452 protein-coding genes, 30 tRNA genes, 3 rRNA genes, 1 other RNA gene, 1 pseudogene and 5 other annotated features (2 of these 492 only partly in view) are annotated in these 461,373 nt (G+C 30.8%); of the genes and pseudogenes, 107 read left to right on the top strand and 380 right to left on the bottom strand.

The genetic code is table 11. The annotated features are described in order from the left end of the window. The 11 genes from dprA to holA form a co-directional block, all read left to right on the top strand. Positions 1–93 carry the 3' portion of a DNA-processing protein DprA gene (gene dprA / locus FMG_RS04290; RefSeq protein WP_002839049.1) on the top strand. Its footprint begins 978 nt before the window's first position, so the window shows 93 of its 1,071 coding nt (coding positions 979–1,071); its start codon lies beyond the left edge, outside the window; the stop codon is at positions 91–93. A gap of 49 nt (positions 94–142) precedes the next feature. Continuing rightward, the gene (gene tkt / locus FMG_RS04285; protein WP_012290632.1) at positions 143–2,110 is read left to right on the top strand and encodes a transketolase; all 1,968 of its coding nucleotides are present in this window, start codon (positions 143–145) and stop codon (positions 2,108–2,110) included. A gap of 142 nt (positions 2,111–2,252) precedes the next feature. Next, complete coding sequence (locus FMG_RS04280) at positions 2,253–2,720, top strand: tRNA (cytidine(34)-2'-O)-methyltransferase (RefSeq protein WP_002838118.1); 468 nt, start codon at positions 2,253–2,255, stop codon at positions 2,718–2,720. A gap of 8 nt (positions 2,721–2,728) precedes the next feature. Further along, positions 2,729–4,327, top strand: coding sequence for a Na/Pi cotransporter family protein (locus FMG_RS04275; RefSeq protein ID WP_002839156.1), 1,599 nt, complete (start codon positions 2,729–2,731; stop codon positions 4,325–4,327). A gap of 73 nt (positions 4,328–4,400) precedes the next feature. Then, entirely contained in the window at positions 4,401–5,402 is a 1,002-nt protein-coding gene (gap, locus tag FMG_RS04270; protein WP_002838322.1) for a type I glyceraldehyde-3-phosphate dehydrogenase, read from the top strand. Between the two features lie 65 nt (positions 5,403–5,467). Then, positions 5,468–6,655: a phosphoglycerate kinase gene (locus FMG_RS04265; RefSeq protein ID WP_012290631.1), complete on the top strand. Its 1,188-nt coding sequence runs from the start codon at positions 5,468–5,470 to the stop codon at positions 6,653–6,655. A gap of 4 nt (positions 6,656–6,659) precedes the next feature. Continuing rightward, the gene (tpiA, locus tag FMG_RS04260; protein WP_012290630.1) at positions 6,660–7,415 is read left to right on the top strand and encodes a triose-phosphate isomerase; all 756 of its coding nucleotides are present in this window, start codon (positions 6,660–6,662) and stop codon (positions 7,413–7,415) included. Next, the gene (gpmI, locus tag FMG_RS04255; RefSeq protein WP_002839064.1) at positions 7,405–8,955 is read left to right on the top strand and encodes a 2,3-bisphosphoglycerate-independent phosphoglycerate mutase; all 1,551 of its coding nucleotides are present in this window, start codon (positions 7,405–7,407) and stop codon (positions 8,953–8,955) included. The genes tpiA and gpmI overlap by 11 nt, the downstream gene beginning before the upstream one ends. Beyond that, positions 8,955–10,241 carry a phosphopyruvate hydratase gene (gene eno, locus FMG_RS04250; RefSeq protein WP_002839066.1) on the top strand — a complete coding sequence of 429 codons (1,287 nt, stop codon included), beginning with the start codon at positions 8,955–8,957 and terminating at the stop codon, positions 10,239–10,241. Before gpmI ends, eno begins: the two co-directional genes overlap by 1 nt. 52 nt (positions 10,242–10,293) lie before the next feature. Then, on the top strand, positions 10,294–12,600 hold the full coding sequence (locus FMG_RS04245; RefSeq protein WP_012290629.1) for a DNA internalization-related competence protein ComEC/Rec2: 2,307 nt from the start codon (positions 10,294–10,296) through the stop codon (positions 12,598–12,600). Continuing rightward, positions 12,566–13,564 carry a DNA polymerase III subunit delta gene (holA, locus tag FMG_RS04240; protein ID WP_012290628.1) on the top strand — a complete coding sequence of 333 codons (999 nt, stop codon included), beginning with the start codon at positions 12,566–12,568 and terminating at the stop codon, positions 13,562–13,564. The genes FMG_RS04245 and holA overlap by 35 nt, the downstream gene beginning before the upstream one ends. A gap of 53 nt (positions 13,565–13,617) precedes the next feature. Here holA and rpsT read toward each other — a convergent pair whose 3' ends face one another. Beyond that, positions 13,618–13,881, bottom strand: coding sequence for a 30S ribosomal protein S20 (gene rpsT, locus FMG_RS04235; RefSeq protein WP_002838176.1), 264 nt, complete (start codon positions 13,879–13,881; stop codon positions 13,618–13,620). A 122-nt stretch (positions 13,882–14,003) separates the two neighbouring features. On the opposite strand from rpsT, the gene lepB (FMG_RS04230) reads away from it, so the two are divergent. From lepB (FMG_RS04230) to FMG_RS04050, 38 genes and pseudogenes are all read left to right on the top strand, one after another. After that, a complete protein-coding gene (gene lepB / locus FMG_RS04230) occupies positions 14,004–14,528 on the top strand; it encodes a signal peptidase I (RefSeq protein ID WP_012290627.1) in 525 nt (174 codons plus the stop codon). Between the two features lie 9 nt (positions 14,529–14,537). After that, on the top strand, positions 14,538–16,349 hold the full coding sequence (gene lepA, locus FMG_RS04225; protein WP_012290626.1) for a translation elongation factor 4: 1,812 nt from the start codon (positions 14,538–14,540) through the stop codon (positions 16,347–16,349). A gap of 47 nt (positions 16,350–16,396) precedes the next feature. Next, a complete protein-coding gene (gene hemW / locus FMG_RS04220) occupies positions 16,397–17,500 on the top strand; it encodes a radical SAM family heme chaperone HemW (RefSeq protein ID WP_012290625.1) in 1,104 nt (367 codons plus the stop codon). 81 nt (positions 17,501–17,581) lie between these two features. Further along, positions 17,582–18,628, top strand: coding sequence for a heat-inducible transcriptional repressor HrcA (gene hrcA / locus FMG_RS04215; RefSeq protein ID WP_002839138.1), 1,047 nt, complete (start codon positions 17,582–17,584; stop codon positions 18,626–18,628). Then, positions 18,618–19,178, top strand: a complete 561-nt coding sequence (locus FMG_RS04210; RefSeq protein WP_012290624.1) for a nucleotide exchange factor GrpE — start codon at positions 18,618–18,620, stop codon at positions 19,176–19,178. The genes hrcA and FMG_RS04210 overlap by 11 nt, the downstream gene beginning before the upstream one ends. A gap of 41 nt (positions 19,179–19,219) precedes the next feature. After that, complete coding sequence (gene dnaK, locus FMG_RS04205) at positions 19,220–21,046, top strand: molecular chaperone DnaK (protein ID WP_012290623.1); 1,827 nt, start codon at positions 19,220–19,222, stop codon at positions 21,044–21,046. 98 nt (positions 21,047–21,144) lie between these two features. Further along, the gene (dnaJ, locus tag FMG_RS04200; protein ID WP_012290622.1) at positions 21,145–22,263 is read left to right on the top strand and encodes a molecular chaperone DnaJ; all 1,119 of its coding nucleotides are present in this window, start codon (positions 21,145–21,147) and stop codon (positions 22,261–22,263) included. Next, positions 22,263–23,186 carry a 50S ribosomal protein L11 methyltransferase gene (prmA, locus tag FMG_RS04195; RefSeq protein WP_012290621.1) on the top strand — a complete coding sequence of 308 codons (924 nt, stop codon included), beginning with the start codon at positions 22,263–22,265 and terminating at the stop codon, positions 23,184–23,186. Before dnaJ ends, prmA begins: the two co-directional genes overlap by 1 nt. Continuing rightward, positions 23,179–23,904 carry an RsmE family RNA methyltransferase gene (locus FMG_RS04190; protein ID WP_012290620.1) on the top strand — a complete coding sequence of 242 codons (726 nt, stop codon included), beginning with the start codon at positions 23,179–23,181 and terminating at the stop codon, positions 23,902–23,904. Before prmA ends, FMG_RS04190 begins: the two co-directional genes overlap by 8 nt. Beyond that, positions 23,904–25,196 carry a tRNA (N(6)-L-threonylcarbamoyladenosine(37)-C(2))-methylthiotransferase MtaB gene (mtaB, locus tag FMG_RS04185; RefSeq protein WP_012290619.1) on the top strand — a complete coding sequence of 431 codons (1,293 nt, stop codon included), beginning with the start codon at positions 23,904–23,906 and terminating at the stop codon, positions 25,194–25,196. Before FMG_RS04190 ends, mtaB begins: the two co-directional genes overlap by 1 nt. Positions 25,197–25,242: 46 nt before the next feature. After that, a complete protein-coding gene (locus FMG_RS04180; protein WP_002838150.1) occupies positions 25,243–25,578 on the top strand; it encodes a histidine triad nucleotide-binding protein in 336 nt (111 codons plus the stop codon). 94 nt (positions 25,579–25,672) lie between these two features. Continuing rightward, on the top strand, positions 25,673–25,852 hold the full coding sequence (gene rpsU, locus FMG_RS04175; RefSeq protein WP_002836438.1) for a 30S ribosomal protein S21: 180 nt from the start codon (positions 25,673–25,675) through the stop codon (positions 25,850–25,852). A gap of 105 nt (positions 25,853–25,957) precedes the next feature. Continuing rightward, complete coding sequence (locus FMG_RS04170; protein WP_002839037.1) at positions 25,958–26,575, top strand: NfeD family protein; 618 nt, start codon at positions 25,958–25,960, stop codon at positions 26,573–26,575. 1 nt (position 26,576) lies between these two features. After that, positions 26,577–27,560, top strand: a complete 984-nt coding sequence (gene floA, locus FMG_RS04165; RefSeq protein WP_002836436.1) for a flotillin-like protein FloA — start codon at positions 26,577–26,579, stop codon at positions 27,558–27,560. Then, positions 27,560–27,973, top strand: a complete 414-nt coding sequence (locus FMG_RS04160) for a hypothetical protein (protein ID WP_012290618.1) — start codon at positions 27,560–27,562, stop codon at positions 27,971–27,973. Before floA ends, FMG_RS04160 begins: the two co-directional genes overlap by 1 nt. 106 nt (positions 27,974–28,079) lie before the next feature. After that, positions 28,080–28,544, top strand: a complete 465-nt coding sequence (gene rimP / locus FMG_RS04155; RefSeq protein WP_002839170.1) for a ribosome maturation factor RimP — start codon at positions 28,080–28,082, stop codon at positions 28,542–28,544. Positions 28,545–28,553: 9 nt separating this feature from the next. Then, positions 28,554–29,822, top strand: coding sequence for a transcription termination factor NusA (gene nusA, locus FMG_RS04150; RefSeq protein ID WP_012290617.1), 1,269 nt, complete (start codon positions 28,554–28,556; stop codon positions 29,820–29,822). A gap of 26 nt (positions 29,823–29,848) precedes the next feature. Beyond that, positions 29,849–30,112, top strand: coding sequence for an RNase P modulator RnpM (gene rnpM / locus FMG_RS04145; protein WP_002838279.1), 264 nt, complete (start codon positions 29,849–29,851; stop codon positions 30,110–30,112). Positions 30,113–30,130: 18 nt separating this feature from the next. Next, positions 30,131–30,259, top strand: a pseudogene (locus FMG_RS09955) (translation initiation factor IF-2 N-terminal domain-containing protein); the annotation flags it as partial. Further along, a complete protein-coding gene (gene infB, locus FMG_RS04140; RefSeq protein ID WP_410402969.1) occupies positions 30,233–32,422 on the top strand; it encodes a translation initiation factor IF-2 in 2,190 nt (729 codons plus the stop codon). The pseudogene FMG_RS09955 and the gene infB, both read left to right, overlap by 27 nt. Before the next feature lie 7 nt (positions 32,423–32,429). Then, on the top strand, positions 32,430–32,795 hold the full coding sequence (gene rbfA / locus FMG_RS04135; protein WP_002838269.1) for a 30S ribosome-binding factor RbfA: 366 nt from the start codon (positions 32,430–32,432) through the stop codon (positions 32,793–32,795). After that, the gene (locus FMG_RS04130; RefSeq protein ID WP_012290615.1) at positions 32,785–33,753 is read left to right on the top strand and encodes a DHH family phosphoesterase; all 969 of its coding nucleotides are present in this window, start codon (positions 32,785–32,787) and stop codon (positions 33,751–33,753) included. Before rbfA ends, FMG_RS04130 begins: the two co-directional genes overlap by 11 nt. After that, complete coding sequence (gene truB, locus FMG_RS04125) at positions 33,737–34,600, top strand: tRNA pseudouridine(55) synthase TruB (RefSeq protein WP_012290614.1); 864 nt, start codon at positions 33,737–33,739, stop codon at positions 34,598–34,600. Before FMG_RS04130 ends, truB begins: the two co-directional genes overlap by 17 nt. Next, complete coding sequence (locus FMG_RS04120; RefSeq protein WP_012290613.1) at positions 34,591–35,517, top strand: bifunctional riboflavin kinase/FAD synthetase; 927 nt, start codon at positions 34,591–34,593, stop codon at positions 35,515–35,517. Before truB ends, FMG_RS04120 begins: the two co-directional genes overlap by 10 nt. Before the next feature lie 81 nt (positions 35,518–35,598). Next, positions 35,599–35,865 (top strand): 30S ribosomal protein S15, encoded by a 267-nt coding sequence (rpsO, locus tag FMG_RS04115; RefSeq protein ID WP_002838220.1) that lies wholly within the window; start codon positions 35,599–35,601, stop codon positions 35,863–35,865. 46 nt (positions 35,866–35,911) lie between these two features. Continuing rightward, complete coding sequence (locus FMG_RS04110) at positions 35,912–38,056, top strand: polyribonucleotide nucleotidyltransferase (RefSeq protein WP_012290612.1); 2,145 nt, start codon at positions 35,912–35,914, stop codon at positions 38,054–38,056. Between the two features lie 51 nt (positions 38,057–38,107). Continuing rightward, positions 38,108–38,539 (top strand): dUTP diphosphatase, encoded by a 432-nt coding sequence (dut, locus tag FMG_RS04105; protein ID WP_012290611.1) that lies wholly within the window; start codon positions 38,108–38,110, stop codon positions 38,537–38,539. Positions 38,540–38,541: 2 nt separating this feature from the next. Next, positions 38,542–40,764, top strand: a complete 2,223-nt coding sequence (locus FMG_RS04100; protein WP_012290610.1) for a DNA translocase FtsK — start codon at positions 38,542–38,544, stop codon at positions 40,762–40,764. A 1-nt stretch (position 40,765) separates the two neighbouring features. After that, on the top strand, positions 40,766–41,302 hold the full coding sequence (gene pgsA, locus FMG_RS04095; RefSeq protein WP_002838234.1) for a CDP-diacylglycerol--glycerol-3-phosphate 3-phosphatidyltransferase: 537 nt from the start codon (positions 40,766–40,768) through the stop codon (positions 41,300–41,302). 69 nt (positions 41,303–41,371) lie between these two features. Continuing rightward, the gene (recA, locus tag FMG_RS04090) at positions 41,372–42,457 is read left to right on the top strand and encodes a recombinase RecA (RefSeq protein WP_012290609.1); all 1,086 of its coding nucleotides are present in this window, start codon (positions 41,372–41,374) and stop codon (positions 42,455–42,457) included. A gap of 36 nt (positions 42,458–42,493) precedes the next feature. Further along, positions 42,494–43,444 (top strand): metallophosphoesterase family protein, encoded by a 951-nt coding sequence (locus FMG_RS04085; RefSeq protein WP_041250647.1) that lies wholly within the window; start codon positions 42,494–42,496, stop codon positions 43,442–43,444. After that, positions 43,444–45,027: an AAA family ATPase gene (locus FMG_RS04080; RefSeq protein ID WP_012290607.1), complete on the top strand. Its 1,584-nt coding sequence runs from the start codon at positions 43,444–43,446 to the stop codon at positions 45,025–45,027. The genes FMG_RS04085 and FMG_RS04080 overlap by 1 nt, the downstream gene beginning before the upstream one ends. Continuing rightward, positions 45,027–45,266, top strand: a complete 240-nt coding sequence (locus tag FMG_RS04075; protein WP_012290606.1) for a hypothetical protein — start codon at positions 45,027–45,029, stop codon at positions 45,264–45,266. The genes FMG_RS04080 and FMG_RS04075 overlap by 1 nt, the downstream gene beginning before the upstream one ends. A gap of 10 nt (positions 45,267–45,276) precedes the next feature. After that, positions 45,277–45,915, top strand: coding sequence for a chromosome partitioning protein ParA (locus FMG_RS04070; protein WP_231840049.1), 639 nt, complete (start codon positions 45,277–45,279; stop codon positions 45,913–45,915). Between the two features lie 118 nt (positions 45,916–46,033). Beyond that, complete coding sequence (gene rny / locus FMG_RS04065) at positions 46,034–47,575, top strand: ribonuclease Y (protein WP_012290605.1); 1,542 nt, start codon at positions 46,034–46,036, stop codon at positions 47,573–47,575. A 68-nt stretch (positions 47,576–47,643) separates the two neighbouring features. Then, positions 47,644–48,471: a PHP domain-containing protein gene (locus FMG_RS04060; protein ID WP_012290604.1), complete on the top strand. Its 828-nt coding sequence runs from the start codon at positions 47,644–47,646 to the stop codon at positions 48,469–48,471. Then, the gene (locus FMG_RS04055) at positions 48,452–49,627 is read left to right on the top strand and encodes a pyridoxal phosphate-dependent aminotransferase (protein ID WP_012290603.1); all 1,176 of its coding nucleotides are present in this window, start codon (positions 48,452–48,454) and stop codon (positions 49,625–49,627) included. Before FMG_RS04060 ends, FMG_RS04055 begins: the two co-directional genes overlap by 20 nt. A 102-nt stretch (positions 49,628–49,729) precedes the next feature. Next, positions 49,730–50,710 carry a tyrosine recombinase XerC gene (locus FMG_RS04050; protein WP_002838431.1) on the top strand — a complete coding sequence of 327 codons (981 nt, stop codon included), beginning with the start codon at positions 49,730–49,732 and terminating at the stop codon, positions 50,708–50,710. Between the two features lie 77 nt (positions 50,711–50,787). Here the strand turns inward: FMG_RS04050 and FMG_RS04045 are convergent, their stop codons facing one another. Further along, positions 50,788–51,099: a LysM peptidoglycan-binding domain-containing protein gene (locus tag FMG_RS04045; RefSeq protein WP_002838135.1), complete on the bottom strand. Its 312-nt coding sequence runs from the start codon at positions 51,097–51,099 to the stop codon at positions 50,788–50,790. A 174-nt stretch (positions 51,100–51,273) separates the two neighbouring features. On the opposite strand from FMG_RS04045, the gene lexA reads away from it, so the two are divergent. After that, a complete protein-coding gene (gene lexA / locus FMG_RS04040) occupies positions 51,274–51,900 on the top strand; it encodes a transcriptional repressor LexA (protein WP_002838320.1) in 627 nt (208 codons plus the stop codon). Positions 51,901–51,948: 48 nt separating this feature from the next. On the opposite strand, the gene FMG_RS04035 is transcribed toward lexA, so the two are convergent. The 29 genes from FMG_RS04035 to FMG_RS03895 all read right to left on the bottom strand — a co-directional run bounded on the left by FMG_RS04035 (position 51,949) and on the right by FMG_RS03895 (position 83,980). Then, the gene (locus tag FMG_RS04035; RefSeq protein ID WP_002838127.1) at positions 51,949–53,223 is read right to left on the bottom strand and encodes an aminotransferase class I/II-fold pyridoxal phosphate-dependent enzyme; all 1,275 of its coding nucleotides are present in this window, start codon (positions 53,221–53,223) and stop codon (positions 51,949–51,951) included. Continuing rightward, positions 53,210–54,154, bottom strand: a complete 945-nt coding sequence (gene miaA / locus FMG_RS04030) for a tRNA (adenosine(37)-N6)-dimethylallyltransferase MiaA (RefSeq protein WP_002838371.1) — start codon at positions 54,152–54,154, stop codon at positions 53,210–53,212. The genes FMG_RS04035 and miaA overlap by 14 nt, the downstream gene beginning before the upstream one ends. Next, on the bottom strand, positions 54,151–56,034 hold the full coding sequence (gene mutL, locus FMG_RS04025) for a DNA mismatch repair endonuclease MutL (RefSeq protein WP_012290602.1): 1,884 nt from the start codon (positions 56,032–56,034) through the stop codon (positions 54,151–54,153). Before mutL ends, miaA begins: the two co-directional genes overlap by 4 nt. 1 nt (position 56,035) lies before the next feature. Further along, the gene (mutS, locus tag FMG_RS04020) at positions 56,036–58,606 is read right to left on the bottom strand and encodes a DNA mismatch repair protein MutS (protein ID WP_012290601.1); all 2,571 of its coding nucleotides are present in this window, start codon (positions 58,604–58,606) and stop codon (positions 56,036–56,038) included. Between the two features lies 1 nt (position 58,607). Beyond that, complete coding sequence (miaB, locus tag FMG_RS04015; RefSeq protein ID WP_002838381.1) at positions 58,608–59,993, bottom strand: tRNA (N6-isopentenyl adenosine(37)-C2)-methylthiotransferase MiaB; 1,386 nt, start codon at positions 59,991–59,993, stop codon at positions 58,608–58,610. A 56-nt stretch (positions 59,994–60,049) separates the two neighbouring features. Beyond that, positions 60,050–60,724 carry a PP2C family protein-serine/threonine phosphatase gene (locus tag FMG_RS04010; RefSeq protein WP_012290600.1) on the bottom strand — a complete coding sequence of 225 codons (675 nt, stop codon included), beginning with the start codon at positions 60,722–60,724 and terminating at the stop codon, positions 60,050–60,052. A gap of 1 nt (position 60,725) precedes the next feature. Beyond that, positions 60,726–62,159: a PASTA domain-containing protein gene (locus FMG_RS04005; RefSeq protein ID WP_012290599.1), complete on the bottom strand. Its 1,434-nt coding sequence runs from the start codon at positions 62,157–62,159 to the stop codon at positions 60,726–60,728. A gap of 83 nt (positions 62,160–62,242) precedes the next feature. Further along, positions 62,243–63,040 (bottom strand): pyruvate, water dikinase regulatory protein, encoded by a 798-nt coding sequence (locus FMG_RS04000; RefSeq protein ID WP_002838113.1) that lies wholly within the window; start codon positions 63,038–63,040, stop codon positions 62,243–62,245. Between the two features lie 10 nt (positions 63,041–63,050). After that, positions 63,051–64,739 (bottom strand): glycine--tRNA ligase subunit beta, encoded by a 1,689-nt coding sequence (locus FMG_RS03995; protein WP_012290598.1) that lies wholly within the window; start codon positions 64,737–64,739, stop codon positions 63,051–63,053. A gap of 9 nt (positions 64,740–64,748) precedes the next feature. Further along, positions 64,749–65,453 (bottom strand): DNA repair protein RecO, encoded by a 705-nt coding sequence (gene recO, locus FMG_RS03990; protein WP_002838372.1) that lies wholly within the window; start codon positions 65,451–65,453, stop codon positions 64,749–64,751. Then, positions 65,453–66,337 (bottom strand): GTPase Era, encoded by an 885-nt coding sequence (gene era / locus FMG_RS03985; RefSeq protein ID WP_012290597.1) that lies wholly within the window; start codon positions 66,335–66,337, stop codon positions 65,453–65,455. The genes recO and era overlap by 1 nt, the downstream gene beginning before the upstream one ends. Continuing rightward, positions 66,330–66,725 carry a cytidine deaminase gene (gene cdd, locus FMG_RS03980; protein ID WP_012290596.1) on the bottom strand — a complete coding sequence of 132 codons (396 nt, stop codon included), beginning with the start codon at positions 66,723–66,725 and terminating at the stop codon, positions 66,330–66,332. The genes era and cdd overlap by 8 nt, the downstream gene beginning before the upstream one ends. 7 nt (positions 66,726–66,732) lie before the next feature. Then, entirely contained in the window at positions 66,733–67,476 is a 744-nt protein-coding gene (locus FMG_RS03975) for a diacylglycerol kinase (RefSeq protein ID WP_002841737.1), read from the bottom strand. Continuing rightward, positions 67,460–67,921 (bottom strand): rRNA maturation RNase YbeY, encoded by a 462-nt coding sequence (ybeY, locus tag FMG_RS03970; RefSeq protein WP_012290595.1) that lies wholly within the window; start codon positions 67,919–67,921, stop codon positions 67,460–67,462. The genes FMG_RS03975 and ybeY overlap by 17 nt, the downstream gene beginning before the upstream one ends. Further along, complete coding sequence (locus FMG_RS03965; protein ID WP_002838164.1) at positions 67,902–68,885, bottom strand: PhoH family protein; 984 nt, start codon at positions 68,883–68,885, stop codon at positions 67,902–67,904. Before FMG_RS03965 ends, ybeY begins: the two co-directional genes overlap by 20 nt. A 32-nt stretch (positions 68,886–68,917) precedes the next feature. Continuing rightward, entirely contained in the window at positions 68,918–73,183 is a 4,266-nt protein-coding gene (locus tag FMG_RS03960; protein WP_012290594.1) for a PolC-type DNA polymerase III, read from the bottom strand. Further along, entirely contained in the window at positions 73,184–74,233 is a 1,050-nt protein-coding gene (ispG, locus tag FMG_RS03955; RefSeq protein WP_012290593.1) for a flavodoxin-dependent (E)-4-hydroxy-3-methylbut-2-enyl-diphosphate synthase, read from the bottom strand. Positions 74,234–74,283: 50 nt separating this feature from the next. Continuing rightward, complete coding sequence (gene rseP, locus FMG_RS03950) at positions 74,284–75,288, bottom strand: RIP metalloprotease RseP (RefSeq protein WP_012290592.1); 1,005 nt, start codon at positions 75,286–75,288, stop codon at positions 74,284–74,286. A gap of 12 nt (positions 75,289–75,300) precedes the next feature. Further along, positions 75,301–76,080, bottom strand: a complete 780-nt coding sequence (locus FMG_RS03945) for a phosphatidate cytidylyltransferase (protein WP_012290591.1) — start codon at positions 76,078–76,080, stop codon at positions 75,301–75,303. Beyond that, entirely contained in the window at positions 76,077–76,781 is a 705-nt protein-coding gene (locus FMG_RS03940) for an isoprenyl transferase (protein ID WP_012290590.1), read from the bottom strand. The genes FMG_RS03945 and FMG_RS03940 overlap by 4 nt, the downstream gene beginning before the upstream one ends. 127 nt (positions 76,782–76,908) lie before the next feature. Next, positions 76,909–77,481 (bottom strand): orotate phosphoribosyltransferase, encoded by a 573-nt coding sequence (pyrE, locus tag FMG_RS03935; protein ID WP_012290589.1) that lies wholly within the window; start codon positions 77,479–77,481, stop codon positions 76,909–76,911. A 10-nt stretch (positions 77,482–77,491) separates the two neighbouring features. Next, positions 77,492–78,388 (bottom strand): dihydroorotate dehydrogenase, encoded by an 897-nt coding sequence (locus tag FMG_RS03930; protein ID WP_012290588.1) that lies wholly within the window; start codon positions 78,386–78,388, stop codon positions 77,492–77,494. Continuing rightward, positions 78,381–79,097 carry a dihydroorotate dehydrogenase electron transfer subunit gene (locus tag FMG_RS03925; protein WP_012290587.1) on the bottom strand — a complete coding sequence of 239 codons (717 nt, stop codon included), beginning with the start codon at positions 79,095–79,097 and terminating at the stop codon, positions 78,381–78,383. The genes FMG_RS03930 and FMG_RS03925 overlap by 8 nt, the downstream gene beginning before the upstream one ends. After that, positions 79,090–79,941 (bottom strand): orotidine-5'-phosphate decarboxylase, encoded by an 852-nt coding sequence (gene pyrF / locus FMG_RS03920; RefSeq protein ID WP_012290586.1) that lies wholly within the window; start codon positions 79,939–79,941, stop codon positions 79,090–79,092. Before pyrF ends, FMG_RS03925 begins: the two co-directional genes overlap by 8 nt. Next, positions 79,928–81,124 (bottom strand): dihydroorotase, encoded by a 1,197-nt coding sequence (locus tag FMG_RS03915; RefSeq protein WP_012290585.1) that lies wholly within the window; start codon positions 81,122–81,124, stop codon positions 79,928–79,930. The genes pyrF and FMG_RS03915 overlap by 14 nt, the downstream gene beginning before the upstream one ends. Beyond that, positions 81,124–81,552 (bottom strand): aspartate carbamoyltransferase regulatory subunit, encoded by a 429-nt coding sequence (locus FMG_RS03910; RefSeq protein ID WP_012290584.1) that lies wholly within the window; start codon positions 81,550–81,552, stop codon positions 81,124–81,126. The genes FMG_RS03915 and FMG_RS03910 overlap by 1 nt, the downstream gene beginning before the upstream one ends. Beyond that, positions 81,552–82,472 carry an aspartate carbamoyltransferase gene (pyrB, locus tag FMG_RS03905; protein WP_002841720.1) on the bottom strand — a complete coding sequence of 307 codons (921 nt, stop codon included), beginning with the start codon at positions 82,470–82,472 and terminating at the stop codon, positions 81,552–81,554. The genes FMG_RS03910 and pyrB overlap by 1 nt, the downstream gene beginning before the upstream one ends. Before the next feature lie 67 nt (positions 82,473–82,539). Further along, positions 82,540–83,166 (bottom strand): endonuclease III, encoded by a 627-nt coding sequence (gene nth / locus FMG_RS03900; RefSeq protein ID WP_002838210.1) that lies wholly within the window; start codon positions 83,164–83,166, stop codon positions 82,540–82,542. Continuing rightward, a complete protein-coding gene (locus FMG_RS03895) occupies positions 83,147–83,980 on the bottom strand; it encodes a deoxyribonuclease IV (protein ID WP_002841740.1) in 834 nt (277 codons plus the stop codon). Before FMG_RS03895 ends, nth begins: the two co-directional genes overlap by 20 nt. 74 nt (positions 83,981–84,054) lie before the next feature. Between FMG_RS03895 and rodA the strand changes: the two genes are divergently transcribed. After that, positions 84,055–85,158: a rod shape-determining protein RodA gene (gene rodA / locus FMG_RS03890; RefSeq protein ID WP_012290583.1), complete on the top strand. Its 1,104-nt coding sequence runs from the start codon at positions 84,055–84,057 to the stop codon at positions 85,156–85,158. A gap of 8 nt (positions 85,159–85,166) precedes the next feature. Further along, positions 85,167–85,637, top strand: a complete 471-nt coding sequence (locus FMG_RS03885; RefSeq protein WP_002841719.1) for an S-ribosylhomocysteine lyase — start codon at positions 85,167–85,169, stop codon at positions 85,635–85,637. A gap of 21 nt (positions 85,638–85,658) precedes the next feature. Here the strand turns inward: FMG_RS03885 and FMG_RS03880 are convergent, their stop codons facing one another. The 16 genes from FMG_RS03880 to FMG_RS03805 all read right to left on the bottom strand — a co-directional run bounded on the left by FMG_RS03880 (position 85,659) and on the right by FMG_RS03805 (position 101,370). Next, positions 85,659–86,291, bottom strand: a complete 633-nt coding sequence (locus FMG_RS03880; RefSeq protein ID WP_012290582.1) for a thymidine kinase — start codon at positions 86,289–86,291, stop codon at positions 85,659–85,661. Position 86,292: 1 nt separating this feature from the next. After that, a complete protein-coding gene (locus FMG_RS03875; protein ID WP_012290581.1) occupies positions 86,293–86,877 on the bottom strand; it encodes a peptidylprolyl isomerase in 585 nt (194 codons plus the stop codon). 40 nt (positions 86,878–86,917) lie between these two features. Next, complete coding sequence (locus tag FMG_RS03870) at positions 86,918–87,616, bottom strand: response regulator transcription factor (RefSeq protein WP_002838404.1); 699 nt, start codon at positions 87,614–87,616, stop codon at positions 86,918–86,920. A gap of 7 nt (positions 87,617–87,623) precedes the next feature. Next, positions 87,624–88,688 (bottom strand): selenide, water dikinase SelD, encoded by a 1,065-nt coding sequence (selD, locus tag FMG_RS03865; RefSeq protein WP_012290580.1) that lies wholly within the window; start codon positions 88,686–88,688, stop codon positions 87,624–87,626. A gap of 13 nt (positions 88,689–88,701) precedes the next feature. Beyond that, positions 88,702–89,340, bottom strand: coding sequence for a helix-hairpin-helix domain-containing protein (locus FMG_RS03860; protein ID WP_012290579.1), 639 nt, complete (start codon positions 89,338–89,340; stop codon positions 88,702–88,704). 98 nt (positions 89,341–89,438) lie between these two features. Beyond that, entirely contained in the window at positions 89,439–91,208 is a 1,770-nt protein-coding gene (locus FMG_RS03855; RefSeq protein ID WP_012290578.1) for a C40 family peptidase, read from the bottom strand. Positions 91,209–91,414: 206 nt separating this feature from the next. Then, positions 91,415–91,972, bottom strand: a complete 558-nt coding sequence (frr, locus tag FMG_RS03850; protein WP_002838260.1) for a ribosome recycling factor — start codon at positions 91,970–91,972, stop codon at positions 91,415–91,417. After that, positions 91,965–92,684 carry a UMP kinase gene (pyrH, locus tag FMG_RS03845; protein WP_002838447.1) on the bottom strand — a complete coding sequence of 240 codons (720 nt, stop codon included), beginning with the start codon at positions 92,682–92,684 and terminating at the stop codon, positions 91,965–91,967. Before pyrH ends, frr begins: the two co-directional genes overlap by 8 nt. 121 nt (positions 92,685–92,805) lie before the next feature. Then, positions 92,806–93,480, bottom strand: a complete 675-nt coding sequence (tsf, locus tag FMG_RS03840) for a translation elongation factor Ts (RefSeq protein ID WP_002838199.1) — start codon at positions 93,478–93,480, stop codon at positions 92,806–92,808. A gap of 78 nt (positions 93,481–93,558) precedes the next feature. Next, positions 93,559–94,368 carry a 30S ribosomal protein S2 gene (rpsB, locus tag FMG_RS03835; protein ID WP_002838265.1) on the bottom strand — a complete coding sequence of 270 codons (810 nt, stop codon included), beginning with the start codon at positions 94,366–94,368 and terminating at the stop codon, positions 93,559–93,561. Positions 94,369–94,483: 115 nt separating this feature from the next. Next, positions 94,484–96,550: a type I DNA topoisomerase gene (gene topA, locus FMG_RS03830; protein WP_012290577.1), complete on the bottom strand. Its 2,067-nt coding sequence runs from the start codon at positions 96,548–96,550 to the stop codon at positions 94,484–94,486. Between the two features lie 19 nt (positions 96,551–96,569). Next, entirely contained in the window at positions 96,570–97,112 is a 543-nt protein-coding gene (locus FMG_RS03825) for a class IV adenylate cyclase (RefSeq protein WP_012290576.1), read from the bottom strand. 1 nt (position 97,113) lies between these two features. Next, the gene (locus FMG_RS03820; RefSeq protein WP_012290575.1) at positions 97,114–97,794 is read right to left on the bottom strand and encodes a metallophosphoesterase; all 681 of its coding nucleotides are present in this window, start codon (positions 97,792–97,794) and stop codon (positions 97,114–97,116) included. Positions 97,795–97,796: 2 nt separating this feature from the next. After that, positions 97,797–100,049, bottom strand: a complete 2,253-nt coding sequence (locus FMG_RS03815; protein WP_012290574.1) for an ATP-binding protein — start codon at positions 100,047–100,049, stop codon at positions 97,797–97,799. Continuing rightward, positions 100,046–101,122, bottom strand: coding sequence for a metallophosphoesterase family protein (locus FMG_RS03810; protein WP_012290573.1), 1,077 nt, complete (start codon positions 101,120–101,122; stop codon positions 100,046–100,048). The genes FMG_RS03815 and FMG_RS03810 overlap by 4 nt, the downstream gene beginning before the upstream one ends. An 8-nt stretch (positions 101,123–101,130) precedes the next feature. Then, entirely contained in the window at positions 101,131–101,370 is a 240-nt protein-coding gene (locus FMG_RS03805; RefSeq protein ID WP_002838212.1) for a YdbC family protein, read from the bottom strand. Between the two features lie 188 nt (positions 101,371–101,558). Between FMG_RS03805 and FMG_RS03800 the strand changes: the two genes are divergently transcribed. Next, positions 101,559–102,176 carry a regulatory protein RecX gene (locus FMG_RS03800; protein WP_012290572.1) on the top strand — a complete coding sequence of 206 codons (618 nt, stop codon included), beginning with the start codon at positions 101,559–101,561 and terminating at the stop codon, positions 102,174–102,176. Next, entirely contained in the window at positions 102,176–102,451 is a 276-nt protein-coding gene (locus FMG_RS03795) for a GIY-YIG nuclease family protein (RefSeq protein ID WP_002839054.1), read from the top strand. Before FMG_RS03800 ends, FMG_RS03795 begins: the two co-directional genes overlap by 1 nt. Positions 102,452–102,482: 31 nt before the next feature. On the opposite strand, the gene rplT is transcribed toward FMG_RS03795, so the two are convergent. The 15 genes from rplT to FMG_RS03720 form a co-directional block, all read right to left on the bottom strand. Next, entirely contained in the window at positions 102,483–102,836 is a 354-nt protein-coding gene (rplT, locus tag FMG_RS03790; RefSeq protein ID WP_002838114.1) for a 50S ribosomal protein L20, read from the bottom strand. Positions 102,837–102,854: 18 nt separating this feature from the next. Next, entirely contained in the window at positions 102,855–103,046 is a 192-nt protein-coding gene (gene rpmI / locus FMG_RS03785; RefSeq protein ID WP_002838103.1) for a 50S ribosomal protein L35, read from the bottom strand. A gap of 13 nt (positions 103,047–103,059) precedes the next feature. Continuing rightward, positions 103,060–103,566, bottom strand: coding sequence for a translation initiation factor IF-3 (gene infC / locus FMG_RS03780; protein WP_002838237.1), 507 nt, complete (start codon positions 103,564–103,566; stop codon positions 103,060–103,062). A gap of 23 nt (positions 103,567–103,589) precedes the next feature. Continuing rightward, positions 103,590–103,701 (bottom strand) — a sequence feature (ribosomal protein L20 leader region). Positions 103,702–103,737: 36 nt separating this feature from the next. After that, on the bottom strand, positions 103,738–106,140 hold the full coding sequence (locus FMG_RS03775) for a phosphatidylglycerol lysyltransferase domain-containing protein (RefSeq protein ID WP_012290571.1): 2,403 nt from the start codon (positions 106,138–106,140) through the stop codon (positions 103,738–103,740). 9 nt (positions 106,141–106,149) lie between these two features. Continuing rightward, positions 106,150–107,889, bottom strand: a complete 1,740-nt coding sequence (locus FMG_RS03770; RefSeq protein WP_012290570.1) for an ABC transporter ATP-binding protein — start codon at positions 107,887–107,889, stop codon at positions 106,150–106,152. Further along, positions 107,879–109,606 carry an ABC transporter ATP-binding protein gene (locus FMG_RS03765; protein WP_012290569.1) on the bottom strand — a complete coding sequence of 576 codons (1,728 nt, stop codon included), beginning with the start codon at positions 109,604–109,606 and terminating at the stop codon, positions 107,879–107,881. Before FMG_RS03765 ends, FMG_RS03770 begins: the two co-directional genes overlap by 11 nt. Before the next feature lie 75 nt (positions 109,607–109,681). Continuing rightward, a complete protein-coding gene (thrS, locus tag FMG_RS03760) occupies positions 109,682–111,586 on the bottom strand; it encodes a threonine--tRNA ligase (RefSeq protein WP_012290568.1) in 1,905 nt (634 codons plus the stop codon). A gap of 195 nt (positions 111,587–111,781) precedes the next feature. Further along, on the bottom strand, positions 111,782–113,077 hold the full coding sequence (gene hisS, locus FMG_RS03755) for a histidine--tRNA ligase (RefSeq protein ID WP_012290567.1): 1,296 nt from the start codon (positions 113,075–113,077) through the stop codon (positions 111,782–111,784). Positions 113,078–113,090: 13 nt separating this feature from the next. After that, positions 113,091–114,221 (bottom strand): DUF6873 family GME fold protein, encoded by a 1,131-nt coding sequence (locus FMG_RS03750; RefSeq protein WP_012290566.1) that lies wholly within the window; start codon positions 114,219–114,221, stop codon positions 113,091–113,093. 51 nt (positions 114,222–114,272) lie between these two features. Beyond that, positions 114,273–114,346 (bottom strand) — tRNA-Cys (locus FMG_RS03745). A gap of 3 nt (positions 114,347–114,349) precedes the next feature. Continuing rightward, a tRNA-Gly gene (locus FMG_RS03740) sits at positions 114,350–114,424 on the bottom strand. An 8-nt stretch (positions 114,425–114,432) separates the two neighbouring features. Further along, a tRNA-Phe gene (locus FMG_RS03735) sits at positions 114,433–114,508 on the bottom strand. A gap of 89 nt (positions 114,509–114,597) precedes the next feature. Then, positions 114,598–115,323 (bottom strand): hypothetical protein, encoded by a 726-nt coding sequence (locus FMG_RS03730; protein ID WP_002838325.1) that lies wholly within the window; start codon positions 115,321–115,323, stop codon positions 114,598–114,600. Between the two features lie 20 nt (positions 115,324–115,343). Beyond that, on the bottom strand, positions 115,344–115,985 hold the full coding sequence (locus FMG_RS03725; protein WP_002839352.1) for a zinc dependent phospholipase C family protein: 642 nt from the start codon (positions 115,983–115,985) through the stop codon (positions 115,344–115,346). A 58-nt stretch (positions 115,986–116,043) separates the two neighbouring features. Next, the gene (locus tag FMG_RS03720) at positions 116,044–116,484 is read right to left on the bottom strand and encodes a hypothetical protein (protein ID WP_002838155.1); all 441 of its coding nucleotides are present in this window, start codon (positions 116,482–116,484) and stop codon (positions 116,044–116,046) included. 86 nt (positions 116,485–116,570) lie between these two features. Between FMG_RS03720 and FMG_RS03715 the strand changes: the two genes are divergently transcribed. After that, positions 116,571–117,716 carry a tRNA(Met) cytidine acetate ligase gene (locus FMG_RS03715; protein ID WP_012290565.1) on the top strand — a complete coding sequence of 382 codons (1,146 nt, stop codon included), beginning with the start codon at positions 116,571–116,573 and terminating at the stop codon, positions 117,714–117,716. 37 nt (positions 117,717–117,753) lie between these two features. On the opposite strand, the gene map is transcribed toward FMG_RS03715, so the two are convergent. The 4 genes from map to secG form a co-directional block, all read right to left on the bottom strand. After that, positions 117,754–118,509, bottom strand: coding sequence for a type I methionyl aminopeptidase (gene map, locus FMG_RS03710; RefSeq protein WP_002838358.1), 756 nt, complete (start codon positions 118,507–118,509; stop codon positions 117,754–117,756). Beyond that, positions 118,506–119,849 (bottom strand): hemolysin family protein, encoded by a 1,344-nt coding sequence (locus tag FMG_RS03705; RefSeq protein WP_002838458.1) that lies wholly within the window; start codon positions 119,847–119,849, stop codon positions 118,506–118,508. The genes map and FMG_RS03705 overlap by 4 nt, the downstream gene beginning before the upstream one ends. A 123-nt stretch (positions 119,850–119,972) precedes the next feature. Further along, the gene (locus tag FMG_RS03700; protein WP_012290564.1) at positions 119,973–121,985 is read right to left on the bottom strand and encodes a sodium-translocating pyrophosphatase; all 2,013 of its coding nucleotides are present in this window, start codon (positions 121,983–121,985) and stop codon (positions 119,973–119,975) included. A gap of 24 nt (positions 121,986–122,009) precedes the next feature. Next, on the bottom strand, positions 122,010–122,234 hold the full coding sequence (gene secG, locus FMG_RS03695) for a preprotein translocase subunit SecG (protein WP_002838357.1): 225 nt from the start codon (positions 122,232–122,234) through the stop codon (positions 122,010–122,012). A gap of 205 nt (positions 122,235–122,439) precedes the next feature. Between secG and FMG_RS03690 the strand changes: the two genes are divergently transcribed. Together FMG_RS03690 and FMG_RS03685 are read left to right on the top strand one after the other, a co-directional pair. Further along, complete coding sequence (locus tag FMG_RS03690; protein ID WP_002841693.1) at positions 122,440–122,985, top strand: DUF3793 family protein; 546 nt, start codon at positions 122,440–122,442, stop codon at positions 122,983–122,985. Between the two features lie 3 nt (positions 122,986–122,988). Continuing rightward, positions 122,989–123,408, top strand: coding sequence for a flavodoxin (locus FMG_RS03685; RefSeq protein WP_012290563.1), 420 nt, complete (start codon positions 122,989–122,991; stop codon positions 123,406–123,408). 40 nt (positions 123,409–123,448) lie between these two features. On the opposite strand, the gene FMG_RS03680 is transcribed toward FMG_RS03685, so the two are convergent. The 6 genes from FMG_RS03680 to FMG_RS03655 all read right to left on the bottom strand — a co-directional run bounded on the left by FMG_RS03680 (position 123,449) and on the right by FMG_RS03655 (position 129,170). Beyond that, a complete protein-coding gene (locus tag FMG_RS03680) occupies positions 123,449–123,922 on the bottom strand; it encodes a hypothetical protein (protein ID WP_002838280.1) in 474 nt (157 codons plus the stop codon). A 76-nt stretch (positions 123,923–123,998) separates the two neighbouring features. Next, positions 123,999–124,487: a pantetheine-phosphate adenylyltransferase gene (gene coaD, locus FMG_RS03675; RefSeq protein WP_002841696.1), complete on the bottom strand. Its 489-nt coding sequence runs from the start codon at positions 124,485–124,487 to the stop codon at positions 123,999–124,001. Then, positions 124,480–125,040, bottom strand: a complete 561-nt coding sequence (rsmD, locus tag FMG_RS03670) for a 16S rRNA (guanine(966)-N(2))-methyltransferase RsmD (protein WP_012290562.1) — start codon at positions 125,038–125,040, stop codon at positions 124,480–124,482. The genes coaD and rsmD overlap by 8 nt, the downstream gene beginning before the upstream one ends. Positions 125,041–125,048: 8 nt before the next feature. Beyond that, complete coding sequence (gene recG, locus FMG_RS03665) at positions 125,049–127,085, bottom strand: ATP-dependent DNA helicase RecG (RefSeq protein ID WP_012290561.1); 2,037 nt, start codon at positions 127,083–127,085, stop codon at positions 125,049–125,051. 88 nt (positions 127,086–127,173) lie between these two features. Beyond that, the gene (locus FMG_RS03660) at positions 127,174–128,799 is read right to left on the bottom strand and encodes a DAK2 domain-containing protein (RefSeq protein ID WP_012290560.1); all 1,626 of its coding nucleotides are present in this window, start codon (positions 128,797–128,799) and stop codon (positions 127,174–127,176) included. Between the two features lie 8 nt (positions 128,800–128,807). Continuing rightward, positions 128,808–129,170: an Asp23/Gls24 family envelope stress response protein gene (locus FMG_RS03655; protein ID WP_002838226.1), complete on the bottom strand. Its 363-nt coding sequence runs from the start codon at positions 129,168–129,170 to the stop codon at positions 128,808–128,810. Between the two features lie 179 nt (positions 129,171–129,349). Between FMG_RS03655 and rpmB the strand changes: the two genes are divergently transcribed. Then, positions 129,350–129,565 carry a 50S ribosomal protein L28 gene (gene rpmB / locus FMG_RS03650; RefSeq protein WP_002836298.1) on the top strand — a complete coding sequence of 72 codons (216 nt, stop codon included), beginning with the start codon at positions 129,350–129,352 and terminating at the stop codon, positions 129,563–129,565. Between the two features lie 28 nt (positions 129,566–129,593). Here the strand turns inward: rpmB and FMG_RS03645 are convergent, their stop codons facing one another. The 24 genes from FMG_RS03645 to FMG_RS03530 form a co-directional block, all read right to left on the bottom strand. Then, positions 129,594–130,226 carry a thiamine diphosphokinase gene (locus FMG_RS03645; protein WP_002838197.1) on the bottom strand — a complete coding sequence of 211 codons (633 nt, stop codon included), beginning with the start codon at positions 130,224–130,226 and terminating at the stop codon, positions 129,594–129,596. After that, complete coding sequence (thiT, locus tag FMG_RS03640) at positions 130,223–130,762, bottom strand: energy-coupled thiamine transporter ThiT (protein WP_012290559.1); 540 nt, start codon at positions 130,760–130,762, stop codon at positions 130,223–130,225. Before thiT ends, FMG_RS03645 begins: the two co-directional genes overlap by 4 nt. 10 nt (positions 130,763–130,772) lie before the next feature. Further along, a complete protein-coding gene (rpe, locus tag FMG_RS03635; RefSeq protein WP_012290558.1) occupies positions 130,773–131,429 on the bottom strand; it encodes a ribulose-phosphate 3-epimerase in 657 nt (218 codons plus the stop codon). Next, positions 131,429–132,307 (bottom strand): ribosome small subunit-dependent GTPase A, encoded by an 879-nt coding sequence (rsgA, locus tag FMG_RS03630; RefSeq protein ID WP_012290557.1) that lies wholly within the window; start codon positions 132,305–132,307, stop codon positions 131,429–131,431. Before rsgA ends, rpe begins: the two co-directional genes overlap by 1 nt. Then, positions 132,297–134,180, bottom strand: coding sequence for a Stk1 family PASTA domain-containing Ser/Thr kinase (gene pknB / locus FMG_RS03625; protein ID WP_012290556.1), 1,884 nt, complete (start codon positions 134,178–134,180; stop codon positions 132,297–132,299). Before pknB ends, rsgA begins: the two co-directional genes overlap by 11 nt. Continuing rightward, positions 134,170–134,907, bottom strand: a complete 738-nt coding sequence (locus FMG_RS03620; protein WP_012290555.1) for a Stp1/IreP family PP2C-type Ser/Thr phosphatase — start codon at positions 134,905–134,907, stop codon at positions 134,170–134,172. The genes pknB and FMG_RS03620 overlap by 11 nt, the downstream gene beginning before the upstream one ends. After that, positions 134,904–135,953, bottom strand: a complete 1,050-nt coding sequence (gene rlmN, locus FMG_RS03615; protein WP_012290554.1) for a 23S rRNA (adenine(2503)-C(2))-methyltransferase RlmN — start codon at positions 135,951–135,953, stop codon at positions 134,904–134,906. The genes FMG_RS03620 and rlmN overlap by 4 nt, the downstream gene beginning before the upstream one ends. Positions 135,954–136,002: 49 nt before the next feature. Continuing rightward, positions 136,003–137,274, bottom strand: coding sequence for a 16S rRNA (cytosine(967)-C(5))-methyltransferase RsmB (gene rsmB / locus FMG_RS03610; protein ID WP_012290553.1), 1,272 nt, complete (start codon positions 137,272–137,274; stop codon positions 136,003–136,005). 113 nt (positions 137,275–137,387) lie between these two features. Further along, positions 137,388–138,071, bottom strand: coding sequence for a zinc metallopeptidase (locus tag FMG_RS03605; protein ID WP_002838286.1), 684 nt, complete (start codon positions 138,069–138,071; stop codon positions 137,388–137,390). A 9-nt stretch (positions 138,072–138,080) separates the two neighbouring features. Further along, positions 138,081–139,013, bottom strand: coding sequence for a methionyl-tRNA formyltransferase (fmt, locus tag FMG_RS03600; RefSeq protein WP_012290552.1), 933 nt, complete (start codon positions 139,011–139,013; stop codon positions 138,081–138,083). Beyond that, on the bottom strand, positions 139,003–139,491 hold the full coding sequence (gene def, locus FMG_RS03595; RefSeq protein WP_012290551.1) for a peptide deformylase: 489 nt from the start codon (positions 139,489–139,491) through the stop codon (positions 139,003–139,005). The genes fmt and def overlap by 11 nt, the downstream gene beginning before the upstream one ends. A gap of 9 nt (positions 139,492–139,500) precedes the next feature. Further along, positions 139,501–141,870 carry a primosomal protein N' gene (priA, locus tag FMG_RS03590; RefSeq protein ID WP_012290550.1) on the bottom strand — a complete coding sequence of 790 codons (2,370 nt, stop codon included), beginning with the start codon at positions 141,868–141,870 and terminating at the stop codon, positions 139,501–139,503. 6 nt (positions 141,871–141,876) lie between these two features. Continuing rightward, positions 141,877–143,043: a bifunctional phosphopantothenoylcysteine decarboxylase/phosphopantothenate--cysteine ligase CoaBC gene (gene coaBC, locus FMG_RS03585; RefSeq protein WP_012290549.1), complete on the bottom strand. Its 1,167-nt coding sequence runs from the start codon at positions 143,041–143,043 to the stop codon at positions 141,877–141,879. After that, the gene (locus FMG_RS03580) at positions 143,036–143,233 is read right to left on the bottom strand and encodes a DNA-directed RNA polymerase subunit omega (RefSeq protein WP_002838258.1); all 198 of its coding nucleotides are present in this window, start codon (positions 143,231–143,233) and stop codon (positions 143,036–143,038) included. Before FMG_RS03580 ends, coaBC begins: the two co-directional genes overlap by 8 nt. Then, the gene (gmk, locus tag FMG_RS03575; protein ID WP_002839418.1) at positions 143,226–143,813 is read right to left on the bottom strand and encodes a guanylate kinase; all 588 of its coding nucleotides are present in this window, start codon (positions 143,811–143,813) and stop codon (positions 143,226–143,228) included. The genes FMG_RS03580 and gmk overlap by 8 nt, the downstream gene beginning before the upstream one ends. A 1-nt stretch (position 143,814) precedes the next feature. Next, positions 143,815–144,066 carry a DUF370 domain-containing protein gene (locus FMG_RS03570; RefSeq protein ID WP_002838275.1) on the bottom strand — a complete coding sequence of 84 codons (252 nt, stop codon included), beginning with the start codon at positions 144,064–144,066 and terminating at the stop codon, positions 143,815–143,817. 7 nt (positions 144,067–144,073) lie between these two features. Then, complete coding sequence (locus tag FMG_RS03565; RefSeq protein WP_012290548.1) at positions 144,074–144,949, bottom strand: YicC/YloC family endoribonuclease; 876 nt, start codon at positions 144,947–144,949, stop codon at positions 144,074–144,076. A 69-nt stretch (positions 144,950–145,018) separates the two neighbouring features. Then, entirely contained in the window at positions 145,019–146,755 is a 1,737-nt protein-coding gene (locus FMG_RS03560) for an Rqc2 family fibronectin-binding protein (RefSeq protein ID WP_012290547.1), read from the bottom strand. An 8-nt stretch (positions 146,756–146,763) separates the two neighbouring features. After that, positions 146,764–147,213 carry an SsrA-binding protein SmpB gene (gene smpB / locus FMG_RS03555; protein WP_002838120.1) on the bottom strand — a complete coding sequence of 150 codons (450 nt, stop codon included), beginning with the start codon at positions 147,211–147,213 and terminating at the stop codon, positions 146,764–146,766. A 12-nt stretch (positions 147,214–147,225) separates the two neighbouring features. After that, positions 147,226–149,331, bottom strand: coding sequence for a ribonuclease R (gene rnr, locus FMG_RS03550; protein ID WP_012290546.1), 2,106 nt, complete (start codon positions 149,329–149,331; stop codon positions 147,226–147,228). A 76-nt stretch (positions 149,332–149,407) separates the two neighbouring features. Next, on the bottom strand, positions 149,408–150,022 hold the full coding sequence (locus FMG_RS03545; protein WP_012290545.1) for an ATP-binding cassette domain-containing protein: 615 nt from the start codon (positions 150,020–150,022) through the stop codon (positions 149,408–149,410). Then, the gene (modB, locus tag FMG_RS03540) at positions 150,009–150,692 is read right to left on the bottom strand and encodes a molybdate ABC transporter permease subunit (RefSeq protein ID WP_041250597.1); all 684 of its coding nucleotides are present in this window, start codon (positions 150,690–150,692) and stop codon (positions 150,009–150,011) included. The genes FMG_RS03545 and modB overlap by 14 nt, the downstream gene beginning before the upstream one ends. After that, the gene (modA, locus tag FMG_RS03535) at positions 150,685–151,491 is read right to left on the bottom strand and encodes a molybdate ABC transporter substrate-binding protein (RefSeq protein WP_012290543.1); all 807 of its coding nucleotides are present in this window, start codon (positions 151,489–151,491) and stop codon (positions 150,685–150,687) included. Before modA ends, modB begins: the two co-directional genes overlap by 8 nt. Positions 151,492–151,558: 67 nt before the next feature. Then, positions 151,559–152,353, bottom strand: coding sequence for a nitroreductase family protein (locus FMG_RS03530; protein WP_227930522.1), 795 nt, complete (start codon positions 152,351–152,353; stop codon positions 151,559–151,561). Between the two features lie 101 nt (positions 152,354–152,454). On the opposite strand from FMG_RS03530, the gene FMG_RS03525 reads away from it, so the two are divergent. Then, positions 152,455–154,296, top strand: a complete 1,842-nt coding sequence (locus FMG_RS03525; RefSeq protein ID WP_012290541.1) for an ATP-dependent helicase — start codon at positions 152,455–152,457, stop codon at positions 154,294–154,296. A gap of 27 nt (positions 154,297–154,323) precedes the next feature. Here the strand turns inward: FMG_RS03525 and FMG_RS03520 are convergent, their stop codons facing one another. Both FMG_RS03520 and FMG_RS03515 read right to left on the bottom strand, forming a co-directional pair. Beyond that, positions 154,324–154,887: a redoxin domain-containing protein gene (locus FMG_RS03520; RefSeq protein WP_002842295.1), complete on the bottom strand. Its 564-nt coding sequence runs from the start codon at positions 154,885–154,887 to the stop codon at positions 154,324–154,326. 131 nt (positions 154,888–155,018) lie between these two features. Continuing rightward, positions 155,019–155,975, bottom strand: coding sequence for a DUF1002 domain-containing protein (locus FMG_RS03515; protein WP_012290540.1), 957 nt, complete (start codon positions 155,973–155,975; stop codon positions 155,019–155,021). 176 nt (positions 155,976–156,151) lie between these two features. Here FMG_RS03515 and FMG_RS03510 point away from each other — a divergent pair. Continuing rightward, positions 156,152–156,238, top strand: a tRNA-Leu gene (locus FMG_RS03510). A gap of 423 nt (positions 156,239–156,661) precedes the next feature. Here FMG_RS03510 and FMG_RS03505 read toward each other — a convergent pair. The 4 genes from FMG_RS03505 to FMG_RS03490 all read right to left on the bottom strand — a co-directional run bounded on the left by FMG_RS03505 (position 156,662) and on the right by FMG_RS03490 (position 158,333). Beyond that, positions 156,662–156,745 (bottom strand) — tRNA-Leu (locus FMG_RS03505). Positions 156,746–156,748: 3 nt separating this feature from the next. After that, a tRNA-His gene (locus FMG_RS03500) sits at positions 156,749–156,825 on the bottom strand. 125 nt (positions 156,826–156,950) lie between these two features. Next, positions 156,951–157,640 (bottom strand): thermonuclease family protein, encoded by a 690-nt coding sequence (locus FMG_RS03495; protein WP_012290539.1) that lies wholly within the window; start codon positions 157,638–157,640, stop codon positions 156,951–156,953. Between the two features lie 18 nt (positions 157,641–157,658). Further along, on the bottom strand, positions 157,659–158,333 hold the full coding sequence (locus FMG_RS03490) for a glucosaminidase domain-containing protein (protein WP_012290538.1): 675 nt from the start codon (positions 158,331–158,333) through the stop codon (positions 157,659–157,661). A 116-nt stretch (positions 158,334–158,449) separates the two neighbouring features. Between FMG_RS03490 and FMG_RS03485 the strand changes: the two genes are divergently transcribed. Together FMG_RS03485 and FMG_RS03480 are read left to right on the top strand one after the other, a co-directional pair. Continuing rightward, positions 158,450–158,525 (top strand) — tRNA-Thr (locus tag FMG_RS03485). 30 nt (positions 158,526–158,555) lie between these two features. Continuing rightward, positions 158,556–159,443: a DegV family protein gene (locus tag FMG_RS03480; RefSeq protein WP_012290537.1), complete on the top strand. Its 888-nt coding sequence runs from the start codon at positions 158,556–158,558 to the stop codon at positions 159,441–159,443. A 15-nt stretch (positions 159,444–159,458) separates the two neighbouring features. Here the strand turns inward: FMG_RS03480 and FMG_RS03475 are convergent, their stop codons facing one another. From FMG_RS03475 to mraZ, 33 genes are all read right to left on the bottom strand, one after another. Then, a complete protein-coding gene (locus tag FMG_RS03475; RefSeq protein ID WP_012290536.1) occupies positions 159,459–160,382 on the bottom strand; it encodes an RluA family pseudouridine synthase in 924 nt (307 codons plus the stop codon). Beyond that, positions 160,379–161,056 (bottom strand): uracil-DNA glycosylase, encoded by a 678-nt coding sequence (locus tag FMG_RS03470; RefSeq protein ID WP_012290535.1) that lies wholly within the window; start codon positions 161,054–161,056, stop codon positions 160,379–160,381. The genes FMG_RS03475 and FMG_RS03470 overlap by 4 nt, the downstream gene beginning before the upstream one ends. Beyond that, on the bottom strand, positions 161,056–161,502 hold the full coding sequence (gene lspA, locus FMG_RS03465) for a signal peptidase II (protein ID WP_012290534.1): 447 nt from the start codon (positions 161,500–161,502) through the stop codon (positions 161,056–161,058). Before lspA ends, FMG_RS03470 begins: the two co-directional genes overlap by 1 nt. A gap of 8 nt (positions 161,503–161,510) precedes the next feature. Next, complete coding sequence (locus FMG_RS03460) at positions 161,511–162,287, bottom strand: YlmH/Sll1252 family protein (protein WP_012290533.1); 777 nt, start codon at positions 162,285–162,287, stop codon at positions 161,511–161,513. A gap of 1 nt (position 162,288) precedes the next feature. Continuing rightward, the gene (locus FMG_RS03455; protein ID WP_035112577.1) at positions 162,289–162,561 is read right to left on the bottom strand and encodes a YggT family protein; all 273 of its coding nucleotides are present in this window, start codon (positions 162,559–162,561) and stop codon (positions 162,289–162,291) included. Continuing rightward, complete coding sequence (locus tag FMG_RS03450) at positions 162,558–163,043, bottom strand: cell division protein SepF (protein WP_002838352.1); 486 nt, start codon at positions 163,041–163,043, stop codon at positions 162,558–162,560. Before FMG_RS03450 ends, FMG_RS03455 begins: the two co-directional genes overlap by 4 nt. A 9-nt stretch (positions 163,044–163,052) precedes the next feature. After that, positions 163,053–163,733 (bottom strand): YggS family pyridoxal phosphate-dependent enzyme, encoded by a 681-nt coding sequence (locus FMG_RS03445; RefSeq protein WP_012290532.1) that lies wholly within the window; start codon positions 163,731–163,733, stop codon positions 163,053–163,055. Next, the gene (locus FMG_RS03440) at positions 163,733–164,890 is read right to left on the bottom strand and encodes an HlyD family efflux transporter periplasmic adaptor subunit (protein WP_012290531.1); all 1,158 of its coding nucleotides are present in this window, start codon (positions 164,888–164,890) and stop codon (positions 163,733–163,735) included. Before FMG_RS03440 ends, FMG_RS03445 begins: the two co-directional genes overlap by 1 nt. A gap of 37 nt (positions 164,891–164,927) precedes the next feature. Further along, on the bottom strand, positions 164,928–166,154 hold the full coding sequence (locus FMG_RS03435; protein ID WP_012290530.1) for a peptidase U32 family protein: 1,227 nt from the start codon (positions 166,152–166,154) through the stop codon (positions 164,928–164,930). A 46-nt stretch (positions 166,155–166,200) separates the two neighbouring features. After that, a complete protein-coding gene (locus FMG_RS03430) occupies positions 166,201–166,845 on the bottom strand; it encodes an O-methyltransferase (RefSeq protein ID WP_012290529.1) in 645 nt (214 codons plus the stop codon). Beyond that, a complete protein-coding gene (locus tag FMG_RS03425; protein WP_002838362.1) occupies positions 166,838–167,176 on the bottom strand; it encodes a YlbF family regulator in 339 nt (112 codons plus the stop codon). Before FMG_RS03425 ends, FMG_RS03430 begins: the two co-directional genes overlap by 8 nt. Position 167,177: 1 nt before the next feature. After that, a complete protein-coding gene (locus FMG_RS03420) occupies positions 167,178–168,845 on the bottom strand; it encodes a ribonuclease J (protein ID WP_012290528.1) in 1,668 nt (555 codons plus the stop codon). After that, on the bottom strand, positions 168,846–169,298 hold the full coding sequence (locus FMG_RS03415; RefSeq protein ID WP_002838348.1) for a Fur family transcriptional regulator: 453 nt from the start codon (positions 169,296–169,298) through the stop codon (positions 168,846–168,848). Next, the gene (locus FMG_RS03410; protein WP_002838342.1) at positions 169,298–169,540 is read right to left on the bottom strand and encodes a DUF1292 domain-containing protein; all 243 of its coding nucleotides are present in this window, start codon (positions 169,538–169,540) and stop codon (positions 169,298–169,300) included. The genes FMG_RS03415 and FMG_RS03410 overlap by 1 nt, the downstream gene beginning before the upstream one ends. Before the next feature lie 2 nt (positions 169,541–169,542). Then, positions 169,543–169,956: a Holliday junction resolvase RuvX gene (gene ruvX, locus FMG_RS03405; RefSeq protein WP_002836239.1), complete on the bottom strand. Its 414-nt coding sequence runs from the start codon at positions 169,954–169,956 to the stop codon at positions 169,543–169,545. Between the two features lie 52 nt (positions 169,957–170,008). Continuing rightward, on the bottom strand, positions 170,009–170,275 hold the full coding sequence (locus tag FMG_RS03400) for an IreB family regulatory phosphoprotein (protein WP_002838215.1): 267 nt from the start codon (positions 170,273–170,275) through the stop codon (positions 170,009–170,011). 12 nt (positions 170,276–170,287) lie between these two features. Continuing rightward, positions 170,288–172,909, bottom strand: coding sequence for an alanine--tRNA ligase (alaS, locus tag FMG_RS03395; protein WP_012290527.1), 2,622 nt, complete (start codon positions 172,907–172,909; stop codon positions 170,288–170,290). Between the two features lie 10 nt (positions 172,910–172,919). Continuing rightward, the gene (locus FMG_RS03390) at positions 172,920–174,107 is read right to left on the bottom strand and encodes an AI-2E family transporter (protein ID WP_002839421.1); all 1,188 of its coding nucleotides are present in this window, start codon (positions 174,105–174,107) and stop codon (positions 172,920–172,922) included. 2 nt (positions 174,108–174,109) lie between these two features. Beyond that, entirely contained in the window at positions 174,110–174,517 is a 408-nt protein-coding gene (locus tag FMG_RS03385) for an RrF2 family transcriptional regulator (protein WP_002839398.1), read from the bottom strand. A 106-nt stretch (positions 174,518–174,623) separates the two neighbouring features. Next, positions 174,624–177,032 carry a leucine--tRNA ligase gene (gene leuS, locus FMG_RS03380; protein WP_012290526.1) on the bottom strand — a complete coding sequence of 803 codons (2,409 nt, stop codon included), beginning with the start codon at positions 177,030–177,032 and terminating at the stop codon, positions 174,624–174,626. A gap of 37 nt (positions 177,033–177,069) precedes the next feature. Further along, positions 177,070–177,249: a binding site (T-box leader), on the bottom strand. A gap of 48 nt (positions 177,250–177,297) precedes the next feature. Next, positions 177,298–178,683 carry an asparagine--tRNA ligase gene (gene asnS, locus FMG_RS03375; protein WP_012290525.1) on the bottom strand — a complete coding sequence of 462 codons (1,386 nt, stop codon included), beginning with the start codon at positions 178,681–178,683 and terminating at the stop codon, positions 177,298–177,300. Continuing rightward, positions 178,680–179,975, bottom strand: a complete 1,296-nt coding sequence (locus FMG_RS03370) for a replication-associated recombination protein A (protein ID WP_012290524.1) — start codon at positions 179,973–179,975, stop codon at positions 178,680–178,682. Before FMG_RS03370 ends, asnS begins: the two co-directional genes overlap by 4 nt. 93 nt (positions 179,976–180,068) lie before the next feature. Beyond that, entirely contained in the window at positions 180,069–180,521 is a 453-nt protein-coding gene (nrdR, locus tag FMG_RS03365) for a transcriptional regulator NrdR (protein ID WP_002836229.1), read from the bottom strand. After that, positions 180,521–181,603 carry a cell division protein FtsZ gene (gene ftsZ / locus FMG_RS03360; RefSeq protein ID WP_002839252.1) on the bottom strand — a complete coding sequence of 361 codons (1,083 nt, stop codon included), beginning with the start codon at positions 181,601–181,603 and terminating at the stop codon, positions 180,521–180,523. Before ftsZ ends, nrdR begins: the two co-directional genes overlap by 1 nt. Before the next feature lie 333 nt (positions 181,604–181,936). Further along, a complete protein-coding gene (locus FMG_RS03355) occupies positions 181,937–182,659 on the bottom strand; it encodes a cell division protein FtsQ/DivIB (RefSeq protein ID WP_012290523.1) in 723 nt (240 codons plus the stop codon). Continuing rightward, positions 182,646–183,758 (bottom strand): undecaprenyldiphospho-muramoylpentapeptide beta-N-acetylglucosaminyltransferase, encoded by a 1,113-nt coding sequence (gene murG / locus FMG_RS03350; protein WP_012290522.1) that lies wholly within the window; start codon positions 183,756–183,758, stop codon positions 182,646–182,648. Before murG ends, FMG_RS03355 begins: the two co-directional genes overlap by 14 nt. Then, on the bottom strand, positions 183,755–184,864 hold the full coding sequence (locus FMG_RS03345) for an FtsW/RodA/SpoVE family cell cycle protein (RefSeq protein ID WP_012290521.1): 1,110 nt from the start codon (positions 184,862–184,864) through the stop codon (positions 183,755–183,757). The genes murG and FMG_RS03345 overlap by 4 nt, the downstream gene beginning before the upstream one ends. A 4-nt stretch (positions 184,865–184,868) precedes the next feature. Next, positions 184,869–186,194 (bottom strand): UDP-N-acetylmuramoyl-L-alanine--D-glutamate ligase, encoded by a 1,326-nt coding sequence (murD, locus tag FMG_RS03340; protein ID WP_012290520.1) that lies wholly within the window; start codon positions 186,192–186,194, stop codon positions 184,869–184,871. A 7-nt stretch (positions 186,195–186,201) separates the two neighbouring features. Next, the gene (gene mraY, locus FMG_RS03335; RefSeq protein WP_012290519.1) at positions 186,202–187,164 is read right to left on the bottom strand and encodes a phospho-N-acetylmuramoyl-pentapeptide-transferase; all 963 of its coding nucleotides are present in this window, start codon (positions 187,162–187,164) and stop codon (positions 186,202–186,204) included. A 95-nt stretch (positions 187,165–187,259) separates the two neighbouring features. Next, positions 187,260–189,479: a penicillin-binding transpeptidase domain-containing protein gene (locus FMG_RS03330; RefSeq protein WP_012290518.1), complete on the bottom strand. Its 2,220-nt coding sequence runs from the start codon at positions 189,477–189,479 to the stop codon at positions 187,260–187,262. Beyond that, entirely contained in the window at positions 189,479–189,868 is a 390-nt protein-coding gene (locus FMG_RS03325; RefSeq protein ID WP_012290517.1) for a hypothetical protein, read from the bottom strand. Before FMG_RS03325 ends, FMG_RS03330 begins: the two co-directional genes overlap by 1 nt. A gap of 35 nt (positions 189,869–189,903) precedes the next feature. Next, positions 189,904–190,842 (bottom strand): 16S rRNA (cytosine(1402)-N(4))-methyltransferase RsmH, encoded by a 939-nt coding sequence (gene rsmH, locus FMG_RS03320; protein ID WP_012290516.1) that lies wholly within the window; start codon positions 190,840–190,842, stop codon positions 189,904–189,906. Positions 190,843–190,849: 7 nt separating this feature from the next. Next, positions 190,850–191,281 (bottom strand): division/cell wall cluster transcriptional repressor MraZ, encoded by a 432-nt coding sequence (gene mraZ / locus FMG_RS03315; protein WP_012290515.1) that lies wholly within the window; start codon positions 191,279–191,281, stop codon positions 190,850–190,852. A gap of 167 nt (positions 191,282–191,448) precedes the next feature. Between mraZ and FMG_RS03310 the strand changes: the two genes are divergently transcribed. Beyond that, positions 191,449–192,120, top strand: a complete 672-nt coding sequence (locus FMG_RS03310) for a class A sortase (protein ID WP_002838359.1) — start codon at positions 191,449–191,451, stop codon at positions 192,118–192,120. Positions 192,121–192,217: 97 nt separating this feature from the next. On the opposite strand, the gene FMG_RS03305 is transcribed toward FMG_RS03310, so the two are convergent. The 11 genes from FMG_RS03305 to FMG_RS03255 form a co-directional block, all read right to left on the bottom strand. After that, a complete protein-coding gene (locus tag FMG_RS03305; protein ID WP_012290514.1) occupies positions 192,218–192,943 on the bottom strand; it encodes an HAD family hydrolase in 726 nt (241 codons plus the stop codon). Continuing rightward, a complete protein-coding gene (locus tag FMG_RS03300; RefSeq protein WP_041250596.1) occupies positions 192,943–193,323 on the bottom strand; it encodes a hypothetical protein in 381 nt (126 codons plus the stop codon). The genes FMG_RS03305 and FMG_RS03300 overlap by 1 nt, the downstream gene beginning before the upstream one ends. A 93-nt stretch (positions 193,324–193,416) precedes the next feature. Further along, positions 193,417–193,492: transfer RNA gene (locus tag FMG_RS03295), tRNA-Lys, on the bottom strand. Between the two features lie 18 nt (positions 193,493–193,510). Beyond that, positions 193,511–193,586 (bottom strand) — tRNA-Lys (locus FMG_RS03290). 150 nt (positions 193,587–193,736) lie between these two features. Next, on the bottom strand, positions 193,737–195,206 hold the full coding sequence (locus tag FMG_RS03285; RefSeq protein WP_041250595.1) for a hypothetical protein: 1,470 nt from the start codon (positions 195,204–195,206) through the stop codon (positions 193,737–193,739). Continuing rightward, entirely contained in the window at positions 195,190–196,596 is a 1,407-nt protein-coding gene (locus tag FMG_RS03280) for a sensor histidine kinase (protein WP_012290512.1), read from the bottom strand. The genes FMG_RS03285 and FMG_RS03280 overlap by 17 nt, the downstream gene beginning before the upstream one ends. After that, on the bottom strand, positions 196,596–197,285 hold the full coding sequence (locus FMG_RS03275) for a response regulator transcription factor (protein ID WP_002838205.1): 690 nt from the start codon (positions 197,283–197,285) through the stop codon (positions 196,596–196,598). The genes FMG_RS03280 and FMG_RS03275 overlap by 1 nt, the downstream gene beginning before the upstream one ends. A 36-nt stretch (positions 197,286–197,321) precedes the next feature. Continuing rightward, entirely contained in the window at positions 197,322–200,225 is a 2,904-nt protein-coding gene (locus FMG_RS03270; RefSeq protein WP_012290511.1) for a UvrD-helicase domain-containing protein, read from the bottom strand. Next, on the bottom strand, positions 200,218–202,896 hold the full coding sequence (locus FMG_RS03265) for a PD-(D/E)XK nuclease family protein (protein WP_041250594.1): 2,679 nt from the start codon (positions 202,894–202,896) through the stop codon (positions 200,218–200,220). Before FMG_RS03265 ends, FMG_RS03270 begins: the two co-directional genes overlap by 8 nt. Continuing rightward, entirely contained in the window at positions 202,886–204,508 is a 1,623-nt protein-coding gene (locus FMG_RS03260) for a nucleoside kinase (protein ID WP_012290509.1), read from the bottom strand. The genes FMG_RS03265 and FMG_RS03260 overlap by 11 nt, the downstream gene beginning before the upstream one ends. After that, on the bottom strand, positions 204,501–205,466 hold the full coding sequence (locus FMG_RS03255; RefSeq protein WP_012290508.1) for an RluA family pseudouridine synthase: 966 nt from the start codon (positions 205,464–205,466) through the stop codon (positions 204,501–204,503). The genes FMG_RS03260 and FMG_RS03255 overlap by 8 nt, the downstream gene beginning before the upstream one ends. 60 nt (positions 205,467–205,526) lie before the next feature. Here FMG_RS03255 and FMG_RS03250 point away from each other — a divergent pair, with 60 nt between their 5' ends. Continuing rightward, on the top strand, positions 205,527–205,916 hold the full coding sequence (locus tag FMG_RS03250; RefSeq protein WP_002838396.1) for an endolytic transglycosylase MltG: 390 nt from the start codon (positions 205,527–205,529) through the stop codon (positions 205,914–205,916). Here the strand turns inward: FMG_RS03250 and FMG_RS03245 are convergent, their stop codons facing one another. After that, positions 205,917–206,447 carry a DUF6648 family protein gene (locus tag FMG_RS03245; protein ID WP_012290506.1) on the bottom strand — a complete coding sequence of 177 codons (531 nt, stop codon included), beginning with the start codon at positions 206,445–206,447 and terminating at the stop codon, positions 205,917–205,919. It lies immediately after the preceding gene. A gap of 101 nt (positions 206,448–206,548) precedes the next feature. Next, complete coding sequence (locus tag FMG_RS03240; protein ID WP_012290505.1) at positions 206,549–207,547, bottom strand: asparaginase; 999 nt, start codon at positions 207,545–207,547, stop codon at positions 206,549–206,551. 142 nt (positions 207,548–207,689) lie between these two features. On the opposite strand from FMG_RS03240, the gene FMG_RS03235 reads away from it, so the two are divergent. From FMG_RS03235 to FMG_RS03200, 8 genes are all read left to right on the top strand, one after another. Continuing rightward, entirely contained in the window at positions 207,690–208,625 is a 936-nt protein-coding gene (locus tag FMG_RS03235) for a substrate-binding domain-containing protein (RefSeq protein ID WP_012290504.1), read from the top strand. 206 nt (positions 208,626–208,831) lie between these two features. Continuing rightward, positions 208,832–209,701 carry a phosphate ABC transporter permease subunit PstC gene (gene pstC, locus FMG_RS03230; RefSeq protein ID WP_012290503.1) on the top strand — a complete coding sequence of 290 codons (870 nt, stop codon included), beginning with the start codon at positions 208,832–208,834 and terminating at the stop codon, positions 209,699–209,701. Beyond that, the gene (pstA, locus tag FMG_RS03225) at positions 209,691–210,566 is read left to right on the top strand and encodes a phosphate ABC transporter permease PstA (protein ID WP_012290502.1); all 876 of its coding nucleotides are present in this window, start codon (positions 209,691–209,693) and stop codon (positions 210,564–210,566) included. The genes pstC and pstA overlap by 11 nt, the downstream gene beginning before the upstream one ends. Further along, positions 210,566–211,318 carry a phosphate ABC transporter ATP-binding protein PstB gene (gene pstB / locus FMG_RS03220; RefSeq protein ID WP_012290501.1) on the top strand — a complete coding sequence of 251 codons (753 nt, stop codon included), beginning with the start codon at positions 210,566–210,568 and terminating at the stop codon, positions 211,316–211,318. Before pstA ends, pstB begins: the two co-directional genes overlap by 1 nt. A gap of 14 nt (positions 211,319–211,332) precedes the next feature. After that, the gene (gene phoU, locus FMG_RS03215) at positions 211,333–211,989 is read left to right on the top strand and encodes a phosphate signaling complex protein PhoU (protein ID WP_012290500.1); all 657 of its coding nucleotides are present in this window, start codon (positions 211,333–211,335) and stop codon (positions 211,987–211,989) included. Next, a complete protein-coding gene (locus FMG_RS03210; RefSeq protein WP_002838158.1) occupies positions 211,986–212,654 on the top strand; it encodes a response regulator transcription factor in 669 nt (222 codons plus the stop codon). The genes phoU and FMG_RS03210 overlap by 4 nt, the downstream gene beginning before the upstream one ends. Next, positions 212,654–214,357, top strand: coding sequence for a sensor histidine kinase (locus tag FMG_RS03205; protein WP_012290498.1), 1,704 nt, complete (start codon positions 212,654–212,656; stop codon positions 214,355–214,357). Before FMG_RS03210 ends, FMG_RS03205 begins: the two co-directional genes overlap by 1 nt. A gap of 84 nt (positions 214,358–214,441) precedes the next feature. Continuing rightward, positions 214,442–215,296, top strand: coding sequence for a DegV family protein (locus FMG_RS03200; protein ID WP_012290497.1), 855 nt, complete (start codon positions 214,442–214,444; stop codon positions 215,294–215,296). Positions 215,297–215,329: 33 nt separating this feature from the next. Here the strand turns inward: FMG_RS03200 and FMG_RS03195 are convergent, their stop codons facing one another. The 9 genes from FMG_RS03195 to FMG_RS03155 all read right to left on the bottom strand — a co-directional run bounded on the left by FMG_RS03195 (position 215,330) and on the right by FMG_RS03155 (position 222,981). Next, on the bottom strand, positions 215,330–215,785 hold the full coding sequence (locus FMG_RS03195; protein WP_002838256.1) for an Asp23/Gls24 family envelope stress response protein: 456 nt from the start codon (positions 215,783–215,785) through the stop codon (positions 215,330–215,332). 26 nt (positions 215,786–215,811) lie between these two features. After that, a complete protein-coding gene (locus tag FMG_RS03190) occupies positions 215,812–216,111 on the bottom strand; it encodes a DUF2273 domain-containing protein (RefSeq protein ID WP_012290496.1) in 300 nt (99 codons plus the stop codon). A gap of 9 nt (positions 216,112–216,120) precedes the next feature. Then, positions 216,121–216,666, bottom strand: a complete 546-nt coding sequence (amaP, locus tag FMG_RS03185) for an alkaline shock response membrane anchor protein AmaP (RefSeq protein ID WP_012290495.1) — start codon at positions 216,664–216,666, stop codon at positions 216,121–216,123. A gap of 323 nt (positions 216,667–216,989) precedes the next feature. Continuing rightward, complete coding sequence (locus tag FMG_RS03180) at positions 216,990–218,009, bottom strand: Gfo/Idh/MocA family protein (RefSeq protein WP_012290494.1); 1,020 nt, start codon at positions 218,007–218,009, stop codon at positions 216,990–216,992. Positions 218,010–218,017: 8 nt separating this feature from the next. Beyond that, complete coding sequence (locus tag FMG_RS03175) at positions 218,018–219,349, bottom strand: nucleotide sugar dehydrogenase (protein WP_012290493.1); 1,332 nt, start codon at positions 219,347–219,349, stop codon at positions 218,018–218,020. Continuing rightward, the gene (locus tag FMG_RS03170; RefSeq protein ID WP_002838142.1) at positions 219,342–219,920 is read right to left on the bottom strand and encodes an acyltransferase; all 579 of its coding nucleotides are present in this window, start codon (positions 219,918–219,920) and stop codon (positions 219,342–219,344) included. Before FMG_RS03170 ends, FMG_RS03175 begins: the two co-directional genes overlap by 8 nt. Then, positions 219,920–221,107 (bottom strand): DegT/DnrJ/EryC1/StrS family aminotransferase, encoded by a 1,188-nt coding sequence (locus FMG_RS03165; protein ID WP_002841508.1) that lies wholly within the window; start codon positions 221,105–221,107, stop codon positions 219,920–219,922. The genes FMG_RS03170 and FMG_RS03165 overlap by 1 nt, the downstream gene beginning before the upstream one ends. A 46-nt stretch (positions 221,108–221,153) precedes the next feature. Next, on the bottom strand, positions 221,154–221,786 hold the full coding sequence (locus FMG_RS03160; RefSeq protein WP_012290492.1) for a sugar transferase: 633 nt from the start codon (positions 221,784–221,786) through the stop codon (positions 221,154–221,156). 1 nt (position 221,787) lies between these two features. Next, entirely contained in the window at positions 221,788–222,981 is a 1,194-nt protein-coding gene (locus FMG_RS03155) for a DegT/DnrJ/EryC1/StrS family aminotransferase (protein WP_012290491.1), read from the bottom strand. Positions 222,982–223,146: 165 nt separating this feature from the next. Here FMG_RS03155 and FMG_RS03150 point away from each other — a divergent pair, with 165 nt between their 5' ends. Continuing rightward, positions 223,147–223,566 (top strand): Fur family transcriptional regulator, encoded by a 420-nt coding sequence (locus tag FMG_RS03150; RefSeq protein ID WP_012290490.1) that lies wholly within the window; start codon positions 223,147–223,149, stop codon positions 223,564–223,566. A gap of 25 nt (positions 223,567–223,591) precedes the next feature. Here the strand turns inward: FMG_RS03150 and FMG_RS03145 are convergent, their stop codons facing one another. The 21 genes from FMG_RS03145 to FMG_RS03045 form a co-directional block, all read right to left on the bottom strand. Beyond that, a complete protein-coding gene (locus FMG_RS03145) occupies positions 223,592–224,362 on the bottom strand; it encodes an XdhC family protein (RefSeq protein ID WP_012290489.1) in 771 nt (256 codons plus the stop codon). Then, on the bottom strand, positions 224,352–225,164 hold the full coding sequence (gene yqeB / locus FMG_RS03140) for a selenium-dependent molybdenum cofactor biosynthesis protein YqeB (RefSeq protein ID WP_012290488.1): 813 nt from the start codon (positions 225,162–225,164) through the stop codon (positions 224,352–224,354). Before yqeB ends, FMG_RS03145 begins: the two co-directional genes overlap by 11 nt. Beyond that, positions 225,142–225,735, bottom strand: a complete 594-nt coding sequence (locus FMG_RS03135; protein ID WP_227930524.1) for an NTP transferase domain-containing protein — start codon at positions 225,733–225,735, stop codon at positions 225,142–225,144. The genes yqeB and FMG_RS03135 overlap by 23 nt, the downstream gene beginning before the upstream one ends. A gap of 80 nt (positions 225,736–225,815) precedes the next feature. Then, on the bottom strand, positions 225,816–226,619 hold the full coding sequence (locus FMG_RS03130) for a bifunctional 5,10-methylenetetrahydrofolate dehydrogenase/5,10-methenyltetrahydrofolate cyclohydrolase (protein ID WP_002839362.1): 804 nt from the start codon (positions 226,617–226,619) through the stop codon (positions 225,816–225,818). Further along, positions 226,616–227,080, bottom strand: coding sequence for a metallophosphoesterase family protein (locus FMG_RS03125; protein ID WP_012290487.1), 465 nt, complete (start codon positions 227,078–227,080; stop codon positions 226,616–226,618). The genes FMG_RS03130 and FMG_RS03125 overlap by 4 nt, the downstream gene beginning before the upstream one ends. Continuing rightward, a complete protein-coding gene (rdgB, locus tag FMG_RS03120; RefSeq protein WP_012290486.1) occupies positions 227,061–227,663 on the bottom strand; it encodes an RdgB/HAM1 family non-canonical purine NTP pyrophosphatase in 603 nt (200 codons plus the stop codon). The genes FMG_RS03125 and rdgB overlap by 20 nt, the downstream gene beginning before the upstream one ends. Then, the gene (gene gatB, locus FMG_RS03115) at positions 227,663–229,084 is read right to left on the bottom strand and encodes an Asp-tRNA(Asn)/Glu-tRNA(Gln) amidotransferase subunit GatB (protein ID WP_002838180.1); all 1,422 of its coding nucleotides are present in this window, start codon (positions 229,082–229,084) and stop codon (positions 227,663–227,665) included. Before gatB ends, rdgB begins: the two co-directional genes overlap by 1 nt. A 1-nt stretch (position 229,085) precedes the next feature. Beyond that, positions 229,086–230,477, bottom strand: coding sequence for an Asp-tRNA(Asn)/Glu-tRNA(Gln) amidotransferase subunit GatA (gatA, locus tag FMG_RS03110; protein ID WP_002839402.1), 1,392 nt, complete (start codon positions 230,475–230,477; stop codon positions 229,086–229,088). After that, positions 230,477–230,758: an Asp-tRNA(Asn)/Glu-tRNA(Gln) amidotransferase subunit GatC gene (gene gatC, locus FMG_RS03105; RefSeq protein WP_002839337.1), complete on the bottom strand. Its 282-nt coding sequence runs from the start codon at positions 230,756–230,758 to the stop codon at positions 230,477–230,479. Before gatC ends, gatA begins: the two co-directional genes overlap by 1 nt. A gap of 50 nt (positions 230,759–230,808) precedes the next feature. After that, a complete protein-coding gene (ligA, locus tag FMG_RS03100; protein ID WP_012290485.1) occupies positions 230,809–232,797 on the bottom strand; it encodes an NAD-dependent DNA ligase LigA in 1,989 nt (662 codons plus the stop codon). Then, positions 232,797–234,971, bottom strand: a complete 2,175-nt coding sequence (locus FMG_RS03095) for an ATP-dependent helicase (protein ID WP_041250593.1) — start codon at positions 234,969–234,971, stop codon at positions 232,797–232,799. The genes ligA and FMG_RS03095 overlap by 1 nt, the downstream gene beginning before the upstream one ends. 128 nt (positions 234,972–235,099) lie before the next feature. After that, positions 235,100–235,933, bottom strand: coding sequence for an undecaprenyl-diphosphate phosphatase (locus FMG_RS03090; protein WP_002841520.1), 834 nt, complete (start codon positions 235,931–235,933; stop codon positions 235,100–235,102). A 103-nt stretch (positions 235,934–236,036) separates the two neighbouring features. Continuing rightward, positions 236,037–237,062, bottom strand: coding sequence for an ABC transporter substrate-binding protein (locus FMG_RS03085; protein ID WP_012290483.1), 1,026 nt, complete (start codon positions 237,060–237,062; stop codon positions 236,037–236,039). Position 237,063: 1 nt separating this feature from the next. Beyond that, entirely contained in the window at positions 237,064–237,837 is a 774-nt protein-coding gene (locus FMG_RS03080) for an ABC transporter permease (RefSeq protein ID WP_002838250.1), read from the bottom strand. A 1-nt stretch (position 237,838) separates the two neighbouring features. Then, entirely contained in the window at positions 237,839–238,648 is an 810-nt protein-coding gene (locus tag FMG_RS03075) for an ABC transporter permease (RefSeq protein WP_012290482.1), read from the bottom strand. Then, a complete protein-coding gene (gene potA, locus FMG_RS03070; protein WP_002838108.1) occupies positions 238,638–239,684 on the bottom strand; it encodes a spermidine/putrescine ABC transporter ATP-binding protein in 1,047 nt (348 codons plus the stop codon). The genes FMG_RS03075 and potA overlap by 11 nt, the downstream gene beginning before the upstream one ends. Positions 239,685–239,696: 12 nt before the next feature. After that, positions 239,697–240,236, bottom strand: coding sequence for a helix-turn-helix domain-containing protein (locus tag FMG_RS03065; RefSeq protein WP_012290481.1), 540 nt, complete (start codon positions 240,234–240,236; stop codon positions 239,697–239,699). A 142-nt stretch (positions 240,237–240,378) separates the two neighbouring features. Beyond that, the gene (locus FMG_RS03060; protein ID WP_012290480.1) at positions 240,379–241,218 is read right to left on the bottom strand and encodes a TPM domain-containing protein; all 840 of its coding nucleotides are present in this window, start codon (positions 241,216–241,218) and stop codon (positions 240,379–240,381) included. A gap of 12 nt (positions 241,219–241,230) precedes the next feature. Next, on the bottom strand, positions 241,231–241,785 hold the full coding sequence (locus FMG_RS03055) for a LemA family protein (protein WP_012290479.1): 555 nt from the start codon (positions 241,783–241,785) through the stop codon (positions 241,231–241,233). Positions 241,786–241,793: 8 nt separating this feature from the next. After that, positions 241,794–242,969 (bottom strand): tRNA uracil 4-sulfurtransferase ThiI, encoded by a 1,176-nt coding sequence (gene thiI / locus FMG_RS03050; RefSeq protein ID WP_002839266.1) that lies wholly within the window; start codon positions 242,967–242,969, stop codon positions 241,794–241,796. Further along, positions 242,970–244,097 (bottom strand): cysteine desulfurase family protein, encoded by a 1,128-nt coding sequence (locus FMG_RS03045; RefSeq protein WP_012290478.1) that lies wholly within the window; start codon positions 244,095–244,097, stop codon positions 242,970–242,972. A 92-nt stretch (positions 244,098–244,189) separates the two neighbouring features. Here FMG_RS03045 and FMG_RS03040 point away from each other — a divergent pair, with 92 nt between their 5' ends. The 3 genes from FMG_RS03040 (at position 244,190) to FMG_RS03030 (ending at position 246,129) form a co-directional block, all read left to right on the top strand. Then, entirely contained in the window at positions 244,190–245,035 is an 846-nt protein-coding gene (locus FMG_RS03040) for a ribonuclease H-like domain-containing protein (protein ID WP_012290477.1), read from the top strand. Further along, a complete protein-coding gene (locus FMG_RS03035) occupies positions 245,028–245,639 on the top strand; it encodes a YczE/YyaS/YitT family protein (RefSeq protein ID WP_002838162.1) in 612 nt (203 codons plus the stop codon). Before FMG_RS03040 ends, FMG_RS03035 begins: the two co-directional genes overlap by 8 nt. Positions 245,640–245,724: 85 nt before the next feature. Then, positions 245,725–246,129: a prepilin-type N-terminal cleavage/methylation domain-containing protein gene (locus tag FMG_RS03030; protein ID WP_002839264.1), complete on the top strand. Its 405-nt coding sequence runs from the start codon at positions 245,725–245,727 to the stop codon at positions 246,127–246,129. Positions 246,130–246,215: 86 nt separating this feature from the next. On the opposite strand, the gene FMG_RS03025 is transcribed toward FMG_RS03030, so the two are convergent. The 28 genes from FMG_RS03025 to mgtE all read right to left on the bottom strand — a co-directional run bounded on the left by FMG_RS03025 (position 246,216) and on the right by mgtE (position 258,754). Continuing rightward, positions 246,216–246,291: transfer RNA gene (locus FMG_RS03025), tRNA-Arg, on the bottom strand. 135 nt (positions 246,292–246,426) lie between these two features. Continuing rightward, positions 246,427–246,501 (bottom strand) — tRNA-Trp (locus tag FMG_RS03020). Then, positions 246,502–246,577 (bottom strand) — tRNA-Phe (locus tag FMG_RS03015). Positions 246,578–246,646: 69 nt separating this feature from the next. Further along, positions 246,647–246,723: transfer RNA gene (locus FMG_RS03010), tRNA-Ile, on the bottom strand. Positions 246,724–246,743: 20 nt separating this feature from the next. After that, a tRNA-Ser gene (locus tag FMG_RS03005) sits at positions 246,744–246,834 on the bottom strand. Between the two features lie 19 nt (positions 246,835–246,853). Then, positions 246,854–246,942: transfer RNA gene (locus FMG_RS03000), tRNA-Ser, on the bottom strand. Positions 246,943–246,947: 5 nt separating this feature from the next. Continuing rightward, positions 246,948–247,023, bottom strand: a tRNA-Lys gene (locus FMG_RS02995). A gap of 4 nt (positions 247,024–247,027) precedes the next feature. Then, a tRNA-Gln gene (locus tag FMG_RS02990) sits at positions 247,028–247,104 on the bottom strand. Between the two features lie 7 nt (positions 247,105–247,111). After that, positions 247,112–247,188 (bottom strand) — tRNA-Arg (locus FMG_RS02985). A 5-nt stretch (positions 247,189–247,193) separates the two neighbouring features. Then, a tRNA-Gly gene (locus FMG_RS02980) sits at positions 247,194–247,267 on the bottom strand. Positions 247,268–247,302: 35 nt separating this feature from the next. Continuing rightward, positions 247,303–247,387 (bottom strand) — tRNA-Tyr (locus tag FMG_RS02975). A gap of 23 nt (positions 247,388–247,410) precedes the next feature. Continuing rightward, a tRNA-Thr gene (locus FMG_RS02970) sits at positions 247,411–247,486 on the bottom strand. A 5-nt stretch (positions 247,487–247,491) separates the two neighbouring features. Beyond that, positions 247,492–247,568 (bottom strand) — tRNA-Asp (locus FMG_RS02965). Between the two features lie 41 nt (positions 247,569–247,609). After that, a tRNA-Val gene (locus tag FMG_RS02960) sits at positions 247,610–247,685 on the bottom strand. A 7-nt stretch (positions 247,686–247,692) separates the two neighbouring features. After that, a tRNA-Glu gene (locus tag FMG_RS02955) sits at positions 247,693–247,767 on the bottom strand. 129 nt (positions 247,768–247,896) lie between these two features. Next, a tRNA-Met gene (locus FMG_RS02950) sits at positions 247,897–247,973 on the bottom strand. Positions 247,974–247,977: 4 nt separating this feature from the next. Then, positions 247,978–248,066: transfer RNA gene (locus tag FMG_RS02945), tRNA-Leu, on the bottom strand. Between the two features lie 3 nt (positions 248,067–248,069). Further along, positions 248,070–248,144: transfer RNA gene (locus FMG_RS02940), tRNA-Asn, on the bottom strand. A 193-nt stretch (positions 248,145–248,337) separates the two neighbouring features. Then, positions 248,338–248,454, bottom strand: a 5S ribosomal RNA gene (gene rrf, locus FMG_RS02935). Between the two features lie 41 nt (positions 248,455–248,495). Next, positions 248,496–251,497, bottom strand: a 23S ribosomal RNA gene (locus FMG_RS02930). 137 nt (positions 251,498–251,634) lie between these two features. Continuing rightward, positions 251,635–251,710 (bottom strand) — tRNA-Ala (locus FMG_RS02925). A gap of 45 nt (positions 251,711–251,755) precedes the next feature. Beyond that, a 16S ribosomal RNA gene (locus tag FMG_RS02920) occupies positions 251,756–253,277 on the bottom strand. Together the 16S, 23S and 5S rRNA genes with 19 tRNA genes alongside form the textbook arrangement of a ribosomal RNA operon. Before the next feature lie 432 nt (positions 253,278–253,709). Then, on the bottom strand, positions 253,710–255,095 hold the full coding sequence (locus FMG_RS02915; protein WP_041250592.1) for an aminopeptidase: 1,386 nt from the start codon (positions 255,093–255,095) through the stop codon (positions 253,710–253,712). A 4-nt stretch (positions 255,096–255,099) separates the two neighbouring features. Beyond that, complete coding sequence (murI, locus tag FMG_RS02910) at positions 255,100–255,885, bottom strand: glutamate racemase (protein WP_012290475.1); 786 nt, start codon at positions 255,883–255,885, stop codon at positions 255,100–255,102. Further along, the gene (gene ispE, locus FMG_RS02905; RefSeq protein WP_041250591.1) at positions 255,860–256,693 is read right to left on the bottom strand and encodes a 4-(cytidine 5'-diphospho)-2-C-methyl-D-erythritol kinase; all 834 of its coding nucleotides are present in this window, start codon (positions 256,691–256,693) and stop codon (positions 255,860–255,862) included. The genes murI and ispE overlap by 26 nt, the downstream gene beginning before the upstream one ends. Further along, on the bottom strand, positions 256,683–256,949 hold the full coding sequence (locus tag FMG_RS02900; RefSeq protein WP_012290473.1) for a glutaredoxin domain-containing protein: 267 nt from the start codon (positions 256,947–256,949) through the stop codon (positions 256,683–256,685). Before FMG_RS02900 ends, ispE begins: the two co-directional genes overlap by 11 nt. Before the next feature lie 76 nt (positions 256,950–257,025). Further along, the gene (locus FMG_RS02895) at positions 257,026–257,265 is read right to left on the bottom strand and encodes a Veg family protein (RefSeq protein WP_002838626.1); all 240 of its coding nucleotides are present in this window, start codon (positions 257,263–257,265) and stop codon (positions 257,026–257,028) included. 121 nt (positions 257,266–257,386) lie between these two features. Then, complete coding sequence (gene mgtE, locus FMG_RS02890) at positions 257,387–258,754, bottom strand: magnesium transporter (RefSeq protein WP_012290472.1); 1,368 nt, start codon at positions 258,752–258,754, stop codon at positions 257,387–257,389. 121 nt (positions 258,755–258,875) lie between these two features. Here mgtE and FMG_RS02885 point away from each other — a divergent pair, with 121 nt between their 5' ends. After that, a complete protein-coding gene (locus FMG_RS02885) occupies positions 258,876–259,064 on the top strand; it encodes a DUF1858 domain-containing protein (RefSeq protein WP_002838641.1) in 189 nt (62 codons plus the stop codon). 74 nt (positions 259,065–259,138) lie between these two features. On the opposite strand, the gene FMG_RS02880 is transcribed toward FMG_RS02885, so the two are convergent. The 31 genes from FMG_RS02880 to FMG_RS02730 form a co-directional block, all read right to left on the bottom strand. Then, complete coding sequence (locus FMG_RS02880; RefSeq protein WP_002838618.1) at positions 259,139–259,369, bottom strand: glutaredoxin family protein; 231 nt, start codon at positions 259,367–259,369, stop codon at positions 259,139–259,141. 52 nt (positions 259,370–259,421) lie between these two features. Next, positions 259,422–260,273 carry a 16S rRNA (adenine(1518)-N(6)/adenine(1519)-N(6))-dimethyltransferase RsmA gene (gene rsmA / locus FMG_RS02875; RefSeq protein ID WP_012290471.1) on the bottom strand — a complete coding sequence of 284 codons (852 nt, stop codon included), beginning with the start codon at positions 260,271–260,273 and terminating at the stop codon, positions 259,422–259,424. After that, positions 260,270–260,794: a ribonuclease M5 gene (gene rnmV / locus FMG_RS02870; RefSeq protein WP_002838656.1), complete on the bottom strand. Its 525-nt coding sequence runs from the start codon at positions 260,792–260,794 to the stop codon at positions 260,270–260,272. Before rnmV ends, rsmA begins: the two co-directional genes overlap by 4 nt. A 3-nt stretch (positions 260,795–260,797) precedes the next feature. Then, the gene (locus FMG_RS02865; protein ID WP_012290470.1) at positions 260,798–261,565 is read right to left on the bottom strand and encodes a TatD family hydrolase; all 768 of its coding nucleotides are present in this window, start codon (positions 261,563–261,565) and stop codon (positions 260,798–260,800) included. Continuing rightward, positions 261,565–263,565, bottom strand: coding sequence for a methionine--tRNA ligase (metG, locus tag FMG_RS02860; RefSeq protein WP_012290469.1), 2,001 nt, complete (start codon positions 263,563–263,565; stop codon positions 261,565–261,567). Before metG ends, FMG_RS02865 begins: the two co-directional genes overlap by 1 nt. Positions 263,566–263,627: 62 nt before the next feature. Further along, positions 263,628–263,865: a binding site (T-box leader), on the bottom strand. Positions 263,866–263,957: 92 nt separating this feature from the next. Further along, positions 263,958–264,329, bottom strand: coding sequence for a 50S ribosomal protein L7/L12 (gene rplL, locus FMG_RS02855; protein WP_012290468.1), 372 nt, complete (start codon positions 264,327–264,329; stop codon positions 263,958–263,960). Positions 264,330–264,358: 29 nt separating this feature from the next. Then, positions 264,359–264,901 carry a 50S ribosomal protein L10 gene (gene rplJ / locus FMG_RS02850; RefSeq protein WP_002838611.1) on the bottom strand — a complete coding sequence of 181 codons (543 nt, stop codon included), beginning with the start codon at positions 264,899–264,901 and terminating at the stop codon, positions 264,359–264,361. Positions 264,902–264,921: 20 nt separating this feature from the next. Further along, positions 264,922–265,045 (bottom strand) — a sequence feature (ribosomal protein L10 leader region). Between the two features lie 43 nt (positions 265,046–265,088). Further along, positions 265,089–266,234 (bottom strand): AI-2E family transporter, encoded by a 1,146-nt coding sequence (locus tag FMG_RS02845; protein ID WP_012290467.1) that lies wholly within the window; start codon positions 266,232–266,234, stop codon positions 265,089–265,091. Between the two features lie 57 nt (positions 266,235–266,291). After that, the gene (gene rplA / locus FMG_RS02840) at positions 266,292–266,993 is read right to left on the bottom strand and encodes a 50S ribosomal protein L1 (protein WP_002838605.1); all 702 of its coding nucleotides are present in this window, start codon (positions 266,991–266,993) and stop codon (positions 266,292–266,294) included. A 38-nt stretch (positions 266,994–267,031) separates the two neighbouring features. Beyond that, the gene (gene rplK, locus FMG_RS02835) at positions 267,032–267,457 is read right to left on the bottom strand and encodes a 50S ribosomal protein L11 (protein WP_002835316.1); all 426 of its coding nucleotides are present in this window, start codon (positions 267,455–267,457) and stop codon (positions 267,032–267,034) included. 88 nt (positions 267,458–267,545) lie between these two features. Beyond that, positions 267,546–268,127, bottom strand: a complete 582-nt coding sequence (gene nusG / locus FMG_RS02830; RefSeq protein WP_002838609.1) for a transcription termination/antitermination protein NusG — start codon at positions 268,125–268,127, stop codon at positions 267,546–267,548. A 23-nt stretch (positions 268,128–268,150) separates the two neighbouring features. Then, entirely contained in the window at positions 268,151–268,369 is a 219-nt protein-coding gene (secE, locus tag FMG_RS02825) for a preprotein translocase subunit SecE (RefSeq protein WP_002838623.1), read from the bottom strand. A gap of 9 nt (positions 268,370–268,378) precedes the next feature. Then, positions 268,379–268,528 (bottom strand): 50S ribosomal protein L33, encoded by a 150-nt coding sequence (rpmG, locus tag FMG_RS02820; protein ID WP_002835319.1) that lies wholly within the window; start codon positions 268,526–268,528, stop codon positions 268,379–268,381. 76 nt (positions 268,529–268,604) lie between these two features. Further along, the gene (gene efp / locus FMG_RS02815; RefSeq protein WP_002838657.1) at positions 268,605–269,162 is read right to left on the bottom strand and encodes an elongation factor P; all 558 of its coding nucleotides are present in this window, start codon (positions 269,160–269,162) and stop codon (positions 268,605–268,607) included. Positions 269,163–269,219: 57 nt separating this feature from the next. Further along, positions 269,220–269,708 carry a MogA/MoaB family molybdenum cofactor biosynthesis protein gene (locus FMG_RS02810; protein WP_002841630.1) on the bottom strand — a complete coding sequence of 163 codons (489 nt, stop codon included), beginning with the start codon at positions 269,706–269,708 and terminating at the stop codon, positions 269,220–269,222. A 72-nt stretch (positions 269,709–269,780) separates the two neighbouring features. Next, positions 269,781–270,128, bottom strand: coding sequence for a YraN family protein (locus FMG_RS02805; RefSeq protein ID WP_012290466.1), 348 nt, complete (start codon positions 270,126–270,128; stop codon positions 269,781–269,783). After that, positions 270,103–270,726, bottom strand: coding sequence for a ribonuclease HII (locus tag FMG_RS02800; protein WP_012290465.1), 624 nt, complete (start codon positions 270,724–270,726; stop codon positions 270,103–270,105). The genes FMG_RS02805 and FMG_RS02800 overlap by 26 nt, the downstream gene beginning before the upstream one ends. Continuing rightward, entirely contained in the window at positions 270,713–271,570 is an 858-nt protein-coding gene (ylqF, locus tag FMG_RS02795; RefSeq protein ID WP_012290464.1) for a ribosome biogenesis GTPase YlqF, read from the bottom strand. Before ylqF ends, FMG_RS02800 begins: the two co-directional genes overlap by 14 nt. Before the next feature lie 51 nt (positions 271,571–271,621). After that, on the bottom strand, positions 271,622–271,969 hold the full coding sequence (gene rplS, locus FMG_RS02790; RefSeq protein ID WP_002835325.1) for a 50S ribosomal protein L19: 348 nt from the start codon (positions 271,967–271,969) through the stop codon (positions 271,622–271,624). After that, the gene (gene trmD / locus FMG_RS02785) at positions 271,969–272,670 is read right to left on the bottom strand and encodes a tRNA (guanosine(37)-N1)-methyltransferase TrmD (RefSeq protein ID WP_012290463.1); all 702 of its coding nucleotides are present in this window, start codon (positions 272,668–272,670) and stop codon (positions 271,969–271,971) included. Before trmD ends, rplS begins: the two co-directional genes overlap by 1 nt. Continuing rightward, positions 272,670–273,158 (bottom strand): ribosome maturation factor RimM, encoded by a 489-nt coding sequence (gene rimM, locus FMG_RS02780; RefSeq protein WP_002838613.1) that lies wholly within the window; start codon positions 273,156–273,158, stop codon positions 272,670–272,672. The genes trmD and rimM overlap by 1 nt, the downstream gene beginning before the upstream one ends. Beyond that, entirely contained in the window at positions 273,158–273,388 is a 231-nt protein-coding gene (locus FMG_RS02775; RefSeq protein ID WP_002835328.1) for a KH domain-containing protein, read from the bottom strand. Before FMG_RS02775 ends, rimM begins: the two co-directional genes overlap by 1 nt. A gap of 21 nt (positions 273,389–273,409) precedes the next feature. Continuing rightward, positions 273,410–273,661 (bottom strand): 30S ribosomal protein S16, encoded by a 252-nt coding sequence (gene rpsP, locus FMG_RS02770; protein WP_002835329.1) that lies wholly within the window; start codon positions 273,659–273,661, stop codon positions 273,410–273,412. A 19-nt stretch (positions 273,662–273,680) separates the two neighbouring features. Further along, entirely contained in the window at positions 273,681–275,021 is a 1,341-nt protein-coding gene (gene ffh / locus FMG_RS02765) for a signal recognition particle protein (RefSeq protein WP_002838602.1), read from the bottom strand. Continuing rightward, entirely contained in the window at positions 275,011–275,376 is a 366-nt protein-coding gene (gene ylxM / locus FMG_RS02760; RefSeq protein WP_002835331.1) for a YlxM family DNA-binding protein, read from the bottom strand. Before ylxM ends, ffh begins: the two co-directional genes overlap by 11 nt. A 118-nt stretch (positions 275,377–275,494) precedes the next feature. Continuing rightward, positions 275,495–276,454: an NAD(P)H-dependent glycerol-3-phosphate dehydrogenase gene (locus tag FMG_RS02755; protein ID WP_041250589.1), complete on the bottom strand. Its 960-nt coding sequence runs from the start codon at positions 276,452–276,454 to the stop codon at positions 275,495–275,497. A gap of 11 nt (positions 276,455–276,465) precedes the next feature. Next, a complete protein-coding gene (locus FMG_RS02750) occupies positions 276,466–276,837 on the bottom strand; it encodes a hypothetical protein (protein WP_041250588.1) in 372 nt (123 codons plus the stop codon). 117 nt (positions 276,838–276,954) lie between these two features. Continuing rightward, positions 276,955–278,427 (bottom strand): aspartate ammonia-lyase, encoded by a 1,473-nt coding sequence (locus FMG_RS02745; protein ID WP_041250587.1) that lies wholly within the window; start codon positions 278,425–278,427, stop codon positions 276,955–276,957. Positions 278,428–278,589: 162 nt separating this feature from the next. Next, complete coding sequence (locus FMG_RS02740; protein WP_002838629.1) at positions 278,590–279,882, bottom strand: NAD(P)H-dependent oxidoreductase; 1,293 nt, start codon at positions 279,880–279,882, stop codon at positions 278,590–278,592. After that, the gene (locus FMG_RS02735; RefSeq protein ID WP_012290458.1) at positions 279,883–281,106 is read right to left on the bottom strand and encodes an NAD(P)/FAD-dependent oxidoreductase; all 1,224 of its coding nucleotides are present in this window, start codon (positions 281,104–281,106) and stop codon (positions 279,883–279,885) included. A gap of 288 nt (positions 281,107–281,394) precedes the next feature. After that, positions 281,395–281,631 (bottom strand): glutaredoxin family protein, encoded by a 237-nt coding sequence (locus FMG_RS02730; protein ID WP_002838591.1) that lies wholly within the window; start codon positions 281,629–281,631, stop codon positions 281,395–281,397. A gap of 83 nt (positions 281,632–281,714) precedes the next feature. Between FMG_RS02730 and FMG_RS02725 the strand changes: the two genes are divergently transcribed. After that, entirely contained in the window at positions 281,715–282,035 is a 321-nt protein-coding gene (locus tag FMG_RS02725; protein WP_012290457.1) for a hypothetical protein, read from the top strand. 45 nt (positions 282,036–282,080) lie between these two features. Here the strand turns inward: FMG_RS02725 and FMG_RS02720 are convergent, their stop codons facing one another. The 5 genes from FMG_RS02720 to dnaX all read right to left on the bottom strand — a co-directional run bounded on the left by FMG_RS02720 (position 282,081) and on the right by dnaX (position 285,735). Next, a complete protein-coding gene (locus tag FMG_RS02720) occupies positions 282,081–282,383 on the bottom strand; it encodes an AzlD domain-containing protein (RefSeq protein WP_002838595.1) in 303 nt (100 codons plus the stop codon). Then, positions 282,376–283,068 carry an AzlC family ABC transporter permease gene (locus FMG_RS02715; protein ID WP_012290456.1) on the bottom strand — a complete coding sequence of 231 codons (693 nt, stop codon included), beginning with the start codon at positions 283,066–283,068 and terminating at the stop codon, positions 282,376–282,378. The genes FMG_RS02720 and FMG_RS02715 overlap by 8 nt, the downstream gene beginning before the upstream one ends. A 78-nt stretch (positions 283,069–283,146) precedes the next feature. Continuing rightward, on the bottom strand, positions 283,147–283,755 hold the full coding sequence (recR, locus tag FMG_RS02710; RefSeq protein ID WP_002835347.1) for a recombination mediator RecR: 609 nt from the start codon (positions 283,753–283,755) through the stop codon (positions 283,147–283,149). A 16-nt stretch (positions 283,756–283,771) separates the two neighbouring features. After that, entirely contained in the window at positions 283,772–284,113 is a 342-nt protein-coding gene (locus FMG_RS02705) for a YbaB/EbfC family nucleoid-associated protein (RefSeq protein WP_002838638.1), read from the bottom strand. An 8-nt stretch (positions 284,114–284,121) separates the two neighbouring features. Further along, entirely contained in the window at positions 284,122–285,735 is a 1,614-nt protein-coding gene (gene dnaX / locus FMG_RS02700) for a DNA polymerase III subunit gamma/tau (protein ID WP_012290455.1), read from the bottom strand. Positions 285,736–285,890: 155 nt separating this feature from the next. Between dnaX and FMG_RS02695 the strand changes: the two genes are divergently transcribed. After that, the gene (locus FMG_RS02695; protein WP_002838593.1) at positions 285,891–286,667 is read left to right on the top strand and encodes a ZIP family metal transporter; all 777 of its coding nucleotides are present in this window, start codon (positions 285,891–285,893) and stop codon (positions 286,665–286,667) included. Between the two features lie 42 nt (positions 286,668–286,709). Here FMG_RS02695 and nox read toward each other — a convergent pair whose 3' ends face one another. After that, positions 286,710–288,047 carry a H2O-forming NADH oxidase gene (nox, locus tag FMG_RS02690; protein ID WP_012290454.1) on the bottom strand — a complete coding sequence of 446 codons (1,338 nt, stop codon included), beginning with the start codon at positions 288,045–288,047 and terminating at the stop codon, positions 286,710–286,712. 179 nt (positions 288,048–288,226) lie between these two features. On the opposite strand from nox, the gene FMG_RS02685 reads away from it, so the two are divergent. Then, a complete protein-coding gene (locus FMG_RS02685; RefSeq protein ID WP_012290453.1) occupies positions 288,227–290,179 on the top strand; it encodes a fructose-1,6-bisphosphatase in 1,953 nt (650 codons plus the stop codon). A gap of 47 nt (positions 290,180–290,226) precedes the next feature. Here the strand turns inward: FMG_RS02685 and lepB (FMG_RS02680) are convergent, their stop codons facing one another. From lepB (FMG_RS02680) to glmU, 32 genes are all read right to left on the bottom strand, one after another. Then, positions 290,227–290,754 (bottom strand): signal peptidase I, encoded by a 528-nt coding sequence (gene lepB / locus FMG_RS02680; protein WP_002838654.1) that lies wholly within the window; start codon positions 290,752–290,754, stop codon positions 290,227–290,229. A gap of 103 nt (positions 290,755–290,857) precedes the next feature. Continuing rightward, positions 290,858–292,144, bottom strand: coding sequence for a dicarboxylate/amino acid:cation symporter (locus FMG_RS02675; protein ID WP_012290452.1), 1,287 nt, complete (start codon positions 292,142–292,144; stop codon positions 290,858–290,860). Positions 292,145–292,459: 315 nt separating this feature from the next. Beyond that, a complete protein-coding gene (locus tag FMG_RS02670) occupies positions 292,460–294,733 on the bottom strand; it encodes a xanthine dehydrogenase family protein molybdopterin-binding subunit (protein ID WP_012290451.1) in 2,274 nt (757 codons plus the stop codon). Next, entirely contained in the window at positions 294,720–295,181 is a 462-nt protein-coding gene (locus tag FMG_RS02665; RefSeq protein WP_002835357.1) for a (2Fe-2S)-binding protein, read from the bottom strand. The genes FMG_RS02670 and FMG_RS02665 overlap by 14 nt, the downstream gene beginning before the upstream one ends. Continuing rightward, positions 295,178–295,951: an FAD binding domain-containing protein gene (locus tag FMG_RS02660; RefSeq protein ID WP_012290450.1), complete on the bottom strand. Its 774-nt coding sequence runs from the start codon at positions 295,949–295,951 to the stop codon at positions 295,178–295,180. Before FMG_RS02660 ends, FMG_RS02665 begins: the two co-directional genes overlap by 4 nt. 75 nt (positions 295,952–296,026) lie before the next feature. Then, positions 296,027–297,247, bottom strand: a complete 1,221-nt coding sequence (locus FMG_RS02655) for a glycosyltransferase family 4 protein (RefSeq protein ID WP_012290449.1) — start codon at positions 297,245–297,247, stop codon at positions 296,027–296,029. Between the two features lie 11 nt (positions 297,248–297,258). Then, complete coding sequence (gene wecB, locus FMG_RS02650; protein ID WP_012290448.1) at positions 297,259–298,341, bottom strand: non-hydrolyzing UDP-N-acetylglucosamine 2-epimerase; 1,083 nt, start codon at positions 298,339–298,341, stop codon at positions 297,259–297,261. Between the two features lie 194 nt (positions 298,342–298,535). Next, a complete protein-coding gene (locus FMG_RS02645; protein ID WP_012290447.1) occupies positions 298,536–299,996 on the bottom strand; it encodes an APC family permease in 1,461 nt (486 codons plus the stop codon). 95 nt (positions 299,997–300,091) lie between these two features. Continuing rightward, complete coding sequence (gene pepT / locus FMG_RS02640) at positions 300,092–301,303, bottom strand: peptidase T (RefSeq protein WP_002838643.1); 1,212 nt, start codon at positions 301,301–301,303, stop codon at positions 300,092–300,094. A 9-nt stretch (positions 301,304–301,312) separates the two neighbouring features. Continuing rightward, complete coding sequence (locus FMG_RS02635) at positions 301,313–302,485, bottom strand: NAD(P)-dependent malic enzyme (protein ID WP_012290446.1); 1,173 nt, start codon at positions 302,483–302,485, stop codon at positions 301,313–301,315. Between the two features lie 129 nt (positions 302,486–302,614). After that, the gene (locus tag FMG_RS02630) at positions 302,615–303,901 is read right to left on the bottom strand and encodes a 2-hydroxycarboxylate transporter family protein (protein ID WP_012290445.1); all 1,287 of its coding nucleotides are present in this window, start codon (positions 303,899–303,901) and stop codon (positions 302,615–302,617) included. A gap of 65 nt (positions 303,902–303,966) precedes the next feature. Continuing rightward, complete coding sequence (locus FMG_RS02625; RefSeq protein WP_012290444.1) at positions 303,967–304,884, bottom strand: AEC family transporter; 918 nt, start codon at positions 304,882–304,884, stop codon at positions 303,967–303,969. A gap of 84 nt (positions 304,885–304,968) precedes the next feature. Then, positions 304,969–305,787, bottom strand: a complete 819-nt coding sequence (locus FMG_RS02620) for an ABC transporter ATP-binding protein (RefSeq protein WP_012290443.1) — start codon at positions 305,785–305,787, stop codon at positions 304,969–304,971. Beyond that, entirely contained in the window at positions 305,780–308,119 is a 2,340-nt protein-coding gene (locus FMG_RS02615; RefSeq protein ID WP_012290442.1) for an ABC transporter permease, read from the bottom strand. Before FMG_RS02615 ends, FMG_RS02620 begins: the two co-directional genes overlap by 8 nt. Before the next feature lie 30 nt (positions 308,120–308,149). Continuing rightward, on the bottom strand, positions 308,150–308,443 hold the full coding sequence (locus FMG_RS02610; protein ID WP_041250586.1) for a hypothetical protein: 294 nt from the start codon (positions 308,441–308,443) through the stop codon (positions 308,150–308,152). A 168-nt stretch (positions 308,444–308,611) separates the two neighbouring features. Further along, a complete protein-coding gene (gene tuf / locus FMG_RS02605) occupies positions 308,612–309,805 on the bottom strand; it encodes an elongation factor Tu (RefSeq protein ID WP_002840644.1) in 1,194 nt (397 codons plus the stop codon). Between the two features lie 13 nt (positions 309,806–309,818). Beyond that, positions 309,819–311,906 carry an elongation factor G gene (gene fusA, locus FMG_RS02600; protein WP_012290440.1) on the bottom strand — a complete coding sequence of 696 codons (2,088 nt, stop codon included), beginning with the start codon at positions 311,904–311,906 and terminating at the stop codon, positions 309,819–309,821. A gap of 28 nt (positions 311,907–311,934) precedes the next feature. Continuing rightward, positions 311,935–312,405, bottom strand: a complete 471-nt coding sequence (gene rpsG, locus FMG_RS02595; RefSeq protein ID WP_002835373.1) for a 30S ribosomal protein S7 — start codon at positions 312,403–312,405, stop codon at positions 311,935–311,937. Positions 312,406–312,514: 109 nt separating this feature from the next. Next, complete coding sequence (gene rpsL, locus FMG_RS02590; RefSeq protein WP_002835374.1) at positions 312,515–312,928, bottom strand: 30S ribosomal protein S12; 414 nt, start codon at positions 312,926–312,928, stop codon at positions 312,515–312,517. 131 nt (positions 312,929–313,059) lie between these two features. Beyond that, a complete protein-coding gene (locus tag FMG_RS02585) occupies positions 313,060–313,908 on the bottom strand; it encodes an ABC transporter ATP-binding protein (protein ID WP_012290439.1) in 849 nt (282 codons plus the stop codon). Continuing rightward, positions 313,908–316,352, bottom strand: a complete 2,445-nt coding sequence (locus FMG_RS02580) for an ABC transporter permease (protein WP_012290438.1) — start codon at positions 316,350–316,352, stop codon at positions 313,908–313,910. The genes FMG_RS02585 and FMG_RS02580 overlap by 1 nt, the downstream gene beginning before the upstream one ends. Before the next feature lie 10 nt (positions 316,353–316,362). Continuing rightward, a complete protein-coding gene (locus tag FMG_RS02575; RefSeq protein WP_002838585.1) occupies positions 316,363–316,647 on the bottom strand; it encodes a hypothetical protein in 285 nt (94 codons plus the stop codon). A 103-nt stretch (positions 316,648–316,750) separates the two neighbouring features. Further along, a complete protein-coding gene (locus FMG_RS02570; RefSeq protein WP_012290437.1) occupies positions 316,751–317,554 on the bottom strand; it encodes a metallophosphoesterase in 804 nt (267 codons plus the stop codon). Between the two features lie 45 nt (positions 317,555–317,599). Next, positions 317,600–317,675: transfer RNA gene (locus FMG_RS02565), tRNA-Lys, on the bottom strand. A gap of 100 nt (positions 317,676–317,775) precedes the next feature. Further along, a complete protein-coding gene (locus FMG_RS02560) occupies positions 317,776–318,975 on the bottom strand; it encodes a diphosphate--fructose-6-phosphate 1-phosphotransferase (RefSeq protein ID WP_080503390.1) in 1,200 nt (399 codons plus the stop codon). Positions 318,976–319,001: 26 nt separating this feature from the next. After that, positions 319,002–319,883 carry a YitT family protein gene (locus FMG_RS02555; protein WP_012290435.1) on the bottom strand — a complete coding sequence of 294 codons (882 nt, stop codon included), beginning with the start codon at positions 319,881–319,883 and terminating at the stop codon, positions 319,002–319,004. Continuing rightward, complete coding sequence (locus FMG_RS02550) at positions 319,883–320,377, bottom strand: hypothetical protein (protein ID WP_012290434.1); 495 nt, start codon at positions 320,375–320,377, stop codon at positions 319,883–319,885. The genes FMG_RS02555 and FMG_RS02550 overlap by 1 nt, the downstream gene beginning before the upstream one ends. Before the next feature lie 69 nt (positions 320,378–320,446). Then, the gene (locus FMG_RS02545; protein WP_002838549.1) at positions 320,447–320,737 is read right to left on the bottom strand and encodes an HU family DNA-binding protein; all 291 of its coding nucleotides are present in this window, start codon (positions 320,735–320,737) and stop codon (positions 320,447–320,449) included. A 113-nt stretch (positions 320,738–320,850) separates the two neighbouring features. After that, the gene (locus FMG_RS02540) at positions 320,851–321,816 is read right to left on the bottom strand and encodes a peptidylprolyl isomerase (RefSeq protein WP_002838566.1); all 966 of its coding nucleotides are present in this window, start codon (positions 321,814–321,816) and stop codon (positions 320,851–320,853) included. Positions 321,817–321,827: 11 nt separating this feature from the next. Beyond that, positions 321,828–325,334 (bottom strand): transcription-repair coupling factor, encoded by a 3,507-nt coding sequence (gene mfd / locus FMG_RS02535; protein ID WP_012290433.1) that lies wholly within the window; start codon positions 325,332–325,334, stop codon positions 321,828–321,830. Beyond that, on the bottom strand, positions 325,331–325,900 hold the full coding sequence (pth, locus tag FMG_RS02530; RefSeq protein ID WP_012290432.1) for an aminoacyl-tRNA hydrolase: 570 nt from the start codon (positions 325,898–325,900) through the stop codon (positions 325,331–325,333). Before pth ends, mfd begins: the two co-directional genes overlap by 4 nt. A gap of 15 nt (positions 325,901–325,915) precedes the next feature. Beyond that, positions 325,916–327,280 carry a bifunctional UDP-N-acetylglucosamine diphosphorylase/glucosamine-1-phosphate N-acetyltransferase GlmU gene (gene glmU / locus FMG_RS02525; protein ID WP_012290431.1) on the bottom strand — a complete coding sequence of 455 codons (1,365 nt, stop codon included), beginning with the start codon at positions 327,278–327,280 and terminating at the stop codon, positions 325,916–325,918. Positions 327,281–327,410: 130 nt separating this feature from the next. Between glmU and FMG_RS02520 the strand changes: the two genes are divergently transcribed. Both FMG_RS02520 and FMG_RS02515 read left to right on the top strand, forming a co-directional pair. Further along, positions 327,411–328,532, top strand: coding sequence for an FAD:protein FMN transferase (locus tag FMG_RS02520; RefSeq protein WP_012290430.1), 1,122 nt, complete (start codon positions 327,411–327,413; stop codon positions 328,530–328,532). A gap of 80 nt (positions 328,533–328,612) precedes the next feature. Next, positions 328,613–329,122 (top strand): hypothetical protein, encoded by a 510-nt coding sequence (locus tag FMG_RS02515; protein WP_002838567.1) that lies wholly within the window; start codon positions 328,613–328,615, stop codon positions 329,120–329,122. Between the two features lie 49 nt (positions 329,123–329,171). Here FMG_RS02515 and FMG_RS02510 read toward each other — a convergent pair whose 3' ends face one another. Then, on the bottom strand, positions 329,172–330,071 hold the full coding sequence (locus FMG_RS02510; protein ID WP_012290429.1) for a LysR family transcriptional regulator: 900 nt from the start codon (positions 330,069–330,071) through the stop codon (positions 329,172–329,174). A gap of 128 nt (positions 330,072–330,199) precedes the next feature. On the opposite strand from FMG_RS02510, the gene FMG_RS02505 reads away from it, so the two are divergent. Further along, positions 330,200–331,651: a DASS family sodium-coupled anion symporter gene (locus FMG_RS02505; RefSeq protein WP_012290428.1), complete on the top strand. Its 1,452-nt coding sequence runs from the start codon at positions 330,200–330,202 to the stop codon at positions 331,649–331,651. A gap of 19 nt (positions 331,652–331,670) precedes the next feature. After that, entirely contained in the window at positions 331,671–332,906 is a 1,236-nt protein-coding gene (locus tag FMG_RS02500; RefSeq protein WP_012290427.1) for a 2,3-bisphosphoglycerate-independent phosphoglycerate mutase, read from the top strand. A 119-nt stretch (positions 332,907–333,025) separates the two neighbouring features. Here FMG_RS02500 and sufU read toward each other — a convergent pair whose 3' ends face one another. The 19 genes from sufU to FMG_RS02405 all read right to left on the bottom strand — a co-directional run bounded on the left by sufU (position 333,026) and on the right by FMG_RS02405 (position 354,134). Next, positions 333,026–333,481 carry a Fe-S cluster assembly sulfur transfer protein SufU gene (gene sufU / locus FMG_RS02495; protein WP_012290426.1) on the bottom strand — a complete coding sequence of 152 codons (456 nt, stop codon included), beginning with the start codon at positions 333,479–333,481 and terminating at the stop codon, positions 333,026–333,028. After that, positions 333,468–334,718: a SufS family cysteine desulfurase gene (locus tag FMG_RS02490; RefSeq protein ID WP_012290425.1), complete on the bottom strand. Its 1,251-nt coding sequence runs from the start codon at positions 334,716–334,718 to the stop codon at positions 333,468–333,470. Before FMG_RS02490 ends, sufU begins: the two co-directional genes overlap by 14 nt. Next, positions 334,708–335,757, bottom strand: coding sequence for a SufB/SufD family protein (locus FMG_RS02485; RefSeq protein ID WP_012290424.1), 1,050 nt, complete (start codon positions 335,755–335,757; stop codon positions 334,708–334,710). The genes FMG_RS02490 and FMG_RS02485 overlap by 11 nt, the downstream gene beginning before the upstream one ends. A 9-nt stretch (positions 335,758–335,766) precedes the next feature. Then, positions 335,767–337,179 (bottom strand): Fe-S cluster assembly protein SufB, encoded by a 1,413-nt coding sequence (gene sufB, locus FMG_RS02480; RefSeq protein WP_002838586.1) that lies wholly within the window; start codon positions 337,177–337,179, stop codon positions 335,767–335,769. Continuing rightward, entirely contained in the window at positions 337,179–337,928 is a 750-nt protein-coding gene (sufC, locus tag FMG_RS02475; protein ID WP_002838564.1) for a Fe-S cluster assembly ATPase SufC, read from the bottom strand. Before sufC ends, sufB begins: the two co-directional genes overlap by 1 nt. Positions 337,929–338,043: 115 nt before the next feature. After that, positions 338,044–338,319 (bottom strand): hypothetical protein, encoded by a 276-nt coding sequence (locus tag FMG_RS02470; RefSeq protein ID WP_002838556.1) that lies wholly within the window; start codon positions 338,317–338,319, stop codon positions 338,044–338,046. Positions 338,320–338,517: 198 nt separating this feature from the next. Then, positions 338,518–339,720: a S1C family serine protease gene (locus FMG_RS02465; protein ID WP_012290423.1), complete on the bottom strand. Its 1,203-nt coding sequence runs from the start codon at positions 339,718–339,720 to the stop codon at positions 338,518–338,520. A gap of 169 nt (positions 339,721–339,889) precedes the next feature. Beyond that, positions 339,890–341,299 carry a dihydrolipoyl dehydrogenase gene (gene lpdA, locus FMG_RS02460; protein WP_012290422.1) on the bottom strand — a complete coding sequence of 470 codons (1,410 nt, stop codon included), beginning with the start codon at positions 341,297–341,299 and terminating at the stop codon, positions 339,890–339,892. Next, entirely contained in the window at positions 341,299–342,753 is a 1,455-nt protein-coding gene (gene gcvPB / locus FMG_RS02455; RefSeq protein ID WP_002838552.1) for an aminomethyl-transferring glycine dehydrogenase subunit GcvPB, read from the bottom strand. Before gcvPB ends, lpdA begins: the two co-directional genes overlap by 1 nt. Before the next feature lies 1 nt (position 342,754). Continuing rightward, positions 342,755–344,101 carry an aminomethyl-transferring glycine dehydrogenase subunit GcvPA gene (gcvPA, locus tag FMG_RS02450; RefSeq protein WP_012290421.1) on the bottom strand — a complete coding sequence of 449 codons (1,347 nt, stop codon included), beginning with the start codon at positions 344,099–344,101 and terminating at the stop codon, positions 342,755–342,757. Beyond that, positions 344,101–344,481 carry a glycine cleavage system protein GcvH gene (gene gcvH, locus FMG_RS02445; RefSeq protein WP_012290420.1) on the bottom strand — a complete coding sequence of 127 codons (381 nt, stop codon included), beginning with the start codon at positions 344,479–344,481 and terminating at the stop codon, positions 344,101–344,103. Before gcvH ends, gcvPA begins: the two co-directional genes overlap by 1 nt. A 12-nt stretch (positions 344,482–344,493) precedes the next feature. Then, the gene (gene gcvT, locus FMG_RS02440) at positions 344,494–345,594 is read right to left on the bottom strand and encodes a glycine cleavage system aminomethyltransferase GcvT (protein ID WP_012290419.1); all 1,101 of its coding nucleotides are present in this window, start codon (positions 345,592–345,594) and stop codon (positions 344,494–344,496) included. A gap of 154 nt (positions 345,595–345,748) precedes the next feature. Next, positions 345,749–347,407 carry a formate--tetrahydrofolate ligase gene (locus FMG_RS02435; RefSeq protein WP_002838563.1) on the bottom strand — a complete coding sequence of 553 codons (1,659 nt, stop codon included), beginning with the start codon at positions 347,405–347,407 and terminating at the stop codon, positions 345,749–345,751. A 191-nt stretch (positions 347,408–347,598) separates the two neighbouring features. Next, a complete protein-coding gene (locus FMG_RS02430; protein ID WP_012290417.1) occupies positions 347,599–348,792 on the bottom strand; it encodes an FprA family A-type flavoprotein in 1,194 nt (397 codons plus the stop codon). A gap of 22 nt (positions 348,793–348,814) precedes the next feature. Then, positions 348,815–349,642 (bottom strand): tRNA 2-thiocytidine(32) synthetase TtcA, encoded by an 828-nt coding sequence (locus FMG_RS02425; RefSeq protein ID WP_002838555.1) that lies wholly within the window; start codon positions 349,640–349,642, stop codon positions 348,815–348,817. Next, positions 349,617–350,450, bottom strand: coding sequence for an MBL fold metallo-hydrolase (locus FMG_RS02420; protein ID WP_012290416.1), 834 nt, complete (start codon positions 350,448–350,450; stop codon positions 349,617–349,619). The genes FMG_RS02425 and FMG_RS02420 overlap by 26 nt, the downstream gene beginning before the upstream one ends. A 99-nt stretch (positions 350,451–350,549) precedes the next feature. Further along, on the bottom strand, positions 350,550–351,776 hold the full coding sequence (locus tag FMG_RS02415; RefSeq protein ID WP_012290415.1) for an O-antigen ligase family protein: 1,227 nt from the start codon (positions 351,774–351,776) through the stop codon (positions 350,550–350,552). 184 nt (positions 351,777–351,960) lie between these two features. Then, positions 351,961–352,950, bottom strand: a complete 990-nt coding sequence (gene argF, locus FMG_RS02410) for an ornithine carbamoyltransferase (RefSeq protein ID WP_002838550.1) — start codon at positions 352,948–352,950, stop codon at positions 351,961–351,963. Positions 352,951–352,952: 2 nt separating this feature from the next. Continuing rightward, a complete protein-coding gene (locus tag FMG_RS02405) occupies positions 352,953–354,134 on the bottom strand; it encodes an arginine deiminase (RefSeq protein ID WP_012290414.1) in 1,182 nt (393 codons plus the stop codon). A 139-nt stretch (positions 354,135–354,273) separates the two neighbouring features. On the opposite strand from FMG_RS02405, the gene FMG_RS02400 reads away from it, so the two are divergent. Then, entirely contained in the window at positions 354,274–354,777 is a 504-nt protein-coding gene (locus FMG_RS02400; RefSeq protein WP_012290413.1) for a GNAT family N-acetyltransferase, read from the top strand. Between the two features lie 69 nt (positions 354,778–354,846). Here the strand turns inward: FMG_RS02400 and FMG_RS02395 are convergent, their stop codons facing one another. The 9 genes from FMG_RS02395 to FMG_RS02355 all read right to left on the bottom strand — a co-directional run bounded on the left by FMG_RS02395 (position 354,847) and on the right by FMG_RS02355 (position 361,515). Then, positions 354,847–355,320, bottom strand: a complete 474-nt coding sequence (locus FMG_RS02395) for a hypothetical protein (RefSeq protein WP_012290412.1) — start codon at positions 355,318–355,320, stop codon at positions 354,847–354,849. Positions 355,321–355,442: 122 nt separating this feature from the next. Beyond that, on the bottom strand, positions 355,443–356,432 hold the full coding sequence (locus FMG_RS02390) for a bifunctional glycosyltransferase family 2/GtrA family protein (RefSeq protein ID WP_012290411.1): 990 nt from the start codon (positions 356,430–356,432) through the stop codon (positions 355,443–355,445). 17 nt (positions 356,433–356,449) lie between these two features. Then, entirely contained in the window at positions 356,450–356,677 is a 228-nt protein-coding gene (locus FMG_RS02385; protein WP_002838581.1) for a DUF951 domain-containing protein, read from the bottom strand. Further along, on the bottom strand, positions 356,667–357,506 hold the full coding sequence (locus tag FMG_RS02380; protein WP_012290410.1) for a mechanosensitive ion channel family protein: 840 nt from the start codon (positions 357,504–357,506) through the stop codon (positions 356,667–356,669). Before FMG_RS02380 ends, FMG_RS02385 begins: the two co-directional genes overlap by 11 nt. A gap of 3 nt (positions 357,507–357,509) precedes the next feature. Beyond that, positions 357,510–357,764: a DUF3343 domain-containing protein gene (locus FMG_RS02375; RefSeq protein ID WP_012290409.1), complete on the bottom strand. Its 255-nt coding sequence runs from the start codon at positions 357,762–357,764 to the stop codon at positions 357,510–357,512. After that, a complete protein-coding gene (yedF, locus tag FMG_RS02370; RefSeq protein ID WP_002838545.1) occupies positions 357,764–358,345 on the bottom strand; it encodes a sulfurtransferase-like selenium metabolism protein YedF in 582 nt (193 codons plus the stop codon). The genes FMG_RS02375 and yedF overlap by 1 nt, the downstream gene beginning before the upstream one ends. Positions 358,346–358,347: 2 nt before the next feature. Beyond that, a complete protein-coding gene (locus tag FMG_RS02365; protein WP_012290408.1) occupies positions 358,348–359,310 on the bottom strand; it encodes a hypothetical protein in 963 nt (320 codons plus the stop codon). After that, positions 359,303–360,841, bottom strand: coding sequence for a ClC family H(+)/Cl(-) exchange transporter (locus FMG_RS02360; protein ID WP_012290407.1), 1,539 nt, complete (start codon positions 360,839–360,841; stop codon positions 359,303–359,305). The genes FMG_RS02365 and FMG_RS02360 overlap by 8 nt, the downstream gene beginning before the upstream one ends. Continuing rightward, positions 360,841–361,515 (bottom strand): hypothetical protein, encoded by a 675-nt coding sequence (locus FMG_RS02355; RefSeq protein WP_012290406.1) that lies wholly within the window; start codon positions 361,513–361,515, stop codon positions 360,841–360,843. Before FMG_RS02355 ends, FMG_RS02360 begins: the two co-directional genes overlap by 1 nt. Positions 361,516–361,638: 123 nt before the next feature. On the opposite strand from FMG_RS02355, the gene FMG_RS02350 reads away from it, so the two are divergent. Both FMG_RS02350 and ftsH read left to right on the top strand, forming a co-directional pair. Continuing rightward, entirely contained in the window at positions 361,639–362,076 is a 438-nt protein-coding gene (locus FMG_RS02350; protein ID WP_012290405.1) for a MarR family winged helix-turn-helix transcriptional regulator, read from the top strand. A gap of 9 nt (positions 362,077–362,085) precedes the next feature. After that, entirely contained in the window at positions 362,086–363,972 is a 1,887-nt protein-coding gene (gene ftsH / locus FMG_RS02345) for an ATP-dependent zinc metalloprotease FtsH (protein ID WP_002838569.1), read from the top strand. Between the two features lie 63 nt (positions 363,973–364,035). Here the strand turns inward: ftsH and FMG_RS02340 are convergent, their stop codons facing one another. Genes FMG_RS02340 through FMG_RS02330 form a run of 3 tightly spaced genes read right to left on the bottom strand, consistent with a single transcriptional unit; the run spans position 364,036 to position 367,953 of the window. Further along, on the bottom strand, positions 364,036–364,818 hold the full coding sequence (locus FMG_RS02340) for an Mrp/NBP35 family ATP-binding protein (RefSeq protein WP_002838559.1): 783 nt from the start codon (positions 364,816–364,818) through the stop codon (positions 364,036–364,038). Between the two features lie 47 nt (positions 364,819–364,865). Then, a complete protein-coding gene (locus FMG_RS02335) occupies positions 364,866–367,052 on the bottom strand; it encodes an RNA degradosome polyphosphate kinase (protein ID WP_012290404.1) in 2,187 nt (728 codons plus the stop codon). Position 367,053: 1 nt separating this feature from the next. Beyond that, positions 367,054–367,953, bottom strand: coding sequence for an ethanolamine ammonia-lyase reactivating factor EutA (locus tag FMG_RS02330; protein WP_012290403.1), 900 nt, complete (start codon positions 367,951–367,953; stop codon positions 367,054–367,056). A 188-nt stretch (positions 367,954–368,141) separates the two neighbouring features. Here FMG_RS02330 and FMG_RS02325 point away from each other — a divergent pair, with 188 nt between their 5' ends. The 3 genes from FMG_RS02325 to ffs all read left to right on the top strand — a co-directional run bounded on the left by FMG_RS02325 (position 368,142) and on the right by ffs (position 368,917). Continuing rightward, positions 368,142–368,393 carry a GlsB/YeaQ/YmgE family stress response membrane protein gene (locus FMG_RS02325; RefSeq protein WP_002837517.1) on the top strand — a complete coding sequence of 84 codons (252 nt, stop codon included), beginning with the start codon at positions 368,142–368,144 and terminating at the stop codon, positions 368,391–368,393. Between the two features lie 170 nt (positions 368,394–368,563). Next, a tRNA-Ser gene (locus FMG_RS02320) sits at positions 368,564–368,654 on the top strand. Then, positions 368,654–368,917, top strand: an RNA gene (ffs, locus tag FMG_RS09535) — signal recognition particle sRNA large type. Before FMG_RS02320 ends, ffs begins: the two co-directional genes overlap by 1 nt. Positions 368,918–369,159: 242 nt before the next feature. On the opposite strand, the gene FMG_RS02315 is transcribed toward ffs, so the two are convergent. Beyond that, complete coding sequence (locus tag FMG_RS02315) at positions 369,160–370,551, bottom strand: alanine/glycine:cation symporter family protein (protein ID WP_012290402.1); 1,392 nt, start codon at positions 370,549–370,551, stop codon at positions 369,160–369,162. A gap of 441 nt (positions 370,552–370,992) precedes the next feature. Between FMG_RS02315 and trxB the strand changes: the two genes are divergently transcribed. Together trxB and grdA (FMG_RS02300) are read left to right on the top strand one after the other, a co-directional pair. Beyond that, positions 370,993–371,925, top strand: a complete 933-nt coding sequence (trxB, locus tag FMG_RS02310) for a thioredoxin-disulfide reductase (protein ID WP_002837510.1) — start codon at positions 370,993–370,995, stop codon at positions 371,923–371,925. Positions 371,926–372,099: 174 nt separating this feature from the next. After that, positions 372,100–372,576, top strand: coding sequence for a glycine/sarcosine/betaine reductase complex selenoprotein A (gene grdA / locus FMG_RS02300; protein WP_080503389.1), 477 nt, complete (start codon positions 372,100–372,102; stop codon positions 372,574–372,576). 192 nt (positions 372,577–372,768) lie between these two features. Here grdA (FMG_RS02300) and FMG_RS02295 read toward each other — a convergent pair whose 3' ends face one another. Together FMG_RS02295 and selA are read right to left on the bottom strand one after the other, a co-directional pair. Beyond that, complete coding sequence (locus FMG_RS02295) at positions 372,769–373,902, bottom strand: YkvI family membrane protein (protein WP_012290399.1); 1,134 nt, start codon at positions 373,900–373,902, stop codon at positions 372,769–372,771. Between the two features lie 280 nt (positions 373,903–374,182). After that, positions 374,183–375,589, bottom strand: a complete 1,407-nt coding sequence (gene selA / locus FMG_RS02290; protein WP_002841452.1) for an L-seryl-tRNA(Sec) selenium transferase — start codon at positions 375,587–375,589, stop codon at positions 374,183–374,185. A 333-nt stretch (positions 375,590–375,922) separates the two neighbouring features. Between selA and FMG_RS02285 the strand changes: the two genes are divergently transcribed. The 7 genes from FMG_RS02285 to grdD all read left to right on the top strand — a co-directional run bounded on the left by FMG_RS02285 (position 375,923) and on the right by grdD (position 382,648). Beyond that, a complete protein-coding gene (locus FMG_RS02285; RefSeq protein ID WP_002841250.1) occupies positions 375,923–376,297 on the top strand; it encodes a GrdX family protein in 375 nt (124 codons plus the stop codon). Between the two features lie 21 nt (positions 376,298–376,318). Further along, positions 376,319–376,639, top strand: coding sequence for a thioredoxin TrxA (gene trxA, locus FMG_RS02280; RefSeq protein ID WP_002835444.1), 321 nt, complete (start codon positions 376,319–376,321; stop codon positions 376,637–376,639). A gap of 107 nt (positions 376,640–376,746) precedes the next feature. Next, the gene (locus FMG_RS02275) at positions 376,747–378,039 is read left to right on the top strand and encodes a glycine/sarcosine/betaine reductase component B subunit (protein ID WP_004269617.1); all 1,293 of its coding nucleotides are present in this window, start codon (positions 376,747–376,749) and stop codon (positions 378,037–378,039) included. Positions 378,040–378,099: 60 nt separating this feature from the next. After that, positions 378,100–378,576, top strand: coding sequence for a glycine/sarcosine/betaine reductase complex selenoprotein A (grdA, locus tag FMG_RS02265; protein WP_080503388.1), 477 nt, complete (start codon positions 378,100–378,102; stop codon positions 378,574–378,576). A gap of 18 nt (positions 378,577–378,594) precedes the next feature. Beyond that, the gene (gene grdB, locus FMG_RS02260) at positions 378,595–379,905 is read left to right on the top strand and encodes a glycine reductase complex selenoprotein B (RefSeq protein ID WP_080503387.1); all 1,311 of its coding nucleotides are present in this window, start codon (positions 378,595–378,597) and stop codon (positions 379,903–379,905) included. Between the two features lie 39 nt (positions 379,906–379,944). Then, positions 379,945–381,492 carry a glycine/sarcosine/betaine reductase complex component C subunit beta gene (gene grdC, locus FMG_RS02250; protein WP_012290397.1) on the top strand — a complete coding sequence of 516 codons (1,548 nt, stop codon included), beginning with the start codon at positions 379,945–379,947 and terminating at the stop codon, positions 381,490–381,492. A gap of 10 nt (positions 381,493–381,502) precedes the next feature. Next, complete coding sequence (gene grdD / locus FMG_RS02245; RefSeq protein WP_002837514.1) at positions 381,503–382,648, top strand: glycine/sarcosine/betaine reductase complex component C subunit alpha; 1,146 nt, start codon at positions 381,503–381,505, stop codon at positions 382,646–382,648. Positions 382,649–382,775: 127 nt separating this feature from the next. On the opposite strand, the gene FMG_RS02240 is transcribed toward grdD, so the two are convergent. Both FMG_RS02240 and FMG_RS02235 read right to left on the bottom strand, forming a co-directional pair. Then, complete coding sequence (locus tag FMG_RS02240) at positions 382,776–383,648, bottom strand: YitT family protein (RefSeq protein ID WP_002841345.1); 873 nt, start codon at positions 383,646–383,648, stop codon at positions 382,776–382,778. A 101-nt stretch (positions 383,649–383,749) separates the two neighbouring features. Further along, complete coding sequence (locus FMG_RS02235) at positions 383,750–384,535, bottom strand: PfkB family carbohydrate kinase (protein WP_012290396.1); 786 nt, start codon at positions 384,533–384,535, stop codon at positions 383,750–383,752. A gap of 145 nt (positions 384,536–384,680) precedes the next feature. Here FMG_RS02235 and murC point away from each other — a divergent pair, with 145 nt between their 5' ends. Together murC and FMG_RS02225 are read left to right on the top strand one after the other, a co-directional pair. Next, complete coding sequence (gene murC / locus FMG_RS02230) at positions 384,681–386,066, top strand: UDP-N-acetylmuramate--L-alanine ligase (RefSeq protein ID WP_012290395.1); 1,386 nt, start codon at positions 384,681–384,683, stop codon at positions 386,064–386,066. A gap of 1 nt (position 386,067) precedes the next feature. After that, positions 386,068–387,006, top strand: a complete 939-nt coding sequence (locus FMG_RS02225) for a linear amide C-N hydrolase (RefSeq protein ID WP_012290394.1) — start codon at positions 386,068–386,070, stop codon at positions 387,004–387,006. A 101-nt stretch (positions 387,007–387,107) separates the two neighbouring features. Here FMG_RS02225 and FMG_RS02220 read toward each other — a convergent pair whose 3' ends face one another. From FMG_RS02220 to FMG_RS02120, 21 genes are all read right to left on the bottom strand, one after another. Continuing rightward, entirely contained in the window at positions 387,108–388,388 is a 1,281-nt protein-coding gene (locus FMG_RS02220) for a dicarboxylate/amino acid:cation symporter (RefSeq protein WP_012290393.1), read from the bottom strand. A gap of 335 nt (positions 388,389–388,723) precedes the next feature. After that, a complete protein-coding gene (locus tag FMG_RS02215) occupies positions 388,724–390,091 on the bottom strand; it encodes an MATE family efflux transporter (RefSeq protein WP_002837516.1) in 1,368 nt (455 codons plus the stop codon). A 19-nt stretch (positions 390,092–390,110) separates the two neighbouring features. Then, positions 390,111–390,956 (bottom strand): DegV family protein, encoded by an 846-nt coding sequence (locus FMG_RS02210; RefSeq protein WP_012290392.1) that lies wholly within the window; start codon positions 390,954–390,956, stop codon positions 390,111–390,113. Between the two features lie 12 nt (positions 390,957–390,968). Then, positions 390,969–391,730 (bottom strand): FAD-dependent thymidylate synthase, encoded by a 762-nt coding sequence (thyX, locus tag FMG_RS02205; protein WP_012290391.1) that lies wholly within the window; start codon positions 391,728–391,730, stop codon positions 390,969–390,971. Continuing rightward, on the bottom strand, positions 391,730–393,118 hold the full coding sequence (gene cysS, locus FMG_RS02200) for a cysteine--tRNA ligase (RefSeq protein ID WP_012290390.1): 1,389 nt from the start codon (positions 393,116–393,118) through the stop codon (positions 391,730–391,732). The genes thyX and cysS overlap by 1 nt, the downstream gene beginning before the upstream one ends. Positions 393,119–393,126: 8 nt before the next feature. Continuing rightward, positions 393,127–394,596: a glutamate--tRNA ligase gene (gltX, locus tag FMG_RS02195; RefSeq protein WP_012290389.1), complete on the bottom strand. Its 1,470-nt coding sequence runs from the start codon at positions 394,594–394,596 to the stop codon at positions 393,127–393,129. Between the two features lie 85 nt (positions 394,597–394,681). Then, positions 394,682–396,079, bottom strand: a complete 1,398-nt coding sequence (locus FMG_RS02190) for an MATE family efflux transporter (protein ID WP_012290388.1) — start codon at positions 396,077–396,079, stop codon at positions 394,682–394,684. Position 396,080: 1 nt separating this feature from the next. After that, complete coding sequence (locus FMG_RS02185; RefSeq protein ID WP_002840574.1) at positions 396,081–396,626, bottom strand: GNAT family N-acetyltransferase; 546 nt, start codon at positions 396,624–396,626, stop codon at positions 396,081–396,083. Between the two features lie 132 nt (positions 396,627–396,758). After that, entirely contained in the window at positions 396,759–398,420 is a 1,662-nt protein-coding gene (hcp, locus tag FMG_RS02180) for a hydroxylamine reductase (RefSeq protein WP_012290387.1), read from the bottom strand. Positions 398,421–398,508: 88 nt separating this feature from the next. Continuing rightward, positions 398,509–399,162: a Crp/Fnr family transcriptional regulator gene (locus FMG_RS02175; protein ID WP_012290386.1), complete on the bottom strand. Its 654-nt coding sequence runs from the start codon at positions 399,160–399,162 to the stop codon at positions 398,509–398,511. Between the two features lie 83 nt (positions 399,163–399,245). After that, complete coding sequence (locus tag FMG_RS02170) at positions 399,246–400,265, bottom strand: YveK family protein (protein ID WP_002838803.1); 1,020 nt, start codon at positions 400,263–400,265, stop codon at positions 399,246–399,248. 2 nt (positions 400,266–400,267) lie between these two features. Then, a complete protein-coding gene (locus FMG_RS02165; RefSeq protein ID WP_002841428.1) occupies positions 400,268–401,560 on the bottom strand; it encodes a hypothetical protein in 1,293 nt (430 codons plus the stop codon). A 59-nt stretch (positions 401,561–401,619) separates the two neighbouring features. Beyond that, positions 401,620–402,561 carry a 2-hydroxyacid dehydrogenase family protein gene (locus FMG_RS02160; protein ID WP_012290385.1) on the bottom strand — a complete coding sequence of 314 codons (942 nt, stop codon included), beginning with the start codon at positions 402,559–402,561 and terminating at the stop codon, positions 401,620–401,622. Beyond that, on the bottom strand, positions 402,561–403,352 hold the full coding sequence (locus tag FMG_RS02155; protein ID WP_002838788.1) for a PHP domain-containing protein: 792 nt from the start codon (positions 403,350–403,352) through the stop codon (positions 402,561–402,563). The genes FMG_RS02160 and FMG_RS02155 overlap by 1 nt, the downstream gene beginning before the upstream one ends. Before the next feature lie 48 nt (positions 403,353–403,400). Continuing rightward, on the bottom strand, positions 403,401–404,042 hold the full coding sequence (deoC, locus tag FMG_RS02150) for a deoxyribose-phosphate aldolase (protein WP_012290384.1): 642 nt from the start codon (positions 404,040–404,042) through the stop codon (positions 403,401–403,403). Position 404,043: 1 nt separating this feature from the next. Beyond that, a complete protein-coding gene (gene deoD, locus FMG_RS02145) occupies positions 404,044–404,748 on the bottom strand; it encodes a purine-nucleoside phosphorylase (RefSeq protein WP_012290383.1) in 705 nt (234 codons plus the stop codon). A gap of 9 nt (positions 404,749–404,757) precedes the next feature. Continuing rightward, positions 404,758–405,021, bottom strand: coding sequence for a hypothetical protein (locus tag FMG_RS02140; protein ID WP_012290382.1), 264 nt, complete (start codon positions 405,019–405,021; stop codon positions 404,758–404,760). 69 nt (positions 405,022–405,090) lie between these two features. After that, entirely contained in the window at positions 405,091–405,630 is a 540-nt protein-coding gene (hpf, locus tag FMG_RS02135) for a ribosome hibernation-promoting factor, HPF/YfiA family (RefSeq protein WP_012290381.1), read from the bottom strand. 150 nt (positions 405,631–405,780) lie between these two features. Next, positions 405,781–406,044 (bottom strand): metal-sensing transcriptional repressor, encoded by a 264-nt coding sequence (locus FMG_RS02130; protein WP_012290380.1) that lies wholly within the window; start codon positions 406,042–406,044, stop codon positions 405,781–405,783. Continuing rightward, positions 406,044–406,244 (bottom strand): heavy-metal-associated domain-containing protein, encoded by a 201-nt coding sequence (locus FMG_RS02125; RefSeq protein WP_012290379.1) that lies wholly within the window; start codon positions 406,242–406,244, stop codon positions 406,044–406,046. The genes FMG_RS02130 and FMG_RS02125 overlap by 1 nt, the downstream gene beginning before the upstream one ends. Next, entirely contained in the window at positions 406,244–408,586 is a 2,343-nt protein-coding gene (locus FMG_RS02120; protein ID WP_012290378.1) for a heavy metal translocating P-type ATPase, read from the bottom strand. Before FMG_RS02120 ends, FMG_RS02125 begins: the two co-directional genes overlap by 1 nt. Positions 408,587–408,701: 115 nt before the next feature. On the opposite strand from FMG_RS02120, the gene FMG_RS02115 reads away from it, so the two are divergent. Continuing rightward, the gene (locus FMG_RS02115) at positions 408,702–410,150 is read left to right on the top strand and encodes a nicotinate phosphoribosyltransferase (protein WP_002838859.1); all 1,449 of its coding nucleotides are present in this window, start codon (positions 408,702–408,704) and stop codon (positions 410,148–410,150) included. Positions 410,151–410,229: 79 nt separating this feature from the next. On the opposite strand, the gene FMG_RS02110 is transcribed toward FMG_RS02115, so the two are convergent. Beyond that, a complete protein-coding gene (locus FMG_RS02110) occupies positions 410,230–410,748 on the bottom strand; it encodes an adenine phosphoribosyltransferase (RefSeq protein WP_012290377.1) in 519 nt (172 codons plus the stop codon). Between the two features lie 184 nt (positions 410,749–410,932). Here FMG_RS02110 and FMG_RS02105 point away from each other — a divergent pair, with 184 nt between their 5' ends. Then, positions 410,933–412,177 (top strand): hemolysin family protein, encoded by a 1,245-nt coding sequence (locus tag FMG_RS02105; RefSeq protein ID WP_002840601.1) that lies wholly within the window; start codon positions 410,933–410,935, stop codon positions 412,175–412,177. A 113-nt stretch (positions 412,178–412,290) separates the two neighbouring features. Here FMG_RS02105 and FMG_RS02100 read toward each other — a convergent pair whose 3' ends face one another. After that, positions 412,291–412,899, bottom strand: coding sequence for a viroplasmin family protein (locus FMG_RS02100; protein WP_002841207.1), 609 nt, complete (start codon positions 412,897–412,899; stop codon positions 412,291–412,293). Further along, on the bottom strand, positions 412,892–414,337 hold the full coding sequence (locus FMG_RS02095; protein WP_012290376.1) for an alpha-amylase: 1,446 nt from the start codon (positions 414,335–414,337) through the stop codon (positions 412,892–412,894). The genes FMG_RS02100 and FMG_RS02095 overlap by 8 nt, the downstream gene beginning before the upstream one ends. A gap of 89 nt (positions 414,338–414,426) precedes the next feature. On the opposite strand from FMG_RS02095, the gene rlmB reads away from it, so the two are divergent. Next, a complete protein-coding gene (rlmB, locus tag FMG_RS02090) occupies positions 414,427–415,161 on the top strand; it encodes a 23S rRNA (guanosine(2251)-2'-O)-methyltransferase RlmB (RefSeq protein WP_002838832.1) in 735 nt (244 codons plus the stop codon). After that, complete coding sequence (locus tag FMG_RS02085) at positions 415,151–415,684, top strand: NYN domain-containing protein (protein ID WP_012290375.1); 534 nt, start codon at positions 415,151–415,153, stop codon at positions 415,682–415,684. Before rlmB ends, FMG_RS02085 begins: the two co-directional genes overlap by 11 nt. A gap of 137 nt (positions 415,685–415,821) precedes the next feature. On the opposite strand, the gene udp is transcribed toward FMG_RS02085, so the two are convergent. The 8 genes from udp to hprK form a co-directional block, all read right to left on the bottom strand. Further along, on the bottom strand, positions 415,822–416,595 hold the full coding sequence (gene udp, locus FMG_RS02080) for a uridine phosphorylase (protein ID WP_002840613.1): 774 nt from the start codon (positions 416,593–416,595) through the stop codon (positions 415,822–415,824). Positions 416,596–416,652: 57 nt separating this feature from the next. After that, positions 416,653–417,168: a tryptophan transporter gene (locus FMG_RS02075; RefSeq protein WP_012290374.1), complete on the bottom strand. Its 516-nt coding sequence runs from the start codon at positions 417,166–417,168 to the stop codon at positions 416,653–416,655. Positions 417,169–417,559: 391 nt separating this feature from the next. Then, a complete protein-coding gene (locus FMG_RS02070; RefSeq protein ID WP_002841342.1) occupies positions 417,560–418,012 on the bottom strand; it encodes an OsmC family protein in 453 nt (150 codons plus the stop codon). Then, on the bottom strand, positions 418,005–419,180 hold the full coding sequence (locus FMG_RS02065) for a cobalamin-independent methionine synthase II family protein (RefSeq protein WP_012290373.1): 1,176 nt from the start codon (positions 419,178–419,180) through the stop codon (positions 418,005–418,007). The genes FMG_RS02070 and FMG_RS02065 overlap by 8 nt, the downstream gene beginning before the upstream one ends. Then, complete coding sequence (locus tag FMG_RS02060) at positions 419,170–419,997, bottom strand: phosphate/phosphite/phosphonate ABC transporter substrate-binding protein (RefSeq protein WP_002841387.1); 828 nt, start codon at positions 419,995–419,997, stop codon at positions 419,170–419,172. The genes FMG_RS02065 and FMG_RS02060 overlap by 11 nt, the downstream gene beginning before the upstream one ends. 144 nt (positions 419,998–420,141) lie before the next feature. Further along, on the bottom strand, positions 420,142–421,269 hold the full coding sequence (locus tag FMG_RS02055; RefSeq protein WP_002838798.1) for an acyl-CoA dehydrogenase family protein: 1,128 nt from the start codon (positions 421,267–421,269) through the stop codon (positions 420,142–420,144). Positions 421,270–421,564: 295 nt separating this feature from the next. Further along, positions 421,565–425,245: a pyruvate:ferredoxin (flavodoxin) oxidoreductase gene (nifJ, locus tag FMG_RS02050; RefSeq protein ID WP_002840540.1), complete on the bottom strand. Its 3,681-nt coding sequence runs from the start codon at positions 425,243–425,245 to the stop codon at positions 421,565–421,567. Between the two features lie 135 nt (positions 425,246–425,380). Beyond that, on the bottom strand, positions 425,381–426,340 hold the full coding sequence (hprK, locus tag FMG_RS02045) for an HPr(Ser) kinase/phosphatase (protein WP_002838834.1): 960 nt from the start codon (positions 426,338–426,340) through the stop codon (positions 425,381–425,383). A gap of 221 nt (positions 426,341–426,561) precedes the next feature. On the opposite strand from hprK, the gene FMG_RS02040 reads away from it, so the two are divergent. Both FMG_RS02040 and FMG_RS02035 read left to right on the top strand, forming a co-directional pair. Continuing rightward, positions 426,562–428,277: a cell wall-binding repeat-containing protein gene (locus FMG_RS02040; protein WP_012290372.1), complete on the top strand. Its 1,716-nt coding sequence runs from the start codon at positions 426,562–426,564 to the stop codon at positions 428,275–428,277. Between the two features lie 433 nt (positions 428,278–428,710). Next, positions 428,711–430,366 carry a cell wall-binding repeat-containing protein gene (locus FMG_RS02035; RefSeq protein ID WP_012290371.1) on the top strand — a complete coding sequence of 552 codons (1,656 nt, stop codon included), beginning with the start codon at positions 428,711–428,713 and terminating at the stop codon, positions 430,364–430,366. Positions 430,367–430,459: 93 nt separating this feature from the next. Here FMG_RS02035 and FMG_RS02030 read toward each other — a convergent pair whose 3' ends face one another. From FMG_RS02030 to FMG_RS01855, 36 genes are all read right to left on the bottom strand, one after another. Beyond that, positions 430,460–431,794, bottom strand: a complete 1,335-nt coding sequence (locus FMG_RS02030) for a PH domain-containing protein (RefSeq protein ID WP_012290370.1) — start codon at positions 431,792–431,794, stop codon at positions 430,460–430,462. After that, complete coding sequence (locus FMG_RS02025) at positions 431,791–432,141, bottom strand: GntR family transcriptional regulator (RefSeq protein ID WP_012290369.1); 351 nt, start codon at positions 432,139–432,141, stop codon at positions 431,791–431,793. Before FMG_RS02025 ends, FMG_RS02030 begins: the two co-directional genes overlap by 4 nt. 120 nt (positions 432,142–432,261) lie before the next feature. Continuing rightward, on the bottom strand, positions 432,262–432,672 hold the full coding sequence (locus FMG_RS02020; protein ID WP_002838829.1) for a DUF5301 domain-containing protein: 411 nt from the start codon (positions 432,670–432,672) through the stop codon (positions 432,262–432,264). Positions 432,673–432,674: 2 nt separating this feature from the next. Beyond that, on the bottom strand, positions 432,675–433,319 hold the full coding sequence (gene thiE, locus FMG_RS02015; RefSeq protein WP_012290368.1) for a thiamine phosphate synthase: 645 nt from the start codon (positions 433,317–433,319) through the stop codon (positions 432,675–432,677). Next, entirely contained in the window at positions 433,297–434,103 is an 807-nt protein-coding gene (gene thiM / locus FMG_RS02010; protein WP_012290367.1) for a hydroxyethylthiazole kinase, read from the bottom strand. The genes thiE and thiM overlap by 23 nt, the downstream gene beginning before the upstream one ends. Beyond that, positions 434,096–434,605, bottom strand: a complete 510-nt coding sequence (gene thiW / locus FMG_RS02005) for an energy coupling factor transporter S component ThiW (protein ID WP_041250583.1) — start codon at positions 434,603–434,605, stop codon at positions 434,096–434,098. Before thiW ends, thiM begins: the two co-directional genes overlap by 8 nt. Before the next feature lie 72 nt (positions 434,606–434,677). Then, positions 434,678–436,504 carry an excinuclease ABC subunit UvrC gene (gene uvrC / locus FMG_RS02000; protein ID WP_012290365.1) on the bottom strand — a complete coding sequence of 609 codons (1,827 nt, stop codon included), beginning with the start codon at positions 436,502–436,504 and terminating at the stop codon, positions 434,678–434,680. Positions 436,505–436,506: 2 nt separating this feature from the next. Beyond that, positions 436,507–438,276, bottom strand: a complete 1,770-nt coding sequence (locus FMG_RS01995) for an aminopeptidase P family protein (protein ID WP_002838805.1) — start codon at positions 438,274–438,276, stop codon at positions 436,507–436,509. A gap of 157 nt (positions 438,277–438,433) precedes the next feature. Beyond that, the gene (gene ychF, locus FMG_RS01990; RefSeq protein WP_002840521.1) at positions 438,434–439,531 is read right to left on the bottom strand and encodes a redox-regulated ATPase YchF; all 1,098 of its coding nucleotides are present in this window, start codon (positions 439,529–439,531) and stop codon (positions 438,434–438,436) included. Positions 439,532–439,626: 95 nt separating this feature from the next. Further along, on the bottom strand, positions 439,627–441,969 hold the full coding sequence (locus FMG_RS01985) for a cell wall-binding repeat-containing protein (RefSeq protein WP_012290364.1): 2,343 nt from the start codon (positions 441,967–441,969) through the stop codon (positions 439,627–439,629). Between the two features lie 183 nt (positions 441,970–442,152). Beyond that, positions 442,153–442,521: a RidA family protein gene (locus tag FMG_RS01980; protein ID WP_002838830.1), complete on the bottom strand. Its 369-nt coding sequence runs from the start codon at positions 442,519–442,521 to the stop codon at positions 442,153–442,155. A 9-nt stretch (positions 442,522–442,530) separates the two neighbouring features. Then, positions 442,531–442,833: a ribosome silencing factor gene (rsfS, locus tag FMG_RS01975; protein ID WP_002835520.1), complete on the bottom strand. Its 303-nt coding sequence runs from the start codon at positions 442,831–442,833 to the stop codon at positions 442,531–442,533. Next, positions 442,834–443,409, bottom strand: a complete 576-nt coding sequence (gene yqeK, locus FMG_RS01970) for a bis(5'-nucleosyl)-tetraphosphatase (symmetrical) YqeK (RefSeq protein WP_012290363.1) — start codon at positions 443,407–443,409, stop codon at positions 442,834–442,836. Continuing rightward, on the bottom strand, positions 443,399–443,998 hold the full coding sequence (gene nadD, locus FMG_RS01965; RefSeq protein WP_012290362.1) for a nicotinate-nucleotide adenylyltransferase: 600 nt from the start codon (positions 443,996–443,998) through the stop codon (positions 443,399–443,401). The genes yqeK and nadD overlap by 11 nt, the downstream gene beginning before the upstream one ends. Beyond that, positions 443,991–444,281, bottom strand: a complete 291-nt coding sequence (locus FMG_RS01960) for a YhbY family RNA-binding protein (protein WP_002835523.1) — start codon at positions 444,279–444,281, stop codon at positions 443,991–443,993. Before FMG_RS01960 ends, nadD begins: the two co-directional genes overlap by 8 nt. Before the next feature lie 8 nt (positions 444,282–444,289). Beyond that, positions 444,290–445,555 carry a GTPase ObgE gene (gene obgE / locus FMG_RS01955; protein ID WP_002840549.1) on the bottom strand — a complete coding sequence of 422 codons (1,266 nt, stop codon included), beginning with the start codon at positions 445,553–445,555 and terminating at the stop codon, positions 444,290–444,292. Between the two features lie 126 nt (positions 445,556–445,681). Next, complete coding sequence (rpmA, locus tag FMG_RS01950) at positions 445,682–445,966, bottom strand: 50S ribosomal protein L27 (protein ID WP_035109683.1); 285 nt, start codon at positions 445,964–445,966, stop codon at positions 445,682–445,684. Positions 445,967–445,968: 2 nt separating this feature from the next. Then, complete coding sequence (locus FMG_RS01945; protein WP_041250582.1) at positions 445,969–446,310, bottom strand: ribosomal-processing cysteine protease Prp; 342 nt, start codon at positions 446,308–446,310, stop codon at positions 445,969–445,971. Continuing rightward, the gene (rplU, locus tag FMG_RS01940; RefSeq protein ID WP_002838776.1) at positions 446,310–446,618 is read right to left on the bottom strand and encodes a 50S ribosomal protein L21; all 309 of its coding nucleotides are present in this window, start codon (positions 446,616–446,618) and stop codon (positions 446,310–446,312) included. The genes FMG_RS01945 and rplU overlap by 1 nt, the downstream gene beginning before the upstream one ends. Positions 446,619–446,630: 12 nt before the next feature. Continuing rightward, positions 446,631–446,703, bottom strand: a sequence feature (ribosomal protein L21 leader region). A gap of 20 nt (positions 446,704–446,723) precedes the next feature. Beyond that, on the bottom strand, positions 446,724–447,728 hold the full coding sequence (locus FMG_RS01935; RefSeq protein WP_012290360.1) for a ribonuclease E/G: 1,005 nt from the start codon (positions 447,726–447,728) through the stop codon (positions 446,724–446,726). Then, positions 447,725–448,321: a hypothetical protein gene (locus tag FMG_RS01930; RefSeq protein ID WP_041250645.1), complete on the bottom strand. Its 597-nt coding sequence runs from the start codon at positions 448,319–448,321 to the stop codon at positions 447,725–447,727. The genes FMG_RS01935 and FMG_RS01930 overlap by 4 nt, the downstream gene beginning before the upstream one ends. Beyond that, the gene (locus FMG_RS01925) at positions 448,302–451,628 is read right to left on the bottom strand and encodes a penicillin-binding transpeptidase domain-containing protein (RefSeq protein WP_012290358.1); all 3,327 of its coding nucleotides are present in this window, start codon (positions 451,626–451,628) and stop codon (positions 448,302–448,304) included. The genes FMG_RS01930 and FMG_RS01925 overlap by 20 nt, the downstream gene beginning before the upstream one ends. 8 nt (positions 451,629–451,636) lie before the next feature. Continuing rightward, the gene (mreD, locus tag FMG_RS01920) at positions 451,637–452,128 is read right to left on the bottom strand and encodes a rod shape-determining protein MreD (RefSeq protein ID WP_002840546.1); all 492 of its coding nucleotides are present in this window, start codon (positions 452,126–452,128) and stop codon (positions 451,637–451,639) included. Continuing rightward, positions 452,129–452,983: a rod shape-determining protein MreC gene (gene mreC, locus FMG_RS01915; protein ID WP_012290357.1), complete on the bottom strand. Its 855-nt coding sequence runs from the start codon at positions 452,981–452,983 to the stop codon at positions 452,129–452,131. Beyond that, entirely contained in the window at positions 452,984–453,979 is a 996-nt protein-coding gene (locus FMG_RS01910; protein WP_012290356.1) for a rod shape-determining protein, read from the bottom strand. It lies immediately after the preceding gene. Further along, on the bottom strand, positions 453,980–454,651 hold the full coding sequence (gene radC / locus FMG_RS01905) for a RadC family protein (RefSeq protein WP_012290355.1): 672 nt from the start codon (positions 454,649–454,651) through the stop codon (positions 453,980–453,982). A 2-nt stretch (positions 454,652–454,653) separates the two neighbouring features. Next, positions 454,654–455,166, bottom strand: a complete 513-nt coding sequence (locus FMG_RS01900) for a Gx transporter family protein (protein WP_002838819.1) — start codon at positions 455,164–455,166, stop codon at positions 454,654–454,656. Further along, entirely contained in the window at positions 455,166–455,543 is a 378-nt protein-coding gene (locus FMG_RS01895) for a NusG domain II-containing protein (RefSeq protein WP_002841378.1), read from the bottom strand. The genes FMG_RS01900 and FMG_RS01895 overlap by 1 nt, the downstream gene beginning before the upstream one ends. Positions 455,544–455,702: 159 nt before the next feature. After that, positions 455,703–456,344, bottom strand: a complete 642-nt coding sequence (gene pcp / locus FMG_RS01890) for a pyroglutamyl-peptidase I (RefSeq protein ID WP_012290353.1) — start codon at positions 456,342–456,344, stop codon at positions 455,703–455,705. A gap of 11 nt (positions 456,345–456,355) precedes the next feature. Then, positions 456,356–457,342 (bottom strand): DUF979 domain-containing protein, encoded by a 987-nt coding sequence (locus FMG_RS01885; protein WP_012290352.1) that lies wholly within the window; start codon positions 457,340–457,342, stop codon positions 456,356–456,358. Further along, positions 457,335–458,009 carry a DUF969 domain-containing protein gene (locus FMG_RS01880; protein ID WP_041250581.1) on the bottom strand — a complete coding sequence of 225 codons (675 nt, stop codon included), beginning with the start codon at positions 458,007–458,009 and terminating at the stop codon, positions 457,335–457,337. The genes FMG_RS01885 and FMG_RS01880 overlap by 8 nt, the downstream gene beginning before the upstream one ends. A 185-nt stretch (positions 458,010–458,194) precedes the next feature. Further along, positions 458,195–459,046 carry an RnfABCDGE type electron transport complex subunit B gene (locus tag FMG_RS01875; RefSeq protein ID WP_002838775.1) on the bottom strand — a complete coding sequence of 284 codons (852 nt, stop codon included), beginning with the start codon at positions 459,044–459,046 and terminating at the stop codon, positions 458,195–458,197. A 10-nt stretch (positions 459,047–459,056) separates the two neighbouring features. Further along, positions 459,057–459,638: an electron transport complex protein RnfA gene (locus FMG_RS01870; RefSeq protein ID WP_002840564.1), complete on the bottom strand. Its 582-nt coding sequence runs from the start codon at positions 459,636–459,638 to the stop codon at positions 459,057–459,059. Beyond that, positions 459,638–460,267 (bottom strand): electron transport complex subunit RsxE, encoded by a 630-nt coding sequence (gene rsxE, locus FMG_RS01865; protein ID WP_012290350.1) that lies wholly within the window; start codon positions 460,265–460,267, stop codon positions 459,638–459,640. The genes FMG_RS01870 and rsxE overlap by 1 nt, the downstream gene beginning before the upstream one ends. Before the next feature lie 10 nt (positions 460,268–460,277). After that, a complete protein-coding gene (locus FMG_RS01860) occupies positions 460,278–460,850 on the bottom strand; it encodes an FMN-binding protein (protein ID WP_012290349.1) in 573 nt (190 codons plus the stop codon). Further along, a protein-coding gene (locus tag FMG_RS01855) for an RnfABCDGE type electron transport complex subunit D (protein WP_012290348.1) crosses the window boundary here: on the bottom strand, positions 460,847–461,373 show its 3' portion. The gene runs 445 nt beyond the window's last position; 527 of the gene's 972 nt are visible here — the last part of the coding sequence; the start codon falls outside the window, past its right edge; it ends in the stop codon at positions 460,847–460,849. Before FMG_RS01855 ends, FMG_RS01860 begins: the two co-directional genes overlap by 4 nt.

Here is a 461,373-nt window from a genome sequence, read left to right as displayed (position 1 = left end):
AATGAAAATATCTCTGATGTATTGATGAGTTTAACTAAAATGGAATTATTGGGAATTGTCGTTGACATTGGAAGTAAATATTCATTAAAGTAGTATGAATAATATGATATAATAACATTGGAATTTTAAAGAGGAGAATGATATGGACAAAAAACAATTAGCTATTAATACTATTAGATTATTATCTGTAGAAATGATTCAAAAAGCAAATTCAGGACACCCTGGACTTCCTTTAGGTGCAAGCCCGATGACATTTACATTATTTAATGATATAATGCATTTTTCGCCAAAACACAGTGACTGGATAAATAGAGACAGGTTTATTTTATCGGCTGGTCATGGTTCTGCTATGTTATATTCGCTTTTACATTTATTTGGATTTGGAATAACATTAGATGATTTAAAAGAATTTAGACAATATAACAGCTTGACACCAGGACATCCTGAATATTTGCATACAAAGGGAATTGATGCTACAACTGGCCCTTTAGGACAAGGATTGAGCATGGCTGTTGGTATGGCAATTGCTCAAGAATATTTGGCAAGCCAATTTAATACTGAAGATCACAAAATTTTTGATAATTATACTTATACAATTGTTGGTGATGGTTGTCTTCAAGAAGGCATAACAAATGAAGCTAGTTCTATAGCTGGATCATTAAAGTTATCAAAATTGATTTGTTTATATGATTCTAACAATATAACAATTGAAGGAGATACTAAAAATATTTTTTCAGAAAATGTCAGAGCTAGATATGAAGCATTAGGCTGGGATACTTACTTTGTAGAATATGGTAATGACATAGAAAAAATAAGAGAAACAATCAAACATGCAAAAACAACTGATAAACCATCATTTATTGAAATTAAAACAAAAATTGGTTATGGAAGTGTTGTTGAAGGATCTGCAAAGGCACACGGAGCTCCAATTGGCAAAGAAAACATTCCAAGTCTGAAAGAAAAATTAGGATTAGACTTTACCGAAGAGTTCTATATTCCACAAGAAGTTAAAGATCTTTTTGAACAATCTGTTATTGAAAAAGAAAAATATTATTCTGAATGGGAAAATATGTTTGAAGACTATAAACAAACTCATAGAGATCTTTACGATAAATTAATGAAATTTTTATCAAAAGAAATTGATGAAGAATATTTAACATCAGAAGAGTTTACTAGTTTTGAAAAAGATGATGCTACAAGATCATACTCACATATATTATTAAATAGACTAAAAGATAAGCAATTAAATATTGTTGGTGGTTCAGCTGACCTAGCACCATCCAATAAAACATTTATGGATGGATTGGATGTATTTACACAAACAATTAGATCTGGTCGAAATATACAATTTGGTGTTAGGGAACATGCGATGGCCGCTATAAGCAATGGTATAAGTTTGTATGGTGGATTAATTCCATATTGTGCTACATTCATGATTTTCTCAGATTATTTAAAACCAGCTATGAGATTGTCGGCTTTAATGAAGAGACAAGTTATATATATATTAACACACGATTCGATTGGTGTTGGAGAAGATGGGCCAACACATGAACCTATAGAACAATTAGCAATGTTAAGAACTATTCCAAATTTAAATACACTTAGACCTGCAGACGGATTCGAAACAGCAATGGCATATAAAATAGCATTAGAAAACAAAGAAACTCCATCAGCTTTGGTATTATCAAGACAAACATTAGTTAATTTAAAAGAAACTAATGAAGGTGCTTTAAAAGGAGGATACGTTCTTAAAAAACAAGAAGCTCCAGACTTAGTTATAATTGCTACAGGTTCCGAGGTAAAACTTGCTTTAGATGCCAGCGAAATTCTTGAAAAAGAAGGTATTAAAGCTCAAGTTGTTTCTATGATGTGTCAAGAAATTTTTGATAAACAAGATCAAAAATACAAAGATTCTGTTATTCCTAAAAATATAGAAAAACGAGTAAGTATTGAGTGCTTATCAACTTATGGATGGCAAAAATATACTGGACTAAATGGTTTGAATATCGGAATCGACGAATTCGGTATGAGTGCTCCAGGAAATAAAATAATGGAACATTTTGGTTTTACAACTGAAAAAATAGTTAAAAGAATAAAAAAATATTTATAATTAAAAGACCGTCTACTTTTTTGTGTAGATGGTCTTTTATTTTAAAATTTTATTCATTATTAAAATTGAAATACTATTTCTTTTATGGTATATTTTTTATGGGATTGTTAGAGAATAGTTATGAGATTGTTAAGAGGTGGATATGTTAAATATTGTTCTATTAGAGCCAGAAAAGCCATCAAATACTGGAAATATTGGAAGAACTTGTGTTCTTACCAATACGAGGTTACATTTAGTTAGACCTTTTAGTTTTAGATTGGATGATAAATTATTAAAAAGGTCTGGAATGGATTATTGGGATAAAGTTGATTTAGTTATTCATGATGATATTGATGAATTTTTGGAATACATAAAAGGAAATGATAGAGTTTTTTATGTTGAAACTTTTGCAACCCATTATTATCATGAAGTGGAGTATAAAGATGGAGATTATTTGGTGTTTGGAAAAGAATCTTCAGGAATAGACAAAGATTTGGTAAGTAAACATAAAGAGCATTCCATAAAAATCCCTATGAATATGGAAATAGACAGATCTTTGAATTTAGCAAATTCTTGCAATATAGTATTGTTTGAAGCATTGAGACAAATTAATTTTCCGGGATTGAAATAGGAGGTTTTATGGAAATTATAACTCCGGTTTTAGGTGGTTTAGCATTATTCTTGTTCGGCATGACAATAATGGGAGAGGGCCTTCAAAAATCGTCAGGTAATAAATTAAAAATGATAGTAGGATCATTAACTAGAAACAAATATATAGGGGTACTTTTAGGTATTATTGTTACTATGGTTATACAATCATCATCCGCAGCAACAGTAATGGTAGTAGGTTTTGTAAACGCTGGTATTATGCCCTTAAATCAAGCTGTAGGTGTAATTATCGGTGCTAATGTCGGTACAACTATTACTGCTCAAATCATCGCATTTGATATTGCAAAATATGCCCCATTAATTGTTGCATTTGGAGTACTTTTATATATGAGTGCGAAAGATGACAGGAAAAAGAACTTAGGTGAGGTTTTTGTTGGTTTAGGTTTAATTTTCATCGGAATGAATACAATGGGCGATGGGTTAAATCCTCTATCAAAAGAATTATGGTTTAAAAATGCACTACTTAAACTTAATTCTCCAATAATTGGTGTTTTTGTTGGATTCTTTTTAACTACAGCTGTACAATCATCTTCAGCATCCATAGGTTTAATACAAGCGTTAGGGAAGCAAGGACTATTATCAATCAATCAAGCAGCGCCTTTATTACTGGGTGGAAATATTGGTACAACAACAACGGCACTATTGTCTTCAATAGGCGCAGGGAAAAATGCAAAAAGAGCGGCGATTATTCACTTATTATTCAATCTAATAGGTACAGTTGTCGTATTAGTATTTTTGAATAAAATAATTCAAAATATTGTTTATATGCTTACTCCACTTAATGTATCTAGACAAATAGCAAACTATCATACACTCTTTAATATTGTAAACGTAGCATTGCAACTTCCAGTATCAAGCTTTTTAGTAAAAGCGGCAATGAAAATTGTTCCTGGTGAAGAGCATGCTAAAGATTTACAATATTTAGATGATAGAATTTTAGAAACTCCATCTATTGCGGTTGAACAAGCAAGACTTGAGGTAAATAGAATGAGCGATATAGTTTATCAAAACTTCAAGAATGTAGATGAATACTTCATGACCGGTAATAAAAAGTTGAAAACAAAAATATTAGAAGAAGAAAAAAGAATTAATAATTTAGAAAAACATATTGTGGAATATTTAGTGAAATTGTCTAATAAATCTATTTCTGATCAAGAGCATACACAAATATTCATAATGCAAGACATGCTAAACGACCTTGAAAGGATAGGAGACCATGTTGAGAACATATGTGGAATAGTTACTCTTATTTTCGATGAAGACAAAGAATTTAGCAAGATAGCTATAGATGAGTATAAAGATTTATATACTAATGTTGAAAATGCTATAATTGATTCAACTATGGCATTCAAAAACAACGATCAATCGCTTGCTTCTAAAGTTGCAAATATAGAAAATAATGTGGACTTTTTAGAGAAAAAATATAGACATAATCATATTAAAAGAATTAATAATAATGAATGTGATCCAACAGTTGGTGTAAATTTCCTAGATATTTTATCAAACTTAGAAAGAATATCTGACCACTGTACGAATATATCAAATTATACACTTCATATTGAAGTATAATATATTGATTTAAAAAAACGAAAAACGGGTATATAATAAAAGTATGTAACAAGAAATATTCAAGGAGGAATAAATGAAAGTAGCAATTAGTGGATTTGGAAGAATAGGTAGAGATGTGACTAGGATTTTGATGCAAAAAAATGATCCTGATCTCGAATTAGTAGCATTAAACATTACAAGTGACTTAAAAACAAATGCTCACCTTTTAAAATTTGATTCAATTTATCGTACTTTTGAAAAAGAAGTTGAAGTAATTGCAGATGACAAAATTAAAATAGGTGGAAAAGAGATTAAGGTAGTTAATAGTAGAAATCCAGAAGAATTGCCATGGAAAGAATTGGGTGTTGATTTAGTTATCGATTCTACAGGTGCATTTAAAGATAAGGAAGGCTTATCAAAACATCTTAAAGCTGGTGCTAAAAAAGTATTATTGACTGCTCCAGGAAAATCTGATGTAAAAATGATTGTTGTTGGTGTTAATGATAAAGAATACAATCCTGAAACTGATGACATTGTTTCAAATGCATCATGCACAACTAATTGCTTGGCTCCTGTTGCTAAAGTATTAGATGATGAATTTGGAATTGAAAAAGGATTAATGACAACAATCCATGCATATACAAACGATCAAAATATTCAAGATGCTCACCATAAAGATTTAAGACGTGCGAGGGCAGCTGCATTGAGTATGATTCCAACTACAACAGGTGCTGCGAAAGCAGTTGGTAAAGTTCTTCCTCAATTAGAAGGTAAAATGACTGGACTAGCAGTTCGTGTACCAACTCCTACTGGATCTATTACAGATTTAACTGTTCTTTTAGGTAAGGAAGTTACAAAAGAAGAAATTAATAATGCAATGAAAAAAGCTAGTGAAGGTGAATTGAAAGGAATCTTAGGATATTCTGAAGATCAATTAGTATCTTCTGATATTATCGGAGATGAAAGAAGTTCAATATTTGATGCTGATATGACATACGCATTAGGTAATATGGTAAAAATTGCTTCTTGGTATGATAACGAATGGGGTTATAGTTCAAGAGTATTTGATTTAGCAAAAATAATAGCTACAAGATAATAAAACAATTAAGAGTCGATGGTAAAATATTTTACAATCGACTCTTTTCAAAGAAAGGTTAATCTATGAATAAAAAAACACTAAAAGATTTAAATGTTGAAAATAAAAGGGTACTTGTAAGAGTAGATTTTAATGTCCCTATTAAAGAAGGTATAATTACTGATACAAATAGAATAGAAGCCTCATTAACTACAATAAAGTATTTAATTGATAACAATGCAAAAGTTATTTTAATGAGTCATCTAGGCAGACCAAAAGGAGAACCTAAACCTGAGTTCTCATTGAAACCAGTCGCACAAAAGCTTTCAGAAATGATTGGACAAGACGTAAAGTTTATAGATAGTGACAAAGTCGTTGACGATTCTGTTATTGAAGAAAGTAAAAAATTGCAACCTAAAGAAATTATGCTAATTCAAAATACAAGGTTTAGAAAAGAAGAAGAAAAGAATGATCAAACATTTTCTAAAGAATTATCACAATTAGCTGATTTATATGTCAATGATGCTTTTGGAACTAGTCATAGGGCTCACGCTTCAAATGTTGGTGTTTCGAAATTTTTACCAAGTGCTGTAGGATTTTTAGTTCAAAAAGAAATAGAAATAATGGGTAAAGCTCTAGAAAATCCTGAAAGACCATTTACAGCAATATTGGGTGGCGCAAAGGTTTCTGATAAAATAGGTGTTATAGAAAATCTATTAGATAAAGTTGATACAATATTAATAGGTGGTGCTATGGCATTTACTTTTATTAAGTCACAAGGCAAAAATGTGGGAAAATCATTGATTGAAGAAGATAAATTAGATCTAGCAAAATCTCTTTTAGAAAAAGCTCAAGAAAAAGGTGTTAAAATCTTCTTGCCTGTTGACTTTGTAGTAGCTAAAGAAATGACTGAAGAATCAGATTCTAAAGTAATCAATATTGATGATTTTACAGATGATATAGCTGGATTTGATATAGGTACTAAAACAATAAAGATATTTGATGAAGAAATACAAAAGTCAAAAACCATTGTATGGAATGGACCTATGGGAGTATTTGAAATTGAACAATTTAGTAAAGGTACTTTTGAAATTGCAAATTCTTTAGTGAAATCAAAAGCTATAACTATCGTTGGCGGTGGAGATAGCGCATCAGCAATTGCAAAATCTGGAAATAAAGATAAAGTAACACATGTTTCAACTGGTGGAGGTGCTTCTTTAGAATTCCTAGAAGGCAAAGTTTTACCAGGTATAGATTGTATTGATGAGAGATAATATTATGAGAAAACCTTTAATTGCAGGAAATTGGAAAATGAACAAGACTGACGGAGAAACTAAGCAGTTTATAAATGATTTAAAATGTTTAGATATTTCTGATAATGTTGAAGCTTGTATTATATCTCCATTCACGTCTTTAAAAACACTTACTGAAGATTTAAGAAATTCAAATATTTCTACAGGCGCACAAAATATGTATTATGAAGAATGTGGTGCTTTTACTGGAGAAGTTTCTCCAAATATGCTTAAAGATTTGGGCATTGACTATGTTATAATTGGTCATTCTGAAAGAAGAACCATATTTAAAGAAGATGACGAATTATTAAATAAAAAAATAGCATCTGCATTAAAACACGATATTAAACCAATACTTTGTTGCGGAGAAAATTTAGAACAAAGAGAATCCAATAGACACGAAGAGGTAGTTGAATCACAAATCAGATTAGACTTGAAAGGGATAAATGAGAAGGACATAATGTCCAAATTAGTCATTGCTTATGAACCTATATGGGCTATTGGAACTGGAAAGACAGCTTCTAGTGATGATGCTCAATCTATGTGTAAATTTATCAGGAATTTATTGTCGAAAATGTATAGCAAAGATTTAGCAGATTCAGTTAGGATACAATATGGTGGAAGTGTAAAACCTGAAAATATATTGGACATAATGTCAAAAGAGGACATTGATGGAGCTTTAGTAGGGGGTGCAAGTTTAGAAGCTGAAAGTTTTTCTAAACTTATTAATTATGGAAAATAAAAAAAACAAATTAATACTAATAATTTTAGATGGCTGGGGACTAGGTAAGGATTATCCTGGAAATGTTATAAAACTAGCTGATACTCCAACTTTCGATAAACTCATGAGTGAATACCCGAATTCACAATTGATTGCATCTGGAAATGAGGTAGGACTACCAGCCGGTCAAATGGGTAATTCTGAAGTAGGACACATGAATATAGGTTCTGGTAGAATTATCTTTCAAGATTTGAGTAAAATTTCCAATGAAATAGAATCTGGAAAATTTTATGAGAATGAAATCTTAAAAAATATTATTTTAAAAACGAAAGAAAACAGAAAAAGACTTCATTTATTAGGGTTACTTTCTTTTGGTGGAGTCCATTCACATTATGATCATCTTGTAGCAATTTTGAAATTATGCAAGAAATTAGACTTTAAAGATGTTGTAATACATTGCTTTACTGATGGAAGAGATGTATCTCCAACTTCAGCAAAAAATGATATAAAAAAATTACAAGATGATATTAAAGTAATTGGTGTTGGAACAATTGCATCTGTTTGTGGTCGATATTATGCGATGGATAGAGATAAAAGATGGGATAGAGTTGAGAAAGCATATAATTGTATTACCAATTGTGAAGGAAATAAGACCAATGATCCGATACAATATCTACAAAAAAGTTATGATAGAAATATCACCGATGAATTTATCGAACCATGTGCGATAGTAGATGAAAATAATCAAGGAATAAAAGTTGAAAATGGAGATTCATTTGTATTCTTTAATTTCAGACCAGACAGGGCTAGACAACTTACTAGAGCGTTTGTTGATGATGATTTTGATGGTTTTGCTAGAAAAAAATTCAAAGACATTTCGTTTGTTACAATGACAGAGTACGATAAAACTATAAAAAATGTACAAATTGCATATCCAAAACAAGGATACAATAATGTATTAGGTCAAATTGTTTCCGAAAAAGGATTAAAACAATTAAGAATTGCAGAAACAGAAAAATATGCACATGTAACTTTTTTCTTTAATGGTGGTATAGAAAAAGAGTTTAAAAACGAAGATAGAATTTTAGTTCCATCTCCAAAAGTATCCACTTACGATCTTAAGCCAGAAATGAGTGCTATCGAAGTTAAAAATCACGTTGTTGATGTTATTAATAAGGATATATATGACTTAATTATATTAAATTTTGCTAATTCTGATATGGTTGGTCACACAGGTGTTATTTCTGCAGATAAGATAGCCGTCGAAACTGTTGATAAATGTTTGGATGAAATATTAACAGCCATAGATAAAAATGGAAAATATCATGCTTTAATAACTGCAGATCATGGGAATAGTGAATATTTAATTGATGAAATGACTGGTGGACCATTTACGGCACATACAACTAATCCAGTGCCATTCATAGAATATCCTGAAAAAGATATCAAATTAAATAATGGAATTTTAGCAGATATAGCACCAACAATTTTAGAATTGATGAATATAGAAAAACCTGCAGAAATGACAGGTAAATCTTTAATTAAAAAGGAGAGTAAATAATGAGTTCAATAATTGATGTTTACGCAAGAGAAGTATTAGATTCAAGGGGAAATCCAACAGTTGAAGTGGAAGTTTACACTGAAGCTGGGGCGATGGGTTCAGCAATAGTTCCTTCAGGTGCCTCTACAGGAGTACATGAAGCAGTAGAGCTAAGAGATAATGATGAAAAAAGATTTTTAGGAAAAGGCGTAGAAACGGCAGTTGATAATGTTAACTTAGAAATAGCTGACGAATTGGTAGGATGGGACGTGTTCGATCAAGTTGGAATAGATAATTATCTTATAGAATTAGATGGAACAGAAAACAAATCTAGACTTGGTGCTAATGCTATTTTAGGGGTATCTCTAGCCGTAGCAAAAGCAGCTGCCGATGAAAATGGTCAAAGATTATTTGAATATATAGGAGGAGTTAATGGAAAAACTTTACCTGTTCCTATGATGAATATCTTAAACGGCGGACAACACGCTGATAATAATGTTGATATTCAAGAATTTATGATTATGCCAGTAGGCGGAGAAAATTTCAAAGAATCTTTAAGAATTGGTACAGAAGTATTTCATAATCTAAAAAATGTATTAAAGTCTAGAAAACTAAATACAGCTGTTGGGGATGAAGGTGGATTTGCACCAAATCTTGAGTCTAATGAAGAAGCATTACAAACTATAGTTGAAGCTATAAAAAAAGCTGGATATGAACCAGGAAAAGATGTAATGATTGCTATAGATGCAGCTGCTAGTGAATTCTACGAAGATGGTAAATACAACATGGCTGGAGACAACGCAGTTAGAACAAGTGACGAAATGATAGAATATTACAAAAACTTAGTTGAGAAATATCCAATAATTTCTATAGAAGATGGATTAGCTGAAGATGATTGGGATGGTTGGAAAAAATTGACTCAAGAATTAGGTTCTAAAATTCAATTAGTCGGCGATGATTTATTTGTAACAAATGTTAAGAGATTGCAAAAAGGTATTGAAATGGGAGTTTGTAATTCTATTTTAATTAAATTAAATCAAATAGGAACTTTGACTGAAACTCTTGATGCAATTGAACTTGCAAAAAGACATGGATATACAGCTGTAATATCTCACAGATCTGGGGAAACTGAAGATACAACTATAGCTGATGTTGCGGTTGCAACAAATGCTGGACAAATTAAAACTGGTTCAACTTCAAGAACTGATAGAATCTGCAAATATAATCAATTATTAAGAATTGAAGATATGCTAGAATCTACTGCAGTTTATGATGGGATAAAAACTTTTTATAATTTAAGCAAATAAACATATCAGGAATCACAGCTAATTGCTGTGATTCCTATTAATTAGGTGTAAAATGCTAATCACTACAATCATTTTGATACAGATAATTTCAGCAACAATTTTATACATATATTTTAATCCTATATTTATTGCAATTGATGTAGTGGTAACAGGTATAGTTTTATTTAAAGATAAAAAGAAACTTATTATATCTTTATTAGTACTTTTTTTGACTATAATTCATTTGAATACAATTGATGCTAAATACAATTCAATCAAAGATAATGAATTTTTAGATGTTAATGCCGTAGTAATTAATAAAAATAGGTCTAATAAAAAGTATATTGTAAAGCTAACTAATAATAACAATATAAAATTTTTAGTAACTACTAAAAAAGATTTAGAAATTGGTGATAAAGTAAATATCAGATCAAAAGTTAATAAAGCTTACACAAATGGTAATCCATATATGTTTAACTATAAAAATTATTTGCTAAAAAATAACATATATGGAGATATATACTGTAGAACTAATCCAGAAATAATTGGGAAATCTAAATCACCTCTATTAAAAATTAGAAAATTAGTTTTAAATCACATAGTTTTTAAATTAGATTCCAACTTTAACGGCGAAGAATCTTCAGTGTTAAAATCTGTATTTACAGGTTCTAACTTTTTGAGCGATGACTATACAAATGCTGTTAACGCACTAGGAATTAGTCATGTATTTGCGATAAGCGGACTGCATATTATAATTTTATATACCATTTTTAATAAATTATTTGGAATATTTAAGATTAATAGAAAACTTATTTCTTGGATTTCACTAATATTAATTGCAATTTACGAATATGCAGTAGGTTTACCTTCATCTATTGTTAGAGCTTTTATAATGTTAGTGATAGTAGAATTATCTAATCAAATGCAAATAGATTGGTTTGATTTAAATAATTTAACAATCGCAGCTATTATTATTTTGCTGATAAACCCTTATAATTTGTTAGACGTTGGATTCATTTTTTCTTTTTTAGCAACATTTACCATAATTTATTTGTATCCTAGATTCAAAAAATATAATAAAAAATTATATAATTATTTTTTATTATCTGGAATGGTTTATTTAATATTATTACCGATACAATTAAGATTTTTTAATGAATACACCTTAGGATTTATTATCGGAAATACCATTATATTGCCGATTTTTACAGTGGTAATCCAATTAACTGCAATTGTACTTTTGATACCTAATAGTATCAATTATATATTTGTTCAACTTATAAAATTGTGTTTAAAAACTATAAGCTATATTTTTGCTACAATTGATTTTTTAGGTATACATAGTACTAATTTCATGAGTTTTTCTATTTTAATGATAATTTTATATTATATAATATTATTTACAACATATAATAGGCACTATATCAAAACTTTAAATGATTTTAATAAAAAGACTCTAACAAATATGTTATTCCTTAGTTTAATATTACCTTTAATTTTAAATATTATAAATCCAATTACAAAGATAAATTTTGTTGATATTGGCCAAGGTGATTGTTTACTTGTTAGACAATATATTAAAAGCTTTATGATAGATACGGGAGGATCTTATAAGTCAGAAGATAAGTCTGGAGAGAATCTTATGGAATATCTTCATAAAATAGGTTTAAATAACCTTGAGTATGTGTTTTTAACACATTTTGATGAGGATCATAGTAAAAATCTAATAAATATTAACAAATCATATAATCCAATAGTTTTATCCAGAATTAATGGAGACAAAATATTAAAAAAGAAATACAATCAGGGCAATGTTTATGTAAGCTTACGAAACAAACAAAATATAAGAATTGGTAATGTTGATATTAAGATTATAGATAAACCGATTAGTAACGAAGAAAACGACAAATCTATTGTTTACAAATTATATATTAATAATATTTCATTACTTATTACGGGTGATATTTCTGGTGAGTATGAAAGAAATATTTTAAAAGATGATATTAAATCTGATATATTAAAAGTTTCTCATCACGGAAGTAAAAGTAGTTCAGATTCTCATTTTTTAAAAACAGTTAGACCGAAATTGGCTGTTATTTCTGTAGGATTAAGGAATGAATATGGACACCCACATCATCAAACATTAGATAGATTAAATAAACTTAATATCCCTATAAAAAGAACTGATTTAGATGGAAATATCGAGGTTGTTTCTAGCAAATTTTTTAATTCTATTAGAGCCAATAGAGATAAATATTCGATTATTCATTTTCTAGTAGAAGAACAGAATTCGATTATTACGACAGTTGTTATATTGCTTTACTTTAAAAATAGAGGAGTGAAAAATGGATTTTTCATTGGCGAAACAAAAATTAGATAATAATTTACTATCCAATTTAGTACTGATACACGGAGAAGAAAAATTTTATATAGAAAAATATCTATCATTAATTAAAGAACACTACAATGCTCAAAGTTTTGATGAATACGACTTATCAGATTTTGAAAAAATATATAGCTCATCCGAGACTATTCCTATGTTCAGTGATAAAAGGCTTATTTTAATAGATGATGTAGACTTAAGCAAAACAGGAATTTCTAAAAATAAAGATAACATTGACAAGCTGATGCTTTATATTAAAAATATTCCAGAATATACTTTGATAATCATAACATCATACGGCAATGTATTTAAGTCGAAATTATTGAAAGAAATAGCACATTATGGTGCTGATATTGAATTCAATAAGTTAAACAGAAATCAATTCAAAGCATATATAATTAATTATCTAAAAGGTAAGAAGCTTAATAATAATATTGTTAATATTTTCATTGAGTATTCTCTATATCTTATTAAAAATTCTGAAAAGACATTAATTGATGTTAATAATGAACTTGATAAATTTAAAAACTTAGAAAAAGAAGAAATAACAGAACAAGATTTGAATTCTTTAATAAATCAGTATGATAAAAATATATTTGATTTAACGGATTCAATAGCACAGAAAAATTTATCTGAGACAATATACTATTTAGATTTACTGATAAATGATACATCAGATAGTTTTAAAACACTTCATATGATTATTAGACTGTTTAGAAATTTATTATATTTAAAAGAATTGTTGCGTTTAAAAGTATCTCCAAATGAAATTACAAAAAAGTTAAAAATTTCATCATATGAGCTAAACAAAATTCAAAATTTTGTTAAAATTTGGAGATATGATCAATTAAGATTTGCTATTCATAAAATGTACGAAATAGAAATAACTTTAAAATCTAATATTTTAAACTCAAAGTATTATATTGAAAATAGTATATGCGATATTTTAGCAAAAAAATAAAGGTTGAATTTAATTCAACCTTTAAATAATGTAATGGATCCTTTACATTATTATTATGCTAATTTGTTCAATTCTTTAGCCATTCTGCTAATTTTTTTAGCTGCACTGTTTTTAGAAATTGTGTTTTTGCTTGCGGCTTGATCAATCTTTTTAGTTGCTAAGTTAAATAATTTAGTAGCATCTTCTTTATCGTTTTTTTCAATCGCTGCTTCAAATTTCTTAATAAAAGTTTTGATAGCTGATTTTTTAGATTTATTTCTAGCTGTTTCAAGTTTAGTTACATCAATTCTTTTAATTGCTGATTTAATATTTGCCATAATATCCCTCCTTTATTTTTGAACAGTGTTATTATTATACACTATAGATTTAATTATTTCAAGTAATCTAGAACATTATTCGCAAATTATGTTATAATAGGTTGGTAAAGAATGGTGATAATATGAAGAAATTTATGAATAGCAAGTTATCAAATATACTTTTTACAATATTTATAGCATTTATTGTTGTATTTATAATCAAAACTTATATATTAGAAACGCAATTTTTAAAAACATCTAACATGAGTCCAACACTGAATTCAGGAGATTTTTTACTAATTAATAAATTGAATAAGGTAACTGGATACATAAAAAATACTGATATAGTTGAGTATTATGATGAAAAAAATTCAAAAATTTGTATCGCAAGAGTTATTGCTAAACCAAAAGATTCCGTTGAAATTATAAATGATGATATATTTATTAATGGAAAGAAAATATATGAACCATATATTTTATTACAACAATCGAAGAAGTTGAATAATAATAAATGGGTTTTAGATGATGACGAGTATTTTGTCATAAATGATGATAGAGAGCATGGTAGTTATAATGATAGCAGGTATATTGGGCCTATAAAAAAAGATTACATACTTGGTGTTGTTTTCTTTAGACTATATCCTGTTGATAAAATTGGTTCGATTTAGGAGATTTAAATGAAATATGATAAAAAATACGTAAGAAATTTTTCAATAATTGCACATATAGATCATGGAAAGTCAACCTTAGCTGATAGATTAATTGAAGAAACTGGTATGCTTACTCATAGAGAAATGAGTGAACAGGTTTTAGATTCCATGGATTTAGAGCGTGAGAGAGGAATAACAATCAAATTAAAAGCCATAAAATTGTTTTACAAAGCAAAAGATAATAACGTATATATACTTAATTTGATAGATACTCCTGGTCACGTAGACTTTACTTATGAAGTTAGCAGATCATTAAAAGCATGTGAGGGAGCTGTATTAATTGTTGATGCAACTCAAGGTGTAGAAGCACAAACACTTGGAAATGTATACTTAGCAATTGACCAAGATTTAGAAATTTTACCAGTGATTAACAAGATTGATTTACCGAGTGCTGACATTAATTTTGCAAAGAAAGAGATAGAAGATATTATTGGATTAGATGCTGAAAATGTTCCTGCAGTATCCGCTAAAGAAGGAATAAATATTGTAGATGTATTAGAAGATATTGTAAAAAATGTTCCAGCTCCAATCGGCGATGAAAATAAACCTTTAAAAGCATTAATATTTGACTCTTATTATGATTTTTACAAAGGTGTTGTTGTTTATGTAAGAGTTTTTGATGGATGCATAAAACCTGGATCAGAAATATTAATGATGTCTACAAACAAGACATTTGAAGTTACTGAATGTGGATATACTTCTTCTGGAATGATAAGCACTGATGAAATCAGTGCTGGAGATGTTGGATATGTTGTTTGCAGCATTAAGAATGTAAAGGATGCAAGAGTGGGCGACACTATTACTGATAAAAACAATCCTGTTGATAAACCTTTGGAAGGATATAAGCAAGTGACGCCAATGGTGTATTGTGGTATTTATCCAGCTGAAGGAGAAGATTTTAATTCTGTAAGAGATGCTTTAGAAAAGTTACAAGTTAATGATGCGGCTTTAACATTTGAAAACGAAACGTCAATAGCATTAGGTTTTGGATTGAGATGTGGATTTTTAGGACTATTACACATGGAAATCATTCAAGAAAGATTAGATAGAGAATTTGACCTTGATATCATTGCTACTGCGCCAAGCGTAATCTATAAAGTTCATAAAAAAGATGGCACTGAAATAGAGATCCAAAATCCTACGAATTTCCCAAAAGAGACTGAAATAGATTATGTTGAAGAACCTGTTGTTCATGCAGAAATTATGACACCTACTGATTATGTAGGAGTAATCATGGAACTTTGTCAAGGCAAAAGAGGTACTTTCATAGATATGACATATCTTGACGAAAAGAGAGTAACTATAAAGTATAAATTACCACTAAATGAAGTGATTTATGATTTCTATGACGCATTAAAATCAAAAACTAGAGGCTACGCATCATTAGATTATGAATTAATTGGATATGAAAAATCAAATTTAATAAAACTTGAAATAATGATTAATTCAGAAAAAGTCGACGCTTTAACAATTATTGTACATGAAGACTTGGCTTATGAAAGAGCTAGAAAAATAGTAACAAAACTGAAAGATGAAATACCTAGACATCAATTTGTAATTCCTGTACAAGCAGCTATAGGAAACAAGATAATAGCAAGAGAAACTATTAAAGCATACAGAAAAGATGTACTTGCTAAATGTTACGGCGGAGATATAACTAGAAAACGTAAACTTTTAGAAAAACAAAAAGAAGGTAAGAAGAGAATGAGGTCTGTAGGTAGTGTAGATGTTCCTCAAGAAGCTTTCTTATCAGTATTAAAATACGATGAAGTAAATTAAAATTATTAAGCCAAGCGAAAGTTTGGCTTATTTTTGTAGGAGGAATTATGAAAGGAATTTATATTCACATACCTTTTTGCGACTATAAATGTAATTACTGTGATTTTTCAACCATGACAAAACAATATAATAGAGTTGATGAATACTTTAGATTACTACAGAAAGAAATAACTATTTACAAAAATCCAAATGAGAAGATAGATACCATTTATATAGGTGGAGGAACTCCCAATCTTGTAGATTCAAAATATATTAAAGAAATATACAATCTATTAAATAAGAGTTTTGATTTACAAATAAAGGAATTTACTATTGAATGTAATCCTGAATTTGTCACAAAAGAAAAAATAGAATCATATAAAAGTATTGGTGTAGATAGAATATCTTTGGGTGTTCAATCATTCAATGATGAATATAACAGATTTTTAGGAAGAGGACATAAAGTAACAGATGTTTTAAAATCTTTTGAGATAATTAAACAATATATTGATAATATTTCAATTGATTTAATATTCGGATTTCCAAATCAAACTTTAGAATCTTTGGACAATGATCTTAATTATATAAGAAAACTTGCTCCAAATCACGTATCCTGGTATAACATGATTCTAGAACCAGGAACTAAATTTTATAAAGATTATGAAGATATCAATAGAAATAACGATATCGAATATGAAATGTATGTAAAAATTTGTAAAGGGTTAGAAGATTATAATCACTATGAAATTTCAAATTTTGCAAAAGACGATTTTGAATCCAAACATAATAAAATTTACTGGAAAGATGAAAATTATTATGGGTTTGGATTATCTTCATCTGGATATATTAACCAGAAAAGATATACCAATGAGTTTTTCTATCCTAACTATAAGAGAAAAATAATAAATGAACAAAAGCCAATAAATTTTTCAGAGAATATTGATTTAGAAAAGAGAGAATTTGAATTTATAATAACTAATATGAGATTAAAAGAAGGATTAGATTTAAAAGAATACAATCAAAAGTTTGGCATAGATTTATATAAAAATAACAAAAACATGATAGATAAGTGGATTAAAGAAAGATTATTAACATTAGAAAATAATCATTTAAGCTTTACAGATCAGGGATTTTTCATATCTAATACTTTTTTTATAGATATTTTAGTTTAACACTTGACACAGTAGTGATCGTGATGTATAATTTTATTATCACTCAAGGTAATAGGTTGCTAACAAAAAAGAGGTGAGATTTTGAATGAACATTTAACGCAAAGAAAATTTAATATCTTACTAGCTACTATAGATAATTATATAAAGACAGCTCAACCAATCGGATCACGTGTTTTATCGAAAAATTATAATATAGGATTTAGTCCAGCAACAATTAGAAACGAAATGAGCGATTTAGGTGATTTAGGATATTTAGTACAATCCCATATTTCATCGGGAAGAATCCCATCGCAAAAAGCTTTCAGATTGTATGTAGATTATATCCTGGATAAACTGTATAAAAGTGACGAATCTAGTTCTTCATTAATGTCTATAAGGAAGCCATATGAAAGAATTGTTGAACCAGAAAAATTAATTAAATCTTCTTCACAATTCATATCTGAGATAACCCAGTATCCGGTGATTTCTATGTTAAAAAAATCAGATAAGATGCGTCTATCTCACATAGAGTTGCTTCCAATCAGTGAATATAATTATGTATTATTAACTTTATATGATTCTGGTGATTTAAATCATACTGTAATTTCATCAGAGCAAATCATTGAACAAAACGAATTAATTAAGATAAATTTTCTATTGAAAAAACTTTTTTTAGGGAAAAACCTAAATGAAGTTTATGATAATTTAGAAGAATTTTCTTCGAAATACAAATATAATGATCTTTTTAAAGGAGCGATTACCGAAATTATTGAAAATGAAAAAGATAAGTTATCCTCTATGTATGTATCAGTTGAAGGCTTATCAAATATTTTCAAATACAGTGAATACAATGACTTAAGCAAAGTTCAAAGCATAATAGAGTACCTTGAAGACAAAGATAAAATTGTAAGTATTCTAAATTCTTCAGATAATTTCTTAGATATTAAAGTTGGGGATGAGAATAATGAACAACCTCTTGTTGAAAATACAATTATTAAAAGTTCTTATTTCTTCAATAAAAACAATATCGGTGTTATAGCTATCGTAGCTCCCATGAGAATGAATTATGAACTTTCAATAGAAGCTATGTTCAAATTATCGAGAAGAATTAACGGATTAATTATTAGGGGGGATTATTATGAAAGATAATGAAGAAAATATGAAAACAAGTCATTCTTCAGATAATACATTAAATGATGATTATGACTTAGGGATAAAAGATACCAATCAAAACGACAATGATTCTATAGAAGAAGAAATAAATGTTGATAAAGATGAGGTAGTAAATACTGAAATAGAAGATTTAAAAGATTCTTTAAAAAGATTACAAGCAGATTTTATAAATTATAAAAATAGAACAAATAGAGAGAAACAGCAGTCTATTGAATTGGCTAATGAGTCTTTAATTTTGAAAATTTTACCTATAATAGATGATTTAGACAGAGCTATTAATAGTAAAGAAGAAAAAGATGAGTTTTCTAGTGGAATAGAGTTAATTAGAGATAACTTACTTCTATCATTAAAGGAATTTGGCTTAGAAGAAGTAGATTGTTCAGATAAATTTGATCCAAATTATCATCATGCAGTTATTACTGAAGATAGTGATAAAGGATCAGATAAGATACTAGAAGTATTCCAAAAAGGATATATTTTAAATAACAAATGCATTAGGCCTGCAATGGTCAAAGTTAGTAAATAAGAATTTTTAATATAGATAAAAATCTAAAGGGGGATTTTATAATGAGTAAAGTAATAGGTATTGATTTAGGTACAACAAATTCAGCAGTAGCAGTTATGGAAGGTGGAGAATCAGTTATAGTTCCTAACTCCGAAGGTAATAGAACTACTCCATCAATTGTAGCGTTCACTAAAGATGGTGAAAGATTAGTCGGAGAAACAGCAAAAAGACAAGCAATTACAAACCCAGATAGAACAATCACTTCAATTAAAAGAGAGATGGGTACTGAATACAAAGTTAATATTGATGGAAAAGATTATACACCAGAAGAAATTTCGGCGATGATTTTACAAAAATTAAAAGCTGATACTGAAAGCTATTTAGGGGAAGAAGTTACAGAAGCTGTAATTACAGTTCCTGCATACTTTACAGACTCTCAAAGACAAGCAACTAAAAACGCTGGTAAGATTGCTGGATTAAACGTAAAAAGAATTATCAACGAACCAACAGCAGCTGCATTAGCTTATGGTATTGATAAAGAAACTGATCAACACAAAGTTATGGTTTATGACTTAGGTGGCGGTACATTTGATGTTTCAATTCTTGAAGTTGGAGATGGAGTATTTGAAGTATTAGCTACACGTGGTAACAACAGACTAGGTGGGGATGATTTTGATGAAAAATTATTGAACTACTTAGCAGATGAATTCATGAAACAAAATGGTGTAGATTTAAGAAAAGATCCTACTTCAAAACAAAGACTTAAAGATGCAGCAGAAAATGCAAAGAAAGAATTATCTACAAGAGTTTCTACAAATGTAAACTTACCATTTATTTCTGCAGTAAACGGAACTCCTGTTCACTTAAATATGGATATTACAAGATCTAAATTTGATGAGTTAACATCTGATTTAGTTGAAGAATCTTTAAAACCAGTAAGACAAGCATTAGAAGATGCTGGATTAAGTCACAATGATATAGAAAAAGTATTACTAGTTGGTGGTTCTACAAGAATACCAGCAGTTCAAGAAGCTGTTAAGAAATTAATTGGAAAAAATCCACAAAAAGACATCAATCCAGATGAATGTGTAGCAATTGGTGCAGCTTTACAAGGTGGTGTATTGACAGGTGAAGTAAAAGACTTATTATTACTTGATGTTACACCTTTGTCATTAGGTATTGAAACACTAGGTGGCGTTTGCACTAAGCTAATTGAAAGAAACACTACTATTCCAACAAAAAAATCACAAGTATTTACAACTGCTGCTGACGGTCAAACATCTGTAGAAATCAAAGTTCTTCAAGGTGAAAGAGAAATGGCAGCTGACAATACTTTGTTAGGACAATTTAACTTAACTGAAATTCCTGCAGCACCAAGAGGAGTGCCACAAATCGAAGTAACATTTGATATTGACGCAAATGGTATTGTTAATGTTAGTGCTAAGGACTTGGGATCTGGAAAACAACAAGCTATGACAATCACATCTTCAACAAAAATGAGCGATGATGAAATAAAGAGAAAAGTTGACGAAGCAAGCAAATACGCTGAAGAAGATAAGAACAAAAAAGAAACTATAGAAACTAAAAATAGCGCGGAATCTGTAATCTATCAAGTTGAAAAAACAATTAAGGATTTGGGTGACAAAGTTTCAGAAACTGAAAAATCTGATATTAATTCAAAGATAGAAGCTTTAAAATCAATCTTAGATTCTGGAGATAACAAAGATATTAAAGCTAAAACTGATGAATTAACTCAAGAAATGTACAAATTAAGTTCTAAACTATATGAAAATAATGCTCAACAACCAGGAGCCTCACAAGAAGCAAAAAAAGATGACGATGTAGTAGATGCTGATTATGAAGTAGTTGATGACGACGAAAATAAATAATGATTAAAAAATCTAAAAAAAGGGGTAAAATTCTTACCCCTTGATTTTTTTGTATCTTTTAGTAAAATAGAAAAGTCAGTATATTAGGATGGTGAATAATGAAAAATTTGTACGAAATACTTGAGGTTAATGAAAATGCAACTCAAGAAGAAATAAAAAAATCATATAGAAGATTAGCTAAGAAATATCATCCAGATATAAATAGTGGTGATTCAGAAGCTGAAAATAAATTTAAAGAAATTAATGGTGCCTATGAGGTTCTAGGTGATAAAGAAAAACGAAAGAAATATGATATGTACGGTGATAGAATGTTTGATCAAGGTACAGGAGGGGGATTCTCGGATTTCGGCGATATATTTGGTGATTTTTTTGGCGATATATTTGGAGGATTTAGTTCAAGATCATATTCAAAAAATCCTAACGCTCCTAGAAAAGGTTCAAATATTCAGGTTGAATTAGAAATAGATTTTGAAGACTCTATTAATGGAACGAAAAAAGAGATTTCTTACAAGAAAAAAGTGAAATGCCATGTATGCAACGGCGATGGCGCGAAACCTGGAACAGAAAAACGACAATGCGAGAAATGTCATGGTACTGGAATTATAAATGATACTAAAAGAACACCTTTTGGAATTTTTACACAACAATCTGAATGTGATAAATGTCATGGAGAAGGTTATGTAATTGATGAAAAATGTGAAAATTGTAAAGGTAAAGGTTATGAAATCGAAAGAAAAACAATCAACATTACTATACCAAAAGGAATAAATAATGGTGCTATCATGAGCGTTAAGGGAGAAGGTAATGATGGCGAAAACAATGGCAGTCCAGGTGACTTATATGTTATCATAAAAATTAGAGAACATGAATTTTTTAAAAGAATAAATAACGATATTGTTTTTGATATGCCAATCACTTATGCACAAGCCGTTCTTGGTTCAAAAATCGAAGTTCCAACTTTAGACGGTATAGAAGAATTTGAACTTCCTGAAGGAACTCAACCAAATACAACTTTTAAACTTAAATCAAAAGGAGTTCCATATCTAAATTCTAATTCTAGAGGGGATATATTATTCACTGTGAAAATTATTGTTCCTAAAAAGATAAATAAAGAACAAAAGGAAAAATTGATTAAATTTTCAGAAAGTATGAATCAAGAATTAAATGTAAATGAAAAGAAATCAATATTTGATAGAATAAAGGATATGTTTGAATAATGGAAAAATGGTTAAGTTTTGATATAAAATGTCCAAAAGGATACGATGAAATTATTAGTTCGATATTATATGATTTAGGAATTGAAAATTTACAAATAGACGATTATCAAGATGTTTTAGATTTCAAGAAAAATCAGCCATACTGGGTTGTTATAGATGATGAAGATTTTGTAGAACATGATAATGTAATCATTAAAGCTTTTTATGAAGACGATAAAGTAAATTATGATGAAATTGAAGCTCAAATAAAAGAATTTTCAACTAATAATAATATAGATATTCAAATTTCTAAGAATAAAGAAATTGAAGATATGGACTGGGCTAATGAATGGAAAAAATATTACGAACCATTTTATATCGGTAATATTCTTATCAAACCAAGCTGGATTGATATAGATGAATCAGATCACACAGTTGTAGAAATTAATCCAGGAATGGCTTTTGGAACAGGACTTCATGAAACAACAAATTTATGTATTGAACAACTCCAAGAACTAAACTTAATAGATAAGATCGTTTTAGATATCGGTTGTGGTTCGGGTATACTTTCTGTAGTTTCTTCAAAATTAGGTGCAAAAGAAGTTTTTGCTACAGATATTGATCCGTTGGCCATAGAAGCTACATTAGAAAATGCTAATCTGAATAAAATATCTAATATAAATGCTGTACAAGGCTCTTTACTAGATAATGTAGATAAAAAATATGATGTTGTAGTTGCTAATATCTTACTAAATGTATTAGATATCTTAATTCCAGATTTGCCAAAAGCGTTAAAAAAAGATGGAGTATTTATTTGTTCAGGATTAATAAATTCACAAAAAGATAATATTGTAAATACTTTAGAGAAAAACAATCTTGAAATTGTAGAAGTATCTGAAAAAGGTGAGTGGATTAGTATAATAAGTAGGTTCAAAAATGTATAGGACTTTTCGAAATCAAGAGGATAAGATAGATGATAAAATTCTAATAAAAGGTGAGGATTATAACCATATTAAAAATTCTTTGAGACTTTCAAAAGGTTCTTTAATTCATCAAGTCATTGGTGATACAATTTTTGTTACAGAAATTGAAGAAATAACATCAAATGAAATAATATGTAAAATAATAGATGAAGATAGCATACAGTATGAATCACCATTAAATATTACTTTGTATCAATGTATTCTTAAATCAGATAAGAATGAGTATATTATACAAAAAGCCACTGAATTGGGTGTAAATAAAATTATATTTGTGGAAACAGAACGAACTGTTGTAAAATTAGATGATAAAAAGTGGAACAAAAAAAAAGATAGATTCGAAAAAATTGCACTAGAATCATCGAAACAGTCGAAGAGAACAGTTATTCCTGAAATAGAAGGACTAATCAAAATCAATGAAATAAAGAATACAAGCAATTGTTTAAATTTGGTGTTTTATGAAAACGAAAAAGAAAGTTTTAAATCTTTTTTGTCCAATTCAAAAAATAAAGATATTAATATTTTCATTGGACCAGAGGGTGGATTATCTGAAGATAATATACAAGATTTAAGTTCGAAAGGATTTAAATCAGTTTCATTAGGAAACAGAATATTACGTGCAGATACAGCTCCAATTTGTGCTTTGAGTATTATCCAATATGAATTAGGAGATATAGAATAATGAAAAAAGTAAAATTTTCAACCTTAGGCTGCAAAGTTAATCAATACGAAACAGAAGCAATGGCTGAATTATTTGTTAAGAAAGGTTATGAAATAACGGACGATTATAATTGTGATGTTTTCGTATTAAACACTTGTACTGTTACCAATTTATCAGATAGAAAAAGCAGGCAACAAATATCTAAAATTAGATCAGAGAACAGTAATGCAGTTATTGCTGTTGTAGGATGTTATTCTCAAGTTAGCCCTGATGAAATAGAAAATATCCAAGGCGTAAACGTAATACTTGGAACAAAATATAGAAAAGAAATTGTAGAATTGTGTGAATTGGCAAAATCATCTAATAAAATTATAAATAAGGTCGAAAATATTGGTAAGAATAGAGAATTTGAAGAATTAACTATAAATACTGAACATTCTATGACAAGAGCTTACATTAAAATTCAAGAAGGATGTAGTCAATTTTGTTCGTATTGCATAATTCCTTACGCTAGAGGTCCTATACGTTCGAGAAATATTAGGGATATAGTTTTAGAAGCAAAAAGGTTAGCGGATAACGGCTTTAAAGAGATTGTGCTTACAGGCATACATGTAGCTTCCTATGGAAAAGACTTTGACAATAAAGATATTGGTTTAATTGATGTAATAGAAGATATATCAAATATTGATAAACTTAAAAGAATAAGATTAAGTTCGTTAGAGCCAAGAATTGTAGACAAAAAATTTCTAGATAGATTAAGTCAAGTAGAGCAATTTTGTGATCATTTTCATTTATCTTTACAAAGTGGTTCTGATTCAATTCTTCAATCAATGAATAGAAAATACGATACACATTTGTATGAAAGAACTATAAATTTAATACGAGAATATTATCCAAATGCTGCAATTACAACTGATATAATTGTTGGTTTCCCAGGAGAAACTGATGAAGATTTTGAGCAAACATTGAATTTTGTTGATAAGATTAAATTTTCAAAAATTCATGTGTTTAAATACTCCAATAGAAAAGGTACAGTAGCAAGCAAGATGAAAAATCAAATACCTGGTCTTGTAAAAAAAGAGAGAAGCCAAAGATTGATAGAAAAATCAAAATACTATACAGATAAGTTTTTAGATAATATGTTAAATCAGCCAATAAAAGTTTTATTTGAATCAAAAAATGATAATGGATTTATAAAGGGATATACTACTAATTATATAAGGGTAAAAAGACAATATAATCCAAACCTCTCTAACAAAATAATAGATGTTGTTTGCGATAGAAGAGAAAATGAAGAACTGGTCTGTAAATAATTGAAAGTTTAATTATTTTTTGTTATAATAACAACGGAGGCGAGTCATGGACTGTGTATTTTGTAAAATAGTTAATGGAGAAATACCTTCTAAGAAAATATATGAGGATGATTTAGTATATGCTTTTCACGATATCAATCCTGTAACTCCAGTACATTTTTTAGTTATACCTAAAAAACATATTTCTGGAGCTAATGAAATTGATGAATCAAATTCACATATTGTTGCTCATGTATTTGAAGTAATTGCAAAACTAGCAAAAGAGTTCGATATTGATAAGTCAGGCTATAGAATAGTCAATAACTGTGGAGAAGATGGTGGCCAAACTGTACATCATATGCACTTCCACGTATTAGGTAAGAAAAAACTTAACTGGCCTTAAAAATATTGTTATTTTATAAGAATTGTGTTATACTATTTTGGTATAAATTCTGCTCTTTTGTGAGCATTCTTGCAATAAAGAGGGGAGGGAAACCATGTCAGAAATTAAAGTAGGAGAAAACGAATCATTAGATAATGCTATAAAGAGATTTAAAAGACAATGTGCTAGATCTGGAGTTTTATCTGAATATAGAAAAAGAGAACATTATGAAAAGCCTAGCGTAAAGAAAAAGAAAAAATCTGAAGCAGCTAAAAGAAAAAAAAGAAATTTCTAATGAAATTGATATTTAATGAAAGATTCCTTAAAGGAATCTTTTTTTATTGCTTTATTTAGTGTATAATTGTGATATAAAGATATTTAGGAGGTGTTATCGTTTTCTATGAGCATATTTTCTTATCATATATTGAGTATGATTTTTCTATCAGTAACATTTGTATCTATTACTGTGCTTATGTTATCAAATAAAAAGTTCAAATATGGCTTATTAACTGCTGTTTTCTCAGTGCTATTTATTTTGTCTTATTATAATCATGGTGATATTGATATAATTGGTATATTAGTATTTTTAATAGGACTTTTATTCGTTGGATTAGAACTAATAGTTCCAGGCGGTTTTATAGCTGGAATCATTGGTGTTCTATCAATGATTGTCGGAATAAGTATGATAATTAATAATCTTTATCTTGCTTTTTTGACTGTAGTTATTGCCATAACAATTGATGTTTTGTTCATTTTGGTATTTTTGAGTAAAGAATTTGACTCTAGTAAATTTAATAAATTTGTTTTAAAGGAAACTAATTCAAAATCATTTACACAAACATCAAAAAAATATTTAAACAAAAAAGGAACTACTATAACACCTTTAAGACCAAGCGGAAAGGTTGAAATAGACGGAAATTATATTGATGCTATTACAAGAGGAGATTTTATTCCAAAAGGTTGCGAAGTTGTTGTTAGTGAAATAAAAGATTTTAAAATTATAGTAAGGAGAGTGTAAAATGCCATTTGAAATTCCATTTTTAGTACCTATATTAATAGTCATATTACTATTAGTATTCTTTTCGTTAGTACCAGTAGGTTTATGGGTCACAGCTCAGTTCTCAGGAGTACACGTAAAAATTTCACAATTAATTGGTATGAGATTACGTAGAGTAATCCCTAAAAACATTATTAATCCACTTATTAAAGCGACAAAAGCAGGTTTAAATTTAACTACTAATCAACTAGAGGCGCATTACCTAGCTGGTGGAAATGTAAATACTCTAGTAAATGCTTTAATCGCGGCCCAAAGAGCAGATATCGAGTTAGAATTTGAGAGAGCAGCAGCTATTGATTTGGCTGGTAGAAATGTTCTAGAAGCTGTTCAAGTTTCTGTTAATCCTAAAGTTATTGAAACTCCAAATATTGCTGCAGTTGCAATGAATGGTATCGAAGTTATAGTCAAAGCCAAAGTAACCGTTAGAGCAAACATAGAAAGATTAATCGGTGGTGCTGGAGAAGAAACTATTATAGCTAGAGTTGGAGAAGGTATTGTAACTACAGTGGGTTCATCAGAATCTCACACATCTGTTTTAGAAAATCCAGATTCAATTTCAAAAACTGTATTAAATAAAGGGTTGGATTCAGGAACAGCTTTTGAAATATTATCAATTGATATAGCAGATGTTGATGTTGGAAGAAACATTGGAGCTAAGCTTCAAACTGATCAAGCTGAAGCTGATAAAAGAATAGCTCAAGCAAAAGCGGAAGAAAGAAGAGCTATGGCCGTTGCAAAAGAACAAGAAATGATAGCTGAAGTTCGTTCAATGAGAGCTAAAGTTGTTGAAAGCGAATCAAAAGTTCCATTAGCCATTGCCAAAGCTTTAGAATCTGGTAACCTAGGAGTATTGGATTATTATAATATGAAAAATATTATAAGTGATACTGAAATGAGACAAGCAATTTCTGGGAATAGTGAAAAAATAAAAGAGGATGATAAATAATGTTTTCTTTTATTTCTCTTTTGATTACCTTAATAGTTATAAAGTTTTTTGCTAATTATTTTATACACATGAATAATTCAAAAAGTTATCATAAAAACTTTCGCAATAAAAATTATCGTAAGAAAAAGACATTAGAAGATTTAAGAAAAGATAAATCAAATACAAAATTGTCTTATGATAAAACTGACAATTCGCTATCTAATCAAGTTAATATCAATAGTTTAGATAAAACAAAAATTAAAAAGGAAAACAAAAAATTACTTGATAAAGATATTGATGAAAAAAGAAACGACGAATTGGAATTGATAGGAGTTGAAATTAATGATGAATTTAAACATAATGATGAATTAAAAAAAGCTATTATCATGAAAGAAATTATTGACAGACCTTTGTGTTTGAGAAACAGAAGATAGTTTGATTATTTAGTTTAATTATGATACAATATGAATAGAATAAATTGTGGCTAAGAGTGGGAAATCCCACTCTTATTTATTTAAGTAATTGACAAAAAGGAGTTATATGAATAAGAAATACCTTAGAGACCTCATGAATAACGATCTTAGTCCTTTAATAAAAGATACTGGTATCGAATTTTATGATGTAGAATACTCAAATAATAACGGTAAAAATATTTTAACTTTCTATATCGAAAAAGATGATGGCCTAATATCGATTGATGATTGTGAGTTAATAAATAATAAAATATCTGACAAATTAGATGAAATAGATCCTATTTCAGATCCATATTATTTAGAAATAGCATCAGTAGATATTACCACACCATTTACTAGAGATAAGGATTTTAAAAAGAATTTAGGAAATGTTGTAATAGTAAACTTATATCAAAAATTAGATAGTAAAAAAGAGTTCAAAGGTATTTTAACAGATTTCAACGATACGGAAATATCTTTGGAATTAGAAAAAAAAGAAATTAAAATTGAAAGGAGTAATATATCATCGATTAAACTTTCTTTATTCGATTGATAGTAATATATGAACAATGATTTTATAAAAGCTCTTGATGAATTAGAAAAATCAAAAAAAATACCAAGGGAAGTTGTTTTCGATGCTTTGGAAAAAGCGTTGATTAAAAGTTATGAGAAAAATTTTGATTATCAAGACCATGAAAACGAAGAAAGTTCTGTAGAAGTTAATATCAATAGAGACAATGGTAAAGTTAATTTATATGCAATCAAAACTGTTGTTGAAAGCGTAGAAGACAAAAATACGGAAATAAGTTTAGAAGAAGCAAAAGCTATTAAGCACAAATATGATTTAGGCGACAAGATAAAAATAGAAATAACACCTAAGAATTTTGGAAGAATAGCTGCTCAAACTGCTAGAAATATTGTTATTCAAAAACTAAAAGATGCAGAACGCGATAATATTTATAACGAATTTATTGACAGAGAAAAAGAGATAATTACAGGAACCGTTCAACGTGTAGAAAGAGGAATTGTCTATATAGATTTAGGTAGAGTAGAAGGAATAATACCTGTTTCAGAGCAAATAAAAACTGAAGAATACATTCCAAACAAACGATTAAAACTTTTTATTAAAGAGGTCAAAAACACTACAAAAGGAGCTCAAATAATCTTATCTAGAACAGATAATTCTTTAATTAAAAGATTATTTGAATTAGAGGTACCGGAAATAAACGATGGAACTGTTGAAATTTTCAGCGTTGCAAGGGAACCTGGTTCAAGAACTAAAATTGCAGTTTTCAGTAACGATGAAAATGTTGATCCTGTTGGTTCATGTGTAGGGTTCAGTGGAACTAGAGTTAAATCTATTGTAGATGAATTGAATGGTGAAAAATTAGATATTGTCATTTGGTCAAAAGATATTAAGACATTTATATCAAATAGTTTAAGTCCATCAGAAGTGATAGCAACATTTATTGATGAAGCGCAAAAAATCTGTCGTGTAATTGTTTCGGAAGATCAATTGTCCTTAGCTATAGGAAAAGAGGGTCAAAACGCAAGACTTGCAGCCAAATTAACAAATTGGAAAATAGATATCAAAGGGCTTAACCAATATTTAGAAGCTTATGATGATGGTATCTTATCTGTTGAATTTGATGGTGAAGCTGATTTCTTAGAAGCTAACGGCATTGAAGTAAGAGCAGAAGATAAAGATAAGATTTTTGAAAAAATAAAATATCATGAATCAGATGATAAAGAGGAAAAGATGGACGACATCAAAGATGATAATTCTTTAGTGTCTGATAACAACGAAATTGCAGAAGATTCTGAAAATTAAATGATATTTAAGTTTTGGAGTATTAAATGAAAACTAAAAAAATTCCTTTAAGAAAATGTGTAGTTTGTGGCGAAAATAAGCCAAAGGAAGAACTAATCAGAGTTGTTTTTAATAAAGATGACGGAGTTTCCGTGGATCTGACAAATAAGAAAAATGGAAGAGGAGCTTATTTATGTAAGAATTTAAACTGTATAAATAAAGCTAAGAAAAACAGAAGACTAAGTCAAGTTTTAAAAACAGATGTGGACGCACTTATATATGAGGAGTTAAGTAACCATGTAGAAGATTAATCAAAAGGAGGTCTTTGTATGGAAAAAATTAGAGTATATGAATTGGCAAAACAATTGAACGTTTCAACAAAAGACTTAATGAGCAAATTAAAAGATAATAAAATCGAAGTTAAAAGTCATATGTCAACATTAGATAAAGACCAAATAGCAAAAGTTAAATCTTTTTATGAAAAGCAAAAAAAAGTTCAAACTAGTCAAAATAATAGTAAATCTAATGATGAAAATAAAAAAATTACTAATAAAAATACTGAAAAAACAACAGAAAAAATTTCAACAGTTGACTCAAATAAACAAAATAATTCTAACAAAAGATTTAAACCAAAGCACCCAAGAAACAATGACGAAGAGTCTGTTTCTCATTTCGACAAGATCAAGCATAAAAATAAGTCTGAAATGAATGAAAAACGCGATTTAAATGATAAGAAAAAGAATAAGAATTTTAAAAATACTAAAAATAAAAATTCAAACAATAATAAAAATAGCAAAAATAACAAGAATAATAAGAATAACGACCATAATAGAAAAGATGAAGCTATAAAACATGAGACAAAAGAACCTAAAAAATTTATTATTCAACCTACTATAACAGTAAAAGATTTATCTGAAAAAATAAGTGTATCTATTAGTGAGTTAATAATGAAACTAATGGAATTAGGCATTATGGCAAATCAAAATCAAGAAATTGATTTTGATACTGCAAGTTTAGTAGCAGGTGAGTTTGATGTTATCGTTGAACAAGATGAAGTCGAAGATTTCGATGATGATGATGTTTTTAATCTAGATTTTGAAGACAAGAAAGAAGATTTAAAGGAAAGACCACCTGTTATCACCGTAATGGGACACGTTGACCATGGTAAAACTTCTATACTTGATAGAATTAGAAATTCAAGAGTTGCTGGCAGAGAAGCCGGTGGAATTACGCAACATATAGGTGCATATACTATTAGAGTTAATGACAAGAAAATAGTATTTTTAGATACGCCTGGCCACGAAGCTTTCACGGCAATGAGAAGTAGAGGAGCTCAAGTAACAGACGTTTCAATATTAGTAGTTGCTGCAGATGACGGTGTAATGCCTCAAACAATCGAAGCCATCAATCACTCAAAGGCAGCTGGAGTTCCAATAATTGTAGCTATTAATAAAATAGATAAAGAAAACGCGAATATAGAGAGAGTAAAAACAGAATTAGCTGAAAATGGATTGGTTCCAGAAGACTGGGGTGGAGATACAGTTTTAGTTCCAGTTTCTGCTAGAACTGGTGAAGGTATTGACGATTTATTAGAAATGATTTTGATGGTTGCAGAAATGGAAGAACTAAAAGCTAATCCTAATAGACTTGCTGTAGGAACAGTAATAGAGGCTCAACTTGATAAAGGAAGAGGTCCAACTGCAACAATTTTAGTCCAAAAAGGTACTTTGAAACATTCTGATATGGTATTTAGTGGACAAGCTAGTGGTCGTATCAGAGCTATGTTTAATGATCAAGGTAAGCAAGTAAAAAAAGCTGGTCCATCTACTCCTGTTTTAATTTTAGGTTTAAACGAAGTTCCAGAAGCTGGCGACATGATATATGCTGTAAAAGATGAAAAAGAAGCCAGAAATTATGCACAAAAAATTAAAGATCATAACCGCGAAGAACAAATCAAATCTTCTTCAACAATGAACTTAGATGAATTATTCGGAAAAATCTCCGATGGAGAAACTAAAGATTTAAATATTATAATAAAAACTGATGTTAAAGGTACAATTGATGCCATAAAACAATCGTTAATAAAATTAAGTAACGAAGAAGTCAAGGTTAATATCATTCATGGTGCAGTAGGTGGTATAACTGAATCTGACGTTAACTTAGCATCTGCTTCAAGTGCTATAATCATTGGATTTAACGTAAGACCAACTCAAGTTGCAATGGATATGGCTAAAAATGAATCTATAGAAATAAGAACTTATAGAGTTATATATGATGCAATAGAAGATGTTAAGAATGCTATCACTGGTATGTTAAAACCTCAATATCAAGAAGAAGTTTTAGGTAGAGCCACTGTTAGAGATACTTTCAAAGTTCCTGGGGTAGGCACGGTTGCCGGTGTGTATGTTAATACTGGAAAGGTAACTAGAAATGCTACTGTTCGTCTTTTAAGAGATGAAATTTTAATTTTCGAAGGTCCGGTGTCTTCATTGAAGAGATATAAAGATGATGTTAAAGAATTAACTCAAGGTTATGAAGGCGGAATGGGCTTGGAAAATTATAATGATATTAAACCAGGAGATGTACTGGAAGCATATGTACTAAACGAGGTACAAAGATAGGAGAAATATGAATATTAAAAGAGTAAGAAGAATTTCATCAGAAATCAAAAAAGTTATTTCAAGTTCTATAATTAATTCACTAAAAGATCCTAGAATCGATAAACTAAATGTTTCGGTTACAGAAGTAAAAGTAACAAATGATTTGAGTTTTGCTACAGTATATATAGCTGTAATAGGCGATGATGAAAAGAAAAAACAAACTCTTGAAGGACTAAATAAAGCAAAAGGATTTTTAAAAAAACAAATTGGTGAAAATGTAGATTTGAGACATGTACCACAATTAATTTTTAAAATTGATGAAACAAGCGAACAAAGTATGCATATTGAAAACCTAATAAAATCAATTCATGAGGAAAACCATAATGAAAATTAAAGATGAAATCATGAAATTTAAAGAGCAATTGAATAAAGCAAATTCAATTGCTCTAATTTCACACTTAGATCCAGATGGAGATAATCTAGGTTCTTTAACAGGTTTATCGAAAAGTCTGCTAAATTTTGGTAAAGAAGTTTATCCTATTGAGTTCGATAAAATTCCTGAAAATTTAAAATTTCTTCCCAATTTGAATTTGCTATCAGATAATATAGATATTAATATTGATATGATAATTTGCCTAGATTGCGCTAACTATGAAAGATTAGGTAATATTGATAAATTATTTAATAAAGCCAAATACAGAATAAATATTGATCATCATCAAAGTAATGAATATTATGGTGATATCAATATAGTAAAAAAAGGATATAGTTCAACTTGTGAATTAGTATTTGATATAATAAACGAATTAAATCTACCTATTGATGAAGAAATATCTATGTCACTATTAACTGGTATCTCAACTGACACTGGAAGATTTTTATATTCTGCTACTACCGCTGAAACATTAGCTAAAGCTTCTAAGTTAGTTGAATATGGTGCAAATATGATGAAAATTAATGAATTAATTTATCAGTCAAAAAAATTTGAAGCACAACTCTTAGAAAATGAAATCTTATCTAAGACTGAAATCTATAATGATTGTGTTGCAATTGGGTTTGTAAATACATCTCAATTAAATAAGTATAATGTTGAAATTTCTGATATTGATAGTGTAATAAATACTTTCAGAGATACAGACAAAATTAAAATTTCTGTATTAATTAAGCAACAAACTGAAAAAGAATACAAAGTAAGTTTCAGGAGCAAGGGAAATATTGATGTTGGAGTAATTGCAAAAAATCTTGGCGGAGGCGGTCATAAAAATGCTGCAGCGACAAGAATTTTTGAAGATTTTGAAACAGTATTAAATAAAATTAAAGAAGAAATTGATATATATGGATTGTGTAATTAATGTTTTTAAGGAAAAAGGCTACACATCTCAAGATGTAGTTTCTATCTGCAAGGGAATATTAAAAACCAAAAAGATTGGACACGCTGGGACACTAGACCCTGATGCAACCGGTGTTTTGTTGCTAGGCGTTGGAAAAGGAACTAAAATAACAGAATATCTAATGGAACACGGAAAAACATATATATTTGAAATGTGTTTTGGAACAAGTACAGATACTCTTGATCTGTCTGGTAATGTCACAGGTTTTTCAGAAAAAACATACGATAAAGAAAAACTAAAGAAAATTCTAGACGATTTAAATGGTAAAACCATTGAACAAGTACCTCCAATGTATTCAGCAGTTAAAGTAAACGGAAAAAAACTTTACGAATATGCAAGAGAAAATAAGGAAATTAAGAGAAAATCAAGAAAAATCACCATCTTTAACATAGAACCTTTATATATTTTAGAAAATTCGTGTATAATTAAAGTTCGATGTTCCAAAGGGACTTACATTAGAGTTTTAATAGAAGATATTGCAAAAAAACTAGATAAATTGGCTTATATGAAATCTCTTATCAGAGTAAATTCTGGTGGTTTCGATATAAAAGATTCAGTAAAAATAGATTCACTTAGAAAATGTAACATTGAAGATGTATCATTTTCTGTTTACGAAAGTTTGACAGAAATGAAATCTATTGAACTCGATGAAAGTTTATATAAAAAAATTACCAATGGTGTTAAAATAAATATCGTTCACGATAACATTGATAATATCAAAGTAATTTGTAAAGATAGGTTTATTGGTATTGGTAGTATTGAAGATCATATTTTAAAAATGAATAAGGTATTTGATATATGCAAATAATTGATTTAGACAAAGATAACGTAAAAATTAATATAGATGCTATTACTCTGGGAAATTTTGATGGATTACATTTAGCACATCAAAAACTTATAAATAAATGTGTTAGTTTAGGTAAATCAGGGGTTATTATATTCAAGTCCCATACTTCAGAAGTTTTAGAAGATGACAAGTTTAAAAACATATTAACGATGGAAGATAAAATCTATCTAGTAAAAAGAATGAATGTAGACTATTGTTTAATCAAATCATTTGATAGAGATTTCTTATCCTTAAATCCTAAAGAGTTTTTAAATTATGTAAAAGAGCATACCAATTTCAAAAATTTAGTTGTTGGCAATGATTTTAAATTTGGTATTAATGCATCTGGTGATGTATCTACTTTGAAAAATTTTCAAGCAGTTTTTAATTATAAACTTTATATTATAGATGATCAATTTATTAATGGTGTACCTATTAGATCAACTACAATACGAAAATTTTTGATGAGTGGAGACGTTGAGGATGCTAATTCATTACTTTACAGACCCTTTAGCATTAAGGGGGTTGTTGTCGATGGGAAACATAGAGGAAGAAATTTAGGTTATCCTACTGCTAATTTGGAATGTAAACAATATATTATACCAGCAGCAGGAGTTTATTATACTAACGTTATTTATGATAACAAATTATACAAAGGCATAACTTCAGTAGGAGAAAACCTAACATACGATGAGCATGATGTCAAAATTGAAACTCATATATTAGATTTTAAAGGTGATTTGTATGGGAAAAATTTGACATTAGTATTTATAAATAAAATAAGAAACAATATTAAATTTAATTCTGAGATTGAACTTATCAATAAATTAAAAAGTGATTACAACTTTGCAAAAAATCAAGATTTGGATTTACAATTACAAGATTATATGATAATATAAATAAGTACTACTGTTACATTGATATTCGAAACCTCGACGATATCACTGTAATGGTGAATAATAAATTTTATGGAGGAAATTATGTACAACAAAGAAATTAAAGAAGAAATAATCAAAGAATACCAAACTAAAGAAGGAGATACTGGTTCTCCAGAAGTTCAAGTAGCTTTATTAACTTACAGAATAAACTACTTAACTGAACATTTAAAGTCTCATAAGAATGATCACCATTCAAGAAGAGGTCTTTTCAAAATGATCGGTAAAAGAAGAAATCTTCTTAACTATCTTAGCAATAAAGACATTGAAAGATACCGTGATTTAATTAAAAGATTAAACATTAGAAGATAATTGAAAGAGCGGGTTTTTCCGCTCTTTTTATTTATAAGGAGAATATATGATAAAAAAATACGAATATGATTTATGCGGTAAAAAAATAGAAGTTACGATTGGAAAAGTTGCCGAACAAGCAAACGGGGCGTGTTTGATTCAATCTGGTGAAACTGTACTTCTAGTTACTGCTGTAGGATCAAAAGAACCACGTGAGGGAGTTGATTTTTTCCCATTAACATGTGATTTTGAAGAAAAACTTTATTCTGTTGGAAAAATTCCAGGAGGGTTTATAAAACGTGAAGGTAGACCTAGTGAAAAAGCTACATTAACTGCTAGATTAATAGATAGACCTTTAAGACCATTATTCCCAGAAGGATATCATAACGATGTGCAAGTTATAGCTACTGCACTTTCTGTAGATCAAGATAATACTCCAGATATTTTAGCTATGATAGGTTCATCTATTGCATTGAGTATTTCAGACATTCCTTTCTTAGGACCTACTGGTTCTGTAGCTGTAGGAATGATCGATGGCGAATTTATTATAAATCCTACAAAAGAACAAAGAGAAAAGTCAGATCTTGAATTGACTGTTGCTGGTACAAAAGATGCTATTATGATGGTTGAAGCTGGCTGCAATAATATTACAGAACAACAAGTATTGAAGGCTATACTTAGAGCGCATGAAGAAATCAAAAAAATATGCGAATTCATTGAATCAATTCAAAAAGAATGTGGAAAGCCAAAGCAAGAATTCATTCAACCTGAAAAAAATATTGAATTAGATGAAGAAGTTAAATCATTTTGCATTGAAGATTTAAAGAAAATTACAGTTAATGAAGATAAATTAGATAGAGAAGATCACATTAATACTCTTAAAAGAAGTGTAGTAGATTATTTTGTTGAAAAATATGATGAAAGTATAGCTTCAAAAGTTTCTACTATATATGATGATTTAGAAAAATCAGAAGTGAGACGATTAATATTAGAAGATTATATCAGACCTGATAATAGAAAACTTGATCAAATTAGAGAAATAACTTGTGATGTAGATATATTGCCTAGACCACATGGTTCAGGTTTGTTTAAAAGAGGTCAAACTCAAGTTTTATCTGTTACAACTTTGGGAACTCCATCTGATGCACAAGTGCTAGATGGATTAATTGAGCAAGAAGATAAAAGATATATGCATCAATATAATTTCCCACCTTACTCTGTAGGTGATGCTAGACCTTTAAGAAGTCCTGGAAGACGCGAAATTGGGCACGGAGCTTTAGCTGAAAGAGCTCTTTTACCAGTAATTCCATCAGAAGAAGAATTCCCTTACACAATAAGAGTAGTTTCTGAAGTTTTAAGTTCTAACGGTTCTAGTTCTCAAGCATCTGTTTGTGGATCAACATTAAGTTTACTAGATGCCGGTGTTCCAATCAAAGAACCTGTTGCGGGTATTGCTATGGGATTAATTAAAGAAGATGATAACGTAGTAATTCTTTCTGATATTCAAGGTTTAGAAGATCATTTGGGAGATATGGATTTTAAAGTTGCAGGTACAAAAGATGGAATAACTGCATTACAAATGGATATTAAGATTACCGGAATTTCTGAAGAAATATTAACTGAAGCACTAGAAAGAGCTAGAGTTGGTAGACTTCATATTTTATCATTAATGAACGAGTGTATAAGTGAACCTAATAAAGAAATTTCAAAGTACGCTCCTAGAATTATGGTAATTAATATAGCTCCTGAAAAAGTAAGAGAAGTTATCGGACCAGGCGGAAAAGTAATCAACAAAATTATTGATGAGACCGGTGTTAAAATAGATACTGAAGATGACGGTAAAATTACAGTAGCTGGTGAAAATACCGAAAGCGCACAAAGAGCTATAGATATGATTAAAGAAATAGTTAGAGAACCTGAAATTGGTGAAAAATATTTAGGAAGAGTTACTAAGATTATGAATTTTGGTGCTTTTGTTGAAATATTACCTGGAAAAGAAGGTCTTCTTCATATATCTAATATAGCACACGAAAGAACTAATAAAGTTGAAGATGTTTTAAAAGAAAACGATGAAATTATGGTAAAACTTATGGATATAGATGATCAAGGTAAGATGACATTATCCAGAAAAGCTCTTTTACCAAAACCGGAAAGAAAAGAAAAAAAGAATTTTGATAAAAAATCTGAAGATCAAAACTCAGAAGATAAATAATTAATAGTTGAGTAATTATATTACTCAACTATATTTTTGAAAGGGGACATTATGAAAGTTAAAATAATTAATAAATCTAATAACCCTCTACCAAAATATTCAACAATTGGGTCTAGTGGTATGGATTTGAGAGCTTATACAGAAAATGATATTACTTTAAAACCACTTGAAAGAACACTAATACCTACCGGAATTTATATTTCCATTCCAGAAGGTTATGAAATTCAAATCAGACCAAGAAGTGGTTTAAGTATTAAGCATGGAATAACTCTGATAAATTGTGTAGGCACAATAGACAGTGATTATAGAGGAGAAATAAAAATCCCTGTAGTAAATTTGTCGAATGAAGAATATACAATTTCCACTGGGGATAGAATTTGTCAAATGATACTTCAAAAATACGAAAATATTGAATTTGCGGAAGTTGAAGTATTAGATGAAACAGATAGAAATGATGGCGGATTTGGCCATACAGGCTACTAATTATGGCTAGAAATACTAAATCACCAAATAAAACTCAAGCAAAATCCAAAAGCAAAAAAAACTCCAATTCTTCTACAAAATTAATAATTATATTAGTGTTAATCATTTCACTAATATTTATGGCTAGTAGTAGAGTTGGAGTCTTAGGAATAATTGTAAAAAACATTTATTTTAATACTTTTGGACTATTTTCATACGTTTTTATATCACTTGGTATACTTTTTACAATATCTACAATATCTGGGATAAAAAATGGGGATAAAATAAAAAAAATTACTTTTATATTGGCTGTTTCATCAATTTTCATAATGAGTCTTATTAATTTATCAAATTATCCAAACCTTAATATTAATCAAAGGATTGATTTAAATTTAACGTTGGCAAATAACTACAGTGGTATTGGAGTAATTGGAGCTATCATTGCATCATTATTAAACATAGCTATAGGGTACATCGGTTTATATGTTGCACTTGTGCTTTGTTTTTTATTTTTAATAGCGGTAATAATGAATTTAACCTTAAAAGAATTATTTCAAAAATTCTTCGCTTTTGTTAAAAAATCCATTTTAGATATAATAAATAAAATGGATCAGTCCAAGAGAAATAATAACATCAAAAAATCACGCGTAACTAAGCAAAACAAAATTACAAAAGAAATAAATCCTAAAAGTCCTATTAAAGAAAAGTCTAACTTTAAGAAAACTATAGATTTTGAATCTCCAAAACCTAAATTAAATGATTATAAATCTAATGAAAAAGATTCTGGAGAACAATTATCTGTTATAGATTTTGGCGAATTATCCGGTCAAAGTAATTATACTTTTCCCCCATTAGAACTTTTAAAAAATGCTGAATACTTTGAGGATAATGATGATTCAGTATTAGAAAAAGCGAAAATGATTGAAGACACACTAAAAAACTTTTCAATAGATGCAACTGTTGTTCAAATTGATAGGGGTCCTACTGTTACTTGCTATGAATTAGAACCTAAACCAGGAGTAAAAGTTTCAAGGATAGTTAATCTTGCGGATGATTTATCACTTTCACTCGCAACAAGCGGAATCAGAATACAAGCTCCAATTCCTGGTAAATCCGTAGTAGGTATTGAAGTGGAGAATGACGTCAAAAACTCTGTAATGTTAAAAGAGATTCTAATGTCTGATAATTTTGTAAAAGAAAAATCATTGATGCCAATAGCTTTAGGGAAAGATATCTCAGGAAAATGTATTGTAACCTCTGTAGATAAAATGCCACATTTACTTATTGCAGGAGCTACAGGTAGTGGTAAATCTGTTTGCATCAATACAATAATAATGAGTATTTTGTTTAAGTCAAATCCAAATGACGTAAAACTTATATTGATTGATCCTAAGGTTGTGGAATTAAGCATTTACAATAATATTCCTCATCTAGCTATTCCGGTTGTTACTGATCCTAAAAAGGCAAGTGCTGCTTTGAATTGGGCTGTTAGAGAAATGGAAAGAAGATACCAAATATTTTCAGAAAATCACGTTCGAGATATCAAAGCTTATAATAAGAAGAATAAGAATGATGAACTTGAAAAGCTACCATATATCGTCATTATAATAGACGAATTAAGTGATTTAATGATGGTTTCAGCAAATGATGTTGAAGATGCTATTTGCAGACTAGCTCAAATGGCAAGAGCTTGTGGTATTCATCTGATAATTGCAACTCAAAGACCAACCGTGGATGTAATTACAGGCACAATAAAGGCAAATGTACCATCAAGAATTTCTTTTGCTGTTAGTAGCCAAATTGATTCTAGAACTATTTTAGATCAATCTGGTGCAGAAAAACTTATCGGAAGAGGCGATATGTTGTTCTTCCCTTCGTCAATGTCAAAACCAAGCAGAGTTCAAGGAGCTTTTATTTCTGATGAAGAAGTCGATAATGTGGTTAAATTTTTAATAAATAAGAACGAAACCAATTACAAAGAAGAGATTATAGAAGATATTGATAAATCAGAAACAATAGATATTGATGATGACGATACAGACATTTTATTTACAGATGCAGTAGAAATTATTTTAAATGAAGAATCTGCTTCAATTTCTCTATTACAACGAAAATTAAAAATAGGGTATGCCAGAGCAGGTAGAATCATAGATCAAATGGAAGAAAAAGGTATTGTTGGCCCTAGTGAAGGAAGCAAGCCTAGAAAAATTTTAATACCAAAAGATTATTTAGAAAGACGTGATTAATATGAATATTGCAAATAAATTCACAACATTAAGAGTAATTCTTATACCATTTTTTGTAGCATCATTACTTGTATTTAAGACAGACAATTATATACCTGCGTTAATTTTTGTAATCTCTGCAATAACAGATTTTATTGATGGTCAGCTAGCAAGAAGAAAAAATTTAGTTACTACATTTGGGAAGTTTATGGATCCATTGGCTGATAAAATGTTGAGCTGTAGCGCATTGATTGTTCTAGTACAACTAGGAAAAGTTCCTGCATGGAGTGTTGTTATTGTAGTATTAAGGGAACTTACTATAAGCGGATTTAGAATATTAGCCGCATCTAACGGTGTTACATTAGCTGCAAGTTATTGGGGAAAATCTAAAACTATGACACAGTTTATTGCTATAGTTTTGATTTTAATTAATACAAGTAATAAATTAGGATTTGCTCTAGATATGTACCTATATTATATTTCAATCATATTAACTGTAATCAGCTTGTGTGATTATATTTTTAAAAATGTTAATGTTTTAGATTTAAAAAATATATAAATATTTTCTAATTTGTGGTATAATAAATACAAGAACTTATGTTCTGTTTAAAATTTTTAGGAGGTAGTCATGGACTTTTCTAATGGTACAGAAAAGGATCAAGCTTTGAGAGAAGCATTTGCAAGTATTGAAAAACAATTTGGAAAAGGCTCTATTATGAAACTCGGAGATCATGTTCAAAAAGATATCGAGGCTATTCCTACTGGAGCTATAAACTTGGATGTTGCTTTAGGAATAGGGGGACTTCCAAGAGGTAGAGTAATTGAAATATATGGACCTGAATCTTCTGGTAAAACAACTTTAGCGCTACATGTAGTCGCTGAAGCTCAAAAGATGGGTGGTACAGCAGCATTTATAGATGCTGAACATGCATTAGATGCAATTTATGCTAAAAACCTAGGTGTAGATACTGATAATCTTATCATTTCACAACCAGATACAGGTGAACAAGCTTTAGGAATATGTGATTCTCTTGTAAGAAGTTCTGCAGTAGATATTATAATCATTGACTCTGTTGCTGCATTAGTTCCAAGAGCTGAAATAGAAGGTAACATGGGAGATAGCCATGTTGGTTTGCAAGCAAGACTAATGTCTCAAGCTTTACGTAAATTAACAGGTGTTATTTCGAAAAGTAATTGTACCGTTATATTTATAAACCAACTTAGAGAAAAAGTTGGAATAATGTTTGGTAATCCTGAAGTTACTACAGGTGGTAGAGCATTAAAATTCTATTCTTCAGTTAGAATTGAAATTAGAAGAGGAGAAGCTATTAGAAAAGGTGACGATATAGTTGGAAATCGTACTAAAGTAAAAATCGTCAAAAACAAAGTTGCACCTCCTTTTAAACAAGTAGAATTTGACATAATGTACGGTGAAGGAATTTCCAAAATTGGTACAATTTTAGATTTAGCTACCGACTGTAAAGTAATAAAAAAAGCTGGTGCTTGGTATAGCTATGAAGAAGAAAAATTAGGTCAAGGCCGCGAAAACTCTAAGGTATTTTTAGAAGAAAATCCTAAAATACTCGAAGAAATAATCGATAAAACTTACGAATTTTACGGATTAAAATCAAAAGATTCTTCAGATGATACTGAAACAGAAATAATTGATCAAATTGATGATGAATTAAAAAATGAAATAAGCGAGGATGAATAAGACTAGGGCAAGTAATACTTGCCCATTATTTCTATTATGAAGATATTATTTTTTACTGATACACATATAAAATCCAAAAATCCAAGAGCTAGAATTGATGATTACGAAGATTCTATCTATAAAAAAATTGAAGAAATTAGAGAAATATCAATTAATGAAAATGTTGATGTTATACTTCACGGTGGAGATTTGTTTGATAAAGCTGATGTCGGAATCAAAACAGCATCAAGATTCGGAAAATTGTTTCAAAGATTCCCTAAGAAAATTTTTATAATTAGCGGAAATCATGATATATATGGTTATAATCCAAACTCCATAGATAGAGCTATGATGGGGCTTTTTAATTCGTTAGATGTACTAGAGCTAATCGAAGAAGGTAAGCCTGTAATTATTGAAAAAGATGGTTTAAGAGTTCAAATATCTGGACAACCATATACGCACGATATTGATTCATCAGATAAATCACATTATTATCCGAAAAGATTGGATGATGTAGACTATCACATACTAATGATTCACAGCTTTTTATTATATAAGAAATTTATTGAACAAATTGAGTATACTTTAATTGATCAGATTATGGATACAGATTGTGATATAGTTTTAAGCGGCCATTATCATACTGGATTTAAAACTGTTAAAGTTAACGAAAAATATTTTTCTAATCCTGGAAGCATCGCAAGAATGACTAATACGGAATCAGAAAGAAAGAGAATCCCAAAAGTTTTATTAATTGAACTCACAAAAGAAGAAATCAATATTAGTGATATTTATTTAAAGAGTGCTAAAAAAAGTGAAGAAATTTTTTCCGAAAAACAAGTAAATCCTTATTCAATAAAAAGCAAAAGTTTGCTAGACATAAAAGAAAAACTATCAAAATTATCAAGTAATCCAATTATAGATATTAATAATAATTTGAAAAATATAGGAAAAGAAATGAAAATCGATGAAGATATTATCAATGAAGCAATAAGGAGAATAGAATAATGTATATTACAGATATATATTTAACTAATTTTCAATCTTACGAACAAGGCCATTTTGAACTTTCAGAAAAAGTTAATTTAATCACAGGAGCTTCTGATAGTGGTAAAACTGCCTTAATTAGAGCACTATCATGGGTTTTATTCAACGATTATACAACTGATTTATTAATAAGAAATGGATATAATAATGTTGAAGTCAAAATTGTATTTAACAACGGTAATTTTATTCTGAGAGGAAGAAAAGGCAATACTAATTATTATCATATAAAAAATAATGCAGATAATGAAGATATTAAGGAGTACGTGAATTTTGGTAGAGAAATACCAACAGAAATTCAAAATGATTTTCTTTTCAAAAAAGTCAATCTACTAAACGAACAATACAATATATTGATCGCATCACAATTGGAAAATTCATTTCTACTTTCAGAAACTGATTCTACAAAAGCCAATGCCATAGGTAAGTTGGTAAATGTTGATATATTAGACAATGCATCAAGAAATGTTTCCAGAGAAATAAAAACTACTAAAAATGAATTAAACTTTAAAAAAAGTTTTATTAAAGAAAAAGAAAAATCTTTAAATAATTATAATCATTTAAATGAAGATAAAATTAAAATCGACAAGTTAAAAAGTTTATATAATAATTTAGAAATTAATTCTAAAAATCTAAATTTATTGAAAACATTATCAGATCAAGTTTCTGAATTAGACTCTAGAATTAAAAATGGATATAAATACTTAGATAACTACAAAGGATTAGACCTTTGTTTCAAAACTTTGCATAATACTCAAAATAATATTTTATTTTTATCAAAGCTTACTGAAATAAATGATAATTATCAACAAATATTAAAAGGAATTGAATTTAATAATATTAGCTTAAAGAATTTAAAAAATACTGATTTAATATCGGAAATTATTGACAACATTGATAAAAATCTGACTTTAGTGAGGTTTATGAACCCATTATATAATAGAATAACTTACGTGAATAATAGTTATTACAATTTTAAAATTAAATTAGATAAATTAAAAACCGTTGCTATATCAGATGAAATTTTATTTAATACTCAAAAGTATATTCAAGCGTTAACCAATTTATCAAATTTAAATAAAAATTATTATGAAATAAATCAAGAGATACTTAATAACAAAAAAATATTAAATCATCTTTATATATCTAAAATATCAAAAATAACAGATAGAATTGAGGAAAATAAACAAAAGTATATTCAGCTAAACAATCTTAACATTTCATATCAAAATGTAAATAGGTTGATTTCCGACAAAAATTTTAACTTAAATAAACTGAAGTCTATAAATTGTTTGCCGAACATGATATTTAATATTAATAAGTCATATGAATTGCTAACAAAACTTGAAATTATAAAGAATACGTTGGATAAACAACAAGAGATTAGTCAACAGAAATCCAGAGAATTGAATCAAAGTAATATATTAATAGATGAGTTAATAAAGGAATACAAGGATAATTTATATAAAGAAAAAACATGTCCATTTTGTCTAAGCGAGATAGATGATAACCATGTAGATCAAATAATAAAGGAGTTGAGAAAATAATGAATATTAATGAACGTTTTAATAGTATAAAAGAAAGACTTGATAAAGCTAAAGAAGATAAAAATCGTGCCGAAATTGCGTTAGAAAATTTAGAGAAGCAAAAAGAAGATATACTTAATCAGTTGAAAGAATTAAAAATAGATCCAGAAAATTTAGAATCAGAGATTATAAAATTAAAAAATCAAATTGAGCAAGACCTACAAAAAGCAGAGGAGCTTCTTCCTGATGCAAAAAATTGATTTAATTGATATGCAATCCAAAATAACTTCAATGGAAATTAATTATAGAAGTGAATTAGCAGTAAAGAAATCAATAGAAAAAGAAATTGAATCTACTAAAGAAAGTATTGATGCACTTGAAAAACAAATCGAAAAACTCGAAATTATAAAGATGCTTTATGATAAGACTTCAGAATATTCAAGAGAACAAGCCAAAATTCAAATAGAAAACCTTGTTAGTAGATGTTTAAGTTATATTTTTGAAAAAGAAATGAATTTTAAAATAGAGATTAAAATTAAAAATAACAATCCATCAGCAAAATTCTTCATAGAAGAAGAACTTGATATCGATGGAGAGATTAAATCTTTCACTTACGATATAGTTGATGCTAGGGGTGGTGGGGTAGTAGACATTGTATCTCTAGCTCTAAGAATTTCCTTTATAATGCTGTATGAAAATAGTTTAGCTAATATTATTGTTCTTGATGAGCCTTGTAAGCATGTTAGTGAAGACTATATACACAATGTAGCAAATTTTATTAACGAAATAAGCGAAGAATATAATAAACAAATCATAATGATTTCTCATAATGCACATTTATCGGCAATAGGAGATATTAACTACAGAATTACTAATAGAAATAACACTTCTGAAATAAATGTTATATAATTTTCTATTATATATCTAAATATTGACAATCAACTGTATTTGTACTACACTTAAAGAGTAAATTTATCCAAAAGATTTATTTAATGAATATTGAAAATTGAATAAAGGGGGTGTATTTATGAGCACCACAACGTCTTTAATAATTGCTATTCTTGCTGGAATTTTAGGTATTGTAATAGGTTTCTTTTTTAGAAAAAGCTTAGCTGAGAAAAAAATCAGAAGCGCTGAGGATTATGCTGTTAAAATAATTGAAGATGCAAACAAAGATGCTGAAACTAAAAAGAAAGAATTATTAGTAGAAGCAAAAGATGAAATCTTTAAGATGAAAAGTGATTTGGATCGTGAAAATAAATCTCGATTAAAAGAAATCAGTCGTCAAGAAGATAGACTTAATTCTAAAGAAGAGAATTTAGAAAGAAAAAATGCATCATTAGAAAAGAAACATAAAAAGCTAGATTCTGAATTGAAGAAAGCTGACGATATGCAACTTAAAATCCAATCTTTGATAGATGAAAAAGAATTAGAATTGGAAAAAGTTGCTGGATTAACAAGTGACGAAGCTAAAAACATCGTTCTTGAAAGAGTTAAAACTGAAACAATACGTGAGCAAGCTGCTATTATTAAAGAAATCGAATCCAAAACTAAGGAAGAATCTGAAAAATTTGCAAGAGAAATCATTAGTACATCAATTCAAAGGTATGCTGCAGATCAAGTTGCAGAATCTACCGTATCAGTCGTTAATTTACCTAATGACGACATGAAAGGCAGAATAATTGGTCGTGAAGGAAGAAACATAAGAGCTTTTGAAACTTTAACAGGCGTAGATTTGATTATTGATGATACTCCAGAAGCTGTTGTATTATCAGCTTTTGATCCTGTAAGACGTGAAATCGCAAGAATTGCTTTGGAAAAACTTATAGTTGATGGAAGAATCCATCCTACTAGAATTGAAGAAATGGTTGAAAAAGCCAGAAAAGATGTAGATAATACTATAAGAGAAAAAGGTGAAGAAGCTTGTGATGAAACAAATGTACACGGTTTACATCCAGAATTGATTAAAATTCTCGGTAAACTACATTACAGAACAAGTTATGGTCAAAATGTTCTTAAACATTCTATTGAAGTTTCCAATATCGCTGGAATGCTTGCAAGTGAATTAGGAGTAAATGTGAAATTAGCTAAAAGAGGTGGACTACTACACGATTTAGGAAAAGCAATTGACCACGAAATCGAGGGACCTCACGTTGAACTAGGCGTTAACGCTGCTAAAAGATTTAAAGAGCCAAAAGATGTTATCAATTGTATTGAAGCTCATCACGGTGATGTTGAACCAACATGTATTGAATCTATATTAGTACAATCTGCTGATGCAATATCCGCAGCAAGACCTGGAGCTAGACGTGAATCTATGGAAAACTATATCCAAAGATTAGAAAATCTAGAGCAAATAGCTAATTCATTTGATGGTATTGAAAGTTCTTATGCTATACAAGCTGGTAGAGAAATTAGAATCATGGTAAAACCTGATGTTATTGATGAAAGCTCTATGGTTATATTAGCAAAAGATGTAGCTCATAAAATTGAAAGTGAATTAGAATATCCTGGACAAATTAAAGTAAATGTCATAAGAGAAAATAGGGTATCTGATTACGCAAAATAAGAATTAACTTAGAAGGTCAACATTTGTTGACCTTCTTCTAATATGAAAAACTTTAAAAGGATTTAAAAATGATTGATATGCACGTACATTCCACAGAAAGTGATGGGAGATTAAGCATTGAAGAAATTCAATATAATGCAAATAAAAATTCTATTGATAAAATTGCTATTACTGATCATGATATACTAATGCCATCTAATACCCAATTCTGTAATGCTAACATCATAAAAGCTGTAGAATTTGGAATAACTTATAAAAATAAAGAAGTACACATTTTAGGATACTATGTAGATAGGTCCAATGAAAAATTACAAAAAATATCTGAATTAGCTATAAATGATAGAGCAAAAAGACTTGATATTTTTGAAAAAAATTTTGCGAAAATTGGAATAAAAATTGACAAGGATAAAGTCCTGAATTATAGTAAAGACAGAGTTTTTTCTAGAAGTAATTTAGCTCAATATTTAGTAGATATTAATATTTGTAAAAATAAAAATGAAGCTTTTAACGAATATTTATCTCCAAAAGGTAAATGCTATGTCAAAAAAAGCTTCACATCACTACAAAACATTATTAATTCTATAAAATCAGCTAACGGTGTATGTATTTTAGCACATCCCGTAACATTGAATGATGATAATATAGTAAATGAAATCATAGAAATGGGTATTGATGGAATTGAAGTAATTAATTCTAAACATTCATTTACTGATATTAAAAAATACTTGAATATAGCATTAAAAAACAAGTTACTATACACGGCGGGAAGTGACTGTCACGGAAAGCAATTTGATAAAGAATATTTAATGGGAAATTTCGCCTTAAATTATTCAACTTTTGAATCTATAAAAAAACTACATGAATTAAGGAGCGATTATGCTATCAAAAAAAATTAACAGTATAAATCCATCTTTAACACTTGAATTGAGTGCTAAAATTAATAAATTAAAAAATGAAGGAGTTAAAGTTTATAACTTTACTGTTGGCGAACCAGACTTTAAAACTCCAAGATATATAATTGATAAAACTATAAATTATTTAGATAATGGAGTAGTTAGATATACTGATACTAGTGGAATATCAGATTTGCGAGAAGAAATAAGTTCAAAACTTAACAATATTAATCATATTAAATGCGATAAAGATTCTATAGTAGTATCTACTGGCGCTAAACAAGCAATTGTCAATAGTTTATTTGCATTAACAAACCCTAATGATGAAGTTCTTATACCGTCACCATATTGGTTAAGTTATCCAGAAATGTGTAAACTTACTGATTGTAAACCTGTAGTTTTACCATATAATGATAACTTTAAAGTGGATGTAGATATATTAAATCAATATAAAACCGAGAATACTAAATGCCTTATATTAAATAACCCTTCTAATCCAACAGGAGTAATATACTCAAAAGATGAATTGTTTAATATTGGCAACTGGGCAGTTGAAAATAATGTTTATATAATATCAGATGAAATTTATGAAAGATTATCATACGATACAGAATTTATAAGCATGGCTTCATTGTCGGAAAATATTAATGATATAACAATAACAATTAATGGTTTTTCTAAGTCTTATGCAATGACTGGATTTAGATTAGGATATTCTTGTAGCCGTAAAGACGTTTCTACGCTCATAAAAAGACTTCAAGGACATATTACATCCAATGCTAATACATTAAGTCAAATCGCCGGTTTAACGGCGTTAAAAGATGAAACTGATGAAGTTAATGAAATGATAATTGAATTTAAGTCCAGAAGAGACTATATAGTATCTAAATTAGACGAACTTAGCTTAGAATATATTTATCCAAATGGAGCATTCTATGTATTTATTAAGATGGATCAATTTTATAATAGCACAATTAAAAATTCTTTAGAATTTTGTAATAAATTGCTTTCAGAATATAATATTGCATTCGTACCAGGTATTGTTTTTGGTGATGATAAATATATTAGAATGAGTTATGCGACAAGTATTGAGGATATAAAACAAGGTATGAAAAACTTAAACAAATTCATAGCAGATAACAAAAAATATAGCAAATAAAATTTGCTATATTTTTTTGACAATGGAGGAGTATTTTGATAAAATTATAATGTCACAAAATAATAATTTTGTGACATTAAGCTTATAGAATTTGGAGGTACTATGAATAGCTATCCTATGATACTTATGGACTTTTTAGACTACTTAGAAACTATAAAAGGTCGTTCGTCAAACACCGTTAAAGAATATGCTTACGATATTAATTTAATGATAAAATACATTATAGCACGTAAGCAAAATATAAAATTAAAATCATTTGATGATATTGTTAAAATTGATTCTTCTGATGTAGATTTAAATTTTTTCAAAAATATTGATGTCATTGATCTGCACTCTTTCATGGGATTTTTAGATCACAATAGATCCAATGGATCATCTACACGTAGCCGTAAAACTTCTAGTATCAGAACGTTTTATAAGTATCTTATAAATATTAGAAAACTTGATATAATAAACCCTGCAGAACTTTTAGATTCACCCAAAAAAAACATTAGACAACCAGTATATCTTACGCTTGATGAATCATTAGATTTACTTAAGGTTATCCTTCGCGAAAAAGATGAAGAAATTAAATCCCGTGATTACTGTATTACAGTATTATTTTTAAATTGTGGTATGAGACTATCTGAGCTTAGCAGCATAAATATTGATCATATAAAAACAAATACTTTGAGAGTTATCGGAAAAGGAAACAAAGAAAGAACTGTTTATCTAAATGATATGTGTTTAGATGCTATCGATAATTATCTTAAAATAAGACCAGAAATAGATAATGACGCTTTATTTATTAGCAAAAAAAGAAATCGCATGAGTAATCGTGCAATACAATACAGAATTGAACATTATTTAAAAATAGGTGGATTTGACACTAGTATATACAGTGTTCATAAATTACGCCACACAGCAGCTACTTTAATGTATCAATATGGTAATGTTGATATAAAAGTATTGCAAGAAATTTTAGGTCATGAGTCAGTGTCTACAACTCAAATATATACTCATGTCGATAATAACAGTTTAAGAAATGCAGTAAATAAAAACCCACTTAATAGCTTAAATAACGATTTAAAAAACACTAAATAGAAAAAAATAAAAAGATCAAGACATGTGCTTGATCTTCATTACTGTTATTAGATAGTATTAGGAGTATAACAGTATCATTATTTATTTATTAAAGGTATGTTCAAATGTTCGCCTACTTTAATTGAACTGCCTTCTATAAATCTATTGTAGTGTTTTATTACAGATATAAATTGTCTTGTACTCATGCTATCAGGTTTGAATTTTGTAGAAATTTTCCACAATGAATCCGATGGCTCTACAATATAATATTCAGTGTTATATTCTAAATTCTCATAATTACCATAACTCATATTAGTAGTTACTACTAATATCATCAAGCATAGTGCTACAAAACAAATTGATATGAATCTAAAAAATTTAAACTTATTTGTTATTCTATATTTTTTCATATTTCCTCCCTACCAGAAATCAGTTTCTGTACATATGTTCTATATGTTTATTCTACAACATATGTTCTTGTGTGTCAATAAAAGATTTTATGTTCTATTAAAAAAAGAAACAAATGTTTCATTTTTTGAAGAAATATGATATAATCAAGAAAAGAATAGAAAAGGAGTATATTAATGTACGATGATTTAACCTCAAAACAAATTGAAATATTAAAATTTATAAAAAGATATATAGATTACAAAGGATATCCCCCTGCTATTCGAGAAATTGGCGATAGTTTAAATATAAATTCAACATCTACCGTCCACAATAATATTTTGAAATTAGAGATGAAGGGTTATTTAAGAAGAGATCCTCTAAAAAATAGAGCATTAGAAATCATAGATAGTGTTTATGAAGAACAAGAAAATGAAATCAAAAAAGAAACTATAGATGTTCCTATCGTTGGGAAAGTTCAAGCTGGAATGCCGATTTTAGCTATAGAAAATGTAGAGGACACATTTCCTCTTCCTATTGAATATACATCACAAGGAATAGTATTCATTCTAAAAGTTCAAGGGGAATCTATGATTGAAGACGGAATATTAAACGGAGATAAGATAATTGTTCGCAAACAAAATACTGCAAACAATGGAGATATCGTTGTTGCGTTAATGGATGAATCAGCAACTGTAAAAAGATTTTATAGACATTCTGATCATATTGAACTAAGACCTTCTAATTCAACGATGTATCCTATTATTGTAAAAGATGTTGAGATTTTAGGAAAAGTTATCGGCCTTTACAGAACAATTTATTAAAAAAACAAGCCTTCTAATTATTGTTATAAATAGAAGGCTTTTATTATTTTATATTAAGTTTTTATTTTTTAAATTCATAACAACTTTCATGCAAGCAAGTAATGCTTGTTTATAGGTTAAAGATCCTTGAAAATAAGCTACATATGGTTCTCTTAAAGGTCCATCTGCTGAAATCTCTATACTAGAACCATCTATAAAGCTTCCTGATGCCATTATTACTTTATCATCGTAACCTGGCATATCCCAAGGATAAGGAACTACATGTGAATCTACAACAGATGACTCTTGAATGGATCTACAAAACTCAACAACTCTTTCTTCGTTTTTAAGAATAATCGCACAAATTATATCACTTCTTTTATCTTCTACATCAGGAATTGTTTTAAATCCCAATTTTTTGAAAACATGAGAAAATAATAATGCCGACTTCATTGCTTCAATAGTAATTTTAGGAGCTAAAAATAAGCCTTGTAATGTGTTTCGAGTCGTACCAAAAGTTATTCCTACTTCCTTTCCTATTCCTGGTGCTGTTAAAGTATTCGCTACCCTATCGATAATAGACTTTTTACCAGCAATATATCCTCCTGAAAGAGCTATTCCACCACCTGGATTTTTTATCAAAGATCCAGCAATAACATCACATCCTACCTCAATAGGTTCTTTATATTCAGTGAATTCTCCATAACAATTATCAACCATGATTATAATTTCAGGAAATTTCTCTTTGATAAATTGAGCTGCTCGTTCGATTTGTTCAATATTTATAGCATTTCGTAAACTATAACCTGTTGATCTTTGTATGGCTATCATTTTTACAGTAGAGTCTATCTTTGATTCCACAGCTTTCAAATTTATTTCATTATCTACCAAATCTACATAATCAAAATCAATTCCAAATTCTTTCAAATTACACGGAGAATTGCCTTCGATTCCTATAACTTCTTGTAATGTATCGTAAGGTAATCCTGTGATATATAATAATTTATCTCCAGGTAATAATGCACCTTTCATCAATAGACTAAGTGCATGAGTTCCAGAAGCAATAGACGGTCTAACTAAACAATCCTCAGCTTTGAAAATATCTCTAAATATCGCTTCACATTTATCTCTACCAACATCACCATATCCATAACCCGTTGTTGATGCAAAATCAGTAGCTTGTAACTTATTATCTTGGAAAGCCTTCAAAACTTTAAGTTGATTAACAAATTCCAAGTTTTCTAATTCTTTAAATTTTTCGGATAGTAGATAATCACTTTCCATAACTGTATCAAAACTATAATCATCTATACCGTACCATTCTTTTATTTTATCTCTTATCATATAACCATTCTTTCACATTTTTCAAACAAATTTGTTCGATGTCTTCAAATTCTCTAAAGTCTTTCAAATTCATCCAATGAATTCTTTTATCTTGTCTAAACCACGTTAACTGTCTCTTAGCATATTTTCTACTATTTTTTTTCATTAGACTAATCATATCTTTAAAAGATATCTTATTATTTAAATACATAAAAGCTTCTCTATAGCCTATAGCTTGAATTGATTGAGAGTTTTCATCCGTCATTTCATAAATGTATTTGCATTCAGCCATAAAACCTTCATCAATCATCTCATCAACTCTTTTGTTAATCCTTTCGTAAAGGACCTGTCTGTCATCATTTAATCCAATTATATAAAAATCATAATCATCGTTATAATGGTCAAATTTATCGTTAATTTCACTAAACTTATGCCCAGTTAGTTTACATACTTCGATTGCTCTAATAACACGTCTCACGTTGTTCATGTGAATCTTATCAGCGGACTTTGGATCTATATCTTCTAATATTTCATGAAGTTTCTCATTTCCATATTGTAAAGAAATATTTTCCAATTCTTCTCTTAATTTGTCATCAGATTTAACAGCATTAAACTCTAACTTATGAGTTATCGAGTTTATATATAAGCCTGTGCCTCCAACAATAATTGGGATTTTGTTTTTTGATGAAATTTCTTCAATTTTTTCTATGCATAGATTTTTAAATTGTTCAACATTAAAATTTTCATATGGTTCAACTATATCTATTAAATGATGTTTAATTACTCTCTGATATTTTGGTTCTACTTTTGCAGTTCCAATATCCATATACTTATATATTTGCATTGAATCTGCAGAAATAATCTCACTACTTAATCTTTTTGCTAAAAAAATACTCAACCTGGTCTTCCCCACTCCAGTAGGTCCAACTATTACAATACATTTTTTCCTCATTTTATCCTCATAAACATTTTTTCTAGATCTTTTTCATTCATTTCAATAAAAGTTGGCCTTCCATGAGGACATGTTAATGGATATTCACATTTAAACAAATCTTCTAAAAGTTTAATTATTTCGAAGTTACTTAAAGTGTCACCTGCTTTTACACTCATTTTGCAAGATCTTTTTATAACTTTAGATTCAATTACGTCAAAAGGATCATTTGAATTCTTAGCAATAGTATCCAAGATATCGGTAAATAAAAACTCGGCATTTGAGTTTCCGAATAGATAAGGGACAGCACGAACCACTACTGAATCATCAGAAAAAACATCACTTTCATATCCCAATTCTTCAAATATGCTCTTATTATTGGTATATATTTCCATGAGTTCATCAGTTAATGAAATGTTAATTGGAAATGCTAAATTTTGTGACACTACTTCCTTATCTAACATTTGTTTTGTTAACTTTTCATAATTAATTCTCTCATGACAGGCATGTTGATCAAATAAATAAATTTTACTGTCATATTCATCCTTAGCTAAAATATATGTTTTGAATAAAACTGTAAGTATATCAAATTTTTCATATTTTGCTAAATAAGATTCAACTTTAATTTGTTCGTTTTCGTCAAGAAAGAAGTTATCTTGTTTCGCTACATCTTTCTCTTTAAAAAAATATTTATTAGTTTCTGGCTTTTTATTAAATGCTTCTGACTCATCTTTATATCTTATATTTCTTAAATTGCTTAATTTTGAATTATCGTTGAAAAGATTATAAGAATAAGTTGGCTCTGATACCTTATCATATTTATAGTTAGTTAAGTTAGAATCAGATTCAAAATAATTTCTTCTTAAATCTTTGTACTTATCATCATCAGGAATTGATTGACTAATATTTGTAATTTTAACGTTATTTTCTAATAAAAATCTAACCCTTTTATTGAGTTGTTCCAATATTTCATCCAAAATAGATATTTTCACTTTTTGTTTATTCGGATGGACATTAACATCTACAAGCTTAGGATTTATTTCAAAAAAAAGCCAAAATAGTGTAAATCTCCCGTTAGGAATTACAGATTTATAGTTAGATTCAACAGTATTTCTGATATCTTCCGATTTAATAAATCTACCATTTAAGAAAATATATTGCATCTGCCTATTAGCTCTATACAAATTATTATTTGAAATATATCCGTGAATTTTGTAATCGTGTGAACTTATATCAATATCTATTAAGTTATTGGACATTGAAGTGCCAAATAAATTAATAATATTCTCCTTAATTGAAGAATTCTTCTTAGTCTCAAATAATGTTTTGTTATCTTTAATGTATTTGATAGAAACATCTGTGTTGCAAATAGCAAATTTATACATTGTTGTTGTTATTAGATTTGCTTCTGTCTGATCTGACTTCATAAACTTTTTTCTTACAGGTACATTATAAAACAAATCTTTTATTACTATTTTAGTTCCTACATTCATGGCAACATCTGATTCATTTATAACTTTTGAATTTCTAAACTCAACTTTTTTACCGATTTTTTCTGATTTTGTTCTAGTACTTACAATAAGTTTACTCACAGCTAGAATACTAGCCAAAGCTTCTCCTCTAAAACCCAATGTCCTTATATCATATAAATCATCAAATTTTTCAAGTTTACTAGTTGAATGTCTTTTAAACGCTAATTCTATTTCATTTTTTTCAATTCCCAACCCATTATCGCTAACTGAAATATAATCTTTTCCGCCATTTTTAATTTCTACAATAATGGTATCACTGCCAGCATCTATTGAATTTTCAACTAATTCTTTAATAACAGAAACAGGCCTTTCAATAACTTCACCTGCTGCAATTTTTTGTATTGTATCTTCTGATAATAACTTAATCATTTTAATCACCTAATTTTGAAGCTTTAATAACTAGCTCATTTAATAGTTGTAGAGACTGTATTGGAGTAATCTCATTTACATTAATATTTTTAATTTCATCCTTAAAGTCTTTCAATTCATGAATATTCTTATCATCTTCCATTTCATTTTGAACTGCAAAATCAGCAATTGGTAAATCAATTTTAGTATCTTCTTTGTCTATTTCTTTTAAGATTGATTTTGCACGTTTTATCAGAGTCTTTGGCATTCCAGCTAATTCAGCTACTTCAATACCATAACTTTTATCAGTTGAACCTCTAGTAATTTTTCTCAAGAAAATAATAGAATCATTAGTTTCTTTAATATCCACTTTCATATTAATAAGATTATCTAATTTTTTCTCTAATTCTGTTAGTTCATGGTAATGAGTAGCAAATAATGTTTTTGCTTTTATATCCTTTGAAATATATTCAACTATAGCCCATGCCAAGCTTAATCCATCATATGTTGATGTACCTCGACCTATTTCATCTAAAACTAATAAACTATTTGAAGTTGCATATTTAATAATATTGCTCATTTCTTTCATTTCAACCATGAAAGTAGATTCACCTTTAAATAGGTTATCACTAGAACCAATTCTTGTAAAAATCTTGTCCACAATAGAAATATTTGCCTTGGTAGCAGGTACGAATGATCCTATTTGATTTAATATGCAAATTAAGGCGACCTGTCTAAGATACGTTGATTTCCCACTCATATTAGGCCCTGTAATTAGCTGTATATCATTTTTCCCAGATCCTATTAGTATATCATTAGTTATAAATTCAGATTGACCTACGCTTAGCTCTACAATTGGATGTCTAGATTCTAAAACATCAATTAACCCGTAAGTATTAATATCAGGCTTAATATAATTATTCAAGTACGCACATTTAGCTAGCGAATTTGAAACATCAATAATTGCAATCAAATCTGCAGATTTTTTTATTCTCGATAAATTTTCTAAAATTATTTTTCTAATGTCCTCAAATATCTTATATTCTAGTTCAAAAATCTCATCCTCAGAATCTAATATTTTTGATTCTATAGCTTCTAATTGTTTTGTCTTAAACCTTGATGAATTAGTCAACGTTTGTCTTTTTTCGTAATCTTCTCCAACCTTATTTAAGTTAGATTTAGTAACATCGATAAAATATCCAAGTTTTTTATTAAAAACAATTTTTAGATTCTTTATCCCTAACCTGTCTTTTTCAGACATTTCGTATTCTACTAATTCATTTTTTCCATTCACCCTGTTATAACGCAATTGATCTAATTCATTAGAAAAATTAGGTTTTATTAGATTTCCTTCTGTCAAAATTACCGGAGGATCGTCCACTATTGATTTGTCAATCAAATCGTATATGTCACGTAAATCATCTAATTTTTCTCCTATTAATTGTACGTTTTTCTTGTTACAATTTAAAAGATTTTTCAGATATGGAATCTTTTCAATAGAGACCTTTAAAGCAATTAAATCCTTGGCATTGGCACTTTTATATGATAATTTCGCTATAAGTCTATCCAAATCGTATATACCATCTAGGCAATTCTCTAAATTAACTAATAACTCATAATCTTCAAAAATTTCTTCAACTCTATTTTGTCTAATCAAAATTTCTTCTTTATCCATCAATGGTCTTTCTAAATAACTATGCAATAGTCTAGATCCCATTGATGTTTTTGTATGATTCAATACTCCAAACAAACTACCATTTTTAGAATTAGTGTATAAGTTTTTTTGAATTTCTAAATTAATAACGCTATTAGAATCAATTTCCATAAATTCATTTATATAATATTTTCTAGAACTATTGATATGAACTAAATCATCCTGATATCTGAACACATATTTTAATAAATTAGCAACACAAATATTAGTTGTTTCGCTGTTGGTATTATCGTATGTTATCTTGCTATTAATGAAATCTATAGAATCAGTGCCATTATTAACAGTAGTCAATACAATTGAGAACTTACTTGCAATTGTTTCTAATGAATTAGTTGAAAACTCATGATCATTAAATATGATTTCTTTTGGAGTAATTTTTGAAATCTCATTTTCAATTATTTTATAAATATCATCAGATGTGGTATTAGTATATGAAACATCTCCCGTTGAAATATCTATATACGAAATAGCTACCTCATTTGATTTTTTTGAAATACTCATCAAATAATTAAAGTTTCCAGTATCAGAATTTTCATTTTCTATTACTGTAGCTGGAGTATAAATCTTAATTATTCCTCTTTTTACTAGACCTTTAACTAATTTGGGATCTTCTAATTGCTCACATATAGCAACCTTATATCCTTTTGAGACTAATTTGTTAATATATACATCACTCACATGATAAGGAATACCACACATTGGACATTTTTTATTTTCTCCACAATCCCTTTGTGTCAAAACAATTTCAAGCTCTTTGGATGCGATCAAAGCATCATCAAAGAACATTTCATAAAAATCTCCTAATCTAAAAAATAATATACAATCTTTGTTTTGTTCTTTTATTTCTTTATATTGTTTAATCATAGGAGTATAAGCCATTTTAATCCACCATTTCCCCAGTTAATGCAAAAGAATTGAAATCTACAATTTTCGTATTTACTAATTTACCAATATAAGATTTATCACATTTAACATTTACCAATTTGAATGTTCTAGTTCTGCCAGTCATGACTTCTGGATTATTCTTACTTTCTCCTTCAATTAATACTTCTTGTATAGTTCCAAGATAAGATTTGTTTTTCTCGTAAAAAATCGGATAAGCAACATCTAAAAGTCTTTCTAGTCTATCTTGTTTTACATCTTCATCAACTTGATCTTCAAACAAATCTGCCTTTGTTCCAGGTCTTCTATTATATTTAAATGTAAAAGCTTGTTCATAACCAACTTTTCTAACTACATCTAAAGTGTCTTGGAAATCTTCTTCAGTTTCTCCTGGAAATCCTACTATAATATCCGTTGAAAAAGTAATTCCTTTTACACTTTTCTTTAATTTCTCTACCTTTTCTAAGTAAGATTCTTTTGTATATCTTCTGTGCATTCTTTCTAAAACCGAATTTGATCCTGCTTGAAATGGTAAATGAATGTTTTCGCAAACTTTATCTAATTTACCCATTGCTTCAATTAATTCATCAGAAATATCTTTTGGATGACTTGTTAAAAATCTTAATCTCTCAAGTCCTTCAACATCATTAACCTTCGTTAATAACTCTGTAAAAGTAACAGGATTTTCAAGTGTTTTACCGTATGAATTTACATTCTGTCCTAGTAGAGTTATATCTTTATATCCTTGATCTACCATTCTTTTCACTTCAGATAATATACTTTCAACAGATCTACTTTGCTCCCTACCTCTTGCGTATGGAACTATGCAATAAGTACAAAAATTATTGCATCCAGTCATTATATTTACATATCCAACATATTCATTATCTCTTTTAATAGTGATGTCTTCATCAATATCATCTTTTCTTTCAATATCTACAACTAATTTTCCACTGCTTAGATGTCTATCTATAAGATAAGGTAATGAATTTATGTTATTTACTCCAAATACTATATCCACTTGTGGATACTTTTCTCTAATGATATCGCGCGCAGGACCAGTTTGCATCATACAGCCACATACAGCTATAAGCATATCTGGATTCTCTCTTTTTAAATTTTTTAATGCTCCAAGTTGTCCATAAACCTTCATCTCTGCATTTTCTCTTACTAAGCAAGTATTGAAAATTATGAAATCTGCATCTAATTTTTCATCAGATTTTTCAAATCCCATATTTTCTAATAATGTTTTTATTTTTTCAGAATCATGTTCATTCATTTGACAACCATGAGTAATTATCGAATAGGTTGGAGCGTGTTCGTGTCTATTTATAAATAAATTAACATAAGAATTTGTGGCTAATTTATCGTTATTTTCTTCCATTTATATCTCCTTTATAAAATATAAGCCATCGATACTCGATAGCTTATAAATAAATTCTATATTTTAATCAATGTAATTGTAATGTTATCATCAGATTTATTAATTACATCCTCTAATAATTTATTGCATTTTTCTTTTACGCTTAAGTTTGATTTCAAAATAAATTGAATATTGCTTTTATCAATAAATTTATAAAAACCATCAGTAGCCATTAGTATTTGATCATCAGAGCTTAGTTCCTTAATAATATAATCGGGTTTATCCATACTCCTAAAACCAAGCCCTCTGGTTATGGCATTTTTAAGATTTTCATTGTTTTTTACAACATGATCTTTTGAAATTTGATAAAAACCATATTCATTTTGTAAATAAGCTCTACTATCTCCAATATTAAATAGATACATTGTGTTTTCTCTAATAATAGTGGCTAAGAATGTTGTTCCTATATTGTTTGGGCAATTGTTTGAATTTGAAAAATCTAAAATTTTATAACCTGCATGATGAATTGAGCCATAAATCAAATCCTTCATGCTAAGTTCTTCTTCGAAGTGATTTTTAAAACAAATTAAAAACTCTTCTACTGCGATTTCAGATGCTTTTTCACCATATTCACATCCACCCATGCCATCTGCAATTAAAAATATTTGAGTATCTTTAAATGCTTCGTTTTTATAGTAATCTTCGTTTTTATCTCTAAAATCACCCTTATATGAAATCGAAAAATACTCCATATTATTCCCCGCTGTTACTATTGTCGTTTTTTCTAGTATTTTCATTATTAGATTCTTGATTATTATTTGAATTAGAATCATTATTATCTACACTAGAATTATCATTTTCATCTTCATTAGGTCTTTCATTTTCCTCTGGTGGAGTATATTCATCATCGACAGTTTCTTTCCTTTTTATTTTACCAGAACTTACAGTTATCGTAACAAAATCTCCATTCTGGATTTTTCTGCCTGCTTCAATACTTTGGTCAATAATAAGACCTTCATCATATACGGTACTTTTTTTGTATCTAACTTTCTTAACATTTAAACCTAAATTAGATAGTTCTTTCTTCGCTTTTTTCAAATTTAAACCTATTAGGTTAATCATTGTGTTTTCTTTTTCTAACCCAAGTTCTACTTTTATTTTTTTCTTAAATAACAGTTTTTCTCCTACTTTAGGACTTTGTCCTATGACAACATATTTATTATAGTTTGACTTATCAACACTAACTGACTTATCTACTACCAATTCTATGTTATTTGCAGTAGCTTGATCAACAGCTAGCATTAAATTTTTTCCAACATAATCAGGTGCTTTCGGTCTCGAATTATAATAAAAAATAATTGCTGCTGCAGCAAAAAAAGCTAATAATACAGATGTAAAATAAACTAAAAAATATTTGAGATAATTATGCGATTTCTTTTTATTCTTTATTTCTTCTTCGAATATATTTTCATCTATTTTATATGACATATTTTTCTCGTGTTCATTTTTCAAGTCTAGTTTTATAGTATTATCAATTGACTCATTATTTGAACTTGGCATTTTATTATAATTAATTTCATTTAAATCTTTCATTATACTTTGTGTATCATTAAAAGTGTAATTTCTTAGTTTTTGATAAAAATTATTTAGGTTACTATTAACAATATCAATATTAGATTCTTCTAAAATCTCTAATAGTAGTGTTATGTTAAATCTTAATTGGGCTGTACTATCACCAAAGTGTTCTCCATTAAAGTTTTTGAAAATATCAATCTTGAAATTATCATTCTCATCTACAATCATATTATAAATTCTTAAATTTCCTAAAAATATGCCATTATTTTCAGAGTAAATAAGCGAAAGTAATATTTTTTTTAAAACATCTAATAGAAATGATTCCGATACTCTTTTTCTTTCGAATAGAATATCTAGGGATATCCCATCAAAAATTTCGTAAGTTAAGTAGCACTTATTACTAGAATTTATTAAATCATACATTTCAAGAATATTTGGGTGATGTAGATTTGATAAGTATTTTAAATCATTTGTTAAATTTTCAAAATAGTTTTTGTCGTGATATTCTTTTAAACAAAGATATCTATTTAATTTTTTATCATATGCTTTAAATGTCGTAGAAAATTCGTCTTCATTTATTTTTCTTTGAATTTCGTATCTATTATTCTCCACATTAGCCTCCAGTATTCTCCTAATATTTTATCATAATTTAATATCTAAAACAAAAAAGCTCTCAAAAAATGAGAACTTAAATTTTACTTATATTTATCAATATACGAAATTATTTCATTAGATGTTTCATCGATTGTTTTATCTGTCACATTAATTATTTTACATCCTATTTTGTTCATAATTTTTTTTGCATATTCAAGCTCTTTTTCAATCCTGAAATCATCTGAATAACCTAATTGTAAACCAATTTTGGCCATTCTATCTTCCCTAATGTTATTAAGCTTGTCAGAATCAATTATTAAACCAATAATCTTTTTATTATCTACTTTATATAATTCTGAAGGAACTTCAACTTCCGGTAAAATAGGAATATTACAAACTTTATAGTTTTTAAATGCTAAATTTAAACTTAAAGGTGTCTTTGAGGTTCTTGAAACCCCAATTAATATAATATCTGCTTTTAATATACCAAATTTATCCTTACAATCATCATATTTTACTGCAAATTCTAATGCTTCCATTTTCTCAAGGTATTCTTGGTCAACTTTTCTATTTAATCCAACATCAAATCTAGGTTGTTGCCCGAAAAATTTACTTGAAATTAGCATAGGATATGATAAAACGTCTACTAGATAAATTGATTCATTCATTTCTGTTTTTTCAATCAAGTAATCTAATAATTCTCGATCTACAATCGTAGAAAATATTAATATATCTCCTTTAATATCATCTAGTATTTCATCAATTTGTTCTTTTTTATTAATTTTTGAGAATTTTTTTATATCAACATCTGTAATATCAAAATGAACTTTCACAGCATCCAAAACTTGATTTGCTGTCTCTCCTGTAGAATCAGAAATAACTAATATAGTTTTATTCATAACATTCTCCTTAATTTAATTTATTAAATACACCTTTAAAAATTAATTTATAAAAAGCCAAATCTTCATCAGAGCATTTTGATAATCTTTCAAACATATCACACAAATTATTGCTATCTAATTCCATCGGTGTATACTTACACTCATTACAATTTACCTCTAGCATTTTTTGAATCTGTAACATTAATTTACCATTATATTTTGAATTTATTTCATGTAAGTTTGTCAATAAACGATTTAATTTAAAAATATTTAAATTAGCATAATTAATCACATCAATTTCATCAAAATCATACCCTGATTTTATGCATTCGTCTCTGTAAACATCAAGAATAATTTCTTTTATACTTTTCTCAAAATATTCATAATCTACTATACCTTTATCTTGTAAAAATACATATAAAATTTTAGTAATAAAATCACTTAAATTAAAATCCAATTCTGATTTGAGAATAATAGATATCACCGATGTAATAGTTTTTCTTAGCTTGTAATTATATTTAAAATTTTCGTCACTGCTTGATATTATGTAAGACATAACATATTCCATTTTATCAGAAATTGCTACAATTCTAGCCGCTGTTGAATTTGGAATACTTTCAGATATAAATCTTGGTTTAATATGCTCATAAACACCATCATAAACAATATTTTCTTCTCCATCAGACTTAGCATACAATCTACCAATTAATCCATGTAAGTAAGGACACTTTTTAACAATTTCTGTTGCTTTATCTGCTTTACACAGAAATGAAATTCTGTTTACAGAATTAACTGTTTCTTCGCTAACCGAAAGCATCTTACATAATTCAGGAGATATTTTTATTAGTCTTTGTGTTTTATCATAAAAGTTACCATAATTATTAATATAAGTAACGTTTTTTAAATCTTCTACAAAATCTTCAAGTTTTTTATCTGACTTTTTAGTTATCAAATTATTTATTTCTTCCAATTTATTATTAATTTCAGCACACAAAACTCGAGAGTCTTCGGAATTTTTATTTTTAGCATAGACAAAAAAGTTAGAACTATTTCCATTTTCAAATTCCATTGGTAATACCTTAAAATTTTCCATTAAAACTGTATATAGTATTGATTTATCAATGCATAGATATTTTTCGTCGAATGAACCTTCTACACTTACAGGATAATCAAACTTATTAGCATATTCATTCATTATGCTCTTATTATTAATTATTGAGCATCCGTTAGCTCTTGCAAGTTTATTAGCACTTTTTTCAAAAGATTCTAGTCTCTGGTCTTTTTTCAATATAATTTCATTTTTCAATAACGCAGAGGAAAAATCGTTAAAAGTAGAAGAATTAACTAATTCGTTATTCTTATTTTCATCAACATCATTAAAATTTATTGTTTTATGCTGTTCTTCATTAAAAATTTTTATTTGCAAAATAGACTCTTTAAATGATAAACTCTCGTGATTATATTTATATTTAAAATTTATAGAATCAATTGCATTAATTATTATGGTTTCGTAATCTTCTAGCGTGTATTTGGTATTTTCTATGCTAGTAACATAAATAAAAAAATGATCTTTTATTGTATCCAAATCTATATTTGAATATAGTAATTGAAGTTTTTTAAATTCTTTTCTTATTTTTTCGTAAAGTGATCTATTTATAAATCCAATAAAGTCATTAGGTATATTCTTAGTCACTATATCAATTAATAAGTTGTGCATTATTTCTCCTTACAAATATTCAAGGTAACCTAATGACCCTAAATATTCTATTCCAAAATTGTTCATCGTGTATTTTAGCAAAATCTTTAAAATTTCATTCTCATTTATTGATTCATACTTTTTATTAATTATATCATCATATCTATTTTTCATTAAGTATATCATATACTTTGCATGCAAATTATCAATTTGATAGTATTCTCCATCAGAATCTACAAATCCACCATCTAAATAAAACCTATTGTGACTATTTTGATAAAACATACTAGGTTGATATCCAAGATATGATACAAGTTTCAAAATAAACGCATTTATTAAAGCGTATTGATCTTCAGAATATTTGGATAAGAATATTACTGTTTTTAAAATCAAGGCATATACTTTTTCATTGCAAACTTCATTATAAAAAATCGACTTAATTAAATCGACAATTACTAAGCTAAATAATTCTGATCTGTAATTAGTTCTAATATTGAAGTTAGAATTAATCAAATCATAATCTACCAAGTAGTAGAATTGATTTCCTTTTTTTAAAGTAAAATCATTCACTGATAAAACGTTAAATTCAATAATTGACTTCATAGAATTAATATTATTGATAAAAATACCAATAATACCTTCTTCTTTACTAAAAACATTTAATATTATAGAGTTTTCTCCATAAACAATATGTTCTAGTACAATCGCTTGTGTCTTGATGTAGTCTTTATCCATTAGTTGTATCCCAAATACCTTAATCTAGAATCTTTATTTCTCCACTCTTCATCTATTTTAACCCAAAGTTTAAGATTTACTTTAGTATCTAATAATTGCTCTATATCTATTCTGGCATCAGTTCCTATTTTTTTAATCATTGATCCTTTTTTCCCAATTACCATACCTTTATGACTTTTTTTCTCAACGATAATTGTAGCGTCTATATCTATTAACTTCTTATCTTGTCTCTCTTTGAATTTTTCAATAGTTATAGCTATTCCGTGTGGTAATTCATCAGATAAATTGATAAGTGCCTTTTCCCTGATTAGTTCTTGTACAATCTGCCTAATAGGTTGATCAGTTACACTATCTTTATCATAATACATAGGTCCATCTGGTAATGTATTACGAAGAGAGGTTAAATATCCTTCAATATTATCCCCATTCAAAGCACTAATAGGAATTATTTGTTCGAATATTCCAACTTTAGTATACATTTCTACTAGTTCATTAACTTTATCACTTGCTATTTTATCAATTTTATTGATTAATAAAATAATTTTTGTATTAACTAATCTTAGTTTTTCTATAATTTCTGAATCCAGCTTTCCTATTTCTTCTGTGGTATCAACAATATATGTTATAACATCAACCTCATTCAATGTTGACATTGATACTTTAAGCATATAATCTCCAAGTTTATTTTTTGGTGTTTGTATTCCTGGTGTATCTAGAAATATTGCTTGCATATTTTCATCTGTATATATAAGTTGAATTTTATTTCTGGTAGTTTGTGGTTTGTCTGAAATAATCGTTAGCTTTTCTCCTAAAACTCTATTTAAAAGAGTTGATTTCCCTACATTACTTCTTCCTATTACTGAAACAAATCCTGATTTAAACATTTACATCATCTCCACTAAATCCATGAGGTAGTAACTCTTCAATATTATAAATTTTGTAATCTTTATCATTTCTAGCTACTATTATCCTAGTATCTTCATTAGAAAATTCTTTAATCACCTGTCTACAAACTCCACAAGGATACGTAAAATCTGAATCTCCAATTATTAAAATTGTATCTATTAATTTACATCCTTCAGAAACCATCTTTGAAATAGCAGTTCTTTCAGCACAAATAGTGGGACTGAATGATGCATTTTCGATATTACAACCCCCAAAATAGTTTCCGTCTGTGTCTTTTACACAGCATCCTACATTATAGTTAGAATATGGTGTGTATGCGTTTTGTTTATATTGCAAAGCAATTTTGTACATTTTATTAATTTCCATAATACTCCTAAATAATCACTTTAAATAATAATATAGCTACTAAAGTCCCAATAATACCACCAACTATAACTTGACTTAACGTATGGATCTTGCCTTCTACCCTACTTTCTGCAACTAAAAAAGCTATAAAATATGATAGTATCGTCACGAGTGTATTATTTGCTAGAAGAGCAATAATAGTAGCACTACAAAAAGAAACTGATGAATGGCCACTTACGCTACCACCTTGTAAATATGTCCATTTATTCTGATATATAAAACTTTTTAAAACTAAAGTTATAACAACTACCAAAATCAAAGCTATAAATGTCAAATGGGTAGGTGAGTTTTGTAATTTGATTACTGCTGTGTGACTTAGAGGCACAATTCTATCATAAAACATAAAATAACCTACAAAAATAGAATTAAAAGCAGCTAGTAGCACTGCCCCAGCTCCTACATCTTTTGCTATCTTTGCTTTATCGTCGTATTTATCGTAAATTAAATCAACTATAGTTTCAATTGCAGTGTTAATCATTTCTGCCATGAGTATGAAAGTTATAGTTATACACAAGCATGCCATTTCAACTCTAGATAAGTCGAACATCAATGATGCTATCATGACCAAAACAGTCATCAGTATATCAGTTCTAAAGTTTCTTTCATTTTTCAAGCAATGTATAATTCCATCCATTGCGTATTGAAAGCTAGTAATAAAAGATGTATTTTTTGAAATGTTTTTATCTTTTGATTTGCTATTTAAATTCTTCATCTTTATAAATACCTATTTCTTTCAATGCTGATTTTTCCTTGTTTCGCATAATAATTCTATCGCTTTCATCAATATGATCATAACCTAACAAATGAAACATTGAATGAACTACTAAGTACACAATTTCTCTTTTAATAGAATGATTGTATTCTTTTGCTTGTTCAATAGCTCTTTTGCAGCATATAATTATATCTCCCAAAAGATTTGTTTGAATTGCAAAATCATCATCTAAAGGAAAACTTAACACATCTGTTACACTGTCTTTATCTCGATAATCACTATTTAATTTCCTAATTTCTGATTCACTAACAAAAGATAAAGATATTTCATAATTATCGTCATTTAATTCTTGAAGCAAGCATATTCTTATTGATTTTTCAATATCTGATGTCAATTCATCATCAATTTGAAAATCTTCTTGTCTATTACTTATCTGTATTATCATAATTCGACCTATTATTTTCTAAATTTTCATAAGCTCCAATAATTTTTTGTACTAGCGGATGACGTACAACATCTGTTTTTTCAAACTCTAAAAAGCTTATTCCTTTTATATTTCTAAGGATATTAGTGGCTACTAGCAGTCCTGATTTTTTTCCTCTTGGTAAGTCCACTTGGGTAATGTCTCCAGTAACAATGGCTTTTGATCCGTATCCTATTCTGGTCAGAAACATCTTCATTTGTTCATTGGTTGTATTTTGAGCTTCATCTAAAATAATGTATGCATTATCCAATGTTCTTCCTCTCATATATGCCAATGGCGCTACTTCGATTAATCCTCTATCTTTGAATTTTTCAAAATTCTCATAACCTAAGATATCAAACATAGCATCATAAATTGGTCTTAAATAAGGATCAATTTTTTCTTGAAGATCTCCAGGTAAAAATCCTAAACTTTCTCCAGCTTCAACAGCTGGTCTAGTTAAAATTATTCTATCTACCTCGTTGTTTCTAAAAGCATTTATAGCCATCGCCATTGCCAAGTAAGTTTTTCCGGTACCTGCTGGTCCAATTCCGAAAACAATATCATTTTTATTAATCATTTCAACATAATTTCTTTGATTAACTGTTTTGGGTTTAAGAGGTTTGCCTTTTGAATTGTAGCAGATTACATAGTCTTTAATTTTTGAAATGTTATCTTGTTTTATTTTTTCCAAATTAGAAAGCAAATAATCTAAATCTTGATCTGTCACTTCGTTTCCAGATAAAGTATGTGTATCAAGTGATTCAATTAATTTGCCAACACTTTCAATATTTATATCAGAACCACTAATCAAAATACCCTCTTCAGATATCTTAAGTTTAACATCACAAGTTTCTTCAATTTTTTTTGAGTTTTTTTCTAATTGTCCAAAAATAAAAGTTATTAATTTTTCGTTATTTGTTTTGTAAATTAAATTTTTATCCATAATCACTCCATTTATCTAATTATAACATATCACTAAAAATCAAATAAACTTATTTGGTTTTCATTTTGTAAACCATCTAATACACCGTGATTTTCTAGTATTTCTAGTGCTGTTTTGTTAACTTTTGTTCTAACGGCAAAATCTTGTTTAGAAATAAAATCACCTTTTTGGATTTCTTCAAAGATAGCAATAGAGTTTGCGTCGCTTACACCTTCTAAGGCATTAAAAGGAGGTTGAATGAATCCTTTTTCCAAAACTTTAAATCGCGCTTTATCTGATTTATATAAATCCACTCTTGATTGTTTTATCCCTCTACAATACATTTCTTCTGCAACTTCTAATACAGAATATTTGTTGCTATCTTTTGCTGTCATCTTAGAATTTGATTCTTTGTACTTATCTTTCAAGTATTGCATTTCTTCTCTAATTGCACTCAATCCTCTTACAATTACATCGCCTGGATAATCTTGCAATTTTATTGTAAAAAATGTTGAATAAAATGCTTCCGGATAGTGTACTTTAAAATAAGCGATTCTATAGCTCATCATTACATACGCTACTGCGTGAGCCTTAGGGAAAAGATATTCTATCGTTTTACAAGATTCAATGTACCAATCTGGCACACCATTTTGAATCATATAGTTTAGTGTATCGTCATCCAGAACTCTATTTTTTCTAACTGTTTCCATTATTTTAAATGATTTTTTCTTTTCCAATCCCTTATTTATGAGATAAATCATAATATCGTCTCTAGTACATATAGTATCTTTTAATTCAACAACACCATCTCGTATTAAATCTTGTGCATTATTTAACCATACATTTGTACCGTGAGATAATCCAGAAATTCTAACTAATTCCGAAAAAGTTTTTGGTGTAGTATCTCTAAGCATTCCTCTTACGAAATTTGTACCAAATTCTGGTATTCCTAATGTCCCTATATCCAATCCATCAATTAATTCTTCAAAGTGTAAAGCATCTATCGAAGAGAAAATACTCATTGTTTCTTTATCATCCATAGGAATAGTTAATGGATCAACTCCTGTCATATCTGATAACATTTTTATAATAGTTGGAACATCGTGTCCCAGCAAGTCAAGTTTTAAAATTCTACCACTAATTGATTTGTAATTAAAGTGAGTAGTGATTATATCACTGTTAACATCGTCTGCAGGGTGTTGAACTGGACAGAAATCCTCGATATCTTTATCTCTTGGAACTATCATTACGCCACCTGGATGTTGCCCCGATGTTCTTTTAACTCCCAAGATTCCTCTTTGTAAATATTTTATCTCTGAATTATTAACATATTCGTTTTTATCTTCAAAATATTTTTTAATGTATCCATAGGCAGTTTTATCTGAAATTGTACCGATAGTTCCCGCCCTAAACACCTTACCTTCCCCGAACAATTCTTCAGTGTATTTGTGTACTGTAGGTTGATATTCTCCAGCAAAGTTTAAATCAATATCCGGCTCTTTGTCACCATCGAAGCCCAAGAAAACTTCAAATGGTATGTTATGGCCTTCTTTTTTTAATGGTTTCCCGCATACTGGACAAATTTTGTCATCAAGATCCACTCCTGATCCAATATTCTCATCATGAATAAACTCAGAATGTTTACAGTTCTCACAAATATAATGAGGAATTAAAGGATTAACCTCTGTAATATCAGCCATTGTAGCAACAAAGCTTGATCCTACAGACCCTCTAGATCCTACTAGATATCCATCTTCATTACTTTTCTTTACTAATTTTTGAGCGATAATATATAATACAGCATAACCATTTGAAATAATTGATGATAATTCTCGTTCTAATCTACTTTCAACAATTTCAGGTAAATCATCACCATATATACTTCTGGCTTTTTTATAAGTCATTTCTCTTAATTCAGTATCAGAGCCTTCAATAACCGGTGGAAAAGTTCCATCTGGTATTGGCTTTATTTCCTCAAGCATCTCTGAAATTTTTATCGTATTATCTATTACTATTTCTTCAGCCACATTTTTTTCTAAAAAACCGAATTCATTCATCATTTCATCAGTTGTTCTGAAAAATAATGTAGGAAATTTTTCTCCGTAAATTTTTCTAGGTTGACCTTCCAATATTATATTTCTAAATATATAGTCCTCTTTTTCAAAATATTTGGCATAAGAGTCAGCCACAAGAAGTTTATTATGTTTTAATGATAAATCGTATAATTTTCTAGTTAATTCTTCACAACTTCGTAAATTAAAACTCATACTTTTAGATTTTACACCATCATAATAAAGAGGTGGTTGGACTTCCAAAAAATCATATCTTGAAATTATTTCATCTATTTTTTCATCAGATTCAAAACTAAGAATTGCTTTTATTAATTCTCCATTTTCATTTCCAGATCCGATTACTAGACCTTCCCTTCGTTTATTCAATTCAGATTTTGGTATTCCACCTTCTCTTGAAAAGTATTTTAAATTAGAAGCAGTCACTAATTTATATAAATTCTTCAATCCTATTAAATTTTTGGCATATATTGTAGCAGTATGAGATTCTCTTTTAGAAATACTCCAATCAGAGTCCATTTGATTTATATTAATATCAAATTTAAAACCTCTTTGTTCAAGGTTATTAACCATGCAGATGAATACCTCACCTGTTGCTCTAGCATCATCACAAGCTCTATGATGATTGAACAAATTTACGTTGTATTTTTTTGTCAATGTATCTAGCTTATGGTTTTTAAGATGAGGCTCCAACGCCCTAGCAAATGCAAGAGTATCTATATATGTTCTTACAGGATTTATCCCTAAATCAATACAGTTTTTCTTGATAAATCCCATATCGAAATCTGCGTTATGAGCTATTAAAGTGCAGTCTCCGACAAATTTCAAAAACTCAGGTAATACTGCATCTATTTTCGGCATATCTTTTACCATCTCATTTGTTATAGACGTTAGTTCTGTTATTTTTTCTGGTATTGGAATTTCTGGGTTGATTAATTGATTGAATTCATCAACAATTTTATTGTCTACTATTTTTACAGCTCCAATTTCAGTAATTTTTTCTGTTGCATTAGATAATCCTGTTGTTTCAATATCAAAAACCACAAACTCTCGCAAATTCATAGAGTCATAAGGATTAGTTATAATTCTAAAATCATCTTCTAATATTTTAGCTTCCATTCCAAAAAGTGGTTTTAGTCCATTATTGCTGCAAGCATCATACAATTGAGGATAACCTTGAACTACAGATTTATCAGTTAATCCAAGCGCACTATGTCCCCATTTTTTTAGAGTTTTACAGCATTCATCCAAGTCTATGAAACCATCTAGTTGGCTCATCTGAGAATACATATGAAGTTCTACACGCTTTTTATAGTACTCATCTTTTCTTGATTCCGGTTTTTCAATTTCTTGCATTTGTTTTATTGAAAAAGACTTTCCAGAAGTAAATCGATCAAATTCCAATCTTCCGGTTAGTAATAAATAAACTCCTGATTTCAATTTGTCGCCAAAAGCTTCATATTCATTCTTCTTCAAGAACTTCTTTGCTAGAACAGCTCCACTGTCATCTCTTAAGTCCAAAGAAACAATAAAACTTTTACCATCTTTTATGCTTCTTACATCTACATCAATAATTTCAGCTTTGATGCAAGTATCATCTTCATTTTCTATAATTTCTTTAATTTTAATTGGAGTCTTTTCTATGTCCTTTCCACACTTTATTCCCGTTTTTTTAACCTCTTCTTTTTCTTGCTTAGGAGTATCTTTTATTGATTCGGCTATTTTTTCTCTAATTGAATTATCATACTCTTTGAGATTTTTTATATAATCATCATTATCCCTTAACTCAACTATTTTAGATTTTATTGAATAACTTAGATTATATGCTTTTTTTATTAATGATGATAATTCGATATCTTTTTGATCTGAAATGAATTTATCCCTTATTTGCTCAAAATTAAAAACAATTGATATTTCAGAACCGCTTATATTTAAACTTTCAAAATCAACACATGATGAATATTCACAAAAATCAGGTGATTTTAATATTTTAATCAAAATGTCTTTTGAGAAATTCGTTTTTGAATTTTCATATTCTATAAATTCAATATTAATTTTTGCAATAAAATCCAATAAATCTTTTTGAATAAATTCCGACAAATTATCTTTATTCTCATCTTTATGAACATTTATCAAACAATCTAACTCATCATTATCCTTATTGTAAGTTAATTTATCGATGTAGATTGGATATCTTGAATCATATTTTAGACCTATTTTCTTCAACACATCGTTTAGTAATAAATGCATTTATAACCTCTCAATTTCTTCAATTAATACGTCTAATAATTCTTCTTCCTTAACTTTTCGTATTATTTCACCTTTTTTGAAGATTAATCCTACTCCATTTCCCCCAGCTATACCAAGATCAGCTTCCTTTGCTTCGCCAGGTCCATTTACAACACAACCCATAATAGCAACCTTGATATGTTTGTCTATTTTATCCAATTTTTTTTCAGCCTCATTGACAATACTAATTAAATCAATCTTGGTTCTAGCGCATGTTGGACATGAGATTATTTCAATCCCTTCATTTAATAATCCCAAACTCATTAATATTTGCCTTCCTACAATAATCTCTTCTTTAGGATCACCAGTTAACGATACTCTGATAGTATCTCCAATACCTTTTGATAAAATGCTACCTATCCCTACACTCGATTTTATAATTCCTTTAGTAGAAGGACCTGCTTCTGTTATTCCAACATGAAGTGGATAATTACAAAGTTGCGACATTTTTTCATAGGCTTTTATTGACATATTAACATTAGAAGATTTTAATGATAATTTGATATCGTTAAATCCCATATCCTCAATCATTCTTATTTGATCAAGACAACTGTAGCATATTGAATCAACATTTACTCCATGATACTTGTCAATGAATTTTTGATTAACAGATCCACTGTTAACTCCTATTCTCATTGAAATTTTATGGTGTTTACAACAATCTACAACTTCTCTTACCCTGTCTATTCCTCCAATATTGCCTGGATTAATTCTTATGCAGTCACATCCATTTTCAATTGCAGCTATTGCTAATTTGTGATGAAATTGAATGTCTGCAACAAGCGGAATATTTGTCATGCTTTTTATAACTGGTATTGCTTTTGCATCTTCCAAATCATTTATTGCACTTCTAGAGATATCACAACCTACTGATTCGAATTCTTTGATTTGTTTTACAGTGCTCTCTATGTCTTTTGTGTCAGTATTAGTCATAGATTGAACTGTAACTCTTGCTCCATTTCCCACGGCAACATTTCCTACATAAATTCTTTTTGTATCTTCTCTTTTCATTACTTCACCTTTCAAATTTAAAAAGGCCTATACAGGCCTGATTAAAACATCTAAAATAATTTGATAACATCTTTAATTGTAACTATAGCTATTAGTCCTAAAAGCAGGATTAATCCTACCATATGAATATAGCCCTCTTTTTCTTGAGAAATTTTCTTGCCAAATATCATCTCAATCAATATGAAAATTGCTCTTCCACCATCTAATGCCGGTATAGGCAATAAATTAAATACACCTAAGTTAATATTAATATATGCCAATAAGAAAATTAAATTAGCAACACCTGTCTTTGCAGCATTTCCAATCTCCTTGACAACACCAACTGGTCCGCTCACTCCTCCTAGACCTAACTTTCCAGTTATAAGCATTCCTAAGAACTTGTATAACATTCCTGTTAAGTTAAGGAAAGTTGCTATTCCTTTTTTAAATCCTTTTATTATATTAAAATTTTTAATATTATATTCTTCTTGAAAGTTTACTCCAATTTTTCTATTATTATTTTCTAATCTTGGGGTAACTTTAATATTCTTTGATTTTTCGTTTCGTAGCAGCACAATGTCCAAATCTCCTTTGGATTTTTTTATGCTTTCTAACACTTGTTCTCCGTCTTCTAACATTTGTCCATTTATAGATACAATCTTATCTCCTTCTTGTATTCCCGAAGAGTATGCAGGTGAATTTTCCAATACACCAGATACCTCAGTACTAACTCTACTTACAGACATTAGTAAAATTAACAAAATAAATGCTAGAATGAAATTCATTATAGCACCTGCTAAAATTACTTTAAGTCTTACAAATGGTGACTGATTGTTTAAAGAATTTGGACTGTCATTTTCCTCGTCTTCACCTTCTAGTTGGCAATACCCACCTACAGGTAACAATCTTAAAGAATAAAGAGTTCCGTTTGATTCTTTCTGGAAAAGTTTTGGTCCCATACCAATTGAAAATTCCAAAACCGAAACTCCATTCATTTTAGCTACAATAAAATGTCCAAATTCATGTATTAAAATTACAAGTAAAAATATTATAATTGATGAAATTATTGTAATCACATTTCCTCCTAATTAAAGCCCTAAACAGTATAAGATTGATAAATAAGGCAAAACAAAAATAAAACTATCAAACCTATCCATTACTCCGCCGTGTCCAATAAAAATATTTCCAAAATCTTTTACATTTGCTTTTCTTTTTATTTTTGATGCACTAATATCGCCAATTTGAGATATGATTGATCCGAAGAAAGCTATGATAACTATCTTAACAATATTTAATTCACCATAAAAAGCCGAAAAAATAGCTGCAATTATCATACTACCTATTATTCCACCTATAGCTCCTTCAATAGTTTTTTTAGGACTAATTTTTGTTAATTTATGCTTTCCAAATAGCATTCCTGTGCAATATGCTGCAGTATCTGTTCCCCAAGAACATATATAAATAAGCCAGATATATTCAGTTCCTGAAATAAAATACATTAATGAAAAAGTAATCGTAATGTATATATGCATAAAATAATTATTCAATACTTCTTTGATAGGCTTGTCAAAAATAGTGTATAAAGTAAACTCTATCAAACTAAAACTGCACAATAATGCTATTGCAAATAGTTCTTGTTTTAAATAAATACTTAAATTAAAACTTACATTAAATAATAGATTAATTATCAAATTGTTAATATTAATATTATTAGAATTGTTCTTGTTTATAACATTTTCAAGTTCATATATTGCTACATTACTAAGGAATAAGTTCATAATTAATAGATAAACACCACCCTTAGAAATGCAAAGAATAGACAGCAATAATATAACTATTCCTGTAAGAGTTCTTTTTACAAATTTCATTTTAATCCACCAAATCTTCTATTCCTATTTTGATACCAATAAATTGCATCTACTAATGAGTCCAATTTGAAATCAGGCCAATAAGTGTCAGAAAAATAAAGTTCTGCATAAGACATTTGGTAAAGCAAGAAATTGCTTAGCCTTTTTTCACCACCTGGTCTTATTAGTAAATCAACGTCAGGTTGATTTCTAGTATATAATAGATTTGAGAACTCATTCTCAGTCAAGATTTGACCATTTTCAATTGCATTATTTACAGCTAGTAAAATCTCTTGTCTCGATCCATAATTAATCGCAATGTTGAGAATTAATTTATTATTATCTTTTGTTGAATCTAATGCATATTCTATCTTTTGAATTACTTTTTTTGGAAGTACACTAATATCACCCAAGATATTAATTTTAACTCCCTGAGTTACTAATTTATTTAGTTGGTCATCTATATACTTTATTAGAATTTGCATCAAAAAATCTATTTCTTTTTGTGGCCTTTTCCAATTTTCTGTTGAAAAAGCGTACAAGGACAAATATTTTATCCCAATATTTAATGAGTTTTCGACAACATCAACAACTCTTTTCATACCTTCATTGTGTCCAAATACTCTTGGTTTATTTCTATTCGTAGCCCATCTACCATTTCCATCCATTATTATGGCAATATGCTTAGGCAATCTATCTTGATCTAAATTTGATAAATCCATTTTAAATTCCTTTTAGTTTATTCTTATTTATTGTATCATATTTTAATATTTTTCAACACAAAAAATAAGCCTTCATTTTTGTGTTTTTCTAGAAGAAATCCTCAAATTAGGCTTATTTTTATAATAACTATTTAGTTTTAATTTCTCTCGAACCTGGTTTAACCAAATCTATTCCTTTCTTACATAATGGACATTCTTCAGGTTTAAAAATTTCTATGTCTATTTTTGTTGCACTATACAATGGTAAATCAATATCCAGATTTACACTTCTATCTACTAGGCAACAAATTCCTACTACTTCCGCTCCCAAATCTTCCAAAACTTTTTTAGTTTCATATGAAGATTTTGCAGTTGTTACAACATCTTCTGAAATAATAACTTTCTCGCCTTTTCTTACTTCAAAACCTCTTCTTAAACACATTTCTCCATCTTTTCTTTCAGTAAATATAGCTGGTTTATGTAGTTGTCTACCTAACTCATAAGCTACAATTATTCCACCCATAGCAGGTCCGACAACAGTATCAAATTCAACATCTTTAAGCTTATCAGCAATAACTTTTATTACTTCCTCAGCTTTGTCTGGATATTGTAATAACTTTGCACATTGGCAGTATTTATCACTGTGATTTCCAGATGATAATAAGAAATGACCTTCTAATAATGCATTACTTTCTTTTAATAATTCAACAACTCTATCCATAATTTTCCCCCTAAATAATATTCCTTATTTCTTCTATAGATTTAAAACCATTTTCTTTTAAATAGTTTTCCATACCATTTGCTATCTCAACCATAACATTTGGATTAACAAAGTTTGCTGTACCAACTTGAACTAAATGACATCCGACCATTATAAATTCTAAAGCATCTTTGTAATTTTGTATTCCACCCATACCACAAACTGGAATTTTAACATTTTTGCAAACATCTCTACACATTCTTAACGCTATTGGCTTTATACAAGGACCTGAAAGACCGGCAGTTATATTATCAAATACAGCTTTCCTTTTATTAATATCTATTGCTAGTGCATTAAAAGTATTAACAAGGCTGATAGCATCCGCTCCAGAATCTTCACAAGTCTTTGCCATTTCTACAATATCATTAGCATTAGGAGATAATTTTACCATTAAAATTTTGTCTGTATGTTTTCTTACTTCTGAAACGACATTTTGTGCTATATCGCATTTTATTCCAAAAGCCATTCCACCCTCTTTAACATTTGGACAAGAAATATTTAACTCAATTATTTTTATGTCAGTGCTTGATATAAGTTCAACAGCTTCAATATAACTTTTTATATCGGAACCACCAATGTTTGCAATAGTAACAGTATCCAAGGATAACATATAGTCCAGGTCTCTATTAATAAATTCTTGAACCGATGGATTTTGTAGTCCTATGCTATTCATAATTCCAGAAGGTGTTTCATAAATTCTTAAACCAGTATTCCCATCTTTAGCTTGAATGGTTAATCCTTTTGTGGAGATACCTCCTAATTTATTTAAATCTGTAAAATTTTCATATTCTCTTCCAAATCCAAAAGTACCAGAAGCTCCAACAACAGGATTTTTGAATTCTACTCCACAGAAATTCGTTTTAAGCATCAAATATCACCTCATTTTTTTCAAAAACAGGGCCATCTTTGCAAACTCTTTTAAGACCACTTGTTGTATGAACAGTACACCCTAAACACGCCCCTATCCCACATGCCATGTGTGCTTCTAAAGAATAAAATTCTATAGCATTCAGATTTCTTTTTTTCAATGAATTCATCATAGGGTTTGGACCGCAAGCATAAATATAATCGTATTCATTTTTAACATATTCAGTTATATATCCTTTGAGCCCAATAGATCCATCCTCCGTGGATATAATTGTACTATTTTTATTCAAAATCTCATCTTCCATGTATGAAGTGTCTCTGTATCCTACGTATAAATCAATGTTTTTTAGTTTTCTTGATAAATATTTCATTGGAGCAATTCCTATTCCACCCGCAACTATAGCACATTTAGCTTCTGGATGTAATTCGAATCCATTTCCTAAAGGCCCAAGAATTTTTATACTTTCTCCTACTCTCATTGATGAGATTATAGATGTACCTCTACCTACTACTGCGTATAAAAATGTTATACTTTCTTCATCTAAATCACAAATACTTAAAGGTCTGGGAAGAAGCGGCGATTCATCCCATGCTCTCAACATATAAAATTGTCCAGGATTTCCTTCGAATTTTCCTTTTAAAACTAATTTGAAAATCCCATCGCTTATTTCTTCATTAAGTAATATTTCAGAATCGATATATTTATTCACAGTAAATATCCTTTCTCATATCTTCTACAGCTTTTCTAGCATATTTACCTATATTTTCTTCTCCATCATCAAATTTTCTGTAATTCAATATTATACCTCTTGATGAATTAACAATTCCCTTTTTAAAATTGTCAAGATAAACTCTGATATCTTCAGGTTTTGCCCCTTGTGCGCCATAACCAGGAATTAAAAACATTATATTTGGATATCTTTCTCTTATTTTGTTTGCATTTTCACTTTGAGTTCCACCTACTACAAATCCTAAACAACTTAGATTACATTCTCCAAGATAATCCTTAGCAATTTTGTTTAAATTATCACCTATTTCATAATATAATGGTTGGCCTTTATAATCCTTATATTGAATGTCTTTTGAACCAGGATTTGATGTTCTCATTAGTACGAATATCCCTTTTTCTTTAGATTCAAGATATGGTAAGTAATGTTCTAATGTATCATATCCCATAAATGGATTAACTGTTATAAAATCAGCTTCAAAATCTCCTTCGAAATGTGCTTTCGCATATTCTTTAGCAGTATTTGCTATATCTCCTCTTTTTACATCGGCTATTGAAATCAAATCATTATCTTTAAGATATTTAAGAGTGTTTTTATATGCTATCAATCCTTCTATGCCATGTGCTTCGTAGTAAGCGATTTGAACTTTGAAACATGCTACTAAGTCTTTTGTATTATCTATTATTTCTTTATTAAATTCAAATAAATATTCGCTAACTTTTTTACCTTTTTTTATTTTCTCTGGTACATAATCTGTACTAGTATCTAAGCCTACACATACTATAGATCTTTCGTTTATTCTTTTAGAAAGCTTATCTATTATCATTTTTAACTCCTTTCTCAAATTTTACATCACCGTTAACAATAGTCATTTCAATACTACCTTTAAACTTTTCACCAATAAATGGAGAGTTATTTGATTTAGAATTAAATTTCTCAACTTTAATTTCTTTTTCAATATCAATAACAACTAAATCTGCATCATAGGTTGGGTTAATAACTCCCTTTCTTTCCCCTAATATTTTGGCTGGATTGTAACTCATTAATTCAGAAATTTTATTTAATGAAATATTATTATTTTCGTGTAAAACTTTGTATGCGATATTAAATGCTGTTTCTAGCCCAATCATTCCACATGCACCGTTATCTTTATCTTCTTTAGTATGTGGAGCATGATCTGTTGCAATTGCATCTACCGTATTATTTTTTATCATTTCTACGATACAATCAATATCTTCTTGAGTTCTTATAGAAGGATTTACTCTAAATTCACTATCTTTCATGTAAATGTGATGAGGAGTAACTTCACAAGTGATTGGCGCTTTTTTACCTTTGTAAAATTTTATTGCTTCTAGAGAATCTATAGTGCTAACATGGCAAAAATGAACTCTACATCCAGTTTTCAAACTCAAGTAACAATCTCTAATTGTTTCTAAATCTTCTGCATATCTCGTAGATATTTTAGTTAGATTATGATCTTCAGCGTGAATCATTATACCCTTATTTATTTTTTCTATTTCTGTAAAAATATTAAAAGCTAGTAAAGAGTCTGTTATTCCTTTCCCATCTTCGCTGAAGAATTTAATTTTATTATCTGCTTTTTTAAAATTAATCATCTCTTTTGATTGTAAGTCTTTTGTTGTTGCCATGCATTGATATATATTTATTAAATCAATTTCTTTTGATTTATCTATAATTTGATTGTAGATTTCGTTATTATCTACAACTGGTTTTGTATTTCCCATTAAATTACAACTAGTGTAGCCTCCAGCAAGGGCTGATAGACTACCAGTATATAAATCTTCTTTATTTTCTTGACCAGGATATCTGAAATGAGTATGCAAATCTATAAAACCTGGCATTACTATTTTATTGTTAACATCAATGACTTCATCGTATTCTTCTAATATTTGTCCTATAGCTTTTATTTTAGCGTTTTCTATTAAAATATCAGCAAAAATATCTTTATCTCTATCTATGATATGACAATTTTTAAGCAGTAATTTCATTATTCCTCCACATTATATAGATGATCACAATAATCACATTTATATGTTCTAGTGTCCTTATCTACTAGGCTAAATTTTTGTACAATACTACGTTCAGATTGAGTTATACATCTAGGATTTTTACATTTAATAAAACCTTCAAAATGTTCTGGTAAATTTAAGTTGATTTTTTCTTTTATTTTTTCATTTTCAATTACATTAACAGTCATATTATCATCAAATACACCAAGTATATCGAAGTCTATATCAATAACATTTTCGATTTTTATCATGTCTTTTCTTCCTAGTTTACCTGATTGCGCATTCATAATTAATGCTACTGTATAATCCGCTTTATCTAACTTTAAAAGTTGAAATATTTTATATCCCATTCCACATTTAATATGATCAATTACAATACCTTTTTCAATACTATTAATGTTTAACATTATCTCACCCCTAATAATTTTAATATTAATGCCATTCTAACAATTACGCCGTATCTAACTTGTTTGAAATAAACGGCCCTTGGATCGCTATCAACTTCAGTAGCTATTTCATTCACTCTTGGCAACGGATGAAGTACAGCTAAGTCTTCAGTTGCTAATTTCATTTTATCATTATCTAAAATATATGAATCTTTTAATCTAACATAATCTGCTTCATTAAAGAATCTTTCTTTTTGAACTCTTGTCATATATAAAACATCAAGCTCTCCGATTACGTCTTCCATTTTTTCAACCTCTTTGAATTCTATATTTTTAGATTTTAAAAACATTTTAATATAATCTGGTACTTGAAGTTCTTCTGGTGAAATTAATATGAATTTGTTGTTTTCATATCTTGACATAGCTTTTATTAAAGAATGCACTGTTCTACCAAATTTCAAATCCCCACACAATCCTATAGTCATATTGTCTAATTTTTTCTTTGTCATCCAAATTGTTAGCAAGTCTGTCAATGTTTGAGTGGGATGTTGATGTCCGCCATCTCCTGCATTTATCAATGGAACTTCTGCATATGAACTAGCTAATACTGCTGAACCTTCTTTTGGGTTTCTCATTGCTATTATATCTGTATAATTCGATACAGTTCTTATTGTATCAGCCAAAGATTCACCCTTTGATGTAGATGAACTTGCGCTTTCGGAAAATCCTATGCAATCACCGCCTAATCTATGTATTGCTGACTCAAAACTTAATCTAGTTCTTGTTGAAGGCTCAAAAAAAAGAGTCCCTAAGATTTTTCCATTACATAAATTAGAAAAATCAGAAGGACTCTTTATAATTTCTTCTGCTAAATTTAATATTTCGTTTATCTCTTCTACATTAAAATCATCCGCGTTAATTAAATTTCTATTTTTTAACATAACTATCTCCTTTGATTAATTTTTACTATAATAACATCAAAAAAGATTTATGTCAATAGTTTTTTTATTATGAGTTGTAAAATTTACATCTGTCATTCAATATACATTCTTCGCACTTAGGATTTCTAGCCTTACATATATTTCTTCCATGCCAAATAAATAAGTGATGACTTTTTGACCATCTTTCTTTTGGTATTACCCTCATTAACGCCTTTTCAGTACTTAATACATCTTTTTCATTAACTATTCCTATTCTATTAGTTACTCTAAAAACATGAGTATCTACTGCGATTGCAGGAGTATCAAAAGCATTGCTAACAACTACATTTGCAGTTTTTCTTCCAACTCCAGGTAGTTTCATTAATTCTTCAATATTATCAGGAACTTTTGAATCATAATCATGATATAAAACATTACATGTGTTTATTATATTTTTTGATTTTGTTTTGTAGAGTCCGCAGCTTTTGATATATTTGGTTAATCCATCTATTCCTAAATCTAATATTGATTTAGGAGTATTGTGTTCTTTGAATAAAACTGCTGTAACTTTATTTACTCTAACATCTGTACATTGTGCTGATAAAATAGTCGCAATCAATAATTCAAAAGGTGTTGTAAAATCAAGCCCTGCTTTTGCATCAGGATATAAACTATCTAAATCATCTAAAATTTTGTTAATTTTGTCGTAACTCATTAAAATTTCTCCTTATTTCTTCAATTTCTATTTTATATCCATCTAAGTCATTAGGCGTTTCCAAAATAATTGGCCTGTCTTTCAGTCTTTCGTTAAAAATTACATTAAATAAATCTTGTTCTCCAATTAATCCTTTCCCAAACTTCTCGTGTCTATCTTTATTTGCTCCAAAAGGCATCATAGAATCATTACAATGAATTACTTTTATCTTGTCAATTCCAATTTTCTTATCAAATTCGTCAAGATAATCATCAAAATTATCTAATCTAATTCCAGAACTAAATAAATGGCAAGTATCTATACAAACATATAAAGGAATGCTGGCGTTATTTATAATATATGCTATTTGGTCTATATCACATCCAAGCTCACTACCTTTACCACTCATAGTTTCGATACATATCATTTGACCATTAGAAACATCAACTTTGTTTATACCTTCAACGATTAATTTTAGACCTTCTTCTATCCCTTGATTTTTATGGCTTCCTGGATGAAGAACATAATGATTTATACGCATGTCCTGAATTTTTTTCATATCTTCATTGATAAGTTTGACTGCCAATTTTCTTAAATCTTCTCTATCACTACATAAATTCATGGTATATGCTCCATGACATACAATTTTGTTTATATTATGGATCTTCCTTAGTTCTAAGAATTTATCAATTTCTTTTTTAGGAATTAACCTTGACTTAGATCCTCTTGGGTTTCGAGGAAAAAATTGAAAAGTATCTGCATTTATTTCTAGACATTGTTCTATTGTTTTGTGAAGTCCTTTCGAAGTAGATAAATGACAACCTATTCTGTTCATAATAACCTCCAAGTCATTATTATATCACACCTGGCTATTTAAGTATGTTATAATACTACATGAGGAAGTGAGACATGTTTAATATTAACAAAAAAAATGTATCAAAAATAGATAAAACTCTAATCATTAGTGTTGTAATTCTTGTAATTTACGGGCTTATAGTTTTATACAGTGCTGGTTCAAGTTTATCCAATCACTATTTCAGAAAGCAGATTATTGCCACAATTATTGGAATAATTATCGTTTTATTTATAATTTCACTTGATAATCACATAATAAAAAAACTTAACATTCCAATGTACATAATTTGTAATGTTCTACTTGTTTTAGTTTTATTTTTTGGTGTCGGTGACGAGTGGGGTGCTAGAAGTTGGTTTAAATTCGGACCAATAAATTTTCAACCTTCTGAAATAATGAAGATAGTTCTTATTATTTCGCTTGCAAATATAATAGAATCCAATAAAAATAGCTTAAATAATCCAAAAACTTTATTAAAAATACTCATTTTTGCTTTCATTCCAGTAGCTTTAATTTTAAAACAACCAGACGCAGGAACAGCTATGGTATATACATTTATAATAATTGTAATGTTATTCACAGCTGGAATTGACTGGAAGTATTTGATAGGTGCAATCATATTAGGTATAGTTAGTTTACCTTTTTTATATTTGAGACTTGATCAATTTCAAAGAGATAGAATACTAAATTTTCTTCATCCTGAAAGAGATTTATCAAACACAGGATGGCAAGCTCTTCAAGGTAAAATTGCTATTGGTTCAGGGAAATTTACAGGTGAAGGCTTTTTAAAAGGAGTACAAAGTCAGTATAATTTTATTCCTGAGAAACAAACAGATTTTATTTTTGCAGTATTAGTTGAAGAATTTGGATTCTTAGGTGGATTTATTCTAATTTTATTATACGCTTTAATGCTTTACAGATGTGTGGTTATCGCTCAAAATTCGGATAATTTATACTCGCAATTATTAACAATTGGATTTGCGGCGATGTTCTTATTCCACATATTCGAAAATATAGGAATGACTGTCGGCGTAATGCCTATTACAGGTATTCCTTTACCATTCTTTAGTTATGGTGGAACATTTCAAATTATTAACTTAATTTCAATTGGTTTGATAATATCGTCATCAATTCAAAAAGATCCATTAAATTTCATTTAGGAGGAAGTATGAATAAAATAGAAAGTTTTAAAATTAATCACTTAAAATTAATGCCAGGCATTTATGTATCACGAAAAGACTATTTAGGTAATGAAGTACTAACTACTTTTGATTTAAGAATAACAGCGCCTAATAGAGAACCCGTTATGAACACAGCAGAAGTTCACGCAATAGAACATTTAGGAGCTACTTTTTTAAGAAACAAACTAGAAAATGAAGTAATTTATTTTGGACCGATGGGATGTAGAACAGGTTTTTATTTAATATTAGTTGGAGATAAAAAATCTGAAGATATCGTAGATTTAATTAAAGAGCTTTTTGAATTTATATCTAATTACGAAGGTGAAATACCTGGTCAATCAGCTAAAGACTGTGGGAATTATTCAGATATGAATTTAAGTATGGCGAAATTCTACTCTAATAAATATTTAAATGTTATAAATAACATAAAAAAAGAAAATTTAATATATCCAGAATAGAAAAAACACAATTTAGTTTATCTAAATTGTGTTTTTCTTTGCTCTATTTTTATCTAAATACGTTGTTTGAAGTTCAGTAAATCTCTTCTCATTCATTTTTTCAATATAATGTTTTCTACATAACGGCATATATGCTTCATTAGCTCCCAACTGTATTCTGTTTTTATCGTCTGATATACGATAACTTACCCATGCGTCGTTTCCACATACAGCACACACCGCATGATGCTTTTCTACGTAATCACATATTGGTAATAATTCCTTGACAAGTTGAAATGGCTTGGCTTTATAGTCCATGTCAAGACCAGCAGCTATTATTGTAAATCCTTTCTCTAAAAGATAATTAATTTGTTTTACAAAATGATCAGCTTTAGAATTTATAAATTGTATCTCATCTATTGCAATTACATTAACATCATGAGTTTTTGTATACTCGACTATATCATCAATATTATCAACATTTATTGCTTCTATTTCGTTTTTATCATGAGTTACTACTTTTTCCTTGGAATATCTAGAATCCATCCTCGGTTTAAATACAACAACATTATATTTAGCAATCTTAAATCTATTTACTTCTTTCCACAAACTAGATGTTTTCCCAGAAAACATAGATCCGGTATGCACTATTAATTTACCTTTATATTGATGCATACTAACTCCTTGAAATTTCTATTGATTTAATCATAATATCTTCTAAAGGTTTATCTGAAAAATCAGTATCTACTTTTGCGATTTTATCGACAACTTCCATTCCTTCAAAAACTTGCCCAAATACAGAATGCTTTCCATCTAACCAAAAACAACCGCCATTATTTTTATAAAAATCTTTTTGTTCTTCGTTCAAATCACATTCATCAAGATATTTAATATAATCTTTTCTAATTGAATTATTTTGAACTATGAAGAATTGAGATCCATTTGTATTTGGCCCAGAATTAGCCATTGATAATGCTCCTCTTATATTTTTTAAATTTTCAGAAAATTCATCTTCAAATGGCTTTTTCCAAATGCTTTCTCCGCCGTATCCACTTCCTTGTGGATCTCCTCCTTGAATCATAAAATCTTTAATAACTCTATGAAAAATTGTTCCATCATAATATCCTTCTTTTGCATGAGTCACAAAGTTTTCTACACAATTTGGAGCATCATTTTCAAACAAGCAAATTTTTATTTCTCCTAAATTTGTAGTTATATTTGCAATTAATTGATCTTTTTTAGGTATATCTGTTTGATACATATTTCCTCCATAAATAATTAAACTGCTTTATAAAAGCAGTTTAAAGTTTTGTATTTGAAGAGAAGTAATATCCTTCTCCCCATTTTGTTCTTATTATTATTGATTCGTTGTCTTTGATTTTCTCTCTTAATCTTTTAATATGAACATCTACAGTTCGAATATGAGATTGTGCGTCTTCCCATAATTTCGCTGCTAATTCCTTCCTTGAGAGAACTTTATCTTTATTAGAAACAAGTGCATATAGTAATTCGAATTCTCTTCCAGTTAACTCGACATCTTGACCATATCTCTTTACACTTCGTGATATCAGATTGAACTCGAATCCACCTATTTGCATTATATTTGAATTTTTGTTTTCACTATCAAAATCTGATTTTGTTCTTCTAAGAACAGCTCTAATTCTAGCCTTAAGCTCCAGCATATTAAATGGATAAACTACATAATCATCCGCTCCATATTCAAGAGCCAAAATTTTTTTCATATCATCGGATTCATCACTAACAAAAATTGTAGGAATAGAATATAATTTACTAATTTCCTTTTTGAAATCTAAACCTGTCCCATCCGAAAAATTCATATCACACAGCAAAAAATCGTAGTAACCTTTTTTTAGTTTTTCAAGTGCGTCTTGAATTGTTGAACATTCAGATACTTCATAATTTTCATCATTTGAAAAATTAAGAATAATCTCATCTTTATAGACGCTTGAAGGAAAAACTAATAGAATTCTAAGTTTCATAAATCAATTAGATAACTTCTATAAAGTGATCTGCCTTTTCTTTTACTTTTCCGATAATATTTCCAACTTGTCCAGATTCATGAAGCTTCTTAACAAGTTTATTAGCGTCATCTTCTGATAAAGCAATTAATAATCCACCTGAAGTTTGAGGATCAAAAACTACATCATCTACAAAGCTACTTACATTTTTGCTAATTTTTACATCATTTCTAATAAAGTTTCTATTATCATACGCTCCTTTTGGAACTAAACCCAAATTAACGAATTCTTCCACACCTTCAAAGATAGGTAAGTTTTTAGAATCAATTTCTATAGTCAAGTCTGAACCTTTTGCCATTTCTAGAGCATGGCCACATAATCCAAATCCTGTTACGTCAGTAGCAGCGTGAACATCTAATCCGTCACAAGCTTCTTTGGCATATTTATTTAAAGTAGACATAGATTTGATAACTTCGTCAAATAATTTTTGATTATCCATTCCGCCTTTAATAGCTGTATTTACAATCCCTACTCCTAGCTTTTTAGTTAAAACAATAACGTCTCCTACCTTAGCAGTGGAATTTGCCCAGATTTTATCTGGATGATTGATTCCAGTTACAGATAGACCATATTTAGGTTCATCATCTTGTATAGTGTGTCCACCTACTAAAAGGCATCCAGCTTCTTTAGCTTTATCAGCTCCACCTTTTAATATTTCTACTAAAATATCTTGATTCATACAATCTGAAAAACAAACAATATTTAAGGCTAACAAAGGATCAGATCCCATAGCATATAAATCACTTAAAGAGTTTGCTGCAGCTACTTGACCAAATGTGTATGGATCATTAACAACTGGTGTAAAGAAATCTAAAGATTGAATTAAACATAAATCATCTCTTACTTTATATACTGCACAGTCATCACTTGTATCTAACCCAACAACTAGATTTTCATCATTAATTTTTTCAAGATGGCTTAGCACTTCAGCCAACTTGCCCGGTCCGATTTTTGCTGCACATCCCGCCGTTTGAGTAAACTCAGTTAATTTTACATCTTCTGGTTTAATTGTTTTGTACTTTTTGTCTAACATTTTTTTATCTCCTTTAATCTATAGTTATTAAACTTTTTAATGATTCAAAAGTTTTTTCACCTATACCATCGACATTTTTTAGTTCTTCAATTTTTTTAAATTGATTCTTCTCTCTAAATTCTATTATTTTCTTTGCTTTAGAAGGTCCAATTCCTGGTAATGTTTGTAGTTTATTGCTATCTGCAGTGTTGATATTTACAAGATTGGTAGAGTTATTATCCTTTAACGTAACTATCTGGGAGTTTTCGGTATTATGGTTTTGTAGCTTTGAAATTTCATTTTTTGATGGAATAAAAATTTTCATTTCATCTTTTAGCTTCATTGCCAAATTAACACTCTTAGTATCAGCATCTTTTGTAAATCCACCAGCTAAATCAATAATATCTTTAATTCTATCATCTTTTTTAAAAGAGTAAACTCCTGGCTTATTAACACAACCATCTATCTGGCACATTTTCGAAGAATTATCTTCATTTTCTTTATTCTCAACTTCTGATTGATTATTTATATTATCATTTTGTTTTGTATCAACAATAGATTGAATCTGATTACTATTTAAACTATCAGAACTTGATTTATAGTAACCAAAACCAGCTAAAGCAATAATTGCTATACCTATGATAATCTTATCCTTAGAAAAATTGAAGTTCATAACACGCCTCTTTTATCCATATATATAATAATATCACAAGCTTAAGCAATTCGTCCAATAAAAAAAGCTATTAGTATTAATACTAATAGCCTATATTTTTAATTAAGAATTCTTCTAGCTGTTACGAATGTATCCGAATAATAATTCGAATCAATATCTGAAATAATTACACCTGTACTTGGAGTTGAGGCATGAATCATTTTTCCATTTCCTACGTAAATACCAACATGTGATATACTTCCAGAACCATTTGTGCTAAAGAACAATAAATCTCCTTGCTTTAAATTATTTTTACTTACAGGATATCCATTATTTGACTGCGCTGCTGAGTTTCTATAAAGCGATATACCACATACTTTATTATATAAATAGCTTGTTAATCCTGAACAATCAAATCCTACGCCTGGTTGAGCTGAACCCCATACATATTTTTCTCCCAAATAATTATATGCAGCTTGTGCCACAGCACTTCCAGAACCACCTTCGTTAGATCTTACAACTTTAGCTTTAGATTCTTTTTTATATGAATCTGTCGATTCTGCATTACTTGATTGGTTTAAATCAACCTTATCATCTTGTACATAATTTACGGAAATATATCTTCCTTCTGAAATCTTAATCCAATATTTTCCTTTGATTCCGCTAACCTTAGTGCCTTTTTCTAATACTGAAACAACATTAGAATCCATGCTATCATTATCTCTAACATTTACAGATTCTTTTACGTATCCTGTATAGTTTGTTCCTTCAAAGCTTGTAGATTTTGAGCTTTTTATTTGCTCATTACTTTTAATTTCTGAAGTTTGAATTTTATCGAATGCTTTTTCTTTTATTTCTTTATTTTGCAAATATTTTAAACTAATGAAACCATTTTTCCCATTTGCAGAAGTTTTAAACCATCCATCTTCAAGTTTACCTTGTACTTTAGTGTTCTTTTCTAAAACACCTAGTTTATCAGAACTGATTGATTTATCGCTTCTTAGATAAACTGGAGATTTAACCCACATTTCTACTAATTTTTCAGAGGATTTAGATTTTCCTTCAGATTTTTCAGTTTTAGTTTGTGGACTTTTTTTAGAAACTTCCTTTTTGCTTTCTGAAATTACTTTTTTATTTGATTTTTCATTAGCTAAGAAGCTCTTACTTACGTATGCTTCTTTGTTCTTATAGTTAATCTTTGCCCAAGCATTATCGCTATTATCTTTAACAACAACTTTAGTATCTTTTGGCAAAACACCTATTGCTTCAGAATCTTTATCCGCTTTTTCTCTTACAAACAAATCTCCAGTTGTTGATTTTGTTATGTTTGAATAAATTTTTTCTTCTTCATTTTCAGAATTTCTTGAAAGAGTTAATGAAGCAACTTCAGATTTTTCTTTCTTTAATTCTGATTTTTTTGAATTTTCAGCTACAGAAGTTTTCCCAATAACTTCTTTTGCATGTTTTTCTTCTTTATTATTTGAATCCTTTTTTGTATCTACTTTTTCACTCTTATTTTTATATGTAGAAACGTTATTACTGAAAGCAATCAATTCTTGCTTATTTGTTTTTTCTTGTTTTGTTTCAGAATTAATTTCTTCTTTAGATTTATCATCTTGTTTTTTAGATATTGTTTTTGTGGAATCATTTAATACGTTTCTTACTTGTGAATTTCTTATTTCATTAAGTGCTTTTTCTTTTTCTTCAGCTCTTTGATTCAATGTCGAGTCGTTTTTTACTGCAACTGAATATTTTGAATCAAGTGATTGATTTGATTCAATACTATTGTCTCCTATTAAAGTTGTAGAACTTAAATAAGGCGATACAAAAGTTCCTACAGCTATAACTGAAGCCAATCCTATAGATAAGCCAAGTCCTTTTTTATTCATATTAACTTCCTCCTAATACATCCTAAGATTATATTAAAAGAATAAAAAACATATGTCAAGTAAATTCAACAAAAAAGTTACAAATAAGTTTCAAAAAAGTAATAATTGTAACATTTTTGTCATAATTGGAGATTTTACAATTTGATTTATTTACCAAAAAAAAATCTATTCTCATTAGAATAGATTTTTTAATCAATATTAATTTATTAAATTTCCATTAATTCTGTTTCTTTATCAGTAACAATATTGTCAATTTCTTTTGTTAATTTATCTGTTAAAGATTGGATATCATCTAATAGTACGTGTAATTCATCTTCAGAAATTTCTGCATTCTTTTCCATTTTTTTTGCATCGTCTACAAAATCTCTTCTTATAGATCTAATAGTAACTTTTGATTTTTCACCATATTCTTTAACTACCTTAGTCAATTCTTTTCTTCTGTCTTCAGTTAATTGTGGAAATGGTAATCTTATAATAGTTCCATCATTAGAAGGAGTAATTCCCAAATTTGAAGCTTGAATTTGTTTTTCGATTTCTTTCATTATAGATTTATCCCATGGTTGAATTGTAAGTAGTCTAGCTTCAGGTGCAGAAATAGTAGCTACTTGTTTTAAAGGTGTTGAAGTGCCATAATATTCTACCATAATGTTATCCAATATACTTGGATTAGCTCGTCCAGCTCTTACTGTTTTTAACTCTTCTTTTAGTGCGTGTAATGTTTTGTCAGCTTTTGTTTCCATATCTTTTAAAATTTGTTTACTCATTTTTATCCCCCTCAACAATTGTTCCTATATTCTCTCCATGAGAAACTCTAATTATATTTTTAGGATCATCTATTCCAAATACCACTAAACCCATATTATTTTCCATGCAAAGTGATGTAGCAGTTGCATCCATTATACCTAAACCTTTGTTCAAAATATCAATATAAGTTAATTTATCATATTTAATGGCATTTTTGTTTTTATTTGGATCAGAATCGTATATACCGTCAGTTCCTCTTTTGCCTGCTAAGATAACATCTGCATTAATTTCTACTGCACGTAAAGCCGCTGTTGTATCAGTTGAAAAATAAGGCAATCCAGTTCCTGCTGCAAATATTACAATTCTACCTTTTTCGATATGTCTTATAGCCCTTCTTCTAATATAAGGTTCTGCAACTTGTTTCATATCTATCGCAGTTTGAACCCTAGTTTGAATACCTTTTGCCTCTAATGATGCTTGTAATCTTAAAGCATTTATAGTTGTACCCAACATTCCCATTGAATCAGATGTGGCTCTATCTATTTTAGAAGATCTACCTCGCCAGAAATTACCACCACCAACAACTATAGCTATTTCTAACCCTTCATCATGAACAACTTTTATGGCATCACAAATGCTTTCTATAATATCGTCATCTAGTCCATGTCCTTGATCTCCACTTAAAGCTTCACCGCTTAATTTTAATAGAACTCTTTTATATTTTAAACTCAAAATTTCCTCCTAATTAATAATAAGGTTTTCTTTAATTAATCATACCAAATTAAGATTTTAAAATCAATATGATAATATGTAAAATAAAAAAGCTGCAATATAAATATTGCAGCAATAATTTTTATTGACCCATTTGTTTTTTTACTTCTTCAGCAAAATCTTCGTTTTTCTTTTCTAGACCTTCACCAACTTCAAATCTAGCAAATCTACGAATTTTAATGTTTTCACCAATTTTTGCAATTAAATCTGTTAGTAATTGTTCTACAGTTTTATTAGGATCTTTAATGAATGGTTGTTCTAACAAACAAATTTGTGAATAGAATTTATTAATTCTTCCTTCTACTTTCTTTTCAGCAATCATTTTTGCTTTATCTTCAGGAATATTTTTTCCATCATTTTCATTTAATGCTTGATGAATTAAAACTTCTTTTTCTTTTTCAACTTCTTCAGCTGGAACTTCTTCACGACTTACATATTTTGGATTAGATGCTACAACTTGCATTGCTATATCTTTTGCAAAATTTTTGAATTCTTCATTCTTAGCAACGAAATCTGTTTCACTGTTAATTTCAACTAAAGAAGCTATCTTTCCTCCGTGAATATAAGTTTCAACAATACCTTCAGATGCTAGTCTTCCAGCTTTCTTTTCTGCTCCTGCAAGTCCTTTTTCTCTTAAAAGCTCAACTGCTTTTTCAATATTTCCATCTGCTTCAGAAAGAACTTTCTTGCAATCCATCATTCCTGCACCAGTTTTTTCTCTTAATTCCTTAACCATACTAGCAGTAATTTGTGCCATTTTATTACCTCCAATTAAATTAAAAAGCGACTGTCAAACAATTATTTAATTTTAAGTTTAACTGTCGCTTATATATTATTATTCTTCGTCTGATTCTTCTTCAGAATTTTCTACAAATTCTTTTAAATCTTCTTCTGATACTAATTCTTCATCTGTTTCTTCAGTATCATTTTCAGTTTCAGAATAAACATCTTCTGAATCTTCACGACCTTGATTTGCTTCTATAACAGCATCTGCAATTGTAGATGTTAATAATTTTACAGCTCTAATTGCATCGTCATTACCAGGAATAGCAATATCCAATTCATCTGGATCACAGTTTGTATCTACAATACCTACTACTGGTATTCCTAATATTTTTGCTTCGTGAACAGCAATGTATTCTTTTTTAGGATCAACTACGAAAAGTACACTTGGCATTTTGTTCATTTTTCTGATACCGCCAAGATTTTTTTCAAGTTTTTCTCTTTCTCTTTCTAATTGGCTAACTTCTTTTTTAGGTAAAAGATCGAAAGTTCCATCTTCTTCCATTTCATATAATTTGTGAAGTCTATTAATTCTTGTTTTGATAGTTTTGTAGTTTGTTAACATACCACCTAACCATCTTTGGCTTACAAAGTGTTGTCCACATCTTTTTGCTTCTGTTTCAATTGCTTCTTGAGCTTGTTTTTTTGTTCCAACAAAAAGCACTTCTCCACCATCTGCAACGATGTCTCTTACATAATTGTAAGCATCGTCAATTTGTTTTACAGTTTTTTGAAGATCTATTATATAGATTCCATTTCTTTCTGTAAATATAAATTTTGACATTTTTGGGTTCCATCTTCTTGTTTGATGTCCAAAGTGAACCCCAGCTTCTAACAATGATTTCATTGATACTACTGACATTTTTCTACCTCCGTTTTTTTTCCTCCAGACGACTCACCTACAAATACGACATTTAAGCAACTGTATTTGTATCATCGGCTGTGTGTTTTACTTAGAAAGTATATCATAAATAATTTTATTTTTCAAGCTTTTTATAATTACATTTTTCGTTAGAGCAAAGTACGGATTCACCACGTCTATTTTTTCTATGAACTAATAAGCTTCCACATTCAGGACATTTTTCTCCAGTAGGTTTATCCCATAAAGCAAAGTCACAATTTGGATAATTTTCGCATCCATAAAAAACCTTACCTCTTTTAGACACTTTTTCAATAATTCTATGTCCACATTTTGGACATTTTACCTTTGTATCTTTTACTATCGTTTCTGTGTACTTACACTCAGGAAATGCACTGCATCCGATAAATTTTCCGTTTCTTCCATGCTTTATTACCAAATCATTGCCACATTCTGGGCATTTTCTTCCAATTGGTTCATCTTTAACTTTAAATTTATCTTGTGCATTTTTTGCATTAACTAAATCTTCATTAAATCCATTATAAAAATCTCTAATTACTTTTTTCCATTCAACGTCGTTTTCGGCAATATTATCTAATTCATTCTCCATCTCTGCAGTAAATTTTTCATTGATAATTGAATCAAAGTATTTAACTACAAATTCACAAACTTTTTCACCAATTTCAGTTGTATAGAATTTTTTTTCTTTAAGTTCAACGTAATTTCTGGACAAAATACTGCTAATAATAGACGCATAAGTGCTTGGTCTACCAATACCATCTTCTTCTAGCGTTTTTACCAAACTTGCTTCTGTATATCTAGGTTTTGGTTTAGTAAAGTGCTGTTTAGGTTCGATTTCATTTGAAGATATAGCTTCTCTATCTTTTAATTCTGGTAATTCACTATCTTTAGTGTTTAATGAATAAACTCTTGTAAATCCATCAAAAATAACAACATTGCCATTAGATCTAAAGGTGTATCCATTATTATCAAAATCAATTGATGTAGATAAATATCTTGCATCTTTCATCTGACTAGCAACAGTTCTTTCCCAAATCAACTTATATAGTTTGTATTGATCTTCGGTCAAATATTTTTTAATTTCATTCGGTCTTCTTTTTACAGACGATGGTCTAATTCCTTCGTGTGCATCTTGTGATCCTTTTTTCTTTTTGGAATAATCATATCCTCTTGTTGCATATTGTTTTCCATAAAGCTCATTAATAATATCTAAACAATCATTAACACAAACCTGAGAAATCCTTGTTGAATCAGTTCTCATATAAGTAATCAAACCTACTGACCCTTCGCTTCCCAAACTAATTCCTTCATATAGCTGTTGAGCAATTCTCATCGTTTTTGACGTTTGAAAATATAACTTTTTATATGCCTCTTGTTGAAGTGTCGATGTTGTAAATGGAGCGTATGGTTTTCTTGCTTTTTTTTGTTGCTTTATTGAGTCTACAACGAATTTATCAGATAAATCATTTAAAATTTTATCAGCTTCATCTTTGTTTTTTATATTTATTTTATTAGATTTATCGCTTTTTGAATAATATAGTTCAGAATCAAAATCTAATTTATCTTTTGATAAGTTTGCATGAATTGACCAGTATTCTTCTGGCTCAAACTCTCTTATTTCTTTTTCTCTTTCACAAATTAGTCTTAATGCTACAGACTGTACTCTACCAGCACTTAGTCCTGATTTAACTTTCTTCCATAATAATGGAGAAATGCTATAACCTACAATACGATCCAAAACTCTTCTTGCTTGTTGAGCATCTACCAATTTTAAATCAATAGCTTCCGGCTTTTTGATTGCTTCTTTTACGGAGTCTTTTGTTATCTCTTGAAATTTTACTCTATTTTCTTCCTTCGGATTTATTCCTAATAAATAGCACAAATGCCAAGAAATGGCTTCTCCTTCTCTATCAGGGTCAGTTGCCAAGAATATTTTTTGAGAATTCTTATAATCTTTTTTTAAAGCATTAATAACATTAGCTTTACCACGAACATTGATATATCGTGGTTCAAAATCATTCTCTATATCTATCCCCAGTTTGCTTTTCGGTAAATCTCTTAAATGACCTATAGTAGCTACAACTTTATATCCAGAGCCTAACATTTTTTGAATTGTTTTTGCTTTGGTTGGAGATTCCACTACTACTAGCTTTTTGTTTGCCATTAAAAGTCTATCCTTTCTATTAATTTTCTTGTAATTTTAATCTTAATTCACTTATAGATTCTGTAGAAATTTGATCTTTTCTTATTCCCAATTTATTTATAATCTGAGTCAAATGTTCTTCATTTTTAACTTCAATTTCTAAATATGGGTATGGATAAAAATCTTTATCCCAACGATCAAAGTCTAATCTTGCACCCATAAACTCAAAAGATTTTCTTTCTTTTTTAGATGAAGATTGCTTATCTAATTTAACAAATCTTAATATTTGTTTCAAGTTTTCTTCGTTATCAAATTCTATAGTATATTCATCATAATGTCTAACATTTGTATCATTAATCCTTTTTTTATAAGTCAGATACTTCTTAGTTTTGTTATTGAAAATATCTTCTGTAATTCTAATTCTAAGATAATCACTATTATTAATTAAATCAAAATCATTAGATTCGATTAAAATATTATCTTGTATTTCGTGAGCTATCATTTTAGCTCCCATTTCAATAGCTTTATCCATTAAAGCATTAAAATCATCAGTAAACACCTTACATTCTAATTCTTTTTCCATATTATTCCTTAATTTTCTTAACTTTAAAATCTATATAATCTGATGATACACAATGTACATTTATTCCATCAATTTTCCCTTGTACGACATTTAGATGACCGTAACCGTGTAAATGTCCATATATTAAATCTGTAACATTATAATTTTTTAAACAATTAAACAACTCATTGGGCTGTTTGTTAATATCAAAAGGTGGATAATGAAGCATCATAATAATATCATTGTCATTTCTAACACTTTCCAAACTCATATTAACTCTTAATATTTCTCTTTGAAAAATTTTTTCATCTTTTTCTGTAGCTTCTTTACTTGTCGGATCAAGCCATCCACGCGAGCCACATATATTAATATCTCCTAAATCAAGTGAATCATTTTGAATAAAACTAATAGATTCTAAATCTAATTTTCTTAGTTTACTTATACCTGACCACCAATAATCATGGTTACCTCTAGTTAATATTTTTCTGCCAGGGCTCTTATCAATTCTTTTTAAATCTACAAGTGCATCATCTAATTGCATAGCCCAGGAAATATCCCCAGGTATAAGAATAATATCTTGATCATTCAGTTTTCCTAGATTATGAAATATCTTTTCTTCATAATTATCCCAATTATCACCAAACACATCCATCGATTTTTCTTTTGTATAATCCAGATGTAAATCACCTATTGCATATATCATAATTACTTTAACTCAATTTTCTTATATATTATGTCTAGTTCATTCAACAATTGCTCATCTCTGTTTTGGCAAGAAAAAAGTATTATTTGATTATTATTTGAAATTTTAAATAACAAATCAAGACATTTCTTATATCTTACATCATCTAATTGAACAAAACAATCATCTAATATCATCAAATAATCAAGACCCATTAATTCTTCGAGTACACTTATTCTGATAAAAACAGAAAGCAAGTCAAATGTTCCGGAGCTTAAATGTTTTTGTTCGTAAAACTTTACTCCATCATAAATACTAACATCTAAATTTTCATCAACTCTGAATCTGTCCTTGTCTTTAGTTGAATATGCCATCATTTCTGAGACTTTCTTGTTAATTCTTGGAATAAAATTTTTGTGTAGTTTATTTATACTTTTATTAATTAAATCCATAGCTAATTCTATAGATATAATTTCATTTTCATATTTTTGAATATTCTCATTGATATCTGATAATTTTTCTTCTTTTTCTAGTAATAGATTTACTGATTTTTCAAGGATTTTAGTCCTTTCATATAATTTCGCATTTTTCTCGATAGATTCATCAATTTCTTTATTAAGTACATTGATATCTTTTATATCATTATCATCTAGTTTTATTGAATCCGAATCCACATTATCCAATAAAATACTAAAATCATACTCAGATGATATCTTTTGAAGTTGATCATCTTTATCTGAAATTCTATGAATCAATTGATCGTACTCTATCCTTTTTCTTCTATAATCTTCAACATCGATATTCTTCAAGTTTTTTGATGAAGATAAAATACTGTTAATTTTAGACTTAGAGTTTTCATCTTCATTAATAATAGAATCTAGTCTTAAGTCAATACCTTTAATTTGCTCTTCCAAAGTGTTCAAATAATCAATACTTTTATCCATATTTGAATCGTATCTAAAATCATTAATTACTTCATTGTGGCTTTTATATCTCATATTTGTAATTTGATTAATTTTTTGCACAATTTTATTTAATTGACGAGTAAAAGATAATTTCCTAAGTTTACTCAAAAAAATAACCACAATATAATACAGAACAAATAAAATAGGAGCAATAACAAATTCTTTTGTTTTTCCCATCATATAAATCATTGCAGAAGCAATAATTGTAAATATAAGTCCAATAACAATTAATTTAATGTTTAATTTAGCAATTCCATTTAACTTTCCATTTAAATTATTAATTTCTTCAATATACTTACTAATTGTTTCATAGTTACTTAATTTTGCTTTTAATTGGTAGTAATCCTTATTTAATAATTTTTTCTTCTTCGATAACTCATTAAATTTAATTCTGTTTTCATTTAATATTTTATTCTCATGTTCCAAACTATTAACATCATTTTCATTAATATCATTGATGTATTTTATCTTTGATATTGTATCTAGTAAGCTTGCTTTTTCTTTTAAAATCTGCATTTTATAATTTTTTGCATCTTCTATTTTTTCAATATCATTTTTCTTATGCAAACTAACTAATTTTTCTTTATTTAAAATCAGACTTTCATGTTTAAATTTGTACTCATTTAATTTGTTTAAACTATCTTCGTACTCTTTTTTATCATTGTTAATATTTTTGATTTCATCCTCTAAATCAAACTTTTTTTGATACAAACTACCCAAGGGTTTGGATTTAGATTGTTTTGTTCCTATACTCGACTTCATCTTCTCTAAATTATCGAGAGCTTTTTTAAACGAAACTGAATCATTATTACTATCTGATGAATTCAATAGCATATCTACAATAGAATTCACATTCTTATTTTCTGAATCTAGTTCTTTTAAGTTAGAAAAAACAGTTGATGTAAAAATATCCGAAGGCATTTTGAAAAAATATTCACCAGGAAAAGACAAATTATCTCTGTTAAACCCATCTAAATCAGTTTCATTGTTACCTGTAGTTTCGTTAAAAATATTAAAATATTTTTCTTTGAAATTTCGATATATTACATATCTTTTATCATCTTTCTCCACTAAAATACTGCCCTCATAGTTTTCGTTATTCCAAGGGCGGTATTTCTCGTAATCTTCAGTATAAACAGTTCTCTTTAAATAAGGTTTAACAAATCCATAAAATACACCTTCAATAAATTTGGATATAGTGGTTTTCCCTGATTCATTTAACCCGTAAATTAGATTAAATTTGTCTCCAAATTCTATTGTGTAATTATTAAATCTGCCAAACGATATCAAATCTAATCTAATAATTTTCATAAATTATTCTCCATCAAAGAATGAATTCCTAAATCAATTGCTCTTTTAACTATAGGATCATTTGAATCCAAGTTCTTTGTCTCTTCAATAAAGTAACCCAGCACATTATTTCTATTGAATTCATAAATTTTATCCAAATTTATATTTGATTCTGTATTATCAACAATTACTACATATTCACAATATTTTTTTAAACTTTCTTGTAACGAATCTATATCCAGATCAAATCCATCTTCTAATTGTCCTTTTAGATTAATTCTAATATAATTTTTCTTATCTTCGAGCAAACATTTAGATAACGCACCAACTAAATCATAATAACTAAATTTATCTGATATATTATATTCAAACTCATTAAAATTTGATTCAGAACAATCTAAAAAATCCATGTCTAGTTTATTATCAACTATACTACCTATAACCGCTCCATGCCTTCCCTGTTCTTTAAAACTCAACGGTTCTATCGAGCCTGGATACACAAATTTATCATTAAAAATCGTAGGTTTATGTATATGCCCTAACGCTACATAATCAAAGCCCAAATTATTTACTTTTTCTTGATCAAAAAACATATAACTATTATTATCATTCAATAAATCAGAATGTATCATTAAAACATTAGTTTTTAATTTGTCTAGTTTTAGATCATTAAAAATATCCATGAAATCGTAATTATTTTTATTGTAGGTTATGCCATAAACATCAGTATCATCAAATTCTATTTTTTCAAGACAATCCTTTTTAAAAACATTTATATTATCGCTAATATTTACCATATCCCATAAATTATCATTGTATATAGGGTCGTGATTTCCACCAATAATACAAATTTGTGAATTTGTCCTGGAAAATAAATCAATTAAACGATTCATATCACTTATGCTAAAATTCTCTAAATTATACAAATCTCCAGACAAAAAAATATAATCAACATTTTTATCAATGCTATATTTGATTAATTTTTCAACCGATGTCCAAATTCTTTGTCTCCTTATTTTAGACATAGATTGAGGAATTGAAGATTTTTCAAATTTCATGCCTAAGTGAAAATCAGCTGCATGTATAAACTTCAAAATAAATCCTACTTTTCAGAATCTAATTGCTTTAATTCATCTTCAATTAATGCATGTAATACTCTTAATTCATCTTCCGTAAATGTAAGACCCTTACTCATTCTTGTATGATCAGGATTCCATTCTCTAATATCATATTTTGCGTCGTAATCCGACCACTTAACAATATTTAATTCCTTATTCCAATTGTTAGCTTTTGTGGATAAAACTCCAATTCTTTCTACTATTTCAAATTTTAAATCAGCCATAATTACCTCCATTTTTATAAATATATTATAGCATTATTTTAAAATATGCAAATATATGTTTTTGTGTTAGAATATCATAGAGGTGAATTTCATGAAAAAACAAAAATTAGCTCAAATTGTAGCTATTATTCTAGTAGCGATGATGGTTGCTCCATTCATACTCAATGTAATAATGAACATGAGATAAAATGATAATTCAAAAAATTGAGTTCAACGATAAAAAAGATAAGTTTGTAATTGAGACTGATACAAAAGAAAGTTTTTTATTAAGTTATAATGACTTTGAAAAATTTAAAATTCATAACGAAATGATAATAGATGATGAATTGTATGCTCACCTATTGAACATATCAAAATTTGGAGAAGCTTTTGATATCAGCCTTAATTTTTTATCATATAAATTACGAACTGAAAAAGAAATAATTACAAAATTAAAATCCAAGAAATTTAGCACAGAAATTATTGATGACGTAATTACTAAATTAAAAAATCTAGATTTACTGGACGATTATAACTATGCAAAAATATTTATTAACGATAAAATTAATCTTACAAATTACAGTAAAAGACGAATAATCAACGATTTATATCAAAAAGGTATAGATAAGAAAATTTATGAAGATTATTTAGAAGAAGTTTTTGGGTACAATATGGAATTAGACAAAGCTACTCTAATAGTTGAAACTAAAATTAACATTTGGAAAGAAAAATATGAAGGCTACGAGCTAAAGAATAAAATTTTTACCTTCTTACTCCAAAAAGGTTTCAGTTATGATGTTGCAAAACAAATTAGTGGTATGTATTAATGTATTATTTATATATTTTAGAATGTGCGGATAAAAGTTTATACACAGGTATTACAAATGATTTTTCAAAAAGAATTAAAATGCATAATAATGGCAAAGCTAGTAAATATACAAGAGCAAGGCTTCCTGTAAACTATGTTTTTATGAAAAAAATCGATAATAAAAGTGATGCATTAAAATTAGAAATAAAAACAAAAAAACTAACTCGTGACGATAAGTTAAAACTAATTAATTCAAATGAAAATGAAATTAATGAGATATTAAAAAAAGCTTAAGTATGATATAAATCAACTTAAGCTTTTTATTTTATAAATTATTTTTTGCTAATTCTACTAATTTAGCAAATTCTTTTTCATCCCTAACAGCCATGTCTGCAAGAACTTTTCTGTTCAAATCAACACCTGCTACTTTTAAGCCATGCATAAACTTGCTGTAGCTTAAATCGTGCATTCTTGTAGCCGCGTTAATTCTAGCAATCCATAATTTTCTGAAATCTCTTTTTCTTCTTTTTCTTCCAACATATGAATAAGCTAATGATTTCATAACAGCTTGGTTAGCAGTTTTGAATAATGTATGTTTTGAGCCGTAATATCCTTTAGCTTGTTTTAATACTTTTTTATGTCTTTTTCTGTTATTTGTACCACGTTTAATTCTAGCCATTTATATTTCCCCCTCTAACTAAGGAATCATTTTATCGATTCTTTTCATATCTGCTTCGCTAACTGTTGTGCCTTTTCTTAAGTTTCTAATTCTCTTTGCAGATTTCTTACCTGTTAAGTGACTTGCATAAGCTTTAAATCTTCTTAACTTACCTGTACCAGTTCTTCTAAATCTTTTAGCAGAACCTCTATGTGTCTTCATTTTTGGCATATTATTTCCCCCTCTAATTATCTTTATCAGTCAAAGGACCCATAAACATTATCATCATTCTACCTTCCATAGAAGGTTTCTTTTCTATTTGTCCTACATCTTTTGTTAATTCATAAAATTTATCAAGAACTTCTTTACCCAAATCTTTATGACCAAGTTCTCTACCTCTAAATCTAACAGAAACTTTAACTCTGTTTTCATTACTTAAAAACTTTGATGCTTGGTTAGCTTTAACTTCTAAGTCGTGCTTTTCAATATTTGGTGAAAGTCTTATTTCTTTTACGTTTATTACTTTTTGATTTTTCTTTGCTTCTTTTTCCTTCTTTAATGCATCGTATTTATATTTTCCATAATCTAATATTTTGCATACAGGTGGCTTAGCATTTGGTGCTACATTAACCAAATCAAGATGTTTATCTTCAGCCATTTTTAAAGCTTCTTTTATAGGAATTACACCTATTTGTTCACCTTCGTCATCGATTAATCTAACTTTAGAAGATCTTATCTCCTCATTAATCATTAAGTCTTTTATATTATTCACCTCCAAAAAAATAATGGCGGGTAAAGATACCCGCCAAAAATTAATAATCAAATTAAATTTTAACCTTATGAATTCGAAATTATAAGGTGAGAGCGGATACCTCTACTTATCAACAACAAATATTGTATACCATGATGAGCACTTTGTCAACTATTTTTTCTTAGAATTTACAACATTAATTAAAATATATGGTAAATTAAAGTCTGAAGTATATGCTATATACTTATTTGACCAATCAGGCTTAAATTTATCTTTATAGTTTCTTAAGCCTTTAAAATTATATATCTTGTTTTGAGTATTGTAAACAATATTTAAAATCTTTTCTTTTTTCTTTGAATAAATCTTATCTCCAACTTTAGATAAAGGTGCCATACCTAGATAAAATTTTTCAAAATTATTATCTTGACCCCACAAAATCAACTTGATAAATATGAAATCCATCAAACCATCTTCATTTGATCTATCATATCTCATTAAATCTATTGATAATGTTTTGTTATCGTAAAAAGGTTGAAGATTTGCAAAAGCAAGTAACTCATTGCCTTTATATATACATGCAATTTTTGTTCTTTTTAGATAGTCTTCATCAAAAAATCCTAAACTAAAACCCATTTCATTTTTATTTCCAAGCCATTTATCTGAAACAACCTTCATTTGCGATAAAAGATTATCTGTTGCCTCTTCAACTTTAAACTCATAATTTCCTTTATCAAAATTATTGATAACATGTCTCCATGTTCTATTTTTCTTTCCAACTAAAGAAAATTCATTTAAGTTTAATGTTGCATCTTGACCAACTTTTACAAATCGAAATCCTTGATCGCAATATAATTCTAGATTTTCTCCATTTATTTCATAAAAACATACATTCATGTGATATTCGTTACAATAAATTATAAAATCATTAATAGCTTCAACAAAGTTTTCTTTCTTTCCAATTGGGTCTCCCAATACTATAACGCTGTTTTGCACTGGGCGATACATTATCATTACAGTATTTGTCTTGTCAAAATACACATTTTTATCATTCAGATAAACAAGATGACTAAACTCATTTCCTCCATATTCGCCTAAGAATTTACCGATTTTAGAGAAATCTTCATCTGTCAATTTACTAAATGTTATCTTTTTTGTTCTTGTATATTGAGCGAGATAAGACAATATCAATACAAATAAAACATATAATAATATGAATTTTTTATTCTCAACTAAATAATGTAAAGAATACTTTCTATGTGAACTCAAAAAGTTTACTTTGCGAACACTATTGCTAATGAATATGAAAAATACTGTGACAGCCGATAATTTTATTATTGTATTTGCAAAATACTTTGTTCTGAATTTTATTGCTTTTTCAGTGAATCCATCTTTCATTATATACATTACAATGCCCAATATTAATGTAATAATTGATTCTTCTATGTCTAGTCCTTTTAGTAAAGTTGAAAAAACTGAAATAATTAATACAGTTTCAGCTATATAAAAAGATTTTTTCACCGATTTTTTTATCCCTTGTGAAAGCAAAATTAATAATCCACCGGATGTTAGAGTTATAAATCTTGCCAAAACCAATACATCTTTCTTGACGAATCTCCTTAAAAATTTAATTCTTAATAAAATTGATGGGGTCGCAACGCTTAAACATAATATTATACCAACTATAAGTGTGAAAATTGATAAAATATTGAACGCAAATTGCTTTTTGTGTTGATCAGTATTGTAGTTATCATATATTCTTCGCAAAATCATAATTAATGAAATTATCCAAGGTATAACACTACTTACCATTCTATACATTAAAATAGCAATAATCGCAGCACGAGGTTCTATCAATTTGCTTAATAAATGAATTTGTAATAAATCTGATACTACCAGTCCATCTTGCATCAAACTAATTTGACCGAAAACATTTGAAACGCAATAAATCAGCACTAAATTTGAAAAATTTACGTCAGTAAATTGTTTTATCACAAATACAAAAAACATAATATTGCAAATTGTAACTATCAACTCATATAATGTCGATAAAATTTTTCTCTTAAAACCTATATCCTCAATGCTAATATACTCTAGAAAATATAGTGATTTGTTTTTAAAATAGATTACACATACAGCAATAACTATTACAAATAAATAGATTAGAAACAAAGTCCATTCAGGCTTAATGTAAAATATAGTAAATAAACTTATAAGTGATAATGATATAAAATTAGAAATACTCTTGTTTATTTTTTTATTTTGGTAGGTGTCTGCTTCTTTAAATACTGATTCCACCTCATTAATCCATATAAATTTTCTAAGTGATTCTAGAGCCCAGTAATTTTTTAAATTTTTAATGTTAAATTTCTCATCAACTACAAAATAAGAAATAGATGAAACAAAAAATACAAGTATTCCAAGTACTAGATTTTCAATTTTTTGTTCCATGCTCAAGAAAATTTTATATTTAAAGATATGACTTGGCAAAATAAAGTTATTTCTAACTATATACAACACTATAATAGTAAATATGATTGTGTAAAATGTCCTAATGTATTTTAGTTTTTTATCCATTAATCCCCCTTAATTTGCTGATTGTTCATCGTACATTTGTTTATAAAATCCGTCTTTTTCTAATAACTCGTCATGAGTTCCGCTTTCAATTATTTTACCATTTGATAATGCAAAAATCTTATCTACATTTCTAATTGTAGATAATCTGTGAGCAACTATCAATGTAGTTCTCGAATATTTTAACTTTTCTAGTGGTTGTTGAATAATTTGCTCTGTTTCTGTGTCAATATTTGATGTAGCTTCATCAAGAATTAATACTCTAGGATTTCTAATATAAGCTCTTGCAAAAGATATCAATTGTCTTTCCCCTTGCGAAAGATTTGAGCCTTTTTCTTTTATTTGCTCATTTAATCCTTTTTTTAATAAAGTATAGCATCCCAATTCTTCGAGAGCATTGATTACTTCTTCATCGCTATAATCTTTATCTAAGGTTATATTTTCTTTTAATGTTGTTTCAAAAAGAAATGGATCTTGTAATACAACAGCAAAGTCTTCTCTTAAAACATCTTCATTTAAATCATTGATATTTACGCCATCAACTAATATTTCGCCACTTTTCACATCGTAAAATTTTAATATTAAATTCAATATAGTAGATTTTCCACTACCTGTAGTTCCTACAAAAGCAGCGCTGGTTGATTTTGGAATTTTGAATGAAACATTTTTTAATACGTCGTTTTTATCGTAGGCAAAATACACGTTTTTAAATTCAATATTTCCTTCTAGTTTATCAATTACTCCATCTGATTTTTCAATTGTATCTAATTTCATTATATCAAATATATGACTTGCAGATGCATAAGCTTGTTCCATATCTCCAAATCTTGTAACAATTACGCTAACATTAGAAAATATCTTTGAAGTATAATCAATAATAATATACAATCCGCCAACCGTCACAGGATAGTTCTTCGTAATCTGGCCATATCCAAAATAGAATAAAATTATAACCGTTGATAATAAACCAATTATGTCAATCGCCCTGTATCCACCATAACTTCTTAATTTTGTAAGAGCCAAATTATTACTGAAAATTTCTTTGTTAATTTTGTCGAATTTATCCTTTATAGTTTTCTTAACATTTAATGCTTGAATTATTTCCATATTATTAATATTTTCATTAATATTAGCATTAATCTTACTTACCAAATGTCGAATCCTTTTGTTATGTTTTGCTGATTTGTACCTATAATCATAGAATATTAAGAATACTAAAGGAAATAAAATCAAAAGCATAAGAGAAACTTTAATATTTGTTACAACCATCATAATATATATAGCAATTATCATTATTGCTGCTGTTGCAATGTCAGCTAATATTAATTGAAACATAATTTTCAATCTCATAGTGTCATTAGTAATTCTTGAAACAATACTTCCAGCCGCAAGATTATCAAAGTATTCAATTGGCAGTTCATTAATATGTTTGTAAATATCATTTTGCACAAAATAAGTCACATTATTTGCTGCCAATTCAAAATAAATCATGCTTAAGTTGCTAAAAATTCCACAAGCAACATAAATCACCAAATAAATAGCCAAGTATTTTATTATTGTTAAAAAATTTCCTACTATATTATTCTTAGCCACAAACTCATTTAATACATATCCTATTACAATTGGTCCTAAAATTTCCATCGAAGTTCTTAGAAAAGAAAATACAAATCCGATCAACAATTCTTTGGATTGCTTCATGGAATACATTTTTAGTTTTTCTGATACAAATTTATTTCTTAATTTACTCTTCATATCTTTCCCTCACTAATTGGATATTATATTGAGTATAATACCATTGTTTGTTTTCCATAAGTTCAGAATGTGTACCCATTTCACTTATATGACCATCTTTTAATACTATTATTAAATCAAAATCATCAATTTGATTTAATCTATGAGTTGATAAGATGACTGTTTTTTTTAACTTTTTTAATTCCCTAAGAATATTTTTCTCAGTTTGCGTATCCAACGCACTTAAGCAGTCGTCCAAAACAACCAAATTAGAATCTTTTAATAAAGCTCTAGCTATGGAAATTCTTTGCTTTTGACCACCGGATAATGAAAGTCCATTTTCACCACACAATGTGTCGAAACCATCGGGAAAATTCACAATATCTTTATAAATATCAGCACTTTTAGATGCATTAACAACTTCTTCGTCTGAAGCATCTATCTTCGAAAGTTTTATATTGTTTTTAATTGTATCTGAAAAAATCATACTCTTTTGAGAAACATAAGCGATATTATCCCTTGCAGATTTTAGATTTATTAAATTAGTGTTTTTCCCATTGATTTTAAACTCATCTTGTCTAGGGTACAAGAATAAAAATTGCTTAAGAATAGTAGATTTCCCTGATCCTGTTTTCCCTACAATAGCCACTCTCATATTCTTTTTTATTTCAAATGAAATATCCTTAAGTGCATTTTCCTCAGAGTATGGATATTTAAAACTATAATTTTCAAATTTTACGCTTTCTATTTCACTAACTTTTTTATAATCTTCATTTAAATCCAAGTCATCCTTATAGTCTAGTATATTATCGATTCTATCCATTGACGCATCAGCTTGTTGATATACATTTATGAAATTACCTAACGCATACATTGGCCATATTAGCATGTTTAAATAATAAGTAAAAGAAACCAATTGTCCAACTGAAATTACGTTTTTACTTATCAAATAGCTTCCGTAGCCAATTGCTATAACAAAAGTTATTGCTGGAATTATTCTTTGAAACGGAGCCATCATTGCTCTATATTTGACAACATCCATATTTTTTTGAACTAACATTTTTGATCGATTTTTAAACGAAAAATATCTGGCATCTTTTATTCCAAAAACCCTTATAATTCTTATTCCTTCAACATCTTCCAGTACGCTATTGTTTAACTTATCAAATGTAGATTGTACTATCGAATATTTTTCATGAATTTTCCTACCAATTTTTAAACACAAAAACGCTAATATGGGAAGTGGTATTATAGAAACAAGTGTTAGACGGACGTCAACAACGACCATCATTATAATTATAATAAATAAAGGAAACACAGTAGAATCAAAGAAAGTAAGCGTTCCGAATCCCATCAAATCACTTAAACTATTAACATCTCCTGTAGCCCTATTCATTAATTCTCCAGTTTTAAAAGTTTGAAAGTATTTCATAGATTCGTTTAAATACTTATCCATTAATCTATTTCTTGTTACATAGTCTATTTCATTTGATGCTCTGAAAGTATAATAGCACCAACCCATCGCAAAAAAATATTTTATTCCTATTATTAAAACATCTATTAAAAGTATAATTAAAAAAGGCTTTAATTTTATAGAATCGTTCAATACTCTATCTGTTAACTTACCAGTAATATACGGAGGAATTAATCCTACTAGGTCGCTTAATAAAAGAAATGTAACGGCAAGAATTAATTTGTTTTTATAATATTTTAGAAACCAATAAAATTTCTTGTACATTTTGTCTCCTTCTATTAAAAATTTGCTCTGAAAAACTCAGAGCAAATTTTTTATTTGAAAATAAATTTTTAAATATTATTTTCTATTTTGATATTCATCTACTAATTCATTAATAAATTCATCAGTGTTTTTAGATCCTACATCGCCAATATCTCTTTTTCTTACTGATACTTCATTATTATCAATTTCATTTTGTCCAATTATTAATGAATAATTTACTTTCTTCAATTGAGATTCTCTAATTTTAAGTCCGATTTTTTCACTTCTATCATCGACTTTTACTCTCAATCCACGGGCTTTCATTTTTTGTTGTAATTCATAAGCATAATCATTAAATTTATCACTAATAGGAAGTATTTCTACTTGAACTGGTGACAACCATAGTGGGAATTTTCCTGCATAATGTTCAATCAATATTCCCATAAATCTTTCTTCACTACCTAAAATAGCTCTATGAATCATTGCTGGTCGTTTTTTAGATCCGTCACTTGCAATGTATGTCATATCAAATCTTTCTGGCATTTGGAAATCTAATTGAATAGTTCCACATTGCCAAGTTCTACCAATTGCATCTTCCAAATGGAAATCTATTTTAGGTCCGTAGAAAGCACCGTCTCCTTCATTAATCTTGTATGGGAGACCTTTATGTTCTAATGCATTCTTAAGAGAACTTATTGCCAAGTCCCAATCTTCGTCTGAGCCCATTGAATCTTCAGGACGTGTTGATAATTCAACTTCATATTTAAAACCAAATTTAGAATAAATGTAATCACAGAAATCAATTGTCTTACTAACTTCTTCTTCTATTTGTTCAGGTAAGCAGAATACGTGAGCATCATCTTGCACGAAAGTTCTTACTCTAAATAGACCGTGTAATGCACCTGATAACTCATGACGGTGAACTTGACCTAATTCTGCTACTTTAATTGGAAGCTCTCTATAGCTGTGCAATTCATCTTTATAAACTAAAATTGATCCTGGGCAGTTCATTGGTTTGATTGCATAATCTTCACCATCTATTTTAGTAAAATACATATTTTCTTTGTAATGGTCCCAGTGTCCTGATTGATGCCATAAATGTTCATTTAATATTAAAGGAGTTTTAATTTGGCCATATCCTCTTTCTAAAAGTTGTTCTTTTAGGAATTTTTCTAATTCGTTTAAAACAACCATCCCATTTGGATGGAAGAATGGAAAACCTGGTCCTTCTTCTTGAATTGAGAATAATCCCATTTCTTTACCAATTTTTCTATGGTCTCTTTTCTTAGCTTCTTCCATTCTATCCAAATATTCATCTAATAGTTTTTTCTTAGGGAATGAAATACCGTAAATTCTTTGAAGCATCTTATTATTTTCGTCGCCTCTCCAGTATGCACCTGCGATTGATAATAATTTAAATGCTTTAATATTTTTTACATCCAATAAATGAGGTCCTCTACATAAATCCACAAAGTCTCCCATTTCATATAAAGTAATTGTAGCATCCTCATCAAAATTTTCTATTAAATCTACTTTATAGTCTTGTCCTTCATTTTTGAATCTTTCCAATGCTTCTTTTCTAGAAATTTCAACTCTTACTAGTTTAGGATTTTCTTTAACTATTTTTTTCATTTCAGCTTCGATTTTTTCTAAATCTTCTGGTACAAATTTATGATCTGTATCTAAATCATAATAGAATCCAGAATCAATTGAAGGACCAATTGCAAATTTTGTACCCGGATACAATCTTTGAATAGCATAGGCCATTAAGTGTGATGAAGTATGCCAGAAAACTTGTTTTCCTTCATCATCATCAAATTTTACGAATTGAACTTCACAATCAGAATCAATAGTTTCCATTAATCCCATTATTTTACCATCTACAACTGCTCCAACGCAGTCTCTTGCTAATCCTTCAGATATTGATTTGCAAACATCTAATAAACTTATTTCTCCATCAAATTCTTTTGCGGATCCATCTTTTAATTTTACTTCAAACATAAATACCTCCTAATAAAAAAGAGACCCTCATCCCCTGATAGGGACAAGTGTCTCGTGGTTCCACCCTAATTTTTTCTCATTTAAATAATCGGCTCCAAATTAGTATTCAGCATACTGATCTCTTAAATAGAATTTCAGCCTAAGTTCTACTCTCTCTGAAAGTTCTTATATGCCTACTGGGATTTTTCATAGCCTTTATTTTAACTTTTCTATAATTTCGTTAAGTTCTAATAATTCTTGATTACCATTTTCCATGTTTCGTAAAGTGAATTTATTTTGCTCAACTTCATCCTGTCCTATTATTATAACATATTTTACAGATAATTTGTCAGCATAATTAAATTTCTTTTTTAATTTATCATCTTCAAGATAACTCATGCATTTTACAGAAGAGTTTCTCAAATCATTCATAAGTTTTACTGCGTTTTTTTCGTAACCTTTCATAGGGATTATAATGCAATCAAAATTAGTTTGTTTTCCTTTTACTAAATTTAATTCTTGAAGTTGATAAAATAATCGAGTCAATCCAATACTCATGCCCACTCCCGGCAACTTACTCTTAGTAAAATTATTAGCTAAACTATCATATCTTCCGCCAGAACATATAGATCCTATCTCACGGTAATCTTTAAAAAATGTTTCAAATACAGAACCCGTATAGTAATCAAGTCCTCTTGTTATAGATAAATTTATTTTAATATTTTCTGGATTTACACCCAATGATAAAATATCTTGATACACAAATTTTAATTCATTAACTCCACATGTAAATAACTCGTTATCGATATTTAATGATTCAAGTTTTTCAATTATTTCTTGGTTAGTTCCATCGATTTCTAAAAATTTTAATAAAGTATCAATTTTTGATGCATCCAAATTTATTTTAGATAGTTCTTCTTTTACATTATCTATTCCGATTTTATCTAGCTTGTCGATTACTCGCAAACATGATTCAAAATCATCGATGCCTAGGTATGAAAAATATCCATTTAATATTTTTCTATTATTAAATTGAAATTCAAACTCTGGAACATCAATAGATTTTAAAGCTTCATACATGCATTTTACTATTTCTGCATCATTATATAAGCTTAATTTTTCATTTCCAATTATGTCTATATCACATTGATAAAATTCTTTGTAGCGACCCTTTTGATTTCTCTCTCCCCTGTAAACTTTTGCTATTTGATATCTTCTGAATGGGAACGCTAAATCTTGCATGTACATTGAAACATATTTTGCAAGTGGCACAGTTAAGTCAAATCTTAATCCTTGATTTTTTTTGCTATTGTCAATTCTGAAAACTTGCTTACTAGTTTCTCCTCCACCTTTAGATAGTAAAACGTCAAGTTTTTCTATAGCTGGTGTATCAATAGAGAAAAATGCATTTTTAATAAAAACATCTTCTATTTTTCTTTTAATTGTATCAAATACCAATTGGTCTTCAGGAAGAAGTTCCATCATTCCAGGTAATGTAGATGGTTGAATCATAATTAACCTCCTATTAATTAAAGATTATAGATCCACGATCTATAAAATCATCATCTTTTGGATAATAATATTTTATCTTTTCTTTATTTAAAATATCAATAAGTTTTTCTTTATATTTGTACTTTTCAAGATTACCATAAAATACAAGCCCCAAATCAGAACTATATCCACAAGTTCCACCAATAAATCCTGTATCATAACCTTCTAGTTTTATTTCACCAGAATCTATCAAAAAAGCCTCAATATGTTCCTTCTGAACACTATTAAATATAGATTTATCACTTGTAATCACAAAATGATTAGTAACTATAGTTGAACATTTGGAATATCCCTGATTTACCATTATTATTTTCTCGTCTTTAAGAAGTTTCAAGATAACAGGATCAATAGATTTTTTATTACATATCAAATGATTCTTAATCGAAAAGTTATTCAACAAGCAATCTTTTGGATATTTATCTGATATATCAAATTCTGTTACGTATAATGTTATATAATTTGGAAGATATGCCCTGTAATGATTATATGACTCTTGGGAACAAACAAATGTATTATCGTTTATTTTTCTAATTTGCATATCGACATGGTCACATACTTTTTTATCCAATTTATTGCTATTAAAACTGTAAATAATATCGTAACTACTCTCTTGCAAAAACTTTATTAATCCATCCTTAGATTTAAAACTAACTATTGCAAATTTCTTACGAAATTCTTCAAATATATCATTTCTTATTTCCAATCTATTTTGATTGTCCAAATGTTCTTTAATAATTTCATCAAAAATAAATCCTTTAAACTTAAATTTAATTATATCAAATAAATTTGAAACTGCATAATCCATTAAAAATCTAAAAACCTTAAAAAGTATTGAGTTATTAATCTTATCAAAATAAATCTCATTAATAATTAATTCATTATCTTCAAAATCTAGCACTATATATCCTATCAATTTATCCTCTTCGTAAATCACGAAATGATTTTTTTCTAGTATTTGTTTTTTCATAGATTTAAGTATAGTAGATCTATTCTTAGCTATATTTGAATCAAATTTATTTTGACATAAGATATTGTTTCTAAGTTTATATACAAAATCAGATAACTCTTCGATGTGTTCATCTTTCAATAAATCAATAAAAATCATAATAACTCCTTAGCATATAAAAAAAAGGAAAGTCTATAATAAACTTTCCTTTGGAGGCGACACCCAGATTTGAACTGGGGGTGAAGGTGTTGCAGACCTCTGCCTTACCACTTGGCTATGTCGCCATATGGAGCGGAAGACGAGACTCGAACTCGCGACCCTCGCCTTGGCAAGGCGATGCTCTACCACTGAGCCACTTCCGCACACATTTTGGTGCCCAGAGCCGGAATCGAACCAGCGACACAAGGATTTTCAGTCCTTTGCTCTACCGACTGAGCTATCTGGGCTTAATGTATCAAACATTACTTAATAAGTATAAACTATTAAATTTGTTTTGTCAAATTTTTTTACAACAATTTAAACCTAACTTTACAAATTACTTATACCTTTGCAATACTCTGTCATTCAACCCATACCACAATGCATCTTCTATTGAATTATTTAAAACATTTTTCAAAGTTTTAACAATTTTTTTGTACAAATTTTCTAATTGCCACATATTCAAAAATTTTTCTTCAGAAATCACAATACTGTCGTTAATAGATTTCATAACCAATTGTTTATCCATTTTGCTATTAATGCTAAATATTTTGTCTTTTAAAATATTTTCGCAATAATTATCTATTATTGAATCCTGTACTCTAAAAGCATTTGATTTGTTTTTAATAGAGCAAATCATTTTGCTTTTTAAAAATTTAGCACTTCTACTTTCAGTATTGTGAAGAAGAATATCTGATTTTTTTATTGTTGATGCCGGAATATGCCTTAATACATAAAACTCTAGTTCGTCGCTTATATATTTATTATTGAAACCTTCAGTGTATGCTTGAAGATAATAAGTAAACTCAATTTTATTAATATCTTCTGAGATTAAGTCAAAAACGGCTTTAATAATATTATCTTTATCATTTCTATAGGAAAGATGGTTATTTAAAACATTGTTTATCTTATTAATAGCATTATATTTAACATAACACGGTTGTATTTTGTTTTCTTGTTGAACAATATCAAGCATTAAGTATAAAGCTAATAAATCGTCTTCAAAAAGAAATTTTTTTTCAAGCTTTTTCTTTAAATTGTTCATGTTGTAAGCTTTATACATAACTGTACTCCTAATTATATTTAAAAAACAAAGGACTTTTGATAGTATCTTTCTGTAGAGAATATTTCAATGGTTTCAAAAATAAAACAGAAGATAGAATAATTCAAACCATACGCAAAGTCCAAATCCCTAGTTTTACCTTCTGACATGCTATATTCATCGACTATATCTTCAATATAATTTTTAACCAATGTTTTTAACATCACGCATTCATCGTTATCTATGTTTATTCGACTAGTTTTTATTGCTTTTTTGTTAAATACATGATTTTGAGATATCTTATTCAAAACTCTTTCGTAATTCATGTGATCTTTTAGATGCTGATTACATCTCCATCTTTTTGCGTGTGGAAGGCACACATAATCACTTAGATAATGACTTATTACTCCAAGTTTTGTACTTAAAATCTTATTTTGCAATGAGTTTAATCTTGTTAAATCTGTAAATTGAAAAAGATAAATTATAGTGATAATTTCTTTAACAATATAATTTATACTTTCTTCTTTATAATGGCGTATTAGCTTATATTTTGGTAAAATATCTGGACTAACAGCTCCCCATTCTAACTTTTTTATATTTAAATTGATTCCATAGGAATCCTTAATGTCTTGATTTATTTCTCTAACAATTCTCTTATGAGTTTCCGGAAAAATATTAATCACTACCTTTCGTCATTGGACATATTATTATTTTAGAGTAATTTAAGTTAAAAGTCAATTCTTAACTTTTGCACATAAACACAAGAAAATCGCTAATTCTCAATGATTTCTCGTCTATAACTTCATTTATCAGATTAACAAATTCACTAGAATATTTTTCAGTTAAAAAAGAATAATCTATGTTAAGAGAATGTATTTCAAATTTTTTCATTTCGCAAAAAACGTTATAAATTAAGTTTTTGAAAATATTTTTGTTGTAATCTTTTAAATTTTCTGGCAAATTTGCCAATATAACATAATCCGATATTAAATTGAAAGCAGGAATAATTTTGCATTCACCTTTTTCTATCCCACTTATTTTTGTAAGAGGCTCCAAAATTCTTTCTCCAGCTTTTTCAACTAATTTTTTTGAATTCTCTTCTAGAAGTGAGTTTTCTATAAAATATAAAATTGCATCACTTTGTAGCTCAAAAATATTGCCTTTAACAAATCTTATATCCATAAAATCTACCCCTTTTTATTTACTATATTACCAATATCAATTATAATACAACATAAGAAAAAAGTATATGAAAGGATTAGAAAATTATGAATATTGCTATAGTATGTGAATACAATCCGTTTCATTTTGGTCATTTACATCAAATAAAAAAAATCAAGAAAGTTTTTCCAAAAGCTAACATAATTACAATTATGAGCGGTAATGTAGTACAACGTGGAGAGTTTTCTGTTTTAGACAAACTTTATAAAACTAAAATTGCTTTGGAATATGGAATAGACTGTGTGATTGAAATTCCTTCTGTATTCTCATTACAATCAGCACAAAATTTTGGATATTATGCTATTAAAATCATTGATGCTATTGGATGCGACTACGTATCCTTTGGAATTGAATCAGAAATCGAAGATCTTATTTCTTTTAAAAATTTTCTTCTAGAAAACAATGATAACATTGAGCAATTTATTTGTGATAATAAAAATCTTTCATATAACAAAAGTATAATGGAATTTTCAAAACAAAACTATATGGATTATTCCGATGAAATATTCAGATCAAACAATATTCTTGCATTGGAGTATATAAAATCATTAGATAAAATAAACTCTAATTGTAAAATACTTCCAATTAAAAGGATTAACAGCGATTATAATTCAAATTCTATTGAAAATATATCTTATAGCGCATCTTCTATTAGAAGTAATATAGAATTATTAGATCAATACGAAAGCAAAATTCCAACTTTAACGTATGAATTTCTAAAAAACAGTTATATTGAAGTTAATAAAAAGCTATTGGATATATTATCATATAAGTTGCTAATAGAAAAATATAAATTAGATAATATTACAGGATATGAGAAAGGTTTAGAAAATCTTTTAACAAAAGGCCTCGACAAAAATTATCATGCCTTATTTAAAAATATTAAAAATAGAAAGTATTCGCAAAATCGTCTTAAGAGATTGATTTTAAATTATATTTTAGAAGTTGATAAAAAATTTGTCGATGATATCTTGAAAAAAGACATCGAGGCAATCCGTTTATTAGGATTTAATAAAAAATTCGATTTATCTATGATTAATAAAAATTGTAAAATTTGTTCATTGATCAGAGATTTTTCAAAATTATCAGAGGATTACCAAAAGTTATTTGAATTTGATATAAAAGTCAGTAGACTAATTTACTCGACAAGAAAAGTTAATGATTTTTATGATTTTCCAGTAATAAAAAAATAGAGAATATTCGGGTAACCCCAAAATATTCTCTATTTTTTTATTGTCCTTGTTGTTTTGTCAAAATTCTTGGACCATCCTTAGTGATTGCTAGTGTATGCTCATATTGACATGATTTTTTACCATCAATAGTTCTTGCTGTCCATCCATTTTTATCAATTTTCAACTTATGAGTTCCCATATTTATCATTGGTTCGATAGTTAATACCATTCCCTCTTGTAATCTAAGACCTCTGTGTTCTTTTCCGTAATGAAGAACCATTGGATCTTCATGCATGCCTCTACCAATTCCATGTCCTGTAAATTCACGTACTACTGAATAACCATTTGCTTCAGCAATAGATTGAATTCTTGCTCCGATATCACCTAATCTATTGCCAATAACGGCTAATTTAATTCCTTCGTACATGCACTCTCTTGTAACTTCCATTAGCTTTTTAGTTTCTTCATCAACTTCACCAACGGCATAGCTCCAACATGAATCGCTCATCCAGCCATTCAATTCAACCACTGTATCTACTTTTAGCAAATCTCCAGATTTTAAAACATAATCAGATGGATATCCATGACATATTTCGTCATTGACACAGCAGCATGTAGCATATGGGAACCCTTCATAACCAATTTGAGCAGGAATTGCTCCTTTGCTCCTAATAAATTTTTCGCAAAAATCATTGACTTGCATTGTAGTTAATCCCGGTTTAACATATTCTCTTAACGCTTCGTGCATACCCGAAATTACATTTCCAGAAATGTCCATTTTTTCTATTTCGTCTTTATTTTTTATAATAATCATTTACTCACCTGTTCAAAAAAGTTCTTAGGTAATGTAATTTTTACCTTTTTAATCCTTTTATCTTCTACAAAAATTATATTGTACAAAACTCCATCAATATCAATTTTCCTTTTAAACCCATCTTCAGGTATATATCCTAATCGATTTATTAGCATACCGCCTAATGTATCGTAATCGTCAGAGAGTTCATCAATTTCAAGTCCTATATTAGAATTAATTTCCTTTATAGAAGTACTTCCTTTCACGATATAATTGAATTTATCTACTTGAACAATATCTGGTGCCTCATGATCATATTCATCCTCAATATTTCCAACTATCTCTTCAATCAAATCTTCCATTGATACAATTCCTGAAAATCCACCATACTCATCAATTAGTATTGCCATATGAATTCTCTTCTTTTTCATATCTGAAAATAAATCATTGATATTTTTAGTTTCAGATATGAAATACGCAGGTTTCAAAATTTTTCTTAAATCTACATTATTAAATCCAAGTTTGTAAGCTTCGCTCATATAGTCTTTAATATAAATAATGCCTAGAATATTGTCAATATCACCTTCATAAATTGGAATTCTTGAAAATTTAAGTTCCATTAATTTATCCAAGTAATCTTCGATACAATCTTCAAGATCGATAGCAAAAACTTCTGTCCTTGCTGTCATAATTTCTTCAGCAGTTTTTTCATTAAAGTTTATAACAGCATCAATCATGTCTTTTTCATTTGAATTTATAATACCTTGTTCTTTTCCCACTTCTACCATTGACTTTATTTCTTCAACAGTTATCTTGCTTTCAACATTCAAGGTTTTAATTCCAATTATACTTAATATAAGCTTTGTTGCCCTTGAAAGTAAGAAAACAAATGGTTTCAAGATAAAATAAACAAATTTTACAGCACTGATTGAAAATAGTGCAAAAGAATCCGCAACACTTAAAGCAATCCTTTTCGGAATCAATTGTCCAAACAAAATATACAAAAATGACAAAACTAAAAGTACTATACAAACCGATAACCAATAAGTCAAGGAGCTATTTAGTCCTAAAAATACTAATTTTTTACTCAAACTCCCACTTAAACTAGAGGAACATATTGCAGCAGCAACAAATCCAATGTAAGTTAAAATAACCTGAATAGTAGATAAAAATTTTGTGTGTTTTTCAAATTGTTCTAAAACTAATTTTGCTTTATCATTACCATCTTCACTCATAGCTCTAAGCTTATTTTTGTCACAAGATACTATAGCTATTTCACTTGCTGAAAAAAAAGCATTAATTATTATGAGTACCAATAAAATTACCAATTCTATAAAAAGATTGGGCCCGACTTCGTCCATTTAATCCTCCTAAAATTATACATACTAATATTATACAATAATTTAGAATTAAAATAAAACAAAATTAAACGGAATGTATCTGTAAAGTACAGATTTCATTCCGTTTAAAAAATTTTTTATTATTTAGAATAAATTTAATATTATTCCACCATGTTGAGCAATTAATGGTGCAAATACTAATGAAACTACTGTCATCAATTTAATTAGGATATTTAATGATGGGCCTGATGTGTCTTTGAATGGGTCCCCTACAGTATCTCCTACAACAGCTGCTTTATGAGCATCTGATCCTTTTCCACCATGTTGACCTGATTCAATATACTTCTTAGCATTATCCCATGCTCCACCACTGTTTGACATAAATATCGCCATTAAAACGCCTGTTACAAGTGAACCTGCTAAAAGTCCTCCTAGAGCTTCTGCACCTAATAAAAATCCCATTATTACAGGACATATTACAGCTAATAATCCAGGTACTATCATTTGTCTTAATGCAGCTCCAGTAGAAATATCAACACATTTTTTGTAATCTGGTTGTTGAGTTCCTTCCATTATTCCAGGGAACTCTTTAAATTGTCTTCTAACTTCTACAATCATATCATTTGCAGCAGTTCCTACAGCATCCATAGTTAACGCTGAGAATAAGAATGGTAACATACCACCAATGAACATACCAGCTACTACTTCAGGGCTTGTTACATTGATTTGTTTTAATCCTACAACTGCAGTGTATGATGCAAATAGTGCCAAAGCTGTTAATGCAGCACTACCAATTGCAAATCCTTTACCAATGGCTGCAGTTGTATTACCAACTGAGTCTAATTTATCTGTAATATTTCTAACATCTTCTGGTAATTCACACATTTCTGCAATACCACCAGCGTTATCGGCTATTGGACCGTAAGCATCTACAGCAATTGTCATACCACAAGTTGACAACATACCAATAGCTGCTACTGCAATACCGTATAAACCTTCTGTAGGATTAGTTGCACCATTTGATGCAAAGAATGAAACAATTATACCAATAGCTATAACAATAATAGGGCCAGTTGTTGATTTCATACCTGTAGCTAATCCTGAAATAATGTTAGTAGATGAACCTGTTTCAGATTCTTCAGCTATTTTTTGAACTGGTTTTTTGTCTTCAGATGTGTAATATTCTGTAAATTGAGAAATTATCAATCCAACTAAAATACCTGCTAAAACAGAGAAGAACGCATTATTGTTACCAAGAATAGTTCTTGATAAGAAGAATGATCCTGCGATTGCTAAAATAGAACTAATAATAGTACCAGTATTTAAAGATTTTTGAGGATCTTTTCCTCCCCTTACTGTAAATACACCTATAATAGAAGCAATGACTCCTATAGCTGCTATTGCAATTGCAAAAGACACACCTGCTTCTTTGTAAGCTAATAAACCTAATGTAATCCCTGATAAAATACTACCAGCGTAAGATTCAAACAAGTCAGCTCCCATACCTGCAACGTCCCCTACGTTATCACCAACGTTATCTGCGATTACTGCAGGGTTTCTAGGGTCATCTTCAGGAATACCTGCTTCTACTTTACCAACCAAGTCTGCACCAACATCGGCAGCTTTAGTGTAAATACCGCCACCAACTCTGGCAAACAACGCTATAGAAGAAGCACCAAAACTAAATCCAGTAACTATTTCTGCGTCTTGGAAAATAATATAAGAAAGAGTTATACCTAAAATTCCTAATCCAACAACGCACATTCCCATTACTGCTCCACCTGAAAATGCAACGTTTAATGCTCCGTTCATTCCTTCTTCTTTTGCTGAGTTAGCTGTCCTAACGTTTGCCTTTGTAGCAGCTTGCATTCCAATATATCCAGCAAGTACACTAAATATTGCACCAGCTAAGAAGCAAATTGCTGTCTTATAATCAATTGCAACACCTAAAATTACGCATACTACAACAACAAAAATAATAAGTGCTTTGTATTGACGAGAAAGATAAGCCATAGCTCCATCATGAATAAATCCAGATATCTCCTTCATTCTTTCATTACCAGCACCTTTTTTACTTATGCTACTAAACTTTATTGCAGCAAATAATAAAGCGATAATACCTGCTGCAATAGCTAAATAGTAATACATATTGTCCATGATTTACTCCTTTCAACTATTAAATTATTTTATATATGCTAACGCCAAAGCTGAAACTAAGAATATAACTGATGATACAACTACGACTCTGTTGATATAATTATCCTTAGTTAATCTTCCACCGTGTCCTCCGACATTAGTTTCGCCTGTTAACGCTGCCATCCCTTCTGATTTAGTTTCTTGACTCATTACCGCAAATATAATTACGATACTAGCAAGAACTAAAATTACTGAAAAAACAGTCTTCATTTATCCACCTCATTTCAATTAAGTTGATATATAAAATATAACATACACATTCGATATTATCAAGATATTTCATATACCATTAATGCACAAAAATATTATACCACAAATTTCTTACAATTTAATTGATAATCAATATTGATTTCTGTGAAATCATGTGCTATAATTTTTATGATATCAATTATCAATACTTATTATAGAGGTGGTTATGTTACAAGACATATTATTAGAACATTGTTATCCCACACTTAGTAATCTCAAATTTGCAAATATGATAAACGTCGATTATACAGAAAACATATTTGAAGACATATTAAAATTAAATGAAAAATTATCTGAATATAATTTTAGTTTAATTATTTTAAAGCAAACTGAAAAAAAGTTATTGCTGTACTTAATAAATTACAATTTAATAGAAAACTATAATGATAAGAGGCTAAAAAAAGCTTTAGAAAGTTATGGTTATCCTGTGGATAATTTTAATAGCAGCATAAATTTTTTAAAGAAAAGATTGCTTGAAAATGAATTCCCTCATGAAATCGGATTTTTCTTAGGGTATCCATATGAAGATGTGCTTGGATTTATAAATTACAATGGAAAAAATGAATGTATATCTGGAAAATGGAAAGTATATTCTGATGTTGAGAGAGCAAAAAATATTTTTAAAAAATATGACTACGCTAAGCAAATAACAAAAAGACTATCATTACAAGGAAATAACTTGTTTGATATAATAAATTATTTTAAGGAGTAAATTATGAATTTATTAATTTTGTACTGGTCACAAACTGGTAACACTGAAAAAATGGCTCAAATAATTAAAGATGAGTGTGAGTCAAAGGGTTCTAAAGTTGAAATGGTTTTTAGTGATGATTATCAAAACTGCAATATCGATAATTTCGATGTAATTGCTTTCGGATGCCCTGCTATGGGAGACGAAGAGTTAGAGGATACATCATTTGAACCAATGTTTTCAGATTTAGAAAATAAATTAAATGATAAAAAAATCGCCTTATTCGGATCATACGAATGGAACAACGGCGAATGGATGGGATTTTGGAAAGAAAGATGTGATAAAAACAATTTAAATGTTATTGACACTGTAATTTGTTACGATGCACCAGATGAAAACTCTACTAATGACATCAAAACGTTCGCAGATAATTTATTAAAATAATACTTAAAAAAGCTTGGTAGTATAACTACCAAGCTTTTTATTAGCCTTTTAATTCGTTTCTATTTTCTTGTAATTCATCCAATAAATTGTGTAATTTATCTTGTGTTGTTTCTAACATTTCATCGATATATTGAATAGATTGACTCTTCAATAGTCTAGCATTGTTTTCGGCTTGAGAAGTAATTTCTTCCGCGTTTTTTTGAGCTGCAATAGTAACATCGTGTTCATTTACCATTGTTTCAAATCTGTTACGAGCTTCTTGGTCAATTTTTTCAGCTTCTTTATAAGCTTGAGTTCTAATATTTTCAGACTCTCTGTTAGCTTCATCAATAATTCTATTCTTTTCAGCATTAGTCCATTGAGCTTGTTTGATTTCTTCTGGTAGATTTTCTCTCATGTCTTTTAAAACTGATAAAAGTTCTTCTCTTTCTACCATAACCTTTTTAGAAAATGGAACTGTTGATGCTTCATCAAGTATGTCTTCCATTTCTTCTATTAATTTAATAATATCCATGTAACCCTCCCGCATTGAGCTAATTATTCTTATAATTATTATAATAAAAATATCAAATTAATTCAAGATAAAGCGTTTATTTATCGTTAAATCTTTGCTTTATATCCTCAACGATATTTTCTGGAACAAGTTCTGAGATATCAGCGCCATATGAAGCTATCTCCCTTACTATAGAAGACGAAAGAAATGCATACTTTCCATCTGCAACTAGAAATAATGTTTCTAATTCATCATTTAACTTTTTATTAGCCAATGACATTTGCATTTCTGACTCAAAATCACTTACAGCACGTAGTCCCCTTATAATTGTACTACATCCTATTTGTTTTGCAAAATCTACAGTCAATCCTTCAAATTGATGGATCTTTACATTAGATAAATGTTTACAAGCTTTTTCAATCATTTCAACTCTCTGTTCTAGCGTAAATGTACTTTTCTTTTGAATATTTTTTACAACAGCTACATTTACTTCTTCAAAAATCTTTGCGCTTCTTTCAATGATATCCATGTGCCCATTTGTTATCGGATCAAAACTACCTGGATATAAAACTTTTGTTTTATTCATTATCTTTCCTCAAAAAATAAATATTTTTCTTTTTTCCATATTGTTTTTGCTTTTCCAAATTCAAAGAACCAAAATATTCATCTGGCAACTCTTTTTCTGATTCTAATATCACAAGACAATCATCATTCAAAATATCATTATCTAAGAGCATTTGAATTGATTCTTTGTAATAATTTAGTCTTTCGTATGGAGGATCTATAAAAACATAGTCGAATTTTATTCCTTGCCTCTTGATATTCAATATATTTTTCTTAAAATCTCCCTTAAATACTTTTGTAAATTCTTGTGATTTCGTATGTTCAATATTTTCATTGATGCATCTTATATTATCACTAGAAGCTTCACTAAATACTACCAAATCACAACCTCTACTTAAGAATTCTATCCCAACTGCTCCACTTCCAGCAAATAAATCCAATGCTTTAGAATTTGGTTTTACCTGAAATATCACGCTAAATATAGCTTCTTTTATTTTGCCTTCAGTTGGTCTTGTAAATCTATCTAAATCAGTATTTAAGTTCATACCTCTCATTTTTCCTGAAATAACTTTCATTTCTCACCTCAATTAAAAATAACATTTTCTAATAATTTATCTTTAAATTTGTTTATTTCTTCATTTAAATAACTATATTCTTTATTTTTTAACAAATCATTAGTGTAGATATAATCAGTTATCACCGCTGCTTTTTCTATCAAATCATAATCTTTTTCAAGATCTGCGATATTTAAAAGCGGTATTCCTGATTGTCTAGTTCCTAATAAATCACCACTACCTCTCATCATCAAATCTTTTTGTGATAGTTCAAATCCGCTATTTGTCTTGACCATAATATTCATTCTTTCCATTTGCTCATCAGAATGTGCTTTATTGATAAGTATACAATATGATTGATCTGATGATCTACCTACTCTTCCCCTAAGTTGATGAAGTTGTGAAAGTCCAAATCTTTCAGCGTTATAAATAACTATTACATTTGCTTTTCTAACATTAACTCCAACCTCAATAACAGTTGTAGATACAAGTATTTTTGTTTTACCGTCTACAAAATCTTTCATAGTTTCTTCTTTTTCCGAGGATTTCATTTTTCCATGTAACATTCCAACATTTATATCTGAAAAATATTCACCAGTAAGCCTATTGTAAAGTTCCGTTACATTTTCTAATTCTAAAGATTCAGATTCTTCTATCAATGGACAAACGATATATGCCTGAAACCCATTATCAACTTGTTTTCTTATAAAATCCGCTATCCTTTTTTCGTAGCTAAAGCCAACAGAATATGTTTCTATTATTTTTCTTCCTTTAGGCATTTCATTTATTGTTGATATATCTAAATCTCCGTAATAAGAAAGTGCTAAAGTTCTAGGAATTGGAGTAGCTGTCATTACAAGAACATCTGGATTTTGACCTTTGTCAGAAATTTTTTTTCTTTGACCCACTCCAAATCTATGTTGTTCATCAGTAATTACAAGTCCAAGTCTTTTAAATTCAACAAAATCTTGTATTATTGCATGGGTTCCTACTATAACATCGAAATATCCTGATTTTATTCCTTTTAGAACCAAATCTTTTTCTGATTTTGTTAAGTCAGATTTCAATAAGCAAACTTTTATTCCAAATTTTGAAAAATCTTCTGACAAGCTTTCATAATGTTGTGTCGCTAATATATCTGTAGGAGCCATAAAGGCAGATTGGTAACCACTAGAATGTGATTTAAAAATCGCTGCCTCCGCTACTATTGTCTTGCCACTTCCAACATCACCTTGAACCAGTCTATTCATTCTCTTTTCAGATGTCATGTCCATTTCGATATCTTTTATTGCTTCAAGTTGTCCTTTTGTAAGTTCAAATTTTAAAGAATTTATGAAAATATTTATACTTTCATCTGATTGAAGTTTTATATAATTTTGTTGGTTGAGTGATGTTTTCATCGATTTCATTGCAAGTTGCATTATAATAACTTCTTCAAGAACAAGAGCAGTTCTAGCTCTTTTAAATTGCATGTAATCAACTGGTTTATGAATGTTTTTTATCGCATTTCTTTTATTTTCAATATCATAGTTTTTAATCATACTATACGGAATAACATTTTTTATTTCATCAATACAATGTTTAATAGCAAAATCAACAAACTTAATCATATCGTTATTTGTTATGCCTTTTTTAACTTTGTAAATTGGATAAATTATGCCCAATTTCCCGCCAAAAGTTTTACTTAATATTGGTGAAGATATTTTAAATTGGTTTTGGACTCTTTGTATCTTTCCATATAGATAATAAGTTGTATTTGGCAAAATTTGATTTCTAATAAAAGGTTGATTAAACCATGACACGCTAATTTTTGAAGTATCATCAAATGCTATAGCAGTTGTTAAGTTTAGATTTCTTCTTAAATATTTAGTTATAGGTTTAGAAATAAACTTTACCTTTATAACACAATTTTCTTCATCTCTCGTATCAATAATGTTTTTAATAATAGATCTGTTTTCGTATCTGTAAGGAAAATAATTCAACAAATCATTAATATTGATAATACCCATAGAGTTTAATACTTCTAATTTTTTCTTTCCTATTCCTTTTATTTCTGATAATTGCATAATTCACCACACAAAAAAATCCTTACATTAGTAATACAAATAATAGACCGATAAAATCGATCTATTATTTGTTATTCTTTGTAAGGAGTTATTCTATTGAAAATACATAATAATATAACGGTTGAGATCCCTCAACAACCTCTATATCAATATCTTTATATTCTTCTTCCAAACTATCCCTTAATTTATTGGCCATCATTTCATCACAACCTTCGCCGTAATATATAGTGACTAATGAATCATCTTTTTGAATTAGTTGTCTTAATAAATCCATTGAAACTTTGTTAATATCATTACCGACAGCCCTAATATTCTTTTGATCAAGACCGATAATATCGTCTTTTTTCACTTTTATATCAGACATATTTAAATCTTTCACAGCAAAAGTAACTTCTCCCGTTTTTACAGTAGATATTACATCGTTAAAACTGTCAAAGTTTTCTTGTGCACTAGCTTCTTCGTTGAAAGCCAAAAGCGCAGAAATAGATTGTGGTACGGCTTTTGTTTCTACCACATATACTTGCTTATCAACTATTTGTTTAGCTTGATTTGCTGATAATATAATATTTTTATTATTTGGGAACACATAAACTGTCTTTGCATTAACTTTTTCTATAGAATTAACTATATCTTCAGTTGATGGATTCATTGTTTGGCCACCAGTTATTACTTCATCGACATTTAGCATCTCAAAAACTTTGCTGAAGCCTTTCCCACTGCTAACAACCACAAATCCAAAATCTTTTTCTGGTTCTGAAGGTTTACTAGAAGCTTGATTAATTTCTTCTTCAGTAGAATACAAGTTTTGATGTTGTAATCTCATGTTATCAATTTTAATATCTTTTAATGCGCCTAATTCTAAGGCTATTTCTAAAACTTTACCAGGATTGTTAGTGTGTATATGAGTCTTGATTACTCCATCACCTTTTACAACTAATAAACAATCTCCAAGGTTTTCAAGTTTTGATCTATATGAATTTTCGTCAGCATCAGTCATTATGAAAAATTCAGTACAATATCCAAATTTTATTTCTTCATCAGATACAACATTCGTGTTTTCATTGATAGTTCTAGAAGATTCATCTATTACAGTTTCTGAAATTAATTTTTCATTATCGTAATTTAAAACGCCTTCTAAAAATAGCATTAATCCTTGTCCACCTGCATCAACTACATCGGCTTCTTTTAAAACAGGTAACATTTCTTTTGTTTTAAGAAGCGCCTTGTTACCTTCAGAAATAATATCTGTCAAAAATTCTTTGATATCTTCGTAATTTTGGTAGTTATCTTCAGCAAATTCTCCCATGCATCTAGAAACTGTAAGAATAGTTCCTTCTGTTGGTTTCATTACAGCTTTGTAGGCAGTTTTATAACTTTCAACAAATCCATCTCTTAATGCTAATATATTAAATTCTGTATAATCTTTAAAACCATTATAAAAACCCCTCATAATTTGAGAAGTAATTACTCCCGAATTTCCTCTAGCTCCCATAAGTGAACCATCGCTCATAGCTTTCGCTAAACTTGCAATGCTCAAATCAGTTACGCCATTGACCTTGGAAATAGCAGATTTAATTGTCAATGTCATATTGGTACCAGTATCTCCATCAGGAACCGGAAAAACATTTAAGCTATTAACTATTTCCCTTTTATTTTCTAAGTTCTTAAATCCCGCTAGAAGGCAATTCTTGAACAGTGTTGCGTCATTCTTCATTGTGCCCCCTATTTTCCTTCGTTTATTCTCATATCTTGAACAAGAACATTAACACATTCAACTTCAAGACCTGTTTTGTTTTCTACACTATATTTAACTGTATCAATAATATTTTGGCAAACCACAGCAATTTTAGTACCATATTCCAAAACAACAGTCAAATCTATTACAATTTTATTATTTTTTGTATATACTTTTACGCCTTTACTCATATTATCTTTATTGAGTAACATTAAAAAACCATCTGACAAATTTTTATAAGCTAGTCCAACAATCCCATAACAAGTCATCGCTGTTTCACTAGCAATAGTTCTAACGATATTATCTGATATTAATATTGAACCATATTCGTTATCAATTTTAGTAGTCATATTACCTCCTATTTGTGATACCTAATTAATTATATTATACTCTTTTTATGTCAAAGATTCTAATTTACATATTAATACTATATTATTATAACATATTTTAGCTTTAAAAGCTTGAAATTCTGTTTTAAAATATGCTATAATATCAAGAGACATTTGAAAAAGAACCAGGAGGTGTAATTATGTCCAAAAAATGTGAAATTTGTGGTAAATCAAGAACTTTCGGAAATAATAGATCATTTTCTTTAAGATCTTCAAATAGAAGCTGGGCACCTAACATCAGAAAAGTTAGAGCTTTAGTTGATGGCAAACCAAAAAGAATCAATGTGTGCACAAGATGCTTAAGATCAGGTTTAGTTGAAAGACCTCAATTTATCAAAACAACAGAAGAAGAATAAAACAAAGAGTCGAAATTTCGACTCTTTTTTAATCTCTAGAATCAATCAAAAGACCATATCCTTCAATTAATTCTATATATGCTTTTTTATCTTTTATTTTATTGCTAATAGTTAATGTTGAACAATAATCCACATCCAAGTTTTCACTATCGTATTCAAAACCTTTTAATCTAATTCTCATGCCATTATTCGATAATACTACAATAGAGATATAATCATATCTCATAACGCATTCAGTGCTTTCGCCTAAGAATTTAATAATGTTATTATTTCCAACAAATACAAGTTCAATTCCAATATCAAAGCATTTTTTTGAGTAGATTAAATTCGACATTGTATGATCTAATCTTGTTCCTGTTGCACCAAAGGCATATATTGTTTTACAATTTTTTTCTATTAATATATTTATTGCGGCTTCAAAATCAGTAAAATCTTTTTTTCGCTTATATTTTTCATAAATCTTGTTATTTACTTCTAGAAATTTTTTATCCTCGATTTTTATAGAATCAAAATCTCCTATAGCGAAATCAAAATCTTTGTCATAGTCTGTAAAATATTTTGTACCACCATCTACTGCTATTTTAAAATCTGATTTTTCGTAATATTCTTCAAAAAGAATCCTATCAGACAATTCACCGGCGCAACAAATCAACCCAATCATTTCTTACTTACCTTTGATACAGGTTTAATTAAAATTAAAATTACAACTATAGCTATAATTCCATTTGGAACGATATAAGTAATATTATACAAGAAAGATCCCAGTAAAGCCGGTATATCTTTTGGTAATGTGTCTTTAAAGAATACATAACCGCTTAATATAGCAGCTACACCTCTCATTAATACCGCGAATACACACGCTAAAATCATTTTAATATTAATTTTGCCACTTAAAGTTTCCTCATTACATCCCAATCCTGATAAACCTAGAGCCATATAAGCTATTGGATAGTCTAGTAGGTATTGTATTGGATGGATAACGTAAGGATCTATAAGGCTATCTAAAATCCCATACATTAGTCCTATTAAAATACCAGGTTTGAGTCCCCATCTTAGCCCAAATAATAAGATTGGAACGTATCCTGCCAATGAAACAGATCCTCCTCTTGGCATTTTAAAAATTACTATACTGTTCAATACCGCTGTAAGAGCTAAAGTAATAGCTCCTTCAACCATAAACTTCAAATTTTTGTTCATAACATTCTCCCTATCTTTTTAATTTTTGATTATAAATATCTAATTGTGATTCAATATTATGATTGAAAACATCTGATCCACTTACGATTAAATCAGCTCCTGACTCCAAAACTTTATCAATATTCGAAGTTTTAACTCCTCCATCAACTTCTAATATAATATCTTTTTTTGAAGCTTTTATCATATTTCTTGCGTCTATTAATTTCAAATATTGACTTTCTATGAACGATTGTCCCCCAAAACCTGGATTTACGCTCATTACAAGTATAATATCTAAATCATCAATAATATATTTACAAGATTCTAACCCTGTAGAAGGATTTAATGCTAACCCACACTTTTTACCTGCTTTATGAACAGTTTGAATTATTCTATGAGGATGAAAAGTTGCTTCTGGGTGAAAAGTAATTATATCAGCTCCTGCATCCAATATATCATTTATAACATTCTCTGGTTTATTAACCATAAGGTGACAATCAAAGATAAATTCTGGATATTTTTCTCTGATTTGTTTTATAATTGCTGGTCCAAAAGAAATATTTGGTACAAAATTTCCATCCATAACATCTAAATGTAAATATCTTATTCCTTTATTTTTTAATATATCTAAGTTCTTTTCTAATTCAAAAAAATTACACGCCAACAAAGACGGACTCAAACTAGCCATTAATACCTCCTAATTTTCTCGTATTCTTCTACAATTTTTAAATAGTTATCATATCTACTTTTAGATATTTCTCCAGATTCTAAAAGTTTTTTTATTTCGCATTTCGGTTCATTGATGTGTTCACAATTATTAAATTTACATTTTGAACTGTTCTTTCTAAATTCTAAGAAATTATTCTTGATTTCTGATTTATCTTTTAAAAAAGATAAATCAAAAGAACTAAATCCTGGAGTATCCAAAACATAAGTATTTTCATCAACCATTTTAATTTCGATATGTCTAGTTGTTTGTTTTCCTCTCTGAGTTTTTTCGCTTATTTTTCCAGAAACAAAATTTTCATTTGGAAACAATTTTTTTAAAGTACTAGATTTTCCTGCTCCACTCGGTCCTATAACACAGCTGATATGATTTTTAAATTCTTTTAATAATTCTTCATTTACATGTGAAGATTCATTTGAATTAAATATAACCTTGTATCCGATGTTTCTGTATATGTCTGCAAATATCTTTTTTTCATCATCAGATACCAAATCAGATTTATTGAATACAATCACACAATCAATATTGTTTTTCTCAATCATCAACAAATATTTATCCAATAACATCAAATTAATATTTGGTGATTTTATACTACTCAATACGAAACATTTGTCTACATTACTCACTTCTGGTCGATGTAAAAGTACAGATCTTGGATGTATTTTTAAAATAAATCCAAGACCATTTTCTACATGTATATCTACCTTATCTCCTACAACAGGGGTAATTTTTTTATTTCTAAAATTCCCTTTGGCTTTTGAAGGATATACATTATTTCCAATGCTTACGTAGAACAATTCTCTTTGAATTTTAGTAATAATCCCTGTTTTATCCGACATTAATCAATTCTCCATTAATATAAACTTTAATGTCGTTTTTAGGTTTTACTTTAAGTTTTATTCTAATATCTCCTTCAGAAGCTTTATGGTTTTCTTCATATATGATATTATCTTCTGTTTCGTCTTTTATAGTGACAGTGTAAATTCCTCTATCTACTGGTTTACTTATTCTAAATAATCTTTCAACCATCTCAGAATCTTTTTTACCTTTACTGATTATAACATCAATAGAACTATCTTTTTTCAGTTTTTTTCCTGCATCGTATTGTTGCCAAATTACTTGGTTAGTATCATAGGAATTACTATATTTTTTTTCAATATTACCTATATTTAGTCCAATTGATTTTAGTTTATTAATGGCTTGACTAATATCACTGCCCATCAAGTCAACCATTTCTACTAGTTCTTCTTTTTTCCCTAAAGAAATTACCAAATCAATTTTAGAATCCTTGCCTATGCTAGTTCCTGCTTCTGGATGTTGTTTCATAATTTTTCCAACTTCAAAATTATCGCTGTTTTCTTTAGTAATTTCTCCGATTTCTAAGCCTAATTTGTTGAGCTGAATTTTAGCATTTTCTATTGTCATATTTGATAAATTAGGCACAGAAACCTGTTCTTCACCTTTGCTCACGACTAATTTTATAATAGTTCCTTTTTTTACTTCCGAACTAGATTCTGGAGTTTGTTCTATTACTTTTCCTGGCTCAACACTATTTTCGGTTTTGTACTCTGAAACTACAGCAATCAAATTGCTAGCTTTAGCTTTATTCAATGCATCATTTTCAGTTAACCCAGTCAACGCTGGAACTATGACTAAGTCTTGTTTATTCTTGTTTATATACTTTTTACCTAATAACACCGCAACAAATACCAAAAAAGCTAGAATGATTGGTAATATAATCCACAAAATCTTTTTAGATTTATTTTTATTGTCTTTTGTAGAAGACTGTATAGGAGTTTTATAAATCGCTTCTTTTACTTCAGGTTGTTCGTCATTTTCTTTAATTATTGGATTTTTTGTAGTTTTTTGATACAAATCAGATGAGTAGTTTTGATAATTCTTCAACATCTCTTTTAATTCTGTAGCAGATTTAAATCTGTCGTTAGGATCTTTTGCCATAGCTTTAACTATGATATCATTAAGTCCTTGTGGCAAATCGTGACGCAGATTTATAGGTGGTACCAATGGGTCTTGAATATGTTTTAACGCAATGCCAACTGCATTTGGTGCATCAAACGGAACTTCTCCTGTAGCCATTTGGTACAATACTACACCTAATGAATATATATCACTTTTTTCATCAATAAATTTACCCTTTGCTTGTTCTGGTGATATATAATGAACAGTTCCTAAAACTGTTGAAGTATATGTTAATGTTGCTGATGAAGAAATTCTTGCAATTCCAAAATCTGTAGCTTTTAGATTATTAGATTTATCAATAAGCATATTATGCGGTTTTATATCTCGATGGATTATCCCATTTTTATGAGCGCATTCTAATGCGCTTGCTATTTGAACTCCATAATTTACGATATCTTCAATTGGTAAAACTTGTTTTTCGTCGATTATATCTTTTAAAGTTTTACCATCCACATATTCCATTACAATGTAATTATATTTGCGACCATCTACATAAGAGCTTCCAACGTCAAACACACTTACAATATTTGCATGAGTCAATGATGCAGCAGATTGAGCTTCCATGGCAAATTTTCTAAGAAAATCTTGGTCTTCCATGTATTCATTTTTTAAAACTTTTACAGCGACATATCGATTTAAAACAGTATCCAAAGCTTTGTACACTTTGGCCATACCTCCAACGCCGACTTCTTCTATTATCTCGTATCTATCGCCTAAAATTTTACCTATCATAATTTTCCCCTTCAAATAAATAAAGCGTAATAGTTACATTATCTATTCCTTCGATATCATTTGCTTCATCAATCAAATTTTTAATAATTTGATCTAAATCCGATTCTTCTTTGATAATATCAACTATGTCTTCATTTTCTAATTGTGAAGTTAATCCATCTGTACACATTAATATCAAATCTCCATTAACAAGTTTAATATTAAATATATCTACATCTACATTATCTTGAATTCCCAATGATCTTGTAATAACATTTTTTTGCGCGAAATCAACAGCTTCTTCTTCTGTGATAGTTCCAGATGATAACAAGTCATTTACAAGAGAATGATCGACAGTTATTTGCTTTAATTCTTCATCTCTATACAAGTATAATCTACTATCACCTACATTTGCTACAATAGCATTATCATCATGAATTAAGCATGCAACTATCGTAGTTCCCATGTTTCTATGTTCCGAATTATTTTCACTATCGTTGAATACTTCATCGTTAGCTAATTCAATAGCCTCAGTTAATATTCTCTCATAATCTTTCTCATTTTCATTTTCTTTTACAAAATTTACAACTGTTTCGACTGCCTTCTTACTTGCAACTTCACCAGCTTTATGTCCGCCCATTCCATCACATACAACAAGTAAGCTAAAATCATCAGTCATATAATTCATATGATAATCTTCATTTAGCTTTCTTACCAAGCCGATGTCTGTGTTTGAAGCATATTTCATTTCACACCTCTTTTTGTCATATTGTTAATTCTTAATTGTCCACAGGCCCCATCTATATCAATGCCTTGTTTTCTTCTTATCGTTGTATTCACATTATTTTTGTTCATATATTCCATAAATTCTGTCATTTTATATCTATCTGGAGATTTTTGATTAAATTCTTCAATAGGATTTAATGTTATCAAGTTCAATAAGCAATTTCTGTTTTTCAATAAACTAACTAACTTATCCATGTATTTTTTTGAATCATTAACATTTTCAATGACAGTGTATTCAAAACCAATACGTCGTTTAGTTTTCTTGAAATAGTAATCACATGCATCTAGAATCTCTTCAATTGAGTATTTGTTTCCTATTGGCATAAGTTTATTTCTCTCATTATCGAATGGATTATGAAGTGAAATAGTTATATTTATACCTATATCATCGTTTGCAAGTCTAATAATTTTATCAACCAATCCGCAAGTAGATAATGTTATATTTCTAATTGACATATCTTGACCATCTTTGTCAGTAATCAAATCAATAAATCTAGAAACATTGTCGTAATTATCTAGTGGTTCGCCTATTCCCATCAATACTATATTATTAATTCTTATATCCAAATCATTTTCCACCAAATAAATTTGAGCGCACATCTCATAAGGTTGTAAATTTCTTACAAAACTCTTCTTTGTTGACGCACAAAATTTGCAACCCATCTTGCAACCAATTTGTGTTGACAAGCATATTGAAGTGTGAGTCTTATACTGCATAAATACAGTTTCTACGATATTACCATCACTCATCTCAATAAGATATTTTTTTGTGTTGTCTAGTTTGGAATCAATCCTTTTTATGATAGAACAATTTTTTATATCGTTGTACTGATTTAATTTTCCCCTTAAACTATTAGAGAAATTAGTCATTTCGTCCGGATTGAATATTCTATTTTTATGAATAGCTTGAAAATACTGCAACGCTCTGAATGGTTTTTCTCCATTGTTAACAAAAAATTCCTTCAGTTCATCAACAGTCATATTTTCTAAGATGATTTTATTTTGCATATTATTCACCAAATTAAATTATATCAAAAATACCAAGTTTTGTAATCTATTAGTCCTTTACAAACTTTGAAATGAAGAAGCCTTGCGTTCCTTTTTGAAAAGGCATTAGTTTTATAAATTCATTTTTATCTCCATAAAATTCAATGTCTTTTCTTTTTAAATGTAATCTATTTTCTATAAATTCAACATTTTCTTCGTTTTCTTCTTTTAAAAGTGAACAAGTAGAATAAACTAAAATGCCACCTTTTTTTAGATATTTCTCACAATTTTCAAGTATTTGTCGTTGTGTATTTACTAGATTTTCAACATCTTTTTTTGTTCTGAATAACTTTATTTCAGGATTTTTATTTATAACGCCAGTAGCAGAACATGGTGCATCCACTAAAATTCTGTCAAATTTATTTATCAAATCTTTTTGTAAAGTAGTCGCATCAAAGTTCATATATTGAACATTTTTCACTGCACATTTTTCTACATTCTCCTTAATCCTAGCAATTTTATTCTGATTAATATCATTGCAATAAATAATCGACTGATTGTTTGTTATTTCTTGAATATTACATGATTTTGACCCAGGAGCAGCACAAATGTCAAGTATTATAGAGTTTTCCAACGGTTCTAATATTTCTGCACACAAACTACATGAACCATCTTGTATAAGAAATTTACCTTCTTTAAATTCTTTCGTATCTATTATAGATTCTGGATTTTCTACAATGAAACTGTCTTTTAAAAACGGATGATCATTTAATGCAAATCCTTGATTTTCTAGGTTTATTTTTAAATTGTTTTCTTTTAATTTATTTTGTTTGATTACAAAATCAGATTTATAAAAGAATGATTTAAGAAGCTTTCTAACAGTTTTTTTCGAATAAGACTTATTTAACATTTTAAGCAAATCCTTATTTATAGAAAATTTTATATCATCTTCTAAATCTTCAGAATCCACATTAATTCTACAAACTTCTCTTAAAACAGCATTAACATAATCTTTGTATCTTGTTATGCTGCCAGCCAATTCTACAGCCTCGTCAACCACTGCATAATCAGCTGTTTTCATAAATAGTATTTCTGTAGTTGCCATTCTTAATATTTCCAGAACGATCTTATCAAGTCTATTTATTTCCAAATCGCTACACTTAGATATTACATAATCTACGAAAAATCTATTTTCTATTTCAGTAAAAACACATTTCTTAATATATGCGATATCTCTTTTATCCAAATCACCATAATCATAAGTTTTTAATATTTCAGAAGAATATCCTGATTTATTATTTATGGAATTTGTAATATTAATTATTTCATTTCTAATATTCATAATCTCTCATTTCTTTTAACTATTTTCATTACATAATATATTTTACACTAAAACTACAAAAATAAAAAAATTGAACCTAGAATAATTATTCTTAGGTTCAATCTACATTTGTGTTAATCTCTATCTTTTGATATCAATATTAGCCTTACCAATTGTAATAATGATACCAAAGCACTTGCAATATAAGTCAATGCCGCAGCCTTTAAAACTTGTTTTGCTGGTTCTATTTCATCATCAGCCAATAATCCGTTTGATAATGCTCTTATGGCTCTTTTACTTGCATCAAATTCAACTGGTAAAGTTACTAATTGAAATAAAACAGTTGCAGAAAACAAAATAATTCCAAATTCTACTAATGGTCTCATGCTAAATAAAAATCCTAGTAAAATTAAAATCCACACTGATTTCGAAGCAAAATTCACAACTGGAAACAATGATTCTCTAAATCTTAAGAAACCATAATTTTCCTTATCTTGAATTGCATGACCAACTTCATGACTTGCTACAGAAACTGCTGAAATCGACTGGCTATTATAAACTTCATCTGATAAAGCTAATACTTTATTTGATGAATCATAATAATCGGTTAGGCTACCTTGAACATTTACGATTTCTATTTCAGATAAACCTTCGTAATCAAGTAAAACTCTAGCCATTTCTTTTCCAGTTAAACCTTTTGAGTTAGTAATCTTTTGATACTTATCAAAAGTATGACTAACCTTGTATTGTGAGTAAAACGCCAATATCAAAGCTGGAATTAAAAGCAGCATAGTCCTATCATAATAAAAATTAAACAATGATTCCTCCTACAAAATTATTCCCTCTTCAAATGAATTTCCATTTAAATATTCGCTTATATTTAGAGGTTTTTTATTAGGAAGTTGTAATCTTGTGATAATGATAAATCCATCTTCGCAAGCAACTTTTATACCATTTTTATCTACCTTTACAACTTCACCATTCTTATTATCATTATATTGTTTTATTATGTTGATATTGTGAACTTTTATTATTTTATCTTCTAATTTGAAAAACAACCCCGGCCAAGGAGTTAATCCTCTAAATTTATTGTAAATAACATCTGATTTCTCATTAAAATTAATTTGGCCCATAGATTTATGAATTTTTCCTACTATGGAGGCCTCATTTTCATTTTGTTCTTTTCTTGAATCAAAATATTTTTGGTAATCATCAATTACTTTATTAATTAAATCAGCACCCATTATCATTAATTTATCGTGTAATTCTTCAAGCATAATTTCATTGTCAAGCTTAATTTTATCTACTGCTAATACATCTCCCGTATCAAGGCCTTGTTCAACTAACATTATACTTACTCCAGACTCCTTATCGCCATTTAATAGTGAATAATTAATTGGAGAAGCTCCTCTGTATTTTGGTAAAATTGATGCGTGAACATTCAAAATCTTGTTTTTAAATCTATCAAGAATTCTTTTTTTGATTAATTGACCATAAGCTACTACCACAATAAAATCAGGATTAAGTTTATCTAGTAAATCGAAAACTTCTTCATCATTGATATTTTTTGGAGTGATAACATCAATCCCCAATTCCATAGCTCTTTTTTTTACAGCTGTAGGTGAAAATTTGTTTCTATTTCGTTTTTTATCTTCTTGTGATATTACTAATTGAATTTCGTTATTTGGATTATCATATAATCTTTGCAAACTCTCAACTGCAAAATCAGGCGAACCTGTAAATACAATTTTATTTTTCATTATTCAATCTCTCAACTTCTTCTTCAGAAAGATTCAATACTTTATCAGTGTACAATACGCCATCCAAGTGATCTAATTCATGACAAAAACAATGTGCTTTGTAATCAGTACCCATTACTCTTTGAGTGTTTCCATTTAAATCAGTGTATTCTACAACAACTGTCTTCGGTCTTTCCACGTATCCATTTTTCCCAGGAACAGATAGACAACCTTCAATATTAATTTGTTTCTCTTCTGATTTTTCTATTATTTTAGGATTTATCAAAACCATTTTCCCGTCTTCATCTTGCATGTCTATTACTACTATTCTCTTAAGCATTCCAACTTGAACACAAGCCAATCCTATTCCTTTATTTTCATACATCGTTTCAAACATATCTTCTACGATTTGTTTGATTCTATCATCTATTTTTTCAACCTCTCTTGATTTTTTTCTCAAGATTGGATCATTTTCTAATCTAATTTGTCTTAATGCCATTTTATCTCCTTAAAAATAACTTTGAGGATCTAATGTTATTTTAAGCGTTATTCCCTCTAAGTTAATATTGTATTCATTGTTTATTAAAACTTTTTTTATTATTTCTATTATTTTATCATCTCCATTAGGGAATTTATAGTACAAATCAAACCTGTACATATTATTTATCCTTTCTATTGGAGAAGGATGAGGACCATTAATCAATGTTGTAGATAATTTATATCTTCTAATCAATGCAGCAACATAATTTGAAACCTCATTGATTTTTTTCATCGCAACATTTCGATTTCTGCTGGAGATATTGATATTTAATATCCTGTAAAAAGGAGGATAATTAAATGATTTTCGAAGTTTTATCTCCTTTTCATAAAACATTTTGTAATCATGAAGCGCTGCTGATGTGATAGCAAAATTATCAGGTTTATAAGTTTGTATAATTACATCTCCTTCATATTCTGCTCTTCCAGCTCTTCCGGCTACTTGAGTTATCAATTGAAATGTTTTTTCGTTTGATTTGTAATCTCCTAAGTTCAAACTAATATCTGCAGCCATTACACCGACTAGTGTTACATTTGGAAAATCAAATCCTTTTGACAACATTTGTGTCCCAATTAATATGTCTATTTCTTGATTATTCATCATATCGTAGATTTTTTCGTAATCTTTTTTCGTGTTTGTAGTGTCCCTATCCATTCGTACAATTCGTGCATCTGGAAATAGCTCTCTAGTTTCTTCTTCTAGTTTTTGCGTTCCTGCTCCAAACTCTTTAATAAATTTCGAACCACAATTAGGACATACTTTTGGTTTTAATGCAGTTCTTCCACACATGTGACAAATCAGTCTGTTTTTTGTTTTGTGATATGTCATGGATACATCGCAGCTATCACATTTTAATACATATCCACATCTTCTACACGAAATAAAAGAAGTGTGGCCTCTTTTGTTTAAAAACAAAATAGTTTGTTTTTTGTTGTTTAAATTTTCTTGAATTTTGTTGAGAAGAACTTTACTAAACATTCTCATGTTTCCAGTCTCTAATTCTTTTCTCATGTCTACAATCGTGCAATCCACAGGAGTTGTATTGTTTGCTCTTTTGTTCATTTCTATAAGGTTGTACTGACCTTTTAAAGCATTATTGTATTCTTCAACTCCAGGAGTTGCCGACCCCAATAAAAGCTTTGCGTTATTATATTCTGCTCTAAATCTAGAAATATCGATAGCATTATATTTAGGATTTTTTTCACTTACATAACTTGTTTCATGCTCTTCATCAATTATTATCAAACCTAAATTTTTAAAAGGGGAAAATACTGCGCTTCTAGCTCCAACCACTATCTTGTATTCTCCATTATACATTTTTCTAAATTGTTCAAATTTTTCGTTAATATTTAGTTTAGAATGAATAATAGCAACTTTCCCAGGAAATCTTCCCTCAAATCTTTCAATTGTCTGAGGTGTCAAAGAAATTTCTGGAACCAAAACTATGCTATCTTTTCCTTCGTTTAACATTTTCTCAACCAAATGCAAATAAACTTCAGTTTTTCCACTACCAGTGACACCATGTAACAAATTAAATTGATTTTCTAAAATCGAATTGTAGGCATTTTCTTGCTGCGAATTTAGGCTTATTTTATGATAAGATTTGGTGTCATCCACAACAATTCTGTCAACTTCTTTGAAATAAATTTTAACAACTTTCTTTTCCTCAAGTGCTTTTACTACACTTGAAGTCGTATTTGTTTTAGCTAAAAGTTCGCTATACAGTATATTGCTTTCCTTTTTAAGCATATCAACTATTTTTTGTTGTGCGTTTGCTCTTTTTGAAATAACTGGATTATTGTCTATAAGTTTTACGTATTTTAATAATTTAGGAGAAATTTTTTGATCGTACACTAAATCCATTTTCAATAAACCAAATTTAACATACTCCATTAGTTTTTTGTGACTAATATCTGAAATTTCCTTAATTTCCGAATATTCTTTCTTTGTTTTAAGAATATTGTACAAATCTTCATCAACATTATTCAGTTTATCATTTGCAACGAAATACTCTTTTAATTCTTCAAAGTTACCAGGTGGTAATATAGTTTGAAAAGCCGAACTATAATCGCTCAAATATTTATCGATCATAAAAAAAGCTATGTCAATGGATTCTTGTGTGACAATAGGATTCAAATCTACTACTGATATTATTTCTTTGTAATCAATATCTTGATTAGGGTTTTCATTAACTCTAACCACTAATGCCAATTTGTTAATATTTGATTTACCAAAAGGAACTATTACTCTCATTCCAACTTCAACTTCTTCATTCGAATGATAAGAGTACAGCCTGTTAGTCATCTTCGATTTATTTCTAAAAATAACATCAATATACATGTTTACCTACTTTATCAAATCCAATATCCTATCTGCGATATTTAATTTTGTATCTCTTTCAATATCTAATATATTGTCCTTGCTAATTACAGATACTTTATTGTATTCTGAATTAAATCCAATGTCTTTTTTTGACACATCGTTTAATACTATATAATCTAGATTTTTTTTATCTAATTTTTTCCTAGCATTTTCCAATAAATTATTTGTTTCTGCAGCAAATCCTATGAAGATTTGATTTTCTTTTTTAATTAATGATTTCAAAATATCTGGATTTTCTTCTAATTCTAATGAATCGATGCCGTCTTGTTTTTTTATTTTTAATTCTTTTCTATTTTTTACTTTAAAATCACTTACCGCTGCCGCCATAATTAAGCAATCGTAGTTTTCAATGCAGCTTTCGATTTTTTCTTTCATTTCAATAGCAGAATCAACTTTAATATTTTCAACACCGTATGGACTTTCTGCTGTTGTTTTCCCAGAAATAATTGTTACATCTGCACCTCTCATAAAAGCTTTCTTAGCAATCGAATATCCCATTTTACCACTGGAATCATTCGTTATATAACGTACAGGATCAATTCTTTCAACTGTAGCCCCGGCTGTAATCAAAATTTTCTTACCTTTTAAATCTTTTTTACAAAAGTACTTTTCAACTTCTTCGACAATTTCCCAAGGTTCTTTTAGTCTTCCGTCTCCTTTTGTGTTACAAGCTAGCATTCCGTTATTTGAATCTATAATTAAGTGTTCCTTTTCTTTCAAATCTTTGATATTCTTTTGTGTTGCAGGATTGTTTAACATATTAGTATTCATGCTTACACAAAACATTATAGGTTTAGTATAAGCTAGTGCTGTAGAAGATAATAAATCATCTGCTATACCATAATTTATTTTAGCCATAGTATTTGCACTAGCTGGTGCAATCATAAACAAATCCGCCCAATTTGCAAGCTCTATATGTTCAACAACCTTGTGAGAATTATTGTGAAACATTTTGTTTTTAACATCGCATTTTCCAATCGTTTCAAAAGTCATTGGACTTACAAATTCGCAAGCAGAATCCGTCATAATGATTTTAATATTATAGTCAAGTTTTTTTAATCTACTTACAACATCCACAACTTTGTAAATAGCAATTCCTCCAGTAACTCCTAAAAGAATGTTTTTATTCATTTGATTTATCTTCCCAAACCTTCTTTTCCATAACTTCTTCCAAAGCTGTAGTAACTGGTTGGGCTTTTGCTTTTTTTAATTTAGTTTCTTTTCCGTCTATTAGCATTCTTGCTCTTTTACTTACCATTACACAAAGTGCATATCTACTATTATTTATTTCTGATAATTTTTTAAATGATGGATTAATCATATTTTTCTCCTTTTACAACTCTAAATTTTTCTGCATCAATTATAGTTTCAATATTTTTTACAGTTTCATCAACATCTTCATTAATAACTGCATAATCATATTCATCAATAAAACTCAATTCTTTTTTAGCGTTTTGCATTCTAATATTAATTGTTTCCTCATCTTCAGTGTTTCTTCCTTCAATTCTTCTTCTAAGTTCAATTAAATCTGGTGGAAGAATGAATACAAAAACAGCTTCTGGATAGTTTTCTTTTACTTTTAATGCTCCTTGAACATCAATTTCTAAAATAACTATCTCTCCTTTATTGATTTGGTCGAAGACAAATGATTTTGGAGTTCCATAATAATTATTGTGTACATTAGCATATTCAATGAAATCTCCTTGATCAATTTTTTTCTTAAACTCATCTAAACTCAAAAAATAATAATTTTCTCCGTCTACTTCATAAGGTCTCTTTTTTCTTGTCGTAGCGGATACAGAATATACAATATCTTTTTTCTGTGATATTAATTTTTCACAAACAGTTCCTTTGCCAACTCCCGATGGACCAGAAACAACTAATAAAAATCCGTCTCTCATTTTAATCTTCCTTATTATTTGATTTATCCAATCTCATTTGTAAAGTCTCTGGTTGAAGACAACTCAACACAACGTGACTTGAATCCATAATTATTACACTTCTAGTTTTTCTACCAAAAGTAACATCGATGAGATTGTTGTCTTCCTTCGCTTTTTGAACAATTCTTTTAATTGGATTTGTTTCAGGGCTAACAATTGCAATAATCCTGTTGCTATTAACTAAATTTGAAAATCCTATTCCTAAACTTTCCATTTTCCCTCTATTCAATGTTTTGCACTTGTTCTCTTAATTTTTCAATCAAACTTTTTACTTCAATAACGCATACTGAAATATTTTCATCATTTGATTTTGAAGAAATTGTATTGATTTCACGATTCATCTCTTGAATTATGAAGTCTAATTTTCTACCTATGCAATCTTTCATATCCATTGCTGATTTAAACTGTACAATATGAGAATCAAATCTTTTTAATTCTTCATTGATATCAACTTTATCTGCCATTAAAGCGACTTCCAAATACATTCTGTCTTTATCAATTTTTTCTTCATCCAATAATTCAGAAATTTTATTAAATAAATTCTCTCTGTATTCTTTTACACTATTTTCAGTCAAACTTGATATTTTGGATATTTCTTCCTCTATTTTTGAGAGATTTGTAGATAAATCTTCTCTCAAATTATCTCCTTCAGTAGATCTCATTGAATATATTTTATTCACAGCTTCATTTAAAACTTTCAAAATATTATCGTGCAAAAATTCATTATCCAAATCTTTGTAAGTAAATGACATTACATCATCATATTTCAATAAATCTCTGACATTAATGTCTGATTTCATATCTAGATTTTCGTTTAATGAATCAAGCTTTTCTTTAATTTTTTGTGCTAATTCATAGTTAATATCTACACTATCAACAGCTAGTTGATATTTTTTTATTTTGATATAGACATCCACTCTTCCACGTTTCAACTTGTTTTTTATTAGTGATTTCATGTCTTCCAACATAAAATTCAAATAACTCGGCATTGAAAAATTGAAATCTAAATACCTATTATTTACAGATTTGATTTCAATATCTATGCTGCAATCTTCTAATTCCAAACTAGAAGATCCAAATCCTGTCATAGACTTCATTCTATCGCCTCCCTTGATATTGTTAGTGTATATTAATCTCCAAGAATTTACAATAATTTATTACATTATTTAAACAATTTCTTTTATATTGTCAATATTAAAAGAGCTCATATCCACATTGACAGTGTTAAAGTTATTGTAAAACACCATTCCTGGTTTTGCACCTTTAGCTTTTTTTACATTTTTCTTTTCAGTATAATCTACTTCAACATATTTTTCTTTGCTCATTGAGGAAAAATACGCTGCTAAGAAGCAAGCAACATCATAATCTTTCTGAATCAAATTTTCATTTCTCATAATCACATGTGAACCTGGCATATCCTTTACGTGAACGAAAATATCCTCTCTATTTGCTTGTTTCAAAGTTAGATTATCATTTTGGTAATTATTTTTTCCTACAAAAATATCAACATTATTTTCTGTTACAAAATGTCTTGGTTTTGAAGGTTTTACCTTTGCAGTCTTTCTCTTAGATTTTTTTATCAAACCTATTTTTACCATCTCATCTTTAATCTCTGATAATTCTTGATATTCTGTAATTCTCTCCAGAGTTTCTAAAAGTTGAAGCAAATATTCATTTTCTTGTTTTATCAGTGGAAGCTCTTGTGTAATCATTTTTTCTCTGGTTTTTAATTTGCTAAATTTCTTATAATAAATTTGTGCATTTTCATTGCCTGATTTTATAGGATTTAATGGAATCTCTATAGGATTCATATCATCATAGAAGTTATCTACAGTTATTTTATCCATTCCCTTATTTATCAAATGCATATTTGAACTTATAAGATCAGCGTATACTTTATAGATATCTCTTTTCTTCGCTTCTTGTAAATCAACTGTTAAATTACTCAATTTATTGGAGTTTCTTTGAATTTTGTTAGAAACTATTTTTTTTAGATGAGAAGATTTTTGTGTAATAGAATCATTTGAACTGTGCTTTTTATAATAATAATCCAACATTTCGTGAATATCATGAAAATTTTTCTTTTGATATCCATATTTTTCTAATTTAATTACATGAAAATCCTTTAATTTTTCATCTTCATCAATAACTATAGAATACTCGTAATTGCAATTTCTAATATTTTCTCTAATGTCAATAAATGCTTGATTAAATCTTGATTTTTCATCATCATTCAAATCTTCAACTCTTATGTTATAATCCAAATCTGCTCTTAGGCATATTTCTCTTGAAATAGTTGGAGAAAAGCCTGTGTAATTTTTATAAAAAACTTGTTGGAGTTTAGTAGTCCCTTCAGCAATATCAGTAGGAAGATCATCCGATTTTAGAATATTAATCTTATCATCTTCCAAATATGAATACTTAGTTTTTGGAAGTATTTGTCTTATACTTTTTGTATCGAAACTAATTCTCTTAATTGCGTCTACAATCATTTGACTTTCTTTTTCAATTAAAATGATATTGGAATGCTTCCCCATAAGTTCTACAACTAATGTGTAGTTCATGTCATAACCCATTTCGTCCCTGGAGTTGATATCAATACTTACAACTCTGTCCATAGATTCTTGATAAATATCAGTTATAACTGCTCCTTGTAAATATTTTCGCATCAACATACAGAAATTGTACGCTTCAATTGGATTTTTCTTATTTTCATTTGTAAAATGCATCCTCGGTAAAGACGAGGATGCAGAAATAAGAAGTTTATAATTTTGTTTGTTATTATAGATGATTAAATCCAATTCGTTTTTATCTGGTTGATTAACCTTGCTGATTTTCCCATTGATTAATTTTTCTTTTATATCATCTACTATCGCTTTTGTTACAATTCCGTCAAAGCTCATTATTACTCCTATCTTCTCATTGCTCTTTGCATATTTCTCAAATCATCACGTTTTTTTAAAGTTTCTCTCTTATCGTACAAATTTTTACCTTTCGCAAGAGCTATCTCTACTTTTACGAGTCCATTTTTTGCATAAACCCTTAGTGGTATCAAAGTGTAACCTTGTTCTTTTGTTTTCCCGATTAATTTTCTGATTTCAGACTTATGCATTAAAAGTTTTCTTTTTCTTAAACTATCCACATTAAAAATATTTCCTTCTGTGTACGGACTCACATTCATTGAATAAACAAAAACTTCTGAGTTTTCTATCATACAATAACTTTCCTTAATAGAAACCTTACCTTTTTTGATAGATTTTACTTCAGTTCCCTTTAATTCAATTCCACATTCGTACACTTCTTCAATAAAATACTCGTGGCGTGCTTTTTTATTGTTAGCTAATAATTTTATTTCACTCATTATATTCCTTTTCTAATTTACAAATTCAAAATCTATTTGACGCTTGTCTTTATCGCTATTTATAACTTTAACTCTAACTTTTTGTCCAATATGATATGATTTTTTTGTTCTTTCTCCATAAACCGTGTAGTTTTTTTCGTCAAATACATAATAATCATCTATCATAGATTGAAATTGTACTAAACCTTCAATAGTATTGTCAAGTTGTACGAAGATTCCAAATTTCGTAAGTGAACTAATAATTCCCTCAAATTCCTCATCTATGTGTTGCTGCATATATTCTGCTGATTTCATATCAATAGCTTCTCTTTCAGCTTCTTCTGCTCTTCTTTCAGTTGCTGAACATTGCTTCGCGATGTCTTTGATGTATTTCATGAACTCTTTTTCATTATTAGTATCTGGTTTATGGTTTATAAAATTCTTTACAATTCTGTGAATAAATAAATCCGGGTATCTTCTAATTGGAGATGTGAAATGCGTATAGAACATAGATGCTAATCCGAAATGAATGCTAGGATTTTCGCTATATTCAGCCTTTTGCATAGATCTTAACAAAAGTGAAGCAAGCAGAGGTTTTTCAGGCTTACCATCTAGTTCATTCAAAATTCTTTGGTAATCTTTAGAGTACAAATTCTTACCTTTTAAGTGATATCCAAAGTTTGACAAAATTCTTTTAAAAGTATTAACTTTTTCTTCGTCAGGTTCTTCATGAACTCTGTATAAAAACGGTCTATCCAAATATCCAAAATGGCTTGCTACAGTTTCATTGGTAATCAACATGAATTCTTCAATCAACTTATTTCCAATTCTTCTCTCATCCTTTGTAACATCTATTACTTTAGAATTTTCATCTAAAATAATTTTAGTTTCTGGAAAGTCGAAGTCAATGCTACCTCTCTTTTTTCTTCTAGCACTTAGAATTTCATACAATTCTTTCATTAATAGTAAATTGTCCGTGAGTTTTTCATCTTCATAAGGATTATCTATGTCTTCCAAAAAGTCTGACACATTTTTGTAGATTAATCTATAGTCAGAATTAATCACCGACTCGTAAAATTTATAGTCAAGAGTTTTCCCAGTTGGCGAAATTTCCATTTTAATTGTTAAGCAAAGTCTGTCTTCATTTGGATTTAGTGAACAAATTCCATTAGATAGTTCCACAGGCAACATTGGAATTACCCTGTCTAACATATATACACTTGTTCCTCTTCTAAAAGCTTCCTTGTCTAGTGCAGTGTTCTTTTTCACATAATGGCTGACATCAGCTATATGAACATATAGTACAAAGTTTTCTCCTTTTTTTGTGATACTTATTGCGTCATCAAAATCTTTTGCATCAGATCCATCTATTGAAACAGTAAGCAAATCTCTAAAATCCATTCTAGATTTTTTTTCTGATTCATCAACATGCTGTTCTATCTCTTTTGCTTGTTGTTTTACTTTCTTTGGAAATTCATAAGGTAATTTAAAAGTCTTTGCTATAGAATAAATATCAATTCCTGGGTCGTCCTTGCCACCTAAAACCTCAACTATCACTCCTTCTGGATTTTTGTGATTTTTGGATGGAGTTTTGATTAATTTTACCACTACTTTATCGTTATTTTTTGCTCCATTTTTGTTACCAGATTGGACAAAAACATCGAATCCGTATTTTTTATCATCCAAAATTACAAATCCATAACCTTTTGCCTCATCAAAAGTTCCAACAAGTTTTTTCGTTTCTCTGGATAAAATTTGTAAAACTTTACCTTCAGGACTACGGTTAGGCTTTTTTTCTACTGTTATTGTAACTAAAACCTTGTCTTTGTGAATTGCACCATTTAAATCTTTTTTTGCTATAAAAATATCGTCAACATTTTCATCATCAGGAATAAAATAGCAAAAATCACTTCCAGATCCTTGAATAGTTCCTGGATATGCTTTTTGCTCTGTAATTGGAATTATATTAGAATTTTTATCAAGTAAAATTTTTTTATCTTTTTGTAGTTCATTAATAATCTTATGAAAAATTTTTTTATCTTTTTTTTCAATATTTAATCGTGAAGATAATTCATCAAAAGTTAAAGGGATATAATCATTAGAATTTACGATATTAAGTACCTTTTGCTTTATTTTCATTAAATACCTCCTGTTTGTTTCCTATCTATATTATACCCTAAATGACAAAAAACTACCTAATTATTGTATTTAATGCTTATTTTATAATTCTTCCCTTATCAATAAAAATTAATTTATCAGCTAAAATTTCTGCTTCGTGTCTATTATGTGTAACCATAATAATTGGAACATCTAATGATTTTTTGATTTCAATTAGTTCTTCATAAAATTTGTTTTTAAATTTTTCATCAATTGAACTGAATGGCTCATCCATTAAAAGTAAACGCGGTTTATTTGCTAATGCTCTTACTATTGAAACTTTTTGTTTTTCTCCACCAGATAAAGTATTAGGAAAATTATCTAAAAGATATTCAATTCTAAGTTTTTCTATAAGCGAATTTGTGTAATCTTTATCTGGATTCATAAAGAAAATATTGTCTTTTACACTCATATTCGGAAATAGTGCGTAGTCTTGAAAAACATATCCAATATTTCTTAGTTGTGGTTTCAAATTTATTTTATCTGAAAACAAAATATTATCATCTAAAATAATATCTCCTTTTTCTGGCGTTAAAATTCCAGCAATTGAATTTAGTATAGATGTTTTTCCACTTCCCGATTCTCCCATTATGCACAAAATTTCATTTTCCACAGTAAAATCTACATTAAGTACAAAATGATTCAATTTTTTTTCGATATTACAATTCAGCATTTCTATTCCTTCTCTTTTCTATCCATCTATTTAGGAAATATATCAACAAAAATGAGAATGTAACAACTACAATCATTAAAGTATTCGCCATTGTTTTATCTCCTCTTTCCACAGCATAATACATAGCCAATGGAATTGTTTGAGTTTTCCTTGGAATATTTCCAGCAACCATCATAGTCGCCCCAAATTCTCCTAAGCTTCTAGCAAAAGCTAAAACTAATCCACTAATTATTCCAGTGTATGCTAATGGAATTGCAATCCTGAAAAATATTTTCCACTCACTTGCGCCCATTGTTCTCGCTGCATTCAAAATTTTCTTGTCTATACTTTGAAATGCAGACTTACAATTTTGATACATTAATGGAAACGATACTATTACAGATGCTATAACACAAGCTTTCCATGTAAAAATAATACTCCACTCAAAATTATCATAAAAGAATTTCCCAATTAAACCGTTATTTCCTATTATAATTAAAAGTATGTATCCTAATATTGATGGCGGTAAAACAAGAGGCAATGTAATTATTGCCTCTAGTATACTGCCATTTTTCTTGTTGAATTTTACCATCATCCAAGCTATAAATATTGATAGGACAGATGTAATAATAGTTGAAATTACAGATACCTTTAATGAAATTATAATAGGCATCATAATATCATTATTCATGGCTAGATTCAAAACCCGCTTCTTTAAAATACTTTTCAGATAATTCATTTTGTAAGAATTCATATAATTTGTTTTGCATTTCAGTATTCTTAGAGTAAGTTGTCTTGGTTATTGGATAAATAATAGGTTTGTGTGAGCTATCATCAACATTAAAAACCACTTCAACCTTTTCATCAGTTACAGCATCAGAAGAATATACAAAACCAACTTCAGCTTCTTTGCTATCAACAAATCTCAAAGTATCTTTGACATTTTTACCATATACAAACTTTTCTTGAAGTTTATCCAATAAATTATAATGAGTTAAACTATCTTTTGTATATTGTCCTACCGGAACAGTTTCCAATTCAGCTACAGCAATTTTGCCTTTAATATTTTCCAAATCTTCAATTTTAGAAATTTTAATATCTGTTTCTTTGTTTTTAACAATAACTAATTTGTTTTTTAATAAACTTTTTGAATCTTTTGCAAGTTCTTTTTCTTCAAGAGCTTTTACTTGTTTTTGTCCTGCTGAAACAAAAACATCACAAGGAGCTTTTTGTTCGATTTGTTTTTGTAATTTTCCTGAACTTGCTAAGTTAACATCTACTTTAACATTATTTTCTTTTTCAAATTCAGGAATAATTTTCGCTAACGATTCTTCTAAAGAAGCTGCTGCAAACAAGCTTATGCTTTGAGTTTCTGCTTTTTGTTCAGTTTTTTGTTCTTCTTTCTTTTCAGTATTTTGTTTTTCATTTTTAGCACAACTAGCCAAAATTAAACACCCCACTATCATTAATAATAAGTACTTTTTCTTCATTTCATTATCCTCCTTAAAATATAACGCTATGTATTAAAAAAGCCTAGTTAAAGGCTTTTTATAAAAATTAGAAATTAACTGATGCGATATATTTGTAATTATCCTTATCACTTAAGTTGTCTTTTACAACCCAATTAGCATCAATACTATTATAATTAGCTAATTCTGTATAATAGTACATTACTATTCCTGCATCTATTAGATTTTCGATTCCTTTGTAATCTTTAATATACAAATCCAAATCATCATCATTTAGAACGAATCTCCAAGGTTGTTCATTTTTAGTTGATGGAGCAAATCTCAAATAACTAAATAATTCATCTAAACCGTAATTTTGTAATTTATCTATATCTATCGGAGTAGACAATGATTTGTCACACACAAATTCTTCAACGCCAATTCTAGAGCTAAATTTTTTCTTACCAAATCCAAATTCACTTGGAGCATATCCCATAGCAAGCAAGAAATCTACGTTACAATTTTCTCCAAAAGCCCTTTTTTTAGATTCTTCAGATGCGTTAGATATAGTTACCCAACAACTTCCTACATTTAATGCATCTAGTTTAGTGATTAAGTTTTCAAAATAAAATGCACCAAATATCATTGATTGTTCGTTGTTTTTGTCCGCTTCCATAGCAATATAATGGTTAGCTTTAATCATAGCTCCTCCATATCCACCTTCACCATCAAGTGCATTGTAAACTACAGAACCATCTTTATATAATTTAAAACTAACATCGTGTTTTTTTGCTGAATTGTTTATATCAAAAATTATAGATTCAACTTTTTGTAAATCTGAATCACTAAGATTTTTTGATTTAAAATCTCTTACTGATTTTCTATTTTCTAAAAATTCGTTCATTGACATTTTTATCTACTCCTTAACATAAATCTTCTAATTAAATAATACTACAAATCACAAATAATCACAAACATTTTGATATAATAATTAATGGTGATAATATGAAATTTACTGAAAATCAACAAAAAGCAATATCTCATTATGAATCCCCTGCTTTAGTACTAGCAGTCCCAGGAGCCGGCAAAACTACGGTACTTCTAAATAGAATAAAATACTTGGAGAAAGTTCACAACGTTGATCCAAAAAGTATTTTATCAATAACATTCAGCAAATCTCAAGCAATGGATATGAAAGAAAGATTTTCTGAAAAATTCCCAGAAACAGATTCTGCGTATTTTTCTACGATACATTCTTTTTGCTATTATATTATAAAACTATACTATAAAATGAATAATAGAATTTTCAAAATACTTGAATCAAATAATGATACCAATAAATATTTGGTCATCAGAAATATCATGCGAAAAATCAATAAAACAAATTCTAAAGATGAAGATGTTGAAAAATTTTTACAATACTATGGATATTGTAAAAATATGATGATAATAAAAGATTTTCCAAAATTCGACATTGAAAACTTCGAGCAAATTTATCAAGAATATGAAAGCTTTAAGAAAAAAAATTTCTTTATAGATTTTGATGATATGCTTACAAAGTCATTTGAAATTCTTAATGAGGATGAATATATACTAAAAAGAATTAAACGCAAGTACAAGTTTTTTCAAGTAGACGAAGGTCAGGACACCTCAAAAATTCAATTTGAGTTAATCAAAAAAATCGCATATCCGGAAAATAATTTGTTCATTGTAGCAGATGACGATCAATCAATTTATTCTTTTAGAGGAGCAGATCCTAGTTATTTATTGGATTTTAATAAAATTTTTTCCAATGCAAGTATTTATTATATTGATCAAAATTTTAGATGCAGCGACAAAATAGTAAACGCAAGTAACTTGTTTATTAAGCAAAATAAAAACCGATATAATAAGGATGTTACTTCAACAAAAGCATCAAACAAGAAAATAATAATAAAATTTCCTCAAAACTTTTTATCGTTGTATTCTTATCTGAAAAACAATATTAATCCCGATAAAAAAACCGCTATTTTATACCGTAAAAATATTTCTTCTATAGCGCTAACGAAATATTTACATGATCAGGATATTGATTTTCACTCCAGATATCAAAAAGATGATTTTTATAATCATTTTGTACTAAATGATATTCTAAAAATGATTGCTTTTTCGGAAAATAAAACCTCTGTCGGCCTTTTTAGAGACATATACTACAAACTAAACAGCTACATCAAAAAAACATCAATAAATCAACTGGAAACCTACGATGAATCAATGCCTGTTTTAGATCGTCTTTTGGATGATTCAACTTTAAGTAGGTATTATGTAGACAGATTTATGGACTTAAAATCATTTTTTTCCGGAATAAAAAGAGCAAAAGGTTCCAAGAAAATTGATATTATAATGAATGACATTGATTACAAAACATATATTGAAGATAGTGTTTTGCTACAAAACCAAAAAATATCATTGGACCATTTAGTCGAAATATATAAGTACCTGTTTAAAGATTGTGAGTGTTACGAAGATTTTATAAACGAAATTGAAAGCTTAAAGAAAATTCAAAAAGAATCAATAAAACATACCAGTAATTTAAATTTGCTAACTGTACATTCTGCAAAAGGATTGGAATTCGATGAAGTATTCATCATAGATTTAATAGATGGTGAGTTTCCTACAAACATCGATTCGAATAAAAAAAATTATGAAAATATATTTGAAGAAGAACGACGAATGTTTTATGTAGCTATGACTAGAGCTAAAGACAAATTAACTCTGTTGTCTCCTAAAACTAGAAATTCTGTTGAAGTTGATTCATCTCAATTCTTAAAAGATATTATAGAAATTGAAAATAATTTAAAAAACTAGCTGTAATTTTACAGCTAGTTTTGTTATTTATAAGTTACCTACTAGGTCAATTCCTGGTTTTAAAGTGTCTTGACCAGGTGCCCAGTTAGCTGGACAAACTTGATCACCGTATTTATCAACATATTGTGCAGCTTGTAGTTTTCTTAATAATTCATGTGCATTTCTACCAATTCCATCAGCAGATACTTCGTATAATACAACATCTAAATCAGGATTGATTAAGAAAGCACCTCTTTGACTTTGACCGTCAGCTTCTTTTAAAACTCCAAATTGTTTTGATAAAGCAAATGCTCTATCTGATAACATTGGATATTGGATTTTTTTAATCTTTTCAGATTTATCATGCCATGCCTTGTGAACAAATTCTGAATCTGTAGAGATAGAATAAATTTCACAGTTTAATTCTTTAAATTCTGAGTATAAGTTTTGTAAGTCTTCTAATTCAGTAGGACAAACAAATGTAAAATCTCCTGGATAGAAGAACAACAATGACCAGTGACCTTTTAAATCTTCACTAGAAACTTCTGTAAGTTCTTCATTGTGATAAGCAGGAACTTTAAATTCTTCAACGTGTTTTTTAATTAATGACATAAATAATCATCCTTTCTTATTTGATTTATAATTTAATTATACCACATTTTGTAATGATTACAAGTTTCGTTTAATAGTTTGTAATATATTTTCGAGCAATTAAAAAAGGGACTCGAAAGTCCCATAAAAATTTAATTTTCTGATCCAAAAGAATCCGCTATTGATTTGATTATTGAGGAAAAAAAGTTAATTATTTTATCAATAATTCCTGCATCTTCTGCCTTTTTATAAATATCTTTGGCTCCTTCTATAACTTTATCAGAAATATTAGACAATTCATCCTTGATGTCTTTTGAATTAATAGATTTTACATTAGAATATTTTTCAAATAGATTTATTAATTCTTGTTTTTGATCTTCTGTAATTACATTTTCAAGGTTATTTTCTTTTATTGCATCATTTACAATCTTTTTTATTTCATCAAGACTTGGTGCTTGGCCATTATTATTAATATTTATATTTGCAATATTATCTTTTATTACAACAATGACATCATTTAATTTGTCTCTATCGAATTCACCTTTATCTTTATTTTCTTTGTTAATATCACTAACAACTTCCAATTCTTTTTGGGCTACTTTTATTCTCTCCTTATCGAGCTTTTCTCCGTTTGATTCAAAAGCTTTATATACTCCTGTTAGGGCCGATTCTCCAGTTACCGGTCTAATAGCAGCTACCATTATTGTGCAGTCTTTTACACCTGCTGTTATAGCGGCATTTTCATATTGCTTTTCAGTAATCAACGTAATATTTTTCGGTGTCGTAATATTAACTTTTATGCCTTTATTTTTGTTTTCTTTCTTAACCAAAACGCTAGAAATCATACTGCCCGGATTAGAATCATCCCCACCAATATACTTCAACAAATCATTATAAGTAACCATGACTGGCTTAATATTACTGTCGTCTTCAATATCTAAAAGTCCTTTTGTTTTTCTAATTTGAGATTTATCCAAGCTTCCACCATAAACAAAAGTTGGCTTGCCCCACTTCTCATCAATAACATTAGTATCAATCTTGCCAGCGAAACTAATAGTAGATGATAATGAAATTAAAATAGCTAATAAAAAAACTGTAATTTTTTTCATAGATTATTATCCTCCGTTCACATTGATTATAGCACAAAAATAATCACTCAAAGTCTACAAAATTATTAAGAAAAACTAAATTATTAAGCTGAATTTCAAAGTCTAATATTTAAACTTCAAATTTTCACAAAATTTCCTTTACATTGTTTTTACTTTATGCTATAATTATAAAGTCAGCCGGAGTGATGGAATTGGCAGACGTACTGGACTCAAAATCCAGCGGTGGCAACACCGTGCGGGTTCAAGTCCCGCCTCCGGCACCATATACAAGATAGCTTTTTAAGCTATCTTTTTTTCTTGTAAACTTAAAATAACCCAGGAGTAAAATTTTTTTACCTGGGTTTTTTTATTCAAAGCATTAACTCATAGTTTGCCTTCCCAAAAGCTAAAATAGTCTATAAAGTTACTCTTGTTGTTTCATCTAAAATCAAATTTAAGCGTAGTTAGACTAAATACACAAACAAAAAACGACTCAATTTCAATGAACAATCATTTGAAATTGAGTCGTTATAACTTGGTGCAGAAAACAAAACTGCGGACATATTTGAAAATTATATGATATCATAAAAATTGTTACGTTAATTATTACGTTTTATAGTAACAATTAGACACACATAGAAATGTATAAAAATAAAAACGGCTTGTTTTCAATGTTTAATAACATCTAGAAACAAGCCGTATACTTTTGGTGCAGGAAAGAGGACTTGAACCCCCACGTCAAAGACACTAGATCCTAAGTCTAGCGCGTCTGCCAATTCCGCCATTCCTGCTTATGGGGTGGATGAAGAGATTCGAACTCTCGATCTTCAGTGCCACAAACTGACGCCCTAACCAACTAGGCTACATCCACCATAGCCTCAATTGACTACTTTATAAGTGTACCATAATAAACTATGATTGTCAAGCATTTGTAAAATTTATTTCAAGTCAACTTGACTTTAATATTATAGCATCGTAATTTTAGTTTTGCAAGTATTATTTTGAAGATTTTGAAAATCCTTCTTCTTGCGCTTCTTTTTCTGTTACAAAATATTTTTCGCCTTTTTTGAAGTTAATTTTTACATCTTTATAACTTTTTTGATTTGGCAAGTGGTATATTTTTAATCCTTTACTGTTTATATTTCCTTTTATCATTCCCCTACCTTTAGAATCTATATATTTTTTATATACATTTGTATCATTAACATAGAAATCTTTCCAGAATCCCTTCTTATTATCTTTTGCGTATTGTTCTGCTTTTTTTAGTCTTTCATAATATTTTTGATTAGTTGTTTTTGTGTATAATTTTGCCATACCTTCTTTGAGTAGTTTTTCATTGATAAATTCATCATCTAAAAACAAATAACCCAGTTTTCTGTCATATACATCATTTTTTTCATCATCGTATTCCAATCGCACTCTTTTGTTTTCGAGCAATCTTTTTGTATAATCACTTGCAACCTTACCTTCTTTGACGTTTCGACTTTTATCTTTGGCTACACTTTCCGGTGTATCAATTCCAATGAGTCTCACTCTAGTTTTATTGCCGTCTATGTTTAATATAACAGTGTCTCCATCTACAACTCTAACTACTTCGTACAAATTATTTTCAGCTTCAACTTGACCAAATTTGTCACAGCCAGTTAATGATATTAATATTAATATTCCCAGTAAAAATTTCTTCATGCTTGCTCTCTATTTTAATTATTTATAGCTCGATAAGATCTTTTGTGCTATTAGTATCATGTGATTGTTTACTTTTTCTCCCCAATTCTTATCACTTGCATAGTTTTTATTCATAGCATAAGAATTATATCCTTTAAAATACTTCCCATTATCACTAAGATACAATATTTTAATTTTTTTACCAATATCTTGAATTCCCTCATCAAGTGAATCGTATTGACTTGCTCCATTATATGGATTTGAATCTATAGCATTGAATCCAAACAAATTATTTTTATCCTTTGCTATTCTGCTCTGTCCAAAATCAGATTCATGATTTGCTATAGCTAGTAAATACAAAGCGTTCACTCCATATTTCTTTTCAACTTTAATGAAGGAATGTGCATTACCCTCTAAATCAGTACCTTCTAATGCAACCTCTAACATTCTTTCAGATATTTTAGATTTATGAGTTGGATAAAAAATATTATCTTCTGTAATCTTCAAAGCCCCAACTTTCTTGAATTCAACCAAGTCCTTTTCTAATTTATTTAATGTTTTCAACTCATTATCTTCTAATTCACTTTTATGATGAGTGATTTTTCGAGAAAAAGAAAAGTAATTTTCAGAATAGTTTATTATTAAACAGGAGCAAAAAACTATCATTAGCAAGAATATTCCAACTCTTTTTTTTATTAATTTCTTGTTTTTCATTATTCCTCCTAGGATATGAATAGTATTTTATCATAATTTTTTATTATTTCCCATTGATTTTCATTATTGTAATAATCTTGAAATATTGTACTCTTAAGCTTATAATAAATGTATATGCTGTTGTGGCTCAGTTGGTAGAGCAATTGATTCGTAATCAATAGGTCGGAGGTTCGATCCCTCTCAACAGCACCATTTAAAAACAATACTTATCTGGAGGTAAGAATGTCTATAAAAATAATTACGGACTCTGGTAGTCAACTAACAGGTTCGAATGAAAACGAAAATTTAATTTTACTGAATATGCCAGTTATTAGCTCTGATCAAGAATACATAGAAGGTCAAACAATTAATTCTTCAGATATGTTTTCTAGAATGAAAAATGGAGAAGTTTTTAAAACTAGTCAAGTTCCATATAAAACATACTATGAAACATTTAAAAGAGAATTGGAGGCTGGAAATGAGGTTATATGCATTACATTATCAAGCGGATTAACTAGCACATTTCAAACTGCTACTATGGCAATGAATGATGTTTTAGAAGAAAACAATGATTATAAGATAATCGTTAAGGATTCTGTGAGTGCTTGCTCAGGAGAAACTTCTGTTGTTAATAAAGCACTTAAACTTGTAGAATTAAATTATTCATTTAAAGAAGTAAACGAAAAATTAGATGAAATAATCTGCGCACAAGAGCATATTTTTACTGTTACTAACTTAGAGTATTTGTACAGAGGTGGAAGATTATCTAAGACTCAAAAGGTAATGGGATCATTATTGAACATAAGACCAATTATGAGTGTGGATAAAAATGATGGTAGCTTATATGTTGTAGAAAAAGCGCGCGGTGAAAAACAAACTTTTGCTAAAATCAAAAATTTAATGGCTGAAAAATGTAACAATAATGTTAATTTAAATCAAACTCTTTATGTTTGCTATGGCGAAAATGAAGACGAAGCAGATCTTCTAATTGAAAAAATTAAAGAAGATTATGACTTCAAAAAAATTGTAAAATGTCCTTTAGGTTGTGTAATAGGAGCTCACACTGGGCCAAATATGTTAAGTATATATTTCAGTAACAAAGATTTGGGAGACGAACTATCAGAAGTATAAAAATAACCTTCTAAGTTATAACTTAGAAGGTATTTTTGTGTAATCTAGTTTTGTTTTTTCGATAGCTGTCATAAAATCTGGTTTTAATTTCCCTATCACATTTATTTTTTCATGAGTTTGAGGATGAATAAATTGAAGGTTATATGCGTGAAGAACTTGACTGTCGAAAAGTATTTTTTCCTTTTTCAATCCATATAATTTGTCACCTAAAATTGGATGATGAATATAATTCATGTGAACTCTAATTTGATGAGTTCTACCAGTTTTGATTTGGACTTTTACAAGAGAATAATCATCATTATAATCAAGTCTTTCATATTGAGAAATAGATAATTTCCCTTCGTCAGAAACCATCATTTTCTTTCTATCTTTTGGATTTCTAGTCATATATTCTTTAATAGTTCCAGATTCATCGATTTTTCCGTGAACAATACACAAATATGTTTTTATAATTTCGTGATTTTTGATAATCTCTTTTAATTTTAGATGGGTATCATTGTCTTTTGCAATTATTATTAGCCCTGTTGTGTCTTTATCTAATCTGTGAACTATTCCCCTTCTATAATCTCCATCTACATCACTCAAGTTTTTAAAATTATACATTAAATAATTTACTAAAGTATCAGAATATATAGTTTCTGTAGGATGTACAATGACATCTTTATCTTTGTTGATAATAGCTAGATAATCGTCTTCATATACTACATCCAAATCGTGTTTTTGTGCTCTTATAGTTTTATCTTCTTTTTCATAGTCGAATTTGATTTTATCATTTGAATTTAACTTGTAGTTTTTTTTCTGAGGTTTATAATTAACCAAAACTTTTTTATCCTCAATAAATTTCTGAATTTCACTTCTTGATAATTCAACTTCATTAGCCAAAAAAACATCCAATCTTGTATTTTGATTAGAATCGTCAATTAAAAATTCGTAAATCATATATTTTCTATCTTCCAATCAATAGGTTCTAGACCATTATCTATCAAATAATCGTTAGTTTTTATAAAATGATTGCAACCGAAAAATCCCCTATTAGCTGAAAATGGAGAAGGGTGTGGCGATTCTAATATGAGAGCATTCTTACTTTTTATTAAGTCTTTTTTCATTCTAGCGTTGTTGCCCCACAATATAAATACTATTGGTCTATTTGAATTTCCTAATAATTCTATAATTTTATCCGTTAAAATTTGCCATCCAATTTTTGAATGAGAATTTGGTTTGTTTTCTATTACCGTAAGTGAAGTATTTAATAATAAAACTCCTTGTTTTGCCCATTTCATCAAATATCCATTATTTGGAATAGGATATCCAAATTCATTTTGCAATTCTTTGTAAATATTAATCAATGAAGGAGGCGTTTTAACATCTGGTTTAACAGAAAAACTAAGTCCATGAGCTTGATTAGGATTATGATATGGGTCTTGTCCTAAAATCACAACCTTACAATCTTCAAAAGCAACTAATTTCAATGCTTCAAAAATAAAATTCATATCTGGATATACTTTGTAATTTTTATAATCATGAATTAAAACTTGTCTGATTTTTTTATAATAATCTTTGTTCCATTCATCCTTTAGCAATTCATCCCAACTATTTCCTATATTAACACTCATTATTTATGTCCTTTTAAGCTAAATATAACAAGTAAAATACACGATACAACAACAGCTATATCCGCCACGTTAAACACAGGAAAATCGTAATTAAATGGAAGTCTTACAGAAATAAAATCAATGACATAACCTCTGAAAATTCTGTCAATCAGATTTCCTAATGCTCCTCCTAAAAGTAGCCCATATATTACTTTTTCAAAATTCATCAAGCTTTTGTAATTCTTAAAAATATACAATATTACAAATCCAATTATTAGTAATGTTATTATAAGTAAGAATATTTTCTTGTTTTCAAGAATTCCAAATGCCGCTCCTCTATTTTCAAGGTAAGTAAGCTTTAAAAATTTATCAAAAATTACAATATCTCCTTCTTTGAGAGAAATTGCCATGTATTTTGTTAAATGATCTAAGCCAATTACCAAAATCATCATTAAAATAGTTACCATTTTTACTCCTAAATGTATTTAATATATTTTATTCTCAATTTGTCTTTTTTTGTGTTTCCCAAGTATTCTATAAGTCTGTACCTACCATAACCTCTAATTGATACAAGAGAATTTTCTTCGACTGATTTGCTAGTATTAGATACTACTTCATAATTAAGCTTAATTTTCTTATTTTTTATCAAAATCTGAGCATCTTTTCTGGAAATATTTGCCATCTCAGAAACCAAACAGTCCAATCTTTCTGAGTTTATAATGCCTGTGAATGGTTTGTACTTTTCTTCATCTTTTTCTATGTTTTTTTCAACAATCGATGTCGAAATATTAAACTTTTTAATTTTTGTCAAATTTAAATTCAAAAATTTGATCATCGTATTTGTAGCACAAATATAAAATCTTTTATTATGTGTAAAAATATCTCCGATTTTTTCACGATTAATTCCTAAATTCAACACAGCTCCTAAAATGTCTCTATGAGAAATTTCCTGATCGGTTTGTATTTCCAATAGACCAATATAATCGAACATATTAATGTATTCTTCTGAGTAGCAATATCTATCCCACATTATAATAATGCTATTTTCACAGTTTTTCGGACAATTCGTAGCCATATATCCTACATCAGTCTCTGTATTTAAAATCGAAATAGCATACTCTATTTCTTTAGGATTCATAAAATCTGTTGAATATATAGTTTTTGTCTTTTTAACTGAAATAAGACTATCAATAAATCTATCGATAGTCTTTTTAATTTCTATATCTTGAATGTAATTTAATTCGTAACTCATTTTAAATCAATCCTATTATTAATGATCCAATAATTTGAAGAAATATCAATGTTACTAATGGAGACCAATCTATAATTCCTCTATCAAGTCCAAACATGCCCAGCAATATTTTTGCAGGATACATTATATAATCAGTAATCAAATAAATCGAGTCGACCAAAGCATTATCCCTTGATATATGAACAAATGACAATATAACTCTAATAAATATCGACCATTCAATCAACTTCAAAATAGTTAAGAAAAAATTAACTATACTAAATCCATTTATCATAATTGGAAAAATCCATTATTTTTTGTTATCTGATCCTTAATTTTGCCGTCAATTTCAACTCCTTTTGGTACCAACACAAAAATATCTTTAGTTACTTTTTGCATTTTGCCATCAAGTGAATAAATAGCTCCACTAACAAAGTCAAATATTCTTTGCTTTACATCTTTTTCAAGCATTTCAATATTTAATACGGCAACTTCATTTTTTAATATTACATCAATTACTTTTGGTGCATCATCAAAACTAATTGGTTCATGAATGTTTATTTTAACTCTATTCAAAGGTTTAGATTCCACAGGTTTAGTTGCAGAATTATTCATGCTTACTATATTTGATTTTGTTTCATAATTTTGTTTTTGTTCATAATCTTTTGATTCAGATTCTACATGATCTGATTCATCATAGTAGTATTGGTCATCGTAATATTCGTCGTAATCGTCTTCTACTCCTACTAATTTTTTAAATGAATTCATAAATGACATAATGTCCTCCTAATTGTAATTTCTTTTACCAAAAATAAAGCTTCCCACTCTTACCATATTTGATCCTTCTTCAAGTGCCACTTTGTAGTCGTGGCTCATTCCCATAGATAAGTATTTCATTTCTATATTTTTGTATTCTGTATTTTTTATTTTATCATAAATTTCTCTCATTTTCTTAAAAACCCATCTTATTTCTTCTGGATCTTCAGCAAACGGAGCAATGCTCATCAAACCTTTTACTTTGACAAACTTTCTTTTTTCAATTTCTTCTATAAAAGAATCCAAATCATCAAGATATAAACCAGATTTTTGCTCTTCCTCTGCAACATTTAATTGAATCAAACAATCTTGTGGTTTATTAATAGCACTTGCTCTCTTCTCAATTTCTTTTAAAACACTCATTCTATCTAATGAATGAATCAAACAAGCTTTTCCTACAACATCTTTAACTTTATTAGATTGCAAATGACCAATCATATGATAATTTACAGAATCTTTTAATTCATCATATTTCCAACTCATTTCTTGGGGCTTATTTTCTCCAATATCTGTTACTCCGCAATCAATTGCTTCTTTAATTCTATCAATATCAACAGTTTTTGTAACCGCAATAAGTTTTGGAGTTTCTCCATGAGATGCAAATTTTTTCAAATTTTCATTAACTTCATTTAGATTATCTTTTATACTCATTATTTTAAAAGTTCCCCCTCTTTAACAAACCTTGGATTTTTTACGATATAATCGTAAAGTTCCAGAGTTTTTACTTTTCTGTTATTAACATCGATTTGTCCATCAGTACCAGTTGAAACATATGCAAATTTGTCGTCAGTTTTTAAAACTTTTACAGCTACAAATTTAATAATTCCTGTTTCTTTTTTAATGAACACACCTTGTGTAGAATCCTTCGTAATAATTGATTTTTTTGGTATTTTGAATACTTTTGTTTTTTTATCAATTACAGTTATAGGTACGAATCTTTTATTCATCAAATTATTAATACCATCATTCATGTCGCAAACTATAGTTATAATATTCCCATTTACCTTTATGTCTTTTATATGAGCCGAATAATCATTTTTGTCAACATGGATTTCAATTTCATCGTTATTTTTCAAATTTCTATTCAATTTTGAACTTTCAACATCGAATACTAATGATAAATTCATGCTATCAACTACAGATAAACCTTTAGTGTTATAGTTTTCTCCAATATCTCTCAAATAATAATCACTACCGAATATACTAGAGGAGTTATATCCTACAAAGTTTTCATAGTTGTCTACATTGTTTTTCAACACTCCACTAACCGTAGTCTTAACGGTAGTTGATTTTGAGTTTAGAACTTGTTTTAGTATTTTTAATTCTTTTTTTGAATGAAAATACTCTTCTTCTGTGATGTTTTTCTTCTTATCATACTCAGATAAAAACTTTTCATCGAATTTTCTATTTCTTATAGAGTTTGATAATGATTTTATATCGGTATCTTTAATATCAAAATTACTTGTTGTTTTATCGCTGTGATTTGTTTCCAAATCATTCAATTTGTCATCTATATACTTTGTACTCATTTGTGAGTTTATTTCTTTTGGTATGTTTATAACATTTGATCCTACAGGATATTTTACATTTTCAGCTGCTTTAGTATCCACATCATTTAAATAAATGTACTCATCTTTTAGAACAAGAGCATTTGCATTTATTTCGTTTTTTATTTTGGAAATATCATTCACAAGATAAAGGTTTCTTTTAAAGAAAAAACCTAATAAATTGTGAACAATAAAAATTAATACTAAAACAGAAATGATAATTATAAAAATTTCTTTTTTGTTAAGTTTTTTCGTTTTCATAATCTGATTATATCATAGTATAAATTACATTCCAAAATTAATTATCGCTCTTTTTTCTCATCATCGAATTTGGTTGAAGTTTTTGATCAATCTTAATTTTAAAAATTTGTTGAGCTTTATTAGCTACTTCAATTTCATTCATCTTCTCATCATACATTTTTTCGATTTTTGTAGTAATAAATCCATCTTCTGGCCCAAAAATTTCTACTTCGTCACCTTTGAAAACTCTGTTTCTTTGTTCAAAAGTAGCAATTTTACTTTCTTCATCATAATCCAATAATAAACCTACAAAATCGTATTTTCTAATGTAAGATGATGATTCGTACAATTGATCATTTTCATCAGGTTTTTTTTCAAAAAATCCTGTAGTAAAATCTCTGTAAGAAACTTTTTTAATTTCTTCTAAAAGTCTCTTTGCTGTTGGTTCATCAAATTCATTATTGTAGTATTTGTCGATAGCAATTCTGTAGCTTCTAACAACCGTTGCTACATAATATTGACTCTTAACTCTACCTTCTATTTTTAAACTATCAATTCCTGCTGCAATTAATTTATCTAAGTGTTCTATCATACACAAATCTTTTGAATTGAAAATAAAAGTTCCCTTCTCATCCTCTTCAATTGGAAAATACTCTCCTGGTCTTTTTTCTTCAACAAGTCTGTACTTCCATCTACATGCTTGCGCACAGTCTCCCCTGTTCGCGTCTCTTCCAGTCATGTAGTTACTCAATAAACATCTTCCTGAATAAGACATACACATAGCTCCATGTACGAAACATTCCAATTCGGAATCAGGAATATTTTTCTTGATATCTTGAATTTCTTTCAATGACAATTCACGAGCCAATACAATTCTCTTTATGCCTTGATCCATCCAATATTTTACTGTTCTAAAATTTGTTACAGAAGCTTGTGTCGACATGTGGACTTCAACATCTTTATTAATACTTCTTATAATAGAATAAATACCTGGATCAGAAACAATAAGAGCATCTACATTTATATCTATCAAGTTTTGAATGTAGTCTTCAATTCCTTCCAAATCATCATTGTGGGCTAATATATTCATTGTTATATATATTTTCTTGCCTCTACTATGAGCGTAATCTACAGCTTCTTTCATATCCTCTATTGTGAAGTTCTTAGATGCAGTTCTCAATCCATAGTCTGGACCTGCCATGTACACTGCATCTGCACCATAATCAATGGCTGTTTTTAATTTATCTAAATCACCGGCAGGTGCTAATAATTCAACTTTTTTCATTTAATCTCCTCAAAAATAGTCGGAAATCACAGACTTCCGACTATCGCTATTTTAATTTAGTTATGCTCATTCCATCATCGATTGGAATGATAGTTGTATCGTATTTTGAACTATCCGAAATAATTTCTAAAAATTCTCTTAATCTCTTAACTATAGTTATCTTTCTGTGTCTATGTTCATAGAATTCTTTTTCGCATACCATTCCTCTAAACAAAACATTGTCACATACAATAACAGAATTTTTGTTAGCTAATCGTACAGCTTCTTCAAAATATTTTATATATTGTCCTTTAGCAGCATCGATAAATATCAAGTCAAATTTTGTGTCCATGTTTTTCATAACTTCATATCCATCACCAAAGACTAATTGAATATCGTCATATCCATACTTTTTGAAGTTTTCTCTTGCAAAGTTTGCATTTTTTTCGTAATTTTCGACTGTAATAATCTTTGCATCGGGACAAGTTTTTTTCATAATAATCGAACTGTAACCAATAGCTGTGCCTATTTCTAAAATAGACTTTGGTTGTTCCATTAGTAATATTATCTTCAGCAATTGTCTAACCTCTGGTTCAACAATTGGTATATGATTTTCCTTTGCAAATATTTCTAACTCTAGGATAGTTTCATCGTTACTTTTTGATAATTGTCTTAAATAATCTTGTAGGTGTTCATTTACAATACTATTCATCTTCTAATTTTATGCCACTTTCTAATGCATCGTAAACATCTTTTAAAATCATAGAAAATCTTGCATCTGCTTGTAGATAAGCTGCAATATCATGATTTGTCATAATGATATTTTGTAAATTTTGAAGTTTTTTTACATCTTCAGGATCTTCTTTTCCTGTTTGTTGAATTTTTAATTGATATTCAAAAAGATGTTTTTTGAAATCATCTATCATATTTTTATTATTTTCATTCTTTTTATAAACATCTTTGTGAAGTTTTTTAAGTTCTTGAAACTCTGATGAATTATTCAACATTTGAGCTAATTCTTCAGCTTTTTTCTTATATTCCATATTATACCTCCATTATTACTGGCAATATCATTGGATTTCTCTTGATTTCTTGGTACAAGAATTTCTTTAATGTTTCTCTAATATTGTGTTTAAGAGTTGACCAATCGTAGATATTTTTCGTGTAACATTCGTCTAAAACATTTTGAACAACAGATTTGCACTCTTCCATTAAATCATTATTTTCTTTAACATATACAAATCCTCTTGAAATGATGTCAGGACCAGCTATAACTTCTTTGTTTCTAGCATCCAAAGTAATTACAACAACAATTAATCCGTCTTCTGATAAATGTCTTCTGTCTCTTAATACAACATTTCCAACATCACCTACTCCAAGTCCATCTACTAAAATGTTACTTGCAAATTTAGTGTCGACAAGATTAATGCTTTTTCTTGTAAATTCAATTGTATTACCATTGTCTGCAATCACAATATCTTTTTCTTTCATTCCCATATCAAGTGCTAAATTTGCATGACACTTTAAGTGTCTCATTTCTCCATGAAGTGGAACAAAAAATTTAGGTCTAACTAATGAATGCATCAATTTCAGTTCTTCTTGACAAGCGTGTCCACTTACGTGTACATCAGCCAAGGAAGAATAAATAACTTTAACTCCCATTTCCATCAATTTATTGATAACTGAACTAACTTGATTATCATTTCCTGGAATTGGTGTAGCAGACAAAATAACTGTATCAGTAGGATCTAAATGAACTTTTCTGTGTGTACCATTAGCCATTCTCGTCATTGCACTCATTGGTTCACCTTGAGAACCAGTTGTTAAAAGAACTATTTCGTTTGGTTTATGCTTATTGATATCATTTATATCAATAATAGTTTTGTCGCCAACTTTAATGTATCCTAACTCACGCGCAACGTTAACAGTGTTAATCATAGACCTTCCTGAAAGAGCTACTTTTTTATTGAAATGCTCAGCAGCTGAAATAACTTGTTGAATTCTGTGAACATTAGATGCAAAGGTCGCTACAATTATTCTAGCAGGTGCATCGTCAAACAAATTTATAAAAGTTTTACCAACACTTTTTTCACTTAAAGTATAACCTTGTCTTTCAACATTTGTACTATCAGCGAATAGTGCTAGAACTCCCTTATTACCTATGGAAGCTATTCTTCCAAAATCCATTCTATTGTTATCAATTGGAGTGTAGTCTATTTTAAAATCACCAGTAAAGAACAAAACTCCTACAGGAGTTGTTATAGCTAAACTTGCAGAATCTGGAATTGAGTGACATACTTTTACAAACTCTACGCTAAAAGCACCAAGTTTAATTGGTTTTCTGTAATCAACTGTATGAAGTGACTTCAAACTTAACTTGTGCTCCAATATTTTATTTTCTAACAGTCCCATTGTAAGTTTTGTTCCATAAACAGGGGCATCTAATTTTTTTAATACATAAGGAATTGCTCCAATATGGTCTTCGTGACCGTGAGTTATAACTATTCCTCTGATCTTTTCCTTATTTTTTTCTAGATAAGAAATATCAGGGATTACTATATCTACCCCCAACATTTCTTCATCAGGAAATGTCATTCCACAATCAACGACAATAATATCATCTTTGTATTCTACTACTGTCATATTTTTCCCTATTTCATTAAGTCCTCCTAGTGGAATAACTTTTAATTTATCAATATTCTTTTTTGCCATTTATTTCTCCTCATTTTTAAGTTTCTCTTGGCAATCAGAACATATCCCATAAAACTTTACATCGTGATTTTGTATATCGAAGTTGTAATCTTTTCTAATTTGCTTTTCGATGCCTTCTAATAAATCATACTTAACTTCATCAACTTTACCACAATTAGTGCATATAATATGGTGATGATGGTGATCTTCATCTTCATCCACTAATTCATATCTGTATCTTTTATCATCAAAATCTAACTTATATACCAAGTTAAGTTCTTCAAAAATTAATAAAGTTCTATAAACCGTAGCTATACCAATTTCCGGATCTTTTTTGCTTACTATTTCGTTTAATTCTTCCGGAGATAGGTGTGAATCCATATTTTCTAACAATGCTTCAAAAATTACTTCTCTTTGTTTAGTTACTTTGTATCCTGCATTGATTAGTTTAGTTTTTAATGTTTCAATGTTCATTATTGCTCCTTTTGTGAATTCATTAGATCTTCATATACTTCGATAGCATCGTTTAATTCATTTTCGTTTTCTAATCCAATAAATTCAATTTGTTCATCGTTTTCTATATATTTCAAAATAACATTCTCTCCATTTGATACATCTTCTAATACGCAATAATTATCATCATCCATACCAAATGTATTAATTATTTTAAATTCTTTTTCATTATTATTTTCATCGTATAATTTTATTGTTTCCATAATTATCTTCCCATATCTAAATAAGTTTGCAGAATATATGTCGCTGCAACACTATCTATTACATCTTTTCTTTTTTTTCTTGATACATTTTGTTCTATCAAAACTCTCGTAGCACTGACAGTTGTCAATCTCTCATCAACATATTCAATATCCAAATCCGTATGTTTTCTTAGTTCTTTTACAAATGTTTTAACTTTTTTAGCTTGAGGGCCAATTGTATTATTCATGTTTTTAGGTAGACCTACTATAATTTTACTGACCTCTTTCTCTTTAATTATATCATTAATGATTTCTATATCTTCAATTTTACTTTTTCTCTTGATCGTCATTAATGATTGGGCAGTCAATAAAAACGGATCACTTATAGCGACACCTATAGTCCTATCTCCCACATCAAGTCCAATATATCTTTCCATAAATTTTTACATATTTTGAGAGCTGTTAAAAGTAACAGCTCTACATTATCCTTTATTTATCTATTTCATTCAAGTAAACTTCTAACATTTCTCCCAATAAATCATCGCGATCTATTTGCCTTATCAAATTTCTTGCATTATTAAAGCTTGTAATGTAAGTAGGATCTCCTGATAATATATATCCAATAATTTGATTTTTAGGATCATATCCCTTTTCTTCTAAAGCTTGGTAAACTTTTTTCAAAGTCTCCTTTATTGATTTCTTTTCAAGTTTCGATGCTTCAAATCTAACCGTATGGTTTAAATCCTTACCTTCCATTTTTTGCCTCCTTTAAGCATTAAGTTTTGATTTCACTGTTTCAATTCCTTTTTGTAATGCTTCATCAACTTTGGAACTATCTTTTGCACCAGCTTGTGCAAAGTCTTTACGTCCACCGCCGTTACCACCACATACTTTGGCAACTTCTCTTACAATATCTCCTGCAAATACACCTTTTTTAACTGAAGAATCCGTAACTAAAGCTATAAATGATACTTTTGATTCATCTGAATTAGCTAATATTACAACTCCATCTTCTAATTTTGATTTAATATTTTCTCCAAAATCTCTAAATGAATTATTGTCCAAACCACTTAATTCAAATGTGCAAACTTTTGTACCATTAACCTCTACAGCATCATTAATAACTGAATCAACATTTGAAGATAAATCCTTATTTGTTATATCTTTAAGTTTCTTCTTCAATCCCTTAATTTCCTCAGTATTCATTTCAATTCTTCTAGTGATTTCGTCTTCGTTAGATGCTTTTAGTGAATGCTTAACATTATCAATCAACCTATCTCTTTCTTTGAGATATTTGTATACTGCACGGCCAGTTATGGCTTCGATTCTTCTTACACCTGCAGCAACACTTGATTCGGAAATTATCTTCAACATTTGAATGTCACTTGTTGTTTTAACGTGAGTTCCACCGCATAATTCTATAGAATAATCTCCCATTTGAACAACTCTTACAACATCTTGATATTTATCTTCGAAAAGTCCTCTAGCTCCTATTGATTGTGATTCTTCCAATGACATTTCATCAATTTTTACTGGAATTCCCAAAGCTATTTTATCATTAACAATTTGTTCAACTTTTTCTAATTGTTCTTTTGAAACCGCTTCAAAATGTGTGATATCAAATCTTAATCTTTCTCCATCAACGTAAGATCCAGCTTGATTAACATGATCTCCTACAACATCTTTTAAAGCTTGATGCAATAAGTGTGTTGCAGAGTGGTTTTTCATAATATCTCTTCTGTTAAGTTCATCTACTTCTATTGTAACTTTGTCACCTACGTGTAAACTTCCTTCAGTAACTTTAACGTAGTGCAAGAATACTTTCTTTCCTGTTTTCTTAGTGTCGTACACTTCAGCTTTGAAATTGTCATTATAGATAATTCCTTTGTCACCTACTTGTCCACCACCTTCTCCATAGAAAGTTGTACAATCTAATACTATTATACCCATTTGTCCGGCTTTTAAATTATTTTCATCTTCACCGTAAATTTCTATAACTTTACTTTCATCTTTTAATGAATTATATCCGTCAAATTTTGTTTCTGGAAGTTCTTCGCCATATTTTTTGTCAGAAGACCAACCCATATTAGATTCATTTCTTGATCCCCTAGCTCTTTCTTTTTGTTCTTCCATTAATTTTTTAAATTGAACTTCATCTACAGTCTTATTAACTTCACCGACTAATTCCTTAGTTAAATCTATTGGGAATCCGTAAGTGTCATATAACTTGAATGCATTTTCACCACTAAATACATCTGAATCTGTTTCTTTCAACATAGAATCTAAAATATTCAATCCCAAATCCAAAGTTTCTTGGAATTTCTTTTCTTCGGCATTAGCTATTTTAACAATTCTATCTCTATCTTCTTTTAATTCAGGATATCCTGATTCATAAACTTTAATACATGAATCGATAACTTTTTCTATGAAGCTATCGTTTATTCCCAATAATTTTCCATGTCTACAAGCTCTTCTTATAAGTCTTCTTAGTACATATCCTCTTTGTTCATTACTTGGGATTACTCCATCATAGATTAAGAATGTCATAGCACGTACGTGGTCTGCAATAATTCTAATGGAAACATCGTTCTTGTGATTTTCTTTATATTTTACACCTGAAATTTCTTCAATAGTTTTGATTATATCTTTTACAAGTCCAATTTCAAAAATGTTGTCAGCATTTTCCAAAACCATTGTAATTCTTTCAAGACCCATTCCAGTATCTATATTTGGATGAGCAATTCTTTCGTATTTTCCATCTGCTGTTTTGTTAAATTGTGTGAAAACCAAATTCCATACTTCCAAGAATCTTTCGCCTTCATCACCTGGTTTTGCATCTTCTCTAGGATCAAATTCAAATCCTCTGTCTACGTGAATTTCAGAGCATGGTCCACAAGGTCCTTGATCTAACTCCCAGAAGTTATCAGCTTTTCCTAATTTAACAACTCTTTCTGGACTAATCCCAACTTCATTAACCCATATATTATAAGCTTCTTCATCTTCTTCATAGACACTTACCCACAAAATATCTTTTGGAACTTCTAATTCATTTGTCAAGAAATCCCATGCCCATGTAATTGCTTCTCTTTTGAAATAATCTCCAAAAGAAAAATTACCAAGCATTTCGAAAAAAGTACCATGTCTTTGTGTTTTTCCTACTTCATCTATATCTGCTGTTCTAATACATCTTTGTGAAGATGTTGCTCTGTCTTTTTTAAGTTTTTTCTCACCTGTAAAGTATTTTTTCAATGGTGCCATACCAGCATTTATAAGCAAAAGACTCTTATCATCTTGTGGAATAAGAGGAAATGATTTAATAACAAGATGTCCTCTTTCACCAAAATAATCTAAGAATTTTTTTCTAATTTCATTTAAACCGTAATTTTTCATTATAACCTCACTAATTTTTAAAAAACATTTTAATTTTATCTTTAAAATGTAAATATAATATTTTAATTGTAGCAACGAATGGAACTGATAAAATCATACCTACAACTCCAAACATTCCACCACCTATTATCAAACTAACAATTACTAACAATGGATTAATACCAATTTTTGAACCCAACAATTTAGGTGCAAGTATGTTGTTTTCAACCCATTGTATAGATACGAATACAATTACAACAACCACAGCTTTTATTGGGCTGTCTAAAAAAGCCAATATAAAAGCTGGTGTTACCGCTATAAAAGGGCCAATATAAGGAATAATATCTCCTACCATAGTAAGTATTCCTATGATAATCGCAAAATCAACTCTCATTATAATTAAAGCAATAGCTGTAAGCACTCCTACAAATATCGCCATTATTAATCTACCACGAATGAATTCGCTGTAAGCTTTATCCATATCATTGCAAACGCTCAAAAACTTGTCTTTATTTTTATTTGGTATAAATCCCATTATAAAATCAATGCATTTTTCTTTATCCAATAACATATAAAAACTAACAACAGGAATTAAAATAATTCTAAGTAAATTAGTAAAAATACTTCCTGTAATATTTCCTGTTTGTGATAACATGTCCAATATCGAAGTTTGAATTGTCCCAAGTTTTTGATTAACTGTTTGCATCGCATTGGACATTATTTTGCTTACATTAGGATACTCTTTGAATATTTTTCTATTAAAATCATTTACTTTTATAGAAATATCGGCCATAAAACCAGGTAAACTAATTATCATTTTTTTGATTTGTTGAATAGTTTGAGGAACAACAATCATTCCTAATAATATTATCAAAAATATTACTATGACATATATTATTAAAATTGCAAACGACCTTCTGATTCCTTTATTTTCAAAGTACTTAACCAAAGGATTGATAATGTATGAAAGTATTATTCCTATCAATAAAGTATTGATAGTGTGATAAATTACAGGATACTTTGAAAATAAAGCCAATAATCCCAATAGAATAAGTATCAATATAGTAGTTTTTTTTATTTTATGGAAATTAAATACAATTTTGTATTTCTCATCTACCTTACTATTTCCCACAGTAATCAAAAAATACGTTCCAAATACCATGAAAATAATAGTTATAAATACTAATGCATTGTGTAGAAATTCAGAATTAATAATCATATCTATTTCTCTTTGCTAATCAGGTCTTGTAAACTTACGTTTTTAATACTATTAATCATATCGTCATGCATTTGAGTCCAAATAAGTCTAGATGGACAAGTATCTTCTCTTGAACATAGTCCAGGAACTACAGAGCATTCTGTCACTCCAAAGAACTCTTCCAAGCACTCCAAGATTTCGGCAACCGAAATTTCTTTTGGTGATTTTTTTAATAAATAACCACCTTGTACACCTCTAACAGAAATTACTAAATCTTGTTTTTTTAATTCTCGAATAAGTTGTTCTAAATAATTATTACTAAGTCCTGTAGCTTTTGATATTTCATTCAAACTAACTGGATTATCTCCATATTTTTTGCCTAAATATATCATTGCCGCAAGCCCATATCTTCCTCTAGTAGATAATCTCATAAGCCCTCCTATTTATGATAAATTTTATCATAGTAAAATAGTTGTGTAAATATCCTATGTCAATAATAATAGTAGATTAAGATAACTCAATCTACTATTACCAAAATTATTTTACAATTATATTAAAAATTCTTCCTTTAACATAAATTTTCTTAACTACATTTTTGTTTTCAAGATATTTTGCAACAACATCATCCTTAACAGCTTTTTCATAAACTTCATCTTCTGAAGCTTCTCTATTTATTTCTACTGTTGCTCTTAATTTACCATTCACTTGGATAGGAAGTTCTATGACATCTAGGATAGTCTTTGATTCATCATATTCAGGCCAGCTAGATTCATGAACATATCCTTCATATCCCATTCTTTGCCAAATTTCTTCTGTAATATGTGGACACACTGGATTTAATAATATCAAGAAAATTTTAAATTGTTCCTTGGAGATTTTGTCTAAGTTGTTGAATTCATTCAATAATGTCATAAGTTGTGCAATCGCTGTATTGAATTTCAAATTTTCATAATCTTCACTAACTTTTTTAATAGTTTGGTGAATCAGAGTTTCCATTTTTTCAAAATTAGAATCGCCGTCAACTAAATCTTGTGTTCTCCAAACTTTATCCAAGAATTTTCTACAACCTTTAACTCCATTTTCTGACCATGGAGCTGATTTTTCAAAATCTCCAATAAACATTTCATAACATCTCAAAGTATCTGCACCGAAATCTCTAACTATATCATCTGGATTTACGACATTACCACGAGACTTACTCATTTTTTCATTATTGTCCCCTAAAATCATTCCATGGCTAGTTCTCTTCATGTATGGTTCTTTTGTAGGAACTACTCCGATATCATACAAGAATTTATGCCAAAATCTAGAATACAATAAGTGAAGTGTAGTGTGTTCCATTCCACCGTTGTACCAATCTACAGGTGTATAATAGTCTAAGTTTTCTTTGCTAGCTATAGCTTCATCATTGTGTGGATCAGTATATCTTAAATAATACCAAGAAGATCCAGCCCATTGTGGCATTGTATCAGTTTCTCTAACCGCATCTCTGCCACATTTTGGACATTTTGTGTGAACAAAATCATCTATTTTTGATAGTGGAGATTCTCCATTATCTGTTGGTTCATAATTATCTACCTTTGGTAATACCAATGGCAAATCTTTCTCATCCAATGGAACCCATCCACAATGCTCACAGTAAACCAATGGAATTGGCTCTCCCCAATACCTTTGTCTTGAAAATACCCAGTCTCTTAATTTGTAATTTGTTTTCTTATGACCTATTTCTTTTTCTTCAATGTATTCATACATTTTTTCTTTTGCTTCATCTACAGTCAAGCCATTTAAAAATCCTGAATTAATAAGATTTCCTTCATTTGTTTCCGTGAATGCGCAATTTTGTATGTCAGATCCTTCAATTACAGGAATCATTTCAATGTTGAATTTTTTAGCAAATTCGTAGTCCCTATCATCATGGGCAGGAACTGCCATGATAGCACCTGTTCCGTAAGTCATCAATACATAATCTGAAACATAAACAGGGATTTCTTTGTTTGTCAAAGGATTAATAGCTGTTAATCCATCAATTTTATATCCTGTTTTTTCTTTAGATAAATCTGTTCTTTCTAATTCTGATTTTTTAGCAACTTCTGACCTATAGCTTCTAATTTCATCAATGTTTTTAATTCTATCACTATATTTTTCAATCAAAGGATGATCAACTGAAATAACCATGTAAGTAGCACCAAATATAGTATCTGCTCTTGTTGTAAATACAGTGATTTTTTCATCAACTTCTTTTACCGCAAAATTAATTTCTGCTCCATATGATCTTCCAATCCAATTGATTTGTTGAGATTTAATTCTATCAAAATAATCAACATCTTTTAAATCATCAATAAGTCTGTCAGCGTACTCAGTAATTTTAAGCATCCATTGGTTCTTAACTTTTCTGACAACTTGACCACCACATCTTTCGCAGTGACCATTGATTACTTCTTCATTTGCAAGTCCAGTTTTACATGATGGACACCAATTAATAGGCATTTCTTTTTTATAAGCAAGTCCTTTTTTGAACATTTGAATGAAAATCCATTGAGTCCATTTATAATAATCTGGATCTGTTGTGTTTATTTCTCTATCCCAATCAAAAGAAAATCCGATTGATTGCATTTGTCTTTTGAAGTTTTTTATATTATTTTCAGTAACAACTTCAGGTCTTATTTTATTCTTAATAGCAAAATTTTCTGTTGGAAGTCCAAAAGCATCCCAACCCATAGGATATAAAACATTGTATCCTTGCATTCTTCTTTTTCTTGAAACAATATCTAGTGCAGTGTATGGTCTTGGATGACCTACGTGTAATCCTTGTCCAGATGGATAAGGAAACTCTACTAATGCGTAAAATCTTTTTTTAGATTTATCATCAGAAGTTTTAAAAGTTTTGTTTTCTTCCCAATATTTTTGCCACTTTTTCTCAATTGAATTCGGATTATATTTATCCATTTTTACCTCCAAATAATAAAAAATTCGCCTCTTGCATAGAAGAGACGAAATAAAATTCCGCGGTACCACTCTTATTGGTTAATCCCACTCAAATCTTTAACGCAGATATACGAATATTCTTTTAATAAACAAGTTCAATAACCTTAAATATTGATTCGCACCGCCCATCAACTCTCTGAAATTTTTTAATTATTTACTACTTTTATTCAAATATTATTATAAAAACTTATTACTATGATACCACATCAAAGAATTAAATACAATATTAATATTCACAATGTCCAACAGTTCTTGGGAACGGAATGACATCTCTTATATTTGACATTCCTGTCATGTACATTACCATTCTTTCAAATCCAAGTCCAAATCCGCCGTGTTTAACCCCACCGTATTTTCTTAAATCAAGATACCATTTATATTCTTCTTTGTTGAAACCTAGCTCATCCATTTTTTGATCCAATAATTCAAATCTTTCTTCTCTTTGGCTTCCACCAATTAACTCACCAATTCCTGGAACTAAAAGGTCAGTTGCAGCAACTGTTTTTTTGTCGTCATTAAGTCTCATGTAAAAAGCTTTGATTTCTTTTGGATAATCAGTAACAAACACTGGACCGTCAACAACTTTTTCACTCAAATATTTTTCGTGTTCTGTTTGTAGATCCATTCCCCATTTAACAGGGTATTCAAACTTTTCTCCTGATTTTTTTAGAATATCAATAGCTTCAGTATAAGTTAATTTTTTGAATGATTTGTTTGCAACTTTTGTCAATCTTTCAATCAAGTTCTTGTCTACAAAACTATTAAAGAATTTAATTTCCTCTTCACAATTTTCCATAACATCTTTTATGATATATCTAACCATATCTTCGGCTAAGCTACACACATCATCCAAATCTGCGAAACATATTTCAGGTTCCATCATCCAAAATTCTGCCGCATGTCTAGGAGTATTAGAATGTTCACTTCTAAAAGTTGGTCCAAATGTATATACATTTCTGAAAGCTAGTGCGTAAGCTTCTGCTTGCAATTGACCACTTACAGTTAAGTTAGTAGATTTTGAGAAGAAATCTTGTGTGAAATCAACATTTCCGTCATCATCTTTTGGAAGATTATCCAAATCCAATGTTGTAACTCTGAACATTTCTCCAGCACCTTCAGCATCACTGCCTGTTATAATTGGAGTATGAACATAAACGAATCCTCTTTCATTAAAGAATTTATGAATAGCAAATGCTAATCTGCTTCTAACTCTAAATACAGCATTAAATGTATTTGTTCTTGGTCTTAAGTGTAAAATTGTTCTCAAAAATTCAAATGTATGTCTTTTCTTTTGTAGTGGATAATCATCAGTAGATTCTCCTTCTACAATAACTTTTGACGCTTGAATTTCAAATGGTTGCTTAGAATTTGGAGTCAAAACTAATTTACCTACAACAATAATTGCAGAGCTTAGTTTTAACTTTTCAGCCCTTTCAAAATCCTCATTATCTTTTCCTACAACAATTTGAACAGGATTGAAGAAAGTTCCGTCATTTAGTTCAATAAAACCAACATTTTTACTAAATCTTGAGTTTTTAATCCAACCTCCAACTTCAACTTCTTTGTCAGAATACTTTTCGTAATCTTTAATCAAATCTTTAATTAATATCATTCTTTACTCCTTATTTTTTTATATATTTTGCTTTCAAATCCAATATCTTTTGGATCGTAATATTTTTGATTTTTCAATTCGTCAGGTAAGTATTGTTGATACGAATCGTCACTGTGTGGATATTTGTATCCTAGACCTCTATTCAACGATTTTGCTCCATAATAGTGAGCGTCTTTTAAATGACTAGGAACATCGTAAATCTTGTTTTGGCGAATATCTTCCAATGCCTTATCGATCGCTATATATGATGTATTAGATTTTTCACTTGATGCAAGATAGATTACACCATTCGATAAATTTATCCTACATTCTGGTAGCCCTATTAAATTAACTGCGTTAAATACATTAATAGCCACAGTCAAAGCCTCAGGATTTGCGAGTCCAATATCTTCTGATGCAAAAATCACCATTCTTCTGGCAATAAATTTAGGATCTTCACCGCTTTCAATCATTCTTGCTAAGTAATATAAAGCTGCGTCAATATCAGAACCTCTCATAGATTTAATAAATGCAGATATAACATTATAGTGATCTTCTTCTTTATCGTATTTCAAAACAGGTTTAAATACAGAATTTTTAATTGCATCTTCATCTATAATTAAGCAACCATTAACTTGATCTGTGCTCTCGACTGCAATCTCTAGAGCATTCAATGCACTTCTCGCATCCCCATTTGCAGAATTTACGAGAACATCAATTGCTTTTTCATCTATTTGAATGTTCATTTCTTTTAATTTTTTATCTTCTGTAAGTGCGTTTTCTATAATATTTCTAATATCATTATCAGTCAACGGTTTCAATTCGATAATTTGACATCTAGATAAAAGAGCTTTGTTCACTTCAAAGAATGGATTTTCTGTTGTGGCACCTATCAAAGTAATTGTTCCATCTTCAACATATCCTAACAATGCGTCTTGTTGCGATTTGTTAAATCTATGAATTTCATCAATAAACAAAACAGTTTTTTTGTTATACATGCTCAAATTAGTCTTAGCAGTTGAAATAACTTCTCTAATGTCTTTAACTCCATTTGAAATCGCAGATAATCTTTCGAATAAAGAATTAGTTTGATTCGAAATAATTTCTGCCAAGGTTGTTTTTCCAGTTCCAGGTGGTCCGTAAAAAATCATAGAAGGAATTTTATCAGCCTTTATCAATCTATTCAAAAGCTTTCCTTCGCCAACCACGTGAGATTGTCCAAAATATTTATCCAAACTTTTTGGTCTAAGTCTATTTGCTAACGGTGAACTATTTTCTTTTTGTAATTGTAAATTATATTCAAATAAATCCAAAATATTTCCCCTTTAACATTTATTTTATTTATATCTTACCATAAAAATTAAATATCGTTAAATAAAAATTAAAGGTCGGATATTTACCCGACCTTATTCATTATCTAATTTTGATATTTCCTCGTTAAAAGATTTAACATCTGTAAATTCTCTATACACAGAAGCAAAACGAATATATGCAACCTTGTCAATTTTCTTAAGCTTTTTCATTATTAATTCACCTATTTCAGATGAATCTACCTCCCTTTTATTGCTATGTGTTAATTCAACTTCTATCTCTTTAGTAGCCTCAAGCAACACTGAATCTGGAACAGGTCTTTTTTCACAAGACTTTTTCATTCCACGATACACTTTATCTCTATCAAAAGCTTCTCTGTTTTTATCTTTTTTTACCACTGTAAGATTATTAAAGTCATATCTTTCATAAGTAGTAAATCTTTTGTGGCAAGAAATACATTCTCTTCTTCGTCTAACAATTTTGTCGTCTTCAGATGCTCTAGTATCTACAACTTTTGTATCAGATGCATTACAGAACGGACATTTCATTAGAATCCTCTTCTCTTCAAGAATGAAGGTATTTCTATATCATCATGATCTTTTTCAGAAGTTTCTTCTGATTTTTGAGAAACTGGATCAGACTTTTTATTTGATTTTAATTTGTTAGCCATTGGGTTATCAGAATCAAATCCTGTTGCAATTACAGTAATTTTGATATCGTCACCTAAAGACTCATCAATACCAGCACCAAATATAATATTAGCGTCTGGATCTACTTCTTCTCTGATTAATTCTGCAGCTTCATTAACTTCGAATAATCCTAATTCTTTTCCTGTAACATTAATCAAAACAGCTTTTGCTCCTCCGATTGATGTTTCTAATAATGGAGATTTTACTGCAAGTTTTGCAGCTTCCATAGCTCTGTTGTCTCCATTCGCTTTACCAATACCCATGTGAGCAATTCCTTGGTTTAGCATAATGGATCTAACATCAGCAAAGTCCAAGTTAATTAAGTTAGGTACAGCAATTAAATCAGAGATACCTTGAATACCATCCATCAAAACTTCATCAGCCATCATAAAAGCTTCTGACATTGTTGTTCTCTTGTCTGAAATTTGTAATAATTTATCATTAGGAATTATTACCAATGTATCAACTTTTCCCTTTAAAGCTTCGATACCTTGTTCAGCCTGCATTTGTCTTTTTCTTCCTTCAAAAGTAAATGGTTTTGTTACAACGCCAACTGTAAGAATTCCTTTTTCTTTTGCAATTTGTGCAACTACAGGTGCAGCACCAGTACCAGTTCCGCCACCCATACCAGCAGTTACAAATACCATGTCTGTTTTATCAAGTGCTTCTTCGATTTCGTTTCTACTTTCTTCAGCAGCTTTCATACCAACTGCAGGATTAGCTCCGGCTCCCAAACCCTTAGTAATCTTGCTTCCGATTTGTAATTTAGTATTAATATCTAAATTATTTAAAATTTGTTTGTCAGTATTTACCGCTACGAATTCAACGCCTTGTAAACCTTCTTCTTTCATTCTCTTGACAGCGTTATTTCCACCGCCACCAACACCAATTACTTTGATTTTTGCTAAATCATTATCTTCTAGTTCCATATCAAAAGTCATAACATCCTCCTAATTCGTAATTAAAATTTATTTCAATCTCTATGATTTAATTATACTACAAGTTCAACGTTTTTTTGTTAAAAACCTGCTTTTGTCTCACACTGTAGCGTTGTTGTATCTATAGTATAATTTTTCTAAAATTTCTTTTTTGTTGTTTGTATCTAGCATTTCTATTTTGTATTATTATTGCTTTGTATCCTTTTGGCGACGCTTGTAATAATTTGATAATGTTTCCAGTTTTGTATCATGTTTTTCTTTAATGTATTATAAATACACCTTATTTTCAATGTGTATCTTGCTTTATTTCTTTACGATGATTTACAGAAACTGTATTTACTCACTTTGTTCTGCATTTTCTTTTATCAAAAATGGTTTTTTAGGATCTTTAGTATCTACTATTTTTGTGTTTATACTTTTAGTACTAATTTCATTCAAAATTTTTGAAATATTATTAGATTTCTTTTCTGAATCATTTAAATCTCCAAAAAACACGCTTATTTCATTTTTTGTAAGCAAAGTTATATCACTTGCATTGTAAACATTAATTTCAGTTAATTGATTTAAAACTTTATGAGAAAAAAGATTCTTCAAAAATTCGTAAAACTTTTCATCTGATTCTAAATTATTTATTTTCGACAAATTTTCATTTGCTCCAACTATCTTAACAATCTTAGAATAATCAATTCTATCTTTGTTCTTTACCACATTAAAATCAGAATCTACAAAAAACTTATCCTTTCCAATTTCAAAATAACAAATATCTTTCGTTTCTTCTACTGTTACTTCTATGGTATTCGGATAAATTTTCTTGATATTCGCACTTCTAATATAAATATCTTTACTAATTTTAGTTTGTAATTTATTCTTGTTAAATCTAAAAATATTTTCTCCTAATGAGTAATTAGCATAATTTTTTATTTCAGATAATTTTACTATTTTATTGTTTTTAACCTTTATTGTTTTTATTGAAAAATAGTCAATTGTAGCACATAAATACACTATCAGCGCAATCAATAGTGATATTGCGACAATAATAACCGTTCTAAGCTTTTTCATCTTGTTCTACCAATCTGTAAAGTTCATCTACGATATCTTTACAAGCAGTTGGATATGACATTTTCTTAGAGTTTTCTGAAAGTTCATTTAATAAATTATCATCACTTAATATTTCGTTAATTTGATCAAACAATGTATCAGAGTTCAAATCTTTTTCTAATATTACTTTACTTGCTCCATTTTTTTCAAAAGCTCTGGCGTTATGCTCTTGATGATTTTCAGTTGTATATGCTTTTGGAACGAGTATAGATGCTTTTCCCAGGAAAGATAATTCAGCTAATGTTATAGCTCCACTACTTGTCACTATTAAATCAGATACTGCATAAGCTTTATCTATATCATCGATATATGGGTAAACGTGTAAATTTTTAATTTCTTTCCCTGATTGTTGTATAAATTCATCGTAGTTCAACTTACCTGTAGCTAAAACTATTTCGAATTTATCTTGATTAGATATTTTTTCAATCATATTCAATGTTGCTTTGTTTAATATTTCAGAACCATTTGAACCGCCAAAAATAAATACAACCTTTTTATTTTCTGAAATATCGTATTGTTCGAGCGCAGATTTTTTGTTTTTTTCAATATCAGTAAATCTATTTCTAATTGGATTTCCTGTTACGACAGCTTTATCTTGATTTTTGAAATATTTAATCGATTCTTTAAATGTCACAAAATATTTATCAACATATCTAGATAGAATTCTATTCGTTATTCCCGGAAAACTATTTTGCTCATGAAAAGCTACCTTTGCTTTAGTTTTAGTGGCTTTGTATAATATAGGTCCACTCACATATCCACCAGTTCCTATGACAAGATCTGGTTTGAATTCTTTGAGGATTTTATTTGCTTCTCTTAATCCTTGAAATAATTCTTTCAAAGCTTTAAAAGAATTCGCATTTATTTTTCTAGGAATTCCTCTCACATGTATAGTTTTAAAATCTATTCCTAGTTTTGGTACAATGCTACTTTCCAATCCCTTTTCGGTGCCTACATATAGGATTTTATTATCCTTATCTCTTTTCTTTAATTCTTCTATTAATGAAATTGCTGGATATATATGTCCACCAGTTCCACCGCCAGATACTATGATATTCATTTTCTCTCCTCTTCATTGTTCCTGTCTACATTTAAGATTATTCCAACCAAACCCAACATAATCATCAAAGACGTTCCACCATAAGAAATAAATGGTAAGGTCAATCCTGTTGGAGGAATTAATCCTGTAACTACTGTCATGTTAACATAAGCTTGTATTCCGATTACAAAAAGTATTCCAGAAACCAATAACTTTGAATAAATATATTTTGTTTTCATTGCAATTCTAATTCCACAAACTAAGAATGCAAAATAAGCTATAATTAAAATCAGCGCTCCTAGAAACCCAAATTCTTCACAAATAATTGCGAAGATAAAGTCGTTATGAGCTTGCGATAGATACAAAAATTTTTGTTTACTCATGCCCAATCCGCTACCGAGAAAACTGCCATTAGACACAGCTGCTAATGATTGTGATAATTGCCATCCTTCATCTTCTAAATTGCCCAATGGATCAACAAAAGCTATAATTCTGTCAATTCTACTATAACCTATTTTTACTTTGAAAATAGCTATATATCCGAAAACCAGTGTTGTTAATAAAGTGGACACAATGTATCTAACATTCAAACCACTCACCATAAATACGCAAAATACACTTCCTATGATTACAATTGCCGTTGATAAGTCAGGTTGCATAAATACAATTCCACCTGATACTGCAACTAAGAAAATCATTCTTAAAAAACCTTCATTAAAGGTTTTAATTTTATTTATTTTTTGAGATACTATTGCTGCGGCAAGGTTAATTGATGCAAATTTAAGAATATCCGATGGCATGAAACTAAATGATTTAATCTTAATCCATCGTTTTGCGTAGTTTATTTCTTTACCTAAAGGTGTAAATACTAATGCACACAAAATGAGAGCGATTAAAAAAATCCACAATGCATTTTTTTTGTAATTCTCATTGTCATAAACACCAGTAAACTGCATGAAAACAAATCCAAGAAGAGCAAAAATACCCTGTCTTAGCCCATAGTAGTACCATGCTCTGTGTTCACTTACAGCTGTTGGCCAGCTTGAACTTAGTACCATAATTATTCCAAAAATTGTCAGGAAAACTGTTATATACAATAAAGCCTTCCCATCTTTTGAAAGTTTCATGCCTCTATCCTCGCAAATTATTTACTAAATCTTTAAATTCGTTTCCTCTTTCTTCATAGTTATTATACATTCCCCAACTTGCACTAGCTGGAGAAAGTAGAACGACATCTCCACTTTCAGCTATTTTGTTAGCTTGAGTTACTGCTTGTTTCATATCATCTACCAAATAGATATGCTTAAATCCATATTCTTTAGCTTTTTGTTCGAACAAATCTCTAGTTTGTCCCATTAAAATCAAAGCTTTAAATTTATCTTTACCAGCTATGAAAAAATTATCCAGGCTAACTTTTTTGTCATATCCACCGGCCAGTATAATAACATTTTTATCAAAAGATTCTATTGCCTTAACACTTGCATCTACATTTGTTCCCTTAGAATCGTTGTAGTATTTTACTCCAGACAAATCTCTTACAAATTCCAATCTGTGTTCTACTCCAGAAAAGCTCATTAAAGTTTCTCTAATACTATCATCATTTATTCCTATCAATTTTGCTAAAGTAACGCAGAATAAAACATTTTGATAATTATGATAGCCTATTAATTTAACATCTTTTAAATCAATGATTTTATCGCAATCTGAATCAGAAAAATATATAGAATTATCTTTTATGAATGAGCCTCTTTTAACATTTTTTGATGTAGAAATATCGTATACATTTGCTTTTGTAAATTTTTTGCATTCTTCATAGTATTCGTCATCTGCATTAAGTACAGTGTAGCAATTTTCGTCTTGATTTTTTAGTACATTCTTTTTTGCATTTACATAATTTTGCATACTCCCATGCCAATCAATATGATCTGGAGTAATATTGATTATGCATGAATATTGTGGTTTGAAATTTTTTGTGCTTTCTAGTTGGAAGCTCGAGCATTCAATAACAAAATATGTGTCCTTATCGCTGTTGTAGATTTCCCACAACATACCTACTCCTATATTACCTATTGAAATTGCTTTTCTACCTGAATCATTCAACATTTTTGTCATCAATGAAGTTGTTGTTGTTTTGCCATTTGTACCAGTAATAGCTACAATTTTAATATCTCCAAAAATTCTTTGTGCCAATTCCAAATCGCTAACAACTTCGATATTTAATTCATTAGCCTTTAATATTACAGGATTATCCATTCTAATGCCAGGACTTTTTAAAATAATATCGTACTTATCAATAGTATCTATAGATTCTATTTGAACGTCTAATTCATTTAATATTTTTGTTTTTTCTTCGTCAATATTATCATCGATTGCTCCTAAATTATATCCTTTTAATTTTAATGTTTTTAGAGCTGATATTCCGGTTCTTGCTAATCCAAATACTAATATTTTCTTCATATTTCACCTACAATATATCTAATAATGTAATTAAACTTGTAATTACTGATACAACCATAAAAGTTGATACTATTTTTTGTTCTTTATATCCCTTTAATTCATAATGATGATGTATTGGACTCATCAAAAATACTCTTTTTTTGTTTCGTAATTTGTAGCTTGTCATTTGAATAATTACTGACAATACTTCAATCATGTAAACAAATCCTAAAATAATTAAATACAAACTCAATCCGTACATAGCCATAATCATTACTAATGCTCCGCCAATAGCCATTGATCCAGTATCTCCCATAAATACTTTTGCTGGGTTTGAATTGTACACTAAAAATCCCAACAGACTTCCTGCAAATATAATACTGAATATGCTGGCCGTAGAATTCAAGTTGTACATTATAATACTTGTAGATATGAATACTGGAATTGAAACAGAAGTTGCAAGTCCATCTAATCCATCAGTAAGATTAGTAGCATTAGATGTTCCCATCATCACGAAAATCAAGAATGGGTAAGTTATTAAACCAAAATCTACTGTTTTATGGAAAAATGGAATAACTTGTTTTGTAAAGTTAGGATTTACTTGTTTAATTAAGAAGCAAGCAATAACAGAAAACAAAAGTTGCAATACAAGTTTTTGTTTTTCGTTTAATCCCAATGAACGCTTCATTACTAATTTCATAAAGTCATCTATAAAACCAATTGCTCCAAAAGCAATCATTCCATAAATCGCCAATAAAACTTCGCTATTAAACAATCTGAATACAATCACAGTAATCAATGTAGATATTATAAATATAATACCTCCCATAGTCGGTGTACCGGCTTTTGAATAATGTGATTTGGGCCCATCATCTCTGATTTCTTGACCAATATGTTTTTTTCTCAAAATCTTGATTATAAACTTTCCCAATATCAATGAAATTATAATCGCTAATAACATCGACATTAAAATTTCGCTTTTAAAATTCATATTTATCTCCTTAAATTATGAACACAAATTATGTCCAATTTTATACCTCATAAGTAATTATTATACCACACGAGAATTTTATTATTCAGTGTTTTTTATTGTTCAGTATAAATTTTAATATAAGATTTTGGATCAATCAATTTGTTTTCTTCAGGATCAGTTTTGACTACTTTCCCTTTTTTACCATTTTTAATTTCAATATTATTAATTCCGTATTTTTTTAATGTATCCACCGCATCTTCAACTGTGAATCCTACTATCTCTGGAATTCTAATTAATGAGTCTTCAACACTTCCTGTTGTGAGCTCAATAATATCTCCCTTATTCACTTTAGAATAAGCTTCTGTTTCTTGTGATGTTACAATTGAATTCAAATTTGAATCTGAATTTGTAACTTTAGATTTTAACCCTAATGAATTTAACTTATCAACAGCTAACTTTAATGTAAGTCCCTCTAATTCAGGAACAGTAATTTTATCTGAATCGTCAGAATCTAATCTAGTCTTGTTCATTCTTTTGTATTCAATTATCTTAGAAAAAATCTTGCCTGCGGAAGGCGCGCATACTGCACTTCCTCCATTTTTTCTTTGAGGCTCGTCTACTACAACCAAAACTGTGTATTCTGGATGATCTGTTGGAAAAGAACCGAAAAAAGATGCAGTAGTTTTACTATCAGTGTATTTACCATCTTCAATTTTTATACTCGTTCCAGTTTTACCACCAATTCCAAATCCTTGTATTGCAGCCTTTTTACCACTTCCATCATCGACAACTCCTTGCAACATTTTGTTAATTTGCTTAGAAGTTTGTGCTGAAATTATTTGTCTTTTGACTTTTGATTGAACTTTTTCTACCTTTTTTGTATCTTTTGATATAAATTCCTTCGCTACATGAGGTTCTATTAACATACCACCATTTACAATCGAATTTAGAGCGGTCAACATTTGAATGGGTGTCGCTGATATTCCATGGCCGTAAGAAAGTGTAGCAAGTCTAGCGGCATCAATATCTTTTACACTTTTTGGAGCTATCCCCAATTCTTCTGCCGGCAAATCAATATCTGTTTTTTGATTAAATCCAAACCCATTTACGTATTTTTGCATATTTGCTTTCCCTAAATCTCTACCGATGTGTACATAAGCAATATTGCAAGAGTTATTGAAGGCTTCCTGGAATGTTTCGTCTCCATGTGGATTCCAGTATCTTTCACACCTTATAACAACACCGGGAATATCTCTAATAAACCCATTACAAAAATAATGTGAATGTTGTGTTGCTGTGTGCTCTTCAGTTGCAGCTGCACTTGTTATTGTTTTAAATACGCTTCCTGGCTCATAAGTCCATGAAGTTGCCTTATTTTCCCACATATTAAAATAAAATTTACTGATTTTATCTTCGTCATTTTCTTTTTTCAAATCATTTAATTCATCTAATTGTTCTTTTAAAAGCGGTTTTTTAGGGTCATTTGGATTAAAATTAGGATAAGATCCCATTCCCAAAACGTCCCCATTATTTGGATTCATAACAATAATTGTTGCGGATTTTGGTTTGAAATTATTCTCGATATCCTTCAAACTATCTTCTACAAAACCTTGGATAGTAATATCTATGGTTGTTTTTAAATCATATCCATTTTCTGGATTTATAATGACAGAGCTGTCATCTGATAAATCTATCGATCGATTTACAGAGCTATTTAGAATTCTTTTACCAGGTTTGCCTTTTAATTTAGAATTATAAAAGCTTTCCAAGCCTACTACTCCATCATTATTCACATTAGTAAATCCTAAAACCTGAGATAACATTTCTTTATTTGGATAATATCTCTTTTTTTCAGATACAACACTGATGAATTTCTGGTTACTAATAGGCAATTTTTTTATATTATCTATTTCCGATTTAGATAACGAAGGCTTAACCAAAACAGTTTTCTTTTTTTCTAGAATTTTTCTTAACTCTTCTGGTTTCATACTTAAACTTTTGCTTAATGAATCTACTAAATTAGATTTTGCTTGATCATTTAAATAAGTAGCATTCACATACAAATTATTTGATACGACATTATCAGCCAACGTTTCACCATTTGTATCCAATATTTTTCCTCTTTCAGCGTCAATATTAATAGTATTGGTACTTTGTTTTGCAGATAATTTTCGATATTTATCTCCAGCCGGAGTTAATTGTAAATAAATCAACTTCCCTACTATTAGTAGAACAATAAATGTCAATATACAAAATAAAACTACAATACGAGAATTGTAGTTTTTATTGAAATTTTTATTAATTTTTCCTTTGCTTAAATTGCGCCTTCTCATTATTTTTCCTCTAATTTTAAGTACATAATTTGAGCATTTTCAGGAAATTGCATACCCAAATTATTTTTTGCTATTTCTTCAATGTTTTTATTAGTTAATTTGCTTTCTATACTAGATTTTATCACATCTCGATTACCTTCTATTAGCATTACCTGATTTTTTACTTCTTTTAATTCACTAGACATGCTTTGAATCTTAGAATAACGATTCATAACCAAAATGGATAAACAAATAACCACACAAATCATTACTTTATTAAATGTAGAAAAAAGATTTGTTTTTCTGCTTGGTCTATTTAATTTTTTTGTTTGTTCAATTTTCTTTATTTCTAATTCTTTTTTTTCTACGTATTGTGGAAATACTTCGATTTTTCTTTGTGCGTTACCCATTTTTGTCTCCATTTATCAGTCAAATAATCTACAAATTAAATAATCTTTTCAGCTACTCTTAATTTTGCGCTTCTAGCCCTAGAATTTTGTTCCAATTCTTCTTTTGAAGGCTCTATCGGCTTTCTAGTAATAATCTTAATTTCTGGTTTATGATTACAAACACAAACTGGAATTTCGGGAGGACATATACAACCTTTTTGTCTTTGTCTGAAAATATCTTTGCAAATTTTATCCTCCAAAGAATGAAACGTTATTATGCAAATTCTGCCTTCAGGATTCAATAAATCTATAGAATCTCCTACAGCCTGTTCCAAAACATCTAATTCTTTGTTAACTTCAATTCTAATTGCTTGAAAAGTTTTCTTAGCGCTGTGGCCTTTTTGATTCATTCTAACCTTTTTAGGAATCGCTTTTTCAATTACCTCAACTAATTCGAAAGTAGTATTAATTGGTTTAGTTTCTCTAGCATTACATATAAATTCAGCAATTCTTTTGGCCCATTTTTCATCTGAATATTTGAAAATAACATTTTCCAAGTCTTCTTTTGAATAAGTGTTCACAATATCTTTTGCACTTATTGGATTGGATTGATCCATTCTCATATCCAAATCAGCATCATGCATATAAGAAAACCCTCTACTATCTTCATCAATTTGATACGAGCTAACACCTATATCCATTAGGATTCCATCGACTTTTTCAATGCCTAAGTTATGTAAATCATTTTTTATATTCTTGAAATTATCCTTTATGAAGATAATCTTATCTCCAAATTCTTCTAGTCGTTGTTTCGCAACTTTTAATGCGTCTTCGTCTTGATCAAAGCAAATCAACTTTCCATTACCAATTCTTTTTGCAATTTCTCTGGAATGTCCAGCTCCTCCAACAGTGCAATCCACGTAAATCTTGCCGTCTCTGATATTCAAATTTTCGATGCATTCATTTAATAAAATTGGCACATGCTTGAATTCCATAATTCACCTACAAATCAAGATCATTTAAACCATCTGCTAAATCGTCATAGTTTAGTGAAGAATCATTAGAGTATTGTTCCCATTTCTCTTTATCCCATATTTCTATACGATTGGATACCCCAATAATTGCAACTTCTTTTTTTATATCTGCATAGCTTCTCAAGGATTGAGGAATTAAAAACCTTCCTTGCTTATCAATTTCTTGGTTACTAGCACCTGAAAAAAACACCCTTGAAAACGCTCTTGCTTGTCTTCTAGTCAATGACAACTTATTAAGCTTTTCGGTCATTTGGATAAAAGCGGATACAGGATATACAAAAAGACATTCGTCCATTCCTTTTGTAATGTAGAATTCTTCTCCTATTTCATCTCTAAATTTTGAAGGCATAATAACGCGACCTTTTGAGTCTATATTATGAAAATATTCATTGATAAACATTTTTCCCTCCACTTTGTTCCACTTTCATTCCACTACATTAATAATATCTTTTATATATGATGATATCAATGTTTTTATCTGTTCCGAATATTTGTTCTTTATGATATTTACTAAAATTTAATTATATGTTAAAATACTCTACGTAATAAATTTTAAAGAGGATGAATATGAGAAAAAAATTTGGAATATTTTTAATGACAATAGGTATTTTACTTTTCGCTTTATATTTCGCAGCCAGATTAATACCTACTTATTACAGTGAAAATGATATAAGTAATGATATATCATCCACAGAAATGGAACAGAACAACAAAAAGGAATTCAAAAACGACTTTGATGCTGTAAACTCTATTAGCACAACAACGTCATTGTTTAATTTTACAGCTATAAGTGGAGAAAATGTTATTGGACAAATAATTATCCCTGACTATAATTTGAGTCTTCCTATACATCGTGGTGTAACTGATGAACATTTATTAAGTGGTGCAGCCACAATGAAAGAAAACCAAAAAATGGGAGAAAAGAATTACACACTTACTGGTCACTATATGAAGAGAAATGGCTCTTTATTTAGTAAAGTGTATGATTTGACAAAGGGTACTAAAGTTTACATTACAGATAAGAAAAACATATATGAATATGAAATTGTAGATAGAAAAGTTACTGATTCTTATGCTTTTTATATGTTAGATGACGATAGAATTGAAAAATATGATAACAAACCAATTATTTCTTTGATGACATGCGATATGCCAAATGACCCTGACAACAGAGTATTTCAAATCGGAAAGCTCGTTAGATCATTTAAATACGACAAAAATTATTTCAAACAAAATTAGAACAAAAATTTAGACCGCAGAAAATCTTAAAATTCTTCTGCGGTTTTTCCATATAAAGAACTCTCCTCATTATTGTGAGGAGAGTCTATTATGCTGTTTAAATATCTAAAATTTTACCATTTTTAGGAAAATCATAAATTACATCTTTTCGTTCAATGATAATTTTTGTTTTTTCATTTATTTTCTCATTAGCTCTTATTAGTTCAAATAGTTCTTTGGTTGGATTAATCGCCGTAGGTTTTCCCATCATATTAATCATAGAAAAATCTCCGGAAGTATCACCGTAACAATATGAGTTATCCACATCAATATCATAAGATTCAACAATTTTATCGATAACTGCCTTTTTGCTATTTTTATCCCACATTGGAACAACTTCTCCTGTATACATCCCCGATTTTTTTAGATACAAAGATGCCCTGTATTCTGTTACTCCGTAACTTTCAGCCATTTCTTTAACCAAAAAATCTGGACTCCCAGAAATAAAAAATATCAAATGATTATTTTCCTTGTGAAATTCTATCATCTTACGAGTATATCTGTACACTTTTTCTTTAACCTGGCTGATTACTTGATTAGATATAAATTCGTTAAACTCACTACTAAATCCCTTTAAGTTGTATTTGTACACATCAACTAGTTCGTTCAAATAATCATCATAGTCTATTTTTCTTTTTTCGTATTTTTGGTAGGCCGGATACACTTTTTCGTAGTATAATTTTTGATCAATTATTTCAAAATTGACTAATTTTTTGAAATGCTCAATCATTAGAGAATCTCTCGCAATCGTTCCGTCAATATCAAAAAATGCGCCAATTTTCATTATTTTGTACCTCTAGATTCTTCAACTAATCTGTCGAACTTATCAATTATATTACGAAACTCCAAGCTTTTTTTCTTATGAGTAATTGGATTCATTACATCTAAAATCAAAGAATACGCTAAACAAATAACGGCAGACGAAAATGTAAAAGTAAACATCATTAATAGTGTAAGCCCTATCTTGCTTAAAATAGATAGCATGGACATAACAAAAAGTATTGCTGATATAACAAAAATTACAGCAGTAAAAACATATTTCTTTTGTTTGTTTTGTAATTTATTATGTAAGAAATGTACAATAAGCAACAAAATTGCTACGCATATAAAAAATAGGAAGCTAACTGCTTTGTATTTCCATATTACAGATAAAATTGATTTCATGTCTATCCTCCTTTTTTTATTATATCATATATATTGAATTTTTATATTGCTTAATTCTTTCAAATAAAAAAATCCGAGTGAACTCGGATTAGATGGTGCGCCTTCAGGGACTCGAACCCTGGGCCCACTGATTAAGAGTCAGTTGCTCTACCAACTGAGCTAAAGGCGCATATTAAGTTATAAAAAATGGTGCGCCTTCAGGGACTCGAACCCTGGGCCCACTGATTAAGAGTCAGTTGCTCTACCAACTGAGCTAAAGGCGCACATCTTTACCACAACAATATTATTATACACTATTTTAAGAATTTGTAAAGAGTTTTAAATAATTTTAATGTTATGATTAAAGCTATAAATAAAAGTAAGTAGATAATTTTCAAAATTATCTACTTCTAATTTTAAGTTTAATAAATTTATTACCTTTGATTAATTATGAATGAAGATGGGATTTTTTCATTGTTTTTAAATTCTTTTTTCCACATTTCAGCATAGTTACCTATCGCCCATTCACTCATTATAATGGAATCATCTTTTGTTATAGGAATACTCCCTATCAATTTATTGTCGTTAGAGTAATCATAAATTAAAATTTCATCAGTTGTTTGTACAACTAATATTCTTTTATCTGGAGATGAATATGCATCTAAAGCACTGCTTTTTAAATTTTTAATTGATTGCCAGTTCATCGATAATTCATCTGTTGATATATTCAAATGTGAAACTATATTTAAGTTTATATTTTTTAATTTAATTTCGTTATTATCTTTTAAAGTGTATTGAGTTTGATAACTCCACTTACCAGAATTTCTTGTTATTCCTATGTTTTTGTAATCTTCATTCTTATCTTCAGTAGTTACCTCTATATTAGGGTCAGCAGATTCCTCAGCTATAGAACTTTTTAAAACATTGACAGCTTCTTTGCCCCCGATTTGGTCAATATTAAGTTCATTATTATTACTCATTTTATCTATATCAAAAATAGAATAATTTTCAAATTGATCTTTTATTTTCAAAATAGAAATATACTCTGGGCCAAGATACGTTATTTCTGAAGGCGAATCAAATTCTAATTTTCTATTGTCCTTTATATTTTCACCTGAATAAACTGGTTTTGCTATAAATTGTTCTACATAATTATTATCGAATTCGTTCTTTTTATATTCCATTATCCAAAATCCGTTTTTCCTTGGGAAAAACAATGCTGATGTTTGATAAATTTGAGCGCTATTTTTCTTGTCAATATCTAATAAAATAGTCCTGTATGAAATATCACTTTTACCATTTCGTACAACTTTATTTTTAATACCAATTAACATGGCAATATTTTCTTTGTCTTTTAAATTATTTCCTTTGTTTTCATAATACTTGCTTTCATATGTTGATTGGTAGTTTTCAATAAATGTTCGACTAACTTTATTCTCCGTCTTTTTCATGTAATAAAGCACGCCATTATATGGAAGAATTAGATTGTTTTTATCCATTACAACTACATCTTGGTAAAACTTGCTGCCATCAGAAATGGTAATTACCATTTTCTTATCTTTAGAAAAATTTTTACTCAAATTTTCATCGCTTGTCTTCTTGTTAATATAATTTTGTAAGCTTACAAATTTTGACGAGAACTTAGGGTTGATTGTAAATCTTTTCCCAAAAACAACTATTGATTCATCGACATAAAATTTCCCTATTTCATCTGATATTTTTGATTTAGAATCTGCGAAGCTTTCTTTCTTGTCTATTTGCCATACTCCTGCTGCGACCAATAAATTATTATCAGGAACTTTTACATTTTCGACTGCTGATTGTTCTTTATTTCTAAACATTATAAAAACAATCAATAATATCAAAACAATCGTACCTATCAATATACTAGTTGTCTTTTTCATTTTCATCATCTCCTAATGGCAATGTGAATGAAACAGTAGTTCCTTCATCTATCTTAGATTTAATCATCAACTCTCCTTTGTGAAGTTTTACTATTTCTTCACAAATAGAAAGCCCCAAACCAACATGTGAGTTTGAATTGGAACCTTTGTAGAATTTACCAGTTACTAATTCGATTTCTTCAAACGAAATTCCAATTCCAGTATCAATTATGGATACTTCTGCAAATTTTTCAGTTTTTTCAATATTAATAATTATTGTTCCTTTATCCGGTGTGAATTTTATAGCATTGTCCAAAATATTTATAAAAACTTGTTTGATTCTATCTTCATCAAAAGTTGCAATTAGTTCTGGGCTTTCGTAATTCAGTATCAAATCAATGCCTTTGGAACGAACTTTAGGAAGTAATTGATTTTTGATATGCTCAGCTAATTCTATTAGATTTTGTTTTCTTTTTACAATAGAAATTCTTCCGGAAGTAAATCTTGAAAAATCAAGCAATTCTTCAACCATAGTTGTCAGTCTATCACATTCACTATCTATAATATCAATTCCCATTGTAGTTGTTTCTAAATCCGAAGGATCGTATTTTAACGTTTGTGCCCATCCTTTGATAGAAGTTAATGGAGTTCTCAATTCATGTGAGACACTGGAAATAAACTCATTTTTTAATTGTTCTTTTTTGTTGATATTATCCGTTAACAAATTCAAAGTCATTCCTAATCTTCCAATTTCATCGGTATTATTTTCTTTTGCTCGTACTTCCATGTTACCCTTTGCCATTTTTTCAGCAGTTTTTGCCAAACTATTAATTGGCTTTACAATACTTTTTGTTAGAATTTTGCTCAATAAAATACTAAATAGTATTACTAAAAATCCAAACAGTGCAAACGAAACTGACTTCACTCTTATTGCTCTGTCAACGTCTTTTAAACTTGAAATGTATCTTAAAACTCCGACTTGTTTTCCACGAGATTCTAATGGAACGGATACTGAAATTATATTTGAATCAGAATAACTGACCTTTCCAGTATAGCTACCACTTTGGCCATTTACCGCGTTTACTACATCAGATGTTTCTATTTTTTTTCCTAGATTGGGACTTGCAATGGAATCAAATACAACAATTTGGTTATTGTCCAAAATTTGAACTTGACAATCTGTTTGTCGATAAAATTGGTTTTTATCTTCTGCGATTACTTCATCTAATTCATAATCAGCCATGTAGGAACTGTACAAATTTGTAGAATATCTTATTTCGTTGTTCAGAACACCTTCCATTGTGGAATAATAGTAAAACTTTGTAGCATAAATCGAAAATATAACAAGTATTATCGCAGTAATACTTGTTAAAAATACAAAGGAATACATTATTTTATTTTTAATACTCATTATTTTTTATTTTCCCATCTGTAACCAACTCCCCAAACCGTAACAATATATTTTGGATGAGTTGAATCCTCTTCAATTTTACTTCTCAATCTTCTCATGTTAACATCTACTATTTTTGCATCGCCAATAAAATCTTCACCCCATGCTTTATCCATCAATTCATCTCTAGTAATTGCCTTTCCAGGGTTTTGCATTAAAAGTTTTATGATGCTAAGTTCTGTTGGAGTTAATGTAATTTCTTTGCCATTTTTATAAAAAGTTCTCGAATACATATCAAGCTTGAATGTTTCATCTTCAATAATTTGACTATTATTTTGTTTTTGAGGACTTCTTCTTAAAACAGATTTTATTCTAAGTATCAACTCGCGAGGATTGAAAGGCTTTGTCAAATAATCGTCTGCGCCTCTCTCAAGTCCTTCGATTTTATCGTTATCTTGAGTTTTTGCAGTTAACATTATGATAACTATATTCGGAAATTTATTCCTTAGGATTTTGCATACTTCAAACCCGTCAATTCCAGGAAGCATTATATCCAATACTGCAACATCTGGTTTGTTTAGTTCTGCAAGTTCTACTCCTTTTTCTCCAGAATCCGCTTCCAAAATTTCAAATCCTTCTCTTGCTAAATTTATTTTTGTAAATTGTCTAATATTATCTTCATCTTCTACTAAAAGAACTTTAATACTCATATCACACCTCATGTATTATTATAACCCATAATTTAGCTAATTCAATTGATTTAAATAATTGTTAAGAAAATCTTCAACCTCTTGTTCACAATTTTTGTCGTAATGTTTCTCTATTACATATCCTTTTCTCAAATTTACAAGAATCATTTTAATATTTTTATTGTATTTTTTGTTCAAAACGTAAGAATAAAACTTCAATTGCATGTGGTATTTTTCGTACAAGTATTCTTGTGATTGTGAACTTATTTTATAATCATAAACTTTTATTTCACTATCATCAAATTCTACTCTGTCCATAAATCCAGAAATCATAAGATTTTCGTACAATAAATTAAAATCCATTTCATTTTTATAATCGGAAAAATCTTTTATAAATTTGTTAAAATTTTCAGTTGCAACATCGAAAATTTTCTTTTCATCATTATTTAAGAAATCTACTTCTGTGATATGTGGAATATTGCTTCCGTCAGATAATTTTGCATACATATGAACCAAATTACCGAGCAATATATAATTTATTGTAGTTTTTTGAAGATTACCTTCAAAAATTTCTTCGTCAGAATTTAATATACTAGTAATACCAATAGGAATAAACTTTTCAATTTCAACTTTTTTCGGTTCTGTTCTTTTGAAATTAATTTCTTTTGTTTCTAATAAAAAAGGTATATCTCTCATATCCAAAAACTTGATGCTACCTCTTTGTTGCAAATCTTCAATATATGGACTAATTTGCTTAAAATGTCCTGATTTTTTCGAATTTGAAAACGACAATTCTTTTTTAGCACGAGTGAATGCTGTATAATACACGTTATCAACTTCGTAGTCTTCCTCTTCTTCTATTAATTTCTTAACTTTAGACATTCTAAATTTTGAAAAAGGAAAATCCAATACGAATTGCATCTGAATGTTTTCGTTGTCTATAAATAATAGAAATTTATCTTTGTTATTCGAAGGTTTTGACAAATTATCCACTATAACTTTTTCAAATCCCAAACCTTTTGATTTATGAATAGTCATAAGTTTGACCAAATCGCTGTGTTCGTCTTCATAAGACATTTGATATAAATTACTGTTATTTTCAAAATACTCTACAAAATCTTCTACACTGTAGTTGTTGGAATCAAATTGCTTTGCAATTTCCAAAAATTTAATAACATTTGCTTTTGCTTGAAGATTATCAAATAATCTAAAATAATCAATCTTCTCAATATAATTGGATATTGAATCATATATCGTATATTTTGTAAGATTTTCAGTGAAATCCTCAACTTCTTCATCAATTTTTTTCATAGTTGATTGATAGTTTTCAGTTTGGTTTAATATTTCATTGTAATCCACATCATAAACATTAGACAGAATTCCTACTTTACTTATTTCATCACCGTACCTTGCATATTTTATGAACTGAATCAGATTTAATATTTCTCTGCACTCTTCTAATCCTTGTTTGTCGAAAATATAATACGGAATATTTCTGTTATTCAAACTTTTTTCGTATTCAGAGAAATCATTCTTGGTTCTAGCTAAGATTGCAGTGTCTTTGAAATTATCTTTATTGATGTAAGAAACCAGAACATCTGTTGAATCATCTTTTGTTTTTGCATCCTTATTGTTGAGCTTAAACTCATCTCTACCGATAACATCTCCCACCTCATTAACTGCAATTAAGCTATCATATCTATCCTTCATTTTATTGGAATAAATATAATTAATCGGTTCCATAATATTTGGATGAGTTCTATGATTTTCATGGAAAGTTATATCTTTTCCGCCGCTTTTTTTGATGTCCTCTCTAGTTTTTTCGAATACTTTTATGTTAGCTCCTCTGAAGCTATATATAGCTTGTTTAGGATCACCTACTACGAAAAGATTATTTCTATCTAAAGTCTCGTTATCGCTGCACAACATATAAAAAATATCTCGTTGAAGATTTGATGTGTCTTGATATTCATCTATCATAAAATATTTGTATTTTTGTTTACAAGATTTAAGAATATTTCCATTTTCCAAAGCTTTTTTGCACATCATTTCAATATCATTAAAATCTAGAAAGCTTTTTTCATTCTTTTTTATTGAATACTCCCTATTAATATCTATTAAAATATCAAAAAAGCCTTCATACAAATCTACATATTGTTTTTCTTTATTAGAAAGTATAGCATCAACTTTCTTGTTAATTTCATCTATAATTTCTTGAACATTTTCTTTCTTGCTCTCTCCCAAATTATCATAACTTTCTAACAAAAATTGAGTAAATTCTTGAATTTCCAGGTTTTGTTTATCATCATGCAAAAATTTGTAAAGTCTGCTATTTTTTGTAAGTCCTTTGATACTACCTGATTCTTCTTTTAAATCGAAAAGATAATTTTTGATTCCGATTATATCTTCATCATCAACATTTCTTAAATTAGTTAATAGAAGAAGTGTTTCTCTTTTGATTAGCTTAAAATCAATGTTGTTGGTTCTTAATTTATTGAATGAATCTCTGATAATTTTAAGTGTATCTGAATATGAAATATCTAACTTTCTACCAAGCTTTTTGATAAAATCAATTCTATTTTCTAGGATTTTGTCAAAAATTTCATTGAGCAGTTTGTTAGCTTGATCATCTTCTATGATTTGAAAACTAGGATCTATAGATAAATAGTACGAATTATCTGATACTATTTTTTTGCAAAAAGATGAAATCGTAGATACGTTTATATCGTCAATCAATCTAGGATTATTTAGCTTTTGAATGATTCTATCCTTCATTTCATCAGCAGCTTTGTTGGTGAAAGTTATGCACACGATACTTTTGATATCAATTCCTTTCTCGTACATATATCTAAATCTTTCAGATACTACTTCTGTTTTACCAGTTCCTGCGCCTGCATTTACACACACATTTTGATTTATAGTAGAATAAGCTAATTTTTGATTTTCGCTAAATTTAATCATTGCTAGCTTCTCCTTCTGTGTTCTTTAACTTGCAAATTTTATTATAATCGCAATATTTACAAGAATTATCATCACTCGCTTTTATAAATAATCTCTTATTTCTAATGTTTTCTCTGAACTCATTTACTTTTTGAATCATTATTTCATCTAACTGATCCTTTGAAATATTTTGAAGAAATTCATATTCGTCATTATCTTTAATGCTTTTGTATTTGCAGCTTACAACATCTCCATAGGAAGAATAAATCGCAAATTGAAATCCTTTGTTCTTATCCAAATCTTTTGCTTTTCTGAAACTATTCTTTGATAATTTGTAATCTATTAATCGAATCTTACCTGAATCTGTTTTATCGACTCTGTCTATTCTTCCAGTAAATTTCGTACTTTCATCCAAACTAATGATAAAATCTTCCTCTAATTTGAATGGATAGAACTTCTCTGGTTCGTTTTTCATATTGTAAATATCAGTTCGCACAAAATCTTTGAGTTTATTTAAGTATTTTTCGTAATCGAATTCATTTTCCTTGATATCTGTGTTTAAGCCGAACTTTTCAAATGAATTTTTAAGTAAACCATCTAAACTGGATATATCTAATTCACACTTCCCATCAATAGCATCTTTTATTTGAGAAATATTAATTCCATAAAATTCTTCTAATGTGTTGTGCAAAATAGTTCCAATATCCAATAGTCTTGATTTTATTTGTGGTCTTAGTTTCAAATAATATCTAAAATAAAATTTCATTGGACATTCAAAGTATGTTTCAAGTTTAGTTGATGATAATTCTTTGCTCAAAATATATTGAGTAGTCTTATCGTCTACTTCAAAATCAGAAATATCCTTTGATGATATTCTACTTTCAATTCTATTCAAATGTTGTTTTAGAGAGTATTTTTCATAAACTGATATACTGTGTAATTTTTTGGTATCGACTTTTTTGATGTTTTGTGAATTAATTTTAGCGATTTTTTGATTTTGTTTTATGTTTTTATCTAAAATCAACCTTGATTTTACATTGCTTTCAGTATTATACGATAGATAAATTTTGCTATCCGCTCTGCTAACAGCATCAATAAATCTGTCAATATTTCGTCTTCTATTATCTGCATCAGACAAAATATCAATTCCATTTTTTTGTAGAAAAACTATGTTGTCCTCGTTGTTAAAGAAATCATAATTCATCTTCCCTGGAATTACATCATCATTCATATTTACGACGTATAAAACATCGTAGTTTGAAAGCCTAATATCTGTCAAGCTGTATATTCTAATTCCATCAACTAAATAATCTGTAGAATCCACTTTCAAAATTTTTATCAAATCTATCAAATAAGAGTTAATGTTTTTCGATTTTTTAACAAGTTCATCATGTGTTTTGTCCAAATCTTCAAGGATTATTAAAAGTTTTTCAGCAAACAATTTAAATCCTACATCCTCGCTCTCTTTTTGTTGAACAAGCTCAATAAGATTAGACAAAATCATATTGTCCGTTTCTATAAAAGAATGGTAATATGATTTAATTTTTTCTAGAATTTTTAAATTAGTTCCGTAATTTACATTTAATTTTAAAATTTTTTCTAAATCTTCCCATTTGTCAAAATCAAAATCCGACAATATGTTTCTGAAATTAATTTTATCTTTCAAATCAAATTCAAGAAAGCAACTATCTAGTAAAGAAAAAATATACTGCTTGAAAGATCTATTTTTATCTAATAAATTAATAATATCAGAAAAAATTTTGTAGTCTCGGTATGAAATATAATCGTCTCCAAAAACTGGAATATCGTGTAGTTTTAAAGTGTTCAGTATTTCTCTTTTTGATGAATCCTTTTCTAAAAGAATTGCCATTTTATTATAGTCATAGATATATGAATCATTTGCAATCTCATCGATTAGTCTGTCTTTTTCTAATATTTCGTTGGTTAATTTAACAACCTTTTTTTCTATAAATTTGTTCGGGTTTGATTTTTCATCGTTTTGAACAACTTCAAATCCAATATCTTGCAATTGATTTGCCAATTTGCTTTTGTATTCATTATAATAATCGACAAAAACATAGACATTGATATCGTAATTTTCCAACTGTTTTATAACTTCCAATTCGATTGGACGAAACTCACTGAATCCATGAATGTAAATATCCTTGTTTTTTTGTATGTTGAAATTATGTGTTTCATAAGCATCAAATTTATCCAGAAGATTATATTGACTCATAATTTTTTGGTATCTCTGGTATACTTTGCTCAAAATATTCAAGCTAATATTGTGTGTTGAAATTTCTCCAAGATCACCTATGCTTTTATTTGAATACTTGCATGCAGAAATAAATCTTTTGGATGAATTTATCATTCCATTCGAATTGAAGAATTTATTATCTTCAAACTCACCCTCATCAATGAGTTCTTGAATAGCTATTCTCAAAATAAGGTCTGTCAAATAAGTTGAAATATCTGAAGCATTCACTAAATCGTCAATAGTCCATATCTTCACATCACATAACACTGATTGTTCTTTCAAAAACTTGTTTCGAATATTTTTGATTAACTTTCTATTTGGCAAAATCAAAATAAAATCAGTATTTCCATTCGTAATCTGATTTTTTAAATAAGATATATTATCGTCAAAAAGTTTTGAAGAATTTGAATTAGTGTATACAATTCTATTGTTCATCATAATCTCCTATAAATTCTTGCAAAATCGAGTTTTTAGGAACTATTGAATCGTCTTTGATTTCTATAAAATAATTCAAAATCGACTTTAACCTTTCAATTTCTGTAAAGTTTGGACCATTCTTGTCATAATTATCTACTAATTTCAAAACGTATTTTTTCAAAATATTAATTTCATAAATTAATGATGAGTCTATTATGCTGTCTGCTTCATTTTGATAAGGAAAAACATTGATATATTCAGCGGCATGAACTCTTGGCCATTCAGATAATGTATCATCGACACTTTTATCTCTTTGAACAAAATCTCTTACCATTCTTCTCATAAGTCTCATATCTGTAGTTGAAATTCTATTGTGACAGTCAATACTAAGTTGTGTCAATGCTGACACATAAATTTTGTACTTATCTTTTTCTGGAACTAGACTTGTAAGTTTTGGATTTAGTCCATGAATTCCTTCGACAATTATAATTCCATTATTATCTAGTTTCGTGTAAGTGTCGCCATATTCTCTTTCGCCCGTAATGAAATTATAAATTGGCAGGTTTACATAATCTCCTTCTAATAATCTCATTAAATCTGTGTTAAATGTTTTTAAGTCAAGTGCATTAATAGATTCATAATCTTTATTTCCATCTTCATCCAAAGGCGTGTCTACTCTATTCACAAAATAATTATCCATAGAAATAGGTATAGGCTTTTTACCTCTAACGGCTAATTGCACAGAAAGTCTTTCTGCCATAGTGGTTTTCCCAGATGAAGAAGGACCAGATATTTGTACTAATCTTGCATTATTGTAAATTATCTTATCTGCTATATAAGAAATTTGGTTTTCAAAATAAGCTTCATTAACACTAACTAAAAAATCCATATTCCCATCTTGAATTTTTTCATTCAAGCTTCCCACATATCCTATATCCAACATATCTGTCCATTTTTTTGATTTGGAAAATATTTTTGATAGTGCTTTTTGTTCTTTGAAATCAGTAAATTCACCAGTTTTGCTGACACTTAATGCAATTCCCGGAAAATAATTTATAAGTTTGTAGTGTTTCAAAAACCTAGTGTATGGAGCAACAAATCCTTCTATTCCAAAGTAATGATCCAGACATTTGTACAGATAAACCTCTTCTTTATCTAGACTTTTTAGTAGTCTTGATTTTTGAATGTAGCCTTCCTTTTCGAAAATATCAAAAGCTTCTTTTCTAGAAACTTTGACTCTTTCAATTCTCAGATTTTGATTAATCAAATCGTCCATTAATTTTCGAATTTCTTCCAAATCTTTAAAATGAATTTCGTTGTTATTTTCAAATTCAAGATACATGTAGTCACCAATTGTGTATTCAACTTCCAATTGGTCTTTTGGAAATTTTAATTTAAATGCCAATAGCAACAATAAAATACCAGTTTGCATCAATGTGTCTTGTGAGTAAACACTTTTTTCATTTACAAACTCAATTGTATCTCCATTCTCAACATAACTCATAATATCGACAAGTTTATTGTTTTTTAATGCGACAATGCTATCTTCGAATCCATATTTAATAGCATAATCATAAATCGTTTTATCTTCATAGTCGTATATTTTATTGTTGTTAATTATCTTAATCATATTTGCTCTCCAAATCGTTCAATATCTTTTCAAATAAATCATCTCTTTTGCTTTCAAAAACCATAGATTCGTATTTTTGATATTTTCCCATTTTTTCTGGAAATACTAGCTTGTATGAGTGCAATAATTGAAAATTCAAATCGTATTTATTCTTGAAATATTTATTAACTTCTCTGTTTCCATATTTAATATCACCTATAATTGGATGATTTATATGAGATAAATGAGCTCTAATCTGATGAGTTCTTCCAGTCAACAAGTCAACATTTACTAGAGAATATTTTCCGAAATTCTTCACATTCCATACTTTAGTCATGCTTTTTTTACCACTAGAATTTATTACAGATTTGTTTTTATCATTATCTTTTTCCAATGCCAAATCAATTGTTTGATCTTTGAGATTGCCAACTACAATAGTTTCGTAAATCTTGGTAATTTCGTGTTTTTTAAATAAATCATTGAAATATTTCAAGCTATCGTATGTTTTTGCACCAACGACAATACCAGATGTGTTTCGATCTAATCTATTAACTAAAGCTGGTGTAAATGTAGAGTTTTGTGTTGGTTTAAACTGGTTTGTTTTAATCAAATAACTTACCATCATGTCTACTATATTTTTCCCATAATCTTGTGGGTTTGCTGCGTGAGATAATACTCCAGTTTTTTTATTTATCAATATCAAATCATCATCTTCATAAATTATATCCAAATTAAAATCATCAGCAGTGTATATTTTATTATCTTGATATTTTTCAATTACTTCATCGTACAAATAAATATTTACTACATCATCAATTTTTAAATCATAATCAGGTTCTGTCCTTTTTTTATTTACTTTTATTTTTTTAGTTCTAATAAGTTTTTGGATATGATTTTTGCTCATTTTTGGCATCAATTTCATAAGAAACCTATCTACTCTTTGATTGCTATTTGAATTATCTATATTAATATGTCTCATTATTACTCCTATTTGAAAAATTGTTAAAAAATCATTATAATTTAATAAGGAAGGTGAAAAATGAAAAATTTTATTGATATAATAGTAGACTTTATTTATAAATTTGCAAAGCTTTTGTTATTATTACTCATCCTAGTATTCACAACATTTTATGTTTACAAAACAATTGAATCAATGTTTTCTAAAAACTACACAAGTTCTCAAACTTATTCAAAGGATTTAAAAATCCAACAAGTTACTGACGAAGTAAAAGACATTGAAATCACAATTCCACCTGAAGCAAAAGACTTGGATGTATCCAAGATTTTAATCAGTGGAAACATAATAAAAAATGAACAAGAATTCTTGGACTACTTAAAACAAAATAATGTTACAGCTTTTAAAGATGGCAATTACAAATTAAATAAAAATATGACTACAGAAGAAATAGTAAATCAAATAAAGAAATAATTAATATCCCTTATTGACATAATCATCGATAAGGGATTTTTTCTTTATTGGTTCAAAAACATTATTTGCTATCAAATGTTGTTTAATATTTTCATTTATTGTGTGAAAAATCATCTTCTCATAATCTTTAAGTACAATTTCAAAAAGATTATCCCTAATTCTGTAAGACAAAATGTCTATGTAGTATGCTTCCACATTTTTGTATTCTATCAATTCTAGTATTTTTAAAATAGTATTATCTTTTTCTAAATAATAGTTCCTGCATTTATTTAATGATGCAAGATATTTTTTATGTTTCTTGTTCTTATACTTGTTAGCTATTGTATTGTATTCTTTTGCTTTTAAATTATAATATTGATAGTTAAAAATACCCTCATTTACTGTTCTAATTTCAGTAAATGGTCTTAAATTAAAACTATTAATCAATACGTTGTTCCTTGAAATAAATTCTTGCTTTGTTATTTTCTCCTCATCTAACAGATCAATCAATTCATTTCTTTTTTTTACATAAAAATCTACATTTCTTTTCATAATTTTCCTCTAACTAAATTATAATTCATATCTCAAACTTTTCAAAATTTGCAAATAAAAAACGATAAAATATTTAAAAAAATACTTTATCGTTAATCTTATTATTCTATTATCGAAATATCGTGATTTATTATTGAATAAAATTCATCTTGAATCTTTTGAATATCTCTATTGTGCTTTCCCATAACATACATCATTTTGCATACTACTGATTCCAATGTCATATCTTTTGATTCTAAAACATCAAGCTTTTCTCTAATTCTCATTCCGACTTGATATACTCCAATATCTGATCCTTCTTGTGGAACTTGTGTAGTCATTACAATTATCTTATTAGTAGAGTATCGATCCATTAATCTTAGAAATTCTTCAGATATTCCTGCAGGCATTCCACCCACTCCATAACTTTCTACGATAATACAGTCATATTTTTCAAAAATATCTTCTAGTATATCTGACCTCATCGATGGAATTAATTTCAACAAATACACGCTGTCATCTAAATGATCGTAAAATTCTACTTCATTATCTGATTTGTCATCAATATATCTTAAAACTTTTCCATCATGGATTATTGCAATTAGTGGATAATTTATAGAATCAAAAGCATCGAAACTTTTTGTTCTAACTTTTCTGGCTCTATTCCCGCAAATAACTTTCCCATTAAACACGATATTAACACCGTGTGATTTTTCTTTGCTTGCAAATATCAATGCATCTATTAAATTATTCTTCGCATCAGTAATATCATTTGAAATAGATTTTTGGGCACCTGTAATTACAATTGGCTTAGGACTTTTTTGAATTAAATATCCCAAAGCGGATGCTGTATATGCCAACGTATCAGTTCCATGTGTTATTACGAATCCATCATATTTATCGTAATTTTCTTTTATAGTTTGTTTGATATGTAACCAATGTTTCGGTCTAATGTCTGTTGAATCAATACTAAATAAACTAATAGTATCCAATTCGAAATCAAATTTTTTAAATTTTACATATTCTAAAATATCTTTAGCCTGAAGACCTGGAGCTAATCCTTTATCTGTAGCAACAGAAGCTATGGTTCCTCCCGTTGTAATCAATAGTAATTTTTTCATACATTCCCCCTAAAAATAGTATAACACTTTATTTTTAAAAAATGTTAACAAATAACTTTACATACAATTTACAATAACATTATATGAACTTTAAACATAACATGTATTCTATTAGTGAATTAAATATGAAAGGATGATTTATTTGAAAATCAAAAAATTTATGTTAGTTGCTATGATGCTTGTATTTGGAGTATTCATGGTAGCATGTGCAAAACAAGACGATGGAAAAACATCAGACAACTCAAGCAAAACAGAAACTACTTCTACAGATTCTAAATCAAACGAAAGTGCTGGAGGAGAAATCCACGTAGTATCAAGAGAAAATGGTTCAGGTACTAGAGGAGCATTTACAGAAATCACAAAAATCTTAGAAAAAGGTGCTGACGGAAAAGAACAAGACAAAACAGCAGCATCTGCAATCGTACAAAACAGTACAAACGCAGTTATGATGACTGTTGGTCAAGATAAAGACGCTATTGGATATATTTCATTGGGATCTTTAAATGACAAAGTTAACGCTGTTAAAATTAACGGTGTTGAAGCAACTTCAGAAAATGTTCAAAAAGGAGACTACAAAATCTCAAGACCATTTAATATTGCTTACAAAGGAGAATTAAAACCACTTCCAAAAGATTTCTTAGATTATATTCTTTCAAAAGAAGGACAAGAAATTGTTAAAAAAGAAGGATATGAACAACTTCCTCAAGAAGCTAAACCTTATAACAAAAATTCTCAAAAAGGTAAAATTGTTCTTGCAGGTTCAACTTCGGTTTCTCCATTAATGGAAAAAATCGCAGAAAGTTACAAAGCAATGTATCCAGAAGTAGAAATCGAAATCCAATCAACAGGATCTTCAGCTGGTATGAACTCAGCTATCGAAGGAGTTTGTGATATTGGAATGGCTTCAAGAGAATTAAAAGACAAAGAAAAAGAACAATTAAAATCACAACCTATCGCTATTGATGGTATAGCAGTTATAGTAAACAAGGAAAATACTAACGCAACAGATTTAACTCTAGAACAAGTAAAAGATATTTTCACAGGTAAAGTTAAATCTTGGTCAGAAATTTCTAAATAATTCCTCTCAAAAGGCAGATCTCTTATGAGGTCTGTTTTTTATTTTAAAAAATTTTATTTTACATTTGTAAAATCTAATATTTCCCTATTTCAATAGATTTTCACGATACTAATTAAAAAACTTTACATTTAATTAACATTTTTATCGCATTAATTTTACAAGCTCTTGATAATATTAAGGTGATAAAAATGTAGAAAGGATTTAATATGAAAAAGAAATATTTATCTGAATCAATAATGAAATACGTATTTTTAGTATCAGCATTGACTTCTATCTTTGCGATAGTTTTGATATGTTTTTTCATTTTTGGTGAATCAATGCCTTTTATAAAAAAAGTTGGCTTAACTAATTTTATATTTGGTAAAGATTGGGCTCCGGTCGATGTCCCTGCTCAATTTGGTATACTTCCAATGATTATCGGTAGTATTTATGTAACTATTGGCTCCATAATTATAGGAGTACCTATCGGAATTTTCACAGCAATTTATCTTGCAAAGTTCTGTCCAAAAAAATTATATAATTTTTTGAGACCTTGTATTGATTTAATGGCTGGTATTCCATCCATAGTTTACGGTTTCTTTGCTTTGGTAGTTATCGTTCCTATGATTAGAAAAGCTTTTGGAGGAACTGGTATGAACATAGTCACAGCTTCTATTCTGCTAGGCATTATGATTTTACCTACTATAATCACTTTATCTGAAAGTGCAATAAATACTGTTGTAGATTCTTATTATGAAGGAAGTGTTGCACTTGGAGCTAGTCACGAATTAGCTGTAATGGGAGTTGTAGTTCCTGCTGCAAAGTCTGGTATATTATCATCAATAATTCTCGGAATTGGACGTGCTATCGGAGAAACAATGGCAGTGTATTTAGTTGCAGGAAATCAACCTGTAATAGCAAAAAGTATTTTTTCAGGAACGCGTACTATGACAACTAACATCGTATTGGACATGGCTTATGCGTCTGGTGCTCATAGAGATGCTTTGATTGCAACTGCAATGGTATTATTCGTATTTATACTTTTAATAAATCTAATATTTAATTTGATTAAGAGAGGTGTAAATAATGGAAAATAATTCTATTGATGTATCAACAAATAGTTTAAAAAATTTAAGAAAAAATAAAACTAAAAGTAGAATCATTAAAGGTTTTATTTATTTGATGGCTTTTATTACTTTAGCTGTATTATTTTATTTAATTATTTACATGCTAGTTAATGGTATTCCCCATTTAAAACCCAATATGTTTTCAAATCACTATACTTCCAAAAACGTATCAATGATGCCTTCAATTAAAACTACTATCATGTTAGTTTTATTTACATTATTAATTGCAAGCCCTATCGGAATATTTACAGCAATTTATTTGTCTGAATACTCTAAGAAGAATTCTAAAGTAGTTACTCTTATCAGACTTGCAACAGAAACATTATCTGGTATTCCATCAATAGTTTATGGTTTATTTGGTATGTTATTATTCGTAATGAGATTAAAATTTAGATATTCTTTAATATCAGGTGTTCTTACAATGTTCATAATGGTGCTACCATTAATAATTAGAGCCAGTGAACAAGCCTTGTTATCAATCGATGATGAATTAAGAGCTGGTAGTTATGCATTAGGAGCTGGAAAGTTGTATACTATAAGAAAGGTATTACTTCCTGTCGCAATGCCTGGAATCATGGCTGGAATTATTCTTTCAATAGGAAGAGTTGTAGGAGAAACCGCTGCATTGATGTTTACATTAGGAACAGATCCTCGTGTGCCATCAAGTTTGATGCAATCTGGAAGAAGTCTAGCATTACACATGTACGTATTATCTTCTGAAGGTTTTCATGTAGAAGAATCTTATGCAACTGGCGTTGTATTGGTAATTTTAGTTTTAATAATAAATATAATTTCCAATTTAATAGGAAAAAAATTAACGAAAGGAAGTAAATAATGTCTAAGATAAGTATAAAAGATGTTGATTTATATTATGATGATTTTCAAGCTCTAAAGAAAATCAACATGGAAATGAAATCTAATGAAATTACTGCTTTTATCGGACCTTCTGGTTGTGGTAAATCTACAATGCTTAAGTGTCTAAATAGAATGAATGATCTTATTGATGGATGTCGAATCGAAGGTTTAATAACTTTAGATGGTAAAGACATTTACGATAAAAATTACGACGTAAACTTATTAAGGAAAAGAGTCGGTATGGTTTTTCAAAAACCTAATCCATTCCCTATGTCCATCTATGATAATATCGCTTATGGTCCAAGATTACATGGAGAAAAAAATAAAGCTAAGTTAGATGAAATTGTAGAAAAATCTTTAAAAGGTGCAGCAATTTGGGATGAAGTAAAAGATAATTTAAAAAAGAATGCACTTTCAATTTCAGGAGGTCAACAACAAAGAATCTGTATTGCAAGAGCCTTGGCTGTTGAACCTGAAGTGTTATTAATGGATGAACCTACATCTGCTCTTGACCCTATCTCTACAAACAAAATTGAGGATTTGTGCCAAGATTTAAAATCAAAATACACAATAGTAATGGTAACTCACAACATGCAACAAGCTGCTCGTATTTCTGACAAGACAGCATTTTTCTTGACAGGTGAAGTTATAGAATTTAATAATACTGATATACTGTTCTCAAAACCTGAGGATAAGAGAACAGAAGATTATATTACTGGTAGATTCGGTTAAAAAGAGGTGATATTATGAGAAAATATTTTACACATCAATTAGAAGAATTAAAACATAATTTAATTTTTCTTGGAGCAAATGTCGAAAGACAGATCGAACAAAGCACTTATGCATTGGAAACTCAAGATTTGGAAATAGCACAAAAAGTTTATGATTCTCAAGAAACTATTTATGAAATGTCAAAAGAAGTAGAAGATACTTGTTTGAGACTTCTTACTACACAATCTCCTGTCGCAAAAGACTTGAGATTTATTTCATCAGCACTTAGAATTCTTTCTTGTATGAGTAAAATCGGAAACCATGCACAAGAAATTTCGGAACTTGTTATGTTGATTGGTAAATCACAGCTTCCAAAAGATTTGACGATGATAAGATCCATGGGCAAAAGCGCTCAAAAAATGCTTGTAGAAAGTGTCAACGCTTTTACTGATGATGATGTCGAATTGGCAAATTCTGTAATCAAAAAAGACGATGAAGTTGATGAACTTTTTGCACACTTCATGGAAGAATCAATAGAATTGATTAAATCTGGTTGTGAAAATCCTGAACAAATTATCGATTTAATTCAAGTTGCAAAATACATTGAAAGAATTGGTGATAATGCAGAAAGAATTGCAACTTGGGTAATATTCTCAGTTACTGGCGAAAGATACGAGGAAAATGCACAATGATTTGCTGTGTGGAAGATGACAAAAGCATAAGAGAATTAATTATCTACGCACTTAATAATGAAGGCTACGATGCAATGGGATTTGGAGACTATGGAGAATTCAAATCCACATTGTATTCTTCTAGTATAGATTTAATTATTCTAGATATTATGCTTCCGGGAAAAAGCGGGCTTGAAATTTTAAAAGAAATCAGAAATAATGAAAAAACAAAAAACATCCCAGTAATGATGCTTACTGCCAAGACTACAGAATACGATAAAATAGTGGGTCTTGATAGTGGCGCTGATGATTATATGATCAAACCTTTTAGTATTATGGAACTACTAGCAAGAGTCAGAGCACTACTAAGAAGATCCTCACTAAGTAAAACAAAATCTAAAATTATCTATAAGAATATTGAATTAGATTATGATAAAAGAACTGTTAGTGTTGATGGAGAAAATGTAGAATTAACTTACAAGGAATTTGAATTACTGTACTATCTCCTATCAAATGTCGGCAAAGTTTTGACTAGAGAAAATATCATGACCAAAATCTGGGGATTCGATTTTGAAGGAGAATCACGTACAGTTGATGTTCATATAGCAACTTTAAGGCAAAAACTTAAAAACGCTTCTAGCATAATCAAAACGATAAGAAATCTAGGATATAAAGCTGGTGAATGATGAAAAGAAAAATTTACACTAGAATTTCTCTTGTAATTATAATAGCCCTGGCTGTTGGATTGGGTTTACAGAATTTTATATTTTACAATTACAACAAATCAAAAGAAGAGACAACCCTACTTCGACAAGTCCAATATTTAGATTCTATCAGCGATAATAGTCGTGATAATACCATTACCAATATTAAGAAATTTAAAATAATTAATCCTTCAAATAGATTTACACTTATAGATAAAAATGGAAATGTAGTTTATGATACTGACACAAATGTAAATTCTTTGGATAATCACAATAACAGAGAAGAAGTCAAAGATGCAAGAGAATCCAAAATCGGTTCAATAACTCGTAAGTCTGATAGTTTTGGTAAAAATATGTATTACGTAGCTATTCTACAAGAAAATTCTGATGTCCTTAGAGTTAGTTGTGAATCGGCAAGTTTTTTGAAAACTATTTTGGATTTATTGCCGTATACCCTATTGATATTAGCATTATCATTAATATTATTAATCGATATTAATAGAAGACAAGTAAGACAAATCTTAGATCCTATAGAAACTATTGCCAATGAATTAGATGATAACATCGTTAATGACAAAGAATCAAAATTATTAGAACAACCAGTTTACGATGAACTTATACCATTTATCAATATTATTAGGCGAAAAAACGAAACTATAAAAAAATATGTGGATGAATTACAAGAAAGATCTACTACAATAAAAACTATTACGGATAATATGAGAGAAGGCCTTATCTTGCTTGATAAAAATATGAATGTTTTGTCAGTAAATAAATCTGCTGAGTTTTTGTTTGGAGCATCTGATTCGAGATACGAAGGTAGACCATTTATTTCGTTAAATAGAGACTTAAAAATCCATTCTGCTATTAAAGATGTAATATCTACAAAAACAGCACACCATATTAATATAGAAATGCAGGGAATTCTATTGTCTATGTATATTGCGCCAGTATTAGATGAAGAAAATATCAATGGCGTTCTACTATTTTTGGTAGATGAAAGTGATAAAATCAAAGCCGAAAAAAGAAGAAGAGAATTTTCGGCAAATGTTAGTCATGAATTAAAATCTCCACTTACCTCAATAAATGGATATGCCGAAATGATTGAAAACAACATGGTAAGTCCTGAAAATGTAAGCAAATTTGCATCAATTATTCACCAAGAAGGGTTGAGATTATTGGAATTAATTGATAATATAATTAAACTTTCCAAATTAGACGAATCTGGTGATAATATTGAGAAAATTCTTTTCAACCCTGAAAAGATAATCGATGAAATAATTAAGTCCAATCAAAACAAGTTGGATAGTAAACAAATCGAAATCATTACAGATTTACAAGAAAATTGTTTAATATACGGTAATGAAAATCTAATCAAAGAAATGATTGAAAACTTGGTTACAAACGCAATCAAATACAATAAGATTTCCGGTAAAATCAAGATTTCGATATTCAAAGATAATGATAAAACTAAAATAATCTGTGAAGATACAGGTATTGGCATTGCCGAAAAATATCAAAAAAGAGTATTTGAAAGATTCTTCGTCGTTGATAAATCACGCTCTTCACAAGAATCTACAGGCCTTGGACTTTCAATAATTAAACATATCGTGGATATTCATGATGGAACTATAGAGCTTGAATCTAAATTAGATGTTGGAACAAAAATCACGATAACGATTTAAATACGGCAACTGCTTGTCGTATTTTTTTCGTTAAAATGGTATAATGTTTATATTATCGTATTAAAATTTAGAAAGGAATAAAATATGCAAAAAATTGCTATTCTAACTGACACTACATCCGATGTTGATCCATCAATTATCAAAGAATACAACATTGTTGAAGTCCCTCTTCAAATCATTTACAATTCGGAAGTTACGTATAAAGATAAATATGAAAAAAATATTGACGACGTTATAAACGACATTAATAGTAACACTATTAGCAGTTCGCTTCCCTTAACAAGTGATTTGATTGAAAAAATAGAATACATCATATCAGAAGGATACACACATATAATAGCTACATGCATGAGCTGCGGAATTAGCGGTACCTATAATCTATTTCGACAAATATTAAACTTATACTCTGATAAAATTACATATCATTTGATAGACTGTAGATCATGTTCAATGGGAATGGGTTTTCTAATTGAAAAAGCTGTAAAAATGAAGGAAAATGGCATAAGTTACGAAGAAATAGTAAAAGAATTAGAAAAACTAAAAACAAAAGAAGATTTCTTTTTTACTGTAGACAAATTGGATTATCTTTACACAAGTGGTCGTATTAAACGCTCAAGTAAAGTTGTTGGAAATCTATTAAACATAAAACCAATTATAACTTGCATCAAAAAAACTGGAAATTTGGAAGTTATAGATGCAGTAAGAGGCAGAAAAAAAGTCAACCAACAAATTCTTAATTATATAATTGACTTCGCAGCTAACGATCAAATAGACAATATCTATATAATGCATTCAAACCTACAAGAAAATGCAGATGAATTAGAAAAAGTAATACAAGATTATTATCCTAATGTTAAAATTTATAAAAGATCTATATCAAGTCTTTTTGTAATACATACAGGTCCTCATATCTATGGAGCTGTTGTAACATTAAAATAAGGGAAGGTGCGCTGCCTTCCCTTTTTATTTAGTTTATTTTAATCCGCTCTTATTTTCTTCTTCTTTTTTATTCTTCAAATTGAATTCTTTTCTTGTCATAACATCAACTACTTTGCAATTAACTTCAACAACATCTAATCCAGTCATTTTATTTACGCTTTGTTTTACAACTTCTTGTAATTGATGGAATACTTTAACTGCTGATACTCCATATTCTAATATTACTGAAACATCAATTGCAGCTTCCTTTTCTCCAACTTCTGCTTCTATACCTTTTGTAGCATCATATCCACCGAAAGTTTCTTGAATCCCTGAGAAAAATCCACCTTCCATATCTAAAACGCCAGGTACTTCTCTAACAGCTATTGCAGCTATTTTTTGAACTACTGAGTTATCAAAAGTTAATTTTGATTCGTGTTTTTGTTCTTGTTCCTTTTCAGCTTTCTTTTCATTTACCTTGTTTACTTCATTGTATTTTTTTTCTTCCATGTTTCTAATCTCCTTTTTTTATTATATTATTTCCTAAATAAATTCATCAAAAATCTGATAAATTTAGGATTACCTTCTTTATACAATCCATAACCATAACCTATACCAAAAAGTAGTAGTATTAATATTGTTGCCCAAAAACCAAGCTTCAAAAATAAAAGTGCAATTATTACACCTAAAATTCCATATTTAGTTGGTTTTCTTAATCCTGATAAATTTTTTATTAATCTTTCATCAAACTTATCTTTTGAATATTCTCTTACAAATACTATCCTCTTTTCTTCATCAGGGGATTCAAAATTATCCAACATATTATTATTGTTCATATTCTCCCCCTATACTACTCTTTTATTTGTAGATTTTGTCAAATCCAAGAACTTAACTGTTATATCTTTTACTTTATAACCTGATAGGTTTTCTAAATTTAACCTAATGTCCTCTTTTATATTTTCGCCAAGACCAGCGATATTTGACATATCCCTTACTCCAACTTCTACATCACAATTCATATATGGTTCACTAGAATTGTTTACTCTTACATTAACATTAGAAGTTCTAATGTCTTCATATTTATCCACAGTACGTTTAACAGTATTTTCTAGGGCATCTGTAGATATCATAACTTCTCCATCTTTGTCTTTTGAAATCAAGAAATCACTTAAATCATCAGAGAGAATTGCTTTAAACATTATGAAAATTGCCCCAATTAAGACTAATGCTCCTATAATAGCAAATATATAAAAGCATACCTCATTCATCATGAACTCTCTGAGATTATAACTAACTTGTCCAAAATTGAATACTGTGAAAAACATTACTAAAGAAAACAAAATTAGTAATATTGAAAACAATATATGGACAAATTTTTTAAATCCACTCATAAAACCTCCTTGTACATTATTGATATTATAATATTCAAATTTATATATATAAATTGTTAGTATAGTGCATTTTTTCAACCCTTAATATTTATATACCCTATTTATAAATTTTTAAACATTTTTTATATTAAAAAATTAGACAAACACTTGAATGGTTGATATATGATATGTAAAATTATTGATAAAAGCATGTTAGTTTAGTATAAATTTACAATATATATTACTCACTTAAATAATAGAGCTTAAAAATTTTCGTTAAATTAAAACAAGCTCTTGATTAAAATCAAGAGCTTGTTTGCTTTTAAAATATTAAATTTGTTATATTAGTCAATCCAGCCGTAAGCTTTCATTAATACTTCAACTGGTTTTCTTCCTTCATGACCATTAATTAAAGGTTGAGTATCTGTATTTATTGCGTGAATAAAATCTTTGTATAATGGAGTGTGTCCATTTCCGTACACATTGTCGATTGATTTATCATCTTTTAATTCTCCAGTCTCAGATTCGTCTTCAAATACCCAAGTTTTGATTTCATTGACAGCTAATCCACCGATAACAGCAGTTCCTGTTGAACCAAACACAGAAATAGTTTCTTCAAGATTTTTAGGATAAACATCGGCACTACCTTCTAATAATCCAATTCTACCGCTCTTAAATCTCATCAAAATTACGCCGTAATCTTCCATTTCTATGTCTCTTAAGAAAGTTTCAGTCTCAGCTTTTACGCTTACTAATTCATCGTCCATCATCCACAACAATAAGTCTAGTGCGTGTATGCATTGATTCATCAATGTACCACCGTCTAGCGCCTTTGTTCCTCTCCATGGTGCTAAGTTATAGTAGTTTTGATTTCTGTTCCATAAAACTCTTGCTGTGATGTTTGTCATCTTTCCAAATTTATTAGCATCAATTGTCTTTTTCAATTTTTGAATTGGAGGATTAAATCTGTTTTGGTGACACACCCCAACTTTTAATCCTTTTTCATCAGCTAATTTATTAATTTTGTCAATTTCTTCCAAGCTCATAGCCATTGGTTTTTCAATCAAAACGTGTTTTGATTTTTCTAAGCAGTGAAGAGCTATTTTACCATGATATCCACTTTCTGTTGAAATAGAACACATATCGATGTCGACTTCCTCTAACATTTTTTTGTAATCTGTGTATACTTTTACATCTCTGTCAGGAAATCTTTCCAAATATTCATCTCTTTTTTCTATGGCTCTTTCTTCAATAATATCGCATACTGCAACTAATTCTATTTCTGAATCGTTGTTTGCAATTCCTTCTACGTGTTTATAAGAAATTCTACCGCAACCAATGATTGCACATTTAATTTTTTGCATATTACCTCTTATAATAATTCTATTTTATCTCTATTGTTTTCTACGTCTCTTGTAGCGTATTTTGTATCAAATACAAATGGTGCATTGTCTACAACCATTTGGTAATCAACATTTGTGTGATCTGCAGTTATTACAACTAAATCATAACCCTTAACTACTTCTGGATTAATTTCTTTTAATGAGTATGTCTTAGATCCATCTGGGTTGAAATAAGAAGGATTGAATCCATCATAATAATCTACGATTGCTCCTTCTTCTCTGAATTTATCCATTACGACAAATGCAGGAGAATCTCTCAAATCGTCGATATCTTTTTTATAAGCAATACCTAAAATTAAAACTTTTGAACCATTCAATGGTTTTTTGAATTTTCTAGACAAAATCTTCATTGATCTATCTACTACCCATTCAGGCATGCTATCATTTACAGTACCACTTGCTTCTATGATTGGCATGTGTACATCATATTCTCTTGCTTTCCAAGTCAAATAGAATGGATCTAATGGTATACAGTGTCCACCTACACCAGGACCTGGATAGAATGCTTGATATCCGTATGGTTTTGTCTTAGCAGCGTCAACTACTTCCCACATATTGATATCCATTTTATTAGCTAATTTGGCAAATTCATTTACCAATCCTATGTTTACATTTCTGTATGTGTTTTCAAGAATTTTTTCCATTTCAGCAACTCTTGGTGAAGATACAGTCATAACTTCTCCTTCAAGTACATTTCTGTACAATGCTGCTGCAACTTCTGTAGATTCTGAACCAATTCCTCCAACAACTTTAGGAGTGTTTTTAGTTTTATATTGTTTGTTACCTGGATCTACTCTTTCAGGAGAGAATGCTAAGTAAAAATCTTCTTCACATTTTAATCCTGAACCATTTTCCAAAATAGGTCTCATTAATTCTTCAGTAGTTCCTGGATAAGTAGTGGATTCTAATACAACAATAGATCCTTTTTTCAAATGCTTAGAAACATCTGTAGTTGATTTTTCTACGTAAGAAATGTCTGGTTGTTGGTAAATATCCAATGGTGTTGGTACGGCAATAGCTATGAAATCACAGCTTGCAACTGATTTGAAATCACTAGTAGCTCTTAATTTTCCAGATTCAACAATAGCTTTTAATTCTGAATCTACAACATCGCCAATGTAATTAACTCCATCATTAACCATTTGAACTTTTTCTGGTTGTACATCGAATCCAATAACAGTGTAGCCCGCTTTTGCTTTTTCTACTGCTAATGGCAATCCTACATAACCTAATCCTACAACCCCTACAACTAGAGATTTATCTTCGATTTTTCCCAATAATTCTTCTTTTAAATTATTCATTTGATACCTCACTCAATTTATAATCATTTAATAAATATTTCTTGTCACATTTTTCACATATATAATCTGTGAGGGAAACTCTTTTTAGATTTTCTCCACATGAACATGCAAATCCATGATGCCTTGCTGGATTGCCTACTACAACCTCATAATCTCCGACATCTTTTGTAACAACTGCTCCTGCTCCAATTATAGCATATTTGCCAATTGTGTTTCCACATACAATTGTAGCGTTAGCGCCAATAGAAGCGCCTTCTTTTATAGTTGTTTTTCGATACTCATCCTTTTTCTCAATAAAAGCTCTTGGGTTAATTACATTTGTAAATACACATGAAGGTCCCAAAAATACTCCATCTTCACATACAACTCCAGTGTAAACACTGACATTGTTTTGAACTTTACAATTATTTCCAAGTGTAACATCAGGAGAAATCACAACATTTTGACCAATATTACAGTTTTCTCCAATAGTACATCCTGACATGACATGACTAAAATGCCAAATTTTAGTACCTTTACCAATCTTTGTCTCTTCATCTATATAGCAAGACTCATGAGCAAAAAAATCCATTATACTATCTCCTTTATAGAATTAATAATATATTCTCTTTCCTCATCGTTCATTTCAGGGAACAATGGAATTGCAAAAGTTCTTTCTGAAAGATATTCCGCATTAGGGAAATCTCCCTTTTTATATCCTAAATCATTAAAAGCTTTTTGTAAATGCATTGGAACCTTGTAATAAGTTCCCGTAGCGATTCCCTTTTCTTTTAATTTTGATTCTATTTCTTCTCTGTTTTCAGATTGTAAAATGAATAAATGGAAAACATGCTTTCCGCCTTCAGTCTCAGTTGGCATCACCAAAGAAGTATTTTTCAAAGCATCAATGTATTTGTGTGAAATACTTCTTCTATTTTCAGTGTATTCATCTAAATGTTTTAATTTAATTCTCAAAATAGCTGCTTGAATTTCGTCTAATCTAGAATTGTGACCAATTAAGTAATTGTAGTATTTCAATGGATTGTAAACAGTATTATCACCTGAATTTTGTTCTACAACTTCAACTTCTTCGTCATTTAATATAGCGTAAGCCTTCATTCCATTTTCGCCACTGCCATGAACCTTCAAAGCTCTTATAATAGTTGCCAAATCATCATCATTAGTTGTGATCATTCCACCATCACCAAAGCATCCCAAATTCTTTGTTGGGAAGAATGAAAAGCATGCCACATCTCCTAAATTACCAACATTTTTTCCCTTATATTGTGAATTAATTGCTTGCGCAGCATCTTCAATTACGTACAAATTATGTCTTTTTGCAATATCATTTATTTGATCCATTTTGCATGCATTTCCAAATAAATGAACACAGATAATTGCTTTTGTTTTATCTGTTATCTTTTCTTCTATTTGAGAAGGATCTATATTGTAAGTGTCTAATTCAACATCACAAAAAACAGGTGTAGCTCCTACAAATCTTATTGCTTCAGCTGTTGCAAAGAAAGTGTAGTCAGTAGTTATAACTTCGTCTCCTTCTTTTATTCCCAAAGATTTCAAAGCTATAATCAATGCGTCCGTTCCGTTTCCAACTGTAATCGCATGTTTTACGCCAATTTTTTCTGCAATTTCTTTTTCAAATTGTTTAACATTTTCACCCATTATATATTGTGCATTTTTGAAACATTCTAAAACACTTGCATTTACTTCTTCTTCAATGTTTTTATATTGTCTTTTCAAATTCAACAATGGTATATTCATTAAAATCCCCCATTTAATCTTCTCTTATTTCATACAAGTTAATAATTTATAAAATCTTCAATGTTTGAAGAATTATTTTTATATCATTAATTAAATTAATATTTTCAATGTATTGTTTGTTTAATTCGATTTTATTAGGCATAATTTCTTCAACGTATGTCTTTTCAGGATTGTCAGATTTGTCCAAAATTTCAGATTCATCTCTGTATTTTATACTAGCTAGGTCTGTTATTCCTGGCCTGATTTTCAAAATATCTCTGTCCGAATCGGAATACAAGTCGACGTATTTTCTCACTTCTGGTCTCGGACCAACAAAGCTCATATCACCGATTAATACATTGAATAATTGTGGAAACTCATCTAATTTAGTTTTTCTCAAAAACTTTCCTACTTTAGTTATTCTAGGATCGTCTCCAACCGTTATTGCCATTCCCAATTTTGGTGCATCCACAACCATCGTTCTAAATTTCAAAATCGTAAAGTCTTTATTATTTTTCTTAACTCTTTTTTGTTTGAAAAAAACAGGCCCTTTAGAATCTAGTTTGATAGCTATGGAAATTATAATCATTGGGATTGCCATAACCAATATTCCAAATAAAGATGCCAAAATATCAAATAATCTTTTGATGAAAAGATTAAATTTGCTATTTTTAAGGATTTCATCTACTCGATTGTCCATATTATTTACCACTAACTATATCCTTGTAAGTTTCGATAACATATGCTACTTCATCATCTGATAATAATGTGTGAAGTGGTAATGTTATTTCATTTTTGTATTGTTCAAAAGTATTAGGATAATCTTTTATATCAAATCCCAAATTCTTGTATCCTGTCATCATTGCAATTGGTTTGTAGTGAACATTCGTAGCAATACCTTTTTCTGCCATCTTGACAATTATATCGTTACGAGTTGCTTCATCAATACCTTCGACTCTTGTTAAATACAAATGACCGTTACTTGTATAATCTTTTCCAAAATGATTCAAATAACTAATAGAAGTATTATCAAAGCCATCGTTATACATTTTGATTATTTCTTTTCTTCTAGCTAATAAATCATCATATCTTTCTAATTGTGCAAGCCCAATTGCTGCTAATATATCAGGCATATTGTATTTGTAATAAAGACCTTTAATGTCATATTCCCATGCACCTAATTTTGTTTTGGCTAATGCATCTTTGTTTTGTCCATGTAGTGAGTATAATTGTAAATCATTGTAAATCTTATCTACATCGCCAATATTTATCGATAGCATTCCACCTTCAGCTGTAGTAAAGTTTTTAACAGCATGGAATGAAAAAGATGCAATATCTTGGAATGATCCAATTTTTTTGCCTTTATAAGTTGAGCCTAACGCATGAGCGCTATCTGAAATCAAAGCTACTCTTCCCAATGATTCTTGAATTTCGTTTGAAGGTCTGAATATAGATTTCTTAGCTTCAATAATTTCGTAAATTTTATCGTAATCAACAGGAACTCCTGCGATATCAACTGGAATAATAGCCTTAGTATTTTCATTTATGGAATCATATAATTTATCATAATCCATAAAGTAGGAATCTTTCTGAACGTCTACCAATTTAATCGTAGCATCCAAATGATCAATAACTGAACAACTTGCAGTATAAGTGTAAGCCGAAGTAATACATTCATCCTTCTTGCCATTTACACCCAAAATTCGAAGCGCACATTCCAATGCAGCCGTTGCTGAATTAAAGCAACAAGTTTTTTTTGATTGTGTATATTCTTGTAATTTTTTTTCTAATAGTTTAGTTTTTGGTCCAGTTGTAATCCAACCAGATTTTAATGCGTCTACCACTTCTTCAATTTCTTTATCAGAAATATCAGGTGGTGAAAATAAAATGTTCATAAACAACTCTCCTTATTTCACTAACTATATATTATACCACTAATTTGCTAATTTTTAGATATAAATGACGAAAAAGTTGACAAATTGTAGTATTCTTTTTATTTCTAATTTTAAACACTTTTAAAATATTTCATAATAAATGATATAATAATTATAGGTGATAATATGAAAAACGAAGTCTTATTAAAAAATGGTTTAAAAATCACAAAAGCAAGAAAACTTATAATATCGATTTTAGAAAAAGAAGAAGATCCAATTTCTGCAGAAGATTTGTATGAAATTTTTAAGAAAAAAGAAAATTCTAATTTATCTACAATCTACAGAAATTTAAAAATTTTAAAAAGCAAAGAAATAGTTGAAGTCGTTTGTGAAATTGATGGTATTTCTTATTACAGATTAAAGGGCAAGAAACATAAACACAGCATAATCTGCGAATCTTGCGGCAAAATCATTCCAATAGATCACTGTCCAGTCGAAAAAATTGAAATGGATTTGGAGGATAAAACAGGATTCAAAATAGATTCTCACAACCTTGAATTCAGAGGAATTTGTCCAGATTGTCAAAAGAAAAATGAAACCAAGTAAAAAAGCATGACTTAAAAGTCATGCTTTATTTATTGTTTTTAACTTTAAGAATTTGAGACATTATTGAAATAGCAATCTCTTCCACGGATCCATCGTCAATATCAAGACCTACCGGAACATTTATGCTGTCGACTAATTTCTTGTCCACATTTCTATCTATCAAATTTTGTTTTAATGTATTCGCTTTTTTTCTTGAACCAAGCATCCCGAAATATTTATGTGGTTTATTCAAAATATTAAAAGCAACTTCTTCGTCGTGCTTATGATCTCTTGTGGCGGCTATAATAAAAGTATCAGGTGTAAATCTCAAATCATCAATAGAATCTTCAATTTCTTTATTGATAAATTTCTTTATATTAGAAAAATCTTCATTGTAAATAAATTCATCTCTATCATCTACAACTACTACTTCAAAATTTGTTAAAGTTGCAATTCTCGCTAGTTTTTGAGAACAATGTCCCGCTCCAAAAATAATCAATGTAGGTTTAGGAAAAAACACTTTACCAAATCCACTAGCTCTTCCACCACAACTCATACTAACCTTCTCGCCTTCATTAAGTACATAATCAAACTCAAAGTCATTATCTTTTTTTAAATTTTCAATAGAATCTTTGATTACTTGGTATTCAATAGCTCCTCCGCCAACAGTTCCAAAAGTTTTTCCGTCTTCACGAACAGCCATAATATTTCCTTGTTTTCCTGGAACTGAGCCTTTATTTTTAAATAAAGTCACCATCATACACTTATATCCATCTTCCAAAGACTTATACATTTCTAACAAAACATCATTTTGCATCCTTTTCTCTCCTGTTTTCTAACATCATTATCGCTTCTAAAACAGCTCCACCAATCGCTCTAGCTTTATCACTAATTGTAAAGCAATTCTTCACTTCTTCATATCGTGGATCAATATCGATTATTTTAAGCCCTTTTGTAACATCAAAATTATCTCGTATCATACCTCGTATAACGCCATCTAAAGTCGCTCTTATATCATTTTTTTCAACTTTTGCTATGATTTCTCCTTTTCTAACAATATCTGAAATCTTTTTGATACTAGTAAATTTTCCTTCAAAATCAGAGTATATTACTCTTTTAGTTGAAAAGCCTTCTATAACACCTGGAATTTTTGTGTTTTTCTTGGCAAATCCTTGTTCTATAATTCTTGCCAAATCATGACCTCTCATTGTTTCAATCACAATATCACAATCAACGCCAGCTTCAAAACCAGGGCCCAAAGCTATAGTAATATCTGCCATTTCTTTTTTCAATCCAGTATTTTTCTTCGCTAATATCGCATCCACTACGACATCAAATCTCTTCTTATTTAAAATCGTAAGTTTTGGATCCACTATAACAACTGGATTGTAAAGTTCTAAGTATTTATCAATTTCATCCAAGTTTTCGCACAAAATAGCTTCTATATCTTCAACAGTTGCTTTTTTATCGTAAATTGCCTCTGAAAGTGATACTTTCCTTCTGATACTACTTGGATTTGAAACTTCTGTCACAACGCATTTGAACCCAGCATGAACAAGTTTTTGAATTGTACCTGTAGCTATATCACCTGCGCCTCTAATCAAACAAATTTTCTGCATTTAATATCCTTTCGTAATCATCATTTGTATCTATATCCATGAGTTCTCTTTCATATAAAGCGTCTACATATTTTACATGATTTAAATTATTATTTTTGACTATTGAACCTTTCTCGTCGTTTTTTAGTGATGATAATTCATTGAAAAATTTATTTGAAAAAATAACAGGATTTCCAATTCTATTTGCAAACCTTAGTTGAGAAATTTTACCTTTTTCAAATGAAGTTATTAATTTTTCTATTGAAAAATCTGTTAAAAATGGCTGATCAGAAACAAGAAAACAGATACCATCCATCTCATTAAAATATTTGACTCCCAATTTGATTGATTCACTTTGTCCGATTTCATTGTTTGGATTGTTAATCGCTTTAATACCTATATTTTTACAATATTCTATTATCGTAGAATTATTTGTTATTACAATTCTATCGTAAAAGTTTGATTTTACCACCAAATCAATAATATATTCAAAAATAAATTTGTCATTATATTTTAGCATTAATTTGTCTGTTTTCATTCTCTTGGACAAACCACTCGCCATTATTACTGCGCCTATTTTCAAAATTATCACCTAATATATTATACACTTTTAATTTATTGCAATCAAAAACCCCTTTATCGATTATGATAAAGAGGTCTTATTAATTAAAACTATTGTCTATTCAAAGCGCCTTCAACCATTTGCAACAACAATACTCTTGTTGTGATTTTACCAACGCTATTTGCCAATACTTTTACGTCAACTTCTGGATTAACATCGCCTGATAATTTGCCATTTTCATCCAAGCTAACTCCAACATCTACTACATATGAATCCTTAGTAAAGTAAGAATCGTCAAACATTTTAGCTTTTCCAACTGCAGTAACAACCAAATCAGCATTTTTAGTAAATGATTTGATATCTTCTGTTCTAGAGTGGCACATTGTAACAGTCTTGTTTTCTTTTATAAGCATATTGAAAAGTGGCTTACCTAAAACTAATGATCTGTTTACGATTACCACATTTTTAACGTCAAAGTTATAGTATTTTACGATTTCTACAACAGCTCTTGCTGTAGCTGGATAATATGCGTCTTCTTCTGCTGCCAAAACTTTTCCTAAGTTAACCATTCCCATTGCATCAATGTCTTTTTCTGGTGCAATTATATATTGAATTTCTTTTTCCAAGTTTTTATCTTTTAATGGTCTAAACATCAATATACCATCGTGTGTTTCATTTAGTTCTTTGATAGTTTGGATTAATTTTTCATTTTCTCCTTCTTCTAAAACTATTTGATCACAAGTAATATTCAACTTAGCACAGTTGTTTTTTACAGCTTTTTCGTAAGAAATATCTCCTGCGTTTTCGCCGACTCTTACAGTTGCAACTTTAACTTCTCTGCCTAATTTTTCAACACCATCGATAATTCTTTTACCTAAATCTTCTCTAAGTTCTTTAATGTCTAATACGTTCATAAAAGTATCCTTTCTATTTTTTCATTATTTGTATCGTATATTACAAATCCAGCTTGTCCATCTCTTGGATAAGTTACAGAGCCTGGATTAATAACCCAAACGCCATCAATTTTTTCATTAAAATACCTGTGCGTATGTCCATACAAACACATTTGACAATTTAATGATTTACTTTTTTCAACTAATCTTTTCACTCCAGAAGATACATTGTATTTGTGGCCATGTGTTATGAAAATATTTTTATCAGAAATCCTGATAACCTTATCATATTCACCGCCAACGACATAAAAATCGTTATTTCCTTTTACATAAATGACTTCTTTTTTTAATAAATCTTCAAGTAAAATTGCATCATCGCACACATCTCCTAAGTGAACGATGATGTCAATTTCTTTATCAAATAAATAGTCATAAACTTTTGCTATTTTATTATGTGTATCACTAATTATTGCTACTTTCATTTAAACCTTTCAAGATGATTTTGGCATTTTCTAAAGCTCTTTTTCTGTGACTAATCTTGTTTTTCTCACAATCTTCCATTTGTGCAAAACTTTTATCGTAGCCATCTGGCATGAATATACTATCATATCCGAAACCATGTTCTCCACATTCTTCAAGTAAAATCTTGCCATCCACTCTGCCTTTTGCTTGATGAATTTCATTATTTAAATCTATGATTGTAATCACAGTTTCAAAATAAGCACTTCTATCTTCTTTATCTTTCAATTCAGATAAAAGTTTTTTACGATTTTTACTATCGTCACATTCATCTCCTGCAAATCTCGCAGAGTATACTCCAGGTCTTCCATCCAAAGAATTTACGAAAAGCCCAGTGTCATCACTCATTACAATATCATCTGTGTATTTTTTTAGAAATTTAGCTTTGATAAGCGAATTTTCTTCTAAAGTTTCTGCATCTTCCACTGCATCTTCATTTATACCCAATTCAGATTTAGAATACACATCATATGTTAAATCAGAAAGTATTTCTTTTATTTCAGAAACTTTTCCTTTGTTTCCTGTAGATAAATATATTTTCTTCATTAGATTTTCTCTTTTATTAATTCGTTGAATTTTTGTGGATTTCCTTTACCTTTTGACTTTTTCATGCATTGTCCAACTAAGAATCCTATTGCACGATCTTTACCATTTCTGATACTTTCGATAGATTCTGGATTTTCAGCTACAACTTCATCTACAATTTGTTGTAAAAGATTATCGTCATCAACTTGTAATAATCCTTTTTCTTTGACGTAAACTTCTGGATCAAAGTTTTCGTTGAACATTTCTCTCAAAACTTTCTTTGCAGTTTGATTATTTATCTTTTTAGCTGAAGAAAGTTTAATCAATTTTGCCAAATTTTCAGCAGACATATTCATTTCTTCAATTTCAATTTCATTTTCGTTTACTTGACGAAGAACATCTCCCAATAACCAATTTGAAGATTGAACAGGATCATTTGAAATTTCAACAACTTTTTCGTAGTAGTCTGCTAAGTATCCATTTCTTGTTAAAATATCAGCGTCGTATTCATCAATCTTGTATTCGTTCATGAATCTTTCTTTACGCATTTCTGGAAGTTCTGGTAAATTCTTTTTGATTTCTTCGATATAAGATTGTTCTACATAAGTTTTAGGAATATCGCCTTCAACTGAAAATCTATAATCATTTCCTTCTTCTTTGTGTCTCATAACTATTGTAGTTTGAGTATCTTCATCCCATCTTCTAGTTTCTTTTTCGCCAATTTTGTTTTCCTTAGCTAGTTGCATATGTCTTTCTTGTTCGTAAATTAAAGCTTTTGAAACTGATTTGAATGAGTTTAAGTTTTTGATTTCAGAAATTTTAGTTTTAAAATCAGAATCTTCATCGTAAACATTGATGTTAACATCACATCTTAATGATCCTTCACTCATCTTAACATCTGATATTTCCAAATATTTAATTCTTTCTCTTAAAGTTTCTAAGAATTCTCTCGCTTCATCAGGATTGCTCATGTCTGGTTCACTAACTATTTCAATTAGTGGAACTCCCGCCCTGTTATAATCCATTAGAGTATTTCCACTTTCGTTGTGGATTGATTTACCAGTATCTTCTTCTATGTGGATTCTTCTAATTCTAACTTTTTTATTTTTAGTTGAGGTTTTTAATTCGATATATCCATTTGTACAAAGTGGTTGATCTTCTTGTGTGATTTGATATCCTTTAACTAAATCTGGATAGAAGTATTTTTTCCTGTCCATCTTAAATTCATTAGCAATGTCACAATCAAAAGCAAGTCCAGCCATTATAGCATATCTTAAAGCTTGTTTGTTCATGTGAGGAAGTGCTCCTGGATGACCTAAACAAATTGGGCAGACATTTGTATTTGGGATTTGTCCAAACTCATTCTTACAACCACAAAACATTTTAGTTTTAGTTGATAGTTCTACGTGAATTTCCAATCCTATAAGTGTTTTTAAGTTCATGCTATCTCCTTTCAAACGCTAAAGCTGCATTCAATAAATTTTCTTCGTCGTGACTATTTGCAATTAGTTGCAAACTAGTAGATATTCCTGATTTGTAAGGAATTGAAATAGCACACAATCCACTCAAGTTTACAATTACATTAAAAATACCAGAATCATACACAGCCAATGGATCGTCTTTTCTGCTGTCTAATTCATAAGGTAAGCTTGTCATTGTAGGTGTGGCGATTAAATCAAATTCTTTAAAGATATTTTTGAATTCTTGTGAAAGCAGATTTCTAACTTTTAAACCTTGTTTGTAAACTTTTTGGTCGTTGGAACTTGCTAGATAAAAAGTTCCCATAGCAATTCTTCTCTTAACTTCTTCTCCAAATCCTTCACTTCTAACTTTAACAAATAAATCTCTCGTATTTTCATAATCATCTGTCAAATATCCATATCTAATTCCATCAAATCTTGACATATTAGATGATACTTCACTCGTTACGATTACGTTGTATAAAGCATTTGCGTATTTTAAATATTCGAAGTCGATTTCAACTAAATCTGCTCCCATATTTTTTAGAATTTCTAATATTTCTTTGTATTCTTTGATAACTGTCTCATCATTGCTATATTTTTTCAAATCAACAACGGCAATTTTTTTGCCTTTGAAGTCATAATCTTTCTTTTTAACATTTACTTCAGATTGTATTGTGGTCATATCATTGTCATCGTGGCCTGCAATTACATTGTAAGTATCCATTATGTCTTCAACAGAATTTGATAATATACCAACTTCATCCAATGTATTTGCCATTGATTGAACACCGAATCTTGAAATTGAACCATACGTTGGCATAAAACCAACAACATTACAACAAGATGCCGGTTGTCTACTAGATCCACCTGTATCAGTTCCTAAACTTACAACAGCCATTTCAGCTTTGATACTGGCAGCTGAACCTGATGAAGAACCACCTGGGATTAATTTTGTGTCTACTGGATTTTTTGTAGGGCCAAAATAACTTGTTTCTGAAGAAGATCCCATCGCAAATTCATCCATATTAACTTTTCCAACTATAACGCAGTCTTCTTCTTTTAATTTTTTGATTACAGTGGCATCATAAATTGAAACATAATCCTCTAACATTTTTGATCCACAAGTCATCTTCAAATCTTTTACATTGATGTTGTCCTTAACACTAACTGCAACGCCGAACATTTTTCCCAAATTTTCGTTGTTTTTTGCTTTTTCAATTAGTTTTTCAATTTGTTCATCGACGAATGATTTGTCGTAAGTTATGAACACATTCAAATCTTTTTTTGATTCTATTAATTTATCCAAATCATTGTAGTAGTCCCTTAAACTTTCAGGATTTTCTACAAATTTGTTTCTAAGATTTTCTATCATTATTCCACCACTTTCTTCAATTTAAAATAACCATACTCACGAGATTTTGCATTCTTCAACGCAACATCTCTTGGAATTGATTCTTTTGGTGTATCTTCTCTAAGTATGCTGTGATATTGTGGCAAGAATTCTAGGTATTCTACTCCTTCAGTATCACATTCCATAATCATACTTGCAAAATCCAATACAGTATTGTATTTTTCATATAAATCATCCACATTTTCAGTTAACTCAAGGTTAGCCAAATCATAGATTTTTACTACTTCATCGCGATTAATCATACTAACTCCTTTTTAATTCATGATTAAATTTTATCATAAATAAATTAAATTTATAAGTTGTCCAAGAACGAATTTAATTCATCTTCTGTCATTAATTTTACACCTAAATCCTTCGCTTTTGTAAGTTTGGATCCTGCTTTTTCACCATATACAACGTAATCAGTGTTTTTGGATACAGATGATGAAACTTTTGCTCCCAAATTTGATAACTTATCTGTAAGTTCTTTTCTAGAATAATTTACTAAGCTTCCCGTCAACACAAAAGTTAAATTATCCAATTTCTTTTCAATATTTTCAGGATTTTTGATTTTAATTCCTTTTGATAGAAGTGAATCGATAGAATTAGAAATAGTTTCGTCATGGAAAAATTCTACGATTTCTTCTGCTATAACATTTCCTATATCTTCGATTTGAATTAATTCTTCAAACTTCGCCTCTCTTAAATTATCAAAGCTTTTATATTTTTGTGCCAATTCAAAGCTTGTTTTCTCTCCAATTTCAGGAATTCCAAGTGCAAAAATAAAATTAGCTAAATCCACATTTTTACTTTTTTCAATTGCATTTATAAGATTTTGGCTCTTCTTTTCTTTAAAACCATCTAATTGCATCAACTGTTCTTTTTTTACATCGTAGATTTCTTCAATTGATTTTATATTAAGTTTTTCTAGCAAAACTTCCAATGTTTTTTCACTCAATCCATCTATATTCATCGCATTTCTGCTTGCAAAATGAACCATTCTCTTAACCAATTGCGGAGTACAACTCATAGAATTTGGGCAGAAGATATGAACTCCATCTCTGAATAATTCACTGTGGCAATACGGACAGTAATGCGGAATTTCAATTTCTTCCGTATCTTCTTGGTCAGGGTTTACAACTCCCATTATTTCTGGAATTACATCGTTTGACCTTCTAACAAAAACTTCTGAATTTAATCTCACTTGTTTTCTTTCAATATCGTCAATATTATTCAGAGTAGCCCTTTTTACAGTTACATTTCCAATCTCTACAGGCTCCAGCAAAGCTGTCGGAGTCACTTTTCCAGTTCTTCCAACATTCCATTCTACTTCTTTTACAATTGTTGTAAATCTTTCAGGTTCAAATTTGTAAGCTATTGCCCATCTTGGAAATTTATTAGTGTATCCTAATTTTTCTCTTGTTTTAAAATCATTAACTTTAATTACCACACCATCTGTCAACACGTCAATTTCATTTCTCAATTCAAAAATCTCGTCAATAAATTTTGAAACTTCTTCAAATGATGTAGCGTGTTTTTCGTATGGATACAATTTAAAATAATTATCTCCCAAAAACTTAATCATTTCTTCTTGAGTTTCAAGCTCGTTATCTTGTAAATAATTTACATTATAGAAATAAGCATCCAAATTTCTCTCTCTAGTAACAGCTGGATCTAAGTTTCTAAGGGCTCCCGCTGCAGCATTTCTTGCATTTTTTAGTTTTGGTTCATGAGTTTTATTGTAGTTTTCTAATGAAGAAAGTGGCATGACTCCTTCACCTTGAATTTCCATTAATCTTGTATCTTTTATTTTCAATGGAATTGAATTAATAGTTTTTACTTGACTTGTAATAACTTCTCCAATAGTACCGTTTCCTCTTGTTGTAGCCATAACCAAATATCCACCATCATAAGTTAAGTTCACTGTCAATCCGTCAAACTTAAATTCTACATAAAATTCAACTTTCGGTAATTTGTTTACGTGATTTTCATTGTAATTTTGTACAAACTCAATGGTTTTATCTACCCAATTTCTAACTTCTTCTTTGCTTTGCGCTTTTCCTAAACTGTACAAAGTATTCAAATGCTCATGCTTTTCAAACCCTGATAAAACTTCTCCACCTATTCTATTTGTAGGAGAATTTGGTAGAACAATTCCAGTTTCTTTTTCTAGATTTACAAGCTCATCATACAAAACATCGTACTCTGAATCCGCAATCAATGGATCATCCAAAGTGTAATAATGGTAAGCGTATTTATTTAGTATGTCTACTAAATATTTTATTCTATCTTGTTTTTCCATTATTCAACCCTTGTTAGTGGTGCCAATGAAGAATTTAGTTTCTTCAACCCTTTCTTGTCAAAATTAATTGTCAATTCATCTCCATTTTCTTTTTCTACAATTCCAACGATTACACCAGTTCCAAACTTTTTATGTGAAACTTTGTCTCCAGCTCTATATTTTTCGTTATTTTTAGTAACATTATTTTGTTTTTTAGTGATTGAAGCAGATGCTTCTGTTCTGTAATCATCAACTACTTTTGTGTTGAACGATTCTCTAAAACTAACCTCTTTATTAGGAGATTCGTCCTTGTATTTATTTTCCATTTCCTCTATAAACCTCGATTCAGCTTTTGTTTGAAATTCATTAAATCTTCTTCTCGATTGCACACTTGTTATGTACAATTTCTTTCTTGCTCTAGTGATTGCAACGTAGCACAATCTTCTTTCTTCTTCTACATCTTCATCAACTCTAGATGGAATAGTCCCTTCCTCAAGTCCTGTAAAAAATACAACATCAAACTCCAAGCCTTTTGCAGCGTGGATTGTCATCATTGATACACCTTTTGTATTATCATCAGTTTTATCCAAATCAGTCATTAATGAAGAAGTTTCCAAATATTCTCTCAAGTTTTTATCTGGATTATCTTGAACAAATTGATATAGTGATGAAACATATTCATCAATATTTTCCAACCTCGTTTTATCATCTCTATTAGTTGATTTTTCTAGATTAGCTCTGTATCCTGTTTTATCCAAAATATATTCCATAAGTTCTGCAACATTCATTTGATCTTTTGGAAAGCTTTTGATTAAATAATAAAACTCTTGAAGCTTTTTCGCTGTAGCATTTGAAAAATCAGGAAGATCTGTATCTATGATGTATTGCATCATGCTAATTGATCTGTTTTGAGAACATTGCAACAACTTATCCATTGTTGTTTTACCAATCCCTCTTTTTGGTTCATTGATAATTCTATTTAATGCCATGTTATCGTTCAAATTTTCAACGATTCTAAGATAACTAACGCAGTCTTTGATTTCTTTTCTATCGTAGAATTTCAATCCACCTACAACTCTATTTGGAATTCCAAGTCTATTTAATCTTTCTTCGAAAAGTCTAGATTGTGCATTGGTTCTGTACAAAATTGCCATTTCTTCGTATGGATTTTCTCGGTATCTTTCTTGTTCAATCCATTGAACAACTTGGTCTGCCTCATCTATATCGGAATACATTCTCCTATAAATTGGCATATCCCCTTCGTTTTTTGCAGTCCACAGATTTTTATCTTTTCTAAGTGAATTGTTTTTAATCACAGTGTTTGCCAAGTCCAAAATAGGTTGTGTTGAACGATAATTTTGTTCCAACAAAATAACCTTAGCATTCTTAAAATCTTTTTCAAAATTTTGAATGTTTTGAATGTTTGCTCCTCTCCAACCGTAAATTGATTGGTCAGAATCTCCCACGCAACAAATATTATCGTTTTTTGAAACCAAATTCTTGATTAGCTTGTATTGTGTATCGTTAGTGTCTTGGTATTCATCGACAAATACATACTTAAATCTGTCAGAATATTTTTCTCTCAAGTCTGGATTTTCCTCGAACAATAAATTTGTTTTCACGATCAAATCATCAAAGTCCAACGAATTGTACCTTTTTAATTTGTGCTCGTATTTTTGAAATAATTCCATCGTAAAAGTGCTTAAACTTATATCAAAATCTTCTTTGTCAATATTTTTTTCCGTAGCACCTGCGTTTTTCAATCTAGAAATTGTATTGATTTCGTTTTTGATTTCTACATTTTTAGGATCAACACCCATATCCTTCAAACATTCTTTTACAAGAGATATTTGATCTGCTCTGTCGTAAACGGTGAAGTTTCTTTCGAATCCAATTCTTTCTATTTCTACTCTCAAAATTCTAGAACAAATAGCATGGAAAGTTCCTATCCACATACTATCGACGTTTTCTTGCAGAATATTTTCGACCCTTTCTTTCATTTCTTTGGCAGCTTTGTTTGTAAAAGTAATTGCCAAAATTTCGTATTTTGAACACAATCCTTTCTCCAAACAATAAGCTATTTTAGTGGTCAACACTTTTGTTTTACCACTTCCAGCTCCTGCCAATATCAACATAGGACCATCTGTATTTTCGACGGCTTCTCTCTGTCTATCATTTAAATTATCTAAATTCATCATAACTCCTTATGTATCAATAAAAAAATAAGTCGCTACAACTTATTTTTTAAATATATATTCGTATATGTTTTCTAATGTTCTTCTTGGATTAATTACAATCACTCCACGACTCTATTATATCACAACTATCTGATTAGTCCGAAATAAATTAGAACCAAAACACCAAGAGCTATTCTGTAATAACCAAACACTTTGAAATCATTGTTTTTGATGTAATTCATTAAGAATTTAATTGTAATTACAGATACAACAAAGCTTACTGCAGTTCCTAATAATAACACGAATGCTTCCATTGCAGTAAAACTAAATCCAAATTTTACAAGTTTTAGTAAGCTTGCACCAAACATTGTTGGAATTGCCAAGAAAAATGTAAATTCAGCTGCAATAGTCCTGGATAATCCTATAGCAATACCTCCCAAAATCGTAGCTCCTGAACGTGATGTTCCTGGAAATACTGCTGCTATCACTTGAAATAGTCCTACGATAAAAGCTTGCTTGTAAGTAATTTTATCGATACTATCGACAAGTTTTTTGTGTGATTCTTTGTTTCTGTTTTCAATAATAATAAAAAGAATACCGAAAATTATTAATGCTAATGAAATTACAAAATAATTATAAAAATGTTCTTCAATATAATCATCGAATTTAATTCCTATAATAGCTGCTGGAATACACGCTACAATTATTTTTGCCCACATTATCATTTTACTTTTACTAATTGATATCAAATGACTTTGACCTTTTTTAAATGGCCACACTTTGTTCCAATAAATTACAACAACCGCCAAGATTGCCCCCAATTGAATTACAACCGTAAACATAGATTTGAAAGCATCTGACATGTTCAATTTGATAAATTCGTCCAGTAATAAAATATGACCAGTTGAGCTAACTGGCAACCACTCTGTTACTCCTTCAATAATTCCCAAAAGAATAACTTTTAATATTTCTATAAACATATTTCCTCCAATTTCTTAACTAATCATATTATATGAAAATTTCGTCTATTATTCAATCTCAAACTAAAAAAGTACAAAAGAAAATCTCTTGCACTTTTTCAAATTAATTTGCTTTTATATCAGCCCATATATCATCGTATTTTTCTACAAAATCTGATGGATCCTTGAATATTTCCATGTTTTTATGCTTTGATAAATCAGGATAAGCTGTTTTATCTTCTTGGATTTCTTTATCCAAAAGTTTTCTTGCTTGAGTAGATGGAAGAGAATAACCAATGTATTCTGCATTTAATTTTGCATTTTCAGGATTTGTCATAAAATTGATAAATTTTTCGGCGTTTTCCTTATTTTTTGCGTTTTTCAAAATAGCCAATGTATCAAACCACAAATTTGATCCTTCTTTTGGAATTACATATTCCAAATTTTCATTTTCCCCTTTAGAAACAATTGCATCCCCTGAATACATTACTGCGAGATCTGCTTCTTCATTGACCATTTGAGTTTTAGTTTCATCTACAAGATAAGCAAGTACCAAATCTTTTTGTTTTATTAATGACTGTTTTGCTTTCTCTAACTCAGCCTCATTTCTTGAATTCATCGAATATCCTAATCTTTTCAATGCTACTCCTAGAGTATCTCTTGTGGAGTTCATCATTATGATGTTGTCCTTGTACTTTTCATCCCACAAAATATTCCAGCTGTCGACTTTTTCTTTTACTTTGTTTTTATTGTAAAGAATTCCAACAGTTCCCCACATATATGGAACTGTATATTCATTTTTAGGATCATAATCTAAATTTTTAAATCTTTGATCGATGTATTTGAAGTTTGGAATTTTACTATAATCAATTTTTTCAAGCATCCCTTGCTTAATCATTTTTTCAGCCATGTAATCAGAAGGAACAACAACATCGTAATTGCTGCCTCCTTCTTTTACTTTCATATACATATCTTCGTTTTGCTCAAAAGTATCATAGATTACTTTAATTCCCGTTTCTTTTTCAAACTTATCTAGTAAAGCTGGTTCAATGTACTCTCCCCAATTGTACACATACAAGACATTCGATTCATCCTTGGAGCAAGAAGTCAAAACCAATATAGTTAATAAAAATAATAAAATTTTCTTCATATTATAACTCCTCCAATAGATTTGTTCTCTTGTGAAGAATCAACAATAGAATAACCATTACCAAAAACATAATTGTGCTTAAAGCATTAATTGCTGGATTAACACCTTTTTTCGCCATAGAGTACACTGTAACTGAAAGATTTGATACGCCGTGACCTGTCGTGAAGAAACTGATTACAAAATCATCTATGCTAAGTGTAAATGCCAACAAACTTCCCGAAAAAACTCCTGTTTTAATTTCTGGCAATACAACTTTTCTCAAAGTGTAGAATGGAGTTGCTCCCATATCCATCGCAGCCTCTGGCAAAAATTTATTCATTTGTGCTAATTTCGGCAACACAGCAAGTATTACATAAGGTGTTGTAAATGTTATATGTGACAACAACATTGTAAAAAATCCAAATGGAAAATTCATCAAGTTAAATATTACCATTAGGCCAACCGCTGTCACGATATCAGGATTTAAAACCGGAAGATAATTCATATTTAAAAGCAAAGATTTTTTGTATCCTCTTAAATAATAAATTCCTATTGCAGCTATCGTTCCCAAAATTGTAGCGATTATTGTTGCTAGTATGGCAATCAAAATAGTCGTTTTAAATGATGACAAGATTTCTTCATTGTGCAATAATTCCTTGTACCATTTGAAAGTAAATCCAACCCAGCTTCCTTTCAAACGAGAATCGTTAAATGAAAATACCATCAAAACAGCAATTGGTCCGTAAAGGAATAAAAATACCAATGCTAAATAAAATTTCTTGAAAAATTCTTTCATTTTATTCTCCCTTCTCATTCGTAAAAGCTAATGAAATTAAAATCATAATTATAAGTACTACAGAAATTGCACTACCGTAATGCCAATTTCCAGCTATCCTAAATTGATGCTCAATTATATTTCCTATCAAATTGTATTTGTTTCCACCAAGCAATGCCGATATTTCGAATGTAGAAATCGCTGGAATAAATACCATAGTAATTCCTGTAATTACCCCTGGTAAACTCATTGGAAATACAACTCGTAAAAAAGTTTGTAACCTAGATGCTCCCAAATCATAGCTTGCTTCTACTAATGAATAATCTGATTTATCCAAAATTGAGAAAATAGGAAGTATCATGAAAGGTAGGAAATTGTAAACCATCCCCATTAAAATAGCTCCTTCAGTGTATAGCATTTTAATGGGAGAAAAACCAAAATGAATTAACACACTGTTAATTATTCCGTTTTTACCAGTTAAAATAATCCATGCATAAGTTCTCAATAAAAAGTTCATCCACATCGGAATAACTATCATAAGCATCAATACAGCCTTGTATTTTTTGTCTACTTTACTGATAAAATAAGCTGTCGGATATCCAATCAACAAACAAATTACTGTACTTATAAATGCTAATCTAATAGAGTTCAAAAGAACTTTTACATATTTCGATGTAAAAAATCTGTAAAAATATTCAAGTGAAAATTGTGGATTGGAAAAATCTCTCAATGATCCAGTTGTAACTGAATAATAAACAATAAGAAACAATGGAAATACAATGAAAAATAATATCCAAATAGCGTAAGGAATCGATAATTTCTTAAGCTTCATCGTCGCACCTCTTCATTATATGAATATTATCTGGATCAATGTTAATTCCTACCATACTTCCTTGAGGTTTATTAATTGTTGATTGAGCCTTATACTTGAAATCACCAGTATCTACAAACATTTCATAGTGAATTCCTTTGAATCTGTCGCTTATAACTGTACCTTTGATTTGTCCTTTTTCTGGGGCAACTATCTCCACATCTTCGGGCCTTATAACAACTTGGACATTTTCATTTTTTGCAAATCCTTTATCAACGCACTTCCATTTATGATTAGAAAATTCCACCATGCAATCTTCTAAAAACACCCCATCGATTATGTTGCTTTCGCCGATAAATTTAGCTACAAACTCATTCTTAGGTTCGTTGTAAATATCTTCTGGAGTTCCAATTTGTTGAATAATTCCATTTTCCATAACAACGATAGTATCACTCATAGTCAAAGCTTCTTCTTGATCATGAGTTACATAAACAAAAGTAATGCCGATTCTTTCTTGAATATTTTTGAGTTCGTTTTGCATTCCTTTTCTCAACTTCAAATCCAAAGCGCCCAATGGTTCATCCAACAACAAAACGCTTGGTTCATTGACCAACGCTCTTGCTATAGCAATTCTTTGTTGTTGACCTCCACTCAAGTTATTTATCTTTCTTTTTTCAAAACCGGATAAATTCACAAGCTTCAAAACTTCTGTTACTTTTTCTCTGATTAATTTTTCATTCATTTTTTTGATTCTCAAACCAAAAGCGATATTTTCGAATACATTCATATTAGGAAATAAAGCGTATTTTTGAAAAACCGTGTTCACATTTCTCTTATAAGGTGCAATATTACTGATGTCTTTTCCTTCAAACATGATTTTGCCCGTATCTGGAGTTTCAAATCCAGCAATCAATCTCAACGTTGTAGTTTTACCGCAACCTGATGGTCCCAATAATGTCAAAAACTCCTTATTTCTAATGTAAAGATTCAAATCTTTTAAAATGTGTTCATCTTCAAAAGACTTATTAATACCGATTAATTCAATGATATTATCCATGAAATATTCCCCCTAAAAATTTGGTGGTGACATAACCCATATCACCTCGCAGATTTTTGTGCCATTATTTTCTAACATTCTAGTTTTATTGCACTTTGTGTAAAAACAATCACCCTTTTTTAATTTATATTTTTCATTGTCAAGATAAATGTTACAACTTCCTTCCAAAACATATCCAAACTCTTCACCTTCAAAAGGATTGTACTCTTTAGTTTCTCCCTTGCCCTTAAGTGTAATAAGAACAGGCTCCATAGTGTTTACCTGAGATTTTGGAACAAGCCATGTAATAGAAGATTTCATGCTAACATCTTCGCTAGATTGATAATCTTCTTTTGTGAAAATTTCTTTTACAGAAAGATCATCTGCAAAAAAAGTAGCCATATCAGTTCCCAAAGCATTCAACACGTAATTAAGTGAATCCACAGAAGGACTTGTCAAATCTCTTTCTAATTGGGATATAAAACCTTTTGTTAAATCCGATCTTTCTGCCAATTCTTCTTGGGTCAAACCAAGTTTTAATCTTAAAGATCTTATTTTATCTCCTATTTCCATTATTATCTCCTTACTTAAAATATTAAACCAAAAGTATTATAACATAAAGACACACAAAATTAAACAAAATGTTAAAAATATTTTACTGAATTTTCACTAAAAAATACTCCCAAAATTAATTGAGAGTATTTCATAAATCTAATTAAAAGCTTCTTCCAGCTCCTCCACCTCCGGATGAGCCTCCTCCGCCAGAGAATCCTCCCCAGCCTCCAGAAGAACCTCCTCCAAATCCTCCGCCGAATCCACCGAAGTCATCGTCATCGAATCCTCCACCAAAACCCGGGAAGAATATTGTGCCACCTCGTCTTCTACCTCCGTATCGACGATTTCTACGATTATTCCTAGAAATAAAATACAAAATAATAAGAAATATTATTATTCTTAATATAGTATTAAAAAGTGGTGGCTGTGTATTTCTACTTAAATTTTCTTGATATTTGTCAAAGTCGCCATTTAATTCTACGTTATATTCAGCAGCGACTTCACTGACAACCGCATTGAATCCTTCTTGTAAAGCGTTAGAATAATTTCCGTCTTTTAAATCATCTAGCATATATTCATCGATAATTCTACCAACTTTACCGTCGTTAAGTCTTCCTTCAATTCCATAACCTGTTATGATATTGATGTGACGATTACGACCCTTAGGTTCATTTAAATCTTGTGATAATAAAATCAGAACACCGTTTTTCTTAGTGGCATCTCCGATTTTCCATTTGTTAAACAAATCAACGCCATAATCAACAGGATCTCTTCCTTTTAAATCTTTTATTGTCACGACAAGCACTTGTGAGCCTGTTTTTTGCTCAAGTTCTACATTCGTCTTAACTATTTTATCTTTAACTTCCTGGCTAATAACACCCATCTCATCAAGATAAAAAGTATCCGGTGATTTCGGTAAATCTTGGGCAAAAGCATTTACATTAAAAATTAATAAAAAAGCTAAAACAAATGAGAATATCCATCTACATTGCTTTCTCATTATTTATTTGTCCTATTCAAAATTAACTTGTGGTGCTTTTTGTGCTGAAGCATCAGCTTCAAAGTATTTTTCAGAACTGAATCCCATTAATCTAGCAAATATTACTGTTGGGAATCTCTTAACTTTTTGATTGTATGTTTTTACAACTGTGTTATAATTCTTTCTTTCTGTAGCTATTCTATTTTCAGAGCCTGCTAATTCATCCATAAGTTGTGTGAAATGTGTATCTGATTTTAATTCTGGATATCTTTCGACAACAACATTCATTCCATTTAATGCATTTGTCAACTCATCATTTGCTTTTGCTAATTCTTGTGGATCTTTTGCATTCTTTACGCCGCTTCTAGCTTCAGAAACTTTGATGAACACATCTTCTTCGTGTTTTGCAAATCCTTTTGCTGTGTTAACCAAGTTTGGAATTAAATCCGCTCTCCTTTGAACAACATTTTGAACTTGTGCATAAGCCTCATTCACATTTTCTTTTGACTGAACTAATCCATTGTATTGTGGTATTAACAATAATGCTAATACTACAATAATACCTATAATAACTCCTGCTTTTTTCATATTTCCTCCTATTGTCTAATCTTAATCAATTCCATATTATCAATACACTCTTGAACCAAGGCTTCAATATCTAAATTTTCTTCTTCTCTTTTGACATCGTAAATTCTTGGTTTAGTGACTGGTCTTTTCGGTGTAAACACCGTGCAACAATCTTCAAAAGGCAAAATCGATGTTTCATACGTTCCAATTTCCCTTGCAATTTCTATGATTTCTGTTTTATCACTTGCAATTAAAGGCCTTAAAATAGGAAGACTTGTAACTTCATTAATAACTGAAACACCTTGAATAGTTTGGCTTGCAACTTGTCCCAAACTTTCTCCTGTAATCAAAGCGTCTATTTTGTTTTCATTCGCAATTCTTTCTGCAATTCTCATCATGAATCTTCTAGAAATAATAGTCATCATTCTTTCTTTGCAGTTTTTAGTGATAGCTTTGTAAACAGGAAGCAAATTCACAGAATAAAAGTTAATATTGCCAGTGTAATATGAAACTTCTTCTGCTAACTGCTTAACCTTCTCAAATCCTCTTTGACTTGTGAATGGATAACTGTGGAAATGCAAACAATCTACACGCACTCCTCTTTTCGCCATCAAAAAAGCAGCTACCGGACTGTCTATACCACCAGATAATAACAACAAACCTCTTCCGGAACTTCCAATTGGAAGTCCTCCCCATCCTTTTATTCTATCAGTGTAAACATAACAATTATCCTTAATGTCTACATAAATGAAAAAATCAGGATTCTTGATGTCAACCTTAACGTAATTTCCATATTTTTTTAATATAGTGCCACCTAAAAGTGGATTTAACTCAGGCGATTTAGGTTCGAATCTCTTGTCAACTCTATGAACATCAACTTTGAAAGTTTGAAGTTTATCTTTGATAATTTTACCTTCTATTATCTTTAATACCCCGTCTTGCATACTTTCAACCGTTTTTTCACATTTAACGCAAGGACTAATGTACACTATTCCAAAAACTTTCTTAATATGATCTATAATTTCATCAAAATCATTTACATCGGCTTTGATGTATAATTTTCCTTGCTCTTGATAATATTCTTCGATTTTATAATCAGAAATCGCATCCAATATTTTACTTATCGCACGCTTTTCAAAAGTGTGTCTGTTCTTTCCTTTTAATGTTAGTTCACCAAAACTAACAGATATATACCAATCTAACATTTATCTCCTCATAATATCTCTAATATCTTCTAATCTAAGCTTTAATTTCTCAACAAATACATCCAAAACATCTTCAGGTGTGTCATCTGTAAATGAAATTCTTATACATCCATCTGAAAATTCATCTGGTGTATTGATGCTTTGAATAATTCTTGATTTTTTGGAACCATTACATGCACTTCCTGTAGAAATATAAATTCCATCTTGTTCCAAATAGTGTAGCAACACTTCGCTCTTAATGTAATTAAAACACACATTTGTAATGTATGGACTGTATCCTTCCAATTTGGAATTAAAATACACACCATCAATATTGGATAATTCATCCATCAAATATGATTTCATCTTGTATAATCTGTCGTAAGTTTCATCAATTTTTGAAAAAACTTCTTCACTCGCGCATTTCAAAGCCACAATCCCTGCAACATTTTCTGTTCCTGGTGAAATCCCAAATTCTTGTGATCCTCCTGTTATAATAGGCTTTACTCTTTCAGGATTTCTAATGAAAATCGCACCAATTCCTTTTGGAGCGTGAATCTTGTGACCGCTAATTGTGTAGAAATCAACCTTAGCTTCATTTAGATTCAATTTAATTTTGCCAAAACCTTGAATACCATCTACGTGGAACAAAGTATTAGGATTTTTTTCTTTGATTTTCTTTCCCAATTCTGTAATTGGTAGAATTTTTCCTGTTTCATTATTGACATGCATAACTGAAACTAAACGAGTCTTGTCATTTATCAAATCAATAATATCATCAACTTTAAAATCATCACCTACATTTACAAAATGAACAGTTCTATTTTCCTTCAATTTATTATAAGTCTTAAACACAGAAGAATGTTCAATACTTGTAGTTATAAATTCTTCTTTTTTATCATTTGTAACACTTCCGTTTATTGAAATGTTATTACCTTCAGTCCCACAAGATGTAAAAAACACATTTTCTGGCTTAACATTTAATAAGTTTGCAATTGAATTTCTTGAATCCGTAACAAGTTTTTCAGCCTTCATTCCAAAATCGTACAAGCTGGAAGGATTACCAAAATCAACAGTCATTGCATTAACCATTTCTTTTACTGCATTTTCAGATACTTTCGTAGTTGCAGCATTATCTAAATATATCATTATATCCCTTCATTCCTATTTTAAATCATATTAATATTATAACATGTAGAGAAAATTTACCAAAATCATAGTATAATGGAAATGGTGATAAAATGAATGAAAATCAGCTAATTTTAAATATAGAAACAACGGGAATTGATCCTCACAAAAACCATATCTATCTTATAAATATATTTACAAATGATAGATATTATAATTTTTACTCGATAAACAATAAAAGTGAAGAAAAAATCATAAAATCAGCTTATAAAATTATACAGGACAAACAAATTATTTGTTTTAGTGAGTTTGATATAAAATTTATCAATGCTAAGATAATAAAATATACAGAATTTGATGCCGTTAATAATTACATTTATTTACAGAAATTAATTAGAAATTACTACAAAATCTCGTTCACTTCCCTAAAAGCAAAAGATTTGGCAACTAAATTATTCGACATTAATATAGATGAAAAATCAAAATCAGTAAAAATTTACAAAAGATTTTCAAAATCAAATCATATTTCTGATGAATTAATCGAATTTGCCAAAACATCATTGGCATTCAAATTGAAACTTTACGAATATATGATACAATACTTCGAAAAAAACTTTGATACATTTGAAATTTGTTCAACTAATATCAGATACTTGTTGTATAGTATTAAAAAAATAAAAAACAACTTAGAAATTATTTTGATTACAGATAATAAAATTGAAATTGATGCAATGTATGAATCAACTCAAGTACAATCACAAGACATGTTCTTAACATTAAGTTTGAGCTTACATGAAGGATACATTGATAAAGATTTTGTAGAATGTATAATGACAAGTATGAAAAACAATTATAATTTGGTAAGCAATTACTATCCTTTAGTAATAAATGATGAATTTATCTATGAAAATATTAAAGAATTAGTAAAATACACACTAACGGAGATTTTTAATGAATAACAAAACAAAAAGAATTTTATGTTCGATTATAGGTAATTTACTGATAGGATGCAGCATCGGAATTCTGAAATTGTCAAAATCAGGTCTAGATCCACTAAGTTTTATGAATAGTGGTTTTTCAAGTTTTTTGAATAAAGATTTTGGAACTGTAATCACAGTATGTAATATGATTATGCTTGTTATCGTATTCTTCTGCCACAGAAAATCTATAGGACTAGGAACGGTCATAAGTATGGCAACAGTTGGTTATACAGCAGATTTTGTATATATGCTAATAAAATTTATGAATACAGACAAATTTTGGATAAATTTCATTTTCTTGTTAATCGGAATAAATATAATGTGCTTTGGAGCTGGAATGTACCTAGAAGCAGACCTAGGCGCAAGTGCATATGACTCCATGCCGTTTGTCGTAAACAGTGTACTAAAAAAAGATTTCTCATATAAATATACTAGAATTGTATTGGATATAATAACTATTCTAGTTGGTATAGCTTTCGGTCAACAAATCGGGATTGGTACAATATTTTTAGGTTTCTTCTCGGGTCCACTAATCGTATTTTACAGAGATTTATCAGAAAAATTAATATTTAAAAACAGATAAAAAATATTTTTAAACTTGTATTGAATTAATTTTTGGTTTGTTTATAATAAAAGTAGATACTAATTTTTAATAACCGGAGGAAAAAATGAAACTACTCGCACTTAAAAATAAGAAAAAAGGATTCACATTACTTGAATTATTAGTTGTACTCGCAATACTTGCAATACTTATAGCAATAGCTGTCCCTGTCTACAAAAACCAAAAAGAAAAAGCAGCCATAACTGCCCACAATGCTAACGTAAGAGTCTTGGAAACAGCTGTGGAAAGCTACAGGCAAGATAATGATGGTAAATTACCTGGGAACTTGCAAGAACTTGTTAAAGGAGAATATATCAAAAGTGTACCAAAAGTTCCAGCAAGTAATAACGAAAATTTAAAAGGTGTAAAAACTTATTCAATAGATGAGAAAAAAGGAATAATTATCCCAGTAGAAATAGATCGTGATAAAAAAGAATCTGATAGTAGTCAGTCAAATACCAATAGAAATTAATAAGAAAACAAATTAAAACTCAAACCTGCTTAATCAAGCAGGTTTTTTAATTCAAAAAAGATAGCACTAAGCTATCTTTTTCTATATGGCAGAGATTGAAGGAATCGAACCTTCATCACTCAGATTCGGAGTCTGACATTTTACCAATTAAACTAAATCTCTATACCCTATTATATAAAATTTTTGGTTGTTTCGTTTGTATTATACTATATACAATATACGGTTTCAATTTTCCTGTACATTCAAAATAGAAAAACAAAAAGCATGCAAACATAAATACGTAAGCATGCTTTGTCGTGGCAGGGGATAGAGGACTTGAACCCCTGACATCCGGTTTTGGAGACCGACGTTCTACCACTGAACTAATCCCCTTGGTGCCCAGAGCCGGAATCGAACCAGCGACACAAGGATTTTCAGTCCTTTGCTCTACCGACTGAGCTATCTGGGCACGTACTTTATTTAGGAAATGATTTCAATATTATAAAAAAATATTTCTTGAATAAATCAAGAAATAAATTGGTGGGCCTTCAGGGACTCGAACCCGGGACCTACCGGTTATGAGCCGGGCGCTCTAACCAACTGAGCTAAAGGCCCAAGAATAAATCTTATATTCTTGGCGGAGAAAGAGGGATTTGAACCCTCGCATCCCGTTAAGGATCTACTCCCTTAGCAGGGGAGCCTCTTCAGCCACTTGAGTATTTCTCCTAAATAAAGTAATTTAAAATGGCGGAGAGGGTGGGATTCGAACCCACGCGGGGTTGCCCCCAAACGGTTTTCAAGACCGCCTCGTTATGACCACTTCGATACCTCTCCAGATTTGGTGGCTCATCCGGGACTCGAACCCGGGACACCCTGATTAAAAGTCAGGTGCTCTACCATCTGAGCTAATGAACCATATTGGCTGGGGTGACAGGACTCGAACCTGTGGAATGCAAGAGTCAAAGTCTTGTGCCTTACCAACTTGGCGACACCCCACTATTATTGGCGCACCTAGGGGGATTCGAACCTCCGGCACACGGATTAGAAGTCCGTTGCTCTATCCAGCTGAGCTATAGGTGCTTAATTGGAGCGGGTGAAGGGAATCGAACCCTCGCAACCAGCTTGGAAGGCTGGGGCTCTACCACTGAGCTACACCCGCATATAGGTAATTTTTTATTATTGTGTAAATTTTATTGGTGGAGGAGGGTGGATTTGAACCACCGAAACATAAAGTAACGGATTTACAGTCCGTCCCCTTTGGCCACTCGGGAACTCCTCCTTGATCCTTTATTAAAAAGGATTTGGAGCTGGTGGGAGGACTTGAACCCCTAACCTACTGATTACAAGTCAGTTGCTCTACCAATTGAGCTACACCAGCATACTTGGCGACCCGGAACGGACTTGAACCGTCGACCTCCAGCGTGACAGGCTGGCATTCTAACCAACTGAACTACCGGGCCTTGTGTTAGAATTTGTTATCTTTGTTTTTGTAAAAAATATATGGTGGGCGATACAGGGCTCGAACCTGTGACCCCCTGCTTGTAAGGCAGATGCTCTCCCAGCTGAGCTAATCGCCCATATATCTGGTGACCCTACCGGGATTCGAACCCGGGATACCGCCGTGAAAGGGCGATGTCTTAACCGCTTGACCATAGGGCCTTAATTACTAGGTTTTCGTTATATATATTCATTTGTTAACAACTTACTTATTTATTTTAGCATTTAATAAGCATTTTGTCAACACTTTTTTTCAGTTTTTTTACTCAGGTTTTACATAAACTATATGTATGGTTGCGGGAGCAGGATTTGAACCTACGACCTCCGGGTTATGAGCCCGACGAGCTACCAAACTGCTCTATCCCGCGTTATTGGTGCCGAGGATCGGAATCGAACCGATACGGTGTTTAACCACCGCAGGATTTTAAGTCCTGTGCGTCTGCCAGTTCCGCCACCCCGGCATTTGGCTCCCAGGGTGGGACTCGAACCCACAGCCTATCGGTTAACAGCCGAGTGCTCCACCATTGAGCTACCTAGGATTATTACCACTCTTATGAGTGGTGTTCGCTTTTTAAAGTTTGATTACTTTTATTCGAAAATTTAATGTTTTCCATGAGCGACGCTTCGAACGAGGAAATCTTCATTTCTTTATCTTTAAAGAAGATTTCTGAAGTGAGGCTGAGCGAATGGAATTATTAAATTTTCCTTTAGTAATCAAACTTTAATTTCTTTGTTTGGCGACTACCTACTCTCCCACGACGTTTCCATCGTAGTACCATCGGCGTTAAGAGGCTTAACTTCTGTGTTCGGCATGGGTACAGGTGTATCCCTCTTGCTTTTATCACCATACTATTCACTTTTTACATCTCAATCAATAACAGTATATATTTCCAGTCAAGTTTTCGATTTATTAGTATCAGTTAGCTTTGATATTACTATCTTTACACCTCTGACCTATCTATCTTGTTTTCTTCAAGTAATCTCATAGAAATCTTATCTCGAGGTTGGTTTCGTGCTTAGATGCCTTCAGCACTTATCCTTCCCAGACGTAGCTACCGAGCTGTGCACTTGGCAGTACAACTCGTACACCAGCGGTCTGTCCATCCCGGTCCTCTCGTACTAAGGACAGATCCTCTCAAATTTCTCACGCCCACGGTGGATAGGGACCGAACTGTCTCACGACGTTCTGAACCCAGCTCGCGTGCCTCTTTAATGGGCGAACAGCCCAACCCTTGGAACCTACTCCAGCTCCAGGATGAGACGAGCCGACATCGAGGTGCCAAACCTCCCCGTCGATGTGGACTCTTGGGGGAGATAAGCCTGTTATCCCCGGGGTAGCTTTTATCCGTTGAGCGATGGCCCTTCCACTCGGTACCACCGGATCACTAAGTCCGACTTTCGTCTCTGCTCGACCTGTATGTCTCGCAGTTAAGCTCGCTTTTGCCTTTGTACTCTTTGAATGATTTCCAACCATTCTGAGCGAACCTTTGAACGCCTCCGTTACTTTTTTGGAGGCGACCGCCCCAGTCAAACTGCCCGACTGACAGTGTCCTATTACCAGCTTCATGGTAACTAGTTAGAACTTTAGAATTAAAAGGGTGGTATCCCAACAGTGACTCTGCAAACTCTGGCGAGCTTGCTTCTTCGTCTCCCACCTATCCTGTACATTTAATCCCAAAATTCAATGTCAACCTGCAGTAAAGCTCCACGGGGTCTTTCCGTCCTACCGTGGGTAAGTCGCATCTTCACGACTACTACAATTTCACCGGATCCTTTGTTGAGACAGCGCCCAAATCGTTACACCTTTCGTGCGGGTCGGAACTTACCCGACAAGGAATTTCGCTACCTTAGGACCGTTATAGTTACGGCCGCCGTTTACTGGGGCTTAAGTTCGTTGCTTCGATTGCTCTAACAAGTCCCCTTGACCTTCCAGCACCGGGCAGGTGTCAGCACCTATACTTCATCTTTCGATTTAGCAGATACTTGTGTTTTTGGTAAACAGTCGCTTGGGCCTATTCTCTGCGACCTAATTTCTTAGGCATCCCTTCTCGCTAACTTACGGGATTATTTTGCCGAGTTCCTTAACAAAGGTTCTTCCGCGCGTCTTAGAATTCTCTTCTTGCCTACCTGTGTCGGTTTGCGGTACGGGTACAAGATTATTCGATAGCACCTTTTCTTGGCAGTTTGAATCTGTCGCTTCGCATCTTTCTGCTCCCCATCATAACTTACGTTGACGAATATACGGATTTGCCTGTATATTCTGGCTTGTTATTTGGACGTGCACAACCATTCGCACGCTCGACTTTTCCTTCTGCGTCAGTACTTCTCTCAATCACAATCTTGTAGTACAGGAATTTCTACCTGTTGTCCATCGACTACGCCTTTCGGCCTCGCCTTAGGTCCCGACTTACCCTGAGAGGACGAGCCTTGCTCAGGAATCCTTGGGCTTTCGACGGGGATGATTCTCACATCCCTTTTCGCTACTCATGCCAGCATTCTCACTTGTATATAATCCACAATTGCTTACGCTTTTTGCTTCTTCTCATATACAACGCTCCTCTACCGATAGAAAAGCTATTATGCCAGTTGTATGTTGTTAAGTGTTTTAGAAATTGTATCGTTTAATAGTTTTACGCTTTGTGTTTTCACAAATTTTGTTTTATGTCTTTCTCTCTTACTTTACTAGTTGATATATTTCCTGATCTTAACCATACTTCTCGCATAATTGCTTTTCTATCCCACAGTTTCGGTATCAGATTTAGCCCCGTTCATCTTCGGCGCATTACCACTTGACCAGTGAGCTATTACGCACTCTTTAAATGTATGGCTGCTTCTGAGCCAACATCCTGGTTGTCTGAGTAGTATTACATCCTTTCCCACTTAATCTGTATTTTGGGACCTTAACTGGTGGTCTGGGCTGTTTCCCTTTTGACTATGAAGCTTATCCCTCATGGTCTGACTCCTGTTCATCGATTTTCAGGCATTCGGAGTTTGATAAGTTTCGGTAGAATTACTTCCCCTAGACTATTCAGTGCTCTACCTCCTGTAATCTAAAACAAGGCTAGCCCTAAAGCTATTTCGAGGAGAACCAGCTATATCCGAGTTCGATTGGCTTTTCACCCCTATCCACAGGTCATCCGATAGCTTTTAAACGCTACCCGGTTCGAGCCTCCAGTAAATTTTACTTTACCTTCACTCTGCCCATGGATAGATCACCCGGTTTCGGGTCTACAACACGCAACTTTTGCCCTATTAAGACTCGATTTCCCTACGACTTCACATCTTAAATGTTTAATCTTGCTACGTATCGTAACTCGCTGGCCCGTTCTACAAAAAGTACGACATTAGAAGTCTTCTTCCTCTGTCTGCTTGTAGGCGCAAGGTTTCAGGTTCTATTTCACTCCCCTCCCGGGGTTCTTTTCACCTTTCCCTCACGGTACTATTCGCTATCGGTCACCAGGTAGTATTTAGCCTTAGGGGGTGGTCCCCCTATCTTCCCACAGAATTTCACGTGCTCCGTGGTACTCTTCTTAAAGTGTCTCTATTCTGATTTCGACTACAAGACTGTTACTTTCTTTGGTTCTTCTTTCCATAAGATTTGTCTATCAGTTTAGTCTTACTTTAATGGGCTGTTCTCTGTTCGCTCGCCGCTACTTGGAGAATCGAGTTTTCTTTCTTTTCTTGTTCCTACTTAGATGTTTCAGTTCAGAACATTCGCTTCCATACGCTATGTATTTACGTATGGATACTAGAGTGTGTCTAGTAGGTTTCCCCATTCGGATTCCCCCGAGTCACTGGATATTTGCTCCTACTCGAGGTTTTCGTTGCTTGTCACGTCCTTCGTCGCCTCCTGGTGCCAAGGCATCCGCCTTGCGCCCTTAGTTTCTTGACCGGAAATATATACTGTTATTCGATTTTCAATGTTCTAATGACCTTTGGTTAGGTCATTGGCCGTTTTTTGACAAATCAGAGATTTGAAACAAAACGGCACTTGACTTACAACGAAATCATAGATTTCTGTTAAGTCAATGGTGGAGATAAGGAGATTCGAACTCCTGACCCCCTGCTTGCAAGGCAGGTGCTCTCCCAACTGAGCTATACCCCCATAAAGAACCTTAAAGTAAATACTTGTTGAGTTAGCACTCCTTAGAAAGGAGGTGATCCAGCCGCACCTTCCGATACGGCTACCTTGTTACGACTTCACCCCAGTCATCAATCCTACCTTCGACTGCTCCTCAATTAGGTCACAGGCTTCGGGTATTATCAACTCCCATGGTGTGACGGGCGGTGTGTACAAGACCCGGGAACGCATTCACCGCGACATTCTGATCCGCGATTACTAGCAACTCCGACTTCATGTAGGCGAGTTGCAGCCTACAATCCGAACTGGGATTGGCTTTCGAGTTTTGCATTATATCACTATATAGCTGCCCTCTGTACCAACCATTGTAGCACGTGTGTAGCCCAGGACATAAAGGGCATGATGATTTGACGTCATCCCCACCTTCCTCCGATTTGTCATCGGCAGTCTACTTAGAGTCCCCGACATTACTCGCTGGTAACTAAGTATAGGGGTTGCGCTCGTTGCGGGACTTAACCCAACATCTCACGACACGAGCTGACGACAACCATGCACCACCTGTATGGATGTCTCATAAAGAGAGGGGTATATCTCTATACCTTTCACCCACATGTCAAGCCCTGGTAAGGTTCTTCGCGTTGCATCGAATTAAACCACATGCTCCGCTGCTTGTGCGGGTCCCCGTCAATTCCTTTGAGTTTCACACTTGCGTGCGTACTCCCCAGGCGGAATGCTTAATGTGTTAACTTCGGCACCGAGGTTTGACCCCCAACACCTAGCATTCATCGTTTACGGCGTGGACTACCAGGGTATCTAATCCTGTTTGCTCCCCACGCTTTCGTACCTCAGCGTCAGTTTGTGTCCAGAAAGTCGCCTTCGCTACTGGTATTCCTCCTAATATCTACGTATTTCACCACTACACTAGGAATTCCACTTTCCTCTCCACTACTCAAGTTTATCAGTTTCCAATGCTTTACGGGGTTGAGCCCCGATCTTTAACATTCGACTTATTAAACCGCCTGCGTACCCTTTACGCCCAATAATTCCGGACAACGCTCGCTCCATACGTATTACCGCGGCTGCTGGCACGTATTTAGCCGGAGCTTTCTTCTATGGTACTGTCATTATCTTCCCATAGGACAGAACTTTACGATACGAATACCTTCTTCGTTCACGCGGCGTCGCTGCATCAGGGTTTCCCCCATTGTGCAATATTCCCCACTGCTGCCTCCCGTAGGAGTTTGGACCGTGTCTCAGTTCCAATGTGGCCGTTCATCCTCTCAGACCGGCTACTGATCGTCGCCTTGGTGGGCTGTTATCTCACCAACTAGCTAATCAGACGCGAGCCCATCTATGACCGATAAATCTTTGACCGTTGAAACATGTGTTTCTACGATTTTATGCGGTATTAATCCCGGTTTCCCGAGGCTATCCCACTGTCATAGGCAGGTTGCTCACGCGTTACTCACCCGTTCGCCACTCTCATTAGTAATCTTCCACCGAGGTTTCTGTCTACTAAATCCCGTTCGACTTGCATGTGTTAAGCACGCCGCCAGCGTTCGTCCTGAGCCAGGATCAAACTCTCAATTTAATGTTTGTTTGAAGCTAGCTTTTCAGCTGACTTTTGCTTTTTTATTCTCACCGAATTATTGTTTGGTTTGTACTTCTCTCAAAGTATTTACTTTATTTAATTTATTAAGGTTCTATAGTTTGTTGTCTTAGTGACAACTTACTTCGCACTTTCGTAACGACTTTGTTAGTATATCATACTAACTTTTTCTTGTCAACACTTTTTTTGATATGTTTTTTAATCAAAATGTGTTTTTCTGAAATGTTACTTTAGTGAACTATTATAGTTTACTATCATCATTTCGTTTTGTCAAGTGTTTTGTAAAATTTTTTTAATTTTATTTTACGTGTATTACTTGTTTTTGAGTAATTTAAAAAGCACTTAACTTAAAGTGCTTTTATATGATATCAGTATAAAAGTTAATTGTCAAGTGCTTTTTGTATTTGGTTTATTTTATTTTAAGAATGCATGATATGCTTTGCTTGTCATGTAGCAATCAGCTTTTGATAATAGTTCAACTGGTGCATGCATTGATAGCATTGCTGTTCCAATGTCAACTACTTCTGCTCCTTGATTAGCAAGTATATATGCTATTGTTCCTCCGCCGCCTTGGTCTATTTTACCAAGTTCAGTTGTTTGCCACATTACTTTTTCTTGTTTGAATAGTTCTCTTAATTCATTTAAGAATTCTGGATTTGCATCATTTGAACTGAATTTTCCACCGTGTCCTGTGAATTTGGCTAATGAAATTCCACATCCACTTAATGCTGTGTTAGAATCTTCAGTTGCATCAGAATACAATGGATCGATTGCTGCAGTAACATCTGCTGACAATACTTTTGAATTTGCCATGATTCTTCTCATTGTTAAATCGTTGTAATTTTCATTTTGATTGTTTGCAATTTCTGCAATCATATTTCCCATGTATGGTGCATTCATTGATGTATTACCAACTGATCCTATTTCTTCTTTATCTACGAACAAAGCCACAGCTGTTCTCTTAGGATTTTCAACTTTAAGGATTGCTTCTAGTGTAGCATATGCACAAACTCTGTCGTCATGACCGTGAGATGCAATCATTGCTCCATCAAATCCAACATCTCTTGCTTTTGTAGCTGGAACAATTTCTAATTCTGCTACTTGGAAGTCAGATTCGGTTATTCCATATTTTTCGTTCAAATATTTTAATATACATTTTTTGATTGGGTTTTCTTTTTCATTTTTAAAGTTGTAGCTATCGTGACCAGCTATTATAGCTAATTTTTCGCCTTCAATTGCTGCTCCCAATGTTTTTGCGTTCAAATCTTTTGACAAGTGAGCTAATAGTTCAGTGATGTAGAATACTGGTTCATCTTCTTTTTCACCGATTTTGATTTCAACTTTTTTGCCTTCATTTGTGAAGATTACGCCATGCATTGCCAATGGAATTGTTGTCCATTGATGTTTTTTAATTCCACCATAGTAGTGTGTCTTCATCATTAGGATGTTCTTATCTTCTGAAAAAGGTACTGCTCTAACATCTAATCTTGGGCAATCCAAGTGTGAGCCAACTATGTTAAGGCCTTCGTTAATGTCTTCACCAATAACAACTAACACACAAGATTTGTCCTTATTGTTTATATAAATTTTGTCGCCTTTTTTGATTTGTCCTTTTAAAGCTTCTTTTAATTCAACAAATCCATGTTCTTTTGCTTGATTAACAATAAATCCTGTGGCTTCTCTTTCAGTTTTGCAGTTATCTAAGAAGTTCTTGTATCTTTCACCGTAAGCATAGATTTCTTTGTGTTCTTGTTCATCTACAACTTCCCAAATACTTTTCTTTTCGTAATTCAATTCCATAAAATCACTCCATTTCTGTAACATTTTCTATAGGTTCTCCTATAATTTTAGATCCATTAATTTTAAAATCAGATGGATTTTTTGTGACATAATATTTAATGTCACATTTATTTTGATAGTTCCCACAAATCTCATAAATATCTTCACTAAGAGAGTCTGCAGGATCTACAAATGTAATATTTTCTCCTGTATATTCTTTCAGGTATTCAATTAAAATTGGATAATGTGTGCACCCCAAAATTATCGTGTCTGCTCCAAATTCTACAATAGGTTTCAAGTATTCCTCTACTTTTTTTAAAATCTTTTCTTTATCTTTGCAGTCTTCTTCTACAAATCCTACAAAATCGAGACATGCTGATTGGCATACTTCAATGTCATTTTGTTCTAATAATTTTTTATATAACCCATTGTCTACGGTAGCTTTTGTAGCTATCACTCCAACTTTCTTGTTGGACGTTGTTTGTAGTGCAGATTTAACGCCGTATTCAACAACTCCAATTATATCAAAGTTGGCAATTGATCTCATATGACTTAAAGCTATTGATGTTAATGTATTACACGCTACTACAAGTAAATCTATCTGTTGTTCATTAAAAAACCTAACAATATTTTCGGAAATTTTAATCATTTGTTCTCTGGTTTTGGAGCCATAAGGTACATTTGCACTATCAGCAAAGTAAATATACTCCTTATTGGGCATCAGTTTTTTTACTTTTTTGAATACTGTAAGTCCGCCCAATCCAGAATCCACGAATCCTATTTTGTTATAAGGTTTTTGTTTTGAATACATACTTATATTTATCCTTTAATTTACTGTAGCAATTCTCATAGTCATTATAATTTTCAAAAATCCCAAAAACAGTTGGTCCCGATCCACTCATAAGTGACAAATCACAGCCGAGATTGTTCAACTGTTCCTTTATATCAGAGATTTCTTCGACTAATCTTTCTGATACACTTTCCATCGTGTTAAATGCTTTCCTGTAAAAAGTTTCATAATCTCTGCTATCAATTGCAACAGTAATTTTACCAAGTCCACCGTTTGATTCTTTCAAATTATCATACACATCTTTTGAAGATATACTCATTCCGTTATTTACAATTATTATGTTTTTATTAGAAAAATCAGATAGTCTAACAAACTCATTTCCAATTCCTGTTGCTCTGACACATTTTTTGCTCGTAAAATAGAAAGTGTCTGCTCCTGTTAATCTGCAGATTTCCTTGATTTCTTGATTTGAAAGATTTAACGACAAATCATCATTAACATACATCAAAAACTCGCATGCATTGGAGCTTCCTCCTGCAAGTCCCGCTGATATAGGAATTTGTTTATCTACAAACACATCATAGCTACAGTTGATTTTTCTAAACTTTTTTAAATTTTCAAATATTTTATATATCAAATTAGTTTTATCAGTAGGAAAATTCGAATTGTTGGAGCTAAGTTTTAACTCATTAGTATTATTACGATTTATTTCTATAACATCGTGCAGATCAATCAGGTTCATAATTGTGTCGATGTTATGATATCCATCTTCCCTTAAATCAAGAACATCTAACGATAGATTTATCTTTGCGTAACTATTAATCTTCATCAAACACTCTTAAATCTTCTAATTTTTCAAAAAATACTATCTTTTTGCCATCAGTTATCATAGGAACTCCTACTTTGTTGTCCTTTACAATTGATTCGAATTCTTTTCTATTATCTCTATAAGTAAAAAATTCCTTGAGATTTTTCATAGAATCTGTAATATTGATTTCTTCATAATCAATACCGGCATTTTTTAAAATTTCGATTGCATCTACACAATCTGGGCATTTTTCTGACATATATAATTTTAACTTCATAATACACCTCTAATAATAAATTATACTATTGTTTAAATGTTAAATCAAACTAAAAAAACGACCTAACGGTCGCTTTTTAACATAATTCTAACTTCACTGTTGATGTAAGTATATCTGAGTAAGTATACGATATAGTTCTTTCAGAATCGTATTCGTTTGTTACTTTGATTGTGAATAAACTTGGGAACACTTGACTGATAGTTCCTTTGTTAGTAACAATTTTATTTCGTCCTTTATCTGCCTCGACAATAACATCTTTTCCAATATTACTTCGCACTTGACTTCTAATCATGTTCAAATCGTTAATTTCCTTCACGTTATTCCTCCTAACAGATTCGTCGTTATTCACATTATACCACTGTGTCATTGTAAAGTCAAATTAAATAAATTATTTTACAGTAATATTAAAAATATGTCAATAGTTTTTAAGGATTTTTTTATAATCCAAGAGCTACGTGTGCCATCTCGAAATAAATCAACAAACTCAACGCATCTACTATTGTTGTAATCAACGGTCCTGCCATAATTGCTGGATCTAATTTTAATTTCTTAGCGATTATTGGCAACATTCCACCTATTAATTTTGCTGTCACAATTGTGAATATTAAAGTTAATGAAACAACTAACCCAACTGGTACTGAAACTTTGTCTATAATCATGGTTTTTATGAAACAAACCATGCTCATAACCACAGAAACTATCAGTGCTACTCTAAATTCTTTGAAAAATACTTTTAGCCAATCTGTTGTACTAATCTCTCCAGTTGCAAGTCCACGAATAATAAGCGTCGATGATTGCGAACCTGAATTTCCTCCTGTATCCATTATCATAGGAATAAATGCCGTTAGAATAATAGCTTGTCCCAATAGTGATTCGTAATGAGTCATTATTGATCCTGTAAAAGTAGCAGAAATCATCAGTATCAAAAGCCACGCAATACGTTTTTTTGCTAAATTAAATACGCTTTGATCCAAGTATTCATCTTCATCTGGACTCATACCTGCCATGATTTGGAAGTCTTCTGTCGCCTCTTGTTCCATGACTTCCATGATATCGTCAACTGTTATAATACCAGTAAGTCTTTTTTCATTATCTACTACAGGAAGAACTACGAATCCGTATTTTTTGAACACATCTGCTACAGTTTCCTGGTCATCATCAGTGTGAACGTAAATTACATCTTCATCCATTAAATCTTCGATTAATGTTTCCGGTTCATTGGTTACTATAGTTCTCAAAGAAATGAATCCTAATAAAGTTTTCTTTTCGTTAGTAACAAAACATGTATATACAGTTTGTTTATCCACGCCTGTTTTTTTAATAACCTCGAGAGCTTTCCTTACAGTATAATAAGATCTCAATTCAATATATTCTATTGTCATCAATGATCCAGCTGAATCTTCAGGATAATTTAAGAATTGATTTATAAGATTTCTTTCGCTTTTGTCCGTATGTCTGAGAACTTTTTTAACAATTCCTGCTGGCATTTCTTCGATTAAGTCAATCATATCGTCGAAATATAGCTCGTCTACTATGAATTTAACTTCCTTATCACTAAATGCTTCTAACAGCCTTGTTTGATGATCCTTTTCCATATGAGAAAACACATCGATACTGTCATCTTTGTTCAATAATCTGAACACAAGCATAGCGCTTTTTAAATCTAATGATTCAATATAATCTGTAATATCAACTGGGTTGTATTTTTGAATTTGGTTTTTTAGTTTTAAATAGTCTTTGTCTTCTAGATATTTGTTAAGCAAATCCATATCTATTTCATGACGTTCAAATTTTTCATCCATCATATTACTCACCACCTATATTTCTATTTCATATTAAATTATAACATAGATATGAAATATTTTTACTTGAATGAACTTAAAGCTTATATTATAATAAGATTATAAATGATGAAAGGGTGATTTTATGGAAATTACTAAAGATATGTTAATTGGAGACATTATTAGAAGCAATCCTGATTCTGTAGAAGTTTTATTCAGAAACGGATTATCTTGTATAGGTTGTCCAGCCAGCCAAATGGAAAGTTTAGAAGAAGCTTGCATGGTTCACGGACTAGATGTAAATTATCTATTAGAACAATTAAACAAAAACTAATATTATTCCCGCTGATTAAAGCGGGTTTTTACATAAAAAAACTACCTGTCAATTGACAAGTAGTTTTTGTTTTTTTATAATCCTAAAGCTTCTTTTAATTTAGCTTGATCAAATCCAACTATTTCTTCATCACCTATGATTGTAACAGGAACACCCATGTGACCTTTTTTCATAAGTTCTTTTCTAGCTTCTTGATCTTGTGATATATTCTTTTCTGTATATTTTACGTTGTTTTCGTCCATATAATCTTTTGCTGCATGGCAATATTGGCATCCATCACTTGTATAAATTACTACATCTTTCATAAAAATACCTCCTTAAAAGTCTGTATTTTATATATACCCTTATTTGAAAATCTTAATCAATTAGACTCAACTTTTTCACAATATTTTTGTAATCTTCTAGTGACAAATTCTCGGCTCTTAAATTTTCCTTTAATCCCAATTCTTGAAGAATTGCCTTTAATTTTTCCTTGTCGACATTTACAAATCCACTGGTGAAACTGTTCAATATGGTTTTTCTTCTTTTGCTAAAGCCTGATCTTATTAATTGACGTAAAAGTTCTTGGTCAATATCTTCATCTAATTTTTTGAGTTTCATATTGACAACTGCACTGTCTACTTTTGGTTGTGGCATGAACACTGTCTTTGGTGCATTCAGTATTATTTTCGCATCGCTGTTTTGTTTTACAAACAAACTCAATGATGCATAATCTTTACTTCCTACATCAGCTACCATTCTATTTGCCACTTCTTTTTGAACCATAACAGTGATTGATTCGATGATATCTCTGTAATTGAACAAGTGCTCAATAATGGGAGTTGTGATGTAATAAGGAAGATTTGCAACCACTTTGAATTTTTTATCTTCATGATTAAGTTCATTCAAATCCACCTTCAATACATCTTCATTTATTATTTTAAAATTTTCTCTATCGCCAACAGTATATTTCAAAACATCCATCAGTCTTGAATCTATTTCAATCGAATACAAGAACTTGCATTTATCAACAAGTCTTTCTGTCAATGTTCCAAAACCAGGGCCAATTTCAATTACGTAATCGTCTTCTGTAATATCAGAATAATCTATAATATTTTCAATCAAATTACCATCTATAAGAAAATTTTGGCCCAAAGATTTTGAAAATTTGAATCCAAATTTGTCCAATATTTCTTTAATACAAGAAGGTTGGTGAAGTTTATAACTCATCTATTTATAGCCTCCTCTAATTTTTCTCTTGAAATATTGTAATTGTTAAGCATTCTAAGAAAAGATTTCGCATTTCCGTAACCTATATTTAAGATTTTGCCAACCTTTATTCTAAGTGCTTTGGATTCTTCTCCTACCAATCCGTAGTAAATCATATCATCCATTGTATATTCGTTTTTAGAATCAATCATTGATGGATGAGCGTTTTCTATGGCTATTTTGATATCTTCTTCTTTTGCATTTTCGATTCCAATGTCTTCATCTTTGATACACAAATCTTGTGCAATAAATGCGTTTTTTGCGGTTGGAATAAAATCATTAATTCTTTTTCTGATTTTATTTCCCGCATAGTCTGGATCAGTTAGGATTATTATTCCTCTATCTTGGTCGATTTTTTTGAGTCTTTTGAGTAATTTATCACTAAAATAAATTCCACCAGTGCATACAACTTCACAATCTAGTGCTCTTTTCACTCTTTGTTCATCGTCTCTTCCTTCTACAACTATTATTTCTTTTATCATAATTTACCATCCAAAAATATCATCAGCATTCTTGCAAATAATCTGTGCCGTTTCTTTTTCCGACATTTTCTTCAACAAACTAACTTCTTGTAACACCAAATTCACATATTTAGGTTCGTTTCTTTTCCCACGATATGGATGAGGAGTCAAGTAAGGTGAGTCTGTTTCTACCAGAATTTTGTCGATTGGTAGTTTCTCACACGTTTCTTTGACATTTCTTGCGTTCTTAAATGTCACAACTCCACTAAATGAAATATAATATCCCAAATCAATAAATTTCATAGCCATTTCATAACTTCCAGAATAAGAGTGCATTATTCCTCTCACATTAGGAAATTTCTTCAAGATATCGTATGTGTCTTGGATTGCATCTCTTGTGTGAATAATAACAGGCAAGTTTTTTCTTTCAGCGATTTGCATTTGCTTTTCAAAAAGATATTTTTGCTTTTGTTTATCGTGTTCATAATGATAGTCAAGCCCAATTTCTCCAATAGCTTTGCATTTTGGATTATCTGCTAGTTCTTCTATTTTCAAAATATCTTCATCTGTAAATCTATTGTCTTCTTCAGGATGAATTCCTACAGCATTGTATAAGAAATCATATTTTTCAGACAATTCAATAGCTTTAATGGAGTTTTCTACATTGTCACTTGGAAGCATCGCTTTTATTACAGAATTTGATTTAAGATTTTCGATTATTTTATCCCTATCAAAATCAAATTTTTCATCTGTCAAGTGGCAATGCGTATCGTATATTACATAATCTCCCATTAAGATACAGTCGCTCCGTCTTCAAATTCTGAATCAAGTAAGCTTGCCATTGTCAAGTTATCTCCCTTACTTGCCGCAAGAAGCATACCTTGAGATTCTACCCCTCTTAATTTAACAGGCTTCAAATTGTACACGACAATAACCTTCTTACCTATTAAATCATTTGGTTCATACCAATTTTTAATACCAGAAACTATTTGTCTTGTTTCTTCTCCGATTTTAACCTTGAAAACCAAAAGTTTATCGGCATCTGGATGTTGTTTAGCTTCCATGATTTGTCCAACCCTCAAATCAAGCTTGTCAAAATCATCTATAGTGATTTCTTCTTTTGTCTTAGCTTTTTTAGATTTTTTCTTGGATTTTTTAGCAGCTTCTTCATCGTTATCGTCTCTTAATTCAGAAACTTTTTTACCAGTTCTTTCTTCGATTAATTTATCGTTAACCTCATTCAATCTTTCAGTTTCTTTCTTGATATCCAATCTATTGAACAAGTTTTCTCCTCTTTGAACCCTAGTTCCAACAACAGTTTTACCAAACACTTTTCCATCTTCCCATTTTATTTCAGAAAGACCGATTTGTTCTTTTATTTTGTTGCTAGTTTCAGTGATAAATGGAGATGTTAAAATACAGATAACTCTTATCGCATCCATCAAATTATACAAAACAGTCTTCAATCTTTCTGGATCTTCTTTAATCAAAATCCAAGGAGTAGTTTCATCGATGTATTTGTTGGCTCTTCTAACAACTTTCCAAATTTCTTCAAGCGCATTTGAAAAATCTAGCTCTTCTAATAACTCTTCAACTTTTTCTTGACAACCTTCAACTACAGATATCAAACTCTTGTCAATATCGTTGTTGTCATTTGGTTGTGGAATAACACCATCAAAATATTTTTCAACCATCGACACTGATCTACTCACAAGATTTCCTAAATCATTTACCAAATCTGAGTTGAACCTGTTCATAAATCTTTCTGTAGTAAAATTACCATCATTACCAAAAGTAAAATCTCTTAAAATATAGTATTTCAAAGCATCCACACCGTATAAATCAATGATTGGTTCTGGATAATATACATTTCCCTTTGATTTACTCATCTTATCTTCATTGAACAAAATCCATCCGTGAGCAAAAACTCTCTTTGGCAATGGCAAATCCAACGCCATCAACAAAGCTGGCCAAATAATTGTGTGGAATCTTACAATTTCTTTTCCAACCAAGTGAATATCGCATGGCCAGAATTTATTAAATAATTCTTCGTCTTGTCCATATCCAATTCCTGTCAAATAGCAGCTAAGCGCATCAATCCATACGTAGATTATATGTTTATCATCAAACGGAACCTTAACTCCCCAGTCAAAACTTGTACGAGATACAGATAAATCTTCCAATTCACCACTTAAAAAGTTGTTCACCATTTCGTTCTTACGAGATTCCGGTTTTAAGAAGTCCGGATTATCTTTGTATAATTGTAAAATTCTATCTTTGTATTTTGATAATCTAAAAAAGTATGATTCTTCTTCATGATAGTGAACATCTCTTCCACAATCTGGACACTTTCCATCCTTAAGTTGTGATTCTGTCCAAAAAGCTTCACAATCAACACAATAATGTCCTTTGTAAGTAGATTTGTAGATATCTCCCTTATCGTATAATTTTTGGAAAATTTCTTGAACATTTTTTTCGTGAACCTTGTCTGTACTTCTAACAAAACTATCTATGTCAATGTCAAGCTTCTTCCACAAATCCTTAGCGCTTTGTACAATTGGATCGATATAATTTAGTGGATTATCTCCCATGTTTTTTTCTTTTGCTTTTTCGTATAATTTTTGACCATGCTCATCAGTACCTGTAGTCAAAAACACATCATATCCTTGAATTTTTTTGAATTTTTTCAAAGTATCTGCAATAATTGTCGTATAAGTATGACCTAAATGTAAATTACTACTTGGATAATAAATCGGCGTAGTAATATAATATGATTTCTTTTCTTCTGACATAATTTCCCTCCATAATAAATAAACTACAATAAAATAAAAAAGCCCTTATATGACATACATCATATAAGGGCGAAAATCCGCGTTACCACCTTAATTTTAGAATAAAAAATATTCTCTCATTGTTTGGCACTTTCATGCCTAGCATTTGATAACGGATGCTCCCGGAAAAATTTAAAAGCATAAGCTATTCAACTTTTCAAACTCAAAGACCATATTCTGTAATAATTTAGTATCTTATTCCAGCAAACTAAGACTCTCTTTAAAAAAAATATTACATACTCATCTCATCATAGTCATTTTATACATATATTTAAATAATATCATAAACAAATAATTTGTCAAGCAATAAAAAAGAGAGGCTATTATACATAACCTCTCCATAATTTTATCGACTATTTTAATTCGATAGTAGCTCCAACTTCTTCAAGTTTAGCTTTTAATTCTTCAGCTTCTTCTTTAGAAGCGCCTTCTTTAATTGCTTTTGGTGCTTCGTCTACTAAAGCTTTAGCATCTTTTAATCCTAAACCAGTTAAGTCTTTAACTGCTTTAATAACTTTCATTTTTGCTTCACCAGCTGATGCTAAAATTACATCAAATTCTGATTTTTCTTCTGCTGCTGCTCCACCTGCTGCTGGTGCTCCACCTGCTACTGCTACAGGAGCTGCTGCTGATACTCCAAATTTTTCTTCTGCTTTTTCTACTAATTCATTTAATTCAAGAACAGTTAAGCCTTCAACTGCTTCTAAGATTTCATCTATTGACATTTTTTACCTCCAAATTTTATTTTTATTAATTATTCTTCTACTGTTTCAGTAGTTTCGTTTGATTCAGTTTCTTCTGAACCTTCTGCTTTTGATTTAGCAATAGCATCTGCTAAATATACAAATTTTGATACTGGAGCTTTGAAGCTTCCAAGCATTTTTGTAAGAAGAACTTCTCTTGAAGGAATAGATGCGATTTTCTTCACACCTTCAACATCTAAGAATTTGTCTCCTAAATAACCTGCTTTAATTTCTAAATTTTCGTGATCTGCTGCGAATTCCTTTGCTATTCTGGCTGCTGCGATTGGATCATCCATACTGAATGCAACTGCGTTAGGACCAGATAAGTAATCTAAGAATCCTTCAAATCCTAATTCTTTAAAAGCAAAATTCATCATTGTGTTTTTGTATACTTTAAATAATACATTTTCATTTCTGAATTTTTCTCTTAATTCTGTTGCTTCACTAACATCTAATCCTCTATAATCAACGATAACCATTGATTTAGCATCATTAATGTGTCCTTTAATTTCTTCGACAACAGCTTTCTTTTGATTTAAAACGTGTTCTTTCATTATTTCACCTCCATGAAAAAGGCTACACTAAAAAAGTCTTTCCATCCAAAGACAGAAAGACTGATAAACTCATATCTTATGCTCCTCTGTAGGATGATTAAACTTAATAGTCCCTACTGTCTTCGGTAGCCCAAATTAATTACTTGATTATTATATCATATTCAATGAATATGTCAACACTTTTTTATTATTTTTCTTCAATAATACAAATGTTTTTGTCTTCTAATTTCTTTTTCTTATATCTGTACAATAATTCATAGATTGTAGCAAATATTGGAACGAAAATAAGCATTCCAACAATACCACTTACTGCAGCACCTATGGTAACTGCAACTAGAACCCAAATAGATGGAAGTCCTACCGAAGAACCAACAATTCTAGGATAAGTTACATTACCATCAAATTGTTGAAGTACAATTATGAAAATCACAAACATAATCGCTTTTGAAAAAGATTCGATTAAAATAATCAAAGCTCCTAGAGCAGCTCCTAGTATAGCTCCAACCAGTGGAATCAACGCTCCAAAACCAATTAATACACTAACTGTTGCAGCGTTTGGCATCTTCAATAAATACATTCCTATGAAACACATAAACCCAAGCATAAACGCTTCGATAAATTGGCCTTTGAAGAACGAGTAAAATTTTTCGTAGGCGACTTTGAAGAAAACAATAATTCTTTTTGCAGTTTTCCCACCGAAGAAAACATAAGTCAATTCTGTAAATTGTCTTCTCAAAGTTTCTTTTGAAAATAATAAATAAATAGCAAATGTGAACGAGACTACAAAGCTAAGTACAACAGAAAATACTGTGCTAATTCCAAAAAATACATTGTTCAATATATCCAATCCATTTTTAGTTAAATAAGGCTTCAATTTTACAAACAAATCATGAGTACTTGTTATAGCGTATGTGTCGTAAATTTTATCTAATTGTTTTGCTATTTCCGGATATTTTCTTAGCTTTTCAACCAACACCGGAATACCTTGTATTAGTGATTTAATAGCCTCTAAAAAATTAGGAATTATAAGTGTCACTACAAATGTTAATATCGCACTAACTATTACTAAGCTTATTAGCAGAGATATTGCCCTTTTTAGACCCGGCTTTGAAGTCCATTTTTTTAAAAGCTTATTCTCAATAAAATTCATCGGCATATTCAATACAAAAGCTAATGCAGCACCAATAATAAATGGAGATATAATCGCCATAAAAGTACTTAATGCATTTCCTATTGATTTTCCATTAAACAAAAGATATGCCAAAATAACCGGAACGATTAATATAGTAATTCCTATTTGGATTTTTCTTTTGTCGTCTTTTAATAATTTCATTTTTTCCTCCGAATTTAAGAAAAGCCACCTTTACGGTGGCTAAAAACTTCTTATATATTATTCTTTTGCAAATTGTAATGGATTAACCTTGATTCCAGGGCCCATTGTTGAAGCAATTGTTAAAGATCTAATATATTTACCTTTTGATGAAGCTGGTTTTGCTTTCAATATTGCTTGCATTAACGCATTGATGTTTTCTGCGATTTTTTCTTCTCCGAAAGAAACTTTTCCAACTGGAACGTGAATGATATTGCTTTTATCTGTTCTATATTCAACTTTACCAGCTTTGATTTCTTTGATTGCACTTGTAACGTCCATAGTTACTGTACCAGCTTTAGGGTTTGGCATTAAACCTTGAGGTCCTAAGATTCTACCAATTCTACCTACAACACCCATCATATCTGGAGTAGCTACTGCAACATCAAATCCTAACCAACCTTCTTTTTGGATTTTTTCTGCTAAATCTTCTGCTCCTACGAAATCTGCTCCTGCAGCTTTTGCTTCTTCAGCTTTTTCACCTTTAGCAAATACAGCAACCTTTTGGTCTTTACCTGTACCATGAGGAAGTACGATAGTACCACGAACTTGTTGGTCAGCGTGTCTACTATCTACACCTAATTTTGCGTGTAATTCTACTGATTCGTCAAACTTAGCTTTAGCAGTTTCAACAACTAATTTGCTAGCTTCATCTAATTTATATTCAACTGTTCTATCAATTAATTTTGCACTTTCTTGATATTTTTTACCTTTTTTTGCCATATAATCCTCCTTGTGGTTCTAACGAACTAAATCTCCCACTATTCTTCTACTGTAACTCCCATACTTCTTGCTGTACCTTTGATCATGCTCATAGCAGATTCTAAGTTTGCTGCATTTAAGTCAGGCATTTTAATTTCAGCAATTTTCTTAACTTGTTCTTTAGTTAATTGTCCAACTTTAGTCTTATTAGGTTCTCCTGAAGCAGAATTTAATCCTAATTCTTTTTTGATAAGAACTGGTGCTGGTGGAGTCTTTGTAATAAATGTGAATGATCTGTCTTGGTAAACAGTCATAACAACTGGAATAATCATTCCCATTTGATCTTGAGTTTTTGCGTTGAACTCTTTTGTGAATTGCATTATATTAACACCGTGAGGTCCAAGTGCTGTACCTACTGGTGGTGCAGGTGTTGCTTTACCTGCAGGAATTTGTAACTTTACTATTGCTTGTACTTTTTTAGCCATATTAGTTCCTCCTTAAACTATTGTGGTTATCGGGGCTAACCTCCCACATCGATCTATATGAAATTAATTAAATAACTTATATTCAAATTTATATTTTTTCGATATCATCAAAGCTAATTTCAACAGATGTGTCTCTGCCGAACAAGGAAATTAAAACTTTACAGATAGCTTTTTCGGTATTTATTTCTTCAATAATACCTACTTGATCACTAAACGCTCCAGAAACAATATTTACGTTGTCTCCTACGTTAACATCAATTTCTTTTTTAGAATAAGATTGATTTTTAAGAGCGAATTTTTGAATTTCCTTTTCACTAACTGCTACAGGTTTTGATTCTGGTCCTACAAATCCTGTAACACCTCTGGTATTTCTAACCAAATACCATGAGACATCGGTAATTGTCATCTTAACGAAAACATAACCGGGGAAGATCTTTCTTTCTTTTAACTTTTTAGCTCCACCGACCTCTGAAACATATTCTTCAGTAGGTACTACTACTTCAAATATATCGTCGATATAACCACGATTTTCTACCATTTTTTCAATATTAACTTTTACTTTACCTTCGTGTCCAGAGTAAGTATGCACTACATACCATTTTCCCTCTTTGGCACGTTCTTTAAAATCTTCAGTTGCATTTTCAATAAATGTGTTATTTTTTTCGGTCATTGTGGATACTGTTCCTTTCTAATCTAAATAAATAGTCCAATTAAACGTTGGAACACAGTATCTAATCCGTACACGATTAATGCAACTATAAAGGAAATTATTACTACTACTACTGAGTATTCTAAAGTTTCCTTTGGTGTCGGCCAGACAATTTTATTCCATTCAGTCTTCACGCCTTTTAAAAATCCTTGATTTTTTGGGGCTGATTTTTGATTAGAATTTTGCGCATTTTTCGCTGCCATAAGCTCCTCCTATCTTGTTTCCTTGTGTAGAGTGTGCTTTTTACAGAATTTACAATACTTGTTTGTTTCCACTCTATCAGGGTGAAGTTTTTTATTCTTTTTAGTAGTGTAATTTCTGCTCTTGCATTCAGTACATTCTAAAATTACTTTATCTCTCATATTAGACCTCCTCTATTAGTATGGACAAAATCCACCGTACTACTTTATCATAAACGCGTTGAAAAGTCAACAAATACTAAACTCTTGATAAATATTCTCCAGTTCTTGTATCTATTTTAATTTTATCTCCTTCATTTACAAATAAAGGTACATTAACTGTAGCTCCTGTTTCTACAGTGGCTGGTTTTGTAGCTCCTGTTGCAGTGTTACCTTTAATTCCAGGTTCTGTTTGAGTGATTTCTAACTCAACAAAGTTTGGTGGAGAAACTTGGAATGCTTTACCTTTGAAAAATTTAATTGTTGCCATATCATTTTCCTTTATGTAAAGAATAGCTTCTTCTACACTAGCTTTATCAATTGGTAATTGTTCATAAGAATCTGGGTCCATGAAATAATATAAAGTTCCGTCGTTGTATAAGTATTGCATTTCTCTTGTTTCAATTCTAGCTTCTTCATATTTTTCGTTAGGATTGAAAGTCATGTCTCTGTTTGAACCAGTCATAACTGATCTGATTTTTGTTCTTACAAAAGCTGCACCTTTACCTGGTTTAACGTGTTGGAAATCTATAATTTGCCATACATCTCCATCCATTTCAAAAGTTGTGCCTTTTCTAAAATCTCCTGCTTGTATCATATATACCTCCTACAATTATCTATCATATATTATACATTACTAATTAATTATGAACAACTATTTTCTCGCACATTCTGATGCATCGCCTTGTAAAATTTTCAAAGCGTGATCTAATGTATCAATTATATATTCCAAACTTTCCTCAACAGCCTTTGGACTACCCGGCATATTGATTATGAGTGAGTTCTTTCTAATAACTGAAACAGCTCTTGAAAGCATTGCTCTTTTTGTAATCGTCATCGAATAATTTCTTATCGCTTCACTAATTCCCAAACAAAGTTTTTCCGAAACTTCTAATGTAGCCTCTGGAGTTACATCTCTTTTTGAAAATCCAGTTCCACCTGTAGTCAAAATCAATTCTATATTATCATTGGAATATTCGATTAACTTTTCTTTTATTAATTCTTTTTCATCTGCTACAATATCATATTTTTCTAATTTATATCCGTTTTTTTCGATGATCTCAATAATCTTCTTACCGCTTAAATCTTCTCTTTTACCTTGAGAACCCTTATCTGATACTGTAAGCACTGCTACTTTATACATATTAAAACCTCTTTGTGTCAATATATTTGCTTGACCTTGATATTATATAAAAATACCAGCCTGTTGTCAACATTAAAATGCGTCAATATAGTGATTTAATTTAAAATTATCCAAATAAATTTCTATTACATCAAATCTCGGCTGATAATCGTACAAATCATGTTTGTCGATATAAATTTCAGTAGTCTTTCTTATCCTGTCTTGTTTTCCTGAAGTTACAAAATCAGAAGGGGCGCCAAATTTATCATCAACTCTTGCTTTTACTTCAACTATTACCAAAAAATTTTCATAAGTACATACTATGTCCAGTTCTCCAATTCTTTCGGAATAATTTCTATCAATTATTTCGTAACCTTTTTCTGTCAAATATTCACAAGCGTAATCCTCGGCAAATTTACCTCGGTTTTTTTCCATTTTCATATAATTTCCTCAAAAAAGTTTTTCTGTGAAGCGGACATTCACCATGTTCTAGTATCATTTCTCGATGTAGTTTCGTTCCGTAGCCTTTGTGTTTTTCAAAACCATATTGTGGATAAATCACAGCCATTTCCTTCATGTACTCATCTCTTATAACTTTAGCAACAATTGATGCGCAAGAGATCGGATATAATTTTTCATCGCCTTTTACAAATGACATTTGTTTAATGTCTGTGTCGATTTCTTCGGCATCAATTACAATTAAATCAGGTTTTATGAATTTATTGTCTTTTGTTTTTAAACTTTCAACAGCTCTTTTCATGGATAATCTTGTAGCTTGCTTGATATTAATCTCATCAATTACACCTTGATCTACAAAATTTACACTGTATGCTAATGCTTGATTCAAAATCATATCCTTGAATTTAATTCTCTTTTTTTCAGAAAGCTTCTTTGAATCAGTGACACCTTCTATTATTTCACAATTTTTAGGCATTATAATAGCACAAGTCACAACAGGCCCTGCCAATGGTCCTCTTCCAACTTCATCTATTCCACAAATTAATTCTTCTTCAAATTCGTTATAATCAATCGCAAACATCTTCTAATGAAATTCTTCCTAACTTTGTTTTTCTAAATTCATCGATAATTATTGATGAAACTTTAGAATAATCAATATTTTTCCCTTTTAATAAACAGCCTCTTCTTATTGCAATATCATCCATTATTTCGATTGTTTCCTTGTTTTGTGTATCAACTGAATATCTCTTCTCTAAAATTTGTGGATCAATACTCATTAGTTTCTCAATAAGTTTGTATGCTAAGTTTTCTTCATCCAAAATTTCGTCTTTTATAGCTCCAGTAAATGCCAAGTTCAATCCAATTTCATTGTCTTCAAATTTTGGCCACAAAACACCTGGTGTATCCAATAATTCCATCTTGCCTTTTATTCTAATCCATTGATTAGTTCTTGTAACACCTGGAGTGTTTCCAGTTTTCGCAGATTGTCTGTTGGATAATTTATTAATTATTGTAGATTTTCCAACATTTGGAATACCAACAATCATCATTCTAATAATTTCTGATTTTATGTTTTTGTCTTTTCTACTACTAAGTACATCTTCTAAAATCTTTTTTGTTGTTGGCTCAATTTTATCCAAATTTTTACCGTTTTTACTATCGATTGGAAGTGCTGTTATATTTTTCTTTGCAAAATAATTAATCCAGTTTTGTGTAATTTTAGGATCTGCCATGTCCATCTTGTTCAATAAAATCAATTGTGGCTTATCCTTTAAAATATCTTCTATCACTGGATTCATGGATGATTTTACAATTCTGCTATCCACAAGTACCAACACTATGTCGACAAGTTTCATGTTTTCTTTAATCTTGTCGATAGCTTTTTTCATGTGACCCGGATACCAGTTTATATTATTAATGTCCATGTTATTTCCTTTCCATCTAAAAAAAGTACTGAGAAATTCTCAGCACTCAATTTAGAATTTTTGTTTTTCTTTAACTTTAGCAGCTTTACCTTCTCTGTGTCTTAAGTAGAATAATTTAGATCTTCTTACTTTACCTTCTCTAACTAATCTTACGTTAGTTACTCTTGGTGAGTTGATTAAGAAAGTTCTTTCTACTCCTACACCGTAAGCTAATCTTCTTACTGTGAAAGTTCTTCTAAGTCCAGTTCCTTGCATTTTAATTACAGTTCCTTCATAAACTTGAACTCTTTCTTTGTTACCTTCTTTAATAAGGTAGTCTACTTTTACAGTATCTCCAACATGAAAGTCGAACTTATTTTCTCTTAATTGTTCATCTTCTAATGTTTTTATAATATCCATTATGATCCTCCTTGGTTTTTTTCTTTCAGATATTTCTGATATATATCTTCTCTTTTAAGTTTAGTGTTGTTTAGTCTTGATTTTTCTCGCCACTGTTCGATTTTTTCGTGATTTCCTGATAATAAAACTTCAGGAACTTCATATCCGTTAAATACTCTGGGTCTTGTGTAGGAATCTTCCTGTAGCAATAAATTGTAGTGCGAATCTGTTTTATAACTTTCATCATTTCCCAAAACATCGTTAATCATTCGGCTAACACAATCTATAAGAACCATAGCTCCTAATTCTCCACCAGTCATCACATAATCTCCAATAGAAATCTCCTCATCACAATAATGATTGATGATTCTACTGTCAACACCTTCGTAATGGCCACAAAGAATAACTATTTCTTTTTCTTTTGAAAGTTCGATACACTTTTGTTGATTAAGAACTTTCCCTTGAGGAGACATAAACACAACCTTTGATTGGTTTTTGTTCACATCTTCCAAGCAGTCATAAATTGGTTGGCAAGTCATAAGCATACCAGCTCCGCCACCGTAAATCTCATCGTCTACTTTTTTGTGTTTATTTTTAGTGTAATCTCTAATATTAACCACTTCAAGTTCAATGAGATTGTTTTGGATTGCTTTTCCTATGACGCCGTATGATTTTAAGTAATCAAAACTTTCTGGAAATAATGTGAGAATTATAAATTTCATCACATACCCTCAATTATAACTACATCGATTAATCCATTTTCTAAATCTATTTTTTTAATGAACTCTTTTACAGCAGGTATCATAAATTCTTTTTCATCATTTTTTATTACATAAACATCATTACTATAAATGCTAATAACATCAACTAAATCTCCAATATATTCTCCATTAAAATAAGCCTTTAAGCCTATCAAATCATCAATGTAAAAGCTTCCATCTTTCAATTCGTATCTGTCTTTTTCATCTATATATAAATATTGTTTTTTGAATCCAAGAACTTCATTAATATCGTTAAATTCTTCAAAATCAATGTACAAAAATCCCTTGTACATTCTGTAATTTTGAATAGTTACCTTAACTTTTTTATCCCCGAGATAATAACAAATATCTTCGTCAAATCTTTCGATATTATCAGTCAACGGTCTCATTTTAAGACATCCTTTAATACCGTGAGTATTGAGCACTTCTGCTACAGCTATATATTCCATTATTGCAAAATATCTACGACAACTTTTTCGCCACTCTTAATAGCAGCTGCCTTAGTAATAGTTCTAATTGCCTTGGCAATCTTCCCTTCTTTTCCTATAATTTTTCCCAAATCTTTGGAATCTGCTTTAATTTCTATAATAACCGTATGTTTGTCTTGTCTTGATGTTACTTCAACTGCTTCTTTATTATCAACTAACGCAGTAGCAATTGTTTTAACTAATTTTTCCATGACAACTCCCAACTTGTATTATTATTTTGCTTCGTAAACTCCATTATTTTTGAATAATCTGTCTACTGTATCTGTAGGTTTTGCACCGTTTTTAATCCATTGTTGAACTTTTTCGCTGTCAACTTTAACAGTTTTTTCTTCAACTAATGGGTTATAATATCCGATTTCTTCGATGAATTTACCATCACGAGGACATCTTGAATCTGCGACAACTATTCTATAAAATGGTTTCTTCTTTGCTCCCATTCTTTTCAATCTAATTTTTACTGACATAATTTACCTCCATAACTTATTATCTAAAAAAAGGCATTTTCATTTTACCTTTTTTGCCAAATTTCTTCTGTAGCGCTCCCATATTTTTCATCATAACTTTCATTTCTTTAAATTGTTTCAAAAGTTTATTAACCGCTACTTGATCTTGACCGCATCCTTTAGCAATTCTTTTTCTTCTAGATATGCTAATGATATCTGGATTTTCTCTTTCTTGTTTGGTCATAGATTTTATAATCGCTTCAATCTTGTCAAATTCTTTATTGTCGAAATTAACTTGTTTAAGCATTTTGCTATCTACACCAGGAATCATTGCAAGAATATCTTGCATAGGTCCCATTTTTTTAATTTGCTGCATTTGGTCAAGAAAATCATTAAAGTCAAAACTTTGAGCTTTAATCTTTTCTTCTAACTCTTTTGCCTTTTTCTCGTCAAATTGATTTTGCGCTTTTTCGATAAGGCTAAGAACATCTCCCATTCCCAAGATACGAGATGCCATTCTATCCGGATGGAATGGCTCTAAATCTCCAAGTTTTTCACCTACACCTATAAATTTAATAGGCTTATCAGCTACTTGTCTGATTGATAAAGCAGCACCACCTCTTGCATCACCGTCTAACTTTGTAAGTATAATTCCTGTAATATCCAAATCTTCGTTAAACTTAGCTGCAACATTCACTGCATCTTGTCCAGTCATCGCATCTACAACTAACAAAATATCTGAAGGATTCACTTCTTGTTTAATATTTTTCAGCTCATCCATCAAAGTATCGTCAATGTGAAGACGACCGGCAGTATCTATAATTACATAATCAATGTTCTTTCTTTTAGCTTCTTCGATTGCTTTTTTAGAAATTTCAACAGGATTTATCTGTCCCATCTCAAAAACTTCTACCCCAACTTTCCCACCGACAACTTGAAGTTGTTTGATGGCAGCAGGTCTGTAAATATCACACGCTACAAGTAGTACGCTTTTGTTTTTGTTTTTCAAATTTAATGCAAGCTTTCCGGCATGAGTTGTTTTACCAGCCCCTTGCAAGCCACAAAGCATAATTACTGTAGGCTTCATCGGTGAAACGTTAAGTTTTTCTTCCTTTTCACCCATCATTTTAGTTAATTCTTCATTAACTATCTTGATAACTTGTTGACCTGGAGTAAGACTTTCCAAAACAGAAGAATCAATAGCACGTTCTTTTACCTGAGAGATAAAATCTTTGACAACTTTATAGTTAACGTCCGCTTCCAATAAAGCAAGTTTAACTTCTCTCATTGCAACATCTATATCTTTTTCTGTTAGCTTTCCTCTGTTGGTCAATTTTGACAAGGCATTTTGTAATTTATCGGACAAATTTTCAAATATCATTTTCCACATCCTCTAAATCATTTAAGAAATCTTCTATATCTATAATGATATTTTCAATTTCTTTGCTTTTGATTTCTGGTGACAAAGAGAAAAGATCATTTCTGATTTTTCTAAGAAATTGATGACTCTTTTTTGATTTTTCAATCAAGCCAAGTTTTTGTTCGTATTCATAAAGCTTATTTTCAGCTCTTTTCAAACTATCACTTACAGCTTGTTTTGAAATATCACAAATTTGAGCAATTTCATTTAATGACAAATCTTCATTGTAGTATTTGTCAATCACATCGTATTCTCTTTTCGTAAGCAATTTACCATAATAATCAAACATCATGGTAATATTTAATAATTTTTCCATTCAATCACCGTCAACCTTTTTACTTGACTTGTATATTATATAAACTTAAAATCCATTTGTCAAGCATTTTAATTAAAAAAGAAGTGCTTTTTTGCACTTCTAATTTTTATACTTTTCACTAATAAAATTCTTTTTTCAAACTTCTACTGAATAATTTGTCGATTTCTTCTTCACATTTCGAATTTTCGTACAAAACTTTGTACACTGCATTGTTTATTGGTAAATCCAAATTCATTTTGTCTGCTTTAATCTTAATAGCTTTTACAGTGTAGTATCCTTCAGCTAATTTATCGTATTTTTCTGATTTCGCATACATTTCACCGAACATTCTGTTGTGAGAGTATTGTGAGAACACTGTCGCCTCGTAATCTCCCAAATGACAAAGTCCGTACGCGCTGAGCTCTTTACCTCCCGAAGCTTTAATAAACCTTGCTACTTCTCTGCAACCTCTACTCATCAAAGCTCCCTTCAAAGAACTTATTTTCATTCCATCCAACATTCCTGCAGCAATTCCAATTACGTTTTTGTAAGCTGCGCCGATTTCATTTCCAATCAAATCTTGGCCATAATAAAATCTGATCAAATCTGAACTGTAATTTTCAATCAACAATTCTTTTACATCTTCATCTTCCGAATCAATTACCATACAATTTGGAACATTGCGGTAAAATTCTTGTGGATGACCAGGTCCAATCCAAGCTGCAACTTTGTTAGATCCATCAATAATTTCTTTGCAGACTTCTGATAATCTTTTTCCAGTCGAAATCTCAATTCCCTTCATATTAGTAACGATAATCTTATCCTTAATTCCAATGGACTTAAGTTCTTCACACACACTTCTAAAACCTTGTGCATTTATACTAACATGAATAACATCGCATTCTTTTGCTCTTGTAATATCATCGGTTAATTCCAAATCATCTTGTAAAGTTATAATTCCATTGGTACGACTTTTCTTGAAGTTTTCGAAATCTTCAGTACCATTCAAACCATACAACAAAACTTCATGACCAATTTTTTTTAAATACCAAGCGATGAAACTTCCCCATCTACCAGGCCCAATAACCATAATTTTCATCATATACCTCTTTATTTCTTTTTGTTAGATTTCTTATTTTCTTTATTAATAGCTCTCATTCTAATCATATTCATCCACAAGAGTGTGTTGTAAATAACAAAAGCAAGATATGTTAAAAACACGTAGACCTTATTAGGATGGTAATAAATCAACATAAATCCTATTAATAAAACTATAAAACTTCCGTATTCAAATTTTGTTCTTTTTCTTTCAAGACTTTTCGGTAAAATCATTTTATTTTGCGATGCATAAACTGCCCACGCAAGTAAAATTAACACCGATATTATATTGTGGCCTTTAAGTAGAGTAGATACGAAAACCACCATCAAAACATTTGATATCGCCAATATAACATTGTCTGCATTTTTAGTATTATTTTTCATCATATCACCTAGATAAATTATAACATATTAACAAATGTAAAATAATGTAAAACTTTTAGTTCGTAATAAAAAATGCTGTTATCAAATACTTGATAACAAGATTTTGTCAACTCAAATTTATTTTTTTGATTTTTGTTCCTTGTCTTCTAGTTTCTTTTTTTCGATGTAGGCTTGTTGTTTTTGTTTAATCAAATATTCTGCTGCAATTCCTGGCATTGTCATCGCAATTGGATCAAGAATTTCTTTTAATTCATCTTCTGTTAAGATTTTTTCATCCAATACGATATTTCTAACTGTGATTCCTGTACTCAATGCACGTTTTGCAATTTCAGCGGACTTTTTGTATCCAATATGAGGAACCAACGCTGTAACTATTCCTACTGATTTTTCGACGTCGTTTGAAAGTTTTTGTCTGTTTGGTTTGATACCAATTATGCAGTTTTCTCTGAAAGTTCTCACTGCATTTGTCAATATAGATATTGATTCAAATAAACTATCGAACAAAACTGGTTCGAATGCGTTAAGTTCCAATTGTCCGTGTTCTGCACACATTGTAACTGTATTATCGTTACCAATAATTCTGAATACAACTTGGTTAACAACTTCTGGAATTACAGGATTTACTTTACCTGGCATAATTGATGAACCATTTTGTCTTGGTGGAAGTTCAATATCTCCTACCATTGTTTTTGGTCCAGAACTCATTAATCTCAAATCACTTGCCATTTTTGACAAACTTACAGCTGTTGATTTTACTGCTGAAGATATTTCTACAAGTCCATCAAGGTTATTAGTTCCATCTATTAAATCTTCTGCTTGATGCAAATCAAATCCTGTTAACTCTGCTAGAATCGGAACTATATTTGTAAAGTAAACTTTGTCTACATTTACACCTGTACCAATCGCAGTTGCTCCCATATTTATGGATTCAATTTGATCTGATGATCTTCTAATTCTTTTGATATCTCTTTTGATTACTGAATAATACGCGTGGAATTCTTGTCCCAATCTAATTGGCACTGCATCTTGAAGTTGAGTACGTCCCATTTTAAGTACATCATCAAATTCTACAGATTTATTAAGCAAAGAAATTTCTAATTGCTTTAATTCGTTTAAAGCTTTTATTAGTAGTCTTAAAGTTGCAATTTTACCCGCAGTAGGAAAAACATCGTTTGTAGATTGACTCATGTTAACGTGATCGTTTGGGTGAACATATTCATAAGTTCCCAATCCTCCACCGAGTTTTTCGTTGGCAATGTTTGCAATAACTTCATTTGCATTCATATTAGCTGTTGTACCTGCTCCACCTTGAATTGGATCAGTCAAAAATTGATCGTGATATTCTCCTTTAAGAATTTGGTCACATGCGTAAACGATTGCGTTTTTGACATCCTCTCTCATAATTCCTGCTCTGTGGTTTGCAATTGCACAAGCTTTTTTAACTATTGTCAATCCATAAATTAATTCTTCATGTAAAGTTCTTCCTGTTATCGGGAAATTTTCCATTCCTCTTAAAGATTGCACACCGTAATATGCATCTTTTGGAACTTGTTTTTCTCCAACACTATCAGACTCTAATCTATAATCCATATTACCCCCCAAAAAACGTTTATTTATTACATTACAAATTGATATTAACACTTTTAAAATCCATTGTCAAAATTTTATAAAAATTGATTTTAAAATAAAAATCAGCCGAAATTTCAAAGTTTGAAAAACTTTTTATCGGCTGATAATAGATTTTTTTAAATTTTATAATCCCAATTCATCTTGTCTCTTACGAAGTTTTGTAATGATATGATCTTCATCCAAATTAACCATGTCGTAAGTAATCAATGTGTCTTTTGGTATATCAACTTTTGCGGTTGTTTTTTCTGTGATGATTGGCATTGGCAACAAATTATTTTCCATTTGATGCTTGTGTGATGTTATTTTACCGAAACAGTCGTGTCCACCAATTCCTTCAATTTTTTGGCCTTTTTTGATGTCTCTTTTTGCAACTGTGATTGTATCGGAAACTTGACCATATTTTGGATAAATTGTTGGTTCTTTTTCTACAATTGCATCGTAAATTGTAAGTGGAGTTTCCAAACTTGTCAAATGATATGGTCTGTACAAAGTATAGTTCGGTCCTTTACCCATTGACAAATATTCCATCAAATCGTGAACCTCGTTTGTGTCGTGAGTTACAATCGCAAAAACTCCCGGCGCAACTCCAAAAGCAAAATCAACTATGTTATAGTTATTTAAAATACCACCTTGTTCTTTTAATTTGAATTTGTCTGCGATGTCGTGAATGTTTGTTGTAATTCCGTGACAACCCAAAACATCAGGAGTGAATCCCAACGCATTTGCTACAGCTGTAAGTTCAATCATAGTGTTCGTTCCATCTACAAATGATGTCAACATTTTTGGAACTAATCCTTTTGACAATGCTTCTTCTCTTAAAATATCTTCATTAGTGTAATTATCCAATGGATTGTTCTTGCCCTTACCAACAGCTAACAATTTGAATCCCAATCCAAGCGCAAAATCCGACAGTTGTATTATAGCGCCTGGCTCATCTCCAGCAGATCCAGTGTATACGACGCCTTTTTTCTTCGCCATTTCATTTAAAATTGGTCCTACAACGGCATCACATTCTACATTTAATAAAATAGTATGTTTTTCGTGTTCAATGCTTTCTACTGCAAGTTGTGTTCCAAATGGAGGATTTCCTGTAGCGTCAATTACTCCATCAATCATATCTAACTTGTAGCTCAAAGTATAATCATCACTTACAACAAACGAATTATTTTTAATAGCATTTTCTGCAACTTTCAAATCAGTTGTTCTGACAATATCCACATCTTTTACGCCTGCTTTTCTCAAAGCAGTCACGCACTTGTCAACGTGTCTATCTATAATAACAGAAGGTCTCATTCCTTTAATTCTACTCAACTGACTTACAAGACCCGATCCCATTTTGCCACAACCAACCAAACCTACTCTAACTTTTTGACCGTGGTTATCTAAGTCAACAAGTTTTCTTTGCATTTTATTCATTTAGTTCTCCTTTTTAATTATAGACATCGCACAAGAATACGCCGATGAAAAAGCCCATTGAAGATTGTATCCACCACAATCTCCGTCGACATCCATAATCTCACCAATAATGTACAGATTTTTAATTTTTTTCGATTCCATAGTAGACGGATTGATTTCATCTGTATCTACTCCACCACAAGTAATTTGACCAGAATCCTCATCCTTGTATCCACTAACACTAAATTCCAAATTTTTCAATGTATGGGCTAATTTGTAAATTTCTTCCTTGCTTAGCTCGCACACATTAATATCATAATTTATACCTGCTTGATTCAAAACTTCTTCAATCAAGTTATCGTTAATCAAACCGACCAACAACTCATTTATTTTCTTATAATAATTTAAAGATATTATGTAGATTAAGTGTTCGTACAATTTATTCTCATCCAGATCCACAGTATCTATTCTTATTTTAACATCTAATCCATTATTTTTAGCTCTAATAGCTTCGCCTGATAACTGCAAAATAGTTGGCCCACTAATTCCGTAATCAGTAAACAAAACATCGTGATAAAATTCAAAAACTTCTTTTCCGTCCACTACTAACTTTGCATTAGCCTTGAATTTAGTTCCGCTCATTTTTTTGAAACTATCTCCATTCAGTCTCAATTGCACAATTCCTGGGTGAGTTTTTACGATATTGTGTCCCAATTTTTTCATGAGAATGTATCCATTTCCATCAGAACCGCTTTTTTTGTAGGCTTTAGACCCACAAGCGATTATTAAATAATCAAACTTGTAAATCGATCCATTGGATTTCACTTCAAAAACATCGCCGTTTTTTCTAACATCATCGACGAAGCTATCAAAAATAAATTCTACTTCCAGATGATTTGCCAAACACATCATTTGTTTTACGATTGATGAAGCTTGTAAACTTTTTGGGAAAATCTTGCCATTTTCAAGCTCAACCTCAGGAATTCCCATATCATTGAAAAATTCAATAACATCGTAGTTATCAAATTTTTTGATGGCACTGATCGTGAATTTTGGATTTTCGCCATGATAATTCTTGTACGATACATTTCTATTAGTAAAATTGCATCTACCATTACCTGTTGCATAAATTTTCTTCAAAGCGTTGGCGTTTCTTTCGATAACAGTTGTGTCTATGTAATTTTGTTTTAAAATCAATGCCGCAAAAACCCCACTAGCTCCTGCTCCAATAATTCCTACTTTCATTTTCCCCTCAATTCCCTAAATCGTAATAAATTTGTAACTTATTAACCATAAATATATGATACTATAATGGTAACAATAAATGGTTGTTCATCCTCCTAATATGAACTTGCCAATGTTATTTAAGTAGCAAATCTCTCCCAAAGGTTTGCTACTTTTTTTATTACGATATTTATTCTATCATAAATCATGTGAATTTTTAAAAATGACGATTAATTGTAATAATTTTTGATTTTGACAAACAAAAAGCTCCCACAAAAGTGAGAGCAAAATTTCTATTGTTAAAAATTTTTATTGAAATTTTTCATCCAAGAATTTTATAATATCCATTGATTCATACATTGGCTTTTCATCAATGAAAAGACAAGGTACTTGGTCCATTCCACCTTTTTCGATAAGGTATTTTTCATTAGCCTCATCGGCTTTGATGTCTACTAATTCAACATCCTTAATTCCTTTTTTTTCTATAAATCTTAAAACTTTCTTGCAGAATGGGCAAGTTTCTTTGTAATACAATTTTAAATCCATAATAATCTCCTTTTCGTTAAATTCTTTGATAAAATATATATACCCGAACAAATAATAAATAAACATGAGAGAAAGGAGTTTTTATGATAACATATAAAATAGATGTATACATACCAGAAGATTACATAGATTTGTTAATAAAAAAACTAGGTGATGAGAAAATTATAACCATAGGAAATTATGATTATTGTTATACTACATCGAAAGTAAAAGGTCATTTCATGCCGAATAATTTTTCTAATAATTTTTCTGGTGAAAAAAATATTATCAACGAAGTTGACGAAATCAAATTAGAATTTCGCACGACAGAAAATAATATCAAAAAATGTATACAAATTATCGAAGATATTCACCCATATGAAGAATGCGTGTATGATATTTTCGAAATAAAAAATTTTAAATAATAAAAACCTTCTGAGGCTTGAATTTAAGCTACAGAAGGTATTTTTTTAGAAAAATTTCAAACAAACAAATGCTGTTAGAACTGCTAATATAATTGTTAGTCCAACATTTTCTTTCAAATAAGCTATAATAATCGCTACGATTGAAGCTACAATTGTAGGAATTAACATTTCACTTGAAGCTGTTAGAATCCCTCTTATAACCATAATACTTAATGATGTATATGGTATTATGTTTAAAAATTCAGCAGTTTGTCTAGAAAGTTGTTTTCCTTTTAAATATTTAAGAGGTATTATCTTAGGAACAGCTGTAACTAAGCTACATAATAAAATTAAAATTATATTATACATTTTGACCTCTTTTCATAATTACTTTCAATCCGATGTATGATGATAATAAAATTGCTAAGATTATATCCCATCCAGATGGTATAAATTTCAAATAAAAAATAATTGCATAAGTTATTACACCAATTAAACTAACCACCAAACCGTTTGAGCTTTTCTTAATCGATGGTACTACAAGTGCGATAAACATCGCAGTAAGTCCGACTTCAAGTGATGTTTGGACTGATTTTGGCATTAATTGTCCTATTAAATATCCAACCGGTGTAAATATTCCCCACGCCAAATAAGGTCCAAATTCAACTGCCAACGCAAATTCTGTGTTAAGTTTATCTTTGTTAAAACTCATCACCGAAAATGCTTCATCTGTCAACATAAATCCAACAGCAGGAAGAGCTTTGGGATTTACGTTTTCTGTATGAATTCCCAAAGAAGTCGACATTATGAACAGTCTTAAATTCAATAAAAATACCGACAGCACGATAGAAAACATACCCACTCCTGCACCTAACAATTCAACTGCCATGAATTGCGCTGCTCCAGAATAGAAAACAAAAGAAAACAAAGTCGAATCCAACATGCTAATGTTTTGACCTTTGCACAACAATCCAAAAGCCATTGCAATAGGAATATATCCCAACATAATTGGAGTCGAAAATTTGATTGCTTCTTTAATTCTATTTGAATCCATTAAATTTTCCTCCATTCCATTTTTATTACAAACATTTAAACGTAAGAAATCATAATCTACAAGATTTGCAGATTATGATTATTTTATTTCTCTTCTATCCAAAATAGCTTTGTACAAGCTCATTTCGTCATAATATTCCAAATTAGCTCCCAATGGTACTCCCATCGCAATTCTGGAAACTTTTACGTTATATTCTTCATTTTTAAGAACTTCTATGATGAAGTTAGTTGTTAAATCTCCGTTAGTTGTTGGTGATAATGCTAGGATAACTTCCTTTACATAATCTTTTTTGCATCTCAAAAACAAATTTTCCAAATTCAAATCTTGTGGAGCTATATTATCTCTTGGAGATAATAATCCTCCTAAAACGTGATATTTCCCGTTGTATTCTCCAGTTTTTTCAATTGAAATTACATTCATTGAATCTTCAACGACAGTTATCACACTGTTATCTCTTTTTTGATCGGAACAAATATCACATAATTTTTTATCAGTAAGATTTCCACAATTAGCACATGGTCTAATGTTAGTCTTCACATTTACAATGCTTTCTACAAGCTCATCGACTTTTTTAGGATCCATGTCTATAATTCTATAAGCTAATCTTCTCGCACTTTTTCTGCCAATGGTTGGCAAATTGGACAAATTTTTAATCAATTCGTCCATTGCTTTAGGGTATAGTGACAAAATTATTCCCCCTTATTTAGAATCCTGGAATATTGATTCCTCCAGTGATTTTACCAAGTTCAGACTCACTCATGTCCAATACTTTTTTAATTGCATCATTAACTGCAACCATAACCATGTCTTGAAGCATTTCAACATCGCCGTCTTTTACCAAATCTTCATCTATTTTAATAGAAACTATTTCTTTTTTTCCGTTTGCTACAACTTCAATAGCTCCACCACCACTAGTTGCAGTAACTTCAGTTTCTTCTAATCTTTTTTGAGTTTCTTCCATTTGTCTTTGCATTTTTTGCATTTGTTTCATCATGTTTCCCATGTTTCCCATGCCAGGCATTCCGCCTCTAAATTTATTTCCCATAATTCCTCCTATTTTTCAATTATTTGGACATTTTTTCCAAACAAATTCTGTAATTTTTTAACGCTTTCGTTTCCTTTTTCCTCTTTCTCATTATCAATTTGTAAATCTAAAACCTTGAAATCGTAATGTGGTTTAAGCAACTGTTCAATAACTTTTTTGTGAGGAAGCAAAGTATACAAATACAACTGATTAGTCTTCAAAATCAGTCTATCATTTTCCAAACTAGCATTGATATCATCAGCTAATTCTTTAGGAATTTTGTCGAATTCTCTTAAAACTTCTCTTAGTTTTCCAAATGAATCCTCATTTTCGACAACTTCTTCTACCTTATCGTCGATTTTTTCATCAATCTTTATTATATCATTTTTATCAGATAATTCATCTTGTTTTGCTTCTTTTTTTGAAGATTTTTGTGAAATTTCTATTTTTTTATCGATTTTCTCGTCAAATTCTGATAGTTCTTTTGTAGAATTGATTTTAATTCCATTTTGTTCAATATTATTGAGCTTATCTTCCAACGTATTCACTCTAGCAATCAAATCATCATAATCGATGTAATCTATAAGTCGCATAACCAAAATTTCAAGAAGAGCTTTTTGATTATCCGCCTGTTTTAATTTTTTCTGATGCTCAATTATGATCGACATGCTTTCTACTATTTGCCTATTAGTGATTAATTCAGATTGTGCATTATAATCATCATTGTATTGGGTGTTATTCTGTCTAATTTTTTCAAGTCCATTTTTTGATAGCAACAAGTTTCTAAAATGATTCAACAACTCATCCATAACATTTTCGACAGGTTTGTTATGTGATATTGTGTACAAATTACCCAAAACATCTGTAGCATCTTTTTTTATTATGCTATTAACAAGTTTGAAGATTCCTTTATTGTCAACAATACCAAGTATATCATTTATATCTTGTTTTGTTATATTTTCTTTTTCAATGCTTAAAACTTGATCCAAAATAGATAATGCATCTCTCATTGCTCCATCCGCTTTATTTGCAATGAGCTCAATCGCATCGTCGTCCATTTTTCTATTCAAATCGTTCAAAATGTATTTGATATTATCCGAAATATCCTTAGAATTTATCATTTTGAATTCGTAACGTTGACATCTTGATAAAATAGTTTGTGGAATCTTGTCGATTTCAGTCGTGGCTAAAATGAACACCAAATGTTTTGGTGGTTCTTCCATGATTTTAAGTAATGCATTAAATCCTTCATTAGTAATCATGTGAGCTTCGTCTATAATATAGACTTTATATTTGAGTTTTGTAGGTGGATAAATTACTTTATCACGTAGTTCTCTTATATCATCAATTCTTCTGTTACTAGCAGCATCCATTTCAACGATATCTAATGTTGATTCTTCCAACGAACTCTGACAATTTTCGCATTTGTTACAAGGATTTCCATTTTGTAAATCCAAGCAGTTAATAGCTCTCGCAAAAATTTTCGCACAACTTGTTTTACCAGTTCCTCTTGATCCTGAAAAAATGTATGCATGTGAAATATTTTTCGTTTCGATTTGATTTTTTAAAATATCAGTTATATGTTTTTGCCCGTAAACTTTGTCGAAAGTATCCGGCCTATATTTTCTATAAATAGCTTGCATAAGTACCTCGGTTTCATTGTTAAACAACGAGTAATTTTTTTCAATTTTAATATAATTTAAACACAATTAAATCTTTTTATATTATACCATATTTGATAAATCTTGAATTCATAGTAAAATAGTAATAGAAATTTTATTTTTAAAGGGGGATTTTTATGATAAAAAATATTGACCCATTTTTATTGACTATGTTAGGGTTGATATTGCCTGGACTTCTTACTGGAGTCGGTGCAATTCCCGTTTTTTTCACTAGAAATGTTAATCAAGGTAAGTTAGATGTATTTTTAGGGGCTGCTGCAGGGGTTATGCTTTCTGCAACTTGTTTTTCATTAATTTTACCTAGTATCGAAGAAAACGGTGGAGGTTTTAGAGGAGTTTTAATCTCGTCACTTGGAATTTTAGCAGGAGCTGTATTTTTAGATTTAATCGACAAATACTCTCCACACGAACATTTATTGGATAAAAGAGTTGAAGGAAATCCTTCAGATTCTTTGAAAAAAATATGGCTATTTGTAATTGCAATTACAATTCACAATTTCCCAGAAGGTATGGCAACTGGAGTTGGCTTTGGTGGAAATTCAATAGCACACGGTCTTCCTATCGCAATAGGAATTGGTTTACAAAATATGCCTGAAGGTTTGGCGGTTGCTTTGGCTTTGGTCAGAGAAAATTATACTGTGAAAAAAGCTTTTTTAATAGCATTATTTACAGGATTAGTAGAACCTGTCGGAGCTTTTTTAGGTTACGGACTTGTAACTTGGTTCTCACCTATTCTAGGATTTATTTTGGCTTTCGCAGGAGGTGCGATGCTTTTTGTAATTAGCGACGAAATTATTCCAGAAACTCATAGCAATGGATACGAACGCCAAGCGACTTACGGAATTATAATTGGATTTATCATAATGATGATTTTAGATGTTGCTCTTGGCTAAATAAAAAAAGCGGCTACTATAAAAGTAGTCGCTAATTTTTTGTTATAATGCTTGAATAGCAGCCATAGTTACATAGTTGTATGGTTGGTTGTAATGTGGCAAGAAGAATATATCAGTTAGAGCTAGTTTGTCGATTGTAACGTGTTCTTGAATTGCCAAGCTGAACATGTGAATCATCATTGAAATATCATATTCACTCATTATTTGACAACCTTTTATTTCGCGTGAATTTTTGTCGTAAACAATTCTGATAGTAACTTCTTTGTTGTTTTCTTCCATAAATGGTGGCTTTTGTAAATCTGTGAAATCAGTGTATTCAACTTCCATTCCCAATTTTTCAGCATTTCTAACTGTTAAACCTGTTGATACCATGCACAAATCGTAAATCTTAATTCCGTTTGATCCTTGCACACCGTTTGATTCTAATTTTGTTCCACAAACATTGTGACCAGCTACTATACCACTTCTTACAGCATTTGTAGCCAATGCAACGTATTCAAATTTTCCTGTTGCGTTGTTGAAAATAACTGTTGAATCTCCAACTGCAAATACATTTTCATCAGAAGTTTGTTGATGTTTGTCAGTGATTATTGCTTTATGATCGTTTAATTTCAAATGATCTTTTGCAAGTGAGCTGTTTGGTTTGAATCCTATAGACATTATTACCATGTCACAATCGTATTCACCTTTATCAGTTATAACCTTATTTACTTTGCCATCAGTTCCTTCTAATTTTACAACTTCTTCATTAAATACTAAATTTACACCGTGATCTCTTAGGTTATCTTCCATTTTTTTGCAGAATTTATCATCGTAATAGCCTCTTAACACCGTATCTCCGTGTTCAATCAATGTAGATTCTTTTCCTAATCTCTTGAAAGCTTCTGCAAGTTCTGTTCCTATGTAGCCAGCTCCTACTACTACAACTTTTTTGATTTCTTCGTGATTTATCTTGTCAATAACTGATTGTGCATCTTGGAAAATTTTAACTTTTTGAACATTTTCCAAATCCATTCCTTCAATGTTTGGTAAAATTGGTTGAGATCCTGTAGCTAATACTAATTTGTCGTAAGATTCTTGAATTTCTTTTCCGTTTTTGTCTTTTGCATAAACAATTTTTTTGTCGTAGTCGATGTTTTCTACTTTCGTTTCCATATGAACTGTCGCGCCTTTTTGTTCGAAAACCTCTTTGCTACAATAAAATAATTTTTCTGGGCCTTTAATTTGTTTTCCAATCCACAATGCCATTCCACATCCTAAGAATGAAATATTGGAGTTTTGATCAAAAATTACTAATTCTTCATCTTTGTAATTGTCCAATATTGTGTTTGCACAAGCTGTACCTGCATGGTTAGCTCCAATTAAAACTATTTTACTCATTATGTTACCTCCTTTTTTTATTTCCTACTAATGTTGTAGGGTTAATAAGTAAAAAATTTTTGTTTGTTAATTAACAAATCTTTACGCTATAATTATATCAAATGCATAATCATTTTTCAATAGGCAAACTATTTCTTTTTTTCTATGTTCATATATAATAGTATTGTGGAGGTAGAAAATTGAACAATTTAAAATATTTGAAATTACTTGCAAAAGAATTTCCTACGATTGAACAAGCTGCTAATAAAATAATAAGTTTGACTTCTTTGTCAGTGTTACCAAAAGGCACGGAGTACTTTTTATCAGATTTACACGGACAATATGATAGCTTCAATAGAATTATAAAAAGTGCTTCAGGTAATACTAGAATTAAAATTGATCTTGAATTCAAAGACAAATTATCAGAATCAAGAAAAAATCAGTTGGCCAATTTAATTTACGACCCTAAGACGATTATCAATATAACAAAGGAAAACGATGAATACACGGAAACATGGATTAGAGATACCATTTTTTATTTAATAAGAATAGCAAAACGAGTTGCGAGCAAATATTCCAGACAAAAAGTCAGAAACCAGACTCCTTTTTATTACAGAGATTTGATTGATGAAATGCTCAACATTCAGTATGAATCTTTAAACAAAAAAGAATATTTTAACCAACTTTTGGATAGTATCATTAAAATAGAAGTTAGCGAAAATTTTATAATAACTTTGTGTGAATTAATTCAGGATTTAAATATCGACTGGCTTCACATAGTGGGAGATATTTTCGACAGAGGAAAAAGGCCAGACATTATTATGGATACATTAATTGCAAAAAAAGATGTGGATATTCAATACGGAAACCATGATGTAACATGGATTGGTGCATATCTTGGAAGTTATGTAAATGCATGCAATGTTGTTAGAAATGCTATAAGTTATAATAATTTTCAATCTTTGGAAGATGGCTACGGAATTAATTTGAGATTATTGTCTACTTTGGCAGATGAATCATACTACGACGATCCTTGCGAAAGATTCAAAGTTAGAATCTTGGATGATAATAAACACTCAGAAACGGATTTGCTACATGCCGCAAGAATGCACAAGGCTATTTCAATCATTCAATTCAAATTGGAGAACCAACTTTTTAAGAGAAATCCAGAATTCGAACAGTTGGACAGATTATATCTAGAAAGAATCGACTTTAAAAATGGAATTTACAAGGATGCAAATGGTAAAGCTCATGCGCTTTTGGATATAAAATTCCCTACAGTTGATCCTGACAATCCTCTAGAGTTAACACCAAGTGAACAAGAAGTTGTCGAATGCATTTCAAAATCATTCAGAACAAGTCACAGATTAAAAGAACACATGGACTTTTTATTCTCCTATGGTTCTGTTTACAAAATAGCAAACAGCAATTTACTTTTTCATGGATGTATTCCTATGAACAAGGACGGAAGTTTTGAAGAATTTACGTATCAATCTAACACATACAGCGGCAAATCGCTTTTGGATTTCTTTGAAGGAATTATTAATTCGGCAAGAAACATGGATGACAATGATCCTGACAGACAAACTGCGTTGGACTTTTTCTGGTACATGTGGTGTGGTCCAAAATCACCAATGTTCGGAAAAAGCAAAATATCAACATTTGAAAACTTCTTCATCACTGACAAAGATGTCAGAAAAGAAGTAAGTAATCCTTATTTCAGTTTAAGTAAAATTGAAAAATACGCAGACAAAATATTCGAAGAATTCAATATGAATCCTGAAACTTCTCACATAATTAACGGCCATGTCCCAGTTAAAAGCATCAACGGAGAAAAACCAGTGTCTGCTAATGGCAAAACTTATGTAATTGATGGTGGAATTTCCGAAGCCTACCAAAAGAAAACTGGAATTGCTGGTTATACATTGACATTTAACTCGCATCACTTGGCAATAGCAAAGCATAAGAATTTTCAAGTTATGGAATCAGTTCATGGTGCATACACGCCAGAAGTTACAATTACAGAAGAATTTCCAAAAAGAATGCTCATAAAAGATACAGATGAAGGAGAAGAAATCCTTGAGCTTATCGAAGATTTGGAAAGTTTAATCGATGCATATAGAAGCGGAACAATTCAACAAAATTCAAATTAATAGAAATTTAAAAAAACTAATCTTGGAAAGTCCAAGATTAGTTTTTCTTATAATACACCAAATTTATTAAATGGAAAATATCTCAAAAAAGCTCTTCCTACTATGTCTTTCTTGTTTATCGGTCCGAATATTCTGCTATCATTTGATTCTCGAGGAAGTCTATTATCCCCCAATACAAAATATTCATCTTCACCTAATTCCCATTTTGTTTTATCTCCAGAAACAAGAGTAGTCTGACTACTAGTATAATTTTCATTCAATTGTTCATTATTAACGTACACTTTATTGTTTTTTAATTCAACAGTATCTCCAGGTAATGCTACAATTCTTTTGATATAATCGCGACCAGACTTATCCGGTGCGTGAAGTTCTATAATATTACCTCTTTTTAATTTGTTTTTGAAAATTCCCATTCTGTTGACGAAAATTCTATCTCCTTGTTCAATTGTAGGATTCATGCTATTTCCCTCAACATGAGTTGTACTAATAACAAAATTTCTAAGCAGTAATGCCAATACAATCGCAATTCCTATTACAAATAACCACTCAAAAAAAGATTTTGCTTTTTCTGTCATATTAACGATCCTTTCTAATTTTTACTAATTTGATTATAATACGAATCAATAAATGTGTAAAGGTCTATAATTTGTTGTAGTATTATAAAATTTCTTGTAAAAATTATGAATTAAAAACTTCCCTGTCTAATTCGCCTTCGCTTGCTGCAACTATAACTGCTGAAGAACCTGCTGCTGTAACATTTGTAGCAGTTCTACCCATATCTGCAAGCATTGAAATAGGGCTCATCAATACAACCATTTCAACGGGAAGTCCCATTGCTGCGAATACTGCTGTAGTAGTAATTGTTGCAGTTCCTGGAACTCCAACAGTACCCAATGACACTGCTAATGCTACTAATACAAGCATCACATATTGTCCAAATGAATAATGAATTCCCATAACATTAATTGTCAAAATAGCTGACAATACAGGCCAGAATCCTGCACAACCTGGCATACCAACAGTTGAACCGGTCGAAGCAACAAAAGTTGCTATCTTTTCAGAAACACCCAATTTGTCTCTTAAATTTTCAGTATTTGCTGGAATACATCCAACTGATGATTGTGTTGAGAATGCAATCAATTGAACTGGCCAGAATTTTTTGAAGAATTTTACTGGATTTACTTTTGCAAATATCGCCAAAAGAGCACTAGTTGTAATATAAGAGTGGAAAATAGATGCAACATAAGTTAATATCAACACAACTATCAATGGCATCATACTAGCCATATCAGTTCTACTAACCGCGTTTGCCATCAAAGCCAATACTGCGTATGGAGTAAAATCTATAATCATTCCGGTAAATCTAAAAATCACTGCCGCAGCTGAATCGATAAAACTTAAAAATGGTTTTGCTCTTTCTCCTTCTCCTCTTTCTTCTAATTGTAAAATCGCCAATCCCAAAAGAACAGAGAAAATAATTATAGGAACAACTTTTGCTTCTGCTGCATTTCCTAAAACATTATCTGGGAAGAAATTTACAAAAGTTTCTGCAAAAGTTGGAACTTCCTTAGCTTTTGCATCAGCTGCCAAAGTCAATGAACTTCCTTGTCCAATTTTGAATGCTACCCCTAAAATCAAACCTACAAGTGAACCTAAGACATTGTGTAAACTCAATATACCGATTGTTTTTGTTCCAATTTTTTTCATTTTTTCTATACTTTCCAAAGAAACTACAGTGCTAACTATTGATGTAAATAATAATGGAATTACTATTGCAAATAATAAATTTGCATAGATAGATCCAAATACTTTTACATATTCTGTGTTTCCTTTAAAAATAAATCCTACTATTATACCTAAAATTGCAGCTACAATTGTTCTTGTACCAAAATTCATTTTCTTCTTAGCCATGAACATCAATAAAGCAAACAATACTAAAGTAACTGCTAATGCTACGAATTTCATCTAAACACCTCTTTTTATTTTATAGTTATATATTATAGTATATTGAGCACAATTTTCAAATTTAATTTTAACTTTTGTAAATTTTATTTAATTCACTATGGACATTATTAAGTAATTTTGAAATTTATTACGATTTTTTTTAATAAAATTATCGTACCGCAAGAATACATATCCCTAATACTACAAATGAAAATCGTTTGATATTTTGTAAAAATAATGCTAATTTTTTTCACAATTGTTATATATATGTATTGTTAAATTTTTTAAATATTTTTCCACAAAAAAATCAGAGGCTAGAAACCTCTGACTTAAAATCTATTCATACATTTTTAATAAAACATCTTCAGCTTTTATTGGAAGAGTATCAAAAGTGCAACTAATTGCATTCAATATCGCTCCATTAATAGCTGGTGCAGGTGTGTTTGAAACTATTTCTCCAATTGATTTTGCGCCGAATGGACCTGTAGGTTCATAACTTTCACAAAAATCAACGTGGATATTTCCGATGTCTTTTCTAGAAGGCAAATTATACGAAATAAAAGAATGTTCTTTTAATCTTCCTTCATCATCCCACAATGAATCTTCATACAAGGCATATCCTATAGATTGACCAATTCCACCTTCGACTTGAACTGTCGCTAATTTGGTATTCATAACAGTTCCGCAATCGACAACTGCTGCATAATCTTCTACTTTGATTTCTCCTGTTAATTTGTCAATACTAATTTTTACAAATCCTGCCATATATGGTGGTGGTGATGTTTTTGAATCGAAATTTCCTACTCCGATTAATTGCATACCATTTGGACCAGTTGACAAATCTCTCGCCAAATCTTTAATTGCAATTAATTTCTTATTTTGCAAATAAACTGCTTGATCTCTGATTTCTAACCATTCAACAGAAGTTTCAAATCTCATTGCAACACGTTTTTTGATTTTGTTTAATAAATTTTCGCAAGCACGAACAACTGCTCCACCAGTTATATACACACCACTTGATGCATAACTACCTGGATCGTATGGAGTTATATCAGTATCTGCAATTATCGGAATTATATTGTCCATTCCGCATTGCAACACTTCGTTTGCCAAATTCACCATGATAGAATCAGTGCCTTGTCCAACATCTGTAGGACTCATCAATAATGTATAGTCGCCTTGTTCGTTTAATCTCACCTCAACAGTAGAAGTGTCGACATTTTGAATTCCACTTCCTTGTTGGGCGATTGCCATTCCAACTGAAATTATTTTATCTTTTTCTTCTTTGAACGGATAATATTTATCCCATTCAATCATTTCTCTTCCCTTTTCGATACATTCATTTAATTTGCAACTTTTGACATCTATTCCGTAAGCAAGAGTTTTTTCTCCTTCTCGAACAGTGTTTTTAAGTCTAAGCTCGACAGGATCCATGTTTAATTCTTTGGCTAATTTGTTTACCATAGATTCTAGTGCAAATGTTCCTTGAACTGCACCGTAACCACGGAAAGCTCCACCAGGAAGTTTATTAGTGTAGACAACTTGTCCGAAAAATCTCGCGGCTCTCATTCTACTGTATAACGGAAGAGTTTTGTTACCAACCAAATTCAAAGTGGTAAATGCGTGATATCCATAAGCTCCTTGATCAGATAGTGCATAAATATCACACGCTTCAATCGTACCATCTTTTTTTGCGCCAATTTTTACTTTAACTTTCATTTGGTGACGAGAATTTGAAGCTTCAAAAGTTTCTTCCCTGTCAAATACAAGAATTGATGGCTTTCCTGTCTTCAATGTTACAAATCCAGGATAAATTTCTGTGACACTTGTTTGTTTTCCACCAAATCCTCCACCAACTCTTGGTTTTATAATTCTGATTCTTGAATCGCTAATTCCAAGAGCAACGGATAATTGTCTTTTGATGTGAAATGGCACTTGTGTAGATGAAATGCAACACAATCTATCGAATTGATCCATGTAGCAATACGATCTGTAAGTTTCCATCATACAATGCGCTTGTGCTTTTGTTGTAAAAGTATCTTCCAATACAACATCACACTCACTCATTACCTTGTCAATATCTTCTCCCCATGATTCTTTCTTTTCACCAACAAGATTTCTTCTCGTATTGTAACCGAAAACTTTCGTTGGACCATTAAAGAACACGTCTTCTTCGTGAACTACGATTTCGTTATCGATAGCTTTCGTGTAATCAAGTAGTGGCTCTTTGACATCGTATTTTACTTTGATTCTCTTCATAGCTTGATTACAAACTTTTTCGTTAACTCCAACAACGATTGCTACAGGCTCTTTCATGTATCTTATATTTTTTGATAAAATCGACATATCGTATGGACTTGGTTCTGGATAAGATTGTCCTGCCAAAGTAAATTTATTATCAAAAACATCCTCATAAGTGTACACTGCAACAATTCCATCCATCGCTTCTGCCTTTGATTTGTCGATTTCTAAAATTTCGCATCTCGCATAAGGACTTCTCATCAACTTAATTATTAGTGCATTAGGATCTTTCAAATCTTCTGTGTAGACAGGTTTACCAGTAACTAATGAATTTGAATCTATTTTCTTGAAATCTTTATTTATCTTCATCGTCAATCTCCAAATATTTCTTAATAGCTCTCATTTGAGATGCATAACCTGTACATCTACATAAATTTCCCATCAAATAATCTTCGATTTCTTCATCTGTAGGATTTTTGATTGTTTTCTTCAAACTCAAAACATTCATAATGAATCCTGGTGAACAAAAACCACATTGTTCCCCGCCTTCTTCAGTCAAAAGTTCTCCGAATTTTCTTTGGCTTTCAGATATTCCCTCCAAAGTTGTAATCTTTTTGCCTTCACATCTCAATGCTAAAATAGAACAAGAAAGTACTGGAACATCATCCAGCCAAACAGTGCATAAACCACAATTTGATGTCGTACAACCGCACTTTACCGATTTATATCCTAAATCGCGAAGAACGTTGTACAATGTAGTATCACAATCAACACTAGCTATATGATTTTTATTGTTAACATTTAATTCTATAATCATTGCAATTCACCTAACGCTTTTCCCAATAATCCAACAAATAAAAGTATTCTGTATTTTTTCTTCGCCTTGTTATTTGACCCAATAAATTCATCTATTAATTCCAATGTTTTTTCCCTGTCAAATCCATTAGAATTAATCTCATCAGAAACATCTCTCATAACCATTGCTTTTTGAGGTCTCGCGCCAAATACTACCTTGTACTTCTCATCTTTTTTAGAAACTGCTACAATAGCAATTGGAAAATCCTTGCAGCAAATTCTTTGAACAATTTGAGTGCAATGTATATCTTTGTTAGGAATTATAACTTCAACTAACAAATCTTTTTTTATCTCAGAATTCAAAAATTCTTCAACACTCATTACACCATTATTGTACAATCTAACCTTTGCATCTAGTAATAATAAAATAGGCAAAAAATCAGAAAATGCATATCTTGAAAACACACTTGCACCTACTTGTGCAGTATTTCTTAGTTGAGTTGACACAATTTTTTTCAAAGATTTAGGAATAATTCCATCGCAAAATTCTTTTAAGAAATCATTGTATTCCAAATCTCTATATGTAGTAGTTGCTCCGATTTTTATTTCATCATCTTCAACTTTTATGTAATTTAAATCTAATTTTGACAAATCAATCCCAACATTGTAAGAACGACTGCCTGCTTTAAGAAAATGACATCCACCCAAAATTTTATTCATTTTTGATTTCATCAATAACTCATAAGCTTCATCCAATGTTTCTGGACTTTTGAAATCTCTTAATGTAAACATAACCACTCCTTGATTTTAATCAGTCTTTATTATATCACAAAAATAGCCGGTTATCTTTTGACAACCGACTAACATTTAATTTTCCAGCCCTTTTAAAAACTTTTCTGCTAATTTGTGATAAGTGAAATTCTCCTCAATTGCTTTTCTACCGTTTTTGCCCATTTGGTTTAATGTTTCTTCATCTAAATTCACAAACTTTTCAATTCCTTTTTTCAATTCTTTCAAGTTTTCAGACTCAACATTTATCCCACAATTATAATCTACAATATAATTATTAGGAGCATTAATTGCATAGATAATAGGTTTTGCACCCATCATGGAGTCAAATAATTTGTTCATACATACGCCATATCTGAACATATCATTATCCATCGCTGCAACATAAGTGGCATCAATGTAATTGAACAAATCTGGAATTGATGTCTTCGATATAGAATCCAAGAAATAAATACTATCTTCGTATTTGGAGTATTTTTCCATCAATTCTTTCTTGTAAATTCCACCACCAATGAACACTGCTGCCACATCATCATTATCAATACAAGCTTTTGCCAAATTATCTAAACAATAAGATTTTGTGTGACTTCCAAAAAAGCATATAACTTTCTTGCCCTCACTGTGGATTTTGTCGAAAATCTTCACATAATCTTCTGGAATTTTATCGTAATTTTCCCATTCAGATTCTACGATACCATTTGGAACGTGGAAGAATTTTTCGGCTTTCATTCCATGCTTAATCAAATAATCTTTTGCTGCAGGAAGCAATGAACACACATAATCTGAGTTTTTGCAGAAAGAATTCTCTCCTATTTGCATCATCACTACAAAAGGATGATATTTGGGCATATTTCCTACTTCTATCAATGTTATTGGCCACATATCGTGAATCTCATGTACCAATTTGATATCTTTTTTTATTTTTTTCATTTTTTGACCAGCAAAAGTATCCAATGGATAAGTCGAAGAAGTAATTACCACATCAGGATTTTCATTTTCAACAATATCTCTAGCGTTTTTTCTTAATGTTGATACAAATCTGAACATACTCATGGCTCTTTTTACACCATTTCCATCGTATTCTCCAGTTTTAATCCACATATATTTTATTCCATCAATAATTTCTGTTTGAAAATTTTCTGAAACTTCTGGATTTTTTCTTCTCAAGTGAGAATAATCACCTGCGATTATCGTCACATTGTGACCCATTTTAACCCATTCACTAGCCAAATAATAAGTTCTAAACTCCATTCCCATTTCAGGAGAACCTGCATAATGGTTAATATATAAAATATTCATTAATTTTCCTCTTATTTATTCAAATAATTTTCGATGCATTCGATAATTTTTTTGCTAGAATGACCATCACCAAAAGGATAATCGTAGTTTTCGAAATCAACTTTTTCATTTAATAATTTTAAAATCTCTTCCTTGTTTGGTTTAGATAATTGATTTCTCTTTTCAGTCATAGTTTCTGGCCACACAATATGATCAAAAATAGTCACACATTGTTTTCTTGCAAAATACGCTTCTCTTTGCAAACCGCCTGAATCAGTCACAATTTTCTTCGCGTGATTAACCAAATACACACTCATCATGTATCCAACTGGTTTGCAGAAAATAATATTTGTATAGTGGTGCTTTTCAGAAAGTTCTTGGACCATTTTTTGATTTCTAGGATGCACTGGATATATGCATTTTTCATCCAATTCTTCCATGGCAGCAAGTATTTCTGACAAAGGCTTAATTGATGCAGTATTCTCTGCTCTGTGACAAGTTAAATAATAAAAGTTTTCTGGAAGATTTACTTCTTCTCCATTCAAATCAATTATTTTTTCAGGAATTTTATCGCAAACTTTCTTAGAATATTCCAAGAAAGCATCATACATTGGATCGCCAACCAAAGTTGCTCGATCTTCCAAGCCTTCTTTTTTCAAAAATCCAAGCGCCGATTCAGTACAACAACATAAAACTTTAGAAGAATGATCAGTCATAATTCTGTTCACTTCTTCTGGATTATCAAGTGTACCCAATCTATTACCAGCCTCTACATGACAAATCGGAATATGAAGCTTAACAGCTGCCAATGCTCCTGCCAATGTTGAATTGGTGTCTCCGTATAATAAAACCATATCTGGTTGTTCTTTTATCAATATTTTTTCGATTTCCATCAACATTTTACCAGTCATTTCGCCGTGAGTTCCCCCAGAAATCCCCAAGTTATAATCTGGATAAGGAATATTCATTTCTTCAAAGAAAACTTCAGACATATTATAGTCAAAATGTTGACCAGTATGTATCATTACTTCATCAAAATTTTTTCTTAATTCTTTGGACACCATAGCCGCTTTTATAAATTGTGGTCTAGCTCCAACTACTGTAACAATTTTCAATTTTTTCTCCTATTTTTATTTTTATATTTATTATTACAAAATCTTTAAATTCAATCATTTAATCTGTTTCTAACAACTAATTATATCACATGTAATTTGTGAATTTCAATTAAGAAAATATAAGAAAATTCAACAATCAAAAAGCCTCATTTAAAAAATAAATGAAGCTTTCTTTGATTAGATTATAAAAATTTTTAATTATTTTTTGCTTGTTCTTTTCTAGCAATTGATGGTAATATTAGTCCCAATCCCAACAATACGACTGGAGTCAAAATGTTTAGAATTAATTTGAAATTCCATTGACTTGTGAATGGTTCTCCTTCTTTTGGAATCATACCTAATATACATGCAAAAGCTGTAAACGCGAAACACCAACCAGAAATAATTTTTCCAAATGATTTTGATTTTGTGAACTTGTATTCTACACCTTGTTTTTCATTTAGATAGTGTTTTAATGCAAAATATGCCGCGAATACCCACATGTAACGCATTGGCATTACTATTGAGTTCAAATCCAATAACCAGTTGTACAATTCGTTTGAGTTTCCAATTCCCAAAGCTGGAATAATAATCAAAATACTAACCAAAATTGTAGTTAGTTTGTATCCACCAACTGGAACTTTTTTGTCGTTGATTTTTCTCAAGAAATTTGGAACGTATTTTGCATCTGCTTCACTTAATAAAAGTTTAAGTGGTGCATCAATACTCATAACCAAAGCTGCTGCTTGTCCAGCGAAATTTGTCAACGCATAGATAATAACAAGTGATGGACCTATTCCATAATATTGTCCCAATTTTTCAAACGCGTAGTATGCACCGTTCATTTTTAAGTCGTTTGCAACATTTGTTGTATCGAACATCATTCCCATTGCAACTGAACCCAAAATCGCAGATACTGTTACCATTAAAGCCATTATTATCATAGCTTTTGGGAAGTTCTTACCAGCATCTTGTGTATCATTTACATAAGGTGAGATTTTTTCACAACCTCCTACGGCAAATACTAGCATGGATATTGTGGTTAAATAATGCAAATTAAAGTTAGGCAGATAAGTTTTGATACTCGTCATATTTGGAGATGCAACTTCTACTCCTCTTAAAGCTGGAGCTGCCAACATTAATAAAATAAATAAAATACCCATCACAAAACTTGCAGTACCAGCGATTGATCCTAAAACTTTTATAGATTTAATACCATTTGCAGCTAAAAGCACGAATAACAAAAATATTATTAGTACTAATGTTTGTAGTACAATTGGATTTAAAGATTTTACCATTTTAGGATTTCTAAAAATCGCCCATGAACCTGCAACCATTAAGTTTTGTGGTTTTTGTGCTAAATATGGGATATGTACTACCCAATAAGTCCAGCCGGACAAATAAGCTAGTAATGGTCCCATAGTTTGTTTTATCCAATAGCTAAGTCCTGATTGTCCTTCTTTGAAAGTCGAACCAAGTTCTCCTACCATTAATGAATATGGTATAAAATACAAAGCCATTATGAATATCCAGCTTGTAATAACTGCTAAACCTTGGTTTGCATAGTTATTAACAACATTTCCGAAACCCCATACAACTGTGAATCCCATCCAAATAAGATTGGTCACTGTAAGCGATTTCTTCTTTTGATCATCAATTAAAACATCGTTTTTCATATTTCCCTCCTAAATAGATTATAACAAAATTTATCTTCATTTGAAACATTTTGCAATAAAAATAGCCTCCAGATTTACTGGAAGCCATTGTTATTTTATTTTGAATAATTTTCTATAATTTTTAAAACCAAATCCGATGCTTTTTTCATTTGATCGACAGATAATAATTCGTGCTTTCCGTGGAAGGCATATCCACCAGTGAAAATATTCGGACAAGGAAGTCCTTTGTATGATAATTGTGCTCCATCAGTACCACCTCTGATTGGTTGAACTAATGGTTTGATTCCCAAATCTTCCATTGATTTGTAAGCCAAATCCACAATTTCCATTACAGGTTCTATTTTTTCTTTCATGTTGTAGTAGCTATCTTTCATATTTAATTCGATAGCATTGTTGTATTTAACATTTAAGAATTCAACTAATTTTTTCAAATAAGATTTCTTTTCTTCGAATTTTTTCTTGTCGTGATCTCTGATTATGAATTTCATAACAGTATTTTCAACAGTTCCTTCGAATGATGTCAACAAGTAAAATCCTTCATAATGTTCAGTATATTCTGGTCTTTGTGCTACTGGAAGTTCATTGAATAATTCCATACCGATTAATTGCGAATTAATCATTGTATTTTTTGCACTACCAGGGTGAACATTTTTACCATGAATAGTTATAGTTGCACCTGCCGCATTAAAGTTTTCATATTCTAATTCTCCAATTGGACCACCATCTACTGTATACGCAAAGTCTGCTCCGAATTTTTCTACATCGAACAAATCAGCTCCTCTGCCTATTTCTTCATCTGGAGTAAATCCAATCTTGATTGTCGGATGTTTTATATCTTTGTTTTCACACAATTTATTAACAACATCCATTATAATCGCGATACCTGATTTATCGTCAGCACCCAAAAGAGTAGTTCCATCTGTGTGAATTAAAGTTTGTCCTTCCAAATCTTTTAAAAACGGAAAATCTTCAACAGTCGTTGTTACAGTATCAGATAATTTAATGTCTCCACCTTTGTATTCTAAGATTTGTGGTTTGACATTTTCACCTGACATATCAGGAGCAGTGTCCATATGAGAAATGAATCCAATGGCTTTTGATTCTCTATCCAAGTTTGATTCTAATGATGCATACACATATCCATTTTCATCCATATGTGCATTGTCAATTCCCATTTCTTTTAGTTGTTTAACCAAAAGATTGCCCAAATCCTTTTGCCTAGCTGTTGATGGACAAGTTTCGCTTGATTCATCACTTGTAGTGTAAATTTTTGCGTATTCAATAAATCTATCAACTATATCTATCATTGTTTTCTCCTATTTTATAACTTTCTTTTCTTCCCAAGATTTTTTAACTGCATTTGCAACATTTTTTGCTACATCTTTGTTGAATGCTTCTGGTAAAATTCTTTCTTCTACTGGTTGTTCAACCATGTGAGCAATTGCATACGCTGCTGATAATTTCATATCGTCAGTAATTCTGTCTGCTTTTGCATCTAATGCGCCTCTGAATATTCCAGGGAATACCAAAACATTGTTAACTTGGTTAGGATAATCACTTCTACCTGTTCCAACTACTCTTGCACCAGCTTCTTTTGCTTCGTCAGGATAGATTTCTGGAACTGGGTTAGCCATTGCTAAAACAATAGCATCGTGATTCATAGAAGATACCATTTCTTTTGTTAAGATTCCAGGAGCAGAAACCCCGATGAAAATGTCTGCATTTTCCATAGCAGTTTTCAAATCTCCTTTAACTTTATTAGGATTAGTTGTTCTAGCGATTTCTCTTCTAGCTTCATCAAGTTTTTCATCATCTGGATCGATAATTCCACGGCTATTTAAGATTAAATTATTTTTAGCACCTGCCAATGTTAACAAGTTAGAAATTGCAATACCTGCTGCCCCTGCACCACTGATTACGATTTTAACATCAGAAATGTCTTTCTTAACAATTCTCAACGCATTGATAACTGCAGATAATACGATAACAGCTGTACCGTGTTGGTCATCGTGGAATACTGGTATATCTAATTCTTCAATTAATCTTTTTTCAATTTCGAAACATCTTGGAGCTGCAATATCTTCAAGGTTAATTCCACCGAATGAAGGAGAAATTGCTTTTACCGTGCTAATTATTTCTTCAGTGTCTTGTGTGTTCAAGCAAATTGGGAATGCATCAACATTACCAAATTCTTTAAATAAAACTGATTTACCTTCCATAACTGGCATACCAGCAATTCCGCCAATATTTCCTAAGCCTAAAACTGCAGAACCATCAGTTACAACTGCAACCATATTTCCTTTATTTGTATATTTATATGCTAATGAATTGTCTTCGTGAATTTTCTTGCAAGGTTCAGCAACACCAGGAGTGTAAGCCAACGCCAAATCCATAGCGTCATTAACTTTTACTTTAGATACTACTTCTAATTTTCCTTGATTTTTTTCGTGAAGTTCAAGAGCTTTTTGTTTAATTTCTTCAATATTCATTTTTTCACCTCATAAATTTTTAAATAACTTTCGACAAAATGTCGAATTACATTATTACAATATAATTTTAACACTAAAACCCAACTATTCCAAACAAAAAGAGGTATTAATTAAAATACCTCAATTAATTTAGAAAAATATTGGAACTAATATAGATGCCAACAAAATTATTAACGCTCCTCCCAAACGAGAAGATATTTGTGCAAATGGCATAAGTTCCATTCTATCTGCAGCTGTAAGCACAGCAACATCACCAGTACCGCCCATGTTAGCCATGCACAATCCGGCTGTCAAGGCTGTTTCAATTGGATAGAATCCTACGAAATATCCAACAATACCTGCACCTGTAATTGCTCCTATGATAACTGCAAGAACAAGAATTACATAGCTTGGTGTAAATGCTTCGAAAATTTGTCCCAAATTAGTGTATGCCATACCAATACCAAGCATAAGTGCTGAAGTAAAGTTTTTGGCAACGAAATTGTACCAACCTTCTGCAACGTGTTCGATTTTTTCTGGAACAACTCCTGCTGCCTTAACGATAACTACAGAAATAATCATCCAAGCATATGAGTGAATTTTTATGCCGACTTTTCCGAATAAAAATGCTAATATTGCACCAAATGTGAAAAATGCTGTAGCAATTACAATACCAGCGCCATAATCTTTAACATCTTCTAAGATTATATTTTCTTTCTTTTCAGCTTTCAAACTATCATCATTGCTTCTAACTAATTGTCCATTACCAGTTAAACTTGGTTTTACTTTTCCTAGTCTGTTCAATAAACCACCAGCAACAATTGCCGTAGCATTACCCAAAGCAACTGCTGGAACAAGTTTACTCAAAATAGTTTCGGATGGAATATTCAACGCTGATTCGAAAACTTTAGAAATAGGTACAGCACCTGCTCCCATTCCACCACCCATAATTGGGATACCGATGTATGCGATAGATTCACCTACACTCTTTCCGAACAACAAACCTACACCACCTACTAAAAGTAATGCCATAATTACAGAACCCAAGATACATGGTAAATATCTAATAGCTGCTTTGATAAGCAACTTTCTATTCATACCAAGAATTGATCCTGTGATTAAAGCTGCGATGTAGAAATCAAGGAATCCTCCTTTAGTCATAAAAGTATTTATACTTTTGATAGAATCAGCTGGTAACCATTTATAATAAGTTATAGCAGCTCCCAAAAATATAGATACAATAGCTCCACCGCCCAAATATGTTTTAATAATTGGTGTGTGATTTCCGATAAGGTTTAATAATTCGCCAAATACAATCAAAAATAAAAATGCCCCAACCATACCTTTTGGTAGAACATCAAATATAAAAGATACTATAATAACTACGCATGCAATTATAAAATACGGAATTTTTAAACCTGCAATCTTTTTATCCATAACTTTCCCCCTTTTTTCAAATATTTACATTTTATATTATCTCATTTAAAATACAAAAAAGCAAACTAAATCAGCTTAATTAAAAGTATTAAAGTAAATAAATACAAAATTGTCGTGCTCACAACATAATAACCTGCCAATGAATCATCTTGCTTATATCTTTTAGCAAAAACATAAGTATTAACAGCCGTAGGAGCACCAAATAAAATCAACGCAACAACCTTTTGAATTTCAGACAAACCGAAAATTTTTCCAATAAATAATCCTGTCAAAGGAAGAACCAAAAGTTTTACAATGGAAACCTTCATAATTGATTTAATTTCTCTAAAATCTATTCTAAAACTCAAACCGTATCCCATAGTCACCAAAGCTAAGGTCCCTGCAATATCTCCCAAACTTCTCAAAGGAGTTTCCAAGAAAAACAAATTAACCTTAGTTACATACAAAAAAATTCCTACGAAAAGCCCAATCATCAAAGGTGTCTTCACTACATTTATGAACAACTTTTTCTTAGAATTATTTCCTCCAACCAATCCTTCGTACATGCTTACAGTGTAGAAATTATAGAAAAACTGACTAATTCCTGTGATAGCTCCAGCCATGACAATCCCTTCATCTCCAAACAAAACACTCAATATTGGAAACGACATTATGATGAAATTGCCTCTACTCATAGCATTTGCCTCCAGCACCACATAAGATTTATCCTTGTTGGTAATTTTCGCCAAAAAATAAGTAAGAAAAATGTGAAATACAAACACCACATTCAAATATACAAAATATTTTACACTGAGATTTTGTCCAAAATCAACCTTATAAAAACTCATCATTATTTTAAGTGGAAACAACACATTAAAAATCAACTTGTTAAGTCCTGTCATTGTAGTCTCATCTACAATCTTGAATTTTCTCAGCAAAAACCCAATAAAAATTAAACAGAATAAATTTATTATCGTTAAGTACAACTGCGTATAATTTACCAAAAAATCACCTTTTTCACATAAAAATATAGGTAAATGAAACCACTTACCTATACAACAATACTATTTATTTGTCAAAAAATCAAATTATTTTGTGTACAATTCAATGTATCTGTCCTCTGTAGTATAATCTGATTTTTCAATCGAATCGATGATTAAACCATCAGCCATAAATTTCTTTAAAGAATCGTCCAAATCATTCTTAGCCACAATATTGACAGTTCTTTGATTTTCACTATCCGATGTTACAACCTTGTATTGTTCCTTTGAAATCTCAGACAAATTCTCAAACGCTATTTTTTTATCCACCAAGAACATAACATCGTCTGTTAATTTGTCTACCTCTGACAAAGTATGAGAGGACAACACAACTATCTTGCCATCATCTTTTAATTTCAGAAGATAATTTCTAAGCAAAATAACGCTAGTAGGATCCAATCCCGTTACAGGCTCATCCATAATGTAGATATCATAATCCCCCATGAAAAAATACGTCAACAAAGTTTTTTGTTTTTGACCCAGAGAATAAGTGCTAACTTTCCTCTTCATAAAATTATGAACTTTAAAAATATCCAATACTTCTTCAAACTTTTCATCAGAAACGTGGCGTGAGTTCTTTGCGAAAATAAAATGATCCAACCCTGTCAAGTTATCATACAGCATATCCAAACTTCTTGCATAAGATAAATACTTGAAAATCTCCGGATTTTTATTATCTATATCATTAACCTTAATCTCACCTGAATCGTACTTCGTCAAATCAGAAATTATATCCATAAGAGTAGTCTTACCAATACCATTTGGTCCAACTAACGCGTAAATCCCAGGTTTATCTAATTTCAAATTCAAATCCTTTAACACTTCGTTTTCACCATAAGATTTGTTCAGACCTTTAATCTCAAGCATTAATATCCCCCTTCATCCTTTTCATTGATATCAAATTAAACACTATAATATAAAATACAATCATTATCACATTATATATCGGATTAGAAAAACTAAACTCATTCAAATAATTGTATCCACCTTTCAAAATCATCAAACTATCCAACGAACTAAATGGATTCAATAAGAAAAACTTACCCAAAGTTCCAAAATAGCTAATAATTATTCCCAAAACAATCAAGAAAGTTGTAGCAATTATATTCACAGTTTCATTCTTGATGAATGTAGTCATCATATTTGAAAAACTAACCACAAGTAAAATTATCAAAATATTTATCAAAATCATTGGCAATATGAAACCACTAGATGCCCTGAACACGCCCTCTACCACACCGTTATAACTGTAATCGTAGCAGAACACTGGATACAACTTCTCACCAAGTCCTCCGTTAAATAATCCAATTATCATACTAATTGCTAAAATCACAACATACATTCCGGCAGATAATACAAGCGAATTAATCTGCTTTGATTTCCAGACATCTTTTTTCCATTCATTCACAAAAGCCAACTTCAAAGTTCCATTGGACCTTTCCTTTTTAAACTCAAGAGTAAATATCAAGCAAATAATCAACGTAAAGGCCGGAATAATCCCATTTTCATACATAGATATAATATTTCCTATAAGTCCTTTTTGTTCAGTAGGGTCATGTTGTTTTGTTTTATACAAGCTTAGCTTTTTATTAGATAATAAACTCTGTTCAATCTCATTACTAACAAGCTTATAACTTGAATCGGGCTTTAAATTGTTATCCATAAAATAATTCACCCTATTCTCATTAGATCGAGAAGTACTTGGATCTATCCATTCTACATCAAATCCCCATTTAGAATTCAAATAAAGAAACATATTACTGTAATATTCTGTGGGATTATTAGCTCTGTTAACATAAAATTTTTTAAAATTTTCCAAATTAATTAGTGTTTGCTTGAATCCTTTGTCTTTTGGATTGTTGTGAACATTAATCTTTGCACTTTCAATCTCACTGTCAATAGTTTGCAAATCATCCTTTGATTTTATGTTTTTGAATTTTATCGTATTGAAGCAGAATAACACAACTACCACTAAAGTTAGTATACCAAAATACTTATATAATTTGCTTCTCATAATTTTGGCAAAATCCAATTGCAAAATATTTTTGATATCGATTTTGGAGTATGTTTTAGAAAAATTATAATAAATCAACTTGTATCTGTTATTGTTAACTAATATTAAACATACAATAAATAGCGCTAATACAATTGGAACAGCTATTGAAACATTACCAAGATTATGAAAACTATTTAAACTAAACGATAGATTATATCTCTTAGATAGCAATGAAATTATCCAGTAAATTAATAAAACAACAATAATTGATAGATTTTGTTTCATATACCTTCTAAAAATCTCATACAACATCATCGCAATGCTGTAAATCAAAAACCCCGTCCCTATGTATTTTAAAGCAAGTACCATTGAGTTTACATTCATTGTTATATACGTATTAATCTTAAGGTCTGTTACAGATTTCAAAATCATATCGTTCGCACTTCCTGTTGGAAATCCTTTGATTACAGAGAAAATAATATTGCCCAAAATCATCGAAAATATGACAATAGCAAAGAAAACTACATGCTTTATAAGCCTTGCATATACTAATTTTCTGGAGCTCATTGAAATCATGTCTAATTTTAGATTTTTGAAATTCATCTCATTAGCAAATACAGCTATCAGAAAAACTACACACAAGAAAATATCATTCATGACATTTTCCATTAGGAATCCAAAAGATTTGAAAAAACTAAAATTGTTGGTAGTTGTGTAGAACCCATATCTGTTAATTTCATCACGAATCAAGTTAAAATAAGGATTCAATTCGTTATACATTCCATAACTAGCCAACTTGTTTAAGTTGTTTTGCCTTTTGAACGATTCTATCTCATCATATTGGCTCAATAATTCATTGTAGAAATTATGCTCTGTTTTTGAAGAATACTTTGCAGCTTTTGTCTCTTCCATCAACATACTCACATCATATTCCAATGGTTTTATGTATTGCAAAGAATTAAAATTCATCTTGCTCAAATTTAAATATTTCTGCTGTTCTTCTTTATTTTGAGAAGATTTTGATAATGCAAAAGATTCCATCATTGTATCTTCAAAACGATCTCTAGTTTTCATAAAATAAGCATAATCTTGACCAGTATATTCATATTTTATGCTGTTTAATGTTACAAAAGAATACACACAAAAAATAATAACTACAACAGGAAAAATTAACGACTTGTAAAGTTTTTTCAGTTCAAACATATTGTCTCCTTTCATTGAATTTCAAAAATATTATTTGCTAATTTCTCCCGAATAATACCAAGTCTCAGTATTGTTGGTCACATCTATAGTTATTAATCTCTGTCTATAAAGTTTCCCACTGTAACCGTCATTATATACATCTTCATACTTAAAATTCACAGGTGATTTTCCCCTCACAAAAGTAAAATTCTCACCGTATTCATTCTCTTCAACATTTTCTAATCCATAATAACTTGCCGAACTAACAGCCGATGAAACGTTTGCATTTATCGTACAAACCACTGTCATGCATGTAATCATAACGATAAATAAAATTTTTTTCATTTTCAAGTCCCCTTTCGTATTTTTCTTATTTAGTTAATACCCTATTTTTTTATTTTTTAATCTATTTTATTAAAATATTAGTCGGTTTTTTTTTATATATTTTATAGATATTTTTTTCAAACAAAAAAGCCCTCACCTAAGTGAGAGCTAATTAATCTTAGTATTTAACTATGCGATAATTTTAGAAACAACGCCTGCTCCTACTGTTCTACCGCCTTCTCTGATGGCAAATCTTAGTCCTTCTTCGATTGCGATTGGAGTGATCAATTCGATGATGAATTTTGCGTTATCTCCTGGCATTACCATTTCTACGCCTTCTTCTAGTTCGATGTTTCCTGTTACATCTGTTGTTCTGAAGTAGAATTGTGGTCTGTATCCTGAGAAGAATGGTGTGTGTCTTCCACCTTCGTCTTTTGTTAATACGTATACTTCTGCTTCAAATTTTGTGTGTGGGTGAATTGTTCCAGGTGCTGCTAGTACTTGTCCTCTTTCGATTTCTTCTCTTTGTACACCTCTTAGTAATGCTCCGATGTTATCTCCTGCTTCTGCTTCGTCAAGTTGTTTTCTGAACATTTCTACACCTGTTACTACTACTGTTCTTTTTTCTTCTGTTAATCCTACGATTTCTACGTTGTCACCAACTTTTACTCTTCCTCTTTCTACTCTACCAGTTGCTACTGTTCCACGTCCTGTGATTGTGAAGATGTCTTCTACTGGCATTAGGAATGGGTGGTCAACGTCTCTTACTGGAGCTGGGATCCATTCGTCTACTTCTTCCATCAATTTCATGATTTTGTCTCCCCATTCTCCGTCTGGATCTTCTAATGCTTTTAATGCTGATCCTACTACGATTGGTGTGTCGTCTCCTTCGTATTCATATTCGTTTAATAGTTCACGAACTTCCATTTCTACTAATTCGATTAGTTCTGGGTCGTCAACTTGGTCTTCTTTGTTTAAGAATACTGCGATTTTTGGTACGCCTACTTGTCTTGCTAACAAGATGTGTTCTCTTGTTTGTGGCATTGGACCGTCTGCTGCACTTACTACTAGGATTGCTCCGTCCATTTGTGCTGCTCCTGTGATCATGTTTTTAACGTAGTCAGCGTGGCCTGGACAGTCTACGTGTGCGTAGTGTCTTTTTTCTGTTTCGTATTCTACGTGAGAAGTGTTGATTGTGATTCCTCTTTCTCTTTCTTCTGGTGCTTTGTCGATGTTAGCGTAGTCTACGAATTCTCCTGATCCCATTCTCTTGTTTAATACAAGTGTGATTGCTGCAGTTAATGTTGTTTTACCGTGGTCAACGTGACCTATTGTACCAATGTTAACATGTGGTTTTGTTCTTTCAAATTTAGCTTTACTCATTTATATAAGCCTCCTATTTATTATTCTTTTTTCCTATAACTTCTTCTGATATTGAGTTTGGAACTTGTTCATAATGATCGAATTGCATTGAATATGTTGCACGACCTTGAGTTTTTGATCTTAAGTCTGTTGCATATCCAAACATTTCTGCCAATGGAATAAACGCATCTAATACGTGTACACCATTTTTAGGATTCATACCGTCAATCTTACCTCTTCTTGATGAAACGTCTCCCATTACATCTCCCAAATATTCATCTGGAGTTGTGATTTCAACTTTCATAGCTGGTTCTAATAAGATTGGTTTTGCTTTTGCAACTGCTGCTCTAAAGCCCATAGATCCGGCAATTTTGTATGCCATTTCTGATGAGTCGACATCGTGGTAAGAACCATCTAAAAGAGTAATCTTCATGTCAAGCATTGGATATCCACCTAAGATACCTGTTTGAGCTGCTTCTTCAGCACCTGCTTGAACTGATGGGATGTATTCTTTTGGAATAGCACCACCGACAATTGCATTAACAAATTCGATACCATTTGATTCTTCTGGATTATCAAGTGGTTCAACTCTAAGAGTACAATCACCGTATTGTCCACGACCACCTGATTGTTTAACATATTTACCTTGAGCTTCAGCTGCTTGAGTTATTGATTCTCTGTAAGCAACTTGTGGGTTACCGATGTTAGCTTCTACTTTGAATTCACGTAAAAGTCTGTCAACGATAATTTCAAGGTGAAGTTCACCCATACCAGAGATGATAGTATCGCCTGTTTCTTCGTCAGTATATGTTCTAAATGTTGGGTCTTCTTCTGCTAGTTTTGCAAGAGCAATACCCATTTTTTCTTGACTTGCTTTTGTTTTTGGTTCGATTGCTACAGAAATTACTGGATCTGGGAATTCCATGTTTTCAAGGATAACTTCGCTATCCATATCACATAAAGTATCCCCTGTTGTTGTATCTTTTAAACCGATAATAGCAACGATGTCTCCAGCGTATGCCTTATCAATTTCTTCACGCTTGTTAGCGTGCATCATTAAGATACGACCAATTCTTTCTCTCTTACCTTTTGTTGAGTTGTATACATAGCTTCCTGATTCAACTGTTCCTGAGTAAACTCTTGTAAATGCAAGTTTACCAACGTATGGGTCAGTTGCGATTTTGAATGCTAATGCAGCAAATGGTTCTTCATCTGATGATTTTCTTGTAGTTGGTTCATCAGTTTGAGGATCCACACCTTTAATGTCAGGTACATCAATTGGTGCTGGCATATAATCAACTATTGCATCCAATAATGGTTGAACACCTTTGTTCTTATATGCAGAACCACAAAGTACTGGGTTCATTGCGTTAGCAATTGTTGCAGTTCTTATAGCTCTTTTGATTTCTTCTTCAGTTAATTCTTCACCTTCAAGGTATTTTTCCATTAACTCTTCATCGTGTTCTGCTATGTTTTCTAATAATTCTGCTCTATATTTTTCAGCTACTTCTACTAAGTCACTTGGAATTTCTTCAACAGTGAACTCTGTTCCTAGTTCGTTTTTGTAGATATTAGCTTTCATTGTAATAAGATCAACTACACCTACGAATTTATCTTCAGCTCCGATAGGAATTTCGATAGGTACAGCATTTGCTCTCAATCTTTCTCTAATAGTGTCAACAGACATGAAATAATCAGCGCCTGTTGCATCCATTTTATTGATGAAGCAAATTCTTGGTACGCCATATTTATCAGCTTGTCTCCAAACAGTTTCTGATTGTGGTTCTACACCGCTTTTCGCATCGAATAAAGCAACTGAACCGTCAAGAACTCTAAGAGATCTTTCTACTTCAACTGTGAAGTCAACGTGACCCGGTGTATCGATGATATTGATTCTGTTACCTTTCCAGAAACAAGTTGTTGCTGCAGAAGTAATTGTAATACCTCTTTCTTGTTCTTGAACCATCCAGTCCATTTGAGCAGCACCATCGTGAGTGTCCCCAATTTTATGGATTTTACCTGAATAGTATAAAATACGTTCAGTAACTGTCGTTTTACCGGCATCAATATGGGCCATTATACCAATGTTTCTTGTATCTTTTAATGAAACTTGTCTAGCCATTTTTTCTCCTTACTTACTTTCCGATAGATTAGTATCTATAATGTGCAAAAGCCTTATTAGCTTCAGCCATCTTGTGTACGTCTTCTCTCTTCTTAACTGATGCACCAGTGTTATTAGCTGCATCCATGATTTCTTTAGCTAACTTTTCAACCATAGTTTTTTCACCACGAGCTCTTGTATAAGTTGTTAACCATCTCAAACCTAAAGTTTGTCTTCTTTCTGGTCTAACTTCGATAGGAACTTGGTAGTTAGCTCCACCTATTCTTCTAGTTTTAACTTCTAAGATAGGCATAATATTGTTCATTGCTTTGTAGAATACTTCAAGAGCGTCTTCTCCTGTAGTTTCTTTGATAATATCAAAAGCACCATAAACAATTTTTTGGGCAGTACCTTTTTTTCCGTCTAACATAATGTTGTTGATAAGCTTAGTAACTGTCTTATCATCGTAAACTGGATCTGGCATTACCTCTCTTTTTTGAACATGTCCTTTTCTTGGCACTTCGCTTCCCTCCTTACTATTTAGTATTTCTCAGGTACTCGAATTACATCGCTGTGCTATAAATGTATATTAAAATCTTTTATTCACACTAATACCTTTTGTTTTTGTTTTATTTCTTTGGTTTCTTAGCACCGTACTTTGAACGACCTTGCATTCTGTTTTGAACAGCTGCAGTATCCAAAGCACCTCTGACAATGTGGTATCTTACCCCTGGTAAGTCCTTTACTCTACCACCTCTGATTAATACAACACTGTGTTCTTGTAGGTTGTGTCCGATACCTGGAATGTAAGATAAAACTTCCATACCATTAGTTAAACGAACTCTGGCTACCTTACGAAGTGCTGAGTTAGGCTTTTTAGGAGTCATAGTTCTTACTGAAGTACATACGCCTCTTTTTTGAGGTGAGTTAGCTTCTGTATAGCTTTTTTTGATGCTGTTGAAGTTACGACTCAAAGCTGGTGAATCAGATTTGTAAGTTTTAGATTTTCTTCCTTGTCTTACTAATTGATTAATTGTTGGCAAATTTTCCACCTCCTGAAATTATTTTATGCATAAAAAAAGAATATACAAGATATTCTTATTTATCCTTGTATATTCTATCATTAACATTATGATATGTCAAACAAATTCTTGATTTTTTACATATTTTTATTTTAAATTTTGAAAATTTCTTTGTATCTTTCTTGAGAAGTTTTGGAACGTCTTTTAATATCCAAAATCTCAATATTATTTTCTATAATAATAGACAAAATATCATTAATACTACTGTTGTTTAAGCTTATCATATTTTTGTCCATATTAAAACCCTTGGATTGCAAAACAGATGATAATTTTTCGTTATCGTTTGAAATAATCTCTATGAACTTTTCGTTTTCCAAAACTTCTTCCAAAATTTTCCCGTCTTTTAAGAACAAAATGTTATTGGTTATTTCGTCGATATCATTTAAAGAGTGACTAGATATTAAAATCCCTTGTCCATCATTCGCTTTTTGTTTAATAAGAGCCATCATTTTGATAACGCTAGTTGGGTCAAGACCAGAAAGTGGTTCATCAAGCAATATAATATCTCTTTGTGGCAAGAAATCCATCGCAAGCATCAACTTCTTTTTCATACCTAATGAATACGAACCAGTCTTGCTTTTTACAAAACTTTCAATTCCTATTTCTTTGATAACCCTATCCACATCATCCTTGGTTCTTTTATAGACATTTTTGATGTAGTTCAAATAATCCATGCCGTACAAGTTTTCATCCAAGATTTTCTCATCTTTGAAAAAAGAAATATGATTAAAAATCTTCTCATCTTTAAACTCTTTGCCGTCTACCAAAACTTGTCCGCCATCTCTTTTGAGAAGATTGGTCATAGTATTCATCAAAGTAGTCTTACCAGATCCATTCGGTCCTACCAACGCTTTGATTTGTCCTTTTTCAATACTAAAAGATATATCGTGAAGTATCTTTTTCTTTCCGTAACTTTTTTCAATATTTACTACTTCTAACATTATTTCCTCCTGCCAAATGAAACTCTACCCAATATATAAAACAATATTGAACTAATCACAAGAACTACAACAGCTATCACCATCGTGTAAGAATTCTGTCTTATCAACGCCGACAAAAATCCCGTAGTTACAAATCCCGAATCCACATAGTTAAATGGAATAAAAGATCCTATTGCTCCCATGTATTTAATTGCGGTAAATGGAATTATCAATGCAATTATGGATATTAATATCGTAAATAACTTGTTAGTAGTAGTGTACATAGCATTTACAAACATACTGATAAATATCGTAAACAACACAGTTATTGTAAAAGATTCTAGTATATATACCAGAAATGGACCAACATTTAAGTAAATAATTCCACCGTCCACAATATAGTTAATAATTGGAAAATCACTGTCTGCAAATCCACCCATAATACCACCAGCTAAGAATAATACCAAAACTGCAACGATGTTTATACCAATCGCGTATATTAAGCTTTCCATTATCTTTGACTTGTACGATTTTGTTCGACTTACAGGAAGTACTGATTTAAGTTCAAGCTGCTTATTCGATTTGATAATCGTAGATGTGAACAGCAATACCGCAAACACAATCAACACTACATTAAATTTAAGATAGAAGTAATCATGTAACATCGCAAAAGCATTATTTCTCTCTGATATTCCATGAGTAATGTAGTAATTGATTTTAGGCAAAGTTCCTTTGAAACTATCCACATCAAAAGGATTATAATCAATTCCTGATTGCGGAATATAGAATCTGTCTGTTGGTGTGATGTTGTTTATGAGCATATATTTTTGTTTGAAGAATGCTCCTTCAAGAGCAAAATCGTTGAATACATCCACCATTCCTGTTGTTTCACTACCTGTTCCTTGAAAATCAAAACCATTAAATTCAGTTACCCTTTCCTTATTCACATTATTGAACTTTTGGGGAGTCTTGTATCTATTTTCATAAGCGTCGAAGTATTTGTTCTCATTTTCGTAAAATTTCAAAGCATCTGAATGAGAATCTATCATTTCCTTTGCTCTTTTGCTATTGCCGTATTTTGCCTTAATCTCATCAATATCCCTATATACCAAATTCTCCATAGTAGAATTAAGATCGGTATAGTTTTTAATTTGAGTGGAATTAAAATTGTGCCAATTGTTTTGTAGGCAGATATTTCCAACCAAAATAGCACACACGACAAACAATATCAAAAACCCATTAAATGATAATACACAGTTTTTCACGGAACCTTTTAAGCTGAATACATTTCGCTCTTTGTATGTATCATGTGATGTGAATTCTTTTCTCCTGTTCAAAAAAATCGTACCTATAGCCGTTATCAAAAGCATAAACACTGTAGCAATCACAGGTTTTAACGAAAACGACTTAAACAAGCTTAGAGGATTGTATGCATGATTGAAGAAATTAAAATCAACCAATAGCAAACTCATTATCAAGATCAAAGTAAAATACTTTACTTTGGTGTTTTGTATAAGTTTATCAACAAAAGAAAACGCAAATCCAAACGACATAGTGATTAAAGCAAAAGGAAATACACTCTTAAAAAATGTAGACAAAGGCGTTCTCATAACGTATGAGTATTCTCTTATCGAACCACTCCTGTCCTGAACAGTCCTAATAACAAATGTAGAATCGTAGTGATATGTTAAATCGCCCACACCATTTCCAGTTATTAAAGAAGCCACAAACACTGTCAACAATGAAATGATAATGTACATCACAATCATACACATAATAATACCAAAATTATTTGCCACATCCTTTATTTTGGAATTCGATGTTACGCTGGTTATATCATCTTCTCTCATTATGAAAATAATCACAAAGCCTAGTAGAATTATCGGAACAGCACCAAAAATCACACCAGCTTCATCAAATATCACTTTGCTGAAACTGTGATTGTCATTCTCGTCAATCAATCTATCTTCTACGGAGTTTCTATCTTTCAAGAAATTTATGTAGCCTTCTGATCTCAGTACAGATCTCCTGAGTTCCTTAGGATTATCCATGTTCTCGTCTGTATGGTATTTATTATTCAGAGCATCCAATTCATTAGTGTACTTTATGATATCCTTTTCATTGTATTTAGACTTATCGTACTTGTAGTTTTCATCAAGCCCATGAGCTTTCATTAAGTTTTGTAATACATTTTTCCCTTCATTTAGGTACGCTTTGTGGTCTTCGTAGCTTTTTTTGTCTGGTTCTTCTGGTGTTATTTTCTTCCAATCAGTTTTTTTGATGATTAACTCATCCCAACTGATATTATTAGAAATGGAGATGTCATTTGAATTAAGAAAATCAAACGCATGGTTTGTTGTTCTAAAATGTAGAAAAAAAACAACCACACCCATAGTAATAGAAAATAGAATCAAAAATGGAATCAGCCTGTATCTGTATAATTTTTTTAGTTTGTAAGTAAACATTTTTGTCTCCTTATTGTTTCTTTAAATTCCCAGAGTATCTGTAATACAACCTACCCTCTTCTTCATAGTCTGGACGTATTGATTTTTTCAGTACTCCCTTGTAGCCAGATTTTTCATATTCCATTTCTCCTCCTACATTTTCATGTGATAGTGAAATGTACTTATAATCGTCATCGACTTCTATTCCTGAACTAGAAATCGTTTCTGATTTATTTACAAGACTAGCATTCAGTCCAGCTATTACAACAAATACTACAGCCATAGTTGCAAATAGCTTTTTCATTGAGTATTTCATATTGTCCCCTTTCGTTGTCAAGTAATAATTTATTTACCTTTAATTATATTTTAGTACACTAAAATAAAAAAAACAATAGTTTTCCAAGCATTGTATACTTTTCTTAACTATTGTTGATTTTTGTTAATTTTATTAAATTGATTTCTGGTCGATTAAATATCCTTGGAACTACGGTCTTTTCCTTGGCAAGTCCACGTGACACAATAAGTGTATAATCGTCGTTGTACATTCCACCAGCATACTTTGGAAGCAAACCTTGTCCCGGAGATATGACTCCATTTAAGATATAAGGAATCCTCCATTGTCCTCCGTGAGTGTGTCCCGATATCATCAAATCGAAATTTTTTAGATTTTTCTTGAAATAATAATCTGGTTTGTGAATCAAACATATATTAAAATTTTCTGATTTTAATTTTTCATCTAAATCATCTAATTTGTTTTCATAGTTTTCCAAAATTTTTCCAGATGAATCGTCCACTCCGATAAGTTTAATATTGTTTGATAAGAACACATCTTCATTATCTAGAATTTGTACATTATATTTTCTGATTGTCTCATCTATTTCTACGAGGTTTTCTATTCTTTTTTCGTGATTTCCATGAACGTAGTATATCTTTTTGCCCAGTTGTTGCAATTGTTCCAGCAATTCAAATGCTTTTTTGGGTTTTAATTTGTCATCTACAATGTCTCCACCCAACAAAATCACATCACAATCGACGGATTTTATTTTATCCATTAATTTCTTTTGATTTATTCCATAATCGCATGAATGAAGATCCGATAAGAACAATATATTAATATCACGGTCAATCTTTTCAGATTTTATTTCGTATTGTACTATGTTGATTTTGTACGATATTGATATTAATAAAAATAATAATATCAATGCGGATACAATTAAATACATTTTTCACCTCAAATAAAAAAAACCGAGCAACAAAAGCTCGGCTATTGGTGGCTCATCCGGGACTCGAACCCGGGACACCCTGATTAAAAGTCAGGTGCTCTACCATCTGAGCTAATGAACCACGACTACCTTTCTATGATAGCACAATAATATTGTTTTGTAAAGTGTTTTTTACAAATTTTTAAAAAAGAGCAGAATTATTACGAACTCTGCTCTTGATTTTACAATTTCACAATATCTTCTTTGTCGAATGCAAAGTATTGTGCTATTCCATTTTTGTATTCTACTTCGATTTCTCCTTCGATTAAAGGAAGAATGTAGTCCATAAATTCGTCGTCGATTTGGAAATGGCTGTCTGTGTATTTTGGAACTATCATTTTTGTTTTGTTGGCAACTTTTTCTATATCAACAAGTTCAAATTCTGTCTTGTAAGGTTTGTTGGAAATTCTTTTGATTCCAACCATTTTACCTGAATGATTTTCTACACACTCAACAGAAAATTCTCCAACTTCGAATGATTCTTCGATATCAGTCTTGGATGCAAATGACATATCACATCGTTGAAGTATGTTGAGTTCAATACTTCTAATTGGCATATCGTAAATTTCTTTTAATTTATCTCTGATTATGTGCGATGGTCCTTGCAATTGTGCATGGCCGAACTTGTCTTTCTTGCCAGATGTTTTGGATATGAAGTTATTTGAAGAATCTTTAATACCTTCACTTACTAAAATCAAAATATTATCTGTCCTTTTGAAGTTTTCATTGATTTCCTTGACTAGGTTATCAAATTCAAATGTATCTTCACTTATATACACAAGATCTGCTCCAAGATTGCAAAGTTTCTTGGAGATTGCTCCTGCTGCTGTTAACCATCCAGCGTATCGTCCCATAATTTCTACAATAGTTATCGTTCTATAGTCGTAGATTTCGACATCCTTTGCTATTTCATAAACAGAATTCGCCACAAATTTTGCTGCAGAACCAAACCCTGGAGTGTGATCTGTTCCAAACAAATCATTGTCAATTGTTTTTGGAGATCCCATTACATTAATATCTTCTCCAATTTTTTCGATGTATTTGGATAATTGATACACAGTGTCCATTGAATCATTGCCACCAATGTAGATAAAATAATTAATATTAAATGATTTCAAAATTTCTACGATTTTGGCAAGTTTCTCTTCGCTATCTACTTTGTATCTGCAAGAACCCAATGCACTTGCAGGAGTGATTTTTAATCTGTTCAAATCTTTATCTGTTTTGATTTGCGACTTCAAGTCTATGATTTTGGAATCCAATAATCCTTGTACTCCGTATAAAGCTCCGTACACATTGTCAAATCCCAATTCAATTGCTTTCTTGTAACAACCAGCCAATGTTGCATTGATGGCACAAGTTGGTCCACCTGATTGTGCTATTAATAAGTTTTTGATAATACCACTCCTTAATATTCTTCTCTTTCGAATCCTTTACCCAATACTTCGTAAGCATCATTTACTGTAATAAATGCACGAGGATCAATCTTTTTCAATTTCTTCTTCAAATACGCAACTTGTGCTCTTTTTAATACGCAGAAAATAACTTCTTGTTCGTTATTCAAAAAAGCACCTTCACCATGCAAGAAAGTAACACCACGGTTCATATCTTCCATAATAATTGAGGCAACTTCTTCGTTCTTAGAAGTTATAACGAAAACTTGTTTTGTTTCCCCAATTCCTAATTCGATTTTATCCAAAACTCTGTAAGCTACAAACATAGAGATTATAGTGTAAAATCCCTTGTCAATACCATACAAAGCACTACCTATCGCGATGATTACTGCATTACAAGTCATAAGTACATTTCCTATAGAAATATCTTTTTCGTTTTTCATAATTGCAGCTATGATATCCAAGCCACCACTGCATGTACCAAACCTGAAAAGCGTACCCATCGAAGTACCATTTATCGCTCCACCGACTACAGCGACAAGCATATCATCCTTCAATATAAATGGATTTGGAAGATAGTGAAACAATGTCAAATACACTGATAACACAATCGTAGAAATAGCTGCATAGTTTACAAATTGTCTAGTTAAGTATTTGTATCCAATAATCATAATTGGAATATTAAGCAAAAACACCGTAACTCCTGTAGGAATTCCTGTCATATATTGAACCAACAATCCAATACCAGTAGAACCACCACTCAAGAAGTTCTTTTGACTGAAGAAAAAGTCAATCGCAACAGCCGCCAATAAATTAGCTAACAAAATTGAGATGATTTTCTTCTTGGCTTCATTTCTATTACCAAAATTTTTTACAAAAAAATCCGTTTTACTCATTATTTTATAAATCCTAATCTTTCTTTAATATATACATCCCATATAAACAAAGCTACAGCAATAACAACGAATGTGTAGTCATGATTCTTTTCGTCCAAAGTAAATTTTTCATAAATGCTGAAACCTTTCTTGTTTAATTCTATGTTTCCAAAATCTAGCACATTAATATTTTTAAAATCAGAAATATCAATCATCTTGTCGTTGTCGTATTTAATAGTGTTAGACATGTCAGATTCTAATGTAAAGTTTAAATTTTTGGAATTAATTACGTATTTTTTGTTGTTTTCATAAAAAATACGCTCAACCTTCATCACAACATCTTCATTTTCATCGTAAAACACAAAATTCGATCCCTTATCAAAACTGGAACCAATAAATGCATCGAAAAACGAAGTGCTGTTTCCTTCTTTATATCCAGAATAAATCAACTTATCATCCGATAAAATTCTAAATCTATCCTTAATATCTTTGTTAATATAAAAATCGTAAATCATAATCAATCTTTCTTTGATAATTAAAAATTTAATAAATAAAAAATCAGGCCGATTGGCCTGATTTATAAACTATTTACTCTTTTTTTGGTTAACTGCTTCTTTTAAAGATTTACCAGCTTTAAATACAGGCGCATTTGATGCAGGAATTTGAATTTTTTCTTCAGGATTTCTTGGGTTTCTTCCTTCACGAGCTTTTCTTTCTCTTGATTCAAATGTACCAAATCCTACTAATTGTACTTTTTCACCTTTTGCTAATGTTTCTTCAACAGTTTTAATGAATGCGTTTAAAGCTCTTTCGCTTTCTACTTTTGATAGCTCACTTTTTTTAGCTATGCTTGATAATAATTCAGATTTATTCATCTTTTCCTCCTTAAATTTTCAAAATAGTTAAAACCTATTTTAAATACAGTATACAGTAATATTTTTTTTATTTCAAGTGTTTTGACTGAAAAAATAGCCTTTTTTATTAAAAATTAGTAAATTTTTACTCCCAAATCCTTTTTTTGTTTTTCAAATTCTTTTTGAACTTTTTCTTGGATAATTTTGTTAGAAATTGCTGTCTTAATGTTTTGTTTATTTGCATCAGTCATCTTATCTAATTCAGTAACTTTACTGTTAAGTTTAATGATGTGATATCCAAATTCTGTTTTAACTGGTTTGGAAACTTCACCTGGTTTCATTTTCTTTAATGCATCAGAAAATTCTTTTACCATAGTAGATGATAAGAAATCACCTAATTTACCAGAATTTTGCTTAGCTGATGGATCTTCTGATTTTGCTTTTGCAACTTCATTGAAGTTCTTGCCGTTCTTTACTTCTTCGTAAGTCTTGTCAGCTAATTCTGATTTTGCTTTAAGCTTGGAAGCATCTAAATTTTTACCCTTAGCATCCTTTCCTGAGAAAAGAATGTGATCTGCGTTATATTGAGTATAAGTGTCTATGTTTTTGTCAAATTCGTCTTTGATTTCTTTGTCAGATGGTTTGAAGTCTTTTTCAAATTGTTGAGAAAGTTTCTTGTTCTTCAATTGCTTTTCAATTTGTTCTTTCAAAGCTTGTTCTGTCATGTTTTCTTTCTTAAGTTGTTCTTTGAATTTGTCTGCTCCACCTAATTGTTTTTGAAGCTTATCAACCTCTGCTTGAACTTCCTTGTCAGACACTTCGATTTTTTTATCTTTCATCAATTTGTTTGCGATTTTTTCGTTAATTAGCATATCAATGATTTTAGGTTTGATTTGCTTCAAAGCTTCCTTGCCTTGTTCAGTGTTAGGATTGAAAATATCTTGTCCATAATATTGTTTGTAATCTTCCATAACTTTGTCTACATCTTTTTGATAGATGTATTCTTTTCCAATCTTAGCTACTGCTCCATTAGGTTTGTTAGAACATGCTGTTACCATTACCATCATCATAGCTAATACAATTGCTAAAAATTTCTTCATTTTTCCTCCAATTATTTCTCATTATCCTTCAAAAGTATCGATAATACTTCGATAGGATCTCTCAAATTTTTGTCTTCAAATCCCAAAATAATTTTTGGTTTTTCTGACAAATCAAATCTCATTTCTTTTTTGTAATTTTCTGTCAAGTATTTTAATTTTTCTAATGAAATTTTGTCAGGAGAAGAAAATTGCAAGAAAAGTTCTCCCTTTATTTCTTTTATACTTTCAATGGATAATCTCGCACAAAACGCTTTTATTATAGATACATCCATTATATTAACGATAGGCTTAGGAACATCTCCAAACCTGTCGATTAATTCATCAATTATTTCAGAATAATCATCTTCATCTTGAATAGATGCGATTTTTTTGTAGATATCAATCTTTGTTTCATTCTCAGAAATATAATCTTCTGGAATGTATCCGTTGACTTTGATTTCTATAATAACAGTATTTTTATTTTCAGAAATAGTCTCACCCTTAGCTTCTCTGACAGCTTGTTCCAAAAGCTTCACATACAAATCATAACCGATTTTTGCGATGTGACCGTGTTGGCTTTCTCCCAAAAGATTTCCAGCTCCTCTAAGTTCCAAATCTCTCATTGCTATTTTAAACCCAGAACCAAATTCCGTAAAATCTTTTATAGCCATAAGTCTTTTTTCGGAAATTTCAGTTAATGATTTTTGTCCTTCGTATGTGAAATAAGCAAACGAAGTTCTATCAGATCGACCAATACGTCCCTTTAATTGATACAATTGCGACAAACCCATCTTATCTGCATTATAAATTATCATTGTGTTGACATTTTGTATATCAAGACCTGTTTCTATAATAGTTGTGCACAATAGCAAATCGTAAATTCCATCTTGAAAGTCGAGCATTACATTTTCTAGCTCTTTTTCGTTCATTCTACCATGTGCTATCGCTATGTTTAATTCCGGAACTAATTCTTTTAATTTGAATTCCATCTGATCGATATCTTCTATTCTATTATACACAAAATAAATCTGTCCGCCGCGGTCAAGTTCTCTGATTATTGCATCTCTTATCAAGCTTGGATTGTACTCTGTAACATAAGTTGATATAGGAGTTCTGTCTTCTGGCGGTTCTTCTAATAAACTCATATCTCTTATTCCAGTCAATCCCATTTGTAAAGTTCTAGGAATTGGAGTCGCTGAAAGTGTTAGCACATCTACGTTTTCTCTCATAGATTTTAATTTTTCTTTGTGTCTCACACCAAATCTTTGCTCTTCGTCGATTACTAATAATCCCAAATCTTTGAACTTCAAATTTTTCGACAAAATCCTATGAGTTCCAACCAATAAATCTACAAGACCTCTTTGCACATCTTTCATTATTTGTTTTTGACGTGCAGGAGAAACGAATCTACTCATCATTTCAACTCTTATCGGATAATCTCTGAATCGTTCTTTGATTGTATTGAAATGCTGCTGCGCAAGAATCGTCGTCGGAACTAAAAACGCAACTTGTTTCCCATCCATTATCGCTTTAAAACAAGCTCTGATAGCAACTTCTGTTTTCCCATAGCCAACATCCCCACACAATAACCTGTCCATTGGCCTATCCGATTCCATATCGGCTTTGATTTCTTCAATGGATCGTACTTGTGAATCTGTTTCTTCATAAGGGAAAGAATCTTCAAATTCTCTTTGCCATTCGGTATCTTGTGAGAACTGATACCCTTTTAATTTGGCTCTTTTGGAATACAATTCAACCAAATCATCCGCCATTTCGTCGACTGATTTCTTGGCTTTTTGTTTCGCCTTTGCCCAATCATTTCCACTTAGTTTATTTAACGAAGGCTTTTTGACATTGCCTCCCCCGATGTATTTTTGGACTAAATTCATTTGATCGGTTGGAATCATCAGCCTATCATTAGCTTTATATTGAATTACAATGTAATCTTTTTGAATTCCATTTACATCGATTTTTTCGATTCCCTTGTACTGACCAATCCCGTGATTTTCATGAACCACATAATCATCGATGTTCAAATCAGAATAATTGACAATGTCCTGACCAGTGCTTTTTTTCTTCTTGCGTTTTCTTAGTTGTTTTTCTCTCCCGAAAATTTCCTTGTAAGTAATTATCAAATACTTAGGATCTTTTATTTCAAAACCATTTGGCAAATTTTTCTGAGTAATCAAAACCTGCGAAGATTTAATGTTCGCATTGTAATCCTCAGCTTCAAGAGTTGGAATACCGTTGGTTAAGAACAAATCCTTGAGCATGTTTTTGCGTTCGACATTTGCAGCAAATACGATTTGTTTAAATCCTCTCAAACTGTTGGATTTGATATTTTCAACCAAACTGTCGATATTTTTATTAAAGTTTGGCGCCTCCAATGTCTTAAGCTGATACATCGCATTCGATTCGATAAGTCTAGTTCTTTTGACCAAACTTGTAATATTTACCGATGTTTTTGCTTTTATAAATTTCAAAATATCGGAAATTGGAATAAGCGATTGTTCGTGCTTGGATAAAACTTCTCCTTTTTCAACCAAATACACGAAATCTTCCAAAAATCTCTTTTCCTTTTCCTTGTAAATATCATAGCATCTGGACAAATCTTCTATCATCATGATAGTGTCATCTGCAAAATAATCAAACACAGTATCATAATCTTTTTTAGTTAAAAAACACGATACCAAGTCGATTTCATATTCCAAATCGCTTCTGATATATTCCATCAGCTTTTCAAATTTGTCCTTGACATTATCTACATTTTCTCCAAAAATCGGATGATCGACTCTTTTGTCCAAATTTTTCTGAATAGAATTGATAATGGATTCTTTCTTTGAATCTTCAATAATAAGTTCGCTGCAGCTAATAATATCTACGAATTTACAATCTTCAATCGATCTTTGAGTTGATACTTCGAAAAATCTCATCGAATCTATTTCATCATCGAATAATTCAATTCTTACAGGAAATCTGCTGTGTACAGGGAAAATATCTACAATTCCACCTCTAATAGCAAATTGTCCCTTGGATTCAATAGTGTCTACTCTTTCGTATTTCAACGCCCTCAATTTTTCTTGAAGTTCTTCTAAATTTATCAAATCAGTGTCTTTAATTGTAAAGGCGTATTTTTTTGCTACTGATTTTTTCGTGATTTTCTTCGTTAAAGCATCAAATGTTGTAACAATAATAAATTTTTCGTTGTTCAACAATTTGAATAACACATTAACTCTTTGATCTTCTGCATTATCATCAAGTGATTTTGCATTGTAAAAGTTAAGTTCTCTGCTCGGGAAAAATTCACAGATATTTTCTTCAATATCATTCAGATATTCTGTCAGATTTCTCGCTCTCATATTATCTTCTACGACTACTACAAGAGGTTTGTTGATGTTTTTTGATGTCGCATACACGAAACTTGCAAAAGCTTCCTTAATAACACCGTGAATGTAAATCGACGAGTTATTGGCTGACAAAGAATCCAAATAACCTTGAAATTCTGTGTTATCTTCATAAATTTTCGTTAAAAAATTCATATCACGCTTTTCCCGTTGAAGTTATTCATAGCATAATCGACATTTTCTTCTACTATTTTGATAGCAGCATCACTTGACATGTCAATTTCTTTTTCCAAAACTTCGAATTCCTTCTTGCTAAATTGTGACAACACAAAATCTTTCAAATCATATTTGTCATTTTGACCAACAGAAACTTTTATTCTTGCAAAATCTTGAGATTCAATAAGATAAATTATTGATTTTAAACCATTGTGAGTTCCAGCGGAGCCCTTCTTTTTTATCCTAATAGTTCCGAAAGGAATATCAATGTCATCACAAATGACAATAAGATTTTCTGCTGATAAATTATAATAATTAAAACAATCTAAAATAGCTTTCCCTGAATCATTCATGTAAGTTGATGGTTTCATCAAAATCACCTTTTCGTCTCCAATGAATCCCTCTCCAATCAAAGATTTGAACTTTAATTTGTTCACCTTAATATTCAATTTTTTTGCCAAATCATCTATAACCATAAATCCGGCATTGTGTCTAGTGTATTCGTATTTACTTCCTGGATTACCCAGTCCTGCGATTAAATACATATAATCATTCCATTTCTATCTTTTTTTCTTATAAACCCAATCTTTTTTATTTTCTTGGCGACTTCTTCCAATTGAAAGTGCACCTTCTTCAACATCTTCAGTAATTGTAGTTCCACAAGCAATGAAGCTGTCTTTTTTCAAAGTTACAGGAGCAATCACATTTGAATTTGAACCTACAAACACATTGTCTTCAACAACAGATCTGTGTTTGTTTTTGCCGTCGTAATTCACAAAAATCACTCCGCAACCGATGTTGATATTTTCCTTCAAATCGCTGTCTCCAACATAAGCCAAATGACCTGCCTTTGTTTTGTTTCCAACAGTTGAGTTTTTGATTTCAACAAAGTTTCCAATATGAACATTTTCTTTTAAAACGCTGTTTGGTCTCAAATGAGCGAAAGGTCCGATGTCTGTGTTCTTTCCTACAACAGAATTTTCAATGTATGATGATTTAATAACCACATTGTCATCGATTTTGGAATCCACGATTTCACAATCTCCCTTAATCAAACAATCAGAGCCTATTTCAGTACTTCCGTAAATTCTTGAAGGTCCAATAATCACAGTGTCCCTTCCGATTTTTACAGACGGTTCAATGATTACAGAATCTGAATTAGAAATAACAACACCATCTTCCATGAACTTTTCATTAACTCTTTGTTTTAAAATTTCTTCGCAAAAATACAATTGAGCTTTTGTATTGATGCCGTAAGTTTCGTTTACATCAGAATGTTTGAAAGTTTTGATGATTTTGCCATCTTTTCTAATGATTTCGAAAATATCAGTCAAATACATTTCACCTTTTGAATTATTTGTGTCGATTTTTTCGATTGACATCTTCAACACATCGCCATTTACTATCATCATTCCACTGTTGAATTCTTTTATTAAAAGTTGTTGATCATTGCAATCTTTTTGCTCAACGATTTTAAGCAAATTGCCATTTTCGTCTTTTACAATTCTTCCATATCCAAATGGATCGTCGATTTCACTTGTAAGAACTGTTGCAACAGAATTTTGTTGTTCATGATAATCAAAAAACTTCTTCAACGTCTCTTGCTTTATTAGTGGAGTATCTCCTGTTAAAATAATAACTTTATCGTCGTCATTTATTTCATCCAAACACAATTTAACGGCATATCCCGTTCCATATGGATAATTTTCTCCTATATTTTGTTTTACTAGATGAATACTTTCATCTAAGTTTTCTCTTAAAATATCGTAATTATTTCCGCCGACAACTATCTTTTGATCCACAAAATCACAAGCATCCATGACATAATCAATCATAGGCTTGTTCAAAAGTTTATGCAAAACTTTTGAGTTGTGAGATTTCATTCTAGTGCCTTCTCCGGCAGAAAGTATAATAGCTTTCTTCATTATTCATCTCCTAAAAAATTGTCATTACCATTATACTATAAAATAGGAAATTTAAAAGCATATAATGCTAAAATAAGTCAAAGATGTCAACTTTTTTCTAAAATTTGATATAATATAAAGTGGTGATTATATGAAAAAATTATTATTAGTATTTTTAACATTAACTATGTTAGTTGGCTGTTCTCAAAATAAAACTGAAAACAAACCAGTTGCAAAAGATCCAGCACCACAAGTAAAAGAAAGTGATGTATCTTCTTCTAAAGATTTTGAGAAACACGAAGCCACACTTTATGACAAATTTGACACAGTAATAAGATATAGTTTGTATACTAAAACTGAAAAAGAATTCAATCAATATTCAAAATTTATTAATGATGAATTTGACAGACTTCACAAACTATACAGCACTTACGAAAATTTTGATGGCGTAGATAACGCGAAGACAATCAACGATAATGCAGGCGTTAAACCTGTAAAAGTCGACAAAGACTTGTTTGATTTAATCAAATTGTCAGTTGGAGATTATGCCAAATACCATAAGAAAACAAACATTGCATTTGGTTCTGTAACTGATTTGTGGAAGGAATACAGAGACAACGCTCTCGAAAAGAAAATTATTAAAATACCTTCACAAGATGTTTTAAAAGAAAAAAATCTTCACACAAGTATCGACAATATCGTGTTGGATGAAAAAAACAGCACAGTTTTCTTAAAGGATAAGGATTCAAGACTAGATTTAGGCGCTACTGCAAAAGGATTTGCCACAGAAAAAATAGCACAAGAATTAGAAAAACGTGGACTAAAATCCGGAATAATTTCAGCAGGTGGAAACGTACGAACTATTGGTACTCCAATTATAAAAGGAAAAGACAGCTGGGTAGTTGCAATCCAAAACCCTAATTTGAATGAAGAACCAGACAAACAATATGTAGCAATTTTGAAAATACCTGGCTCAACATCCATGGTTACAAGTGGTGATTACCAAAGATTTTACGTTTACAATAACAAAAAATACCACCACATAATCGATCCAGATACACTAAATCCTGCAAATCATTTCAAATCTGTGACTATCGTCACAAAAGATTCGGGACTTGCAGATTTCCTATCTACAACAGTATTCGTTATGAATTATGACGAAGGAAGAAAATTAGTGGATTCATTAGACGGAGTGGAAGCATTCTGGGTATTTGAAAACAACGACATCAAATACACTGACGGCCTAAAAGATATTATAGAACTAGAAAATTAGAATTAATAAAATAGTATGATATTTTATTGAATATGTGATAGAATATTATTGATATTAAATCAAACATAAGGAGGATTTTTATGCATCCAATGATACAAAGATTTGTGGATTCAGAATTCTTAGATGAACAACAAGCAGAATTCATCGAAAAAGCAATTGAAAACCACGAAAATATTATTATCTCAGGACATAGATCAACAGGAATCAGACAATTATTAGCTATTATGATGGGAATTGCTAAGAAACAATTCAAATCAGTACAAGTTAAAGGATTAGAAAGCATTGACGAAGATGCTGAATACTATTTAATTCCTGGTATCGACACTGAAGAATTCGAAGATATCGTTCAAAAAGCATTCGATAAACCAAATTCTTCACTAATCACAATTAAAGAACCAGAACACCCATACTCAATTATGAAAATAATGAAAAAGGGTGGAAAAACTTCTGGAGACTACTCAAAAGTAGTAAACTTCTTAGAAGCTCGTAAAATCGATGGCGTTCCATTCATGATTAGTACAACAAAAATGACTTATAATGAAAAACATGGAATCGACAAGGATAAAGTAGAAAGATTCAAAGCTTTCTAATAATTCAATAATTAAATTAAGAGATAACTCGTTGTGAGTTATCTCTTTTTTATTTTCCTAATTCAAGATTATTAAAGGTATCCAAGACATCAAAAAAGGCTTGGCCTGCTGGAGTTATGTGTAAATTTTTATCATAAACTAGGTTTATTTGTCTTTTGAAATCGCAATCTACAATTTTTATGCACTTTATTAGTCCAGCTTCCTCTTCTAGTTGAGCTGATTTTTTTGACATAATAGAAACTCCTGCATTTTCTACAACTGCTTTTTTTATTGCTTCTTGATTATCTATTATAAGTTCTTTTTTAAATTTTACATCAACAACGCAAGATTCTAAAAATTTATATAGAGAAGATGTTTGTGATTTTGTAATAAATACTTGATCTTTTATGTCTGAGAGACTGCATGTAGATTTTTCTGCCAGTTTGTTTTTACTACTTACCACCAACACCATTTCATCTGTAAAAAATGGCTTGGAAATATATTTGTTTGTGTCAATTTTTACATAATGAGACAAAAATACAAATTCAATTTCATTTTTTTCGAGTTTTTTAAATAGGTCTTTTGAGGAGCCAACTGTCATATTTACATTAATCTTTGGGTATTTGTCTTGGAAGGCTTTAATAAATTTTGGCATCAGATAAATTCCTATAAAGTTTGTTGAACCAAAGTAAAGTGTTCCTTGGTTGAGATCTTCAATTTGTCTAATTAGTTCTTGTGATTTTTGATATATTTTAACTATAGATTCTGCATATTTTATGAAATGTCTTCCCTGTATTGTGAGGCTAACAGTTTTACCATTTCTATCGAATAAAAATACGCCGAGTTCCTGCTCCAAACTATCTATGTGTTTACTTATTGCCGGCTGAGATAAATACCTAAGTTCTGCTGTTTTAGTAAAACTTTTGCAGTCTGCTAAAACTAAAAAAGATTCTAATTTGCTAATATCCATTTGTTCACCTCTAAATTTTTCTAAATCTATTATAACATAATGTTATTGTTTTAAGAATAAAATCGAATTGTGTTATAGTTATCCGTGTAATATAATTAAGCTAACAATTTAGAAAGGTTGGTAAAATTATGAAAACGAAATCATCAGCAAGTAAGAAAAAAACTTCAACTAGTGCAAAAATCGGCGGCATAATTGCTGTAATTTTATTTTTTGTACTAATGTTGATGCCTACTCCGAAAGGTATGACTCCAGAGGCACAAAAATCTCTAGCAGTTTTTGTATTCGCCCTTATTATGTGGGTAGCTCAGCCAATTCCAATTTATCAAACTTCGATTATTGGAATTTTACTTTTACCTATGATAGGAGCGGTTGAAAAACAAAAGGTCACATTTGGAGCATTGGGCTACGATATTATTTGGTTAATGGTAGCTGCATTTGTATTAACTTCTGCTATTAACGAAACAAATCTCGGCAAGCGTTTGGCATTGTCAATGCTTACCAAATTTGGCAAGACTCCAAAGGGAACTTTAATTTCCCTAATGTTAGTTAACTTTATTCTAGCATTTTTCATTCCATCAACAAGTGCCAGGGCTGCGTTACTAATTCCAATTATTATGATTTTATTAGAAGTCTATGAGCAAGTTCCTGGAGAAAGTAATTTTGGTAGATTGATAACTTTGCAAGGAGTTATGAACAACCACTTGGCAACTTCTATGGTCATAACAGCAACTTCCAGTCAACTTTTAGCTATAGGATTTATAAACAAAATGACTGGATCAAAGTTAGGTTATATGGATTGGCTTTTAGGTTCTTTGCCTCAAGTTTTAATCACAGGTTTGATAGCTTTTATAGCTGGCTATAAACTATATCACATTAAAGACTTGAATATTGGTGGAGAATCAACTAAGGAAATATTGAAAAAACAACTAATAGATCTTGGTCCAATGACTATCGCTGAAAAAAAGACTGCGATTATATTTGCCCTTACACTACTTTCTTGGGCGACTGGTAACTACCAAGAAAAATTATTCGGTTTCAGTATTTCAACTGAACAAACAGCGGTGATAAGTATGCTTGTTTGTTTACTTCCTAAAGTTGGTGTTATTGATTGGAAGCAAGCAAATATTAAATGGAACTTAATGATTTTCTCAGCTGGAGCGTATGCTATTGGTAACGCATTTAATGATTCTGGCGGAGCAAGTTTTATTATTCAAAACTTTGTCGAAAAAATCGGTCTTAACACTTTAAACCCTAATCTAGTTGCTGTAATACTTATTTTTATAACTATTTTCAGTCACTTGATATTTACAACAAAAACAGTAAGAGCTACAATATTGATTCCAACAATCATAACTTTAGCACAATCTTTAAATATCGACCCTGTTCCTTTGGCAATGGCTTGCTCTTTCGGTATTGCCTACACTTTGACTCTACCACCTCACTCAAAAGTCAATGCTTTGTACTTGAGTCTTGGATATTTTGATGTAAAAGACGAGCTAAAACTTGGTTTAATAACTTGTTTCATTGGATCAGTAGTTATTTCACTTTTATACTTTACGTATTATCAAATAATATTTTAAATGTCATTAAGGAGAATATATGAATAGAAAAGTTATACTAGCTGTTGCAGACGGCGTCGGCGACAGACCTTGTGAAATTTTAGGAGGCAAGACTCCATTAGAGTATGCCTCCACTCCAAACTTAGATAAATTAGCATCTGTGGGAACAACAGGAATAATGGATGTTCATGGAGCAGGAATTCCTGTTGGAACAGATCTTGGCCACATGATTTTGTTTGGATATGGATTAGAAGACTATCCAGGCCGAGGACCTATTGAAGCCTTTGGTAGAGAAATTGAATTGCAAGCAGGAGATGTTGCTTTCAGATCAAACTTTGCAACTGTAAATGAAAATCTGTGTGTTGTAGACAGAAGAGCTGGAAGAATTAGAGAAAACACTAATCTGTTAGCTCAATCATTAAATAACATAGAAATTGATGGGATAAAAGTTATTTTTAAAGAAGCGACTGAACACAGAGCCGTTTTAATTCTAAGAGGTCCAGGACTTTCTGCAAATATTACTGACACCGATCCTAAAGTTGCTGGAGTTGATGTAAACTACAAAAAATGTCAGTCAAAAGACGGTAAACCTGACTCAATTTTCACAGCAGAAATTGTGAACAAATTTTTATTAAAGGCAAATGAAATTTTATCAAAACATTCTGTGAATGAAGAAAGAATATCCAAAGGGCTTTTACCTGCTAACTTTATTCTTACAAGAGGAGCCGGAATAATGCCTAAATTGGAAAAAATTTCTGAAAAGCTAAATATTAAAGGTGCATGTGTTGCTGCCGAAGGAACAGTCTTGGGAGTCGCTCGTTTGGCTGGTTTCACAGCATTAACAGCTCCAACAATGACTGGAAATATTGATACAGATGTTAATGCAAAGGCTCAAATGGCGATTGATGCATTGAAAGATCATGACTTTGTTCTAGTAAACTTAAAAGCAACAGACCTTTTTGGTCACGATGGAAATCCAGAGAAAAAAGCACAAGCTGTTGAGGTTTTTGATAAGTTTATCGGTCTTTTATTAGAAGCTAATTTAGAAAACACAATAATAGCCGTTACAGCAGACCACTCTACTCCATGCGAAAGAATGGAACACAGTGGAGATCCTGTTCCAGTTTTAATAGCAGGTCCTGGAATTAGACAAGACAGAGTTACAAAATTTGATGAAATTTCGTGTAGTTACGGTGGACTTTGTAGAATCAAAGGTAAGGATTTATCCAATACACTATACGACTTTTTAGAAAAAACTAAAAAACAAGGTAACTAATTTAAATATTAGCCCCAAAATCTGAAATACAGATTGAGGGGCTATTTTATTTCACAATAAAAAAACTGATGAAACCCACGTTTCACCAGTTGAAAATTTATTATCTATTTTATTGTCTATTAATCAGGAATAAATGATCCTTCTGATTTGTCATTTTCAAGCATATCTTTTAATGTGTACCATGAAAGAACAGCACATTTTACTCTCGCTGGTAATGTGGATATGCTTTGGAAGCACACTGCATCTTTCAGAACTTTTAGCTCTTTTCTGTCAGTGATTTCTCCTTTTATCATTGAGATGAATTTGTTGCACAAATCTATTGCTTCATTTACAGATTTACCTTTGATTACATCGCACATAATAGATGTAGATGCTTGTGATATAGCACATCCCATTCCAGTGTATGCAATGTCTTCAATTGTGTCATCTTGTACTTTCAATTGCAATGTGATTTCATCTCCACAGCTAGGATTGTGTCCCAACTCACAATGAGTTGGATGTTCCAATTCACGTCTGTTTGATTTATCCCTGCTTTTTTCCAATATTAATTCTGTATATAAACTACCTAGTTCCAATTCTCATCAATCTCCTTACGTCTTCAAGATGTTCAATGAAAAAGTCAACTTCTTCAAATGTATTATAGAATGCAAAGCTTGCTCTGCATGAGAAATTCGTCTTCAAATATCTGTGAAGCGGTTGTGCACAATGGTGGCCACTTCTGATTGCAATTCCGTAACTGTCCATAATACTTGCAACATCATGTGGATGAGCTTCTTTAAAGTTAAAATCTAAAACTGGAGATCTGTGAGTATCACTTGTTGTGTATACATCGATAATATCTGATTTTTGTTTGATTTTGTCATAAGCATAATCCATCAATGCTTTTTCATAATCTCTAATGTTTTCGATTCCTATTTTTTCGATGTAATCAATCGCTGTGATTAGTGATTTTACTGCTCCTACATCTTGTGTTCCGGCCTCAAATCTTCCAGGCGCATCCAAGTACGATGATTTGTCTTCAAATACATATTCAATCATGTCTCCACCGTACAAGAATGGTTTTAGGTTGTTCAACAATTCTTTCTTTCCATAAAGTATTCCGACTCCCATTATGCTTAGCATTTTGTGACCTGAAAATACTAGGAAATCACATCCCAATTTTTGTACGTCAACTTTGTTGTGTGGAATATATTGTGCACTATCCACGATGCATATGCAATCCTTGTTTACTGATTTAACGTATTTTATCATTTTTTCAACATCGGGCATAGTTCCCACTACGTTTGATGCTTGTGTTATCGAGAAAATTTTCGTTTTTTTCGTGATTGTTTTCTTGAATTCTTCAAAATCTAATTGCATATTTCCCTTGTCTACATACAAATATTTTAGTTTGGCGCCTGTTTTCTTGCAAACTTCTTGCCAAGTTACTAAATTACTGTGATGCTCCATTATTGATATGACAATTTCATCATCTTCTTTTAAATTTTCATATCCATACGAATAAGCTAGTAAATTTAAAGATTCAGTAGTATTTCTTGTGAATACTATTTCTGAAGAATCTGTTGCGTTGATGAATTTCGCGACTTTTTCTCTTCCAGATTCGTAAACATCTGTCGATAAAACGCTTAATGTGTGTGCTCCTCTGTGAGGATTTGCGTTTTCATATTTGTAAAATTCACTTACGCTGTCTATAACTTGTATCGGTTTTTGGCTGGTAGCTGCATTGTCCAAATAAACTATCGGATTTTTGTATTCTTTACTCAAATACAAAAAGTCCTTTCTTATATCTTCTACTTGCTTTTTATCTAACATCCAATTCCCTCTTTGACATTTTTTCTCTGATGAATGAAAGTAGTTTTTCTTCCAAATTTTTGTCATCTAATCTACTTAGAGATTCGCTGAATTTGGATTCAACTATCATACTTTCTGCTACATCTCTAGATATAGCACGGTTCATTATATAAAATAGCATGTCTTGATCAATCTTACCTGCACTTGCTGCGTGATTTCCTATTACGTCGTCTTCTCCTGCTAAAAGTATAGGAACTGACAAGCTTTTTGCATCATCTGATAATAAAACTGCGTATTCTTCTTCTGTTCCTGTAGAACCCATGGAACCTTTTTTGAAATCAAGAGTTGACTTGAAGTTTTTGTAAGATGATTCTTTTAATGCACCATTTACAATACATGAAGATTTGGATTCTTTTCCGAAATGATTTATTTCATAAAGCATATTCAATGAGTTTTCTCCATGTGTGAAATAAATGCTGTTGATATCCAAGTAAGAATGCTTCCCATTCAAATTAGCTTTTGTATTGACATAATTGTCCTTACTTCCCAATTCGTATTGGCTAAGGATTACATTACTTTCTTCATCTAAATTCAAGATAACTGATTCCAATGCTGTTGTGTTTTTTTCTGTTTGAATTACAAATAATTCAACATTACTGTTTTCTTTTGCATTGATTTCAATTACTGAACTTCTGAATTTCTTGTTGTCGTCATTATCTCTGTAATCAAGAACAATTCGTAAACTTGAGTTCTTTTCGGCAACAATTTTGTGAGTATCCAACAAAATATCATATTCTCTATCAGTTACCAACTCAATAACTCCGAAATCTTTTACTTGATTTTCTTCTGTTTTATATTTTTTGAATAGATTTCCCGATTTTTCGTTCATATCCAAAGCTTCTTGGCACACACCAAAATCTTTGTTATCCAATGCTTCTACTGGATCAGAGTCTATTCTGTATTCTTTTATATCTATATCTGGAAGATTTATTTCTGTATCGTTGACTTTCAAATATTTGAAAGTTTTAAATCCCAGTCTATTTCCTTTAATTTGTTCCATATACAACTCCTATCCTATGCTTCCTTCTAATTCAAGATTAATCAAATTATTCATCTCAACCGCATATTCCATAGGTAATTCCTTCGCTATTGGTTCAGCAAATCCACGAACTACCATTGATTTTGCTTCTTCTTCTGGAATACCTCTTGTCATCAAATAGAAAATAACTTGATCATCTATCCTACCGATAGATGCTTCATGTCCTAAATCGACATGTTTATTCGCTATTTTAACAACCGGAATTGTATCTGATCTACTTTCGTTATCTAACATTAACGATTCACAGCTTACTGATGATTTTGAATCGTAAGCATTTTCTTTTATGTCTACCAAACCTCTGTAAACACTAATACCTCCTGATTTAGAAATTGACTTACTGTTTACATAGCTTGTAGTATGTGGAGCTGCGTGAATCATAACAGCGCCTGTGTCTAAGTTTTGATCGCGTCCTGCAAATGAAATACCAGTGTACTCACTACTTGCGCCTTCTCCCTTCAAGACACTTGAAGGATAAAGCATAGATACTGCTGATCCGAACGAACCAGAAACCCATTCAACCTTACCATTTTTTTCAATGATTGCTCTTTTTGAGTTCAAATTGTACATATTACGTGACCAGTTTTCAATTGTAGAAAATCTAAGAGTAGAGTTTTCTCCAACAAATATTTCAACTGCACCCGCATGTACATTTAATGCGTTGTATTTTGGAGCTGAGCAACCTTCGATGAAGTGACAATAACTGTCATCTTCTACGATAATCATTGTATGTTCAAATTGACCTGCTCCTGGAGCATTCAATCTAAAATAACTTTGAAGTGGAATCTTAACATCTACTCCTTTTGGAACATAAACAAATGATCCACCTGACCATACCGCATAATGAAGTGCAGCGTATTTGTGAAGTCGCGGTGTGATTGATTTTGCAAAGTATTTTTTAACAATATCTTCATGTTCTTTAAGAGCTGTATCAAAATCTGTATATATAACTCCTTGGTCAACCAAAGATTGTTGAATGTTGTGATACACAACCTCACTATCGTATTGCGCACCAACCCCACTTAACATCATTTCTTTTTCAGCTTCTTGAATACCTAACTTATCAAAAGTATCTCTGATTTCATCCGGAACTTCATTCCAGTCGCTAGACATGTCTGCATCAGGTCTAATATATGTTGTGACCTTATCCATATCAACGACACTCAAATCAGGACCCCATTCAGGATCTTCTGAATTAAAGAAAATTTCAAGAGCTTCTAATCTTTTTTCAAGCATCCATTGAGGTTCTTTCTTTTCTTTTGAAATTTGTCTTACGATTTCAGGAGTCAAACCCTCTTCGGTTTTCTTTCTAAAAGTAAATTTATTCTTGATGTCATAGATACCTCTATCCATTTCATCAACTTGAGTCTTCTTTGTAGGTGCCATTATTTCACCTCTTCTCTAATCCAATTGAATCCTTTTTCTTCAATTTGATCCAAAAGTTCGCTAGAACCTTCTTTTACAATACTACCATCCATGATTACATGAACGAAATCTGGTTTAACTTCTTTTAAGATTTCCTTGTGGTGAGTGATAACAATAACAGAATTATTTTCATTTAAGAATTCTCTTACACCCTTTGATACAGTTCTAACCGCATCAACATCAAGACCAGAATCTGTTTCATCAAGGATTGCTAATTTTGGTTGTAGCATTAACATTTGTAGAATTTCATTCTTCTTTTTTTCACCACCGGAAAAACCGACATTCAAATATCTGGAAGAATATCCATGATCAAATTCAAGTATATCCATATTATCTTCCAGTTCTTCTCTGAATTCTAAGAATCCTATATTTTCATCAGTTTTTGCAATCTTTGCACTTCTGATGAAATTTTCTACACTAATGCCTGAAACTTCCATTGGATTTTGGAAAGACATAAAAATACCTTTTTTGGCTCTTTTATCCGTTGATAAATCCATAATACTTTCTCCATCAAGTAAAATATCACCTGAAGTAGTTTCATATTGTGGATTGTTCAAAATAACATTGGCTAAAGTTGACTTACCAGAACCATTAGGCCCCATAATAACGTGAACTTCACCATAGTTTATATTTAAATTTATGTTTTTTAATATTTCTTTATCGCCTACCCTAGCGGATAAGTCTTTAATAGTTAATAAATTTTTTGACATAATAACCTCCTTACAGTTATGTAATAAATATATATATAAGAGATTTTATGTCCTACTATATTATACACGAAAATAGCAAAATAGTTAAGTCTTTAAGCAAAAGCCTACTATTTTACTATGCAATTTCGTCTTCATCTATAAATTCGGAATATACTTCTTTGAAATTCATAGAGCTATCAAATTTTTCATTAGATAAATTCCAATTCACAATCTTATGCAATTCTACAAATTCATGATCGTTCAAATCTTCTTGGATCAAATCTACATATTCCAAGCATTTGTCTTTTAATTCATCGATGCTTTCCATTTCTATAAGAACAATATCTTCTTCATATATCGACACATCTGTCTTGTATTTCAAAATCATTTTTACAGAATAAATTTGCTTCAAATTTCTATCCTCCTCAACCTTCCCATATTTTATACTAATTAATTCATTGTGTAAATAGCAAAACAGAAAAATTTGAAATTTATAGTTTTTTTCATTTTTCTTGTTTTTTACAATTTAAAAGCGATAGCTCTCACTACCGCTTTCAAATTTATATATTTCAAATCTCACGCAAATTAAGGAAGGAAAAAACGTGATAACTTATTTTTGTTCTAAAGTACTAAATTCAATATCCAAATCTTTTGTACTACCATCTCTGTATACTGTAATTTTGCCTTTTTGTTTCGGTCTAACTTCAAGCAATACCTTCTTCAAAGAACTCATCGTATTGATTTGTTTACCATTTACTTTCGTTATGATATCTCCTCTAGTAACGCCAGCTTTTTGTGCAGAAGATCCTTTTACAACTTCTACTACATAAATTCCCTTGTCAATGGATAATTTTTGACCAGTAGCTTGTTGGAAAGTCTTGACATCAACACCACTAATTCCCAACTTAACTCCATCAAAAGATCCACCTGTAATAATATTATCAACAATAGACTTTGCCACATTGATTGGAATAGTAAATCCGATTCCTTCTGCAGAAGCTTTTGCAGTATTTATACCAATTAATTTACCTTCTTGATCGAAAAGTCCACCACCACTGTTACCTGAGTTGATAGCTGCGTCTGTTTGCATCAATCCGTCCATTTGTAAGCCATTTTGTAAAGTGATTGTTCTATCTTTTCCAGAAATATATCCACTAGTCAATGTTGATTGCAAATCCAATCCAAGTGGATTACCGATAGCAATTGCCTTGTCTCCTATTTGAACTTTGTCGCTATCTCCCATTTCAACTGGTTTTAACCCTGTTAAGTCAGTCTTTATTACTGCAAGGTCCAAAGTTGTATCATACCACAATAATTTTGCAGATGATTTCTTGCCATTTGTAAGTAAAACGTCAATTTTTTCGGCTTTACCATCTTGTACAACGTGTGCGTTAGTTAAAATGTATCCATCTTTGCTAACAACAACACCACTACCAACGCCTTCAACAACTCTGCCTTGGAAAAACATATTTTCTTGGACTCCTACAGTTGTAATACCAACAACAGAATCCAAAGATTTCTTAGCTACAGCATTTTCTGTTGAAACGCTACTATTTTTTATAGAAATAGTACTGCTTTCCACTTGACCATTCTTGTTAATAGTTTCAGTAATTCCAGTCATATTTTTAACTACAAAATAACTCATAACCAAAGAATAAATTAATAAAAATATTGTTAATGCTTTGAGCCAACCAATTTTAGGTTTGTTCTTAGCGATTTCTTTTTTTATCATATTTTCGACTTTTCTCTCACTTAAGCCGTCTCTTCTTTTTCTTATATAATCATTGTAATCAGAGTAAGGGTCTCTGTCCATATTTGCACCTCCATCTTTGATACTTATACTTTATCAATCAAATGTGTTTTAACTGTGAGTAAAAGTGTACTAAAGTTTACGAAAAATCAAACTTTATGTTTGACTTTTTGTAAACATTAAAAAATCCCCGTATCAATTTCTTCATAGAAATTAAATACGAGGATTTGATTTATTTGTTAGGGTTTGGCGTATTGATAGATAATCCTTCTAATTGTTCAACAGAATCCATGAACACTTCACTAATAGTTGGGTGAGCGTAAATCATTGCTGATAAGCCTTCTACTCCAACATTATTGTTCATCGCGATTGCAGCGAAGTGAATAATAGTGGATGCATCATGACCAATTATATGGCAACCTAAAATCTTAGATAAATCTTTTGTAGCAACTATCTTTACAAAACCTTCTGTAGCATTCAAACTCAATGCCTTACCATTAGCTTGATACATAAATTTGCTTGTTACATAATCAATGTTTTGTTCTTTTGCTTTTTCTTCAGTTAGACCTACAGATGCAATTTCTGGAACTGTAAATACAACCGCTGGAACTATGTCCATGTTTATATTTCTATCTTTTCCAGAAAATTCTCTTACAAGATTTTTACCTTGGTTACTTGCTACGTGTGCTAATTGAGTATTCTTGTATACGCAATCACCAATGGAGTAAATTCCTTCAACATTTGTTTGAAGATTTTCATCTACAACAATAGCATTATTTTCAGTTTTAATATCTGTGTTTTCAAGTCCAAGATTGTCTGTATTACTGCTTCTACCACTCGCTACAAGAACGTAGTCTGCATAAGTTTCTTCGAATTTATCTTTGCCAACTTTTTGACTAATGATTTTTAATCTTCCGTCTTCTTCAACAATTTTCTTAGCGTAAACTCCCGTTACAAACTTCAAAGTATCGCTCTTCAAAATTGATTTTAGACGTTTTTGAATTTCGCCATCTTCTGTTTTCAACAATTTGTTACCAACTACAGTAACTTCAGTTCCAAATTGTGAATAGATTGATGCAAATTCCATTCCTATTACGCCAGTTCCGATAACAACCATAGATTTTGGAATTTCTTCTAATTCCAAAAGTCCTGTTGATGTCAAAACTCTAGGATGGTCGATGCCTTCAATATTAGTTGGCTTATAGTCTTTGGATCCAGTAGCTATGATAATTTTATCTGCTGTGAGTTCTTTAGTTTCTCCTTCCAAAGTCTTCACAACAACAGTTTTATTATCCTTAAAGCTAGCTTCTCCTCTAATAAAAGTTAAATTATCGTAAGTTTTGAAAAGGTATTCAACACCACTTCTAAGTCTTTCGATAATTTCCGTTTTTCTATGTTTAATTTTATCGGCTAATAATTTATGGTCATTAACTTCAATTCCAAAAGTTTCTGATTCTCTAATTTCTTTATACAAATCAGCAATTTTCCATAAAGTTTTAGTAGGTATACATCCTCTGTTCAAGCATGTACCACCTACTTCAGCTTTTTCGATTAAAGTTACATTTAAACCGAGCTGGCATGCCCTGATGGCCGTTTCATAGCCACCAGGTCCAGCGCCGATAATAATGATATCTTTAGTCATTATTCTCCTTTTTTGAAAGTCAATATTAAATTCTTAGCAGCTTCTGTTTCATCTGGTCTTCTAACAACAGTTGTAATAGGAGCTTCTAATAATATATCTTTGTTTTCTCTTGCTTCTTGTGCAATTTGTTTCATTGCAGCTACGAAAGCATCAAGAGTTTGTTTTGGTTCAGTTTCAGTAGGTTCTACCATTAATGCTTCGTGAACGATTAATGGGAAGTATACTGTTGGTGGATGGAATCCCATATCTAACAGTCTCTTAGCTACATCCAATGTCTTAACTTGTCCATCGCAATCATCCTTTAATCCGCCTAATACGAATTCGTGTTTGCAGATGAAGTCGTGTGGTAAGTTATAGTCATCTTTTAATTGAGCTTGAAGATAGTTTGCATTTAATACCGCTGTAGTAGATGCACATTTCAATCCATCACTACCCATTGTTAGGATATAAGTCAATGCTCTCATTAAAATTCCGAAGTGACCTTGGAAGTCTTTCATTCTACCAATAGAATGTTCCATGCTATAATCTAAGAAATATTTATCTCCATCTTTTTCAACGATTGGTTTTGGTAAATATTCTCTTAAGAATTTCTTAACACCTACAGGACCTGCACCTGGACCTCCACCACCGTGAGGTGTAGAGAATGTTTTGTGAACATTGAAGTGGATTGCATCGAATCCCATGTCCCCTGGTCTTGCGTGTCCTAAAATGGCGTTAGCATTTGCTCCATCGTAGTATAGTAATCCGCCTGCTTCGTGAACTATTTCAGCGATTTCTTTGATTTTAGTTTCAAATAAACCTAAAGTATTAGGGTTAGTTAACATCAAACCAGCTGTTTTTTCGTTTACAACTTTTCTTAAGTCTTCAACGTCAACTACACCATTTGCATTTGATTTAACTTCTACTACTTTATATCCAGCCATTGCAGCTGTTGCTGGGTTAGTACCGTGAGCTGAGTCTGGAACTATGATTTCATTCTTTTCAGAATTACCATTAACTTCATGATATTTTTTGAATATTGTAATAGCTGTGATTTCACCGTGAGCACCTGCTGCTGGTTGTAATGTCATATAATCCATACCAGATACTTCGCATAGTGATTTTTGTAAAGTATACATTGCTTCCAATGCACCTTGAACTTGGTAATCGTCTTGTTTTGGGTGAAGACGAGCAAGTTTTGGATTTGCTACAATTTCTTCATTGATTTTAGGGTTGTACTTCATTGTACAAGATCCTAATGGATACATACCTGTATCTACGCCGAAGTTTAGAGTTGAAAGGTTAGTATAGTGACGAACTACGTCAACTTCACTAACTTCTGGTAAATCTAATTCTTCATTTGATAAAAATTCTTCAGGAATTAAGTTATCTTTTTCTTCTACGTCTAATTCAGGAAGTTTATATCCAGTTCTACCTGGTTGTGATAATTCAAATATTAACTTATTATAAGCCATATTATAATACCTCCTTAACTGCTGCTACGAAATTATCCATTTCTTCTTTTGTTCTCTTTTCAGTTACAGCAATAATTAAACCATTGCCACATCCATTTGTAGCTTCTTTAATGCTAATTCCAGCTAAGAATCCTTTATCAAATAATGCTTTCTTAACTTCTTCAGTGTCTTTGTCAAAACCGATAGTGAATTCATCAAAGAATGGTTTTTCACTAAGAACTTTAACCTTATCTAATTTCTTTAATTCGTCAAATAGATAATGAGCTTTTTGTAATGATTGAGTTGCTACTTCTTTAATACCAGCTTTACCTAAAAGTGATAAATAAATACTTGCTGCAAGTAAGTTAACGCCTTGGTTAGAACAGATATTTGAAGTTGCTCTATCACGTTTAATGTGTTGTTCTCTTGCTGAAAGTGTTAAAACGAATGATCTCTTGCCGTCTTCGTCAGTAGTTTGTCCTACAACACGGCCAGGGAATTTTCTAACAAATTCATCAGTAAAGCACATATATCCTAAATAAGGTCCACCATATTGTAAGTTAACTCCGAATTGTTGAGCTTCACCTACAACAACATCAACGTTGTATTCAGATGGTTTCTTTAATAAGCCTAAACTCATTGGATCTGCTGACATAATCAAGTAGTTTTTCTTGATAGAGTGAGTCAACTCTTCATATTTTTTAACATCTTCGATATATCCGTAATAGTTTGGAGATTGAACGATAACTGTACCAACTTCGTCTGTCATCATTTTTTCCAATTCGTCCATATCTGTTAATAAATCTTTCATAGGAACAAATTCTACTTCAACTCCTCTATCGTGACAATAAGTCAACAATATTTCTTTTGCTGAAGGGCTAACTGTGTCAGCACATAGAATTTTAGATTTTTTGGACTTTTGGATAGTCATCAAAGCTGCTTCTGTGATAGCTGTTCCACCATCATATAAAGAAGCGTTTGATATTGGCATACCAGTAAGGTTTGCCATCATTGTTTGATATTCAAAAATATAGGAAAGAGTACCTTGGCTTATTTCTGGTTGGTAAGGTGTATATGAAGTGTAGAATTCACTTCTGCTTGCCATTGCTGGGATAACTGAAGGAACGTATCTATCATAAGCTCCACCACCCAAGAAACAAACCTTATCATCAGTAGATATGTTCTTAGCAAAAATGTCTTTGAAGTATCTTCTAACTTCTTCTTCACTTTTTGCTTTAGGAATATTTAACTCGCCTTTAAATTGAACATTTTCAGGAACGTCTGAATATAGTTCATCTAGAGAGGAAATGCCAATTGTTTTTAGCATTTCCTCAATTTCTTGATCAGTAACTGAGATGTATGGATACATTATAATTCTCCTAAGAATTTTTCGTATTCATCAGCATTCATTAGTTTAGATTCATCGAAGTCTTCGAATTTAACCTTAGCAATCCAGCTTTCATATGGAGCTTTGTTGATATTGCCTGGTTCATCATCTAATTCTTCATTAACTTCTACTATAGTACAAGCAAATGGAGTATAAACTTCTGATGCTGCTTTTACAGATTCAACACTTGCTACAGAGTCTTCTGCATCAATTTCATCATCTACATCTGGTAATTCAACGTATACGATGTCTCCTAAACTGTCTTGTGCATAATCTGCAAGACCAATTTCATAAACATCTCCGTCTACTTTAATCCATTCATGATCTTTTGTGTACAATAAATCTTTTGCTACTTCTGCCATTTTCTTTTCCCCCTATTTTCTATCCAAAAATTTTCTTTTAACAACTGTTGCTTTAGCTGGTTTATTTCTGATAACAACATCTACTTCATCACCTAATGCTACAGCTGATTTATCTACAAATGCGTTTGCTAAACATACGCCAAATGTTGGTGAAAGGTATCCTGTAGTTACTTTACCGATAGTCTTGCCATCTTTTTGAACTTCAGCACCTTGTCTTGCGATACGTTTGCTTTGCATTTCGATACCAATAAGTTTCTTGTTTATTCCTGCATCAATTTTTTCTTGAGTTTTTGCTTTACCAACGAAGTCGTCTTTATCCATTTTAACTGCAAACTTCAAGCCAACTTCTAATGGAGATACTTCATCTGAAAGTTCGTTACCATATAAAGGCATTGCTGCTTCAAATCTCAATGTATCTCTACATCCAAGACCACATGGTTTAACACCTAAGTCTTTTCCTTTTTCTAATAACTCATCCCATAATTTTACAATTGCTTCAGCATTTGCATAAACTTCGAATCCATCTTCACCAGTATAACCAGTTCTAGAAATTAGTACATCGTATTCTTTATATTTAATATCTTTTACGAAATGATAGTATTCGATTTTAGAAAGATCATAATCAACTAATCTTTGTAATAATTCTTCAGCTTTAGGACCTTGAATAGCGATTTCAGCTACTGAATCACTAATGTTTTTAAGTTCAACGTCAAATTTATCTACATATTTAGAAATATGTTTGAAGTCCTTTTCAGTATTAGCTGCATTTGGAACCATTAAAAAGTCTTCATCGTTGTTTTTGTAAACTAATAAGTCATCAACCATTCCGCCATCTTCGTGTAATAATAAAGAATATTGGATTTGTCCATCTGCACATTTAGAGTAATCATTTGTGCAAACATAGTTGATAAATTTCAATGCATCTTTGCCTTTAACAGTAAATTCACCCATGTGACTTACATCAAATAAGCCAACGCTGTTTCTTACCGCTTCGTGTTCTTGTTGTAAACCTTCATAATCTACTGGCAAATAAAAACCAGCGAAGTCAACAACTTTTCCACCTAATTTTTTGTGTTCCTCATATAGAGGAGTTTTTTTTGTACTCATAAGCATCTCCTTTTACTTATAATCCTTTTCACAACTATTGTACCATAAATGTTGATAGTTTTTGTAACAAAATTTATTAATTGTGAGAATAAATAAGCCTGAATTTATAGAAATTTTATAAACCGCATTAAATTCACACAAATTCAGGCTTTTAAATTTTCTAGAATAATCCTACAACTGTACCATCATCTAAAACATCGCAATTTTCTGCTGAAGGTACTTTTGGTAAACCTGGCATTGTCATTACAGATCCTAATAATGCAACAACAAATCCGGCACCTCTTGAGATTTTGAAATCACTTACTGTGATTGTAAATCCAGTTGGAGCTCCGATTAATTTTTTATTATCAGAGAATGAGTATTGAGTCTTAGCCATACATACTGGATAATTGTCTAATCCTAATTCTTTGATTTGTTTTAATTTTTTCTTAGCTTTTGCACTGAATTCTACGCCGTCTGCTCTGTAAATTTCTTTTGCAATTTTTTCGATTTTTTCTTTGATAGGTAATTCAAGGTCATATAAGAATTCGAAGTCGTTTTCTTCTTTTGTATTTTCAACAACATATTCTGCTAATTCTTTAGCTCCTTCTCCACCTTTAGCCCATACATCACAGAAAATAGCTCTTGTTCCATCTGCTTCAACTAATTCAGTTAATTTCTTAATTTCTGCATCTGTATCAGTTGCAAATCTATTGATTGCTACTACTACTGGAACTTTGTATTTCTTCATATTTTCAATATGACGTTTAAGGTTAGCATATCCTTTTTCCAAAGCTTCTACATTTTCAACTTTGAAATCTTCTGCTTCCCCGTGATGTTTTAATGCTTTTATTGTAGCTACGATACATACCATGTTTGGATGTAAATCATTTCTACATTTAATATCGAAGAATTTTTCTGCTCCTAAGTCAGCACCGAAACCTGCTTCTGTAACAACGTAATCTCCAAGTTTCAATCCTAATTTAGTAGCTATTAAAGAGTTACAACCATGTGCAATGTTAGCGAATGGTCCACCGTGAATAATTGCTGGAGTGTGTTCTAATGTTTGAACTAAGTTTGGTTTGATAGCTTCTTTCATAACTAATGCTACTGCACCATCAGCTTTAACGTCTCTTGCATAAACTGGTTTACCTTCTTTATCGAAAGCGATTAGAATATTTCCAACTCTTTCTTTTAAGTCTTTCAAATCTTTTGCAAGACATAAAATAGCCATGATTTCACTTGCAACAGTAATTTCGAAACCATCTTGACGCATAACTCCGTTACCTTTTGCGCCAACTCCGATAATTATATCTCTTAATTCACGTTCGTTCATATCCATACATCTTTTAATTAAGATTTGTTTTGGATCGATGTTTAACGCATTACCTTGGTGAATGTGGTTGTCCATCATAGCGCAAATCAAGTTGTTTGCAGTAGTGATTGCATGGAAGTCACCAGTGAAGTGCATGTTGATTTCGTCCATTGGAACTACTTGTGCATATCCACCACCCGCAGCTCCACCTTTCATACCAAAGTTTGGTCCTAAAGATGGTTCTCTTAATACTGAGATAGCGTTTTTGCCAATTTTGTTAAGTCCCATTGCCAAACCAACATTCATAGTTGTTTTACCTTCTCCAGTTGGTGTAGGGTTAATACTTGTCATCAAAATTAATTTACCATCTTTTTTATCTTTATTTTTTTCAAAAAGATTTAAATCTAATTTTGCCTTATATCTACCATATTGTTCATAATCTTCTTCTGTTAATCCCATTTTTTCAGCAATCACGCTGATTTTTTCTAATTTCGCTTTTTGAGCAATTTCTACATCTGTAGCCATAAACATTACCTCCAAATTTTTATTTTAATTAGCTATTAACCTAATAACCACTACCTAATTTATACCCAACTTTATTTAATAATAACACTAAAAAACGCTTTTTTTTATTTTTTTGATAATTATTATTAATTTAACGTATTTTTCAAATAAAAAATAAAACCAATCATTAAATGATTGGTTTTTGAAATTTGTTATTTAATTTTTGCTGCAATTTCTTTTGCCATTTGTCTTAAGCCTTGATCGTCTTCTTCTTTCATGCGACCTTTTGCTTCAACAACTGTTTCTGTTGTTTCGAATTTTCCTTCTTCAACAAATTCTTTTAAATTTTTGACAGCGCCACCGCTCCATCCGAATGATCCAAAAACAGAAACCACATGATTTTTTAATTTTTGCATTTTCAAAATGTTCAATAAATTATTCATTACTGGATATACTGTGTTGTTGTATGTGCAAGATCCTAATACTAATGATTTCTTTTCCCAACAATTTGAAAGTATATAAGATTCGTGAGTTTTGCTTACATCCATCACTTCAATATTTCTGACGCCTTCATCTGCCAAATATCTAGCTAATTGATCTGCCATCAATTCTGTATTACCATACATTGATGCATAAGCTATTACTACTCCTTCACTCACTTCATAAGTTGCCCATTTAGTGTAATCTTCTACTATTCTTGAGGGTTGTTTTCTCCAAATACATCCATGAACAGGACATATTGTTTCGATTTCCAAAGAAGATAATTTGTTAATAGCACGCACTGCCATTTGAGAATATTTTCCAACGATATTTGTATAATATCTTCTGAATTCTGTTCTTCTCAAATCGTAATCTAATTCGTCATCATAGATTGCTCCGTCATTAGTTCCAAATCCGCCGAAAATATCTTGTGAGAATAAAATTTTATTTTCAGCATCGTAGCTAACCATTGATTCTGGCCAGTGAACCATTGCTGTTAGATAGAATGTAAGTTTTCTATCTCCCAAATCAAGTACATCGCCTTCTCCAACTTCAACAAAATGATCTGAATCAATTTCATAATAGTCATTCAACATAGATCTTGTTTTCTTGTTTCCAACTATTTTTATATCTGGATAAAGATCTAAAATTTGTGGAATTGATCCTGAATGATCTGGTTCAATGTGATGAATTACCAAATAGTCTAATTTTCTATCTTTTAATATCGCCTTAACATTATCTACAAATTCATCACTTTTACTAACTTTTACAGTATCCATCAAACAAGTTTTTTCGCCTGTAATCAAATAAGAGTTATAAGCAACTCCGTAAGGCAATGGCCACATGTTCTCAAAAAATTCTGTCTGTCTGTCGTTTACACCCAAGTAATACAAATTTTCTTGGATTTTAATTGGTTCTACTCCCATATTTCCTCCTATAAATTAACGATTATAAATCATTTTCACCATAAGTATCCAAAAAGTTATGCTTTTCTCCATTATATTCATACCCAAGTATTCTGGATACATCAACATTTTCACTAGATTTAAAAATCGAATTTTCTACATTCGTAAATCCTCTATCTGAAAGTTCTGCAATTAATAGTTTAATTTGTTTTCTCATGGATCCTTCTGTTTTTTTAGTTACAGAACAAGCACAATCTAATGCTTTTAATCCTGAATAATTCAACCAACTTTTTACAGATTCTTCTCTAATCAAATACATCGGTCTGATAAGTTCAATTCCTTCAAAATTATTCGAATGAAGTTTTGGCATCATTGTTTTGTAATTTCCAGAACACAAAACATTCAATAAAATAGTCTCTATAACATCATCAAAGTGATGTCCTAATGCCATTTTGTTACAGCCGAGCTCTTTTGCTTTGGAATAAAGTGCTCCTCTTCTCATTCTTGCACACATGTAGCATGGATTGTTCGATGAAATTTTCTCACTAACACTAAAAACATCTGTATCGTACATGTGATAAGGGATGTTAAGCTTTTCAAAATTTTCCTTTTCAAGTCTAGTGTTTTCTTCGCTGTATCCTGGATTCATAGCTATAAATTCAAGATCAAAATTATTCATTCCGTGTTTTTGAAGTTCTTGGAATAATTTCGCAAGAAGCAAACTATCCTTGCCTCCACTCATACAAACGGCGATTTTATCTCCGTCTTGAATTAAATCATACTCTTTTATAGCCTTGATAAACTTCGACCAAATGTGTTTTCTATATTTTTTTATTATTGCTCTTTCAACTTCTTGTACAGTTCTTTGCATATATCTCCATTTTTTCTAAATCCACTATGTTACTAGGACTGTATCTTTCTGCAACTTCCAAAGTTACAGATTCTCCAACATCAAGTCCTAAACTTTTCAAATAACCTTCTACAGTACTCAACGCTTTTGTTGGAGTATTGTTCTCCTTACTCAAATGCGCTAACTGAATAACTTCATGATTACCTCTTAAAATATCTCCCAATAAATATGCGCAAGAATCATTTGACAAATGTCCATGATCTGACAAGATTCTTTGTTTTAATGTTGGAGGGTAGCTTCCGTATTTTAGCATATCAATATCGTGATTTGCTTCAATAAAAAAAAGATTTGAATCTTTAATTTCTTCGTACACGCTGTCTTCGATAATTCCAGTATCAGTAACTATAGATAATTTCTTATTGTCCTTGCTAACCACATATCCGCAACTATTTGCGCTATCGTGACTGGTTTTGATGGGTAAAATATCCAAATCTTTAAAATTAATGTGTCTATTATTTTCGAAGATATAAATATTTTTATCATTTATTTTCCCTATTTTGTTATCCATAGCATACCAAGTTTCAGTATTTGCTATAATTGGAAGATTGTATCTTCTACTCAATACGCCAATCCCTTTAATGTGATCTGCATGTTCATGTGTCACAAAAATCGCATCTAATTCACTTGGATCTACATTTATATATTTAAGTAGGTTTTCAATTGTTTTTCCACTAAAACCTGCGTCGATTAAAATTTTGGAGTGTTCAGTCTCTATATATTCACTATTTCCGCTTGATCCACTTGATAGCGAACAAAATTTAAAGCTCATTAAAAATCCTCCTTATTTAATATTATAATTGATATTGAATTTTTTTTAAAGTAAAAAAGATAGCTGGCAAGTTTTACCAACTATCTTGTAAATTTTATTTTATTTTTCATAAATATTTTTTGTTTTAAAAGATTTCTTAGCCTTGAACAAACTAAATTCTGAAACCGGAACTGTTGATAATTCACCCACTCCAGCTACAAATGTTAAAAATATGAATGATGTTTGTGTCCAAAAAATTGTAACATCCACCATGCTGTGAATCATAACCATGATCACCATTGCAATAATCATTTTGGTGTATTTTTGTGAATACAGACTTTTAATTTCTCGAAATAGTTGATAAATAATAGGAATCAACAATCCAGCTCCTATAAGTCCGTAATTAACCAAAATATCCAAATACAAATTGTGCGAATGAAGTATTGCACGATCTCTTATTGTAGTATAAATATTGTGAATTCCAAGTGGACCAACGCCAATTATGAAGTTTTTCTTGAAAGCTGCAATGGCACTAATCCAAATCGATCTTCTAAGGCCCATATCGAATCCAATTTTATCAACTCTCGGAATCAAATCCATTCTTCCTAGAGCTACAATTCCAACAAAAGCTAATGCAAATACGGAAATAATTGCTATAGTATATTTTCTTTTTTTCATCATAATGGTAAGAGCAAATACTGCTATGAAACTAGCAAACATCGCTCCTCTTGAATCTGTGATCAATAATGTGAGAACACTTAAAACACCAACCACAAAAGAAAATAATCTTTCAAATGATTCTGTCGAAAAATATTTGTACGCACTAATAATTCCAACCAACGAACATACCATAGCATAGTAATTTGCATTAAAGAAAAATGTTCCAACAGTTGTTCTGTTCTCGCTGATGTATTTCATAAATTGAGTGTAGTTGAAAGAATTGTCCTTCAAAATAATCGAATACTGAGTCAATGTTATCAAAAAGCATATCGATGCGAACATCATGATGATTAACATACAATCTTCCATAAATTGTTCTGTCATATTTTTTCTAATAAAGAGCAAAAATACGAAAAGCACAAACATTCCAACTGTCGCAAGTATTCCATAAGTATTGTTGAACACAATGCTAACTACCAAAGAATACACACCAAAAATCAATCCAAATACAGAAAGATTAGACTTATCAAAAATTTTCTTGAATTTATTTTGGTATACAAAATAAAACATATCTACAATTAAAACGCCTATTCCAATATAAAACGGCATAAACATTGTAATCGCAGTCAACAGGATTAATTTTTGGTCCGTACTGTAATTTAGTATTCTATTGTATAAACTTTTCATATCTCACCTCTCATTCAAAATCCTCTAATTATATAATATCAAAAATTCGCAATAATACACGTATTTTGACAAATCGTAACTATTGACAATGACAAGATATTTTACCAAAAATTCATGAAAATTGCAATATTTTTCCAGTAAAAAAAGAGATAACTCGTGAAAGTTACCTCTTAAAAATTAAAATTTATTTATTACCAATTGTTTCAACGATAACTGCTTTGATAGTGTGCATTCTATTTTCAGCTTCATCAAATACTTTTGAATATTTGCTGTAGAATACTTCATCAGTTACTTCCATTTCACTCAAGCCAAATTTTTCGTGGATTTCACGACCAACTTTAGTTTCTAAGTTGTGGAAAGATGGTAAGCAATGTAAGAAGATTACGTTAGGATTTTCAGTCATTTCGATTTTCTTCATATCTACTTGGTAATCTTTAAGAAGATTGATTCTTTCTTCGAATTGATCTTCTTCACCCATTGATACCCAAACGTCAGTGTAGATTACATCTGCACCTTTTAAGCTATTGAAATCATCAGTTACTGTGATTTTTGCACCAGATTCTTTAGCTATTTCTTGGATAGTGTTCATCATTTCATTTGATGGATGTAATTCTTTTGGAGCAAGATTTACAAATTCCATACCTAATTTAGCAGCTCCTATCATTAAAGAGTTTGCCATGTTGTTTCTACCATCACCAACATAAACGAATTTAACTTGGTCTAAGTTTTTGTGGATGTTTTCTTTTACAGTTAAAAAGTCTGCTAAGATTTGTGTTGGGTGATAAATATCAGTTAAACCATTCCATACTGGAACTGAAGAATATTTTGCTAATTCTTCTACAGTTGCATGGTCAAATCCTCTAAATTCGATACCATCGTAGAATCTTGATAATACTAAAGCAGAGTCTCTTACAGATTCTTTCTTACCGAATTGGCTATCATTCATACCTAAGAATGTTACATTACCACCTTCATCGTGACAAGCTGTTTCAAATGAACATCTTGTTCTAGTAGAAGTTTTTTCAAATAACAAAACAATATTCTTGCCTTTTAAAGTTTCTCCTACAATACCCATTCTTTTCTTTTCTTTTAATGCAGCACTTACATCTAGTAAATGTTCGATTTCTTCTTTAGTGAAATCTTTTAAAGTTAAAAAATCTCTTCCTTTTAACATAATTACATCTCCCTTTCAAATGGCATACTCATACATCTTGGACCCCCACGTCCTCTAGATAATTCGCCTGATTTAATAGTTCTTATATTTACATCAGCTTCTTGTAGCAAGCTGTTTGTAACATTGTTTCTGTCGTAAACAATAACAGTATTTGGTGCAATCGCCAAAGTATTTGAACCGTCATTCCATTGTTCACGCATTTGATCGATTGGGTTTGTTCCACCGCATCTTATAATTTTAACATTATCAACGTGTAAATTTGAAGATAAAATTTCTTCTAATGAACCCTTTTGAACTTCTCTTTGTAAAGTACTATCTTCAAGATACAACTTTTCAACATACAAAGGTCCTTCGATTAGTGGGTGAACTGTAAAAATTCCCTTATCAATCATTGTGAACACAGTGTCCAAGTGCATAAATTCTCTTTTGTTAGGAATTTTGAAAGACAAAACAAATTTGAAATCTGATTTTTCTAATAAATTCTTAGCGAATTTGTCTACACTTTCTTTTTGTGTTCTTTGAGAAATACCAACAGCTACACATTCGCTGTTCAAAATTAAAATATCTCCGCCTTCGATAGAAGTATCTTCAGTTCTATCGTAGATCTTTTCAATATCGTTGAATCTAGAATTGTAAGTAAAAATATATTTTGCGTAAAGCGTTTCCCTATTTCTAGTTTCCGACCACATTCTGTTGATACTTACACAATTTCCCACAAAAGAAAATGGATCTCTTGTGAAATACAAGTTAGGCATTGGATTAACAGCCAAAAGTCTTCCGCTTTCGTCATTAATACCGATTTCATCCAATCTAACTCCTGACATAGTTTTAAGTATCAATTCTTTCTCATCTGAGATATTTGTAAGTAAATCTCTAAGTAAATTGATTTCATCTGCGGATTTATTTCCCGATTCTTCAAGAAAATCTTCAATAAATTGTTTTCTAACGTCATCTTGTTCAATAGATTCTGCAGCCAAATCTTCTAGGTACAATACTTCAATACCTTCATTACGCATAGTTTCACAGAAAAAATCATGTTCTTTGATAGCATTTTCCAAGTAAGGAAGTTCGTCGAACAATAACTCTTCCATAAAATCAGGAGTCAAATTGTTCAATTCTTCTCCCGGTCTGTGAACTATTACAGATTTTAACTTATCAATCTCAGAGTAAATATTTGGTTTCAATATGTTGCCTCCTTAACTGATTTCCACATAAAATTATAACACATTTGTGAGAAAATTTAACACAAAAATATCGAAATTTTTTTAATATTAAAATACTATTTAAAATATGATAAAATTTGAGATAAAACGAGGTGAAAAAATGATAACAAGAATTGCAAATGAAAATGATATTTCTGAAATAATGGAAATTGTAGAAAAAGCCAAATCATACATGAAAGAAAATAAAATAAATCAATGGAGCGAAAATTATCCCAATGAAGATGTATTCTTAACTGATTTGAAAGAAAATAGATTATACGTAGCAGAAATAGATAAAAAAGTCGTGGGAATGGCTGTGTTGGTCTTGGATGGGGATGATGATTATAAAAATATTGATGGAAAATGGCTATCTGATGGAAAATACGGAGTAATTCACAGAATAGCTGTTCACCCTGATTTCAAGTCACAAAATGTAGCCAAAAATTTATTGGATTTCTTTGAAGATAAATTAAAAGAACTAAACTACGACTCCATCAGAGTTGACACACACAAAGATAACAAATCCATGCTAAGATTTATAGAAAAAAACGGATTTCAAAAATGTGGAATAGTTTATATCAGAAAAACAGATGAGAGAATAGCATTCGAAAAATCATTGAAATAAAATAAAAATAGCAAACCATTTGCGTGAGGATTGTCCACCGTTGGTTTGCTATTTTTTCAATCTATAATTTTAAGTATCAATTTCTGCAAAAAACAAAGTATTAGATTTTGTATCGTAAACTGCAAGTGTAAAATTTAAAGATGAACGTTTTAAGATATTTTGACTCTTGTCTTCTTGTCTGTCGATTAACATATAATAACCTTCAGAAATTTCTGGAAAAAGCAATCTGGAATTATTATCTGTCACATAAGATGATGTTTTTTCATCTCCATACATTAAAGTTTTCGTTGTTTTATCCAACGGAAATTTCTTCCATTTACTATCCGATTTTATCTGATTCAATGTATCGTTGCTGCCAAATTCAAATGTTATAAATCTTGTCCCATCTCCCATTGCTCCGTGATCATCGTATTTCATGATTTGATTTGCTTTAACTAATTTTAAGTTAAGTTCATCAGAGACTCTTGATTTGTCACTTTGCGCACAACTTACCATTAATAAAGAAATGATAATCGCAAATAACAAATATCCAATTTTTTTCATAATAACTCCTTTCAAGATTATTATACAACAAATCCAATACTAAAAAATCTACAAAATTTTAAAGATTTTAACTAAAAAAGCACTTCTAATAAAAATTCTATAATTTTTTTCTATTAAAAGCGCTATTTGAATATTATTCTTTTTTGAATATTGTAGCTTACTATGAACATCAAAGCTTCGGTTATGATTTTCGCCACAAAGACTCTGATTCCTAAAGCTTGCAAAATTTTTAACACGACTGTATTCAAGGCTAATATGAACACTACGAGTGTCACATATTTGATGTATTTTTTTAGAATTTTATCTTTGTTTTTGAATACATATTTGTTATTCACATAAAAGTTAAACGTGCTTGATACTGCCCTTGCTATTATATTAGACAACACCAAACTTTGTACATCTAATTTGTAAAATAACAATATAAAAGTAAAATAATCCACTAAAAAGCTCAAATAACTTGACGTAGAAAATTTTAATATACTTTTGTAGATTTTTGCTGAATCTTTAAGTGCATTAAAATGACTTGTTTCATTATTTTCTATATAAATGGTTTCGATAGGAACTTGCATTATGCTTTCCGAGTCAAATTCATAAAGCATATTCATTTCGTATTCGTATCTGTCCCCTTCGATTTCAATCATTTTATCAAGCTGTGATGTGTTGAATGCACGAAGTCCCGTTTGCGTGTCCTTAATGTATTTCGATGAACTAGAATAAAATACCATTCTCGTTATAGTGTTGCCTAGCAAAGATTTAATCGGGATTCCTCTTTTTAAATCTCTGACTCCAAGTATCAGCTTATCCTTGTTTTGTTCAGAAAATTTTATTAATTTTAAAATATCCTTCACCAAATGTTGTCCGTCAGCATCACTTGTAACCACTGTCCCATTTGCTTGTTGGGCTTTCAAATATTTGAACGCAGTTTTAAGAGCGGCTCCTTTTCCCATATTAGTTTGATGCTCTAGAAGAACTATATTATTAAGTTTTGAAAAATCATAATCGCACGGACCATCTTTAACTACAATTATATTTAGGTGGTTTACCGATAAATTGTCCACCAATTTTGTGAGTTTTTCGTCTGGTTTGTACGCTGGTATTACAACGTAATTCATAATTCTCCTATCTTTTTTTATTCGTCATCTTCTGGTTCGTAATGAACTATAGATACAAATTTGCCAGTTTTATCTTGAATTTTTCTGATTCTTTTGTTAAATTCTAACCTTGTAAGCCACACTATTTTATCGCATCCCAAGCATTTTAATTTAATATCTGCTCCAGTTCTCAAAATCTCCCATTTATTTTCGCCACATGGATGACCTTTTTTTAGTGTTACAATATCATTTACTTTATATTTCATTTTCATCACCTGCTACAAAATAACAATTCAAATCCATTGATTTTGATTTGGCTTTTTCTATGAATTTTTTAATAATTTCTCTTTGATACAAATATTGTGATTCTGGTTTGCAACTTCCCCAAATCGTAATAGTCATGGAGTTCTTGTCCATTTTGGTAACTCCAATTAATTCTGGTTTTTTTACAATATCTGAATACTTGTCTACCAATTCATTGGAAATTTCATTTACAATTTCTGCGTATTGATCCAAACTATATTTAATTGGAACTTCCATTTTAACTTCAATTCTTTGATTTTCTTTAGATAAATTAGTCACTGTGTTGATTTGACCGTTACTAATCAAATGAATAGCTCCGTCAAATCCTCTGATTTTTGTAACGCGAAGTCCCAATTCTTGAACATTTCCTTCAATTCCATTGATAATGACATGATCTGTCACTTTGAATTGATTTTCAAGAATTATTGCAAGCCCACTGATTACATCCCTGATTATAAATTGCGCACCAAAACCAATTGCAACCCCACCGATACCAGCAGTTGCCAATATTTTATCTGTTTTAACCCCGAATAAATCTAGGACATGAACTACACAGAAAAAATAAATCAAATATTTTATTGTATTGTTCAACAATTTGGTAACCGTGATTTGTCTTCCTTCGATGGAACTTCCTTTTTTCATTAATAATTTATCGAAGCTCGTAGTTAAAATGCTTACGACAACTTGCGTAAGCGCAATAATTAACAAGGACAATAAAATCTTGGCCAACAAATTTAGTTGGCCGGCTGAATTATAAAATATTTCGTTAAATTTTTGAATACTAAATAACATTAATTATTCTTTTACCTCATTCACAAAAATTACTCCATCTACTTTAAGATACGACCAAATCTTTGAGATTGGAAGTTCTTTTTTCAATGCTATCATTTCATCTTTTTTATCAGGATCTAACATAATCGCTAATCCACAACTTTCAGAAATTTCCCTTGGAGTAGGGATAGTTTTAATATCGTATCCCATACTCACAAGTTTACTTTCTGTCATCATTGTAAAATTAACTGATGTAAAAGTTAATAATATCTTTTCCATTATCTTATAATTACATTTCTGTCTGCTTTTGATAACGTATCGTAAATTACATACATGTTAGTAACTTCACCAACCAAAAGTTTTTCTTTTCTATCATAGAAGTCTAAGCAAGCTCCACAAGTCATAATCTTTGCGCCTTTTTCTTCGATTCTCTTCAAATCGTCGATAACTTCTGATCCTTCTGTTGTCAAATGAATTCCGTAGTTGAAGAATAAAAGTGTACTTGGAACTTCATCAGCTTCTGCAACAGAATAAATGTATGATTTAATAAGAGATTTACCGAGTTTTTCATCTCCATCACCCATTTTATCGGTTGAGAATGCTAATACTAAATTACCATTAGTTTCTTCAACCTTTTTTTGTGCTCCTTTTTCTTTTACAATAGTAGTTTCAAAACCATAATCAGTTTCTTCATAACTGAATTCAAAACCTTGACCATTAGCGTATTTTTGCAAATTTTCAACGCAGTACATGTCGTCAACTTGTGTTTTAACAGTACCTTCTTCTAATTCGTCAAATACATTTTTTGTCATAATAATTGGTCTTGGACAAACTTGTCCTCTTGCATCTACAATTTCCATAATTACCTAATCCTTTCTATTCTGTTATTAAATATTAAATAAAAATCATCTTCTCCTGTTATTGATTTAAGATCGGATGCTTTATATTCCACTAGTTTGGAATCCTCAAAGATAAAATACCCGTTTTGGTTATATAATATGCAGTTTTTATCATTCGAATAAATTTTTAGTGAATCGTCTATTTTAGATTGGCTCACCAAATTCAAATCTTTATCGTATATCAAAAGCTCTCCTGTTTTTGTAATAACATATACGTTGTTATCAGAAATGCCGACATTTTTTGTTCCATCAAAAGATTTTGATTTTATAATATTAGCCTTGTCAAAAACTTTGATATATCCATCAAACACAACAATCAAATTGTCCCCGACATATTTCATTCTAAAAATCGGCTTATCTACAAATATATTTTTGTAAAAAAGCCCTTTATCATCGTACATGTAAATCTTAGAGAAAATTCTTCCATCACGCTTTCCAATTGTGCTTAAAGCATAGTTTGATTTATTCGATGCTATCAGACTCGATACTTCATCTTTAAGATCAAAACTTTCCAAAACTTTCATATCACTCACAATTGAAAACTCATTTTCTAAATCGACAATAATGTGATCTTTGTTAGCAAAAATGTAATTTATATCTGATTTAAACGAAAGTTTCGAATTTATCTTTCCTTTTGTATTATATTGCAATAAATCCTTTTTATCAATCAAATAGAGAAATTTGCCATCAAAATAATAAGGTTTTTTATCGTCGTAATCCTTTTTTAAAATTAAATCCTCATTCTTATACATGAAAATTTTGTTATCGTAATGAGTTACTACGTAGTTTTTCTTCAAAACAGTGCTGTTTCCAGTATTAATAGTGTAGACATTTTTCTTAGAAAACATCATTACTACCAAGATACATACGAGAAGTGCAACTATCGCAAGCAATATATAGTTCAAGTTTTCTTTTATTTTATCCATTATTTTCTCCAAAAACTTCGAGAACTTTCATTCTAGTATCGTAAAGTTGTTCATCTTTTACTAAAACAGTGACAATATCTCCTGTTTTTAGTACGCTATCTCCATTTGGAACGTATTTTTCTCCATTTGAATCCACTTCAGCAATCAATGCATCTTTTGGAAAATCAATATCTTTGATTTTTTTGTTGGAAACACCATTATTATACCCAAGTTTTATATCGAACATTGTGAATTCGTCGTTTACACCATTCCCTTCGACTCTTTTATTCAACATTCTCTTCAACAAAATATCGTAAATTGGTTCGAAATCCAACGCCTTGCATATAAAATATGCCATGATTGAACAAAATGCCAGTCCCAATAAATGTGTCATGTTACCATTTAATTCCAATACCAAGACAACACTCAACAGTGGACTTCTAACAACAGCTGTTAAAACGCAAACCATAGCGAGAACAACAAAATTTGATAAATAAACATCTTGTACGAATCCAAACGCACTCATTAAATTAAAATAAAACAACCCAGTAATTCCACCTAATACTAAAACAGGCAAGAAAATACCACCTTGAGTTCCTGTTGCATAAGATGTCGATGTCATAAACATTTTGAACAATAAAAGTATTATCAAAACAAAAAATGAATTGTAATTGTGTGTTGCCATATTTTCTATGAAAGAATGTCCACCACCTAAAATATCTTTATAAAATAATCCAACAACTGAAACAAATGCAAAAAATATCGCAATTTTTATATCTTGTTCTAGCTTAATCTTTGCAAATATATCTTGGAAAAATGTTATTGAACAGTTGAATAATTTCCCAACAACAGAGCAAATAATTATCATTGGGAAAATCAACAAATAATATTTTGTAGGAAGAACATGTGTCATTCCAAAAGAAAACACTGGTTTTATTTTGAAAACCCAAACTGCAATAACATCTGCAATTACCGCTGCTGAAAAGCTAATTGCAACAACTTTTTTCGAGAAAGATTTATGAAGTTCTTCCAGTATAAACACAAGCCCAGAAATCGGCGCCGAGAATGCAGCCGAAAGCCCCGCCGCAGCTCCTGCAGTCAAGTACAATTTTTCTTCTGTTTTGCTTTTTCCAAATTTTTCAGAAAGCCACTTCGCACTGCTTGCTCCCAATTGTATTGATGGGCCTTCTCTTCCCAAAGAAAGTCCCACTAACGATGCAATCGCACCTCCAACAATTTTGGATACAGTAACTCTGAAACTATTTTGATTAAAAGCTCCAATAAGTTCTCCTTGAACTTGTGGAATACCACTACCACCCGATAATGGAGCCCATTTAAGTAATTTACTAACACAAATTCCAAGTACAAATGATACTGCAATAATCAAAATTGCTCTTGGAAAACTGTTGTTTGAGTAAATAGTATTTCTAACCACTTCTAATTTACTTAGCAAAAATCTGTAAAAAACAGCCAATCCACCTGAAAATACTCCTATGGATAAACTTGCTAAGAAAAGCGACATCGAAGATCCTATTTTAAACTTTTTATTCATTAAATAATCACGCTTTCTAAAAATTCTCTAAATCTGTCGATATTATATGTAACTGAAATATATGTATCAATTCCTTCGCCTTCTATCAAATTATTTTCTTCATCAATATTTATATTTGTTTGTGCGTAAATAAAATGATCTTTCTTGGAATATGCGTACAACAAGAACAAATCTTCTATTAATTTTTCTGATGATTCATCAAACATTTCATTCAAAATATCAGTATAATCATTTTTATTCAATGTATCATTAGTAATCATGAATACACTTTTTCCATTTAATACACTCAAATCACTTTCATTTGATTTGATGTATTTGTCATACATAAAAATATCATCTATTGACTGCAAAGTTTCGTTATTTTCCGCAAAAAATTCTGACAAATATTTCATATCTGAAAAATTAAGCAAGTCAATATTTTTAAAATCACCTAAAAATCTCGATAAAACAACATCATTTTCACTCATAAAATCTTTCAAAAATACAACTTCTACATCCCAATCCAAATTATCCATCAAGTCCAATACGTTGTTGTTAACATCGGATTCTATTGTTATCAAAGATATTTCAAAAATTTCTATATTATATAAAATTACAAGCATGTCCATAGCTTGTGTACTAGATTTAAAATTAACCCACAATTTTTTATAATCTTTTTTATTAAAATTTTCCATAATTTAAATTTATCTCCATAATTTCTATATATTTAACATATATACTGTAATCAGTGGATAACCACTTATGTGTATTTTATTATATCAAAATACATAATATTTTAAAAATTAAATGGAGGAAGTATGGATTACAATTTAATAAACACAGAATTATCTCAATTATTGAGAGAAACTTATCGTAAAACAGACGCTTTATTAGCACCAATTTCAGATAAATACGGATTGACTATTATGAAAGTTAAAACTTTATTTGAATTAGGAAAAAACGACGATTTAACTATTGGTGATATCGGAGTGTTAGTTGGTATGGCAGGAGGAAACATTTCTAACTTGTGTAAAGCATTAGAAAAAGAAGGATATGTTTCAAGAAAAAGATCTGAAAAAGACGAAAGAATTGTTACTGTTCGTTTAACAGAAAAAGGCAAGGAAATTATCGAAAACATAGTTAACGAAATTTCTGAAAAATACAAAAAACAAATTAAATTAACTAACGAAGAATACAACAGTATTATTAAAAGCTTGAATTTATTGAACGAAAAATTGAACGTTGAATTAATGTAGTGGCACAATATGAAAGAAAACAAGCAATCTAAGAAAAAGATAATAATTTATTATCTTATAGCTATAGTTCTTTATGCTGTGGTTGCCGGCTTACTTTTCCCTACTTTTTCAAAAACAAAAGAAGAAGAAGTTCCTTATAATAAATTTGTCGAAATGCTCGATAAAGGAGAAGTTAAAGAGGTAAAAATATTAGATACTCACATCAATTTCAAAGCTAAGAACCAAAACAACGTTATATACAAAGCAGGCTTGATTAGAGACGAAAAATTAGTGGATCGTCTATTGGACAGTAAAGTTCAATTTTCAAGTGATATTCCTAGTAAATATGCTCCGCTTTTATCAATTTTCTTGCAATTTGTTTTACCATTTATAATAATATTTGGTTTCTTGCAATTAGCAATGAGCCAAGCTACTAAAAAAATGGGCGGCAATGCATTACAATTTGGTAAGAGCAATGCAAAAATTTACGTTGAAAGTCAAACTGGAAAGAAATTTACAGATGTTGCCGGTCAAGAAGAAGCCAAGGATGCTTTACTAGAAGTTGTAGATTTCTTGCACGATCCAAAAAGATACAACGAAATTGGTGCCGTGTTACCAAAAGGAGTTTTGTTAGTAGGACCTCCTGGAACTGGTAAGACTTTGCTTGCACAAGCTGTCGCTGGCGAAGCAAAAGTTCCATTCTTTTCAATGAGTGGTTCAGAATTCGTTGAAATGTTTGTCGGATTGGGAGCTAGCAAGGTTCGTGATTTATTCAAACAAGCAGCAGATAAAGCTCCTTGTATTGTATTCATAGACGAAATCGATGCTATCGGTAAGAGACGTGATACTGCAGGAATTTCTGGTAATGATGAAAGAGAACAAACTCTTAACCAATTGTTAAATGAAATGGACGGTTTTGACGGAAATTCTGGAGTAGTAATATTAGCTGCCACTAATAGACCAGAAATTTTGGATCCAGCACTTACTAGACCTGGTAGATTTGACAGACAAATTCCTGTTGAACTTCCAGATTTACAAGGACGTATCGATATTCTTAAAGTTCACGCTCGTAAAATCAAAATCGAAAAAGATATGGATTACAAGGCAGTTGCTTTGATGACAGCAGGTACAAGTGGTGCTCAATTGGCAAACATAGTCAATGAAGCTGCACTAAGAGCTGTAAGAATGGGAAGAAATATCGTAACACAAGAAGATTTGATAGAATCTGTTGAAGTTGTAATTGCCGGCCAACAAAGAAAAGGCACAGTTATAACTCCAAAAGAAAAAGAACTTATAGCTTATCACGAAGTAGGACACGCATTAGTTGCTGCAATGCAATCACATTCCGCTCCTGTTACTAAGATTACAATTATTCCTAGAACAAGCGGTGCGTTGGGCTACACAATGCAAGTAGATCAAGAAGAAAAATTTCTCATGAGTAAAGAAGAACTATTTAACATGATAGTTACATTAACAGGAGGAAGAAGTGCAGAAGAAGTTGTGTTTAACACAAGAACTACTGGCGCTTCAAATGATATAGAAAAAGCTACAAAAATCGCTCGTGCAATGGTCACTCAATATGGTATGACTGATGAGTTCGATATGATGAGTTTGGAAACTACAAATTCTAAATATCTTGGCGGCGGTAATACATTAGCTGCAAGTGATCACAAAGCAGGACAAATCGATAATAAAGTCGAATCGATTATAAAATCCGCTCACGAAAAAGCTAGAAATATTTTAACCGAGAACATCGATAAACTTCACGAAATTTCAAAATTCTTGTTAGAAAAAGAAACCATAACTGGAGAAGAATTCATGGAAATTCTTAACCTTGAAGATGAAAAGAAACCTGAAACAGATGAAAATTCTGTAAAAAAAGAAGAAGTAGACGATACTACAGTTAGCGATTTATAAAAACAAAAACATTCTCTATTTTGAGTAATACTCAAATTTAGAGAATGTTTTTTTGTTTGTAATTTATAAAGTTTCTATTTTCTTTGTAATATTTTCCAAATAATTTGTGTCAACGTCACTTATTTTTCCAGTTTCAGTTAATTTTGAAATTTCTGGATTAATTGGAAGTTTACAAACTGTATCTATATTTTCTTCTTGTGCAATTTTATCAACAGTACTTGTTCCGAAAACTTCTATGTGTTTTCCGCAATCTGGACATTCCAAGTAACTCATATTTTCAACTAATCCTATTACTTTCTTGCCCATCATTTTTGCCATGTGCAATGCTTTTTTTACAATTATTTCTACAAGTCCTGATGGAGACATTGCAACAACTATCCCTTTGATTGGTATTGATTGGAACACAGTCAATGGTACATCACCAGTTCCTGGTGGCATATCCACGAATAAATAATCTAAATCTCCCCAATTTACATCTTGATAAAATTGTTTAACAACTCCAGCGATTACAGGTCCTCTCCAAATTACTGCATCATCATCTTTTGGAAGCATCAAATTCATTGATATAACTTTAATTCCATTAGATGTTGTAACAGGATTGATGTGACCTTCAGAATCAGCTGTTGCCTTTTCAGTTAATCCAAAATATTTTGGTATAGATGGTCCCGTAATATCTCCATCCATGATACCAACTTTATATCCTTTTTTTGCCATTTCGTTTGCCAATAAACAAGTGACAAGGCTTTTTCCTACCCCACCTTTACCACTCACTATTCCAACGATGTTTTTTATATTACTTCCTGTGTTTGATTCAATCAAAAAATTAGGAACTTTTCTTTCTGTCATAATTTCACCCCATTAAAAATTATACCTAAATATTCTCACATAATTTATTAATGTGTCAAGTTTTTAAAGAAATTCTTAATTTTGTCGAATACAGTTATCCTTTTATTATCATTATTATCTGGATTTATAGTTTTATTAGAATGTGAGCTAATAACTCTATTATCATCTGATTGCAAATTTCTTTTTACGGAATTTTCTTTTGCAATATCTATTAGAATTTCTTGTGAGTTTTTATTTTCAGTATTTTCAACCTTAGAATATGATTTATCAGAATTTAGTTTTCTTATTTTCGTATCATCGGCAAACATTATATCCATAAAATTTAATATTCTGTGCTTAATGTAATCATCATAGATTGGAACTGCAACTTCCACTCTTTTTCTGATATTTCTAGTCATAAAATCTGCAGAAGAAATGTAAAGTTTACAGTTTTCGGCCTTACCAAATTGATAAATTCTATGATGTTCCAAAAACCTTCCAACAACTTGATAAACATTTATATTTTCAGTCTTGTCTTTTATTCCTGGAACCAAACAGCAAATTCCTCTCACCATCAAATCAATCTTTACTCCTTTACAAGAAGCTTTGGATAATTTGTCGATAAGTTTTCTATCAGAAATAGAGTTCATTTTAATTCTTATATAACCATCTTCGGATACTTTTGCTTTTTCAATTTGCTCATCGATTAATTTATCTAGTCCAACTTGCATAGAATGAGGACTCACCATCAAATGCTTGTATTCACCATCAATTTTTCCCAACAAGAAATTATCGAAAAGTTCCTTCGCATCTTCCCCAATCTCTTGTCTCGTTGTCATATAAGAAAAATCAGTGTAGAGTTTCGATGTTTTTTCGTTATAATTTCCCGTACCCACTTGTGTAATATAAGAAATCTTTTCATCTTTAATCTTGGTAATCAAACAAACTTTTGAATGGCACTTGTAGTGATCAAATCCGTAAATTATTCTACAACCAGCATTTTCTAATCTCGATGACCACAAAATATTATTTTCTTCATCAAATCTAGCTCTCAATTCCATAAGAACCACAACCTCTTTGCCATTCTCAGCAGCCTTTATCAAGGCTTTAGTGATTTCAGAATCTTTAGCCAATCTATAAATTGTAATCTTGATGGAAACTACCGACTCATCTTCTGCAGCCTCATTCAAAAGTCTAATAAATGGATCAATTGATTCATAAGGAAATGATAGGAACAAATCTTTATCGTAAACTTGTTCTATAACTGATTTTTCTTTTGAAATCATCGAAGATTCTTGTGGAGAAAAATCCTCATAAGTATACTTTTTAATTACATTCTTTGGCATATCATACACTAAATCAAACAAAAATCCACATCTCATAGGACTTTTAGTTACAAACATACGATGCTCTGTCAAATTCAGGTTTTTCAACAAGAATTCCCTTGTTTCTTCATTAGGATATTCGTTGATTTCAAGTCTTACAGGTCTAAGTCTTTTTCTGAGTTTAATCATCTTTTTCATGTATGATCTGTAATCATCATCAAATTCCAAATCCTCATCGTCATATTCTATATCTGCATTTCGAGTTACAGACAATATGTACTTTGATGTACAATCGTAGTTATCAAATATTTCTTGACCAAATTCTCTAATGATATCTTCAATAAGCACAACTTTTGTGTCAGATAATTTTACATATCTTTTTATTTTATCCGGTACTTGAATAAGTCCCATAAATTGCTTTTTGTTTTTCGATTGAGATGTTAATTGAAATAAAACCACAATTGCAAGGTTTGGAATTTGTGGAAAAGGATGAACTCTATCTACTATTTGAAAACTCAATATAGGAGCAATGGTAGAGTTAAAATAATAATAAACAAGTCTTTTTTCTTTATCATCTAATTCATTAACTCTACAAATACTTACATTTTCTTCTTGTAAATCTTGCTTCAAATCCTCATACACAGTATCTTTTTTCTCATACAACCTTTTAGATTCATCCATAATGCAATCAATCTGTTCTTGGGTGCTCATAAGAGTTTTGTTGTCAATGACCTTTTTTTTCATATCATTGATATCTGTTAGACTTCCAACTCTTACCATGAAAAATTCTTCAAAATTAGTATCAAATATAGAAAAAAACTTAACTCTTTCAAATAATTCTACACTTTTATCTGCTGCTTCCTCAAGCACTCTTTCATTAAATTTTAACCATGATAATTCCCTATTTTGGGTGAATGAAATATCGTTCATTTTATCCCCTTTCTAATATCTTACTGTAAACGAATCCTTCTCTAATACCAGTCATACTAACTCTTATAATGTCTGCGTAGAAATATTTTGCAATTCTATACAAAATTATCATTCCTGGAATCAATGTGTGAATTCTATCAGCCTTAACTTTCAAAATCAATTTCATCTTTGCTCTGTTTTCCATATTTATAAGAGTATTAATGAGATTTTTCAAACCATCCATAGTAATAATTACATTACCAGCTTCCTTGTCATAATATTCATTGTAAAGTTTAAGGCATGCTCTCGCACTTCCACCAACAGCACACACAAGATCGTGTTGAACTCTGTTGAGATTATTAGAAGCAAGCATCAACTTTATATCATCTTCCAATAATTTTTTCTCATCTTTAGTAATGAATAATCCTCTTGCAAAATTATCAAAAGCAACTAGTGAACCTATATTCAAACTAGAAGTCTTCACAACTTTTCCCTGCTCAAATACTACAATCTCACTGCTTCCACCACCAATATCAGTCAATATACCGCTTTGAGAATCGATTCCAGATCCTAAAAAAGATAACTTTGCTTCCTCTTCTCCGCTAATAAGTTCAATGTCTATTCCTACTTCTGTTCGAACTCTTTCAATGATTTCTCGTCTATTACAAGAATTTCTAATGGATGCAGTAGCGATTGCATATGTTTTTGAAATATCTTCAAAATTTGAAATCAAATTCTTAAATTCTTTTAGTGTATTAATCAACTTTTGAATCCCATGTTCGTTCATCATCCCTTTTTCTATGAATGATGCCAGTGAAGCACTTGATTTTTCGTTAAAAAGATTCTTAACTTCATCTCCTATAACTTTATAAACCGATAATCTAATTGTATTTGATCCTATATCAATGACTGCATAAATCATAAAAACACCTCTTTAGTTTAATTTTACTATATTTTATCAGTTAAATTGTCAAATTTACAATAATTTTTCGTTTAATTTACATTATTTTTACAAAAAATGTCAAAAATTTGTTAAAAATGTTTATAATTTAAATCATACGGGTATAAATACATTGTAATAAATTAGAATACTTTAAGGAGGTATTATATATGGGAATTATTTCATGGATTATAGTAGGAGCATTAGCAGGATGGATAGGATCTAAAATTACTGGTAACGATGCAAACATGGGAGCAGGTGCTAACATTCTTTGCGGAATTGTCGGAGCTACAATCGGTGGCTGGGTAATGAGTATTATCGGAAAAAGTGGAGTAAATGGATTCAACCTTTACAGCATTTTAGTTGCAATTTTAGGTTCAGTAATTTTACTATCTATTATTAACAAAATTAAAAAGAAATAATCAATTTGATTTTATGTAGTATGTCTTTTTCGACATACTACTTTTTTGTTGAAAAATTTTATTCAAAACATCCATTTTCTTTCAAATTTATCATCAAAAATCTACAATTATAAATAATGTAAAAATTTGACAAATGTTAATTATCATATTATAATTTAACAATATGATATGGAGAGTTGTCCGAGTTGGCCGAAGGAGCATGATTGGAAATCATGTAAACATTAACGTGTTTCAAGGGTTCAAATCCCTTACTCTCCGCCATGCACTAGATGGGGAATTAGCGATGCCCTGTTACCTGCAATCGCTACAGCAGGATCGAATTCCCGAGCGAGGGATTAAAAGTGTTGGTATGAACTTAAAAAGTGGTGTTGAGAAGTGGGTCTCACGCAACAGGAACCTGTGAACCTGGTCAGGATCGGAAGGTAGCAGCCATAAGCAGTCATTCCTGTGTGATGTGAGGGTGCCTATTTTGAGCTAACTAGTAGGGATCGCCTCCGCTTTTTCTAACAGACTCGGGTGTGCTTACATATTTACCAGACTTTTCTGGTATTTTTTTTTTGCAATTTTTTAGTTTATTTATGGTTTCAAATCCCGATTTCTAAATAATTTCTATTAATTTTATATGCATTTTCCCTATTAAATTTATATTACTTTCCAATAAATCAAATTCAATTTTTCATGAATCGTATTTAAAATGCTTTTAAACAAATAAAAAGCACCACTTTCGTGATGCTTTTTATCTCTTATAAATAAATCTTGACTTATTTTATAATGAACCTTCTTTACCATTTGTTTCATAATGTAAAGTCATATTCTTAACGTGTTTATGAAGCATAATGATAGCGATAATGTTTGGTATAACCATTAGTGAGTTTGTTAAGTCAGCTGTGTTCCATACTAAGTCTACTTCTTGTAAAGAACCTGCAATGATACATAACAATACTAAAATTCTGTAAGGCCACAAACCTTTATGACCGAATAAGAATCTGATGTTTGTTTCACCGAAGTAATACCAACCAACTATAGTTGTAAATGCGAAGAATCCTAATGCAACCGCAAGTAAAATTGTACCAGTAGGTCCAAAAGCTCTAGTAAAAGCTTCTTGAGTAACTAATGCACCATTAAGACTTTTATCTGTCCAAGCTTCTGTAACTAAAATCATTAATGCTGTTACTGTACAAATAACGATAGTATCTATGAATACACCAACCATAGCTGTGTAACCTTGTAATACAGGGTGAGCTACATTAGCTGTAGCGTGAGCGTGTGGTGTAGAACCCATACCAGCTTCGTTAGAGAATAATCCTCTACCAACACCTTTAGCTGCTGCCATTTTAATTGTAATACCTAATGCACCACCAAGAGCTGCTTCTGGATTGAAAGCTGCTTCAAATATAAGTTTGAATGCTGGAATAATGTGAGCGTGGAATTTAACCATCATTATAATTGCAGCTATTATATAAACTAATGCCATGAAAGGAACTACTAATTGAGCAAAGTTTGCAATTCTCTTAATACCACCAATGAATACTCCACCGGCTAATACTGCAACTACAATACCTACAATAATAGGATTAAGTTTACCACCAGTAGCTGCTACAACACTTGTTGCAATTGAGTTTGATTGAACTATGTTACCTACGAATCCTAATGCAATTACGATTAAAATCGCAAATGCTGTTGACATCACTTTTGCTAATCCAGGATGTTTTGGTCCAATACCATTTTTAATGTAGTATGCAGGACCTCCGACGAAGTTGCCTTCATCGTCTTTTTCTCTAAATTTTTGTGCTAAAACTGCTTCGGCGTAGATTGTAGCCATACCTAGTATTGCTGCTAACCACATCCAGAATATTGCTCCTGGACCACCTGCCATGATAGCTGTTGCAACCCCTGCAACGTTTCCAGTACCTACTTGAGCTGCTATAGCTACTGCTAATGCTTGGAAAGAAGATACTCCTTCGTCTCCAGATTTCTTTTCTTTTGAGAAAACTCCTCCAAAAGTTTGTTTAAATGCTGCGCCTAATTTTCTAAATTGAACACCTTTTGAATAGATTGTGTAGAAAATACCGCAACCTAAAAGTGCAATTAATAAAATATTATTACTTAGAAAACTGTTAATGGCCACTATGGTATCGTTCAATACTTTTTGATCCATAATATTTCCTCCTTAAATTTTTTGAGATACTTGAAAACCTTTATTGTGATTAAAATATGATACAACAAATCTTCTCTCAAATTTGTTTATGTCAAGCATTTTTTGTTTTATATCCTGGATTATTAAATAAAATTAATGCGAATGCTTGACTTAAGTAACCCTAACCAAATCACTTATGAAAATCTTTTCATATCTCTTACTATTATTATACTATGTTTTTTTTAAAAATCAACAACTTTACTAAATTTTTTGTTATTTTGTAAATATTTTTTGTTTTATTGTAAACTAATTGCTATATTACGCTAATGTTTGAATTGTTACATTTTTGTCATAATTAGTTTTTTCTTCCAAAAAACTGCTTAATAGTGATTTTTTTGATTATTTGTGATATTATTATTTATAGAGTTCTTACTCAAAAGAAATTTTAAGGAGTGAATTTACATGTATGATTTAATTATTATTGGTGCTGGTCCTGCTGGTTTATCAGCTGGTTTATACGCTGCACGTGCTAAGATGAACACATTGATAGTTGAAAAAGAAAAAACTGGTGGTCAAATCACTACTACTGATTCTATTGAAAACTATCCAGGTGGAATCGTTGGAGAATCTGGTCCAAGCTTAATCAAAAAAATGGCTGACCAAATCGACAACTTTGGTCTTGAAATTAGAAGAGCAGATGTTGTAGACGTTGACTTTTCAGACAAAGTTAAAAAACTTACATTAAAAAATGGAGATGTATTAGAAGCTAAAGCTGTTATTATTGCAACTGGTGCTGCTCCAAGAAAATTAGGATGCCCTGGTGAAAAAGAATTCACTGGTAAAGGTGTATCTTACTGTGCAACTTGCGACGCAGATTTCTTTACTGACTTAGAAGTATTCGTTGTTGGTAGTGGTAACTCTGCTGTCGAAGAAGCTACTTACTTAACAAAATTCGCTAGAAAAGTTACTCTTTTAGTTAGAGGCGATCACTTAAAATGTGATAAAACTGCTGAAGATGAAGCAAAAGCTTGCGATAACTTATCAATGAGATTCAACACTTCTATTAAAGAAATTAAAGGTGAAGGAATCTTGGAATCAATCGTTATGGTTGACAAAGAATCTGGTAAAGAAGAAGAATATCACTGTGACGAAGATGACGGAACAATGGGTGTATTCGTATTCGTAGGTACTATTCCTTACTCTGATGTATTCAAAGGCAAGATTGAATTAGACGAATATGGATATATTTTAGGCGATGAAGAAATGCACACTAACGTTGAAGGCGTTTATGTAGCTGGTGATGTTAGACAAAAAACTCTACGTCAAGTAGTTACTGCTGCAGCTGACGGTGCTATCGCTGCTACTCAAGCTGAAAAATACGTAGATAAATTCTAATTTTCATTTATTGAGATTTTCTATAAAAGAATTGCAAATTTCCACTGTGAAATTTGCAATTTTTTTTAATTATGATATTATTAGGATGTCAACGAACGATAGGCGTTCGATTGTGGTAATTTCATTCTTTTGAGGGAATGAAAAATATATTTTAAATTAAAGAAAGGATGTATTATGGGTTTTTTAGAAAATAAAAAAGTTATAATCATTGGAGACCGTGATGGAATTCCAGGTCTTGCAATTGAAACATGTGTAAACACTGTTTCTAACACAGAAGTAATCTTCTCAAGTACTGAATGCTTTGTCTGAACTAGCGCAGGAGCTATGGACTTAGAAAACCAAAAGAGAGTTAAAGACTTCGCTGATCAATACGGAGCTGAAAACATCGTGGTTCTTCTAGGTGCCGCAGAAGCTGAAGCTGCAGGTCTTGCAGCTGAAACAGTAACAGCAGGTGACCCAACATTCGCAGGCCCATTAGCAGGCGTTGAACTTGGATTGTTAGTTTACCATGTTGTAGAAGAAGAATGTAAAGAACAATTTGATGCTGACGTTTATGATGAACAAGTTGGTATGATGGAAATGGTTCTTGACGTTGATGAAATCGCTGAAGAAATGAATGATATCAGAAGCGAATATTGTAAATTTTTATAAAATCTAACATTTCACTTGAAAGTGAATATTCTTCTTATTATTATTTAAAAAGAAAACAGCCTTTAATTAGGCTGTTTTTTTCTTGATTTTTTAACTTTAGGTTAAATTATATTGTTATTTATTTATCTGATTAATAGTAAATTTTTATAAATGAACATATAAAAAAGTCAGCGAATAATTCGCCGACTTAAATTAATTTTCATATTCAATATTGTTTCTCTTAGCGCCATCTATGCTTTGTTTTTTTGCTCTACCTGATGCACTTCTAAATATCATCCATGCTAATAAAACCATTCCGATATAACCATTAACTACATAAACTACATTTACTAATGAGTCAAATTTTAATGTCAAACCGATAATTGCTCCAACAATTCCAGCAATTAATGTAAATAGTTTGTATTTTTTAGTTCCTTCTTTATAGAATCTTCCAGTTACAGTCCATAATAATGGAACAGATGTCGTAAATATTCCAAGCATGATAAAGATTGAGAAAACTGTTGCTAATAATGGATGTATTTTCCCTGCCAAAATCAACACAGGAATTTGTGAGTTGTACAAATCAGGAATTGATAATATGATAGCAATACTCATGATAAATATTGCAACAGAAAATCCTGTAGCACCTACATAAACACCAGCTTGAGCATCTTTCAAGCTTTTTGCTTTATTACCAACTTCAGCCAAGAAAGCAACCAACCATATCATGTTAAATCCAACGTAAGATCCAGCTGCCAAGAAGAAATTCTTGCTCGCCACTTTAACTTGTCCACCTTTTACTAATTGGTCCATTAGAGCCAAGCTTGATTGCAACTTATCCATGTTCATTACAATTGAAATAATCCCAATAACTATCGCCATTATTGCTATTACTGGTCCGATTTTACCAATAACATCGACAATTTTTCCCAATCCTAGCATTACAACTAGAATTACAACTGCCGCCATAATAGCTCCTCCGACATATTTTGGAGCATTAAAGTGTTGAACTGCTGTTGCTTGTGCACCAGCAATCATAACTGTGTAAGATAAGAAAATAAAAAATACTGCGTAATAGTCAAAAATAGTACCTATCTTATTTCCACACATCAACTTGTAAATATCATTTGGTTTTTCAAATTTTTGATAATAACCATCATTCAAAAATGATAATCCTGCAAACGTGAACAATCCAAAACATATCATAATTCCGATTAATCCATATAATCTATATGAAGAAAAGAATTGTAAAATTTCTTGGCCCGTTGCAAATCCAGATCCAATAAGTAAAGCGATAAACGCTCCTGCATAGGTGATTACCTGCCCTATGTTATATTTTTGTTTCATAAATTACCTCCTATTGATTTTTCTTCCGATTGATATTATAAGTGTATCGTTTTCCAAAAAATGCAAAGAGTTAAATATAAATTAACCTAATATTTTTACATTCAAATAGTAAACAATAAAAAAACAAGGATTAATTCCTGTTTAGTCATTATAACATATTTAATCTAAATTTGTAAATTTTTTCCTACATTTTTTCTAAAATTTTTGTTCAATAAATCAAAAATCCCGAATTATCAATTCGGGATTTTCATATAAGATTTTATAATAATATTCAGTTAAATCACATTGGCATTTTTTTCAAAATAGTATTGAGTTTAATCACTTTTACAATTCTTTCAAAATCTTTTTCAAAAATACATCTTAAATCCATGAAGAATGTATCATCGTGAACAGTTCCTATAATGTGATCTTTTGATAATCTGAGACCTCTTTCAAATTCAGACACCTTCATATCTGGTTTTATAGCAATTGAATATGAATCTAATTTATCTAATGGATATGCCCCGCCTCCTACTTCGCTTTGCGATTCAACAATTTCCATATTCAAGTCTACTTCTTTTTCAATCATAGATTTTAGTTTTTCTGCTTTTCGAAGAATTTCTTCTTTTGGCATAGATATCATCTTCAAAGTAGGAATATTTGCAATTGCTTTTTCTTCATCTAAGTAAAATTTGAGTGTTTCTTCCAATGCTCCTAATGTAAACTTGTCAACTCTGAATGCTCTTAATAATTGATTTTTCTTAATCTTAGATATCAATTCTTTCTTACCTACAATAATTCCAGCTTGTGGACCACCTAAAATCTTGTCTCCAGAGAATGATACCAAATCAATTCCTTCATTAATACAGTCCTTGACAGTTCTTTCGTAGCTTAGACCAAACTTCGACAAATCTATTAAAGAACCAGAACCCAAATCTTCTATTAAATGTATGCCTTTTTCATCACACAATTGTCTCAATTCATCTCCACTTACACTTTCACTAAATCCTACTACAGAATAATTTGAAGTGTGAACCTTCATAATAAGAGCAGTTTCTTCATTAATATTATCTTCATAATCGTACATGTGGGTTTTGTTAGTTGAACCAACTTCTACTAACTTCGCTCCAGATTTTTCCATAATGGAAGATATTCTAAAAGATCCTCCAACTTCTACCAATTCTCCCCTACTTATAATAGCTTCTTTGTTTTGAGCCAAAGTATTTAGAGTAAGAAAAACTGCCGACGCATTGTTATTTACTACTACAGCATCTTCAGCTTTTGTAATTCTTTTCAAAAGTTCTACAGCATGGACATATCTTGAGCCTCTTTTTCCTTCATCTAAGTCATATTCTAAGTTAGAATAATTCCCAGCAATTTTGCATAAGTTATCGACTACTTTTTCATTTAATAATGATCTACCAAGGTTTGTATGTAAAATAACTCCTGTTGCATTTATTACAGGTTTCAATGATGGCGAGAAGTTTTTGTCCATCAATTCAAATGCCTTGTCAATAACATCTTTGTTATAAAAGTCAAACTCTTCTTTATTTAATATTCTATTTCTAAAAAATTCTATCGATTCTCTTACTGAGTCTTTTATTAAACTTTCAGGATATTCTTCGTACGCTTGTAAAATTTCTTCCGATTCTAAAATTTCTGAAACTTGCGGAAGTTTCTTAAACATTTCTTGTAAATTAGTTCCCATTTTTTATTTGCCTCCATTTTCTTCTATATAATATATACGTATTTGACATTAACTTATGAGTAAATTATAATATAAGAGCAGAGAATTGTCTATCATATAAGGATTGTATTGTAGTAATCACTTTTTAAATTAGAAAATAATTCCAGTTTTTTATTTGCAGATTTATGTTTCTGTTTTAACAAATTAAATTTTATATATTAAAGGAATTTGTGATTTTTTATGAGCGGTTATTATGATTTTCTATATATGATTACTTTTGTGTGATTTTGTTATATAATATGATTGAGCTTGAAAGATAGCTAATAACGAATCAAAAGACAGGTAGGGTAAAAGATGTTATTAATCACAAACAATGAATATTTTAAAGATGCTATCAAAAGAACTGATATAAAAGTTGAATACATTGATATAGACTATATCGGGATTTTGAAAAAAGCACGCGATTTAATTCATCAAAATTATCGCCTAGTAACTCACCCACTTTATGGATCAGTAAAACCAAACGAAACAGTTTTTAGATCCGTTATTTTAGAAAAGGGTGACAAATTTGATACGGACTCTTTGATGATGATTGAAGAATGTATCAATACTGCAACTAAGTTTATGAATATTTCTAAGCCAAAGCGTTGGCCAGCTGAAATCTTAGATGATTTTAGAGTTGTTGATTTTGACATTATTAGTCAAACTTTGGATAGAATATTAATATAAAATTTTTAGGAGGCATTTGAAATGTTAGAATTAGACAAGAAAACTTTTGAACCAGAAGTATTAGAAGCTGAAGGATTAGTATTCGTAGACTTCTGGAGTGACGGATGTGAACCATGTAAGGCACTTATGCCAGGCGTTCATGAATTAGCTGAAAAATATGGTGACAAAATTAAATTCTGTTCACTAAACATTACTTCAGCAAGAAGAGTTGCTATCAAACAACAAGTATTAGGATTACCAACTATGTTAATGTACAAAGACGGTCAAAAAATTGATGAAATCAATAAAGATGACGCTAATTTGGAAAACATAGAAGCTATGATCCAAAAACACTACAACTAATCTTAAGCTAGATTAAAAGATTAAAGTAGAAGTAAATTAGGTTAAAACTCATTAGGGGTCACTCCCCTATTGAGTTTAAATAAAAAATTATTATAGGAGGTTAAGATATGCGTCTTGAATTAGGTAAGATTTTTATTAAAGACATCATCTTTGATGAAGGTGAGTCAAGAATCGAAGACCACATTTTGTATCTTAATAAGAAAGAATTAGCAGATGTATCAGGTGTAGCTGATGACGAACACTTAGAATCAATTGATTTTGATATCGCTCATCCAGGTGAAAGCACTCGTATAACACCAGTAAAGGATGTTAACGAACCAAGAGTTAAAGTTGAAGGTGGAGAAATATTCCCAGGAATATTAAACAAAGTTGATCCTGTTGGTTCAGGTAAAACTATCGCTCTTAAAGACATTGCTGTTGTTACAACAGGTAAAATCGTAGGATTCCAAGAAGGTATCATCGACATGTCAGGTTTAGGTGCTGAATACACTCCATTCTCTAAGACAGTTAACTTAGTAGTAACTATCGAACCAGTTGAAGGTGTTAAACAACACAATCACGAAGCTGGCGTTAGAATGGCTGGTTTAAGAATCACTGATTTCATCGGTAGATTAGCAAAAGATTTAGAAGCAGATGAATGGGAAACATTCGAAACTCTTCCAATCTTAGAACAAGTTAAACAATATCCAGAATTACCAAAAGTTGTATATGTTTACATGTTACAAACTCAAGGTTTATTACACGACACTTATGTTTATGGAGTTGACGCTAAGAAAATTATTCCAACTTTCTTATACCCAACTGAAATCATGGACGGAGCAATTTGTTCAGGTAACTGTGTAAGTGCTTGTGACAAAAACCCAACTTACGTTCACTTAAACAATGGTGTAATCAAAGAATTATACAAAGAACACGGTAAATCAATCAACTTCTTAGGAGTTGTAATTACTAACGAAAATGTATACTTGATGGATAAGATTAGACACTCTGACATGACTGCAAAACTTTGTGAATTCTTAGGAGCTGACGCTGCTATCGTATCACAAGAAGGTTTCGGTAACCCAGATACTGACTTAATCATGAACTGTAAGAAGATTGAAGGTAAAGGAATCAAGACTGTTATCATCACTGATGAATATGCAGGACGTGACGGTGCTTCTCAATCATTAGCAGATGCTGACCCAGCTGCAAACGCAGTAGTAACTGGTGGTAATGCTAACCAATTCATCACTTTACCTAAGATGGACAAAGTAATTGGTCACATCCAATTCGTTGACACTATCGCTGGTGGATCTGATGGAGCATTAAAAGATGACGGTACTATCGAAGTAGAAATCCAAGCAATTACTGGTGCTACTAACGAAACTGGATTCAACACTTTAACAGCTAAAACTTATTAATTAATATAAAAAAGATTTATTCAAAATAAAATAAAAATTTAAATTTATGAAAGGAAAGTTATGGGATTTTTAGAAAATAAAAAAGTTATCATAATTGGAGACCGTGATGGAATTCCAGGTCTTGCAATTGAAACATGTGTAAACACTGTTCCTAACACAGAAGTAATATTCTCATCTACAGAATGTTTCGTCTGAACTAGTGCAGGAGCTATGGACTTAGAAAACCAAAAGAGAGTTAAAGACTTCGCTGAACAATACGGAGCTGAAAACATCGTGGTTCTTCTAGGTGCCGCAGAAGCTGAAGCTGCAGGTCTTGCAGCTGAAACAGTAACAGCAGGTGACCCAACATTCGCAGGCCCATTAGCAGGCGTTGAACTTGGATTGTTAGTTTACCATGTTGTAGAAGAAGAATGTAAAGAACAATTTGATGCTGACGTTTATGATGAACAAGTTGGTATGATGGAAATGGTTCTTGACGTTGATGAAATCGCTGAAGAAATGAATGATATCAGAAGCGAATATTGTAAATTTTTATAAAGAAAGGAAGTAAGCTTAATGGATAAAATTAAAGTTGTTCATTATATAAACCAATTCTTCGCTGGTATTGGTGGAGAAGAAAAAGCTGATACAAAACCATTTATCGCAGAAGAATTACCTCCTATCTCTGCTCAATTAGCTAAAGCATTGGGAGATGATTTCGAAGTAGTTAGAACTGTAGTATGTGGTGACTCATATTTCGGTGAAAATATGGAAGCTGCTCAAAAAGAAGTATTGGAAATGATTAAAGAAGCAAATCCAGACTTCGTAGTAACTGGTCCTGCATTCAACGCTGGTAGATACGGTGTTGCTGCTGGTACTATGGCTAAAGCAGTTAAAGATGAATTAAATATTCCTGTATTAACAGGTATGTATCCTGAAAACCCAGGTGCAGATATGTACAAGAAGGACGTTTATATCGTAGAAACTAAGAATAGTGCCGCTGGTATGAGAGACGCTATGAAGAAAATCGGTAAATTAGGTCCTAAGGTTGCTAAGGGAGAAGAAATCGGATCTCCAAAAGAAGAAGGATATATTGAAAGAGGAGTTCGTGTTAACTTCTTTGCTGACAAAATCGGTTCTCAAAGAGCTGTTGAAATGCTTATTAAGAAAATTAATGGCGAAGAATTCGAAACAGAATATCCAATGCCTGCATTCGACAGAGTTGAACCTGGTAAAGCTATCAAAGATTTATCAAAAGCAAGAATCGCCCTTGTAACTTCTGGTGGTACAGTTCCAAAAGGAAACCCAGATCACATCGAATCATCTTCTGCTACTAAATACGGTTCTTATGACTTCCACGGAATCGACGATTTAACAGAAGAAAACTCAGAAACAGCTCACGGTGGATACGACCCAGTATACGCTAATGAAGATGGTGACAGAGTATTACCAATCGATGTTATGAGAGAATTAGAAAAAGAAGGCGTTATCGGTTCATTACACGAAACTTGGTATTCAACAGTAGGTAACGGTACTGCCGTAGCTAATGCTGATAAATTTGGTACTGAAATTGGTGAAAAATTATTAGCTGACAACGTAGACGCAGTTGTTCTTACTAGTACCTGAGGTACTTGTACACGTTGCGGTGCAACGATGGTAAAAGCAATTGAACGTACAGGACTTCCTGTTGTTCATATTTGTACAGTTACTCCTATCTCATTAACAGTAGGTGCTAACAGAATTGTCCCAGCTATTGCTATTCCTCACCCATTAGGAAACCCAGCATTAACTAAAGAAGAAGAATATAGCCTTCGTAAAAAGATTGTTATGAAAGCATTAAACGCTTTAACTACTGAGGTAGAAGATCAAACAGTTTTTGAAGACTAATTCAAATATAAATAAATAATAAAGGAGAATAGTTAACAGATGAATTTTCCAGTACTAAAAGGAGCTGGCTATGTATTAGTCAACACTCCTGATATGATTATCCAAAACGGATCAACATGTCAAACTGAAAGAGTTGTAAACCCAGATTCTGAATTCTTAAAAGAAGTTGGAAAACACATTAGAAGTTTTGATGAGGTTGTAAAATATCTTCCTAACCAAGTTTATATAGGAAATGTTAAACCTCAAGAATTAGAAAATTACGAAATGCCATTTACTGATCACACTTACGAAGAAGGTAAAGCTGATGGTAAGATGGGTAAAATCGTAAAACAAGACGTATTCATTGCCCTATTACAAATGTGCGATGCATTCGACTTAGTAAAACTTTCTGAAGAATTCGTAAACGAAATCAAACCAGTTATTGAAGAAGAATATCCAATTTTGGAACCATACTTCTCTCACTTAAAAGGTTCTGATATTTCAAATGCTCAAGAATTATTCGACACTCACATGGCAGAAGCTTTATACCATGACGGAAAAGTTTGTGGTTATATCAAAGCAGCTCATGATATCGACGTAAACTTAAGTGCTCACACAATGTTTGAAAACTTAGTAGTAAAAGCTTCAGGTGTTCTAGCAGCTGTTGAATTAGTTACTAAGAACGACATTAACAGAGATGATATAGATTATGTAATAGAATGTTCAGAAGAAGCCTGCGGAGACGTTAACCAAAGAGGTGGCGGTAACTTCGCTAAATCTATCGCTGAAATCGTAGGATTACAAAATGCAACAGGTTCTGATACAAGAGGATTCTGTGCAGCTCCTATTCACTCATTAATCGAAGCAAGTGCTTTAGTTAAATCTGGTGTTTATAAAAACGTAATGGTTGTAGCAGGTGGTTCAACTGCTAAATTAGGTATGAACGCAAAAGACCACGTTAAAAAGGGCTTCCCAGTTCTTGAAGACGTTGTTGGTGGATTTGCAATTTTAATTTCAGAAAATGATGGTGTTCATCCAGTATTAAGAACTGACATCGTAGGACGTCACACAGTTAAGACTGGTTCTTCACCACAAGCAGTTATCTCAAGCTTAGTATCTCATTCATTAGAAGAAAATGGATTAAAGATTACTGATGTAGATAAATATTCTGTAGAAATGCAAAACCCAGATATCACTAAACCTGCCGGAGCTGGAAATGTTCCTGAAGCTAACTATAAGATGATTGCTGCCCTTGCTGTTAAACAAGGAGAACTAGACAGAAAAGAATTAGCTAATTTCATTACTGAAAAAGGCTTAGTAGGTTGGGCTCCAACACAAGGACACATTCCATCAGGTATTCCTTATGCAGGACATGCTATTAAAGACTTAACTGAAGGAGATTACAATAGAGTAATGTTCGTTGGTAAAGGTAGTTTGTTCCTAGGTAGAATGACTAACTTATTTGATGGTGTATCTATCGTTATGGAAAGAAATGATGGTAAAATGGAAGATGAATCATCAGTTTCATCTGAATCAGAAAAGGATCAAATTAAGAAAGTAATCGCAGAATCCATGAGAAAACTAGCTGAAAATCTTTTAGCAGAATAGAGGTGTAGACATGGATAATAAAAAAATTTCCGAAGTATTTCTTGAAATATCTGAAGCTATCGAAAGCGGAAAATTTGGTAAGAAAGTAAAAATCGGTCTTACTACTTTAGGTAGTGAACACGGCGTTGAAAACATGAAAAAAGCTATTGAATTAGCTAAATCTGATCTTTTTGAAGTAGTTGTTATCGGTGAAAGAGTTGATGACGAACATGAAACTTATGAAGTTGATAACGATGAAGATATGTACAAGAAGATGGAAGAATTACTAGACAGTGGCGAAATTCAAGCTTGTGTAACTCTTCACTACAACTTCCCTATCGGTGTTTCAACAGTCGGTAGAGTATACACTCCTGGTCACGGCAAAGAAATGTTCTTAGCTACAACTACAGGAACTAGTGATACAGAAAGAACTAAAGCTATGGTAAGAAATGCAGTAGCAGGTATTATCGCAGCTAAATCTTGCGGTATCGCAAAGCCAACAGTTGGTATTTTAAACATCGATGGTGCTAGACAAGTAGAAAAAGCTTTGAAACACTTCAAAGACAACGGATTCGATATCGAATTTGCTGAAAGCCAAAGAGCTGACGGTGGTATCGTAATGAGAGGTAATGACCTTCTTATGGGAAGCTGTGATGTAATGGTAACTGACTCATTAACAGGTAACTTATTAATGAAGATGTTTGGATCATTCACATCAGGTGGTAACTACGAAACTACTGGTTTCGGATATGGTCCTGGTATCGGTGAAGGCTACGAAAGAAACATATTTATAGTATCTCGTGCTTCAGGTGCTCCTGTAGTTGCAAATGCATTAAAATATGCTTACCAAACAGTAGCTGGTGGAATTGATAACAATAAAAAATCTATCTATAAGCAAGCTCACAAGGCTGACTTCAATGGCATCTTAGAATCATTAAGTAAGAAAGAAGCTCCTAAAGCTTCTTCTGAAGAAGTTAAAATGCCAGACAAAGAAGTAGTATCTGCTACAATCTCAGGAATTGATATTCTTGAAATTGAAGATGCTGTTCAAGCTTTATGGAAAGAAAACATATACGCTGAAAGCGGTATGGGCTGTACTGGTCCAATCGTTCAAGTGTCTGATGCAAACTTAGATAAAGCATCACAAATACTAAAACAAAATGGTTATATAGAATAATTCTATAGGCTTTTAAAAAGATGTGTGATTAGTCACACATCTTTTTTTTATCAAATTTTATACGCAAAAAAACCTTAGATTATTAGTTTGATGAAACTTTTAATCTAAGGTCATTTTTTTATTTAATCTATTCTATTATATTTCTCCATCTCCAACCGTATGTTTCACTAGCATTACATACTATGACGAAAGCTAATGGATCAATTTCTTGAATATATTTTTTAAGCATTATAAAATCTCTATTGCTTACAACTGTTTGTACGATTTCTTTTTCCAATCCTGAATAAGCACCTTTTGCTGTGTAAATATTAGCAGATCTTGTAAGCTTATCAACCAAGAACTTACAAACTTCATCCGGCTTTGATGTAGTAATCGTACAGAGTTTTGATGTATTCATACCATTGATTGTAAAATCTATTATTAAACCATTAAGTACAGTCCCTACAAGAGAGTATATTGCTATTTCTGTTCCGTAAGCATACCATGCTGATAATGTAATAAGAAAATCTACTATCAAGCATCCTTTGCCCAATTCTATTCCTAAGTACTTGTTTAAAATCTTGGCGAATATATCAGACCCACCAGTTGATGCGTAGTTATTAAGTACAATACCTACTCCCGACCCGTAAATCATTACAGCTGCAATTAATTGAATCATTTTCCCGTCAAACAATGGTTTTTCCATAGGAAATACAATATCCAAAATCCATACCAATAAACTAAGTCCCAATGAGCAAATTATAGTTTTAAGTCCAAATGCTTTTCCTAGCATTATAAATCCTACAATAAATAAAATCGTATTAATAATAATCAAAATTGGACCTGTTGAGATAGGAACGAAATTACCTATTACTATCGCCATTCCTGCTGCTCCACCTAATGATAATTTATTAGGTGCAAGGAAGAAGTGAATTCCCAATGCAATAAGAATGACACCGACTGCCATCATAATCACGCTTTTTCTTTTATTTCGTCTTTCTAAAGCGTCTAAATCAATCATATTATCCCCCTAATATTTTTATGCAATATCATTATAACAATTGAATATACAATTTACAATGTAATATTCATTATTTTCTTATATTTATTTAAAATTACAGTTTACAAAATATCTATAAACCTTTCTATTGGTAAACCACGAGCTTTGTCTTTAATATCCAATGAAAGTTTCAACAGTTCTGTTGTTTTCAAGCTTGCATACTTTGCAGAATCAAAAATCGATTTGTTTTCTGAATATTGGCTTATAAATAACGCTGAGAACAAATCCCCTGTTCCTGCATAAGATGTGTTGATGTATTCATAATAAATTTTATCTGATACAAAATTTTCATCCATACAAAAAACAAAATGCTCGTTATTTTCTTCTGCACTGGTAATGACAACGTATTTTGCTCCCATTTCTATAAGCTTTTTGGCTACATCATTTATAGGTTCATTCATCATATTTGCAATCATTCTAGCTTCAGTTTCGTTTGGAATAATCACTGTAGCTACGTCGATTAGTCTTCTAAAATTTTCAATATTGTCCTCATTCAATCCGTTGTAGAGTTTCCCATTGTCTGCCATTATGGGATCGACAACGACCTCTGGCGAGTTTTTTTGTTTAGCTATAAAATCTTTGATAATATCCACTTGTTCTAAGCTATTCAAAAATCCAGTAGCAATCAAATCAAAACTAAAATCCAATTCCTCCCAAACTTTTGTCGCTTGTTTCATGTATTCTGTTGTATCTAAAATCGCAAATTTTCCATAATCCAATGTGTTACTCACAACTGCTGTTGGCAAATTAAAAACGCTTTTTCCTTTATTACTCAGCACAGGAATCATACAACTAAGAGCGACTCTCCCATATCCTGGCATATCGTTGATTAATAAAATATCTTTCATGTTTTCTCCTCCATCTAATTATAACACTAAAATCATATTTGTATATCAAATAAATCTTAATCATTTTGTAGATTTTTGGCTTTTAAATCCTCATAATTTCTCAGTTTTTTGTGATATAATATCAATTGGAAATAAGGAGGGGCTTATGTTCAATTTTAATATAGAAGAGCACAAATTTAAATACATACATTTTATAGGAATTGGTGGAATATCCATGAGTGGTATTGCCGAATTGTTAAATCATTACGGATATAAAATTTCTGGTAGTGATAGAGAAGAATCTGACGAAACTAATAGGCTTAAAAGTCTAGGCGTTGAAATATTTATCGGACAAAAAAGAGAAAATATCAAAAACCCTGATTTAATCGTATACACTGATGCAATATTAGATGACAACGAAGAACTAATCGCTGCAAGAGAACTTGGAGTAGACGTTGTAAGCAGAGGAGTTTTTCTTGGCGCATTGATGAGAAATTACAAATATTCAATTGGCGTTAGTGGATCTCATGGCAAATCAACTACAACTTCAATGATTGCAAAGATTTTAATAGATGCAAAAGTAGATCCATCTATTCTTTTGGGTGGTAAATTAGACGAAATTCAAGGAAATGTACACTGTGGTAATAGCGAATACATGCTTACAGAAGCTTGTGAGTACAAGGCTAATATTCTCAACTATTATCCATCAATGGCTATTATACTTAACATAGACGAAGACCATTTGGACTTCTATAAAGATTTAAATCACATCGTAGCGACATTTATTGGCTACATGAAGAATTTGGACGAAAATTCCAAAGCGATCATAAATATTGACGACAAAAATTGTGAACCTTTGTTGTCTCACATCAAAGGAGAAATCATAACATTTGGTATTGAAAATGAAAAGGCTGACTACAACGTTCACGATATAACTTTTAATGAAAATGGCAATCCTAGTTTTGTAGTTTCATCTGAAAAGTTTGACAAAGATGAGGAATTCTCGCTTTCTATTATTGGACGTCACAATATTTACGATGCTGTGGCTGCGATTATAGCATGCTACGAATTCCACATTGATATTGACACTATTAGAAAAAATATGAAAGAATATCATAATCTTCACAGAAGAATGGAAACTATAGGATTTTATAAAGGTTGTGAAGTAAAGACTGATTACGGTCATCACCCTACTGAAATTAAGAACACTTTGAAAGCTTTGGATGAACACAAAAAAGGCAAATTCTACTGTGTATTCCAACCTCACACTTATTCGAGAACAAAAATGCTATTGGATGATTTTGCAAATGCATTCTATGATTGTGATGAGGTTGTAGTAACTGAAATATACGCTGCAAGAGAAAAATTTGACAGCAGCATTCATTCTACAGATTTGGTAGAAAAACTCGTAAAAAATGGCGTCAACGCAAAATACTACAAGACTTTTGAAGAAGCTCGTGATTATATCCGTTCTAAAGTTTGTGACAACGACTTGGTATTGACTACTGGCTGTGGAAATCCCGATGTTCTTGCCAAAATGATTGTGGAATAAAATGTGTACGACAATTATTGTAGATTATCCACAAGGCTCTGTGATGGCTCGTACGCTTGACTTTGAAGTTCCTTTGGAATACAACATGATTTATATTCCAAGAGGATTTCACTATGCGGATGATTTGTATCACAAACCAATGCGTTCAAAATTTAAAATGATGGGAATGTGTTTTAGAAATCTGTACCCTATCAAAGATGGTGTGAATGAACATGGCCTTTGTGGTTGTACTAATATGTTTATCGCAAATAATTTGTTCAGCAATCATCCTATTGAAGGAAAAATAAACACAAATTCACTAGATTTTATGAATTTCGCTCTTGGAAACTACAAAACAGTTGAAGAATTACTAGATGATTTGGACAATATTCACCTAGCCAACAAAGATGTTGATGGAAATTCTGTGATATGCCCTGATTTCCACTTTATGTTTGTGGATAGAACTGGAGATTCTATTATTTTAGAATACAAAGATCACAAATTAGTTCCATGTGGTGATAATCCAAAAGTAATGACTAATTCTCCAAAATATTCTTCACATGTTAAAAGATACGAGAAATCAATCGGTGATTTATCCAAATTCAATCAAATTAAAGATTTGACAGGAGCCTATGATCCTGTAAGTAGATTCATTAGAGCAAAATACATCCTGTCAACTCACAAGAAATCTAATAATGTAAATGAAGCATACTCATCTGCTTTCAGTATATTAGAGCCTCTAAAAATCACTGAGGGCTTCTTTAAGAACGATTCACACGATTACTATACATTTACTAGGTATATTAGTGCTTTCGACACACAGACCGCTTCTATGGCTGTTAGAACGCATTCCAATACTCAGACTTATCTGATAGATTTTGATGATATACCAGATGAAAATAAAATATTCTCTTATTATTTTGAAAACAAATTAGAATTTAAAAGAATTAATAAAGGATAGGCAAATGCCTATCCTTTGTTTTTTGTAAAAATAAGATTTAATAATTTCAAAAAAAAATAGAAGCTATTTTGAAAATTCAAAAAGCCTCTATTTAAAATCAATTATGAATTATATTTTTCAAGATCTAAATCGTGTTGCATTGCTGCTACTATAATACCAGTAGATCCACCTGCGTGAACGTTAGTTGAAGTACGTGCCATATCAGCAACGCCTTGGATTGGGCTTAGTACTAGAATCATTTCTAGAGGTAATCCCATAGCTGTAAATAAAGCTACATTTAACATAGTACCAGTTCCTGGAACCCCCACTGTTCCTGCAGAAGCAAGAAGTGCAGTAAATACCATTATTACATATTGTGTAATTGTAAATGGAATATTAAGAGCGTTTATTGTGAAAACCGCTAATAAAATATTCCATACAGCTGCACAACCTGGCATACCAAATGTAGTACCAATTGATCCTGCAAATGATGCAGTTTCTGTTGGAACACCCATTTTTTCTTGTTCTCTAATGTTTTCTGGTAAAGTTCCCAATGAACTTTGAGTTGTAAATCCTAATAACCATGCTGGGAAGAATTTACGTTGGAACTTAAATGGATTGACATGTGCCATAAATTTTAACATCACTGTCGTAGTTATGAATGTGTGGAAGAAACAGCATACATAAACCATTAATAATAAGAATAATAATGATGCAACAAATGATAAATCCAAAGTAGCTACTTGGTGAGCTAATAATGAAAGAACTGCGTATGGAGTAAATTCTATGATTTCTCCAATTACTTTGTTCATTACTTTGTTAGCAGCTGCTGTAAAATCCATAAATGGTTTAATTTCATCTTTATTCGAATACTTTAATGCAGTAACACCAATTATAACAGCAAAAATGACTATTGGAACAACTTTAGTATGTAGCATACTATCTACAATGTTTTTAGGGAAGAAACTTACAAATACATCTGAGAAAGGTGGAACTTCTTTTACCTTATCAGTAACATCCATTTTAATATTTGCATTTACCCCTAAATTAACCAATTTACCTAAAATTAGTGCAGCAACAGAAGCTAAAACATTGTGTAAAGCTAGTATACCAATTGTCTTTCCTCCTGTTGATCTTAATTTTTCTGTGCTTTCCAAGGATGCAACTGTAGTTATAATTGAGAATAATAATAATGGAATTACAAATGCTTGTAATAAACTAATAAACACACGACCAAATATTGCTACGTAGTCTGTGGCTCCTTTAAAAATAAGTCCTACTATGGCACCCATTGCTGTAGCTAATAAAATTCTGATCATGAATGAAGTACCTTTTTTCTTCAAACGATCAATGACAACGCATAATGCGAAAGCTACAACTAAAGCGATTAAGCTTTTAATCATATCAACATCTCCTTTTAAATTTTTTTCAAACTAATCTTATCATATTGTCTTATAATAGACAATGATTTATATTTAGATGTATCGTTTTCACAAAATTTATTTATTGTATTATTCTATATATCACTTTTCCCTTGAAATTTAAAGGTTATTTCAAATTCACAAAAAATTTTATATGGAATAATTTTTATTATTTTTTCAAGAGTTTTTTGTAGTTTAACGTTAATATTTCACCATTTTTTTGAGCTTTTATTTATTTTATAAATTTTCATAAATTATTTCAATTTTGAAATATATAGAATATTTCAATAAAAAAAGACCGATGTTTAACATCAGTCTTATCTTTCCCATTGTCCTTGTTTGTATATTATAAATCCTATCAGAACTGTAAGTCCATTGGATACTAACATCGAAATCCAAATTCCTGTAGAACCGAGATTTGTCAAACTCTTAAGTATCATAATAAGTGGAAGTCGTAGAGCCCACAATCTCGCAAGTGACAAATACATTGTAAGTTTTGTTTTTCCAACACCTTGGAAGAAACCATTAATCGCTGAGAAATATCCCATGAAAAATGTAATTATAGCTGAGAAGTACATGTACTCACTAGCTTGTCTCCAAAGTTCAATATCACTACGGTCTTTGATAAACACAGATAATAATTGGTCTTTGAAAAGTAAAATAATTATAGCAGATGCAAGTGAGAAGAATGTTATGATTATATTTGCGCGTTTAAAAATGCTTTTGCTTCTTTCCTTTTTACCTGCCCCTATATTTTGACCTGTGATTGATGTTAGAGCCATTCCAATTCCAATAGCTCCTTGATTGAATATATCGGACAATCTGTTGCCCATAGAAAATGCAGCGAGTGTCGTTGTGCCGTATGATTGAATGAATCCATTAAGAACAGTAAACCCGATAGCTTCTCCACTTGATCCAAGCGATGCTGGAATTGCGATGGAAAATATGTGTTTGATAATTCCCATATCTAATTTGAAGTTTTTGAAGTTGACTTCGATTTCGGATTCTTTTTTTACAACTCTTACAGCAAATACAACCAGTAAAACTTTCGACAAAACAGTTGCCCATGCAGCACCTGCAAGTCCCATGTTGAGACCTGGAATTCCCAAAACATTATCAAAAATGAAGAAAGGATCGATAACGACGTTTGTCACAGATGAAATTGTCGATATAATCGTCATCGATTTGGTTCTTCCTTGAGAATTTAGTATCGATTGATATCCGAAAAAAATCATATCAAACAATAGTCCTAATGAATTTATCGCAAGGAATATGTATGATTTATATTCAAAGCTTCCTTTAGCCCCCATCCATCTGACAATAAATGGTGCTGTGATTAGACCGAGTATACTGAATATTACTCCAAGTACTGTGGTAAGTATTAATGTATGCACAGCGTATATTGAACAGTCTTTTAATTTTCTAGCTCCAAGTCTTTGACTCATTAAAGAAGTAGCCGCAACACTTACTCCCAGTCCAACTGCTATAAACAAATACAGCACAGGCCAAGTAAAAGATGTCGCAGCATAGTCTTCCGAGCTAATTCGAGCTACATATATTCCGTCAGTTATACCATAAAGGGTTTTGATTAGATTACTAATCATCAATGGGATACTTAATTTAAAAATCACATCAGTAATATTTCCATTAGTAATAAATTCAATATTGCTTTTTTTGTTTCCCATTTACTCGCCCCCTATTAATTTATAATTTAAAATAACCTATTCCAAATAATCCTGGTCCAGTGTGAATACTCAATGTAGGTGCAATTTGTCCTTCATAATAGAACTTTGCTCCTTCAATTAAATCATTCATACTTTCCTTGGCCTTTTCCATCGCGCTTTGATTATCACCATTTAATAAAACCAAATAATAGTCTTTGATACCTGATAACTCTTTTTTGACTATATCAATTGCACGATTGATGTTTTTCATTGTTCCACGGTTTTTTTCTACTGTATAATATTCTCCGTCTTCATTACAAGATATTATAAGTTTCAAATTTAATAAATTACCAACGATTCCAGTAATTTTACCTATTCTACCACCTAAAGACAAATATTTTAAAGTATCCAAAGTTATAACTGGTACTGAATCTTTGATTTTTGATTTCATTGTTTCTATTATAGATTCTAATGAAAATCCTTCATCGATTAATTTTCTCGCAAATATTGCAAAAAATCCCGTACCAATCGAAATATTTTTTGAATCAAAAACTTCTACTTGTACATCTTCAACTTGTTCTTTCGCAAGCATAAATGCATTGTACATTCCACTTAGTTTTGAAGAAATGGAAATACAAATAATTTTATCGAATCCTTTATTCTTTATTTCGTTTAATTTGTTAACAATATCCCCAAGAGATGGGATGGATGTTTTTGGAACTTCTCTGTCTATATTTTCATATATATATTTTGGTTCAATAGTGTAATCATTATAGGATGCATCTGAATAGTTTATTTGAAGTGGCATCAATTCAATGCCGTATTCTTCTGCTATTTTTGGTGTAATTTCACTACCTGAATCTGTTAAAATTGCAATCTTTCCCATAATATCTCCTAACTAGTCAAGGCTATTAAAATATTCTCTAACTTGTTTTATTTTACCACAAGTCATCTTTCCTTCTGGACAACTTCCTTTAACACAACCTGGTCCCGCTTTTTTGAAAATTTGCGGGCACACTTTTTTCGCTTCAATAAGCATTAATGTTGCCATTTCTCTTATTTCCCATTGGGCCCTTTGGCAGCATCTTGCTTCGAAGAAATGCAACAATTCACGGGCATTCATTGTCATGACAATTTTAGTCTCAGTTGCATTTGAAAATACATATCTCGCATCTTCAATGGAGCTTTTTTCTGACATTGCTTTCGCTTTCTTCTCATCGATGCCATTTGCGATTAGTTTGTCGTATTCTTCTTGTATCAAAATTTCTGTGAGTTCGTTATAAGCATCGATTGTGTGTTTCATATGTCTTTCGTAGATTTCTAAAGCCTTGGGATTGTTTTTTATTTTTGGAGGGATAATATACTCGTAATTATTCGCTCTCACATATCGTTGAGATTTTTGCGAGTAGCTTGCTAATCTGTGTCTGACCAATTGGTGGGTCAAAGTTCTAGATACACCCTCTATTGCAAAAGTAAAACTAATGTGTTCAACCGGAGACATGTGTCCTAAACCCATTAATTTATCTATGAAATTTTCTACATTTTCATCAGTTAGTCCTTCCTCAATCTCCATGACAGAACTATCTGAATAACAAAGTTTTGCACTTGATGCGACAAGTTTTTGTGCATCTGGAGTGTATCTAATTAGATTAACCTTCATTAATTACTTCTCTCCCATATTACGCCGTCTCTGGTGTCTTTTAACACAATTCCCATAGATAAAAGTTTATCTCTTATTTCGTCTGCTTTTTTGAAGTCTTTTTCTTTTCTTGCAGCATTTCTTTGTTCTATTAATTCTTCTATTTCAGAATCCAAATCATCGTCATCTTCTTTGAATAAAATTCCCAAAACATAAGAAATATCATCCATCAATTTCTTAGCGTCAAGCAAGATATTTTTCGATGTATTTTCATCGTAATTTTTGTTGATATATTTAATGAAATCGAATAATACGCTAATCGCATCAGCTGTGTTGATGTCATCATCCATAGCTTGTTCAAATTTTTCTCTGAATGTTTTTATATTATCATCTTTTTCTTCTTTTTCAGAAGAGTTTTCCAAAATTCTATTTAAGAATTTCTTAGCAGTATACAATCTATCAAGAGAATTTTTCGTAGCTACTAACGTGTCGTGGCTGAAATCAATCGGATTTCTGTAGTGAACAGATAACAACCACAATCTGATAACTTCCAAATCAAATTCTTTTTCAATATCTTTTAACAAGAAGAAATTATTTTTTGATTTGCTCATTTTTTCCTTGTCTACAGTTATCATTGAGTTGTGTAGCCAATAGTTTGCAAAGTGAGCTCCAGTGCATGTTTCTGATTGTGCGATTTCATTTTCGTGATGTGGGAATTGCAAATCTTCACCACCAGCGTGAATATCAATAGTGTCACCCAAAATTGTTTTGCTCATTACAGAACATTCCAAATGCCAACCAGGTCTTCCCATTCCCCATGGACTTTCCCAAGCAGGTTCACTCTCTTCTTTTCTCTTCTTCCACAAAGCAAAATCCATCGGATTTTTCTTTTCGCTGTTGACATCAATTCTAGCACCAGCACGCAAATCATCTATATTTTTCTTGGATAATTTTCCGTAGTCTTTTGCTTTTGTGATATCAAAATACACATTGCCATCGACATTATATGCTGCACCTTTGTCTTCCAAAGTTTTTACAAATTTAATCATTTCGTCGATATATTCAGTAGCTTTTGGATGAATAGTGTCATCTTCGTCGAAATTAAGTCCCGATACATTGTCCAAGTAAGCTTGAATGTATTTCTTAGTTATTTCTCTAAAATCTATATTTTCGTCTTTTGCTTTATTGATAATTTTGTCGTCGATATCAGTGAAGTTGCTTACAAATTTAACATTATATCCTTTGTAAATAAAATATCTTCTCAAAGTATCAAATACCACTATCGGTCTTGCATTTCCAACGTGAATATAATTATAAACAGTAGGGCCACATACGTATATACCGACATTTTTTTCTTTAATTGGTTTGAATTCTTCCTTTTTTCGTGTCAGTGTATTGTATAACTTCATATCTTCTCCTATCTATTTAAAGCTTTGTTAATCCTATCTAAAACTTCTTGTTTTCCTAAAACTACCATAATAGAATCCAAGTCTGGTCCGTGAACATTACCAGTAACTACAGCTCTTGTAGTCATCCACAAATCCTTGCCCTTGATTCCAGTTTTCTTTTGAACTTTTTTCATAACGCCTGATGCAAATTCTTTTTCTATTTCATCAACAGATTCGATTTCTTCTTTTAGTGCGTTCATTAATTCGTCTAATTTTTCGTAGTTTAAGAATTCCTTAGCATCGTCATCCATTTCGTAATCTTTGAACAAGAATTCAACTTTTTCAGTTATTTCTGCCATGTAATCCAATTCTTCTTTGAATAATGAAGCAATCTCTATTAATTTGTATTCTGGATAATCTTCAGAAATCACACCATCTTCAACCAAGTATGGTTTTAACATTGATGCTAATTTTTCATTTTCTATTTCTTTAATGTAATGTCTGTTAATCCAGTTTAATTTTTCTGTGTCGAAAACTCCGCCCGACTTTGAAACTCTGTTGAAATCAAATTTGTGTTTTAATTCTTCCATCGACATAATTTCTTGGTTATCTTCACTTGACCAACCTACTAAAGCTAGGTAATTGTCAATAGCTTCTGGCAAATATCCTTTTTTTCTGAAATCTTTAACTGCAACGTCATCATTTCTCTTGGATAATTTCTTACCTGATTTGTTCAAAACAACTGGTAAGTGAACGAATTCTGGGACATCCCATCCGAAACATTGATACAAATACACGTGTTTTGCTGTTGAAGAAATCCATTCATCACCACGAACAATGTGAGTAATTCCCATCAAATGATCGTCAACTACAACTGCAAAGTGATAAGTTGGAAATCCGTCAGATTTTATCAAAACTTGATCGTCCATATCATTTGTGTTGAAAGTAATCTTACCTTTTATCGCATCGTTAAATGTGATTTCTTTGTTTTCAGGAAGTTTCAATCTAATAACATATTCCTCGCCGTTTGCAATTCTCTTTTTAGCATCCTCAATGCTAATTCCTCTGCAAAGTCCGTCGTATTTTGGCATCAAACCATCTGCTTTTTGTTGTGCTTTTACTTGATCCAATCTTTCTTTTGAACAGAAACAATAATATGCATAACCTTTTTCGATTAATTCGTCGATATATTTTTGGTATAATCCTTGTTTTACTCTGTCAGATTGAATGTAAGGACCACATTCTCCAACTTCAGTTACGTTTCCTTCATCATCAAGGACAACTCCTTCATCTGGATCAAGTCCTGCCCATTTTAATTGTTCCAACAAATTTTCGATAGCACCTTCAACATATCTTGTTCTATCAGTATCTTCAATTCTCAAAAGAAATTTACCGTTATTTCTTTTTGCATACAAATAATTATATAAAGCTGTTCTAAGTCCACCAATGTGTAAAAATCCTGTTGGACTTGGAGCAAATCTTACTCTTACTTCACTCATAATATCCCCCATAAAAAATAAATTTAACTTATTTTATTATATCACAAATCGCCAAATCTCACATTTATTAATACAAATCTGGCAATTATTTCGCCAAATTTTTTACCCAAATTTTCTTTCCAACTAAAATCAATCCCAAAATAACCTTGTATAAATCAATCACAGAAATTATCAAATACATCAATACGACATTTAAATCTGTAAATTTTGCCAATAAAAACGAAAACGGATACGAAATCAAAACAATTCCCACCGAATCAAAAAGCAAAGTCAAAATAGTTTTACCACCACTTCTGAGTGTAAAATATGACGCATTGTACAAAGCAGAAATCCACAAAAACGCTCCACCAACTCTAAGCATATTCGTCGCCATTAATTTTACATCATTAGTTGTGTTGTAAAATTCTGGAAAAAGTGGTGCCAAAATAATCAACACAATTCCAACTACAACTGCTAACATAAATGAGAACACGACTAATTTTCTGTCAGTGTCAACAGCTTCATCGATATTTCCACTTCCCAAAAGTCTTCCTACCATAATTGAAATACAATCTCCCATCGCCAAATTAAACACGATGAAAAGTCCTATAATTGTCTGGGAAATATTATATGCTGCCAAAGCTTCAATTCCTCTTGTAGAATAAGATTGTGTAATCGCAGCAATCCCCAAAGAATACAAAACTTCATTTATAATCAAAGGAATTCCTGCAACAGTTATATTTTTGAAAAGATGAGTGTCTATGTGAAAATTCTTGAAGAAATCAGAATAAAATGTGAATCTAAACTTGTTTTTGTTTGCAAAATAAATAAACAACGATAGTTCCACAAATCTCGAAATAACAGTCGCAATCGCAGCACCTTTGGGTCCTAATGTAGGAAAACCTAAAAGTCCGAAAATCAAAACCAAATTGAACACGAAGTTCACTAACACCGTAATCACACTTGTAATCATAGGAAGTCTTGTCTCTCCATTTACCCTCATTGAAGATGAAATCGACTGTGAAAAAGCAAATGGAATAAATCCTATTGTCATTATTTTTGTATAATCTAGCGCAAATTCCATAGTCGTGGCAATATTTTTTGCAGTATCTGTGTCTGGATTCATAAATAAATATAATAATTTCTCTCCAAAAACCCAGAAAATAAGCACACTAATCACAGAAACAATAAAAGATAACACCACATCAAAATACAAACAGTTTTGCACATTCTTGTAATCTTTTTTCCCTGCAAATTGTGCTGCAAAAATACTCGCCGCTGATACCAGGCCGAAAATCGCCAAGTTAAATACAGTAATCAATTGATTTGCAACAGAAACCCCACTCATTGCAAAAGTTCCAGTCTGTCCAACCATAATATTGTCCAGCATATTTACAAAAGATGTAATAAGTTGCTGAATAATGATAGGAATTGCTAGTACCAACACACCTTTGTAGAAATTTTTGTCCCCGAAAAATTTACTCTTCTTTAATGCTAAATTCAATCTATCCCTCCTTCAAATTTTCTATATAATAATAATTGCAAAGTTTGTTTGTTCCATCAAAATTTTGATACAAATGTTTACTATAAAATTTGAACCCACATTTCTCAATAACTCTTGCACTTATATTATTTTCAACAAAACAACTACAAGAAATATAATCATACTCCAAATCATTTAGCAAATGATTGGTAAAACACGTAACAACCTTCGTCATAATTCCACGATTCCAATAATTTTTGTTCAAACTATATCCGATTTCAACGCCTGTTTTTTCTTCAAATTCTGGTTGTTCAAATAAATAATCGTCCTCGTATATTCCAACGATTCCTATTAGTGTATCTTCCAGAAAAATTCCGTATTCTAATTTTGAATTGATGAATTCTTTTAAAATTTTCTTAGATTGTCTTATAGATTCATGTGGCTTCCATCCAGCAGATGGACCAACTTCTTTTTGAATAGCGTATTCATGAAAATCATCTAAATATTTCATTTCCAACGCTTTTATTTCTATATCTTCACATTTTAAAACAAAATCTTCGTATTTCATTTTTATCTCCAAAATTTTTCAATCTATTTAATAATATATCTTAAAAAAATTTAAGTCAATCGATTTTAAAACAAGATTTCTTCAAACAAAAAAGAGCCCTTTCGGACTCTTAATTAAATGAATTTTCACGAATTATTTTGTTTTAATTCCAAATTTTTCCATATCCTCATCAACTTCTCCAATTGGAGCAATTCCAAAATTTTCTACCAAAACATTGGCTACATTTGGAGATAGGAATGCAGGAAGAGTTGGTCCAAGGTGAATATTTTTAACACCCAAGCTCAAAAGTGCAAGAAGTACAATTACAGCTTTTTGTTCGTACCATGCAATGTTGTAGCTAATTGGCAAATCGTTGATATCATCAAGACCAAAAGCTTTTTGTAAAGCTTGCGCGATGACAACTAATGAATATGAATCATTGCATTGACCTGCATCCAAAACCCTTGGAATACCATTGATATCTCCTAAGTTTAATTTGTTGTATCTGTATTTTGCACAACCTGCAGTTAAAATAATAGTGTCTTCAGGTAATGCTTTTGCGAAATCTTCGTAATAATTTCTTCCTCTTTGTCTTCCATCGCAACCTGCCATTACTACAAATTGTTGAATATCTCCATTTTTAACAGCTTCGACAACTTTGTCTGCCAAAGCCAACACTTGATTGTGCGCAAATCCACCCACGATTTTTCCGTGCTCAATTTCTTTTGGAGATTCGCATTTTTTAGCAAGCTCGATTATTTCTGAGAAATCTTTGTAACCATTTTCATCTGCTGCGATGTGTTTCATTCCTGGATATGCTGCAACACCAGTTGTGAATACTCTGTCTTTGTAAGAATCTTTTGGTGGAATAATGCAGTTAGTAGTCATCAAGATTGGACCGTTAAATGATTCAAATTCTTTGTCTTGTAACCACCAAGCGTTTCCGTAATTTCCTACGAAATTATCGTACTTTTTGAAAGCTGGATAATAATTTGCAGGTAACATTTCGCTGTGAGTGTACACATCTACCCCAGTGTTTTGAGTTTGTTCCAAAAGCATTTCCATATCTTTCAAATCGTGACCAGAAATCAAAATTGCAGGATTATTTCTAACTCCGATGTTTACTTCTGAAATTTCTGGATTTCCGTATGCAGATGTGTTCGCACTGTCCAAAAGTGCCATTGCTGCTGCACCATTTGATCCAGTTTCTAATGTAAGAGCTATCAAATCTTCTACGGATAAACTATCGTCCATTAATTTTGCTAACGTACTTTCCATAAATTCGTCGACATTGTCATCAAATTTTCCCAAAACATTAGCATGTCTATTGTAGGCTGCCATTCCCTTCAATCCGTAAGTAATAAGTTCTCTTAGACTTCTCTTATCGTCATCCAAAGTATTCAACACGCCGATAATTTGTGATTTTAATTTTAATTCGTCATCGTCTTTTTCGTTGTATAAAGCTGCCTTTGACAAATTTTCTTTGTCATCTAATCCCTCAATTAATTTTTGGTTCAAATCAATAGTTTCTTTTACTTTTTCTAACAAATCTTCGTAGTGGAAGTTTGCATTAGTAATTGTAGTAAACAAATTATTGTTGACAAAAGAATGCAAATTTTTGATATCTTTGTTTTCTTTTCTCATTCTAGTTAGGATTTCCCCTAATCCTTTTGTAACCCAAACCAACAAATCTTCAATATTTGCTACATCTGATGTTTTACCGCACACGCCTTTTTTAGTACACGCGATGTTTTTTGCAGTTTCTTGACATTGATAACAAAACATTTCTTGATTTTTTTCGATAGTTTTTTCCATTTTCTTTCCCCCTGATTTTTTATACTTTATGGTTTAATTATAATTAATCAGAAGTGTAGGTTTCTGTAACATAAGTTACATTTGTTTATTACAATAAATTCTCCAATTCTTCTCTGTTTTTAATCTTAATTTCAGATCCATTCAATTCGATAAGACCACTATCTTCCATGCTTAGTAATTCTCTGGATAAAGAAGGCCTTGTAGTAGCCAGAAAATCTGCCATTTGTTGCCTTGTCATGCCAGTGTTTGATACGTTTTCTTTTTCTGTTTGGATTAAAAAAGTTGCGATTTTTTGTCTCAATGAAAAACTAGACAACATTCTCACCTTGCTATTTAAGAAAAAAGCCTTCTCCGCAAGAATTGTTATAAGATTGGTCATAATTTTATTTTTAATTGGAGTTGAACTTTTAGAAATATCGAAAAATCTCACAGGAATTTCGAGAATTTCACAATCAGTGTTACACACTAACGTAAAATCACTGATTTTATTCAAATACGAATATACCTCTGCCATCACTTCGCCATGATTTTTGAAAATATTGACTACAGTGTTCTTCCCATTAATATCCGTCTTTTCAAGACTGAGCTTTCCGCTTTTCAAAACGTAGATTTTATCGCAAATATCTCCCAGAGAAAAAACGAACGAATTTTTATTGTATTTGTTTATTATCGAATTTGATTCAATAAGAAATTGTTCAAATTCTTCTTCTGTAAAATTTTTAAAAAGTTTTGAATTTATCATTTAATCACCATTATTTTTATACCCAATAATTTTTTTTGTACACTAAAAAACGCACCAGAATTTTCATTCTAATGCGTTTGGTTTTAAGCATATGGTAAATATTTTTTGTCGTCTGAATTGTACTTGGATATTTCAACTGCTGCAATTGGATTAATACCCAATGATTTTATAGCTTCCAATGTGTTCTTGATTTCTCCCAATCTTGAATCGCCGTTTTTGTAAAGTACAATTGCATTTTTGATATCTGTTGTCAAATCTGTAAGATCAACCTTTTCTGAAATCGGGCTTACAGCTGTAATTTTCTTGTCAAAATTTGAATTGTAAGCTTTTGCTAAATTGGCAGTATTTTGATTAAAGCTGAATACTCCAATATTATCAAATTTATCAATTCTTCTATTCAACAAGCTCAAAGCGCTACTTGAATTTTCGTCATAATCATTTGAAAGTACACTAACTGTTTCAATTCCCAATTTGTTTTGCAATTGTTCCTTGCTGAAAATGTTAGGGTCTTTGTAATATGAAGCAAATGCATAAGCTAAACCAATCAACATTCCCAAGAATAATCCAATGGCAGTGTCAATTTTATTTACAAGTTGTTTCATTTTTTTCTTAGCATTTGGTGCATCAACCACTTGAATGTTATCTTTTTTCATTGTCTTTTTAGTCAATTCTGTAATAGCTTTCAATGATTCATCCAATACTTTGTTAGTTACATCTTCTCTTTCACTTGAATATTCCATTTCAATGATTGATGTAGATGGAACGCTTTTTACTTTCAAATCTTTTTTCAAATCAGAAGAGCTAACTCCATTTCCAACTTTTTCTGCTACAGTATCTAATACAGCATTTGATTTAAGTAATTGTTCTACATTAGAAACCAATTGTTGATTGATCATTGCATCTACTTTGGAAACAACAGCTCCTTCTTTTTCAAAATCTTCTGGACTTCCCACCATTATTGAAACCTTTGATGAATAAGAGTCCTCTCCCAAAACATTATTAAAAACATTCGCTAATAATGCACATACAAGCATTATTATTATAATGTGTGGCAATTTCCTGATTACTGCTTGCCACGCTTCTTTTAAATTTAATTCTTCCAAGTTTATATCTCCTTAACTTTTTTATCTCTTTTACTCAATAACCACATTAAAAATATGCTCATAATCAATCCGTGATATAGAAGTCCTGTAAGTAAATCCACACTAATAAGATTGAACACAGGCACAATAGTTATCGCTATAGCTACCCATAAAGGCATTTTTTTGTATGAGATTTCGTCCATAATTCCAATTAACCAACCAGTAATTGCAGAATAAATTAACATTCCGTAAAAACCAAAGTTAGCGTATCCATTTGCGATAAATCCTGTATTAACCCATGTGTTTGGATGACCGTAATAAATCATCGAAATCAACGCCTGGATTGGATAATTATATGGATACAATTTTCCACCAAATACCCAAGATTTGTCTGTCAAATACACGAAATCAATATTTTTGAATGCATCATAATATCTGAAATGATTATCTGCAGTTACCATGAAAACACGCCTTACGATTACACTTATAGGTTGCCAATTATCTGTTATTAAATAAAATGCCAAACACAAAAATGTAAGACCAGCTAGTCCCATAGTCATTAAATTTCCAGTGTATTTATTTCCTTTTACGATAGCGATGAAAATTACCAAAACCGGATAAAACAGCATCGATTTGTGTGAAGTAAATCCGAAGAAAAATACTTGGCAAATCAATGTAATTACGGTTCCTAATTTTTTTCTATCCCAAAGGCAGAACACCAACAAAGTTGGGTTGATAATTTTACCATACCAGTTCATAAAATATGCAAACGGACCAGGAAAGATTACTTCCGCGATTTCTCTTCTAGTGTCGTAAACTTTTCTAAAATCGAAATTCAAATATTTAAGTCCGCCTCTCAATATTATCCAAGCAAACATTAATATTCCCACCAGAGCAAAAGCATAAACTATGAAACTTTCGTTGATTTTTTTATCCGAAAAAGATAATCTTAATTTTGGTGAATTGGCGAAAATTTGCATAGTATAAAATGATGCTATTAGCATATACATATATAATCTGGAGAAATCCTTGTAAGGATATATATTTAAACACGGTATGATTATCAAAACATAAAATAGCATCAGATAAAAATCGCTGACTCTCTCTACTTTATGCCTTATCGTATAACACATTATCACAACCAAAGCATATGATTCTATCAGTTTGTAAATATTTAAATTGTTCACAAGGCCCATGTATGAAAACAACGGACTTATTGCATATGAATAGCTCAAATCCAAAAACAATTTAAACATCAATGATAAAAACACAAAAAATCCTTTTGATTGGAACAATGCTTTTATATCATCAGTCATAAATTCCCCTTTTCATTTTTTTACTCAATTAGTATACCATAATTAAACGCGATATTAAACTAATTTACTTTATTTTTAGGGATTTCTCCGTTTTTAAATTGCATAATATTGTCAAAAGTAAACTCTCCCATTTGAACGCGTGCAAGTTTAGTCGCATTTCCCAAATGAGGTGCCAACAAAATATTCTTGGCATTTCTCAATTCATCTGAAATTTTTGGTTCAAATTCGTACACATCCAACGCACAACCAGAAATTTCACCATCGTTTAATGCATCTATCAAATCTTCTTCGCTAATAACTTTGCCACGAGATGCGTTGATTAAAAAAGCGGTTTTTTTCATTTTTGATAATGCTTTTGCATCTATTAAATGATGTAATTCGTCGCTATAAGCAGTGTGTAAAGTTATAATGTCACTATTTTCTAAAAGAAAATCTAAATCTACTTGCTTTGCCCCTTCAACTTCTTTTTTGCTGCGATTGTAGAAAATAACATCCATGTCAAATGCTTTTGCTTTTCTCATAACTTCAGTTCCAATTCTTCCGAGTCCAATTATTCCCAAAGTCTTTCCTTGCAAAGTTTCTCCCAAACCATACACAGGTTTCCACCCTTCAAAAGAGTCATCATAACAATCAGAATTCATCTTCGTGATATTTCTAAGCAAATCTATAATTAAACCAAAAGTTAATTCTGCAGTTGATTTTGTAGATGCAGATGCGGGCGCATTTGTGACAATTATTCCTTTTTCTTTTGCGTAATTAATATCCACATTATCAAATCCAGCTCCGTAATTTGCGATTATTTTCAAATTATTCGCCGCATCAATAATTTCTGAATCGATTTTTTCGCTCAAAGGACACACCAATGCTTCTGAATCTTTTATTCTAGTTTTCAATTCTTCTTTTGACAAAAATTCCAAACTATCATTGTAGTCTACTTCAAAATTTTTTTTGTATTTTTTTATAATTTCGTTTGGAATTCTATTTGTAATCAAAACTTTCATTACATGTCCTCCAATTTTATTGTAGTCATTTTTCTATTTTCAAACATCGCCAAATACTTTGCATCTACGCTTTTTAATAGCTTAAATGCATCATCAAAGTGATATCTGTAATAACTTTCAAAATGAGCATCACTACCAACTGAGAATAATTTGCCTTTCATTTTAATGTATTTTTTAATCGCAAATGTGTAATAGTCGAGGTTATTGTATTGGTATACACTTCTCGTGTTAAGCTCCAACGCTTTTTCATCATTAATGAGTTCTGCAAAAACTTTCGTCAAATATTCATCCACAATATCCATGTTTTTGGGATCCAATCTGTTAAGCCTTAAAGCGTAATCAATGTGAGTTAGAACATCGAAATCTTTGAAATTTTTCATTGCTTCTACCATTTTTTCGTAATATTTTACAAGAAACTCCCTTTGAGAATAATCTTCTGGTTTCGGATTCATAAAATCTTTGCCATCGTATTGATGAACCGATAGAAGTTGAATATCGTAATCTCTACTGCTCACTTTTTTTATTATTTTATCCAAATTTGGGGCAGTGTAACCTATTTCTATTCCTTTTAAAATTTTTTGTGAACTTTTTTCGTTGTGCTCTGCAATTACTTTTACATATTTATCGTAATCTATATCCACATCCTCAACTCTACCATCGTTATAGGTAAATCCATAATCCAAGTGTTCCGTTGTGACGATGTCGCCTTTTACAAGTTTCAAATAATTTTCGAATTTTTCTTTACTATCAAATGAAAATTCTGTGTGACAATGTTGATCTCTATAATACATATTACTCCTTAAATTAATGAAAAGATGCTAAATTTAGCATCTTTACAATTATCCTTCTACTATTTTAATACCGCTTGATGCTCCGATTCTATCTGCACCATTTTCTATCATTGCTAATGCTTCTTCTCTGGAATGAATTCCACCACTTGCTTTTACCATTGCTTTGTCTGCGACAGTATCTTTCATAAGTTTTACATCTTCTACTTTTGCTCCACCTGTTGAAAAACCTGTAGAAGTCTTCACGAAATCAGCGCCACATTTTACGGAAATTTCGCAAGCTTTTTTCTTTTCTTCATCAGTTAACAAGCAAGTTTCGATGATTACTTTCAAAACTTTCCCCTTTGTAGCATCTCTTACTGCTTGGATGTCTTTTTCAACATAATCATAATCTTTTTCTTTTAATTTGCCGATATTGATAACCATGTCGATTTCATCTGCTCCATCTTCGATTGCTGTCTTTGCTTCAAAAGCTTTAGATTTTGTGCTCATTGCTCCAAGTGGAAATCCCACAACAGTGCACACCAAAGCGCTTGAATTTTCCAAAGATTTTTTAACCAAAGATGTGTAGCAAGAATTTACGCACACGCTTTTAAAATCGTATTTTATTGCTTCATCACAGATTTTTTTGATGTCAGCTGATGTTGCATCAGCTTTTAATAAAGTATGATCGATATATTTATTTAATTCCATATTATTCACCTAATTCTAATGCGATTTCCATCATTTTTGTAAATGATGTTTGTCTTTCTTCTGGAGTAGTTTGCTTGTCTGAATGGAATGAGTCAGAAATTGTCAAAATAGTCAAAGCTCTTGCATTGTTTGCCTTTGCTGTCAAATACAATCCGTAGCTTTCCATTTCAACTGCTAATACGCCCATTTTTTCCCATTTTTTCCATTCTTCTGATTTTTGATTGTAGAAAATATCTGCAGAGAACACATTTCCAACGTGAACATCTATATTTTTTGATTCTGCAACATTTACTGCTTTTCTCAACAAATCATAATCGCAAATCGCTGAAAAAGTTCCTTCCAAATCGAATTGGTGAGCAAAATTTGAATCTGAACAACTTCCCATTGCTATTACAACATCATACAAATCCAAATCTTTGCTGTAAGCTCCTGCTGAACCGATTCTGATAAGATTTTCAACTCCGTATTCGTTGATAAGTTCATAAGAATAAATTCCTATAGATGGTATTCCCATTCCAGTTCCCATAACAGAAATTTCTTTGCCTTTGTATTTTCCAGTATATCCAAACATATTTCTAACCGCGTTGAATTGTTTTACATCTTCTAAGAAATTATCTGCGATAAATTTCGCTCTCAATGGATCTCCTGGCAATAAAACTGTTTTTGCGATATCTCCTTTTTTCGCTTCGATATGTGGTGTTGACATAATAACCTCCTAATAATTTACTATAATCATATTCAAAAATTTTACCAAATCTAGCTGGCAATCATCCAAGTATTTTTCAATGTAAGCTTCATAATACACGCTAATCCCATCAATATTCATCTCTTTCAAATGTGGTGATTTTGAAATAAATTTTGCGTAGTATTTAGCTTCTGCAATTGTACAACATGGACTTTGTCCCATATACAACAAAATTTTGTGCTTGGATTTTTGATTGCAATACGCTTTTAATTTTTCACTTAATTCTATTTTCATATTCTCTCAAATCAAATAAGAGAGAAATCTTATTTCTCTCTTATTATATCATCAATTTGAACATTTTTGCTATTTTTCAAATCCTGGAACTAACAATCCGTAGTTGCCATCATTTCTCTTATAAACAACATTTACATTGTTTGTTTTTGAATCCAAGAATACGAAAAAATCATGATCGATTAATTCCATTTGCATTATAGCTTCTTCCTTGTCCATTGGTTTGATTCCAAATTCTTTTGTCTTTACTATTGAACCTGTTGGAATTTCTTTTGCGCTATTTTCTTCTACAGCTTCAAATCTTATAGAGTTACTTTCTGTAAATCTCTTTTGCAATTTTGTTTTGTGTTTTCTTACTTGTCTTGCTAGTGCATCTTCAACTTTATCGATAGCTGTTTTAATATCTTCGTTGGATTCCTCTGCTCTTAAAACAACTCCTTTATCTAAAATCATAGTGACTTCAACTCTCGCTTTGTCTTTTTCTTTTTTGAATACTACACGAGCTTGTTGTTCATCATGGAAATATTTATCTAATTTGTGTAATTTAGATTCTGCCATTTGTTTCAAGTCATCAGTCAATTTGATATCTTTTGTTACATAATTAAGTTTCATAAAATTCCTCCTGTTTATGAATTAAGAAATAATTTCTTATTTTCTTATTCTATATATACCCAATTTACATTTTTGCAAACGATACTAATCATTAATAAATAATAAAAAACTTCCCCTGCAAATTTTCATTTGATGTGAGGAAGTTTTCTTCTATTTGATATATTTGTCGATAATGTTGATTACCTCTTCGATTTTTTCGTCTGCATTATCATTTTCGATTGCATGTTTGACGCATGTTCTCAAGTGTCCATTCAAAATATCAATGTTAGCTTTTTTCAATTGACCAATGCAACTTAAAATCTGAGTGGAAATATCTACGCAATACCTGTCCTCTTCAATCATATTTACGATTGCATCGAGTTGTCCACGAACCGTTTTGATTTTCTTGAGAGCTTTTTGTTTGTGTTCTGTCATTATTTCAAAGTAGCCTCAAAACCAATTTCATCGATTGCTTTGATGATATCTGCTTCGTTGAAATCTCCTTCTACTACAGCTTTCTTTTCTTCCAAAATTACATTTACATCTGTAACTCCATCGACAGATTTACAAGCTTTCGTCACTGATTCTACGCAATGATTGCACACCATATCCAATACTTCAAATTCTTTTTTCATTATTTTTCCTCCTTAAAATTTTTAATTCTCAACGAATTTGTAACTACAGTTACCGAACTGAACGCCATCGCAGCCCCTGCTATCATTGGATTCAAAAATCCAAATGCAGCAATCGGAATTCCGATAACATTGTAGAAAAACGCCCAGAATAAATTTTGTTTTATCGTTTTTATTACTCTGTGACTTAATCTAATCGCAGTATGAACTTTATTCAAATCTCCATTTATAATTGTGATGTCACTCGCCTCAATCGCAACATCAGTACCAGTTCCTATCGAAAATCCGACATCACTTGCCGCTAACGCTGGTGCATCGTTTATCCCATCTCCAACCATTCCAACTTTTTTGCCTTGATTTTTCAAATCCAACAATTTATCTGATTTGTCTTTTGGCAAACATTCTGCAATAACATGGTCGATGTTTGCTTTTTCTGCGATATGTTTTGCAGTATTTTCGCTGTCACCAGTTATCATATATACATCGATATTATCGTCTTTTAATTTTGCAACGGCTTTTGGTGAAGATTCTTTTATTTTATCTGCAATCAAAATATACCCATAAAATTTGTCGTTTTTTCCAACAAGTACAACTGTATTTCCTTGAGATTGATATTTTTGAATATCTACATTGACATCAATATTATTTTCCTTCATCAATTTTTCATTGCCTATGAAATATTCATCATCGTTTATTCTTGCTGAAAGTCCTTTTCCAGTTATTGAATGGAAATCTTCTACCTTATAAAAATCTGAACTATTTTTTTCGTATTCCTTAACTACTGCATCTGCTAGTGGATGTTCCGAGCTTTTTTCAATTGATGAAACAACTTTTAAGAAATCCGCATCTTCTGATTTGTAATCTACAACTTCTGGCTTACCATTTGTTATTGTTCCTGTTTTATCCAAGATAACTGCATCGATTTTGTTTGCAGTTTCCAAAACTTCTGCACTTTTTATTAAAATTCCAAGCTCTGCGCCTTTGCCACTTCCTACCATAATAGCTGTAGGAGTCGCAAGTCCCAATGAACAAGGGCACGCTATTACAAGAACTGAAACTGAATTTAGTAACGCTCTATCAAATTGTTTTGTCACAAAATAAGTGATGACAAATGTTAAAGCAGCGATTGCAATAACAATGGGTACAAAAACAGATGAAATCTTGTCTGCTAATCTCTGAATTGGCGCTTTGTTGGATTGTGCATCTTCGACTAATTTTACGATTTGACTAAGAACTGTATCTTCGCCAATTTTTTTCGCTTCAAATACAAATGATCCATTTTTATTAATCGTAGAGCCAATACATTCATCTCCAACTTGTTTTTTTACAGGCATCGATTCTCCAGTAATCATTGATTCATCAACTGAAGAACTCCCCTCTACTATTATTCCATCGACGGCAATTTTTTCTCCTGGTTTTACGAGAATTTTATCTCCAACCATTACATCTTCAATATCAGTTTCAATAGTTTGCCCATTTTTTATTACGTTAGCTTTTTTCGCTTGGAGTCCCATTAATTTACTTATAGCATCAGTAGTTCTAGTCTTCGCTCTTTTTTCGAAAAGTTTGCCAAGTAAAATCAATGTAATAACAACAGCTGATGATTCAAAATACAATTGGTCAGATCCTATTAATACGTGATAAATCGAATAGAAATAAGCCGCACTTGTTCCCAAAGCAATGAGAACATCCATGTTAGCTCCTCCACCTCTTAATGATTTGTACGCATTCACATAATATCTTCTTCCAATGTAGAATTGAACAACAGTTGCCAACGCCCATTGAAAATATCCGTTACTTAAAATCGTGTGAACTCCTGCCATGTGAAAAAACATCGCTGAAAACAATGGAATTGAAAAAATCGCTGAAATTATAAAATCTCGTTTCAATTTTTCGTATTCAGTTATATTTTTTTCGTTAGCTATTTTATTGTCTGTTTTTATTTCTGCAGAAAATCCTGCTTTGTCGACTAATCTTTTTACATCAGAATTGGTCTTGTATCCTTCATAAAAACTAACCGTAAGTGAGTTTTGCAACAAATTCACGTTAACATCTTTGAAATTATTTTTGTTCAAAACTTTTTCAATTCTAGATGCACATGACTGACAACTCATTCCCTCGATATCAAACTTCGATGTCTTCATAGGAACTTCATATCCTGCTTTTTTTATTTTGTCTACGATAGTTTCTATATCGTATCCTTCTTTTAATTTCAAATATGCATATTCTTGAAGCAAGTTCACATTAACTGTGTCGATATATTCGTATTTACTTAAAACTTTTTCTATTCTAGCCGCACATGATTCACAGCTCATGCCTTGTATTTTTAATTTTATTTCTTCCATTTTTTCTCCTTTCTACCCCCCTACCGGTGGTATGGTTATTATATAATATTTAAAACTTTTTGTCAAAGATTAAAATTTGGATTATAATTATCGTAATGAAATATGGAGGCAGATTATGGATTGGAAAAATTATGAAAATTTAAGCATGTTATCTGATTTTTACGAATTTACAATGATGAATGGATATTTGGAAAATAATATGGAAAATGAATATGCTTATTTTGATTTGTATTTTAGAAGGATTCCAGACAACGGAGGTTTTGTTATCGTTGCAGGATTAGAAGAAGTAGTAAAATATATTCAAAATTTAAAATTTGACGAAAAAGATATCGAATATTTCAAGAGCAAAAATATGTTCAGCGAAAAATTCTTAGATTATCTTAGAAATTTCAAATTTGAATGCGATGTGTGGGCAATGCCTGAAGGTTCAGTTGCATTTCCTAACGAACCATTAATGATAGTTCGTGGTCCTGCTCCACAAGCGCAATTAATAGAAACTTTTGCACTTTTATCAATCAATCATCAATCATTGATTGCAACTAAAACGAATAGAATAGTTCATGCAGCTGAAGGAAGAGTTGTGATGGAATTTGGTGCAAGACGTGCACAAGGTGTGGATGCTACAGTTCTAGGTGCAAGAGCAGCTTTCATAGGTGGTGCTACTGCTACAAGCAATACTTTGACAGACATCACTTACGATGTACCTGCTTTTGGAACAATGGCTCACTCATGGATTATGATGTTTGATTCAGAATACGAAGCATTCAAAAAATACGCCGAAACATTCCCTAATTCTTGTTCACTTTTAGTGGATACTTACAATGTTTTAAAATCAGGTGTGCCAAATGCGATCAAGGTTTTCGATGAAGTTTTGAAACCTCGTGGAATTAAAAATATGTCAATTAGAATTGACAGTGGAGACCTTGCTTATTTATCAAAACAAGCCCGTAAAATGTTGGATGCTGCAGGATATGAAAATTGCAAAATCATGGCAAGTAATTCATTAGATGAATATACAATTTCTGATTTAATTGAACAAGGAGCAAAACTAGATGGATTTGGCGTTGGAGAAAGATTAATCACCGCAAAATCAGATCCAGTTTTAGGTGGCGTGTACAAATTATGCGCAGTTGAAAAACCTAATGGAGAAATCATTCCAAAAATTAAAATTAGTGAAAATATCGAAAAAATTACAACTCCTGCCTTTAAGACAGTTTACAGAATTTACGACAAAAATAGCGGCAAAGCAGAGGCGGATTTGATAACTCTTCACGATGAAAAAATTGACGAATCAAAAGAATTGGAAATCTTCCACCCTGTTCACACTTGGAAGAGAAAAACATTGACCAACTTCACAACTAAAGAATTGTTGGTTAGAATATTCGACAAGGGAGAATTGGTTTATGACCTTCCAAAATTGGATAAAATAATCGAAAGAAAAAATGAACAAATAAACGAACAATGGGAAGAAGTAAAAAGATTTGAGCATCCTCATTTATTCCATGTGGATTTGTCACAAAAATTATGGGATATTAAATACAATTTATTAATGCAAAGTAAATAATCAATCTAGCACAACCTTTGATTAAAGGTTGTGCTTTTTTACAATAAAAAATCCACATGCTTATCATGTGGATATAATTTTATGATTCGTATTGTACTAAAGTGTTGATGTAATAATTTTTGTTGATATCTCTTCCGCCAAGTTCAGTAAGTTCAATCAAAAATTCCATAGCAGTGATTTCGCCGCCGTTTTTTTCAATTAACTTAGCTACTGCATTCACAGTACCACCTGTTGCCAATAAATCGTCAACGATAGCAACCTTGTCACCTTTTTTAATTGCATCTCTGTGAACTTCTAACTTGTCAGTACCATATTCCAAATCATAAGAATATTCTGAAACTTCACCAGGAAGCTTTCCAGGTTTTCTTACTGGAATAAATCTAACTCCAAGAGCATATGCAACAGCTGATCCAAATAAAAATCCCCTAGCTTCTGGAGCTGCTATTGCGGTAATACCTTTATCTTTTAAATCATCTACCATAAGATCTACTGCGTATTTGTATGCATCTTTGTCGTTTAATAATGTAGTAATATCTTTGAATGAAATTCCTTCTTTTGGAAATCCATCTATAACTCTAATTTTTTCTTTTAATTCCATTTTCATCACCGTTTCTTTTTTACTGTATTATCTACATATATAGTATACCATATTGTGAGATTTGTTTGTTGTTAAATCTTCTTTAGTTTTGCAAATCATTTTAATTTTTATTGAAAAATTTTAGCAAAGTATTATATTTACAACTATATTTTTATATGTTACGATATCATTGGAGAGTGATGTAATGGACAGTTCGAGTACCTCGCAAATAATTGCGTTAGTGTTCTTGGTTGCAATGTCAGCTGTTTTTTCATCTAGTGAAACAGCGATAACATCTGTAAGCAAAATAAAAGTTCGACAATTAGACCAAAAGGATAACAAAAATGCACATTTACTGAAGAAATTGCACGATAATATGCAAGCTACCATATCTACTATTTTAATTGGTAACAACATTGTAAATATCGCTGCGAGTTCTATAGCTACAATTTTATTCACAAATATTTTTCATCAAAACGGAGCTTTGGTATCAACAGTTGTAATGACTGTTTTCGTGTTGATTTTCGGTGAAGTTTTACCAAAAACTATCGCCCAATACAAAAACAAATCTGTAGCGTTGAAATTTTCCAGATTTATATATTTATTAACGATAATTTTCAAACCAATTGTAAAAGTGTTAAATTTACTAACTCGTTTGGTAATAAAAATTTTCATTGGAGATAATGGAGACAGCTCTACATTAACCGAAGAAGAATTAAAAACTTTGGTGGAAGTTAGCGAAGAAGAAGGTGTTCTCAAAGATCAAGAAACTGAAATCATGATTAATGCGTTGGAATTAAAGGAAACTTTAGCCGTTGACATTATGACACCTAGAACCAGCATGGCTTCAGTAGATATTGAAGATGCAGAAAATGATTTGAGAGAAATAATCAAAAATATTACTTATTCAAGAATTCCTGTTTATGAAGATAACATCGACGATATTATAGGCGTTCTTCATATTAAAGAATTGGCTCACAAAATCATCGAGGATGACCACGATTTTAAAATCAGAGACATTCTAAAACCGGCATTTTATGCTTACGAATACATTCCAGTGGTGGATTTGTTCAAACAAATGAGAGCTAAAAATATTTCCATCAGTATCATCATTGATGAATATGGTGGAACAAGTGGACTGGTAACAATGGAAGATATCTTGGAAGAACTTGTCGGAGAAATCGATGATGAATACGACAACGAAAAAGAAGTCACTAAAATTAACGACAACGAATATTTGGTCGATCCTGAAATGAGAATTGATGAAGTAAACGAAAGATTTGACCTCAATCTTCAAAGTGAGAAATTCGATTCAATTGGTGGATTTGTAATTGAACTATTGGACAGGATGCCAAAATCAAAAGACGAAGTTGAATTTGAAAACTTGAAATTCGTCGTAGTTAATGTTGATAAGAGAAAAATTACACAACTTATGATAATATTCAAATAATTTGCTCTCACGAGAATTCGTGAGAGTTTTTTTTTATGGGAAAATTTCTAATTAAAAAAGTAGATTACATTTTTGCCAAAAATATAATCTACTTTAATTTTTTAAATACTTTTTTATTTCCCTATCCCCAATGCTTGTTTTGCCAATTCATCAGCCATATCGTTATAAGTGTCGTTGGAGTGACCTTTGACTTTTACGAAATTTATGTCGATTTTAGATTTTATTTCGTCGATAAATTTCTTGTAGTTTCTAGTTAAATTATTGTTTGTTTTCCAATCTCCATTAGCCCAGCTTTCAATTCCTTGATAATCATAAAAAATCGTGATTTTGTTCATTTTAAGTTCGACTGCTTTTTTAATTGCAAATACCGACCCACTTACTTCTCCAGATACATTTCTGTGAGTTGAATATTCTGATTGAGGATATTTTTTATTGAATTTGTCGATTTTCCCATTATGAAACAACACGCAACCAAAACTATATTCTCCCGTGTCTTTTTTGAACGAACCATCTACATAAGCCACACACTCATTTTCACTTAAGTTATCAATTGACGCTACTTTTTTATTATCATCTCCATTGATAAAATTATCTGCCTCTTCTTTTGTTTTAAAAGATTTGTAAATCGCTCCCTTAAAACCATTTACTTGCTCTTGGCATTCAGCCCAACTATTGTATATTCCAGGATTTCTCCCAATTTTTACCGCATAAAATTTACTCATTACATACCCACAAGCTCAAAGTTCCAGCTCCTACTTCAAAATCTCCAAATCCATCATCATCGATTACAATTTCATTAGAATTAGTCCCAGTAATTTCCGTATACTTTTTACCTGCATTTTCCTTTCCTACATCCATTCTCAAAGTATTGATGTCACCCGTACTGATTACAACAGCCATTGGATTGTGAAAATCATCTCCGTGTCTAATCCAGCCTATCAAATTTTCACTTTCCATATAATCTGTTTGATCTCCAAAAGCATAGTGTTTTCTGATGTACATCAAGTTATCGATAATATCCTTTTGTCCTTCGATATTATATTCTCCACCTATTTTACAATAATCACCATAAAATACACAAGGATATCCGTCCTTTCTTAAAAGAATCAAGCCGTATGCAATCTTTTTGAACCATGGTTCAACAAATGATTCCAATGATTGGCCAGGTTCGCTATCATGATTATCCACAAATGTAACTGCAATAGTAGGATGTTCTTGAACCAAAGTATTGTCAAAAATTTTTCTCATATCAAACTGATTGCCATTTTTCGATGCAGAATACATATTAAAATGAAGTGCCACATCGAATAAATCCAAATTGTATTTCGTATCATACAAATAATGATTAGTATTGTCCTTATCTTGTAGCCAATATTCACCGAAAAAATAAAAATCGCGATTCACAACATTTTGTATATGTTTTGTAAAATCAATTATGAATTGATCGTCAATGTGTTTGAGCGCATCGTATCTGAAACCGTCAACATTAAGATAATTTACAAACCATTCTCCCCATCTAAAAAGTTCATCTCGTACATCAGGATTTTTGTGGTCTATATCTGCGAACATTAGATAATCGAAATTTCCTTTTTCATTGGAAACGCTATTGCTAAATCCTTTATTCTCTCCAGCGATTTCAAAAATAGCTTTCTTATTTTGTTTATTATCAAAATCAACTCCATTGAAATGTTGAAAATGCCACACAAAATCAGAGTATTTTCCATTTCTACCTTTGAAATCAAACCCAGTCCATCCCTCAATATCATAAGCATCACTAATTCTTTTCGTCCTGTCGTTAGGATCTACTTCGTATGCCTTGAAAGTTTCCGAGAAATCAGCTCCCGCTTTGTGATTAAGAATTACATCTGCATAAACTTTTATTTCATTTTCGTGCAAAACTTCAATTAATTTTTTTAATTCTTCTACAGTCCCGTATTTTGTACTCACAGATCCTTTTTGATCAAATTCTCCCAAATCGTACAAATCATACACTCCGTAGCCAACATCATTAGTTCCCGTTGCTTTAAACATCGGTGCAATCCACAATGCATCAATACCTTTTTCCTTTAAATTCTTTGCTTCTTTTGCCAAATTTTTATAATAATTTCCGTCATCAGGCAAGTACCATTCAAAAGCTTGCATCATTATTTCGTTTCCCATTTGTTCCTCCTATTAATTGTAACTAATTGCTTTATATTGTATAATCTAATAAGATTATAACATTAAAATGTTAAGAATAAGGAGAATAAATGCAATATTTAGTCGGTAGAAATCCTGTTATGGAAGCTTTGGAAATGGATATGGGAGTAACCAATCTATACATACAAAAAGGCGAATTAAAAGGATTTATTAAAAAAATAGAAAAAAAAGCTTATGATATGGGAATAAAAGTCGAATACGTCGATAAAAAATACATCGAAAAATTCGCAGAAAATACTGCTCATCAAGGTGTCATGGCAAAAATGCCAAGCTTCGGATATTCAAATGTAGATGAAATGATAATTTACGCTAAAAAAAGAAATGAAGATCCGTTTTTGATAATTTTGGACGAAATAACAGATCCTCACAATTTGGGATCTATCATCAGAACTGCAGAAGTTGCTGGATGCCATGGTGTTATAATTCCAAAACACCGTGCTTGTGAAGTCAATGCTACTGCAATCAAAACAAGCGCAGGAGCTGTTTTCAATATCAAAATCGCTAGAGTTACAAATATAACCACGACAATTAATTATTTAAAAGAACATAACATATGGATTTACGGAGCCTGTGGAGAAGCTTCACAAACTCATACACAAGCTAACTTGAAAGGACCTATCGGTCTTGTAATCGGAAACGAAGGCAAAGGAATTTCAAGATTAGTCAGAGAAAACTGCGATCAGTTAATTAAAATCCCTATGTATGGAAAAACAGAATCACTCAACGCATCGAATGCTGCGAGCATTCTAATTTACGAAATCATACGCCAAAGGTATGAAAAATAAACAGATCTACCTTTATGTCGATGGTTATAATATAATTAACGCTTGGCCGAATTTGTACAAATTATCAAATGATGTGGACTTGGATAGTGCTCGTGAAGAATTGATTGATATAATGAAAGAATATCAAAATTTAAGCGGCGAACAAGTTTATGTAGTGTTTGATGCTTATCTTGTAAAGGGTGGAATGAGTATTGAAGAAAAACGCGATAATTTGACAGTTATTTACACAAAAGAACACGAATCTGCTGACAGATACATTGAAAGAAAAGTCAACGATATGAAAAAGCACGACAAAATGTATGTCGCAAGCAACGATGGAATGATTCAAAGAATTATTTTATCCCGTGGAGGAATCAGAATTAGTGCCAATGAACTTTGGAAAAATTATCTTACATTGAAAGAAAACCTCAGGAGATCTAAGCTTAAAAGAAGAAAACAATCTAGCGAAAACATTGTTACAATAGATAATGAAGTATATGAACAATTAGAAAAACTTCAAGATGAATTAAAAAAACAAAACTAGGTCACATGGCCTAGTTTTGTTTTTTTAACATAAGGAGATACCCATTTAAAATGGATAAAATGAAAACGTTATTAACTATTTTTATTATATCACCTTGAATATTATTTGTCAAAATTTTAAAATCATAATTTCGACATTTATTTTCGTTTATCTTCTTCTATTAAATTTTTGATTGCTTCTATTGCAACTTTAATGGCTACATCAGTGTCGTGGCACACAGGATTATCCAAGTGTTTCTTCTCACGTTCTTGATTTGCTACAACCAAAAAACAAGATCCACATCTAACATGAAGATAACTTGCAACTACAAAAAGTGCTGCAGATTCCATCTCACTTGCCAATGTTCCAAGCCTTTTCCAAGCTTCCCATTTGTTTAACAAATCGTAAGACACAGGCATTTTTTCTGGTTCATGTTGACCGTAGAAGCTGTCTTTACATTGAACAACTCCAACGTGATAATTATGTCCCAAATTTTTCGAAGCTTTTACCAAAGAATTTGTCACATCTAAATTTGCGACTGCTGGAAATTCTATCGGAGCATATTCCTTCGTAGTCCCTTCAGCTCTTATCGCAGAATTTGCTATAACTACATCAGAACTTTTGACATCTTCTTGAATTCCACCACAAGTTCCAACTCTTATAAAAGTATCTGCACCTGCTTTGACAAGTTCTTCCATCGCAATTGCTGCAGAAGGACCTCCGATTCCAGTGCTTGTTACGGATACTTTTTCTCCATTTAAAGTTCCAGTGTAAGTTACATATTCTCTATGATCTGCAATTAGTTTTGCATCATCAAAATATTTTGCAATCTTTTCGCATCTTTTTGGATCTCCAGGTAGTATAACATACTTACCCACATCTCCACTTTTAATATTCAAATGATATTGAACGCCTTCTTCTGCGTATTTCATAAAATCACCTCATTTTTATCTATATTATTAGTATATACTAATTTTAGATAAATATCATTATTCAGCGTGGATTTTGACGTAATTTGTGCGATAAATTAATTTTTTGAAGAAAATTCCTACAATTGTATTTAAAATTGAAGTTGGCAAACATACTGCAACAAACATTGAAGGTAGTAGATTTAAAAAGTTTTCTGTACCCATTCCCATAGGAATTGCAAGTGATAAGAAAACAAATCCACTTATCAAAGTTCCAATAGCAAATATCAAATTAGATTTTCTGCTGTTTTTTCCCATTAATTTAAACAAATAAAATGCGATAATTCCAGAAATTAATTTGTCGATTATATTTGGAAGTTGTCCCATAGGAAAACTTGTTGTAAATGCTGCAAGCCCTCCAGCAAACAAACTCAACGCAAAGGCTTCCTTAACATCATCCATGAATAATATTCCAAGAAACATCATTACTAGTAAAAAATCTGGTTTAACTCCCATAAACAACGCAGGCGTAACGTAATGAAGCAATAATCCTACACTTAAAAATATCGAACTTACTGTTAATTTTTTTGAATCCATAATATCTTCCTTTCTTTTTCTTAAAATTTTTATTATTTACTTTCATTTTAGAAGTTCATTTCATTACACTCACCTGCCTTTATAATAAAAAAACACCTGTTCCTCAAAAGGAACAAGTGTCAAAACTCGCGTTACCATCCTAATTTATGTGCAAAAATGCACACATCTCTTTCAGATACTTCCATATCCTATCCCTGTAAAGTGAGAATCACTTTTTGAACTACTAGCTTTCATTCAAAATTCAGATAACCCCATTCATATAAACTTCCCTTAGAAATTCACACCAACCATTCCCTCTCTTGAAGTTTCATTTATACTACTATCTTATCTATTGAATTTAATATTTTTAAATATTTTCTAATATTATATCACAATTAAAATAATTTGCAAGTTATAAAACAGTTTTAAAATTGACATTTACTAAATTTTTTATGGAATTATAAATTAAAGTTCTATTCAAAACTTCATCCAAAAACTCTTGTAGTTCTTCTCCTTCATAAAATGAGAAGAAATAAATGTCGATGTCAATTTTATTGATAATACTCTTATCTTCAAAACCAATAACATTCAACAAATACATTGGATTATCGATATCTAAATTTACCTTAGCTTCGATATCTTGTAATATAGTATTTCTTTTCTTCGCAACCCTCATCATTGTCAAAATCAATTCTGAAACAATGGAGCTTACAAAGAAATCAATTGATGTGAATTCTTCTTTTTCTGAGTCAAATGAAATAGATGAGTCCACTGGAATACATGATTTTTCGTTGTAAACTTTAACCAAATCATCGGATACAATAGCTCTGAAATTTTTTTGGAATGAATTTATATCATCATTCATATTCTTTCCTCAATTTATTTCTAGCATCAATCATCGATTGTAATTTTTCTCTTATGTGGTCGTATTCATTTACTGGTCTATTGGAGAATGTAGCAAATCCACAGTCTGGATTTAGCCACAATTTATCCTTGTCGATAAATGTAAGAGCTTCCTTGGCTCTTTTGTAAATTCCATCTGTATCTTCCTTGTCATCTAATCTTGGATTTAACACTCCAAGTCCCAAAATCACTTTGTTGTTGATTCTTTCATCAGCTAGTAATGCTTTCAATTCTCCAGCTCTTGGAGTTGAAAATTCTAACGCTAATAAATCAGCATTGATATCTGCAAACAAATCCAAAAGTGGAGTATAAGGTCCTGTCAATAAAATACTTTCGTTTTTACTCCAGTTTCCACGACACACATGAAGTGAACATATTGATTTGTCCCTATCGACACTATCCATCACGCTTTTTATCAAATGTGTGGCAAACTTTAACTCTTCAGTTGGATCTTTTCTAGTAGACAATGATGCACACATGAATGTTCTTGGTTTACCTTCAGTGAACACAATTTCTGTAAGAACTGGTTCGTCGAATTGGATTACATCTACTCCGATTTCTTGAAGATTTTTGATTTCTTTCTTGTAAATGTCTATTACATCTTCACCCAAAGCTTCCTTACTATCGTAGTATTTTGAGCTTACATTTGCAAGCCACATACTTCTTGTAACCAAGTAAGGGCCTGGCATTGTAATCTTAACAGGCTTATCAGTCAAAGATTTCAAAAGCTTTAATTCTTCTGATACAATGTCTCCTTTGTATTCCAATTTGCCAGTACAAATAGCATTTTTAATAGATGTAGCAGGTACATCCAACGTTGTCAAAATATTTTCGAATTCTCTTTTATCATCGACATAATCTAGCATTTCTGCCATGCTCATTTGAGTTACGCCGCCAAGCTTTTCAGAGATAAAAGAAACATAGTTGTCTCTTTCAATTTCTCCACTTGTAATTACATCAATGTCCAAATCTTCTTGTAATTTTACAACTTCTTTAGTTTTATCATATACCATTTGTTCGTAGTCAGAAAGGCTAATCATATTAGCCTTTAACATCCTACGAGCTTTCAATATTTCATTTCCTCTTGGCATAGATCCTATCAAAGAGGTCTTGAATAATTTATTGTTCACTATTGTATTCCTTTATGAAATTTCCTAAATATTCATTAGCTTCTGTAATTTGTTTGAAACCATCTCTTCTTCCAGGAACCCATTGTTTCAAACCTTCAAGATCCATGATTTCTTTATCTCTTTCGTTATTGTAATCCATCTTGAACATAATATCATCAAATGCTTTGATATCTTCGTCAGAAGTTTCTGGCGTAAATGTGAATACACAGTGATCAAAATAATCAGTCTTAGCTAATACTTCAACTTCGTTTTTGTCAATTGTACCATCGCTAATCCATGCATCATAGTTTAAGTCTAAGCAGAATGTTGCATCAACTTCACCATTAACCATAGCCATCATGCTATCTTTTTCTCCACCAACGTGGTCTCCATGTAAGCCAACACCAATATCAAATCTCTTGTCAGTGTAATCTTTACCAAATTCCAAACCATTGTTGTGTAAGAAGTTAATAGGAATAAGTCTTGCTTGTGGAGAATCAATAGCTCCAAATCCTATTGTCTTTCCTTTTAAATCAGAAATATTTTCGAATTTACCTTTTTTAACTACAAGGTAAGTTTTTCTATCTCTATCTGTATCTCTCATACATCCGATTTTTTCTTTTCCTTCAGATCTCAAGTGAGCATCTAATTGTGCTAATGGAGAGTTCCAAGCTGCATCGATTTCGCCATTCATTAAAGCATCAACTTGTAATTTGTAGTCTTTGAAGAATACTGCTTCGATTTCAGCGCCATTTTCTTCGTAGAATTTTGTAATTAAATCCCATATAACTGTTACTCTTGGAGCGTAAATAACCGCACCTACTTTTAATTTTTTCATTTAATTCCTCCTAAAAATATCTACTAATATATTTTATAAAATTTTTCTAGAAAATCCAAATAAAAATCGGAACTTACAAACAGTTAGAATATTTGTTTGTAAGCAAAAACTTTACTGTTCATAAATTCCGATAAATTTACAATATTATAATAGTGGTTGACCTGTGATAGCTTTTCCTAACCAAACGTTAAGAACGTCTAGTGATGGAGCCATAATTTGTCCAGCGTAAGCATCTCTCATTAATCTTTGGATTTCAGATGCACAGTTGTAAGTCTTTCCGCCGCCAACTCTCATTGCAAGTGTTGAAGATTCAATAGCATTTTCGATAGCACAAACTCTTGCTGCGATAATCTTGCATACTGCATCAGCTTCACCATCAACTAATGATCTTGCTGCTAATTCTGTAAGAGCTTTTGCACTCATTCCGTTAGCATAAATCTTAGCTAAGTGAACTTGTACTGTTTCAATATTAGCTAAACATTGTCCTGATGGATATTTTCTCTTTAATGCATAGTCATTTGTAATTTTTGATAATCTTAAGTTTAATCCAGTGTATACACTTGCTAAACCTAAGATGAAGTATGGAGCTACAACGTTGAACACTTGATCAACACCTGAACCTTCTTCACCGATTCTGTTAACTTCGTCTAATTTAACATCTGTCATAGTCATTGGACATGAAACATTACCTTTCATACCAATACCTTTCCAATGACTCATCTTGAATTCTAATCCTTCAGATTCTAATGGAATTAACCAGTTGTTGATGTCTCCTTCTTTTTCTGTTGATGGAGTCAAAATTAAGTAATAGCTTGCATGAGTTGCACTTGTAACCATTGATTTTGTTCCATTGAAAACAAATTTTCCACCATCTTTAGTAACTTTGATTTCTGGAATGTAGAAGTGAGTACCAGTTCCAAATTCAGAATATGCTAAAGCCATGAATTTGTTGTTTTCAACTATGTCTTTTACAACTTTTTTCTTTAATTCTTCGTTGCCATTAGTAAGTACTGTCATCAATGCTACGTTGTGCATCATGTAACAAAGGCCAGCAGTTGGGTTGCTTTCAGCAAATGCTAAAACAGCTTGTTGATGTTCAACAGCAGTTTTTCCTAAACCACCCATTTCTTCTGGAATAAGTAATTTGAAATAGCCAGCTTTTCCCATTTCTTCAAATGATTCTACAGGAAATCTACCTTCTTCATCTGATCTCTTTGCATATGGTTCTACATGTTCCAATGCAAATTTTCTTGATTCTTCGTAAAAATTCATAAAACCCTCCTAAAGTTTATATAGTTCATATTTATATTATCACTTATTCTGTAAGAAAACTACACAAATTGTTAAATTTTGCCCATTTATTTAAACTTTCTATAAATCCTACGATTTTCGTTCGATTTTTAAAAATTTAGAAAAATTATTAATTTTTTTAGTCCTTTTTTCATTGAAAATTCAACGTTTTTAATTTTTAAATTATTTATAGGAAATTTCTATAAATGATTATTTGAATTATTAAATTTTTGCAATAAAAAACACTGCGAGATTTTCTCACAGTGTTTTTGTTCTATTATCTATTTGTAGAATTTGGATTTACGACGTCTTTTTTCTTTGCGCCTTCTTCTTCCTTAGCTTTTTCTACAGATTCAACTTTTTTACCTTCTTTTTCAAGGTTTTCTTCTTTTTCTGCAGATTCTGTATTTTCTACTGAGTTAGAATAATCCATTTCTGCCATTCTCTTGTAAGTGTTGTATCTTTCCTTAGCATCTCTTTCAGCTTCTTGGAATAATTCTTCGGCTTGTTCAGGGAATGATTTTTGTAATGACAAGTATCTTACTTCTCCTCTGATGAAGTCTTGGAATGATCCAGTTGGTTCTTTAGAGTCTAATTGGAATGGATTCTTTCCTTCTTCTGCAAGAGTTGGATCGAATCTGTATAAGTGCCAGTAACCAGCTTCTACAGCTAATTTTTCTTGACGTTGGCTCTTACCCATACCAGCTTTAATACCGTGGTTGATACATGGTGAGTAAGCGATGATTAATGATGGTCCATTATATTCTTCAGCTTCTCTTATAGCTTTTAATGTTTGATTTTGGTTTGCACCCATAGCGATTTGTGCTACGTATACGTATCCGTAAGTTGATGCCATCAAACCTAAATCTTTCTTTCTAACTTTCTTACCACTTGCAGCAAATTGTGCTACTGCAGCTGTTGGAGTTGATTTAGAAGCTTGTCCACCAGTGTTTGAGTAAACTTCTGTATCGAATACCATAACGTTGATGTTTTCACCTGATGCTAATACGTGATCCAATCCGCCGTATCCGATATCGTAAGCCCAACCGTCTCCACCGAAGATCCATACAGATTTCTTAATTAAGAAGTCTCTGTCTGTTCTTATATATTTCAATAATTCTTCAGCTTCTTCGTTGTTTGTATTGTCATCTAAGTGTTGTAAGATTTCTGCTGCACATGCTTTTGATGTAGCTACATCGTCCATGTTTTCAATAAATTTCTTGAATGGTGCATTCAATGGACTTTCAATGTTCAAGTCTAAGAATGCTTGCATTTTTTCTTTTAATTGTAATCTAATCTTCTTGATAGCTAAGTGCATACCATATCCGTATTCAGCGTTGTCTTCGAATAATGAGTTAGCCCAAGCTGGTCCTTTACCTTCAGCGTTTGTGCAGTAAGGAGTTGAAGGAGCACTTGCACCCCAGATTGATGAACAACCTGTAGCGTTAGCTATAAGCATTCTATCTCCATATAATTGAGTGATTAATTTAGCGTATGGAGTTTCTCCACAACCAGCACAAGCTCCAGAGAATTCAAATAATGGTTGTTGGAATTGTGAACCTTTAACTGTTTTTTCTGCTGGCATTAAGTCTTCTTTGTATCCAACTTTTTCTACTGCATAAGTCCAGTTGTCTTTTTGTGCAATATGTTGTTCTTCGAAAGGTTTCATTATTAATGCTTTTTCTTTTGCTGGACATACATCAGCACAGTTACCGCAACCTGTACAGTCTGCTGGTGAAACTTGGATTCTGAATGTTAAATCTTCAAATCCTTTACCAACTGCTTTTTTGCTTTCGAATGTTTCAGGAGCATTCTTTCTATCTTCTTCGTTTAATAAGAATGGTCTGATAACTGCGTGTGGACATACATATGCACATTGGTTACATTGAATACATTTATCCATTTGCCATTCTGGAACGTTAAGAGCGATACATCTCTTTTCGTAAGCTGAAGTTCCCATTGGGAATTCACCATTTGCTCTGTCTTTGAATGCAGATACTGGTAAATCATTACCTTGTTGTGCGTTCATTACACTTGCAACTTCTTTTACGAATTCTGGAAGGTTAGCGTCTTTTTCAACGTCTTCTTCAGCATTTTTCCATTCAGCTGGAACTTTGATTTCTACAAGTTGATCGATACCTTGATCTACTGCAGCGTAGTTCATGTTTACAATATCTTCACCTTTTCTTCCGTAGTTATGAACTATAGATTCTTTTAATTTCTTAATAGCTTCATCTATAGGTAATACTTTAGATAATTTGAAGAATGCAGCTTGCATAATCATGTTAGTTCTTCCGCCCAATCCTACTTCTGCTGCAATCTTAGAAGCGTTGATTGTGTAGAATTTAATGTCGTTTTCAGCGATATATTTCTTTAATTTACCTGGAAGGTGAGTGTCTAATTCTTTTTCATCCCAGATACAGTTTAGTAAGAATGTACCACCTTTTCTTAAACCTCTTAATAAATCATATTGATATACATAAGCTTGTTTTGAACAAGAAATGAAGTCTGATTCATCTAATAGGTAAGTTGAGTGGATTGGATTGTTACCAAATCTTAAGTGAGACATTGTAACCCCACCAGATTTTTTAGAGTCATAATCGAAGTAACCTTGAGCGTACATGTCAGTACCATCACCAATAATCTTGATAGCTGATTTATTAGCACCTACTGTACCATCAGAACCGAAGCCCCAGAATTTACATCTGATAGTTCCTTCAGGTGAAGTGTTGATAACATCTTTTACTTCTAATGATCTATGAGTAACATCATCTACTATACCGATAGTAAATTGTGTTCTTGGTTTATCTTGTTTCAAGTTTTCGTAAACTGTGTTGATATGAGTTGGAGTTGTGTCTTTTGAACCTAAACCGTAGATACCACCAACGATAACTGGTTTGTTTTCATGATCGTAGAAACAATCTCTAACGTCAAGATATAGAGGTTCTCCTAATGAACCTTTTTCTTTAGTTCTATCTAAAACTGCAATTTTCTTAACTGTTTTTGGAATAGCATTTAAGAAATGTTCTTTAGAGAATGGTCTGTATAAGTGAACTTTTAATACTCCGACTTTTTCTCCCTTAGAAACTAAATAATCAACAGTTTCTTCAATAGTTTCAGTTACTGAACCCATAGCTACTATAATATTTTCAGCATCTTCTGCACCATAGTAGTTGAATAATCCGTAGTTTCTGCCTGTAATCTTGTTAATTTCATTGATATAGTCTTCAGTAATACCAACGATATCTTCATAGTATGTATTAGATGCTTCCATACCTTGGAAATAAACGTCAGGATTTTCAGCTGTACCCATTGTCTTAGGGTTTTCTGGATTTAATGCATTTCTTCTGAATTCATCAATAGCTTTCCAATCAACGATTTTTGCCAAATCTTCATAGTCCATAACTTCGATTTTTTGGATTTCGTGACTAGTTCTGAAACCGTCGAAGAAGTGTAAGAATGGTACTTTTCCTTTAATAGCAGAAAGATGTGCTACTGCTGCTAAGTCCATAACTTCTTGAACAGAACCTGAACACAACAATGCAAAACCTGTTTGTCTTGCTGCCATAACGTCTTGGTGGTCACCGAAAATGCTAAGTGCATGTGATGCTAAAGCTCTTGCTGATACGTGGAATACACCAGGTAAGTTTTCTCCGGCAATCTTGTACATATTTGGTACCATCAACAATAAACCTTGTGATGCTGTAAATGTAGATGCCAAAGCCCCTGCAACTAAAGCCCCGTGTACTGAACCAGCTGCTCCACCTTCTGATTGTAATTCAGTTACTTGTACTGTTTCACCGAATAAATTCTTACGTCCATCTGCTGCCCAAACATCAATTGCTTCCGGCATTGGTGATGATGGAGTAATTGGATAAATAGTTGCCACATCTGAAAATGCATACGCTACGTGAGCTGCGGCTGTATTTCCATCCATGGTTTTCATGTGTTTTGCCATTTATTTAACCCCCTATATATAAATAAATAAATTGTATAAATTAAAACGGATAAAACCGCTCCAACAGTTATTATAACTCAATAATTTTTTCAATGCAAGAATAACAAACTTCATGAAAAAAAATTTAATACAAAATTATTTTTTGTTATTTTTTAACTGTTTTCTATGTTCTTCAGTATCTTTTTTCATATTGGCAATTAACTTATTATTTAACTCTTGTGCAGCGTTATAGCCCAAAAGTTTTTGTCTTTGATTTCTAACTGCAACCTCTACAATCATAGCGATATTTCTTCCTGGTTTAACTGGAACTTCAAGATACGGAAGTTCAACCCCCAAAAGTTCAGTAGTGTGATCGTCTAGTCCAATCCTGTCGTATTCTTTGTCGTCTTGCCATTTTTCAAGTCTGATAACCAAATCTATAAATGTAGTCAATCTTACAGAACCTGTGCCGTATAATCTTTGAATATCTAAAATTCCAAGACCTCTTACTTCCAAATAGTGTCTAATGTTAAGAGGAGCTTGTGCCAACAAACCTTTTTCGATTTTTCTGATTTCAACAACATCATCAGCTATAAGTCTGTGGCCTCTTGTAACCAAATCTAAAGCTGTTTCGCTTTTGCCTACAGAACTGTCTCCCATCAATAAAACTCCCATACCAAATACATCCAATAAAGAAGCATGAATAGTGTCTTCTTCACTTAAGAAATATTCCAGTACTTCATCCAAAGCTGATATTAATCTTGTTGTAGTTCTATCTGAAATCAATAATGTTTTGTCGTATTCATCAGCTAGTTTTCTAACTTCTTCAGGAATTTGAGCATAATGAGAAAACACAATACAAGGAATATCATATTCCATCATTGCTCTTACTCTTTCAATTCTTAGTTCCATATCCATCGCTTTATAATAAGCAAGTTCTGCCTTACCGAAAAGTTGAATTCTTCTGTAAGGAAATTCTTCCAAAAAACCAGATAATTGCAAACCTGGTCTGTTAATCTCAGAGTTATTAATTTCAATTGTTTCATAATCAGAGCTTGTTCTTACAACGTGCAAATCCAATTTTTTTACGACCGCACTTAATTTTACAGTTTTCATAAGTTCCCTCCTTATTATATTTTATATTCTAATCTATTTATACGCAAATTATTGAAGAGATAATTTTATTAAAACGTGATTCGAATATTACATTTTTGTAATATTTAACGTTTTTCTAGCCTAATTTGTTACAAAAAAGTTACAACAGGTTACAAATGTGTTACAATATATTATATTAAATTTGCAGATTAAATATTTTAATCGTAAACTCAGGAGGAAAAATGAACAATCTTAAAAAACCATTGTTAGTGATGGGATTAATGTTTACCTTTTCTGCTTTAAATGCAACTTCTTCATTTGCTGATGTTGACAATACAAAGCTTGTGGAAGAAGTAAAACATGACGCTTTAAATCACACTACAAATTTGCAAACTATAATTAAAGATCAAGAAAATGTGAATGCAGAGGATTCCATCAAATCCAATGATGCACAAAATACTGAAAAAAATAATGAAAAAGGAAATAAAAAAGAAACTACAAAAGAAGATTTAACTGAAGGCTTTGAAGATTCAAAAGAACTTTTGAAAAAACCTGCTGAAGTAAAAGCAGCGAAAAAAGCTGATGTTAAGAAAATAACTTCATCAAGCAAGTTTGAAACAGCTACTAATATAAGAGATGAATATTTTTCAGAATCAAATACAGTTATTTTAACAAATAGCTCTACATTTGTAGATTCATTATCTGCTGTTTCATTGTCAAGAGGTAACACTCCAATACTATTTACAAAATCAAACTCATTAGATAGTACGACATTAAAAAACTTAAAATCTAACAAGCCTAGAAAAGTTTACATCTTAGGTGGAGAAAAGTCTATAAATAGTTCGGTAGTTAATCAACTAAAGAATTTGGGAATAATAGTTGAAAGAATTTCTGGACACGATAGATATGAAGTTAATGCAAAAGTTGCTGAAAAAACACATAATCCAAATACAAAACAAAAAACAAATATACTTATAACATCGGGTGAAAAACATAGCGATGCAATCAATTCTGCAACATTAGCACAAAACAAGAAAGCACCTATACTTTTCGTAACTAAGAATGAAGTTACATCCCCTATCAAAAATTATTTGTATTCATTGAAGAAAAAAAATGCAATCGGAAGTATTACAATTGTAGGTGGAGAAAACTCAGTTTCAAGAAAAGTAGAAGCATTTTTAAGATCATTAAGCAATAATGTTGATAGAATTGCTGGATCTGACAGATATTCTACGAATGTAAAAGTTGCAAAACAAGTTAACCCTAATGCAAAACGTGCAATCGTAGTTGAAGGTAATGGTTACAACGATGCATTATTAATGTCACCTGTTGCGGCGAAATTAAATGCATCATTAATATTAACAAAACCAAATGATGTTACAAGAACGAGCGACTATGCTTCAGTTGATAAACATTCATCTATGGAATCATTCTTCAAAAACAACAAATCCCTAGACCAAGTTATTGTTTGCGAAGGAAATCACTCAATTTCTGATTTTGTATCATCATCAATATCTGATTTGTTACAAGGAAGAAGTCTAAAAACTGCACCTAAAGCAGATGCATTGTACAAACAAGAAAAAGCTGAACTTAGAAAAAGCAATACTCAAAATACTAAAGCTACTAAAAAAGTTGAAAAACCAGTAGATTCTTTACAAGCTCAACTTGCAAAAGCAAAAAGAGTGTTCATAGTAAGATCAACTGCCTACACTTCTGATCCTAGAGAAAATGGTGGATGGAATGTAACAGCAATCGGAACTAAAATTAGACGCGGTGTTATCGCGGTAGATCCAAGAGTTATTCCTTTGAGAACAAGAGTTTATGTAGAAGGCTATGGATTTGCTACTGCAGAAGACACTGGTGGAGCTATTAAAGGAAATAAAATTGATGTAGTTATGGATACAAACGCTCAATCTCGAAACTGGGGAGTTAGAAACGTCAAAATCTACATCTTATAATAGAAATTCTTAAGCACTGATATTGATCAGTGCTTTTTATTTGCTCTTTTTTGATAATAAATCTAATAATCCCAACAATAATCTACGAAATATCTTTAAAACTATAATTTGTTACATTTTTTTAATAATTTGAGTTTTTTGCGATAGTTTTTGGTAAATTTTATAAAAGTTACAAATTGGTTACAAATTATTCCCTATTTTATGCGATGTTTATTTTTCAATTGATTCACAAATTTTCAGATTTGTAAATAGTTTTTGGCAAATTTTACATAGTTTCTCAAATATTGAGCAAATTAAGCTAATAAATGTCAAATTTGTTTGAAAGTTATGAAAAATTCTTGTAAACTATTAGAGTAATTTAAATAAGTTACAAATCGGTTACAAATTTAATGAGCAATTAAAATTTGTTCATTGAAGTATATTAGGAGGATACATGAATAATTTTAAGAAGCCACTTCTTGTTATGACTTTGGCTGTATCATTATCTTTGGGAGCAAATGTTTCATTTGCAGATAATGAAAATAACAAGTCAGAAACAAACGTTAAAGCTATATTAGATAATTCAAGTAAAACTGAAACAACTAAAATACAAGTAAAGCTAGATGAAAATAATAAAGTAATATCTAATAAAAATCAAAATAATAAAGAAGAGAAAAAAGAAGCTGAAGTCAAATCACAAAAAAGCGCCAAGACAGAAAGAATTGACGCACAAAACAGATTTGAAACAGCTAAGAAAATCAAAGAAAAAGAATTCAAAAATGCAGATACTGCAGTAATTGTAAATTCAAATGAATTTTCTGATTCAATCAGTGCAACGAATATTTCAAATGGTAAATCACCTATTCTTTACACTGATTCAAACAAACTAGACAACTTAACAAAAGAAGCCTTGAACGGCATCAAAAAAGTCTACATAACTGGTGGCGAAAAAACTATTAGTTCGAAAGTAGTTAAAGAATTAAATGGTTTGGGAATTGAAGTCATCAGAGTAAAAGGCAAAGACAGATACGATGTAAATGCAAAATCAGCTACTACATCTCACCCAGTTTCTAACAAGAAACAAAACGTGGTTATCGCATCTGGCGAAAACTTTGCAGATTCTATTTCTTCTACTTCTTTGGCTAAGAAAAAGAACGCACCAGTTCTATTAGTTAAGAAAAATGAAGTTCCAAAATCAATCAAAGAATACTTAAACTCTTTCAGAAAAAAAGGTCTTTTAGGAGACATTACTATAGTAGGTGGAGAAAATTCCGTTTCAAAAATTGTCGAAAACGAACTTTCCAAGCTTGCAAAAGTTACTAGAATTGCAGGAGACGACAGATATCAAACATCTGTAAAAGTCGCAAAACATGTAGGTGTAAATTCTGAAAGAACAATTGTTGCTAGTGGAGAGAAATTTGTAGATGTACTTGCTGCATCTCCTGTAGCTCAAAAATACAACGCACCAATAGTTCTAGTTAAGAAGATGGATGTTCCAAGAAATGAAGATTACAAAACTCAAGAACAAAAATCAAATTCTGTGGAATCTTTCTTCAAACAAAACAAATCAAACATCATGTACACAATGGTATTTGGTGGAAAAAACACAATCGACAATTTCGTAGTTAATGGAATTAAAGATTTGTTGGCTGGTAAATCACTTCAAGCAAAACCAAAAGTAGACGCACTTGTAAATTTACCTAAAAAACAAGAACAACAAGTTCAAGAAGAAACTAATAAATTAGACAAAATCGTAGAACTTGCATACAAACAATTAGGCAAGCCTTATGTTTGGGGAACTCACGGTCCAAGATCATTCGACTGTTCAGGACTTACATCTTTCCTTTACAAGCAAGCTTATGGTATTGGAATCAGCACAAGCTCAAGAGCGCAAGCTTCTTACGGATACAAAGTTTCCAAATCAAACTTGAAAAAAGGTGATTTGATGTTCTTCGCAACAGGTGGCGGCGGAATAAGTCACGTTGGAATTTATGTTGGTAACAACAAATTAATCCACGCTTCCACCCCATCAACAGGAGTTATCTTATCAGATATCAACTCAAGCTATTATCAAAGAACATTTGTTACAGCAAGAAGATTATTAGGTTAAATTCAAAAGCAATGATTCACGGAGAATCATTGCTTTTTTTTATTGCCTATTCTGCTTATTTTTTAGTAAACTTTTTTACCACAAATACAAATCTTAGCGTAAGTTTTTATAAAAGTTTTCAGTTTCTTTTACAGTTGGAAAATTAAACACAAGGTTTTTATTATCCTTAGTCTTAATCCAAATAGCCCTTGGATTGTCGTTATGAATGTACACATCACAATTTCCAATTCCTTTTATTGAAAACTTTCCATAAGAATTGTGTTTTAGTGATGTTCCATTTAATCTAACGCCATCTGTTTTGTTGATATCTTCGATTAGCTCAACTTTTTCGATTGATTTTTTGTCGATTACAGTAGTATAAACAGATTCAGAAATCGTAAGAGTGCTTGGTGTGTTATCTACAGTGTATGTTTTCGGCAAACTCATACTTATCATCAAAAATTCAACTGAAATCAATAAAACTGCAGTCAATGCATATAGTATTTTACCTGATAATTTTGCCCTATTAAATGTCATATTACCTTTTCTTACGCTTACATCTTCAACCATGAGCCTGTCATCTTTCGGATTATAATATCCCCACGGATCAAAGAAGTCCCCATTGTACAAGTCGCTATTAATCGCAGTTAAGTTTTTTGCTATGGTTTGATATTTAAAAAGAGCCAATATTATCGCTAACGTGTACAAAACAATGTATGAAAGAATCGGGAAAATTCTGTAAATATCTTTTGATGAGTAATAAGCTACAACAAATCCTAAAACGATAAACATAATATATATCGCATACATTGTTTGTTGCACTTTTATGATGCTTTCTTCATTCAACTTTAAGTTTTCATCAGAATTAGTCGAATAAACTTTGGTGTTTTTCCTTCCCAAAAACCATCCCGTTAATATTGTACTCACACTCATTGTGACTAGCAACAAAATGTAGCCGAAAAACATCTCTTTGTTTTTGAAAAAAGCTACCAACAATACGATTTGAACTACCAGCGGAATTATCCAGGCTTTTAGTTTGATTTTCTTTTTTTCAATATCTCTTGAAGTCTTCAAATCATACGTCAAAATACTACTCTCAGTCGATATATTATTGTCCTTTTTGTATTGTCGTATTACTTTCATTGCGTTGTATTCGATAATATTTGCACTCACAAGATAAACAACTATTAAATTGTAATACACAAGCATTATCCAATCATAATCAAGCAACACAAGAAAAGATAAAACAATGCTCACCGCAAATAAAATATTCAATTTTTTCTTAGTTTTACCCAGCAAATCGACGATGAATTCATCATCTTCATAACCTTTTGGAAAATTTGTATACAACATAAAAGTATCGTTTATTTTCAATGTATATATGTTCACTCTTCTTATGATGAACAAAATAAACACCAAACTAAAAAATAAAATAAATTGCCAAATCATTTTATAATTTCCTCCACTATATTTTTAATATCCTTTTGTGATTTGCCGCGAATTTTCGCTTCCATCAACAGTAGTTTCAATTCATCTTCAAATGAATTTCGTGAATAATCTTCGTCCACGCAAATCTTCGCCCCAACTCTTCTATCTATTACAATTATTTTTTCGTCCTTCAAAATATTGTAAGCCTTGCTAATTGTCATAGGATTTATTCCCAAATCATTTGCAAATTGTCTAACAGAAGGAAGTTCGTCGCCATTTTGTAAGTTGCCATTGGCAATTTCTCTAATAATCTCGTTTCGAATTTGAGTGTAAATTGGAACATCACTCGTCGTATTTATGTTAATCATTCTGTCCTCCTTGTATTAGTTATTATAATACAGATTAGACACAAATGCAATATTTTTTCAAAGAAAAAAAGAGCGCATCGAAATGCACTCTAAATTTTTGTAATAACTAGTAATATAAAACTACATCGCACCGATTAATTTGTTAAACGTATCATTGTCGATTTCCCACACTCCTTCGTATGGTTTTTCGATGTAGAATTTTTTGTTTTGGTACAAATATAACGTCATTTTTTCGTCTTTTCCGTAGAAAATTTCCATTTTTCTAAAATCTTTTGTATTCGCTGGTGTGTCGTTGTTTGATTGTTTTCTAGTTGGTTTTGCTTTTTCTTGTATCAATTTGATCGTGTCCACGATATCTTTTTTCGAAGTGATAGAAGCCGTTGGTCCTTCCTTGTTTTCTTCGATTTTTGTAACTGTGATTACTTGTGAATCATTGGCATTTGGAAGTGTTATTGGATCTGCTTTTTTGCAAGATACCATGACTAACATCAACACAAAAACTAACAATACTAATTTAAATTTCTTTTTCATAATTACCTCAATTCTAAAATTTGTTTTGATTTCTCTAATAATCTGTGTGCTTTTTCTTGTGGATTATCGTCATTCATCAATGCTCTTACGACAGCTATTCCACTTGCACCACTGTTCTTTAATACATCCATGTTATCCTCATTTAAACCGCCAATAGCGACCGTTTTTATGTTTATGCTATTGTTGATATCTCTTAGGGTATCAACCGATGTTATTTTCGTTTTAACGTGGGTTTTTGTCGGATAAATTGCTCCAACTCCAAGATAATCTGCGCCTTCTTTTTCACATTGGACAGCTCTCTCAACACTTTTTGCAGTTGCACCAATAATGTAATTATCCCCCAAAATCTTACGCGCATCTTTTATTTCCATGTCCTCATCTCCAAGATGAACTCCTGCACACTCGCTTGCCAAGCAAACGTCAATTCTGTCGTCAATTAAAAGCGGCACATCGAATTTATCACAAATTATCTTCACTTTTTTCGCCAAGTCTATGTATTCTCTTGTGGAGATATTTTTCTCTCTTAGTTGTACCAGTGTTACTCCACCTTTAAGTGATTCTTCAATTTTTGTGAGAAATTTTTCTTCACAAGCTACATTTGTCCTATCAGTAACCAAGTACAAGCTAAGATTCAACTTTTTTCGCATCTATATTCTCCTTTATTTGTTCCCATTTTATTCTGGATAAATTATCGTACAAACCTAATTTAAACGAACTAAGTCCAACACTTTTATCCACCATTTCACAGCTAATATTCATCATGCTAATTGCTAGAACACATGCTTTTATCGATTGAGATACGCTAAGTGTACAAGCAATTAAACTTCCCACAACACAACCTGTAGCAGTGATTTTCGAAAGTCTATCATCTCCATTGTTTAGTAGATAAATCTCATTTGCACACACAATATCGGTCTGCCCTGTTGCTACAATTATCGAATCGTATTTTTCGTGTAAATTTTTACAACAATTAATAACATCGTCTACTTCCAGTTTTTGGGAATCCACACCTTTTGTACTTAAATCTTTAATAAACAGTGATTTTATCTCGCTGTAATTTCCTTTAATACAAGTTATTGTATGATTTTTCAAAATGTCTAAAGTCAAATCCAACCTTAATTTTGATGCACTCACTCCAACCAAATCCAAAGTAATCGGAATGTTGTTTTCATTTGCAATTCGCACAGATTTTTTGATTGATTCTATCCTATAATCCGTTATGTTTCCTAAATTTACCAACAGAGAATCAGATTTTCTCGTAACATCTTCCACTTCCCTAGGATTATCTGCCATGAATGGGCTTTGGCCTATACTTAGCACAGCGTTTGCCATATCATTGATAGATATTGCATTTGTAAGGCAATGGATCAGATTATTACTGTTGTGCAAATCAGAGTAAATCTCTGACATTTTTTGTATTAAATTATCCATTGATACTTTCCTTTAATTTATCTAGCATTTTATTTTTTTGCATAGCCTTTAAAAATAAGAATGCTACAGTCGCTCCCATTAAAGTCGCCAGCACAAATGATGGTGTGTAGAAAAACAACGTCAAATTGCTTTTTCCGAAGAAAAACTTCATGACAGGGACACTTACGATTGATCCTATTATTCCCGTTCCAATAACTTCGCCTATACAAGCCATAATCAATTTGTTCGTTCTCTTATATAGCACACCCGATAAAAACGCCCCGAACACTGCTCCTGTTAGCGCTAACGGTGGTATTGCCATCAGTGACATTCTGATTATTCCAATCAACGTTGCGCACAACAATGCATACCACGGTCCCAAAAATACCGCACACACTATATTTACAAAATGTTGTGTCGGGCAAAACCCTACAACTCTTAAAATCGGAGATATTACAACACCTATTGCAACAAATATTGATAACATTATCATTTTTACTAAAGTAGAATTATTTCTGTTCATAAAACCTCCATTGTTCACTACCTTATATCTTACCATCAATCAATATTTCTTTACAATAAAAAATATAGCAAATTATTGCTTAAAATAATTCACTATATTTTCTGCTGCTTTTTCATTCATTCCATCAACTTCGCAAAGCTCTTCTACACTCGCTTTTTTTATTCTATCAAGCGTTTTAAAATGTTTCATCAAAGCTTTTTTTCTTTTTTCTCCTATTAAAGCTATATTGTCCAGCTCTGATTTTTTGAAGTTTTTTTCGTGAAGTTTTCTGTGATAATTGATTGCAAACCTGTGTGTTTCTTCTTGAATTGCGAACAACAATCTGTACAAAGGAGTATTTACTTTCAGTCTGATTTCTTCGTTTTCGTAAATTATTCCACGCGTTCTGTGCTTATCATCTTTTACGAGTCCTAGAATCGGAATATCCAAGTTAAATTCGTTCAGCACTTCCTTTGCTATGTTAACTTGACCTTTTCCACCATCCATCAAAATAATAGATGGCATTTCATCAAAGCTGTTGTCTTTTTTATCAGAATCCAAAAGTCTTCTGAATCTTCTCGTCAATACTTCCCTGTGTGATGCGTAATCATCTGCACCTTCTACAGTTTTTATTTTGAATTTACGATAATCTTTAGAAGATTTAGCCCCGTTTTTGAACACAATCATACTTCCCACAGAATCTACACCACTTGTGTTGGAAATATCGTAGCATTCAATTCTATCAATTGGTTTAACCCCTGTGATGTCTTGTAAATCAAGAATTGCATTTTCACGATTACGTTCTCTTTTCAAATGTCTGGAAATGTATTTGTCCAGTCCTTCTTTTGCGTTTACTCTGACCATTTCCAAGAGGTCAGTCTTGTTACCACGTTTAGGAATTTTGATTTCGACCTTGGAACCTTTTTTCTCCGTCAGCATTTCTTCGATAAGGTCACGGTCTTCGATTTCAATATCAGTTAGGATTTGTTTCGGAACGTAAGTCAAATCAATGTAGAATTGTTTGAAAAATTCTCCTACAATGTGTTCGTTTGATTCTTCGTATTTATTGTCGATAATGAAATGTTGTCTTTCGATGATTTTACCATTTCTCATGAAAAATACTTGAACGCATACAGTCTCCGCTTCTCTCGCCATGGATATCATATCCAAATCCAACCCCTTGGTGTTGGTGATGTTTTGTTTTTCCAAAATCACTTGAATATTTGTGATAGAATCTCTGAGTTTCGCTGCCAATTCAAAGTTCAAATTCTTAGATGCAGCCATCATTTTGTCGGTCAATTTCTTAGTCAATTCATCTTCACGACCATTCAAGAAATTTTCCACTTCTAATAATTCTTTGTTGTAATCTTCTTCGTTCACATCGTAAACGCACATTCCATCACAACGATTGATATAATAATTCAAACAAGGTCTCTTAAGCTTTTGGCCCTTATCAAAATTCAAATTACACGTCCTGATTTTATAGGTTTCGTGAATCAAATCTATAATATCATTAACTGCATAAGCATTAGGAAAAGGCCCAAAATACTTTGCCTTATCCTTCAGTACACGTCTAGTTTTCAAAACTCTCGGAAACTTTTCGTTCGTGATTTTAATGTATGGATATTGCTTATCGTCTCTTAAAACGATGTTGTATTTTGGGCTATTTTTCTTGATTAAGTTTGATTCCAGAACTAAAGCTTCACATTCATTATTTACGATAATATACTCGAAATACTCGACGTGGCTTACCATTGCAGCGACCTTTGCGAGTTTTTTTGATGAATCGAAATATTGACCCACACGTCTTCTCAAATCAATCGCCTTACCAACGTAGATTATCTCATCGTTTTTATCGTGCATAATGTACACGCCTGGTTTGTGAGGTACTTTTTGCAGTTCTTTTTTAATATCAAACATTTCTATATTGCTTTTGTTTGTTGTTCAAGATATTCTAAGTCAGATCCTTCCAAATAAGGTGATAATTTGTCGTAGCATTCTTTGTTGTAATTGTTCAACCATTCTAATTCGAAAGGAAGTAATTTTTCTTTGATAACTGGTCTTGTGTCAATTGGACAGATAGATAATGATTCAAATCCCAAGAACTCACCGAATTCAGATTCTCCAACTTTGATACAATGCATAATATTTTCGATTCTGATTCCGTGTGAACCTTCGATGTAAATTCCTGGTTCGTCGCTTGTAACCATTCCTTCATCCATATCGATATCATTGTTTACAGATGCAATTCTTTGTGGACCTTCGTGAACTCCAAGGTAGAATCCAACACCGTGGCCTGTTCCATGTCTGAAGTCCAACAATTCTTGCCAAATTGGTCTTCTAGCAATTGGATCCAAGCTTGATGATTTTGTTCCTTTAGGGAAAATTGTAGTCATCAAATTGATGTGTGATTTTAATGTTAAAGTATAGTGAAGTTTTTCATCATCTGTCAACTCACCAAGAGCAACCGTACGAGTAATATCAGTTGTTCCATCCAAATATTGCGCACCACTGTCAACCAAGTACAATCCCTTCGGTTGTAATGTCACTGGATGGTCTACTGATGGTGAGTAATGAGGAAGTGCTGCGTTTTCTCCGTAAGCTGATATTGTACCGAAACTCAAATCCATGAACAAATCTCCTTGTTCTCTGAAATATCTCAACTTATCCGCTGCACTCATTTCAGTAACATTTCCAGTTGGAGTACCTGTTTCTACCCAATTGAAAAACTTAACCAATGCAACACCGTCTTTGATATAGGCATTCTTTTGATTTTTAATTTCTGTTTCATTCTTGTGAGCCTTCATCAAAGTTGTAGGTTGAATTCCTTTTGAAATTCTGATATTAGAATTAATTGAATTGTAAATTCTAACATTTGTCTTAGAAGGATCCAAGAACAAAACGCTCTTACCAGGAAGTTCGCTCAAATCTTCGAACACTTTTTCGTAAGATTTTACAGTAACACCTTGTTCTTTCAACAATTCAATCAAATCGTCATCGATTTTTTCATCTTCAATGTACAAATTAGCAAAATCTTTTCCAACTAATGCATAACTTATGATAACCGGACTATACAAAACATCGTTACCTCTAATATTGTAAAGGTAGCAAATATCATCCAAAGAACCGATAAAGTTATAATCACATTCATTGCAATCCATGAAATATCTCAACTCTTTTAATTTGGTCTTCGTATCTTTTCCACAGTATTTTACATCAAATGCATAAGCTTTTGAGTTTGGTTTTTCAGGACGATCTTCCCAGATATCACCAATAAAATCAACATCAGTGATTATCATCCTGTCGCCAAGATTTTCTAACCATCTATAATAATCATTGTAATCCAAAGTAAGACCATCAACTCCGATTTTTCCGCATTCACCAACATTTTCTTTCAAATATTCAATCAAAGTTGGAACTCCAGGTTCACCCATCTTCATCAAATCTACAGTAGAACCTTCAAGCTCCTTTGCAGCTTGGATAAAATATCTTCCGTCAGTAAACAAAGCTGCTTTTTTCTTCAAAATTACAGCAGTACCTGCACTGCCACTAAATCCAGTAATATATTTTCTAGTTTTATAGTAATCTGCTAAATATTCCGATGTATGAGGATCGCTTGACAATACAACATATGCATCGATATTTCTTTCGCTCATTTTTTTTCTTAGCTTTTCTAATCTTTCTTTAATCATAATTACCTCCTCGTAGTTATAATAATTATATCACAAAATTTAACGATGTTTATTTTCACGCTAACAAAAAAACTAGGTAAATTAATACCTAGTTTGTAAAATATGTTAAACAAAAAATCAAAACCAATAATTGATTTTTTACTACATTAAATCTTTTCTATACGTTAAATCTAAAATGAACTACATCTCCGTCTTGCATCAAATATTCTTTGCCTTCCAATCTCATAAGGCCTTTTTCTCTGACTGCAGCCATAGATTTTAATTCGATTAAATCATCGTAGTTTACAATTTCTGCTCTGATGAATCCTCTTTGAATATCTGTGTGGATTTTACCAGCTGCTTGTACTGCAGGAGTGTTTTTCTTGATTGTCCATGCACGAGTTTCGTCTTCTCCTGTTGTCAAGAAACTCATAAGTCCCAATAAATCATAGCTTTGTGTAATCAAATCGTCGATTCCTGATTTTTCAAGACCAATTGCTTCCAAGAATTCTTTCTTGTCTTCTTCGCTATCCAATGCAGAAATTTCCGATTCAATTTGTGCAGAGATTACAACTACTTTTGCATCTTCTGATTTTGCGAACTCTTTTACTTTTTGAACCATTTCGTTGTTTTCGTAAGCATCCGCTACTTCATCTTCACTTACATTGCAGACATAAATTATTGGCTTTACGCTCAAAAGATTGAAACTTCTCATAAGTTTCATTTCATCTTCGTCCAAATCCAAAATTCTGATTGATTTTCCTTCAGATAAAACTTCGTAAATTTTTTCAAGAAGATCCACTTCTTCCTTCAAATCCTTATTACCTTTCAAAGCTTTTCTGGATTTTTCTAATCTTCTTTCAACCATTTCCAAGTCAGATAAAATAAGCTCATAGTTGATAGTTTCGATATCTCTAATAGGATCCACAGAACCATCAACGTGAACTATGTTTTCGTCTTCAAAACATCTTAGAACTTCAACAATAGCATCGGATTCTCTAATATTTTCCAAAAATTTATTTCCCAAACCTTCACCCTTGCTTGCGCCTTTTACAAGGCCTGCAATGTCGTAAAATTCAATAGTAGCTGGAATAATTTTTTTTGAATTAAAAAGTTCTGCTAATTTATACACTCTTTCATCAGGAACATTTACAAGTCCGATGTTAGGATCTATTGTACAGAATGGATAATTTGCCATTTCTGCACCTGCTTTTGTTATCGCATTAAAAAGTGTAGACTTTCCTACATTTGGAAGCCCCACAATACCTAATTTCATATCATTCACTCCTTTTAACTAACTCAAATTTTACCATATACCATATTTTTTGTAAATTATACACATTCAAAAAGAGCTCTTTTCAGAGCTCTAATTTAAAAATTATTTAGTTTGGCATCTTTGATAATCTTTGGATAGTTTTTATAGGAATAGTTCATGTCTACTCCGCCTTCTCCAGTATCTGGAACGCCTTTTATTTTTGATTTATTTGTGAATTGCCACATTCCATAATCAGGTGTGTAGCAGTTAGGATTTGTAACGTGCCAATGTGCAATCCAAATATCGTAATCTTTCAATCTTTCTCTTTCAAATTGATTGTTAATCCAAGATCCTGAACTGTACAATCCAGTGTAGAATCCATTCTTTTCGAGAATACTCATGAAGGCAATTGCCATATCCGTTTTTGTTTCCTTAGGAATTTTTCGTTGTGAAGGATCTTCAAAATCCAAATATACTGGGTATTCAAATTGTTTCTTGCCCAATATCTTCATATATCTTACAGCTTCTTCCTTAGCTTCTTCAACATTTACTGCGTATGAGTACCAATATGCCCCAACATTCAATCCAGCAGCTTTTGCATTGTTGTAATTTTGTTGGAATTTTGGATCTTCTCCACTGTAACCAGAACCTGCTTTTAATATTACGAAATCCATTCCGTTTTTCTTAGCTAATCTCATATCTACATAGCGGTTGAATTTTGAAAGGTCTGCTCCTTGTTGGAATACTAATCTATATTTGTTAGGGTTGAACATTCCAAAATCAGATACTTTTGCATATCCTTTGAACCCATTTATATCCAATTGCATCCATCCATTATCTAAAATATTTATAACTTGCATAACAGTTGAAGTGTTGATATTTCTTACAGATTTTGCAGAACTATCTGCAGCATCGTAAAGAGTTGTAGAACGCTTTGCAACTACGAAATCGTGTAATCCTATGGCCTTATCTTCTTCAATTATATCTGATACTTCATCTTTGACAACTGGTGGTTTTGGTTTTGGTTTTGCTTGTGGCTTTACTTGTGGTTTTGGTTGTGGTTTTGGTTTTGCAATTTGTTTTTTCAAAACATTTTGAACAGTACCATACACGTTGTTATCAATTGTTCTATAACCACCAACAATAAATACATCCTTGATTGAATTCTTGAAATTATTCAAAAATGCAATTACACTTGTGTCTAATTTACCTTTTGCACTCAATAAAATCGGTGCATTTAGCTTTTGAGCTAACGGACTTATAGCCAATGCATCTGCAAAATCTTCGCCACTTGCTATGAACACCTTGCTCTTGTTCATAGAATTAGCAACTTTTACAGATCCTTCGTATCTGTTTCTTCCACTAATTCTTCCGACATTTTTCCCAGTTACTGATTGAATATATCTAACTGTAGAAGATGAGATGGATTTGCCACCACCAACAACTGTCACATTTCCAATTTTGGATTTATTTCTTAGCAAATAATCTCTAGTTTCTCTTGACAAAGTTTTTCCAGAACTCAACAAAATCTTAGCATTATTTGAGTAAGCATAAGATGATGCGTAAAGTGGGTCGCTGAAGTTTTCACCACTTGCAATAACGATGTTCTTTTTATTGCTCATAGCTGCAACCTTTGCGCTTGTTTCATATCTGTCTTTACCAGCAATTCTAGTAACTTTATTTGCATATTTTTTCAATATATTTTCAATTCCATCACTAATGGATTGTTTTCCACCAAGAAGATATACTTCTATTGGGTTAAGTCTTTGAATTTCATTTCTTGTAGCTGTTGGAAGAGAATCTTTTTCTGTATACAAAATAGAATATCTTCCATCAGACAAAGTTGTAGCACTCAATGCATCTGCGTATTTTTGTGAGTTCACAACGATAACTTTCTTTGCATTAGTGAATTGTTCTCTTGAAATTTGTGCAGCAGATTCATATCTGTTTTTACCTGCAATTCTAGTAGGAACGATTTGTCCTGAAGAATTTAAAGCCTTGACTTCTTCATCTTGCGCTTCTTTTCCATCAGCTTCTTCAGAAACTTGTTGTTCTGAATTTTCCTTTGATACAGATTCATCAGCTTTGATTGGCGAAACTTCTAAGCCTCCTTCTGCATCTTTTTCAGCTTCTACTTCATTATCTTTTTCAGAAGATGAATTTTCCTTTTCTTCCTTATTTTCTATTTCATAATTTGAATCTTTTGTATCTGTGAGATTCAAATTACTATCATTTTCTTTTTTTTGATTTTGTAAGTCGTTAATGTTAGCGTATCCCAATTTAGCTTTCTTAGTCAACTTACTTTGATTATGTGTGCTAATAGATGTATATCTAGAACTAAGTTCGTTTTCTACATCTTTTTTATCGTTTTCTGTTTGAGCCATTGATCCTGTAGAGATCATTAATGACACAGACAATGCTACAAACGATACTTTAGCAATATCTTTTAAGTTCTTCATAGATACAACCTCCTAATATACATACATAATAACATAAAAAGTTACAAAATGGTATCAATTTTGAATATTGTTGACATTCAGAACAAATCAAGAAAATTTTTCAAATAATTTTAAAAGATTTTTTCAAAATTAAAATTTTACAAAAAAAAATCCCCTGAGTAATTTTACTCAGAGGAAGATTTCTTAATCTAATTCAGCAATTGCTTCTATTTCGATTATAGCTCCTTTTGGAAGAGCTGCAACTTGAACTGCACTTCTTGCTGGTTTGTGATCTCCAAAAAATTCTGCATAAACTTCGTTCATATCAGAAAATTGTGATAAATCTTGCATGAACACGCCAACTCTTGCGATGTTTTCTACTTTGCCGCCTTCAGATTCGATAATATGTAAAATATTATCTAGTGATGCTTTTGTAGCTTTTCTTATATCAGTTTGTAATTCTCCATCAACTATTGGAAGTTGTCCTGATACATAAATTGTTTTGTTAGCAGATGTTGCTTGTGAATATGGTCCAATTGCAGCAGGTGCTTTGTCTGAATGTAAAAATTTCATACTGTCCTCCTAATTCCACAATCTTTCTATATCGTAGAAAGAACGTGCTTCTTCTGTAAATACATGTACTATAATATCATTAAGATCTAGCAAAATCCAGTTACCTTCGCTGTAACCTTCTTTTCCTAAAATCTCAAAACCATTTTCATCGCACACTTTTTCCACTTCATCAATAATAGATTGAGCGTGGTTTGGTGCATTGGCAGTTGCAATAACAAAATAATCCGCAACAGCTGAATCTAATTTCAAAGTTACAATGTCTTTTCCGATTTTATCGTCTATCGCTTTTTGAACTAACTCTAATTCAGTCATCTATACTCCCTTCAATAAATAATTTCTGACATTCACACTAGTGACAGATATTTCTCTTTCACCTTCTATAAGATATTTTATCGTATCATCTAGTGATTTGACAATTGCTTTATTCAAATTTATTTTGGATAATTTTCTGATTTCATCAACGCCATCATAATCTCTCTTATCTTCAGTCTTATCGGCCAAGTAAATTATTTTTTCGAAATCAGTCATGTTAATTCTTCCAGTTGTGTGAAATTCTATCGCATCCAAAATCTCTTGATCATTCACACCATATTCTTTGTTAGCTACAATTCTACCCAAATAACAATGCAACAACTTTGGATTTTCCATATCAGGATCGTTTTGTCGTAAATTTCTAAGCTCTTCAAATTCCTTCTTGTACTTATCCAAATACATGTTTTCGTTGTTTTTTGCACAGTCGTGAAGAAGTGCCGCTAATTCTATTTTTATAACGTCTTGATTGTGAAGTTTTGCTAATTCAATAGCTTTGTCTCTTACTCTCAAAACGTGTTCATATCTAGTTTTTTTGAGCATTTTGCTCAAATTGTTTTCTATTTCTTTAACTTTCATATAACTTGTTTCTCACAATATATTCAAAAACTTGATTTGGTACGAAATATCTAAAATCTTGATTTGATTGCACTTTTTCTCTGATTTTTGTAGAAGAAATATCTATAAAGCTCGAAGGAATTTTCTCCACAAAATATCCTTTCGATTTTAAATCATCGATTTTTACATCTAGTTTTGACATTTCTTCTTGTCTTCTAATACAAGCCAAAATCTTAGTATTTTTCAAAAAATCTTCTGCATTTTCCCAAGTTTCCACACTCATCAGCGAATCCTCGCCCATTATAAAATAAAAATCATGATCGTAATTTTCTCTCAAATATTTCATAGTTTCCCATGAATATGTTACATCATTTTTGTTAATTTCATAATCACATACTTTAAACTTGTCGTTGTCCTGTGTGGCAATTTTCACCATTTCAAATCTTTTTTTCTTGTCTGTGACATTTTTATCTTGTTTAAAATTCGGATTACCGGTAGGAATAAACCAAACTTCGTCCAAATTTTTGTAGTTAATAGCTTCCATGGCTAATATTAAATGTCCTATATGAATGGGATCAAAAGTCCCACCCATTATTCCGACTTTAATCATCTAAATCTATTACCTTGTTTTCAGATTCTCTGTAAATTGTTAGAATATTTCCCATATATCTAACAAATTCACAGTCAAGTTTTGTCAATATTTCATCTATTAACATATCCCTATCATCCAAATTATTGTTAAGGATTTTTATCTTCATAACTTCTCTTTTGTTCAAAGTATCATCGATTTGTTTCAAAGTATTTTCTGAAATTCCACCTTTACCGATGTTTACAAGTGGTTTGTAACCATGAGAAATCTTTTTTAATTTTGCTCTTTGTTTTGGTGTTATCATTTTATCTCCTATTCGTAAAAATCAAATTCTACATCACCGATAACTACGTTGTCTCCATCTTGAATTCCAAGATCTTTTAATTGTTGGATAACTCCCTTGTCTTCAAGAACTTTTTGCAAGTGATTAACAGATTCATACACTTCAAAGTTTGTTCTGTAAATTAAGTTTTCAATCAACGGACCTTCTACGATGTAGTTTTCGTTTTCTCTTCTAACTTTGAAATCAGGCTCTTTTTCTTCTTCAAAGTAAACGTATTGTTCATCCAATGTAGAATAATCATCTTCTATACTGTCCAAAGTATCTGCAATCAAATACATAAGCTTGTCTACATTTTCAGTTGTAGCAGCACTTATCTCTACGATTTCATCAACTTTGTCAGAATATTTTTCCCTAAATTCTTTTATATTATCTTCTGCTCCTAGGTCTGTTTTATTCAAAACCACAAGCATTTTTTTATCATTCAATTTGATATTGTATGAAGACAATTCACTATTGATAAGTTCAAAATCTTCGATTGGATTTCTACCTTCACTTCCTGAAATATCCAACACGTGAACTAAAATTTTAGTTCTTTCAATGTGTTTCAAGAAATCATGACCAAGTCCCAGCCCTTCACTTGCTCCTTCAATTAACCCAGGAATATCTGCAAGTACGAAACTTTTTTCTCCAACTTTGCACACTCCAAGATTTGGCTCAAGTGTTGTAAAATGATAATTTGCAATTTTAGGTCTTGCGTTTGACATTATAGACAACAGTGTAGATTTCCCAACGTTAGGAAGACCAATTAATCCAACATCAGCTAGAAGTTTCAATTCTAACTTAATTGTTTTTTCTTCGCCTTTTTCTCCAGGCTCTGCAAATCTTGGTGCTTGTCTTATAGATGATTTGAAATGAACATTTCCCTTTCCGCCTTTGCCACCTTTGCAAATTACAAACTCTTCCTTATCGTGTTTTACATCGTAGATAACCGTATCTGTATCGTAATCTTTAACCAAAGTCCCAACTGGAACTTTAAGAATTAAATCTTCACCTTTTTTACCAAATTGTTTTTTATTTCTGCCGTCGCCGCCACTTTCAGCTTTGTAAATGGATCGATAACTGTAATCCATCAAAGTTTTAATGTCTTTGTCTCCGACAATTATAATACTACCGCCATCTCCGCCGTCGCCACCTGCAGGACCACCTGATGGTTCGTATTTTTCTCTTCTAAATGCAACAGAACCGTCTCCACCTTTTCCAGCTTTAAGTTCTATCTTTGCTACATCTATAAACATTTTTCACCTCTTTATTAATGCCCACTATACTTGTAAGTTTACATTATTTTCCACTAAAAAAGCAACACCTTACGATTATAAAAAGGAAATCCGATTTATAATCATAACAAAGGTGTTGCTAAAAAATTAAGCTTCTTTTGGATATACAGAAACTTGTTTTCTGTTTTTACCAATTCTTTCGAACTTAACTACTCCGTCAATTTTAGTGAAAAGTGTATCGTCTCCACCCTTTCCAACATTGTTGCCTGGATGTATTTTTGTTCCTCTTTGTCTAACTAATATGTTACCAGCTAGAACGTATTGGCCGTCACCTTTTTTAGTTCCTAATCTTTTGGATTCGGAATCACGACCGTTCTTAGTAGAACTTACTCCCTTTTTACTAGAGAATAATTGTAAATCTAATTTTATCATCATTACACCTCCCGATAGTTAATTTTCAAGTGTTTTATATTTTCGTTTCGTATTGATTCAAGCGCGAATAACAGTGATTTCATCAAAATATCCACCTGAATCATTTCAGTCTCATTTAGTAAGTCATAATTTATTTCAAATGAAGCATCTCCGCTTTCAAAATGAAATTTCAACTTATCACAGCCAAGCTTAAGTATTTCAGTAAATGTGTTCACAGTATTAATCAGATAAACACTGATAGCACTGCACACAACATCATTTCCATAGGATCCATGATCAGCGTGACCTGTTGATTTGACTTTTACAAATTTTCCGTCTTTTCTAAAAATATCGACAGTTACCATTAAGCATCAATTTTTTCGATTTTAACTAATGTATATGGTTGTCTGTGACCTTTTTTCTTTCTGTAGTTTTTCTTAGCTTTGAATTTGAAAATAACAATTTTCTTGTCTTTCTTTTGATCCAAAACTTCAGCTGAAACCTTAGCTCCTTCTACTACAGGGCTTCCAACTTTAACATCGTCTCCAGCTACCATTAATACTTGATCAAATTCGATTTTATCGCCTGCTTCAGCTTCGATTTTTTCAACTTTAATGATATCTCCTTCAGAAACTTTGTATTGTTTTCCACCAGTTTTAATAATTGCGAACATTTAGTGCACCTCCTCATTTTTAAGACTCGCCAAATCAAGGTACTTTTAAAGTTTGAAAACCCGATTCGAGCGGTTACACACCAAATAATTGTACAGTAATTTGATTTATTTGTCAAGTTTTACTGTGAATTCTAATAGATTCAAATTGCTAAATCCATGAAAATTTATATTCGGTTCACAAAATTCATATTTAATAAAATCTGATAACTTTTTGTTGTCACCTTCTCTGACACAATCAACGATAACCATTCCCACCATTTTCTTCAAATACATCATTTGATGGATTTTCTTCAAAGCTTTTGTGTTAAGTTCGTGGAAATAATTTTCACCAACAATCATTTGGGAAGAATTCACATCCACAACCCACATTGCTTCAGTTTTCTGGATGACAATTTCTGCGTTATTGTCCAGTTTTATTATTTCTGAATTTTTATCTATTATATCACGACTTATCAAATTATCATAGTTATAATTGTAATTTTCATCAAATTTTACATTCAAAATTTCTTTGTACTGTCTGTAAACAATTTTGTCATTAGTAATCAGATAATCTACATTTTCTTCTTGAATTATTTTGTCCACAGGATTTTTCTTGTACAAAAGTTTAGGAATTGGTAGAAATTTCTTCTCTGTTTCAATGTAATGTAAATTATTTAAAATAAAATTCATTTCTTTTTCTTGTTGTGCTTTTTCTTGTTTGAAGAAATTTTCTCCCACAATTCCTGTGAATGTGTATTTTTGTTTGAAATCATCGATATCTTTGTATTTTTGTTTTCCTTCAAATGTTAATTTGTCGCCATTTGTGTATTTCAAATTTTCAGTTTCAATCGTAATTTTCGTTGTGAATTTGGGGTATTTATCGCCAATTGATTCTTTTGTCATTTGAACCAGTATTTCATCTGAAGGTTTCAAATCTTGTGTAAATGATGTATTATTGAGAAATCCAGTTTTCTTTTTATCGTATTCTATAAAAAATGCGTCGAGTTTCTTGTCGTATTTTGTGATTTTAGCGACATAAATGTTACCCAGCTCACTGTCGTAATCTCCCAATAATTTCAGCTCATCATCGTAGTAACCCCAAGTGTTTTTGTCAATAAATAGGTATTTCATCTTTTGAATATCCTGTCGAAAAATCCGATTTTGGCTTCTTTGTCTTGTTTGTAATTTTGGATAATTTCAGTTAGTTTTTCATCTACATCTTCTGAATATGAATTGATTTTCTTTTCGTATTCCTTTGTGAATTCTAATTTCCCAATGTATTTGTAATCCGATTTTCTTTTGGATGAGGAATCTGAAATTTGAAATAATTTTTTTGCGTGAGATTTTTCTTCATTTCCCCACATTATTTCTTCATCAAATTCTATTCCAATGTTTTCTGTGAATATTACAATGTCAAACTCACATAAATTGTCTAGCAAATTTTTGTAATCTTCCTTTGTCGCAGAATATTTTTCAGGTTTTATGGTTGAAGGTATGATATATTTATCTTCTTTGATTTTTATCATGGATTTCTTATAATCAACAACCTGACTCAACACATCCAATGTGTCATAAACACAGTAATCCTCCACTCCCAATGCATATTCGATTTGCCTTGAATTTTCTGAATTTACTATTAAAATTTTTCCGTCTAATAAATTACAAAGGCTTTGTATTAACAAAGCCTTTTTTTGTAATTGTGAATTAACGAGTACTGTTTTCATACATATCATTCTCACTCTCAGTATTTTCTTGTTTTTTGTCTTTATCGTGCTTTAACTTCAACGCCTCTGCCATGATATCTCTTGTCATTGGCCCGTTGTTCGTGCTCGTTCCACCTTGCATAATGACTGTTACCACTGCAACTTTTGGATTTTCAACCGGAGCGAATCCAATCATCCATGCATGGTTGTCATAAGTTTCTCCAGTAACTGGATTAACGCCTACTTGTGCAGTTCCTGTCTTCACTCCTGCAGAAACCGGAAAGTTTCTGAATGTGTTCTTTTCATATCCTTCAGTCGTAGCCAAGTGAAGTCCTTTTCTGATATATTCCAAATTTTCGTAATTTTTCAATTTGATTCTTTCGCTTTTCTTTGCGTTTTTAAATAGCGATGTGGAATTATCATTTGATTTTATTTCATTTACAAGTGATAATTTATTCAAATATCCATTATTTGCAAATGCAGAAATATATCTTGCCATTTGAAGTGGCGTGTATGCGTTTTGTCCTTGACCAATTACAACGTTTAACATATCGCCGATATTCCATTTTGATTGGTTCAAATAATCGAATTTTATTTTATCAGAGAACGAATTTCTCTCTCCATCCAATTTCTTTTCTGGATCAAATCCCAAACTATCCAATGTTTTTATAATATTTGTTCTTGTTTGAAGATTCTTGTCGTCTGCAAGCAAAACTATTTTATCGATTTTTGATTTCATTTCCTTTGGAGTAAATACTTCTCCTTCTTTGACGTATTTTTCTGCATTTTTTTCCAAAAATCTTCTGAATATAGCTTTGAAGTTATTTTCTTTTATTTGTGGATCTGGAACAGTTCCCGAATTTTCAGCTGGAATATTTATATCAATTCCTGTTTTGCTTCCAAGCCCAAGTTTTCTCGCAGTAGATACCAATTCATCAATACTTAATTGATATCCCAAATCTTTGGAACGTCTTTGATCTTTCCCAAGTGCTAGAGAATAGAAATAATAGTTACAACTATCTCTTAGTGCTTTCATTACATTATCACTGCCGTGAGTTCCTTTGTGCTCATTCCATATCCAACAACCGAATATAGAACCGCCGACATCGACGTATCCTCCACATTTTATTTCGTGATAAGGATCAAACCCTCCTTCTAATGCAGCAAGTGAGGTGTTAAGTTTAAAAATAGATCCTGGTTGCATCGCTGCTTGCATTGGAATATTGTACAATGGTCTCGGAGATATTGGATCTTTTGGGTCTTCTGCTTGTAAACTTTCCCAATCCGTTTGAGAAATTCCCGTTGAAAATAAATTTGGATTGTACGATGGGAATGATGCCATTGCAAGTATTTCTCCAGTCTCAACATCTACTGCAACTGCCGCACCACTTTTTGCGTTTTTGTATCCAGCTAAAGTTTTGTCGCCCCATTCAGATACATAAGTTCCACCAGTGCTTACAGCTTTTATAGATTTCTTCAAAGATTCTTCAGCAACTCTTTGGACATTAGTGTCAATACTCAAATACACATTGTCTCCCGGAATTGCTTTTTTCTCAGACAAGGTTTCGGTTCTATTTCCTTTACTGTCGACCATAACCCTTAATGATCCGTCTTGTCCTTTCAATGCATCTTCTTTGCTTTCTTCTATTCCAGTTTTTCCAATCAAAGAATCCTTGCTGTAGCCTTTTTGTTTGACATACTCCTCGATTTCTTTTTCAGTAGAAATTTTTCCGATATATCCCAATACGTGACTCAATTCTTCGCCATTAGGATAATATCTCACAGGTCTAGTCGCCACTTCTATTCCTTGGTTTTTACCAAATTTTTCTTCTATACTACTAACAGATTCCTCTGTTAAATTGTAACTTAGAGCAATTGGCTCGTATCCTTTTTGTCCTTTGTTTTTCAATTGATTGTATATGCTTACAATATTGTATGCGTCATACTTTGAAAATTTCTCGCATTTATTTTTCTTCAAAATTTCTTCATACAAAAGCTTAACATCAGAATTCATTTCCTTGTCATAACTCTTATAGAAATCTTCCATGTTTTTTTGGTAGATATATTTCCAATCATTGACACTAATCGAAGGATTGATGTTGTTTTCAGTGTTTACCGATTGAGCGATAAGTTTGATATCATCATCTGTGATGAATTTATACGCCAAATTATTTGAGTTTAATAAGTCTGCGACGTGTTTGTAAGGATCTGTTGATTTCTTGCTTTCAGTGACAAACTTAGCCTTAACTTGTGGATTTTTTTTGTCTTTTTCATCCAAACTATACTCAACGTTTGTTTGTATTCCGTTTTTCTTGAGTAAGTTCAGCGCTTTTTCCAACACGATAGTTTTCTTATCATCTTCTACATCAACTTTTTTCAAAAGCTCAACCATCGTATTGTCTTTTACAATATTTACAAAATCGTCAGCAGCTTCTGTTTTAAAATCAATTTTGTTGGACAACTTCATCATTTCAACTTTTTTCTCCAAAAGTTTTTGGTTGTCTTTCAGTTCCATATCTTTCAGAACGATATTATCTTGAAGATTTTCCTTTTCCAATTCATTGTAAACCATCGATCTAATAACGCTGTCATTCAAAAGTTTTCTGATAATGGATTTGTCTTTTTGTATTATCGTAGAAATCGCAGATTTTACATCTGAAGTTTCCTTTAAGCCGTGTTTTTTTAGTAACTTCACAGTCTCTTTGTCATTGGTATCAAACTTTGTATTATCTTTACGATTTAATTTCAACGTCAAACCTTTTGAGCGCAGTGCATTCAAGCAATAATCTAGAACAGTTTTCTTGTAAATTCCTTGATTAGTTTCTTGAGTGTAGCTCTTGTCGATTAGATTTGCCATTATGTTTTTATCCATGACAATTGATGCCACTTTGTCCAATGGCGATTTATCTTCTTTCAAATAATCGTCCGTATTTCTGTAAGTAAAAGCGTTCAGTGCAATCGGAAAATCTTCGGTGTTCATCGAACCATCCTTTTCCAAAATCCTCGACAAATTCAACAACGCATCATTACTATCGTCAATTTTCATTTGTTTTATTTGATCTTTGTACAAATTAGCAACATACACGTTTTTAGTCGTCGCTAACAATTCTCCATTTCTGTCGTAAATATTTCCCCTCGGAGCAGGAATTTTGATTTCACGAAGTCTGTTATTTTTGGCAATATCCCTGTAATAACTTCCTTTGACCAATGTCAAATGCATCAATTTCAAACAAAGTACAGCCATCATTATTGCCAATATCACAATAATTATAGTAAATCTATCGTATTTTTCGAGTTTTTTCAAAAATTTATTGTCAAATTTCTTCATTTTGTACCTCAAATAAACTTAAACTTTGGAAATTTAAATATCTTTTTGAACAATCTGAACAAAACATAATACAATAGAACATTTAAAATCATTTCGATTAAAATTGGTCCTTTTAAATAAGCTTTATTGAATCCATTTCCTGTAATGTAGAGTACGAAATAATGAACAAGAGTGTAATACAAAGTCACAAAAAATGTTAGTATCATACCACTTCTTGGATCTTCTTTGTTAATTCCAGCTTCGCTATTTCCAATCAAAAATCCTGATGTAAAATAAATCAACGCTCTTACCCCAATAACTGGACTGAATATCGCATCTTCAATTAGTCCGATTATCATACCGTTTAACGAGCCTGTATACGCACCAAATCCAATGGACAACAACACAACTATAGGTATGGAAATATTTGTGTACACGTTGAATACTGAAATTCTGGAAAGAAGTGTCGCTTGGATTATGATGTCCAACAAAACTATCAAAAATATTTTTAATTTGTTCATCTAATTCACTCCTTGTCCATCAACTATAAGAACGCGGTACATATTGTTGAAGTTGATTTGGGATTTGCATTTGACAATTTTGGTGAAATTATCCTTTGTTTTGATAACTTCTGTTACTTCTCCGATTTTGATATCTCTAGGATATACCCCTCCAAGTCCCGATGTTGTCAAAACATCTCCAACTTTTACATCGGCATTAGAATCGTACATGTAACCTTTGAGAATATCTTTTTCTTTTTCGTTCAAAATCCCAACATCTTCGCTTTTTGCAAGCCTAAATCCAACGTTGTTTCCGCTGTTCATAATAGTATCCACTTTGCTATGGTTAAGTCCAACTTCCGTTACAACTCCAACCAAACCTTTCTCGATTCCATCATTTGAAGAAACAGCCTCAATCACGATGTCACCTTTTTTGATTTTATCCATCGAACCTTTATCTATACTAAATCTAGTAAAAATATTTCCGGGATCTTTTCCTGTTATGAAAGCTTTTGTTTTTATAGTTCTATCCTTACTCAAAAGTTCGTATTCTTCTTGCAAATATCTCTTATCGCTTATAACTTTGTTCAAATTATCTACGTTTTTTCGTAGTTTTGCGTTTTCAACAGTTAATCTTTTATTATCTTCACGCATTTTTTTAGTTCCAAAAACATAATGAACTGATTCTTTGAATTTGGACCCAATCACATAAAAAACTTTGTTAACAGGAGTAATCACTGTTCCTATCGCATTTTCTCCGATAGACATGTAGCTTTTGTTGTGGTTTGATATCGTAATCGTCAATACGAGAAACAAAGTCACTACGAAGAAAAAAACTTGTTTTCTAAGCTTTTTATTATATCCAAACTTAGCCAATTATTTGTCTCCCTTCTTTAAGAATTTGCCAATACCAATTCCCGTGCAATCCATCGGACTATCCACTTTCAACACTTTAATTCCCAAAACATTTGTAATATATTCGTGAATGTAGTCGACAAGGCTCACTCCACCTACAATGTAGATTCCTTCTGCAATAATGTCGTTTGCAATATCTGGCGGAGTTTTCTCCAACACTTTTCTCAATGCTTCAATGCACATGTCTGCTATCGGCACAATTGCAGGCGTAATATCCTTCGCTCTAATCTCAACAGATTTTGGCATCGTGGATATCACATCAGTTCCCCCGACAATCATAGTGTTGTTTTCCCTGTCAGAATTCAATGTCGCAATCTTAAACTTAATAGCTTCTGCCGTTGAAATTCCAATATTCACTCCAAATTTTTTCTTCAAAATTTGTTTTATTTCTTGGTCAATATCTTCCCCACCGCTTTTTATGCAGTAACTTGTAACAATTCCACCCAAACTAATCACAGAAGCTTCTATTGTACCGGCGCCAATATTTAAAATAATATGTCCCGTTGGTTCATCAACATCAACTCCCAATCCTTTAAGAGAAGCGATATTTTCTTCAACTAATTTCACACTTCTCGCTCCAGCATTTAACGCCAAATCTTCCACACTTCTTCTCTCAACATCTGTCAAAGATGCAGACACCGATACGCAGACTTCCGGTTGGAAAACCGAAAAATTTGGTCTCGCTTTTTTAATAAAATACGAAAGCATGCTAACAGTCGATTCAAAATCAGCTATAACGCCGTTTTCAATCGGACTTATCGCCACGATATTGTCTGGAGTTTTGCCAATCATACTTTTCGCTTCAGTTCCCACAGCGACAATATCATAATTATTTATATCTATAGCAACAACGCTAGGTTCGTTGATTATTATTTTCCCATTTTCATCGGAAATAATGGAATTAGAAGTTCCCAAATCAATTCCCAAACCCTCTTGTTGAAATTTAAATAATTTCATTTAAAAATACATTCCTTTCCTCATACTCAAACTATCGTTTGAACTAACGATAATATGATCTAACACTTGTATTCCTACCAAATCTCCTACCTTATCCAATCTTTTTGTAACTTCAATATCCGCATTTGATGGAATAAGTGAGCCTGACGGATGATTGTGTACTAAAATAATCGAATTCGCTCCCTTTTTAATAGCAGATTTAAAAACTTCTCTAGGATGAACGATAGATTGATTTATAGTACCCTTGCTAATAAGTTCTTTGGAAATAATTCTGTTTTTCGTATCGAGAAGTAGTGCATAGAAGTTTTCCACATCGCAACTTCCAATCTCATTACAAAAAATCTCTGCAACGCTATCTGGATCATTCAGACTGAAACTATCCATCGCTTTTCTCAAAGAAAGTCTTCTTCCTATTTCAATTCCAGCTAAGATTGATGTAGCCTTTGCCATCCCAATTCCCTTTATCTTCATTAATTCCTCAACGCATAAATCCTTGTAATCATTTTCGTTAATGTAATCAATGACTCTCTTCGAGAGAATTTCTACTCCTTCTTCTTTGATTCCAGTCTTCAAGATGATTTGCATCAATTCTTCATCGCTCATTGAAGAAATACCATTGATTTTCATTTTTTCTCTGGGTCTTAGGGACTCATTCATTTCCTTAACTCTCATTGTTATCTCCTATTATTAAACAAATAATTTTTTTGCTTAGAAAGTGCATTTGTTAGGTAATTTGAAGTAAGTCCAACAAATACACCTGTAAATATACTCAAAAACACCAAAATTGGCAAATAAACCAAAATTCTAAGATTGTTCAGCATAACTGCACACACCAAAACTTGCGATAAGTTGTGGATAAAAGCTCCAAACAAGCTAACACCAATCAACGAAAAATATTTTCTCAAATATTTGTTGACCAAATACATCACAACAAGTGAACTTACAGCTCCTGCCAATGAATAGAAAAAGCTTATAACCGCCCCTGTGATTAGCATTAGTAAAAATGATTTTAAGATTCCTATTACAAGAGAATCTCTAAATCCAAAAACAATTAAACATGTCAATATTACAATGTTGCTGAGCCCAAGTTTTGCTCCAGGCATTACGATTGGAAGTGGAATCATTGACTCAATCAAACTTACTACCAATGCAACTGCCGTTAAAATAGGAATATGTAATCTTTTCATCAATAATTCACCACATCAATATCATCTTTGTTTTGCTTGTTAGCCTTAATTTCTACAACTAATTTGTTCGGCAAACAAACAATAACATCCCCTGGTTTATCTATCTTTCCTTTTAGCATGCACAACTTGTCCGGACAATCGGATTCAGTAATTGAAACGCTGTATCCATGAATATGAACAATATTGTGACCGTATTTATTATCAATTTTATAATCATAATGATCGATTGGAAGTGTAATTTGTTTGATTTCTTTTCCATTCACTTGAATTGAAACGTATTTGTCTTGTGAGTTTACGTTATTATAATTTAAAATCACAAACAATACAGCTGAAAAACACAACAAAAATCCAATCAAAATTTTATCGTATTTAGTCATAAATTTCTCCTTTAAACTACCTTATAGTTTATCATTTTATCGTGTATCTTTTCAAGATTAAACAAAAACGAAAATTCATTTGCAAATAAAAAAGAACCTCGAAACTTTAAATGTTTCGAAGTTCTTCAATTAAACTATTAATGATTTTCCAAAAAATTTTTAATGAGTTTTTCCACCTGTAACTTTGATATCTTCATCATTGTCTATTACAGCTTCAATTGCTTTTTCCAATGCTTTTGCAATTGTATCCAAATTCATTGAAGCAGTGTGTGGTTTATTCAAAACTTGTTCTGGTAAGAATGGAATGTGAATAAATCCAGTTCTCATATTAGGATATTCAGTAGCTCTTACATGAGCCATTCCGTATGCAACATGGTTACATATGAATGTTCCTGCAGTGTTTGACACAGATGCTGGAATGTTTGCTGATTTTATGTTTTCAACCATTGCTTTGATTGGTAGAGTCAACAAGTACGCATCAGGACCATCTTCGGCAATTTTTTCGTCGATTGGTTGGTTTCCTTCGTTATCCTTAATTCTACAATCGTCAACATTGATTGCAACTCTTTCTACAGTGATGTCTTCACGTCCACCAGCTTGTCCCACTGATATTACAACATCTGGTTTAACTTCTTTTATCTTTTCTTTTAATTTATCTACACTTTTTCCAATAACTGTAGGAATTTCTATTTTGATTATTTCATTTCCTTTAATTGAATCTGGCAATAGCTTAACTGATTCAATAGCAGGGTTGATTTTTTCACCACCAAATGGATCAAAACCTGAAACTAAAATTTTCATAAATTTACCTCCTAAAATGCTAATATCATTAATAATACAACATGAACAACTATTAGAGCTAAAGCAACTGGAAGTTGCGCTTTAATAACTCCGTTTTTATCTTTCATCTCTAAGATTGCAGCTGGAACTATGTTAAAGTTTGCTGCCATTGGTGTCATCAAAGTACCACAATATCCAGCAGTCATACCAAGTGATGCTACAATAGCAGGATTTGCACCTTTTGCCATCAATAAAGGAACACCAATTCCTAGAGTAATAACAGTAAATGCAGCAAATGCATTACCCATTATCATCGTAAATATAACCATTCCAACAATATATGCAACAGCAGCTGCAAATACTCCCGCATCTCCTACTATACCAGAAGCCAAGCTACCTATTAGCTTGCCTACTCCTGCAGATGCAAATATAACCCCCAAACCACCTAATAATTGTGGTAGTAATGATGAAGATCCAACTTGCATCAACATTTTAGTAGTGTCTTCAGCAGTTTCTTTTGCTTTTGGTTTTGCAATAATAATCGCAATAATCAAAGCCAATAATGATGAAATAGTAAGAACTTGTGCAGCTGACAATGAGAATACTGCATCAGAATTTTTCAATGGAATCTTAAATGATTTCAATTGCGATAGAAGCATCGCACTAATTCCCATTACTAAAGCCGGAATAAAAATCTTGCCTCCAACTTTTTCAGCATTTTTCTCTCTTTCTTCTTCTGTTAGTTCCTTAAATTCTCCCGGTTTGATTTGGTTTGCAATTGATAAAACTCCCAATAATAAAAGTATAACACCTACGATTATTCCACCAGATTCTACATGTCTAACCAAGAATCCTCCACCGGCAAATAATATTCCCAATAATATCCAGAAAATCATTGTACCAATCTTTGCTTCTTTGTTGAGTCTTGCACGGATACCTGTCATTATGCAGATAATTCCACATAAGATGTATGCTATCTCATCAAGAGCTATTTTATTATCTACAAAAAAATCAAGCATTTTTCATATCCTTTCTAAGTTTCATTTCAAAAACAGCACATTGTATAAGTGCAATAATCAACATACTAACACCTGCAAATATAGACCATTTAGCTATTTCTGCCGTGTCCAATGGGAATCCTGCATCTTTTAAAGTAGTTTGCATTAAAAGTACACCAGATGCCAATGGAAATATATTTTGTCCGTAGAAGTTACCATAGTTTTCTACAGCAGCAGCAAGACCTTTTAATTCATCAAGTCTAACTTCTGTCAAATCAACTTTCTTTCTTGCAGCACCTTCTGCCATTGGTAAAATCAATGGACGTATAAATTGAACGTGTCCACCAAGTCTTAAAGAAAAAGCAGCTGCTATCCATCTAATGAATAAATAAATCCATAAAACAGACGCTGCACTAGCCATTTTAAATTTCGATATAAAATCTCTAGCCTTTTCCTTTAGTCCGTATCGTTCCATAATCGCGATAACAGGGAATGAAATCAAGAACAAACTCATCAGTCTATTGTTGACAAATCCCTCTCCCATAATTTTCAAAGTGCCTGCTAATCCGAGACCTCCTGCAAGACCTGTAACAAGACCTGCCAAGAGAACTATTCCCAAAACATCTAGTTTTAGTGCGAATCCAACGACAATAATTAATATTCCTATGAAAACTAAATATTCTCCCATACTTTGCTCCTTAATTTTATTAGCCAAATAGATTTTAGCTTCTTAAGATTATACCCGATACTTTTTTATTTTAAACTTTTAATTAAATTTTATTTTCAATTTCATTGTTGCGTTATTTTTATTCGTTAAATTTATAATAATTAATCTCAAAAAAACAGACCGTAAAATTTACGGTCTGTAAAATATTAAGCTTCTTTAACAGCAGCTTCTTGAGCTTTTGCTTTAGCTTGTTCTTCTTTTATTTTTAGTCCTGGATAAATAGCTTTTGTAGGACATTTGTCTACTGCTTTTTGAACTTGTTCTGGATCTAATCCTTCAGCATTGTTGAAGTGAGCTAAGTTATCTTCAACGCTGAATCCATCTGGACACATCTTAGCGCAAATTCCACAAGCAATACATCCAACTTTACAGTATTGTCTTACATCTTTACCTTTATCGTGACTGTTACATCTTACATAAACGTCTTGATCATAGTCAACAAGTTTAATAATATTTCTTGGACAAATTTCAATACATTTTTTACAAGATGTACATTTTTCTTTGTCTACTAATGCAATGCCATTTACAATGTGAATCGCATCGAAGTCACACACATCTACACAAGTTCCGCAACCCAAACATCCGTCTGGACAAGTTTTGCTTCCACCTTGAAGATTGTGGTTAACTCTACAATCCATAATACCTTTGTATTTGAATTTTTCAGTAGCGTATTCTGGAGTTCCTTGGCACATTACACATGCAACTTGCTTTGCAGAATCCACTGCGTCAGCTCCCATGAATGCTGCTAGTTTTTCGGCAGTTTCTTTTCCACCAACTGGACAAGAATTACAAGGTGCTCCTTTGTTTACGATGGCATCTGCAAGTCCATCGCAACCTGGAAATCCACAGGCACCACAGTTTGCGCCAGGTAACATTTCTCTTACTTTAAGTACTCTTCTATCAACTTGAACTTCGAATTTTTTAGATGCAAAACCCAAAAGCAATGCAAATAAAATTCCTAGTGCTCCCAAGATTATAAATGGAGTTAAAATTGTCATTTATTACCTCCTATACCAATCCGCCGAATCCGAAGAATGTCATCGCCATTAATCCAATAGTAATAAATGCGATTGGTACACCTTTAAAACTTTCAGGAATATTTTTGTTCATTGCGATTCTTTCTCTGATTGCAGCTAATAAAGTTATCGCTAAAATGAAACCTAGTGAAGCACCGATAGCACTTGCTAATGTTTCAATTAAGTTGTATTTTTCTTTTACGTTTGCTAATGCAACACCCAATACTATACAGTTTGTAGTTATAAGAGGCAAGAACACACCAAGTGCGGAGTACAAGTTTGGACTCATTTTCTTTAATGCCATTTCTACGAATTGTACCAATGTCGCAATAACCAATATGAACACTATCGTTTGTAAGTATTCAATGTGAAATCTTTCTAGTATTTGAATTTGTAGAACGTAAGTAACGACAGATGCTATTGTGATAACGAAGAATACTGCCATACCCATACCAATAGCTGTTTCTGTTTTTGAAGATACACCTATCAATGGGCAAAGTCCTAAGAATTGACCAAATACGTAGTTGTTTACTAATAAGTAAAGAACTATTATTTTAAAAACATTTGCTAACATTAGTCTTCACCTCTCATATTGTTCTTCTTTCTTTCTTGTCTTGATAAGAAAGAATTGTAAGTAGCTAACAATATTCCAAGTACTATGAATGCTCCTGGAGCTGCTGACATAATACCAATTGGAGGAATATCTCCTATTACAAGTTTTCCTAAGATTTTTCCTGAGCCTAATAACTCTCTGATGAATGCAACCAATACGATTACAATACCATATCCCAATGCATTTGAGATACCATCTAACAATGATAAGAATACACCATTTTTAGATGCAAAAGATTCGGCTCTCGCTAAGATTATACAGTTTACAACGATTAGAGGAACGAATGCTCCTAACGAACTGTATAATGCTGGAACAAATGCTTGAAGCATCATTGAAACTAATGTTACGAATGTTGCGATTACAACGATATATGCCGGAATTCTTACTTTATCCGGAATAAAATTTCTAAGTAATGATATTACTATGTTTGAACAAATCAAAACAAACGCGAACGCCGCAGTCATACCAATTGCATTTTCTACAGATGTTGATACACCCAGTACAGAACACAAACCTACCAATTGGATTAAAACTGGGTTGTTCTTAAGAATGCTGCTTTTGAAAACTTTAGCCGCTTTACCTTTTTCCATAATTTCCCTCCTATTTTAATCCCGCATTGGCTTTTTGAGCTACGTTCAATGCGTTTTTGGCTGCTGTAGTGGAATAAGTTGCACCACTTAGAGCTTGAATTTCGTTGTCAGCTTGTGGTTTTTTCACAGCTGATATTTCTTTTTCCATAGATTTTCCAATAACTGAATTTACGAATTCTGGATCTCCAATTCTACTTCCAATTCCTGGAGTTTCTTGTGATTCAAGAATTGAATATCCAACGATTTTATTTTCATTGTTTACACCAAATACGAAAACAACATTTCCTGAATATCCACCAGCTCCAATTGCTTTGTATACATGACCTACAGGTTTTCCACCTTTGATAGCTTCTTGTACGTCATCTAAATTTTCGTCTTTTGCTTTCAAATCTTTGATTTTTGCTTCATCAAGTGGTTTAAAAGATTCCGCTTCAGGAAAAGCTACTTTCAAAGATTTTTTATAATTTTCTAATCTCTTAGCTTCGATAATCGGTTCTGTAACTTGGTTTGCAAATGCAAGCACTAACGCACTTATTGCTGTTATTATGAACAATCTAATAGCTAAATTTATTGAACTTCTCATATTCCTTGTTTACCTCCTCTACCAATTGGTGTTGGAACTGTATATTGATCGATAAATGGTACAGCACAGTTCATGAAGATTATCGCATAAGATACACCTTCTGGAAGGTTACCAAATTGTCTTATAATCGCTGTGAAGAAACCACAACCAATAGCAAATATAATTTGTCCTTTTGGAGTAACTGGACTAGTTGAATAATCTGTAGCCATGTAGAATGCTCCCAAGATTAAACCACCAATAAATATGTTCATAAAAGCGTCTTGAATTCCTACGCCACAAATAAGTAATGTAACAAATGTTGTTGCGATGTAAACTAATGGAATTCTAAGATTGATTACTCTTCTGTATAATAGATAAGCTACACCGATAAGTAATGCTATTGCACTTACTTCCCCGATTGTACCACCCATGTGTCCTATGATGGCATTCATAAAACCAACTGGTTGACCGCCTGATAAAACTGTCGCATAACTTTCAGCGTCCACTGCTTTTTGTGTTAGTGGAGCAGTGTAGTTACTCATTG

The sequence above is a fragment of the Finegoldia magna ATCC 29328 genome (assembly GCF_000010185.1).
Lineage (GTDB): Bacteria > Bacillota > Clostridia > Tissierellales > Peptoniphilaceae > Finegoldia > Finegoldia magna_H.
Note: the sequence above shows the minus strand (reverse complement) of the source record. Positions and strands in the feature narration are given on the sequence as shown.

What these genes read in the sequence shown, in the direction of transcription:
- tkt (WP_012290632.1), top strand. Translation starts at nt 143, where the DNA reads ATGGACAAAAAACAATTAGCTATTAATACTATTAGATTATTATCTGTA.
- FMG_RS04280 (WP_002838118.1), top strand. Translation starts at nt 2,253, where the DNA reads ATGTTAAATATTGTTCTATTAGAGCCAGAAAAGCCATCAAATACTGGA.
- FMG_RS04275 (WP_002839156.1), top strand. Translation starts at nt 2,729, where the DNA reads ATGGAAATTATAACTCCGGTTTTAGGTGGTTTAGCATTATTCTTGTTC.
- gap (WP_002838322.1), top strand. Translation starts at nt 4,401, where the DNA reads ATGAAAGTAGCAATTAGTGGATTTGGAAGAATAGGTAGAGATGTGACT.
- FMG_RS04265 (WP_012290631.1), top strand. Translation starts at nt 5,468, where the DNA reads ATGAATAAAAAAACACTAAAAGATTTAAATGTTGAAAATAAAAGGGTA.
- tpiA (WP_012290630.1), top strand. Translation starts at nt 6,660, where the DNA reads ATGAGAAAACCTTTAATTGCAGGAAATTGGAAAATGAACAAGACTGAC.
- gpmI (WP_002839064.1), top strand. Translation starts at nt 7,405, where the DNA reads ATGGAAAATAAAAAAAACAAATTAATACTAATAATTTTAGATGGCTGG.
- eno (WP_002839066.1), top strand. Translation starts at nt 8,955, where the DNA reads ATGAGTTCAATAATTGATGTTTACGCAAGAGAAGTATTAGATTCAAGG.
- FMG_RS04245 (WP_012290629.1), top strand. Translation starts at nt 10,294, where the DNA reads ATGCTAATCACTACAATCATTTTGATACAGATAATTTCAGCAACAATT.
- holA (WP_012290628.1), top strand. Translation starts at nt 12,566, where the DNA reads ATGGATTTTTCATTGGCGAAACAAAAATTAGATAATAATTTACTATCC.
- rpsT (WP_002838176.1), bottom strand. Translation starts at nt 13,881, where the DNA reads ATGGCAAATATTAAATCAGCAATTAAAAGAATTGATGTAACTAAACTT.
- lepB (WP_012290627.1), top strand. Translation starts at nt 14,004, where the DNA reads ATGAAGAAATTTATGAATAGCAAGTTATCAAATATACTTTTTACAATA.
- lepA (WP_012290626.1), top strand. Translation starts at nt 14,538, where the DNA reads ATGAAATATGATAAAAAATACGTAAGAAATTTTTCAATAATTGCACAT.
- hemW (WP_012290625.1), top strand. Translation starts at nt 16,397, where the DNA reads ATGAAAGGAATTTATATTCACATACCTTTTTGCGACTATAAATGTAAT.
- FMG_RS04210 (WP_012290624.1), top strand. Translation starts at nt 18,618, where the DNA reads ATGAAAGATAATGAAGAAAATATGAAAACAAGTCATTCTTCAGATAAT.
- dnaK (WP_012290623.1), top strand. Translation starts at nt 19,220, where the DNA reads ATGAGTAAAGTAATAGGTATTGATTTAGGTACAACAAATTCAGCAGTA.
- dnaJ (WP_012290622.1), top strand. Translation starts at nt 21,145, where the DNA reads ATGAAAAATTTGTACGAAATACTTGAGGTTAATGAAAATGCAACTCAA.
- prmA (WP_012290621.1), top strand. Translation starts at nt 22,263, where the DNA reads ATGGAAAAATGGTTAAGTTTTGATATAAAATGTCCAAAAGGATACGAT.
- FMG_RS04190 (WP_012290620.1), top strand. Translation starts at nt 23,179, where the DNA reads ATGTATAGGACTTTTCGAAATCAAGAGGATAAGATAGATGATAAAATT.
- mtaB (WP_012290619.1), top strand. Translation starts at nt 23,904, where the DNA reads ATGAAAAAAGTAAAATTTTCAACCTTAGGCTGCAAAGTTAATCAATAC.
- FMG_RS04180 (WP_002838150.1), top strand. Translation starts at nt 25,243, where the DNA reads ATGGACTGTGTATTTTGTAAAATAGTTAATGGAGAAATACCTTCTAAG.
- rpsU (WP_002836438.1), top strand. Translation starts at nt 25,673, where the DNA reads ATGTCAGAAATTAAAGTAGGAGAAAACGAATCATTAGATAATGCTATA.
- FMG_RS04170 (WP_002839037.1), top strand. Translation starts at nt 25,958, where the DNA reads ATGAGCATATTTTCTTATCATATATTGAGTATGATTTTTCTATCAGTA.
- floA (WP_002836436.1), top strand. Translation starts at nt 26,577, where the DNA reads ATGCCATTTGAAATTCCATTTTTAGTACCTATATTAATAGTCATATTA.
- FMG_RS04160 (WP_012290618.1), top strand. Translation starts at nt 27,560, where the DNA reads ATGTTTTCTTTTATTTCTCTTTTGATTACCTTAATAGTTATAAAGTTT.
- rimP (WP_002839170.1), top strand. Translation starts at nt 28,080, where the DNA reads ATGAATAAGAAATACCTTAGAGACCTCATGAATAACGATCTTAGTCCT.
- nusA (WP_012290617.1), top strand. Translation starts at nt 28,554, where the DNA reads ATGAACAATGATTTTATAAAAGCTCTTGATGAATTAGAAAAATCAAAA.
- rnpM (WP_002838279.1), top strand. Translation starts at nt 29,849, where the DNA reads ATGAAAACTAAAAAAATTCCTTTAAGAAAATGTGTAGTTTGTGGCGAA.
- infB (WP_410402969.1), top strand. Translation starts at nt 30,233, where the DNA reads ATGTCAACATTAGATAAAGACCAAATAGCAAAAGTTAAATCTTTTTAT.
- rbfA (WP_002838269.1), top strand. Translation starts at nt 32,430, where the DNA reads ATGAATATTAAAAGAGTAAGAAGAATTTCATCAGAAATCAAAAAAGTT.
- FMG_RS04130 (WP_012290615.1), top strand. Translation starts at nt 32,785, where the DNA reads ATGAAAATTAAAGATGAAATCATGAAATTTAAAGAGCAATTGAATAAA.
- truB (WP_012290614.1), top strand. Translation starts at nt 33,737, where the DNA reads ATGGATTGTGTAATTAATGTTTTTAAGGAAAAAGGCTACACATCTCAA.
- FMG_RS04120 (WP_012290613.1), top strand. Translation starts at nt 34,591, where the DNA reads ATGCAAATAATTGATTTAGACAAAGATAACGTAAAAATTAATATAGAT.
- rpsO (WP_002838220.1), top strand. Translation starts at nt 35,599, where the DNA reads ATGTACAACAAAGAAATTAAAGAAGAAATAATCAAAGAATACCAAACT.
- FMG_RS04110 (WP_012290612.1), top strand. Translation starts at nt 35,912, where the DNA reads ATGATAAAAAAATACGAATATGATTTATGCGGTAAAAAAATAGAAGTT.
- dut (WP_012290611.1), top strand. Translation starts at nt 38,108, where the DNA reads ATGAAAGTTAAAATAATTAATAAATCTAATAACCCTCTACCAAAATAT.
- FMG_RS04100 (WP_012290610.1), top strand. Translation starts at nt 38,542, where the DNA reads ATGGCTAGAAATACTAAATCACCAAATAAAACTCAAGCAAAATCCAAA.
- pgsA (WP_002838234.1), top strand. Translation starts at nt 40,766, where the DNA reads ATGAATATTGCAAATAAATTCACAACATTAAGAGTAATTCTTATACCA.
- recA (WP_012290609.1), top strand. Translation starts at nt 41,372, where the DNA reads ATGGACTTTTCTAATGGTACAGAAAAGGATCAAGCTTTGAGAGAAGCA.
- FMG_RS04085 (WP_041250647.1), top strand. Translation starts at nt 42,494, where the DNA reads ATGAAGATATTATTTTTTACTGATACACATATAAAATCCAAAAATCCA.
- FMG_RS04080 (WP_012290607.1), top strand. Translation starts at nt 43,444, where the DNA reads ATGTATATTACAGATATATATTTAACTAATTTTCAATCTTACGAACAA.
- FMG_RS04075 (WP_012290606.1), top strand. Translation starts at nt 45,027, where the DNA reads ATGAATATTAATGAACGTTTTAATAGTATAAAAGAAAGACTTGATAAA.
- FMG_RS04070 (WP_231840049.1), top strand. Translation starts at nt 45,277, where the DNA reads ATGCAATCCAAAATAACTTCAATGGAAATTAATTATAGAAGTGAATTA.
- rny (WP_012290605.1), top strand. Translation starts at nt 46,034, where the DNA reads ATGAGCACCACAACGTCTTTAATAATTGCTATTCTTGCTGGAATTTTA.
- FMG_RS04060 (WP_012290604.1), top strand. Translation starts at nt 47,644, where the DNA reads ATGATTGATATGCACGTACATTCCACAGAAAGTGATGGGAGATTAAGC.
- FMG_RS04055 (WP_012290603.1), top strand. Translation starts at nt 48,452, where the DNA reads ATGCTATCAAAAAAAATTAACAGTATAAATCCATCTTTAACACTTGAA.
- FMG_RS04050 (WP_002838431.1), top strand. Translation starts at nt 49,730, where the DNA reads ATGAATAGCTATCCTATGATACTTATGGACTTTTTAGACTACTTAGAA.
- FMG_RS04045 (WP_002838135.1), bottom strand. Translation starts at nt 51,099, where the DNA reads ATGAAAAAATATAGAATAACAAATAAGTTTAAATTTTTTAGATTCATA.
- lexA (WP_002838320.1), top strand. Translation starts at nt 51,274, where the DNA reads ATGTACGATGATTTAACCTCAAAACAAATTGAAATATTAAAATTTATA.
- FMG_RS04035 (WP_002838127.1), bottom strand. Translation starts at nt 53,223, where the DNA reads ATGATAAGAGATAAAATAAAAGAATGGTACGGTATAGATGATTATAGT.
- miaA (WP_002838371.1), bottom strand. Translation starts at nt 54,154, where the DNA reads ATGAGGAAAAAATGTATTGTAATAGTTGGACCTACTGGAGTGGGGAAG.
- mutL (WP_012290602.1), bottom strand. Translation starts at nt 56,034, where the DNA reads ATGATTAAGTTATTATCAGAAGATACAATACAAAAAATTGCAGCAGGT.
- mutS (WP_012290601.1), bottom strand. Translation starts at nt 58,606, where the DNA reads ATGGCTTATACTCCTATGATTAAACAATATAAAGAAATAAAAGAACAA.
- miaB (WP_002838381.1), bottom strand. Translation starts at nt 59,993, where the DNA reads ATGGAAGAAAATAACGATAAATTAGCCACAAATTCTTATGTTAATTTA.
- FMG_RS04010 (WP_012290600.1), bottom strand. Translation starts at nt 60,724, where the DNA reads ATGGAGTATTTTTCGATTTCATATAAGGGTGATTTTAGAGATAAAAAC.
- FMG_RS04000 (WP_002838113.1), bottom strand. Translation starts at nt 63,040, where the DNA reads ATGAATAAAACTATATTAGTTATTTCTGATTCTACAGGAGAGACAGCA.
- FMG_RS03995 (WP_012290598.1), bottom strand. Translation starts at nt 64,739, where the DNA reads ATGCACAACTTATTAATTGATATAGTGACTAAGAATATACCTAATGAC.
- recO (WP_002838372.1), bottom strand. Translation starts at nt 65,453, where the DNA reads ATGGATAAAGACTACATCAAGACACAAGCGATTGTACTAGAACATATT.
- era (WP_012290597.1), bottom strand. Translation starts at nt 66,337, where the DNA reads ATGTTTAAATCAGGATTTGTTTCAGTAATAGGAAGAAGTAATGTAGGG.
- cdd (WP_012290596.1), bottom strand. Translation starts at nt 66,725, where the DNA reads ATGGAAATTAATAAAATGTACAAAATTGCTTTGCAATATAAACAAAAC.
- FMG_RS03975 (WP_002841737.1), bottom strand. Translation starts at nt 67,476, where the DNA reads ATGAAGAATTTAAATAGCAAATCAAAAGATAAAAACATTTCAAAAAAT.
- ybeY (WP_012290595.1), bottom strand. Translation starts at nt 67,921, where the DNA reads ATGATAATACAGATAAGTAATAGACAAGAAGATTTTCAAATTGATGAT.
- FMG_RS03965 (WP_002838164.1), bottom strand. Translation starts at nt 68,885, where the DNA reads ATGGATAAAAATTTAATTTACAAAACAAATAACGAAAAATTAATAACT.
- FMG_RS03960 (WP_012290594.1), bottom strand. Translation starts at nt 73,183, where the DNA reads ATGCATTTATTACTAAACGATGTGTTGAAGAAAATAGGTCTAAAATAT.
- ispG (WP_012290593.1), bottom strand. Translation starts at nt 74,233, where the DNA reads ATGAAAAGAGAAGATACAAAAAGAATTTATGTAGGAAATGTTGCCGTG.
- FMG_RS03945 (WP_012290591.1), bottom strand. Translation starts at nt 76,080, where the DNA reads ATGAAATTTGTAAAAAGAACTCTTACAGGAATAGTTATATTATTGCTG.
- FMG_RS03940 (WP_012290590.1), bottom strand. Translation starts at nt 76,781, where the DNA reads ATGGATTTATCAAATTTAGATCAAGATAGATTGCCTAAGCATATTGCC.
- pyrE (WP_012290589.1), bottom strand. Translation starts at nt 77,481, where the DNA reads ATGGATAGAGTTGTTGAATTATTAAAAGAAAGTAATGCATTATTAGAA.
- FMG_RS03930 (WP_012290588.1), bottom strand. Translation starts at nt 78,388, where the DNA reads ATGCTTAAAACGAATTTCTGTGGAGTAGAATTCAAAAATCCTGTTGTT.
- pyrF (WP_012290586.1), bottom strand. Translation starts at nt 79,941, where the DNA reads ATGATAATAGATAAGCTTTCTAAAAGAATAAACGAAAGATCTATAGTA.
- FMG_RS03915 (WP_012290585.1), bottom strand. Translation starts at nt 81,124, where the DNA reads ATGAAATTACTGCTTAAAAATTGTCATATCATAGATAGAGATAAAGAT.
- FMG_RS03910 (WP_012290584.1), bottom strand. Translation starts at nt 81,552, where the DNA reads ATGTTAAACATTAATAGTATTGAAAAAGGTATTGTAATTGATCATATT.
- pyrB (WP_002841720.1), bottom strand. Translation starts at nt 82,472, where the DNA reads ATGTTAAAAAATAGAAATTTAATTAACGCGGATGATTTTAATGTAGAA.
- nth (WP_002838210.1), bottom strand. Translation starts at nt 83,166, where the DNA reads ATGAGTTACGACAAAATTAACAAAATTTTAGATGATTTAGATAGTTTA.
- FMG_RS03895 (WP_002841740.1), bottom strand. Translation starts at nt 83,980, where the DNA reads ATGAACAGAATAGGTTGTCATTTATCTACTTCGAAAGGACTTCACAAA.
- rodA (WP_012290583.1), top strand. Translation starts at nt 84,055, where the DNA reads ATGTTTAATATTAACAAAAAAAATGTATCAAAAATAGATAAAACTCTA.
- FMG_RS03885 (WP_002841719.1), top strand. Translation starts at nt 85,167, where the DNA reads ATGAATAAAATAGAAAGTTTTAAAATTAATCACTTAAAATTAATGCCA.
- FMG_RS03880 (WP_012290582.1), bottom strand. Translation starts at nt 86,291, where the DNA reads ATGCATCAATATAAAGGTAAATTAATAGTGCATACCGGATCTATGTTT.
- FMG_RS03875 (WP_012290581.1), bottom strand. Translation starts at nt 86,877, where the DNA reads ATGTATCAAACAGATATACCTAAAAAAGATCAATTAATTGCAAATATA.
- FMG_RS03870 (WP_002838404.1), bottom strand. Translation starts at nt 87,616, where the DNA reads ATGAAACTTAGAATTCTATTAGTTTTTCCTTCAAGCGTCTATAAAGAT.
- selD (WP_012290580.1), bottom strand. Translation starts at nt 88,688, where the DNA reads ATGTTAGACAAAAAGTACAAAACAATTAAACCAGAAGATGTAAAATTA.
- FMG_RS03860 (WP_012290579.1), bottom strand. Translation starts at nt 89,340, where the DNA reads ATGAACTTCAATTTTTCTAAGGATAAGATTATCATAGGTATAGCAATT.
- FMG_RS03855 (WP_012290578.1), bottom strand. Translation starts at nt 91,208, where the DNA reads ATGAATAAAAAAGGACTTGGCTTATCTATAGGATTGGCTTCAGTTATA.
- frr (WP_002838260.1), bottom strand. Translation starts at nt 91,972, where the DNA reads ATGAGTAAACAAATTTTAAAAGATATGGAAACAAAAGCTGACAAAACA.
- tsf (WP_002838199.1), bottom strand. Translation starts at nt 93,480, where the DNA reads ATGGCACAAATTACTGCTAGTATGGTTAAGGAATTAAGAGAAAAAACT.
- rpsB (WP_002838265.1), bottom strand. Translation starts at nt 94,368, where the DNA reads ATGTCAGTAGTATCAATGAAATCATTGTTAGAAGCTGGGGTTCACTTT.
- topA (WP_012290577.1), bottom strand. Translation starts at nt 96,550, where the DNA reads ATGGCAAACAAAAAGCTAGTAGTAGTGGAATCTCCAACCAAAGCAAAA.
- FMG_RS03825 (WP_012290576.1), bottom strand. Translation starts at nt 97,112, where the DNA reads ATGGAAAAAGAATTAGAATGTAAGGTGTTTACTGATGATTTTAATGCT.
- FMG_RS03820 (WP_012290575.1), bottom strand. Translation starts at nt 97,794, where the DNA reads ATGATATATGCAATAGGTGATTTACATCTGGATTATACAAAAGAAAAA.
- FMG_RS03815 (WP_012290574.1), bottom strand. Translation starts at nt 100,049, where the DNA reads ATGAAAATTATTAGATTAGATTTGATATCGTTTGGCAGATTTAATAAT.
- FMG_RS03805 (WP_002838212.1), bottom strand. Translation starts at nt 101,370, where the DNA reads ATGGCTGATTTAAAATTTGAAATAGTAGAAAGAATTGGAGTTTTATCC.
- FMG_RS03800 (WP_012290572.1), top strand. Translation starts at nt 101,559, where the DNA reads ATGATAATTCAAAAAATTGAGTTCAACGATAAAAAAGATAAGTTTGTA.
- FMG_RS03795 (WP_002839054.1), top strand. Translation starts at nt 102,176, where the DNA reads ATGTATTATTTATATATTTTAGAATGTGCGGATAAAAGTTTATACACA.
- rplT (WP_002838114.1), bottom strand. Translation starts at nt 102,836, where the DNA reads ATGGCTAGAATTAAACGTGGTACAAATAACAGAAAAAGACATAAAAAA.
- rpmI (WP_002838103.1), bottom strand. Translation starts at nt 103,046, where the DNA reads ATGCCAAAAATGAAGACACATAGAGGTTCTGCTAAAAGATTTAGAAGA.
- infC (WP_002838237.1), bottom strand. Translation starts at nt 103,566, where the DNA reads ATGATTAATGAGGAGATAAGATCTTCTAAAGTTAGATTAATCGATGAC.
- FMG_RS03775 (WP_012290571.1), bottom strand. Translation starts at nt 106,140, where the DNA reads ATGGATAAAAAACTAAAATACATTAGGACATTTTACACAATCATATTT.
- FMG_RS03770 (WP_012290570.1), bottom strand. Translation starts at nt 107,889, where the DNA reads ATGAAGAGTAAATTAAGAAATAAATTTGTATCAGAAAAACTAAAAATG.
- FMG_RS03765 (WP_012290569.1), bottom strand. Translation starts at nt 109,606, where the DNA reads ATGTACAAGAAATTTTATTGGTTTCTAAAATATTATAAAAACAAATTA.
- thrS (WP_012290568.1), bottom strand. Translation starts at nt 111,586, where the DNA reads ATGTTTGAAGTAAAATTAAAAGATGGATCCGCAAAAGAATTTGATGGA.
- hisS (WP_012290567.1), bottom strand. Translation starts at nt 113,077, where the DNA reads ATGATTCAACCATCTACATTACCTGGAATGATGGAACTTCTTCCTGAA.
- FMG_RS03750 (WP_012290566.1), bottom strand. Translation starts at nt 114,221, where the DNA reads ATGATTTTTATTGATTTATTGAAAGATGAACACATCGAAGAGTTATCT.
- FMG_RS03730 (WP_002838325.1), bottom strand. Translation starts at nt 115,323, where the DNA reads ATGTATAAAGCTTACAACATGAACAATTTAAAGAAAAAGCTTGAAAAA.
- FMG_RS03720 (WP_002838155.1), bottom strand. Translation starts at nt 116,484, where the DNA reads ATGGATATAAGATTTGTTAAAGGCAATATTTTTGAGCTACAAAGTGAT.
- FMG_RS03715 (WP_012290565.1), top strand. Translation starts at nt 116,571, where the DNA reads ATGAATATTGCTATAGTATGTGAATACAATCCGTTTCATTTTGGTCAT.
- map (WP_002838358.1), bottom strand. Translation starts at nt 118,509, where the DNA reads ATGATTATTATAAAAAATAAAGACGAAATAGAAAAAATGGACATTTCT.
- FMG_RS03705 (WP_002838458.1), bottom strand. Translation starts at nt 119,849, where the DNA reads ATGGACGAAGTCGGGCCCAATCTTTTTATAGAATTGGTAATTTTATTG.
- FMG_RS03700 (WP_012290564.1), bottom strand. Translation starts at nt 121,985, where the DNA reads ATGGACAATATGTATTACTATTTAGCTATTGCAGCAGGTATTATCGCT.
- secG (WP_002838357.1), bottom strand. Translation starts at nt 122,234, where the DNA reads ATGAAGACTGTTTTTTCAGTAATTTTAGTTCTTGCTAGTATCGTAATT.
- FMG_RS03690 (WP_002841693.1), top strand. Translation starts at nt 122,440, where the DNA reads ATGTTACAAGACATATTATTAGAACATTGTTATCCCACACTTAGTAAT.
- FMG_RS03685 (WP_012290563.1), top strand. Translation starts at nt 122,989, where the DNA reads ATGAATTTATTAATTTTGTACTGGTCACAAACTGGTAACACTGAAAAA.
- FMG_RS03680 (WP_002838280.1), bottom strand. Translation starts at nt 123,922, where the DNA reads ATGGATATTATTAAATTAATAGAAGAAATGGAAGACATACTTGATGAA.
- coaD (WP_002841696.1), bottom strand. Translation starts at nt 124,487, where the DNA reads ATGAATAAAACAAAAGTTTTATATCCAGGTAGTTTTGATCCGATAACA.
- rsmD (WP_012290562.1), bottom strand. Translation starts at nt 125,040, where the DNA reads ATGAAAGTTATTTCAGGAAAAATGAGAGGTATGAACTTAAATACTGAT.
- recG (WP_012290561.1), bottom strand. Translation starts at nt 127,085, where the DNA reads ATGCAATTATCAGAAATAAAAGGAATAGGAAAGAAAAAATTAGAAGTA.
- FMG_RS03660 (WP_012290560.1), bottom strand. Translation starts at nt 128,799, where the DNA reads ATGAAGAATGACGCAACACTGTTCAAGAATTGCCTTCTAGCGGGATTT.
- FMG_RS03655 (WP_002838226.1), bottom strand. Translation starts at nt 129,170, where the DNA reads ATGACTACTAAAATTGATAACGAATATGGTTCAATATTAATATCAGAT.
- rpmB (WP_002836298.1), top strand. Translation starts at nt 129,350, where the DNA reads ATGTCCAAAAAATGTGAAATTTGTGGTAAATCAAGAACTTTCGGAAAT.
- FMG_RS03645 (WP_002838197.1), bottom strand. Translation starts at nt 130,226, where the DNA reads ATGATTGGGTTGATTTGTTGCGCCGGTGAATTGTCTGATAGGATTCTT.
- thiT (WP_012290559.1), bottom strand. Translation starts at nt 130,762, where the DNA reads ATGAACAAAAATTTGAAGTTTATGGTTGAAGGAGCTATTACTTTAGCT.
- rpe (WP_012290558.1), bottom strand. Translation starts at nt 131,429, where the DNA reads ATGGCTAGTTTGAGTCCGTCTTTGTTGGCGTGTAATTTTTTTGAATTA.
- rsgA (WP_012290557.1), bottom strand. Translation starts at nt 132,307, where the DNA reads ATGTCGGATAAAACAGGGATTATTACTAAAATTCAAAGAGAATTGTTC.
- pknB (WP_012290556.1), bottom strand. Translation starts at nt 134,180, where the DNA reads ATGATAGGTAAAATTTTAGGCGATAGATACGAGATAATAGAAGAAGTC.
- FMG_RS03620 (WP_012290555.1), bottom strand. Translation starts at nt 134,907, where the DNA reads ATGAAATATGCTTCAAACACAGACATCGGCTTGGTAAGAAAGCTAAAT.
- rlmN (WP_012290554.1), bottom strand. Translation starts at nt 135,953, where the DNA reads ATGCAAAATAAAATCATCTTAGAAAATATGACTGTTGATGAACTGAAG.
- rsmB (WP_012290553.1), bottom strand. Translation starts at nt 137,274, where the DNA reads ATGAATATTAGAAATGAAATAATTAATATTACAAATTCCATAAATAAT.
- fmt (WP_012290552.1), bottom strand. Translation starts at nt 139,013, where the DNA reads ATGAAAAATAAAATTGTATTTACAGGTTCGCCTGATTTTGCAGTTGAG.
- def (WP_012290551.1), bottom strand. Translation starts at nt 139,491, where the DNA reads ATGGCATTAAGACAAATTAGATTAGAAAATGATCCAATCTTGAGAAAA.
- priA (WP_012290550.1), bottom strand. Translation starts at nt 141,870, where the DNA reads ATGTATATTGATGTTATTTTTAGAAATAAATCGAAGATGACTAACAGG.
- coaBC (WP_012290549.1), bottom strand. Translation starts at nt 143,043, where the DNA reads ATGAATAAAAACATTCTTTTAGGAGTTACTGGAGGAATTGCTATTTAC.
- FMG_RS03580 (WP_002838258.1), bottom strand. Translation starts at nt 143,233, where the DNA reads ATGATTAATCCATCATTTAAAAAATTATCAGAAATAAATAATAGTAGA.
- gmk (WP_002839418.1), bottom strand. Translation starts at nt 143,813, where the DNA reads ATGAGAGACGGATTTTTATTAGTTGTTTCTGGTCCATCGGGAGTTGGC.
- FMG_RS03570 (WP_002838275.1), bottom strand. Translation starts at nt 144,066, where the DNA reads ATGGAAAGTTTAGGAATAGGATTTTCAAATTTAGTTAATAGCAACAGG.
- FMG_RS03565 (WP_012290548.1), bottom strand. Translation starts at nt 144,949, where the DNA reads ATGAAGTCTATGACAGGATTTGGATCTTCTAGTTTGGAATTAGAAGAT.
- FMG_RS03560 (WP_012290547.1), bottom strand. Translation starts at nt 146,755, where the DNA reads ATGAGCTTTGACGGAATTGTAACAAAAGCGATAGTAGATGATATAAAA.
- smpB (WP_002838120.1), bottom strand. Translation starts at nt 147,213, where the DNA reads ATGAGTGAAATAAAATTATTAGCTAACAATAAAAAAGCACGCCACGAG.
- rnr (WP_012290546.1), bottom strand. Translation starts at nt 149,331, where the DNA reads ATGAAAATAAAGCAAAAGGTACTTAATATCGTAAATTCTAATGATTAT.
- FMG_RS03545 (WP_012290545.1), bottom strand. Translation starts at nt 150,022, where the DNA reads ATGCTGAATTGTAATATCGAAAAAAAATTGAATCATTTTGTACTTAAT.
- modB (WP_041250597.1), bottom strand. Translation starts at nt 150,692, where the DNA reads ATGAATAATGATATTATGATGCCTATTATAATTTCATTAAAGGTATCT.
- modA (WP_012290543.1), bottom strand. Translation starts at nt 151,491, where the DNA reads ATGAAGAAAAAGTACTTATTATTAATGATAGTGGGGTGTTTAATTTTG.
- FMG_RS03530 (WP_227930522.1), bottom strand. Translation starts at nt 152,353, where the DNA reads ATGAACGAATTTTTAGAAAATAGAAAATCAGTAAGAGATTTTAAATCA.
- FMG_RS03525 (WP_012290541.1), top strand. Translation starts at nt 152,455, where the DNA reads ATGAAATTTACTGAAAATCAACAAAAAGCAATATCTCATTATGAATCC.
- FMG_RS03520 (WP_002842295.1), bottom strand. Translation starts at nt 154,887, where the DNA reads ATGTCATTAATTAAAAAACACGTTGAAGAATTTAAAGTTCCTGCTTAT.
- FMG_RS03515 (WP_012290540.1), bottom strand. Translation starts at nt 155,975, where the DNA reads ATGAAAAAAATTACAGTTTTTTTATTAGCTATTTTAATTTCATTATCA.
- FMG_RS03495 (WP_012290539.1), bottom strand. Translation starts at nt 157,640, where the DNA reads ATGAAGAAATTTTTACTGGGAATATTAATATTAATATCATTAACTGGC.
- FMG_RS03490 (WP_012290538.1), bottom strand. Translation starts at nt 158,333, where the DNA reads ATGAAAAACAAGAAATTAATAAAAAAAAGAGTTGGAATATTCTTGCTA.
- FMG_RS03480 (WP_012290537.1), top strand. Translation starts at nt 158,556, where the DNA reads ATGTCTATAAAAATAATTACGGACTCTGGTAGTCAACTAACAGGTTCG.
- FMG_RS03475 (WP_012290536.1), bottom strand. Translation starts at nt 160,382, where the DNA reads ATGATTTACGAATTTTTAATTGACGATTCTAATCAAAATACAAGATTG.
- FMG_RS03470 (WP_012290535.1), bottom strand. Translation starts at nt 161,056, where the DNA reads ATGAGTGTTAATATAGGAAATAGTTGGGATGAATTGCTAAAGGATGAA.
- lspA (WP_012290534.1), bottom strand. Translation starts at nt 161,502, where the DNA reads ATGGTAACTATTTTAATGATGATTTTGGTAATTGGCTTAGATCATTTA.
- FMG_RS03460 (WP_012290533.1), bottom strand. Translation starts at nt 162,287, where the DNA reads ATGAGTTACGAATTAAATTACATTCAAGATATAGAAATTAAAAAGACT.
- FMG_RS03455 (WP_035112577.1), bottom strand. Translation starts at nt 162,561, where the DNA reads ATGATAAATGGATTTAGTATAGTTAATTTTTTCTTAACTATTTTGAAG.
- FMG_RS03450 (WP_002838352.1), bottom strand. Translation starts at nt 163,043, where the DNA reads ATGTCATTTATGAATTCATTTAAAAAATTAGTAGGAGTAGAAGACGAT.
- FMG_RS03445 (WP_012290532.1), bottom strand. Translation starts at nt 163,733, where the DNA reads ATGAGTATAAAAGATAATCTAAATGAAGTTAATGAAAATTTGAAAAAA.
- FMG_RS03440 (WP_012290531.1), bottom strand. Translation starts at nt 164,890, where the DNA reads ATGAAAACGAAAAAACTTAACAAAAAAGAAATTTTTATAATTATCATT.
- FMG_RS03435 (WP_012290530.1), bottom strand. Translation starts at nt 166,154, where the DNA reads ATGAAAAAAGTTGAATTATTAGCACCTGCCGGTGATTTAGATAAATTA.
- FMG_RS03430 (WP_012290529.1), bottom strand. Translation starts at nt 166,845, where the DNA reads ATGAATAGTATTGTAAATGAACACCTACAAGATTATTTAAGACAATTA.
- FMG_RS03425 (WP_002838362.1), bottom strand. Translation starts at nt 167,176, where the DNA reads ATGGAATATAAGAAAAAAGCTGAAGAATTAGCTCAAATGTTGAATAAT.
- FMG_RS03420 (WP_012290528.1), bottom strand. Translation starts at nt 168,845, where the DNA reads ATGGCAAAAAAGAATATTGATAAATTAAAAGTTATTCCACTAGGAGGA.
- FMG_RS03415 (WP_002838348.1), bottom strand. Translation starts at nt 169,298, where the DNA reads ATGAACATTGAAACATTAAAAACTAAACTAATCAATGCAGGATACAAA.
- FMG_RS03410 (WP_002838342.1), bottom strand. Translation starts at nt 169,540, where the DNA reads ATGGAAACAATAAAATTATACGATGAAAATAATAATGAAAAAGAATTT.
- ruvX (WP_002836239.1), bottom strand. Translation starts at nt 169,956, where the DNA reads ATGGAAAGATATATTGGACTTGATGTGGGAGATAGGACTATAGGTGTC.
- FMG_RS03400 (WP_002838215.1), bottom strand. Translation starts at nt 170,275, where the DNA reads ATGGAAGGTAAGGATTTAAACCATACGGTTAGATTTGAAGCATCGAAA.
- alaS (WP_012290527.1), bottom strand. Translation starts at nt 172,909, where the DNA reads ATGAAAAATTACGGTTTAAATGAAATTAGAAAAAAATTCTTAGATTAT.
- FMG_RS03390 (WP_002839421.1), bottom strand. Translation starts at nt 174,107, where the DNA reads ATGATTATTAATTCTGAATTTCTACACAATGCATTAGTATTTATAACT.
- FMG_RS03385 (WP_002839398.1), bottom strand. Translation starts at nt 174,517, where the DNA reads ATGAGATTATCTACTAGAGGAAGATATGGGCTTGCGGCAATGATATAT.
- leuS (WP_012290526.1), bottom strand. Translation starts at nt 177,032, where the DNA reads ATGGATAAATATAATCCGAATTCAATTGAGAAAAAGTGGCAAAAATAT.
- asnS (WP_012290525.1), bottom strand. Translation starts at nt 178,683, where the DNA reads ATGATATTAATTAAAGATTTGATTAAAGATTACGAAAAGTATTCTGAC.
- nrdR (WP_002836229.1), bottom strand. Translation starts at nt 180,521, where the DNA reads ATGAAATGTCCGTTCTGTAATGCATCTGATACAAAAGTTGTAGATACT.
- ftsZ (WP_002839252.1), bottom strand. Translation starts at nt 181,603, where the DNA reads ATGACTTTTGATATGGAACTAGAAGATAATGATTTAGCAAAAATCAAA.
- FMG_RS03355 (WP_012290523.1), bottom strand. Translation starts at nt 182,659, where the DNA reads ATGAAAAAGCTTAGAACGGTTATTATTGTCGCAATATCACTATTGATT.
- murG (WP_012290522.1), bottom strand. Translation starts at nt 183,758, where the DNA reads ATGAATATCATAGTATCTGGCGGTGGAACTGGTGGACATATATATCCA.
- FMG_RS03345 (WP_012290521.1), bottom strand. Translation starts at nt 184,864, where the DNA reads ATGAAACTTTCAAAAGATGGGAAGGCTTTATTGTATATAACAGTTTTC.
- murD (WP_012290520.1), bottom strand. Translation starts at nt 186,194, where the DNA reads ATGAAGAAAATATTAGTATTTGGATTAGCAAGAACCGGAATATCAGCT.
- mraY (WP_012290519.1), bottom strand. Translation starts at nt 187,164, where the DNA reads ATGAATTTTAAAAGCGAAATTTTAATGTCGATGTTATTAGCGATTATA.
- FMG_RS03330 (WP_012290518.1), bottom strand. Translation starts at nt 189,479, where the DNA reads ATGAGAAGGCGCAATTTAAGCAAAGGAAAAATTAATAAAAATTTCAAT.
- FMG_RS03325 (WP_012290517.1), bottom strand. Translation starts at nt 189,868, where the DNA reads ATGGGTAACGCACAAAGAAAAATCGAAGTATTTCCACAATACGTAGAA.
- rsmH (WP_012290516.1), bottom strand. Translation starts at nt 190,842, where the DNA reads ATGGAATTCAAGCATGTGCCAATTTTATTAAATGAATGCATCGAAAAT.
- mraZ (WP_012290515.1), bottom strand. Translation starts at nt 191,281, where the DNA reads ATGTTTATCAATGAATATTTTCATAATATAGACTCAAAAGGTCGCGTT.
- FMG_RS03310 (WP_002838359.1), top strand. Translation starts at nt 191,449, where the DNA reads ATGAGAAAAAAATTTGGAATATTTTTAATGACAATAGGTATTTTACTT.
- FMG_RS03305 (WP_012290514.1), bottom strand. Translation starts at nt 192,943, where the DNA reads ATGAAAATTGGCGCATTTTTTGATATTGACGGAACGATTGCGAGAGAT.
- FMG_RS03300 (WP_041250596.1), bottom strand. Translation starts at nt 193,323, where the DNA reads ATGAAATCAATTTTATCTGTAATATGGAAATACAAAGCAGTTAGCTTC.
- FMG_RS03285 (WP_041250595.1), bottom strand. Translation starts at nt 195,206, where the DNA reads ATGAAAAAGACAACTAGTATATTGATAGGTACGATTGTTTTGATATTA.
- FMG_RS03280 (WP_012290512.1), bottom strand. Translation starts at nt 196,596, where the DNA reads ATGAGTATTAAAAATAAAATAATGTATTCCTTTGTATTTTTAACAAGT.
- FMG_RS03275 (WP_002838205.1), bottom strand. Translation starts at nt 197,285, where the DNA reads ATGAGTATTAAAGTTCTTTTAGTAGAAGATGAAGATAATATTAGACAA.
- FMG_RS03270 (WP_012290511.1), bottom strand. Translation starts at nt 200,225, where the DNA reads ATGATTAAATTTAGCGAAAATCAAAAATTAGCTTATTCTACTATAAAT.
- FMG_RS03265 (WP_041250594.1), bottom strand. Translation starts at nt 202,896, where the DNA reads ATGAACAATAGAATTGTATACACTAATTCAAATTCTTCAAAACTTTTT.
- FMG_RS03260 (WP_012290509.1), bottom strand. Translation starts at nt 204,508, where the DNA reads ATGATTAAGATAATTAACAACAATAAAATATACGACTATGAAGATAAA.
- FMG_RS03255 (WP_012290508.1), bottom strand. Translation starts at nt 205,466, where the DNA reads ATGAGACATATTAATATAGATAATTCAAATAGCAATCAAAGAGTAGAT.
- FMG_RS03250 (WP_002838396.1), top strand. Translation starts at nt 205,527, where the DNA reads ATGAAAAATTTTATTGATATAATAGTAGACTTTATTTATAAATTTGCA.
- FMG_RS03245 (WP_012290506.1), bottom strand. Translation starts at nt 206,447, where the DNA reads ATGAAAAGAAATGTAGATTTTTATGTAAAAAAAAGAAATGAATTGATT.
- FMG_RS03240 (WP_012290505.1), bottom strand. Translation starts at nt 207,547, where the DNA reads ATGAAAAAATTACTATTGATTACAACGGGAGGAACCATAGCTTCTGTT.
- pstC (WP_012290503.1), top strand. Translation starts at nt 208,832, where the DNA reads ATGAAAAAGAAATATTTATCTGAATCAATAATGAAATACGTATTTTTA.
- pstA (WP_012290502.1), top strand. Translation starts at nt 209,691, where the DNA reads ATGGAAAATAATTCTATTGATGTATCAACAAATAGTTTAAAAAATTTA.
- pstB (WP_012290501.1), top strand. Translation starts at nt 210,566, where the DNA reads ATGTCTAAGATAAGTATAAAAGATGTTGATTTATATTATGATGATTTT.
- phoU (WP_012290500.1), top strand. Translation starts at nt 211,333, where the DNA reads ATGAGAAAATATTTTACACATCAATTAGAAGAATTAAAACATAATTTA.
- FMG_RS03210 (WP_002838158.1), top strand. Translation starts at nt 211,986, where the DNA reads ATGATTTGCTGTGTGGAAGATGACAAAAGCATAAGAGAATTAATTATC.
- FMG_RS03205 (WP_012290498.1), top strand. Translation starts at nt 212,654, where the DNA reads ATGAAAAGAAAAATTTACACTAGAATTTCTCTTGTAATTATAATAGCC.
- FMG_RS03200 (WP_012290497.1), top strand. Translation starts at nt 214,442, where the DNA reads ATGCAAAAAATTGCTATTCTAACTGACACTACATCCGATGTTGATCCA.
- FMG_RS03195 (WP_002838256.1), bottom strand. Translation starts at nt 215,785, where the DNA reads ATGGAAGAAAAAAAATACAATGAAGTAAACAAGGTAAATGAAAAGAAA.
- FMG_RS03190 (WP_012290496.1), bottom strand. Translation starts at nt 216,111, where the DNA reads ATGAACAATAATAATATGTTGGATAATTTTGAATCCCCTGATGAAGAA.
- amaP (WP_012290495.1), bottom strand. Translation starts at nt 216,666, where the DNA reads ATGAGTGGATTTAAAAAATTTGTCCATATATTGTTTTCAATATTACTA.
- FMG_RS03180 (WP_012290494.1), bottom strand. Translation starts at nt 218,009, where the DNA reads ATGCAAAAAATTAAATGTGCAATCATTGGTTGCGGTAGAATTTCTTAT.
- FMG_RS03175 (WP_012290493.1), bottom strand. Translation starts at nt 219,349, where the DNA reads ATGAATAATTTAAAAGAAGAATTATTGGGAAAAATCGAAGATAAATCT.
- FMG_RS03170 (WP_002838142.1), bottom strand. Translation starts at nt 219,920, where the DNA reads ATGGATTTTTTTGCTCATGAGTCTTGCTATATAGATGAAGAGACAAAG.
- FMG_RS03165 (WP_002841508.1), bottom strand. Translation starts at nt 221,107, where the DNA reads ATGAATATACCATTGTTGAATTTGAAAAGACAATATAAAAACATTGAA.
- FMG_RS03160 (WP_012290492.1), bottom strand. Translation starts at nt 221,786, where the DNA reads ATGGACAATCGAGTAGATGAAATCCTTAAAAATAGCAAATTTAATCTT.
- FMG_RS03155 (WP_012290491.1), bottom strand. Translation starts at nt 222,981, where the DNA reads ATGAACATTTTATTTTCACCACCTGATATTTCTGATAAAGAAATTGAA.
- FMG_RS03150 (WP_012290490.1), top strand. Translation starts at nt 223,147, where the DNA reads ATGAAAAACGAAGTCTTATTAAAAAATGGTTTAAAAATCACAAAAGCA.
- FMG_RS03145 (WP_012290489.1), bottom strand. Translation starts at nt 224,362, where the DNA reads ATGCAAAATGATGTTTTGTTAGAAATGTATAAGTCTTTGGAAGATGGA.
- yqeB (WP_012290488.1), bottom strand. Translation starts at nt 225,164, where the DNA reads ATGCAGAAAATTTGTTTGATTAGAGGCGCAGGTGATATAGCTACAGGT.
- FMG_RS03130 (WP_002839362.1), bottom strand. Translation starts at nt 226,619, where the DNA reads ATGAACGTATTAGACATTAAAGAACTTAGAGAAGATTTAGGTAAAAGA.
- FMG_RS03125 (WP_012290487.1), bottom strand. Translation starts at nt 227,080, where the DNA reads ATGAAAGTAGCAATAATTAGTGATACACATAATAAAATAGCAAAAGTT.
- rdgB (WP_012290486.1), bottom strand. Translation starts at nt 227,663, where the DNA reads ATGAAGAAAATATATTTATCTACAGGAAACAAAGGAAAAGTTTCTGAA.
- gatB (WP_002838180.1), bottom strand. Translation starts at nt 229,084, where the DNA reads ATGAACTTAAAAACACTTATAGGATTGGAAATTCACGTAGAACTATCA.
- gatA (WP_002839402.1), bottom strand. Translation starts at nt 230,477, where the DNA reads ATGATAGAAAATCTTAGAAACAAATTTGTAGAAAATCCTGAAAGTTTA.
- gatC (WP_002839337.1), bottom strand. Translation starts at nt 230,758, where the DNA reads ATGATTAATCGCGATGAAGTAGTAAAAATCTATGATTTGGCTAACCTT.
- ligA (WP_012290485.1), bottom strand. Translation starts at nt 232,797, where the DNA reads ATGGAAAAACAAGATAGAATAAAATATTTAGTAGACATACTAAATAAA.
- FMG_RS03095 (WP_041250593.1), bottom strand. Translation starts at nt 234,971, where the DNA reads ATGAATTTAGATAATTTAAATGATAGACAGAGAGAAGCCGTCGAAAAT.
- FMG_RS03090 (WP_002841520.1), bottom strand. Translation starts at nt 235,933, where the DNA reads ATGTTTATAGAAATATTAAAAGTTATTCTTTTGGGAATTATTGAAGGA.
- FMG_RS03085 (WP_012290483.1), bottom strand. Translation starts at nt 237,062, where the DNA reads ATGAAGAAAATTTTATTATTTTTATTAACTATATTGGTTTTGACTTCT.
- FMG_RS03080 (WP_002838250.1), bottom strand. Translation starts at nt 237,837, where the DNA reads ATGAAAGAATTTTTCAAGAAATTTTATTTAGCATTGGTATTTTTATTC.
- FMG_RS03075 (WP_012290482.1), bottom strand. Translation starts at nt 238,648, where the DNA reads ATGAAGCTTAAGAAATTATCGATTCCTTACGCTATTTGGATATTATTT.
- potA (WP_002838108.1), bottom strand. Translation starts at nt 239,684, where the DNA reads ATGGATAATATCATTGAATTAATCGGTATTAATAAGTCTTTTGAAGAT.
- FMG_RS03065 (WP_012290481.1), bottom strand. Translation starts at nt 240,236, where the DNA reads ATGGAAATAGGAGATAAAATAAGATCTTTAAGATTAAAACTTGGTTTG.
- FMG_RS03060 (WP_012290480.1), bottom strand. Translation starts at nt 241,218, where the DNA reads ATGAGAAAGCAATGTAGATGGATATTCTCATTTGTTTTAGCTTTTTTA.
- FMG_RS03055 (WP_012290479.1), bottom strand. Translation starts at nt 241,785, where the DNA reads ATGAAAAAAGCAGGAGTTATTATAGGTATTATTGTAGTATTAGCATTA.
- thiI (WP_002839266.1), bottom strand. Translation starts at nt 242,969, where the DNA reads ATGTTAGATTGGTATATATCTGTTAGTTTTGGTGAACTAACATTAAAA.
- FMG_RS03045 (WP_012290478.1), bottom strand. Translation starts at nt 244,097, where the DNA reads ATGATATATTTAGATAATGCTGCAACTACGAAAGTATCTGAAAATGCA.
- FMG_RS03040 (WP_012290477.1), top strand. Translation starts at nt 244,190, where the DNA reads ATGAATGAAAATCAGCTAATTTTAAATATAGAAACAACGGGAATTGAT.
- FMG_RS03035 (WP_002838162.1), top strand. Translation starts at nt 245,028, where the DNA reads ATGAATAACAAAACAAAAAGAATTTTATGTTCGATTATAGGTAATTTA.
- FMG_RS03030 (WP_002839264.1), top strand. Translation starts at nt 245,725, where the DNA reads ATGAAACTACTCGCACTTAAAAATAAGAAAAAAGGATTCACATTACTT.
- FMG_RS02915 (WP_041250592.1), bottom strand. Translation starts at nt 255,095, where the DNA reads ATGGAATTGAATTACGAAAAGAAAAGTATTTGGGAAGTTGTAGATGAA.
- murI (WP_012290475.1), bottom strand. Translation starts at nt 255,885, where the DNA reads ATGTATTCAAAACAAAAACCTTATAACAAAATAGGATTCGTGGATTCT.
- ispE (WP_041250591.1), bottom strand. Translation starts at nt 256,693, where the DNA reads ATGAAGATTAATAGTTACGCAAAGATAAATCTATCGTTAGATGTTCTT.
- FMG_RS02900 (WP_012290473.1), bottom strand. Translation starts at nt 256,949, where the DNA reads ATGAAGTTAAAATTATATATGTCAGAAAAATGCCCAGATTGTGTAGAT.
- mgtE (WP_012290472.1), bottom strand. Translation starts at nt 258,754, where the DNA reads ATGATGGATGAAAAATTTGAACGTCATGAAATAGATATGGATTTGCTT.
- FMG_RS02885 (WP_002838641.1), top strand. Translation starts at nt 258,876, where the DNA reads ATGGAAATTACTAAAGATATGTTAATTGGAGACATTATTAGAAGCAAT.
- FMG_RS02880 (WP_002838618.1), bottom strand. Translation starts at nt 259,369, where the DNA reads ATGAAAGATGTAGTAATTTATACAAGTGATGGATGCCAATATTGCCAT.
- rsmA (WP_012290471.1), bottom strand. Translation starts at nt 260,273, where the DNA reads ATGAGTTATAAACTTCACCAACCTTCTTGTATTAAAGAAATATTGGAC.
- rnmV (WP_002838656.1), bottom strand. Translation starts at nt 260,794, where the DNA reads ATGATAAAAGAAATAATAGTTGTAGAAGGAAGAGACGATGAACAAAGA.
- FMG_RS02865 (WP_012290470.1), bottom strand. Translation starts at nt 261,565, where the DNA reads ATGGGAGATTATGTAATATACGATACGCATTGCCACTTGACAGATGAA.
- metG (WP_012290469.1), bottom strand. Translation starts at nt 263,565, where the DNA reads ATGTCAGAAGAAAAGAAATCATATTATATTACTACGCCGATTTATTAT.
- rplL (WP_012290468.1), bottom strand. Translation starts at nt 264,329, where the DNA reads ATGTCAATAGATGAAATCTTAGAAGCAGTTGAAGGCTTAACTGTTCTT.
- rplJ (WP_002838611.1), bottom strand. Translation starts at nt 264,901, where the DNA reads ATGAAAGAACACGTTTTAAATCAAAAGAAAGCTGTTGTCGAAGAAATT.
- FMG_RS02845 (WP_012290467.1), bottom strand. Translation starts at nt 266,234, where the DNA reads ATGAAATTATTAAAAGACGACAAAAGAAAAATCCAAATAGGAATTACT.
- rplA (WP_002838605.1), bottom strand. Translation starts at nt 266,993, where the DNA reads ATGGCAAAAAAAGGTAAAAAATATCAAGAAAGTGCAAAATTAATTGAT.
- rplK (WP_002835316.1), bottom strand. Translation starts at nt 267,457, where the DNA reads ATGGCTAAAAAAGTACAAGCAATAGTAAAGTTACAAATTCCTGCAGGT.
- nusG (WP_002838609.1), bottom strand. Translation starts at nt 268,127, where the DNA reads ATGACCGAAAAAAATAACACATTTATTGAAAATGCAACTGAAGATTTT.
- secE (WP_002838623.1), bottom strand. Translation starts at nt 268,369, where the DNA reads ATGGCAGCGAAAAATGCGCAAAATTCTAATCAAAAATCAGCCCCAAAA.
- rpmG (WP_002835319.1), bottom strand. Translation starts at nt 268,528, where the DNA reads ATGAGAGATAAAGTAATTTTAGAATGTACTGAATGCAAGAGCAGAAAT.
- efp (WP_002838657.1), bottom strand. Translation starts at nt 269,162, where the DNA reads ATGATACAAGCAGGAGATTTTAGAAAAGGCACAACTTTTGAAATGGAT.
- FMG_RS02810 (WP_002841630.1), bottom strand. Translation starts at nt 269,708, where the DNA reads ATGTATAAAGTAGCAGTGCTTACAGTATCAGATAAGGGTTCTCAAGGT.
- FMG_RS02805 (WP_012290466.1), bottom strand. Translation starts at nt 270,128, where the DNA reads ATGAAAATGGAAAAAAACCGAGGTAAATTTGCCGAGGATTACGCTTGT.
- FMG_RS02800 (WP_012290465.1), bottom strand. Translation starts at nt 270,726, where the DNA reads ATGTTTGCGATTGATTATAACGAATTTGAAGAAGAATTAATTTGTGGA.
- ylqF (WP_012290464.1), bottom strand. Translation starts at nt 271,570, where the DNA reads ATGGACATTAATAATATAAACTGGTATCCGGGTCACATGAAAAAAGCT.
- rplS (WP_002835325.1), bottom strand. Translation starts at nt 271,969, where the DNA reads ATGGATATTATAAAAACATTAGAAGATGAACAATTAAGAGAAAATAAG.
- trmD (WP_012290463.1), bottom strand. Translation starts at nt 272,670, where the DNA reads ATGAAATTTATAATTCTCACATTATTTCCAGAAAGTTTTGATTACTTA.
- rimM (WP_002838613.1), bottom strand. Translation starts at nt 273,158, where the DNA reads ATGGAATATATAGCTGTAGCAGAAGTGCTCAATACTCACGGTATTAAA.
- FMG_RS02775 (WP_002835328.1), bottom strand. Translation starts at nt 273,388, where the DNA reads ATGGAAAAATTAGTTAAAACAATTGCTACTGCGTTAGTTGATAATAAA.
- rpsP (WP_002835329.1), bottom strand. Translation starts at nt 273,661, where the DNA reads ATGTCAGTAAAAATTAGATTGAAAAGAATGGGAGCAAAGAAGAAACCA.
- ffh (WP_002838602.1), bottom strand. Translation starts at nt 275,021, where the DNA reads ATGATATTTGAAAATTTGTCCGATAAATTACAAAATGCCTTGTCAAAA.
- ylxM (WP_002835331.1), bottom strand. Translation starts at nt 275,376, where the DNA reads ATGGAAAAATTATTAAATATTACCATGATGTTTGATTATTATGGTAAA.
- FMG_RS02755 (WP_041250589.1), bottom strand. Translation starts at nt 276,454, where the DNA reads ATGAAAATTATGGTTATTGGGCCTGGTAGATGGGGAAGTTTCATCGCT.
- FMG_RS02750 (WP_041250588.1), bottom strand. Translation starts at nt 276,837, where the DNA reads ATGAAAAATAATACTAAAAATGCAGACAATGTTATATTGGCGATATCA.
- FMG_RS02745 (WP_041250587.1), bottom strand. Translation starts at nt 278,427, where the DNA reads ATGGATTATAGATTAGAGTCTGATAGTGTTGGAGAAAAACAAGTTCCA.
- FMG_RS02740 (WP_002838629.1), bottom strand. Translation starts at nt 279,882, where the DNA reads ATGAATAAAATGCAAAGAAAACTTGTTGACTTAGATAACCACGGTCAA.
- FMG_RS02735 (WP_012290458.1), bottom strand. Translation starts at nt 281,106, where the DNA reads ATGAAAGTAGGAATTATTGGAGCAGGAGCTAGTGGGGTTTTTGCGGCA.
- FMG_RS02730 (WP_002838591.1), bottom strand. Translation starts at nt 281,631, where the DNA reads ATGGATTTAAAATTGTATTACAAAGAAACTTGCCCATTCTGCAAGAAA.
- FMG_RS02725 (WP_012290457.1), top strand. Translation starts at nt 281,715, where the DNA reads ATGATAACATATAAAATAGATGTATACATACCAGAAGATTACATAGAT.
- FMG_RS02720 (WP_002838595.1), bottom strand. Translation starts at nt 282,383, where the DNA reads ATGTATAATATAATTTTAATTTTATTATGTAGCTTAGTTACAGCTGTT.
- FMG_RS02715 (WP_012290456.1), bottom strand. Translation starts at nt 283,068, where the DNA reads ATGGATTCAAATAGAATTAAAGAAGCAATCAAATTTTCGACTCCAATT.
- FMG_RS02705 (WP_002838638.1), bottom strand. Translation starts at nt 284,113, where the DNA reads ATGGGAAATAAATTTAGAGGCGGAATGCCTGGCATGGGAAACATGGGA.
- dnaX (WP_012290455.1), bottom strand. Translation starts at nt 285,735, where the DNA reads ATGCAAGCTATTTATAGAAAATATAGGCCGGATACTTTCGACAAAGTT.
- FMG_RS02695 (WP_002838593.1), top strand. Translation starts at nt 285,891, where the DNA reads ATGATAAAAAATATTGACCCATTTTTATTGACTATGTTAGGGTTGATA.
- nox (WP_012290454.1), bottom strand. Translation starts at nt 288,047, where the DNA reads ATGAGTAAAATAGTTTTAATTGGAGCTAACCATGCAGGTACAGCTTGT.
- lepB (WP_002838654.1), bottom strand. Translation starts at nt 290,754, where the DNA reads ATGACAGAAAAAGCAAAATCTTTTTTTGAGTGGTTATTTGTAATAGGA.
- FMG_RS02675 (WP_012290452.1), bottom strand. Translation starts at nt 292,144, where the DNA reads ATGAAATTCGTAGCATTAGCAGTTACTTTAGTATTGTTTGCTTTATTG.
- FMG_RS02670 (WP_012290451.1), bottom strand. Translation starts at nt 294,733, where the DNA reads ATGAAGATAAATAAAGATTTCAAGAAAATAGATTCAAATTCATTAGTT.
- FMG_RS02665 (WP_002835357.1), bottom strand. Translation starts at nt 295,181, where the DNA reads ATGATTATAGAATTAAATGTTAACAATAAAAATCATATAGCTAGTGTT.
- FMG_RS02660 (WP_012290450.1), bottom strand. Translation starts at nt 295,951, where the DNA reads ATGTTTACATTAAGAGATTTCAAAAGTCCAGAAACATTGGATGAAGCT.
- FMG_RS02655 (WP_012290449.1), bottom strand. Translation starts at nt 297,247, where the DNA reads ATGAATATTTTATATATTAACCATTATGCAGGTTCTCCTGAAATGGGA.
- FMG_RS02645 (WP_012290447.1), bottom strand. Translation starts at nt 299,996, where the DNA reads ATGAAAAACGATGTTTTAATTGATGATCAAAAGAAGAAATCGCTTACA.
- pepT (WP_002838643.1), bottom strand. Translation starts at nt 301,303, where the DNA reads ATGATAGATATAGTTGATAGATTTATTGAATACGCAAAAATTTACACT.
- FMG_RS02635 (WP_012290446.1), bottom strand. Translation starts at nt 302,485, where the DNA reads ATGAATATTGAAGAAATTAAACAAAAAGCTCTTGAACTTCACGAAAAA.
- FMG_RS02630 (WP_012290445.1), bottom strand. Translation starts at nt 303,901, where the DNA reads ATGGATAAAAAGATTGCAGGTTTAAAAATTCCGTATTTTATAATTGCA.
- FMG_RS02620 (WP_012290443.1), bottom strand. Translation starts at nt 305,787, where the DNA reads ATGCTTGAGATTAAAGGTCTGAACAAATCTTATGGTGAAAACGAAGTG.
- FMG_RS02615 (WP_012290442.1), bottom strand. Translation starts at nt 308,119, where the DNA reads ATGTTTGAACTGAAAAAACTTTACAAGTCGTTAATTTTTCCTGTTGTA.
- FMG_RS02610 (WP_041250586.1), bottom strand. Translation starts at nt 308,443, where the DNA reads ATGAAAAAAATTTTATTTATCGTTATGATTACATGCATGACAGTGGTT.
- tuf (WP_002840644.1), bottom strand. Translation starts at nt 309,805, where the DNA reads ATGAGTAAAGCTAAATTTGAAAGAACAAAACCACATGTTAACATTGGT.
- fusA (WP_012290440.1), bottom strand. Translation starts at nt 311,906, where the DNA reads ATGGCTAGACAAGTTTCATTAAAAGATACAAGAAACATTGGTATAATG.
- FMG_RS02585 (WP_012290439.1), bottom strand. Translation starts at nt 313,908, where the DNA reads ATGTTAGAAGTAGTAAATATTGAAAAAAGTTACGGAAAGAAAAAGATA.
- FMG_RS02580 (WP_012290438.1), bottom strand. Translation starts at nt 316,352, where the DNA reads ATGTTTACTTACAAACTAAAAAAATTATACAGATACAGGCTGATTCCA.
- FMG_RS02575 (WP_002838585.1), bottom strand. Translation starts at nt 316,647, where the DNA reads ATGAAATACTCAATGAAAAAGCTATTTGCAACTATGGCTGTAGTATTT.
- FMG_RS02570 (WP_012290437.1), bottom strand. Translation starts at nt 317,554, where the DNA reads ATGTATTTAATTGTATCCGCATTGATATTATTATTTTTATTAATATCA.
- FMG_RS02555 (WP_012290435.1), bottom strand. Translation starts at nt 319,883, where the DNA reads ATGAGTAAAACGGATTTTTTTGTAAAAAATTTTGGTAATAGAAATGAA.
- FMG_RS02550 (WP_012290434.1), bottom strand. Translation starts at nt 320,377, where the DNA reads ATGATTTACGATTTTTATATTAACAAAGATATTAAGGATAGATTTAGA.
- FMG_RS02545 (WP_002838549.1), bottom strand. Translation starts at nt 320,737, where the DNA reads ATGAATAAATCTGAATTATTATCAAGCATAGCTAAAAAAAGTGAGCTA.
- FMG_RS02540 (WP_002838566.1), bottom strand. Translation starts at nt 321,816, where the DNA reads ATGAAGAAATTTTTAGCAATTGTATTAGCTATGATGATGGTAATGGTA.
- mfd (WP_012290433.1), bottom strand. Translation starts at nt 325,334, where the DNA reads ATGAATTTTTTAACGAAAATTTATGAAGATAACACAGAATTTCAAGGT.
- pth (WP_012290432.1), bottom strand. Translation starts at nt 325,900, where the DNA reads ATGTATTTAATCGCAGGACTGGGTAATCCAGGAAGTAAATACGAATAC.
- glmU (WP_012290431.1), bottom strand. Translation starts at nt 327,280, where the DNA reads ATGAAGAAAGCTATTATACTTTCTGCCGGAGAAGGCACTAGAATGAAA.
- FMG_RS02520 (WP_012290430.1), top strand. Translation starts at nt 327,411, where the DNA reads ATGAAAAAATTATTATTAGTATTTTTAACATTAACTATGTTAGTTGGC.
- FMG_RS02515 (WP_002838567.1), top strand. Translation starts at nt 328,613, where the DNA reads ATGCATCCAATGATACAAAGATTTGTGGATTCAGAATTCTTAGATGAA.
- FMG_RS02510 (WP_012290429.1), bottom strand. Translation starts at nt 330,071, where the DNA reads ATGGATATTAGCAAATTAGAATCTTTTTTAGTTTTAGCAGACTGCAAA.
- FMG_RS02505 (WP_012290428.1), top strand. Translation starts at nt 330,200, where the DNA reads ATGAAAACGAAATCATCAGCAAGTAAGAAAAAAACTTCAACTAGTGCA.
- FMG_RS02500 (WP_012290427.1), top strand. Translation starts at nt 331,671, where the DNA reads ATGAATAGAAAAGTTATACTAGCTGTTGCAGACGGCGTCGGCGACAGA.
- FMG_RS02490 (WP_012290425.1), bottom strand. Translation starts at nt 334,718, where the DNA reads ATGTTAGATAAAAAGCAAGTAGAAGATATAAGAAAGGACTTTTTGTAT.
- FMG_RS02485 (WP_012290424.1), bottom strand. Translation starts at nt 335,757, where the DNA reads ATGGAACAAATTAAAGGAAATAGACTGGGATTTAAAACTTTCAAATAT.
- sufB (WP_002838586.1), bottom strand. Translation starts at nt 337,179, where the DNA reads ATGGCACCTACAAAGAAGACTCAAGTTGATGAAATGGATAGAGGTATC.
- sufC (WP_002838564.1), bottom strand. Translation starts at nt 337,928, where the DNA reads ATGTCAAAAAATTTATTAACTATTAAAGACTTATCCGCTAGGGTAGGC.
- FMG_RS02465 (WP_012290423.1), bottom strand. Translation starts at nt 339,720, where the DNA reads ATGGACAGAGACCCTTACTCTGATTACAATGATTATATAAGAAAAAGA.
- lpdA (WP_012290422.1), bottom strand. Translation starts at nt 341,299, where the DNA reads ATGACTAAAGATATCATTATTATCGGCGCTGGACCTGGTGGCTATGAA.
- gcvPB (WP_002838552.1), bottom strand. Translation starts at nt 342,753, where the DNA reads ATGGCTTATAATAAGTTAATATTTGAATTATCACAACCAGGTAGAACT.
- gcvPA (WP_012290421.1), bottom strand. Translation starts at nt 344,101, where the DNA reads ATGTATCCATACATCTCAGTTACTGATCAAGAAATTGAGGAAATGCTA.
- gcvH (WP_012290420.1), bottom strand. Translation starts at nt 344,481, where the DNA reads ATGGCAGAAGTAGCAAAAGATTTATTGTACACAAAAGATCATGAATGG.
- gcvT (WP_012290419.1), bottom strand. Translation starts at nt 345,594, where the DNA reads ATGCTTATGAGTACAAAAAAAACTCCTCTATATGAGGAACACAAAAAA.
- FMG_RS02435 (WP_002838563.1), bottom strand. Translation starts at nt 347,407, where the DNA reads ATGGCTACAGATGTAGAAATTGCTCAAAAAGCGAAATTAGAAAAAATC.
- FMG_RS02430 (WP_012290417.1), bottom strand. Translation starts at nt 348,792, where the DNA reads ATGGGAGTAGAACCAATTAAAATCCAAGAAAATTTGTATTACTTGGGT.
- FMG_RS02425 (WP_002838555.1), bottom strand. Translation starts at nt 349,642, where the DNA reads ATGCAAAGAACTGTACAAGAAGTTGAAAGAGCAATAATAAAAAAATAT.
- FMG_RS02420 (WP_012290416.1), bottom strand. Translation starts at nt 350,450, where the DNA reads ATGAGCTTTAAATTTTGTTCGCTATCAAGTGGATCAAGCGGAAATAGT.
- FMG_RS02415 (WP_012290415.1), bottom strand. Translation starts at nt 351,776, where the DNA reads ATGAAAAGTTTATACAATAGAATACTAAATTACAGTACGGACCAAAAA.
- argF (WP_002838550.1), bottom strand. Translation starts at nt 352,950, where the DNA reads ATGTTAAAAGGAAGAGATTTTTTAACTTTAAAAGATTTCACTAAAGAA.
- FMG_RS02400 (WP_012290413.1), top strand. Translation starts at nt 354,274, where the DNA reads ATGATAACAAGAATTGCAAATGAAAATGATATTTCTGAAATAATGGAA.
- FMG_RS02395 (WP_012290412.1), bottom strand. Translation starts at nt 355,320, where the DNA reads ATGAAAAAAATTGGATATTTGTTATTTGCGATTATCATTTCTTTATTA.
- FMG_RS02390 (WP_012290411.1), bottom strand. Translation starts at nt 356,432, where the DNA reads ATGAATTACGTTGTAATACCAGCGTACAAACCAGACGAAAAACTCACA.
- FMG_RS02385 (WP_002838581.1), bottom strand. Translation starts at nt 356,677, where the DNA reads ATGAAATATAAAGTAAATGATATTGTAACACTAAAAAAAGGTCATCCA.
- FMG_RS02380 (WP_012290410.1), bottom strand. Translation starts at nt 357,506, where the DNA reads ATGTTATTTAGTATTCAAAAATTTAACGAAATATTTTATAATTCAGCC.
- FMG_RS02375 (WP_012290409.1), bottom strand. Translation starts at nt 357,764, where the DNA reads ATGGAAAAGATATTATTAACTTTTACATCAGTTAATTTTACAATGATG.
- yedF (WP_002838545.1), bottom strand. Translation starts at nt 358,345, where the DNA reads ATGGAAATTGTAGATGCAAGAGGACAAGTTTGTCCAAGACCAATTATT.
- FMG_RS02365 (WP_012290408.1), bottom strand. Translation starts at nt 359,310, where the DNA reads ATGGATAAAATAAAAGAAAACTTGAACTATATATTGCTTGCGATAGTT.
- FMG_RS02360 (WP_012290407.1), bottom strand. Translation starts at nt 360,841, where the DNA reads ATGAATAAAAAGTTTAAAATAGGATCTTCGATGTCGCTTTTCTTAGCA.
- FMG_RS02355 (WP_012290406.1), bottom strand. Translation starts at nt 361,515, where the DNA reads ATGGAAAATTTTAATAAAAAAGATTATAAAAAATTGTGGGTTAATTTT.
- FMG_RS02350 (WP_012290405.1), top strand. Translation starts at nt 361,639, where the DNA reads ATGGATTACAATTTAATAAACACAGAATTATCTCAATTATTGAGAGAA.
- ftsH (WP_002838569.1), top strand. Translation starts at nt 362,086, where the DNA reads ATGAAAGAAAACAAGCAATCTAAGAAAAAGATAATAATTTATTATCTT.
- FMG_RS02340 (WP_002838559.1), bottom strand. Translation starts at nt 364,818, where the DNA reads ATGACAGAAAGAAAAGTTCCTAATTTTTTGATTGAATCAAACACAGGA.
- FMG_RS02335 (WP_012290404.1), bottom strand. Translation starts at nt 367,052, where the DNA reads ATGAACGATATTTCATTCACCCAAAATAGGGAATTATCATGGTTAAAA.
- FMG_RS02330 (WP_012290403.1), bottom strand. Translation starts at nt 367,953, where the DNA reads ATGATTTATGCAGTCATTGATATAGGATCAAATACAATTAGATTATCG.
- FMG_RS02325 (WP_002837517.1), top strand. Translation starts at nt 368,142, where the DNA reads ATGGGAATTATTTCATGGATTATAGTAGGAGCATTAGCAGGATGGATA.
- FMG_RS02315 (WP_012290402.1), bottom strand. Translation starts at nt 370,551, where the DNA reads ATGGATCAAAAAGTATTGAACGATACCATAGTGGCCATTAACAGTTTT.
- trxB (WP_002837510.1), top strand. Translation starts at nt 370,993, where the DNA reads ATGTATGATTTAATTATTATTGGTGCTGGTCCTGCTGGTTTATCAGCT.
- FMG_RS02295 (WP_012290399.1), bottom strand. Translation starts at nt 373,902, where the DNA reads ATGAAACAAAAATATAACATAGGGCAGGTAATCACCTATGCAGGAGCG.
- selA (WP_002841452.1), bottom strand. Translation starts at nt 375,589, where the DNA reads ATGGGAACTAATTTACAAGAAATGTTTAAGAAACTTCCGCAAGTTTCA.
- FMG_RS02285 (WP_002841250.1), top strand. Translation starts at nt 375,923, where the DNA reads ATGTTATTAATCACAAACAATGAATATTTTAAAGATGCTATCAAAAGA.
- trxA (WP_002835444.1), top strand. Translation starts at nt 376,319, where the DNA reads ATGTTAGAATTAGACAAGAAAACTTTTGAACCAGAAGTATTAGAAGCT.
- FMG_RS02275 (WP_004269617.1), top strand. Translation starts at nt 376,747, where the DNA reads ATGCGTCTTGAATTAGGTAAGATTTTTATTAAAGACATCATCTTTGAT.
- grdC (WP_012290397.1), top strand. Translation starts at nt 379,945, where the DNA reads ATGAATTTTCCAGTACTAAAAGGAGCTGGCTATGTATTAGTCAACACT.
- grdD (WP_002837514.1), top strand. Translation starts at nt 381,503, where the DNA reads ATGGATAATAAAAAAATTTCCGAAGTATTTCTTGAAATATCTGAAGCT.
- FMG_RS02240 (WP_002841345.1), bottom strand. Translation starts at nt 383,648, where the DNA reads ATGATTGATTTAGACGCTTTAGAAAGACGAAATAAAAGAAAAAGCGTG.
- FMG_RS02235 (WP_012290396.1), bottom strand. Translation starts at nt 384,535, where the DNA reads ATGAAAGATATTTTATTAATCAACGATATGCCAGGATATGGGAGAGTC.
- murC (WP_012290395.1), top strand. Translation starts at nt 384,681, where the DNA reads ATGTTCAATTTTAATATAGAAGAGCACAAATTTAAATACATACATTTT.
- FMG_RS02225 (WP_012290394.1), top strand. Translation starts at nt 386,068, where the DNA reads ATGTGTACGACAATTATTGTAGATTATCCACAAGGCTCTGTGATGGCT.
- FMG_RS02220 (WP_012290393.1), bottom strand. Translation starts at nt 388,388, where the DNA reads ATGATTAAAAGCTTAATCGCTTTAGTTGTAGCTTTCGCATTATGCGTT.
- FMG_RS02215 (WP_002837516.1), bottom strand. Translation starts at nt 390,091, where the DNA reads ATGGGAAACAAAAAAAGCAATATTGAATTTATTACTAATGGAAATATT.
- FMG_RS02210 (WP_012290392.1), bottom strand. Translation starts at nt 390,956, where the DNA reads ATGGGAAAGATTGCAATTTTAACAGATTCAGGTAGTGAAATTACACCA.
- thyX (WP_012290391.1), bottom strand. Translation starts at nt 391,730, where the DNA reads ATGAAGGTTAATCTAATTAGATACACTCCAGATGCACAAAAACTTGTC.
- cysS (WP_012290390.1), bottom strand. Translation starts at nt 393,118, where the DNA reads ATGAAGTTATACAATACACTGACACGAAAAAAGGAAGAATTCAAACCA.
- gltX (WP_012290389.1), bottom strand. Translation starts at nt 394,596, where the DNA reads ATGAGTGAAGTAAGAGTAAGATTTGCTCCAAGTCCAACAGGATTTTTA.
- FMG_RS02185 (WP_002840574.1), bottom strand. Translation starts at nt 396,626, where the DNA reads ATGAAATACGAAGATTTTGTTTTAAAATGTGAAGATATAGAAATAAAA.
- hcp (WP_012290387.1), bottom strand. Translation starts at nt 398,420, where the DNA reads ATGGAAAAAACTATCGAAAAAAATCAAGAAATGTTTTGTTATCAATGT.
- FMG_RS02175 (WP_012290386.1), bottom strand. Translation starts at nt 399,162, where the DNA reads ATGATAAATTCAAAACTTTTTAAAAATTTTACAGAAGAAGAATTTGAA.
- FMG_RS02165 (WP_002841428.1), bottom strand. Translation starts at nt 401,560, where the DNA reads ATGACTGATGATATAAAAGCATTGTTCCAATCAAAAGGATTTTTTGTG.
- FMG_RS02160 (WP_012290385.1), bottom strand. Translation starts at nt 402,561, where the DNA reads ATGAAAGTTTTGATTACAAATAGAATTCCAAACGAAATTATAAAAAAA.
- FMG_RS02155 (WP_002838788.1), bottom strand. Translation starts at nt 403,352, where the DNA reads ATGTATTATAGAGATCAACATTGTCACACAGAATTTTCATTTGATAGT.
- deoC (WP_012290384.1), bottom strand. Translation starts at nt 404,042, where the DNA reads ATGGAATTAAATAAATATATCGATCATACTTTATTAAAAGCTGATGCA.
- deoD (WP_012290383.1), bottom strand. Translation starts at nt 404,748, where the DNA reads ATGTCAACACCACATATCGAAGCGAAAAAAGGAGATATCGCAAAAACA.
- FMG_RS02140 (WP_012290382.1), bottom strand. Translation starts at nt 405,021, where the DNA reads ATGAAAATAGAATTAAGTGAAAAATTAAAAGCGTATTGCAATCAAAAA.
- hpf (WP_012290381.1), bottom strand. Translation starts at nt 405,630, where the DNA reads ATGAAACTTAATTATGTAACAAAAGATATCAAATTGACTGATGACTTG.
- FMG_RS02130 (WP_012290380.1), bottom strand. Translation starts at nt 406,044, where the DNA reads ATGACAGAACACAAACAAAAAGCTCTCAAGAAAATCAAAACGGTTCGT.
- FMG_RS02125 (WP_012290379.1), bottom strand. Translation starts at nt 406,244, where the DNA reads ATGAAAAAAGAATTTGAAGTATTGGATATGGTGTGCAATCATTGCGTA.
- FMG_RS02120 (WP_012290378.1), bottom strand. Translation starts at nt 408,586, where the DNA reads ATGGAAGAAATAAAATTAAAAATACAAGGCATGAGCTGTGAATCATGT.
- FMG_RS02115 (WP_002838859.1), top strand. Translation starts at nt 408,702, where the DNA reads ATGGATTGGAAAAATTATGAAAATTTAAGCATGTTATCTGATTTTTAC.
- FMG_RS02110 (WP_012290377.1), bottom strand. Translation starts at nt 410,748, where the DNA reads ATGGAATTAAAAGAAAAAATTAGAGTTATAGATGGATTTCCAAAAGAA.
- FMG_RS02105 (WP_002840601.1), top strand. Translation starts at nt 410,933, where the DNA reads ATGGACAGTTCGAGTACCTCGCAAATAATTGCGTTAGTGTTCTTGGTT.
- FMG_RS02100 (WP_002841207.1), bottom strand. Translation starts at nt 412,899, where the DNA reads ATGAGTAAATTTTATGCGGTAAAAATTGGGAGAAATCCTGGAATATAC.
- FMG_RS02095 (WP_012290376.1), bottom strand. Translation starts at nt 414,337, where the DNA reads ATGGGAAACGAAATAATGATGCAAGCTTTTGAATGGTACTTGCCTGAT.
- rlmB (WP_002838832.1), top strand. Translation starts at nt 414,427, where the DNA reads ATGCAATATTTAGTCGGTAGAAATCCTGTTATGGAAGCTTTGGAAATG.
- FMG_RS02085 (WP_012290375.1), top strand. Translation starts at nt 415,151, where the DNA reads ATGAAAAATAAACAGATCTACCTTTATGTCGATGGTTATAATATAATT.
- udp (WP_002840613.1), bottom strand. Translation starts at nt 416,595, where the DNA reads ATGAAATACGCAGAAGAAGGCGTTCAATATCATTTGAATATTAAAAGT.
- FMG_RS02075 (WP_012290374.1), bottom strand. Translation starts at nt 417,168, where the DNA reads ATGGATTCAAAAAAATTAACAGTAAGTTCGATATTTTTAAGTGTAGGA.
- FMG_RS02070 (WP_002841342.1), bottom strand. Translation starts at nt 418,012, where the DNA reads ATGAATGATGATATAAATTCATTCCAAAAAAATTTCAGAGCTATTGTA.
- FMG_RS02060 (WP_002841387.1), bottom strand. Translation starts at nt 419,997, where the DNA reads ATGAAAAAATTAAAAGTAGGTGCGGTTATTTACGCTCCAAGAGTAACA.
- FMG_RS02055 (WP_002838798.1), bottom strand. Translation starts at nt 421,269, where the DNA reads ATGAATTTTTACGAAGAATCAAGAAAATTTGCATTGGAACATGTAGAA.
- nifJ (WP_002840540.1), bottom strand. Translation starts at nt 425,245, where the DNA reads ATGGCAAAACACATGAAAACCATGGATGGAAATACAGCCGCAGCTCAC.
- hprK (WP_002838834.1), bottom strand. Translation starts at nt 426,340, where the DNA reads ATGAAAACTGTAAAATTAAGTGCGGTCGTAAAAAAATTGGATTTGCAC.
- FMG_RS02040 (WP_012290372.1), top strand. Translation starts at nt 426,562, where the DNA reads ATGAACAATCTTAAAAAACCATTGTTAGTGATGGGATTAATGTTTACC.
- FMG_RS02035 (WP_012290371.1), top strand. Translation starts at nt 428,711, where the DNA reads ATGAATAATTTTAAGAAGCCACTTCTTGTTATGACTTTGGCTGTATCA.
- FMG_RS02030 (WP_012290370.1), bottom strand. Translation starts at nt 431,794, where the DNA reads ATGATTTGGCAATTTATTTTATTTTTTAGTTTGGTGTTTATTTTGTTC.
- FMG_RS02025 (WP_012290369.1), bottom strand. Translation starts at nt 432,141, where the DNA reads ATGATTAACATAAATACGACGAGTGATGTTCCAATTTACACTCAAATT.
- FMG_RS02020 (WP_002838829.1), bottom strand. Translation starts at nt 432,672, where the DNA reads ATGAAAAAGAAATTTAAATTAGTATTGTTAGTTTTTGTGTTGATGTTA.
- thiE (WP_012290368.1), bottom strand. Translation starts at nt 433,319, where the DNA reads ATGCGAAAAAAGTTGAATCTTAGCTTGTACTTGGTTACTGATAGGACA.
- thiM (WP_012290367.1), bottom strand. Translation starts at nt 434,103, where the DNA reads ATGGATAATTTAATACAAAAAATGTCAGAGATTTACTCTGATTTGCAC.
- thiW (WP_041250583.1), bottom strand. Translation starts at nt 434,605, where the DNA reads ATGAACAGAAATAATTCTACTTTAGTAAAAATGATAATGTTATCAATA.
- uvrC (WP_012290365.1), bottom strand. Translation starts at nt 436,504, where the DNA reads ATGTTTGATATTAAAAAAGAACTGCAAAAAGTACCTCACAAACCAGGC.
- FMG_RS01995 (WP_002838805.1), bottom strand. Translation starts at nt 438,276, where the DNA reads ATGATTAAAGAAAGATTAGAAAAGCTAAGAAAAAAAATGAGCGAAAGA.
- ychF (WP_002840521.1), bottom strand. Translation starts at nt 439,531, where the DNA reads ATGAAATTAGGTATTGTGGGGCTTCCAAATGTAGGAAAGTCTACACTT.
- FMG_RS01985 (WP_012290364.1), bottom strand. Translation starts at nt 441,969, where the DNA reads ATGAAGAACTTAAAAGATATTGCTAAAGTATCGTTTGTAGCATTGTCT.
- FMG_RS01980 (WP_002838830.1), bottom strand. Translation starts at nt 442,521, where the DNA reads ATGAAATTTTTACATTCAGACAAAGCACCTGCTGCAATTGGACCATAT.
- rsfS (WP_002835520.1), bottom strand. Translation starts at nt 442,833, where the DNA reads ATGACTGAATTAGAGTTAGTTCAAAAAGCGATAGACGATAAAATCGGA.
- yqeK (WP_012290363.1), bottom strand. Translation starts at nt 443,409, where the DNA reads ATGAAAGTTAAAGAAATAGAAAACAATTTGAGCAAAATGCTCAAAAAA.
- nadD (WP_012290362.1), bottom strand. Translation starts at nt 443,998, where the DNA reads ATGATTAAAGTCGGAATAATGGGTGGGACTTTTGATCCCATTCATATA.
- FMG_RS01960 (WP_002835523.1), bottom strand. Translation starts at nt 444,281, where the DNA reads ATGATAACACCAAAACAAAGAGCAAAATTAAAAAAGATTTCTCATGGT.
- obgE (WP_002840549.1), bottom strand. Translation starts at nt 445,555, where the DNA reads ATGTTTATAGATGTAGCAAAGATAGAACTTAAAGCTGGAAAAGGTGGA.
- rpmA (WP_035109683.1), bottom strand. Translation starts at nt 445,966, where the DNA reads ATGATAAAATTAGATTTACAATTATTCTCTAGTAAAAAGGGAGTAAGT.
- FMG_RS01945 (WP_041250582.1), bottom strand. Translation starts at nt 446,310, where the DNA reads ATGGTAACTGTCGATATTTTTAGAAAAGACGGAAAATTTGTAAAAGTC.
- rplU (WP_002838776.1), bottom strand. Translation starts at nt 446,618, where the DNA reads ATGTTCGCAATTATTAAAACTGGTGGAAAACAATACAAAGTTTCTGAA.
- FMG_RS01935 (WP_012290360.1), bottom strand. Translation starts at nt 447,728, where the DNA reads ATGAAATACCTATTTATTGACAAAAACACTTGGGGTTACTACGATGAT.
- FMG_RS01930 (WP_041250645.1), bottom strand. Translation starts at nt 448,321, where the DNA reads ATGAAAACAGTACTCGTTAATTCACAATTACAAAAAAAGGCTTTGTTA.
- FMG_RS01925 (WP_012290358.1), bottom strand. Translation starts at nt 451,628, where the DNA reads ATGAAGAAATTTGACAATAAATTTTTGAAAAAACTCGAAAAATACGAT.
- mreD (WP_002840546.1), bottom strand. Translation starts at nt 452,128, where the DNA reads ATGAACAAATTAAAAATATTTTTGATAGTTTTGTTGGACATCATAATC.
- FMG_RS01910 (WP_012290356.1), bottom strand. Translation starts at nt 453,979, where the DNA reads ATGAAATTATTTAAATTTCAACAAGAGGGTTTGGGAATTGATTTGGGA.
- radC (WP_012290355.1), bottom strand. Translation starts at nt 454,651, where the DNA reads ATGAGAGTTAAGGAAATGAATGAGTCCCTAAGACCCAGAGAAAAAATG.
- FMG_RS01900 (WP_002838819.1), bottom strand. Translation starts at nt 455,166, where the DNA reads ATGAAAAGATTACATATTCCTATTTTAACGGCAGTTGCATTGGTAGTA.
- FMG_RS01895 (WP_002841378.1), bottom strand. Translation starts at nt 455,543, where the DNA reads ATGACTAAATACGATAAAATTTTGATTGGATTTTTGTTGTGTTTTTCA.
- pcp (WP_012290353.1), bottom strand. Translation starts at nt 456,344, where the DNA reads ATGAAAATTTTAGTTTCAGGTTTTGATCCATTTGGTGGTGAAAAAATC.
- FMG_RS01885 (WP_012290352.1), bottom strand. Translation starts at nt 457,342, where the DNA reads ATGCTTGATTTTTTTGTAGATAATAAAATAGCTCTTGATGAGATAGCA.
- FMG_RS01880 (WP_041250581.1), bottom strand. Translation starts at nt 458,009, where the DNA reads ATGGGAGAATATTTAGTTTTCATAGGAATATTAATTATTGTCGTTGGA.
- FMG_RS01875 (WP_002838775.1), bottom strand. Translation starts at nt 459,046, where the DNA reads ATGACAATTTTAACTCCATTTATAATCTTGGGAGCACTAGGAATTTTA.
- FMG_RS01870 (WP_002840564.1), bottom strand. Translation starts at nt 459,638, where the DNA reads ATGTTAGCAAATGTTTTTAAAATAATAGTTCTTTACTTATTAGTAAAC.
- rsxE (WP_012290350.1), bottom strand. Translation starts at nt 460,267, where the DNA reads ATGGAAAAAGGTAAAGCGGCTAAAGTTTTCAAAAGCAGCATTCTTAAG.
- FMG_RS01860 (WP_012290349.1), bottom strand. Translation starts at nt 460,850, where the DNA reads ATGAGAAGTTCAATAAATTTAGCTATTAGATTGTTCATAATAACAGCA.